At 70.4% G+C, this 459,061-nt stretch carries 422 protein-coding genes, 8 tRNA genes, 1 other RNA gene and 3 pseudogenes (2 of these 434 only partly in view); 284 read left to right on the plus strand and 150 right to left on the minus strand.

The window, feature by feature from the left end; translation table 11 throughout:
• From QK288_RS09900 to QK288_RS09920, 5 genes are all read left to right on the plus strand, one after another.
• Positions 1–1,213: the 3' end of a glycosyltransferase family 2 protein gene (locus QK288_RS09900; protein ID WP_281264159.1), read on the plus strand. It extends 1,223 nt beyond the left edge of the window; the window shows 1,213 of its 2,436 coding nt (coding positions 1,224–2,436); the start codon falls outside the window, past its left edge; it ends in the stop codon at positions 1,211–1,213.
• Between the two features lie 2 nt (positions 1,214–1,215).
• Complete coding sequence (locus QK288_RS09905) at positions 1,216–2,775, plus strand: carbohydrate-binding protein (RefSeq protein ID WP_281264160.1); 1,560 nt, start codon at positions 1,216–1,218, stop codon at positions 2,773–2,775.
• Positions 2,776–2,937: 162 nt separating this feature from the next.
• The gene (locus QK288_RS09910) at positions 2,938–3,417 is read left to right on the plus strand and encodes an FHA domain-containing protein (RefSeq protein WP_281264161.1); all 480 of its coding nucleotides are present in this window, start codon (positions 2,938–2,940) and stop codon (positions 3,415–3,417) included.
• Complete coding sequence (locus tag QK288_RS09915; protein ID WP_281264162.1) at positions 3,417–4,121, plus strand: MerR family transcriptional regulator; 705 nt, start codon at positions 3,417–3,419, stop codon at positions 4,119–4,121. Before QK288_RS09910 ends, QK288_RS09915 begins: the two co-directional genes overlap by 1 nt.
• Before the next feature lie 169 nt (positions 4,122–4,290).
• Positions 4,291–4,851 (plus strand): MerR family transcriptional regulator, encoded by a 561-nt coding sequence (locus QK288_RS09920; protein WP_281264163.1) that lies wholly within the window; start codon positions 4,291–4,293, stop codon positions 4,849–4,851.
• A gap of 566 nt (positions 4,852–5,417) precedes the next feature.
• Here QK288_RS09920 and QK288_RS09925 read toward each other — a convergent pair.
• Positions 5,418–6,242 carry a ParA family protein gene (locus QK288_RS09925; protein ID WP_281264164.1) on the minus strand — a complete coding sequence of 275 codons (825 nt, stop codon included), beginning with the start codon at positions 6,240–6,242 and terminating at the stop codon, positions 5,418–5,420.
• Between the two features lie 60 nt (positions 6,243–6,302).
• Between QK288_RS09925 and QK288_RS09930 the strand changes: the two genes are divergently transcribed.
• The 4 genes from QK288_RS09930 (at position 6,303) to QK288_RS09945 (ending at position 12,129) form a co-directional block, all read left to right on the plus strand.
• A complete protein-coding gene (locus QK288_RS09930; RefSeq protein ID WP_281264165.1) occupies positions 6,303–9,713 on the plus strand; it encodes a pyruvate carboxylase in 3,411 nt (1,136 codons plus the stop codon).
• A gap of 1 nt (position 9,714) precedes the next feature.
• Entirely contained in the window at positions 9,715–10,218 is a 504-nt protein-coding gene (locus tag QK288_RS09935) for a peptide deformylase (RefSeq protein ID WP_281264166.1), read from the plus strand.
• Between the two features lie 104 nt (positions 10,219–10,322).
• The gene (locus tag QK288_RS09940; RefSeq protein WP_281264167.1) at positions 10,323–11,861 is read left to right on the plus strand and encodes a hypothetical protein; all 1,539 of its coding nucleotides are present in this window, start codon (positions 10,323–10,325) and stop codon (positions 11,859–11,861) included.
• 136 nt (positions 11,862–11,997) lie between these two features.
• On the plus strand, positions 11,998–12,129 hold the full coding sequence (locus QK288_RS09945; RefSeq protein ID WP_281264168.1) for a hypothetical protein: 132 nt from the start codon (positions 11,998–12,000) through the stop codon (positions 12,127–12,129).
• A 256-nt stretch (positions 12,130–12,385) separates the two neighbouring features.
• Here QK288_RS09945 and QK288_RS09950 read toward each other — a convergent pair whose 3' ends face one another.
• Complete coding sequence (locus QK288_RS09950) at positions 12,386–14,263, minus strand: long-chain fatty acid--CoA ligase (protein ID WP_281264169.1); 1,878 nt, start codon at positions 14,261–14,263, stop codon at positions 12,386–12,388.
• A gap of 122 nt (positions 14,264–14,385) precedes the next feature.
• Here QK288_RS09950 and QK288_RS09955 point away from each other — a divergent pair, with 122 nt between their 5' ends.
• The 3 genes from QK288_RS09955 to QK288_RS09965 all read left to right on the plus strand — a co-directional run bounded on the left by QK288_RS09955 (position 14,386) and on the right by QK288_RS09965 (position 17,538).
• Positions 14,386–15,339 (plus strand): ROK family glucokinase, encoded by a 954-nt coding sequence (locus tag QK288_RS09955; RefSeq protein ID WP_281264170.1) that lies wholly within the window; start codon positions 14,386–14,388, stop codon positions 15,337–15,339.
• Between the two features lie 25 nt (positions 15,340–15,364).
• Complete coding sequence (locus QK288_RS09960) at positions 15,365–16,090, plus strand: lysophospholipid acyltransferase family protein (RefSeq protein ID WP_281264171.1); 726 nt, start codon at positions 15,365–15,367, stop codon at positions 16,088–16,090.
• Positions 16,091–16,194: 104 nt separating this feature from the next.
• Complete coding sequence (locus QK288_RS09965; RefSeq protein WP_281267567.1) at positions 16,195–17,538, plus strand: 3-deoxy-7-phosphoheptulonate synthase class II; 1,344 nt, start codon at positions 16,195–16,197, stop codon at positions 17,536–17,538.
• A gap of 176 nt (positions 17,539–17,714) precedes the next feature.
• Here QK288_RS09965 and pknB read toward each other — a convergent pair whose 3' ends face one another.
• Positions 17,715–19,739 carry a Stk1 family PASTA domain-containing Ser/Thr kinase gene (pknB, locus tag QK288_RS09970; protein ID WP_281264172.1) on the minus strand — a complete coding sequence of 675 codons (2,025 nt, stop codon included), beginning with the start codon at positions 19,737–19,739 and terminating at the stop codon, positions 17,715–17,717.
• A 127-nt stretch (positions 19,740–19,866) separates the two neighbouring features.
• Positions 19,867–21,054, minus strand: a complete 1,188-nt coding sequence (locus QK288_RS09975; protein ID WP_281264173.1) for a LysM peptidoglycan-binding domain-containing protein — start codon at positions 21,052–21,054, stop codon at positions 19,867–19,869.
• A gap of 253 nt (positions 21,055–21,307) precedes the next feature.
• On the opposite strand from QK288_RS09975, the gene QK288_RS09980 reads away from it, so the two are divergent.
• The gene (locus QK288_RS09980; RefSeq protein WP_281264174.1) at positions 21,308–21,640 is read left to right on the plus strand and encodes an Rv2175c family DNA-binding protein; all 333 of its coding nucleotides are present in this window, start codon (positions 21,308–21,310) and stop codon (positions 21,638–21,640) included.
• Between the two features lie 85 nt (positions 21,641–21,725).
• On the opposite strand, the gene QK288_RS09985 is transcribed toward QK288_RS09980, so the two are convergent.
• Positions 21,726–22,844, minus strand: a complete 1,119-nt coding sequence (locus QK288_RS09985; protein WP_281264175.1) for a polyprenyl synthetase family protein — start codon at positions 22,842–22,844, stop codon at positions 21,726–21,728.
• Positions 22,845–22,926: 82 nt separating this feature from the next.
• Here QK288_RS09985 and QK288_RS09990 point away from each other — a divergent pair, with 82 nt between their 5' ends.
• The 20 genes and pseudogenes from QK288_RS09990 (at position 22,927) to QK288_RS10085 (ending at position 43,925) form a co-directional block, all read left to right on the plus strand.
• A complete protein-coding gene (locus tag QK288_RS09990; RefSeq protein ID WP_281264176.1) occupies positions 22,927–23,313 on the plus strand; it encodes a DUF3040 domain-containing protein in 387 nt (128 codons plus the stop codon).
• Between the two features lie 459 nt (positions 23,314–23,772).
• The gene (gene mraZ / locus QK288_RS09995) at positions 23,773–24,204 is read left to right on the plus strand and encodes a division/cell wall cluster transcriptional repressor MraZ (RefSeq protein ID WP_281267568.1); all 432 of its coding nucleotides are present in this window, start codon (positions 23,773–23,775) and stop codon (positions 24,202–24,204) included.
• Positions 24,205–24,310: 106 nt separating this feature from the next.
• The gene (rsmH, locus tag QK288_RS10000) at positions 24,311–25,264 is read left to right on the plus strand and encodes a 16S rRNA (cytosine(1402)-N(4))-methyltransferase RsmH (protein WP_281264177.1); all 954 of its coding nucleotides are present in this window, start codon (positions 24,311–24,313) and stop codon (positions 25,262–25,264) included.
• A gap of 1 nt (position 25,265) precedes the next feature.
• Positions 25,266–25,928: a hypothetical protein gene (locus QK288_RS10005; RefSeq protein WP_281264178.1), complete on the plus strand. Its 663-nt coding sequence runs from the start codon at positions 25,266–25,268 to the stop codon at positions 25,926–25,928.
• 37 nt (positions 25,929–25,965) lie between these two features.
• On the plus strand, positions 25,966–27,735 hold the full coding sequence (locus tag QK288_RS10010; RefSeq protein ID WP_281264179.1) for a penicillin-binding protein 2: 1,770 nt from the start codon (positions 25,966–25,968) through the stop codon (positions 27,733–27,735).
• A 35-nt stretch (positions 27,736–27,770) separates the two neighbouring features.
• A complete protein-coding gene (locus QK288_RS10015; protein WP_281264180.1) occupies positions 27,771–29,393 on the plus strand; it encodes a UDP-N-acetylmuramoyl-L-alanyl-D-glutamate--2,6-diaminopimelate ligase in 1,623 nt (540 codons plus the stop codon).
• Positions 29,390–30,853, plus strand: coding sequence for a UDP-N-acetylmuramoyl-tripeptide--D-alanyl-D-alanine ligase (murF, locus tag QK288_RS10020; RefSeq protein WP_281264181.1), 1,464 nt, complete (start codon positions 29,390–29,392; stop codon positions 30,851–30,853). The genes QK288_RS10015 and murF overlap by 4 nt, the downstream gene beginning before the upstream one ends.
• The gene (mraY, locus tag QK288_RS10025; protein ID WP_281264182.1) at positions 30,850–31,953 is read left to right on the plus strand and encodes a phospho-N-acetylmuramoyl-pentapeptide-transferase; all 1,104 of its coding nucleotides are present in this window, start codon (positions 30,850–30,852) and stop codon (positions 31,951–31,953) included. Before murF ends, mraY begins: the two co-directional genes overlap by 4 nt.
• Positions 31,946–33,469 (plus strand): UDP-N-acetylmuramoyl-L-alanine--D-glutamate ligase, encoded by a 1,524-nt coding sequence (murD, locus tag QK288_RS10030; RefSeq protein WP_281264183.1) that lies wholly within the window; start codon positions 31,946–31,948, stop codon positions 33,467–33,469. Before mraY ends, murD begins: the two co-directional genes overlap by 8 nt.
• Positions 33,470–33,476: 7 nt before the next feature.
• A complete protein-coding gene (ftsW, locus tag QK288_RS10035) occupies positions 33,477–34,697 on the plus strand; it encodes a putative lipid II flippase FtsW (protein ID WP_281264184.1) in 1,221 nt (406 codons plus the stop codon).
• Positions 34,694–35,791 carry a UDP-N-acetylglucosamine--N-acetylmuramyl-(pentapeptide) pyrophosphoryl-undecaprenol N-acetylglucosamine transferase gene (locus QK288_RS10040; RefSeq protein WP_281264185.1) on the plus strand — a complete coding sequence of 366 codons (1,098 nt, stop codon included), beginning with the start codon at positions 34,694–34,696 and terminating at the stop codon, positions 35,789–35,791. The genes ftsW and QK288_RS10040 overlap by 4 nt, the downstream gene beginning before the upstream one ends.
• Positions 35,788–37,191 (plus strand): UDP-N-acetylmuramate--L-alanine ligase, encoded by a 1,404-nt coding sequence (gene murC / locus QK288_RS10045; protein WP_281264186.1) that lies wholly within the window; start codon positions 35,788–35,790, stop codon positions 37,189–37,191. The genes QK288_RS10040 and murC overlap by 4 nt, the downstream gene beginning before the upstream one ends.
• Positions 37,188–38,393, plus strand: a complete 1,206-nt coding sequence (locus QK288_RS10050) for an FtsQ-type POTRA domain-containing protein (RefSeq protein ID WP_281264187.1) — start codon at positions 37,188–37,190, stop codon at positions 38,391–38,393. Before murC ends, QK288_RS10050 begins: the two co-directional genes overlap by 4 nt.
• A 159-nt stretch (positions 38,394–38,552) precedes the next feature.
• Entirely contained in the window at positions 38,553–39,719 is a 1,167-nt protein-coding gene (ftsZ, locus tag QK288_RS10055) for a cell division protein FtsZ (RefSeq protein ID WP_281264188.1), read from the plus strand.
• A 5-nt stretch (positions 39,720–39,724) separates the two neighbouring features.
• Positions 39,725–40,423, plus strand: coding sequence for a YggS family pyridoxal phosphate-dependent enzyme (locus QK288_RS10060; protein ID WP_281264189.1), 699 nt, complete (start codon positions 39,725–39,727; stop codon positions 40,421–40,423).
• Positions 40,424–40,468: 45 nt separating this feature from the next.
• On the plus strand, positions 40,469–41,050 hold the full coding sequence (gene sepF, locus QK288_RS10065) for a cell division protein SepF (RefSeq protein ID WP_281264190.1): 582 nt from the start codon (positions 40,469–40,471) through the stop codon (positions 41,048–41,050).
• Positions 41,051–41,157: 107 nt separating this feature from the next.
• Complete coding sequence (locus QK288_RS10070) at positions 41,158–41,454, plus strand: YggT family protein (protein WP_281264191.1); 297 nt, start codon at positions 41,158–41,160, stop codon at positions 41,452–41,454.
• 195 nt (positions 41,455–41,649) lie between these two features.
• Positions 41,650–42,338: pseudogene (locus tag QK288_RS10075) on the plus strand (DivIVA domain-containing protein).
• A gap of 1 nt (position 42,339) precedes the next feature.
• A complete protein-coding gene (gene lspA / locus QK288_RS10080) occupies positions 42,340–42,999 on the plus strand; it encodes a signal peptidase II (RefSeq protein ID WP_281264192.1) in 660 nt (219 codons plus the stop codon).
• Positions 42,996–43,925 (plus strand): RluA family pseudouridine synthase, encoded by a 930-nt coding sequence (locus tag QK288_RS10085; protein WP_281264193.1) that lies wholly within the window; start codon positions 42,996–42,998, stop codon positions 43,923–43,925. The genes lspA and QK288_RS10085 overlap by 4 nt, the downstream gene beginning before the upstream one ends.
• A gap of 131 nt (positions 43,926–44,056) precedes the next feature.
• Here QK288_RS10085 and QK288_RS10090 read toward each other — a convergent pair whose 3' ends face one another.
• Entirely contained in the window at positions 44,057–45,481 is a 1,425-nt protein-coding gene (locus QK288_RS10090) for an MDR family MFS transporter (protein ID WP_281264194.1), read from the minus strand.
• 61 nt (positions 45,482–45,542) lie between these two features.
• Here QK288_RS10090 and QK288_RS10095 point away from each other — a divergent pair, with 61 nt between their 5' ends.
• The 5 genes from QK288_RS10095 (at position 45,543) to QK288_RS10115 (ending at position 52,842) form a co-directional block, all read left to right on the plus strand.
• Positions 45,543–46,121, plus strand: coding sequence for a TetR/AcrR family transcriptional regulator (locus tag QK288_RS10095; RefSeq protein ID WP_281264195.1), 579 nt, complete (start codon positions 45,543–45,545; stop codon positions 46,119–46,121).
• Between the two features lie 117 nt (positions 46,122–46,238).
• Positions 46,239–49,772: a DNA polymerase III subunit alpha gene (gene dnaE, locus QK288_RS10100; protein ID WP_281264196.1), complete on the plus strand. Its 3,534-nt coding sequence runs from the start codon at positions 46,239–46,241 to the stop codon at positions 49,770–49,772.
• A gap of 152 nt (positions 49,773–49,924) precedes the next feature.
• Positions 49,925–51,244 carry a histidinol dehydrogenase gene (gene hisD, locus QK288_RS10105; protein ID WP_281264197.1) on the plus strand — a complete coding sequence of 440 codons (1,320 nt, stop codon included), beginning with the start codon at positions 49,925–49,927 and terminating at the stop codon, positions 51,242–51,244.
• Positions 51,245–51,277: 33 nt separating this feature from the next.
• On the plus strand, positions 51,278–51,760 hold the full coding sequence (nrdR, locus tag QK288_RS10110) for a transcriptional regulator NrdR (protein ID WP_281264198.1): 483 nt from the start codon (positions 51,278–51,280) through the stop codon (positions 51,758–51,760).
• Positions 51,761–51,765: 5 nt separating this feature from the next.
• Positions 51,766–52,842 carry a quinone-dependent dihydroorotate dehydrogenase gene (locus tag QK288_RS10115; RefSeq protein ID WP_281267569.1) on the plus strand — a complete coding sequence of 359 codons (1,077 nt, stop codon included), beginning with the start codon at positions 51,766–51,768 and terminating at the stop codon, positions 52,840–52,842.
• 334 nt (positions 52,843–53,176) lie between these two features.
• Here QK288_RS10115 and QK288_RS10120 read toward each other — a convergent pair whose 3' ends face one another.
• Positions 53,177–53,752, minus strand: coding sequence for a DUF3043 domain-containing protein (locus tag QK288_RS10120; RefSeq protein WP_281264199.1), 576 nt, complete (start codon positions 53,750–53,752; stop codon positions 53,177–53,179).
• A gap of 73 nt (positions 53,753–53,825) precedes the next feature.
• Between QK288_RS10120 and QK288_RS10125 the strand changes: the two genes are divergently transcribed.
• The 6 genes from QK288_RS10125 (at position 53,826) to QK288_RS10150 (ending at position 60,663) form a co-directional block, all read left to right on the plus strand.
• Positions 53,826–55,283 carry a dipeptidase gene (locus QK288_RS10125; protein WP_281264200.1) on the plus strand — a complete coding sequence of 486 codons (1,458 nt, stop codon included), beginning with the start codon at positions 53,826–53,828 and terminating at the stop codon, positions 55,281–55,283.
• A 110-nt stretch (positions 55,284–55,393) separates the two neighbouring features.
• On the plus strand, positions 55,394–55,768 hold the full coding sequence (locus tag QK288_RS10130) for an iron-sulfur cluster assembly accessory protein (RefSeq protein ID WP_281264201.1): 375 nt from the start codon (positions 55,394–55,396) through the stop codon (positions 55,766–55,768).
• A gap of 281 nt (positions 55,769–56,049) precedes the next feature.
• Positions 56,050–56,949: a cytochrome c oxidase subunit II gene (gene coxB / locus QK288_RS10135; RefSeq protein ID WP_281264202.1), complete on the plus strand. Its 900-nt coding sequence runs from the start codon at positions 56,050–56,052 to the stop codon at positions 56,947–56,949.
• Between the two features lie 11 nt (positions 56,950–56,960).
• Positions 56,961–58,697, plus strand: coding sequence for a cytochrome c oxidase subunit I (ctaD, locus tag QK288_RS10140; protein ID WP_281264203.1), 1,737 nt, complete (start codon positions 56,961–56,963; stop codon positions 58,695–58,697).
• Positions 58,698–58,701: 4 nt separating this feature from the next.
• Complete coding sequence (locus tag QK288_RS10145) at positions 58,702–59,121, plus strand: cytochrome c oxidase subunit 4 (RefSeq protein WP_281264204.1); 420 nt, start codon at positions 58,702–58,704, stop codon at positions 59,119–59,121.
• Between the two features lie 168 nt (positions 59,122–59,289).
• Positions 59,290–60,663 carry a glucose-6-phosphate dehydrogenase gene (locus QK288_RS10150; protein ID WP_281264205.1) on the plus strand — a complete coding sequence of 458 codons (1,374 nt, stop codon included), beginning with the start codon at positions 59,290–59,292 and terminating at the stop codon, positions 60,661–60,663.
• A gap of 216 nt (positions 60,664–60,879) precedes the next feature.
• Here QK288_RS10150 and QK288_RS10155 read toward each other — a convergent pair whose 3' ends face one another.
• Both QK288_RS10155 and QK288_RS10160 read right to left on the minus strand, forming a co-directional pair.
• On the minus strand, positions 60,880–62,751 hold the full coding sequence (locus QK288_RS10155; RefSeq protein WP_281264206.1) for a glycoside hydrolase family 15 protein: 1,872 nt from the start codon (positions 62,749–62,751) through the stop codon (positions 60,880–60,882).
• A gap of 73 nt (positions 62,752–62,824) precedes the next feature.
• Entirely contained in the window at positions 62,825–63,874 is a 1,050-nt protein-coding gene (locus tag QK288_RS10160) for a phosphatase domain-containing protein (RefSeq protein ID WP_281264207.1), read from the minus strand.
• A 140-nt stretch (positions 63,875–64,014) separates the two neighbouring features.
• On the opposite strand from QK288_RS10160, the gene QK288_RS10165 reads away from it, so the two are divergent.
• The 11 genes from QK288_RS10165 (at position 64,015) to QK288_RS10215 (ending at position 77,760) form a co-directional block, all read left to right on the plus strand.
• Entirely contained in the window at positions 64,015–64,662 is a 648-nt protein-coding gene (locus QK288_RS10165) for a TetR/AcrR family transcriptional regulator (RefSeq protein ID WP_281264208.1), read from the plus strand.
• A 249-nt stretch (positions 64,663–64,911) separates the two neighbouring features.
• Positions 64,912–65,799: an ATP-binding cassette domain-containing protein gene (locus QK288_RS10170; protein WP_281264209.1), complete on the plus strand. Its 888-nt coding sequence runs from the start codon at positions 64,912–64,914 to the stop codon at positions 65,797–65,799.
• Positions 65,796–66,518, plus strand: a complete 723-nt coding sequence (locus QK288_RS10175; protein ID WP_281264210.1) for an ABC transporter permease subunit — start codon at positions 65,796–65,798, stop codon at positions 66,516–66,518. Before QK288_RS10170 ends, QK288_RS10175 begins: the two co-directional genes overlap by 4 nt.
• The gene (locus tag QK288_RS10180; RefSeq protein ID WP_281264211.1) at positions 66,515–67,255 is read left to right on the plus strand and encodes an ABC transporter permease; all 741 of its coding nucleotides are present in this window, start codon (positions 66,515–66,517) and stop codon (positions 67,253–67,255) included. The genes QK288_RS10175 and QK288_RS10180 overlap by 4 nt, the downstream gene beginning before the upstream one ends.
• Positions 67,252–68,187, plus strand: a complete 936-nt coding sequence (locus tag QK288_RS10185) for an ABC transporter substrate-binding protein (protein WP_281264212.1) — start codon at positions 67,252–67,254, stop codon at positions 68,185–68,187. The genes QK288_RS10180 and QK288_RS10185 overlap by 4 nt, the downstream gene beginning before the upstream one ends.
• 266 nt (positions 68,188–68,453) lie before the next feature.
• On the plus strand, positions 68,454–69,866 hold the full coding sequence (locus tag QK288_RS10190; RefSeq protein WP_281264213.1) for a cytochrome ubiquinol oxidase subunit I: 1,413 nt from the start codon (positions 68,454–68,456) through the stop codon (positions 69,864–69,866).
• A gap of 2 nt (positions 69,867–69,868) precedes the next feature.
• Positions 69,869–70,873, plus strand: a complete 1,005-nt coding sequence (gene cydB, locus QK288_RS10195) for a cytochrome d ubiquinol oxidase subunit II (RefSeq protein WP_281264214.1) — start codon at positions 69,869–69,871, stop codon at positions 70,871–70,873.
• 11 nt (positions 70,874–70,884) lie between these two features.
• On the plus strand, positions 70,885–72,528 hold the full coding sequence (gene cydD, locus QK288_RS10200; RefSeq protein WP_281264215.1) for a thiol reductant ABC exporter subunit CydD: 1,644 nt from the start codon (positions 70,885–70,887) through the stop codon (positions 72,526–72,528).
• On the plus strand, positions 72,525–74,213 hold the full coding sequence (cydC, locus tag QK288_RS10205) for a thiol reductant ABC exporter subunit CydC (RefSeq protein WP_281264216.1): 1,689 nt from the start codon (positions 72,525–72,527) through the stop codon (positions 74,211–74,213). Before cydD ends, cydC begins: the two co-directional genes overlap by 4 nt.
• A 186-nt stretch (positions 74,214–74,399) precedes the next feature.
• Positions 74,400–76,961 (plus strand): leucine--tRNA ligase, encoded by a 2,562-nt coding sequence (gene leuS / locus QK288_RS10210; RefSeq protein WP_281264217.1) that lies wholly within the window; start codon positions 74,400–74,402, stop codon positions 76,959–76,961.
• A gap of 88 nt (positions 76,962–77,049) precedes the next feature.
• Positions 77,050–77,760, plus strand: coding sequence for a ComEA family DNA-binding protein (locus QK288_RS10215; RefSeq protein WP_281264218.1), 711 nt, complete (start codon positions 77,050–77,052; stop codon positions 77,758–77,760).
• A 400-nt stretch (positions 77,761–78,160) separates the two neighbouring features.
• On the opposite strand, the gene QK288_RS10220 is transcribed toward QK288_RS10215, so the two are convergent.
• The 4 genes from QK288_RS10220 to QK288_RS10235 form a co-directional block, all read right to left on the minus strand.
• Positions 78,161–78,517: a hypothetical protein gene (locus tag QK288_RS10220; RefSeq protein ID WP_281264219.1), complete on the minus strand. Its 357-nt coding sequence runs from the start codon at positions 78,515–78,517 to the stop codon at positions 78,161–78,163.
• 396 nt (positions 78,518–78,913) lie between these two features.
• Complete coding sequence (locus QK288_RS10225) at positions 78,914–79,366, minus strand: hypothetical protein (RefSeq protein ID WP_281264220.1); 453 nt, start codon at positions 79,364–79,366, stop codon at positions 78,914–78,916.
• A 14-nt stretch (positions 79,367–79,380) separates the two neighbouring features.
• Positions 79,381–80,811, minus strand: a complete 1,431-nt coding sequence (locus tag QK288_RS10230; protein ID WP_281264221.1) for a hypothetical protein — start codon at positions 80,809–80,811, stop codon at positions 79,381–79,383.
• Positions 80,808–81,113 (minus strand): hypothetical protein, encoded by a 306-nt coding sequence (locus QK288_RS10235; protein WP_281264222.1) that lies wholly within the window; start codon positions 81,111–81,113, stop codon positions 80,808–80,810. The genes QK288_RS10230 and QK288_RS10235 overlap by 4 nt, the downstream gene beginning before the upstream one ends.
• A gap of 271 nt (positions 81,114–81,384) precedes the next feature.
• Here QK288_RS10235 and QK288_RS10240 point away from each other — a divergent pair, with 271 nt between their 5' ends.
• Positions 81,385–84,105 carry a ComEC/Rec2 family competence protein gene (locus tag QK288_RS10240; protein ID WP_281264223.1) on the plus strand — a complete coding sequence of 907 codons (2,721 nt, stop codon included), beginning with the start codon at positions 81,385–81,387 and terminating at the stop codon, positions 84,103–84,105.
• Positions 83,990–84,883, plus strand: a complete 894-nt coding sequence (gene holA, locus QK288_RS10245; protein ID WP_281264224.1) for a DNA polymerase III subunit delta — start codon at positions 83,990–83,992, stop codon at positions 84,881–84,883. The genes QK288_RS10240 and holA overlap by 116 nt, the downstream gene beginning before the upstream one ends.
• A 181-nt stretch (positions 84,884–85,064) precedes the next feature.
• On the opposite strand, the gene rpsT is transcribed toward holA, so the two are convergent.
• Positions 85,065–85,325 (minus strand): 30S ribosomal protein S20, encoded by a 261-nt coding sequence (rpsT, locus tag QK288_RS10250; protein ID WP_071299347.1) that lies wholly within the window; start codon positions 85,323–85,325, stop codon positions 85,065–85,067.
• Between the two features lie 192 nt (positions 85,326–85,517).
• Between rpsT and QK288_RS10255 the strand changes: the two genes are divergently transcribed.
• Positions 85,518–86,720, plus strand: a complete 1,203-nt coding sequence (locus QK288_RS10255) for an aminotransferase class I/II-fold pyridoxal phosphate-dependent enzyme (RefSeq protein WP_281264225.1) — start codon at positions 85,518–85,520, stop codon at positions 86,718–86,720.
• A 6-nt stretch (positions 86,721–86,726) separates the two neighbouring features.
• Complete coding sequence (gene lepA, locus QK288_RS10260) at positions 86,727–88,574, plus strand: translation elongation factor 4 (RefSeq protein ID WP_281264226.1); 1,848 nt, start codon at positions 86,727–86,729, stop codon at positions 88,572–88,574.
• Between the two features lie 148 nt (positions 88,575–88,722).
• Here lepA and QK288_RS10265 read toward each other — a convergent pair whose 3' ends face one another.
• Positions 88,723–89,208: a hypothetical protein gene (locus tag QK288_RS10265; RefSeq protein WP_281264227.1), complete on the minus strand. Its 486-nt coding sequence runs from the start codon at positions 89,206–89,208 to the stop codon at positions 88,723–88,725.
• Positions 89,209–89,340: 132 nt separating this feature from the next.
• Here QK288_RS10265 and QK288_RS10270 point away from each other — a divergent pair, with 132 nt between their 5' ends.
• Positions 89,341–89,988, plus strand: coding sequence for a DUF1990 domain-containing protein (locus QK288_RS10270; protein ID WP_281264228.1), 648 nt, complete (start codon positions 89,341–89,343; stop codon positions 89,986–89,988).
• Here QK288_RS10270 and QK288_RS10275 read toward each other — a convergent pair.
• Positions 89,985–90,692, minus strand: a complete 708-nt coding sequence (locus QK288_RS10275; protein WP_281264229.1) for an HAD family hydrolase — start codon at positions 90,690–90,692, stop codon at positions 89,985–89,987. The two genes, QK288_RS10270 and QK288_RS10275, sit on opposite strands and share 4 nt — an antisense overlap.
• Positions 90,693–90,720: 28 nt before the next feature.
• Between QK288_RS10275 and hemW the strand changes: the two genes are divergently transcribed.
• Positions 90,721–91,953, plus strand: a complete 1,233-nt coding sequence (gene hemW, locus QK288_RS10280) for a radical SAM family heme chaperone HemW (protein WP_281264230.1) — start codon at positions 90,721–90,723, stop codon at positions 91,951–91,953.
• Positions 91,954–91,963: 10 nt separating this feature from the next.
• On the opposite strand, the gene QK288_RS10285 is transcribed toward hemW, so the two are convergent.
• Positions 91,964–92,395 (minus strand): DUF4870 domain-containing protein, encoded by a 432-nt coding sequence (locus tag QK288_RS10285; protein ID WP_281264231.1) that lies wholly within the window; start codon positions 92,393–92,395, stop codon positions 91,964–91,966.
• A 108-nt stretch (positions 92,396–92,503) separates the two neighbouring features.
• Between QK288_RS10285 and hrcA the strand changes: the two genes are divergently transcribed.
• The 3 genes from hrcA (at position 92,504) to QK288_RS10300 (ending at position 95,505) form a co-directional block, all read left to right on the plus strand.
• On the plus strand, positions 92,504–93,526 hold the full coding sequence (gene hrcA, locus QK288_RS10290; RefSeq protein ID WP_281264232.1) for a heat-inducible transcriptional repressor HrcA: 1,023 nt from the start codon (positions 92,504–92,506) through the stop codon (positions 93,524–93,526).
• A 126-nt stretch (positions 93,527–93,652) separates the two neighbouring features.
• Positions 93,653–94,762 (plus strand): molecular chaperone DnaJ, encoded by a 1,110-nt coding sequence (gene dnaJ / locus QK288_RS10295; protein ID WP_281264233.1) that lies wholly within the window; start codon positions 93,653–93,655, stop codon positions 94,760–94,762.
• Positions 94,762–95,505, plus strand: coding sequence for a 16S rRNA (uracil(1498)-N(3))-methyltransferase (locus QK288_RS10300; RefSeq protein ID WP_281264234.1), 744 nt, complete (start codon positions 94,762–94,764; stop codon positions 95,503–95,505). The genes dnaJ and QK288_RS10300 overlap by 1 nt, the downstream gene beginning before the upstream one ends.
• 28 nt (positions 95,506–95,533) lie before the next feature.
• On the opposite strand, the gene QK288_RS10305 is transcribed toward QK288_RS10300, so the two are convergent.
• Entirely contained in the window at positions 95,534–95,962 is a 429-nt protein-coding gene (locus QK288_RS10305; protein WP_281264235.1) for a hypothetical protein, read from the minus strand.
• Between the two features lie 18 nt (positions 95,963–95,980).
• Between QK288_RS10305 and QK288_RS10310 the strand changes: the two genes are divergently transcribed.
• From QK288_RS10310 to QK288_RS10365, 12 genes are all read left to right on the plus strand, one after another.
• Entirely contained in the window at positions 95,981–96,322 is a 342-nt protein-coding gene (locus tag QK288_RS10310; protein WP_281264236.1) for a histidine triad nucleotide-binding protein, read from the plus strand.
• A 58-nt stretch (positions 96,323–96,380) separates the two neighbouring features.
• A complete protein-coding gene (locus QK288_RS10315) occupies positions 96,381–97,442 on the plus strand; it encodes a PhoH family protein (RefSeq protein WP_281267570.1) in 1,062 nt (353 codons plus the stop codon).
• Positions 97,439–97,900 (plus strand): rRNA maturation RNase YbeY, encoded by a 462-nt coding sequence (ybeY, locus tag QK288_RS10320; protein ID WP_281264237.1) that lies wholly within the window; start codon positions 97,439–97,441, stop codon positions 97,898–97,900. Before QK288_RS10315 ends, ybeY begins: the two co-directional genes overlap by 4 nt.
• Positions 97,897–99,228, plus strand: a complete 1,332-nt coding sequence (locus tag QK288_RS10325; RefSeq protein ID WP_281264238.1) for a hemolysin family protein — start codon at positions 97,897–97,899, stop codon at positions 99,226–99,228. Before ybeY ends, QK288_RS10325 begins: the two co-directional genes overlap by 4 nt.
• Positions 99,225–100,148: a GTPase Era gene (era, locus tag QK288_RS10330; RefSeq protein ID WP_281264239.1), complete on the plus strand. Its 924-nt coding sequence runs from the start codon at positions 99,225–99,227 to the stop codon at positions 100,146–100,148. Before QK288_RS10325 ends, era begins: the two co-directional genes overlap by 4 nt.
• Positions 100,149–100,204: 56 nt before the next feature.
• Positions 100,205–101,464 carry a histidine kinase gene (locus QK288_RS10335; protein WP_281264240.1) on the plus strand — a complete coding sequence of 420 codons (1,260 nt, stop codon included), beginning with the start codon at positions 100,205–100,207 and terminating at the stop codon, positions 101,462–101,464.
• Complete coding sequence (locus tag QK288_RS10340) at positions 101,461–102,132, plus strand: response regulator transcription factor (protein WP_281264241.1); 672 nt, start codon at positions 101,461–101,463, stop codon at positions 102,130–102,132. The genes QK288_RS10335 and QK288_RS10340 overlap by 4 nt, the downstream gene beginning before the upstream one ends.
• A 144-nt stretch (positions 102,133–102,276) precedes the next feature.
• A complete protein-coding gene (locus QK288_RS10345) occupies positions 102,277–103,029 on the plus strand; it encodes an ABC transporter ATP-binding protein (protein ID WP_281264242.1) in 753 nt (250 codons plus the stop codon).
• Positions 103,026–104,423, plus strand: a complete 1,398-nt coding sequence (locus QK288_RS10350; RefSeq protein ID WP_281264243.1) for an ABC transporter permease — start codon at positions 103,026–103,028, stop codon at positions 104,421–104,423. Before QK288_RS10345 ends, QK288_RS10350 begins: the two co-directional genes overlap by 4 nt.
• Before the next feature lie 180 nt (positions 104,424–104,603).
• Positions 104,604–106,376, plus strand: a complete 1,773-nt coding sequence (gene leuA / locus QK288_RS10355) for a 2-isopropylmalate synthase (RefSeq protein WP_281264244.1) — start codon at positions 104,604–104,606, stop codon at positions 106,374–106,376.
• A 185-nt stretch (positions 106,377–106,561) separates the two neighbouring features.
• Complete coding sequence (gene recO, locus QK288_RS10360; protein WP_281264245.1) at positions 106,562–107,413, plus strand: DNA repair protein RecO; 852 nt, start codon at positions 106,562–106,564, stop codon at positions 107,411–107,413.
• A complete protein-coding gene (locus tag QK288_RS10365) occupies positions 107,410–108,207 on the plus strand; it encodes an isoprenyl transferase (RefSeq protein ID WP_281264246.1) in 798 nt (265 codons plus the stop codon). Before recO ends, QK288_RS10365 begins: the two co-directional genes overlap by 4 nt.
• Before the next feature lie 21 nt (positions 108,208–108,228).
• Here QK288_RS10365 and QK288_RS10370 read toward each other — a convergent pair whose 3' ends face one another.
• Complete coding sequence (locus tag QK288_RS10370) at positions 108,229–109,194, minus strand: LysR family transcriptional regulator (protein WP_281264247.1); 966 nt, start codon at positions 109,192–109,194, stop codon at positions 108,229–108,231.
• Positions 109,195–109,265: 71 nt separating this feature from the next.
• Here QK288_RS10370 and QK288_RS10375 point away from each other — a divergent pair, with 71 nt between their 5' ends.
• From QK288_RS10375 to QK288_RS10390, 4 genes are all read left to right on the plus strand, one after another.
• Positions 109,266–110,291 carry an aminotransferase class V-fold PLP-dependent enzyme gene (locus tag QK288_RS10375; RefSeq protein WP_281264248.1) on the plus strand — a complete coding sequence of 342 codons (1,026 nt, stop codon included), beginning with the start codon at positions 109,266–109,268 and terminating at the stop codon, positions 110,289–110,291.
• A gap of 59 nt (positions 110,292–110,350) precedes the next feature.
• A complete protein-coding gene (locus QK288_RS10380; RefSeq protein WP_281264249.1) occupies positions 110,351–111,736 on the plus strand; it encodes a glycine--tRNA ligase in 1,386 nt (461 codons plus the stop codon).
• A 66-nt stretch (positions 111,737–111,802) separates the two neighbouring features.
• Complete coding sequence (locus QK288_RS10385) at positions 111,803–112,540, plus strand: DsbA family oxidoreductase (RefSeq protein WP_281264250.1); 738 nt, start codon at positions 111,803–111,805, stop codon at positions 112,538–112,540.
• On the plus strand, positions 112,537–112,686 hold the full coding sequence (locus QK288_RS10390; protein ID WP_281264251.1) for a hypothetical protein: 150 nt from the start codon (positions 112,537–112,539) through the stop codon (positions 112,684–112,686). The genes QK288_RS10385 and QK288_RS10390 overlap by 4 nt, the downstream gene beginning before the upstream one ends.
• 10 nt (positions 112,687–112,696) lie before the next feature.
• Here the strand turns inward: QK288_RS10390 and QK288_RS10395 are convergent, their stop codons facing one another.
• A complete protein-coding gene (locus tag QK288_RS10395) occupies positions 112,697–113,179 on the minus strand; it encodes a YbaK/EbsC family protein (protein WP_281264252.1) in 483 nt (160 codons plus the stop codon).
• A gap of 47 nt (positions 113,180–113,226) precedes the next feature.
• Between QK288_RS10395 and dusB the strand changes: the two genes are divergently transcribed.
• The 11 genes from dusB (at position 113,227) to QK288_RS10450 (ending at position 126,626) form a co-directional block, all read left to right on the plus strand.
• Positions 113,227–114,381 carry a tRNA dihydrouridine synthase DusB gene (gene dusB / locus QK288_RS10400; protein ID WP_281264253.1) on the plus strand — a complete coding sequence of 385 codons (1,155 nt, stop codon included), beginning with the start codon at positions 113,227–113,229 and terminating at the stop codon, positions 114,379–114,381.
• Positions 114,378–115,658, plus strand: coding sequence for a deoxyguanosinetriphosphate triphosphohydrolase (locus QK288_RS10405; RefSeq protein ID WP_281264254.1), 1,281 nt, complete (start codon positions 114,378–114,380; stop codon positions 115,656–115,658). The genes dusB and QK288_RS10405 overlap by 4 nt, the downstream gene beginning before the upstream one ends.
• Before the next feature lie 117 nt (positions 115,659–115,775).
• Positions 115,776–117,665: a DNA primase gene (gene dnaG / locus QK288_RS10410; protein WP_281264255.1), complete on the plus strand. Its 1,890-nt coding sequence runs from the start codon at positions 115,776–115,778 to the stop codon at positions 117,663–117,665.
• Between the two features lie 558 nt (positions 117,666–118,223).
• Positions 118,224–119,858, plus strand: coding sequence for an ABC transporter substrate-binding protein (locus QK288_RS10415; RefSeq protein ID WP_281264256.1), 1,635 nt, complete (start codon positions 118,224–118,226; stop codon positions 119,856–119,858).
• A gap of 120 nt (positions 119,859–119,978) precedes the next feature.
• Positions 119,979–121,049, plus strand: coding sequence for an ABC transporter permease (locus QK288_RS10420; protein ID WP_281267571.1), 1,071 nt, complete (start codon positions 119,979–119,981; stop codon positions 121,047–121,049).
• Between the two features lie 2 nt (positions 121,050–121,051).
• On the plus strand, positions 121,052–122,050 hold the full coding sequence (locus QK288_RS10425) for an ABC transporter permease (RefSeq protein ID WP_281264257.1): 999 nt from the start codon (positions 121,052–121,054) through the stop codon (positions 122,048–122,050).
• Positions 122,047–123,759, plus strand: coding sequence for an ABC transporter ATP-binding protein (locus QK288_RS10430; protein ID WP_281264258.1), 1,713 nt, complete (start codon positions 122,047–122,049; stop codon positions 123,757–123,759). Before QK288_RS10425 ends, QK288_RS10430 begins: the two co-directional genes overlap by 4 nt.
• Before the next feature lie 148 nt (positions 123,760–123,907).
• The gene (locus tag QK288_RS10435; RefSeq protein ID WP_281264259.1) at positions 123,908–124,852 is read left to right on the plus strand and encodes an ATP-binding cassette domain-containing protein; all 945 of its coding nucleotides are present in this window, start codon (positions 123,908–123,910) and stop codon (positions 124,850–124,852) included.
• The gene (locus QK288_RS10440) at positions 124,849–125,844 is read left to right on the plus strand and encodes a D-isomer specific 2-hydroxyacid dehydrogenase family protein (RefSeq protein ID WP_281264260.1); all 996 of its coding nucleotides are present in this window, start codon (positions 124,849–124,851) and stop codon (positions 125,842–125,844) included. The genes QK288_RS10435 and QK288_RS10440 overlap by 4 nt, the downstream gene beginning before the upstream one ends.
• Positions 125,845–125,947: 103 nt before the next feature.
• Positions 125,948–126,020, plus strand: a tRNA-Asn gene (locus QK288_RS10445).
• A 102-nt stretch (positions 126,021–126,122) separates the two neighbouring features.
• On the plus strand, positions 126,123–126,626 hold the full coding sequence (locus tag QK288_RS10450; protein WP_281264261.1) for a hypothetical protein: 504 nt from the start codon (positions 126,123–126,125) through the stop codon (positions 126,624–126,626).
• A 31-nt stretch (positions 126,627–126,657) separates the two neighbouring features.
• On the opposite strand, the gene def is transcribed toward QK288_RS10450, so the two are convergent.
• A complete protein-coding gene (def, locus tag QK288_RS10455; protein WP_281264262.1) occupies positions 126,658–127,233 on the minus strand; it encodes a peptide deformylase in 576 nt (191 codons plus the stop codon).
• Between the two features lie 39 nt (positions 127,234–127,272).
• On the opposite strand from def, the gene QK288_RS10460 reads away from it, so the two are divergent.
• The 6 genes from QK288_RS10460 (at position 127,273) to QK288_RS10485 (ending at position 132,260) form a co-directional block, all read left to right on the plus strand.
• A complete protein-coding gene (locus QK288_RS10460) occupies positions 127,273–128,187 on the plus strand; it encodes a DMT family transporter (RefSeq protein ID WP_281264263.1) in 915 nt (304 codons plus the stop codon).
• A gap of 153 nt (positions 128,188–128,340) precedes the next feature.
• On the plus strand, positions 128,341–129,522 hold the full coding sequence (locus QK288_RS10465) for a glycosyltransferase (RefSeq protein ID WP_281264264.1): 1,182 nt from the start codon (positions 128,341–128,343) through the stop codon (positions 129,520–129,522).
• 11 nt (positions 129,523–129,533) lie between these two features.
• Positions 129,534–129,607, plus strand: a tRNA-Ile gene (locus QK288_RS10470).
• 55 nt (positions 129,608–129,662) lie between these two features.
• The gene (locus QK288_RS10475) at positions 129,663–130,799 is read left to right on the plus strand and encodes an AI-2E family transporter (RefSeq protein ID WP_281264265.1); all 1,137 of its coding nucleotides are present in this window, start codon (positions 129,663–129,665) and stop codon (positions 130,797–130,799) included.
• Positions 130,796–131,593: a DUF1684 domain-containing protein gene (locus QK288_RS10480; protein WP_281264266.1), complete on the plus strand. Its 798-nt coding sequence runs from the start codon at positions 130,796–130,798 to the stop codon at positions 131,591–131,593. Before QK288_RS10475 ends, QK288_RS10480 begins: the two co-directional genes overlap by 4 nt.
• Positions 131,594–131,759: 166 nt before the next feature.
• Positions 131,760–132,260, plus strand: a complete 501-nt coding sequence (locus QK288_RS10485) for a DUF3145 domain-containing protein (protein WP_281264267.1) — start codon at positions 131,760–131,762, stop codon at positions 132,258–132,260.
• Positions 132,261–132,431: 171 nt separating this feature from the next.
• Here QK288_RS10485 and QK288_RS10490 read toward each other — a convergent pair whose 3' ends face one another.
• The 6 genes from QK288_RS10490 to aceE form a co-directional block, all read right to left on the minus strand.
• The gene (locus tag QK288_RS10490) at positions 132,432–133,676 is read right to left on the minus strand and encodes a beta-ketoacyl-[acyl-carrier-protein] synthase family protein (protein WP_281264268.1); all 1,245 of its coding nucleotides are present in this window, start codon (positions 133,674–133,676) and stop codon (positions 132,432–132,434) included.
• A gap of 108 nt (positions 133,677–133,784) precedes the next feature.
• The gene (locus QK288_RS10495; RefSeq protein ID WP_281264269.1) at positions 133,785–134,033 is read right to left on the minus strand and encodes an acyl carrier protein; all 249 of its coding nucleotides are present in this window, start codon (positions 134,031–134,033) and stop codon (positions 133,785–133,787) included.
• 103 nt (positions 134,034–134,136) lie between these two features.
• Entirely contained in the window at positions 134,137–135,087 is a 951-nt protein-coding gene (locus QK288_RS10500) for a beta-ketoacyl-ACP synthase III (RefSeq protein ID WP_281267572.1), read from the minus strand.
• Between the two features lie 77 nt (positions 135,088–135,164).
• A complete protein-coding gene (locus QK288_RS10505; RefSeq protein WP_281264270.1) occupies positions 135,165–136,094 on the minus strand; it encodes an ACP S-malonyltransferase in 930 nt (309 codons plus the stop codon).
• 91 nt (positions 136,095–136,185) lie between these two features.
• Entirely contained in the window at positions 136,186–137,412 is a 1,227-nt protein-coding gene (locus QK288_RS10510) for a PucR family transcriptional regulator (protein ID WP_281264271.1), read from the minus strand.
• An 8-nt stretch (positions 137,413–137,420) separates the two neighbouring features.
• The gene (gene aceE / locus QK288_RS10515; protein ID WP_281264272.1) at positions 137,421–140,165 is read right to left on the minus strand and encodes a pyruvate dehydrogenase (acetyl-transferring), homodimeric type; all 2,745 of its coding nucleotides are present in this window, start codon (positions 140,163–140,165) and stop codon (positions 137,421–137,423) included.
• Between the two features lie 259 nt (positions 140,166–140,424).
• Between aceE and QK288_RS10520 the strand changes: the two genes are divergently transcribed.
• Together QK288_RS10520 and QK288_RS10525 are read left to right on the plus strand one after the other, a co-directional pair.
• Positions 140,425–140,913, plus strand: a complete 489-nt coding sequence (locus QK288_RS10520) for a peroxiredoxin (RefSeq protein WP_281264273.1) — start codon at positions 140,425–140,427, stop codon at positions 140,911–140,913.
• Between the two features lie 95 nt (positions 140,914–141,008).
• Positions 141,009–141,986 carry an alpha/beta hydrolase gene (locus QK288_RS10525; protein WP_281264274.1) on the plus strand — a complete coding sequence of 326 codons (978 nt, stop codon included), beginning with the start codon at positions 141,009–141,011 and terminating at the stop codon, positions 141,984–141,986.
• Here QK288_RS10525 and QK288_RS10530 read toward each other — a convergent pair.
• The 6 genes from QK288_RS10530 to QK288_RS10555 all read right to left on the minus strand — a co-directional run bounded on the left by QK288_RS10530 (position 141,922) and on the right by QK288_RS10555 (position 146,970).
• The gene (locus QK288_RS10530) at positions 141,922–142,467 is read right to left on the minus strand and encodes a hypothetical protein (RefSeq protein ID WP_281264275.1); all 546 of its coding nucleotides are present in this window, start codon (positions 142,465–142,467) and stop codon (positions 141,922–141,924) included. The genes QK288_RS10525 and QK288_RS10530 overlap by 65 nt on opposite strands.
• Before the next feature lie 18 nt (positions 142,468–142,485).
• On the minus strand, positions 142,486–144,066 hold the full coding sequence (locus QK288_RS10535; protein WP_281264276.1) for an alpha/beta hydrolase: 1,581 nt from the start codon (positions 144,064–144,066) through the stop codon (positions 142,486–142,488).
• Positions 144,063–145,007 (minus strand): amino acid--[acyl-carrier-protein] ligase, encoded by a 945-nt coding sequence (locus tag QK288_RS10540; RefSeq protein WP_281264277.1) that lies wholly within the window; start codon positions 145,005–145,007, stop codon positions 144,063–144,065. Before QK288_RS10540 ends, QK288_RS10535 begins: the two co-directional genes overlap by 4 nt.
• Entirely contained in the window at positions 145,004–146,212 is a 1,209-nt protein-coding gene (locus QK288_RS10545; RefSeq protein WP_281264278.1) for an acyl-CoA dehydrogenase family protein, read from the minus strand. Before QK288_RS10545 ends, QK288_RS10540 begins: the two co-directional genes overlap by 4 nt.
• Positions 146,209–146,478, minus strand: a complete 270-nt coding sequence (locus QK288_RS10550) for an acyl carrier protein (protein ID WP_281264279.1) — start codon at positions 146,476–146,478, stop codon at positions 146,209–146,211. The genes QK288_RS10545 and QK288_RS10550 overlap by 4 nt, the downstream gene beginning before the upstream one ends.
• A gap of 114 nt (positions 146,479–146,592) precedes the next feature.
• Complete coding sequence (locus QK288_RS10555) at positions 146,593–146,970, minus strand: 4'-phosphopantetheinyl transferase superfamily protein (RefSeq protein WP_281264280.1); 378 nt, start codon at positions 146,968–146,970, stop codon at positions 146,593–146,595.
• 171 nt (positions 146,971–147,141) lie between these two features.
• Between QK288_RS10555 and QK288_RS10560 the strand changes: the two genes are divergently transcribed.
• The 3 genes from QK288_RS10560 (at position 147,142) to QK288_RS10570 (ending at position 149,953) form a co-directional block, all read left to right on the plus strand.
• Complete coding sequence (locus QK288_RS10560) at positions 147,142–147,696, plus strand: sigma-70 family RNA polymerase sigma factor (RefSeq protein ID WP_281264281.1); 555 nt, start codon at positions 147,142–147,144, stop codon at positions 147,694–147,696.
• The gene (locus QK288_RS10565) at positions 147,693–148,625 is read left to right on the plus strand and encodes a hypothetical protein (protein ID WP_281264282.1); all 933 of its coding nucleotides are present in this window, start codon (positions 147,693–147,695) and stop codon (positions 148,623–148,625) included. Before QK288_RS10560 ends, QK288_RS10565 begins: the two co-directional genes overlap by 4 nt.
• Before the next feature lie 80 nt (positions 148,626–148,705).
• Positions 148,706–149,953 carry a phosphatidylserine decarboxylase family protein gene (locus QK288_RS10570; RefSeq protein WP_281264283.1) on the plus strand — a complete coding sequence of 416 codons (1,248 nt, stop codon included), beginning with the start codon at positions 148,706–148,708 and terminating at the stop codon, positions 149,951–149,953.
• Positions 149,954–150,095: 142 nt separating this feature from the next.
• Here QK288_RS10570 and QK288_RS10575 read toward each other — a convergent pair whose 3' ends face one another.
• Positions 150,096–151,193, minus strand: coding sequence for a Gfo/Idh/MocA family oxidoreductase (locus QK288_RS10575; RefSeq protein WP_281264284.1), 1,098 nt, complete (start codon positions 151,191–151,193; stop codon positions 150,096–150,098).
• A gap of 74 nt (positions 151,194–151,267) precedes the next feature.
• Here QK288_RS10575 and QK288_RS10580 point away from each other — a divergent pair, with 74 nt between their 5' ends.
• Positions 151,268–151,864 carry a TetR/AcrR family transcriptional regulator gene (locus tag QK288_RS10580; protein ID WP_281264285.1) on the plus strand — a complete coding sequence of 199 codons (597 nt, stop codon included), beginning with the start codon at positions 151,268–151,270 and terminating at the stop codon, positions 151,862–151,864.
• 441 nt (positions 151,865–152,305) lie between these two features.
• On the opposite strand, the gene QK288_RS10585 is transcribed toward QK288_RS10580, so the two are convergent.
• Complete coding sequence (locus QK288_RS10585) at positions 152,306–154,648, minus strand: AAA family ATPase (RefSeq protein WP_281264286.1); 2,343 nt, start codon at positions 154,646–154,648, stop codon at positions 152,306–152,308.
• A 164-nt stretch (positions 154,649–154,812) separates the two neighbouring features.
• Here QK288_RS10585 and QK288_RS10590 point away from each other — a divergent pair.
• A tRNA-Val gene (locus tag QK288_RS10590) sits at positions 154,813–154,885 on the plus strand.
• 60 nt (positions 154,886–154,945) lie between these two features.
• Here QK288_RS10590 and QK288_RS10595 read toward each other — a convergent pair.
• A complete protein-coding gene (locus tag QK288_RS10595) occupies positions 154,946–155,371 on the minus strand; it encodes a hypothetical protein (protein ID WP_281264287.1) in 426 nt (141 codons plus the stop codon).
• A 227-nt stretch (positions 155,372–155,598) separates the two neighbouring features.
• Here QK288_RS10595 and QK288_RS10600 point away from each other — a divergent pair, with 227 nt between their 5' ends.
• On the plus strand, positions 155,599–156,789 hold the full coding sequence (locus tag QK288_RS10600) for a hypothetical protein (protein WP_281264288.1): 1,191 nt from the start codon (positions 155,599–155,601) through the stop codon (positions 156,787–156,789).
• Complete coding sequence (locus tag QK288_RS10605) at positions 156,786–157,226, plus strand: hypothetical protein (protein ID WP_186317532.1); 441 nt, start codon at positions 156,786–156,788, stop codon at positions 157,224–157,226. Before QK288_RS10600 ends, QK288_RS10605 begins: the two co-directional genes overlap by 4 nt.
• 46 nt (positions 157,227–157,272) lie before the next feature.
• Here the strand turns inward: QK288_RS10605 and QK288_RS10610 are convergent, their stop codons facing one another.
• Positions 157,273–158,358, minus strand: coding sequence for a tyrosine-type recombinase/integrase (locus QK288_RS10610; RefSeq protein WP_186317531.1), 1,086 nt, complete (start codon positions 158,356–158,358; stop codon positions 157,273–157,275).
• On the minus strand, positions 158,358–158,570 hold the full coding sequence (locus QK288_RS10615; RefSeq protein ID WP_186317530.1) for a helix-turn-helix domain-containing protein: 213 nt from the start codon (positions 158,568–158,570) through the stop codon (positions 158,358–158,360). The genes QK288_RS10610 and QK288_RS10615 overlap by 1 nt, the downstream gene beginning before the upstream one ends.
• A gap of 226 nt (positions 158,571–158,796) precedes the next feature.
• Here QK288_RS10615 and QK288_RS10620 point away from each other — a divergent pair, with 226 nt between their 5' ends.
• Entirely contained in the window at positions 158,797–159,522 is a 726-nt protein-coding gene (locus QK288_RS10620; RefSeq protein ID WP_144759176.1) for a hypothetical protein, read from the plus strand.
• A 17-nt stretch (positions 159,523–159,539) separates the two neighbouring features.
• Here QK288_RS10620 and QK288_RS10625 read toward each other — a convergent pair whose 3' ends face one another.
• Complete coding sequence (locus QK288_RS10625; RefSeq protein ID WP_281264289.1) at positions 159,540–159,839, minus strand: hypothetical protein; 300 nt, start codon at positions 159,837–159,839, stop codon at positions 159,540–159,542.
• Positions 159,840–160,720: 881 nt separating this feature from the next.
• Between QK288_RS10625 and QK288_RS10630 the strand changes: the two genes are divergently transcribed.
• Positions 160,721–161,995, plus strand: a complete 1,275-nt coding sequence (locus QK288_RS10630; protein WP_281264290.1) for an MFS transporter — start codon at positions 160,721–160,723, stop codon at positions 161,993–161,995.
• Positions 161,996–162,091: 96 nt separating this feature from the next.
• Positions 162,092–162,604 (plus strand): ATP-binding protein, encoded by a 513-nt coding sequence (locus QK288_RS10635; protein ID WP_022906542.1) that lies wholly within the window; start codon positions 162,092–162,094, stop codon positions 162,602–162,604.
• Between the two features lie 50 nt (positions 162,605–162,654).
• On the opposite strand, the gene QK288_RS10640 is transcribed toward QK288_RS10635, so the two are convergent.
• From QK288_RS10640 to QK288_RS10650, 3 genes are all read right to left on the minus strand, one after another.
• The gene (locus tag QK288_RS10640; RefSeq protein WP_281264291.1) at positions 162,655–163,824 is read right to left on the minus strand and encodes a permease; all 1,170 of its coding nucleotides are present in this window, start codon (positions 163,822–163,824) and stop codon (positions 162,655–162,657) included.
• Between the two features lie 130 nt (positions 163,825–163,954).
• Positions 163,955–164,569: a DUF305 domain-containing protein gene (locus QK288_RS10645; RefSeq protein ID WP_281264292.1), complete on the minus strand. Its 615-nt coding sequence runs from the start codon at positions 164,567–164,569 to the stop codon at positions 163,955–163,957.
• 111 nt (positions 164,570–164,680) lie between these two features.
• Positions 164,681–165,151, minus strand: coding sequence for a hypothetical protein (locus QK288_RS10650; protein ID WP_281264293.1), 471 nt, complete (start codon positions 165,149–165,151; stop codon positions 164,681–164,683).
• Positions 165,152–165,430: 279 nt separating this feature from the next.
• On the opposite strand from QK288_RS10650, the gene QK288_RS10655 reads away from it, so the two are divergent.
• The 6 genes from QK288_RS10655 (at position 165,431) to eno (ending at position 169,551) form a co-directional block, all read left to right on the plus strand.
• Positions 165,431–165,937, plus strand: a complete 507-nt coding sequence (locus tag QK288_RS10655; RefSeq protein ID WP_281264294.1) for a universal stress protein — start codon at positions 165,431–165,433, stop codon at positions 165,935–165,937.
• Between the two features lie 11 nt (positions 165,938–165,948).
• Entirely contained in the window at positions 165,949–166,680 is a 732-nt protein-coding gene (locus QK288_RS10660) for a 2,3-diphosphoglycerate-dependent phosphoglycerate mutase (protein ID WP_281264295.1), read from the plus strand.
• Positions 166,677–167,180 carry a CrcB family protein gene (locus QK288_RS10665; protein ID WP_031261894.1) on the plus strand — a complete coding sequence of 168 codons (504 nt, stop codon included), beginning with the start codon at positions 166,677–166,679 and terminating at the stop codon, positions 167,178–167,180. The genes QK288_RS10660 and QK288_RS10665 overlap by 4 nt, the downstream gene beginning before the upstream one ends.
• Positions 167,177–167,548, plus strand: coding sequence for a CrcB family protein (locus QK288_RS10670; RefSeq protein ID WP_022906549.1), 372 nt, complete (start codon positions 167,177–167,179; stop codon positions 167,546–167,548). The genes QK288_RS10665 and QK288_RS10670 overlap by 4 nt, the downstream gene beginning before the upstream one ends.
• Before the next feature lie 47 nt (positions 167,549–167,595).
• A complete protein-coding gene (locus QK288_RS10675) occupies positions 167,596–168,081 on the plus strand; it encodes an inorganic diphosphatase (RefSeq protein ID WP_144759151.1) in 486 nt (161 codons plus the stop codon).
• Positions 168,082–168,216: 135 nt separating this feature from the next.
• The gene (eno, locus tag QK288_RS10680; protein ID WP_022906550.1) at positions 168,217–169,551 is read left to right on the plus strand and encodes a phosphopyruvate hydratase; all 1,335 of its coding nucleotides are present in this window, start codon (positions 168,217–168,219) and stop codon (positions 169,549–169,551) included.
• On the opposite strand, the gene QK288_RS10685 is transcribed toward eno, so the two are convergent.
• On the minus strand, positions 169,536–170,462 hold the full coding sequence (locus QK288_RS10685; protein WP_281264296.1) for a LysR family transcriptional regulator: 927 nt from the start codon (positions 170,460–170,462) through the stop codon (positions 169,536–169,538). The two genes, eno and QK288_RS10685, sit on opposite strands and share 16 nt — an antisense overlap.
• A 70-nt stretch (positions 170,463–170,532) precedes the next feature.
• Between QK288_RS10685 and QK288_RS10690 the strand changes: the two genes are divergently transcribed.
• Complete coding sequence (locus QK288_RS10690; RefSeq protein ID WP_281264297.1) at positions 170,533–171,690, plus strand: TDT family transporter; 1,158 nt, start codon at positions 170,533–170,535, stop codon at positions 171,688–171,690.
• Entirely contained in the window at positions 171,687–172,271 is a 585-nt protein-coding gene (locus QK288_RS10695; protein ID WP_022906553.1) for a uracil-DNA glycosylase family protein, read from the plus strand. The genes QK288_RS10690 and QK288_RS10695 overlap by 4 nt, the downstream gene beginning before the upstream one ends.
• A gap of 586 nt (positions 172,272–172,857) precedes the next feature.
• On the opposite strand, the gene QK288_RS10700 is transcribed toward QK288_RS10695, so the two are convergent.
• A complete protein-coding gene (locus tag QK288_RS10700) occupies positions 172,858–173,913 on the minus strand; it encodes a hypothetical protein (RefSeq protein ID WP_281264298.1) in 1,056 nt (351 codons plus the stop codon).
• Positions 173,914–174,405: 492 nt separating this feature from the next.
• Entirely contained in the window at positions 174,406–175,137 is a 732-nt protein-coding gene (locus QK288_RS10705) for a hypothetical protein (RefSeq protein WP_281264299.1), read from the minus strand.
• Positions 175,138–175,896: 759 nt separating this feature from the next.
• Here QK288_RS10705 and QK288_RS10710 point away from each other — a divergent pair.
• Positions 175,897–176,409 carry a hypothetical protein gene (locus tag QK288_RS10710; RefSeq protein ID WP_144759133.1) on the plus strand — a complete coding sequence of 171 codons (513 nt, stop codon included), beginning with the start codon at positions 175,897–175,899 and terminating at the stop codon, positions 176,407–176,409.
• Positions 176,406–176,822 (plus strand): hypothetical protein, encoded by a 417-nt coding sequence (locus tag QK288_RS10715; protein ID WP_144759130.1) that lies wholly within the window; start codon positions 176,406–176,408, stop codon positions 176,820–176,822. The genes QK288_RS10710 and QK288_RS10715 overlap by 4 nt, the downstream gene beginning before the upstream one ends.
• Before the next feature lie 58 nt (positions 176,823–176,880).
• On the opposite strand, the gene QK288_RS10720 is transcribed toward QK288_RS10715, so the two are convergent.
• The 4 genes and pseudogenes from QK288_RS10720 to QK288_RS10735 form a co-directional block, all read right to left on the minus strand.
• Positions 176,881–177,447: a DNA N-6-adenine-methyltransferase gene (locus QK288_RS10720; protein WP_186317528.1), complete on the minus strand. Its 567-nt coding sequence runs from the start codon at positions 177,445–177,447 to the stop codon at positions 176,881–176,883.
• 564 nt (positions 177,448–178,011) lie between these two features.
• Entirely contained in the window at positions 178,012–178,815 is an 804-nt protein-coding gene (locus QK288_RS10725; protein ID WP_281264300.1) for an isocitrate lyase/phosphoenolpyruvate mutase family protein, read from the minus strand.
• 433 nt (positions 178,816–179,248) lie between these two features.
• A pseudogene (locus QK288_RS10730) lies at positions 179,249–179,827 on the minus strand (DUF1349 domain-containing protein).
• A gap of 314 nt (positions 179,828–180,141) precedes the next feature.
• Positions 180,142–181,113, minus strand: a complete 972-nt coding sequence (locus tag QK288_RS10735) for a phosphotransferase (protein ID WP_281264301.1) — start codon at positions 181,111–181,113, stop codon at positions 180,142–180,144.
• A gap of 246 nt (positions 181,114–181,359) precedes the next feature.
• On the opposite strand from QK288_RS10735, the gene QK288_RS10740 reads away from it, so the two are divergent.
• The 3 genes from QK288_RS10740 (at position 181,360) to QK288_RS10750 (ending at position 183,185) form a co-directional block, all read left to right on the plus strand.
• Positions 181,360–182,226, plus strand: a complete 867-nt coding sequence (locus tag QK288_RS10740) for a hypothetical protein (protein WP_281264302.1) — start codon at positions 181,360–181,362, stop codon at positions 182,224–182,226.
• A gap of 219 nt (positions 182,227–182,445) precedes the next feature.
• On the plus strand, positions 182,446–182,877 hold the full coding sequence (locus tag QK288_RS10745; protein WP_281264303.1) for a chemotaxis protein CheY: 432 nt from the start codon (positions 182,446–182,448) through the stop codon (positions 182,875–182,877).
• Complete coding sequence (locus QK288_RS10750; protein WP_281264304.1) at positions 182,874–183,185, plus strand: transcriptional regulator; 312 nt, start codon at positions 182,874–182,876, stop codon at positions 183,183–183,185. Before QK288_RS10745 ends, QK288_RS10750 begins: the two co-directional genes overlap by 4 nt.
• A 69-nt stretch (positions 183,186–183,254) precedes the next feature.
• On the opposite strand, the gene QK288_RS10755 is transcribed toward QK288_RS10750, so the two are convergent.
• Positions 183,255–183,890 carry a flavin reductase family protein gene (locus tag QK288_RS10755; protein ID WP_281264305.1) on the minus strand — a complete coding sequence of 212 codons (636 nt, stop codon included), beginning with the start codon at positions 183,888–183,890 and terminating at the stop codon, positions 183,255–183,257.
• 578 nt (positions 183,891–184,468) lie between these two features.
• On the opposite strand from QK288_RS10755, the gene QK288_RS10760 reads away from it, so the two are divergent.
• The 4 genes from QK288_RS10760 to QK288_RS10775 all read left to right on the plus strand — a co-directional run bounded on the left by QK288_RS10760 (position 184,469) and on the right by QK288_RS10775 (position 193,146).
• Positions 184,469–184,879, plus strand: coding sequence for a hypothetical protein (locus QK288_RS10760; RefSeq protein WP_281264306.1), 411 nt, complete (start codon positions 184,469–184,471; stop codon positions 184,877–184,879).
• A 2,359-nt stretch (positions 184,880–187,238) separates the two neighbouring features.
• A complete protein-coding gene (locus tag QK288_RS10765; protein WP_281264307.1) occupies positions 187,239–191,615 on the plus strand; it encodes an RHS repeat-associated core domain-containing protein in 4,377 nt (1,458 codons plus the stop codon).
• On the plus strand, positions 191,612–191,833 hold the full coding sequence (locus QK288_RS10770; protein WP_281264308.1) for a hypothetical protein: 222 nt from the start codon (positions 191,612–191,614) through the stop codon (positions 191,831–191,833). Before QK288_RS10765 ends, QK288_RS10770 begins: the two co-directional genes overlap by 4 nt.
• A gap of 905 nt (positions 191,834–192,738) precedes the next feature.
• Complete coding sequence (locus QK288_RS10775; protein WP_281264309.1) at positions 192,739–193,146, plus strand: hypothetical protein; 408 nt, start codon at positions 192,739–192,741, stop codon at positions 193,144–193,146.
• A gap of 136 nt (positions 193,147–193,282) precedes the next feature.
• Here QK288_RS10775 and QK288_RS10780 read toward each other — a convergent pair whose 3' ends face one another.
• Complete coding sequence (locus QK288_RS10780; protein ID WP_281264310.1) at positions 193,283–194,926, minus strand: long-chain fatty acid--CoA ligase; 1,644 nt, start codon at positions 194,924–194,926, stop codon at positions 193,283–193,285.
• A gap of 167 nt (positions 194,927–195,093) precedes the next feature.
• Here QK288_RS10780 and QK288_RS10785 point away from each other — a divergent pair, with 167 nt between their 5' ends.
• Together QK288_RS10785 and QK288_RS10790 are read left to right on the plus strand one after the other, a co-directional pair.
• Positions 195,094–195,960 carry an SDR family oxidoreductase gene (locus tag QK288_RS10785; RefSeq protein WP_281264311.1) on the plus strand — a complete coding sequence of 289 codons (867 nt, stop codon included), beginning with the start codon at positions 195,094–195,096 and terminating at the stop codon, positions 195,958–195,960.
• Positions 195,961–195,998: 38 nt separating this feature from the next.
• Complete coding sequence (locus QK288_RS10790; RefSeq protein WP_281264312.1) at positions 195,999–196,838, plus strand: NAD-dependent epimerase/dehydratase family protein; 840 nt, start codon at positions 195,999–196,001, stop codon at positions 196,836–196,838.
• 30 nt (positions 196,839–196,868) lie between these two features.
• Here QK288_RS10790 and QK288_RS10795 read toward each other — a convergent pair whose 3' ends face one another.
• Entirely contained in the window at positions 196,869–197,855 is a 987-nt protein-coding gene (locus QK288_RS10795) for an aldo/keto reductase (RefSeq protein WP_281264313.1), read from the minus strand.
• 127 nt (positions 197,856–197,982) lie between these two features.
• Complete coding sequence (locus tag QK288_RS10800; protein WP_281264314.1) at positions 197,983–198,591, minus strand: TetR family transcriptional regulator; 609 nt, start codon at positions 198,589–198,591, stop codon at positions 197,983–197,985.
• A gap of 117 nt (positions 198,592–198,708) precedes the next feature.
• On the opposite strand from QK288_RS10800, the gene QK288_RS10805 reads away from it, so the two are divergent.
• Both QK288_RS10805 and QK288_RS10810 read left to right on the plus strand, forming a co-directional pair.
• On the plus strand, positions 198,709–200,448 hold the full coding sequence (locus tag QK288_RS10805) for a CocE/NonD family hydrolase (RefSeq protein WP_281264315.1): 1,740 nt from the start codon (positions 198,709–198,711) through the stop codon (positions 200,446–200,448).
• Positions 200,445–201,086, plus strand: a complete 642-nt coding sequence (locus QK288_RS10810) for a hypothetical protein (protein ID WP_281264316.1) — start codon at positions 200,445–200,447, stop codon at positions 201,084–201,086. The genes QK288_RS10805 and QK288_RS10810 overlap by 4 nt, the downstream gene beginning before the upstream one ends.
• 12 nt (positions 201,087–201,098) lie before the next feature.
• Here QK288_RS10810 and QK288_RS10815 read toward each other — a convergent pair whose 3' ends face one another.
• Positions 201,099–201,953, minus strand: coding sequence for a PHP domain-containing protein (locus QK288_RS10815; RefSeq protein ID WP_281264317.1), 855 nt, complete (start codon positions 201,951–201,953; stop codon positions 201,099–201,101).
• Positions 201,954–201,986: 33 nt separating this feature from the next.
• Positions 201,987–202,556, minus strand: a complete 570-nt coding sequence (locus QK288_RS10820; protein ID WP_281264318.1) for a TetR/AcrR family transcriptional regulator — start codon at positions 202,554–202,556, stop codon at positions 201,987–201,989.
• 23 nt (positions 202,557–202,579) lie between these two features.
• Between QK288_RS10820 and QK288_RS10825 the strand changes: the two genes are divergently transcribed.
• Positions 202,580–203,746 carry an MFS transporter gene (locus QK288_RS10825; protein ID WP_281264319.1) on the plus strand — a complete coding sequence of 389 codons (1,167 nt, stop codon included), beginning with the start codon at positions 202,580–202,582 and terminating at the stop codon, positions 203,744–203,746.
• Between the two features lie 135 nt (positions 203,747–203,881).
• Positions 203,882–204,103 carry a hypothetical protein gene (locus QK288_RS10830; protein ID WP_281264320.1) on the plus strand — a complete coding sequence of 74 codons (222 nt, stop codon included), beginning with the start codon at positions 203,882–203,884 and terminating at the stop codon, positions 204,101–204,103.
• 22 nt (positions 204,104–204,125) lie between these two features.
• On the opposite strand, the gene QK288_RS10835 is transcribed toward QK288_RS10830, so the two are convergent.
• On the minus strand, positions 204,126–205,025 hold the full coding sequence (locus QK288_RS10835) for an SDR family oxidoreductase (protein WP_281264321.1): 900 nt from the start codon (positions 205,023–205,025) through the stop codon (positions 204,126–204,128).
• A gap of 122 nt (positions 205,026–205,147) precedes the next feature.
• Here QK288_RS10835 and QK288_RS10840 point away from each other — a divergent pair, with 122 nt between their 5' ends.
• Positions 205,148–205,414: a Rho termination factor N-terminal domain-containing protein gene (locus QK288_RS10840; protein WP_281264322.1), complete on the plus strand. Its 267-nt coding sequence runs from the start codon at positions 205,148–205,150 to the stop codon at positions 205,412–205,414.
• Here the strand turns inward: QK288_RS10840 and QK288_RS10845 are convergent.
• From QK288_RS10845 to QK288_RS10870, 6 genes are read right to left on the minus strand one after another with little or no spacing between them, the layout of a single operon-like run.
• Entirely contained in the window at positions 205,356–206,678 is a 1,323-nt protein-coding gene (locus QK288_RS10845; protein ID WP_281264323.1) for a glycoside hydrolase family 125 protein, read from the minus strand. The genes QK288_RS10840 and QK288_RS10845 overlap by 59 nt on opposite strands.
• Entirely contained in the window at positions 206,675–207,694 is a 1,020-nt protein-coding gene (locus QK288_RS10850) for a Gfo/Idh/MocA family oxidoreductase (protein ID WP_281264324.1), read from the minus strand. The genes QK288_RS10845 and QK288_RS10850 overlap by 4 nt, the downstream gene beginning before the upstream one ends.
• Positions 207,695–207,747: 53 nt before the next feature.
• The gene (locus QK288_RS10855) at positions 207,748–208,734 is read right to left on the minus strand and encodes a Gfo/Idh/MocA family oxidoreductase (protein ID WP_281264325.1); all 987 of its coding nucleotides are present in this window, start codon (positions 208,732–208,734) and stop codon (positions 207,748–207,750) included.
• A gap of 43 nt (positions 208,735–208,777) precedes the next feature.
• A complete protein-coding gene (locus QK288_RS10860; RefSeq protein ID WP_281264326.1) occupies positions 208,778–210,181 on the minus strand; it encodes an ABC transporter substrate-binding protein in 1,404 nt (467 codons plus the stop codon).
• Positions 210,178–211,116 carry a carbohydrate ABC transporter permease gene (locus QK288_RS10865; protein WP_281264327.1) on the minus strand — a complete coding sequence of 313 codons (939 nt, stop codon included), beginning with the start codon at positions 211,114–211,116 and terminating at the stop codon, positions 210,178–210,180. The genes QK288_RS10860 and QK288_RS10865 overlap by 4 nt, the downstream gene beginning before the upstream one ends.
• A 4-nt stretch (positions 211,117–211,120) precedes the next feature.
• Positions 211,121–212,110 carry a sugar ABC transporter permease gene (locus tag QK288_RS10870; protein ID WP_281264328.1) on the minus strand — a complete coding sequence of 330 codons (990 nt, stop codon included), beginning with the start codon at positions 212,108–212,110 and terminating at the stop codon, positions 211,121–211,123.
• A 175-nt stretch (positions 212,111–212,285) separates the two neighbouring features.
• Here QK288_RS10870 and QK288_RS10875 point away from each other — a divergent pair, with 175 nt between their 5' ends.
• Positions 212,286–213,596 carry an ROK family transcriptional regulator gene (locus tag QK288_RS10875; RefSeq protein WP_281264329.1) on the plus strand — a complete coding sequence of 437 codons (1,311 nt, stop codon included), beginning with the start codon at positions 212,286–212,288 and terminating at the stop codon, positions 213,594–213,596.
• Positions 213,597–213,617: 21 nt separating this feature from the next.
• On the opposite strand, the gene QK288_RS10880 is transcribed toward QK288_RS10875, so the two are convergent.
• Both QK288_RS10880 and QK288_RS10885 read right to left on the minus strand, forming a co-directional pair.
• Positions 213,618–213,899 carry a hypothetical protein gene (locus tag QK288_RS10880; protein WP_281264330.1) on the minus strand — a complete coding sequence of 94 codons (282 nt, stop codon included), beginning with the start codon at positions 213,897–213,899 and terminating at the stop codon, positions 213,618–213,620.
• Positions 213,896–214,912, minus strand: coding sequence for an HD domain-containing protein (locus QK288_RS10885; RefSeq protein ID WP_281264331.1), 1,017 nt, complete (start codon positions 214,910–214,912; stop codon positions 213,896–213,898). The genes QK288_RS10880 and QK288_RS10885 overlap by 4 nt, the downstream gene beginning before the upstream one ends.
• An 87-nt stretch (positions 214,913–214,999) precedes the next feature.
• On the opposite strand from QK288_RS10885, the gene QK288_RS10890 reads away from it, so the two are divergent.
• Both QK288_RS10890 and QK288_RS10895 read left to right on the plus strand, forming a co-directional pair.
• Complete coding sequence (locus tag QK288_RS10890) at positions 215,000–215,962, plus strand: SDR family NAD(P)-dependent oxidoreductase (protein ID WP_281264332.1); 963 nt, start codon at positions 215,000–215,002, stop codon at positions 215,960–215,962.
• A 54-nt stretch (positions 215,963–216,016) separates the two neighbouring features.
• Positions 216,017–216,820 carry a DUF1684 domain-containing protein gene (locus QK288_RS10895; RefSeq protein WP_281264333.1) on the plus strand — a complete coding sequence of 268 codons (804 nt, stop codon included), beginning with the start codon at positions 216,017–216,019 and terminating at the stop codon, positions 216,818–216,820.
• A gap of 174 nt (positions 216,821–216,994) precedes the next feature.
• Here QK288_RS10895 and QK288_RS10900 read toward each other — a convergent pair whose 3' ends face one another.
• Both QK288_RS10900 and QK288_RS10905 read right to left on the minus strand, forming a co-directional pair.
• Positions 216,995–217,555, minus strand: coding sequence for a histidine phosphatase family protein (locus tag QK288_RS10900; protein WP_281264334.1), 561 nt, complete (start codon positions 217,553–217,555; stop codon positions 216,995–216,997).
• A gap of 20 nt (positions 217,556–217,575) precedes the next feature.
• Positions 217,576–218,292, minus strand: a complete 717-nt coding sequence (locus tag QK288_RS10905) for an MgtC/SapB family protein (protein ID WP_281264335.1) — start codon at positions 218,290–218,292, stop codon at positions 217,576–217,578.
• Positions 218,293–218,398: 106 nt separating this feature from the next.
• On the opposite strand from QK288_RS10905, the gene QK288_RS10910 reads away from it, so the two are divergent.
• From QK288_RS10910 to QK288_RS10965, 12 genes are all read left to right on the plus strand, one after another.
• Positions 218,399–219,670 (plus strand): acyl-CoA dehydrogenase family protein, encoded by a 1,272-nt coding sequence (locus QK288_RS10910; RefSeq protein ID WP_281264336.1) that lies wholly within the window; start codon positions 218,399–218,401, stop codon positions 219,668–219,670.
• A 168-nt stretch (positions 219,671–219,838) separates the two neighbouring features.
• Positions 219,839–220,534 carry an LLM class flavin-dependent oxidoreductase gene (locus QK288_RS10915; RefSeq protein ID WP_281264337.1) on the plus strand — a complete coding sequence of 232 codons (696 nt, stop codon included), beginning with the start codon at positions 219,839–219,841 and terminating at the stop codon, positions 220,532–220,534.
• Positions 220,531–221,805, plus strand: coding sequence for an NtaA/DmoA family FMN-dependent monooxygenase (locus tag QK288_RS10920; RefSeq protein ID WP_281264338.1), 1,275 nt, complete (start codon positions 220,531–220,533; stop codon positions 221,803–221,805). Before QK288_RS10915 ends, QK288_RS10920 begins: the two co-directional genes overlap by 4 nt.
• Before the next feature lie 407 nt (positions 221,806–222,212).
• Positions 222,213–222,566, plus strand: a complete 354-nt coding sequence (locus QK288_RS10925) for a carboxymuconolactone decarboxylase family protein (protein WP_281264339.1) — start codon at positions 222,213–222,215, stop codon at positions 222,564–222,566.
• Positions 222,567–222,579: 13 nt separating this feature from the next.
• Positions 222,580–223,791 carry an LLM class flavin-dependent oxidoreductase gene (locus QK288_RS10930; RefSeq protein ID WP_281264340.1) on the plus strand — a complete coding sequence of 404 codons (1,212 nt, stop codon included), beginning with the start codon at positions 222,580–222,582 and terminating at the stop codon, positions 223,789–223,791.
• Positions 223,788–225,149 carry an NtaA/DmoA family FMN-dependent monooxygenase gene (locus tag QK288_RS10935; protein ID WP_281264341.1) on the plus strand — a complete coding sequence of 454 codons (1,362 nt, stop codon included), beginning with the start codon at positions 223,788–223,790 and terminating at the stop codon, positions 225,147–225,149. Before QK288_RS10930 ends, QK288_RS10935 begins: the two co-directional genes overlap by 4 nt.
• Positions 225,146–226,162 carry an LLM class flavin-dependent oxidoreductase gene (locus QK288_RS10940; RefSeq protein WP_281264342.1) on the plus strand — a complete coding sequence of 339 codons (1,017 nt, stop codon included), beginning with the start codon at positions 225,146–225,148 and terminating at the stop codon, positions 226,160–226,162. The genes QK288_RS10935 and QK288_RS10940 overlap by 4 nt, the downstream gene beginning before the upstream one ends.
• On the plus strand, positions 226,159–227,148 hold the full coding sequence (locus QK288_RS10945; RefSeq protein WP_281264343.1) for an ABC transporter permease: 990 nt from the start codon (positions 226,159–226,161) through the stop codon (positions 227,146–227,148). The genes QK288_RS10940 and QK288_RS10945 overlap by 4 nt, the downstream gene beginning before the upstream one ends.
• On the plus strand, positions 227,145–228,035 hold the full coding sequence (locus tag QK288_RS10950; protein ID WP_281264344.1) for an ABC transporter permease: 891 nt from the start codon (positions 227,145–227,147) through the stop codon (positions 228,033–228,035). The genes QK288_RS10945 and QK288_RS10950 overlap by 4 nt, the downstream gene beginning before the upstream one ends.
• Positions 228,032–229,720, plus strand: coding sequence for an ABC transporter ATP-binding protein (locus tag QK288_RS10955; protein WP_281264345.1), 1,689 nt, complete (start codon positions 228,032–228,034; stop codon positions 229,718–229,720). The genes QK288_RS10950 and QK288_RS10955 overlap by 4 nt, the downstream gene beginning before the upstream one ends.
• Positions 229,717–231,342: an ABC transporter substrate-binding protein gene (locus tag QK288_RS10960; RefSeq protein WP_281264346.1), complete on the plus strand. Its 1,626-nt coding sequence runs from the start codon at positions 229,717–229,719 to the stop codon at positions 231,340–231,342. The genes QK288_RS10955 and QK288_RS10960 overlap by 4 nt, the downstream gene beginning before the upstream one ends.
• Positions 231,339–232,481 (plus strand): LLM class flavin-dependent oxidoreductase, encoded by a 1,143-nt coding sequence (locus QK288_RS10965; RefSeq protein WP_281264347.1) that lies wholly within the window; start codon positions 231,339–231,341, stop codon positions 232,479–232,481. The genes QK288_RS10960 and QK288_RS10965 overlap by 4 nt, the downstream gene beginning before the upstream one ends.
• Before the next feature lie 964 nt (positions 232,482–233,445).
• Here the strand turns inward: QK288_RS10965 and QK288_RS10970 are convergent.
• Genes QK288_RS10970 through QK288_RS10980 form a run of 3 tightly spaced genes read right to left on the minus strand, consistent with a single transcriptional unit; the run spans position 233,446 to position 236,786 of the window.
• Positions 233,446–234,471, minus strand: a complete 1,026-nt coding sequence (locus tag QK288_RS10970; RefSeq protein WP_281264348.1) for a transporter substrate-binding domain-containing protein — start codon at positions 234,469–234,471, stop codon at positions 233,446–233,448.
• 42 nt (positions 234,472–234,513) lie between these two features.
• Entirely contained in the window at positions 234,514–235,278 is a 765-nt protein-coding gene (locus QK288_RS10975) for an amino acid ABC transporter ATP-binding protein (RefSeq protein WP_281264349.1), read from the minus strand.
• Positions 235,275–236,786, minus strand: coding sequence for a GNAT family N-acetyltransferase (locus QK288_RS10980; RefSeq protein ID WP_281264350.1), 1,512 nt, complete (start codon positions 236,784–236,786; stop codon positions 235,275–235,277). The genes QK288_RS10975 and QK288_RS10980 overlap by 4 nt, the downstream gene beginning before the upstream one ends.
• Positions 236,787–236,919: 133 nt before the next feature.
• Between QK288_RS10980 and QK288_RS10985 the strand changes: the two genes are divergently transcribed.
• A complete protein-coding gene (locus QK288_RS10985) occupies positions 236,920–237,168 on the plus strand; it encodes a DUF4287 domain-containing protein (RefSeq protein WP_281264351.1) in 249 nt (82 codons plus the stop codon).
• Here the strand turns inward: QK288_RS10985 and QK288_RS10990 are convergent.
• Both QK288_RS10990 and QK288_RS10995 read right to left on the minus strand, forming a co-directional pair.
• A complete protein-coding gene (locus QK288_RS10990) occupies positions 237,161–238,129 on the minus strand; it encodes an acetylxylan esterase (RefSeq protein ID WP_348639018.1) in 969 nt (322 codons plus the stop codon). The genes QK288_RS10985 and QK288_RS10990 overlap by 8 nt on opposite strands.
• A 34-nt stretch (positions 238,130–238,163) precedes the next feature.
• Complete coding sequence (locus tag QK288_RS10995) at positions 238,164–238,454, minus strand: metal-sensitive transcriptional regulator (RefSeq protein WP_281264352.1); 291 nt, start codon at positions 238,452–238,454, stop codon at positions 238,164–238,166.
• 114 nt (positions 238,455–238,568) lie between these two features.
• Between QK288_RS10995 and QK288_RS11000 the strand changes: the two genes are divergently transcribed.
• Positions 238,569–239,558, plus strand: a complete 990-nt coding sequence (locus QK288_RS11000) for a hypothetical protein (protein WP_281264353.1) — start codon at positions 238,569–238,571, stop codon at positions 239,556–239,558.
• A 72-nt stretch (positions 239,559–239,630) separates the two neighbouring features.
• Here QK288_RS11000 and QK288_RS11005 read toward each other — a convergent pair whose 3' ends face one another.
• Genes QK288_RS11005 through QK288_RS11015 form a run of 3 tightly spaced genes read right to left on the minus strand, consistent with a single transcriptional unit; the run spans position 239,631 to position 242,550 of the window.
• A complete protein-coding gene (locus QK288_RS11005) occupies positions 239,631–240,191 on the minus strand; it encodes a GIY-YIG nuclease family protein (protein ID WP_281264354.1) in 561 nt (186 codons plus the stop codon).
• A gap of 59 nt (positions 240,192–240,250) precedes the next feature.
• Positions 240,251–241,657: an MFS transporter gene (locus QK288_RS11010; RefSeq protein ID WP_281264355.1), complete on the minus strand. Its 1,407-nt coding sequence runs from the start codon at positions 241,655–241,657 to the stop codon at positions 240,251–240,253.
• A gap of 53 nt (positions 241,658–241,710) precedes the next feature.
• The gene (locus tag QK288_RS11015) at positions 241,711–242,550 is read right to left on the minus strand and encodes a siderophore-interacting protein (RefSeq protein WP_281264356.1); all 840 of its coding nucleotides are present in this window, start codon (positions 242,548–242,550) and stop codon (positions 241,711–241,713) included.
• 89 nt (positions 242,551–242,639) lie between these two features.
• On the opposite strand from QK288_RS11015, the gene QK288_RS11020 reads away from it, so the two are divergent.
• Together QK288_RS11020 and QK288_RS11025 are read left to right on the plus strand one after the other, a co-directional pair.
• Positions 242,640–243,305, plus strand: a complete 666-nt coding sequence (locus QK288_RS11020; RefSeq protein WP_281264357.1) for a biliverdin-producing heme oxygenase — start codon at positions 242,640–242,642, stop codon at positions 243,303–243,305.
• A complete protein-coding gene (locus QK288_RS11025) occupies positions 243,302–243,607 on the plus strand; it encodes a DUF2470 domain-containing protein (protein WP_281264358.1) in 306 nt (101 codons plus the stop codon). Before QK288_RS11020 ends, QK288_RS11025 begins: the two co-directional genes overlap by 4 nt.
• Before the next feature lie 132 nt (positions 243,608–243,739).
• Here the strand turns inward: QK288_RS11025 and QK288_RS11030 are convergent, their stop codons facing one another.
• The gene (locus tag QK288_RS11030) at positions 243,740–245,344 is read right to left on the minus strand and encodes a BCCT family transporter (protein ID WP_281267574.1); all 1,605 of its coding nucleotides are present in this window, start codon (positions 245,342–245,344) and stop codon (positions 243,740–243,742) included.
• Between the two features lie 284 nt (positions 245,345–245,628).
• Between QK288_RS11030 and QK288_RS11035 the strand changes: the two genes are divergently transcribed.
• The 9 genes from QK288_RS11035 to QK288_RS11075 all read left to right on the plus strand — a co-directional run bounded on the left by QK288_RS11035 (position 245,629) and on the right by QK288_RS11075 (position 254,849).
• Complete coding sequence (locus QK288_RS11035) at positions 245,629–248,286, plus strand: phosphoenolpyruvate carboxylase (RefSeq protein ID WP_281264359.1); 2,658 nt, start codon at positions 245,629–245,631, stop codon at positions 248,284–248,286.
• A gap of 110 nt (positions 248,287–248,396) precedes the next feature.
• A complete protein-coding gene (locus QK288_RS11040) occupies positions 248,397–249,599 on the plus strand; it encodes a multidrug effflux MFS transporter (protein WP_281264360.1) in 1,203 nt (400 codons plus the stop codon).
• 75 nt (positions 249,600–249,674) lie between these two features.
• Positions 249,675–250,013 carry an STAS domain-containing protein gene (locus QK288_RS11045; RefSeq protein ID WP_281264361.1) on the plus strand — a complete coding sequence of 113 codons (339 nt, stop codon included), beginning with the start codon at positions 249,675–249,677 and terminating at the stop codon, positions 250,011–250,013.
• Positions 250,010–250,438: an ATP-binding protein gene (locus tag QK288_RS11050; RefSeq protein ID WP_281264362.1), complete on the plus strand. Its 429-nt coding sequence runs from the start codon at positions 250,010–250,012 to the stop codon at positions 250,436–250,438. The genes QK288_RS11045 and QK288_RS11050 overlap by 4 nt, the downstream gene beginning before the upstream one ends.
• 90 nt (positions 250,439–250,528) lie before the next feature.
• The gene (locus tag QK288_RS11055; protein ID WP_281264363.1) at positions 250,529–251,488 is read left to right on the plus strand and encodes an AraC family transcriptional regulator; all 960 of its coding nucleotides are present in this window, start codon (positions 250,529–250,531) and stop codon (positions 251,486–251,488) included.
• A gap of 35 nt (positions 251,489–251,523) precedes the next feature.
• Positions 251,524–252,069, plus strand: a complete 546-nt coding sequence (locus QK288_RS11060) for an alpha/beta hydrolase (RefSeq protein ID WP_281264364.1) — start codon at positions 251,524–251,526, stop codon at positions 252,067–252,069.
• A gap of 129 nt (positions 252,070–252,198) precedes the next feature.
• Entirely contained in the window at positions 252,199–253,221 is a 1,023-nt protein-coding gene (locus tag QK288_RS11065) for a hypothetical protein (protein WP_281264365.1), read from the plus strand.
• Positions 253,222–253,257: 36 nt separating this feature from the next.
• Complete coding sequence (locus QK288_RS11070; RefSeq protein WP_281264366.1) at positions 253,258–254,112, plus strand: Nif3-like dinuclear metal center hexameric protein; 855 nt, start codon at positions 253,258–253,260, stop codon at positions 254,110–254,112.
• 2 nt (positions 254,113–254,114) lie between these two features.
• The gene (locus tag QK288_RS11075) at positions 254,115–254,849 is read left to right on the plus strand and encodes a hypothetical protein (RefSeq protein WP_281264367.1); all 735 of its coding nucleotides are present in this window, start codon (positions 254,115–254,117) and stop codon (positions 254,847–254,849) included.
• A 67-nt stretch (positions 254,850–254,916) separates the two neighbouring features.
• Here the strand turns inward: QK288_RS11075 and rnpB are convergent.
• The 3 genes from rnpB to map all read right to left on the minus strand — a co-directional run bounded on the left by rnpB (position 254,917) and on the right by map (position 257,069).
• An RNA gene (gene rnpB, locus QK288_RS11080) (RNase P RNA component class A) lies at positions 254,917–255,273 on the minus strand.
• A 166-nt stretch (positions 255,274–255,439) separates the two neighbouring features.
• Complete coding sequence (gene ppgK, locus QK288_RS11085; RefSeq protein WP_281264368.1) at positions 255,440–256,189, minus strand: polyphosphate--glucose phosphotransferase; 750 nt, start codon at positions 256,187–256,189, stop codon at positions 255,440–255,442.
• 16 nt (positions 256,190–256,205) lie between these two features.
• On the minus strand, positions 256,206–257,069 hold the full coding sequence (gene map, locus QK288_RS11090; protein ID WP_281264369.1) for a type I methionyl aminopeptidase: 864 nt from the start codon (positions 257,067–257,069) through the stop codon (positions 256,206–256,208).
• A gap of 65 nt (positions 257,070–257,134) precedes the next feature.
• Between map and QK288_RS11095 the strand changes: the two genes are divergently transcribed.
• Positions 257,135–257,314: an SPOR domain-containing protein gene (locus tag QK288_RS11095; RefSeq protein ID WP_281264370.1), complete on the plus strand. Its 180-nt coding sequence runs from the start codon at positions 257,135–257,137 to the stop codon at positions 257,312–257,314.
• Positions 257,315–257,416: 102 nt separating this feature from the next.
• On the opposite strand, the gene QK288_RS11100 is transcribed toward QK288_RS11095, so the two are convergent.
• Positions 257,417–259,159: an NAD+ synthase gene (locus tag QK288_RS11100; protein WP_281264371.1), complete on the minus strand. Its 1,743-nt coding sequence runs from the start codon at positions 259,157–259,159 to the stop codon at positions 257,417–257,419.
• Positions 259,160–259,220: 61 nt separating this feature from the next.
• On the opposite strand from QK288_RS11100, the gene glnA (QK288_RS11105) reads away from it, so the two are divergent.
• From glnA (QK288_RS11105) to QK288_RS11125, 5 genes are all read left to right on the plus strand, one after another.
• Positions 259,221–260,558 (plus strand): type I glutamate--ammonia ligase, encoded by a 1,338-nt coding sequence (glnA, locus tag QK288_RS11105; protein WP_281264372.1) that lies wholly within the window; start codon positions 259,221–259,223, stop codon positions 260,556–260,558.
• Positions 260,559–260,564: 6 nt separating this feature from the next.
• Positions 260,565–263,516 (plus strand): bifunctional [glutamine synthetase] adenylyltransferase/[glutamine synthetase]-adenylyl-L-tyrosine phosphorylase, encoded by a 2,952-nt coding sequence (locus tag QK288_RS11110; RefSeq protein WP_281264373.1) that lies wholly within the window; start codon positions 260,565–260,567, stop codon positions 263,514–263,516.
• A 506-nt stretch (positions 263,517–264,022) separates the two neighbouring features.
• Complete coding sequence (locus tag QK288_RS11115; RefSeq protein ID WP_281264374.1) at positions 264,023–265,666, plus strand: glycosyltransferase family 2 protein; 1,644 nt, start codon at positions 264,023–264,025, stop codon at positions 265,664–265,666.
• Positions 265,659–267,179, plus strand: a complete 1,521-nt coding sequence (locus tag QK288_RS11120) for a glycosyl hydrolase (RefSeq protein ID WP_281264375.1) — start codon at positions 265,659–265,661, stop codon at positions 267,177–267,179. The genes QK288_RS11115 and QK288_RS11120 overlap by 8 nt, the downstream gene beginning before the upstream one ends.
• Entirely contained in the window at positions 267,176–268,594 is a 1,419-nt protein-coding gene (locus QK288_RS11125) for a UDP-glucose/GDP-mannose dehydrogenase family protein (protein ID WP_281264376.1), read from the plus strand. The genes QK288_RS11120 and QK288_RS11125 overlap by 4 nt, the downstream gene beginning before the upstream one ends.
• A 394-nt stretch (positions 268,595–268,988) precedes the next feature.
• Here QK288_RS11125 and glnA (QK288_RS11130) read toward each other — a convergent pair whose 3' ends face one another.
• Positions 268,989–270,413, minus strand: coding sequence for a type I glutamate--ammonia ligase (gene glnA, locus QK288_RS11130; protein WP_281264377.1), 1,425 nt, complete (start codon positions 270,411–270,413; stop codon positions 268,989–268,991).
• Between the two features lie 141 nt (positions 270,414–270,554).
• Between glnA (QK288_RS11130) and QK288_RS11135 the strand changes: the two genes are divergently transcribed.
• Positions 270,555–270,992 (plus strand): RDD family protein, encoded by a 438-nt coding sequence (locus QK288_RS11135; protein WP_281264378.1) that lies wholly within the window; start codon positions 270,555–270,557, stop codon positions 270,990–270,992.
• Between the two features lie 412 nt (positions 270,993–271,404).
• Here the strand turns inward: QK288_RS11135 and QK288_RS11140 are convergent, their stop codons facing one another.
• Positions 271,405–272,118 carry a DUF4191 domain-containing protein gene (locus tag QK288_RS11140; RefSeq protein ID WP_281264379.1) on the minus strand — a complete coding sequence of 238 codons (714 nt, stop codon included), beginning with the start codon at positions 272,116–272,118 and terminating at the stop codon, positions 271,405–271,407.
• A gap of 127 nt (positions 272,119–272,245) precedes the next feature.
• On the opposite strand from QK288_RS11140, the gene QK288_RS11145 reads away from it, so the two are divergent.
• Positions 272,246–273,028 carry a hypothetical protein gene (locus tag QK288_RS11145; RefSeq protein WP_281264380.1) on the plus strand — a complete coding sequence of 261 codons (783 nt, stop codon included), beginning with the start codon at positions 272,246–272,248 and terminating at the stop codon, positions 273,026–273,028.
• A gap of 93 nt (positions 273,029–273,121) precedes the next feature.
• Here the strand turns inward: QK288_RS11145 and sucB are convergent.
• From sucB to QK288_RS11160, 3 genes and pseudogenes are all read right to left on the minus strand, one after another.
• Positions 273,122–274,623, minus strand: a pseudogene (sucB, locus tag QK288_RS11150) (2-oxoglutarate dehydrogenase, E2 component, dihydrolipoamide succinyltransferase).
• Positions 274,624–274,687: 64 nt separating this feature from the next.
• Positions 274,688–276,061, minus strand: a complete 1,374-nt coding sequence (gene lpdA / locus QK288_RS11155; RefSeq protein WP_281264381.1) for a dihydrolipoyl dehydrogenase — start codon at positions 276,059–276,061, stop codon at positions 274,688–274,690.
• Between the two features lie 173 nt (positions 276,062–276,234).
• Positions 276,235–277,713, minus strand: a complete 1,479-nt coding sequence (locus QK288_RS11160) for a leucyl aminopeptidase (RefSeq protein ID WP_281264382.1) — start codon at positions 277,711–277,713, stop codon at positions 276,235–276,237.
• Positions 277,714–277,788: 75 nt separating this feature from the next.
• On the opposite strand from QK288_RS11160, the gene QK288_RS11165 reads away from it, so the two are divergent.
• From QK288_RS11165 to QK288_RS11190, 6 genes are all read left to right on the plus strand, one after another.
• On the plus strand, positions 277,789–278,721 hold the full coding sequence (locus QK288_RS11165; RefSeq protein WP_281264383.1) for a PAC2 family protein: 933 nt from the start codon (positions 277,789–277,791) through the stop codon (positions 278,719–278,721).
• 146 nt (positions 278,722–278,867) lie between these two features.
• A complete protein-coding gene (locus QK288_RS11170; RefSeq protein ID WP_281264384.1) occupies positions 278,868–280,187 on the plus strand; it encodes an MFS transporter in 1,320 nt (439 codons plus the stop codon).
• Positions 280,188–280,397: 210 nt separating this feature from the next.
• A complete protein-coding gene (locus tag QK288_RS11175) occupies positions 280,398–281,672 on the plus strand; it encodes an RNA polymerase sigma factor (RefSeq protein ID WP_281264385.1) in 1,275 nt (424 codons plus the stop codon).
• A gap of 8 nt (positions 281,673–281,680) precedes the next feature.
• On the plus strand, positions 281,681–282,940 hold the full coding sequence (locus tag QK288_RS11180; protein WP_281264386.1) for a MurT ligase domain-containing protein: 1,260 nt from the start codon (positions 281,681–281,683) through the stop codon (positions 282,938–282,940).
• The gene (locus tag QK288_RS11185; RefSeq protein ID WP_281264387.1) at positions 282,937–283,710 is read left to right on the plus strand and encodes a hypothetical protein; all 774 of its coding nucleotides are present in this window, start codon (positions 282,937–282,939) and stop codon (positions 283,708–283,710) included. Before QK288_RS11180 ends, QK288_RS11185 begins: the two co-directional genes overlap by 4 nt.
• A 140-nt stretch (positions 283,711–283,850) precedes the next feature.
• Complete coding sequence (locus tag QK288_RS11190) at positions 283,851–284,309, plus strand: hypothetical protein (protein ID WP_281264388.1); 459 nt, start codon at positions 283,851–283,853, stop codon at positions 284,307–284,309.
• 81 nt (positions 284,310–284,390) lie between these two features.
• Here QK288_RS11190 and QK288_RS11195 read toward each other — a convergent pair whose 3' ends face one another.
• Positions 284,391–284,615, minus strand: a complete 225-nt coding sequence (locus tag QK288_RS11195) for a hypothetical protein (protein ID WP_281264389.1) — start codon at positions 284,613–284,615, stop codon at positions 284,391–284,393.
• Positions 284,616–284,784: 169 nt separating this feature from the next.
• Here QK288_RS11195 and QK288_RS11200 point away from each other — a divergent pair, with 169 nt between their 5' ends.
• Positions 284,785–286,911, plus strand: coding sequence for a DNA topoisomerase IV subunit B (locus QK288_RS11200; RefSeq protein WP_281264390.1), 2,127 nt, complete (start codon positions 284,785–284,787; stop codon positions 286,909–286,911).
• 237 nt (positions 286,912–287,148) lie between these two features.
• On the opposite strand, the gene QK288_RS11205 is transcribed toward QK288_RS11200, so the two are convergent.
• The gene (locus QK288_RS11205; protein ID WP_281264391.1) at positions 287,149–289,635 is read right to left on the minus strand and encodes a DNA topoisomerase IV subunit A; all 2,487 of its coding nucleotides are present in this window, start codon (positions 289,633–289,635) and stop codon (positions 287,149–287,151) included.
• A 25-nt stretch (positions 289,636–289,660) separates the two neighbouring features.
• Between QK288_RS11205 and QK288_RS11210 the strand changes: the two genes are divergently transcribed.
• Entirely contained in the window at positions 289,661–290,812 is a 1,152-nt protein-coding gene (locus tag QK288_RS11210; protein ID WP_281264392.1) for a nucleotide pyrophosphatase/phosphodiesterase family protein, read from the plus strand.
• 14 nt (positions 290,813–290,826) lie between these two features.
• Here QK288_RS11210 and QK288_RS11215 read toward each other — a convergent pair whose 3' ends face one another.
• Both QK288_RS11215 and sepH read right to left on the minus strand, forming a co-directional pair.
• A complete protein-coding gene (locus tag QK288_RS11215) occupies positions 290,827–292,182 on the minus strand; it encodes a pentapeptide repeat-containing protein (protein WP_281264393.1) in 1,356 nt (451 codons plus the stop codon).
• A gap of 80 nt (positions 292,183–292,262) precedes the next feature.
• Positions 292,263–293,288, minus strand: a complete 1,026-nt coding sequence (gene sepH, locus QK288_RS11220) for a septation protein SepH (RefSeq protein ID WP_281264394.1) — start codon at positions 293,286–293,288, stop codon at positions 292,263–292,265.
• A 275-nt stretch (positions 293,289–293,563) separates the two neighbouring features.
• Between sepH and QK288_RS11225 the strand changes: the two genes are divergently transcribed.
• Positions 293,564–293,863 carry a DUF4193 domain-containing protein gene (locus tag QK288_RS11225; RefSeq protein ID WP_031263038.1) on the plus strand — a complete coding sequence of 100 codons (300 nt, stop codon included), beginning with the start codon at positions 293,564–293,566 and terminating at the stop codon, positions 293,861–293,863.
• A 299-nt stretch (positions 293,864–294,162) separates the two neighbouring features.
• Here QK288_RS11225 and QK288_RS11230 read toward each other — a convergent pair whose 3' ends face one another.
• A complete protein-coding gene (locus QK288_RS11230) occupies positions 294,163–294,594 on the minus strand; it encodes a DUF3093 domain-containing protein (protein ID WP_281264395.1) in 432 nt (143 codons plus the stop codon).
• A gap of 65 nt (positions 294,595–294,659) precedes the next feature.
• Between QK288_RS11230 and dut the strand changes: the two genes are divergently transcribed.
• From dut to dxs, 5 genes are all read left to right on the plus strand, one after another.
• Complete coding sequence (gene dut, locus QK288_RS11235; protein WP_281264396.1) at positions 294,660–295,124, plus strand: dUTP diphosphatase; 465 nt, start codon at positions 294,660–294,662, stop codon at positions 295,122–295,124.
• The gene (locus tag QK288_RS11240; protein ID WP_281264397.1) at positions 295,121–295,843 is read left to right on the plus strand and encodes a DUF3710 domain-containing protein; all 723 of its coding nucleotides are present in this window, start codon (positions 295,121–295,123) and stop codon (positions 295,841–295,843) included. Before dut ends, QK288_RS11240 begins: the two co-directional genes overlap by 4 nt.
• 12 nt (positions 295,844–295,855) lie before the next feature.
• Entirely contained in the window at positions 295,856–296,626 is a 771-nt protein-coding gene (locus tag QK288_RS11245; RefSeq protein ID WP_281264398.1) for a DUF3159 domain-containing protein, read from the plus strand.
• 128 nt (positions 296,627–296,754) lie between these two features.
• Positions 296,755–299,571: an aconitate hydratase AcnA gene (acnA, locus tag QK288_RS11250; protein WP_281264399.1), complete on the plus strand. Its 2,817-nt coding sequence runs from the start codon at positions 296,755–296,757 to the stop codon at positions 299,569–299,571.
• A gap of 133 nt (positions 299,572–299,704) precedes the next feature.
• Positions 299,705–301,633 (plus strand): 1-deoxy-D-xylulose-5-phosphate synthase, encoded by a 1,929-nt coding sequence (gene dxs / locus QK288_RS11255; RefSeq protein ID WP_281264400.1) that lies wholly within the window; start codon positions 299,705–299,707, stop codon positions 301,631–301,633.
• A gap of 101 nt (positions 301,634–301,734) precedes the next feature.
• Here the strand turns inward: dxs and QK288_RS11260 are convergent, their stop codons facing one another.
• The 5 genes from QK288_RS11260 to QK288_RS11280 form a co-directional block, all read right to left on the minus strand.
• Positions 301,735–302,073: a hypothetical protein gene (locus QK288_RS11260; RefSeq protein ID WP_281264401.1), complete on the minus strand. Its 339-nt coding sequence runs from the start codon at positions 302,071–302,073 to the stop codon at positions 301,735–301,737.
• A gap of 175 nt (positions 302,074–302,248) precedes the next feature.
• The gene (locus QK288_RS11265) at positions 302,249–304,393 is read right to left on the minus strand and encodes a 3-hydroxyacyl-CoA dehydrogenase NAD-binding domain-containing protein (RefSeq protein ID WP_281264402.1); all 2,145 of its coding nucleotides are present in this window, start codon (positions 304,391–304,393) and stop codon (positions 302,249–302,251) included.
• On the minus strand, positions 304,390–305,625 hold the full coding sequence (locus QK288_RS11270; protein ID WP_281264403.1) for a thiolase family protein: 1,236 nt from the start codon (positions 305,623–305,625) through the stop codon (positions 304,390–304,392). The genes QK288_RS11265 and QK288_RS11270 overlap by 4 nt, the downstream gene beginning before the upstream one ends.
• A gap of 108 nt (positions 305,626–305,733) precedes the next feature.
• Positions 305,734–306,915: an HRDC domain-containing protein gene (locus tag QK288_RS11275; protein ID WP_281267575.1), complete on the minus strand. Its 1,182-nt coding sequence runs from the start codon at positions 306,913–306,915 to the stop codon at positions 305,734–305,736.
• A 62-nt stretch (positions 306,916–306,977) separates the two neighbouring features.
• Positions 306,978–307,526: a DUF3000 domain-containing protein gene (locus QK288_RS11280; RefSeq protein ID WP_281267576.1), complete on the minus strand. Its 549-nt coding sequence runs from the start codon at positions 307,524–307,526 to the stop codon at positions 306,978–306,980.
• Between the two features lie 71 nt (positions 307,527–307,597).
• Between QK288_RS11280 and QK288_RS11285 the strand changes: the two genes are divergently transcribed.
• Entirely contained in the window at positions 307,598–308,821 is a 1,224-nt protein-coding gene (locus QK288_RS11285) for an alpha/beta fold hydrolase (RefSeq protein WP_281264404.1), read from the plus strand.
• 68 nt (positions 308,822–308,889) lie between these two features.
• On the opposite strand, the gene QK288_RS11290 is transcribed toward QK288_RS11285, so the two are convergent.
• Together QK288_RS11290 and QK288_RS11295 are read right to left on the minus strand one after the other, a co-directional pair.
• Positions 308,890–309,342 (minus strand): SufE family protein, encoded by a 453-nt coding sequence (locus QK288_RS11290; RefSeq protein ID WP_281264405.1) that lies wholly within the window; start codon positions 309,340–309,342, stop codon positions 308,890–308,892.
• Entirely contained in the window at positions 309,339–310,244 is a 906-nt protein-coding gene (locus QK288_RS11295) for a sulfurtransferase (protein ID WP_281264406.1), read from the minus strand. Before QK288_RS11295 ends, QK288_RS11290 begins: the two co-directional genes overlap by 4 nt.
• A 130-nt stretch (positions 310,245–310,374) precedes the next feature.
• Between QK288_RS11295 and zapE the strand changes: the two genes are divergently transcribed.
• The 3 genes from zapE (at position 310,375) to QK288_RS11310 (ending at position 313,956) form a co-directional block, all read left to right on the plus strand.
• A complete protein-coding gene (zapE, locus tag QK288_RS11300) occupies positions 310,375–311,382 on the plus strand; it encodes a cell division protein ZapE (protein ID WP_281264407.1) in 1,008 nt (335 codons plus the stop codon).
• Positions 311,383–311,689: 307 nt separating this feature from the next.
• Positions 311,690–312,964, plus strand: a complete 1,275-nt coding sequence (locus tag QK288_RS11305; protein ID WP_281264408.1) for an ammonium transporter — start codon at positions 311,690–311,692, stop codon at positions 312,962–312,964.
• 341 nt (positions 312,965–313,305) lie between these two features.
• Positions 313,306–313,956: a tyrosine-protein phosphatase gene (locus QK288_RS11310; RefSeq protein ID WP_281264409.1), complete on the plus strand. Its 651-nt coding sequence runs from the start codon at positions 313,306–313,308 to the stop codon at positions 313,954–313,956.
• Positions 313,957–314,084: 128 nt separating this feature from the next.
• Here QK288_RS11310 and QK288_RS11315 read toward each other — a convergent pair whose 3' ends face one another.
• Positions 314,085–315,056 carry an aldo/keto reductase gene (locus tag QK288_RS11315; RefSeq protein ID WP_281264410.1) on the minus strand — a complete coding sequence of 324 codons (972 nt, stop codon included), beginning with the start codon at positions 315,054–315,056 and terminating at the stop codon, positions 314,085–314,087.
• A gap of 133 nt (positions 315,057–315,189) precedes the next feature.
• Between QK288_RS11315 and QK288_RS11320 the strand changes: the two genes are divergently transcribed.
• Entirely contained in the window at positions 315,190–316,161 is a 972-nt protein-coding gene (locus QK288_RS11320) for a beta-ketoacyl-ACP synthase III (RefSeq protein WP_281264411.1), read from the plus strand.
• A 76-nt stretch (positions 316,162–316,237) separates the two neighbouring features.
• On the opposite strand, the gene QK288_RS11325 is transcribed toward QK288_RS11320, so the two are convergent.
• Complete coding sequence (locus QK288_RS11325) at positions 316,238–317,119, minus strand: hypothetical protein (protein ID WP_281264412.1); 882 nt, start codon at positions 317,117–317,119, stop codon at positions 316,238–316,240.
• Between the two features lie 39 nt (positions 317,120–317,158).
• On the opposite strand from QK288_RS11325, the gene QK288_RS11330 reads away from it, so the two are divergent.
• Positions 317,159–317,884, plus strand: a complete 726-nt coding sequence (locus QK288_RS11330) for a hypothetical protein (RefSeq protein ID WP_281264413.1) — start codon at positions 317,159–317,161, stop codon at positions 317,882–317,884.
• On the opposite strand, the gene QK288_RS11335 is transcribed toward QK288_RS11330, so the two are convergent.
• Entirely contained in the window at positions 317,851–319,293 is a 1,443-nt protein-coding gene (locus QK288_RS11335; protein ID WP_281264414.1) for an XRE family transcriptional regulator, read from the minus strand. The genes QK288_RS11330 and QK288_RS11335 overlap by 34 nt on opposite strands.
• A 156-nt stretch (positions 319,294–319,449) precedes the next feature.
• Here QK288_RS11335 and ppsA point away from each other — a divergent pair, with 156 nt between their 5' ends.
• On the plus strand, positions 319,450–321,873 hold the full coding sequence (gene ppsA / locus QK288_RS11340; RefSeq protein WP_281264415.1) for a phosphoenolpyruvate synthase: 2,424 nt from the start codon (positions 319,450–319,452) through the stop codon (positions 321,871–321,873).
• Here ppsA and QK288_RS11345 read toward each other — a convergent pair.
• The 5 genes from QK288_RS11345 to QK288_RS11365 all read right to left on the minus strand — a co-directional run bounded on the left by QK288_RS11345 (position 321,845) and on the right by QK288_RS11365 (position 326,325).
• The gene (locus QK288_RS11345; RefSeq protein ID WP_281264416.1) at positions 321,845–322,456 is read right to left on the minus strand and encodes a hypothetical protein; all 612 of its coding nucleotides are present in this window, start codon (positions 322,454–322,456) and stop codon (positions 321,845–321,847) included. The genes ppsA and QK288_RS11345 overlap by 29 nt on opposite strands.
• A 646-nt stretch (positions 322,457–323,102) precedes the next feature.
• Positions 323,103–323,495: a flagellar assembly protein FliW gene (locus QK288_RS11350; RefSeq protein WP_281264417.1), complete on the minus strand. Its 393-nt coding sequence runs from the start codon at positions 323,493–323,495 to the stop codon at positions 323,103–323,105.
• Positions 323,492–324,379 carry a flagellar hook-associated protein FlgL gene (gene flgL, locus QK288_RS11355; RefSeq protein WP_281264418.1) on the minus strand — a complete coding sequence of 296 codons (888 nt, stop codon included), beginning with the start codon at positions 324,377–324,379 and terminating at the stop codon, positions 323,492–323,494. Before flgL ends, QK288_RS11350 begins: the two co-directional genes overlap by 4 nt.
• Positions 324,376–325,797, minus strand: a complete 1,422-nt coding sequence (gene flgK, locus QK288_RS11360; RefSeq protein ID WP_281264419.1) for a flagellar hook-associated protein FlgK — start codon at positions 325,795–325,797, stop codon at positions 324,376–324,378. Before flgK ends, flgL begins: the two co-directional genes overlap by 4 nt.
• 3 nt (positions 325,798–325,800) lie before the next feature.
• On the minus strand, positions 325,801–326,325 hold the full coding sequence (locus QK288_RS11365; RefSeq protein ID WP_348639019.1) for a flagellar protein FlgN: 525 nt from the start codon (positions 326,323–326,325) through the stop codon (positions 325,801–325,803).
• Between the two features lie 407 nt (positions 326,326–326,732).
• On the opposite strand from QK288_RS11365, the gene QK288_RS11370 reads away from it, so the two are divergent.
• The 17 genes from QK288_RS11370 to QK288_RS11450 all read left to right on the plus strand — a co-directional run bounded on the left by QK288_RS11370 (position 326,733) and on the right by QK288_RS11450 (position 340,937).
• Entirely contained in the window at positions 326,733–327,551 is an 819-nt protein-coding gene (locus QK288_RS11370; RefSeq protein WP_281264420.1) for a sigma-70 family RNA polymerase sigma factor, read from the plus strand.
• A gap of 125 nt (positions 327,552–327,676) precedes the next feature.
• Positions 327,677–328,564: a flagellin gene (locus QK288_RS11375; protein ID WP_281264421.1), complete on the plus strand. Its 888-nt coding sequence runs from the start codon at positions 327,677–327,679 to the stop codon at positions 328,562–328,564.
• A 95-nt stretch (positions 328,565–328,659) separates the two neighbouring features.
• Entirely contained in the window at positions 328,660–330,060 is a 1,401-nt protein-coding gene (gene fliD / locus QK288_RS11380; RefSeq protein WP_281264422.1) for a flagellar filament capping protein FliD, read from the plus strand.
• Positions 330,061–330,073: 13 nt separating this feature from the next.
• Entirely contained in the window at positions 330,074–330,508 is a 435-nt protein-coding gene (fliS, locus tag QK288_RS11385) for a flagellar export chaperone FliS (protein WP_281264423.1), read from the plus strand.
• Positions 330,498–330,794, plus strand: coding sequence for a hypothetical protein (locus tag QK288_RS11390; RefSeq protein ID WP_281264424.1), 297 nt, complete (start codon positions 330,498–330,500; stop codon positions 330,792–330,794). The genes fliS and QK288_RS11390 overlap by 11 nt, the downstream gene beginning before the upstream one ends.
• Before the next feature lie 151 nt (positions 330,795–330,945).
• Positions 330,946–331,290: a flagellar basal body protein gene (locus QK288_RS11395; RefSeq protein WP_281264425.1), complete on the plus strand. Its 345-nt coding sequence runs from the start codon at positions 330,946–330,948 to the stop codon at positions 331,288–331,290.
• Complete coding sequence (locus tag QK288_RS11400; RefSeq protein ID WP_281264426.1) at positions 331,287–331,682, plus strand: flagellar basal body rod C-terminal domain-containing protein; 396 nt, start codon at positions 331,287–331,289, stop codon at positions 331,680–331,682. Before QK288_RS11395 ends, QK288_RS11400 begins: the two co-directional genes overlap by 4 nt.
• Complete coding sequence (gene fliE, locus QK288_RS11405; protein ID WP_281264427.1) at positions 331,682–332,011, plus strand: flagellar hook-basal body complex protein FliE; 330 nt, start codon at positions 331,682–331,684, stop codon at positions 332,009–332,011. The genes QK288_RS11400 and fliE overlap by 1 nt, the downstream gene beginning before the upstream one ends.
• Positions 332,011–333,681, plus strand: a complete 1,671-nt coding sequence (fliF, locus tag QK288_RS11410) for a flagellar basal-body MS-ring/collar protein FliF (protein ID WP_281264428.1) — start codon at positions 332,011–332,013, stop codon at positions 333,679–333,681. The genes fliE and fliF overlap by 1 nt, the downstream gene beginning before the upstream one ends.
• Entirely contained in the window at positions 333,678–334,712 is a 1,035-nt protein-coding gene (gene fliG / locus QK288_RS11415; RefSeq protein WP_281264429.1) for a flagellar motor switch protein FliG, read from the plus strand. Before fliF ends, fliG begins: the two co-directional genes overlap by 4 nt.
• Positions 334,705–335,322 (plus strand): hypothetical protein, encoded by a 618-nt coding sequence (locus QK288_RS11420; RefSeq protein WP_281264430.1) that lies wholly within the window; start codon positions 334,705–334,707, stop codon positions 335,320–335,322. Before fliG ends, QK288_RS11420 begins: the two co-directional genes overlap by 8 nt.
• Entirely contained in the window at positions 335,319–336,647 is a 1,329-nt protein-coding gene (locus tag QK288_RS11425) for a FliI/YscN family ATPase (protein ID WP_281264431.1), read from the plus strand. Before QK288_RS11420 ends, QK288_RS11425 begins: the two co-directional genes overlap by 4 nt.
• Positions 336,647–337,087 (plus strand): flagellar export protein FliJ, encoded by a 441-nt coding sequence (locus QK288_RS11430; RefSeq protein ID WP_281264432.1) that lies wholly within the window; start codon positions 336,647–336,649, stop codon positions 337,085–337,087. The genes QK288_RS11425 and QK288_RS11430 overlap by 1 nt, the downstream gene beginning before the upstream one ends.
• Positions 337,084–337,791: a C40 family peptidase gene (locus QK288_RS11435; protein WP_281264433.1), complete on the plus strand. Its 708-nt coding sequence runs from the start codon at positions 337,084–337,086 to the stop codon at positions 337,789–337,791. The genes QK288_RS11430 and QK288_RS11435 overlap by 4 nt, the downstream gene beginning before the upstream one ends.
• Positions 337,788–339,257, plus strand: a complete 1,470-nt coding sequence (locus QK288_RS11440) for a flagellar hook-length control protein FliK (protein ID WP_281264434.1) — start codon at positions 337,788–337,790, stop codon at positions 339,255–339,257. Before QK288_RS11435 ends, QK288_RS11440 begins: the two co-directional genes overlap by 4 nt.
• A 24-nt stretch (positions 339,258–339,281) precedes the next feature.
• The gene (locus tag QK288_RS11445) at positions 339,282–339,713 is read left to right on the plus strand and encodes a flagellar hook capping FlgD N-terminal domain-containing protein (RefSeq protein WP_281264435.1); all 432 of its coding nucleotides are present in this window, start codon (positions 339,282–339,284) and stop codon (positions 339,711–339,713) included.
• A 48-nt stretch (positions 339,714–339,761) separates the two neighbouring features.
• The gene (locus QK288_RS11450) at positions 339,762–340,937 is read left to right on the plus strand and encodes a flagellar hook protein FlgE (protein WP_281264436.1); all 1,176 of its coding nucleotides are present in this window, start codon (positions 339,762–339,764) and stop codon (positions 340,935–340,937) included.
• A gap of 180 nt (positions 340,938–341,117) precedes the next feature.
• On the opposite strand, the gene QK288_RS11455 is transcribed toward QK288_RS11450, so the two are convergent.
• Complete coding sequence (locus tag QK288_RS11455; RefSeq protein WP_281264437.1) at positions 341,118–341,384, minus strand: hypothetical protein; 267 nt, start codon at positions 341,382–341,384, stop codon at positions 341,118–341,120.
• On the opposite strand from QK288_RS11455, the gene QK288_RS11460 reads away from it, so the two are divergent.
• From QK288_RS11460 to QK288_RS11470, 3 genes are all read left to right on the plus strand, one after another.
• The gene (locus tag QK288_RS11460; protein ID WP_281264438.1) at positions 341,383–342,024 is read left to right on the plus strand and encodes a hypothetical protein; all 642 of its coding nucleotides are present in this window, start codon (positions 341,383–341,385) and stop codon (positions 342,022–342,024) included. The two genes, QK288_RS11455 and QK288_RS11460, sit on opposite strands and share 2 nt — an antisense overlap.
• A 275-nt stretch (positions 342,025–342,299) precedes the next feature.
• Complete coding sequence (locus QK288_RS11465; RefSeq protein WP_281264439.1) at positions 342,300–343,214, plus strand: family 16 glycosylhydrolase; 915 nt, start codon at positions 342,300–342,302, stop codon at positions 343,212–343,214.
• Positions 343,215–343,330: 116 nt separating this feature from the next.
• Complete coding sequence (locus tag QK288_RS11470) at positions 343,331–343,972, plus strand: hypothetical protein (protein WP_281264440.1); 642 nt, start codon at positions 343,331–343,333, stop codon at positions 343,970–343,972.
• On the opposite strand, the gene QK288_RS11475 is transcribed toward QK288_RS11470, so the two are convergent.
• On the minus strand, positions 343,973–344,539 hold the full coding sequence (locus QK288_RS11475) for a GrpB family protein (protein WP_281264441.1): 567 nt from the start codon (positions 344,537–344,539) through the stop codon (positions 343,973–343,975).
• Positions 344,536–345,207 (minus strand): DUF402 domain-containing protein, encoded by a 672-nt coding sequence (locus tag QK288_RS11480; protein WP_281264442.1) that lies wholly within the window; start codon positions 345,205–345,207, stop codon positions 344,536–344,538. The genes QK288_RS11475 and QK288_RS11480 overlap by 4 nt, the downstream gene beginning before the upstream one ends.
• A gap of 45 nt (positions 345,208–345,252) precedes the next feature.
• Here QK288_RS11480 and QK288_RS11485 point away from each other — a divergent pair, with 45 nt between their 5' ends.
• The 5 genes from QK288_RS11485 to QK288_RS11505 all read left to right on the plus strand — a co-directional run bounded on the left by QK288_RS11485 (position 345,253) and on the right by QK288_RS11505 (position 350,580).
• Positions 345,253–345,993, plus strand: a complete 741-nt coding sequence (locus QK288_RS11485; RefSeq protein ID WP_281264443.1) for a hypothetical protein — start codon at positions 345,253–345,255, stop codon at positions 345,991–345,993.
• A gap of 9 nt (positions 345,994–346,002) precedes the next feature.
• On the plus strand, positions 346,003–346,614 hold the full coding sequence (locus tag QK288_RS11490) for a TetR/AcrR family transcriptional regulator (RefSeq protein WP_281264444.1): 612 nt from the start codon (positions 346,003–346,005) through the stop codon (positions 346,612–346,614).
• A 33-nt stretch (positions 346,615–346,647) separates the two neighbouring features.
• Positions 346,648–348,444 (plus strand): sulfatase, encoded by a 1,797-nt coding sequence (locus QK288_RS11495; protein ID WP_281264445.1) that lies wholly within the window; start codon positions 346,648–346,650, stop codon positions 348,442–348,444.
• A gap of 76 nt (positions 348,445–348,520) precedes the next feature.
• Positions 348,521–349,876 carry an MFS transporter gene (locus QK288_RS11500; protein WP_281264446.1) on the plus strand — a complete coding sequence of 452 codons (1,356 nt, stop codon included), beginning with the start codon at positions 348,521–348,523 and terminating at the stop codon, positions 349,874–349,876.
• Positions 349,877–349,956: 80 nt separating this feature from the next.
• Positions 349,957–350,580, plus strand: a complete 624-nt coding sequence (locus tag QK288_RS11505; RefSeq protein WP_281264447.1) for a DUF402 domain-containing protein — start codon at positions 349,957–349,959, stop codon at positions 350,578–350,580.
• Here the strand turns inward: QK288_RS11505 and QK288_RS11510 are convergent.
• The gene (locus QK288_RS11510; RefSeq protein WP_281264448.1) at positions 350,572–350,967 is read right to left on the minus strand and encodes an NUDIX domain-containing protein; all 396 of its coding nucleotides are present in this window, start codon (positions 350,965–350,967) and stop codon (positions 350,572–350,574) included. The two genes, QK288_RS11505 and QK288_RS11510, sit on opposite strands and share 9 nt — an antisense overlap.
• A gap of 45 nt (positions 350,968–351,012) precedes the next feature.
• Between QK288_RS11510 and QK288_RS11515 the strand changes: the two genes are divergently transcribed.
• Together QK288_RS11515 and QK288_RS11520 are read left to right on the plus strand one after the other, a co-directional pair.
• Positions 351,013–351,708, plus strand: coding sequence for an alpha/beta fold hydrolase (locus QK288_RS11515; protein ID WP_281264449.1), 696 nt, complete (start codon positions 351,013–351,015; stop codon positions 351,706–351,708).
• A gap of 9 nt (positions 351,709–351,717) precedes the next feature.
• The gene (locus tag QK288_RS11520) at positions 351,718–352,227 is read left to right on the plus strand and encodes a tetratricopeptide repeat protein (RefSeq protein ID WP_281264450.1); all 510 of its coding nucleotides are present in this window, start codon (positions 351,718–351,720) and stop codon (positions 352,225–352,227) included.
• Positions 352,228–352,289: 62 nt separating this feature from the next.
• On the opposite strand, the gene QK288_RS11525 is transcribed toward QK288_RS11520, so the two are convergent.
• On the minus strand, positions 352,290–352,766 hold the full coding sequence (locus tag QK288_RS11525) for a MarR family transcriptional regulator (RefSeq protein ID WP_281264451.1): 477 nt from the start codon (positions 352,764–352,766) through the stop codon (positions 352,290–352,292).
• A 75-nt stretch (positions 352,767–352,841) separates the two neighbouring features.
• On the opposite strand from QK288_RS11525, the gene QK288_RS11530 reads away from it, so the two are divergent.
• Genes QK288_RS11530 through QK288_RS11555 form a run of 6 tightly spaced genes read left to right on the plus strand, consistent with a single transcriptional unit; the run spans position 352,842 to position 356,925 of the window.
• On the plus strand, positions 352,842–353,633 hold the full coding sequence (locus tag QK288_RS11530) for an SDR family NAD(P)-dependent oxidoreductase (RefSeq protein ID WP_281264452.1): 792 nt from the start codon (positions 352,842–352,844) through the stop codon (positions 353,631–353,633).
• 15 nt (positions 353,634–353,648) lie between these two features.
• Positions 353,649–354,311 (plus strand): dihydrofolate reductase family protein, encoded by a 663-nt coding sequence (locus QK288_RS11535; protein ID WP_281264453.1) that lies wholly within the window; start codon positions 353,649–353,651, stop codon positions 354,309–354,311.
• Positions 354,312–354,369: 58 nt separating this feature from the next.
• Positions 354,370–354,936, plus strand: coding sequence for a hypothetical protein (locus tag QK288_RS11540; protein WP_281264454.1), 567 nt, complete (start codon positions 354,370–354,372; stop codon positions 354,934–354,936).
• A 56-nt stretch (positions 354,937–354,992) separates the two neighbouring features.
• On the plus strand, positions 354,993–355,487 hold the full coding sequence (locus QK288_RS11545) for a DUF1269 domain-containing protein (RefSeq protein WP_281264455.1): 495 nt from the start codon (positions 354,993–354,995) through the stop codon (positions 355,485–355,487).
• A gap of 29 nt (positions 355,488–355,516) precedes the next feature.
• Positions 355,517–356,236 carry a GAP family protein gene (locus QK288_RS11550; RefSeq protein WP_281264456.1) on the plus strand — a complete coding sequence of 240 codons (720 nt, stop codon included), beginning with the start codon at positions 355,517–355,519 and terminating at the stop codon, positions 356,234–356,236.
• Positions 356,237–356,247: 11 nt separating this feature from the next.
• Positions 356,248–356,925 (plus strand): GAP family protein, encoded by a 678-nt coding sequence (locus QK288_RS11555; RefSeq protein ID WP_281264457.1) that lies wholly within the window; start codon positions 356,248–356,250, stop codon positions 356,923–356,925.
• A 56-nt stretch (positions 356,926–356,981) separates the two neighbouring features.
• Here QK288_RS11555 and QK288_RS11560 read toward each other — a convergent pair whose 3' ends face one another.
• The 4 genes from QK288_RS11560 to QK288_RS11575 all read right to left on the minus strand — a co-directional run bounded on the left by QK288_RS11560 (position 356,982) and on the right by QK288_RS11575 (position 361,335).
• Positions 356,982–357,182 carry a hypothetical protein gene (locus QK288_RS11560; RefSeq protein ID WP_281264458.1) on the minus strand — a complete coding sequence of 67 codons (201 nt, stop codon included), beginning with the start codon at positions 357,180–357,182 and terminating at the stop codon, positions 356,982–356,984.
• A gap of 61 nt (positions 357,183–357,243) precedes the next feature.
• Positions 357,244–359,586, minus strand: a complete 2,343-nt coding sequence (locus QK288_RS11565; RefSeq protein ID WP_281264459.1) for an arylsulfatase — start codon at positions 359,584–359,586, stop codon at positions 357,244–357,246.
• A 94-nt stretch (positions 359,587–359,680) separates the two neighbouring features.
• Entirely contained in the window at positions 359,681–360,505 is an 825-nt protein-coding gene (locus QK288_RS11570; protein ID WP_281264460.1) for a mechanosensitive ion channel family protein, read from the minus strand.
• Positions 360,506–360,576: 71 nt separating this feature from the next.
• A complete protein-coding gene (locus QK288_RS11575) occupies positions 360,577–361,335 on the minus strand; it encodes a carboxymuconolactone decarboxylase family protein (protein WP_281264461.1) in 759 nt (252 codons plus the stop codon).
• A gap of 152 nt (positions 361,336–361,487) precedes the next feature.
• On the opposite strand from QK288_RS11575, the gene QK288_RS11580 reads away from it, so the two are divergent.
• Positions 361,488–363,077, plus strand: a complete 1,590-nt coding sequence (locus tag QK288_RS11580; protein ID WP_281264462.1) for a Na+/H+ antiporter — start codon at positions 361,488–361,490, stop codon at positions 363,075–363,077.
• Between the two features lie 70 nt (positions 363,078–363,147).
• Here the strand turns inward: QK288_RS11580 and QK288_RS11585 are convergent, their stop codons facing one another.
• Positions 363,148–364,347, minus strand: coding sequence for an MFS transporter (locus QK288_RS11585; RefSeq protein ID WP_281264463.1), 1,200 nt, complete (start codon positions 364,345–364,347; stop codon positions 363,148–363,150).
• The gene (locus QK288_RS11590; RefSeq protein ID WP_281264464.1) at positions 364,344–365,459 is read right to left on the minus strand and encodes a DUF475 domain-containing protein; all 1,116 of its coding nucleotides are present in this window, start codon (positions 365,457–365,459) and stop codon (positions 364,344–364,346) included. Before QK288_RS11590 ends, QK288_RS11585 begins: the two co-directional genes overlap by 4 nt.
• A gap of 235 nt (positions 365,460–365,694) precedes the next feature.
• On the opposite strand from QK288_RS11590, the gene QK288_RS11595 reads away from it, so the two are divergent.
• From QK288_RS11595 to csrA, 13 genes are all read left to right on the plus strand, one after another.
• Positions 365,695–365,976, plus strand: coding sequence for a flagellar FlbD family protein (locus QK288_RS11595; protein WP_281264465.1), 282 nt, complete (start codon positions 365,695–365,697; stop codon positions 365,974–365,976).
• A gap of 1 nt (position 365,977) precedes the next feature.
• Positions 365,978–366,805 (plus strand): MotA/TolQ/ExbB proton channel family protein, encoded by an 828-nt coding sequence (locus tag QK288_RS11600; RefSeq protein ID WP_281264466.1) that lies wholly within the window; start codon positions 365,978–365,980, stop codon positions 366,803–366,805.
• A gap of 2 nt (positions 366,806–366,807) precedes the next feature.
• Positions 366,808–367,749: a flagellar motor protein MotB gene (locus QK288_RS11605; protein ID WP_281264467.1), complete on the plus strand. Its 942-nt coding sequence runs from the start codon at positions 366,808–366,810 to the stop codon at positions 367,747–367,749.
• 68 nt (positions 367,750–367,817) lie between these two features.
• Positions 367,818–368,696 carry a flagellar motor switch protein FliM gene (locus QK288_RS11610; RefSeq protein ID WP_281264468.1) on the plus strand — a complete coding sequence of 293 codons (879 nt, stop codon included), beginning with the start codon at positions 367,818–367,820 and terminating at the stop codon, positions 368,694–368,696.
• A complete protein-coding gene (fliN, locus tag QK288_RS11615; RefSeq protein ID WP_281264469.1) occupies positions 368,693–369,403 on the plus strand; it encodes a flagellar motor switch protein FliN in 711 nt (236 codons plus the stop codon). The genes QK288_RS11610 and fliN overlap by 4 nt, the downstream gene beginning before the upstream one ends.
• 6 nt (positions 369,404–369,409) lie before the next feature.
• On the plus strand, positions 369,410–369,958 hold the full coding sequence (locus QK288_RS11620) for a flagellar biosynthetic protein FliO (protein ID WP_281264470.1): 549 nt from the start codon (positions 369,410–369,412) through the stop codon (positions 369,956–369,958).
• A 110-nt stretch (positions 369,959–370,068) separates the two neighbouring features.
• On the plus strand, positions 370,069–370,845 hold the full coding sequence (gene fliP / locus QK288_RS11625; RefSeq protein ID WP_281267578.1) for a flagellar type III secretion system pore protein FliP: 777 nt from the start codon (positions 370,069–370,071) through the stop codon (positions 370,843–370,845).
• On the plus strand, positions 370,845–371,120 hold the full coding sequence (gene fliQ / locus QK288_RS11630; protein WP_281264471.1) for a flagellar biosynthesis protein FliQ: 276 nt from the start codon (positions 370,845–370,847) through the stop codon (positions 371,118–371,120). Before fliP ends, fliQ begins: the two co-directional genes overlap by 1 nt.
• Positions 371,120–371,881 (plus strand): flagellar biosynthetic protein FliR, encoded by a 762-nt coding sequence (locus QK288_RS11635; RefSeq protein WP_281264472.1) that lies wholly within the window; start codon positions 371,120–371,122, stop codon positions 371,879–371,881. Before fliQ ends, QK288_RS11635 begins: the two co-directional genes overlap by 1 nt.
• Positions 371,882–371,883: 2 nt before the next feature.
• Positions 371,884–373,074, plus strand: coding sequence for an EscU/YscU/HrcU family type III secretion system export apparatus switch protein (locus tag QK288_RS11640; protein WP_281264473.1), 1,191 nt, complete (start codon positions 371,884–371,886; stop codon positions 373,072–373,074).
• Positions 373,071–375,125 (plus strand): flagellar biosynthesis protein FlhA, encoded by a 2,055-nt coding sequence (locus QK288_RS11645; protein ID WP_281264474.1) that lies wholly within the window; start codon positions 373,071–373,073, stop codon positions 375,123–375,125. Before QK288_RS11640 ends, QK288_RS11645 begins: the two co-directional genes overlap by 4 nt.
• Positions 375,100–376,005 (plus strand): hypothetical protein, encoded by a 906-nt coding sequence (locus QK288_RS11650; RefSeq protein WP_281264475.1) that lies wholly within the window; start codon positions 375,100–375,102, stop codon positions 376,003–376,005. The genes QK288_RS11645 and QK288_RS11650 overlap by 26 nt, the downstream gene beginning before the upstream one ends.
• A gap of 33 nt (positions 376,006–376,038) precedes the next feature.
• A complete protein-coding gene (csrA, locus tag QK288_RS11655; protein WP_281264476.1) occupies positions 376,039–376,299 on the plus strand; it encodes a carbon storage regulator CsrA in 261 nt (86 codons plus the stop codon).
• A gap of 37 nt (positions 376,300–376,336) precedes the next feature.
• Here the strand turns inward: csrA and QK288_RS11660 are convergent, their stop codons facing one another.
• The 3 genes from QK288_RS11660 to QK288_RS11670 all read right to left on the minus strand — a co-directional run bounded on the left by QK288_RS11660 (position 376,337) and on the right by QK288_RS11670 (position 379,696).
• Positions 376,337–376,930, minus strand: a complete 594-nt coding sequence (locus QK288_RS11660; protein ID WP_281264477.1) for a hypothetical protein — start codon at positions 376,928–376,930, stop codon at positions 376,337–376,339.
• Positions 376,927–377,526, minus strand: coding sequence for a DNA-binding protein (locus QK288_RS11665; protein WP_281264478.1), 600 nt, complete (start codon positions 377,524–377,526; stop codon positions 376,927–376,929). The genes QK288_RS11660 and QK288_RS11665 overlap by 4 nt, the downstream gene beginning before the upstream one ends.
• 61 nt (positions 377,527–377,587) lie before the next feature.
• The gene (locus tag QK288_RS11670; RefSeq protein ID WP_281264479.1) at positions 377,588–379,696 is read right to left on the minus strand and encodes an acyl-CoA dehydrogenase; all 2,109 of its coding nucleotides are present in this window, start codon (positions 379,694–379,696) and stop codon (positions 377,588–377,590) included.
• Positions 379,697–379,918: 222 nt separating this feature from the next.
• On the opposite strand from QK288_RS11670, the gene QK288_RS11675 reads away from it, so the two are divergent.
• Entirely contained in the window at positions 379,919–381,388 is a 1,470-nt protein-coding gene (locus QK288_RS11675; RefSeq protein WP_281264480.1) for a peptide MFS transporter, read from the plus strand.
• A 162-nt stretch (positions 381,389–381,550) separates the two neighbouring features.
• Here QK288_RS11675 and QK288_RS11680 read toward each other — a convergent pair whose 3' ends face one another.
• The 5 genes from QK288_RS11680 to QK288_RS11700 all read right to left on the minus strand — a co-directional run bounded on the left by QK288_RS11680 (position 381,551) and on the right by QK288_RS11700 (position 387,926).
• The gene (locus QK288_RS11680) at positions 381,551–381,868 is read right to left on the minus strand and encodes a hypothetical protein (RefSeq protein ID WP_281264481.1); all 318 of its coding nucleotides are present in this window, start codon (positions 381,866–381,868) and stop codon (positions 381,551–381,553) included.
• Between the two features lie 232 nt (positions 381,869–382,100).
• Positions 382,101–385,478, minus strand: a complete 3,378-nt coding sequence (locus QK288_RS11685) for an SbcC/MukB-like Walker B domain-containing protein (protein WP_281264482.1) — start codon at positions 385,476–385,478, stop codon at positions 382,101–382,103.
• The gene (locus tag QK288_RS11690; protein ID WP_281264483.1) at positions 385,475–386,236 is read right to left on the minus strand and encodes a DUF4194 domain-containing protein; all 762 of its coding nucleotides are present in this window, start codon (positions 386,234–386,236) and stop codon (positions 385,475–385,477) included. The genes QK288_RS11685 and QK288_RS11690 overlap by 4 nt, the downstream gene beginning before the upstream one ends.
• A complete protein-coding gene (locus QK288_RS11695) occupies positions 386,233–387,747 on the minus strand; it encodes a DUF3375 family protein (protein ID WP_281264484.1) in 1,515 nt (504 codons plus the stop codon). Before QK288_RS11695 ends, QK288_RS11690 begins: the two co-directional genes overlap by 4 nt.
• A gap of 106 nt (positions 387,748–387,853) precedes the next feature.
• Positions 387,854–387,926: transfer RNA gene (locus QK288_RS11700), tRNA-Val, on the minus strand.
• Positions 387,927–388,137: 211 nt separating this feature from the next.
• On the opposite strand from QK288_RS11700, the gene QK288_RS11705 reads away from it, so the two are divergent.
• The 3 genes from QK288_RS11705 to QK288_RS11715 all read left to right on the plus strand — a co-directional run bounded on the left by QK288_RS11705 (position 388,138) and on the right by QK288_RS11715 (position 388,456).
• Positions 388,138–388,209 (plus strand) — tRNA-Gly (locus tag QK288_RS11705).
• Between the two features lie 82 nt (positions 388,210–388,291).
• A tRNA-Cys gene (locus tag QK288_RS11710) sits at positions 388,292–388,365 on the plus strand.
• A gap of 16 nt (positions 388,366–388,381) precedes the next feature.
• Positions 388,382–388,456: transfer RNA gene (locus tag QK288_RS11715), tRNA-Val, on the plus strand.
• Positions 388,457–388,497: 41 nt separating this feature from the next.
• Here the strand turns inward: QK288_RS11715 and QK288_RS11720 are convergent.
• Positions 388,498–388,911, minus strand: a complete 414-nt coding sequence (locus QK288_RS11720; RefSeq protein WP_281264485.1) for a hypothetical protein — start codon at positions 388,909–388,911, stop codon at positions 388,498–388,500.
• 113 nt (positions 388,912–389,024) lie between these two features.
• A complete protein-coding gene (locus QK288_RS11725; protein WP_281264486.1) occupies positions 389,025–389,327 on the minus strand; it encodes a hypothetical protein in 303 nt (100 codons plus the stop codon).
• A gap of 160 nt (positions 389,328–389,487) precedes the next feature.
• Between QK288_RS11725 and QK288_RS11730 the strand changes: the two genes are divergently transcribed.
• The 7 genes from QK288_RS11730 (at position 389,488) to QK288_RS11760 (ending at position 396,301) form a co-directional block, all read left to right on the plus strand.
• Positions 389,488–390,057 carry a helix-turn-helix domain-containing protein gene (locus QK288_RS11730; protein ID WP_281264487.1) on the plus strand — a complete coding sequence of 190 codons (570 nt, stop codon included), beginning with the start codon at positions 389,488–389,490 and terminating at the stop codon, positions 390,055–390,057.
• Positions 390,054–391,307 (plus strand): MFS transporter, encoded by a 1,254-nt coding sequence (locus tag QK288_RS11735; RefSeq protein ID WP_281264488.1) that lies wholly within the window; start codon positions 390,054–390,056, stop codon positions 391,305–391,307. The genes QK288_RS11730 and QK288_RS11735 overlap by 4 nt, the downstream gene beginning before the upstream one ends.
• A 164-nt stretch (positions 391,308–391,471) precedes the next feature.
• Positions 391,472–392,152, plus strand: a complete 681-nt coding sequence (locus QK288_RS11740; protein ID WP_281264489.1) for a response regulator transcription factor — start codon at positions 391,472–391,474, stop codon at positions 392,150–392,152.
• Entirely contained in the window at positions 392,152–393,549 is a 1,398-nt protein-coding gene (locus QK288_RS11745; protein WP_281264490.1) for a HAMP domain-containing sensor histidine kinase, read from the plus strand. The genes QK288_RS11740 and QK288_RS11745 overlap by 1 nt, the downstream gene beginning before the upstream one ends.
• 105 nt (positions 393,550–393,654) lie before the next feature.
• The gene (locus tag QK288_RS11750) at positions 393,655–395,091 is read left to right on the plus strand and encodes a ferredoxin reductase family protein (RefSeq protein WP_281264491.1); all 1,437 of its coding nucleotides are present in this window, start codon (positions 393,655–393,657) and stop codon (positions 395,089–395,091) included.
• Entirely contained in the window at positions 395,088–395,558 is a 471-nt protein-coding gene (locus QK288_RS11755; protein WP_281264492.1) for an FMN-binding protein, read from the plus strand. The genes QK288_RS11750 and QK288_RS11755 overlap by 4 nt, the downstream gene beginning before the upstream one ends.
• Positions 395,555–396,301, plus strand: a complete 747-nt coding sequence (locus QK288_RS11760; protein WP_281264493.1) for an FAD:protein FMN transferase — start codon at positions 395,555–395,557, stop codon at positions 396,299–396,301. The genes QK288_RS11755 and QK288_RS11760 overlap by 4 nt, the downstream gene beginning before the upstream one ends.
• Before the next feature lie 61 nt (positions 396,302–396,362).
• On the opposite strand, the gene QK288_RS11765 is transcribed toward QK288_RS11760, so the two are convergent.
• Positions 396,363–396,956 (minus strand): hypothetical protein, encoded by a 594-nt coding sequence (locus tag QK288_RS11765; protein WP_281264494.1) that lies wholly within the window; start codon positions 396,954–396,956, stop codon positions 396,363–396,365.
• Positions 396,957–397,108: 152 nt separating this feature from the next.
• Here QK288_RS11765 and QK288_RS11770 point away from each other — a divergent pair, with 152 nt between their 5' ends.
• Genes QK288_RS11770 through QK288_RS11785 form a run of 4 tightly spaced genes read left to right on the plus strand, consistent with a single transcriptional unit; the run spans position 397,109 to position 400,850 of the window.
• Positions 397,109–397,786, plus strand: a complete 678-nt coding sequence (locus QK288_RS11770) for a response regulator transcription factor (protein WP_281264495.1) — start codon at positions 397,109–397,111, stop codon at positions 397,784–397,786.
• Positions 397,783–399,318, plus strand: a complete 1,536-nt coding sequence (locus QK288_RS11775) for a HAMP domain-containing sensor histidine kinase (protein ID WP_281264496.1) — start codon at positions 397,783–397,785, stop codon at positions 399,316–399,318. The genes QK288_RS11770 and QK288_RS11775 overlap by 4 nt, the downstream gene beginning before the upstream one ends.
• Before the next feature lie 51 nt (positions 399,319–399,369).
• A complete protein-coding gene (locus QK288_RS11780; RefSeq protein WP_281264497.1) occupies positions 399,370–400,056 on the plus strand; it encodes a hypothetical protein in 687 nt (228 codons plus the stop codon).
• A complete protein-coding gene (locus QK288_RS11785; RefSeq protein ID WP_281264498.1) occupies positions 400,053–400,850 on the plus strand; it encodes a LysM peptidoglycan-binding domain-containing protein in 798 nt (265 codons plus the stop codon). The genes QK288_RS11780 and QK288_RS11785 overlap by 4 nt, the downstream gene beginning before the upstream one ends.
• A gap of 233 nt (positions 400,851–401,083) precedes the next feature.
• On the opposite strand, the gene QK288_RS11790 is transcribed toward QK288_RS11785, so the two are convergent.
• The 3 genes from QK288_RS11790 to QK288_RS11800 form a co-directional block, all read right to left on the minus strand.
• Complete coding sequence (locus QK288_RS11790; protein ID WP_281264499.1) at positions 401,084–402,721, minus strand: SulP family inorganic anion transporter; 1,638 nt, start codon at positions 402,719–402,721, stop codon at positions 401,084–401,086.
• Between the two features lie 108 nt (positions 402,722–402,829).
• Complete coding sequence (locus QK288_RS11795) at positions 402,830–403,495, minus strand: GAP family protein (protein ID WP_281264500.1); 666 nt, start codon at positions 403,493–403,495, stop codon at positions 402,830–402,832.
• Between the two features lie 46 nt (positions 403,496–403,541).
• Entirely contained in the window at positions 403,542–403,799 is a 258-nt protein-coding gene (locus QK288_RS11800; RefSeq protein ID WP_281264501.1) for a DUF6458 family protein, read from the minus strand.
• A 154-nt stretch (positions 403,800–403,953) separates the two neighbouring features.
• On the opposite strand from QK288_RS11800, the gene QK288_RS11805 reads away from it, so the two are divergent.
• The 6 genes from QK288_RS11805 to QK288_RS11830 all read left to right on the plus strand — a co-directional run bounded on the left by QK288_RS11805 (position 403,954) and on the right by QK288_RS11830 (position 409,410).
• Positions 403,954–404,370 carry an SHOCT domain-containing protein gene (locus QK288_RS11805; protein WP_281264502.1) on the plus strand — a complete coding sequence of 139 codons (417 nt, stop codon included), beginning with the start codon at positions 403,954–403,956 and terminating at the stop codon, positions 404,368–404,370.
• Positions 404,371–404,375: 5 nt separating this feature from the next.
• On the plus strand, positions 404,376–404,804 hold the full coding sequence (locus QK288_RS11810) for a DUF6325 family protein (RefSeq protein ID WP_281264503.1): 429 nt from the start codon (positions 404,376–404,378) through the stop codon (positions 404,802–404,804).
• 9 nt (positions 404,805–404,813) lie between these two features.
• Positions 404,814–405,116 (plus strand): SHOCT domain-containing protein, encoded by a 303-nt coding sequence (locus tag QK288_RS11815; protein WP_281264504.1) that lies wholly within the window; start codon positions 404,814–404,816, stop codon positions 405,114–405,116.
• Complete coding sequence (locus tag QK288_RS11820) at positions 405,113–406,501, plus strand: hypothetical protein (RefSeq protein ID WP_281264505.1); 1,389 nt, start codon at positions 405,113–405,115, stop codon at positions 406,499–406,501. Before QK288_RS11815 ends, QK288_RS11820 begins: the two co-directional genes overlap by 4 nt.
• A 159-nt stretch (positions 406,502–406,660) precedes the next feature.
• Positions 406,661–407,761, plus strand: coding sequence for an AI-2E family transporter (locus QK288_RS11825; RefSeq protein ID WP_281264506.1), 1,101 nt, complete (start codon positions 406,661–406,663; stop codon positions 407,759–407,761).
• Complete coding sequence (locus QK288_RS11830; protein ID WP_281264507.1) at positions 407,758–409,410, plus strand: SulP family inorganic anion transporter; 1,653 nt, start codon at positions 407,758–407,760, stop codon at positions 409,408–409,410. The genes QK288_RS11825 and QK288_RS11830 overlap by 4 nt, the downstream gene beginning before the upstream one ends.
• A 53-nt stretch (positions 409,411–409,463) precedes the next feature.
• Here the strand turns inward: QK288_RS11830 and QK288_RS11835 are convergent, their stop codons facing one another.
• Complete coding sequence (locus QK288_RS11835; protein WP_281264508.1) at positions 409,464–412,016, minus strand: LuxR C-terminal-related transcriptional regulator; 2,553 nt, start codon at positions 412,014–412,016, stop codon at positions 409,464–409,466.
• Positions 412,017–412,137: 121 nt separating this feature from the next.
• Positions 412,138–412,353, minus strand: coding sequence for a hypothetical protein (locus tag QK288_RS11840; RefSeq protein WP_281264509.1), 216 nt, complete (start codon positions 412,351–412,353; stop codon positions 412,138–412,140).
• Between the two features lie 100 nt (positions 412,354–412,453).
• Between QK288_RS11840 and QK288_RS11845 the strand changes: the two genes are divergently transcribed.
• A tRNA-Gly gene (locus tag QK288_RS11845) sits at positions 412,454–412,525 on the plus strand.
• An 84-nt stretch (positions 412,526–412,609) separates the two neighbouring features.
• On the opposite strand, the gene QK288_RS11850 is transcribed toward QK288_RS11845, so the two are convergent.
• From QK288_RS11850 to QK288_RS11860, 3 genes are read right to left on the minus strand one after another with little or no spacing between them, the layout of a single operon-like run.
• Positions 412,610–412,858, minus strand: a complete 249-nt coding sequence (locus QK288_RS11850) for a DUF6510 family protein (protein ID WP_281264510.1) — start codon at positions 412,856–412,858, stop codon at positions 412,610–412,612.
• A complete protein-coding gene (locus tag QK288_RS11855) occupies positions 412,855–413,649 on the minus strand; it encodes a ferredoxin reductase (RefSeq protein WP_281264511.1) in 795 nt (264 codons plus the stop codon). The genes QK288_RS11850 and QK288_RS11855 overlap by 4 nt, the downstream gene beginning before the upstream one ends.
• Complete coding sequence (locus QK288_RS11860; protein ID WP_281264512.1) at positions 413,646–414,236, minus strand: molybdopterin-dependent oxidoreductase; 591 nt, start codon at positions 414,234–414,236, stop codon at positions 413,646–413,648. The genes QK288_RS11855 and QK288_RS11860 overlap by 4 nt, the downstream gene beginning before the upstream one ends.
• 216 nt (positions 414,237–414,452) lie before the next feature.
• Here QK288_RS11860 and QK288_RS11865 point away from each other — a divergent pair, with 216 nt between their 5' ends.
• From QK288_RS11865 to phoA, 9 genes are all read left to right on the plus strand, one after another.
• Entirely contained in the window at positions 414,453–416,066 is a 1,614-nt protein-coding gene (locus tag QK288_RS11865) for an ABC transporter substrate-binding protein (protein WP_281264513.1), read from the plus strand.
• Entirely contained in the window at positions 416,063–417,094 is a 1,032-nt protein-coding gene (locus QK288_RS11870; protein WP_281264514.1) for an ABC transporter permease, read from the plus strand. The genes QK288_RS11865 and QK288_RS11870 overlap by 4 nt, the downstream gene beginning before the upstream one ends.
• Positions 417,091–417,972: an ABC transporter permease gene (locus QK288_RS11875; protein WP_281264515.1), complete on the plus strand. Its 882-nt coding sequence runs from the start codon at positions 417,091–417,093 to the stop codon at positions 417,970–417,972. The genes QK288_RS11870 and QK288_RS11875 overlap by 4 nt, the downstream gene beginning before the upstream one ends.
• Positions 417,969–419,735, plus strand: coding sequence for an ABC transporter ATP-binding protein (locus QK288_RS11880; RefSeq protein ID WP_281264516.1), 1,767 nt, complete (start codon positions 417,969–417,971; stop codon positions 419,733–419,735). The genes QK288_RS11875 and QK288_RS11880 overlap by 4 nt, the downstream gene beginning before the upstream one ends.
• Positions 419,732–421,780: a CocE/NonD family hydrolase gene (locus tag QK288_RS11885; protein ID WP_281264517.1), complete on the plus strand. Its 2,049-nt coding sequence runs from the start codon at positions 419,732–419,734 to the stop codon at positions 421,778–421,780. Before QK288_RS11880 ends, QK288_RS11885 begins: the two co-directional genes overlap by 4 nt.
• A complete protein-coding gene (locus QK288_RS11890; RefSeq protein ID WP_281264518.1) occupies positions 421,777–422,433 on the plus strand; it encodes a TetR family transcriptional regulator C-terminal domain-containing protein in 657 nt (218 codons plus the stop codon). The genes QK288_RS11885 and QK288_RS11890 overlap by 4 nt, the downstream gene beginning before the upstream one ends.
• A 21-nt stretch (positions 422,434–422,454) precedes the next feature.
• Positions 422,455–422,877: an SIP domain-containing protein gene (locus tag QK288_RS11895; protein WP_281264519.1), complete on the plus strand. Its 423-nt coding sequence runs from the start codon at positions 422,455–422,457 to the stop codon at positions 422,875–422,877.
• Between the two features lie 110 nt (positions 422,878–422,987).
• Positions 422,988–423,485 carry a DNA starvation/stationary phase protection protein gene (locus tag QK288_RS11900; RefSeq protein ID WP_281264520.1) on the plus strand — a complete coding sequence of 166 codons (498 nt, stop codon included), beginning with the start codon at positions 422,988–422,990 and terminating at the stop codon, positions 423,483–423,485.
• A gap of 172 nt (positions 423,486–423,657) precedes the next feature.
• Positions 423,658–425,346 (plus strand): alkaline phosphatase, encoded by a 1,689-nt coding sequence (gene phoA, locus QK288_RS11905; protein ID WP_281264521.1) that lies wholly within the window; start codon positions 423,658–423,660, stop codon positions 425,344–425,346.
• Between the two features lie 38 nt (positions 425,347–425,384).
• On the opposite strand, the gene QK288_RS11910 is transcribed toward phoA, so the two are convergent.
• The 5 genes from QK288_RS11910 to QK288_RS11930 all read right to left on the minus strand — a co-directional run bounded on the left by QK288_RS11910 (position 425,385) and on the right by QK288_RS11930 (position 430,944).
• Positions 425,385–426,044 carry a response regulator transcription factor gene (locus QK288_RS11910; protein WP_281264522.1) on the minus strand — a complete coding sequence of 220 codons (660 nt, stop codon included), beginning with the start codon at positions 426,042–426,044 and terminating at the stop codon, positions 425,385–425,387.
• On the minus strand, positions 426,041–427,258 hold the full coding sequence (locus QK288_RS11915; protein WP_281264523.1) for a histidine kinase: 1,218 nt from the start codon (positions 427,256–427,258) through the stop codon (positions 426,041–426,043). The genes QK288_RS11910 and QK288_RS11915 overlap by 4 nt, the downstream gene beginning before the upstream one ends.
• The gene (locus QK288_RS11920) at positions 427,255–427,899 is read right to left on the minus strand and encodes a VTT domain-containing protein (protein ID WP_281264524.1); all 645 of its coding nucleotides are present in this window, start codon (positions 427,897–427,899) and stop codon (positions 427,255–427,257) included. Before QK288_RS11920 ends, QK288_RS11915 begins: the two co-directional genes overlap by 4 nt.
• A 121-nt stretch (positions 427,900–428,020) precedes the next feature.
• Positions 428,021–429,502, minus strand: a complete 1,482-nt coding sequence (gene rfaE2, locus QK288_RS11925; protein WP_281264525.1) for a D-glycero-beta-D-manno-heptose 1-phosphate adenylyltransferase — start codon at positions 429,500–429,502, stop codon at positions 428,021–428,023.
• Positions 429,499–430,944: an aldehyde dehydrogenase family protein gene (locus QK288_RS11930; protein ID WP_281264526.1), complete on the minus strand. Its 1,446-nt coding sequence runs from the start codon at positions 430,942–430,944 to the stop codon at positions 429,499–429,501. The genes rfaE2 and QK288_RS11930 overlap by 4 nt, the downstream gene beginning before the upstream one ends.
• Positions 430,945–431,094: 150 nt before the next feature.
• Between QK288_RS11930 and QK288_RS11935 the strand changes: the two genes are divergently transcribed.
• On the plus strand, positions 431,095–432,180 hold the full coding sequence (locus QK288_RS11935) for a glycosyltransferase family 9 protein (RefSeq protein WP_281264527.1): 1,086 nt from the start codon (positions 431,095–431,097) through the stop codon (positions 432,178–432,180).
• Between the two features lie 18 nt (positions 432,181–432,198).
• On the opposite strand, the gene QK288_RS11940 is transcribed toward QK288_RS11935, so the two are convergent.
• The 7 genes from QK288_RS11940 to QK288_RS11970 all read right to left on the minus strand — a co-directional run bounded on the left by QK288_RS11940 (position 432,199) and on the right by QK288_RS11970 (position 439,013).
• Positions 432,199–432,903, minus strand: coding sequence for an SDR family NAD(P)-dependent oxidoreductase (locus QK288_RS11940; protein WP_281264528.1), 705 nt, complete (start codon positions 432,901–432,903; stop codon positions 432,199–432,201).
• 20 nt (positions 432,904–432,923) lie between these two features.
• On the minus strand, positions 432,924–434,330 hold the full coding sequence (locus tag QK288_RS11945) for a PfkB family carbohydrate kinase (RefSeq protein ID WP_281264529.1): 1,407 nt from the start codon (positions 434,328–434,330) through the stop codon (positions 432,924–432,926).
• The gene (locus QK288_RS11950) at positions 434,327–434,950 is read right to left on the minus strand and encodes an SIS domain-containing protein (RefSeq protein ID WP_281264530.1); all 624 of its coding nucleotides are present in this window, start codon (positions 434,948–434,950) and stop codon (positions 434,327–434,329) included. The genes QK288_RS11945 and QK288_RS11950 overlap by 4 nt, the downstream gene beginning before the upstream one ends.
• A complete protein-coding gene (locus QK288_RS11955; RefSeq protein ID WP_281264531.1) occupies positions 434,947–436,239 on the minus strand; it encodes a glycosyltransferase in 1,293 nt (430 codons plus the stop codon). The genes QK288_RS11950 and QK288_RS11955 overlap by 4 nt, the downstream gene beginning before the upstream one ends.
• Entirely contained in the window at positions 436,236–437,240 is a 1,005-nt protein-coding gene (locus QK288_RS11960; RefSeq protein ID WP_281264532.1) for a glycosyltransferase, read from the minus strand. Before QK288_RS11960 ends, QK288_RS11955 begins: the two co-directional genes overlap by 4 nt.
• A 130-nt stretch (positions 437,241–437,370) precedes the next feature.
• Positions 437,371–438,414, minus strand: a complete 1,044-nt coding sequence (locus QK288_RS11965) for a glycosyltransferase family 9 protein (RefSeq protein WP_281264533.1) — start codon at positions 438,412–438,414, stop codon at positions 437,371–437,373.
• Positions 438,415–438,464: 50 nt separating this feature from the next.
• Positions 438,465–439,013: an HAD family hydrolase gene (locus QK288_RS11970; protein WP_281264534.1), complete on the minus strand. Its 549-nt coding sequence runs from the start codon at positions 439,011–439,013 to the stop codon at positions 438,465–438,467.
• A gap of 99 nt (positions 439,014–439,112) precedes the next feature.
• Between QK288_RS11970 and QK288_RS11975 the strand changes: the two genes are divergently transcribed.
• The 3 genes from QK288_RS11975 (at position 439,113) to QK288_RS11985 (ending at position 441,639) form a co-directional block, all read left to right on the plus strand.
• Complete coding sequence (locus tag QK288_RS11975) at positions 439,113–440,123, plus strand: glycosyltransferase family 9 protein (RefSeq protein ID WP_281264535.1); 1,011 nt, start codon at positions 439,113–439,115, stop codon at positions 440,121–440,123.
• A 47-nt stretch (positions 440,124–440,170) separates the two neighbouring features.
• A complete protein-coding gene (locus QK288_RS11980; protein ID WP_281264536.1) occupies positions 440,171–440,527 on the plus strand; it encodes a PRC-barrel domain-containing protein in 357 nt (118 codons plus the stop codon).
• Between the two features lie 110 nt (positions 440,528–440,637).
• On the plus strand, positions 440,638–441,639 hold the full coding sequence (locus tag QK288_RS11985) for an SGNH/GDSL hydrolase family protein (RefSeq protein ID WP_281264537.1): 1,002 nt from the start codon (positions 440,638–440,640) through the stop codon (positions 441,637–441,639).
• 4 nt (positions 441,640–441,643) lie between these two features.
• Here QK288_RS11985 and QK288_RS11990 read toward each other — a convergent pair whose 3' ends face one another.
• Together QK288_RS11990 and QK288_RS11995 are read right to left on the minus strand one after the other, a co-directional pair.
• A complete protein-coding gene (locus tag QK288_RS11990; protein WP_281264538.1) occupies positions 441,644–442,504 on the minus strand; it encodes a universal stress protein in 861 nt (286 codons plus the stop codon).
• A 61-nt stretch (positions 442,505–442,565) separates the two neighbouring features.
• Positions 442,566–443,432, minus strand: coding sequence for an alpha/beta hydrolase (locus QK288_RS11995; protein WP_281264539.1), 867 nt, complete (start codon positions 443,430–443,432; stop codon positions 442,566–442,568).
• 22 nt (positions 443,433–443,454) lie between these two features.
• On the opposite strand from QK288_RS11995, the gene QK288_RS12000 reads away from it, so the two are divergent.
• Both QK288_RS12000 and QK288_RS12005 read left to right on the plus strand, forming a co-directional pair.
• Positions 443,455–443,997, plus strand: a complete 543-nt coding sequence (locus QK288_RS12000) for an NUDIX domain-containing protein (RefSeq protein WP_281264540.1) — start codon at positions 443,455–443,457, stop codon at positions 443,995–443,997.
• Between the two features lie 42 nt (positions 443,998–444,039).
• The gene (locus tag QK288_RS12005; protein ID WP_281264541.1) at positions 444,040–446,073 is read left to right on the plus strand and encodes a carboxypeptidase regulatory-like domain-containing protein; all 2,034 of its coding nucleotides are present in this window, start codon (positions 444,040–444,042) and stop codon (positions 446,071–446,073) included.
• Between the two features lie 168 nt (positions 446,074–446,241).
• Here the strand turns inward: QK288_RS12005 and QK288_RS12010 are convergent, their stop codons facing one another.
• Together QK288_RS12010 and QK288_RS12015 are read right to left on the minus strand one after the other, a co-directional pair.
• Positions 446,242–447,606, minus strand: a complete 1,365-nt coding sequence (locus QK288_RS12010; RefSeq protein WP_281264542.1) for an MFS transporter — start codon at positions 447,604–447,606, stop codon at positions 446,242–446,244.
• 231 nt (positions 447,607–447,837) lie between these two features.
• On the minus strand, positions 447,838–448,707 hold the full coding sequence (locus QK288_RS12015; protein WP_281264543.1) for a hypothetical protein: 870 nt from the start codon (positions 448,705–448,707) through the stop codon (positions 447,838–447,840).
• Between the two features lie 93 nt (positions 448,708–448,800).
• On the opposite strand from QK288_RS12015, the gene QK288_RS12020 reads away from it, so the two are divergent.
• The 10 genes from QK288_RS12020 to QK288_RS12065 all read left to right on the plus strand — a co-directional run.
• The gene (locus tag QK288_RS12020) at positions 448,801–448,995 is read left to right on the plus strand and encodes a hypothetical protein (RefSeq protein ID WP_281264544.1); all 195 of its coding nucleotides are present in this window, start codon (positions 448,801–448,803) and stop codon (positions 448,993–448,995) included.
• A 491-nt stretch (positions 448,996–449,486) separates the two neighbouring features.
• Positions 449,487–449,972 (plus strand): Cys-tRNA(Pro) deacylase, encoded by a 486-nt coding sequence (ybaK, locus tag QK288_RS12025; RefSeq protein WP_281264545.1) that lies wholly within the window; start codon positions 449,487–449,489, stop codon positions 449,970–449,972.
• 131 nt (positions 449,973–450,103) lie between these two features.
• Positions 450,104–452,707, plus strand: a complete 2,604-nt coding sequence (locus QK288_RS12030) for an ATP-dependent Clp protease ATP-binding subunit (protein WP_281264546.1) — start codon at positions 450,104–450,106, stop codon at positions 452,705–452,707.
• A 602-nt stretch (positions 452,708–453,309) separates the two neighbouring features.
• The gene (locus tag QK288_RS12035) at positions 453,310–453,543 is read left to right on the plus strand and encodes a hypothetical protein (RefSeq protein ID WP_281264547.1); all 234 of its coding nucleotides are present in this window, start codon (positions 453,310–453,312) and stop codon (positions 453,541–453,543) included.
• Between the two features lie 60 nt (positions 453,544–453,603).
• Complete coding sequence (locus tag QK288_RS12040) at positions 453,604–454,146, plus strand: adenine phosphoribosyltransferase (RefSeq protein WP_281264548.1); 543 nt, start codon at positions 453,604–453,606, stop codon at positions 454,144–454,146.
• A 154-nt stretch (positions 454,147–454,300) separates the two neighbouring features.
• Positions 454,301–456,223 carry a threonine--tRNA ligase gene (gene thrS / locus QK288_RS12045; RefSeq protein ID WP_281267579.1) on the plus strand — a complete coding sequence of 641 codons (1,923 nt, stop codon included), beginning with the start codon at positions 454,301–454,303 and terminating at the stop codon, positions 456,221–456,223.
• Positions 456,223–456,795 carry an HIT domain-containing protein gene (locus QK288_RS12050; protein ID WP_281264549.1) on the plus strand — a complete coding sequence of 191 codons (573 nt, stop codon included), beginning with the start codon at positions 456,223–456,225 and terminating at the stop codon, positions 456,793–456,795. The genes thrS and QK288_RS12050 overlap by 1 nt, the downstream gene beginning before the upstream one ends.
• 13 nt (positions 456,796–456,808) lie before the next feature.
• The gene (gene pdxS, locus QK288_RS12055; RefSeq protein ID WP_281264550.1) at positions 456,809–457,735 is read left to right on the plus strand and encodes a pyridoxal 5'-phosphate synthase lyase subunit PdxS; all 927 of its coding nucleotides are present in this window, start codon (positions 456,809–456,811) and stop codon (positions 457,733–457,735) included.
• Positions 457,725–458,336 carry a pyridoxal 5'-phosphate synthase glutaminase subunit PdxT gene (gene pdxT, locus QK288_RS12060; RefSeq protein WP_281264551.1) on the plus strand — a complete coding sequence of 204 codons (612 nt, stop codon included), beginning with the start codon at positions 457,725–457,727 and terminating at the stop codon, positions 458,334–458,336. The genes pdxS and pdxT overlap by 11 nt, the downstream gene beginning before the upstream one ends.
• Positions 458,337–458,472: 136 nt before the next feature.
• On the plus strand, positions 458,473–459,061 hold the 5' portion of the coding sequence (locus tag QK288_RS12065) for a YebC/PmpR family DNA-binding transcriptional regulator (RefSeq protein ID WP_281264552.1). Its footprint extends 182 nt past the window's final position; 589 of the gene's 771 nt are visible here — the first part of the coding sequence; it begins with the start codon at positions 458,473–458,475; its stop codon lies off the right edge, out of view.

Genomic DNA, 459,061 nt, shown 5'->3' on the forward strand with positions numbered 1-459,061 from the left:
GGAGAACGCCAGCGTCGCCGTGACCCAGACCCCGTACTCGTCGTTCCGTGGTGCCGCTACACGCATCGAGCGGCTCGCCGGGGCCACGACCGACATCCAGCACATCCTCCACCAGGGCATGTCGCGCCACAACGCGACGTTCTGGGTCGGCGCGAACGCGGTCATCCGCACCCGAGCGCTCCGCGACATCGAGGAGGTCGAGACCGTCGGCGGCTTCGAGGTGAAGCGCTACGTGCAGGACCGCACCGTCATCGAGGACACCGAGTCGAGCGTCGACCTCGGGATGCACGGCTGGACCCTCGTGAACTACCCGGAGCGCCTGTCGTACAGCGCCACTCCGCCGGACTTCGGCTCCCTGATCGTGCAGCGGCGACGCTGGGCGAACGGTGGGCTGCTGATCCTGCCGAAGTACCTCAGGCAGGTCCGCGAACGTCGGCAGCGGGGCGAGCGGGTCGGCATCGTCGAGATGTCCCTCCGCGTCAACTACATGGCGTCGATCGCCTGGGCGTCGTTCGGCCTGATCTTCCTGCTCGCGTACCCGTACGACTCGCGGCTCCTCAGCCCGATGGTGCTCCTCGCCGCGCTGCCGTACTTCTGGCTGCTCTCGAGTGACCTGAAGTACTGCGGGTACAAGCGGACCGACGTGTTCCGGATCTACGGCTTCAACCTGATCCTGATGCCCGTGAACGTCGCCGGCGTGCTGAAGAGCATCCAGCAGGCCCTCACCGCGAAGAAGATCCCGTTCGCCCGCACGCCGAAGGTCCGTGACCGCACGGCGTCGCCGGCGCTCTACGTGCTGGCGCCGTACGCGATGGTCGTGTTCTCGGTGTTCACCTTCGTCCGCGACTTCCACGCCGAGAACTGGGGCAACGCGGTCTTCGCCGCGTTCAACGCCCTGCTGGCGATGTACGCGATCGTCGCCTACATCGGGATCTGGAACTCGGTCGTCGACGTCTGGATCTGGGCGACGGCGTGGATGTACTACGACCCGAGCGCACGAGCAGCGCGCCGAGCGCGTCGCCTGGCCGTACGTGCCACCGCACGGGCGGCCAGGGGCGGCGCCCCCGACCTGCAGCCCGTCGCCGAGGACTGGCGTGCCGTCCTCTACTTCGGCGACCGCGGCAAGAGCATGCCGAGGCACCACCACGCGGACGTCGTCGGTGCGGTCCGCGCGACCACCGGCTCCACCACGAACGAGAAGACGGCGGCCTGACGATGTCGACCACGAGACGCCTCTCACCGCTCCGCGTCGGGCTCGCAGCCGTCGTGGCACTCGCCCTCGTCGCCGCCGGGTACGTCGGCTTCGACCGTTGGCAGTCCGCGCAGGCATCGGAGACCCAGGAGTCCTGGTTCGCCGCCTACACCGACGTCACCGCGACCCCGACGTTCGCGTTCGAGGACGTGAAGTCCGCGAAGGGCCGCGACGTCATGCTGTCCTTCGTCGTCGCGGACCACGACGCCGCCTGCACGCCGACCTGGGGGTCGTACTACTCGCTCCAGGGTGCGTCCGACCAGCTCGACCTCGACCGCAGGATCGCCCGCCTGCAGCAGCAGAAGGGCGAGGTCGGGGTGTCGTTCGGCGGGCTGTCGAACGACGAGCTCGCCACGACCTGCACCGACCGGAGCGACCTCGTCGACGCGTACAGCACCGTCGTGCAGCGATACGACGTCAGCACGGTCGACTACGACGTCGAGGGTGACGACCTCACGAACCACGCCGCGGGGGAGCGCCGTGCGAAGGCCGTCGCCGAGCTGCAGCAGCAGCGTCGGGCAGCAGGGCACCCGCTCGCGGTGTGGCTCACCCTGCCGGCCGCGCCGTCCGGACTGACGAGCGACGGCACCACGGCGGTCGCGCAGTTCCTGGAGGCCGGCGTCGACCTCGCCGGCGTGAACGCGATGACGATGGACTACGGCGACGGCAAGGGTGCGAGCCAGAGCATGTACTCCGCCTCGGTGCAGACCCTGCAGCAGGTGCACCGTCAGCTCGGCGTGCTCTACCAGCGCTCCGGTACGCCGCTCTCCGCCGGCACGCTCTGGCACAAGGTCGGGGCGACGCCGATGATCGGGCAGAACGACGTGCAGGACGAGGTCTTCACGCTCGCCGACGCCGAGAAGCTGAACACCTGGGCGCGGGACCAGGGCCTCGGCCGGATGTCGATGTGGTCGCTCAACCGGGACACCACCTGCGGGTCGAACTACGTGAACCTCTCGACCGTGTCGAACTCGTGCTCCGGGATCGACCAGGGCGGGAAGCTCTTCGCCGACGTCCTCGGCAAGGGCTTCACCGGCGGGATCGTCGCCGCGGCGTCGGACGTCACCACGGCGGAGCCCTCGTCCACCGTGCAGCCGACCGACGACCCGTCGACGAGCCCGTACCCGGTCTGGAACGCGGACGCCTCGTACCTGGAGGGAACCAAGATCGTCTGGCACCACAACGTCTACGAGGCGAAGTGGTGGACCTCGGGCGACCTGCCGGACGACCCGGTGCTGAGCGCCTACGAGACGCCGTGGCAGCTCATCGGCCCGGTCCTGAAGGGCGAGAGGCCGGTGAAGCAGGTCACCTTGCCGGCCGGCACGTACGACGCGTGGTCCGGGACGAAGCAGTACGACACCGGCGACCGTGTGCTGTTCAGCGGCGTGCCCTACCAGGCGAAGTGGTGGAACACGGGCGACAGTCCGCAAGCCTCCACCAGTGACCCGGACGGCTCGCCGTGGGTCAAGCTCAAGGACTCCGAGATCAAGGAGCTCCTGTCCGGCCTGCAGGCCGGCAACTGACGGACGGGAGGCTCGGTACCAGCTGGTACCGAGCCTCCTGTCCATCGTCTGGTCGCGCACCGCTGTCCGCTCGCCGCGGACAGGTCGTGTCACCCGGGTACGGGACTCTCGCTCGGTCGGTCGTTTCCGATACGCTGGGTTGCCAAGAGGAGGAGGTCCACGATGCCAGATCCAGTGGTCCCGCAGCCGGAGGGACAACGAGCCCCGGAGCAGCGGCTGGTCGACACGACGCTGACCTTCAGCATGGACATGGGCGCGGCACTCACGCCCGAGTCCGGTGTCTCGCCGGAAGAACGCGACGCCATCAACGCACTGCCCTCCGGGTCGGCGCTGCTCGTCGTCCGTCGTGGCCCCAACGTCGGTGCCCGCTTCCTGCTCGACTCCGACGTCACGACGGCCGGCCGCCACCCCGATGCGGACATCTTCCTCGACGACGTCACGGTGTCCCGGAAGCACGCGCAGTTCCTCCGCGCCGGGACGGCCTTCACGGTCAAGGACCTCGGTTCGCTGAACGGCACGTACTTCGACGGCGACCGCATCGACGAAGCGCCGCTGTCCGACGGTGCAGAGGTCCAGGTCGGCAAGTTCCGCCTGACGTTCTACGCATCCCGGGTCGACCTGGCGCGCCTGGCGAACGCGTAGTGGCCGCCCGCTCGGCCGCAGCGCGGTCGGGTTCGCCGGCCGCGGACCTGCTCACGATCGGCCAGGTCATCGCTCGACTGAAGCCCGACTTCCCGGACCTCTCGAGCTCCAAGCTGCGGTTCCTCGAAGAGCGCGAGCTCGTCACACCCGTCCGCACGGCGAGCGGCTACCGCAAGTTCTCCCCGGCCGACGTCGACCGGCTCCGTGTCGTCCTCGGCCTGCAGCGGGACCACTACCTGCCGCTCAAGGTCATCAAGGAGTACCTCGCCGACCTCGACGCCGGGCGCGAGCCCGTGCTGCCCGGCGGTGGTGACGGGCCGAAGCCGTCCATCCTGGGCGGCGAGAAGCGGTACTCCCGCGACGACCTCGTCCGAGCGGCCGGCGCCACGCCGATGCTGCTCTCCGACGCGGTGTCCGCCTCGCTGCTGCCGGCGACCGACACCTTCGGCGAGGACTCGGTCGTCGTGCTCAAGGCCCTCGTCGAGTTGCAGCGGACCGGCATCGAGCCGCGGCACCTCCGCACCTTCCGGTCGACCGCCGAGCGCGAGGTCGGCCTCATCGAGTCCGCGCTGATGCCCGTCTCGCGGCGGGGTGACGCGACCTCGAAGGCGAAGGCCCTCGAGCTCGCGCGGGAGATCTCCGGACACCTCGAGGTCATCCGGTCCAACCTGATCCGCGCCGCCATCGGCAGGATGGACGCGTGAACCGCTCTGGTGGGGCCCGTGTGCCGGGGCGTATCCTCGACACGCCGGACGCGCCGAGTCGGATGTCCCGCGTCGGAGCCATCGGAGTCGCTACCGTGGACCTCGGCACAACTCTCAACCCGTCGTTGAAGCTTCGGATGAGGGCTCGATCGTCCTGGAAGGCAGTCCAATGAGTGGGAACGAAACCCCCGGTACCCCGTCAGACATGACGCGGTACGACCTCGGGTTGCTCTTCACCGACGGACTCCCGGAGCACGACGAGCAGAACGGCTACCGCGGCACCGTCGCCGCCAAGGCAGCCGGTATCAGCTACCGCCAGCTCGACTACTGGGCTCGCACCGAGCTCGTGCAGCCGACGATCCGCGGCGCCGCAGGGTCCGGTTCGCAGCGGCTCTACGGCTTCCGGGACATCCTCGTCCTGAAGCTCGTCAAGCGACTCCTCGACACCGGCATCTCGCTCCAGCAGATCCGGACCGCCGTCAACCAGCTCCGCGAGTCCGGTGTGTCCGACCTCGCGCAGACCACGCTGATGTCCGACGGCGCATCGGTCTACCTGTGCACCTCGGACGACGAGGTCATCGACCTGGTGTCCCGCGGGCAGGGCGTGTTCGGCATCGCGGTCGGCAAGGTCCTGCGCGAGGTGGAGTCCTCCCTCGTCGAACTCGACGCGACGCCCGCGGCCGACCCGGCCGACGAGCTCGCCGCACGCCGCGCAACCCGCGCTTCCTGACGCGCGGCGCCCGCTCGCGCGCTTCCTGACGCGGCGCCCGCTCGCACGCTTCCTGACGCGGCGCCCGCTCGCACGCTTCCTGACGCGGCGCCCTTCCCCCGCTTGCCGAGTGGCCACGACTCCCCGCACGTCACCCGTCGAGCGGTCAAGAACTGTCGCACGCGCGCACGTCGATCGACGACTTGCGACACGTCGCGGGACGTGAGCGGGGAGTTGTGACCGGTGACCGGTGAGCCGTAGCGCTTGCCGGGACTGGGTGGGTATCAGCGGTGTTCGGTCGGGGACACCTGTCGAGCGCGCGTCGAGGGGGCACGACAGTAGCCGAGCGGGCGCCGAGCGGTCACGACAGGTCGCCGAGCGCGCGTCGAGGAGCACGACACGTCGCCGAGCGTGCGCCGAGCGGTCACGACACGTCGCCGACCACACGGCGAGCGGTCACGAACCGTCGCTTGTTCGTGGTCCAGCCGACGATTCGTGACCTTCGCCGCAACCTGAGCGGGGAGTCGTGACCGGTCGTCCCATCGTGGCAGGTTGTCCCTGCCGGGGGTCTCCGGTGCGGAGAAGCGCTACTCGGCGATGGCCGCGGCAGCGCCGTCGGCGTAGGGGCCGATCTTGCCGGTCCGCATGATGCGCTCGAGGAGCTGGTCGAAGTTGCGCGCCATCTCCTGTGCGGACTCGCCGGGCCACACGTGCAGGGGCTTCGCGGCACCCTGGGCCTGCTGGAGCGACGTGCGCTCGGGCAGCTGCGGCGAGAGCACGAGCGGACCGAACATGTCGCGGAGTTCCTTGATGCGGAACTGGTGCTCGAGGGACTGCACGCGGGCACGGTTCACGATGATGCCGAGCGGCTGCAGGCGGGGGGAGAGTCCGCGGCGGATCTCCTCGATCGCGCGGAGGGCTCGGTCGGCGGCGGCCACGGAGAAGAGCCCGGGCTCGGTGACGACGGTCACGCGGTCGGACGCGGCCCACGCGGTGCGGGTGAGGGCGTTGAGCGACGGCGCGCAGTCGATGAGGACGAGCTCGTAGTCCTGCTCGACGTTGGCGAGCGCTTCCTCGAGCTTCCAGATGTCGCGGATCGACGGGTGCGGCCCGTCGAAGTTGATGGCGGAGGGGGAGCCGACCATGACGTCGATCTTGCCCTGCGAACCCTTCGTCCAGCCGGACGGCGCGATGGCCTGGCGGACGATCTTCTCCTTCGGGTTCTCGAGCACGTCGGCCACGTTGAGGTGGCCGGCGATGTTGATGTCGAGGCCGGTGGAGACGTCGGACTGGGGGTCGAGATCGACCACCAGCGTTCGCAGACCCTTGGCGAACGCGGCCGAGGTCAGACCGAGTGTGACCGTCGTCTTGCCGACACCGCCCTTGAGAGAGCTCACGCTGAGTACATGCACGTTGAGCAACGTTACCGCCAGTAGGGTTGTCTCACCTGACCCAGCGCTGAAAGGGCCCGCGTGTTCCGCAAGATCCTGGTCGCCAACCGTGGCGAGATCGCGATCCGCGCGTTCCGCGCGGCGTACGAACTCGGCGCCCGCACCGTCGCCGTCTACCCCTACGAGGACCGCAACTCCCTGCACCGTCTCAAGGCGGACGAGGCGTACCTGATCGGCGAGCGGGGCCACCCGGTCCGCGCCTACCTCGACGTGTCGGAGATCATCCGCGTCGCCCGGGAGTCCGGTGCGGACGCGATCTACCCCGGCTACGGCTTCCTGTCCGAGAACCCGGACCTCGCCGCCGCTGCCGCCGCGAACGGGATCACGTTCATCGGACCCGGCGAGCACGTCCTCGAGATGGCCGGCAACAAGGTCACCGCGAAGGAACACGCGATCGCGGCCGGCGTGCCGGTCCTGGCGAGCACCCCGGCGAGCCGCGACGTCGACGAGCTGGTCGCCGGCGCCGAGGCGATCGGGTTCCCGGTCTTCGCGAAGGCCGTCGCCGGTGGTGGCGGTCGTGGCATGCGCCGTGTCGAGACCCCGGCCGAGCTGCGTCCGGCGCTCGAAGAAGCGATGCGCGAGGCCGACAGCGCGTTCGGCGACCCCACGATGTTCCTGGAACAGGCGGTCCTGCGTCCGCGGCACATCGAGGTGCAGATCCTCGCCGACGCCACCGGGACCGACACCGGGACGATCCACCTCTTCGAGCGGGACTGCTCCGTGCAGCGCCGCAACCAGAAGGTCGTGGAGATCGCGCCTGCGCCGAACCTCGATCCGTCGATCGCCCTGGCACTGCACCGCGACGCCGTGGCCTTCGCCCGGTCGATCGGCTACGTGAACGCCGGAACCGTCGAGTTCCTGCTCGACACCGTCGGGGAGCGTGCCGGGCAGCACGTCTTCATCGAGATGAACCCGCGCATCCAGGTCGAGCACACCGTGACGGAAGAGGTGACCGACGTCGACCTCGTGCAGTCGCAGATGCGCATCGCCGCAGGGGAGACCCTCGCCGACCTCGGCCTGTCGCAGGACACCGTGTCCGTGCACGGCGCCGCGCTGCAGACCCGCATCACGACCGAGGACCCGACCCAGGGCTTCCGTCCGGACACCGGGCGGATCACCACCTACCGCAGCCCTGGTGGCGCCGGGGTCCGCCTCGACGGCGGCACGGTCGCCACCGGCGCGCAGATCAGCCCGCACTTCGACTCGATGCTCGCGAAGATGACGTGCCGCGGCCGGGACTTCCCGACCGCCGTCGCCCGTGCCAAGCGCGCCCTCGCCGAGTTCCGCATCCGCGGGGTCAGCACGAACATCCCGTTCCTGCAGGCCGTGCTCGAGGACCCCGACTTCGCGCGGGGCGACATCTCGACCGCGTTCATCGGCGAACGTCCGCAGCTGTTCAGCGGCCACGTGTCCAAGGACCGCGGCACGAAGGTCGTCAACTGGCTCGCCGACGTGACGGTGAACAAGCCGAACGGCGAACCCGGCGCGCAGATCGTCGACCCGGCGCTGAAGTTGCCGACCGTCGACCTCACCGCCGAACCGCCGGCCGGTCAGCGCCAGAAGCTGCTGCAGCTGGGGCCGGCCGGGTGGGCGAAGGCCCTCCGCGAGCAGACCGCCCTCGCCGTCACCGAGACGACGATGCGCGACGCCCACCAGTCGCTCCTCGCGACGCGGGTTCGCAGCAAGGACCTCGTCGCCGTGGCGCCGTCCGTGGCGCGGCTGACCCCGGAGCTGCTCAGCATGGAGGCCTGGGGCGGCGCGACCTACGACGTCGCGCTCCGATTCCTCGGCGAGGACCCGTGGGAGCGCCTGGCGTCCCTGCGCGAGGCGATGCCGAACATCCCGATCCAGATGCTCCTGCGCGGCCGCAACACCGTCGGGTACACGCCCTACCCGACCGAGGTCACCGACGCGTTCGTCGCCGAGGCCGCGGCCACCGGCGTGGACGTGTTCCGCGTGTTCGACGCCCTGAACGACGTCAGTCAGCTGCGACCGGCGCTCGAAGCCGTGCTCGCGACGGACACCGCGGTCGCCGAGGCGGCCCTCTGCTACTCCGGCGACCTGCTCGACCCCGCCGAGGACCTCTACACCCTCGACTACTACCTGCGCCTCGCGGAACAGATGGTGGACGCCGGCGCGCACGTCATCGGCATCAAGGACATGGCGGGGCTCCTCCGTGCCAGCGCCGCCGAGAAGCTCGTCGCCGCGTTACGGGAGCGGTTCGACCAGCCGGTGCACGTGCACACGCACGACACCGCCGGCGGACAGCTCGCGACCCTCCTCGCTGCCGCCCGTGCCGGCGCCGACGCGGTCGACGTCGCGGCGGCACCGATGGCGGGCACGACGAGCCAGCCGAGCATGTCCGCCCTCGTCGCGGCCCTCGCGCACACCGAGCGCGACACCGGCATCTCGTTGGACGCAGTCGGGGACCTCGAGCCCTACTGGGAAGCGGTCCGTCGCGTGTACGCACCGTTCGAGTCGGGTCTCGCGGGTCCGACCGGCCGGGTCTACAAGCACGAGATCCCAGGCGGCCAGCTGTCGAACCTCCGTCAGCAGGCCATCGCGCTCGGCCTCGGTGACCGCTTCGAGCAGGTCGAGGACTGGTACGCCGAAGCGAACCGGATCCTCGGTCGCCCGACGAAGGTCACGCCGTCGTCGAAGGTCGTCGGCGACCTCGCGCTGCAGCTCGCGGCCGTGGACGCCGATCCGGCCGACTTCGAGGAGAACCCGCAGAAGTACGACATCCCGGACTCGGTGATCGGTTTCATGGCCGGTGAGCTCGGTGAGCTCCCCGGCGGATGGCCGGAGCCGTTCCGGACGAAGGTGCTGGCCGGACGTGACATCGTCCCGACCATCACCCCGGTGCCCGACGACGAGCGCACGGCACTCGAGACCCCGGGCGTCGACCGGCGGCAGGCCCTGAACCGGCTGCTGTTCGCCGGCCCGACGAAGGCGTTCCAGCAGGTCAGGGACGACTTCGGCGACCTCTCCGTCGTCTCGACCGTCGACTACCTCTACGGCCTGCGTCCTGGCGAGGAGCACGTCGTGCCGCTCGGCAAGGGCGTGAACCTGCTCGTCGGGCTCGAGGCGATCGGTGAAGCGGACGAGCGCGGCATCCGGACGGTCATGGCGACGCTCAACGGGCAGCTCCGGCCGGTGTACGTCCGCGACCGGTCGATCCACGTCGAGACGAAGGCCGCCGAGAAGGCGGACAAGTCCGACCCGAAGCACGTCGCGGCGCCGTTCTCCGGCGTGGTGACGCTCAAGGTCGCCGTCGGTGACGTCGTCGAAGCCGGTGCGCCGGTGGCGAGCATCGAGGCGATGAAGATGGAAGCGGCCATCACGGCGCCCGTCGCGGGCACCGTCGGCCGTCTCGCGATCCCGGCGACCCAACAGGTGGACGCCGGCGACCTCCTGGTGGTGCTGCAGTAACGTGACCGTCCGTCCCATCCGCCTCTTCGGCGACCCCGTCCTCCGCTCCCCGGCCGACCCGATCCGACCCGAGCAACTCGGCAGCGCCGGCATCCGCGACCTCGTACAGGACCTCGTCGACACCGTGCAGGAGCCGGGGCGCGCCGGCGTCGCGGCCCCGCAGATCGGTGTCGGCCTGCGCGCGTTCTCCTACAACGTCGACGGCGAGGTCGGGTACGTCCTCAACCCCGAGGTCGTCGAGGTGTCCGGGGAGCCCGAGCGCATGGACGAGGGCTGCCTGTCCGTCCCCGGGCTCTCGTACCCGACGACCCGCCACCCCTACGCCAAGGTCCGTGGTGTGGACGTCGACGGCAACGAGGTCGTGCTCGAGGGCACGGGGCTCATGGCCGAGGCGCTCCAGCACGAGGTCGACCACCTCGACGGCACCGTCTACGTGATGACGCTGGCCCCGGAGACCCGCAGGCAGGCGCTCCGCGACATCCGCGAACAGGACTGGTTCCACTAGGACCGACCTGTCCCCGAAGTGGCGGACACCCGATCGTGGGGGTCCGCTCCGGCCTGGTTCCACGTAGGTTCGACCCGTTCACCACGACGGGGCAGGGGCGCACCATGGAACGACGGACCACGACCACGCGGCGGGTGGTCGCACTGACGCTGGCCGTCATAGCGGCGGCGACCGCCGTGACGACGGCGACGGCAACGGGTGCGTCGACCGCACCGGCGACGGCTGCGACCAGCACCGAGCGCGAGGCGGCCGACTACGCCACCGACGTCTACGGCGACGCCTGGGACTTCACGAACTCCGGCGACGCGAACACCAGCTTCACGGCGGCGCCGTCCGGTGTCTCCGGCGGCTCGCTCAACGTGGACCTCACGGACGGCGACTCGGTGATGCTCGTGCACTCGATCTCCGGCAGCGTGCCGTTCGGTCGCGACGGTGCACTCCAGCCGGTCGACACCGCGAAGTACACGCGACTGTCGTTCTCGATGGACCAGCCGCTGGCGAACCGCATCGGCGCGGTCTACTGGTTCACCTGCCGGGAGCAGACCGCGGCCTGCGGCGGCGGCGTCACCTTCCCGACCGTGCAGGGGAAGAACACCTACGACCTCGACCTCGCCGCCTCGTCGACCCTGCTCGGCAAGCGCGCGTGGCGCTCGGCGAAGATGGTCGTCGTCCGGTTCGACCCGGTCGTCCTGCCGGCGCACACCGCGAAGGCGGGGACGGCGAAGATCGACTGGGTCCGGCTGCACGCCGCACCGGACGCGGCGCACCCGCACGCGGCGATGCCGCCGGGAGCGTACGGCGCGTACACCGTGACCCCGGCGCCACAGCTCGTCGTCGACTCGCCGAACCCGTCGCAGGGCGCCGACCTCGCTGCCGTCCAACGCGGACGATCGTGGGACTTCCGATCGGCACCAGCGACAGGGGCGGTGCGCTACCAGGACGCCACGCTGCTGACGCGCGACGCACGGGGGATCACGGCGCGGAACGCCGGGCCCGCGCAGAACGACCCCCGCGTGCTGTTCCCGGTGTCCGCGTTCTCCGGCAACACCTACCACTACCTGCAGTTCGACATGTCCTACGACGGCAAGTTCGACCTGTCCGGCAACCCCGGTGGCGGGAAGATGGCGCGGCTCATCTGGAACGTGTCCGGGTCGGGAACGCCGCAGATCAGCAACGACATCCTGACCTACGACTCCGGCAACCAGTCGGAGGTGACCCTCGACCTCACCGCCCGTGATCCGCTCGACGAGAACGCGATCGCGCCCCGCCTCGGCTGGGGCGGTCGAACGGTGACCGGCCTGCGGTTCGACCCGAACGAGGACCCGGGAGCCGCCACGTGGCACCTGCGGTCCCTGCACCTCCGCGCCGACCCGGCGGCGGCGGGGTCGACGACGGTGCAGTTCCACGACGCGGCGTGGGTCGCCGGCTCGACGGCCACGGTCGCGGTCGGGATGCACCCGCCGGGGAGCCGCGGGTACGTGGCGATCGCGAAGGACGTCGCGGTCGCGAAGGGGACGAACGGGGCGAAGTTCACGCTCGGTTCGATGGCACCGGGGCGGTACTGGGTCAAGGTCACCCTGCGGCACCCGGACGGCAGCGAGGCGACGACGTACGCCGCGGCACCCGTCGTCATGCGCCGTTGATCCCGCACCCGCGGCTGCGGTTCCCCGCACGTTCGTGACACCCGGACGCGGGATTGTCGCCATGTCCTGACGAGGAGGTACCGTGTCCGGGTCGGGATCCCCACCGACCCGGTTTCCCACCCCCACAGGACGCACGATGGCACCTCAGAACGACGAGCTCAGCTCGCACCGAACCCGCACGAACCGCCGCCCCGAGCCGGTCCAGTCGACGACGTCGGCGACCGCCGTGCTCGAGCCCACGGACGTGCAGCAGCCGCAGAACGGCTGACCGCGCGCGGTGCCGTCGACGACGCACCGCACGCCATGAACGCAACGCACTGGAGGCCCGGTGCCGGTCCCAGGGACCGGCACCGGGCCTCTCCCCACGAGCTCGGCCGCCACGCCGCTCCGCAAGCTCCGCGCCGCGTCGGAACCGGCTCGCGTGGGCCCAATCGGTTGCGTTCCGACCCATCGCACCCGCAATCGAAAGCCGTTTCGCGCGTAGGAGGCCGGAACAACCGACCTCCTACGCGCGATTCGACCTCCTACGCGCGGGACCGCCTGCGTCCGGGGACCACCGGCGTCGCCGTCGTCTGCACCTTCGAGCCCGAGTAGATGTGCTCGATGTCCGCCGCGAAGTCCTTGAGCACGACGTTCCGCTTGATCGTCAGCTTCGGCGTGAGGTGCCCGGACGCCTCCGTCAGTTCCGTGTCGAGGATCGTGAACGACCGGACGGACTCGGCACGGGAGACCCGCCCGTTCGCGGTGTCGACGGCGTCCTGTACGGCGGCGAGGACACGCTCGTCGTAGGCGGCCTCGTGGGCGGACAGCGCCGGGCTGATGCCGCGTGCCTCGCACCACCCTGGGAGCATGTCCCGGTCGAGGGTCACGAGTGCGGCCACGAAGGGCTTGCCCTCGCCGACCACGACGACCTGCCCGACGAGTGGGTGCTCGCGCACACCGTCCTCGAGCGGCGCCGGTGCCACGTTCTTGCCGCTCGCGGTGACGATGAGCTCCTTGGCGCGTCCGGTGACCGTGAGCACGCCGTCGCCGTCGAGCCGGCCGAGGTCGCCGGTGCGGAACCAGCCGTCGGCGAAGGCCTTGGTGGTCGCCTCGGGGTTGTGCCAGTACCGGTCGAAGACGTCGACGCCGCGGATCAGGATCTCCTCGTCGTCGGCGATGCGGATCTCGACGCCCGGGAGTGCCCGACCGACGCTCCCGATGCGGAGCTCGGCTGCGCGGTTCACGGTGGCGGGCGCTGTGGTCTCGGTGAGGCCGTAGCCCTCGAGGATGAGCACCCCGATCGAGCGGAAGAAGTGCGACAGCCGGGGCGACAGGGGAGCGGAGCCGCTGATGGCGTACCGGACGCGACCACCGATCGCGTCGCGGAGCTTGGCGTAGACGAGCTTGTCGAACAGGCGGAACTTCAGCGACAGCACGAGGGGCACCTTGCCGGCCGCGAGGGCCTGGGAGTGCGCGACGGCGGTGTCGGCGGCTGCGCGGAAGATCTTCCCACGCCCACCGAGGTCCGCCTTCTGCTCGGCGGAGTTGTAGATCTTCTCGAACACCCGCGGCACCGCGAGCAGGAACGTCGGCTTGAACGTCGACACGGCCTGCATGAGGTCCTTCGTGTCGGGCTCGTGGCCGACGAGGACGCCCTCGGCGACGCTCATCACGGCGATGAACCGTGCGAACACGTGGGCCATCGGGATGAAGAGGAGCGTGGACGCGTCGTCGGCGACGACCTCGGGCATCGCCTCGGCGGCCCCCTCGACCGTGCCCGTGAAGTTGTCGTGCCGGAGCACGCACCCCTTCGGGCGACCGGTGGTACCCGAGGTGTAGATGATCGTGGCGTCGTCGTGCCCGTGCACCGCTGCGATGCGGGCGTCGAGCTCCTCGTCGGTGACGTCCTCACCGAGCCGGGTCAGGTCGTCGAGTCCACCGCCGTCGATCGTCCAGTGCTGCCCGAGGTGCGGCAGGTCGGGTGCGATGCCGGCGACGCGGCGGGCGTGATCCTCTTGCTCGACGACGATCGCCACGGACTCGGAGTCCCCGAGGATCCACCGGATCTGGTCGGGGGAACTCGTCTCGTAGACCGGGACCGAGACCAACCCGGCGGTCCACACCGCGAAGTCGACGAGCGTCCACTCGAGTCGGGTCCGCGAGAGGATCGCGACGTGGGCGCCGGGTTCGAGCCCGGCGGCGACGAACCCCTTGGCGATGCCGCGGACTCGCGCCAGGACGTCGGACGCGGGGATCGTCGTCCAGGTGTCGCCGTGGCGTTCACCGAGGATCGGACGGTCCGGCGTGAGCCGCGCGCGGTCGGCGAGCAGACGCGCTGCCGAACCGTGGTCGGGCGCGACGGGGGCCGGGCTGGACGGGGTGATGGCTGCGCTGGTTGTGGCGGGCCGCTGATCGTTCACGGTGACTCCCTTGTCGGCCGGTTCGATTCGAGTGCATCTCATCTTCGAGAGCTCTGATCCCAGCATAGGGGCCGAGGTCGCGCGTTCGATGAGTACGCACCGAACCGGTAGGCTCGGTCCTCGTGCACGCCATCGGAATCGACATCGGGGGCACCAAGATCGCGGGAGCGGTCGTCACGGAACTGGGCGAGATCGTCGTCGAGGACCGTGTGGCCACGAACGCTGCGGACCCGGACGCAATGCTCGACGACGTCGTCGCGATGGTCTCGCGACTTCGCGACTCCCAGGACGTCGGGGCCGTCGGCGTCGCGGCGCCGGGGTTCATCGACGCGTCGCAGTCGATCGTCTACTACACGCCGAACATCCGGTGGCGGAACGAACCGCTCCGCCAGAAGCTGCAGCAGCGGCTCGGCGACCTGCACATCACCGTCGACAACGACGCGAACGCCGCCGGCTGGGCGGAGTTCCGCTTCGGTGCCGGTCGGCTCGTGTCGGACATGACGATGCTCACCATCGGCACCGGTGTCGGCGGGGCCATCGTGACGGAGGACCGTCTGTTCCGCGGCGGCTTCGGCACCGGTGGCGAGATCGGCCACCTGCGCATCGTCCCGAACGGCCTGCCGTGTGGGTGCGGCGCCCGCGGCTGCATCGAGCAGTACGGCTCCGGTCGTGCCCTGCAGCGCATGGCGAACGACGTCGCCGACGCCGGCGGCATCGGCGTCGCGCTCGCCCAGGCCCGCGACGACAACGGCGGGCACCTGGACGGCAAGGTCGTCGGCGACCTGATCCTGGCCGACGACCCGGGTGCGCTCGCGGCGCTCCGTCGCCTCGGCCGGCACCTCGGTGAGGCGTGTGCCTCGCTGTCCGCCGTGCTCGACCCGCAGCTCTTCGTGTTCGGCGGCGGCGTCGCGAGCGCGGGGGAGCGGCTGCTCGACCCCATCCGTCAGGCCTACCTCAACAACCTGCCGGCCCGCGGGTACCACCCGGAGCCCGAGTTCGTCATCGCCGAGCTGGTCAACGACGCCGGCGTCGTCGGCGCCGCGGACCTCGCACGGATCCACGCTCGCACCGCCTGACGCACCACCCGAACCGGAGTCGACGATGCTCTACTGGCTGCTGAAGAACTTCCTGCTCGGTCCGCTCATCCTCACGCTGTTCCGGCCGTGGGTGGTCGGGCGCGAGTACGTCCCGACCTCGGGACCGGTGATCTTCGCGTCCAACCACGTGTCGTTCATCGACTCGGTGATCCTGCCGGCCGTGCTGGACCGCCGGATGTCGTTCCTCGCGAAGAGCGACTACTTCACCGGCCGTGGGCTCAAGGGCTGGGCGACGAAGACGTTCTTCAACGCGATCGGTCAGCTGCCGATCGACCGCTCCGGCGGCAAGGCGTCGGAGGCCTCGCTCCGCACCGGGCTCCAGGTCCTGGCGCGCGGTGAGCAGCTCGGCATCTACCCGGAGGGCACGCGCAGCCCCGACGGCAAGCTCTACCGGGGCCGCACCGGCATCGCGCGGATGATCCTCGAGGGTCGCGTCGTGGTGATCCCCGTCGCCATGATCGGCACGCGAGAGGTGCAGCAGATCGGGCAGCGCATCCCGAAGTTCAAGCGCGTCGGCGTCGTCTTCGGCAAGCCGCTCGACTTCTCCCGCTTCCAGGGGTTCGAGACCGACCGGTTCATCCTGCGGAGCGTCACGGACGAGGTCATGCACGAGCTCGCGGGACTCAGCCGGCAGGAGTACGCCGACGTCTACGCGACGAGCGTCAAGGAGCGTGCGAGCTCGGCGCGCGAGAAGGTCATGCGGGAACGCCAGGGCACGCCTGCACGTTAGGCTCTGATGGTCCCGGCATCCCCGCCGGGACGGACCAACTCCCAGAACACCGAGGTACTCCCTTGTTCGAGTCGACCGACTTCGTCGCCCTGCAGGATCCGGACGTGATCGAGGGCCTCGACTATTGGCGGACGCTCCCGATCAAGCAGCAGCCGAGTTGGCCCGACCAGGCCGCCGCCGAGGCCGCCTCGGCCGAGCTCGCCACGCTCCCGCCGCTCGTCTTCGCGGGTGAGGTGGACCAGCTCCGCGACCGCCTCGCTGCTGCGGCGCAGGGCAAGGCCTTCCTGCTGCAGGGCGGTGACTGCGCCGAGACCTTCGCCGGTGCGACCGCGGACTCCATCCGTGACCGCGTCAAGACGATCCTGCAGATGGCCGTCGTGCTGACGTACGGCGCCTCGATGCCCGTCGTCAAGATGGGTCGCATGGCCGGGCAGTTCGCCAAGCCGCGCTCGAGCGACTTCGAGACCCGTGGCGACGTGACGCTGCCGGCCTACCGTGGCGACATCGTGAACGGCTACGACTTCACGCCGGAGAGCCGTCAGGCGGACCCCCGTCGCCTCGTGCAGGGGTACCACACGGCAGCGTCCACGCTGAACCTCGTCCGCGCCTTCACGCAGGGCGGGTTCGCGGACCTCCGCCAGGTGCACTCGTGGAACAAGGGCTTCGCGTCGAACCCGGCGAACGCCCGCTACGAGCACCTCGCGAAGGAGATCGACCGCGCCATCCGGTTCATGGGTGCGTGCGGCGCGGACTTCGACCAGCTCAAGCACGTCGAGTTCTTCGCCTCGCACGAGGGCCTGCTCATGGACTACGAGCGCCCGATGACCCGGATCGACTCCCGCTCCGGCCAGGCGTACGACACGTCGGGTCACTTCATCTGGATCGGGGAGCGCACGCGTGACCTCGACGGTGCGCACGTGGACTTCCTGTCCCGCGTGCGGAACCCGATCGGCGTCAAGCTCGGCCCGACGACGTCGGTCGCCGACATGGAAGCGCTCATCGAGAAGCTCGACCCGAACCGCGAGCCCGGCCGTCTGACCTTCATCACCCGCATGGGTGCCGGCAAGATCCGCGACGAGCTGCCGAAGCTCCTCGAGGCGATCAAGGGCATGGACGCGAACCCGCTGTGGGTGACCGACCCGATGCACGGGAACGGCCTGACGACGCCGACCGGCTACAAGACGCGCCGGTTCGACGACGTCGTGGACGAGGTCCTCGGCTTCTTCGAGGTCCACCGCGAAGCCGGCACCTACCCGGGTGGCATGCACGTCGAGCTCACGGGCGACGACGTCACGGAGTGCCTGGGCGGGTCAGAGCAGATCGACGAGGCCACCCTCGCGACCCGCTACGAGTCCCTGTGCGACCCGCGCCTGAACCACATGCAGTCGCTGGAACTGGCGTTCCTCGTGGCCGAGGAACTGAGCGCGCACCCGCACACCGCGCGGTAGCCGCGACCGCGAGACGGACGGGAGGCCCGGTGCCAGCTGGCACCGGGCCTCCGGTCCGTCGTTCCGTGAGCCGAATCGCGCGTGGTGAGCGGAATCGCGCGTAGGAGGCTGGAAGAAACGGCCTCCTACGCGCGATTCGGCTTTCTGTTGCGCGTGGTGTGGGAAGAACCGCGCGGCTACTGGTCGTAGGCCAGGGTGATCGTGTCGCCCTTGTGGACCGTGGTCCCCGCGGCGGGGTCCGTGGACGTGACCGGCAGGCTCGCCTTCCAGTCGTAGAACCCGCAGAGGATGTTCGTGCAGTCGGGCACCGAGACCTTCAACCCGAGGTTCTCGAGGGTCGAGGTCGCCTGGTTGATCGTCTTGCCGTGCACGTCCGGCAGCGCGATCGGCGCCGGGCCCTTCGACACGACGAGGTCGACGGCCGTGCCCTGCACCGCGGGGTCGTCCTGCGGCTTCGCGGAGATGACCTGTCCCTCCGGGACGTCGTCGCTGTACTGCTCGTCCTGCGAGCCGACCGTGAGCTCGACGGCCTCGAGCGCCGCCTGTGCATCGGCCGCGGACTTGCCGACGACGTTGGGGACGGGGCCGAGCGACACCGTGAGGGTGATCGGGCCGCGTTCGCCGTACTCGGTGACCGTGGTGAGGTCGACGCCGTTGCCGTCCGCGTCCCGCCCGGTCGCCGCGATGACGGTGTCCTTCGCGACGTCGGCCGAGAACTGGTACTGCGGGTCCTGCAGGTCGAAGTCGTCGTCGAGCGCGGCCTGCGCGGTGGACACCGACTGCCCGACGATCGCGGGGAGGGCGATCATCTTCGGGCCGTTGGACACCAGGATCTGCACGGAGGTGCCCTTGCGGACCTCTCGGGATGCCGCGGGGGCCGTCGCCGACACCTGTCCCTTCGCCACGACGGCGTCGAACCGGGTACCGGTCTTGTCCGCCGCCTGCAGGCCCTGTGCCTCGAGCAACTGGCGCGCCTGGGACACGGACTTGCCCGCGACCTGCGGGATCCGTACGTTGCCACCTGGGCCGGGGCCGAGGTACCAGCCGATGCCGGCACCGACGAGCGCCAGGACGACCACGACGACGAGGAGGATCCAGCCGCGCTTGCGTCGCTTCGTGGACTTGTCCGCGAGCCGCTGCCCGGCGGGGGAGAGCGCGTTCGGGTCCACGCCGGTGCGCCGTGGACCAGGGGTGTTCTTGCCAGGACGCTTCGCCGCTGCGGTCTCACCCGATGGCTGTCGTCCGCCGTGCGGTTCGAGGACCGTCGTGGCGTCGGTCGCGTCCGGACCGGGAGCGCCGGCCGGGAGGATCGCGGTGGCGTTCTCCGGTCGGAGCACCGCCGTGCGGTACTGCCCGGTCGCGCGCTGCTGGTTCCCGGTGATGTGGTCGAGCATCTCGCGGGCGTCCCGCGGACGGTCGTCGGGGTCGCGCGCCGTGGCCCATGCCACCAGGTCGTCGAGCTCCGACGGGACCCCGGGGACCACGGCGCTCGGGGCGGGGACGGTGTCGTTGGCGTGCTGGTAGGCGATCTGCATCGGCTGCTCGCCCTTGTACGGCTGCTCGCCGGTGAGCATCTCGTACAGCATGATGCCGACGGCGTAGATGTCGCTGCGGGAGTCGGCGGCACCGCGCGTGACGAGCTCGGGGGAGAGGTACGCGATCGTGCCGAGGAGCGCCGCTCCGGTCGCCGTGTTCTGCGTCGACGCACGGGCCAGCCCGAAGTCGCCGAGCTTGATCCGGCCGTCGTCGGCGAGCAGCACGTTCTCGGGCTTGAGGTCGCGGTGCACGATCCCGGCTCGGTGTGCGGACGCCAACCCGGCGAGCACGGCGCGGATGATGTCGGTCGCCTGTTCTGGCGTCAGCGCACGGTGCTCCTGCAGGAGGTCGCGGAGCGTGATGCCCGGGATGTACTCCATGACGATGTAGGCGGTGTCGCCCTCTGCGCCCTGGTCGTACACGCCGACGAGGTTCGGGTGCGACAGCCGCGCTGCGGAACGGGCCTCTTGGATGAAGCGCTCGCGGAAGGCCGCGTCGTCGGCCAGGTGGCCGTGCATGATCTTGATCGCGACCCTGCGCTCGAGTCGGACGTCGGTCGCGAGGTACACGGTCGCCATGCCCCCGCGCGCGATGCGGGATCGGACGCGGTACCGCTGATCGATCATGCGACCGATCATCGGATCCGTGGCGGCGTTCGTGCTCATCGGCGGCATTCTACGAATCCGGAGTGCACGACACCGCATCGGCGCACCGGTCGTGATGCAATCTCGATCGAACGGATGACCCCGGACCGCTCACGGGACCGGCAGCCGGGCCCGCTCGCGGTCGTGTTCAGAGCGTCGCCAGCCAGGCGGTCGCCGACTTCTCCCACTGGGCGTACGCCTTCGGGTACGCGGAGAGCTGCACGGCCTGTGCGGCGTCCGTCACGCTCTTCGTGGACCAGCCGGGGATGTCGAGCAGTCCTGCGGTCTTCCCGGCGTTCGGGTTCGACTTCCCGCCGAAGAACAGCCTGGTCGCGTAGGTCGGGTCCTGCAGCTGTGCCGCCGTGCCCCAACCCTGGCTCGGACGCTGCTGGAACAGTCCGACCGAGTCGCGGTCGCCGTGCGACAGGTTCCGGAGACCGGACTCCTGCATGGCGGCGGCCAGCGCGATCACGAGGCCCCGGTCGGACACGCCGAGCGAGCGCCCGACGCTGACGATGGTCTCGGCGTTCGCGCGCTGCTCGGCCGTGAGCGACGGTCCGGACGACGGCAGGACGAGCGTCTTGCCGGCGTAGATCGTGCTCGTGTAGGTCAGGCCGTTGGCGGAGAGCAGCGCCGAGACGGACACGCCGTGCGAGGCCGCGATCGACGCGATGGTGTCACCGTTGCCGATGGTCACCGATCCACCCTTCGACGCGGCCGGAGCAGCAGCGGCCGGAGCAGTTGCGACAGGAGCGGCAGCGGCAGGAGCAGCGGCGGCCGCCGCCGGAGCCGAGGACCCGGCGCGGGGCACCGCGAGCGACTGGCCCGGGTAGATCACGCTGCCCAGCGAGAGCTTGTTCGCGCCGAGGAGCGCACTGGTCGACACGCCGACCCTGGACGCGATGCCCGAGATCGTGTCGCCCTGCTTGACGTGGTACGTCGCGCTCGACGAGGTGGTCGCGCCAGCGGTGGTCGCGACGGGTGACGAGGCGAGGTGGAGCGACTGCCCCGGGTGGATGATCGTGTTCCAGCCCAGTCCGTTGCGCACGAGGATCTCCTGCGCGGAGAGGCCGTAGCGGGCGGCGATGCCCGAGACGGTGTCGCCCTGGCGCACGGTGTACGTGGTCGGGGCCTGCTGCACCGACGTCACGGTGGTCACGGTGGTCTGGGACGGGCGAGCGACCGCGGTCCCGAAGACCGAGCGGTGCCCGACGTTCTGGTCCTCGTCCACGTGGCGCTTGTTGTTCGAGTCGTCGTCGTGGCGGGGTTCGGCGTGGGCGACCGGGCCGGTGAGGCCTGCGGTCACGGCGATCGTCCCGGCGAGGACGATCGGCATGGTGGCGAATCGTGCAGATCGTGCGCGTCGAGCGCGGTCCTGGGCTTCGGTGTCCACGGTGTGCTCCTGTCTCCGGGTGAGCCGTGCGCACGCAGGCGCGCACTCACAGGTGGCTCCACGCTGGCATGTCGTGAATCGCAAGTCAACCAGAGAGTCGCGTGTGAAGTGTGTGACGAATGTGACTCGTGAGTTGGTGCTCGGTCCCGCGGCACTCTGGCAACATGGGCGTGTGAGTGCCACACCCACGGATGACATGACCCTTTCCGAACGCTGGTTGACGGTCCCGGACCTCGTCGAGATGCTCGGCGTGAGCCCCGGCCGCGTTCACCGCCTGTTCGAGCAGCGCACCCTGCTGCCCGCCCGCATCGGCGGCGTGCTGCGCGTCCCGAGCGAGTTCTTCGAGGACGGTGAACCGCGGCCCGAGCTCCGCGGCACGCTGATCGTGCTGAACGACAACGGCTTCTCGGACGACGAAGCCGTGCGCTGGATGCTCACGGTGGACGACGCGATCGGCGACTCGCCGATCAACGCGCTGCGCGCCGGCCGCAAGGCCGAGGTGCGCCGCATCGCGCAGTCCCTGCTCTAGCCGCCGTCGGCTCCCGGCGACCCGTCGCCGGTCGGGAGGCCCGGTGCCGGCTGGCACCGAGCCTCCTTCCCGTCGGTGGTCCGGATCAGGCGGACCGGCGGCTGACCGTGTCGGCGAGCGTCGCGAGCTGCTCTCGCGCCGACGGCGTGAGCGGGGCGGCGTCGAGCGCCGCCTTCGCACGCTGCACGTGCCGGTCGATCGAGCGCTCCACCGCGGTGACGGCACCGGACTCGGTGAGGGTCGCGCGGAGCATCTGCACCTGGTCCTCGTCGAGGTCCGGGTCGCCCAGCAGCTCGTCGAGCAGCGAGCGTGCTCCACCCGGCAGCGCCTTCCGTGCGGTGGCGATCAGGACGGTGCGCTTGCCCTCGCGCAGGTCGTCACCGGCGGGCTTGCCCGTGAGCTCCGGGTCACCGAAGACACCGAGCATGTCGTCGCGCAGCTGGTACGCGACGCCGAGCGGGAGCCCGAAGGCGCGGAGGCCCTCGAGCTGGGACTCGGTCGCACCGGCGACGAGTGCACCGATGACGAGGGGCGCCTCGACCGAGTACTTCGCCGACTTGAAGACGATGACCCGCTGCGCGCGGAGGAGCTGTTCGCTCTCGTCCACGGTCGGCCAGGCCGTCTCCTCGTGGATGTCGAGGTACTGGCCCGCCGTGACGTCGAGCCGCATGGCGTGGAACTCCTGGCGGACGATGCGCGCCCGGACCGGGTCGAGGAGCGCGAGGCCCTCGTCGAAGACGGCGTCGCTCAGGGAGAGCAGCAGGTCGCCGAGGAGCAGCGCGGAGTTGGTGCCGTAAAGCGCGCGGTCGCCGACCCACCCGGATTCCTCGTGGCGGGACTCGAAGCGGCGGTGTGCGGCGGGACGACCACGACGGGTGTCCGAGCGGTCCATGATGTCGTCGTGCACCAGGGCCGCGGCGTGGAAGACCTCGAGCGCGGCGGCGACGGTGACGACCGCCTCCGCCGTGGTCTGCCTGGCGCCCTCGGCGAGCGGGTCGAACGAGCCGGAACGGCCGGCGACCGACTGCCATCCCCAGTAGCAGAACAGTGCCCGGAACCGCTTGCCGCCGGACAGCAGGTCCCGCGCGTACTCGTCGAACGGAGCCAGGTCGGGACTGATCGCGAGGAGGCGATCACGTTGCTCGTCGAGCGCTCGATCGATCCGAGCCGAAACGAGGTCCACTAATCGCGTACTCTCAGCCACGATCCCTACCCTAGTGGGTGGCCGAGACATACAATCGGTCCACTGACCACGCGTTGATCCCAGGGACAAAGAGGGAATCAAGATGCCACTCTCGGAGCAAGAGCAGCGACTTCTCGAAGAGATGGAGCGCAGCCTCTACCAGAACGACTCCGACTTCGTGGCGCGCGTCACCCGGCGACAGGGGCGACCGACCTACACGTCGATCACACTCGGTGTCCTGGGCGCGCTCGCTGGAGTCGCCGTCGTCATCCTCGGGTTGGTCCTGCGCCAGCCCCTGATCGGCATCGTCGGCTTCGTCGTCATGCTCGCGGGCGTGCTCTTCGCACTGCGCCCGGGGATGCGAGCGCCGAAGTCCAAGGCCCCCCGGACGCCGTCGTCCGGTGGTGCTCGCGGATCGTCGCCGTCGGGTGGCTCGTTCATGGACCGCATGAACGACCGCTGGGACAAGCGGAACGACCAGAGTCAGTAGGACTCCACTCCACACTCCTCCACGGGGTCGGCCCACACGGGCCGGCCCCGTTTTTTCGTGCCCGGGCGGGGTCTCGGGCGTGCGGGGTTCTGGGACGCGGGGATCGTTGCGCGTGCAAGGAGCGACAGGGGCGTTGTCGTACGACGTCGATCGTGTCGTTCGGCGTCGGGCTGGGCGGGCGAAGGTGGTTGCGCGTGCAACGGGGCCGACCAGTGGGTCACCGCCCCGCCACGCGCCGAGGCCTGCGAAAACCCTCCACTTTCCTCCCCACGTGACCCGAGGCGGGAGAACCGCGGAGTTCCGGGCCTGTGCTGCCTAGCGAAGGTGGGTGGAGCCTCCCGTCTGCACCCCAAAAGGGGTGCCAGGGGTGTTTTGGGGAGCTGATTTCCACCGTGGTGGAGGGAAGTGGAGTACCGTGGGGCTCATCGACAACCGGTGGAGCTGAGGGGAGGCCCCGACGTGCTGCTCGGTACCCATGCCCCGAAGCTGGACGAGAAGGGTCGCGTGATCCTCCCCGCCAAGTTCCGGGACGAACTGTCCGGGGGGCTCGTGATGACCCGTGGGCAGGAGCGCTGCGTGGTGGTCTTCAGTGCCAGGACGTTCGAGGAACTCCACGAACGCATCCGTCAGGCGCCGATGACGTCGAAGCGCACCAGGGACTACATGCGCCTGTTCCTCTCGGGGGCCAGCGCAGAACAGCCCGACAAGCAGAACCGCGTGACGATCCCGCAGAACCTCCGTGAGTACGCGGGGCTCGCGCGGGACCTCACGGTCATCGGCAGCGGTGACCGTGCCGAGATCTGGTCGACCACCGCGTGGGAGGCCTACTACGCCGAGGCCGAAGAGGCCTTCGCCGAGAACGACGAGGAGGTGATCCCGGGCATCTTCTGATCCGCGGATCGGGACTCCCAGCCGTCCGCCCTGATGCACCTTCCCCGGTGTCAGGTCGGTATGGATGGGGATCCGGACCCGCGGCCCACGAAGAGCAGGGCTGGACATGGCAGAAACCGAACGATTCCCTCACACCCCCGTCATGCTCGAGCGCATCGTGGACCTCTTCACGCCGACGCTCGAGGGACCGGGCAAGATCGTCGTCGACGCGACGCTCGGTATGGGCGGGCACTCCGAGGGGCTGCTCGAGCGGTTCCCGGAGCTGACGCTCATCGGCCTCGACCGTGACACCGACGCGCTCGGCATCGCGGGGGAGCGGCTCGCCCGCTTCGGCGACCGGGTGCGCCTCGTGCACACCGTCTACGACGAGATCGTCGACGCGATCCGCGGTGAGGGGTTCGACGAGGTGGACGGCGTGCTGTTCGACCTCGGCGTCTCCTCGCTGCAGCTGGACCGTGCCGAGCGCGGCTTCGCCTACAGCCAGGACGCCCCGCTCGACATGCGGATGGACCGGACGCAGGGCATCACCGCGGCCGAGGTACTCGCCGACTACGACGAGGGCGAACTCCGGCGGATCTTCCAGCGCTACGGCGAGGAGAAGCTCGCCGGCCGGTACGCCAAGGCCATCGTCGAGCGTCGCGGCGAGACGCCGTTCACGATGTCCGGCGACCTCGTGCAGGTCCTCCACGACGCCACCCCCGTTGCCATCCAGCGACAGGGCCACCCGGCGAAGCGCGTGTTCCAGGCGCTCCGCATCGAGGTCAACACGGAGCTCAGCGTGCTGGAGCGGGCGATCCCGGCGGCACTCGACTCCATCGCGGTGGGTGGCCGCATCGTCGTCGAGTCGTACCAGTCGCTCGAGGACCGCATCGTCAAGCGGGCCCTCGTCAAGCGGACGACGTCGAGCGCGCCGGCCGACCTGCCGGTGGAGCTCCCCGAGCACGCCCCCACCTTCTCCCTGATCGTCAAGGGCGCGGAACTGGCCGACGAGGCCGAACGCGCCGCCAACCCCCGAGCAACACCCGTGCGACTCCGCGCGGCCGAGCGGATCCGGAAGTGACATGAGCACGAACCTCGCACTCGTCGACCCCGTCGTCGCCCCGTCGCGCGCACCGCGCCCGTCCCGCAACCGACCGGAGCTCGTCGAGGTCACCCCGACCAAGGCGCAGCGTCGGGCACGTCCGCGCATCGCCTACGCGATCGTGGCGGTCGCGGCGCTCGGGACCCTGCTCCTGGCGCAGCTCGGCATCAGCATGGTGCTCAGCCAGGGCGCCTACGAGCTCAACTCCCTGACCGCGGAGCAGACCCAGCTCAGCCGCACCCAGCAGTCGCTGTCCGAGGACCTCCGTGTGCTCGACTCACCGCAGAACCTGGCGCGCAACGCCCAGGCCCTCGGGATGATCGCGAACTCGACGCCGGTGTACCTCGACCCGAAGACCGGCCGGGTGTACGGCACGCCCACCCCGGCGACCCCGGACGAGGCGACGGGCAACACCGCGAACCAGGTCCCGAACTCGCTGCTCGACGACGTCCCCATGGTCGCGAAGCAGGGCGACACGTCGACCAGCAAGGAGAACGGCGCGGCGACCGGATCGACGGACAGCTCGGCGACGGCCAAGGACGACGCTGGGAACACGAGCGGCGCCAGCGCGTCGGACTCGGGTTCGTCCAAGTCGTCCGTAGAGTCCGACCCGAACCAGCTCCAGGCGCCGTCCACCAGGTGACCACGGGGTCAGTACTGCCCGGGAAGGACCGCACCGCGTGACGAAGACGATCCGCAACCGCCGACTCCGATACAGCGTCGTGATCGTCGCCGTGATCGCGCTCGTGGCGGTGTTCGTGATCCGCCTGGTCGACATCCAGGTGGTCCAGGCGGCCGAGCTCAACAAGGCCTCCAGCGCGAAGCGCAGCATCCCCGTGACGCTGTACGGCGCGCGTGGCTCGATCGTCGACCGCAACGGCACCGAGCTCGCCGACAGTGTCACGCGGTACAACATCACGACGGCCCCGCGCCTGGTGAAGGACTTCGAGGGCAAGCTCGGCGGGACCCGCACGAAGGACATCACCGTCGACGACGCCCTCGCCGCGATCGCGGAGGCATCCGGCGGCGACGCGGCCGCCATGAAGAAGGCCATCGAGGCGAACCCGAAGTCGGACTTCGCCTACCTGGTCAAGGGCCTCGACGTGAAGCACTACGAGGCGGTCCAGGCCCTCGACGTGCCATGGCTCTACCCGCAGCAGCAATCGGCCCGGACGTACCCGACCGGTGCGACGACGGGCAACATCACCGGGTTCATGGGCACCGACGGCGCCCAGGCCGGTCTGGAGTACGCGTACAACAAGTGCCTCGCCGGCACGAACGGCTCCGAGACGTACGAGCGCGGTGAGGACGGTGTGCAGCTCCCGGGCAGCACGGTCACCACCAAGGAGGCGAAGGACGGCGGCACGCTCGAGACCACGATCGACAGCGACCTGCAGTACATGGCAGCGCAGGACATCGCCGACGCCGCCCAGCAGCTCGGCGCGGTGTCCGCGACCGCCACGGTGGTGAAGGCGAAGACCGGCGAGGTGCTCGCGGTCGCCGACTACCCGACGGTCGACCCGAACAACGTCGACGGCACCACCGACAAGGGCGCGTTCGGGTCCAGGGCACTGACCGACACGTACGAGCCGGGGTCGACGATCAAGGCGGCCATCGCGGCCGCGCTGATCGACCAGGGCAAGGCCACGCCGACGACCGGTGTCACCGTGCCGTACTCCCGCACGTTCCCCTGGGGCGGCACGATCCACGACTCCGAGTTCCACGAGACCGAGAACCTGACGCTCACCGGCATCCTCCGCGACTCGTCGAACGTCGGCATCACCGAGCTCGGCTCCCGCTTGACCGAGCAGCAGCGCTACGACGTCATGAAGAAGTTCGGCCTGTTCCAGCCGGAGTCGGCGATCGACTACCCGGGCCAGCCGGGCATGCAGTACGGTGCGAGCCCGAACTGGGACCAGCAGACGGACATCAACTCGATGTTCGGGCAGGGCATCTCGACGACGGCCATGCAGGTCGCCAGCATCTACCAGACCATCGCCAACGACGGCGTCCGCATCCCGCTGCACTTCGTCAAGGGCTGCACGACGGCCGACGGCACCACGATCGACGCGCCCGACGTGCAGAGCGAGCGCGTCGTGTCCGCGAGCGCCGCGACGCAGGTCACCGACATGCTCCAGAGCGTGGTCACCGGTGGCACGCTCGTGGGCATGAAGCCGATCTCCGGCTACAACATCGCCGCGAAGACGGGGACCGCCGAGGTCGCGGAGGGCTCGAAGGGCTACGGCTCGGAGCGCATCACCTCGGTGGCCGGAATGGCACCCGCCGAGGACCCCCAGTATGTTGTCACGGTGACGTTCACGAAGCCGCAGGCCAACAAGTGGTCCAGCGGAGCGGCTCCGGCGTTCCGCACACTCATGTCCCAGGTGCTCGAGAAGTACCGTGTCGCCCCCTCCACGACAGAGGCGAAGACCTACCCGTCGACGTGGTAGACCCACCCGTCCACGTGGAGAGGAAGAAGGAGCACTTGTCCGCACGGATCCCCCCGGTCCTCCGACCCGAACACCCGACCCCGAGGGCCGTGGCCGAGCTGGCCAACGCCTTCGGCCTGCGGGTCGTCGGTTCGCTCGACGCGGTCGAGACGACCGGTGTCACGCTGAGCGCTGCCGAGGTGCAGCCGGGTGACCTGTTCGTCGGCGTGCACGGTGCGAACCGGCACGGCGCGGAGTTCGCGACCCAGGCCGCGGAGCGCGGTGCCGTCGCGGTCCTGACCGACGCCGACGGCGTGGCGCTGGCCGAGCCGTCCGGGCTGCCGGTCCTGGTCGTCGACGACCCCCGAGCGGCGCTCGGCGACGTCTCGGCGTGGGTCTACCGCACGCACCCGGACGAGGCGACCGATCTGCCGCAGCTCTTCGCGGTCACGGGCACGAACGGCAAGACCAGCACGTCGTACATCCTCGAGGGGATCCTCAAGCAGCTCGGCCTGGTCTCCGGCCTCAGCTCCACCGCGGAGCGCCACATCGGCTCGCTCAGCGTCACGAGCCGGCTCACGACCCCCGAGGCGAGCGAGATGCACGCACTCCTCGCCCGCATGCGCGAGAGCGAGGTCCGCGCCGTCGCCGTCGAGGTGAGCGCGCAGGCCCTCAGCCGGCACCGTGTCGACGGCATCGTCTTCGACGTCGTGGCGTTCACGAACCTCAGCCACGACCACCTCGACGACTACGCCGACATGGAGGAGTACTACCAGGCGAAGCTGCCGCTGTTCCAGCCGGAGCACGGTCGTCGCGGCGTCGTCTCGCTCGACACCGACTGGGGTCAGCGCGTCGTCCAGGACTCCCGCATCCCGGTCACGACCATCACCGTGCACCCCGAGGTCGAGGCCGAGTGGCACGTCGACATCGTCGACGCGCACGCCGCGTACACGGAGTTCCGTCTGACCGGCCCCGAGGGTCGCGAACTCACCACCCGGGTGCCGCTCATCGGCTGGCACATGGCCGCGAACGCCGCGCTGGCGATCGTGATGCTCGTCGAGGGCGGCTTCGAGCTGGGGGCGATCGCGCACGCGCTCGAGAGCAACCACCGGCACTACGAGGACGGTGCGGACCAGACCGTCAGCGCCATCGAGTGCTACCTGCCCGGCCGCACCGAGCGGGTCTCCGGCGACCGCGGGCCGAGTGTCTACGTGGACTTCGGGCACAGCCCCGACGCGTTCCTCAACACCCTCGCCGCCGTGCGCCAGTTCACCCCGGGCAAGGTCGTCATGCTGTTCGGCGCCGACGGCGATCGCGACACGACGAAGCGCGGCGACATGGCCAGGGTCGCGGCCGAGGGCTCCGACATCCTCGTCGTGACCGACCATCACCCCCGCTTCGAGGACGCCGCGTCCATCAGGAAGACCCTGGTCGACGCCGCCCGCGAAGCGTTCCCGGACCACGAGATCCACGAGGTCAGCCCGCCGGAAGCGGCGATCCGCACCGCGGTGGGGCTCGTCGGCGAAGGGGACTCGATCCTGTGGGCCGGCCCCGGCCACCAGGACTATCGCGACATCCAGGGCGTCAGGACCCCGTACTCCGCCCGCGACGAGGCCCGTGCGGCCCTCCGTGAGGCCGGCTGGGAGCCGAACGCCGGCCCGGTGGAGGAAACGCGATGATCGCCCTCTCCCTCGCCGAGATCGCCGCCGCGGTCGACGGCGAGCTCGTTCGCGGTGCCGCCGACACGGTCGTGGACGGCTCCGTCGAGACCGACTCCCGCCTGGTCACTGCCGGCAGCGTCTTCTTCGCCCTGCTCGGCGAGGAGACCGACGGACACCGGTTCGTGCCGTCGGCCGCCGAGTCCGGTGCAGCCCTCGTGATCACCGAGCACGAGGCCGAGCTGCCGGACGGCACCGCGACCGCCCAGATCGTCGTCGCGGACGGGTACGCCGCCCTCGCCGCACTGGCACACGAGGTGGTCGCCCGCGTCCGCGCCGGTGGCGGCCTCAAGGTCGTCGGGATCACCGGCTCGAACGGCAAGACGAGCACGAAGAACATGCTGCGGACCATCCTGCAGCAGCACGGCGAGACCGTCGCGCCCGAGGGCTCGTTCAACAACCACGTCGGCGCACCGATCTCGATGCTCCGGATCACGCACGACACCCGCTACCTGGTGGTCGAGATGGGTGCGAGCGGCATCGGCCACATCGCCAAGCTCGTCCGCATCGCCGAACCCGACGTCGGTGTCGTCCTCAAGGTCGGCCTCGCCCACGCGGGCGAGTTCGGCGGCATCGAAGCGACGCAGCGCGCGAAGTCCGAGATGGTCACCGACCTGCCGGCCAGCGCGACCGCACTCCTCAACGTCGACGACGACCGCGTCGCCGCCATGCGCGGCCTCACGGCCGCCCGCGTCGTCGGCTTCGGCACGTCGGACGATGCCGACTACCGCCTGTCCGGTGTGTCCACGGACCGCGACGGCACGCGCTTCACGCTCACCGCGCCTCCCGTCCGGTCGGAAACCGACCAGCAGCAGCCGGGAGGCTCGGCGCAGGTCCCCGAGACCGTCGACGTCCGCCTCGCCATCCTGGGCGAGCACCACGCGATGAACGCGACGGCCGCGCTGGCCGTCGCGCACCGCTGGGGCGTCCCACTGGCCGACGGCGCCGCCGCGCTCGCGTCGATGACGCGTGCCGAGCGCTGGCGCATGGAGCTGCTCCAGGGCGGCCCCGACGGCGTCACCGTGATCAACGACGCGTACAACGCGTCGCCCGACTCGACCGCCGCCGCGCTCCGCACCCTCGCACAGGTCGTGCGACCGGGGGAGCGCACCATCGCCGTGCTCGGCGAGATGGCCGAGCTCGGCGAGTACTCCGTCGAGGAGCACGACCGCATCGGTCGGCTCGTCGTGCGTCTCGGCATCGGACAGCTCGTGGTCGTCGGCCGCGGCGCGATGCCCATCCACCATGCCGCCACCCTCGAGGGATCGTGGGACGGCGAGTCCGTGTTCATCGAGGACGTCGACGACGCCGTCCACACCCTGCAGGAGATGGTCCGCCCCGGCGACGTCGTCCTCGTCAAGTCCTCGAAGTCGGCCGGGCTGCGATTCCTCGGCGACCGTCTCGGAGGTGTCTCCGTATGATCGCCCTCTTGATCGCCGGCGCCGTGTCGCTGGTGTTCACACTGCTGCTCACGCCCCTGTTCATCAAGCTGTTCCACCGCCTCGGCTGGGGACAGTTCATCCGCGACGACGGGCCGCAGTCACACCACACCAAGCGCGGCACCGCGACGATGGGTGGCATCGTCCTGATCCTCGGCACGGTGATCGGGTACTTCGTCGGCCACCTGGTCGGGCGTGACTCGATCACGCTGTCCGGTGTGCTCGTGCTGTTCCTGATGGTCGGGCTCGGACTCGTCGGCTTCGTCGACGACTTCCTCAAGGTCCGTCGCCAGCGCAGTCTCGGTCTCGGCGGGTGGGCGAAGATCCTCGGGCAGGTCATCGTCGGCGTCATCTTCGCCACGATCGCCCTCGTCGTCCCGAGCGCGAACGGCAAGCCGCCGGCATCCACGATGGTGTCCGCGATCCGTGACATCCCGTGGCTCGACTTCATGGCGCTCGGCACGGTCATCGGCACGATCCTGTTCCTGGCGTGGATCGTCTTCCTGACGGTCGCGACCTCGAACGGGGTGAACGTGGCCGACGGCCTGGACGGGCTCGCGACCGGATCGAGCATCCTCGCGATCGGGTCCTACGTCATCATCTCGTTCTGGCAGTCCAACCAGATGTGCGGCGGTGCCCGACTGGACGCGAACACGGAGCACGCCTGCTACACGGTGGCGAACCCGCTCGACCTCGCGGTCGTGGCGGCCGCGGTCTGCGGCGGCCTGATCGGGTTCCTCTGGTACAACACGTCCCCCGCGCAGATCTTCCTCGGCGACACGGGCTCGCTCGGCCTCGGTGGTGCGCTGGCCGGTCTGGCGATCCTCAGCCGCACCGAGCTCCTGCTCATCCTGATCGGTGGCCTGTTCTTCATCGTCACCGGCTCGGTCATCCTGCAGCGGGCGTACTTCAAGATCACCGGCGGCAAGCGCATCTTCCGGATGAGTCCGCTGCACCACCACTTCGAGCTCAAGGGCTGGGCGGAGGTGACGGTCGTCGTACGGTTCTGGATCATCGCCGGACTCTGTGTCGCGGCCGGCATCGGGCTCTTCTACCTGGAATGGATCGCGCGCGTTGGCTGACCGTCTGGATGGTCTCGACAGCTGGTACTCGGAGGGCTGGAAGGGCCTCGACGTCGCCGTGCTCGGCCTCGGCGCGACCGGGTTCTCGGTCGCGGACACGCTCGTCGAGCTCGGCATCACCGTCACGGTGTACTCCACCGACGCGCCGTCCGACAGCGTCGAACTCCTCGCGGTGATCGGCGCCCGCTTCGTGCAGACCCCGCTGGACTCGGTGCCTGCCGCGCTGCAGGACCAGGCGCCGGACCTCGTCGTGGTGTCGCCCGGCCTGCCGCCGCACAACCCGACCGTGCAGTGGGCAGTGGAGCACAGCAGCGTCTGGGGTGACATCGAGCTCGCCTGGCGCGTGCGCGACAAGGTCGTCCGCGGGCCGGTCGCCGCTCCGTGGGTGACGATCACCGGGACCAACGGCAAGACCACCACGACCCAGCTCACCACCGCGATGTACGAGGCCGAGGGACTGCGGGCAGTCGCCTGCGGCAACATCGGTGTTCCCGTGCTCGACGTCGTGCGCGACCCGGACGGCTTCGACGTCCTCGTGGTCGAGCTCTCCAGCCACCAGCTGCACTACATGGCCGACTCCGGCGACGGTGCGGTGCTGCCGCTCGCGTCGGCGTGCCTGAACATCGCCGACGACCACCTCGAGTGGCACGGGTCCGCCGCGGCCTACCGCGCGGCGAAGGCGAAGGTCTACGAGCGGACCGTCCTGGCGTGCGTCTACAACGTCACCGACGAGGTCACCCGCGCCATGGTCGAGGACGCCGACGTCGTGGAGGGCTGCCGTGCCGTGGGCTTCACGCCGGGCATCCCCGCCCCCGGCGAGGTCGGGGTCGTCGAGGACGTCCTCTGCGACCGGGCCTTCACCGAGGACCGGCAGAAGAGCGCGCTCGAGCTGGCCACGCACGCCGACCTCGAGCAGGCCGGGCTCGCGAGCCCGCACATGACGATGAACGTCCTCGCCGCCGCCGCCCTGGCGCGTGCGGGTTCCGTCCGCCCGAGCTCGATCCAGACCGCCGTGCAGGCCTTCCGCGCCGACCACCACCGGACCGAGCTCGTGGCCACGGCCGACGGCATCGCCTGGGTCGACGACTCGAAGGCCACGAACCCGCACGCCGCGACCGCGTCGCTGTCGTCGTTCGAGTCCGTGGTCTGGGTCGTCGGTGGCCTGTTCAAGGGCGTCGACATCGACGGGCTGGTCGAGCGCTTCGGCCCCACCGCACGTGGCGTCGTCGTGATCGGGACCGACCGCGGACCCGTGCTCGAGGCATTCGCGCGACACGCGCCGTCGGTGCCCGTCCTGCAGGTCGAAGCATCGGACACTGATCAGGTCATGCCCGAGGCGGTCCGGCATGCCGCCTCGGTCGCGAGACCGGGCGACACGGTCCTCCTCGCCCCGGCTGCAGCGTCGTTCGACCAGTTCGGCTCCTACGCGGACCGAGGCGAGCGCTTCGCGGCGGCGGTCCACGAGCACCTGGGAGGAAACGCCGATGGCGACGACGGATCTTCCGAACGGCCGTAGCGGTCGCGTGACCACGTCCACCCAGAACGCCGCGCGTCGCACGAACGGCGCGGTCGTCGCCGTCAAGAACGTCTTCGTCGCCGAGTCCAGCTCGTTCTACACGATCCTCGGCGTCACCCTGTTCCTCGTCGTCTTCGGCGTCGTGATGGTGCTGTCGTCCTCGAGCGTCGAGCAGTACAAGGAGACGCACGACTTCTTCGGCGCCTTCACCCGACAGGGCATGTACGCCGTGATCGGTGTCCCGCTCATGCTCATCGCCAGCAGGCTCCCCGTGGCGTTCTGGCGGAAGTGGGCGATGTGGATCGTCGGCGTCGGCCTCGTCGTGCAGGCGCTCGTCGTGCTGACGCCCCTCGGCTACTCGATCCAGGGCAACCGGAACTGGATCCGCCTGGGGTCGTTCACGGCGCAGCCCTCCGAGATCCTCAAGCTCGCGCTGGTGCTCGGCATCGGCGCGATCATGTACGTCAAGCGCGACAAGCTCGACGACTGGAAAGAGGTCTTCGTCCCGGTCGGGATCGCGAGCCTGCTGTCGATCGGCCTGGTGCTCGTCGGCGGTGACCAGGGCACGGCGATGATCATGATGATCCTGGTCTTCGGGTCGCTGTTCGTCGGGGGAGCGCGGCTCCGGCACCTGCTCGTCGGGGTCATCGGCATCGCCGTGCTGCTGCCGTTCGTCACCATGGCGTCGAGTTCCCGGTCGTCCCGCATCAGCGCGTGGCTCTCCGGCTGCACCGACACCAGCCAGTACCAGGACCTCTGCTGGCAGCCGGTCCACGGCATGTGGGCGCTGGCGTCCGGTGGTGTGTTCGGCGTCGGGCTCGGCAACTCCAAGGCGAAGTGGTCGTGGCTCCCGGAGGCCGACAACGACTACATCTTCGCGATCATCGGCGAGGAGCTCGGCCTCATCGGCGCCGTCGTGGTGCTCGCCCTCTTCGTGGTGCTCGCGATCGGGATGATCAAGGTCATCCGGCTCTCGAACGACCCCTTCGTGCGCACCGTGACGGGTGGTGTGCTGGCCTGGGTGATCGGGCAGGCGCTCGTGAACATCGGCGTCGTCCTCGGGCTGCTGCCCGTGCTCGGCGTGCCGTTGCCGCTCATCTCCGCCGGTGGATCCGCGCTCATCATGACCCTCGTCGCGATCGGCGTCGTGCTGTCCTTCGCCCGCGAACTCCCCGGGAAGCACGATCTGCCCCGGACGACCGACCTTCGGAACGGATCACTCCGGTGAGCACCTACCTCTTCGCCGGCGGCGGCACCGCCGGACACGTCAACCCCCTGCTCGCGGTCGCGGACCGGCTGACGGAGCGTTCCCCCGAGGACTCCGTCATCGTGCTCGGCACCGCGGAGGGACTCGAGTCGCGACTCGTCCCGATGCGCGGGTACGAGCTGCTGACCATCCCGCGGCTGCCGTTCCCGCGGAAGCCGAACGCCGCGGCGCTGCGGTTCCCGAAGGCGTTCTGGGCGGCGGTCAAGCGCACCGAGCAGATCATCCGCGAGCGACAGGTGGACGTGGTCCTCGGCGTCGGCGGCTACGCCTCCGCACCGGCGTACATCGCCGCGAAGCGCACCGGCACGCCGATCGTCGTGCACGAGCAGAACGCCAAGCCCGGGCTGGCGAACCGGCTCGCCGCGTTCCTCACCGGGTACGTCGGCGTGACGTTCTCGAACACCCGCCTCCGGAACTCCCGTGTCGTCGGCATGCCGCTGCGCCGCGAGATCGAGTCGCTCGACCGGCGGGCGAGCCGCGCGGAGGGCCTGGCCGAGTTCGGCCTCGACCCCGCACGACCGGTGCTCCTGGTCACCGGCGGGTCGTCCGGTGCCCGGAGCATCAACCGCACGATCAACCGCTCCGCAGCGACCATCGTCGGCGCCGGGTGGCAGGTGCTGCACGTCGTCGGCGGCAAGTCCGACATCGGTCCGAGCGGCCTCGACGGCTACACGGTCCTGCCGTACTGCGACCGGATGGACCTGGCGTACGCGGCGTCCGACTTCGTGGTCTCCCGCTCCGGCGCCGGCATGGTCTGCGAGCTCACGGCCGTCGGGCTGCCGAGCGTCCTGGTGCCGTACCCTGTCGGCAACGGCGAGCAGCGGCACAACGCCCGCGACGTCGTCGGCGCCGGGGGAGCGGTGCTCGTCGCCGACGAGGAATTCGACCAGGACTGGGTGACGTTCCAGCTCCTGGGCATCCTGCAGGACCGCTCCCGCATCGCGAACATGGCGGTGCAGGCCGGCAGCGTCGGCCATCGCGACGGTGCGGACCGGATGACAGACCTCGCCCTCGACGCGGCGCGTTCGAGCGGCAGCACCACGGAGGAACCATGACCATCAAGCCGGACCTGACCCAGCCGATCCCGGACGACCTCGGCACGGTGCACTTCGTCGGCATCGGCGGCTCCGGCATGAGCGGCATCGCCCGGATGTTCCTGGCAGCAGGACACACCGTGACGGGCAGCGACTCCCGCGAGACCGCGACGACCGGCCGGATGCGCGAGCTCGGCGCCGACGTCCACATCGGGCACGACGCCGCGAACGTCGGTGACGCCGACACCATCGTCGTGACGAGTGCGCTCTGGCCGGACAACCCCGAACTCCTCGAGGCCCAGCGCCGCGGTCTGCCGGTGCTGCACCGTTCCCAGGCCCTCGCGGCGCTGATCGCCGAGCACCGGTTGGTCGCGGTCGCCGGGGCACACGGCAAGACCACCTCGACGGGCATGATCGTCACCGCGATGGTCGAGCTGGGTCTGGACCCCAGCTTCGTCAACGGCGGCGTGATCCAGTCCCTCGGCACCAGCTCTGCCCCCGGCTCGAGCGACCTGTTCGTGGTCGAGGCCGACGAGTCCGACGGCTCCTTCCTGCTCTACGACGTCGCCGTCGCGCTCATCACGAACGTCGACGCCGACCACCTCGACCACTACGGCAGCGAGGACGCCTTCATCGACGCCTTCGTCGAGTTCGCGGCCAAGGCGAGCGAGACCGTGGTCGTGTCGAGCGACGACGCCGGCGCGAAGCGCGTGACAGCGGGTGTCCGCTCCCGACCGGACGCTCCGGCGATCACCACGTTCGGCGAGGCCACCGACGCCGATGTCCGCATCGAGCGCATCGTGGAGTCCGCCGGCGTCGAGGTCGACTTCCGGGCGGCGGGCGAGTCCCACCACCTGACCCTCCGCGTCCCCGGCCGGCACAACGCGATCAACGCGGTCGGCGCCTTCGCGGTGCTCACCGGCCTCGGCGTCGCCCCGGCAGACGCGATCCGCGGCATCGAGGCCTTCGGTGGCACCGAGCGCCGCTTCGAGCTGCACGGCGTCGAGCGCGGCGTCTCGGTCTACGACGACTACGCCCACCACCCGACCGAGGTCGCCGCGGCGCTCAAGGCGGCGAGGAACGTCGTCGGCGACGGCCGCATCATCGCGATCCACCAGCCGCACCTGTACTCGCGCACCCAGCTGATGGCCGGGGACTTCGCGAAGGTCTACGAGGAGCTCGCGGACCACACCGTCGTCCTCGACGTCTACGGTGCGCGGGAGGACCCGGTCCCCGGCGTCACCGGCGCACTCGTCCAGGAGCGCTTCGCCGACCAGTCCCGCGTCGAGTTCCTGCCCGACTGGGCAGCGGCGTCCGCGCGCGCTGCGGCGGTCGCCCGTGACGGCGACATCATCATGACGCTCAGCTGCGGCGACGTGTACCGCATCATCCCGCAGGTCCTCGAGGCGCTGTCGCGGTGAAGCGACCAGAGGGCTTCGACGAGGGTCCGGCCCAGCCGGAGGCCCCGGTCGAGCACGACCGCGCACCGCGTGAGCGACGGGTACCGCGACTCCCGCGGCTGCCCGTCCGCCGCGGTGCCGGTGACGGCCAGGAGGCCCGGCCCGACCCCGTCACGCCGGCTCCGGAGCCGAAGCGGCCGGCTCCGGCGACCACCGGACTCCGCACACCGCACCCCGCTGCGAACGTCGCGCCCCCGCGCGACGGGGCGCGACGTCCGCAGGAGGGCGCGATGCCAGACGGCGGCGCGCTCGACGCCAGCGAGCACGGCGAACGCGAGCACGTGGCGACCGTCACCGACGTGGTCGACGCGACCACTGCCTCCCGTCCGAGCAGTCCGGAACACGCCGAGGAGACGCCCATCGGCGCCCGCGTCCGCGCCGCCGAGACCGCGCGCGAAGCGCGCGTCGCCCGCAAGCGCCGGAAGCTCCTCGAACGAGCCGAGGTCCGTCGGTTCACCCGCCGCTCCCGCCACCGTCGCGTCGCGTGGGCCACGGCCGGCGGTGTCGTCGTCGTCCTCGGCGTCTCCATCCTCGTCGCCGTGTACTCGCCGCTGATGGCGCTCCGGACGATCGAGATCAAGGGAACCAGCCGTGTCGACGACGCGGCGCTCCGCCAGGCACTGTCCGAGCAGATCGGCACGCCGCTCGCCCGGCTCGACTTCGGTGCGATCAAGAAGGACATCGCGGGCTTCCCGCTCATCGAGAGCTACGTCACCGAGGAGGAGCCGCCGAACACGCTCGTCGTCACCGTGACGGAGCGCTCCCCGGTCGTCGCCGTCAAGACGGGCGACTCGTTCTCGCTCGTCGACCCCGCGGGCATCGTCGTGCAGTCCTCGCCGACGCAGCCGGACACGATGCCCCTGGCGGACATCGGCTCCGCGAAGCTGGGCTCGAGCGTGTTCCGCACGATGACGGAGGTCGTCCTCGCGCTGCCGTCGACGGTCCGCGCGCAGGTGTCCGGCGTCTCGGCCACCACGGCGGACGACGTCACGCTGACCATGAAGGACGGCTCCCGGGTCGTGTGGGGGAGCCCGGACGAGTCCGACGCGAAGGCCGCACTGCTCGACGCCCTCGTGAAGGACCACGCCTCCCGTGACCCGAACACCGCGGTCGAGTACGACGTCTCAGCCCCGGACAACGGCATCATCCGCGCCCAGTCGTAGGCTGGCCGGGGAATTGCGGGACCGCATCTCCCGACACGCGGCGTGGCGGCACGACAGCGCAGCGAGCGCACCCGTAGCGTCGTTGCAAGCACCACACCTAGCAGCAAAGACCCTGAACTTCAAGTAGAGGTTGAGGGTTCAACCGGAGGCCGGACTGACGTGACCACGAACCACAACTACCTCGCCGTCATCAAGGTCGTCGGTGTCGGCGGCGGCGGCGTCAACGCCGTCAACCGCATGATCGAGCTGGGCCTCCGTGGGGTCGAGTTCATCGCGATCAACACCGACGCCCAGGCCCTGCTGCTCAGCGACGCCGACGTCAAGCTCGACGTCGGTCGCGAGATCACCCGTGGCCTCGGCGCCGGCGCGGACCCCGAGGTCGGCCGTCGTGCCGCCGAGGACCACGCCGAGGAGATCGAAGAGGCCCTCGCGGGTGCCGACATGGTCTTCGTGACCGCCGGCGAGGGTGGTGGCACCGGCACCGGTGGCGCGCCCGTCGTCGCACGCATCGCGAAGTCGATCGGTGCACTCACCATCGGCGTGGTCACGAAGCCGTTCAGCTTCGAGGGCAAGCGCCGGCAGTCGCAGGCCGAGAACGGTGTCTCCGGGCTGAAGGACGAGGTCGACACGCTCATCGTCGTGCCGAACGACCGCCTGCTCGAGATCTCCGACCGCGGCATCTCCATGGTCGAGGCGTTCGCGACCGCCGACCAGGTGCTCCTCGCCGGCGTCCAGGGCATCACCGACCTGATCACGACCCCCGGGCTGATCAACCTCGACTTCGCCGACGTGAAGAGCGTCATGCAGGGTGCCGGTTCGGCGCTCATGGGCATCGGGTCCTCGCGGGGAGCCGACCGTGCCATCAAGGCCGCCGAGCTCGCCGTCGCGTCCCCGCTGCTCGAGGCCTCGATCGACGGTGCGCACGGCGTGCTGCTCTCGATCCAGGGTGGCTCGAACCTCGGCATCTTCGAGATCAACGACGCCGCGCGTCTCGTGCAGGAAGCCGTGCACCCCGAGGCGAACATCATCTTCGGTGCCGTCATCGACGACACGCTCGGCGACGAGGTGCGCGTCACGGTCATCGCGGCTGGCTTCGACGGCGGCGAGCCGACGCAGCAGCTCAAGGAGCGTCGCTCGAGCTGGGTCGACCCCGAGGGCGGCTCGACCGTGCCCGTCGCCACCGGCGCGACCGGTGCCATCGAGGACTCGACCACCTCGTCGCCGTCCTGGGCGTCGCAGGAGCACGAGCCGCCGGCGCAGCGCGCTGCCGACCCGGCCTTCGACGGTGACGACGACGAGCTCGACGTCCCCGACTTCCTGAAGTAACGCCCTTGTCGGACGCTCCTCCGAGCCTCCAGGACCGGCTGGCCCGTGTCCGCGACGGCATCGCCGACGCGGCGCGGGCCGCTGGCCGTGACCCCGGCGAGCTCACGCTCGTCGTCGTGACCAAGTACCACCCGGCGTCGCTCGTCCGCGAGCTCGCGGCACTCGGCGTCACCGACGTGGGGGAGAACCGCCACCAGGAGGCGCAGGCCAAGGCGGCGGAGCTCGCCGACCTCGACCTGACGTGGCACTTCGTCGGGCAGCTCCAGTCCAAGAAGGCGCGTCAGGTCCGCCGGTACGCGCACGTGGTGCAGTCGCTCGACCGCGGTTCGGTCGTCGACGCGTTCGCGCCGACCGAGTCCGAGCCCGAGCCGCCGGTGATCGACGGCTTCGTGCAGGTCAACCTCACGGACGACCCCGGTCGTGGCGGGGTGGCGCCCGACGATGTCGAGGCGATGGTGGAGCGCGTCGTGGGCACGGGCACGATCGCCCTGCGCGGTGTGATGGCCGTCGCGCCGCTCGACGAGGAGCCCCGTCCGGCCTTCGCCCGGCTGCGGTCGATCTCCGAGCGCGTGCAGCGGATCGTGCCGACCGCGACGGACATCTCGGCCGGCATGAGCGGCGACTTCCCCGACGCCGTGCTCGAGGGCGCGACACACCTACGGATCGGCACGGCAATCACCGGAAACCGCCCGGTCTCGCCCTAGCCTCGTCGCAGGGCATCCACGAGCACGAACACCACTGGAGGAACCATGGCCGGTCCGTTGAAGAAGACGATGGTGTACCTCGGCCTCGCCGACGAGGAACTCGAGTACGAGGACGAGCAGCAGCAGGCGTCGCCGGCCCAGGCGCGCGCCCAGCAGCAGCAGTCGGCACCTCCCGCGGTGCAGCACGAGGCAGCACCGGCAGCGGCCCCCGCCGCCCCACCGGCAGCCACGGCGACCGCCCCCGCTCCGGCCGAGCCGAAGCACACCCACCAGCGCGGCGCCCAGGTCACCCCGCTCCGCCGCTCGCACACGACCGCACAGAAGGCGACCCCGGTCCAGGAAATGAACGAGATCCTCACCGTCCACCCGCGCGAGTACAAGGACGCCCAGTCCATCGCCGAGAGCTTCCGCGACGGGATCCCCGTCATCATCAACCTCTCGCAGATGACCGAGGCCGACGCCCGCCGCATGATCGACTTCGCGAGCGGCCTGTCCCTCGGTCTCTACGGCAAGATCGAGCGCGTCACCAACAAGGTGTTCCTGCTCTCCCCGGCCCACGTCGCAGTGAGTGGTGAGGCACCAGAGGTAGAGTCCGACATCGAGGCGTCCTTCTTCGCCCAGTCCTGAGTCGTCGCGTCGCTCGGTCCCCGTGACCGTGTGGCGCCGCCCAGGCCCACCCGCCCCGTACGCGGTGCCCTCCCGGCACCACGTACCCGAGACGAGCGAGCCGCACCGTGTCCGTGATCTTCACGATCCTGTACTTCCTCCTCCTGCTGTACTTCTTCGTGCTCTGGGGGCGGTTCGCGCTCGACATGGTGCAGGCGTTCAACCGGTCGTGGCGTCCCCGCGGCGGGATGCTCGTCGTCGCCGAGTTCGTCTACACGTTCACGGATCCGCCGATCCGGACCGTGCGCCGCGCTCTCCCGCCGCTGCGGATGGGGGCCGTCGCACTCGACTTCGGCTGGTCCATCGTGATGCTCGTCACGATCATCCTGATGAGCATCGTGCGGGTCATCTCGGTCACGGTCTGACCCGCAGCACTCGATCCACGTCGTCCGCGACGCGCCACGCCCAGGTCATGATCACGGATCGGGCCCCGCGTCGGTGTACGGTGGTCGGGATCGATGCCCGCTCCGGTGGGCATCCGCACCGGGAGTCTCGCCTGGTACATTCGCAGCGAGACGTTTCGGTTCCACACGTTCAGCAGTTCTATTGAGGTGACGGCAATGGCTTTGACGCCGGAAGACGTAGTCAACAAGCGGTTCCAGCCGACCAAGTTCCGCGAGGGCTACGACCAGGACGAGGTCGACGACTTCCTCGACGAGGTCGTGGTCGAGCTGCGTCGCCTGACCCAGGAGAACGACGAGCTCCGTCAGCGCCTGCAGGCCGCCGAGTCCGCGCCGAAGTCGGCCGAGACCGAGCAGCCCGCCCCCGCTGCAGAGCCCGAGCCGGAGCCGGCCCCGTCGCCGCCGCTCCCGAGCCCGCACCGGTGGCCGCTGCTGCAGCCCCGGCCGCCACGGTCAGCGCGGACGAGGACACCGAGGGCACCACGAACCTCCTGACGCTCGCGCGTCGTCTCCACGAGGAGCACGTCCGCGAAGGCGTCGAGAAGCGCGACGCGCTCATCGCCGAGGGCCAGGCCCAGGCCGCGCGCCTCGTCTCCGATGCAGAGGCCAAGCAGCGCCAGATCATCGCCGACACCGAGAACACCAACCGTCAGCGTGTTGCGGTGCTCGAGCAGGAGCGCACGCAGCTCGAGGGCAAGATCGACGAGCTCCGCACGTTCGAGCGCGACTACCGCGCCCAGCTGAAGAGCTACATCCAGAGCCAGCTCAGCGAACTCGACTCCTCGTCGGGCACCGAGCAGTCTGGTCTCACCCCCGCGCCGGCATCGGCGCAGGGCTTCGGCAACTGATTTGTCCCAGCAAGACCAACGAGCGAAGGTCAGTGTCCGCGCGATCGCGGCACTGGCCTTCGCCGCTGTCGTGGTGGTGGCGCTCGACCAGGGAGCGAAGGCCCTCGTCGTCGCGAACCTCCCGTACGGTCAGGTCGTCCCCGTGCTCGGGAACGCCCTGCAGTTCCTCTACGTCAGGAACCCCGGTGCCGCGTTCTCGTTCGCGGTGAACATGACCTGGGTGTTCTCGATCGTCTCCGCGGCCGTCGTGGTCGCGATCATCGTCTTCGCCCGGCGCATCCACTCGATGTGGTGGGCGATCGTGCTCGGCATGCTGCTCGGCGGGGCGCTCGGGAACCTGAGCGACCGGCTCTTCCGCGAGCCGGGGTTCGGGCAGGGGCACGTCGTCGACTTCATCTCGACGCCGTGGATGATGCCGGCGATCTACAACATCGCGGACTCGTTCATCTGCATCAGCATGGTGGTCTTCGTGCTGCTGGTCGTCTTCGGGGTGAACCTCGACGGCACCAGGACCGTCTCGTCGAAGAAGGGCGGACAGGAGGCTCCTGGCGACGCCGCCACGGACGCTGCGGTTCCCGAGTCGGGAACCGTCGCCGACGTCGCGGACACCAGCCGAGCCTCCCGTCCCTCGTCCGACTCGCTGGGGCACGACGCGACGTGACCGAGTCGCGTTCCCTGCCCGTCCCGGACGGGCTCGCCGGTGAGCGTGTCGACGCCGCCATCGCGAAGCTCCTCGGCTTCAGCCGGTCCTTCGCGGCCGACGTCGTGGCTGCCGGGGGCGTGCGCGTCGACGGTGCCGTCGTCGACAAGTCCGACCGGCTCCACGCGGACTCGTGGCTCGAGGTCGAATGGACCCCGAAGGAAGCGCCGCGGATCGTCCCCGCGGTCGTGCCCGGCATGACGATCGTCCACGACGACGAGGACATCGTCGTCGTCGACAAGCCCGTCGGCGTCGCCGCGCACCCGTCTCCCGGGTGGGACGGCCCCACCGTTCCCGGTGGCCTCGCCGCCGCCGGGTTCACCATCGCGACGTCCGGCGCCGCCGAGCGTGCTGGGATCGTGCACCGGCTCGACGTCGGAACTTCGGGGCTGATGGTCGTCGCGAAGACGGAGCTCGCGTACACGCACCTCAAGCGGGCGTTCAAGGAGCGCACGGTCGAGAAGGTCTACCACGCACTCGCGCAGGGGCACCCGGACCCGACTTCCGGCACGGTCGACGCGCCCATCGGACGGCACCCATCCAGCGACTGGAAGTTCGCGGTCACCTCCGACGGCAAGCCGAGCGTGACGCACTACGAGACGCTCGAGGCGTTCCGGTCGGCGACCCTGCTCGAGGTGCACCTCGAGACCGGGCGGACGCACCAGATCCGCGTGCACATGGCCGCGACCAGGCACCCGCTGGTCGGCGACACGATGTACGGCGCGGACCCGGTGCTCGCCGAGTCGCTCGGGCTGACGCGGCAGTGGCTGGACGCCGTCCGGCTCGGGTTCGCGCACCCGCGGACCGGCGACTGGGTCGAGTTCCAGGCCGAGTACCCGGAGGACCTGGCGCTCGCGCTCGAGAAGATCCGCAGCGCGTCGGTCTGATCGCGCGGACACGCCCGCCGGTCGTCGCGCGCGGACCATCGAGTGCGCAGTCGTGGCGGCCCGCCACTCGGTCGGGCCGCCACTGCTGCTCACTCGACGGTGCTCACTCGACGGTGCTCACTCGGTCCTGCTCACTCGACGGTGCTGGTCGCCGGCTGCCGGGCGGACGCGGACGTGGACACCGATGTCTCGCCACCGGCTGCCTGACGGCCGGGCAGCAGCAGCGCGAGCACCGTCGCGAACCCGGTGATGCCGATCGCCCACCAGAACGCCTGCTGGAAGGCCGCAGCCGCGTCGCCCCCGGCGGCGGCGCCCGCGAGCACGACGGCGAGCACGGCAGTCCCGAACGCGCCGCCGAGCTGCTGGGCGAGCCGGGTGATGGTGCTGGCGTGCGGCATCTCCGGTCGGTCGAGCCCGACGAAGCCGACGGCCATGATCGGGATCATCACGGCACCGAGGCCGAGCCCGCGGACGACGAGGACGAGTGCGATCCACCACTCGTTCGTGGAGCCGTCCGCGAAGGCGAAGGGGATCGTCGCCGCGAGGACCACGGCGAACCCGACGACCGCGACCAGCCGTGCGCCGATCCGGTCGGTGAGCCGTCCGGCGAGCGATCGACTGAGCAGTGAACCGACGCCCTGCGGGATGAGCAGCACCCCGGCGCCGAGCGCGTCCGTCCCACGCAGCTCCTGGAACGACAGCGGCAGCAGGAGCATCCCGCCGTACAGCGCCGCGCCCATCAGGAACATCAGCGTGGCCGCGGCGGCGAGCGGGCGGTGTCGGAGCAGGGCGAGGTCCACCAGGGCGGCACCCCGGCGGCGTGTTGCCCAGAGGACGAACGCGGCGAGCAGGACGACGCCGGCGCCGAGCGGGGCCCACACGTCGAACCGGGCGAAGCCGCCCGACCGGCTCGCGTTGCTCAAGCCGTAGAGGACGCCGACGACGGCGGGGGAGAGCAGCACGAGGCCCACGGCGTCCAGCCGCGCCGTGCCGACCGGTCCGTCCGCCGGCATGAACCGCCAGGCGAGGACGAGTCCGGCGACCGCGAACGGCACGTTCACCCAGAACAGCCACGGCCAGCTGCCGGCACCGAGGATGAGTCCGCCGATGACCGGGCCGAGGATCGGCCCGAGCGCGGTGGGCAGCGACGCGACCGACATGAGCTTGCCGACGTTCCGTCCACCGGCCGCCTGCATCAGGAGCGTGGTCAGCAGCGGCATCATCGCGCCGGCGCCGACGCCCTGGACGACGCGGAACGCGATGAGGCTCGGCGCGTCCCACGCGAGGGAGCACAGGATGCTGCCGATCAGGAAGACCACGAGCGACGCCATCCAGAGGCGCCGCCCGCCCACACGGTTCTGCAGCCACCCGACGAGTGGGACCGTGACGCCCATCGCGAGGAGGTAGCCGGTGCTGACCCACTGGATGGTGTCGACGCTGGCGTGCAGGTCGCGGCTGAGGGTGTGCAGCGCCACGCTCACGATCGTCGAGTCGAACAACGGTGCCATCGCACCGACGACCAGCGCGATGGCCAGTCTGCTGAGGTTCTTGTCCATTTGGAGATACGCTCCCGTTTCTTGTTGGCGCCAAGCTACTGGGACGCGTTAAGATACGCAAGTGGATCTTGCAAGGACACGACGCCGCGGTGCCGAGCTCGAGTCGGCGCTGCTCGACGCCGCCTGGCAGGAGCTCGAACAGGTGGGCTACGCCGGGCTGACCTACGAGGGGGTCGCCGCGCGCGCCGAGACCTCGAAGCCCGTGCTCTACCGCAGGTGGCCGACGAAGGTGGACCTCGTGCTCGCGGCGCTGCAGCACGCCGGGCTGTTCCAACGCCGTCCCGTCGTGGACACCGGGTCGCTCCGTGGGGACATCCTCGCGACGCTGCGGGACTTCAACGCCGCGCGGTCCGACTTCATCACCGTGATCAGCCTGTACATGTCGAACATCAACGCCGACACCGGACTGTCGCCGGCCGATCTCCGGTCCCGGTTGCTCGGGGGCCGGTCGACCATCGGCAGGGTGTTCCTCGAGCGCGCGGCGGACCGTGGCGAGATCCCGGCCAGGGACTGGCCGGAGGGACTGGTGTCGCTGCCGTCGGACCTGATGCGGCACGACCTCGTGATGACGCTGAAGCGGGTGCCCGACGCGCGGATCCTCGAGATCGTCGACGACATCTGGTTGCCGCTCATCCGCTGATGTCCGGGCGGCAAGCGGCGCCGTCCGGGCCGGGATCGGTGCCGTCGGGGCCGCGGTTGTCGCCCGTCGCGGTTAGGCTGTTCCCACCCCGCAGCAGCGTCACCAACCGGAGGTTCCGTGTCGGATTCCGACTCCTTCGTCCACCTGCACGTGCACAGTGAGTACTCGATGCTCGACGGTGCCGCGCGACTGAACGACCTCGTCGCCGAGACCGCGGCGCAGGGCATGCCGGCCGTGGCGGTGACCGACCACGGCAACATGTTCGGGGCGTTCGAGTTCTGGAAGGCCGCGAAGGCCGGCGGCGTCAAACCCATCATCGGGACAGAGGCGTACATCACGCCGCGCACCCACCGGACCGACAAGACCCGTGTGCGCTGGGGCGACGGCGGCGGGGACGACGTCTCCGGTGCGGGTTCCTACACCCACATGACGATGTTCGCCGAGAACACGACGGGCATGCACAACCTGTTCCGGCTGTCGTCGAAGGCCTCGATCGAGGGCTACTACTTCAAGCCGCGCATGGACATCGAGCTCCTGCAGGAGTACCACGAGGGCATCATCGCCACGACGGGCTGCCCGTCCGGCGAGATCCAGACGCGCCTGCGCCTCGGGCAGTACGACGAGGCGATCAAGGCGGCCGCGGACTACCGCGACATCTTCGGCAAGGAGAACTACTTCGCCGAGGTGATGGACCACGGGCTCGAGATCGAGCGCCGGGTGATGAGCGACGTCATCAAGATCGCGAAGGACCTCGGCATCCCACTGGTCGGCACGAACGACCTGCACTACACGCACTCCCACGACGCCAAGTCGCACGCGGCGCTGCTCTGCGTGCAGTCCGGCTCGACCCTGAACGACCCGAACCGCTTCAAGTTCGACGCCGACGAGTTCTACCTGAAGACCCCGCAGCAGATGCGGCACGTGTTCCGCGACAACCTCGACGCATGCGACAACACCCTGCTGATCGCCGAACGGTGCGACGTCGAGTTCGACACCTCGGCGAACTACATGCCGAAGTTCCCGGTGCCGGAGGGTGAGACCGAGCACTCCTGGTTCGAGAAAGAGGTCGCGAAGGGCCTGCAGTACCGGTACCCGGACGGCATCTCCGACGAGGTCCAGGCCCGCGCCGATTACGAGGTCGGGATCATCAACCAGATGAACTTCCCCGGGTACTTCCTCGTGGTCGCCGACTTCATCAACTGGTCGAAGGACCACGGCATCCGCGTGGGACCGGGGCGTGGTTCCGGTGCCGGCTCGATGGTGGCGTATGCGATGCGCATCACCGACCTCGACCCGATCCGGCACGGGCTGATCTTCGAGCGCTTCCTCAACCCCGACCGCGTCTCGATGCCCGACTTCGACGTCGACTTCGACGACCGGCGCCGCGGTGAGGCGATCAAGTACGTCACCGAGAAGTACGGTTCCGAACGCGTCGCGCAGATCGTCACGTACGGCACGATCAAGGCGAAGCAGGCGCTCAAGGACTCCTCGCGCGTCCTCGGGTTCCCGTTCGGGATGGGCGAGAAGCTCACCAAGGCGATGCCGCCGCCCGTGATGGGCAAGGACATCCCGCTGACCGGGATCTTCGACAAGAACCACCCGCGCTACAAGGAAGCCGTCGACGTCCGCACCGTCGTCGAGACCGACCCGGAAGCCAAGACGGTGTTCGACACCGCGCTCGGGCTCGAGGGGCTGAAGCGCCAGTGGGGCGTGCACGCGGCCGGCGTCATCATGTCGAGCGACCCGCTGATCGACATCATCCCGATCATGAAGCGGGAGCAGGACGGTCAGATCGTCACGCAGTTCGACTACCCGGCATCGGAGTCGCTCGGCCTGATCAAGATGGACTTCCTGGGGCTCCGGAACCTCACGATCATCAGTGACGCCCTCGACAACATCAAGACGAACCGCGGCATCGAACTCGACCTCGAGACCATGGGGCTCGAGGACCCCGAGGCGTACGCGCTCCTGCAGCGCGGTGACACGCTCGGCGTCTTCCAGCTCGACGGCGGCCCGATGCGTGGCCTGCTGCGGCTGATGAAGCCCGACAACTTCGAGGACATCTCCGCGCTCATCGCCCTGTACCGACCGGGCCCGATGGGTGCGAACTCGCACACGAACTACGCGCTCCGCAAGAACGGCGAGCAGGCGATCACGCCGATCCACCCGGAGCTCGAGGAGCCGCTCAAGGACATCATCGGCACGACCTACGGCCTGATCATCTACCAGGAGCAGGTCATGGCCATCGCGCAGAAGGTGGCAGGGTTCTCCCTCGGCCAGGCGGACATCCTCCGTCGCGCGATGGGCAAGAAGAAGAAGTCCGAGCTGGACAAGCAGTACGCGGGCTTCGAGAAGGGGATGCAGGACAACGGCTACTCGGCCGCTGCGATCAAGACGCTGTGGGACATCCTGCTGCCGTTCTCCGACTACGCGTTCAACAAGGCGCACTCCGCGGCGTACGGCGTGGTGTCGTTCTGGACCGCGTACCTCAAGGCCCACTACCCGGCCGAGTACATGGCAGCACTGCTGACGAGTGTCGGCGACGCCCGCGACAAGCTCGCGCTGTACCTCAACGAGTGCCGTCGGATGGGCATCAAGGTCATGCCGCCGGACGTCAACGAGTCGATCGGCTTCTTCGCGGCCGTCGGCGACGACATCCGATTCGGCATGGGCGCGATCCGGAACGTCGGGTTCAACGTCGTCGACGACATCGTGAAGGCCCGCACCGAGAAGGGCGCGTTCGACTCGTTCCACGACTTCCTCCGCAAGATCCCGATCTCGTCGGCGAACAAGCGAACCGTCGAGTCGCTCATCAAGGCGGGCGCGTTCGACGAGTTCGGCGACACCCGCCGGGCCCTCGTAGAGATCCACGAAGGCGCGGTCGAGGCCGCGGTGAAGGTCAAGCGCGACGAGGTGCACGGCAACGTCGGGTTCGACTTCGACTCGCTCTTCGCGGAGGTCGCCGAGGAACAGCCCTCGATGACCGTGGTGTCGCAGGTGCCCGATCGCCCGGAGTGGTCCAAGCGCGACAAGCTGGCGTTCGAGCGCGACATGCTCGGCCTCTACGTGTCCGACCACCCGCTCGCGGGGCTCGAGATCGAGCTCGCGAAGCACCAGTCGGTCACCATCGCGGACCTGATCGGCATGGACGACTCGGTCGAAGGCGAGACGGTCACCGTCGCCGGCCTGCTGACGAGCGTGCAGCACCGCGTCGCGAAGACGAGCGGCAACCCGTACGGCATCGTCCAGATCGAGGACTTCGGCGGCGAGATCGGCGTGATGTTCCTCGGCAAGACCTACCAGGAGTTCGGGCCGTCGCTCGTGGCCGACTCGATCGTGGTGCTGCGTGGTCGTGTCAACGTGCGCGACGACGGCAAGGCGCTGCATGCGGTGAGCATGTTCCAGCCCAACCTCGGTGACGTCATGGGCTCCGGTCCGCTGACGCTGAGCGTGCCGGAGCGGCAGGCGACGACGGAGATCGTCACCGAGCTCGCCGCCGTGCTCGGTCGGCACAGCGGGGAGACCGAGGTCCGGCTGAAGCTGCTCAAGGACGACGTCGCCCGCACGTTCGAGCTGCCCTTCCCGGTGAACCTCACCCCGGACCTGTTCGGCGAGCTGAAGAGCCTGCTCGGTCCGCGCTGCCTGGTGTAGGCGAGTCGACGTGCGACTGGCCGGTGGCCGAGGCCTGACGTGGCGCGCCGGTGCTCGTGGATCGCACCCTCGTGCGAACATCGCGCCCGGTGGTGACGGGGCGCGATGTTCGTGACGGGGTGCGACGTCACGACCATTACGCTGGACGCCTCATGATGCAGCGAATCGACCTCCGTGGCGGACTGCCCGTCCGCGCCGAACTCCTCCGTCTCATGCCGCGCGCCGTCGGTGACGTCGGGCATGCGGTGGACGCGGCTCGGGCGCTCGTGGACGACGTCCGCGATCGTGGAGCCGAGGCGCTGCAGGAGCAGGCCGAGCGGTTCGACGGGGGAGCACCGGCGGCCGTCCGGGTGCCGGCCGCCGACATCGCCGCCGCGGTCGCCGGGCTCACGCCGGAACTCCGCACGGCGCTCGACGAGGCGATCCGCCGCGTCCGGGCAGCGAGCGCCGCCCAGGTCCCCGCCGCATCCGTCACGACGCTGGCCGACGGCGCCGAGGTCCACCAGCGCTGGCAGCCGATGCGGCGCGTCGGGCTCTACGTCCCCGGCGGCAAGGCCGTGTACCCGTCGAGCGTCGTCATGAACGTCGTCCCGGCGCAGGTCGCCGGCGTCGGTTCGATCGCGCTCGTGTCCCCGCCGCAGCGCGACCACGGCGGCACCGTGCACCCGACGATCCTCGCCGCGGCCGGGCTCCTCGGCATCGACGAGGTCTACGCGATGGGTGGAGCCGGAGCGATCGGCGCGCTGGCGTACGGCGTGCCGTCGATCGGCCTCGAGCCGGTCGACCTCGTCACCGGGCCCGGCAACAACTACGTCGCCGCAGCCAAGCGCCTGGTCCGTGGCGTCGTCGGGATCGACGCCGAGGCCGGCGCCACCGAGATCCTCGTCATCGCCGACGAGTCGGCTGACCCCGCGTACGTCGCGGCCGACCTCATCAGCCAAGCGGAGCACGACGAACAGGCCGGCAGCGTGCTGGTGACGACGTCGGCGACGTTCGCCGATGCGGTGGAAGCCGCCATCCCGGGACAGACGGCGGTGCTCGGGACGGCCACGCGCCTCCAGGCCGCGCTCGACGGCCCGCAGTCCGCCGTCGTCCTGGTGGACTCGCTCGCGGACGCGGCGACCGTGAGCAACGCGTACGGGCCGGAGCACCTCGAGATCCAGACCGTCGACGACGACGCGGTCCTGGCAGACATCGACGCGGCTGGTGCGGTGTTCGTCGGCCCGAGCACGCCCGTGAGTCTCGGGGACTACCTGGCCGGCTCGAACCACGTGCTGCCGACCGGCGGCCAGGCCCGGTTCGGCTCCGGACTGTCGGCGTCGACGTTCCTGCGGCCCCAGCAGGTGATCCGCTACACGGCCGATGCCCTGGCCGAGGTCGCGCCGCACATCGTCGCGCTCTCGACCGAGGAGCAGCTCCCCGCCCACGGGGCAGCGGTGACCGCCCGCACGGGTTCGCCCGTCGGCCCGTAGCGGGCGTGCCGAACCGATAGCCTGGGGCACGACATGTTCTGCCCCTTCTGCCGCCACCCGGACTCCCGCGTCGTCGACTCCCGCACGAGCGACGACGGCACCTCGATCCGCCGCCGCCGCCAGTGCCCGAACTGCGGGCGTCGCTTCTCCACGACGGAGACTGCATCGCTCAACGTCGTGAAGCGGAACGGGGTGCTCGAACCGTTCAGCAGGGAGAAGATCATCTCCGGCGTGCGGAAGGCCTGCCAGGGCCGCCCCGTGACGGACTCCGACCTCGCGGTGCTCGCGCAGCGGGTGGAGGAGATCGTGCGGTCCTCGGGCGCCAGCCAGATCGAGGCGAACGACATCGGCCTCGCGATCCTCGACCCGCTGCGCGAACTCGACGAGGTCGCCTACCTCCGGTACGCCAGCGTGTACCAGGCGTTCGACTCGCTCGAGGACTTCGAGTCCGCGATCGGGCAGCTCCGCATCGACCACCACGGTGAGCCGCAGTCGACGAACGGGGCCGACGCGTGAGCGGCATCGCGGAACGCATCGTCCGCGCCGGGTACGGGGCCGTCTTCCGTGGCGTCTTCGCGAACATGGACCCCGAGCGTGCCCACCACCTGGCGTTCGGCGTCATCAAGGTGCTCCCGAGGGTCCCGATCGTGCGGGGGCTCGTCGAGCGGTACTCCCGCCCGTCGGCCGACGACGGCGTCACGACGATGGGCATCCACTTCCCGTCCCGGTTCGGCCTCGCCGCCGGGTTCGACAAGGACGCCAGGGGGATCGGCGGCCTCGGTCTGCTCGGCTTCGGGCACGTCGAGGTCGGCACGATCACGGCCAAGCCCCAACCGGGCAACGAGAAGCCGCGGTTGTTCCGGCTCATCGCCGACCGCGCCCTGATCAACCGCATGGGGTTCAACAACCAGGGTGCAGCGGCCGCGGCACGCCGGCTCGAGCGTGCTCGCCGGAACCCCGGTCGGCCCGTCATCGGCGTGAACATCGGCAAGAGCCGCGTGGTCGACGTCGCGGACGCGGTCGACGACTACCTCGAGTCCACGCGGCTCCTCGCGCCGTTCGCGGACTACCTCGCGGTCAACGTGAGCTCGCCGAACACGCCGGGCCTCCGTGGGCTGCAGGAGCTCGACCAGCTCCGTCCCCTGCTCTCCGCCGTGAACGACGCCGCCGGGCGGATCCCCGTGCTGGTGAAGATCGCGCCGGACCTCACCGACGAGCAGATCGACGCGATCGCCGGGCTCGCGGTCGACCTCGGGCTCGCCGGGGTCATCGCGAACAACACGACGATCTCGCGCTCCGGGCTCGCGACCCCGGTCGCCGACGTCGAGGCGATGGGGGCTGGTGGGCTCTCCGGGGCGCCGCTGTCCGCCCGGTCGCTCGACGTCCTGCGCCGCGTGCGCGCCGCCGTGCCGACCGACTTCTGCGTGATCGCGGTCGGGGGCGTCATCTCCGAGGCGGACGTGCAGGCTCGTGTCGACGCCGGCGCGACGCTCGTGCAGGGCTACACGGCGTTCCTCTACGAGGGGCCGACCTGGGCGACGCGGATCAACCGGCTGCGGCGGCGTCGGCTGAAGCGCGAGGCGCGCGCCGCGCGCTGAGCGCCGCCGGGTGCGCTGTCGCGTGCGCGCGGAGGGCACGGTCACGGCTTGGCCGCGACCGGTCGCGACACCCCGCTCACGTTCGCCGAGCGGTCGCAATCCGTCGGTGCCGGAAGGTCGCAACGACACGCTTCGACCGGTCGGCGGAAGGCGCGCGACGTGTCGTGACCAGTCGACGGACGGGAGGCTCGTGGCGGACCGGCACCGAGCCTCCCGTCCGGCGCTTCACCGGACACGGCACCCGGCTGCGCCACGGCGCGCACCCCGGCCCGGCGCGCGCCGGGACGACGAAGCGCCGCCGGCCAGGGGCCGGCGGCGCTTCGGGACGAAGGGGTCAGGCGGAGGGGTACTGGCCGCGCTTCACCTGGGGCTTCGGCAGACGCAGGAAGCGCAGCTGCCACGCCCGCGTCAGGATGTAGAAGAACGTTCCCTTCTGGAACACACCGAACTTCGCGGTGAGCTTCTTGCGCAGCACGACCCAGAGCACGACGCAGTCGAGGATGAACAGCGCCACGAACGCCCACACGAGCAGCAGCGCGTACGAAGCGGCAGCGGTCTGGGACGCGACGAACCCGACGATCAGGAAGACCACGAGGACCGGCATCATCACCTCGCCGACGTTCCAGCGCGCGTCGATGTAGTCGCGCACGAACTTGCGCTGCTCGCCCTTGTCCTTCGCGGGGAGGTACCGTTCCTCGCCGTTGGCCATCCCGACGCGGGCCTTCTCGCGCTCGTTGTTGAGGCGGGCGCGCGCTGCCTTCTTGTCGACGGGCGTGTTGCCGACGAGCGGGCGGCGGTTCGCTGCCTCGCGCTCGCGGCGGGACGGCGTCGGACGGCCCTTGCCCTGCTCGAGCAGTTCCTCTTCCGAGGGGTTGACTGTCGTGTTGGTCTTGGGTGCTGCCTTCGCCACGGTGATTCCTGCTGGTCGGTGAGCGGTGCGCCGGGGAACACCCCGGCACCGGTTGTCCTCTAGATTACCGGGCATGACCGACCACGCACAGTCCGCACCCGCGACCGACCCCGCCCTGCTCGACGCCCTCCGCGAACAGGTGCAGGGCGACCTGCCGACGACGATCGCCGACCTCTCGGGCCTGGTGCGGATCCCGTCGGTGTCCTGGTCGGCGTTCGACCCCGCACACGTGCGGCGGAACGCGGAGGCCGTGGCCGACCTGGCGCGCAGCACCGGTGTGTTCGACGAGGTCAGGATCATCAGGAGCGCCGTCGAGGGCGACACGCCCGCCGGTGCCTCGGATGCGACCGGGACGGACCTCGACGGCGTCGAGCTCGGGCAGCCCGCGGTCCTCGCCGTCCGCCCGGCCCGCAACGGCAAGCCGACCGTGATGCTCTACGCCCACCACGACGTCCAGCCGCAGGGCGACGACGCGCTGTGGGAGACCCCGCCGTTCGAGCCGACGCTCCGCGGGGACCGCCTGTACGGCCGCGGTGCCTCGGACGACAAGGCCGGCGTGATGACCCACGTCGCCTCGCTCCGTGCCCTGCACGCGCGGTTCGGCGACGACCTCGACCTCGGCATCGTCCTCTTCGTGGAGGGCGAGGAGGAGTTCGGCTCCCGCTCGTTCCGCACGTTCCTCCGCGAGCAGAAGGAGCACCTGGCCGCCGACGTCATCGTGGTGGCCGACAGCGACAACTGGTCGACCGAGGTCCCCGCGATCACAGTCTCCCTCCGCGGCAACGTGACGTTCAAGCTGACCCTGACGACGCTCGAGCACGCGAGCCACAGCGGCATGTTCGGGGGAGCGGCACCCGACGCGATGATGCCGATGGTCCGGCTGCTCGCCTCGCTGCACGACGACGCCGGTTCGGTCGCCGTCGAGGGGCTGACCTCGTACGACGCGCCGGTGCCGGCCCGCAGCGAGGACGAACTCGCCGCCGATGCGGCGCTGGTCCCGGGTGCGAAGCCGGTCGGCACCGGCGACGTCCTGTCGCGCATGTGGTTCCAGCCCTCGATCACCGTCACGGGCATGGACGTCCCGAGCGTCGCGAACGCGTCGAACACGCTGCTGCCGACGGTCTCGGCGCGCGTCTCGGTCCGTGTCGCCCCCGGACAGTCCGCACGCGACGCGTACGCCGCCGTCGAGCGCCACATCTCCGCGCACACGCCGTTCGGCGCCCGCGTGGAGATCAGCGAGCCCGACGCCGGGGACGGCTTCCTCGTGGACACCAGCGGATGGGCCGTCCATGAGGCACGCACCGCGATGGCCGAGGGATGGGGCGCAGAGCCCGTCGAGCAGGGCATCGGGGGATCGATCCCGTTCGTGTCCGACCTGGCCGCCGAGTTCCCCGAGGCGCAGATCCTGGTGACCGGGGTCGAGGACCCCGACACTCGGGCGCACAGCCCGAACGAGTCCCAGCACCTCGGCGTGCTGCACCGTGCGATCGCGGCTGAGACGATCCTGCTGGCCCGCCTCGCGACGCGCTGACCTGCCTGGAGGCTCGGTGCACGTTCTCCACATCGGCTGCGGTCCGTCGGTGGGCGTGCTTACAATCGACCAGGCAGCGGTGACCGGCACCGCAGCAGAGGGAGGCGCGCATGAGCGACACCATCACCACCGAGACCACGGCCGCGACGGCACCGTCGTCGCACGGGGTCCTGCTCAGCGACGCCGCGGCGGGGAAGGTGGCGAGCCTCCTCGAGCAGGAAGGCCGTGACGACCTCCGTCTGCGCCTCGCCGTCCAGCCGGGTGGCTGCTCCGGCCTGATCTACCAGCTCTACTTCGACGAGCGTCTGCTCGACGGTGACGCCACCGCCGAGTTCGACGGGGTCGAGGTCGTCGTCGACAAGATGAGCGTCCCGTACCTCGACGGCGCGACGATCGACTTCGAGGACACCATCCAGAAGCAGGGCTTCACCATCGACAACCCCAACGCACAGGGCAGCTGCGCGTGCGGAGACAGCTTCCACTGACCTGGGGCAGTCCCGACGACGCGAGCGGGGAGCGACCGACACGGTTGCTCCCCGCTCGCGTTTTCCGTGCTCGCAGGCCCGCGATGACCAGGGAAAAACCGAGTCGGACACGGTCGGATCGGGCCCGAGGGTGTGTCGGGCGTGCACGAGGCGTCACCAGCTGCGAGTAAGCTAGGAGTGTTCCAACCAAGCTGGGAGCCAGCCATGAGACGCCTTCGTGCGCCTCGCGTCGGTCTTCGACGCAACTGCGCTCCGGGTTCACGTCATTCCGAGAGGTAACAGTGCGTTCGAATCGCCGTATACGTTGGGCGGCCGTCCCGGTGGCCGTCGGTCTGGTCATCGCACTGGCGGGTTGCTCGCAGCAGCAGCTCAACGGGTGGCTGCCGGGCACCGATGAGACGAAGGACGTCACGAACCACACCAGCCGCATCGTCGGCCTGTGGACCACCAGCTGGATCGTGCTCCTCGCCGTCGGGCTCATCGTGTGGGGCCTGATCATCTGGGCAGCGATCGTCTACCGCCGTCGGAAGGGCCAGACCGGCCTCCCGGTGCAGATGCGCTACAACATGCCGCTCGAGATCTTCTACACGATCGTGCCGCTCATCCTCGTGCTGGGCTTCTTCGCCTTCACCGCCAAGGACCAGGCCGCGATCGAGAAGCCGTTCGCGCAGCCGGACACCACGGTGCACGTCTACGGCAAGCGCTGGGCGTGGGACTTCAACTACATCGACCAAAACGACCCGTCGAAGAGCGTCTACTACCAGGGCATCCAGGCCCAGGAAGAAGAGAACAAGAGCGGCGCGATCGACGAGTCGCAGCTCCCGACCCTCTACCTGCCGGTCGGCAAGAAGGTCAAGATCGAGCTCGACTCCCGCGACGTCGACCACTCCTTCTGGATCATCGACTTCCTGTACAAGAAGGACATGCTCCCCGGGAAGACGAACTACGAGTACTTCATCCCGCAGAAGGAAGGCACGTACCAGGGCAAGTGCGCCGAACTCTGCGGCGAGTACCACTCCCTCATGCTCTTCCAGGTGAAGGTCGTGTCGCCCGCCAAGTACGAGGCGTACCTCGACACCCTCAAGGACCAGGGCAAGGTGGGCCTGCTCGGCGACGAGTACAACACCAACACGAACCAGCCTGACAACAAGGCGCCCGTCACGGCGTCGGACGACAAGTAGGGGCTCGCCAGATGACCACGTCATTCGTCGGCCAACCGACCAGCACCTCGACGCCGGACTTCCAGGCGTCGAGGGTCGGTCGGAAGGGCAACATCATCGTCCGGTGGATCACCTCCACGGACCACAAGACGATCGGGTACATGTACCTGATCACGTCGTTCCTGTACTTCCTGCTCGCCGGCGTGATGGCGCTCGTCATCCGCGCGCAGCTCTTCGAGCCGGGGCTGCAGCTCGTGGCGACGAAGGAGCAGTACAACCAGCTCTTCACGATGCACGGCACGATCATGCTGCTGCTGTTCGCGACGCCGCTGTTCTCGGGCTTCGCGAACGCCATCATGCCGCTGCAGATCGGTGCGCCGGACGTCGCGTTCCCGCGTCTGAACGGCTTCGCGTTCTGGCTCTACTTCTTCGGTGGGCTCATCGCCGTGGGCGGCTTCCTCACCCCGCAGGGTGCGGCGTCGTTCGGCTGGTTCGCCTACGCGCCACTGAGTGACACCACGTTCACACCAGGGCTCGGTGGCACGTTGTGGGTCTTCGGGCTCGGCCTGACGGGCTTCTCGACGATCCTCGGTGCGGTGAACTTCATCACGACGATCATCACGATGCGCGCCCCCGGCATGACCATGTTCCGCATGTCGATCTTCACGTGGAACACCCTCGTGACGTCGCTCCTCGTGCTCATGGCCTTCCCGGTCCTCGCCGCCGCACTGTTCGGACTCGGTCTCGACCGGGTGTTCGACGCCCAGGTGTTCAACCCCGCGAACGGTGGTGCCCTGCTCTGGCAGCACCTCTTCTGGTTCTTCGGCCACCCAGAGGTGTACATCATCGCGCTGCCGTTCTTCGGCATCGTCTCCGAGGTCTTCCCGGTCTTCAGCCGCAAGCCGATCTTCGGGTACAAGACCCTCGTCTACGCGACCATCGCCATCGCGGCCCTCTCGGTCACGGTGTGGGCGCACCACATGTACGTCACCGGCTCGGTGCTGCTGCCGTGGTTCTCGCTCATGACGATGCTCATCGCGGTCCCGACCGGCGTGAAGATCTTCAACTGGGTCGGCACGATGTGGCGCGGCTCGGTGACCTTCGAGACCCCGATCCTCTGGGCGATCGGCTTCCTGATCACCTTCACGTTCGGTGGTCTGACCGGTGTCATCCTGGCCTCCCCGCCGCTCGACTTCCACGTGTCGGACTCGTACTTCGTCGTCGCGCACTTCCACTACGTGGTCTTCGGCACCGTCGTGTTCGCGATGTTCTCCGGCTTCTACTTCTGGTGGCCGAAGTGGACGGGTCGCATGCTCAACGAGCGCCTCGGCAAGATCCACTTCTGGCTGCTGTTCATCGGCTTCCACACGACGTTCCTCATCCAGCACTGGCTGGGCGTCATCGGCATGCCGCGTCGCTACGCGACGTACCTGCCGAACGACGGCTTCACCTGGATGAACCAGCTGTCGACCATCGGCGCGATGATCCTCGGCATCTCGTTCCTGCCGTTCATCTTCAACGTCTACGTCACCGCGCGGAACGCCCCGAAGGTGGCCGTGAACGACCCGTGGGGCTACGGCCGCTCGCTCGAGTGGGCGACCAGCTGCCCGCCGCCGCGGCACAACTTCACGTCGATCCCTCGGATCCGTTCGGAGTCCCCGGCGTTCGACCTGAACCACCCCGAAGCGGGTGTGCCGATCGGTGTGGGTCCCGCGAAGGACGCTCCCGATGCCCCGACCTACGACGCCGCGAAGGGCGAGGTGAAGTAAGGCGATGCGCGCCAACGTCAACCTGTTCTGGATCCTCTTCGGGTTCTTCATCCTCGCGGACGCCGCGTACACGATCTGGTTCGCCCTCGCCCACAACGGCGGCTGGGAGCCGGTCGGCACGGTCGGCATCGGCCTGGTCGGGCTCATGTCCGCGTTCATCGCGTTCTACCTCGGCCGTGTGCTCTCCGCCCAGGGCGGGGACCTGCCGGAAGACCGCCAGGACGCCAACATCGAGGACGGCGACGCCGAGCTCGGGCACTTCAGCCCGTGGTCGTGGTGGCCCATCCTCCTCGCCGCTTCGACGTCGATCTGCTTCCTCGGTGTCGCAGCCGGCCTGTGGATCGTCCCGATCGGCCTGGCGCTCGTCGCCGTGACGCTGGTCGGCTGGGTCTTCGAGTACTACCGCGGCAACTTCGGGCACTGACCCACGACAGACGCGCTTCGGGCGGCACCAACTTCGGTGCCGCCCGAACTGCGTCCTGACGACCTCCATGAGAGCGCGCGCAGCCCGCCGCTCATCAGGGAATCAACCGGCCCGCGTACGGCTTGCAGCCATGCGGACCCATCCACCACGCGAAAGGAGTCACCACCGGTGACCGACAAGCGCACACTCATCATCTTCGGTGCGACGGGCGACCTCGCCTCCCGCCTGCTCCTGCCGGGCCTCGGCACGTTCCTGCAGAGCGGCCGTGCCGTCCCCGTCCAGCTGATCGGCACCGGCCGCAGTGAGCGCACCCCGGAGAAGTGGAAGGACATCGTCACGAAGTCCTTCGCCTCGCAGGACGTCAAGGGACCCGAGGTCGACGCGACCATCGAGTCGACGATCTTCATCCAGGGCGACCCGACCGACCCGAAGCACCTCAAGGCGCTGCTCGACGCCGCCGAGAACGAGCCGATCCTGTACTTCGCGCTCCCGCCGCAGATCGCGTCGGACATCTGCGAGGCTCTGCAGTCGGTCGACCTCCCCGAGGGCACGACCCTGGCGTTCGAGAAGCCCTTCGGCACCGACGTCGCCAGCGCCAAGGCCCTCAACGAGACGGTCCTCAAGATCGTCCCCGAGGAGCGCGTGCACCGCACCGACCACTTCCTCGGTCGCACCACGGTCCTGAACATCATCGGTCTGCGTTTCGCGAACCGCCTGTTCGAGCCGATCTGGAACGCGGAGAACATCGAGAAGGTCGACATCTTCTACGACGAGACCCTCGGCCTGGAGAACCGCGCCCAGTACTACGACGAGGCCGGCGCGATGGTGGACATGATCCAGTCGCACCTGCTGCAGATCCTCGGACTCGTGACGATGGACGCCCCGGCCGCCATCGACGCCGTCGAGTTCCGCTCGTCGCTCGCCCGTGCGCTCCGCTCGACCCGACTGAAGGGCGACGACGCGAAGATCGCCTCCCGCCGCGCGGTCTACACGGCCGGCACGATCGACGGCAAGGAGCTCCCGTCCTACCAGGACGAGCAGGGCGTCGAGCCTGGCCGTAAGACCGAGACGCTCGCCGAGATCTCGGTGGAGGTCGACACCGCACGCTGGAAGGGCGTCCCCTTCACACTGCGTTCCGGCAAGGCGCTCGGCGCGAGCCGCAAGGAGGTGCTGATCACCTTCAAGCCGGTTCCGCGCCTGCCCTCCGGCCTGACCGGTCGCCCGAAGACCGACACGCTGCGCATCGTCCTGAACCCGGACGAGATCGAGCTGACCGTGTCGGCGAACGGTGGGGGCAACCCCTTCGAGATGGGCCAGGTGACGCTGTCGTCGTCGTTCAGCGACGGCGAGCTGACCCCGTACGGCGAGGTGCTCAACGGGATCTTCCACGACGACCCGCTGCTCTCGATCCGCGGCGACGTCGCGGAGCGGTGCTGGGAGATCGTGGAGCCCGTCGTCGCCGCCTGGAAGGCGAACGAGGTCCCGCTCGAGGAGTACCGCGCGGGTTCGCGCGGTCCCGCGGACTGGGAGTCGTCGTCCTGACACATTGATCCGGACCACAGACGGACGGGAGGCGCGGTGCCAGCTGGCACCGCGCCTCCCGTCCGTCGTCTGCGTGCGGGACGGAGGTGGCCGAATCGCGCGTAGGAGGTCGTTTCGCGCGTAGGAGGTCGGAAATTCCGACCTCCTACGCGCGAATCCGCTTCCGACGCGCGAAACGACCCACGGCACGGCGGGGCACGGTGTGCCGGGGCAGCGTCAGGCCGGGGTGCCCGCCCGCTCGCCCTCGCCCGTCCACGACCTCGTGCCGCCGTCGTGCTGGGGGATCCGGGTGCGGTGCCCCGTCGCCTTGCCGCGGGCACGTTCGATCGCGTCCGCCGCGGCCACCAGCGTCAGGTGCGAGAGCGCCTGCGGGGTGTTGCCGATGTGGTGCCCCGTCGCGACGTCGATCTCCTCCGAGAGCATGCCGACGTCGTTGGCGTACCCGACGAGCACGTCCATGAGCCGCTCGGCGTCCTCGATGCGCCCCGATGCCGCGTACTGCTCGACCAGCCAGAACGAGCAGGCCAGGAACGGGTGCTCGCTGCCGCTCAGCCCGTCGAACCCGGCCGTGGTGCGGTACCGCAGGACGAGCCCGTCCGAGCCGACGCGGAGGTCCTCCTCGATCGCGGCGACGGTCCCGAGCATCCGCGGGTCGGTCGCCTTGCAGTAGCCGATCTGCGGCAGGACGAGCAGGCTCGCGTCCACCTCGTCGGTGTCGTAGTGCTGGCGGAAGGACCCGCGTTCGGCGTTCCACCCGTGCTCGTCGATCTCCGCACGGACGGCGTCGCGGAGCCGGCGCCAGCGGTCCACGGGGCCTTCGAGTCCGAACTCCTCGACCGCGGCGACCCCTCGGTCGAACGCGGCCCAGATCATCGCCCGCGAGTGCGTGAAGCTCCGTCGGGGGCCGCGCATCTCCCAGATGCCGTTGTCCGGCTCCTGCCAGTGCTCCTCGACGTAGCCGAGCAGGGCACGCTGGAGCGCCCACGAGTCGGCGTTCTCCTCGACGCCGAGCTCGCGGGCGTCGTGGAGCGCCGCGAGCACCTCGCCGAACACGTCGCCCTGGTACTGCGTGTACGCACCGTTCCCGACCCGCACGGGCTTCGATCCCGCGTACCCGGCAAGGTGGTCGAGCTCCCACTCGGGCAGCTCCCGCTCGCCGGCGATGCCGTACATGATCTGCACGTCGGCCGGGTCGCCGGCGATCGCCCGGAGCAGCCAGCCACGCCAGTGCTTCGCCTCGTCCTGGTAGCCGTGGGCGATCATCGACGCGAGTGCCAGCGAGGCGTCGCGGAGCCAGACGTACCGGTAGTCCCAGTTGCGTTCGCCACCCGGGTCCTCCGGCAGGCTCGTGGTGGCCGCGGCGACGACCCCGCCGGTCTCCGCGTGGGTCATCGCACGGAGGAAGAGCAGCGACCGGCGGGTGGCGTCGGCGTACCGGCCGCCGACGCGGGCGGTGCCGGTCCAGTCGCGCCACCACTGCCTTGTGCGGTGGAGTGCGTCGTCGACGTCGAGTTCCTCCGGGGGCTCGCGGTGCGACGGGTACCAGGTCAGCACGGTGTCGAGCACGTCCCCGTCGTGCACGGTGCGGGTCGCAACGTGGCGGTGGTCGTCGGCGTGGAACCGGACGCCGCGGACGATGACCGACCCGGGTCCCGCCGTCGCGACGAGTGCGGGGTCGTCGTCGTCGCCGACCTGGCGGACCCAGGGGAGTGCGCGGGCGTAGTCGAACCGGATGCGCAGGGCCTGTCGCACCTCGACCTCGCCCGTGAGCCCCCTGACGCGCCGGACGACCGATGCCCGGTGCGCGCCGATCGGCATGAAGTCGGTGACCTCGACGACGCCGGTGGACGTGGTCCAGATCGTCGTCAGGACGAGGGTGTCCTCGTCGTACCGACGCTCGGCGGTGGCGTCGGGGTCGGTGGGTCGGAGCGTCCAGTGCCCGTCGTGCTCGTCTCCCAGCAGGGACGCGAAGGTCGAGGGGCTGTCGAAGCGGGGGAGACACGCCCAGTCGATCGTGCCGGCACGGTCCACCAGTGCGGCCGTGTAGCAGTCCCCGATGATCGCGTGGTCCTCGATGCGTTGCGCCATGCCACCGATCGAACCACTGACCGCCGATGTTCCACCGGCGTCATGCGTCACCGACTGAGAGTGCGCGCAGGGTCTAGTCGAGCTCGGTGATCCCGACGCGGGCGAGCTCGGTCCAGAGACCGGCGCCGTCCGGGGCGTAGACCCACGGCGCGGCGGATTCCCTGGAGCGTTCCTGGGCCCTGGACCGCCCACCGGCGAGGACGGCCTCGCTCGTGGACAGCTGCCGGATCGCGACACCCGCGACGTTGTCCGGGTGCTCGCGCGCGAAGTCGCCGTACAGGGTCTCGTCGTGCTGTCCGTCGTCACCGACGAGCAGCCACTTGATGTCCGGGAAGTCGCGGGCGAGCCGCCGGAGGTTCTCGTGCTTGTGCAGCTGCCCGCTCCGGAAGAAGCGGTCGTGCGTCGGGCCCCAGTCGGTGAGCAGCAGGGTGCCGGACGGGTACATGTTCCTGGTGAGGAAGCGCTGGAGCGTCGGCCCGACGTTCCACGCACCGGTGGAGAGGTACACCGTCGGCGACCCGGGGTGCTGCGCGAGCACACGCTCGTAGAGGACGGACATGCCGGGGACCGGGCGGCGCGCGTGCTCGGTGAGGACGAAGGAGTTCCACGCGGCCAGCATCGGACGGGGGAGCGAGGTCACCATCACGGTGTCGTCGATGTCGGACAGCAGCCCGAACCGCGTGTCCGGGTGCACGACGAAGACGTCGGCCTCGGCGTCGCGCTGCCCGCCGGCGGACAGCCTGATGGTCTGCCAGCCCGGTTCGAGGTCGATCGGGACGATGGTGTCGACCACGCCGCCACGGTCGGACTGCACGGTGTGGGTGACCCCGCCGGCAGTGATGGTCACCTCGGCGTGGTCGACCGCCACGCTCGTGAAGGTTCGCCAGCCGCGGACACCGGTGTACGCCGCGTCCGAGGCGAGCCCACGCCGGGTCAGCAGCACCCGGCAGAGCACCCGGATCCACCCGGGCGCGCCGTACCCGGTGTACGGGATGACGGTCGGCACGAGGCCGCGTCGGCGGGCGCGCTGTTCACGGAACTCCTGCACGGCGTCCTCGATCCGGGCGGCACGATGCAGGATCGGCTCGGCCAGCGACGGTTCGTGGGACGTCGGGTCGGGCATCGGCCCATCATCCCACGGAGGGGTGGAGGATGGGCACGACGCACTCGACACCCGGAGAATCGCAGCGGGATTCCAGCCGGGCTCTGCGAGAGTTGCCCCGTCACACAATCAGCCCGCGGTCGCCGCGAGAAGGAGAACACGTGCTCGTCACCGAGGTTTCGAACGCACTGCCGGGGGGATCATCACTGCTCAGGAACGAGCCGGTCCAAGCCCGCAGTTCGGCGCGCCTCGCCGGGCTCCTCGACGCCGCAGCCGCGGTGATCGACGAGATCGGCTTCGAGCGGCTCACCACGGCCATGGTCGCCGAACGGGCGGGGGCGTCCATCGGCACGGTCTACCGGTACTTCCCGGACCGCATCGCCGTGGTCGAGGCGCTCGCCATCCGCTGCACGCAGCGGCTCGCGTCCCGGTTCGTCGATGCGCTCGACGCCAGCGGCGCGACGACCTGGCAGGACGCCTGCGACGCGCTCATCGACATGACGAGCGAGATGTACCGGACCGAGCCGGGGTTCCGCGCGATCCGCTTCGGCGACGCCGCGGACTCGGGCGTCGGTGACGAGGAAGACCGCATGGGTGCCCTCGGCGGGGCGGTCGGCACGATCATGCGCGAGCGCTTCGGTCTGCCGGACAACGACGCCGTCGCGCGAGCGTGGGTCGTCCTCGCCGAATCCGGACACGCCGTGCTGGCCAGGGCCCACCAGGACCGCCAGCACCCGGACACCGGGCTCATCGAGGCCTACCGCGTCATGAACAAGACGTATCTGGAGTCGGTGATCGCCGCCTCCTGACCACCGGTCACCAAACCGAACGGCGCTCGCCCTCCGAACTGGAGGCGCGGGCGCTGTCGTGTCCGCGGCCTCCGCCATGCGCGGGGTCGGCTCCAGAGCCGTGGCGGCTTCCGCGGACCGGCCGCCGGCCGGGTGGCGCTGTCCGGGACACGCCCGGTCACGTCACGGATCGTCACCTGGACGCACCGGTGTCGGTGCTGACGGGTACTCTCACTCGGAGTCGGGCTACCTCCTACCAGAAGGGCACCCATGATCGAGTTCCGCCAGGTGCGCAAGACGTACCCGGACGGCACGGCCGCAGTCGAGCGGTTCGACCTCGTCATCCCATCACGCACCACGACGGTCTTCGTCGGGTCGAGTGGTTGCGGGAAGACGACGCTGCTCCGCATGATCAACCGGATGGTCGACCCCACTGCCGGGTCCGTCTCCATCGACGGCGAGGACGTCGCAGGCGTCGACCCGGTGAAGCTCCGCCGCAGCATCGGCTACGTGATGCAGAATGCGGGCCTGCTGCCGCACCGCAAGGTCGCGGACAACATCGCGACCGTGCCGCTGCTCACCGGTGTGTCGAAGCAGGAAGCCCGCGCGCGGGCGCTCGAGCTGATGGACACCGTCGGACTCGACCGCGCCTTCGCCGACCGCTACCCGTCGCAGCTGTCGGGTGGCCAGCAGCAGCGCGTCGGTGTCGCCCGCGGGCTCGCCGTCGACCCGAACATCCTGCTGATGGACGAGCCGTTCGGCGCGGTGGACCCGCTGGTCCGCAACGACCTGCAGGACGAGCTCATCCGGCTCCAGCGCGAGCTCGGCAAGACGGTCGTGTTCGTGACCCACGACATCGACGAGGCGTTCAAGCTCGGTGACCAGGTCGTCATCCTGAAGAAGGGCGGCGAGATCGCGCAGCTCGGGACACCGGCCGAGATCCTCTCGGAACCGGCGGACGACTTCGTGGCGAACTTCATCGGCGCCGGACGTGGTCGTCGAGCGCTCCGTGTGGAGCAGACGCCCACCGGACCCATCGTGGTCGACGGGGACGGACGTGCCGCCGGTGTGCTCACCGGTCCGGTCCCGGTCGTCGACGCGGCGTCCGCGGTGCCGCAGCCGGCCGGGCCGGACGCCGCACACCGGGACAGCGTGTGAACTGGGTCACCGGCAACCTCGACACGATCACGTCGAACCTGATCGCGCACGTCTGGCTGTCGATCCCGCCGATCGTCATCAGCTTCGTGCTCTCGGTGCCGATCGGCCTGCTCGTGAACCGCCTGCGCAAGGGTCGCCGAGGTGCACGGGCGACCGGTTCGACGATCATCGTCGTGGCGAGCCTGCTCTACGCCATCCCGTCCTTCCCGCTCTTCCTCGCCTTGCCGCCGTTGCTCGGGACGAACATCCTCGACCCGGCGAACGTCGTCATCGCGCTGACGATCTACGGTGTCGCCCTGATGGCGCGCTCGGCGGCCGACGCGCTCGACGCCGTCGACCCCGCGGTGCTGAACGCCGCGGCGGCCATGGGGTACTCGCCCGTGCAGCGGTTCTTCCGCGTCGAACTGCCCCTCGCCGGCCCCGTGCTCCTCGCCGGCATCCGGGTCGTCGCGGTCAGTACGGTGAGCCTCGTCACGGTCGGTGCGCTCCTCGGGATCCCGAACCTCGGGTTCCTGCTCACCGACGGCCTCAAGCGCGGCATCAGTGTCGAGATCCTGACCGGCATCGTGCTGACGATCGTCCTGGCGCTCGTCATCGACGGGCTCCTGGTGCTCATCGGACGCATCGTGATGCCGTGGACCCGCGGTGGCAGCCGTGATGCCAAGCGCATCCGGCGTCGTGCGGCGGCGGACGTCCGTACCGGGGAGGTGTCCGCGTGAACCTCTTCGCCGGCGCCATCGCCTGGATCTTCGACCCCGCCAACTCCGTCGGGGCGAACGGCATCCCCGTCCGCCTCTGGGAGCACGTGTGGATCACGCTGCTCACCATCGTCATCGCCTGCGCCATCGCGGTGCCCCTCGGCCTCGTGATCGGGCACACCGGGCGTGGCAAGAGCCTCGCCGTGGGGTTCTCCGGCGGGGTCAGGGCGCTCCCCACGCTCGGCCTGCTGACGATCCTCGCCCTGTGGATCGGGCTCGGCATCGAAGCGCCGCTCATCTCGCTCGTCATCCTGGCGATCCCGTCGATCCTGGCCGGTACGTACTCCGGCCTCGAGGCGATCGACCGCGTGACCATCGACGCGGCCAAGGCGCAGGGCATGACCACGTGGCAGCTGCTGACGAAGGTGGAGATCCCGCTCGGGCTCCCGCTGATCGTCGGCGGCATCCGTGCCGCGGTGCTCCAGGTCATCGCGACCGCCACGCTCGCCGCCTACATCAACGCGGGCGGTCTCGGCGGGTACGCGTTCTCCGGGCTCGCCAACCAGGACTACGAAGAGGTCCTCGGCGGTTCGCTCCTGGTGATCGCACTCGCCATCGTCTTCGAGATCGTGTTCGCCGTCCTGCAGCGGCTCGCGGTGCCGGCGGGTATCACCGCCGCCTCCGCGGGTGATGGACGGCGCGACGCTGACCGCTCGGAAAGTCGGGCATCAACCCCCTTGGAAGGAACCCTCCAGTGACCACTGCACGCACCAAGCGCCTCGGCGCGACCATCGCGGTCGCGACCGCCGCCGCGATCGCCCTCGCGGGCTGCTCGTCAGGCGACCCGCTCTCCTCCGGCGGCGGCTCCGGCTCGTCGGACACCATCACCGTCGGCTCGCAGGCCTACCCGTCGAACGAGATCATCGCGGAGCTCTACGCCCAGGAACTCGAGAAGGCCGGCTTCACCGTCACCAAGAAGCTCAACATCGGACAGCGCAAGGCCTACTGGCCCGAGGTCGCCAAGGGCAACATCGACGTGTTCCCGGAGTACAACGGCAACCTGCTGAACTACCTCCTGCAGTCCGACGACAAGGACACGACGACGGAGACCACGACGGACGGCATCAACGCCGCCCTGAAGGACGAACTGCCCTCCGGCGTCAAGGCCCTGCCGTCCGCGGACGCATCCGACTCGGACACGTACACGGTCACGCAGGAGCTCGCCGACAAGTACGACCTCAAGTCGATCGGCGACCTCGCCAAGATCGGCGGCACCATCTCGATCGCGGCGAACCCCGAGTTCGCCACGGCTGCGTACGGCCCGACCGGCCTGAAGGCGAAGTACGGCATCACCGGTGAGGTCAACCAGCAGAACGACTCCGGTGGCCCGCTCACGGTCAAGGCGATCAAGGACGGCGACTCGCAGGTCGCCGACATCTACTCGGCCAGCGCGTCGATCGCCACCGAGAAGCTCGTCACGCTCGAGGACCCGAAGAACCTCGTGCCGGTGAACAACGTCACGCCCATCGTGTCGTCGAAGCTGGACTCGAAGGCGACCGCGGCGATCGAGAAGGTCAACAAGGTGCTCACCACGGACGCGCTCATCGAGCTCGACCGTCAGAACTCCGTGGAGCAGAAGTCCGCGGCATCGGTGGCCAAGGCCTTCCTGCAGGACAAGGGTCTGCTCTAGTCCTCCAGCACGTGTGAGATGAACGACAGGTGTCGGGCAATGTGCCCGGCACCTGTCGTCGTTCCGGGGCACATCCGTTCGGCACGGTTGTGCCGTTCAAGTGCCCTGCACGTTCGTGCAGGTCGAGTTTCTACAAGTTGTCGAATCGGGTTGCCTGCCGGTACCGTGGAGGTGTCCCAACGGTTGTGACACCCAGAAGTACCCCTTCCACAGGAAGCAACTGACGTGCACGAACAGCGCGCGGCGTTCCCGATCGGTACAGCCGCATGAACGACATCCTCGATCCGCTCATCCTGTCCAGGTGGCAGTTCGGGCTGACCACCATCTACCACTTCCTCTTCGTCCCGTTGACGATCGGCATGGCCGTGGTCGTCGCGACGTTCCAGACGGCGTGGTACCGCACCGGTCGGGCGCACTACCTGCAGCTCACCCGGTTCTTCGGCCGGATCTTCCTCATCAACTTCGCGATGGGCGTCGTGACGGGCATCGTGCAGGAGTTCCAGTTCGGCATGAACTGGTCGAACTACTCCCGGTTCGTCGGGGACGTCTTCGGGGCCCCGCTCGCGCTCGAGGGGATCCTCGCCTTTTTCTTCGAGGCGGCGTTCATCGGCGTCTGGATCTTCGGGTGGGACCGGTTGCCCAAGGGTCTGCACCTCGCGAGCATGTGGTGCGTCAGCGCCGGGACGATCATGTCGGCGTACTTCATCATCGCCGCAAACGCGTTCATGCAGCACCCCGTCGGCTACGTCATCAACGAAGCCAAGGGTCGCGCGGAACTCACCGACATCTGGGCGGTGCTGACGAACAAGGTCGCACTGGCCGCGTTCCCGCACACGCTCTTCGCGTGCTTCATGGTGGCTGCCGGCGTGATCATCTCGGTCGCGTCGTACCACCTGGCGCGCAACCAGAACCTCGAGACGATGATGCCGGCGCTGAAGTTCGGCCTCTGGACGATGGTCGCCGCCGGTGCGCTGACCGTCCTCACCGGCGACCAGCTCGGGCTGACGATGGTCGACACACAGCCGATGAAGATGGCCGCGGCCGAGGCGCTGTACAACACGGCGACCGGCAAGGACGCCTCGTTCTCGATCTTCACGCTCGGCACACCGGACGGCGTGCACGAGCTGTTCTCGATCCGTGTGCCGTACCTGCTGTCGTTCCTCTCGACCCACACCTTCAACGGCACGGTCGAGGGCATCAACGACCTGCAGGCGCAGTACACGCAGGTGTACGGCCCCGGTGACTACAAGCCGATCATCTGGGTGACGTACTGGTCGTTCCGCTGGATGATCGCCCTCGGTGTCGGCGCGGTCCTCGTCGCCCTCGCCGGGCTGTGGCTGACCCGCAAGGGCCGCTTCCCGACGCAGCGCTGGGTGTGGCGGATCGCCACCTGGGCGGTGCCGCTGCCGATGGCCGCGATGATCGTCGGCTGGATCTTCACCGAGATGGGCCGGCAACCGTGGCTCGTGTTCGGGCTCCTCAAGACCGCTGACGGGGTGTCCCCGAACGTGACCGGGGTCGAGGTCCTCATCTCGCTCGTCGTCTTCACACTGATCTACGGCGCGCTGGCGGTGGTGGAGTTCCGGCTCATCAAGAAGGTGGCGCAAGAAGGCCCCGCTGCTCCGGCACCGGTGGACGAGGAGACCGGCGAGGTCAAGCACGAAGTGACGGTGTACTGATCATGGACCTCCCCGTTCTCTGGTTCGCCATCGTCGGCGTCTTCTTCGTCGGCTACTTCGTGCTCGACGGGTTCGACTTCGGCGTCGGCATGGCCCTGCCGTTCCTCGGCAAGGACGACACCGACCGTCGCGTCATGATCAACACGATCGGCCCCGTCTGGGACCTCAACGAGACCTGGGTCATCGTGGCCGGCGCCTGCCTGTTCGCGGCGTTCCCGGAGTGGTACGCCACGATGTTCTCCGGGTTCTACCTGGCGCTGCTGCTGATCCTCGCGGCGCTCATCGCCCGTGGGGTCTCGTTCGAGTACCGCCACCAGAACAAGCAGCTGCAGTGGAAGCGTTCGTTCGACCTGATGATCATCGTCGGCAGCGCCGTGCCGTCGTTCCTCTGGGGCGTCGCGTTCGGCAACGTGGTCCGCGGGATCCCGATGGACTCCGGGCACAACTACACGGGCACGCTGTTCGACCTGCTCAACCCGTTCGCGCTCCTGACCGGGCTCGCGACGCTGCTGGTGTTCTTCACGCATGGCGTCGTCTTCATCGCGCTGAAGACCGAGGGAGACATCCGCGACCGTGCGAAGCGGCTGGCCACCAGGGCCGGCATCGTGACGATCGTCGTCGCGGCGGCGTTCCTCGTGTCGATGGCGTTCGTCCGGGCCACCCCGGCGTCGCTGGTGCTCTCCGTCGTCGCCGCGCTCGCGCTCGTCCTCGCGGTGCTCTGCAACGCATGGGGCAAGGAGGGCCGGGCGTTCACGCTGATGGCGGTCACGATCGCCGCGGTGGTGCTCGCGATGTTCACGGCGATCTTCCCGAACGTGATGCCCGCCTCGAACGACGTGGCACGGAGCCTCACGGTCTACAACGCATCGAGTGGCACGTACACGCTGACGGTCATGAGCTGGGTCGCACTGATCTTCGTCCCGCTCGTGTTCGCCTACCAGGCGTGGACGTACTGGGTGTTCCGCAAGCGCGTCTCGCGGGCGCAGGTCACCGCGGCCGCCCACTAGGTGCCCCGCCGATGAAGCCGCTCGACCCGCGTCTGCTCCGCCTCTCACGCTCGGCGCGCGGCTTCATCGTCGCCGCGGCCGGGACGGGGGTCCTCCGCACGCTCGCGACCATCGCGATCGCGTGGGGGATCGCCGCAGCCGTCACCGAGGTGGTCGACGCCGTGCACCACGGCGGCGTCGTCCCCACGGAGTTCGTGCCGACGCTGGCGCTGCTCGGCGGTGCGTTCGTCGTGCGCGCCGTGGCGGCGTGGGCGACGGACGACCTCGCCGCACGGGCCGCAGCGACCGTGAAGAGCGAGCTGCGCCGCACCGTGCTGGCGCGGGCGGCCGAACGCGGACCCGGGTGGCTCGCGGAACGGTCGAGCGCCGGCTTCGCGACGACGCTCGGTCCGGGGCTCGACGCCCTCGACGCCTACTTCGGGCGCTACCTGCCCCAGCTCGCGCTCACGGCGATCGCGACCCCGGTGCTGCTCGTCGCGATCGGTCTCGGCGACCTGACGAGCGGGCTCGTCGTCCTCTGCGCGCTGCCGGTCATCCCGGTCTTCATGATCCTCATCGGTCTCGCCACGCAGTCGTTGCAGCGGAAGCAGTCCGACGCGCTGGCGCGACTCGGCGGTGCGTTCCTCGAGGCCGTCGAGGGCCTCGCCACGCTGAAGGTGTTCGGTCGTGCGCGTCGGCAGGTCGGCCGCATCGGCACCGTCACGGACCAGTACCGACGCGGGACCCTCGGCGTGCTGCGGTTGTCGTTCGTGAGCGGCTTCGCGCTCGAGCTCGCCGCCAGCCTCTCGGTCGCCCTCGTCGCGGTGTCGATCGGCATCCGACTCGTGGACGGCTCGCTCGGTCTCGGCGCCGCGATGTTCGTCCTGGTGCTGGCGCCAGAGGCGTTCGCGCCGATCCGGCAGGTCGGCGCCGACTTCCACGCCGCGCAGGACGGCGTCGAGGCGTCGGCAGCCGTGCTCGACGTGCTCGACGACGACCGCACGCCGGCTGCTGCTCCGCCGACGCCGGCCGCCGCCACCGACCTCGTGCTCCGCGGCGTGGCCGTCAGGCGCCAGGACGTGGTGATCGGGCCCGTCGACCTCGACGCCCGCCCCGGCACGGTCCTCGCGCTCGTCGGTCCGAGCGGTGCCGGCAAGTCGAGCCTCATCGCGGCGATCCGCGGTGCCGTGCCGCACGACGGCACGGTCGTCGTCCCCGGTCCGGCCGGTTCCACCGTGGACGACCGGATCGCGTGGGCCGACCAACGCGCGCGACTCGTCCGCGGCACCATCGCCGAGAACGTGGCCCTCAGCCAGCAGCCCCACGACGACGACGTGCTGACCGCGCTCGGTGACGCGGGGCTGGGACTCGACCCGAGCCTCCAGATCGGTGCAGGCGGAGCCGGACTGTCCGGCGGACAGGCGCAGCGCGTCGCCGTCGCCCGAGCGCTCTACCGGCACCGTCGGTCCGGTACCCGCCTCGTGCTCCTCGACGAACCGACGTCCGCACTCGACGCCGACGCGGAGGCGCATCTGATCACGACGATGCGGCGGCTCGCCGCCGACGGCGCGGTGGTCGTCGTCGCGAGCCACCGGCCGGCGGTCGTCGCCGCGGCCGACGTCCGCGTCGACGTCGCCGCGAGCGGTGCCGTCGCGGTCCTCGGAGCGCACGCGTGACCGGCCAGGAGGCTCGTGGCGGCTCCGTCCTGCGGCTCGCGATGCCGCGCGGTGCCGGGTGGGGCAAGGCGGTCGCCTCCGGCTCGCTCAGCGCGCTGTGCGCTGTGGCCCTGCTCGCGGCGAGCGGGTACCTGATCACCCGGGCGGCGGAACACCCGCCGATCCTCTACCTGACGCTCGTCATGGTCGGGGTCCGGGCGTTCGCGCTCGGTCGGGCGGCGCTGCGGTACGTGGACCGGCTCGCCGGGCACGACGCGTCCTTCCGGCAACTCGCCGTGGTCCGGACCGAGATGTACCGCCGGCTCGCGTCGGTCGCGCCGGCGGGCCTCGGGACCACCGGACGCGGTGACCTGATGACCCGCCTGGTCACCGACACCGATCGGCTGCAGGACCTGCCGATCCGCGTCGTCGGTCCGCTCGTGTCCGCCGGTGTGACCGCGCTGCTCTCGGTCGTCGCCGTCGCACTGGTGTCCGTCCCCGCCGCCCTCGTGCTGCTCGTGGCCCTCGTGCTCGCCGCCGTCCTCGGTTCCGTCGTCACCGCGTCGATCGCGCGCCGCAGCGACGAGGAGACCGCGGCGGACCGCGGGCGCGTCGCCGACCTGGTCCTGGACACGGTGCGGACGCTCGACGTGTTCGCCGCCTACGGCACCCTCGACGAACGGCTCGCGCACATCGCCGCGCTCGACGCCCGGGTCACCCGTGCGGTCCGCCGTCGGGCCACGGTCGAGTCGCTCGTCGGGGCATCGGTCGGACTCATCGGCGGTGCCGCGGTGATCGGGATCCTCGCGGCCGGTGCACCAGCGGTCGTCACCGGCGCGCTCGACGGACCGCTCTGGGCGCTCGCGGTCTTCGTCCCGCTCGCGCTGTTCGAGGTCGTCGGGGCGGTCCCGCTCGCGGTGCTGACGTACCGGCGGGTGCGGGCGGCCGCAGACCGGGTCGAGCGGGTGGTCCCCGCCGTCACGCCGGACGGGATCGTCCAGGAGCCCGCTGCCGATGCGGAGCCGGCGTCCCTCGTGGTCGACGGTCCCGTCGCGGTGTCCGTGTCCGGGCTGACCGTCCGGTGGCCGGGGGCGGTCGACGCCGCCGTGGACGACGTCTCGTTCGACCTGCTCCCCGGCGAGGTCGTCGTGGTCCAGGGGCCGAGCGGCGCGGGCAAGTCGACGCTGGTGGACGCGCTCGTGCGGTTCGTCGAGTACCGGGGCAGCTACACGATCGACGGGGTCGAGGCACGGACGATGCACCCGGACGCCGTGCGCGCCCGGGTCGGACTCATCGAGCAGGACCCGTTCGTGTTCGACCAGTCGATCCGGCAGAACCTGCTCTTCGCGCGGGAGACCGCGACGGACGACGACCTGCTCGGTGTGCTCGACCGGGTCGGCCTCGGGGCATGGGTGGAGCGCCGTGGTGGTCTCGATGCGGCCGTGGGGGAGCGCGGTGCCCTGGTCTCCGGCGGGCAGGCGCACCGGCTCGCGCTCGCCCGGGCGCTCCTGCACGCGTTCCCCGTGCTCGTGCTCGACGAGCCGACGGCCGACATCGACCCGGATCTCGGCGACGCCGTGCTGCGCGACCTCGTGACCACCGCCCGGGCAGCAGGGCGGACCGTCGTGGTCGTGTCGCACGTGCCGGTGCCGCCGGACCTCGTCGACCGGACCATCCGGATGCGCGACGGCCGCATCGCGGCCTGACCATCCCGTGACCGTTCGCTCCTGGTCGTCCGCGAGTGGGGCCTGTGCCTTGTAATCTTGAGGACCGACACGTGTCTGACGGACGTGTGTCGTGCCTCTCCCCGCTCGCTCGGCCGGATCATCGCTCCGCAAGCTCCGCGATGACCCGGAACCGGCGAGTGGGGGCCCAGACCGATTGAGAGTTCCGTGACCATCGAGCAGCACGTCGAGGACCCGCACACCTACGACTTCCGGCGCATCCAGGACAAGTGGCAGGGGCGGTGGGAAGAGCTCGGCCTCTTCACCGTCGACCCCGACGACCGTCGTCCCCGGAAGTACATCCTCGAGATGTTCCCGTACCCGTCCGGCGACCTGCACATGGGGCACGCCGAGAACTGGGCGCTCGGTGACTTCGTCGCGCGCTACTGGCGGCAGCAGGGCTTCAACGTGCTCCACCCGATCGGCTGGGACTCCTTCGGGCTGCCGGCCGAGAACGCGGCGATCAAGCGCGGGGTGGACCCGAAGGACTGGACCTACGCCAACATCGAGCAGCAGAAGGCGTCGTTCAAGCGGTACGCGCCGTCCTTCGACTGGACGACCGAGATCCACACCTCGGACCCCGGGTACTACAAGTGGAACCAGTGGCTGTTCCTGAAGATGTACGAGAAGGGCCTGGCCTACCGCAAGGACAGCTGGGTGAACTGGGACCCGGTGGACCAGACCGTGCTCGCGAACGAGCAGGTCCTGCCGGACGGCACCTCGGACCGCTCCGGCGCGGTCGTGGTCAAGAAGAAGCTCACGCAGTGGTACTTCAAGATCACCGACTACGCGGACCGGCTGCTCGACGACCTCAACCAGCTCGAGGGTCGCTGGCCCGCGAAGGTCCTGGCGATGCAGCGCAACTGGATCGGTCGCTCGGTCGGTGCCGACGTCGACTTCGTGATCGAGGGGCGCGACGAGCCGGTGACCGTGTTCACCACGCGTCCGGACACGATCAACGGTGTGACGTTCCTCGTCGTGGCGCCGGACTCCGACCTCGCCGCATCGCTGGTGGCGGCTCCGTCGGTCTCCGACGAGGTCCGCGCCGCGTTCGAGTCGTACCTGGTGGCGACGCAGAAGACCTCCGAGATCGACCGGCAGAACGCCGACCGGCCGAAGACCGGCGTCCCGCTCGACCGGTTCGCGATCCACCCGCTCACCGGTGAGCGCCTGCCGATCTGGGCGGCGGACTACGTCCTCGCCGACTACGGCCACGGCGCCGTCATGGCCGTGCCCGCGCACGACCAGCGCGACCTCGACTTCGCACGGGCGTTCGACCTGCCCGTGAAGGTCGTCGTCGACACGAACCAGCCGGTGACCGGGGCGATCCCGGTGATCCCGGAGGGCGCGACCCTCGACGACTTCGACCTGCCCGTCCTCGACCCGGCCGCCACGGGTGAGGCCCTGACCGGGCAGGGTCGGATGATCAACTCCGGGCCGCTCGACGGCATGTCGAAGCAGCACGCGATCACCGCGGCGATCAAGCTCCTCGACGAGCGCGGCACCGGCCGTGCCGCGAAGACGTACCGCCTGCGCGACTGGCTCATCTCGCGCCAGCGCTTCTGGGGCACCCCCATCCCGATCATCCACGGCGAGGACGGCACCGAGTACCCGGTCCCCGAGGACCAGTTGCCCGTCGTGCTGCCGTCGACCGAGGGGCTCGACCTCAAGCCGAAGGGCACGTCGCCGCTGGGGGGTGCGACCGACTGGGTGAACGTCCCGAACCCCGTGGACGGATCCCCGGCGAAGCGTGACGCCGACACGATGGACACCTTCGTGGACTCGTCGTGGTACTTCCTGCGGTTCCTGTCGGCGAACGACGACACGCAGGCGTTCGACCCTTCGCTCGTCAACAAGTGGGCGCCGGTCGACCAGTACATCGGCGGTGTCGAGCACGCGATCCTGCACCTGCTCTACGCCCGGTTCGTCACGAAGGTCCTGTTCGACCTCGGCTACCTCGACTTCACCGAGCCCTTCTCGGCGCTGCTGAACCAGGGCATGGTCCTGTCCGGCGGCTCGAAGATGTCGAAGTCCAAGGGCGGCGTCTCGCTGGGCGACGAACTCGACGCGCACGGTGTCGACGCCATCCGCATGGTGATGGGCTTCGCCGGTCCGCCGGAGGACGACATCAACTGGGAGGACGTCTCCCCGGCGGCCTCCGCCCGCTTCCTGGCCCGCGCCTACCGCCTCGCCACCGACGTCACCTCGACGCCGGATGCGGTGTGGGCGGAGGGCGACCGTGCCCTGCGGCAGGTCACCCACCGGTTCCTCGCGGACTCCCCGGGGCTGATGGAGTCGTTCAAGTTCAACGTCGTGATCGCGCGGCTCATGGACCTGGTGAACGTCACCCGCAAGGCGATCGACAACGGACCGGGCGCCGGTGACCCCGCCGTGCGCGAGGCCGTCGAGACGATCGCGCTCGGCCTGAGCGTCTTCGCGCCGTACGCCGGTGAGGAGATGTGGGAGAAGCTCGGCTACGAGGGCTCCGTCGCGACCTACGGGTGGCGGAAGGCGGACCCGACGCTGCTCGTGCAGGAGTCGTTGACGGCCGTCGTGCAGGTCAACGGCAAGGTGCGCGACTCGTTCGAGGTGTCGAAGTCGATCGACCCGGCGGAGCTCGAGGCCCTCGCGCGCGCGTCCGCGAACGTGCAGCGGTACATCGGGGACCGCGAGATCGTGAAGGTCATCGTGCGGGCGCCGAAGCTCGTGAACATCGCGATCAAGGCGTAGTTCCTCCACAGCGGTGCGCCGGCCTTCCCGGTGCACCGTTCACACCTCGAGAGCCCGGCCGGTCGGCCGGGCTCTCTAGCGTTTCGGCATGTCCCGTTTCTCGCTCTCGCCGCGCGCCGCGCTCGTGCTGGCCGGCGTCGTCGTGGTGGTCGCGCTGGGCGTCATCCTGCTCGGGGCGCGGGGGAGCGGCGCCGGGGGTGTCGCCACGGTGACGGGTGCGCCGGTGGTGTCCGATCGGCCGTCGGACGGCCCACGGACCCCGGATGCGACGTCGTCGCCGGCTCCCTCGGTCGTGGTGCACGTGCTCGGTGCGGTCCACCGGGCGGGCGTCGTGACGGTGCCGGGGACGAGCCGGGTGACGGACGCGCTGGCGGCGGCGGGTGGTGCGGCCGACGATGCCGACCTCGCGCGGTTGAACCTCGCGCGGCCGGTCCAGGACGGCGAGCGGCTGTACGTGCCGCGGGTCGGCGAGGTCGAGGTGCCGCAGGAGCTCGACGGCGGTGCGGGTGGCGACGCGGGGAGCGCGAGTGGCGCCGGTGCGGGTGGCGGTGGCGGTGGCGGCGGCGGTGGCGGCGGCGGTGGCAGTGGCGGTGCGGCTGGCATCGGCGACGTGGTCGACCTGAACACCGCGGACCAGGCGGCGCTCGAGACCCTTCCGGGCATCGGACCGGCACTCGCGGGGCGCATCCTGGCCTGGCGCGACGAGCACGGTCGGTTCGCGAGCGTCGACGATCTGCTCGACGTCAGCGGGATCGGTGACGCGCGGTTGGCCGACCTGCGGGATCTGGTGCGGGTGTGAACCTCGCGGCCGACCGGACGGACCTCCGGGTCGCGGTCCCGGTGGCGATCGGCTGGGTGGTCGCGGCGGTGACCCAGTAGCGAACCCCTGCTGTGGAGCATCGAGCGGACGTGGTAGCCGACTTCGAGCATCACCGAGACGTTCAGGCCTCCGCTGCGGAATCTTCAGCGAGGATCGCGCCTGCGCCGGCGCTCTCGAGCATCCGCTCGTCCTGTCCGCCACCAGGATGCGCCGAGCTCTCGCATGACCCGGACCGCGAAGAGAACGCCCCCGATGAAGACCAGAACAAGCACCGTGGAACCGAAATCTCCGATGCTCCCCACTCAGGCAGGCTAGAGCATCTCTTGAGGGCTTCAGGAACGGCGTCTGGGTGGCCGGTGGACAAGCGGACGATCTTCGCTCACGACCTCGCGGAGAGCGTCAGCTCGCCGGTGACAGCATCGACACGGAGGACTGGATGGACTTCGAGTTCCCCCTCGGGACGGATGATGACGTCTTTGCGTATCGCCGAACTCACTCGGCGAAGTAGACGGACAAGACCTTCGACAGGCTCGTCATCGACCATCTCCCGAAGGTCGAAGTCGAACTCGATCGGTGCTCCCCTCCCGAAGAAGAAGTTCACCTGTACCGCTTCGCTCGGCCACGCAGACAGGGTTTCTGACACGCCACTCGCTCCGGGTTCGACGGTTCGGACCCAGGCAGCATTCCTGAGGGCGTCGCGCAGTGAACCGATGTCAGCTTCGAGGGAACCGACCACATCCCCATCGGATCGGGGCGGAGATACGGGCGATCGAGGCCGAGGATTTGGATATCTGGGAGCTCCCGAACCTTGGACCCGGTGCTCACCATGAGTGGGGGTGGGTGATTGGGACGGAGGGATTCATCGAGTTCGTCGCCGTTTCGAGGAAGAACGGCACATTGATGCTCCTGGTCGCCGGCGACGATTGAGCATTGAGACCGGTAGTTGGACAACCGAGTCGAACGGTGAATCAACTCGGTGATCGGAGCGGCGCATCTCACCAGCTGGCTCTGGTTCGTCGACACGAGCTTCAGCCGGAGCGCTCGACCTGTCGCTGGATGCCTGATGTTCGGCCGCCGGCGGCACTGTTTCCGGTCGGCGCCTTGCCCGCCGAGTTTGGGCCCTGATAAGACGCTACGACAGGTCGAGGTGGCGCAGCACGTACCCGTCAGGCACGGTGCCGCTGTCGCCGAAGTAGTGGAAGAAGATCTCGGTGGCTTCATCTGCGTCGAACACCTCGGCGGGGTGCACGGCGTGGTTCGTCCCCGCGACGTTCACCGTCTCAGTGAGCGGCTCGTCGACGTCGTGCGCGCGTCCGATGACGTAGTGGCGAAGCTCGCCGTTCTCGACACGCTGGATCTCGACGCTCATGCGATCGGCGCTGCCGCCGGCCTGGATGTACCGGCTGTTCCAGTCGAAGTCCGAGTAGCCGGGGGCATCGGGCCAGCCGACGGAGTCCGGAACGTACCAGAGCTGGTACGCCCAGTCCTCGTCGTTGTCGAGCTGGCCGAGATTGAAGCGGATCTGGTCCCGGTACGGCCGGAAGCTGTCCGTCAGTCGCAGGCTGGACTCGGAGTTGGTGGTCATGACGAACATCGGTCTCAGGGTACTTTCTGCTCGATGACCTCGGTGATCTTGATGATCTTGCCGTTGAGGGTCGCGGTGGCTGGGTTGCTGGGGCTGACGGCGGCGTCGAACGCGCGCTGCGCGGCGGACCGGATGGCGGTGCCGCTCTTGATCTCGACGCCGACGTAGGTGCCGTCGGGCTTCTTCACCAAGCCGTCGTAGACGCGGCCGTTGGGCACACCGTCGACGGAAGCCCTCACCTTCGTGGTGTCGACCTCTGCGCCGAGCTTCTTGCCGACCTGCTTGAGCCCGTCGGCTTCCTTCTGCGCTGCGTCGACGCGCGCCTTGTCGTTGTTCTCGGACCGGTACGTTCCGTCCTTGCTCCGACCAGAGTGCTTCTCGTTGGGCTCCTTGGCGCGGCGGGCTTTGTCTGCTTCGCTGGCGTGGTCCGACCGGAACGGGGTGTTCCGGTCGTCGGTCATCGCGTGGATGCCGAGCTGGGCACCTCCGGTGGCCGCCATGCCCGCGCCGGCGGCGATGACGCCCGCACCGGCGATGTTCAGCGGGATGCCGCCGACGGCACCGACGCCGGTGAGGTCGAGAGCGCCGCCGCCGACCTCCATCGCGCTGCCGCCGGCCATCATCGCGAGCCCGCCGAGGAGCTCGAGCACCTCGTCAGGGTGATTCGTCATCGCGTTGCCGAGGGATGCGAAGATGTTGCCGGCCGTCGCTGCAGCGTCTTGCACGTGCGGCCACATTGCGTCGGCCTCCGCGCCGAGGATCGCGCCGCCGACACCGACGACGGCCTTGGTGGTGTTCCACGCATCCTCGAGCCAGTTGCCGTGGTCGCGGTCGCCGTGCTTGCCGGAGACGTGTGCTGCGGTGTGCACCGGGTGCGCGTCGACCGAGGACGGGGTGATCGCATCGACCTGCGCGGCGATCGCGTTCATCGTGCTGGTGACGTTGTCGTTGTGCGCCTGGACTCGAACGCGCAGGCCGACCTCTTCGGTCACGAGCGCGGGGACCTGCTGCCAGTTCTCGATCACGGTGCCGACGGCGCCCACGAGGTCGCCCTTCGCCGCCTGCTTCGCCGCCTCGCTGGCGACCTGGCCGGGAGCGGAGGAGTGGAACTGCTCGATCTGACGGACCAGGACGTCGTGATCGTGCTTGAGGTCCTCGATGCTGTTCGCGGCACGCGTGGCGACCTGCAGGAACTCGTCGGCGGCCGACTGGATCTGCGTCGCCTTCTGCACCGCCGGGTCCATGAGCGGCGCAAGCGCCGGCTGGAGGGCATCGGAGGTGAACACGGCTGGGAGTCCGGACCATGCGATGGAGCCGTTCGTCGCGCTCGTGAGGATGCCGTCGGCCGCGGCGGAGAATCTGCGTGCTGCGGAGCGCAGCGCATCGGCGTCATCAGAGACGTCGACCACGTCGGCGGCGGTGAGCGCGCCGGCGAGAACGCTCACCGACCGAGCTCTCGCGCGGACCCGGCGAGGGTGGTGTCCGTGTTCACTATCGCTTGTGCCGCCGTCGTGAGCGAGGAGCCCAGACTCGTCATCCGCGCGCCGACGTCGTCCGCGGTGCCACGGAACCGCCCGGCGAGGCGCTGCATCGCACCGGCAAGCTGCGGCGTCGACGTTGCGCCGGCCGCCGCGGCGAGAGCAGCGTCCACGTCAGCGGCGTGCTCGTCGCTTGATGCGCCGCGCACCTGCAACTCACGCACGAGCGAACTCAGTCCGCTCTCCTCCAGCCGGAGATCTCCAGCCATGGCACCCCCCGTTCATGGGCCAACGTGTTGCAGAGGCCACCATATGACAACGGGTTCGGCCGTGCATGTATCGCGACCGCGATACGTCAATCGGGCGGGACGATCATCCCGGTCAGGGTCAGGGTGGGCTCCTCACCAGATGACCGGCTCACCGCTCTCCTGCACAACCGGCAGCGTCGAGTCGTCGCCGCGACGAAGCGCGACCTAGCGTCCAGTGCATGACCTGCAACGAGATGCCGACCACGACGTCGGTCCTGACGGCCAGCTCGACATGAGGGGTACCCGCGGAACCCGTTCCGACGGGCCGGCAGGCGGGGCTCGCGCGACCGGGCTGCGCGCGGACCTGGTTCCGCACCTCATCGACCTCCGGCTCGCCGGTCCGGTCGCGTTCGCGTGGATGGGTGCAGCGCTGCTCGTGGGTGTGCCGGGAGTGGCGTGGTGGTGCGTCGGCGGCGCTGCTCTGACCGGCGTCATCGCGGTCGCACTGCTCGGTCGGGAGCGCGCGACGCCCGCCGTGTCCGCGGTGCTCGCCCTGGCGCTGACGACTGCAGCCTGCTGCACACTCGTCGGGATCGCGGTGGCCGTCGGCGAGCCGGCTCGGTCGCCCGCGGAACTCGGAGCGACGGCAGGACGGACCGTCGAGGTCGAAGTGACGCTCACACGGGACATCGCGACCACCGCTCGGTCGACGACCGGGACACTCCGGACCCTCGGCGACACCACAGAGCTGCGGGTGCCGGTCCGTGTCGTGCCGGACACACCCCTCCGTGCGGCTGCGGGCACGGTGCTCACCGGGCGTGCGGCGGTCGAACCCGACGACCCGGGCGGACCGGAGGCCGCGGTGGTGTTCCTCCGCGGTGTGCCCGCGTCCGAACCCCCGACTGGTGTGCTCGCCGTCACTGACAGCGTGCGACAGGCGTTCGTGCGGATCACCGACGAGTTGCCCGAACCCGGCGGCACGCTGCTCCGCGGACTCGCGATCGGGGACCGCAGCGGGCTCGACCCCGACACCGAGACGGCGATGGAGACGAGTGCGCTGACCCACCTGACGGCCGTGTCGGGGTCGAACTGCGCCGTCATCGTCGCGGTGGTCGTCCTGGTCAGTCGTGCGCTCGGACTCGAGCGTGCCGTCCGCGCCGCCGTGGCGATCACGCTCTTGGTCGGGTTCGTGGTGCTGGTCCGTCCGGATCCGTCCATCCTCCGCGCCACCGTGATGGCCGTCGTCGTGCTCGTCGTGCACTTGTCCGGGCGTCCAGTCCGGGGCGTCCCGCTCATCGCGCTCGCTGTCATCGGCATGCTGGTCGTCGATCCGTGGTTCGCCCGCTCCTTCGCGTTCGGGCTGTCGGTGCTCGCGACGAGCGGGATCGTGGTACTCGGGCCACCGTTGACCGCGCTCCTCACGCGGTGGTGTTGGGGGCCGTTTGCTGCGGCGATCGCGGTCCCCGTCTCGGCGCAGATGGCGTGCTGGCCGTTGACGATCCCGCTCGCTGCGGCGCTCCCGACGTACGCGGTACCGGCGAACCTCCTCGCCGAGCCGTTCGCGCCGGTCGTCACCGTCGTCGGGCTCCTCGCCTGCCTGCTCGCTCCCGTCTGGCCCGCAGGTGCGTCGGTCGTCGCCGCGGTCGCCTGGCTGCCCGCATCGGTGATCGGCGCGATCGCGCACGGCGCCGCAGCGCTCCCCGCGGCGTCGGTGCCGTGGCCGGCCGGACTCGTCGGCGTGGGTGCAGCCGTGCTGGTGTCCGGAGCCCTCGTCGGCGCGGTGCTCGGGCCCGTGGCGGCACGGATGCGCTTCGTCGTGGCGGCGGCGGCGGTCGCGGTGATCGGCGCGGGCACCGTGGTCGTCCCGCTCGTGGTCGTCCGCGTCGGGATACCCGCCGACTGGGCGATCGCGATGTGCGACGTGGGGCAGGGGGACGCGGTGCTCCTCCGCAGCGTTGGGAGCACGGCGCTCGTCGACACCGGCGACGACCGGGAACGCCTCCGCGCGTGTCTCGACCTGCTCGGGGTCGGCCGGCTCGACCTCCTGGTGCTCACCCATTTCGACCGGGACCACGTCGGTGCGGTCGAGGAGGTCGCCGGCGACGTCGACGTCGCGCTCACCGGACCGGTCGGGCGTCCAGCGGACGAATCCGTCGTCCGCGGCCTGACGGGTGCCGGTGCCGACGTCCGTCGCGCGGACGACGGGACCGCTGGGACCCTCCGGGACGTCCCGTGGCGTGTGCTCTGGCCGCGGGCCGGCGAGCGGGCGAGCGGCAATGACGCGAGCATCGTCGTGGCGGTCGAGGCGCCGGACACCTGCGGGTCGTGTCTCTCGGCGGTCCTGCTCGGCGACCTCGACCGGTCCGCGCAACGACGCCTCCGCGGAGTGGCTCCCGGACCCGTCGACGTCGTCAAGGTCTCCCACCACGGGTCCGCCGACCAGGACCCGGAGCTCTACCGACAGCTCGCCGCACGCGTCGGGCTGATCGGTGTCGGCGCCGACAACACCTACGGGCACCCGACCGACCGAGCACTCGCGATGCTGGCGGCAGCGGGGACGACACCGTTCCGCACCGACCTGCAGGGGACCGTCGTCGTGCGCCGGGGAACGGCAGGACCGGAGGTGTGGACCGAGCGGGCGTCCCCGGGGCAAGCGCCCCCGGGCCAAGCGCCCTCGGACCAAGCGCTCTCGGGGCAAGCGCCCTCGGGACGGGCACCGGGAGGGTCGGCGGTGGCCCGTAGACTCGGACCCGCACCATCGGAAGGAACGCATGCCCGCCAAGAAGCCCGCGCGCGCCGCCGCGAAGATCGACCAGGTCCCGTGGTCCGGCATCCGTCCAGCGCCCGTCGTCCTCGTGACCGGGCCGGAGACGTTCCTCGCCGAGCGGGCGACCGGCATGCTCCGCGATCTGCTGGTCGGCGAAGACCCCGCGCTCGAGGTCCACGACCTCGAAGCCGACCAGTACGCACCCGGGCTCTTGGCGACGCTCGCCAGCCCGTCGCTCTTCGGTGAGCCGCGCCTGGTCCGGGTCACCAACGTCGAGAAGTGCACGGACGCCTTCATCACCGAGACCATCTCGTACCTCGGCGCGCCGGCGGACGACGTCACCCTCGTGCTGCGGCACGGCGGGGGAGTCCGCGGCAAGAAGCTCCTCGACGCGATCCGCGGCGGGTCGGGCGGCGGGATCGAGGTCCAGTGCGACGAACTCAAGCGTGAGACCGACCGCATCGACTTCGTGAACGCCGAGTTCCGTGCCGCACGTCGGAAGATCGCACCGTCCGCGGTCCGTACCCTCGTGGCGGCGTTCGCGGACGACCTCGCCGAGCTCGCGGCCGCGTGCCGGCAGCTCCTCGCCGACGAAGCGCAGGAGATCACGGACAAGGTCGTCGACAAGTACTACGGCGGCCGCGTCGAGACCAACGCGTTCAAGGTCGCCGACATCGCACTCGCGGGCCGATCGGCACCGGCCATCGTCGAACTGCGGCACGCCCTGTCGACCGGCGAAGCACCCGTGCCGATCGTCGCCGCGTTCGCGAGCAAGATCCGCACGATGGCGAAGGTGAGCGCCTACCGGGGCTCGAGCGGCCAGGCCGCGTCCGCGCTCGGCATGGCGCCGTGGCAGGTCCAGCGTGCGCAACGCGACGTCGCCGGGTGGAGCGAAGCCGGGCTCGCGAACGCGATCATCAGCATCGCCGAGGCGGACACCGCGGTGAAGGGTGGCTCGCGCGACGCGCACTACGCGCTCGAGGTCATGGTCCGCACCATCGCCCGTCGCGGCGAACCCCGCTGACCCGACCAGAGCCTCCCGTCCGCCCGGCGCGGCCTTCCCACCGAGACACCGCCCTCTCACCGAGACGCCGCCGATTCTGACGGCGTCTCGCGGACTTGGGCGTGTCTGGCGCAATCGAACGCCCCGCAACGACGAAGGCCCCGCACCGGAACGGTGCGGGGCCTTCGAGGGGGTCGGTGCGTCAGAGCGCAGCGACCTTCTTCGCGATGGCCGACTTGCGGTTCGCGGCCTGGTTCTTGTGGATGACGCCCTTGCTCACGGCCTTGTCGAGCTTCTTCGACGCGACGGCGAGAGCGGCGGTGGCCTTCTCCTTGTCGCCGGCGACGATCGCCTCGTTGGTGTGACGGATGAACGTCTTCAGCTCGGACTTGTAGGCCTTGTTGCGCTCGGTGGCCTTGAGGTTGGTCTTGATGCGCTTCATCTGCGACTTGATGTTCGCCATGCGTGGTGCTCCTGCTTCGTCTCGTACGGGTGAATGCGACCGCTGGGTAGAGGGGCCCTTGGTCGTCTCGCGTTCCACCCGTGGGCGGGGAACGCGCAAGCCAGCAAGCAACACTACCAGGACGGGGCATCCGGTTCAACGCGCACGACCCGTGTCACCGCGCGGAAACACGGCTCCGTTACCGTGACGGACATGCCGTCCCTCGCACCCCGGATCGACACCGTCCCGCCCTCCGGCATCCGCCGGGTCTTCGAACAGGCCGCCCTGCTGCAGCAGAGCGGTGCAGACGTGACCATGCTCGTCGTGGGGGAGCCCGACGTCCCGGTCGCCGCACACATCGGGGACGCGGCGAAGCGGGCGTGGACCGAGGACCGGACGGACTACACCCCGAACGGCGGGATCCTGCCGTTGCGCCAGGCGATCCAGCAGAAGCTGCAGCGCGAGAACCGCATCGAGGTGGACCTCGAGCAGATCTGGATGACGATCGGCGCGACGCAGGCACTGTTCCAGGCGATGACCCTGGTGCTGAGCCCCGGCGACGAACTCCTGGTGCCGGACCCCGGCTACACGACGTTCACGATGAACGCGCACATCCTCGGCGCGACCCCGGTGCCGTACCGGCTCGAGCCGCAGCACGGGTTCGAACCCGACCTCGACGCGCTCGAGGCGAGCATCACCGAGCGCACCAGGGCGATCGTGGTGAACTCGCCGTCGAACCCGCTCGGGTCGGTGTTCGGCGAGGAGACGCTCCGCAGCATCCTGGCTCTGGCGAAGCGGCACGACCTGTGGGTGATCAGCGACGAGGTCTACGAGTACTTCACCTACGACACGCGGCACGTCAGCCTCGCGGCCCTCGACGAGGACGACCGGGTGTTCACCGCGTTCTCGCTGAGCAAGACGTACGCGATGACCGGCGTCCGCGTCGGGTACCTCGTGACGCCGAAGGGGCTCGGCGCGACCATGCGGACGACCCAGGAGGCGATGATCAGCTGCGTCGCGGAGCCCGACCAGTACGCCGCCCTCGCGGCGATCGTCGGCGATCACTCCGCGGTCCGGGACGCCCGCGAGCACTACCGCGCCAACCTCCAGGTCGCGACCGAGGTGCTCGACGCCGCCGGGATCCGGTACAACGACCCGAAGGGTGCGTTCTACCTGTGGATCGACATGTCGCACGCCGCCGACGGGGACGTCGCGGAGTGGGCGCTCGGGTTCCTGCAGCGCGAGAAGATCGCCGTCGCACCCGGGAGTGCGTTCGGGCGCACGGGCGAGGGCTGGATCCGCGTGTGCCTCGCCGCGACGCCGGAGGACCTGCGCCACGGCCTCGGTGCGTTGCCCGCCCCGCACGCCGAGCACGCACAACCGTGGGACAATCGTTCGACCGTCCGACCCACCTGAGGAACCGTGAGCCCACAAGCATCCGCTCCGCTCGAGCCCGCCGCGACTCCGGCCGAGGCGATCCGCAACTTCTGCATCATCGCGCACATCGACCACGGCAAGTCGACGCTGGCCGACCGCATGCTGCAGATCACCGGCATCGTCGAGGACCGTGCGATGCGTGCGCAGTACCTCGACCGCATGGACATCGAGCGCGAGCGCGGCATCACGATCAAGTCGCAGGCGGTCCGCATGCCGTGGGAGCTCGACGGCACGACGTTCGCGCTGAACATGATCGACACGCCCGGCCACGTTGACTTCTCGTACGAGGTCTCCCGTTCCCTCGCCGCGTGCGAGGGAGCGATCCTGCTGGTCGACGCGGCGCAGGGCATCGAGGCCCAGACGCTCGCGAACCTGTACCTGGCGCTCGAGAACGACCTCGAGATCATCCCGGTCCTCAACAAGATCGACCTCCCCGCGGCCGATCCCGACAAGTACGCCGCCGAGCTCGCGCAGCTCATCGGCGGCAAGCCGGAGGACGTCCTCCGCGTCTCCGGCAAGACGGGCGTCGGGGTCCCCGAGCTCCTCGACCGTGTCGTGCGCACCGTGCCGAACCCCGTCGGCGACGCCGAGGCCCCCGCTCGCGCGATGATCTTCGACTCGGTCTACGACAGCTACCGCGGCGTCGTGACCTACGTCCGGATGATCGACGGATCGATCGCCCCGCGCGAGAAGGTCCAGATGATGTCGACCAAGTCGACGCACGAGATCCTCGAGATCGGGGTGTCGAGCCCCGAGCCCAAGCCGACCAAGGGGCTGGGCGTCGGTGAGGTCGGCTACCTGATCACGGGCGTCAAGGACGTCCGGCAGTCCAAGGTCGGCGACACCGTCACGAGCGCGCAGCGGCCCGCCACCGACGCCCTGCCCGGCTACACGGACCCGAAGCCGATGGTGTTCTCCGGCCTCTACCCGATCGACGGCTCGGACTACCCGGACCTCCGCGACGCGCTCGACAAGCTCAAGCTGTCCGACGCGGCGCTGGTCTACGAACCCGAGACGTCCGTGGCGCTCGGCTTCGGCTTCCGCTGCGGCTTCCTCGGCCTGCTGCACCTCGAGATCATCACCGAGCGACTCAGCCGCGAGTTCGGCCTCGACCTCATCACGACCGCGCCCAGCGTGATCTACGACGTCACGACCGAGGACAACACCACGGTCCAGGTGACGAACCCGTCCGAGTTCCCGACCGGCCGCATCGTCGAGGTCCGCGAGCCGATGGTCCGCGCCGCGATCCTCGCGCCGAAGGACTACGTCGGCGCGATCATGGAGCTCTGCCAGCAGCGCCGTGGCTCCCTGCTCGGCATGGAGTACCTCGGCGAGGACCGCGTCGAGATCCGCTACCAGATCCCGCTCGGCGAGATCGTGTTCGACTTCTTCGACCAGCTGAAGAGCAAGACGCAGGGCTACGCCAGCCTCGACTACGAGCCCACCGGCGACCAGGCGGCCGACCTCGTGAAGGTCGACATCCTGCTGCAGGGCGACCAGGTGGACGCGTTCAGCGCGATCGTGCACCGCGACAAGGCGTACGCGTACGGCACGCTCATGACCGAGCGGCTCCGCAAGCTCATCCCGCGCCAGCAGTTCGAGGTCCCGATCCAGGCAGCGATCGGCGCCCGCATCATCGCGCGCGAGAGCATCCGCGCGATGCGCAAGGACGTCCTCGCGAAGTGCTACGGCGGTGACATCAGCCGGAAGCGCAAGCTCCTCGAGAAGCAGAAGGAGGGCAAGAAGCGCATGAAGACCATCGGCCGGGTCGAGGTCCCGCAGGAGGCCTTCATCGCCGCGCTCTCCGGCGACGTCGAAGAGAAGAAGAAGTAGCGCGAGAGCGACAGTCTGCGCCGGCACCGTGAAGCTGGTTCCTTGAAAGCGACAGTGTTCGCCCGCATTCGGGCGGGAGGCTGTCGCTTTCGCGTGACCGGGACCGGGACCGGGACCAGGACCAGGACGGGGGCTGAGCGGAACCGACTCAGCGGCGGGCGCGCGTCCGCAACGCGGCCAGGCAGACCGACGGGAGGCTCGCAGCAGCCAGTCCCGCCAGCGCGGTCCGCACGATGGCCGCCTCCGACACCGTGGCGAAGTCGGTCGCGGACGTCGCGACCACCGCGGCCACGACGGCACCGAGCGCCAACAGGACGGTCGTCCCGCCGAGCAGGACCGGGAGCCGACGGTGGTGGTGGCGTCGCACCGCGGTGACGAGCGTCGCGCCGAACAGCAGGACGCCGGCGCCGGCCGCCGACGCCCCGATGCCGGCGACGACGTTGACGGTGTCGAACGGGGTCCAGCCGCTCGCCGCCCCGGTCGAGTAGCGCGACGACGCGCCGTACCCGGCGACGGCCTGGTCGACCGTGACCCGTGCCGCGGCGGCGACCGCGAACGCCACGAGCGTGGCGATGGCGAGGACGACGACCCGGCGGTCGACGGACCGGCGGCGGGTGGGCTCGGGCGTGGGCACGCGCCAACGATAGGGGCGGGGTGGGGGCGACCACGGCCTCCAGTTCGGGGTGCGCGGAAAACGGACGGCGACCCGAGCGAGGTCCGGGCCGGTCGGTTCGATCCGTGCTCCGCGCCCCAGTACGATGGCCGCATGAGCAGCCGCGGAGGGTACCTGACCGCCCTGACCTACGGAGCGGTCGGTGCGACGCAGGCGCCGGACCTCATGATCTACCCGCCGGAGGGCTTCGTCCCGGCGGAGTCGCGCTCGCGGATCGGCCACGGCGACCAGCGGTTCGAGACCGCGGTGACGCAGGCGCTGACATGGCAGATCCAGGAGCGCAGCGGCATCCGCGTCCACGTGGAAGAAGCGCCGGACGACGACGAGGTCCGCTACAACCCGGTGACGTTCGACGAGCAGGGCGTCCCGATCGCCCCGGCCTCGATCGGCACTCCCCGGGTCGAGAAGTTCGCGCCGGACGGCACGCCGCTCGTCACCGCGGGGACCTCCGCCGTGCTGACGATGCACGCGTTCGGGCAGACGGTGCAGGCGCCGGTGCGGGTCGTGTCCGTGATCGACGAGCCCGACCGCAAGGGGTTCGCGTACGGCACGCTCGAGGGACACCCGCTCTCCGGCGAGGAGTCGTTCGTGGTGGAGCGCACCGCCGACGGCTCGGTGTGGCTGCAGGTCCGACAGTTCTCGCAGCCGGCGAGCCGCAAGTGGCAGTTCGTCGCACCGCTCCTGCGTCGGCAGCAGCGCGTGATGGCCGAGAAGTACCTCGAGGCGCTCCGCGGCGACTAGTCCTCGTCGACCGGCCGGAGCGGCGGCAACGCTGCGATCGCGTCCTCGATCAGCGCGGCGTCCGTGACGCAGTCGCGCGCGATCGCGACGGCGTTCGTGTGTCGCAGCGCGTCCACGTCGTAGACCCCGGTCGCGACGGCCAGGAACGGGATCCCGACCGCGTCGGCCGCTTCGCCGTCCCTGGGGGTGTCGCCGACGATGACGGCGCGGGTGCCGGCGAGTGCGGTGGCCGCGAGGGCGGTGACGCCCGCCCGCTCGATCTCCTCGTCGCCGAAGTAGGAGTGCTCCCAGTCGAACGCGTCGACGTCGAACCTGGCGCCGAGCAGCTTCACGCGGGCCCGGTACGCGGAGTTGCCGGTCAGCAGGCCGTTGCGCCAGCCGATCTCGGCGAAGCGCGCGACCAACGCCGTGGCACCTGGTGCCGGCGTCCGGTGGTCGCCGGCACGGTGTCGTTCCTCGGACAGGTCGCGGAGGTGGCTGCTGACGGTCGGGATGACCCCGTCGTCGAGGTCGTGCGCGCGGACGTGCTCCGCGATGATGCCCGCGTCGGTGCGGCCGTGCTGGTGCCCGACGAGCTGGGGGAGGTCGCGCCCGATCGCCCGCTCGAGCGCCAGGTGGTAGAGGTTGCCCGGCGACGTCGCGTTGCGGACGAGGGTGCCGTCGATGTCCCACAGCACCGTGGTGGGGACGGGGTGGTGCTCCATGACTCCATCATGACGGACAATGGACTCCATGCCGAGTGCTCTGCCGATCGCCGACCCGGCTCCCGTGGACGGCCTGATCACCCCCGGGCCCGGCGCGGGCGACGTGCCGTTCGGCGTCTACGTCCACGTTCCGTTCTGCCGCGTCCGCTGCGGGTACTGCGACTTCAACACGTACACGGCCTCGGAGCTCCGCGGCGTCCGTCGTGACGACTACGCCGGACACGCCGTCCGCGAGATCCAGTGGGCCGCGCAGGTGCTCGACCGTTCGGGCGTGCCGCGTCGTCCGGTCTCGACGGTCTTCTTCGGTGGTGGGACGCCGACGATGCTGCCGGCGAGCGACCTCGCGATGGTCCTCCGCGCGATCGACGACACGTGGGGGATCCTGCCGGGGGCCGAGGTCACGACCGAGGCGAACCCGGACTCGGTCGATGCGGCTTCGCTCGAGACGCTCCGCGCCGGCGGGTTCAACCGGATGAGCTTCGGCATGCAGTCGGCGGTGCCGCACGTGCTCGCCACCCTCGACCGCACCCACGGCCCGGAACGCGTGCCGCTCGTCGTCGACCTCGCGAAGCAGCTGGGACTCGACGTCTCACTCGACCTCATCTACTCGACGCCGGGGGAGTCCCTCGACGACTGGCGCACTTCGCTCGACGCGGCGATCGCGTGCGAGCCCGACCACGTGTCGGCGTACTCGCTCATCGTCGAGGACGGCACCGCCATGGGCCGCGCGGTCAAGCGGGGCGAGCTGCCGGCGCCGGACGACGACGTCGCCGCGGACATGTACGAGCTCGCGGACCGGGTCCTCGGCGATGCCGGGTACGGCTGGTACGAGGTCTCGAACTGGGCGAAGGGCGACGATCACGCCAGCCGCCACAACCTGTCGTACTGGAAGGGTCACGACTGGTGGGGTGTCGGCCCCGGCGCGCACTCGAGCGTCGCCGGCACGCGCTGGTGGAACGTCAAGCACCCGGCCGCGTACGCGAACCGGGTGCTCGCCGACGAGTCGCCGGCCGCCGGGCGCGAGACCCTCGATGACGAGACCCGGTACGTCGAGCGCGTGCTGCTCGCCACGCGCGTCCGCGGCGAGCTCCGGACGTCCGAACTCCGCCAGGAGGCTCGTGGCCGGGTCGCGGGGCTCATCGCCCGTGGTCTCGTGGACGGGCGAAGTGCCCTGGGGGCGTCCGGCACGCCGGGTCGCCTGGACCTGACGCTGCGCGGCCGCCTGCTCGCCGATGCCGTGGTCCGGGAACTGCTCGACTAGCCCTGGTCCGTCAGTTCTTCACGAACTCGATCGACAGCGGGTACCGGTAGAAGCGGCCCTGGTTCGCGGCGACGGCGGCCATGATGCCGAAGACGATCGACACGACCCACACGCCGAAGATGATCAGCACGCCGATGCCGAGCCACGACGTGACGACGCCGACCGCGTACGCGATGGCCATCGTGATGTGGAAGTTCAGGGCGACCCGGGTGTGCTCGCGGACGAACTGGCCACGGTCGCGCAGGACGAAGTACGCCACGAGCGGGGCGATGAAGTTGAAGAGGATCCCGCCGACGTGCGTGAGCGTGGCCCAGAGGCGCTGGTCCTCCGGCGTCATCGGCTGCGGTGGCTGGTAGTACGGCCCGGGGCCCTGCGGTCCGCCGGGCTGCTGGCCCCAGGGTCCGCCCGGCTGTCCGTTGCCCGGCTGCTGTCCGTAGGTCATGCCGGAAGCGTAGCGACCCGATGTGGAGAAGTGTCGGGACGTCGGTGCACGGGCGTAGGATCAGCACTCGACACGTCCGAGTGCCAGCACGAGTGGAAGGGGTCCGGGTTGGTCAGCGAACGCTCCCTTGAGGTCCTCAAGGCCATCGTGCGCGACTACGTCGCCTCGCGCGAGCCCGTCGGGTCCAAGACGATCGTCGAGCGCCACGCCTTCGGGGTCAGCGCCGCGACGATCCGCAACGACATGGCCCTGCTCGAGGACGAGCAGCTGATCATCGCGCCGCACACCTCCTCCGGGCGGGTGCCCACCGACAAGGGGTACCGCGTGTTCGTGGACCACCTCGCCGCTGCCCGCCCGCTCTCCAGCGCGCAGCGGCACGCCATCGAGACCTTCCTCGGCGCGTCCAACGACCTCGACGACGTCCTCGGCCGGACCGTCCGGTTGCTCAGCCAGCTGACGAACCAGGTCGCCCTCGTCCAGTACCCCTCGATGGTGCGGGCGCGGGTGCAGCACGTCGAGCTCGTCCGGCTGGGGGACTCCCGGCTGATGGTCGTGCTCATCACCGACACCGCCAGGGTCGAGCAGCGCGTCGTCGAGACCGACGTCACGCTCGACGAATCCGCGCTCGTCGAGCTCCGCACGGTGCTCAACGCGGCGACCGTCGGACTCCTGCTGCACGACGTCCCGACGGCGCTGCGGGAGATCCCCGCGCAGATCCGGCCGGAGTCGCAGACCCTCGCCGGCGTCGTCGTCGCGACCGTGATCGAGCAGGTCGCGGCGAACCGGCAGGACCGCCTGGTGATGGCGGGCGCGGCGAACCTCGCGAAGAGCGAACAGGACTTCTCCGGCGGGCTCTTCCCGGTGCTCGAAGCGATCGAGGAACAAGTGACCCTCCTCCGGTTGTTCGGGGAGATGCAGCTCGACGACGTGTCCGTCACCGCACGGATCGGCGTCGAGAACGCGGAGTACGGCCTCGACGCGACGAGCATCGTCGCCGGCGGGTACGTCGCCGCAGGTGGTGAGGTCGCCCGACTGGGCGTCCTCGGACCGACCCGCATGGACTACGGCTCCAACATGGCCGCGGTCCGTGCGGTCGCGCGGTACCTGTCCAGACTGCTCGGAGAGAATTGACGACCGCCGAAGTGCACACCGACCGTGCCAGCCCGACCGCAGCGGCGACGCGGGCCGACCGCGCGACGTGACCACGGCCTCCAGGCCGAACCGACCAGACGACCGACGAAACCAACTGAGGGATACGTGGCAGACCACTACGACGTCCTCGGTGTCCCGCGTGACGCGGCCGACGCCGACATCAAGAAGGCGTACCGACGCCTCGCGCGCGAGCTCCACCCGGACGTGAACCCGAGCCCGGACGCAGCCGAGCGCTTCAAGGACGTGACGCACGCGTACGACGTGCTGAGCGACCCCGAGCAGCGGAGACGGTACGACGCCGGCCCGCAGGCCGACAGCCCGTTCGGCGGTGGGGCCGGCGGCTTCAGCGACATCTTCGACGCCTTCTTCGGCGGCGGGGGCGGCGGCCGGGGCACCGGTCCGCGCAGCCGTGCCGAACGGGGACAGGACGCCCTGCTCCGCATCGACGTCGACCTGGACGAGGTCGTCTTCGGCACGCACAAGGACGTCGAGGTCGACACGGCGGTCCTCTGCGAGACGTGCGGCGGTTCGTGCTGCGCCCCCGGCACGAGCCCGCGCACCTGCGACATCTGCGGTGGCTCCGGCCACATCCAGCGCCAGGTCCGGTCGCTCCTCGGCAACGTCGTGACGAGCGCACCGTGCGGCACCTGCCGCGGCCACGGCACCGTCATCCCGAACCCGTGCCCGACCTGTCAGGGCCAGGGCCGCGTCCGCGCCCGTCGCACCATCCCGGTGGACGTCCCCGCCGGTGTCGACTCCGGTCTGCGCCTGCAGATGCCCGGTCAGGGCGAGGTCGGCCCGGCCGGCGGTCCGTCCGGTGACCTGTACCTCGAGATCCGCGTGCGCCACCACGACGTCTTCAGCCGTGACGGGGACGACCTCCTCGCCACGCTCGAGGTCTCGATGACCGACGCGGTGCTCGGCACCACGGCGACGATCGACGGGCTCGACGGTCCGGTCGAGCTCGAGATCCGTCCCGGCGTGCAGAGCGCCGACGTGCTCGTGCTGAAGGACCGCGGCGTCACGAAGCTCCGCGGGAACGGCCGTGGCGACCTCCGGGTCGGTGTGCAGGTCGTCACCCCGACGAAGCTGTCGCACAAGGAGCGTCAGCTCGTCGAGCAGCTCGCGAAGTCGCACAAGGCGTCGCCGCCGCAGCTCGCCCGGTTCCAGCAGGGGATGTTCGGCAAGCTCCGCGATCGCTTCTTCAACTTCTGATGGCGTCGCTCTACCTGGTGGAGTCGCTCGACGGTGTGGCCGTCGGCGGCTCCGTGACGCTCGACGGTGCCGAGGGCCGGCACGCCGTGACGGTGTCGCGGGTGCGGGTCGGCGAGACACTGCGACTCTCGGACGGCCAGGGCACGGTCGTCGTCGGCGCGGTCTCGTCGCTCGGCCGCGACTCGCTGTCGCTGACGGTGTCGGACGTCCTGGTGTCGTCGCGCCCGGTGCCGTCGCTCACGCTCGTGCAGGCCCTCGCGAAGGGCGGCCGGGACGAGATGGCGGTGCAGGCGGCGACCGAGGTCGGCGTCGACCACGTCGTGCCGTGGTCCGCGGCACGCAGTGTCTCCCGGTGGGAGGGCGCGAAGGTCGCGAAGGGCCGTGCACGCTGGCAGGCGATCGCGCACGAAGCGGCGAAGCAGGCGATCCGGTCGTGGGTGCCGTCGGTGTCCGAGCCGGTGACGACCGCAGCGCTCGCGGCGTCCGCCTCGTCGTCGGCCGGTGTCGTGCTCCTCGTGCTCGACCCGACCGCCACCGAACGGCTCGCGACGTGGGAGCCGCCTGCTGACGCCACGTCGATCTCGCTGGTCGTCGGCCCCGAAGGCGGTATCGACGGGTCGGAACTCGACCGCTTGTCGGCTGCCGGTGCCGTCCGGGTCCGGCTCGGTGACACCGTGCTCCGGACGTCCACCGCGGGACCCGCGGCGTTGGCGGTGCTGCAGTCGCGGCTCGGCCGCTGGTAGCGACCGGCCGCCCGCGCGGTGATGATCCTCAGACGCGGCGGTCGAGCCAGGCCTGCAGCTCGGCGCGGGCGTCGGCGATCTCGGCCTCGGACGGATTCGGGGAGAACCGCGACCCGACGAACGCGTTGGCGAGGGTCTCCCGCATGACGCCGTCCGCGCCGCGCCAGTCGATCGACGGGAAGCGGTCGACGGCGACGATCCGGTCACGCCGGATCCGTGTCGAGAACGCGAAGCCCCGCACCAGGAGTTCGTCCTCCGACAGGTCGACGCCGGTCCGTGCCCATCGGAAGGCGACGAGCCCGGCGACGACGACCAGCACGGCGCTGACGAGCCAGGCGTCCCGTTGCGCGAGCACCAGCGTGACCGCGAACGCGACCGCGATGGCCGCGGCGACCTGCAGGATCAGGCGGATTCGACGGGGCATCGGGATCGTCCGGGAAGACTGCGGGTCGGTCACGCGTTCTACGATGGACCAATGAGCAGCGTGTTCACCAAGATCATCGACCGTGAGATCCCCGCGACCGTCGTCGCCGAGGACGACCGCGTCATCGCGATCGAGGACATCGCCCCGAAGGCGCCCGTCCACGTGCTCGTGATCCCCAAGACCGAGGAGTACGCGAACGTGGCCGAGCTCGCCGCAGGGGACCCGGACCTCCTCGCGCACGTGGTCGCCACCGCCCAGCGCATCGCCGACGAGCGCGCCGGCGGCCAGTTCCGACTCGTCTTCAACACCGGCGAAGCCGCCGGACAGACCGTGTTCCACGTGCACGCGCACGTACTCGCAGGCGACCTGCAGGAAGGCAACATTGCCAGCTGACGAAACCGCATCCGCCGAGACCGAAGCCGTCTCGGAACTCAGTGTCGACGGCATCGCCATGGTGCAGCTGCTCGGCCCGCAGGACCGGCTCCTCAAGACCGTGGAACGCCAGTACCCGGGTGTCCGGGTCCTGGTCCGCGGCAACGAGGTGACCCTGACCGGGCCGGAGCGCGACGTCGCCCGCGCCCGCGCGCTCGTCGACGAACTCGTGGGCATGGTCAAGCGCGGGCAGGACGTCGGGCAGGCCGACATCCCGACCTCGGCCCGCATCATCGACGAGCAGCGCAGCCCGTCCGACGTGTTCGGCACGCCGATCGTGTCGAGTCGCGGCAAGTCCGTTCGGCCGAAGACGGACGGCCAGCGTGCCTACGTCGACGCCATCGACGAGAACACGATCACGTTCGGCATCGGCCCGGCCGGCACCGGCAAGACGTACCTGGCGATGGCGAAGGCCGTGCAGGCCCTGCAGCGGCGCGAGGTCACGCGGATCATCCTCACCCGACCCGCGGTCGAAGCCGGCGAGCGGCTCGGGTTCCTCCCCGGCACGTTGACGGACAAGATCGACCCGTACCTGCGGCCGCTCTACGACGCGCTCAACGAGATGATGGACCCCGAACTCGTCCCGAAGCTGCTCGCGGCCGGCACGGTCGAGGTCGCTCCGCTGGCGTACATGCGCGGGCGGACGCTCAACGACTCGTTCGTCGTGCTCGACGAGGCGCAGAACACCACGCCGGAGCAGATGAAGATGTTCCTGACGCGTCTGGGCTTCGGCTCGAAGATGGTCGTCACCGGCGACATCACCCAGGTGGACCTGCCTGGGAACGTGTCGGGGCTCCGGCTCGTCACGCAGATCCTCTCCGAGGTGCAGGACATCCACTTCGCCCGGCTCGGCAGTGAGGACGTGGTCCGGCACACGCTCGTCGGCCGCATCGTGGACGCCTACACGGTCTACGACGAGCAGCGGCTCGCCGAACAGGCCGGGCACCGATCTGGAGGCCGTGGCACGGCCCCGGCAGGGAACCCGGCCGGTGCGAACCGCGCCGAGCGCCGTGGCCGGGTCCCGCAGGACCGCCAGACCAGCCCCCACCCCCAGAACGATCCTCGAGGAGGAACCCGGTGAGCATCGAGCTCAACAACGAGTCCGGTGTGCAGATCGACGACGACGCGGTCCAGCGTCTCGCGGCCTTCGCGCTCGACGCGCTGCACGTCCACGCCGACGCGGAGCTCGCCATCGTGCTCGTCGACGAGGGGGCGATGGAGCAGCTGCACGTCCGGTGGATGGACGAACCGGGCCCGACCGACGTGCTGAGCTTCCCGATGGACGAGCTCCGCCCCGGCACCGAGGACGACCCGACACCCGCCGGACTGCTCGGCGACATCGTGCTCTGCCCGCAGGTCGCCGAGGCGCAGGCGAAGACCGCCGGGCACTCCACGACCGACGAGCTCCTGCTCCTGACGTGCCACGGGATCCTCCACCTGCTCGGCTTCGACCACGCGGAGCCGGAGGAGAAGGCCGAGATGTTCGGGCTGCAGGGGGAGATCCTGACCGCCTTCGCCGCGCAGCGCCGGGGGCGGTGACCGCAGTGCTGCTCGTCGCCGTCCTGCTCGCGGTGGCGTTCGTGCTCGTCGTCCTCGGCGGGCTGCTCGCCGCGTCCGACGCCGCGCTCGGGGTGCTCTCCCGCGCTGATCTCGACGACATCGCCAGGGGCAGCAAGCGTCGTCGTGCCATCGAGGCGATCGGGGACGACGTCGGCGCCCACGTCAACGCGCTGAACTTCTTCCGGGTGCTCGCCGAGACGGCAGCGGCCGTGCTCGTCACCATCGCGCTGTTCTCGGTCCTCGACACGTGGTGGCTCGCGCTGATCGTCTCCGCGGCGATCATGACCGCGGTGTCCTTCGTGCTCGTCGGGTCGAGCCCCCGCAGCGTCGGCCGAGCCCACGCGGACCGGCTCATCGGGGTCACCGGTGGGCTCGTGCACGCGGTGCGCATCGTCCTCGGGCCGCTCGCCGGGCTGCTCGTGCTCATCGGCGACCGTGTCACACCCGGGCGGAACGGCAGCACGTCGAGCGTGTCGAGTGAGGAGCAGCTCCTGTCGCTCGTGGACGAGGCCACCGAGAGCAACGTGCTCGAGGCGGACGACCGCGAGCTGATCCACTCGGTCTTCGAGTTCAGCGACACGCTCGTGCGCGAGGTCATGGTGCCGAGGATCGACATGGTCACGGCGGATGCAGCGGACACCGTGTCGACGGTGATGGAGGAGTTCCTCGCCGCCGGGGTGTCCCGCATGCCCGTGACCGGCCGGGACAGCGACGACGTCCTCGGCGTCGTCTACCTCCGCGACCTCGCGCGCGCCCTGTACGAGAACGAGAGCGCCGGCGGCCGGGTCGTGACCTCGTTGCTCCGGGCGGCCGAGTTCGTCCCGGAGTCGAAGCACGCCGACGAGACACTGCGGCACATGCAGGCCGCGAAGAACCACCTGGTCCTCGTGGTCGACGAGTACGGCGGCGTCGCGGGGCTCGTCACGATGGAGGACCTCATCGAGGAGCTCGTCGGTGACATCTCCGACGAGTACGACCGCACCGTGATCGACCGCGTCGAGGTCTCCGACGGCGTCTGGCGGATCTCCGCGCGGATGCCGATCGACGACCTCGGCGACCTGTTCGGTGTCGACCTCGACGACGACGACGTCGACACCGCCGGCGGCCTGCTCACCAAGGAACTCGGTCACCTGGCGACCGCCGGCGAGTCCGTGACCGTGTCCGGCGTCGTGCTGACGGCGGACCGCGTCGAGGGCAAGCGCCGCCACCTCATCTCCGTGCTCGCCGAACGCACCGACGCCCTCGCCGGCGCGGAGCAGGCGTTCGACGGCACCGCACCCACCACGACGGGATCCACCTCAGCATGAGCGACACCGACAGCACCCCCACCTTCCGAGCCGGCTTCGTCTCGTTCGTCGGACGACCGAACGTCGGCAAGTCGACGCTGACCAACGCGCTCGTCGGGCAGAAGGTCGCGATCACGTCGTCCAAGCCCCAGACGACCCGCCGGGCGATCCGCGGCATCGTCCACCGACCCGACGGGCAGGTCATCATCGTCGACACACCGGGTGTGCACCGGCCCCGGACGCTGCTCGGCGAACGACTGAACGACCTGGTGCAGTCCACGCTCGCCGACGTCGACGTCATCGGGTTCTGCGTGCCGGCGAACGAGCCGATCGGGCCCGGCGACAAGTTCATCAACGAGACGCTCGACCACTTCCCCCGCGCGAAGAAGATCGCGATCGTGACGAAGGTCGATCGTGCGGGCAAGGAGAAGATCGCCGAGCAGCTCATCGCGGTCTCGCAGCTCCGCGAGTGGGACGCGATCGTCCCGACGTCGGGGACCGAGGGCACCCAGCTGGAGGCCCTGCTCGGCGAGATCACCAAGCTGCTGCCCGAGTCGCCGGCGCTCTACGACGCCGAGGCCGTCACCGAGGAGACGAGCGAGGACCGCATCGCGGAGCTCATCCGCGAGGCCGCGCTCGAGGGCGTCCGCGACGAGCTCCCGCACTCGCTCGCGGTGTTGATCGAGGACATGGTCGAGCCGGACCCCGACGACGACCCGAACGGACCGCTGCGCATCTTCGCGAACCTGTTCGTCGAGCGCGACAGCCAGAAGTCGATCGTGATCGGGCACAAGGGCGAACGGCTGAAGGACGTCGGTTCCCGGGCACGTGCCGAGATCGAGTCGCTGCTCGGCGGACGGCACGTCTACCTGAACATCCGCGTGAAGGTCGCGAAGGAATGGCAGCGCGACCCGAAGCAGCTCGGCCGACTCGGGTTCTGACGCGGGTCATTCCGTGGATTGACGCGCACGAGGGCGCGCAGCCGTAGCGTGGACGGGTGTTCCGTCCCATGCTGCGCGCCCAGATCGTCGTCGACCTCGTGGTCGCCGGCGTCCTCGGCGTGCTCGTCGCGGTCACGTCGACTCGGGGGATCGACGGACCGCTCGCCTACCTGACCGTTCTCGGCCTGACGGTGGCGCTCGCGCTCAGGCGGCTCTCGCCGGGCCTCGCGCTGACCGTCGCGTGGGTCACAGCGGTCTTCCAGATGGTGACGGGGCAGAACCCGGACGGTGCCGACGCGTTCATCGCCGCGATCGTCTACACGACGAGCGCGTACGGCAGCCGACGCGTCCGCTTGGCGGGACTCGTCTCGGCAATCGGCGGCGCGGTCACGGCCGCCGTGTACGTCGGCGCGAAGGACTACGCCCAACGACTGACCATCGACACCGCGACGACACCGGCGCGCGAGTCGATGCAGGTCACGATCGCGTACTTCGTGGTCATCCTCGCGCTGCTCCTGCTGCCGTGGCTCGCCGGCGTCGTCGTGCGGACCCGTCGAGCCGCGCGGATGAGTCGTGAGGCCCTGCTCCTCGCCGAACGCGACGCGGCCCGCGCGGACCGTGCGGTCGCCGTCGAGCAGGAGCGGGTGCGGATCGCACGCGACATGCACGACATCGTGGCGCACTCCCTCGCAGTCGTCATCGCGCAGGCGGACGGTGCCCGGTACGCACTGAAGGCCGATCCAGCCGTCGCCGACCAGGCACTCAGCACGATCTCCGGGACCGCCAGGCGGGCACTCGGCGACGTCCGTGAGCTGCTCGGCGCCCTCCGGCACGAGCAGGGCACCGCGCCGACCCCGGACATCGACGACATCGAGCTCCTCGTGACGGAGATGCGTGCCGTCGGCCTCGACGTCCGGGTCGAACGCAACGGTGACGCCACCACGCTGCCGACCACTACCCAGCTCGCCGTCTACCGCATCGTCCAGGAGAGCCTGACGAACGCGTACAAGCACGGCGAGCACGGCACCCCGGTGCACGCCACCCTGACGTACCGCCCGGACACCGTCGAGATCGACGTGATCAACCGCCGCGCTGACCACGGGCACGCGGGACCGGGGACCGGGCACGGGCTCGTCGGCATGCGGGAGCGTGCCACGATGTCCGGGGGCAGCATGACCGCTGGACCCCGCGGCGACGACTTCGCCGTCGCGGTCCGGATGCCGGCGCACCCCGCGAGCGGGCAGATGCCGCGGGGGCTCGTCACGACGAGGCAGCCGACGGACCACACCACCGACCAGGAGCACACAGGACGATGACCGACACCCCGATCCGCGTCGCGCTCGTCGACGACCAGGCCCTGTTCCGCACCGGGATCCGGATGCTCATCGACTCGCAGCCGGACCTCCGGTTCGTGGGAGAGGCCGGCGACGGTGCCGCCGGTGTCGAACTCGTCCGCACCGGGCGCCCGGACGTGGTGCTCATGGACGTCAGGATGCCGGTCATGGACGGGATCACGGCGACCGCGCAGATCGTCGAGGACGGCGGGACGGACGGCGCGAAGGTCCTGGTGCTCACGACCTTCGACTTCGACGAGGCCGCGGCGAAGGCGATCCGTGCCGGCGCGAGCGGGTTCGTGCTGAAGGACGCCGACCCGGAGTTCCTGCTCGCGGCGATCCGGACGGTGCACGCGGGGACGGCCGTGTTCGCGGCCTCGGCGACCCGTGAACTCCTCCGCCGGTACGACGACGCGCAGGAGCAGGCGGCGAACGTCCCGGCTGCGTTCGCCGAACTGACGCCCCGGGAACGGGAGATCTTCGACCTCGCGGCCAGGGGCTTCAGCAACAGCGAGATCGCCCAGCACGAGTTCGTCAGCGAGGCGACGGTGAAGACCCACATCTCACGGGTGCTCACGAAGCTCGAGCTGCGGGACCGCGTGCGGCTCGTGGTCTTCGCGCACCAGCACGGGCTCGTCACGAAGGACTGACGATCGGGTACCGCGCGCTGCGCCCGGCGCCGCACGGTGTCATCCGGTGGGATGACCCGTCCACAGCGAACCGAGTCGAGCGGACGATCCACCGAAGCCGACGGACCGACGCGGACCGGGCCTCCTGATCGTCAAGGTGGATGCATGACCACCAGCCACGCACCGATCATCCGCCTCGACCACGTGTCCAAGCACTACGGCGACGCCGCGCGCCGCGTCACGGCGCTCGACGACGTCAGCGTCGACATCGGCGCCGGCGAGTTCACCGCGGTGATGGGCCCGTCCGGCTCCGGCAAGTCCACGCTCATGCACGTCGCAGCCGGCCTCGACACCGTGTCCGGCGGGCACATCCAGATCGACGGCACCGACATCACGCAGCTCGGCGACAAGGAGCTCACCGAACTCCGTCGACGTCGACTCGGGTTCGTGTTCCAGTCGTTCAACCTCGTCCCGACGCTCGACGTCGCCGAGAACATCCGGCTGCCGTTCCTGCTCGGCGGGCACAAGCCATCAGCGGAGGAATCCGCGTGGATCGACCGGCTCGTCGAGATGCTCGGACTCGGCAACCGTCTGACACACCGGCCGCACCAGCTGTCCGGTGGTCAGCAGCAGCGGGTCGCGATCGCACGCGCGCTGGCATCGCGTCCGGCGGTGGTCGTCGCCGACGAACCGACCGGCGCACTTGACTCCCGGACCGGGCGCGACGTGCTCGGCATCCTCCGCGGTGCCGTCGCCGAGTGGGGGCAGAGCGTCGTCATGGTGACCCACGACCCGGTCGCCGCCGCCAACGCCGACCGCATCCTCTTCCTCGCGGACGGCCGCATCGTCGGGGACCGCCCGGCGATGAGCGCCGCGGACATCTCGACCACCATGCTGGGGATGGAGGCAGCAGCGTGAACGCCCTCCGCGACTTCTCGCCCACCGTCCTGGTCGCCGCGCTCGGAACCACGTTCGGCTCCGCCCTGGTCATCGCACCCGGCATCGTCACCCAGGCGCTGACGGCCGCCGGCCTCTCCGACCTCGGCCCGATCAAGGCGATCCTGGACGTGATCGGCTGGCTGTTCCTCGGCATCGCACTGTACGTCGGGGCGATCGTCACGGCGAACACCTGCGCAACGCTCATCGCCGGGCAGACGCGGGTCCTCGCGCTCCAGCGCCTGGTCGGTGCCACCGGCGCGACGCTCCGGTCCCGCATCACCCGGGCGGGACTCGTCGTCGGTGTCGTGGGCGGACTCGTCGGTGCGGTCGTCGGCACCGGGCTCTCCGCGCTCTTCGTCGCCGTCCTCCGGGGCAACGGGTTCCTGCCCGACACGTCGTACACGCTCGTCCCGTGGCAGCTCGTGCTGCCGATCGTCGCGGTCGTGCTCGCGACATGGGGCGCGTTCGCGGTGGGGTCCCGTCGAGTCCTGACGGTCACGCCGCTCCAGGCGCTGTCCTCGAGCGTCGAGCCGAGCCACGACGACGTCCGGTCAGGCACGGCACGCAAGGTCTGGTCGATCCTGCTGATGGCCGGCGGTGGAGCGCTGATGCTCGTCGGACTCGCCGTCAGCAGCGCGTCCCCGCTCGCGGTCCTCCCGGCTGCACTCGGCGGGTTCGTGTCGTTCGCCGGGATCGCCGTCGGCGCCACCATCGTGATGCCGCCCGTCCTGGCGCTGATCGGGCGCATCGGCGCCAAGGACCCGGTGGTGCTGCTCGCTGGCCGGAACGCGATGCGTGCGCCGGGTCGGTCGTCCCGGGCGACGATCGGGCTCGTGATCGGTGTCACCCTGCTCGTCACCTTCGCCGTCGCGCTCGGGATGATGCAGCAGGTGCTCGAAGCGCAACTCCGCGGGCAGCTCCAGGGCGGGAGCCCTGAGCAGCTGCAGGGCATGCGCGACTTCTTCGTCCAGGTGAACGGCGTCGTCAGCGTCATCGTCGGCTTCTCCGCGGTGATCGCCGCGGTGGGTGTCGTCAACGCGCTCGCGCTCGGCGTGCTGCAGCGGCGGCGAGAACTCGGGCTGCTGCGCGTGCTCGGGCTGACCGGTGCGCAGGTGCGTCGGATGATCGTGACCGAAGCCGTGCAGATGGTCGTCGCGGCCGTCCTCACCGGGCTCGTGCTCGGGACGTTCTACGGATGGGTCGGCGGGCAGACGCTGCTCGGGTCGCTCGGTGACCCTGTCGGCCCGGTGCTCCCGCCGACCACGATCGTCATCGTGGTGGCTGGTGCGCTCGTCCTCGCGGTGGTCGCCACCGTCGCTCCGGTCCGGCGCGCGATGCGCGTCCCGCCGACCGAGGCGCTCGCGGTCGACTGACGGTGGCGGTGGTGCGGAACCGACGCGTCACACGAGGCGGACCGGTGCTACGGTGAGGGAGCTATGTACTCGGCGCTCCTCCTCCTTCGCTGCCGCGACGAGGCCTGACACACCGGCCCACCTCGTCGCGGAGTCTCGTCGTCGGCCGACACCACCTGACGAACCGAAAGCGAACGACCGATGCAGAACACCCAGCGCCCCTCCGGGATGCCGATCCACAAGTACGTCCCGTTCCACGAGCAGATCACCGTCGAACTCCCCGACCGCACCTGGCCGACGAAGCGCATCGATCGCGCTCCCCGCTGGTGCGCCGTCGACCTGCGTGACGGCAACCAGGCCCTCATCGACCCGATGGACGCCGAGCGCAAGCGCGCGATGTTCGACCTGCTCGTGCGCATGGGCTACAAGGAGATCGAGGTCGGGTTCCCCAGCGCCTCGCAGACGGACTTCGACTTCGTCCGCAGCCTGATCGACGAGGGCGCGATCCCCGACGACGTCACGATCCAGGTCCTGACGCAGGCGCGCGAGCACCTGATCCAGCGCACGTACGAGGCGATCGACGGCGCCAAGCAGGCCATCGTCCACCTGTACAACTCGACGTCGATCGTCCAGCGCGAGGTCGTCTTCCGCACCGACGTGCAGGGCGTCGTCGACATCGCGGTGGCCGGTGCCGAGCTCTGCAAGGCCGCAGAGGCCACGCTGCAGCACGACACGACGGTCTACTACGAGTACTCGCCGGAGTCCTACACGGGCACCGAGCTCGAGGTCGCGCTGGAGATCTGCAACGCCGTGCTGGAGGTCTTCGAGCCGACGCCCGACCGCAAGGTGATCATCAACCTGCCGGCCACGGTCGAGATGGCGACGCCGAACGTCTACGCCGACTCCATCGAGTGGATGTCACGCCACCTCGCCCACCGGCAGAACGTGATCCTGTCGCTGCACCCGCACAACGACCGCGGGACCGCCGTCGCCGCCGCCGAGCTCGGGTACATGGCCGGTGCCGACCGCATCGAGGGGTGCCTGTTCGGCAACGGGGAGCGCACCGGGAACGTCGACCTGGTCGCCCTCGGCATGAACCTGTTCACGCAGGGCATCGACCCGGAGATCAGCTTCGCGGACATCGACCAGATCAAGCGCACGGTCGAGTACTGCAACCAGCTGCCCGTGCCGGAGCGCCAGCCGTGGGCCGGTGACCTCGTCTACACGGCGTTCAGCGGGTCGCACCAGGACGCGATCAACAAGGGCTTCGACGCCATGAAGGCCAAGGCGGCCGCAGCAGGGAAGAGCATCGACGACGTCGAGTGGGCGGTGCCGTACCTGCCCGTCGACCCGAAGGACATCGGCCGTTCGTACGAGGCCGTCATCCGCGTCAACTCGCAGTCCGGCAAGGGCGGGGTCGCGTACCTGCTCAAGACGGACCACGCGATCGACCTGCCCCGCAAGCTGCAGATCGAGTTCTCCGGTGTCGTGCAGCAGCGCACCGACACCGAGGGCGGCGAGTTCACCTCGGAGAAGATCTGGGACCTCTTCCGCGACGAGTACCTGCCGGCCGATGACGAGTCGGACAAGTGGGGTCGGTACGAGATCACGAAGACCGCGACCTCGAGCGACTTCGACGGCACCACGAAGCTCGCCGTCACGATGCGTGTCGACGACGGATCGGTGGACGCCGATGCCGTCGGGACCGGCCCGATTGACGCGTTCCTCTCCGTGATGCGCGAGCAGGGCGTCGACGTCACGCTGTACGACTACTCGGAGCACACGATGAGCGCCTCCGGTGACGCGAAGGCAGCCTCGTACGTGGAACTCGACGTCGACGGCGTGCGGCTCTGGGGCGTCGGGATCGACGCCGACATCGCGACCGCGTCGCTCAAGGCGATCGTGTCCGCCGTGAACCGTGCGGTCCGCGCGGGCGCTGCCGCCGGCGCCTCCCCGGAGCTCGTCTCCGCCTAGCCGGTACGCCACCGGCGCACCGAGGGCCGGATCGCGCCCAGCTGCAAACATCGCGCCCCGTCACGACGGGGCGCGATGTGCGTGCGGGGGTGCAACCCGGCGCGTTCCCACGCGGAAGGACCCGCGGCACGCGCGGAAGCCGGCCCGCGGCGCGCCGTGTCGGGGGCGCGGGGGATACTGGGGACATGCCGCTGTACCGGGACGAGTGTGTCGTGCTCCGCACCCACAAGCTCGGTGAGGCGGACCGCATCGTCACGATGCTCAGCCGACAGCACGGCAAGATCCGCGCCGTCGCGAAGGGCGTCCGACGAACGGCATCGAAGTTCGGGTCGAGGCTCGAGCCGTTCATGGTCGTCGACGCCCAGTTCTACGAGGGCCGCTCGCTCGACATCGTGACCCAGGCGGAGTCCCTCGGGTCGTACGGCGCGCAGATCGTTGCCGACTACAGCGCGTACACGGCCGCCAGCGCCATGGTCGAGACCGCCGATCGCTTGAGCGAAGCCGACGCCGGACTCCAGCAGTACCTGCTGCTCGTCGGTGCCCTCCGTTCCCTCGCCCGCAGCGAGCACGTGCCGAGCGCGACGCTCGACTCGTACCTGCTCCGCGCGATGAGCATCGCTGGATGGGCGCCCTCGTTCTCGGACTGCGCGGTCACGGGGGAGCCCGGCCCGCACTCGGCGTTCGTCGTCCAGCTCGGCGGGGTCGTCGCCGACGGGGCCGCGCCTCCCGGATCGCCCCGGCTCGACCTGACGACGCTGTCGCTCCTCGGCTCGCTGCTCGCGGGGGACTGGCGCACGGTCGACGCCGCCGACGAACGGAGCAGGTCTCGGGCCTCCGGCGTGGTCGCGGCGTACGCCCAGTGGCACCTGGAACGATCGCTGAAGTCCCTGCCGCACGTCGACCGCACCGAGCACCCCGCGCCGGTTCCGACCACGCACGGCGGACCGGAAGCGACGGCCAGGGCGGTCGCGTCCACCCCGGCACCCCCGTCACCGACCCCCGACCGCAGCGCCCCCGAAGGGACCCGCACCGCATGAGCCCCCGTCGTTCCGTCGAACCGGAGTCCTTCAAGCCGATTGACTGGACCGGCGAGACGCCCCCGGCGATCCCCGCGCGGTTCGTCCCGGAACACGTGGCGATCGTGATGGACGGCAACGGCCGGTGGGCGAACGGTCGCGGACTCACGCGCATCGAGGGACACAAGGCGGGAGAGGCCTCCCTGCTCGACGTCGTCGCCGGCGGGATCCAGATCGGCGTCAAGCACATCTCGGCGTACGCGTTCTCGACGGAGAACTGGAAGCGCTCCCCGGAAGAGGTCCGGTTCCTGATGGGCTTCAACCGTGACGTCATCCGCCGCCGTCGGGACCAGCTGAACGAGTGGGGCGTTCGCGTCCGCTGGGCCGGACGGCGCCCACGGCTCTGGCGCAGCGTCATCGAGGAACTCGAGACCGCCGAGCGGATGACGGCGGGCAACGACGTGCTCACCCTGACGATGTGCGTCAACTACGGCGGTCGCAACGAGATCGCCGACGCGGTCCGGTCGCTCGCCGAAGACGTCGCAGCCGGCCGTCTCAAGCCGAGCCAGGTGACCGAGAAGGCCCTCGCGAAGCGCCTGTACGTGCCGGAGATGCCCGACGTCGACCTGTTCCTCCGGAGCTCGGGGGAACAGCGCACCAGCAACTTCCTGCTGTGGCAGTCCGCCTACGCCGAGATGGTGTTCCTCGACCGGCTCTGGCCGGACTTCCGACGCTCCGACCTGTGGGGCGCGATCGAGGAGTACGCGAGCCGCGATCGCCGCTACGGCGGCGCCGTGGACGCCCCCACCGCGTAGCCGAAGCGCACACGCAACGGCTCAGGCCAGCAACGGTTCCGCCGCGCGCACCGCGTCGAGCGCCGCCCGGACACTCGGCACCCGTTCGGCACCGCGTGCGACGACGACCTCGACCCGCCGCGCGAGCTCGTCGTCGACCGGATCGATCGACACCCCTGGTGGGATCACCGTCGTCGCGAGCGCCAGCCGAGGGAGGAGCGCCACCCCGAGTCCGGCCGCGACGAGGCCGACGACCGCTGCCGCGTTGTCGGTCTCGAGCACGATGTCCGGCACGAACCCCGCGCTCGCGCACGAGGCGAGCAGGTGCCCGCGGCAGCGCGGGCAGCCGCCGATCCAGCGCGCACCACGCAGGGAGGCGAGATCGACCGCGACAGAACCGGCCGTGGAACCGGCGACGGCACCGACCGAGCCGGCGGGGCGGACGTGCCCCGGGCCTCCCGACCGGACGAGCGCGAGTCGGACGAGGGCGAGCGGATCGCGACCCAGCGCCCGGGTGACGAGCCCGGCGTCGGTCGCGACGTCGTCACCCACGTACGTGAACGTCAGCGCGACGTCGACCTCGCCGCGCCGGACCAGCTCGAGCGCCTCCGGCGGCTCGACCTCGACGTAGGACGTCGTGACCCCGGGGACCGCGGCCGCCATCGACGCGAGCACCGCGGGCACCAGTGTCGACGAGGCGCTCGGGAAGCCGGCGATCCGGACGCGTCCGCGAGCGAGCCCTCCGACGGCGTCGAGGTCCTCCTGTGCAGCGGTCAGGGCTGCCTGCACGTGCAACGCGTGGTCCGCGAGCACCTGTCCCGCCTCGGTCAGGGTGACGCCGCGTGCGCCCCGGAGCAGCAGCGCGTGCCCGAGTCGCTGCTCGGCCCGCTGCAGGAGCTGGCTGACGGCTGGCTGGCTGTACCCGAGGGTGGCTGCGGCGCCGGTGATCGACCCGGCGTCGGCGACGGCTCGGAGCGCGCGGAGCAGCTGCGGGTCGAGATCGTCCATAACGCAATGCTATGGCCTTGCAAAGAGAGCTGCTCTGGTGTGATGGATCGGCGCACACGAACATGATCGGCATGGACTCCTTCGTCGACGGCCACGGCTACCTCGCCGCATGCACCGCCGGGCTCCCGACACGGGGGACCCTCGCGGCGATGCGTGCCGACCTCGACGAGTGGGGCACCGGCGGATCGAGTCCGATCCGGTACGGGGACCTCGTGGAAGCGGGGCGAGCCCTGTTCGCGCAGATCGTCGGCGTCGACGCCAGCCGGGTCGCGACCGGCTCGCAGACCTCCGTGATGACCGCGGTCGTCGCGTCGTCGCTGCCGGACGGCGCCGAGGTCCTCGTCCCGGAACGGGACTTCAGCTCGATCGTCTTCCCGTTCCTCGCACAGGCGCACCGCGGGATCCGTGTCCGGAGCGTCCCGCTCGCATCGCTGGCGACGGCCGTCACCCCGGACACCGCACTCGTGGCGTGGTCGGCGGTCCAGTCGGCGACCGGCGCGGTCGCCGAGAACGACGCCGTCGTGGCCGCCGCCCGTGCCGTCGGCGCGCGGACCCTCTGCGACCTCACCCAGGCGGCGGGAATCCTGCCGATCTCGGCCGCACCGTTCGACGTCACCGTCACCCACGCCTACAAGTGGCTCTGCGCGCCGCGGGGCGTCGCGTTCATGACGGTGTCCGCCGCCACCCAGGAGTGGCTCCGCCCGGTCCAGGCCGGCTGGTACGCCGGCGAGGACGTCTGGTCCTCCTGCTACGGCCCGGCGATGCGGCTCGCCGACGACGCCCGCCGGTTCGACGTGTCGCCGGCATGGCAGGCCTGGCCCGGGGCGGTCGCCGCCCTGCGGCACGTCGCGTCGCTCGACATGGACACGGTCTGGAGGCACGGCACCGGTCTGGCGGACCGACTGGCGGCCCGCCTCGGGGTCGCCGGGCAGTCGCAGGCCGTGATGACGGTGCCGGATCCGTCCGGCGCCGGGTTGGCCGCGCTCACCGCGGCGGGGATCACGGCGTCCGGCAGGGCGGGGCGACTCCGGCTCGCGTTCCACCACTGGAACGACGAGTCGGACGTGGACGCAGTGGCGGCGGTGCTGGGCCGTTAGTCTTGCCGGGTACGTTTCCCGAACCGGGCACCCAGCTCGGCGACCTTACGGAGTTCTCCTTGGCTCAGCCCTCCCGTCTCGACTCGGTCATCGCCCTCGCCAAAGGCCGTGGGTTCGTCTTCCAGTCGGGTGAGATCTACGGCGGATCCCGTTCCGCATGGGACTACGGGCCCCTCGGCGTCGAGCTGAAGGAGAACATCAAGCGCCAGTGGTGGCAGCGGTTCGTCCGCGGCCGTGGCGACATGGTCGGTCTCGACTCTGCCGTGATCCTGCCCCGCAAGGTGTGGGAGGCCTCCGGCCACGTCGCGACCTTCACCGACCCGCTCGTCGAGTGCCTGCACTGCCACCACCGCTTCCGCGAGGACCACCTGATCGAGGCCTTCGAGGCCAAGAAGAACCGCGCACCGGAGGGCGGCATGGCGGAGATCGCCTGCCCGAACTGCGGGACCCGCGGTCAGTGGACGGAGCCCCGCGAGTTCTCCGGGATGCTGAAGACCTACCTCGGCCCGGTCGAGTCCGAGGAAGGCCTGAACTTCCTCCGTCCCGAGACGGCGCAGGGCATCTTCACCGACTTCGCGCAGGTCGTCACGACCAGCCGCATGAAGCCCCCGTTCGGCATCGGCCAGGTCGGCAAGGCGTTCCGCAACGAGATCACGCCCGGCAACTTCATCTTCCGGACGCGAGAGTTCGAGCAGATGGAGATCGAGTACTTCGTCCCGCCGGCCGACGCCGAGACCCACTACGAGCAGTGGATCGCGGACTCGATCGCCTGGTACACGGACCTCGGCATCGACCCCGAGAACCTCCGTCGCTTCGACGTGCCGGACGGCGAGCGTGCGCACTACTCCGACGCCACCGCGGACATCGAGTACCGCTTCGGGTTCCAGGGATCGGAGTGGGGCGAGCTGATGGGCGTCGCGAACCGCACCGACTTCGACCTCAACAACCACATCGAGTCCTCCGGCAAGGACCTCCGGTACTTCGACCAGGCCGCCAACGAGAAGTACGTCCCGTACGTCATCGAGCCGTCCTTCGGCCTGACGCGGGCGCTCATGGCGTTCCTGCTCGACGCGTACCACGAGGACGAGGCCCCGAACGCGAAGGGCGGCGTCGACAAGCGCACGGTCCTGCGTCTCGACCCGCGCCTCGCTCCCGTCAAGGCCGCGGTGCTGCCGCTGTCCCGCAACGAGCAGCTCTCGCCGGTCGCCCGTGGGCTCGCCGACGACCTGCGCAAGAACTGGAACGTCGACTTCGACGACGCCGGGGCGATCGGCCGCCGCTACCGTCGCCACGACGAGATCGGCACGCCGTTCTGCATCACGGTCGACTTCGACACGCTCGAGGACAAGGCCGTCACCGTCCGCGAACGCGACACCATGGCGCAGGAACGCGTCGCCCTCGACCAGCTGCAGGGCTACCTCGCGCAGCGCCTCGTCGGCGCCTAACGACCGAGCACGACCGACGCGGTCGACTCCGGGAATGCTCCGGGGTCGGCCGCGTTGTCGTTGAACATGAGCAACGACAGCGTGAAGGTCGATGTCTGGTCCGACATCGCGTGCCCCTGGTGTTACATCGGCAAGCGGAAGTTCGAGGCGGGCGTCAGCGCGTTCGGTGCCGGACCCGATGGGCACAGCGTCGAGGTCGAGTACCACTCCTTCGAACTGAGCCCGGACACCCCGGTCGACTTCGAGGGCACGGAGGCCGAGTTCCTCTCCGGACACAAGGGCATGCCCGTCGACCAGGCGCAGCAGATGCTCGACCAGGTGAGCGGGATCGCGGCGTCCGTCGGACTCGACTACGACTTCGAGGCCATGCACCACACCAACACCGTGAAGGCGCACCAGGTCATCCACCTGGCGAAGCAGCACGGCAAGCAGCTCGACATGGTGGAGCGGCTCTTCGCGGCGTACTTCGAACGTGGTGAGCACGTCGGACAGGAGTCCTCGTTGGCCGACCTGGCCGCCGAGGTCGGGCTCGACCGTGACGAGGTGCTCGCGACCCTGCGCGACGACGCCAAGCTCGCCGACGTCCGTGCCGACCAGGCGCAGGCCCAGGCGTACGGCATCAACGGCGTGCCGTTCTTCGTGATCGACGGCAAGTACGGCGTGTCCGGTGCGCAGGACCCCGCGGCGTTCGAGCAGGTGCTCCGCCAGGTCGTCGCGCTGCGCGAGTCGACGCCGGAGGAAGTGGCCGCGGCGACCGAGCGCGCTGCGGACGACGCGAGCGCGGACATGGAGGCGACCCGGTGACGGACCTCGACGTGCGCGCGCAGGCCGCGCCGAGCCTCCAGGCCGTGCCGGGACTGCAGCCCCTGCTGGCGGACGCCGTCGTCTGCGACGGCGACTCGTGCTTCGTCCCCGGCGCAGAAGGCGACTGGTCAGAGGTCCCCGACTAGGGGCGCCGCCTCAGCGCTGGGGTGCCTCGTCGGTGATGTCCGCGACCGTCGCGCCGTAGGCCGCGATCAGGTCGTCGGCGTCCACGAACGCGCTCGCACCGTGGCGGCCGGCGCCGAGTGCGACGCGACGGCCGACGATGCGTTCGTCAGCGAAGACCGGCAGGTCGCCCGTCGCGCCGATCGGGGTGATCGTGCCGCGTTCGTAGCCGGAGGCCTGCAGCGCGGTCGCGGCGTCGGGCATCGACAGCTTGTTCACGCCGACGAGCGCCCGGAGCTTCTTCCACGCGATGCTCCGGCCGCCCGGGACGAGCGCCAAGACGAAGTCGCCGTCGTGGCGCTTGACGACCAGGGTCTTGACGATGTCGCCCGGGGTGATGCCGAGCAGGTCTGCTGCCTCGGCGAGGGAGTTCGCGGCCGGGCGTTCGACCACCTCGACCCGGAGTCCGCGGGCTGCGGCGTCGGCGTCGAATCGGGCGATGGCATCGGTCGTCATGTGGAGAACGCTACCGGCGCGTGCCGACGTGGGAGAATGGAACCCGTATGACGATCACACAAGCCCCCCGGAAGCCCCTGCGCATCGGCCCGATCGAGGTCGACGTGCCCGTCGTGCTCGCGCCGATGGCGGGCATCACGAACATGGCGTACCGCCGGCTCTGTCGTGAGTACGGTGCCGGGCTGTACGTCTGCGAGATGATCACCTCCCGTGCCCTGGTCGAGCGCACGCCGGTGTCGATGCAGCTCATCCAGCACCACGAGTCCGAGACCCCGCGCTCCATCCAGCTGTACGGCGTCGAGCCGAACACCGTGGCGGAAGCCGCGACGATCCTGGTCGGCGAAGACCGTGCCGACCACATCGACCTGAACTTCGGGTGCCCGGTGCCGAAGGTCACGCGCAAGGGCGGGGGCGCGGCGTTGCCGTGGAAGACCGAGCTCTTCAAGGAGCTCGTCACGAAGACTGTGCGTGCCGCTGGTGACGTCCCGGTCACCGTGAAGATGCGCAAGGGCATCGACGCCGACCACCTCACCTACATCGACGCCGCCCGCATCGCGCGCGACGCCGGTGTCGCCGCGGTCTCGCTGCACGCGCGCACCGCGAACGAGCACTACTCCGGCGAAGCCGACTGGTCGGCGATCGCGACCCTGAAGGAAGCCGTCACCGACATCCCGGTCCTCGGCAACGGCGACATCTGGTCGGCTGCCGACGCGCTCCGCATGGTCGACGAGACCGGTTGCGACGGTGTCGTGGTCGGGCGTGGGTGCCTCGGCCGGCCGTGGCTCTTCGGCGACCTCGCGGCGGCGTTCCGCGGCGAGGGCCTGCGGTACATGCCGTCCCTCGGAGAGGTCGCGGTCGGGTTCCGTCGGCACGCCGAGCTCCTCGTCGAGTTCTTCGGGTCCGAGGAGCACGGTTGCCGGGACATCCGGAAGCACGTCGCCTGGTACTTCAAGGGGTACCCGATCGGCGGTGACGTCCGGTCCGGGCTCGCCATGGCGTCCAGCCTGCAGGAGATCGACGACCTGCTCGCTCAGCTCGACCACGACGCGCCGTACCCGGGTGCCGATGCCGAAGGTCCCCGTGGTCGCGCAGGACACCCCAAGCGCACGGCACTGCCCGACCGCTGGCTCGAGAGCCGCGACGTCGAGCCTGCGTTCCGCAAGGTCCTCGCCGCCGCCGAGCTGCACCACAGCGGCGGATGAGCGCCACGAGCTCGTACGGACCGGCCGACGCGGAACGCTGGCTGCCCGAGGAACACGGCAACCGCCGCAGCGACTTCGCCCGCGACCGCGCCCGGCTGCTGCACTCCAGTGCGCTCCGCCGTCTCGCCGCCAAGACCCAGGTGCTGAGCCCGACCACCGGTCTCGACTTCGCCCGGAACCGCCTGACGCACTCGCTCGAGGTCGCGCAGGTCGGGCGGGAACTCGCTGACTCGCTCGGCCTCGACCCCGACGTCGTGGACACCGCCTGCCTGGCGCACGACATCGGCCACCCGCCGTTCGGCCACAACGGCGAGACCGCGGTGAACGCCTGGGCCGCCGGCATCGGTGGCTTCGAGGGCAACGCGCAGACCCTGCGGCTCCTGACCCGGCTCGAGCCGAAGGTCTACGGCGACGACGACCGTGCGTACGGCCTGAACCTCACCAGGGCCTCGCTCGACGCCTCGTGCAAGTACCCGTGGCCGGCGTCGCAGGGTGTCGCCGAGTCGTCGTCCGGACGCACCAAGTTCGGTTTCTACGACGACGACCACGACGCCTTCGAGTGGCTCCGAGCAGGTGCTCCCCGCCGACAGCGCTGCATCGAGGCCCAGGTGATGGACCTCTCCGACGACATCGCGTACTCCGTGCACGACTTCGAGGACGCCGTCGTCGCCGGGTTCATCGACGTCGCCGCGCTGGGGGACCGCGTCGGCGAGAACGACATCGTGTCCGCCATGCACGCCTGGGTCGGCGACGACCTCAGCCGCGACGAACTCCTCGAGGCGTTCGACCGGCTGCGATCGCTGCCGCTGTGGATGACGTCCTACGACGGCTCCCGGCAGGACGCCGCTCGCCTGAAGAACCTGACGTCGCAGCTCATCGGTCGGTTCGCCAGGACGGCGACCACGGCGACCCGGCAGGCGTACGCGTCCGGGTCGCTCGTCCGGTTCGCCGCGTCGGTGGTCACCCCGCCGGAGATCATCGGCGAGATCGCGGTGCTCAAGGGGATCGTCGCAGCGTTCGTGATGACCCACGGCGATCGGCAGCCCGTGTACGAGGACCAGCGCCGGATCCTCACCGAGCTCCTCGACGCGATCGCCGACCGCGGCGTGTCCGCGCTCGAGCCGGGGTTCGCCGCCGACTGGCGCGCTGCACGTGACGACGCTGCACGGCTGCGCGCGGTCGTCGACCAGGTCGCGAGCCTGACCGACCAGGGCGCCCTGGCATGGCACCGGCGGCTCGTCGTCGGCGACCGGGAAGCCGTCCACATCCCCGTCTGAGCCCTCCACATCCCCGTCTGAGCCGTCCGCGCCGCGGTGCACGGCTCGTGCTCCGCGGCTGTGCACAGCTCGCGCTGAGCGGTCGGCGCGGTCGGTCCGGCGAACTAGGATCGAGGGGTGGCTGGACTCATCGTGCGGAACGACATCGACGAGGTCCGCGCACGCGTGAACATCGCCGACGTCGTCGGTGACTACGTCACGCTCAAGTCCGCCGGAGTCGGGTCGTTGAAGGGGCTCTGCCCGTTCCACGACGAGCGCTCTCCCTCGTTCCACGTCCGCCCGCAGGTCGGTCGGTACCACTGCTTCGGGTGTGGGGAGGACGGCGACGTCTTCAGCTTCATCATGAAGCAGGACCACACCACGTTCTCCGAAGCGGTCGAGCGGATGGCGGCCAAGATCGGCTTCACCCTCCACTACGAAGAGGGCGACGGGCCGCGGACCGACTACAACACGCGCGCACGGTTGATCGCGGCGAACGAAGCAGCGCAGCAGTTCTACGTCGCCCAGCTCACGTCCCCGCAGGCGGATCCAGCACGGCGGTTCCTGGGGGAGCGCGGCTTCGACCCGTCTGCCGCACAGCACTTCGGCGTCGGGTTCGCGCCGAAGTCCTACGACGCGCTCAAGGACCACCTCAAGGGCCGCGGCTTCACGATGGAAGAGCTCATCTCCGCCGGGCTCGTCGGTCAGGGGGACCGTTCACCGTACGACCGGTTCCGCGGGCGCCTGATGTGGCCGATCCGCGACGTCACGGGTGCCACGATCGGGTTCGGCGCCCGTCGGCTCCTCGACGACGACAAGGGCCCGAAGTACCTCAACACCCCCGAGACGCCGATCTACCACAAGAGCCAGGTGCTCTACGGGCTCGACCTCGCCCGGCGCGACATCTCGAAACAGAAGCAGGTCGTCATCGTCGAGGGCTACACCGACGTCATGGCCTGCCACCTCGCCGGGGTGACGACCGCCGTCGCCACGTGCGGCACCTCGTTCGGCGTCGACCACATCAAGGTCCTGCGCCCGATGCTCGGCGACGTCAGCGGCGCCGACCCGAACGCCAACGGGGAGGTCGTCTTCACGTTCGACCCGGACGAAGCCGGGCAGCGGGCGGCGTCCCGCGCCTTCGCCGAGGAACAGCGGTTCGCTGCGCAGACCTACGTCGCGGTGGCACCAGGTGGGCTCGACCCGTGCGACCTCCGACTGGCCAGGGGCGACGACGCGATCCGGCGGCTCGTCACGAACAAGCGGCCGATGTTCGAGTTCATGATCCGGCGCACGCTCGACGGGCACGACCTCGAGACGGTGGAGGGGCGGGTCGCTGCGCTCCGTTCCGCGGCACCGGTCCTCGCCGGCATCCGGGACCGTTCGTTGACGCAGGGCTACGTCCGCGAGCTCGCCGGGTGGCTCGGGATGGACATGGGCGACGTCCGCCGGGCGGTCGAGGGTGCTCGTTCCCGCTCGTCGTCCGTGCCCGTCGGCCAGGCCGGGCCCGGTGGACAGATGGTCGCCCCGCTCGACGAACCCGTCGCCGGGATCCGGTCGCTCCCGAACGACCCGATCACCCGCATGGAGCGCGACGCCGTGATGGCGATGGTGCAGCAGCCGACGTCGGTCGGCGCACCCCTGCTCGGCCTGGCGGCCGCCGCGACGTTCTCCGCGCCGATGCTCGCCGTCGTCCGTGACGCCGTCGTCGCCAACGTCGACTCGCTCGGACGGTCGGACTGGCTGGACCGCCTGACCGCCGACGTGCCCGCCCCGGTCAGGGGACTCGTGTCGGAGCTCGCGCTCGCGCCGATCCCCGCCCGCAACGACGAGGACCTGGCGATCTACTGCCGGGGGATCGTCGTGGCCCTGGTCGAGCGGGACCTGCTCGCGCGCAAGGCGTCACTGCTCGGGCAGCTCCAGCGCGCCGACCCGAACGAGAACGCCGATCGTCGCGGCGAGATCCAGCGCCAGCTCGTCGACATCGACGCGCAGCGCATGCGGCTCCGCGCCGACGCTGACCCCGCCTGACCCGCCGTCACGGGCTCCACGCCCTGCTGCCGTGTCCTGTGCCTCGTGCTCCTGGTCCTCGTCGTCCTGTGCCTCGTGCTCCTGGTCCTCGTCGTCCTGTGCCGCGTGCTTCTGGTCACACGCCCGACGAGTGGTCACGACACCCCGCTCATGTTCGCCGACCGGTCTCGATTCGTCGGTCGTGCGCACGTGCAGCGACGATCTGTGACCGGTCGGCGAGGTGCGTGCGGGGTGTCCTGACCGGTCAGCGAGGTGCGTGCGGGTGTCCTGACCGGTCAGCGAGGTGCGTGCGGGTGTCCTGACCGGTCGTCCCGTTCACGTCACTCGGCCGCGCACGGTCGTGTTGTGGTGCGCAACTTTCGTGCGCGGCGCGCCGCGTGCGACGGCCGGATGATGCGGCATGCGCAGCACTCCTGCGTTACAGCGGTGTAAAAAAAGCGGCCCCGCCGGAAGAAGTTCCATGGCAGGGTGTCTCTCAATGAGTGTCCCGGGCCGGTACACAGCGGTTCCACCACCGGTCCCGGGGCTCCTGCAACCAACAGCAGAGAGGCATCGGACATGGCATCCGTGTTCAAGAAGCGCACAGCCACGTGGGGCAAGCGCACGATCGCGCTCGGCGCGGGAGCAGCAGCGACGGCGCTGGTGCTGACCGGCTGCGCGGGCGGCGGCAGCGGCTCGTCCACCGACCTGAACGGCCTGATCATCGGCACGACCGACTCGATCACGTCGCTCGACCCGGCGGGCTCCTACGACAACGGCTCGTTCGCCGTGCAGAACCAGGTGTTCCCGTTCCTGATGAACACCCCGGTCGGCAGCCCGGACGTCAAGCCGGACATCGCGACCAAGGGCGAGTTCACCGACCCGACGACCTACACGGTCACGCTCAAGAAGGGGCTCGAGTTCGCGAACGGCAACAAGCTCACGTCGAGCGACGTGAAGTTCTCGTTCAACCGTGAACTGAAGATCAACAACGAGAACGGCCCGCAGTCGCTGCTCGCGAACCTCAAGAGCATCGACACGCCGAACGCCACGACCGTGGTGTTCCACCTGGACCACGCCGACCAGACCTGGCCGCAGGTGCTGTCGAGCCCCGCCGGTCCGATCGTCGACGAGGACGTCTTCTCGGCGGACAAGCTCACCCCCGCCGCGGACATCGTCAAGGGCAAGGCGTTCGCCGGGCAGTACGAGATCACCTCGTACAAGGAGAACCAGCTCATCCAGTACAAGGCCAACGCCAAGTACGACGGGCTGCTCGGCAAGGCGAAGACGGACGAGGTGACGGCCAACTACTACACGAAGGAGACCGACCTCAAGCTCGCCGTGCAGAAGGGCGACGTCGACGTGGCGTACCGCTCGCTGACGCCGACCGACATCGCGTCGCTCCGCAAGGACGACAAGCTGACGGTCACCGACGGCCCCGGCGGCGAGATCCGCTACCTGGTCTTCAACTTCAAGTCGCAGCCCTTCGGGACCGGCCAGTCCGACTCCGACGAGGCGAAGGCCCTCGCCGTGCGGCAGGCCGTGGCGGACGTCGTCGACCGCGACGCGCTCGCCAAGGAGGTCTACAACAACACGTACACGCCGCTGTACTCGATGGTGCCCGACGGCCTCACCGGTGCCGCGACGCCGTTCAAGTCGATGTACGGCGACGGCAACGGCGCGCCGGACGTGGACAAGGCGAAGAAGACCCTCGCCGACGCCGGTGTCGACGGCAAGATCCAGCTCGACATCCAGTACGCGCCCGACCACTACGGTTCGGCGTCGGACGACGAGTACGCCCTGCTGAAGACGCAGCTCGAGAAGTCGGGCCTGTTCACCGTGAACATCCAGTCGACGGTCTACACGACCTACGCCCAGGAGCGCACGAAGGACTCGTACCCGGAGTACCAGCTCGGCTGGTTCCCGGACTTCTCGGACGCCGACAACTACCTGTCGCCGTTCTTCACGAAGGACAACTTCGTGCAGAACCACTACGACGACCCGACGATCCAGGACCTCATCGCGAAGGAGCAGGCCGAGTCCGACCCGGCCAAGCGCGCTGACCTGATCGAGCAGGCGCAGGAGCGCGAGGCGACGCAGATCTCGACGCTGCCGCTCCTGCAGGGCAAGTCCGTCGCGGTCGCGTCGAAGGACGTCAAGGGCCTGAAGCTCGACGCGTCGTTCAAGTTCCGCTACGCAACGCTGAGCAAGTAAGCACCACCCCGGAGGGGGCGTTCCGCAGGCCGGAACGCCCCCTTCGGACGCGCAGGACCACCGGTCCACACACAGGACCCGAAAGGCACCCACCCAGTGACCCTCACGACCCCAGAGGCGATCGACACCGAGCCCACGAAGCCGGCGGCACAACGCAGTGCCAAGTCCGGCGGTGGCATCGGGCGGTACGTCCTCGTCAGATTCCTCCTGATCTTCCCGACCGTCTTCATCCTGGTGACGCTCGTGTTCTTCCTGATGCGCATCATCGGGAACCCGATCGTCGCGTCCGTCGGCGGCCGACTGACCCAGGCGCAGCTGCAGGAGCGCCTGCACGCCGCCGGGTACGACCGCCCGGTGATCGTCCAGTACCTCGAGTACCTCGGCAACATCGCCCGTGGCGACTTCGGCACGACCGCGACCGACCACCGTCCGATCACCGAGATCATCGTCACGTACGGCGGTGCGACCGCGGAACTCGTGTTCTACGCGCTCATCGTCGCGCTCGTCCTCGGCATCCCGCTCGGCATGCTCGCGGCGTACCTCCGTGACAAGTGGCCGGACGTGCTGCTCCGCGCGCTCGCGATCCTCACCTACGCGACCCCGGTGTTCTTCGGCGGTCTCCTCATGAAGCTCGTCTTCTCGGTGTGGCTCGGCTGGCTGCCCCTCGGTGACCGAGCGTCGACCCGGGTGGAGCTCGCGCTCGACCAGGTCCCCGGCGCGACCGGCATCTACATCATCGACGCGCTCCGCACCGGCAACGGCCAGATCATCGGTGACGTGCTGCTGCACGCCGTGCTGCCCGCGCTGACGCTCGGCCTCCTCACCGCAGGCATCTTCCTGCGCCTGGTGCGCGCGAACATGATCGGCTCGCTCGGCTCCGAGTACGTCGACGCGGCCCGCTCCCGCGGTGTCCGCGAGTCCCGACTCGTCCGGACGCACGCGTTCCGCCCGGCCCTGGTGCCGATCATCACGGTGATGGGCCTGCAGATCGCGATGCTCCTCGGCGGCTCGGTGCTCACCGAGACGACGTTCGGCTGGCGCGGCCTCGGCTTCGAGCTCAACCAGTACCTGTCGGCCCGTGACTTCGTCGCGGTCCAGGGCATCGTCGCGATGCTCGCGGTGATCGTCGCGGTGACGAACTTCATCGTGGACGTCGTCGCGGCCCTGATCGACCCGAGAGTGAGGTTCTGACGATGACCGATGCGTCCCTCGTCGACCGCCACGAGCCGCTCTGGAAGCGTCTCCCCGTCGTCGTCCAGCTCCGCAGGAGCACCGGGTGGCAGCGCGCCATGCTCATCACGGGCGTCGTCATCTGCGCCCTGTACCTCCTCGTCGCGGTGTTCGCACCGCTCATCGCCCCGTACGGCTTCGGCCAGCTGCAGGGTGCCGACGGGGCGAACTTCCCCCGCACCGGCGCCCCGAGCGCCGAGCACATCTGGGGTACCACGGTCGGCGGCTTCGACGTGTTCAGCCGCGTCGTGTTCGGTGCCCGCACCGCGGTGCTCGTCGTCATCGTCGCCGTGGTCGTCTCGATCATCGTCGGCGTCCTGCTCGGCATGGTCTCCGGCTACATCGGCGGATGGCTCGACCGCATCCTGGTCGTCGTCGCCGACGCGATCTACGCGTTCCCGTCCCTGCTGCTCGCGATCGTCGTCTCGATCGTGGTCTCCGGCGGCAACTCGAGCTACTACGGCGGCATCACGGCCGCGGCGATCTCGATCACCGTCGTCTACGTCCCGCAGTACTTCCGCGTGGTCCGAGCAGAGGCCGTCCGGCTGAAGAACGACGCCTTCGTCGAGTCCGCCCGGGTGATGGGCACGAACCCGTGGCGCATCATGACGCGCCACGTGCTCCGCAACTCGACCCGGTCGCTGCCGCTGATCCTGACCCTCAACGCGTCCGACGCGATCCTGACGCTCGCCGGCCTCGGGTTCCTCGGGTTCGGCATCGGTCCGACCGCCGGCGCCGAGTGGGGCTACGACCTCAGCCGCGCGCTCTCCGACGTGGCGTCCGGCGTCTGGTGGACCGGCGTCTACCCGGGTGTCGCGATCGTGGTGCTGGTCCTCGGCGTCACGTTCGTCGGCGAGAGCCTCAACGACATCTCCGATCCCCGCCTGCGTGCGCGCCGGCGGCTGAAGCAGCTGGTCTCCACGCGTGACAAGGCGACAGCTGCGGAAGGGGCAGCAGCATGACCGACGCGACCAACAGCCTCCAGTCCGACGCCGGAAAGACCGACGCGCGGAAGGAACCGGTCGTCGTCGTCGACGACCTCACCGTCACCTTCGCAACGGACGGCGGCGCCGTCGACGCGGTCAAGGGCGTCAGCATCGACGTCCGACCCGGCGAGGTCCTCGCCCTGGTCGGCGAGTCCGGCTCCGGCAAGTCGGTGACCGCCCGCAGCATGCTGCGGCTGATGCCGGAGACGGCGACGCTCGGCGGGGCGGTGATGCTCGACGGCACCGACGTCGTGTCCGTCGGCGCGCAGAAGCTCCGTGAGCTCCGCGGGACCGCCGGTGCGATGGTCTTCCAGGAACCGTCGACCGCACTGAACCCGGTCTTCACCGTCGGGTGGCAGATCGCCGAGGGCCTCCGCGCCCACGGTGGTGTCTCGAAGAAGGAGGCCCGCGCGAAGGCGATCGACTACCTCCGTCGGGTCGGCATCCCGGACCCTGAGGTCCGCGTCGACCACTACCCGCACCAGTTCTCCGGCGGCCAGAAGCAGCGGGTCGTCATCGCGAGTGCGCTGGCGCTCGAGCCGAGCGTGATCATCGCCGACGAGCCGACGACGGCGCTCGACGTCACGGTGCAGGCCGAGATCCTCGACCTGCTCCGCCGCTGCCGCGACGAGTTCGGCGCGGCGATCGTCATCATCACGCACAACATGGGCGTCGTCGCCGACCTGGCCGACCGCGTCGCCGTGATGTACCAGGGCGAGATCGTCGAGGAGGCGCCGGTCGCGGAGCTGTTCGGCAACCCGCAGGCCGACTACACGAAGCGGCTGCTCGCCGCGGTGCCCCGGCTCGAGGCGTCGACCGGCGCTGCGCGTCGGGCGATCATCACCGAGGACGTCGCACCGGTCGTCGAGGCGAAGGGGCTCGAGATCGAGTACCCCGGACGACTCGGCTCGCACGCGTTCAAGGCGGTCAAGGGCGTCGACCTGGCGATCCGTCCGGGCGAGGTCCTCGGCCTGGTGGGGGAGTCCGGCTCCGGCAAGACCACCATCGGACGGGCGATCGCCGGTCTCACGCGGGTGACGGGCGGGTCGCTCGAGGTGCTCGGACACGAGATGCTCGGGTTCAAGGAACGCGACTTCAAGCCGGTCCGGAAGGACATCGGGTTCGTGTTCCAGGACCCGGCGACGTCGTTCAACCCGCTGCTGACGATCGCCGAGTGCGTCGCCGAACCGCTCATCGTGCACGGCGTCGCATCGTCACCGCGGGCGGCGCGCAAGCAGGTCGACGAGCTGATGGAGGCCGTGCAGCTCCCCGCGGCGTACGGCGACCGGTACCCGCACGAGCTCTCCGGCGGGCAGCGCCAGCGTGCATCGCTCGCCCGGTCGCTCGCGCTCCGGCCGAAGCTGCTCATCGCCGACGAGCCCACGAGTGCACTCGACGTGTCGGTGCAGGCCCGTGTGCTGGAGCTCTTCCTCGAGCTGCAGCAGGACTTCGGCTTCGCCTCGCTGTTCATCAGCCACGACCTCGCGGTCGTCGGCGCGCTGTCCGACCGGATCGCGGTGCTGTACCGCGGCGACCTGGTCGAGACCGGCACGACGGCAGAGGTCCTCGGCGCACCGCAGCACCCCTACACGCAGCGCCTGCTGGCGTCGCTGCCCGTGCCGGACCCGGCCGAGCAGGCCGAGCGACGGCGTACGCTGGAGCAACTGGAGCACGTCGGGTCCTGACCCGACGGACCGGCCATCCCTGGAGGCCCGGCCTGCGTCGTCGACGCTGGTCGAGCCTCCAGGGCGGTCGGCTCCACTGCACCACGTACGACGCGCGGACGCGTTCCGTCCGCGCTGCGCCGCCAGGGGGCGGCGCGGAAGGGGTTCCATGATCGGGGTCAACGGCCCGGCGGTCGTCGCGGACGACGTGTCCATCGAGTACCGGGTGCCAGGCGCCCGACCGATCCGGGCGGTCGACGGCGTCAGCCTGACGGTCCGCAGCGGCGAGATCCTGGCGCTCCTGGGGGAGTCGGGCTCGGGCAAGTCGACGTTCGCGGCGGCGGTCGCCGGCCAGTTCGGCGCCCGAGGCGAGGGCGAGGGTGCGCAGCGTCGGCACATCGTCGGCGGCGAGCTCACCGTCCTCGGGCAGAAGACCCGCGGGCTCCGGGCGTCGTCGCGCCGACTTGCCCGGCTGACCGGTCGGATCGGGTACCTCTCGCAGGACGCCGCCGATCGTCTGAGCCCTGACCTCACCGTCGGCGAGGCCATCGCCGAACCGATCTACGCCCGTGACCGTCGCTTCGACCGCAAGGAAGCCGGGCTCATCGTCGCGCGGCTCGTCGACGCCGTGCACCTGCCGCTCGGCGTGATGCGGCTCAACACGTGGGAGCTCTCCAGCGGGCAGCGCCAACGGGTCGCACTCGCGCAGGCGCTCGTCCTCGAACCGCAGCTCCTCGTCGCCGACGAGCCCGCCCGCGGCGTCGACGTCCTCGTCCGCCAGTCCGTGCTCGAGGCCCTGGCAAACCTGCAGCAGGGCCGGCAGTTCTCCGCCGTGGTCGTGTCGAGCGACCTCCGTGAGGCCCGCGCCCTGGCCGATCGCGTCGCCGTCATGAACGAGGGGCGCCTGGTCGGACTCGGGACGTTCGACGAGGTCCTCGACAGCCCGGTGGATCCCTACGTGAAGACCCTCGCCGCGACCGCTGCCCGGCCAGTGAAGCGCCGACCCGCCGCTGGTGCCGGCGGTGCCGCTGGTGCGCCGCGCCGCTCGTCCGCTCCACGCCGTCCGGCGACCGCCGGCACCGGCCCCCGTACCGACCGACAGGAGAACGCGTGACGTCACGTGGCCACCGCGCAGTGCTGACCGACTCGGGAGCGCCGCTGCCGGTGCCACCGCCGACGTCCGGTCCGATCGCGATCCTGCCCTCGCCGGCCGAGCTCCACGTGTCGGCCGTGTCCGACGCCGGTGGCACCGTCGCCGAGCTCGACGGCGACACGCGTGGGATCGTGTGGCTCGACCCGCGTGACCCGTCCGGCCTCGAGTCCGCGCTGGGCTCCGCGCCCGGCGTCACCTGGGTGCAGCTGCCGTTCGCCGGGGTCGACGCGTTCGCGCACCTGATCTCCGCGCACGGGGACCGCGTGCTCTTCACCTCGGCCAAGGGGGCCTACGCGGAGCCCGTCGCCGAGCACGCCCTCGCGCTGACCCTCGCGACGCTGCGCGTCCTGCCTGCGCGGGCCCGGGCGACGTCGTGGGCGACCGAACCAGAGGGCGTGTCCCTGTACGGCCGGAACGTGCTCGTCATCGGCGCGGGCGGCATCGCGTTGGAGTACATGCGGCTCCTCGCACCGTTCGACGTGGACGTGACGGTCGTCCGCCGGTCGACCTCCCCGGTGCCGGGTGCGTCCCGCACGGTGACGACCGACGACCTCGACGACGTGCTGCCGTCCGCCGACGTCGTGATGATCGCCGCGGCGATGACCTCCGGGACCGCGAAGCTCTTCGGCGCGGCGCAGTTCGCGCGCATGAAGCAGACCGCGCGGCTCGTGAACATCGCCCGCGGTGGCCTCGTCGACACGGACGCGCTCGTCGACGCCCTCCGTGCCGGGGAGATCGCGGGCGCCGGTGTCGACGTGACCGACCCGGAGCCCCTTCCAGACGGTCACCCGCTGTGGGAGACGCCGGGCGCGATCATCACGCCGCACCAGGCGGACACGCCGGAGATGGTGGCGCCGTTGCTCGCCGAGCGGGTGCGGGCGAACGTGGAGGCGTTCCTCGCGGAGTCGGGATCCGGCTTCGTCGGCGTCGTGGACCCGGTCGCCGGGTACTGACGCGCGGCGCGCCCGGGGTGCGTGCCGGATGCGCGGGGAGCGTCCGTTGTCCTGCTATGCTGTTACCCGTTGTTCAGACCGGGTCACCCGGGACGACGACTGATCCTCGATAGCTCAATTGGCAGAGCAGCCGGCTGTTAACCGGCAGGTTGTTGGTTCGAGTCCAACTCGGGGAGCGTCAGGCCCTCACCGTCCGCGGTGGGGGCCTTCTCGTTTTCCCGCGCATTGTGCCGATCCTTCACGGCGGGCGCCGGGGTGGATGCTGTTAGCGTTCACAGGTGCATCTCCTCCGTCGAACCGTCCGCGCGGCATTCTGCCTCGTGGTGGCGGGCGTGGTCATGGGCGGAGTCGCTGCGTGTACTGCGGGAGCCGAGTCCGAGCCGGACGACTCCGTCGACAGCACGCCGTCGTCTTCGGTCGCGGCATCGGGCACGGCGCCGATGGTGTTCGCGTTCGTCTGCCGGGACGATGGGGTGTCGGGCCGCACGGAGACGTTCACGACCTACTCGGCGGTCTGGGAAGCCCAGCGGACCGACTGCCGGGCGCAGCGCATCACGGGGACCGAGGCGTCGGCGCAGCAGCAGGACGCGGTCGACGCCGCGGCGGGGGAGTCGACGATCGAGCAACTCGCGGCGACGTGCGCGGTGTCCGGGACGGCCCCGTGGACGACCCCGATCGAGTCGGCTGCCGATGCGCGGACGGCCGCAGGGCTCGCGATCTACTGCCCGGGGCATCCGGAGATGGACCACCTGCGCGACGCGATCGCGGCGTACCGGGGCTGAGCCGAGCCTCCAGGCCGGACTCGACGCTCCGTCAGCCCTCCGGGTGGTCGCGGCCGGGCAGCCAGGACTTGCCCGGTCCGCCCCAGCTCTGCTTCTTGACGGACTTCAGGGACTGCTTGGCGTACGGGTGGACGAGGCGGTCCGCGTAGAGCACGCCGTCGAGGTGGTCGTACTCGTGCTGGAAGATGCGCGCGAGCCAGCCGTGCGCCTCGATCTCGAACGGTTCGCCGTGCTCGTCGACCGCGCGCAGCAGGGCACCTTCGCTCCGGCGCAGCGGGAACCGATCGCCGGGGATGGAGAGGCAGCCCTCGGACTCATCGTCCTCGTCCAGTTCCTCCACCGACTCGGGCACCGCCGGAGTGATCCACAGAACGGGGTTCACCGCTGCGCCGCGCCAGAGCACGCCGTCATCATCGGTCCATGCGTACACGAAGAGCCGCTTGCCGACACCGACCTGCGGGCCGGCGAGCCCCACACCGGGTGCCAGGTCCATCGTCTCGAACATGTCCGCCACCAGGGAGCGCAGGTCGTCGTCGAAGACGGTGACCTCCTCGGCGCGGGCGTGCAGGACGGGTTCACCGGTGATCCGGATGGGGAGAACGGCCATTCACCCAGGTTATCGGGAGCGGTCGGATAGCCTCGACGCGTGACGACGGACCTCCAGCTCCCGGACGCGGTGAACAACCTCACCCCGTTCCAGGCGCTCATGATCCCGGTCGCGCTCATCGGCGCGGTCTTCCTGTCGCTCGGTGCCCAGTTCCAGGCCCGCGGGGTCAAGCGGGTCGAAGCGCGCCTCGGCAAGCAGTCCAAGGGCCTGAGTGTCCGGCACATCCTCGGGCTGATCTCGAGCGGCTACTGGGTGCTCGGCACGATCATGCTCGGTGTCGCGGTGGTCCTGCAGCTGATCAGCATCACTTACGCGCCGCTCATCGTCGTCCAGCCGCTCGGCGCCGTGGCGCTCGTCATCACGACCTGGTTCTCGTCGCGGTCCTCCGGGGTCCCCCTCGGACGACCGGCGCGGCGCGCGGTCTGGACGTGCATCATCGGCGTCGGCCTGTTCGTCGCGATCGCGGCGTTCGTCGGGCACGAGAGCCCGATCACCCGTGCTCAGCTCGTGACCGTGCTGATCATCCTCGCGGTGGTCCTCGTGCTCGTCCTCGTGTCGTTCCGCGTGGTCGCGAAGCACAAGAGCGCGCTCTACTACATCATCGGTGCCGGGGTGCTCTACGGGTTCGTGGCGACCCTGGCGAAGGTCACGCTGAACCGGTTCGTCAACCACACGTTCGACTGGCTCACCGTCCTGGCGATCATCGGCGTCATCGTCGCGGCATCCCTCGGCGGGTACTTCGTGCAGAACGCCTACTCGGCGGGGTCGGCGGACCTGGTCATCGCCGGCCTGACCGTGGTGGACCCGATCGTCGCGGTCGGCATCGGCGTGATCGTCCTCGACGAGGCCGCCGGCGCACCGGCGTTCGCCGTCGTCGGGTTCGTCGTCGCCGCAGCGATCGCGGTGACCGGTGTCTTCATGCTCGCGAAGTACCACCCGGAAGCCAGACGCTGACCGTCGCCGTCCCCCTGGAGGAGGGCACCCCGTCCACCGCGCGGCTGACGCGGCCGCGCATCGGCGTACGGTAGCGTTTCAGGCCCAGACCAACCCCGGCACGTCGGACCAGCGGCCCGCCGGATGCAGGCCCAGGAGAGGACGACGCCCACCGTGTCAGGAGACGCCACCCCCACCGGACGCCCACTGCGCATCCTCATCGCCGCAGACACCTTCTCACCGGACGTCAACGGCGCTGCCACCTTCACGGAGCAGCTCGCCGTCGGCCTCGCCGAGCGCGGCCACGAGGTCCACATCATCGCCCCGGCCGCCAACCGGCACCACGGCACCTTCGACGAGGAACACCGCGGTGTCACCCTCGTCGTGCACCGGCTCAAGTCGTACAAGTGGCCGCTGCACGCCTGGCTGCGCTTCGCGTGGCCCTGGAGCGTCCGGAAGCACACCGCGCCCATCATCGATGCGATCAAGCCCGACGTGCTGCACATCCAGTCGCACATCATCGTCGGCCGCGGCGTCGCCCGGGAAGCACACGACCGGGGCATCCGGATCATCGCGACCAACCACTTCATGCCCGAGAACCTCCTCGAGTACACGCCCTTCGGTCGCTTCACGCTGCCGATCGCGCTGAAGATCGCGTGGAACGACGCGGCCCGCACCTACCGGCTCGCCGACGCCATCACGACGCCGACGAACCTCGCCGCCGACTACCTCCGCGAAGCCATCGCCGGACAGCGCGTGCTCGCGATCTCGTGCGGCATCGACGCATCGCGGTACGTCGCGCGGGAAGGTCGTCCGGCGAACAACGAGATCGTCTTCGTCGGCCGCGTCGCCCCGGAGAAGAACCTCGACGTCCTGTTCCGGGCGCTACCGCTGCTCCCAGCCGATCTCGGCGCGCGTATCACGATCGTCGGTGACGGCGAGATGATCCCGAAACTGACCGCGCTGTCGAAGGAGCTCGGCATCGAGGACCGGGTGACGTTCCTCGGGTTCGTCTCCGACGAGGTGAAGTTCCGCACCCTGACGAACGCCACGGTCTTCGCGATGCCGTCCACGGCCGAGCTGCAGAGCATCGCCTCGCTCGAGGCGATGGCATCCGGTCTGCCGGTCGTCGTCGCGAACTCGATGGCGCTCCCGCACCTGGTCGACGGCAACGGGTACCTGTTCGAGCCCGGTGACGAGCGCGATCTCGCCAACAAGCTCGCGAAGGTCCTGACGGCCTCGGACGAGGACTACATCGGTCTCCGAGAGCGCAGTCTGGCCATGATCGAGGCGCACGACATCAACCGCACGCTCGCGACGTTCGAGTCGCTGTATCGTGGGGAGCCGGTGGCCTAGGCTCCCGACGAGGGGCGGTAGCCAAGCTGGTCAAGGCAGTCTGCTCATAACGGAACGATCGCGGGTTCGAGTCCCGCCCGCCCCACGTAGTCGCAACCCACCGCGGGTTCAAGACGATTCGAAAGGCGGGCCCGCCCCACGTGCACCTCCCCACACGCAAGCGGAACAACGACGACGACCAGACGCCCCGCCCGACCCCGAACGTGACGTTCGAGGCGTCCCGGTCGGGCACCGGCGTGCGCGTCAACGCGTTCCGCATCGGGTTCATGGGCGGCATCGGCGTCCTCGTCGCGCTGCTCGCCGGCGCCCTCATCGGCCAGCTGTCGACCGTCCTCGTCTACATCGGCGTCGCGCTGTTCATCGCCCTCGGCCTCGACCCGCTCGTCACGTTCCTCGAGCGCTACATCCCGCGGTGGGCCGCGATCCTGGCGGTCGTCGTCGTGGTGCTCGGGGCGTTCGTGGGCATCGTGTTCGCCGTCGTGCCGATCGTCGTCAACCAGGCGACGAACCTGGTGCACAACTTCCCGGAGATCGTCGAGGACATCTCCAAGCAGGACTGGGTGCAGAACCTGTCGAAGCAGCTCGCCGGCTCGTTCGACCTGACACACGCGCTGCAGTCGGTCCAGTCCTTCGCCGAGGACCCGGGCAACCTGCTGAGTCTCGGGGGCGGGATCCTCGCGGTCGGCACCGGCATCCTGTCCGGGCTGACCGGCGTGCTCATCGTGCTCATCCTGATGCTCTACTTCCTGGCGTCGATGCGGAGCATGAAGAGCATGCTCTACCGCTTCGTGCCGGCCTCGCGTCGCCAGAACTTCGTCGACGTCAGCGAAGAGGTGACGTCCTCGGTCGGTCGCTACGTCGTCGGTCAGATCTCGCAGGCAGCGATCAACGGGATCCTCAGCCTGGTGTTCCTGCTCATCATCGGTGCGCCGTTGCCGGTGCTGCTGGCCACGTTCGCGTTCATGGGGTCGCTGATCCCGCTCGTCGGGACGCTCGGTGCGGCGATCGTGATCTCGCTGCTCTGCTTCTTCGCCTCGCCGGCGACCGCGCTGGCCGCCGCGATCTACTACCTCGTGTACATGCAGGTGGAGTCGTACGTGATCTCCCCACGCATCATGTCCCGTGCCGTGCAGGTCCCCGGGGCCCTCGTCGTCATCGCCGCGGTCGCCGGAGCCACGATCGGCGGAGTCCTCGGCGCCCTCGTCGCCGTGCCGATCGCCGCATCGGTGATCATCATCGTGCAGAAGGTCATCTACCCGAGGCAGGAACAGGCATGACCTCCTCCGCGCGTGAGCGCTGGGCGGTCGGTCCGCGAGGCCCGCTGGCCCTGGTGAACGCGCAGCGGGTCGACCACCCGCAGGCCGTCTGGCCCGTGCCCGGCACGTGGGCACCGTCGGTCGGCGGACTCATCGTGACCGCTGCCGCGGGTGACGGTGTGGTCGTCGACGGCGTCCCGGTCGACGGAACGGTCCTCGTCGCAGGTGACGAGGCGGTCGTCCCGTCGACGGTCGCCTTCCCGGACGGGTTCGCCGGGACGGTCGCCGGACGCACCCTCCGCGTGTGGGACCCGGCATCGGAGGCGATCGCCCGCTTCGCCGCGATCGACCGGTTCCCACGGTCCGACGAGTGGGTCGGTTCCGGCCGCTTCACGCCGGCACGGGACGTGGACGGCCTGGAGGCTCGTGGTGACGTCCTCGACGCCGCCGGCGATCCGCTGGTGGTCGCCGGCACCGTGTCGACGACCGTTGGTGGCGCGGCCGTCACGCTCGTCGCGGTCCGGTCGGCACCGTTCGGGGGAGCGGCGCGGCTGCAGCTCATCGTCCAGGACGCGACGAGTGCGGTCCCCGAGGACGACAGCCACAGCAGCTACTCGATGGGGCGGTTCCTGTTCGTCACCGACCCGGGTACTGAGGCCGACGTCGAGCTCGACTGGAACGAACTGGTGCTGCCACCGTGCGCGTTCTCGTACCAGTACGCCTGCCCGATCCCGCCGCCGGAGAACCGCCTGTCGGTCCTGGTGACGGCGGGGGAGCGGCACCCGATCGATCGGGACGGGGCCGTCTTCCACTGATCCGGGCCCGGACACGGGCGGATCCGGCCTGCGTCCTTGCTGTTCCCAGCGGAGACGCTGCATAATGGGCGTGTCCGCAAGGACATCACAATCGGATATCGATGGCTCTGGTCACCGGATCCTCCGCAGGTCGATGGGGAAGTCGCACCTGATGATCGGAGGAATCATGACCGGGACTGCGTCAGGAGTGCTCTACGTGCACTCCTCCCCGCGCGCGCTCTGCCCCCATGTCGAATGGGCAGCAGGTCGCGCGATGAGTCGTGCCGTGAACTTCTCTTGGCTGGACCAGCCCGCGCAGGACGGCTCTCGGCGCACCGAGTACACGTGGACCGGGCAGGTCGGCACCGGTGCCGCGATCGCCTCTGCGCTGCGTGGCTGGGAGCACCTCCGTTACGAGGTCACCGAGGAGCCCACCGAGGCGTCCGACGGTGGCCGGTGGATGCACACGCCCGACCTCGGCGTCTTCTACGCGCAGACCGACGTCACGGGCAACATGGTGATCCCCGAGGACCGCGTGCGCTACGCGATGGAGGTCGCCGGCAGCAACGCCCTCGAACTGCACCGTGAACTTCGACTGGCGCTCGGTCAGGCCTGGGACGACGAACTCGAGCCGTTCCGCCACGCTGCCGAGGGCAACCCGGTCGTCTGGCTCCACCGCGTGGGCTGAGGCGCCCGCCACAGCGTCAGCCCGGCGCTCAAAGACTCCGACACCTCTGCGAAAGCGACAGTTCCCCGCCGATCACCGGCGGGGAACTGTCGCTTTCGCGATGTGGACGCGACCACAGGACGACGGAGGCCCGCCCCGCAGACGCGAGACGGGCCTCCTGGCTGATCGGTGTCAGGCCGTGCGGAACGCGACGACGGCGTTGTGGCCGCCGAAGCCGAACGAGTTGCTGACCGCGAGCAGGTCGCCCGCCGGCAGCTCGCGCGGAGCCGTCGCGACGTCCATCACGATCTCCGGGTCCTGCTCGGTGAGGTTGATCGTCGGCGGCGCGACCCGGTTGTGCAGCGCGAGGACGGTGAACATCGCCTCGATCGCACCGGCACCACCGAGCAGGTGCCCGGTGGATGCCTTCGTCGCCGAGACGACGACGGAGTCGAGGTGGTCACCGAACACGCGACGCATGGCGTGGTACTCGGCGATGTCGCCGACCGGGGTCGACGTGGCGTGCGCGTTGACGTGCGCGACGTCGTCGCGCGAGGCACCGGCGTGCTCGAGTGCCGTCAGGACCGCACGGGCGGCCGCGCTGCCCTCGGGGTCCGGAGCGGTGATGTGGAAGGCGTCGGACGTGATGCCGGCGCCGGCGACCTCGGCGTAGATCTTCGCGCCGCGGGCCTCGGCGTGCTCCTTCGTCTCGAGGATGAGGGCAGCCGCGCCGTCCGCGAGCACGAAGCCGTCGCGCGTGACGTCGTACGGACGCGAGGCGGTCTCGGGGGAGTCGTTCCGACGCGAGAGCGCCTGCATCGCGGCGAAGGACGCGAGCGGCATCGGGTGGAGCGCTGCTTCGGCACCACCGGCGATGACGATGTCGGCTTCACCCGTGGCCACGTGCCGGTACGCCTCGGCGAGGGACTCGGTGGACGAGGCACATGCGGAGAGGTAGGTCCGGGCACCGCCACGGGCACCGAACTCCATCTCGATGGCCGCTGCCGGACCGTTCGCCATGAGCATCGGAACGGTCATCGGGAGGACGCGGCGCGGGCCCTTCTCGCGCAGGGTGTCCCAGGCGTCGAGCAGGGTGTTCACGCCGCCGATGCCGGTCGCCCAGTCGACGATGAGGCGCTCGGGGACGACGGTCTCGTTGTCGATGCCGGCGTCGGCCCAGGCTTCGCGCGCGGCGATGAGCGAGAGCTGCGACGACGGGTCGAACCGCTTCGTCTCGGGGCGGGTGAGCTGGTCGGTGATGAACTTCCGGGCCTGGCCCGCGAACTCGACGGGGATGTCGAGCTCGGCGTAGCGCGGGTCTTCGAGCCTGGTGATGCCGGACTTGCCCTCGAGCAGGGCGTCCCAGGTCTCCGAGGCAGTCGCGGCGAGAGGGGTGATCGCACCGATCCCGGTGACGACGACGGTCTTGTTGGTCATGGAACGACTTGTTTCTTCTGAGGTGGACATGAAGAGCGCCGCGGCCCGTGACCGGAAGGGTCGAGCCGGACCGCGGCGTTCAGGAAGTTCGCGCCAGGGCTGTGGGTATCAGGCCTGGGCCTTGACGATGAAGTCGACGGCGTCACCGACGGTCTTGAGGTTCTTGACCTCTTCGTCGGGGATCTTGACGTCGAACTTCTCTTCGGCGTTCACGACGATGGTCATCATCGAGATCGAGTCGATGTCGAGGTCGTCCGTGAACGACTTGTCCGCCTGCACGGTGTCGGTCGCGATGCCGGTCTCGTCGTTGATCAGCTCGGCCAGGCCGGCGAGGACGTCTTCGTTGGACAGGGCCATGATGGTGTCTCCTTGAGGGGGGTGTCGTTTGACCGTGGACCAGCCTAGGGCACGGGGTGGTCCCGTGCCCGCAGCCTGGCAGGCCTGTGGGTGAGTCGGTGGACTAGGGGAGCACGACCACCTGCGCGCCGAACACGAGTCCGGCGCCGAACCCGATCTGCAGGGCGAGTCCGCCCGACAGCTCCGGGTGCTCGTCGAGCAGGCGGTGGGTGGCGAGCGGGATGCTCGCGGCCGAGGTGTTGCCGGTGGTCGTGATGTCGCGGGCGATCACCACGGACTCGGGGAGCCCGAGCTGCTTGGCGAACTCGTCGATGATGCGGATGTTCGCCTGGTGCGGGACGAACGCGGCGAGCTGGTCGGGGCGGACGCCTGCGGTCTCCAGCGCTTCGCGGGCGACCTTGACCATCTCCCAGACGGCCCAGCGGAACACGGTCTGACCGGCCTGCCGTATCGTCGGCCGCGCGGCCCCCGCTTCCCACTCGTTGAAGGTCGAGGTCATGCCGATCGCGTCCCACTTGGACCCGTCCGATCCCCAGATGGTCGGGGCGATGCCGGGGAAGTCGCTCGGGCCGACGACCGCCGCGCCGGCGCCGTCACCGAGCAGGAACGAGATGGACCGGTCGGTCGGGTCGACGATGTCGCTGAGCTTCTCGGCGCCGATGACCAGCACGTGGTCGGCGATGCCGGACTTCACGAACGAGTCGGCCTGGGCGATGCCGTAGGCGTACCCGGCGCACGCGGCGCTGATGTCGTAGGCCGCAGCCGGGGTGGCGCCGATGCGCTCGGCGAGGAGCGATGCCATCGACGGCGTCGCGACCGTGTGCGTCACGGTGCTGACCAGGACGACACCGATCTGGTCGGGGGTGAGCCCGGCCTTCGCGATCGCTTCGCGCGCCGCGGTCTCGGCGAGGTCGACCGCCTCGACGCCCTCACCAGCACGCATCCGGGTGATGATCCCGGTGCGCTGCCGGATCCACTCGTCGGAGGAGTCGATCGGTCCGACGAGGTCGTCGTTCGGGACGGTGAGCTCACCGCGCGCGGCGCCGAACGCCATGATGCGGCTGAACTCGTGGCCCCTGCGCTGCGCGAGGACGGGACGGCCGGTCGGCTCGACGGCTTCTGACACGTCGGTCATGCGGACACCTCCGCGGTGCTGAGGAGCTCGATCGCGGCCGGCAGGTCCTCGGGGGACTTGATCGCGACCGTCGGGGTGCCGCGCAGGCCGCGCTTGGCGAGTCCGACGAGCGCACCGGCCGGTGCGAGCTCGATGATGCCGGTGACACCGGCCTGCTGGAAGGACTCCATCACGGAGTCCCAGTGCACGGGGTTCGCGATCTGCTGGACCATCAGGTCGACGAACTGCCGGCCGTCGTCCACGCGCGAACCGTCGGCGTTCGTCCAGATCGGGAGCGTCGGGTCCACTGCGGTGGTGCCGGCGGCGACGGGGGCCACACGCTCGACCGCTGGGGCCATGTACCGGGTGTGGAACGCGCCGGCCACGGCGAGGGGGATCACACGGGCCTTCGTCGGCGGGTTCTCGGCGAGTGCCGCGATCGCTGCGGCAGCGCCGGCGACGACGGTCTGCCCGCCGCCGTTGTGGTTCGCGGGCACGAGGCCGTGCGCCTCGAGGGCCTGGGCGACCTCGTCGGCGTCACCGCCGAGGACGGCCGCCATCGAGGTCGGCTCGAGCGCTGCGGCGTCGGCCATCGCCCGGCCGCGGGCGGCGACGAGGGAGACGGCGTCGGTCGGCTGCAGGATGCCGGCGACGGCAGCGGCGGTGAACTCGCCGACCGAGTGTCCGGCGACGCCTCCGACCAGGGCACGGCGGCCGTCGGCGAGGAGTGCGTCGGCGGTGATGATGCCGGCGGCCACGATGAGCGGCTGGGCCAGCGCGGTGTCCTTGATGGTGTCCGCGTCGGACTCGGTGCCGTGCACGGCGAGGTCCACGCCGATCGCTTCGGACCACTGCCCGACGCGTTCACGAACGGCGGCGTCCTCGAGCCACGGGGCGAGGAAGCCGGGAGTCTGGGAGCCCTGTCCGGGCGCGACGACGACGATCACCGGACAATCCTGTCTGCCGCGACGCGTGCGCCCCGTGTGGACTCCCGACACGAATCCGCTCGAGACATTGTGGGACCCCTACGGTCGGAGGTCACCGGCGTCCGATCCGACGTCGACCGGAGGCGGACTCGGACATCGCGCCGAGGATGAGCGCCGACTGCACGATGAGGGCGTCGCGGGCGTGTGTGGCATCCCACCCGATGATGTCGGCGACACGACGGAGCCGGTATCGGACGGTGTTCGGGTGCACGAAGAGCTCGCGGGCCGTGGCTTCGAGGGACCGACCGGTGTCGAGGTAGCACCAGAGCGTCTGGAGCAGTTCGGTGGACTGGTCCTTCAGCGGGACGTAGATGCGCTGGACGAGGGCGGAGCGGGCGAGGGGATCGCCGGCCAGTGCGCGCTCGGGGAGCAGGTCGTCCGCGAGCGCTGGACGGGGAGCGCCGCGCCAGGCACGCGCGACGGCGAACCCGGCGAGGGCCGCCTTCGCCGAGGTCGACGCGTCGACCACCCCGGGGACCTCGTTGCCGAGGACCAGGTGCCCCTCGCCGAACATCGGCTCCAGAGCCTGCGCGATCGCCATGAACGAGACGGGCTCTTCGCCTTCAGGGACGTCGTCCCGCGGGGTCGAGCGACCGATGACGACCACGAGCCGCGACCCCTGCACGCCGATGAGCACGTCGGCGTCCATGTGGCGGGCAGCACGGCGGACCTGGTCGACCTCGAGCTGCTTCGGCGCCGTGCCGACGAGCACTGCGACCTCGCCGTGACCGTGCCAGCCGAGCGCCGCGATCCGCGACGGCAGTTCGTCGTCGTACTCGCCCGACAGGATCGAGTCGACCACGAGCGCCTCGAGCCGCGCGTCCCAGAGCCCGCGGGCCTCCGCAGCACGCGCGTACACGTCGGCGGCTGCGAACGCGATGTCCCGCGAGTACTTCAGGATCGCCTCCTGCAGCATCTCGTCGTCCTTGGCGCGCTCCTCGACCACGGTCACCACGACGCGGATGAGCTGCAGCGTCTGCTGCAGGCTCACCGAGCGGAGGAGTTCCCGCGGCGCGGAGCCGAACACGTCGGCCGCGGCGATCCACGGCGTCGACGCGCTGCCCTCGAGCCACGAGATGAACGACGTGATGCCGGCCTGCGCCACCATGCCGACCGCGGATCGTCGGCCTGGCGGCATCTCGCTGTACCAGGGGAGCGTGTCCTCGAGCCGCTTGATCGTGGCGGTCGAGAGTTCGCCCGACACCTGCCGGAGCCAGGAGAGCGCGCGTTCGCGGTCGTTCTCCCGGCCCACGGCAGGGTCGGTGCGGGGTGTCGTCACCGCCGGTGTCAGCTCTCGCCGCCGGCGGAACCGGTCGTGCCGGCGGTCACGTCGTGCAGCCGGTACTTGTCGATCGCCTGCTGGACGAGCGCCGCGTCGACCTTGCCCTGGCGGGCGAGCTGCTGCAGCGTCCGCACGACGACCGAGGGGCCGTCGATGTGGAAGAAGCGACGGGCGGCCGGACGGGTGTCCGAGAAGCCGAAGCCGTCGGCGCCGAGGGTGGCGTAGTCGGTCGGCACGAACGGGCGGATCTGCTCCTGGACCTGGTGCATGAAGTCGCTGACGGCGACGACGGGCCCCTCGGTCGAGAGCAGGCGCTCGGTGACGTACGGCGTGCGCGGCTGCTCGTTCGGGTTGAGGAACGCGTGCTGCTCCGCGTCGAGGCCGTCGCGGTAGAGCTCGCCCCAGCTCGTGACGCTCCAGACGTCTGCGGAGACGCCCCAGTCCTCGGCGAGGAGCTGCTGTGCCTCGAGGATCCACGGCACCGCGACACCGGACGCCAGGAGCTGCGCCTTCGGGCCGTCGTGCTCGCTCGGCTTGAGCAGGTACATGCCCTTGACGATCCCGTCCACGTCGACGCCCTCGGGCTCGGCGGGCTGGACGATGGGCTCGTTGTAGACCGTCAGGTAGTACATGACGTTCGGGTCGGCGTGCTTGGGCGAGCCGTCCTCGTTCGTGCCGTACATGCGGTCGAGGCCGGACTGCACGATGTGCCCGATCTCGTAGCCGTACGCCGGGTCGTAGGACACGACGGCCGGGTTCGTCGCCGCGAGCAGCAGCGAGTGTCCGTCGGCGTGCTGCAGGCCCTCGCCCGTGAGCGTCGTGCGGCCGGCGGTCGCGCCGATCATGAACCCGCGGGTCATCTGGTCGCCGGCGGCCCAGATGGCGTCGCCGGTGCGCTGGAAGCCGAACATCGAGTAGAAGACGTAGACCGGGATGAGCGGTTCGCCCTGCGTCGAGTACGAGGTGCCGACCGCGGTGAAGGCCGCGAGGGCACCGGCTTCGTTGATGCCGACGTGGATGATCTGGCCCTGCGGGCTCTCCTTGTACGCCAGGAGGAGTTCGCGGTCGACGGACGTGTAGTGCTGCCCGTTCGGGTTGTAGATCTTCGCCGTCGGGAAGTACGCGTCCATGCCGAACGTGCGTGCCTCGTCCGGGATGATCGGGACCACGCGGTCACCGAAGTCCGGGGAGCGCAGGAGGTCCTTCAGCAGACGGGCGAACGCCATGGTGGTGGCGATCTCCTGCTTGCCGGAACCCTTCTTGACGACCTGGTACTTCGAGTCGTCGGGCAGCGTGATCGACGTGTACTTGGTGCGACGCTCCGGGACGTACCCGCCGAGTGCCTGACGGCGCTCGTGCATGTACTGGATGGCCTCGTCGTCGTTCCCGGGGTGGTAGTACGGCGGCGTGTAGGGGTTCTCCTCGAGCTGCGCGTCGGAGATCGGGATGCGCATCTCGTCGCGGAACTGCTTGAGGTTGTCGAGCGTGAGCTTCTTCATCTGGTGGGTCGCGTTGCGGCCCTCGAAGCTCGGTCCGAGGCCGTAGCCCTTGACCGTCTTCGCGAGGATGACGGTCGGCTGGCCCTTGTGCTCGGTCGCGGCCTTGAACGCCGCGTAGACCTTGCGGTAGTCGTGGCCACCGCGCTTGAGGTTCCAGACCTGGTCGTCGCTGTAGCCGTCGATGAGCTGCAGCGCCTTGGGGTCGCGCCCGAAGAAGTTCTCGCGGACGTACGCGCCGTTCTCGGCCTTGTACGTCTGGTAGTCACCGTCGGGGGTGACGTTCATCAGGTTGAGCAGCGCGCCGTCGGTGTCGCGGGCGAGCAGGTCGTCCCACTCGCGGCCCCAGATCACCTTGATGACGTTCCAGCCGGCACCACGGAAGTAGCTCTCGAGCTCCTGGATGATCTTGCCGTTGCCGCGGACCGGGCCGTCGAGACGCTGCAGGTTGCAGTTGATCACGAAGTTGAGGTTGTCGAGCCCGTCGTTCGCCGCGACCTGCAGCTGCCCGCGGGACTCGACCTCGTCCATCTCGCCGTCGCCGAGGAACGCCCAGACCTGCTGGTCGGACGCGTCCTTGATCCCGCGGTTCGACAGGTACTTGGCTTGCTGCGCCTGGTAGATCGCGTTGATCGGGCCGATGCCCATCGACACGGTCGGGAACTGCCAGAAGTGCGGCATGAGGCGCGGGTGCGGGTACGACGACAGTCCGCCGCCCTCGTGCGACTTCTCCTGACGGAACCCGTCGAGCTGGTTCTCGTCGAGGCGGCCTTCCATGTAGGCACGGGCGTACATGCCGGGGGAGGCGTGGCCCTGGAAGAAGACCTGGTCGCCGCCGGACGCGTGGTCCTGCGCGCGGAAGAAGTGGTTGTAGCCGACCTCGTACAGGGCGGCGCTCGACGCGTAGGTCGAGATGTGGCCGCCGACCGAGATGCCGGGGCGCTGCGCGCGGTGCACCGTGATGGCCGCGTTCCAGCGGATCCAGCGGCGGTAGCGGCGCTCGAGCTCTTCGTCGCCGGGGAACTCCGGCTCGTTCTCCGGCGCGATCGTGTTGACGTAGTCCGTCGTCGGGACCATCGGCACGCCGAGGTGCAGTTCCTTGGACCGCTTGAGCAGGCTCAGCATGATCTCGCGCGCACGCTCGTGACCGTGTGCGGCGACCAGTCCGTCGAGGGACTCACGCCATTCGGCGGTCTCCTCCGGGTCCTGGTCCGTGCTGCCGTTGCTGTACGGGTCCTGGTCGTTCACCGTCACCCTTGACCTCGGTTCGTTCTCGTGGTGGTGGACATGGTGGCGCACCGGTCGGTCGGGTCACGACCAGCGGTGGGAGCCTCGACCACTCTAGGCCCCAGCACCGACGAGCACCCTGATGGTGACGTGTGTCCGCACGCTCGTGAACAGGTGCTTGCATTCGCGTGTCGTCGGCGTACGATTGCCGATCGTGCCCGTGCGACCCTGCGCGTGCATGGATCGACGGGCACACCCGCAGCCCGAGGAAGAAGTACACGCAACGATGGCACTGGAGATCGGCTCACTCGCGCCGGACTTCGAACTCCCGAACCAGTTCGGAGAGCACGTCCGCCTCAGCGACTTCCGCGGTTCCCGCCCGGTCGCACTCGTCTTCTTCCCGCTCGCGTTCTCGTCGACCTGCACGAGCGAGCTCTGCGCCCTCCGGGACAACGTCGCGATGTTCCAGGACAACCGCGTCGAGCTCATCGGCATCTCGGTCGACTCGAAGGCGACGCTCCGCTCGTTCGCCGACCTCAACGGTTACGACTTCGAGCTCCTCGCGGACTTCTGGCCGCACGGCGCCGTCTCGAAGGAGTACGGGGTCTTCCTCGAGCACAAGGGCTTCGCGAACCGCGCCACCTTCGTCATCGACGTCCAGGGCCGGATCCGCGCCTCGATCATCTCCGAGCCCGGCGTCGCCCGCGACGTCACCGAGTACCGCGCGGCGCTCGACCGGCTGGCCGCCTGCACGGCGCCCGTCCCGGTCGCCTGACAGTCGGTCGCCTGACGGGCGGTCCGTCGCACCAACCGTCGACCGGTCGGGTTCCGAACACCTCCTGGGTGCGCACGCACCGGACTGGAGGCTCGGTGCACGCCATCGACACCGCCGCAACACCGCGGGCGGGCACGACCGACGCGTACGCGCCGTTCCCGGTGACGGCTGACGCCGCCAGGTGGTCGCTCCGCAGGACGGTCGTCCCGACCGTGCACGGTCCCGTCGTGGTGCACGCCCGCAGCGGAGACCGGCCCCTGCTGTTCCTCCACGGGGTCGCCGGTTCCTGGACCACGTGGACCCCGTTGCTCGAGGCCGCCGACGGCTTCCCGAGCCGCGGGCTGGTCCTCGTCGACCTGCCCGGCTGGGGGTCGTCGCCCGCACCTTCGACGCCGCTGTCGGTCGATGACGCCGTCGTGGTGCTGACCGCCGTGCTCGATGCGCTCGGCGTCCCGGTCGTCGACGTCGTCGGGCACTCGATGGGCGCCTTCGTCGGCATGCACCTCGCGGTCGCCGCCCCGGACCGGACCCGTTCGGTGACGCTCGTCTCCGGGACGACGTTCGCCGCGATCGACGCCGCTCGGCACCCGTTGCGCGGCGTGCTGACCGTTCCCGCGTTCACACTGCTGCGGGCCGGCCTCGCCATCACGCGCGGCGCGGCCGTCCCGATGCTCCGGGTGCTCGCCGGCATCGGTCTCCTGCGGTTGCTCGCCGCACCCGTCTTCACCCACGTGCGGCGCCTGGACCGGAGCGTGCTCGACGCCTTCGTCGAGGAGCTCCGGCCTGCGGGCTTCCTCGCCGCCGCACGATCGGGCGCCGCCTACGACACGGACCGCTGGCGGGGGATCCGGTGCCCCGTGACCGCGGTCTCCGGGCGCGACGACGTCTTCGCCCGCGTCCGGGACCTCGAGGACCTGGCACGCGTGGTGCCGCAGACGCGAACGATGCTCCTGGACGACTGCGGGCACTTCGCCCACGTCGAGCACCCGGCAGCGGTGGTGGCCGCGCTCAGTGGTACTGCGGCGGCCAGTGGAACACGGGCGGACGACGTGGGACTTCGCCGACGGTCGTGACGACGAGGTCGACCTCGCCGAGGTCCTCCAGCACGATCGACCGCGGGTTCCCCAGGTACCGGCGGCCGTCGACCCACACGGTCAGGTCCCCGTGCAGACCGCCCACACCCCAGGCGCTCAAGGGGACGCCCCACTCGTCGAAGAACTGCCCGAGGGTGAAGTCCTGTCGGACCGGTGACTCGACGTGGACGATGCCCGACGTGTCGTGCGTGTGGATCTCCGCGGCGAAGTGCCGACGGTCCGAGTGGCCGATGTCCGCGGGGATCACGACCGGTTCGTCTCCGTCGGTGATCGTCACGTGGGTGTGGATGTGCTCGGCCAGTCGCTGTCCCCACACGTCGTGGAGCCCTGCGGCCTCGGCCCGTGCCGCGAGGTCGGTCGGACGCGGCCACGGCGGACCGTCCTGCACCGCCGAGCACCCCGCGAGGAGCACCACGAGCGCGGCGGCCGTCAGGGTCGCAGTCGCCGTTGCTCGTCGCACCGTTCCGTGTGTACTCGGTCAGACGCGCTCCGGCACGAGTGCAGCGACCCGGGATCGGACCTCGGACACCACCGCCCGCCGCATGCCCGGGGAGAACAGCGCGTGGTCCCCGTCGGGCACCGGCACCAGGCTGACCGAGCCGGGGTGGGGCCCTGGTGCGTACCGCTCGAGCGCCGCGCGGCCACCGAGACGCTCGAACGTCGCGACGTCGACGGGAGCCGCGATCACCACCACCTCGGTGCCAGCCGCCACGAGTGGTCGCACGTGCTGCAGGACGCCCCCGGTGCGGCTCCGCTCGACGTGCGCACGGACGACCTGCGGCACGACACGGTCGTACCAGGACCGGATCCGCAGCCGGGTGGACGACGGCGACCCCGCGGCCGCCGCGCTGTGGCCACCCGGTGCGGCGGGCCGCCGGCGGAAGTCGTTCGGGCTGATCTCCACGACCAGCCGTGGGGACAGCGCCGCAGAGCGGCCGGCGAGCCACGCACCGGCACACATACCGACCAGTGCGAGGCGGTCGCCGTCGACCCCGAGGGCGGACACGACCGCGTCCTGGTCGTCGACCCACGTCTGCGCGAACAGGTGGTTGTGCTCACCGGCGGACACCGTCGTGCTCTCCCCGGTGCCCCGGCGGTCGACCCGGACGACCCTGGCGCCGTCCTCGGCGAGCGCCCGGGCGAGTGCGACCTGGTAGTCGTTCCCGCCGACCCGGTGCTCGGCGCCGCCGGTGTGCAGGACGACGACGGGAGCGTCGTCCGGCGCGCCGGCGGGGACCGTCTCCACGGCGAAGAGCGACTCCGGTCCGAGGTGCACGACGTGCTCCGAGATCCCGGAGTCGAGGTCGAGGACCGCGTCGACACGTGGCGGTCCCGACGCGATCGTCGCCGTGGGAACGTGTTCGTCGACCCATGCGACCACCGTGTCGACCGCCTGCACCGGCATGCGCGCGTGGATGCTCATCTCGTCGAGCAGCTCTGCGCTCCCAGGTACCTCGACGACCGGAAGACCACCGACCGCTCGAGGGCCTCGCGCCCCTGGCCGCACCAGCACGAGCGTGGAGCGGGGGTCCCGTTCGACGTGCACGAGCGCGGCGACGGCTGCGGCCTGCGCCGGATCCAGGTCGATCCCCACGAGGGTCTCGACGCCGTCGACGACACGGGTGGCCTCGATCGTCAGCGTCGCGAGCGCACGCTGTCGACGCAGCCAGGCGCGGCCGGACTCGGGTGCGTCCCAGAGCACCAGGCCGTCGCCCTCGGTCGCGGCTGCGGAGGCGATGAGTGCGCCTGAGGCGAGTCCGACGAAGACGATCCGCTCGGCCCCGGCCGTGCGGAGCACGGCCGCCGCGTTGCGAGCGGACCGGACCGGCGCGTCGGGGTCGGCGTCGTCCTCGGAATCGCCACGGCCGGACGGGTCGTAGCGCACCGAAGCCACGCCACGAGCCTCCAGGCGGTCCGCCAGCAGGCGGAACGTGCGGTACGCGAGCACGCCCTCCTGTCCGAGCGGTGTGCAGATCACGACCCCAGCGCGCACCGACGGCGGCGTCTGCACCGCGACCCGGGAAGCCGGGGAACCCGACCACCCGTGCGTGGTGGTCACAGCGTCAGCGCGCGACGGACAGCCGCTGGCCATGCGGCGGGGTCGGTGCCGTGCGCGGCGAACAGGGCGATCGTGATGCGCTCCAGGCCGAAGGCCAGGCATGCGCTGTGGGCGACCTCGCCGTCCTCGGTGCGGAGCCCGAAGGACAGGCCGAAGTGGTCCTCGTGGAGGTTGGCGGAACTGATCGCGGTCGCCTCGCCCGCGTCACCGTAGACCGGCGTGACGAACTCGTACTTCAGCGCCTGTTCGACCTGGTTGCGCGCGAGGATCTTGCCCACGCGGCCGAAGAACGGGTCGTTCGCGGGGACCACGTCGATGTCCAGCCCGAAGCCTTCCAGGAGCGACCGCATCACGGGGATGTGTTCGTCGCGGTGCGCCTTCGCCGATGTGGGTGTGCCGATGTGGACGAACTCGTGCATGTGGAACGCCTGCAGCCGCATCGGGTCGAGCGATGGCTCACGCCGGAACGAGTCGCCGACGATGTCGAAGGACCGGCCGGCCTGCTGCACCGTGTCACCGACCAGGCCGTAGACCGGGTGGCAGACCGCTGGGGCGAGCATCAGGTCCGCCGGCTCCAGGAAGGACTCCCAGCGCTCGCCGCGTTCGCGCGCCGCGAGGAGCTCGCGGTGCTTGCGGTCGCCGCCGGTGAAGCCGGAGATCGACGCCGCGAGGTCCGGGAACGAGGCGATGTAGTCGGTGCGTTCGAACGCGGCGAGCGGTTCGACGGGCGGGAAGCGGAGGACCTCGGAGTCGAGGTCCGCCATCGAGCGGACGGCAGCGGTGTCGACGGCGGTGTACACGCGCTCGAAGACGCCGGTGCGGCCGTAGAGCCCGGGGGACCCGAGGTCGATGAGGACGCGATCGGCGAGGAGTCGTGCCCGGAGCGCTGCGCGGGCACGGTCGAGCGGCGTCGCGGTCACGGGTGCTTCGGTGATTGTCACAGGATCGCTCCGCTCATGAGTGCCAGGCCGGCGTCGTTCTGGAGGAGACGGTCGTTGCTCACCATGACGGCGGCGCCGTGTGCGTCTCGGAGGTGCCGGGCGATGCTCATCGGTCCCGACGCGGCGTACCCGGCGATCCCGACGATGCGGAGCGCTGCGGTGACGATGTCCGTCACCTTCTGGGAGGCGCCGACCTTCAGCGCGTTCGCGGCGAGGGCGTATGCGCTCGACTCGAGGGTGTCGGGGTCGTCGGCGACGGCGTCGAACCGCTCGGCGGCGTGCCGGACGCCGTCGGCGAGGCCCTGGAGGTCGACGAGGAGCTCCGCGAGCCGCAGCGCACCGGGTGGTGTCGTCCCGATGCTGGCCCGTGCCTGCTTGCGGACGGCCGAGCGTGCGCGTTCCGCTGCCGAGGCCGCGATGCCGAGCCACACCGACGCCCACAGCACGTGCGAGACGGGGAGGATCGTCTGCGCCGAGATCGTGGCGTAGTCGTCGCGGAACACGTGGTCGAGGGTGGTCTCGGCGTCGAGGATCCACCCGTTGCTGCACGTGCCCCGGAGTCCGAGTGTGTCCCACGTCGAGGTCTGCGAGAGCACGGTGCGTTCGGTGTCGCAGATCACGAGGCGCTGGTCGGACGCCGGTGCGTCGGGGTCGCGGCGAGCGGTGACGAACACCGCGCTGGACTCCGTGGCGTAGGAGATGACGGGGGCGTCCTTGCGGAGGCGGATGCGACCGGGGACCTCGGTGGACGCCTCGATCGCGCAGGTGGACCGTCGAGCGTCGCCACCGACGCCCTTCTCGGTGGTCGACGACGCGACGAGCGCGCCACCCAGGACCTGGTCGATCATCGCGCGCACGCCGGCAGCGTCACCGCCGTGGCGCCAGAGCGCCATCACCTGGCCCTGGTGCATCGCGAACACCATCCCCGTCGCTGCGCACGCACCGCCGAGCTCGGTCGCGATCGCGGACAGGTCGGACACCGAGGCGCCTTCGCCACCGCGTTCGACCGGGACCGCGGCGGCGAGCAGGCCGTACTCGCGCATCGCGGCGATCGCCTCGCGCGGGGGCCGGGCGTCCCGGTCGACCTCGTCCGCGAACTGCGCGGCGACGGCTGCGACGGCGGCGGTGCGCTCGGCGAAGCGGTCCGCGGTGGATCCGGCCGCGACCACGGACCGCGTCGGGGACTCCGGCTGCAGCGTGGTCACGCCGTCACCTGGGCCGCCGCGGTGGTCAACGACTCCACGGAGGAGAACGTCGCTCGATGCAGGAGGTGGTCGGGGAACTCCGCGTCGAGGTCGTTCTCGATCGCGAGCATCACGTTGACGGTCGCGTGGGACGTCAGCCCGAGGAGGTAGAGATCCGCGATCGGTGCCACGTCCCACGCGTCGACGGTGAGCCGCCCGTGGTCGGCGAGCGCGCGTCGGACGGCCTGTTCGGTCGTGTCAGCGAGGGTGTTCTGGTCCGGCTGCATGCGAGCAACCCTAGGGACCGGGATGCCCCGGAAAGCCGCCGTCCGGATGCGCGAAACCGCAACGACCCGCCCGGGGCTGAACAGCGGTTCAGGGTGTCCCGATGCGGGGCCCGTTCACCGGTCTGCCAGCGCCACCGCCGTCGCGAGCGCCAGCCCACGCTCGTGGGACAGTGACACGTCGACCACGGTGATCCCCTGCGCTTCGGCGAGCGTCAGGGCTGCGCCGGTGAGCTCCACCACCGGGGCGCCGTGGCCGTCGAGCACGATCGCGACGTCGTGCAGCGGGACCGCCTGCCCGCCGGTGGGGCGGAGGAGCTTGATCACGGCCTCCTTGCCGGCGAACCGCGCGGCGAGGCGCTCCGGGTCGTCGTGAGCGTCGGTGCGCTCCCGGACCGTGAAGACCCGGGCGAGGTACCGCTCGCCGTGCGCGCTGATCCCGGCGAGGACGTCGTCGACTGCGGCGAGGTCGCACCCGGTGCGGACGGCGGTCATGCCGAGATCGTACGTGCCCCGGCCGGTCGTCGGGCCGCGTCGCGCTGCCGGACGGTCGGCCGGTGCCGCCGGACCCGGTGGCCTAGGCTCCGGATCGTGCGCGACCACGGCTTTGCGGCCCGCGACACGCCGACGAGGGAACCGATCGCGGGGCTGCGGACACCACAGGACATGAACCAGATCACGGGGGACCGCGCCGACTGGGCCCTGAGCACCGCGGGCGACGGCCAGGCGTTCGGGCGGGTGTTCGACAGGCACGCTCCACGGCTCCGTCGACACGCGGTCGGACTCGTCCCCACCCCTGCCGATGCCGACGACGTGGTCGCCATCGCCTTCCTCGAAGCCTGGCGGCGACGTGACCACGTGCGGTTCGTCGACGACTCCCTGCTGCCCTGGCTGCTCGTGACGACGACGAACGCGGCGCACAACCTCACCCGCTCGACCCGCAGACACCGCAGCTTCCTCGGCCGGTTCCCCGTCGACGACCCCGCTCCCGACCCCGCCGAGCGGTTCACCGACGGGGACGCGGTCGCCGCGCTCCGCGGCCTCGGGCTCGCCGACCAACGGGTCCTCACGCTCTGCGTCCTCGAGGGGCTCAGCGAACGCGAGGCGGCGACGGCACTCGGCGTCCCCGCCGGGACCGTCAAGTCCCGACTCCACCGGGCGAAGGCCCGGCTCCACCAGCAGTACACAGCCACAGCGGAACCCCTCGGAGGCGCACTGTGAACGACGAACGCTCCCCACTGGACGACGAACGCCCTTCTTGGGACGACGAACGCTCCCCACGACTGACCGCGATGCGCGATGCCCTCGTCGCCGAGGTCGTGTCCACTCCTGCGGCCCGAGCGCGCCGTCGGCGGCGACCGACCCGGGCCACGGTCGCAGCCGTCGTCGCCGCGTTCCTGGTCGGCGGCGGCCTGACCGGCGGGCTCACCGCCGCAGCGCTCCCCGGCAACGACCCGGACACCGCCGTCCAGGCTTCGCTCGGTGCCACGACGCGGTCCATGGTCGAGGACGTCAACCACGGCCGGCTCCTCGGCACCCCGACGTTCCGCGTCACACACGGCGACACCGCGCTGACCCTGTCCTCCCGACCATCCGGCGCGGACCGCGTCGCCGTGGCGTGGGCATGTCTCGACGGCAGTGCCCCGACCGTCGAGGTGGGAGGTCGCCCGGTCGAGGGCACCACGTGTGGTCGTCGCGCCGACCCGGAGTCCGAGCAGATCGGATGGGCGCTCGCCGCGGCACCGGCGTCCGGCGACGTCTCGGTGACCCTCTCCGCCGACGACGCCGACCGGTACGGCGTGTGGGTCTCGTGGGCGAGGTCGCCGCAGATCGCTCGTCCGTCCGCGCAGCAGGAGGCCGAGACGGCCGACGGCGTCGTCACGCTGGACGAGTACCGGACGGCGTTCAACCGGCTGCTCGCGTGTCAGGCACAGGCCGGGCAGCCGATGGCCGACGTCCCGCTCTCCTGGTACTCGGACGGCGGGTGGAACGGCGAGGGGCGGGGGATCGGTCCCTGGTTCCTGTACACCACGCCGTCCGACGGGAGCGAGGTCTTCGACACGCAGTGCTACCCGAGGGAGTTCGGCGCCGTGGACGCGATCTGGCAGGGGGAGCACCCGATGCCGGAGGACCCGCCGGCGGCCGGGTGACGCCAGCCAGACGTGCGCCCTGTGAGGATTCGCCGGGGGCGTCCGTCGCACGTCCTGGCCCGGTGGGTAGCGTTCGGGACATGACGACACCCGCAGAGACCGACCACAAACGCCGGGGCGGGTGGTTGCCTGGCCAGGACGACCTCGAAGCCTGGATCGAAGGGCACCGCGAACGCGCTCGCGCCCACCGCGACCGCCCGCTGCACCCCGCCGTCGCCGCGTTCCGGCACCTGTTCGACACCGACCCGGTGATCCGGATGGGGATGACCCGCATGATCGAGCAGGTCCCGCACGGCAAGCAGTACCGGAAGCGGCACATCGAGGACACCGACGAGTTCTTCTCCCTCGTCAACGAGGTCATGACGACCGCTCCGGCGTTCAGCGACGGCGGCATGGTCACCACCCCGTTCGCCGCGATCCTCGACTGGACGATGGCCACCCCGGCCGGGTTCGCCGTCTACCGGGACCCGAAGGTCAACGCCGCACTGAAGGACGTCCTGGACGCGTGGGCCGAGTACCTCGACAGCCCCGCCTCGCTGTCCGTGATCGTCGACGCACCCGACGGGTGGAAGTCGGAGCAGGCACAGCAGGTCGTCGGCATGGACCAGTTCCAGCACGACCCCGACGCCGAGCACTGGGGCTTCACGTCCTGGAACGACTTCTTCATCCGCCGGTTCAAGGACGGCCAGCGCCCCGTCGCGGCCCCCGACGACGACACCGTCGTGGTCAGCTCGAGCGAGTCCACGCCGTACGCCATCGCGACGAACGTGCAACGTCGTGACGAGTTCTGGGTGAAGCAGCAGCCGTACTCCCTCGAGGACCTCCTCGCGAACGACGAGTCCGTGGACCGGTTCGTCGGCGGGTCCGTGTACCAGGCGTTCCTCAGCGCCACGAACTACCACCGCTGGCACGCACCCGTCGCCGGCACCATCGTCCGCGCCTTCGTCCAGCCCGGCACGTACTTCTCCGAAGCCGACGCCGAGGGCTCGGACGCCGTGGAGCCGAAGGACTCGCAGGGGTACCTCGCGCACGTCGCCGCGCGGGCCGTCATCATCATCGAAGCCGACAACCCGTCGCTCGGACACGTCGCGGTCGTCCCCGTCGGGATGATCGAGGTCTCCTCCTGCGTCATCGGCGACGGCATCGAGCCCGGCCGTCACGTCGACAAGGGCGACGAGCTCGGGTACTTCCAGTTCGGCGGGTCCACCGAGTGCCTCGTCTTCGAGCCCGGTGCGATCGAGTCGTTCGCCGTGCAGGCGTTCCCGGACCCGCGGCACCCCGCGCTGGTCCGCCTCCACACGCAGATCGCGACCGCCGCGTCGGTCTGACCCGTCGGCTCGGTCCGCGGATCCTGCGGACTGGAGGCTCGGTGCCAGCCGACACCGAGCCTCCAGTCAGCCACGGGGCGGGCCCGGCGACCGTCGCTTGGAGCCGTCCCGTGTGTTCGCTCCGGGTGACGGCCTGCGGCGGTCAACCGATGCGACGGAGCGCGCGCGGCCACTCCTGGTCCGCGGTCACCGAGGCCCGAGTGTCGTCGCTCCGACGGAGGTCGTCGACCAGGTGTGCGAGTCGGACCGCGTCGACGAACGAGGGCGCGGTCGAGGTGCCGTCGCGGACGTCGGCGCGGAGTGCTCGGTAGACGCCCGCGACGTTCACGACTGAGTCCGGCAGCGCAGGCGTGTCGATCGGCTGCCGCTGGCCGTCGACGAACAGCTCGAGGACCCCCGCCTGGAACCCCCGCGGCGCCCCGCCGACGAGTTCGAGGACGCCGGTGGACCCCTCGATCGTGAGGCGGAACGGCGTGTCGTCCGGGCCGCGGCCGCCCACGACCTCGGCGACGAGTGCCGCACCGTCGGAGAACCTGCCGAGGACCGCGACGTGGTCGGGCAGCGTCCTGGGCACGACGGAGCCCGTCGTGGACCGGAGCTCCGGGAACCGGACGGTGTGGAGCGCGGAGACCTCGACCGGGGACCCGAGGAGTGCTGCGACGACGTCGAGGGTGTGCGCCGCCTGGATGGTGAGCAGGTGCATGCCCGCATCCGGGTCCTCCAGCGGTGCCGCGCTCTCGTCGACCGTGGGACCGAACCCGGCCGTCGTCGAGGAGACGCGCACGACGAGGACGCGGCCGACGGCGTGGTCCGCGAGGAGCTGCGCCGCTCTGAGGACGGCGGGATCGCGACGGGCCTGCAGTCCGACCGCCGACCGCACTCCTGCCACCGCGACGGCACCCGCGATGGTCGTCATCGCCGCGGTGCCGACCGCGACGGGCCACTCCGTCACGACGTGCTTGCCGTGCTGGAGGGCGGCGTGGATGAGGGGCTCGTGCGCGGACACCGAACTGGCGACCGTGACGATGTCCACGTCGGGATCCCGGATGAGCTCCAGGGGATCGCCGTACGCCGCCGCGACCCCGAAGGCCGCCCCGGCCGCATCGGCGCTCGTCTGGCTGCGCGTGGCGACGGCGGACAGCTCGAGTCCTTCCGTGGCGGCGATGGCAGGGACGTGGGCTTCTCGCGCCCACCCTCGTGCTGCGTTGACGCCGATGATGCCGACGCGAAGCGTTTCCATGGCGAGAGCCCTCCTTTTTCGGAACGATGCGTTCACTATATCTTTCGGAACGGTCCGTTCGCTATGTTGTGTGCATGGGAGCCGGAGCGTCTGCAGGACCGCAACGCGGGCGGCCGGTCAGCCTGCAGTCGAGGACCGCAGCGGTCAGTGCCGCGGCCGCCCTGCTCGCCGATGCGGGGTGGCCCGAGTTCAGCATCGACGAGGTCGCACGACGTTCGGGCGTCGGGAAGGCGACGATCTACCGGCACTGGGCCGGAGCCTTCCCGCTCGCCGTCGAGGCATGGGGCGACCTCGTCACGGAGGCGGTCCCGACCGTGTCCACCGGACGGGTCGAAGACGACCTCCTCGACCAGGTGGCGCGACTCGCCGAGTTCTACGCCAGCGCCGACGGGACCGTCGCGGTCCAGCTGATCGGGGCCTCCGTCGCGCAGCCGGGTGGCGGTGAGATCATCGCGCGGGCCTTCTTCGGCGCTCGTCGTGCGGCGACGCGCGATCTGGTCCGCGCGGGGATGGACGCCGGTCAACTGCGGGACGACCTCGACCCCGACGTGGTGATCGACCTGCTCTTCGGGCCGATCGTGTTCCGCCTGTTCAACGGCCTCGGCGCGCTCGACGGTCGAGCCGCTCGTGCCAGCGCTGAGCTCGCCATGCGGAGCATCACCTGCTGTTGACGGGCTCGGCGGCATCGTCATGCCAGGGTGTTCGGTTCGTCCGGTGCGGTCAGTCGTCGACGCATCGTCGCCGAGTCCTCGTCCCACAGCGCCGCGTCCCTCATGACGACGGCGAGGACGTCGCCCGTCACGCCCGTGCGGATCGAGACGGCCCGGCGACGCGCGGCTGCACGGACCGCTGCTCGGAGCGCGCAGCCGCGGCGGAGCCACCGGACGGCTGGCTCGCTGTTCCCGACGGAGCGGCCGCTACGATGGATCTCGAGGGCCTTTAGCTCAGCTGGTAGAGCGCCACGTTTACACCGTGGATGTCAGTCCCGTCGCTCGCGCTCCGCTGGTCGCCGAAAGACCAGGTCAGGACGGTGATCGTCCCGTTCCCTCTGACTGGTCCGAGCGTTGCTCCGTGTCCGTGTCGGTTTGGTGTCGGTGCGGAAATGGCAACGGCTAGGCGGCAGCGACCGGTTCCACCGTGACCGAAGCCGCACCGATGTACGAGAGGCCCGGCACGACGGCGGCGCACATCTGCTCGAAGTGCGGCCGATCCACTGCCGCGATGAAGCGGAACACCGACTCGAGGACGACCACCGCCTCGTGCACGTCCACGGGCCGAGAGATGTCCGCTTCTTCGCTGTGCGACGACTGGTGAAGGAACCGCACCAGACGCTGGCGGAGTGGCTGCTCGATCTGGTGTTCGTCGAACGCCGTCCGCATGCTCCCTTCGAAGTCGCCCATGAGCACTGGCAACCGAAAGGCCAGGAACGACTCCAAGAGCCGCCTCGCGGCGTTCGGTAGGAGCGCAGCAGCTTCAAGCTCAGCCTCGAACTGCGTACCGGAGTTCCGCTCGAGGACGGCACTGCCGACTCGCCAGAACAGGTAGTGGTACTGGGAGCGCAGCTTCTTGCGGAGCTGAGGGTCGCTCCAGCTCCGCAGCACAGGCACACGACGGGGAACGTCCTCAGCGTCGCGACTCACCCTCGAGCGCAGCTCGTGCAATGAGTACGAGTTGTCCCGGCGGAGCCGCGAGTGCAGCCGGTCCAGTTGGTTCACCCACATCCGGAAGAGCTCGAAGCTGTGCGTGAGCAGGATCAACTGGTGGCGGATGCCCGCTCCGACGAAGGTGTTCCAGAGGTGCCCGGAGACGCCGACCATGATCTCCTGGTCCAGACTCGACACCGGATCGTCAATGACGACGGTCAGGTCGGCGCCACGCATCGTCTCGTCGCGGAGGCTGCACAGGAAGTGGAGCAGCGAGATCGCCGTCCGCTCGCCCTCGCTGAGACCGACGGCCGGGCGCCCGTCCCGTTCGATGGCGTAACGCCCATCGACGGCGGTGAAGCGGAGCTCGTCGCGACCGAGGAGGACGGCAACGTCTCGGGTGAGCTCGCTTGCAAGTGGTCCCGCGTCGAGCCCGGCAGAATTCAGGCGCCCACGTTCGCGGGTCAACTGCTCGCGCTCGGCGCCGTGGTCTGCCGCTTGTTGCTCGGCGCCGAGCGCTCGCTCCGACAGCGACACGTACTCCGAGCGGATCAACTCGACCCGAGCGCGCTCGACACGGTCGGCGGCGTCCGCGCGGATCGACTCGAACGCCGCCGAACGCTCGTTGTGGTCCCGCAGCACGAGGTTGATCGCGGCCACGTCGTCCGATTGGCCGTCGACAACACCGGGATCGAACGTGACCACGTCGAACATCGCGGAGCGCTTGGTCTCGATCGCACGGCGAACCGCGTCGAGGGCCTCGCTTCGAGACGTGGTGGCCTCTCGCACCCCGGCGAGCAGCTCACCGTACGACTCCCGGAGCGGCGGGTACAGGAGATTTGCTGCCGGCGCGCGGGAGATCATGCCCTGCTGAGCCGCGATGACCGCTGCGACGCGGCCGTCCAGCATGTCGAGCGTGCGCTCCAGCTGCCGGAACCGGCCGTCGAAGTGCGCGGCCAGAGCACCTCGGCGTTCGTCGGTCACCACACCGCCACAGAACAGGCACCGATCGCGTTGCTCGTGCCTCGACACGCCTTCACTCACCCAGGTGCTGTCCTCGGGATGCGCGGCCAGGTCGTCGAGGACCACGTTCGACACCGAGGTGGCAAGCGCGTCACCCACCTCGGCGACGAGCGGAACGACACTTTCACCGGTGATGGTGAGGAGGGAGACTGGCTCCATCTTCTGCGGACGAACAGTGCCGAGATGCGTCGAGATGACCTCGTCGAGGGGTTCGTCGAACCTGGTCGGCAAGGCATCCAGCAAGGTCTTCACCTGGCGACGGTTGTAGGCCCGGCCGTACCGTGCGCTCACGTGCTGCAGCTCGCTGTGGATCGTCGTCGCGGTCGCAGTTGCGAGACGGTCCGCAGCGTTTCTCGCGCGGCCGGCGTCCTCAACCGCGAGACGCTCCTCGCTCTCGATGATCTCGAGGCGTTCGGCGATCTGCGCGAGCCGTGTCTCGCGACCAACGCTCTTCTGGCCGAGGACGAGAAGCGGTGCTGCCTCGCTGCGATCGGTGCCGAAGCTCAGGTTGTTCTCGACGTAGTCCTGGTTGAACACGCGGACGCGTGTCCAGAAGGGGTCCTCGCTCGACGTGACTTGGCGAAGCCTGTCGCCGTCTTCGACTGAGACGTGCACGGTCGAGGCCGATGATGCCGCGGTCGCCTCGCCGAACGCGCGTGCGACTGACGACTTGCCGGTGCCGTTGCCGCCATAGACGACGTTGATCCGTTCGAAGTTGGAGGAATCGCTGCCGGGCTGCCAACGCCGGAAAAGACCGATGCCGTCGATACGGACGATGCGCTTGATCACGGGACCCCCGGCCCTTCGAGTGTGGACCCGGTCGGGTCGAACGAGCGCCGCAGCGCCGAGGGCAAGTATCGCGCAGGCGAGAGTCGGCCACCGTCGTCGGCGACGGCGAGTCAAGTCGCTCGTCGTCACGATGTCAGCTCATCGCCAAGTAGGATCGGCCTTGAGGGCTCTTAGCTCAGTTGGTAGAGCACTTCGCTTACACCGAAGTGGTCGGCGGTTCGAGCCCGCCAGAGCCCACCGGACCCTGGCAATGGTTCCGGCTCGAGCACGGGTCAGCTCCGCCGACTCGGCTCGTGATCAGCCGACGTAGAACACGTGGGGCGCACGGGCCTGCACCGAGAGCTGTCCGCCGGGACCGTTGCCCCCTACGATGACTTTGAACGGCTGCCCCGAGCCGTGATTTCGTCCAGCGCATGCGCACTCACACAGCCATGCGTTTTCGGGGAGTCCCGTCTTCCAGCACGCTTCCACGCACTTCTCGACACCGCCATGCTGAATCACCGTTACCCGGCCGTATCGTGCGGCGAGACCGTGGATGACAGCGTTCGTGTGCGGCCGCGAGACCGACCATGATCGGGAGCTGGGGGAGTAGTCGACCTGACCACGCCGTGAAGCGTTGAACATGTCTCCGAGGATGGTGTAGCCGCGTCCGTTGCCCTCGAACGGCATGTTCTGGATCTCCGTGCGCCGACCAGGACGAATCGTCACCGTGAGATCACCCATGCTCGGAGCCTAGAGGCTCTCGAGCGGTGCGCGCCGGAGGTCTGGAGCGGGATTGGGGCAAGGCGCACTTGTACGCGTCACCTTCTTGATGGCCTCCGGTCGGCGAGTTGACTTGCTCGACACCCGAACTCGGGGTCGCTTCGAAGGCCGACATGAGGGATCGTCGGTCGGATGGGGAGCACGGCAGCCACCGAGTCTGGATCGTTGAGCCACCACGCGGTGTTGCCGTGAGCGCCGACCAGCCAGGGACGATCGCGGTCACTCTGCACGGGAGCCGCGTGATGATCGACCGCGTCGTCTTCGTCGAGCTGTTCGAGAACTCTGTCGTGAGTGCACGCGTTCCGTATCGCCACGCCCTCGAACGGTCAACGATCAGCTTTTCTGATCTCGTCGATCTGGCGCGCACCGCACAGGTGCCGTACGCACTCTGCTTCGCGCCGCGCGAGCTGGTTCGGGCGCAGGTCGAAACGAAGACGCAGAAGCTGCTGCAAGGGTTGAGCAAAGACACCTTCGCCGTCAACTCGCGTACGACGATCGAGCTCAGCGACGTCGAGCTCATCGTCAAGGATCTTGTGCGGAAGCAGATGATGCTGCGCACTCACGACGAGTCGCTCGCCGAGAACAAGATCGTTGGAGTCCTCCGGAAGCCTCGGGCGACGATCGAGGAGGACGTCGCCGTGCTGCTCACAGCTCTCGACTTGGATGTGGCCGTACTCCGCTCGGCTCGATCGAAGGGCGCCGCCCTGTCGTTGCTCATCGAGACGCTGGAGTCGCACCAGATCCTCGTCTCGCGCAGCGTCCGCGGCTTCATGCCGCAGCTCATCGAGGTCAAGTTCAGTGGGCTGACCATCAAGGACAAGAAGGTCCCGTACATCTTCCTCTCGCGGGGGAGTCACGGCGACGACGAGGAGCCGGAGGGGCGTCAGCTCTTCACGCTTACCCTTCTCACCGTCTTGGTCGCTCGCGGCATCTTCGCCCCGGTGACCTACGACGGCCGGAACCTTGCGTCGAACCCGGGCCGCGAGTACGACATCGTTGGCGAGGTCCTAATGCCGGCGGCGCAGATGCGAACGGTTCCGTCCGACGACCTCGGGAAAATCAGGAGCACCGCCGACTCGTTCAAGGTGACTCCGAGCGCGCTGGTCGTGCGCCTCCAGCGGCTCGGACTCATCAGTTGTGTCGGTGCTCAGCAACACCTCGAGGAACTTCGCCTCGAGTTCGCCAACCGGCCGAAGTCGCAGGGCCGCCAACCGAAACCCGTGAACGGGGTCCGGACGTACAACGGCCGGGAGCTGTCCGTTCGCATGCTCGGCGCGCTGGATGCCGGCAAGATCACCGAAGGTGAGTTCTGCCGAGCGGTCTGCGCGAACAAGATCCGACCGCGAGAGATCCGGGACTTCCGGGAGGCGCTCGGATGATGGGGACGTTCTACCTCCTCGACAACAACGCGTTGACTCGGCTGACGCCGGAGCAACGCTCCTCGGCGTTCGTGCACGAACAGTGTCGGCTACCGTCCGAAGTGCTCCACGAAGCACGATTCCTTCCGGACGTCGATTCGCTGCGCGCGCTCGAATACTCGACCGATGAGGGCGTCCTCCTGCACCTCGCTGCCGTCCTTCAATGTGTTCCAGCCGACGACACGACCCTCATCGACCTCTACGCAAATCTCGGGAATGCCGACCCGATGTTGCTCGCGTGCGCGCTCGACGCGATGGCCGAGGCTGAGCTGGGTCTGTTCGGTGCGGAGTGGGTGGTCGTGTCGAACGACCGCGCCGTGGTGACGCTGGCTGGTGACCTAGGCGTGCCGACACTCTCGAGCGACGAGTTCTCGTTGGTGCTCATCGAGGAGGGCTGAGACGGAGCGGCCGGGCCGGGCCCCGTTCGGTTCCGCTGCCTCCGCCTCATGACAAGTCTCGCTCCTCGGAGCGCTCGCGTCGAGCTCGCATCATCCGGGCGATGGCGGCCATGTCGCCGTCGTCGTTCATCCAGTGGGAGTAGCGGTTGACGGTCTGCTGTGTCGTGCTGTGACCGAGCCATACAGAGATGGTCTTGACGTTGATTCCGTCGCTCATCCACGCCGTCGCGGCGGTGTGGCGAAGGTCGTGGACACGATGGTTCCCTGCCGTCGTCTTCCAGCGAAGGTCGCGGGTGAAGTTCGGTCCGCTCAGTTCGGAGCCGCCGGTCGACCGGAACAGGAACGCGTCGGGCGACTTGCCATCAGCATGGCGCATCGCGATTTCCTCTGCGTTGCCCATGAGAGGGACCTTCCGGCTTCGCCGTCCTTTCGTCTGCTTTTCGGGGTACCCGTCGCTCTTCGAGCGCTCGACCATGACTGCGGGGAAGGGGTTCGTGACGATGTTGCGGACACGGAGCGCCTTCATCTCTCCCCAGCGCAAGCCGGTCTCCCGAAGAAACTCGACAACGTCGGCGTAGTTCGGGTTCAGGGCTCGCTGAGCCACGAGCATCGACCTGAACTCCGACTCGGTGAAGGGCCGGACGGTGTTCGTTTCCGTTCCGTCCCCGCGACCGAGCGGCGCATCCAGGACTGGGTTGTGCGAGATGTACGCCTCCCGCACCGCGTACGCGAAGACCCCACCGAGCGACTCCCGAATTCGCTTCGCGGTGCTGTGCCGCTTGGTGCGCACGAGGTTGGCGACGTACCTTCGCAGCTGCCGGCCGTCGATGGAACCGATGGGAAGCCGCTTCATCTGGTCTGAGACGTGGAGGCGGAGGTTTGTCTCATCGGTGTCGTAGGTCTGCTGCGAGACGAGTCCGCGCCGCTCGGTCAGGAACTCCTTGATGAGTTCTGCGAGCGTCATCTCGGCGTTGCGAGGGTCGGACCAGGTTCCGGATGCGAGAGTCGTCTTCTGGCCGAGCTCCCAAGCGTCGGCGTCCTTCTTCCGGTCGAACGTCGCCATCGAGACCTGCTTGCCGCGGTGGTAGACGCGGGCGCGCCAACGTCCGTTGTCCGCCTTCTTGACGCTCATCAGGCTGCCTCCGCCTCGTCGCTCAGCATGTTGAGCCATGCATCGACGTCGGACGTCCGAAACCTGAGGGCTCGACCGATGCGGACGCCCCTCGGGCCGCGTCCCTGGCTTCGCAGCGAGTAGAGCGTGCTCTTCGAGGTCTGCGTGTAGTGGCTGAGCTCGTCCATCGTGAGCATTGGCTCCAGCTGGGGGTTCGCGCTCGCGTCGGTCATGGATTGTGTATGCGCGGACGCATTCGGTACGCCGCACGTCGCGCAGCGGGTCTGGGTTTCGGTCATGGGAGGCCTATGCGTCGCTCACGGGACCAGCACCCGGAAACCGGGTTTTGCCTGGTCAGGCGGTAACTCGGGACGATCGTCGCCAGTCCAGTCGGTCACGATCGCACGCGAGACCGGGGAGTGGGGCGCCCGTTCCTTGAACATCTGGCACCCTTTGAGCGTGGCAACGATCATGACGAAGACAAAGGCAGCCGCGACCATCCGGGAGCACCTCGCCCAGAGCGGCGTCGATGTGACGAAGCTCCACACGGTCACGAACACCGCTCAGCTCGTCATTCTCGAAGACGACCTCGTCGTTTCTGCAGCGTTGCTTCGGCCGCGCGGCGTGACCGCCGACCAGGTCACGCCGGTCCTCGAGCGAGCTGAGATGCGAGCGGTTCGGGTGTACGTGGTGTCTGGCTGGAACGAGGATGCAACTGCGGCTCTTGACGCGGTAGGCATCGAGCGATTCAGCATTGGGTCAAACGGTGTTGTCACAGCGGACAACGTGGTGGCGGAGATCTCGGCTGCCTCGGGAGCGCTGCTGGACGAGGCTAGGGCGCTGAGCGTTGTCAACGACATCGCGGCCGCCGCACACCGGCTCCAGGCTGCGGCGGAGCAGCTTGTCGATCTGGCTTTGCGAGTCCGTATCGCGCAACAGCGCGGAGCTGTCACGTCGACGGAATGGTTGGACGTCGTGGACATTCGGAGACGAGTAGACGACGCGCGGAACTTGCTGGCTCCTGCTCTTGATCGTGCGAAGGTGGCGGTGCCCTTCGGCCGTGTTCCAGCGAGTCGGATCGCTCGTTGGCTTCCGGTCAGATCTGCGAACGAGACGCTGGCGGAAGTCATGGCAATCGGTCGCCGAGAGATCGACGCGTCGCAGAGGGCGCTCGGGCTGGCGTAGCGTCGCCAGCCCTGGCGTCAGGGCTCGTCGGGCAGCTCCGTCAGGGTGCGTCGAATGAGCTCGTGGGAGAGCACTCCGACATCCGTTCCGGCGTGCAAGGCCTTGAGTGCTCCGATGAGCTCCTCCCGCGCGATGTTCGCAACCTCCCCGCTGTCCCAAACTTCGGCCGCGCGCACCCGCCATCGGGTGCGTCGGATGACCTCGAACGCGGTCTCGTCCGACGCCGGGTCCTGCGCGGCGAGAAGAACGAGTCGTTCGAGTTCACGTGAGGTCTGGAGCAGCGCCCATCGTGCGCGCAGTTGAGATGCGATATCCATGCTCGTCTCTATGCGCGGAGTTCCTCGACCTGCTCCTCCGAGCCGTGCGAATTGGGCCTCAGAATGACACGCCGGGGCCAGCGCCAGCTCGCCAATTTCGCCCAGAACAGGGCCGAATTTTCGCTCGACGCCTCACCCATGTCGGAGACGGCGGAACCGTTGCGTCTTGTGAGGAAAGACCAACGGGCCAGACGACGTGGCACGCGGCGATGCGATCCTACGAGGCTCCCGCTGGTCCGTTGCGCCCGTGTCAGGCTCCGGTAGAGGAGCGGCGCGACGACGATGTCGTGGAGGCCTGAGGTCACCTCTCAGACCGTTCATGCGCGGCTCCTGTCGTCGACACGTCATCGCTTCGCCTTCGCCGAGCCCGCTGTCGTACACACCACGGGTCACGGCGGACGCACCGCGAGTGTCCTCGTCTCGTCAATTCACGTCGGGCCGACATCAGGGTGCTGCCGAAGACGGCCCCGCATGCTCGCCGCCCAGGTCGTGATCTCCCGGCAAGGCGTCGTGCGCCTGCCACGCGCGTCACATCTTGGTGATGTCCTTCTGGACACTGTGCCGACGTGAGCGCACCGACGTGGCGCTGCCGTTTGCGGTTCGCCGACCGTTCCTCCTGGACGATTCGACATCATCACACCGCTCGCTACGACGCTGTCGGCCAACACGCGATCTTGGCTGACGATCTCGCGCCGGTCCTACTGCCTTGGCACGACCAGGCTCCACCCATTGATGGTCATTAGCGGCGCTACCGCGCACATAAGGAGAACCGGGACCGCGGATACTCCGACCCTCCCTAACGTTGACGGTCGAGGGGTGACACGTCTGGCAGTGACGCCGACTGGCCCAGCCCTCGTGTCCGCTCAACGAGGAGAGGCCCAATGCAGTCCACCCGCACCGTCGCGCGAGCACGACGCGCAGCTTTCGCCAGCTTCCTCGGCGGCACCCTGGAGTACTACGACTTCTTCGTGTACACGACCGCGGCATCGCTGATCTTCGGCCGGGTGTTCTTCCCTGCGGGGGATCCGACCGCCGCGCTGATCCAGTCCTTCGCGGTGCTCGGAGTCGGATACGTGTTCCGGCCGATCGGCGCCTTCATCTTCGGGCACCTCGGCGACCGCGTCGGCCGGAAGAACACGCTCGTGGCGACGCTGACGATCATGGGCGCCTCGACGTTCCTCATCGGCGTCCTCCCCACGTTCCAGACGGCCGGCTACCTCGCGCCGATTCTGCTCGTCGTGCTCCGGATCCTGCAGGGCTTGTCCGCCGGTGGCGAGACCGCCGGCGCTTCCACGTTGACGGTCGAGGAGTCGCCGGAGGGTCGCCGGGCGTTCTACGCGAGTTTCACGTCTTCGGGCATCAGCGCCGGGATCGTCCTGGCATCGCTCGTCTTCCTTCCCGTCGCCGCGCTGCCGGAAGCCGCCCGCGACAGCTGGGGATGGCGAGTCCCGTTCCTGCTTTCCGTCGTCGTCCTGATCGTCGCGTACCTCGTGCGCCGCCGCCTCGAGGAACCTGAGGTGTTCGTCGACGAGAAGGACGCCCATCGGCGCGCCCGTCTGCCGATCGTCGAGCTGTTCCGGTCGAATCCGAAGGCGTTCCTGGTCGTCGTACTGATGTCGCTGGTGATCGTCATCAACACGTTCATGCAGTCGTTCGGCCTCGCGTACGCGACCCAGATCAGCACGCTGTCACCGGCGGACATGCTCTGGACCAGCGTCGCGGGCAACGTGCTCGCTGTCGTCTGGGGACAGCCCGTTCATCGTCGCGGCCCCGGGGACATCGCGGAACTCGAATCAGGACACTCCGACGACTGGGGTCCACGAGCGCTTCTTGCCTGTCTACGGAAGCTTTGTGGCGGCGGGCCCACGGAAGCCGAGCGGGTGGTCGTTGAAGACGCCTGGGCCACAAACGATGAGTTTCGCGTCATCTACTCCTGGACCGGTGGCCGACGAGTCGGCATCATCCGGAATAGAGAGACCACCATCGACCGGATGGACGTCTACGCAACCGGAGACATTGCGACACCCGAAGAGTTCGGCCAGGAGGTAGCGGACTTCAACATCGGAGAGCCCCTGGGGGCGTACGGCGACATCCTCGATGTTGATGCCGACGGTCTCGGGTGGTGGGGCCACATCCCCCTTTGCCGCCGCTCGTGACCGCCCGTTGAGTGGTCCAGCGTGCGTATCCACGTCGCTGGTGCTGCGCGTCCGCGAGCGATAGACAAGGAGCTACGGCCGCCGAAGGAGTTGTCGATGCTGGTTCAGGTTTGTGGTCTTCCTGGTGCAGGGAAGTCGACGCTGTCTGCTGCTATCGCGGAGCTGATGCCCTCGCTGACGCTCCGCGTCGACGCGATCGAGGGCGCGATGTGGAAGTACCAAATCCCACGCGAGCAGTCCGGTATCGCTGCGTACTCGATCATGCATGCCATCGCGGTACCGAACCTCCGTCGCGGTCAGGTGGTCATCGCGGACGCGGTGAGCGGCGTTGAACCTGCTCGGGCTGGGTGGGTGTCCACGGCTGATGCCGCCGGGGTGCCGCTGCGCGTGATCGAGGTCGTGTGTGCCGACGTCGACGAACACCGCCGCCGCGTGGAACAGCGTGCGAACGACCTGCCCGGGTTCACGTTGCCGACGTGGGACGAGGTACAGCGCACCGCCGACGAGTACGAGCCCCGCACGGACGATCGGCTCATCACCGACAGCACCCGCCCTCTCGAAGAGACGGTTCGCCAGGCACTCGACTACCTCGAACTCCACGCCCGGTAGGCGATCGGCTACCGGACGGCGGAGGTGGGGGGCGCGGTCCTACGGAATGGTCAGGTGTGCGAGTGGCCGTGGCTGTTCTCCTCGGGTGCGTCGCTCATCATGCGGAGCATCGACCAGGAACCGCTGCGGATGAACACGACCAGCAGGAACGCGGCGATCAGGAGGAACACGATGTTGAGCCAGGTGGTGTAGTTCCAGCTGATTGTGGTCGCGACGATGCTCAGGTGCCGGTTCGTGGGAATCAGGCCCAGCGGAGTGAACAGCAGCTCGACGGCCCACCCGGCGAGGACCATGGCGCCGTAGAAGATGCCGGTGATCCGGAGGGCGGCCTTCCAGCCGTAGTACTTCCGGTAGATGACGATGATCGGGATGATGATCAGGTCGGCGAAGATGAAGCTGATCACGCCGCCGAAGCTGATCCCACCGTTCCAGAGCACTGCAGCCAGGGGCACGTTACCGACGGAGCAGACGAAGCTCACCATCGCCAGGATCGGTCCGATGATTGGGTCGATGATGAACGCGAGCGTGGGGTGCCCTTCGAGGAAGATCGCTTGCAGCCAGGCTTTCGGCACCCACGCGTCGAATGCGCCGGCGATGAGCAGACCGATGATGACGTCGCGGATGACGGATGCCCAGTCCATGACGAAGTACTGCGACACACTTGTCAGCCCCGGCTTCGAGAACAGTCGCCGCCAAAACCCCTGGTTGCCCTGCACGGACATGTCCATCGCCGCGTGGCCCTCCATCGATCCGGCAAGGCCCTTGTCGGCTTGCTCGCGGGCGGCGTCGAGGATCTTGCCACGCATCCAGAGTCGGAAACCGAGGGCGATGAGGATGATCATGATTGGGCCGCCGATGAACTCCGCGAGGGTGAACTGCCAGCCCATCACGAACGCCAGGATCAGGCCGAGTTCGACGACGAGGTTCGTCGATGCGACCTCGAACGCCATCGCGGATGACAGGCTCGCGCCTTTCCGGAACAGGGCTCGTGCGAGTGCGACTGCGGCGTAGGAGCAGGACGATGACAGGGCGCCGAGTCCGGTCGCGACGCTGATCGCGCGAGGCGAGTCGTCGTGCATGAGCTTCATGATCCGGTCCGTGCGGACGACGGCTTGGATGATACCGGACAGGGTGAAGCCGAGGATGAGGGGCCAGAGGATCTCCCACCCCATGGAGCCAGCGGCTGCGAGGGCGTCGCCGAGCGCGTTGAGGATGAACATGTACACCTACTTCGTTGCGGTGCGGGAAGAGTGTCCCGCAGCGTCGTGAGAATGAGGGAGACCGGACCGGGTCGGACCGGACCGGTTGCGCGCCGAGGAGGCGGTCAAGCCTGCCTCGGCGCGCGCCGGGTCACTTGGATGCGAGCATGTCCTGCATCTGGGTGATCTGCTCGGTCTGGCTCTGCACGATCGACTTCGCGAGTGCGACCGCGTCTGCGTTCTTGCCCTTGGTGACTTCGGTTTTCGCCATGTCGACGGCGCTGGTGTGGTGCTGGATCATCTGCTCGAGGTAGAGCTGCCCGGCGTCCCGCGGGGACGCGTTCTGGAGGTCCTGCATGTCGGAGTCGGACATCATCCCCGACATCGCAGAGTGGTTCATCCCAGACATGCTCGGCATCTGGGTCGGTTTGTTCCACGCCTTCAGCCAGCCGGTCATTTCCATGATCTCGGGGACCTGTTCGGCCTTGATCTGCTTCGCCAGCGTCCCGACGTCGGCCTGCACGCCGGAGCCCTTCGCGAGGAGCATGTCGCTCATCTCGATGGCCTGCTGGTGGTGGGGCAGCATCTGCTGCGTGAACTTGACGTCCTGATCGTTGTGCGACGCCGCGGAGGTGGATTTCGACGACGAGGATTCCGACGACGACGTCTCTGGGCTGCTGGTGTTGTTGGTGGAGCAGCCCGCGAGAGTGAGCCCGATGGCCAGGGCTGCGGCGGCCGCGAGAGCGCGCATGGTGGTGGTCTGCATGGTGGATTCCGTTTCCGTGGATGCGTCAGATGGGTGCGGGCAGGCGACTGCCTGCCCGGGTTCTGGGCATGCGGGTGCTCCCGGAGGGTGGGAGGACCCGCCGGGGTGGAATCAGACTCGGATGATCTGCAATGCCGATAGTGACGGCGGCCGCGGCGCCGCGACACGGCGTGCCACGTGGGCTGCGAGGGCGAGCAGCCGCGCGAGGAGATGCAGCACCCCGCCACTCCGGGCGCGGAGCAGCACCCACGCGAACAGGGCGATCGTCAGCATGCACGCCATCCCCATCAGCGAGCACATCAGCGCACACAAGCCACCATCGCAGCCGGCATCGCTCAGGACGTTCTTCACCGCAACCGCGGGAACCACGTCTTGAGCATGACCGGTGGCCGCGGTGTGACTGGTGGCAGCGGCCGGGTGGTGCTCCATCGCGGCGGTGGGAGCTGTCATCGGATGCTCAGGGTCGGCGGTGTGCCCGGCCATGGTGTGCATCAGGACCGTGAACCCGACCAGCAGCAGCAACGCCATCGTCGCCGTGACCTGCAACAGCAGTCGGCGACGCGGAGACGTGGTGATGATCATCTGGTTTCAGTGGGTCGGAGAGCGTCAGCCGTGCGAGGCGACAGGTGACCGTCATGATACCCCCAAGGGGTACCCGCCGTCCGAGGATCGTGGAGGGCAGCAGCCAGCACAGGTATCGAGGTGCGGAAGATTGTCGGTGCAGGCATGGGGTGGTGGGTGCATACTTGTGGGGTCTTCGGACCCGGCAGTGGGGCTTGCCGGACCCAACCTCGACAATCGTCGACAACAGTCCCTATCTCAGCTGGTCGCGCTTTTGCGCGCCTGAGGTAGGGATATGTCATGGTCGAGTCGAACACTGCCGGTGTTGTCGTCGTCGGTGTGCAGCCAGGGCAGGCGCACGACGTCGTCGGTGTCGCGGCTGCCGTCGCTGAACGCTTCAGCGCCCGCCTGGTGTGTGTGGTCATCGATCCGGCGCTGCTGTCGACGGGGTTCCGTGCGGATGGGTCGGAGATCATCGAACCGATTGACCCGGACACGGCGGACAGCGACCCGCAGCAGCTCCCCGACGAAGACGTGCGGGTCATTCAGGAGCTCGCTGCAGCGCGATTAGTGGACGTGGAAGTTGCCTTCCGGGTCGGGGATCCGGGTCGCGCACTCGCTGCGGTGGCTGAGGAACGTGATGCGGTGATGATCGTCGTCGGATCGCAGACCGGCCGACGCCGGGTGACGGAACTGCTCAATGGGTCTGTCGCCGCGCACTTGACCCATCAGCAGCACCGGCCGGTGTTGGTCGTCCCGCATGACCCGGTTGGTGCCACCGTGGTCCGGCCGTCGGATGCCCCGTGACGGGCACGCTGATGCTTCTGCGGCATGGGGAGAGCACCGCGAACGAAGCCGGCACTTTCACCGGGCTCCTCGACGTCCCGCTCACGCCTCACGGTGAAGAGCAAGCGGCAGCGGCGGGGCAGCTTCTTCGGTCGAAGCACATCACGCCGGACGTCGTGGTCACCTCCACATTGCGCCGAGCCGTCCGCACCGCCGAACTGGTCTGCGACGCCCTCGGGACACAGATGCCCACAGAAGCGGTGTGGCAGTTCAACGAACGCAACTACGGTGCTCTGACCGGGATGACGAAGACCGACGCCCGTCGGATGCTCGGTGACGACAAGTACTTGCGGCTCCGCAGGTCCCGTACCGGCGCGCCGCCACCGATGTCGCTGCAGCTGTGGGAGGAACTGCGGTCAAGTTCCGCGCTGCGCGGCCTGCCCGACGGCGCTCTCCGACGCACCGAGGCCCTCTCGGACGTCATCGAGCGGGTCCGCCCCGTCCTGCACGACCGGCTCCTGCCGATGCTGCGGGCAGGGCGGAGCGTCCTCGTCGTCGCGCACGGGAACTCGCTCCGTGCGTTGTGCGCATGCATTGGCGACCTCACCGGCCCGGAGCTCGAGCAGCTGAACCTGCCGACCGGGCAACCCGTGCAGTACCACCTCGCCCCGACGGGTGCTCTCGTCCCGCGGGGTGGGGCGTTCCTGGATCCGACAGCAGCACAGCACGCCGCGGCGTTGGTCGCGGCAGAAGGCGGAACATGACCACCCGAACGGACACCCCGATGCCCGACGACCAGCTCCCCTCCGACCCGGACGTCGACGTCTCCGACCCCGCAGCGACCATGCGGCCGGTGCATCTGCGGTGGCGGTACGTCGGCCTCGTCGCAGTCGGTGGGGCCGCTGGTACTGCCCTCCGTGACGTCATCAGCATCGTGCTTCCTGCCGATGGCGGGGTGAGTTGGTCGATCTTCTGGATCAACATCACCGGCGCGTTGGCCCTCGGTGTGCTGTTGGAAGCGCTCGCGCACCGCGGGCCCGATGCCGGCCGCCGGAGGGTGCTGCGGCTGCTCCTCGGGACCGGGGTCCTCGGCGGGTTCACCACCTACAGCACCCTCGCCGAGTCCACCGCCGCCCTGTTCCTCGACGGGCACGGACTCGCCGGCACCGGGTACGCGCTCCTGACCGTCCTGTCCGGCGCGATCGCGACCGCCTGCGGTCTCGTCGTCGCCGGCTGGTTCCGACCCCGAACGGAGGACGCATGAACGCCGCGCTCATCCTCGCCGTCGCCGTCGCCGGCGGTGCCGGCGCTGCCGGCCGGTTCCTCCTCGACGGGGTGATCAACACCGGCCGGGAGTTCCGGCTCCCCGTCGGCACGTTGACGATCAACGTAACCGGGTCGCTGCTGCTGGGGATCATCGTCGGTGCCGCCACCCACCTCGGTGCGGTGCCGGTCGCGGTCCTCGGCACCGGGGTGATGGGCGGCTACACCACGTTCAGCACCGCCAGCTTCGAAACCGTCCGCCTCGCCCGCAGCGGCCGGATCACCGCCGCCGCGATCAACGTTCTCGGGATGCTCGTCGTCTCCGTCGCCGCCGCGACCGCCGGCATTCTCCTCGGCGGCACCCTGTGACCACCCCGCCCACTGACCACACACCCGCTCCAGAACCGGAGGCGCTGATGCTGTTCGACGTCACGATCGAGATTCCCCGCGGCAGCGGCAACAAGTACGAAGTCGACCACACCACCGGCCGGATCCGGCTCGACCGGGCGGTGTTCACCAGCATGGTGTTCCCCCAGGACTACGGCTCCATCGACAACACCCTCGGCGAGGACGGCGACCCCCTCGACGCCCTCGTGCTCCTACCCCGTCCCACGTTCCCTGGCGTCGTCATCACGGTCCGGCCGGTCGGGATGCTGCGCATGGTCGACGAGAACGGCGGCGACGACAAGATCCTCACCGTCCCCGCTGGCGACGACCGCTTCGCGCAGCTGCAGGACATCACCGATGTGCCGGAGCCCACGCTGGCGGAGATCGAGCACTTCTTCGCCCACTACAAGGAGATCGAGCACGGTAAGCACGTCACCACCAACGGGTGGGCCGACCGTGCTGCTGCCGAAGCCGTCATCCGCACCGCACAGGAAGCCCACACCCGACACCCGTGACCCACGGGTCCACAGACTGCCGCGGGGAGGCACTGGCGCTGAGTGATCGCCAGGAGGTCGTCCCTCCGCCTCCCCGCGGCTTCCCCGCAACCACCCGCCAGCTCGACGCATGACCCGAACCGAAGGAGCGTCACCATGAACGACTACATCAGCGGCATCCACCACCACGGAGCACATCAGGGCGAGTACGTCACCCACCACGACCACCCCGTCACCATCGACGCCGTCCACGGCGCCCGCATCCTCGACTCCCGCGGCCACCCGACCGTTCGCGTCTCCCTCGAGCTCGACGACGGCCGCACCGTCACCGGGGACGCCCCCGCGGGCGCATCCACCGGCGCCCACGAAGCCGTCGAGCTCCGCGACGGCGGTTCCAAGTTCGGCGGCCGCGACGTTACTCAGGCGCTCCACCTGATCAACACCGACATCTCAGGGCTCCTCACTGGCCGGTCATGGTCTTCGATCGGGCGGATCGACGCCGCCCTCGCCGAACTCGACGGCACCACCGGGTACCGCCGGCTCGGCGCGAACAGCGTCGTCGCCACCTCGATCGCCGCATCCCGGGCCCTCGCCCACGCCGCGGACCTCCCGCTCTGGCAGTGGATCGCCGAGATCACCGGCTCGACGCCGCGCCTACCGGTCCCGCACTTCAACGTCCTCAACGGCGGCGCGCACGCAGCGAACGCCCTGGACTTCCAGGAGTTCATGATCGCCCCCGTCGATGCCGACTCGATGGCCGACGCCGTCCGCATCGGCGCGGACGTCTACCACGCGCTCGCGGCCCTGGTGCGGGACCGGTTCGGCAGCCTCGGCCTCGGCGACGAGGGTGGCTTCGCACCGTCAATTGCCGCCCCCGAGGAAGCGCTCGACCTGCTCGTCGCCGCGATCCGTGCCGCCGGCTACGAGCCGGGCGTCGATCAGGTGGCGATCGCCCTCGACCCGGCCGCGAACGAGTTCTCCCAGGGCGCCGGCTCCTATCGGATGCTTGACGACAGCCTCGACCGGGACGGGCTGGTCGACTACTACCGGCACCTGGTCGACGCGTATCCGATCCGGAGCGTCGAAGACGGGTTCGCGGAAGACGACCATGAGGGGTTCCGCCGCATGCAGGCAGCGCTCGGAGACCGGATCCAGATCGTCGGCGACGACCTCTACGTCACCGACCCGCAACGGATCCGCGACGGCGGCGAACAGCAGCTGACGAACGCGGCACTGATCAAGCCGAACCAGATCGGCACCGTCTCCCAGACCCTCGGCGCGATCGCCACCGCCACCAGCGTCGGGATGGCCAGCATGGTGTCGCACCGTTCCGGGGAGACCACGGACACGTTCATCGCGGACCTCGTTGTCGGGACCGGCACCGGGCAGATCAAGTCCGGCGCACCCGCCCGCGGGGAACGCGTCGCGAAGTACAACCGGCTCATCGAAATCGCCGAACAGCACCCGGAGCTGCCCTACGGACTGATCTGACCACCGGCGCTCGAGCTGCGGGCGGTGTCTAGGAACGCCGTCACAGCGGGCCCCGGGCGGCCCGTCCAGATTGCGCGCAGCGGCCGGATCAGTGGCGGGCCGAGTAGCGGCACTCGGACGAGGGCACCGTCGGCGAGGTCGGTGTCGACGGTGCGGAGACTCATCACCGCCGGCGCGATGCCGGCCCGCGCGTTGGCGCGGATGATGCCGGTCGTCTCCAGCACGGCCGCTGGGGCGACCAGGCGGAGCCCAGCACGGTCGAGCCACGCTTCGACCGTGGCGCGGGTGCCGGACCCTTCCTCGCGGAGCAGCAGTGGCGTCTCCGCGAGGTCATCCGCGGTGATGCCTGAAGCGCTTGCCCACGGGTGGTGCGGGGCGACGACGACCACGAGTTCGTCCTCGTCGACCACCAGCGAGGACAGGTCAGGTGGCGCAGCAGGTGTCTCCGTGAATCCGACGTCGGCAGCGCCGGAACGGACGAGGTCGGTCACGTCGGCGGAGTTCCCCGCGATCAAGCGCACCGACGCATCCGGCGCGGCAGCACGGTGGGTGAGCAACCACCCGGGGAGCAGGAGTTCGGCGATCGTCTGCGACGCTGCAACGACGAGGGATCCCGCGGGTTCTCGAAGCGCGGCGACGCCTGCTTCGAGCCGCCGGGATGCCTCCAGCACCGGGACGGCCAGACCGAGCACCACTCGGCCGGCGTCGGTCAGCGCGGTCCCTGATGCCGTCCGGTGCGCCAGCGGCTGACCGATTGCCTGTTCCGCGGCACGCAAGCGTGCCGACACCGCCTGCTGTGTCACCCCCAACACGTCGGCCGCGCGGGTCAACGAACCGGTCTCCGCGACGCGGACGAGGACCTCGAGGGTGTCGAGGTCCAGAGTCCGGTCCGTCAGCCGCCGCAGTGCCACAAGCAGCCATTGTGCCCTGCCAACGAGTTCGCCGTTCCCGAACCATGGGGCACACGCGCACGATGGGTGCATGTCCGCTCACCTCGCCCACGCACCCACGACGTCCGAGCATGGTGTGCGCGACCGGCGGTTGTTCCGAGAGTTGGAACGGCCGGGCCTGATCGTGTCGAACCTGACTCCGAACTGGTTCGCGTCGATCATGGGCACCGGGATCGTCGCCGTCGCGGCAGCGTCGCTGCCGCTGCAGTTCCCGGGGCTCCGGACTGCGGCGACGGTCGTCTGGGCGATCGCGGCGGTCCTGCTCGTCGCCCTCACCATCGCGACGGTCCTGCACTGGATCCGCTACCGGAGCACAGCGGCAAAGCACCACCTGCACCCGGTGATCTCGCACTTCTACGGGGCACCGCCGATGGCGTTCCTCACCGTCGGCGCCGGAACGATCCTCCTCGGCAAGGACTGGATCGGCCTCCCCGCCGCTGTCACCATCGACTGGGTCCTCTGGACCGTCGGCACCGTCGGCGGACTGCTCACTGCGGTCCTCGTGCCGTACCTGGCGTTCACCCGCCACGAGAACGGACCCGACTCCGCGTTCGGCGGTTGGCTGATGCCGATCGTCCCGCCGATGGTGTCGGCCTCCACCGGCGCACTCCTGCTGCCGTACGCGCCCGCCGGGCAAGCACGCGAGACCCTCCTGTGGTCCTGCTACGGCTTCTTCGGCCTCAGCCTCATCACGTCCCTGGTCGTGATCACGTTGATCTGGAACCGGCTCGCGCAGCACAAGGTCGGTGCCGCAGGCATGGTCCCGACTTTGTGGATCGTGCTCGGACCGGTCGGGCAGTCGATCACCGCAGTGAACCTCCTCGCCTCGAACGCCCCCACCGTCGTCGACGCCTCCACCGCCCACGCACTGCTGGTCGTGGCGTTGGTGTACGGGTTCGCGATGCTCGGCTTCGCGCTGCTGTGGACCGTCATCGCCCTTGCCATCACCATCCGGACCGCCCGCGAGCACCTGCCGTTCAGCCTGACGTGGTGGTCGTTCACGTTCCCCGTCGGGACCTGCGTCACCGGCCTGAACGGCCTGGCCCTGCACTCCGGACTCACTGTCGTCGCCGTGCTCGCGGTCGTCTACTACGCCGGCCTCGTCGCCGCATGGATCACCGTCGCCGTCCGCACGTTCCACGGCTCCGTCATCCGCGGCACACTCCTCGCACCACCACAGCCGGCGTGAGCACGCCGGACGAATTCGCGGATGAGGTCGCGGACGTTCGATCGCTGAACGCCCTCGCGGAGACATGGCGCACCGCACCCGACGGTGCGCGGCGCTTCGTCCCGAGTTTCGACCCACGATCCGGCGGCACGTCCAGCCGAGTGCTGGTCCTCATGCAGTCACCCGGCCCCCAGACGATCGCCGCAGCGCACGCGGCGGTCTGCAGCGAGGACAACCCGGGGCCGACCGCGGCCGCGTATCGCGCAGCCCGCATCGAGTCCGGACTCGCACGCAAGGAGTACCTTCGCTGGAACCTCATCCCGTGGGAGCTCCCCGGGCGCATACGACCTGCGGACATCGACGAGGGACGACATGCCCTGAGCGTTCTCCTCAAGGCGCTCCCCTCCGTCGAAGCGATTGTCACGTACGGGAGCATCGCTCTCGACGGAGTCATGCGGTACCTCACCTTGGACGAGCACGCCCGACTCGTCCCCGTCATCGCGGCACCACACCCCTCGCCCGCCAACGGCCGCCACCGCTCGGAACAACACCGACGTTCCGTTCAGGCACTCCGACTCGCCGCACGGATGCGTCGAATGTAGCGAGGCTTCAGCTGCCTCCACTGGCAAGGCACGAGTGACCGATAGCCGGTCGTCGACCGGCCGGCTGCGGACCGCCGCTCGATCGAGGGTTCGAGTGTCGCATATAGATGGTCCGCTTTGATTCTCTCAAGGCTGCCCCATACGAACGCTTCTGGCCGGCGGGCGCAGCGCGTCTGCTCGGCATTCAGAGGCCGAGGTCGTAGCGGCGCAGCGACGGACTCCAGGCGCCCGCGGACTCCTTTGATCGCGGGGCTCCCGTCGTGGCTGGTTCAATCTGTGCGGAGGAGAAGCCGATTGCTGTGTCGTCGAGGTCAGGCCTGTCGGCGCGGTCACTCCGAGTGGTTCGTTGTCGTGCTGAGGCGCCTTTTCGTCGCCCGACGGTCGCCAACCGAGGCCTGGTCGACTGAGGTGACGCGTCACGGGCTCGAGGCGACGTGCCACACCCCGTCGTTGGTCTCAACGAGTCCCGGCACGGGCGCGGGGTCCGCGGTTCGGCAGTTGTCGCACGAGACGCCGGCGCAATCTGGGGCGCCCACAGTCGTGGGTGACACTTCCGATGCTTGAAGCGTGCTGTCGTACGGGCCTGTCACGAAGGAAGATGGTGGATGAGGTCGTAGTGGACGTCGGTGCGGAAGTGGATTCGGCTGCGGAGCTGGTTGGCGAGGTCAGTTTCGTGGTAGCCGCGCATGAGAGTGGCTACGGTGATGGTGTCGTCGGTGATGCCGCCGGCGGAGAAGTTCGACGTCGCGAAGATGGTCTCGTCCTCGGGGACAGCGACGGTGAACTTCGGTCGCGCCCTCCCATCCCTTGGTGGGACGGCGGGCGTGAATCCCAGCGCGGCCATGTCGGGCATGTTGCGGGTGAACGCCACCCGTGTTCGTCCGGTTCCGACGTCGTCTTTCCGGCCGAGATACGAAAGGCCAGGGAACGGGGTCATCGCCGCCCAGGCGCCGGAGACGAGTGCGCCGGCGTCGATGAGGAGGCGCGCTTGTTCTTTGACGGTACCGGGGTGGTGCCAGCTGGTGGCGGTACCACCGGGCCCGTTGTAGGTCATCGCCCAGTCGGCGAGGGCGAACATGTCGACCGCTTCCCATCCGATGTCGACGTGCCGAACGGTGTCGCCGAGAACGCTGAGCGCGTCACCGACCCGTCCAACGCTCATCCCCGTGTGGGCCGCGATCTGATCGATACGGCCGCTGGCAACAGGGAGGGTGCGTGCGACGGCGAACACCGCGTACCGGTCACTTCGGAGCTCTTGGAACGCAGGCTCTCCGGCGATCTGCCGGCCGTCCTCCCATACCTGGGAGCCGTCAACGAGCAGCACGTTCGGTGCGGACCGCGCTACTTCGACGAAGGTGCGGCGGTTGACGTACGCCGGTGTCGGCACGAGCAGCAGTTCTGGCTCGTCGTCGAGACTCAGGCCGGGTTGGCGGCGGGGGGATGCGGCTGGTGCGACGCGGGCGCGGCGGCCGTCGGCGAGGCGGATTGTGTCGTGGGTCTCGATCGTGGCGGGCAGGCCCGCGCGTTCGAGGGCGACGAGTTCGCGCGTGATGTCGACCGGCCACGTGGACCAATCCCGCAAGTCGAGGATGTCGGTACGTTGCCGGGCTTGAGACCACCATTCGTCGCTGGCGCTGTGCATCAGATTCCCTTCGAGATCGGATCTGCCGTGCCGGCGACTGTCTCGGATGGAGACCGGCGGGGCTACCTGCGATATGTGCGGAGGTAGCGAGGTCATCGACAACATGCCTCGAGTGACCCCTCGAGGCGAGTCAGCATTCACAACCACGGAGGTCACATCAGATGGCACCCCGGTTCGCGACTTGCGGCGCTCCCAAAGCCCGTCCTGTCCGCGCATAGGAACGGCGCCGCCGATGTCCGGCCGGCTTCAAGAGAGGAACGACCATGATGATTTCCGCCGGAACCGTTGTCGCTGCGAGCAAGGACCATGGGGGAACGAGCAGGACGTTCGTACCCGGAGGGTGTCGTGGCGTCGTCACCAAGGGTGGCGGTTGGCCTCTCCAGGTGCGTTGGGAAGGTCTCGCGTGCGCACAGCCCGCATACCGTGACGAGATCATCTGACGAAGGCCGAGCTCGTGGCGGTCGGCTGACATCGCTCGGCCGACCCCCACCCTCACGCGGCCTGCGACCGGTTCAGCGCGGCGCCGAGGCGTCGCCCGTTGGCGTTGTCGGCTTCGATCGACGCGGAGAAGTCGGCGACCCAGTTCTCGCCGTCCTCGCGGGGCATCCGCATCTCGTTCCCGACGTAGAACGTCGAGTCCGGCAGCGGAACGATGTTGATGATGTAGTAGAGGGACTGTCGAGGGCATCCGATTTCATCAGCGAGCCACCCCAGGCCCACTGTCGCTCGCGATGCCTGTCGGCGCCTTGGGAACGGGCGTCGTCGGCGGCTGCGCTGCTCCTCGGCAAAGGTGCGTGCGTCTTCGATGGGCATCTGGATGGATCGCCCGATCCGTCGCGCGGATGCAGGCAGCGCGCCCTCTGCACTCAGGGCCCACACCCGGCGCAGTGACACGTTCAACTGAGCGGCGAGCCACTCGAGCCCGACTGTCTCGACATCCGGCGGGAACGGTTCGGTGTTCTGTCCGAAGAAGCGCTGCTTGTCCGCACGCCGTTCTGCGATGAGCACGTCGGCGTCAGCGCGAGGGATCCAGAACTTTCCGTCGACCTTGGATGCAGACTCGGGGAGCATGCCCTTGGCGCTCCAGGCGTAAACGGTGCCGAGGGTGACATCAGCCGCCGCAGCGAGCTCTCGGAGTGACATGGCGCCGTTGCCGGCGGGCTGATTGGTGGGGGACATGTGTTCGCTTCCTCGTGGTGGACGGACAGGCTGTTTGCTGTCCACCCACCTCTATGCGGCGAAAATGTCGGAGTGACCGAGACGGGCTGAGTTGACCTGTGTTTCGGTCCAGTCCAGCGACGGCGAGGCCGGTGTGTCATAGCCGCCGTCCTCAGGGAGGAACCGGGCTGATGGCCCTTGTCGTCGGGGCTCCTGACATGCACCCAGGGTGCCCGGATCGTCGTTCCTGGCGGATAGTGCTTGCCCGTGATGAGCCCTGGAAGTGTCAGAAAAGTCGGTCTGAACTGGGGAAACCTCTCGTGGCTTCCGTGCATGACCGTTGCGGGGAGGTACAGCTATAGACCTTTTAGGGGGTATATAGGTGTGGGGATCTAGGGCCGATCTACTTCTTCTTCTTCTTCTTTGTATCCTCTATACATAAGTCTTCAAGTCAAAGGGCCCTCTACCCCTTCCGATCGGCTTGCCACCGGCGATCTGCGGTGACTTGACGATCCCGTCCACCCGTCGAGCACCGGCAAGTCACCGCTTGCTCGATGACGGCCGGATCGCGCCGGCCCTCGAGAAAGTCGCGTCAACGCCGCGGTTCGCCGCATAGAAGCGTTCGTGATGAACTCAGCCCCCGCCGCGCATTCGGACCTTCGACGCACGGACGCACCGCGTGCGGATGATCAGCACCAGCCCGAATGCTGTCGTCGTTCCGTCCGTACGCACGCATGTCGTGCAATCCGCGCATACATCTCTCGTGAACGGATCAGGATCGACCGGGGCGCCACGCGCGATCACTCCGGCAGCTGTGGACCTCGCATGAGCGGCTACCCCGAGGCCAAGCAGCACCTCGCGGCGGAGACGCTCTCCGTGCTGCAAGCGGGCGGCGGTACGTGGCGAGCCATCTCGTGGGGGCGCCTGCGTTCGACTGTCGATGCGCATTCGTCGTCGCCGACCACCGGCGAGCCGATGCTCATCGAGTACCGCAGTGGGCCCGAGGACGACGCGGAGGTCCGCGTTCGTGCGCAGGTCCTCACGCTTGGTCCCGGCGTCGGGTTGATAGTCGAGCTCGTCACCCCGCAGGAAGGCGCTAGGGAGTACGCGCGCGTTGCGAAGCGAGATGCGCCCGACGAGGTCCGCCGCGTCCACATCCGCGCTGGTTGGACCGCGGTGGTGCGGGCAGGCGAGATCTTCTCACCCGCTGAGGCGACCGCTCTCCTCGGCTGGGCAATGCCGGAAGACGGCCGCCTGCTCGATGCGCTGTGGTCGCTGCAACAACCGCTCGACTACCTCGCCGACATTCGCGCAGGACGGCGTCGGCCGCCGTCGTGACCATCGAGCCGTCGGCCCACACCCTCGTCCACATCAGCGGAGACTGGATGCTGTTCGATGACCCGCGAGCCGCGCTGGCTCAACTGCTCCCGGGCGCCTCGAATCGCGCCGAGCTGATGATTGCCGTCGCACAGAGAGCACAGCACGCCGAACTGGAACACTGGGAGCGCGTGCATCGCCGTCAGGGCACCGCGTCGATGACGGTTGAGGAGCTGGCCATCTACACGGCACCGAAGGGCGAGCGATTCGAATCCGACCTCCCGGAGCAGTGGGTCGGAAAACCGGCCCTCTACCTCACCGTCATGCAGCTGCACGGTGCGCCGTTACCGCTGGGTTCGGTAGAGCGGGTGGGGCCGAGCGACGGGCAGATGCTTCTGATGTTGGAGCGCGCTGGCATTCTCGACGTGATGTGAGCGCGCGAAGAAGCCCTCAACGCGAACTCGCATCGAGGGCCTCTGGGGAACCCGGTGGTCAGCTCAGAACGGAGAAGCAGAGCCCGAGGTCGGCCTGGCGGAGAACTCTCGCGGCCCGCTCTCCCCACGCCAGGAACATCGACCCCGCGCCAGGCGACCCCTGTGGCCGGCCCGTCCGGCCGTTGATGAACTTGATGCGGCCAGCGGTGAAGCAGACGACGTCGGCCGAAGCCATCGCCTTGTGCGCCCACTTGGTGTCCGTGCGTGCGAAGACGAGTGCGATGCCATCGCCGTGTGCAGCCAGCTTCTCGAGCCATGCGTCCGTGTCGTCGTAAGGCGGGTTTACCCAGCACATGCCGTGCCACGGGGAGGTCAGCCCGTCATCGTTGATGGTGAAGCAGTTCACGGCCGGAACGTTCGAGAGCGCGGAACCGGGGGAGCAGGGGTCCAGGTCGAAATCGACGCCCAGAGCGTCGAACACGGCGGCCGGGGTGTACCACTCGATGTTCGGGTTGTTCGGGCCCGACTCGTGGGTGAAACCGCGGCCTCGACGAGAAGGGGCGGTCTGGCCGTTCGACGTCTGAGCGCTGCGGGCCTTGATGGTGTGGGTGTTTGCGTTGGTCATGCACGCCCTATGCATGACCCGACGCCGCGGGGGCCTTGTTCGAGGAAAGCCCAGGTCAAGTCGGGTATCGTCGAGCACCCGGCGCAGCTGACTCGTCGCGCGGACCCTCGCCGCCTACAGTGCCGACGCCGCGAGTCCTGGTGTGTGCGGTGGAGCTTCCGCGTGTCGGTGTGATGTTGGTGAAGACGCGGAGGCGGTGGCAACTAACCGCAAAGAACCGGACTTTGAACAGCTGCGATGGTTGCGGTTACTTGCCTACCGGTCTGGCAGCGTCCAGGGATAAGGACATTTACACCGTGGATGTCGTCGGTTCGATCCCGGCAGGGCCCACCAAGGGAGCCATGATCAGAGGGAAACTCGCCCCGAGACCTGGGAGCGCGCGCGAAGCGTCCGCATGAGGCACCTTCACTGACGGCGGTGACGCTGCACCGATCGGCTATCGAGACGGTCACCGTCGACCCATGGGCCGCCTGTGGGCAGTCGCTCAACGAAAGGGCCGCCGACGTCCAAGGCGTCCGCGGCCCTTTCCTCGCAGTGGTGCTCAGGCCCGCATGGATTCCTTCGTCAGAACAGCGAGTTCAACTCGCCGTAGTCCACGGACGAGGCCAGGGATTCGTACGTGCCGGTGCTCAGCAGCTCGGCAGCGGCCCGTCGAGCGGTCTCGTACGCAGCCTGAGCCACACCCGAGCCAAGGCTCACTCGTGCCACTCCGAGCCCCGCGAGCTGCGCGGTCTTCGGGGAGCCAGGGCCGGCCATCACGTTGAGCGGACGGTCGATTGCTTCCGCCAGGGCTCTGATCGTGTCGACATCGCTGACTCCGGGAACGAAGATGCCATCTGCTCCTGCTTCGAGGTAGCGCTTCGCCCGGTGAAGGGTCTCTGAGCGATGCTGAGCCGGAGCGACCAGCCCAGCGAGGTACACGTCCGTCCGTGCATTGATGAACATCGGCACCCCAGCACGATCGGCTGCACGTCGGGCAGCGCCGATACGGTCCACCAGATCGGCCGGCGGCAACGCGCCGTCCTCGATGTTGATACCGACCGCGCCAGCTTCGAGCACGGCGTGGACCGTGCGCTCCACGCCGTCTGCGTCATCGGCGTATCCGGCTTCGATGTCCGCGGTGACCGGCACGGACACCGCGGCGGCGATCCGAGCGAGTGCCGCAGCGGCCTCTTCGCGCCCGAGCGCATTCCCGTCCGCGCGGCCGAGCGACCATGCGACACCCGCGCTGGTGGTAGCGATGGCTGCCGCGCCCGCGCTCTCCACGAGTCGGGCACTTGCTACGTCCCATACGTTGGCGAGGACGAGCGGCTGAGCGGGATTGGAGTGGAGGGCGCGGAAGGCGTTGGCTTGGGTAGTTCTGTTCATCACCTCCTCAGTTCAGCCGAGTCGCGGGCCTACCTCTGGCGGTGATCGGACGACGCGGGACGATACTGGGGCAGCCTCGATGGGCGATCGGCTAGCGGTCGATCCGCGCGGGCCAGTCGCGGGCCCGGCGACATGTCGATCGAGGACCTGACCCTCACGAGCAGCGTCACCGACGGGGAGGGCGACCTCACAATGTCCGTGTACTACCACCCCGAGCCACGCCGGAGCTAACTCTCCTTCGAGTCCTTGCGCGATCTCACTGGCCGATCGGCCGTCGGACAGAGAGGGACGTGTTGCACCCGGCTTCCTCTACCCCTGGTCGCAGGGACGCGAGCCCTCTTCCGGGGCAAGCTGACATCGTGTTCACACCGGAGGCTGGCGAGTGGGCCGGACCGATCTTCATCGCCCTCGCGCTCTGCGTCCTCATCGCGTTCTACTCGTCTGGGTGCAGACTGCCGTCGGCGGCCCCGGTCTGCCAGGCGGTGAACTGCACCTGTAAGCCCGAACGAGACGGCGCACAACACATCGGTCCAGCCGTCACGGTCGCCTCTTCGCCCAGCGGTGCCACGCGAACCAAGCGCCAGTCGCCGCCGTCGACGCGCGCGCGCACCGTGAGGGCGTTGCCGGACCGGCTTGCGCGGATGGTGACGAGCTTGCCGTGCCAGTCCGGGACCGGGGAGAGAGACCAGTCGGAGAAGACGCGCGTGACGACAGCTCCGAGGCTGTTCTCACCATCGCTCCGCTAGACGCCAGCTTTGATCCAGGTCTCCTCGTCGACGGAGACGAAGATGCCTGCCTGGTCGAACTGGTCGGTGAAGTCCAAACGAAACGTCACCTCCATGGCGGTGCCGTTCGGAAACGGGGCGAGGAGCGCGTGTTCGGTGTCGTGCACGAACCCGTACGAGGTGAGCCGCCAAGCGTCGCTGCCCTCGACGGCTGTCACACGCAATCCGTCGCCCGCTGTCAGGGCCTCGACGGGTGCGTTCGTCCACGTCCCGGAACTCCAGCTGATGTCATCCACCCATCGAACGTATCGGCCAGAGCAGCAGTTGCGGTGTGTCGCCCAGCAGGTCGACAGGGACTTCTGACGTCTCCGAAGTCGATTGACTGCCGCGGTCAGCCCTGCTCGTATTCGCCACCCTCAGTGGCCGCAACCATTGCAAGAGCAACGATCAGCAGAAGCGTCAGGACCACCGCAAACGGAAAGGCTCCCACCCCCACGCCTCCGTCCCCTCAGGACCCTGACCGTAGCGCCCGAACAGCTCAGCGTGACAGCAGCCCTTGAGACCGTCTCGATAGCCGATCGGCTATCGAGACTGCGTTCTCCTACCTCGCTCCGTGCTCGTGAAGTACCTCGATTGCTGCTCGACCCCACCCCGTGGGGTCGTCGCCTGGAGGCACGAGTGCGAGCGAGAACCAGAGCACGAGGATGGGCCACCATCGGAGTTCCGTATCGGTGAGTGCATGGACCGTCTGGTAGCCGTCCAGGAACTGCTGCCGAACTGACGGGGCAACGGGTCCCCAGTCCCGGAAAAGCGTGCCGAGCATGACCGCTGAACGAGCGAGCTCGACGATCCGATGGTCGAGTCGAATCTCCTCGAAGTCGAGAACGCCGACGACAGCGCCTTCGGCGCACAAGATGTTCGCGGCGCGGTAGTCGCCCTGCACGATCTGGACGGGCGGGAGGTCCGACGGCGCTCGTTCGAGCAGCCGCCCGAGAACGTCTCGGGCTTCCACTGCCAGCGTCGACGGATGAGAAGCAACCCAGCCTGCAATCTGCTCGGCGAGCGGTGCCGGCACCGGAAGGACCTCGGGTCGCGAGTTGCTCAGGGGGTACGCACGCAGTGCGTTGTGCAGCCGAGCGAGTGTCGCTCCTGCTCCACGAACCTGATCGGCGTCCTCGACGTTGAGGTGGGCGCCGTCGATGACGCGTTGCAGTCCCATCGAGACGCCGTCGCTCGTCACCTGGACCTCACCCGAAAGTGTCGGCATCGGTGCCGAGACGGGGAGTTGAAGCGCACCGAGCCAAGCAGTGAGCTTGGCGGCAAGCGCGAGGCGTTCGAATCGGTCAGGCGCTACCGACCACTTCAACAGGAGGCGTTGGTCGCCGCTGCGCACCCATGCAAGAGCGTTGCTGTCGCTGATCACGACCCGCTCCGGCGATCCGACACGCGTACCCCAATGACGCTCGATCGTTGACCTGACCCAAGCGCTCACTGCCTCCGCGTTCGCAAAGCCGAAACGGTTTCGGAGCACTTCATCCGGGTCATCCTGCGCCCACAACATCTCGATCGTCATCGATCCCCCTGCATCACGAGACAGACGTCGAGTCCGACGCCCCGCTCGATCTTGCCGTGCCTCGGCCCGCTTCCCACTTCTTGTCAGAGTCTTCGGAGCGGATCGGCCTTCGCGGCGAAGTACAGAGAACGGTTCCGATTGTGCCCGGCGGGCCGTTTGGTGGGCATTCCACTTCCCCGAACGTGGGGCTGCCGCTCTGCTCCTCACCGTCCATAGAGTCGGCGGTCAGGAGGGACTGAACCCCGCATGACTCGATGGACAGAAGCGCTCGACGCGACCTTCCGGCGACCGCCGAACCTCGTACCAACCCGACCCATCGACGCGCCGCCGGTGCTGCCCTTCGACGTCGCGCTTCAGCGTCTGCGGGATCAGGCGCTGGCAGACTTCAGCGCCAGGCGTGCCGCGGGCGGATACCTCTTCGGTTCGACGAGGGAAAAGCCGCTGACGTGGGGCGACGTGGAACGGTCGCTGAACGAGAAGCTCGACTCGTACCGGCACGCGTCCCGTGCACTCGTGCTGCAGCTCGGCGTCGAGGTCCAGAAACCCATGCCGTGGTGGCGTCGTGTTGGTCTCGGCCTCGACGAGTACGTCGACCGGACCCCGGGCCGGTCACCAGTCGGAACCGTCGTCTGGTCGCCGGCGCCACCGGTGCTCGACGACCTCATCTTCGGAGACCTGTACCTGCTGCCCGGGCGGTACCCGAAGTGGGTCTCCGAGTCGGTCGGGAACATCCGCCGCGAGTACGGCATCAACGTCGCCGCGTTCGCCCTCGCCCCGGAGGTGCCGCTCCGATGGGCGAGCCGTGTCCGCATCGTGCAAGTCACAGCCGCTGTCGAACAGCAGCGCAACGCTCACATCGTCGCTCTGCAGCAGCAGGCGGAAGCCGAAGGGGAGTCCGGCTACCGCGCGTTCGACAACTGGCACAACCGGCACGCGGCAACGGTGTTCATGACGCCCGCACTCGGACGTCGCGTTCTCCGTGCCCGGAACGTCGCAGAACTCGCTGAGGAACTCGTCGGCAGCATCCCGTGGCTCACCGACCTGGACGTCACCGCGCAGCGGCTCCATGACACCCTCGCCACCCCGGTCGCGAGACCAGCAGTCCGTCGCTGAACGGCCGCGCGACCGCCGGTCTCTCGCCCGCGCACTCCGTCGAGCAGCGTGAGCGACACTCGCAACGGCCGTAGTTCGGTATGGGATCGGCTCGTGGACACCCCGGCATCCAGGAGCCCAGGCTGGTTCCATCGCAGCCGTATGGGCGGACCCCGCTGCCTCACATGTAGTTGCCAAATTGGAAAGTGCATGTCATTCTGGTAACCGGGAGGGAGCAACATGGATAACCAGCACGGCATCAGCCCGAGCGAGGCCCGAGGGCTGCTCGACACCGCAGACCGTCTCAGCAGACAGGCGCACGAGCGCACACGGTGGCCCTACGTCACCTTCATCCTCGCGCTCGGCACAGTGACGTCGTTCGGAACCCTGGGAATGGGACTGACCACGGGCTCAGCCTTCGGACTCACCTACGTCGGCACACTCACGGCACTCTTCGCACTCATCGTCTTCTTCGCAGTCACGATCCGTGGCCGAGCATCCTTCGCACGAAGTCGACGATGGACGATCTACATCGCCAGCTGGTTCGTCACCTACGCAGCCGCGATCGCGGTCGTCGCTTGGGTCCACGGCTCCGTGCTGTGGTCTGGGATCACGTCCGCGGCTGTCCTGGCGGTCACGATGGCCTGCGCCTCGTACGAGGCGCGACGATGACGACGATCGACCACTCGCACCCCCGTCACCGACTCGACACGCATCTGCAGAACCCCGTACGCTTCTCGATCGTCGCCGCACTCGACCGCGCAACGACCATCGGGTTCCGCGAGGTCCGGGACGCAATCGAGGTGACCGATTCAGCGCTCAGCAAGCAAGTCGCCCTTCTGGAGGCAGCCGGCTACGTGTCGGTCGGGAAGGCCTTCACGGGGAAGACGCCCCGCACGTCGCTGACACTCACCCGCCAAGGCCGGGAAGCCTGGCGAGCCCACCTCGCAGCACTCCGAGAAATCGCGGGCCAGGCCTGAGCCATCGTCGACCTCGCGTCCGGTAGTTGATCGGCTACGAGACCCGAGTCTGAGGGCTGCGTATCCGGGTCATCGGTACCACTCCTCATCGATCGTGGCGAGCTTCGACGGGCGTAGCTCGGCGGTCAGGCCGTAGAAGCGCTGGAAGGCCATGATGAGCGGCCGCCACCGGTCGGGGTCGATGCGGTTCGTCGTCCCGGGTGCACGGATGTCGTCGTGCACGTGGACGCGGGAGACCGCGGCTTCGAACAGGAAGGTCGCGTCGTCGCCCGGTTCCTGGCCCGCGAGCGTGTGCGCGTTGACGACGCGTGCTTCGAGGTTCACGGGGCACTCGTCGATCCGCTCGGCACCGACGGTGTCCCCGGGGCGTCCGTGCAGTCCGGCTGCGGTGAGCTTGTCTCGGACCTGGCGGTAGCCGACCCGTTCCTTCCCTGCCGGCACGGGGTCGCGTCCGGTGGTGAGGGCGAGGGCGTCCACTGCAGAGACGAGCGGGGCCGAGGGCAGGTTGATGACGCACTCGCCGGTGGTCAGCAGGTTCTTCGCGGTCTGGGATCGGCCGCCCATGCCGAGGACGGCGGTGTGTCCGAGCCAGAACACCGACGACATCGGGGCGGTGTTCGTCTCGCCGTTCGCATCGATGGTGCTCAGGAGGACGACGGGTGTGCCGAAGTAGAGGATCGCGGGATCGATGTGGGTGTGTTGCACGGGCTGCTCTCCGTCGAAGCCCGCGGAGGTCGCGAGCACCGCTGAGTCTCGCGGTCCGCGCACGCGGTAGCTGGCGGGTTCCGGACGCCGCAGCCGGGTGCCTTTGCCTGCGGCTGTCCCATGTCGTCGGCCCTGCCACCATGGAGTGGTGCGCATCTTCGTGGCCGGTGGTTCCGGGGTCCTCTCTACCTCGGTTGTCCCCCCGCTCCTCACAGCCGGGCACGAGGTGACCGTGACGTCCAGGTCGGCTGAGAAGGCGCGGCTGCTGGAACGTCCGGGTGTGACTGCCACGGTGCTCGACGCGCTCGACCGTGACAGCACGATCGCCACGATTGCGCGTGCGCGACCGGATACCGTCCTGCACCTCATGACGGACCTCGGCACGGGTGATTCTGCCAGCAACGCGCAGCTCCGGTTGGTGGGTACCCGCGACCTGGTCGACGCGGCACGAGGCGCCGGGGTCGACAGGATCGTCGCGCAGAGTATCCCGTGGATACCCGTCCGGCACGGAACCGGCCACCGAGACGGACCCGTTGAACCTCGACGCAGGGGAGCCGCGTCGGACGAGGATCACCGCCGTGTGGGCACTCGAAGCCGCCGTCCAAGAGGTCGGCGCCGGCGTCGTGCTGCGGTTCGGGCAGCTGTACGGACCCGGCACCTGGTACACCTCGGACGGTCGGTTTGGTGAGGCCGCAGGTGCCGGTCTGCTCCCCGCCTCGGAGACCGTGACCTCGTTCCTGCATGTCGACGACGCTGCGGCAGCCGTTGTCGCGGCCCTCGGGTGGCCCGCCGGTACATGGAATGTCGTGGACGACGATCCAGCACCCGGAACCGCGTGGGTCCCCGCCCTTGCTGCCGCCGTCGGCGGGCCGGTGCCGGGCGCCGAGCAGAGCGGCGAACACGGGCGACCGGTGTCCAACCGTCGTGTCCGCGAACTGGGCTTCGCGCCCCGGTGGTCGACCTGGCGGACTGGTTTCGCCGGCCTCTAGCCATGTCCGGTGACCCATCGGTTTACGGACGGATGTGACGTTGAGAACAACACCGTTCAGCTCGACGGTCCAGCTACCGGTCTAATGCTCAATCGTCGCTGGCGACCAGGAGCATCAATCTGCCGTTCTTCCTGGACACGACGACGAACTCGCTGAATCCCTCCGTCCCGATCACCAGCCCCCACTCGTGGTTGGCGCCGGGTCGAAGGTCTGGAAGCTCCCAAACATCCGAGTCCTATGTATCGATCGCCCGTATTTCTGCCGCGATCGCGGAGAGCAGTTCTGGGAGTAGTCCACCCTCGCGCAGAGTCCAACTCCAAATACGGTCCGCGACTGCCCTGCGCTCGCGTCGCCGAAACGCGGCCACCCGGTGTTCCGGAGAGCTGTCCCCTGAGTTGATGCCGTCATCGTCTCATCCTGGCGTAACTGCCAACCGCAGCAGCTGCGTTTCGCCTCTGGGGCGGTCGTCAGCGACCTGTTGCGATCATCGCAAGGGTTTGAGGGTGTCACGAAGTGCACGAGCAGGTGATCGCAACTGATCTCCGTCGGGCCGTCCGCGAAGTCGACGGCCTCAAAACCTTGGTGCTGCCCGATGGGGAAGTAGACGCAGACGACCCAATCAATGGCATCGATCCGACGGGCAGCAACTATTGGCAGTGCACCGGCCAGATGTGCTACTACGCTTGCATCTCCGCCGGCTGGGCAGATGACGGCTATGGACAAAAAAGGCCCACGGTGGGCTCCGGCCTCGGTGTTGGGTATTCAGCCGCCGCGACAGCTACCAACTTCACAAGTTCTCTTTCCGAGGGATGGATAGGAGGAGCGTCTTGTGCCGCCGGGTACGGCGTCGTCGCCACCGGCAGTGCCTCCGGTGCCCTGACGATCAGTGGGATCGACGCCTATGCTGTGGGAGGGGGACTCGAAGCGGGAGCAGACTGTGGCCTCGGTGTGACGTGCACGGGATAAGTACAATGATCATCATTCTGACAGCTGGTATTTTCTTCATTGCGTTTGGAATCTTCCTTACCATCTTCCGAAAAGGGGCGGCGGATTTACCAAGCGAGGGCGTGTGTTGCCTGAAAGCGTTCGCCCGAAGCCTTTCCCTTGGTTCATCGCATTCATTGGTTGCGCTATGAGCGCGGTGGGGCCGTATTTCGTGATTGCGTTTCTGACTGGCGTCTTCATCGGGGCCTAACCTGAACGGATCTTGAAGAGATAAGAGCCGACGCTGTCGGTTGAGGTGGCCGTCGTCAGATTTGTCAGCATCCGCAGGCATTGCCTTGGGTGATCAGTCCGTACTGGGACTCGAACCGGTCGACATTCGGAAGGCGTTCGTCGCTGTGGTCGAAGGCCCCTGGTTGGTGATGGCGCTCGATGAGCAGCTCCGGGATCGGCTGCGCACCAACGGAACCCACTACTCGAAAGCGTAAGAGCACGCACGCGACAACGACCCCGACGGCCGGTACGTGCTCGGATTCAGCTGGTGGGCCCGCGATCGGCGCACCCACCAGCTGCCGTTCTCGACCGGCCTCGACGAGACACCGTTCAGTGACCGGGGGCGGGCGTCCGTCTGATTCGTCGCAGTCTCGGACCGAGCTGTCGCTGCTTCACGGAGGTCGCCCGCCTTCCGTTACGGCGCTTGGAGGTCGTGCCGGAGGCTCGTCCGCTGCTCGGCGCCGGATCCGCGCGAAGTTCCGATAACGACCACTTATCGGCGCCCCGCGGTCAAAGACACGACCACTGACAGCCGCCGATCGCCGTCTCTGCGAGGGCACGCTAGCCCACCAACGACCGTGCCCTACTGAATGCTGCGCGATTGATGGGCTGGTCGGGCGGGGAATGCACCAGGCGCCTGACCGACCGCAGAATGCGAGGCTCGGACCCGGCGCCCGAGCCCACTTGCGATCCGATACGGGTCAGCAGAGGGATCTGTTCAACGCCCCGTCGCCGGGCTACCCGTCGAACGGGCTTGCGGAAAGCCTCACGTGGTCGAGGCTGAGCGGCAGTACTTTTTGCGCTCCGGCGGAGAGCCATGCAAAAAATCACGCGACTCGCGCGGCGTCGCCCCCCCGAAGTGGGGGAGCGAGGGGGTAATCGCTTCCGTAGCTTTGCTTTCGGGTCGCACAGCGCCGTCATGGGGGCGGCATAGCTGCCTGCAACCACTTGAGGGTCTTTTCGCGTGTTCGTAGTGTCTTGGTCTGTGCGGAGCCGGTCGTTTCTGCTTGTGATCATCGCCTTGGTGGCGTTGCTTGGCTCGCTGTTGGCTGTGGTCTCGCCACCAGCTCCGGCTCGCGCGGAGGTGACGGGGACTGGCGGGCAGTACGTTCCCGTTCCGTCGAATGCTCGGATCTATGACGGTGTGACAGCGGCGAACACGTTGAAGACGATCAAGGTCGCCGGAGTGAACGGACTGCCGACCACCGATCTCGGTGCGGTGAGCTTGATGATCACGATTGGGGACCCGAACGGGCAGGGTCAGGTCACCGGACGTCCGGACGCGAACGATCCGAACACGCTGTTGATGATCTACGGCGCCGGCGTCGGCGGGAACACCTCGAACACGTCGCTGCTCGCAGTCGGCGATGACGGAAACATCCGCATCGCGACAGAAACCGCCCAAGCCCACGTCCAGGTCGACGTGACTGGCTACTACACCAGCACGGAGAACGGTGCTGGTGCGGGCGGGTTCGTCCCGATCAACGGGACTCGCATCGCGAACACCGTGAACGGGACCGGTGTCCGCCAGGGGCAACTGCACGGCGGGGATGCGATCACGTTCCAGGCGGCGGGCGCGAACGGGATCCCCGCCAACGCTGCTGCGGTCGCGGTCAGCATCATCGTGCAGAACTCCGGCGGTGGCGCGGGCTGGGTGCGTCCGTTCCCGACGGACGGCACCAAGGGCACCGGCATGTTGAACTACGTCTCGACGCAGGGAATCTCGACAGCTATGAGCGCGCAGGTCGCAGTCGGCACCGGTGGGAAGCTCACCATCGACACGGCCGCGAAGGGCGGCACGATCGATCTGCAGGTCGACGTGCAGGGGTACTTCCTGCCGAGCAACCCCGGTGGCGGCTTCACCCCACAGACCGGCCGACTCATCGACACCCGCAGCGGCACCGGAGTGGCCGCGAACGCATCGGTCGCGGTGCAGGTCGCCGGAGTGCGCGACGGTGTGCCGAGTGTGGAGGGTGGGCTCTCGGCAGTCGCCGTGACGCTCACCGCGGTGCATAACGGCACCAGTGGCGGGTACGCGAAGGCGTGGGGGGATGGCGCAGTCGAGCCTGGAGCGTCCGTGATCAACTACGGCCCGTCCACCTCGATCCGTACCACGACGACGATCCTCCCTGTCGGGGCGAACGGGAAGATCCGGATCAAGAACGCCTCGAGCACGAAGACGGACTTCGTCGTCGACCTGCAGGGCACGTACAACTCGCTTCCGGGAGGTCCGGCGCTGACGAACTTGACGGGGCAGCGCCGCTCCGCGACGACGCTCCCGTTCCCGATCACGGACCAGACCTCTGCGTCGGTCGATGCCGGCACCGGGAACCTCATGATCAGCACGAGCGCCCTGTCGATGCCGGGGGTGACGTCCTCGACGCAGATCGGGGTGTCCTACAACTCGCGGAGCAGCCAGCTCGCGAACACGAACACGATGGCCGCGAACCGGTGGCAGTACGCGCTCGCTGGCGCGGGAGACCTCTCGGCGAACGCGTCCGGCGTGGTCTACACCGACGGCGCGGGAACGGCGTGGCAGTTCACGCCGACGGGCGAGCAGGGTGTTTTCCAGACTCCCGCCGGTCTGCAGCAGACCCTGACTCGCGTGAACACGTCGGGGACGAATTACGAGTACCAGCTGAAGGGGTGGACCACGAACCAGGTCATCCACTTCAACCTCGCCGGCCAGCCCACGAGCGTCAACGACCGCAACGGCAACCAGGTCAGCTTCAACCGCACCGACTACGCCCTCACAACCCTCGTCTCCAGCGCCGGTGTGACCGGCGCCCGGACGGCGAACGCGTCCTACGCGAACGGCGTGCAGACGTTCTCCCAGACCAGCGGCTCGAGCAGCCGCACGGTGTCATGGACGAAGAACAGCGATGGCGACATCGTCGCCTACACCGACGCGCTCGGGAAGCAGACCACCTTCGGGTACACGGACCGGGACCTGACCTCGATCACCGCACCGGAGGGCGGCGTGACCTCGTTCACCTACGACTCCGGTGACCGGGTCACCAAGATCGAACAGGCAAACACCACCGCCGGCTCGCCCGGCACCGCAGTGACTCGGCTCTCCTACGCCAGTGACACGTCGACGTTGGTCGCAGACCCTCGATCGGATCAGTCCGTGCCGGTCGCCGCCGCGAAGCACACCGCGTACACGGTGAACAGCAACGGCCTCGTCGAGAAGGCAGTCGACGCCGCGGGCCGGGAACAGTCGCGTGAGTACAACCCGAGCAACAACGGTGTCTCCGCAGCAACCACCGGAGTCTCCGGTTCCGCTGGCGCCTCGACCTCGACCGGCACATACGGAGCGAACAACAAGCAGTCGCTGACCCAGGTGCAGGGCGCCTCGGGGTCCTCGAGTACCTCGACGTACAGCACGGGAGCGAACGCGTACCGGCCAGCTGACTCCACCGACAGCGCCGGGAACTCGCAGCAGTACACGTACAGCGGCGTCGGGAATCAGCTGACCACGAAGAGCGGCTCCGGCGACAACGCGGCGACCGCGACGCTGAAGTACGACGACGCTCTCGGCTTCGTCACCGAGGCGACAGCACCCGGCAATGACGGGAACCCGACGAAGTACACCCACGACGGGTCCACGCATCAGCTGACCACGATCACCGCCCCCACCGGGACCTCATTGGAGCCGCAGTCGTTCACGTACGACGACTTCGGCCGGACGAAGACGCAGACCGACGGCCGCGGTGACACCACCACGACCACCTACGACAACGACGACCGTCCCCTCACGATCGTGTTCAGCGATGGCACCCAGACGGTCACGAACACGTACGACGGCAACGGCAACCGCACTCAGCAGACCTCCGCTGGCGGAACGATCACGACCACATACGACCAGCAGAACCGGCTCATCACGACGCAGAACTCAGCAGGCGGCGGGCAGGTGCAGTACGGCTACGACCTCGCCGGCAACACCGTCTCCGTCACGGACGCGCACGGAACCGTGACCCACGACTACGACCCCGCGAACGCCCTCGCCTCGACGACGTACCCGACGAACTCGGGCACCGCGAAGCAGCTGTACCGCATCGACGACCACGGCCGCCGGACCGACACCTGGCTCGCTGCCGTCGCGAACGCTGACCCGACGAAAGACCCGACCTCATGGCAGGCCCACCAGAAGCTGACCTACGACAAGTCCGGCAAGGTCACCCAGGTGCAGGCCTGGGCCAACAGCGCCGCCCCGCAGCCCGTGGTTGACACGACCTACTGCTTCCTCGACGGGGTCGCCGTGGGTGCTGCGTGCACCGCCACGGACGGCAAGAACGACCGTGACCAGCTGCAGTGGTCCAAGGACAACCTCACGCAACAGACGACCGACTACGACTACACGACGAAGAACAAGGACGGCTCCACCGCCACCACCACCCGCCTGCAGAAAGCCACGCAGGCAGGCGGCGCTAAGAACACCACCTGGACATACACGTACGACGCCGCCGGCAACCGCCTCACCGCGACCGCCTCCGGCGACACGACCAGCTCGCAGACGCTCACGTTCAACCCAATCGGGCAGATCACCTCAGCTGGCTACGCCTACGACGCGACCGGCAACATGACCGCCGCGCCCGGAGCGACCTTCACCTACAACGGCGCACAGCAGCTGATCTCGTCCACGAAGGACGGGAAGAAGACCACCTACGCATACGCGGGCGCTGACATGAACCGGCTCCTGTCGCAGAGCACCGACGGCGGACCGACATACCGGTACACCTACGGCACCGGCATCACCTCCCGCGAGGTCGTCGGCACCGGAACCGCGTCAGTCGTCAGCGACCCGTCCACCGGGCAGCCACTCGACTTTCAGACCAATGACGGCGCCACCTCCATGTGGGTTCTCGACGGCATCGGCAGCCAGGCCGCCGCGATCACCGACACCGGCAAGACCGCCTACACCACCACCTATGACCCATACGGTGCCGAGACGGTTACTGCGGGTGGCGACAGCGCTCAGTGGAAGCAGAACCCGTTCGGCTTCAAGGGCGGCGTCCGCGCCGGCGACGCCAACGGCCTCACCAAGTTCGGGATGCGCTGGCAGACCTCCACCACCGGCGGCTGGATCGAACGCGACACCATGGACGCACCCCTCGACCCCAGTAACGCCAACCGCTACGCCTACGCAGCCGACGACCCCATCAACGGCAGCGACCCCACGGGGCGTAACTACACTCAGAACACCGGGACATTCTGTTACTACGTCTGCTTGTCCTTGGGTTACGCAGACGATGGTTACGGACACAGGATTCCGACGCAAGGCTTTGGTCTTGGTGCTGGATTCTCGGCATCGGCCACGAGCTCCAACTCGACCGGCTCCCTCTCGGAAGGCTGGACCGGCGGATTCTCGTGCACAGCTGGAGCCGGCGGCGTCGTCACAGGAAGTGCTTCGAGCGCCAATACGAGCCCGGTGCCGACAGACTATTCTGTAGGCGCGGGGCTCGGAGCGGGAGCTGACTGCGGAGTCGACTTCACATACACAGGAAACCTTTTCAGATGATATTTCTCATTGTCGGGATCGTCGGTATCGCCCTTGGTATTGCGCTGATCGTTTTCCGGAACGCCGCCGCTGCTCATGCAGAGAGGCAGATGTCAAAGGCCATATCGAGTGAGTATCGCCCGGCATATGCTCCGTGGTTCATTGTGGTGATCGGTGGCGGAATGGTGTTCATTGGGGGATACTTCGTCACGGCTACGCTCGTGAGTTTGTTAAGCTGACAGCGCATCAAGCGTCGCGGAAATCCACTTTGCTGGCTGTTCAGCAGGTACAACAGGAACGAAGAGGCCCACCCCTGCGGGGTGGGCCTCTTGCTGTCAGTCAGCTACGCCGACGAACTGCGCCTTGGCATCATGCGGTTCCCCCCCTGCTGATACGCTCCCGGGAAGCGCCGTTATCGGGATTGGAGCGGTGGCGGCGTGGTCATCAGCGAGACGCCCGGCCCCGCAGGGTTCGCGACGCTCGGTCGTGCGTTCGTCGCTGTGCATCAAAGCGGCTCACCGCGAACCGCGTCGGGGTGGCAGCCTGAATGTGCGCTGCAGCCGTTCTGGCAGGCGAAGGCAGCGTAGACAGCGTCATCGTCCGCGTTCTCGGCCTCCGGTTCGGCGCCGCAACCGAATAACGAAAGCCCGATTGTTCCGTGAGCGTGGTTTCCGCGCGCACCACCAGTTTTTTTGGGGGGCATCGGTGCCGCTGAGTTGGCACTTGCCGCATAGACGGACAGCCAGGTCTGTCACCCTCAATGATGTTCAAAAGAATCGCTTTGTGGCTCCAAGACCCCGCGGAAGACTGACATGAATGAACCCTCTGAGCGCTACGAGCCGCCAGCCACCGAGCCGTTCAACTCGCTAGCAATTGCCGGATTCGTTATGGCCGCAGTTCGAAAAGGACGGGGAACTCAGCGCCCGACGAGACTGACCGAACCTCCAAGACCCCCGCGCAGGCCGCCCCCGACCTAGACGCACTACCGATCGACTGGCGGATCCTCACCAGGACCCTGAGCGGCGAAATTGCGACCTCTGTCGCCCTCGAGGCGATCGATGACGCCCTGCGCCGACTGGGGGAACTCGGACCGGCCGACATTCGGAAGGCGTTCGTCGCCGGCGCCGAAGGCACCTGGTGGGTGATGGCGCTCGACGAGCAGCTCCGGGGTCGGCTGCGCACCAACGGGACTCACTACTCGAAAGCGTACGAGCGCGCACGCGACAACGACCCCGACGGCCGGTACGTGCTCGGATTCAGCTGGGCCCGCGATCGGCGCACCCACCAGCTGCCGTTCTCGACCGGCCTCGACGAGACACCGTTCTTCGCCGAAGGGTCCGAGTCGGCCGTCCTCACGATCGGCAAGGAGCTCGTCTGGCTGCCGGCCGGGCAGATGCGTGCGGGCGATCCGCGTCACGAGCATCCGCGGAGGAAGGAAGCCCACGAGAACTCCCTGGCGGGGGAGTCCTTGACTCACACGCTCGCTCGAGCGTCGGCGTGGTTCCGCTTGGCGGCAGGGCGCGGGACCCAGCTCGGTACCCGAGGGTGCTGATCGAGCGGTCCTCAGGCAGCGCTGCACCGTCAGCAATCGGAGAGTCCTGCTCAGCGAGCATCCGCCGCAGCCGTTCAGGGCCGAAACCCGCACAACCACTGGTCTGCGCTGCTTCGGTCCCTGGCGGCTCGAACGATCACACCGTGGATGTCGTGGGTTCGATCCCGGCGGGGCCCACCGTGCTCGTCTGCTCCGTGCTCGACCCGAACCGGTCGACGAGCTCCCGCTTCAACACTTTCCCGCTCGGACCGAGGGGCAGCGCGTCGAGGACGTGCACGGCACGCGGGTACTTGTACGCCGCGATCTCGCCGGCGACGAAGTCGATGAGTTCCTCCGGCGTCGCGGTGGCTCCGGAACGCAGCACCACGGCGGCCTCGATCTCCTGCCCGTGCAGCTCGTGGGGGACGCCGAACACCGCGGCCATCGTGACGTCGGGGTGGGTGGCGAGGACCTCTTCCACCTGCCGCGGGTACACGTTGTAGCCGTTCCGGATGATCATGTCCTTCGTCCGGTCGACGATCGTCAGGTAGCCGTCGTCGTCCTTCGTCCCGAGGTCTCCGGTCCGGAACCAGCCGTCGACGATCGCCGCTGCGGTGTCCTCCGGCCGGTCGAGGTACCCGTTCATCAGGTTGTGTCCGCGGATGACGAGTTCGCCGATCGAGCCGTGTGGCAGGAGCACGATCGCGTCGTGCACCTCGGGGTCGGCGATCTCGACGTCGACTCCCCACACCGGGGTCCCGATGGTGCCGGGCCGCGGTGGGACGCCGACGTGGTTGAACGTCGCGACCGGGGAGGTCTCGGTGAGGCCGTACCCCTCGTGGATGGGGGCGTCGTACACCTTCTCGAAGCGCTCCAGGACGGCCAACGGCAGCGAGGCGCCGCCGGAGATCGCGTAGCGCAGGTGTGGGCGCGCTTCGGAGCGGGTGGCGGCGTCGAGCAGGGCGATGTACATCGTCGGGACGCCCATGAAGACCTCGCAGCCGTACTCGACCATCGCGGCGAGGGCGGAGTCGCCGTCGAACTTCGGCAGCATGACGATCGTCGCCCCCACCCGGAAGCCGGTGTTCATCGTGCACGTCTGTCCGAACGTGTGGAACAGCGGCAGTGCCCCCAGCAGGACGTCGCCGCGGTGCATGTCGAACGTCGTCATCAGGTTCGTGTTGGCCTGCTCGAGCAGGGAGAAGTGCGATCCCTCCGCGCCCTTCGGCTTCCCGGTGGTCCCGCTCGTGTACAGGATCGTCGCCGTGTCGAACGGGTCCCGCGGCGTGTAGGTGCTGAGCGGCTCGCTCGACGACGCCAGGCCCTCCAGCCGGTCGTGGACCGGAGCCCCGTCGTCGGACGCCGGCGGTGCGAGGACCGTCAGGACGTCGACGCCGGCGAGTTCCGCACCGGGTGCGCCCTCGCCGAGCAGCGGGGCCGCGCACACCAGCAGCGTCGCGCCGCTGTCCCGGAGGATGTACTCGATCTCGTGCCGCTTGAGCAACGCGTGCACGGGGACGGCGACCGCTCCGAGGGCGAGGGTGGCGTAGTAGACGCGGGGGAAGTCCTCGACGTTCGGGACGAGCATCGCGACCCGCGATCCCTCGCCCACGCCTCGGTCGCGGAGTGCCCCGGCGTAGGCGAGCGTCTGTGACCAGAGCTCGGCGTACGTCGTGCGGCGGTCGCCGACGATGACCGCGACGTCGTCGGGGTACCGCGCGGCGGACTCGGCGAGGATCGCGGCGACCGACGCGGTCGCCCGGGTCGGTCGGGCGACGGGTGCGGTGTGGTTGGTGGTCATGCGGTCCTCCGGCGACGTCGACGAGTGAGGTTCCCCGATCCTACGGTTCTTGTTCGGAGCGGTTGTCGAGCGCGACGGGGATGGGTACGGTGATGGGCATGCAGTGCCGCTGAACCGTCTTCGATTCCCATCTGTGCGCCGATCCGGCGCGGTTCGAGAGGTTCACCATGTCCGCACACCTGCCCCTGCACGGCAAGACCGCCCTCGTCACCGGTGTCTCCCGACGCCGCGGCATCGGGTTCGCCGTCGCGACGAAGCTCGCCTCGCTCGGCGCGAGCATCGTCATCCACCACCACCGTCCGCACGACCTCGACCTGCCGTGGGGTGGCGACGACCTCGACGCCGTCCGCGACGGGATCCGCGCCCACCTGACCGAGGGTGCACGCTTCGCCGATGTCGCCGCGGACCTGTCGGACCCGTCGACGATCGCCGGTGTGATCGACACGGCCGAAGAGCTCGCAGGCGGGCTCGACGTCCTGGTGTGCAACCACGCCAAGAGCGGGGACGACGGCAGCATCCTCGACATGACCCCGGAACGGCTCAGCGCGTTCTGGGAGGTGAACACCCGGGCGACGATGCTGCTCACCGCCGAGTTCGCCCGCCGTCGGGCTCCGCAGACCGAGGAGCAGCGGCGTCCTGGTGACCGGATCACCGGCAACGGCCCGTACGCCGAGCCGCAGGGTCACGTGTTCTGGATGACGTCCGGGCAGATCCACGGCGCCATGCGCGGCGAGGTCGCCTACGCCGCGAGCAAGGCAGCGCTGGCGGGGGTCACCGCTACCGTCGCCGCCGACCTGCTGGAGCTCGGGATCGTCCTCAACACGGTCAACCCCGGTCCGGTGAACACCGGGTACATGGACCCGGAGACGACGGACCGCTCGCTCGAGGGTCTGGACGAGTACCTGGCGAGCACGCCCTTCGGTCGGGTCGGACGGCCGGAGGACCCGGCTGAGCTCATCGCGTGGCTGTCGACGTCGGCCGGGGGCTGGGTCGTCGGGCAGGTGCTGACGAGCGACGGCGGGTTCTCGCTCTGACCGCGGAGCCCCAGGTCGTCGGCCGTAGAGTCGACCGCGTGCACGTCGTCATCGCCGGCTGCGGCGACCTCGGGACCGCCGCCGGACTCCGCTTCCACCAGGTAGGTCACAACGTGGTCGGCCTGCGCCGCAGCCCCGAACTGCTCCCGACGTGGATCGAGGGACGCGCCGTCGACCTGCGGCACGACGCACCGGTCATCAGCGCCGACACCGGAGTCGTGGTCGTCGCACTCGCCGCTGGCAGCAGGGACACCGAGACGTACCGCGCGACCTACGTCGACGGACTCCGGCACGTGCTCGACGCCGTCGACGCGTCCGGCTCCTCGCCACGCGTCGTCGTCGTGTCCTCCACTGCGGTGTACGGCGGCGACGGCATCGTGACCGAGGACATCCCGGCCACTGGAGGCACCGAGACCACCGACGTCCTGCTCGAGGCAGAGGACATGCTCCGCGAGCGGGCGCCCGGCGCGACGCTCGTCCGCCTGTCCGGGATCTACGGGCCCGGGCGCACCCGGTTGATCGACCAGGTGCGATCGGGCAGGGCGACCGTCGTCCCGGAACCGGGGCGCTCGCCGATGACGAACCGGATCCACCGCGACGACGCTGCAGCGGCGCTGGTGCACCTCGCGACGCTCGACGCCGCACCGCCACTAGTCATCGGCACGGACGACGAGCCCGTCCGCCGCGACGAGGTGCTGCGGTTCCTCGCCGCTGAGCTCGGTGCCGGACCCCTGCCCGAGGCGTCCGCCGACGTCCCGGTGACCGACAAGCGCCTGTCGAACGCGCTCCTGAAGTCCTCCGGGTTCTCGTTCCGGTACCCGACCTACCGCGAGGGGTACCGCGCCGTCATCGCCGGCGACGGCATCCGGTACGCCTGAGCGGCGGGTAGCGGATCAGCCGGTCTCGGATCAGCGGTTGACGGCGGCCATCCCCGCGGCGTCGTAGCGGTTGCCAGCGACGCCGATCCGGTCGGCCAGCCCGTCCAGGTCGGCGACGTCGTCGGCGGAGAGCGCGATCGCCGTCGCGCCGGCGTTCTCGTCGATGCGCTCCGTGCGGCGCGTCCCGGGGATCGGCACGATGAACGGGTGCTTGGCGAGGAGCCACGCGAGCGCGATCTGCCCGGGCGTCGCACCACGGGTCTCGGCGAGGGTCCGTACCGCGTCGATGAGGGCCTGGTTCGCGGCGAGGTTCTCGGCCTCGAACCGCGGCACCTTCCCGCGGATCTCACCCTCGCCGAACGACGTCCCCGCGGCGATGGTGCCGGTCAGGAAGCCCTTGCCGAGCGGACTGAACGGCACGAACCCGATGCCGAGCTCCGCGCAGGTCGGCAGCACCGCTGGTTCCGGGTCGCGCGTCCACAGCGAGTACTCGCTCTGCACGGCGGTGACCGGGTGCACGGCGTGCGCGCGCCGGATGGTCTCCGCCGCCGCCTCGGAGAGCCCGAAGTGCTTGACCTTGCCCTCGGCGACGAGTTCCCCGACGGTGCCGGCGACGTCCTCGATCGGTACGTCCGGATCGACGCGGTGCTGGTAGTACAGGTCGATCGCGTCGATGCCGAGCCGGCGGAGCGAGCCCTCGGCTGCCTCGCGGATGTGCTCGGGGCGGGAGTTCACGCCCACCGACCTGCCGGCGACGATGTCGAAGCCGAACTTCGTGGCGAGGACCACCTGGTCGCGGATCGGCCGGATCGCGTCGCCGACGAGTTCCTCGTTGTCGTGCGGGCCGTACACCTCTGCCGTGTCGATGAACGTGACGCCGTGCGCGACGGCGTACCGCAGTACGCCGATCATGTCGTCGCGGTCGCCGGGGTTGGGGCCGTAGCTCTGGGACATGCCCATCGCACCGAGTCCGATCGCGGAGACCTCGAGGCCCTGGCCGAGTGTCCTGGTGTGCATGCGTGCTCCTGTCGTCGGGATCCACGCTACGGACGCGGCCCGCGCGGAAGGAGTCACGGACAGAACACCCCAGGACGGACGGGAGGCTCGGGGCGGGCCCGCCCCGTGCCTCCCGTCCGTCCTGCGGTCACCCCGTGACGAGGACGGCCTGGATCGCAGGGGCGATCGTCGCCACGAGGGCCTCGCGGTCGGCGTCGACGAGGGCCGGGACCCCGACGATGCGACGGGCCGTGACGATGCCGACGAGCATCGCGGCGGCGGCACCCGCTCGGAGGGTCGTGTCCGCGCCGTCGCGACCGGAGGCGCCGTGCTCGAGCCGCGACTGGATGAAGTCGCGGAGCTGGGTGGTCGCGTTGTCGTTCGCGATCGCGCCGCGCAACATCGCCATGAGGGGCTCGGACTCCGCCGGAGGCCCCTCCCAGGCGTCGAGGTAGGCGCGCACCACACGTTCGCCGAGGTGCTCGTCCGGCCCGTCGAAGGCGGTGTCGAACCGGGCGAGCGCCGTGTCCGGGACGGCCATCACCGCCGCGAAGAGGCCGTCCTTCGAGCCGAAGAACTGCATCACCTGGGACGGGTCCACGCCCGCGTCCGTGGCGACGCGGCGGATGGTCGTCGCGGCGAACCCGTCGCTGGCGAAGCGGGCGCTGGCGGCGGCGAGGACGGTCGTCCTGGTGCTGGAGGACCCGGGGCGCCGTCCGACGCGCGGGGTCGTGCTCGTGTCGTCCTGCGCTGCCATGGCCCGAATCTACCCGATGTGGGCAATTTCTCAACGCGTGTTGAGTTCTGGTGGAGATCGACGTACGCTCGGCCCGACGACGAGCCCGCGAAGGACTCCAGGACGAAGGAGCACACGATGGCCGACCAGACGAAGTACGTCCCCTCCACGCCGCTGCCCGCAGCGCGCACCGGTGTCCTCACGCCGTTCGAGCCCGGTACCCGCACGCTCGAGGCCGGGTTCCGGGTCGCGCCGCAGTTCCGGCCGCTGACGGTGGAGACCGTGTTCGACAAGGACGTCGCGATGCGACTGCGCGACGGCACGACGATCCACCTCGACGTGTTCCGCCCGGTCGGCACCGAACCGGTGCCGGTGATCGTCGCCTGGAGCCCCTACGGCAAGGCGCAGGGGACGTCGATCAGCGTGATGGGGGTCTTCGGACTCGTCGGACTGCCGAACAGCACGGTGTCCGGGCTGGAGAAGTTCGAGGGAGCAGACCCGGCCTACTGGGTCGAGCGGGGCTACGCGATCTGCAACGTCGACCACCGAGGCATCGACCAGTCCGAGGGTGACAGCGTCCTCTGGGATCGTCAAGACGGTCGGGACGCGTACGACGTGATCGAGTGGCTCGCCGAGCAGGAGTGGTGCGACGGCAAGGTCGGGATGAGCGGCACGAGCTACCTCGCCGTGTCGCAGTGGTTCACCGCCGCCGAGCAGCCCCCGCACCTCGTCGCGATCAACCCGTGGGAAGGCGTCAGCGACGTCTACCGCGACCTCGTGATGCGCGGCGGCATGCCCGACACCGGGTTCGCGCGGCAACTCCAGGAGGGCAGCTTCTTCGGGAACGGCCAGAAGGAGAACGTCCTCGCCGAGGTCGACGCCTTCCCGCTGATGACCGAGCTGTGGGAGCAGAAGATCCCCGACTTCGAGAAGATCACCGTGCCCGCGTACGTCGTGGCCAGCTACTCGAACACCCTGCACACCGCGGGGACGTTCCGTGCCTGGCGGCGTATGGCGAGCACCGAGAAGTGGCTCCGGATCCACAACAGCCAGGAATGGCCGGACTACTACGACGAGGCGAACGTGGAGGACCTCCGCCGGTTCTTCGACCACTTCCTGAAGGGAGCGGACAACGGGTGGGAGACCACGCCGACCGTCCGGTACTCGGTCCTCGACCTCGAGGGCGGCGACGAGGTGGCGGTCCCCGCGGACTCGTTCCCGCCGGCGGATGCCACGTCGACGAAGTACTTCCTCGACGCGAGCACCCGGACGCTCGCGACCACCGCGCCGTCGGGCGCGACTGAGGTGTCGTACGCGGTCGCCGCGAACCCGGACGCCGTCTCGTTCCTCAGCCGTTTCGACGAGGAGACCGTCCTGGTCGGCTACCCCAAGGCACACCTGTTCGTCGAAGCACGTGGCGCCGACGACATGGACCTGTTCGTCCTCGTCCAGAAGCTGGACCGCTGGGGGACTCCGCTGCAGGCCTTCACTGTGCCGAACCAGGGCGCGATGGCCCATGACCTCACCGACCACGGCGCGACGATCCTCCGCTACAAGGGCTCCGACGGACGGCTCCGTGTGTCCGCCCGGCACCTCGACGAGCAGCTGACGACGGTCGACGTGCCCGCGCACACCTTCGATCGCGTCGAGAAGCTCACCCCGGGCGAGATCGCCGAGATCGAGATCGACCTGTCGCCGATCGGTTTGCGCTTCCACGCCGGCGAGCAGCTGCGGTTCGTCGTGAGCTCCCGCAACCTCCTCGGCACGCTCATGCCTGCGATCCGCGAGTACGTCGGCGCGAACGCGGGGACGCACGTCGTGCACACCGGTGGCGAACGTGCCTCGTACCTCCAGCTCCCCGTCCGGACCGCCCGGTGACCGCCGCGACGGTCCGCCTGGCGGGCGAGGACACCGACGTCACGATCGACGGGTACGAGCTGTTCTCCGCCCGCCGGGCGCTCGAGCTCCTCAAACGGAAGGTCGGCCGCGACGGACTCCTCGAGCTCCTCGAGGAAGAGATCGCCGAGGGCGAGGTGTTCCTCCGGGACCACCTCACCCGATCGGCCGGGGCGGAGACGACCGGCACGACCACCCTCCGCGCATCCGGCATGACCGCCGCGGCGTTCGGCCGGTGGCTCGGCGCCGCATTCGCACGGGAGGACGTCATGCTCGCGGGCCACCCGGAGCACTACGCGATCCACGCCGAACCCGGTCGGCTCGTGAACATCGTCGAGACGCTCGACGACCAGGTCTGCTCGTTCTTCATGCGGCCATGGGTGGACAGCATCGACGACGTCCCAGCTGGCCGCCGCTCGCACATGCTCCTGGCCGACGGCACGGTCGTCGGCTCGATCGCGAACGTCTTCGAGGACGAGCACGACGGCTTCACGGTCCGCCTGTCGGTCACCCTCCCGGTGACGTGCGCACCCGACGTGGTGGAGCAGCACCTGGAGCACTTCGCAGTCGAGTTCCGGACGTGGATCCTCCGGGCGGCGCGGGAGTCCGGCGAGGCCTGACGGGACGGTCGGCTAGCGGAGAGTCCAGGGATCCTCTGGTCGTGTCCCTTCCCGGAACCCGAAGTGCTCGAGCATCGCCATCGCCTCCGGGAAGTGCGCCCCGAGCGTCCCCTCCGCGTGCGAGTCGCTCCCGAACGTCACGGCGCGACCGCCCTCGTCGCGCCACCACTCCGGGATCCACGGCCAGAGCCGCCTGGTGTTCATCTCCAGCGCGCGACCCGACCCGGCGATCGCGCGCATCGCCGCCCGGAAGCCCTCCTCGAACCGCCGCGGGTCGAACGGCCCGGCCGACTCCGACGGCCACGAGCGCACCGCGTAGTCGATGTGGGTGAAGACCTCGAACGAGTCCGAGCCGGCGACCATGCGGGGGATCTCGTCGAGGTAGGCCCACATCACCTCGTCGGGATCGCGACGGTGGTAGAGCGTGACGGGCTCGGTCCGGTCACCGTCGGTGAACGGCAGCATGTGCAACGACCCGTTGACCCGGTCGATCGTCCCCGACCGGAGCACGTCGGCCGCCGCCGCGTCCCAGACGTGCGGCTGCCCGAACTCCACTCCGGTCAGGATCCGGAGCGCGGGGAACGCCCGGCGGCACCGGTCGATCGACTCGAGGTAGCCGTCGAGGTCGAAGGGCGGCAGGCGCACCTGGTTCGTCTCGTCGACCAACGCCTCCGCGTGGTCGCCCATGTCCCCTGGTTCGACCCGCCATCGGTCCTCGAAGTCCAGGTGCTCGGTGAAGACGAGCGCGGGCAGACCGATCCGGACGGCCCGAGCACACGTGCGCTCCATCAGCCCGACGGACGCCGGGTCGGTCGCGGCGTCCCACGACCATTCGCTGTGCACGTGGGCATCCGCGGTGAGCCTCATGCCGGCCATGCTGCCAGGAGGCCCACGTCCGCGTCACTCGATGCCGTGCCCGTCGAACAGGCTCGACGCGACCGCCCGCGCCACACCGGTGTCGGCATCGGCGTCCCGGAGGCGCATGGCGAGCGCGCCGGAGACGACGAGCGTCAACTGCTCACCGAGCGTCCCTGCCCCATCACCCACGAGGGGCACCGCCAGCTCCGTGAGCCGCGTGCGGAGGCCCGACGACTCGGCATCGAGCACGACGCGGATCTCCGACGGCGCATCGGCGTACTCGGACGCGGTGCCGAGGAACGCGCACCACCGTGACGCCGCCGAGCGGGTGCGGTAGTCGTCGAGTGCGTCGAAGACCGCCAGGAGCCGGCAACGATCACCGGTCTGCCGCTCGACCGCGGCAGTCCACGTCGCCTCCCAGTCCAGCCGGCGCCGCTCGAGGGTCGCGGCGACGAGCGCCTCCTTGCTCGGGTACCCCCGGTAGAGCGTCGCTGACGAGACCCCTGCACGCTCCAGGACCGCGTCCACCGAGGTCGCCGCGATGCCGTGCGTGAAGAACAGGTCCTCGGCGGCGTCGAGGAGCTTCTGCTCGGTTCCCGCACGCATGGCCATGTCAGCACCCTAGACTCCGAAAAGTGAAACGATCGTTTTCGAAAGGAACCGGGCTCGCCGTCGCCGGCACAGCCCTCGTCGCGGTGACCTACGGGCTCGTCCGCCTCGCCTACGGCCTGGTGCTGCCGGACGTGCAGGCGGACCTGGGGCTCGGCGCGGCGCTCGCCGGGTGGATCTCCGCTGGGGCGTCGACCATGTACTGCGTCGGGGCGGTGATCGGGTTCCTCGCGGCGACGAGGCACCCGCGCTCGCTCGTGGTCCTGGCCGCGAGCACCGCGGCGGTCGGTGCCGCCGGGATGGCGTGGAGCCACGACGCGACCACCTTCGGCGTCGCGGCGGTCCTGAGCTCGACGGGCGCGGGCGCTGCATCGCCGGCGCTCGTCCGGCTGGTCGCGCGGAACACGGCACCGGATCGGGTGCCTCGCGCGCAGGCGGTCGTGAACGCGGGGACCGGACCCGGGCTCGTCGCCGCCGGGCTCCTCGCACTCGCGGTCCTGCCCGAGTGGCGCACCGCCTGGTTCGTCGCCGCGGCCTGTTCCGTGCTGGCCGGGGCCGCCGTGCTCCTCACCGACCACCGCGGTCACGACGACACGACGGAACGCGGTCACGCCGACACGACGGAACGAGTGGACCGAGCAGGACGACCGACGGGGTCGTGGTTCGTCGCGCACCGTCGACTCCTCCTCGCGGCACTGCTGCTCGGCGCCGGCTCCGCCGCGGTCTGGAACTACGGCCGATCCGTCCTGGTCGACGCCGGTGTCGATCGGGAGGCCTCCATCACCGCCTGGATCGCCCTCGGCCTCGGAGGTGCTGCGGTCGTCGTCACGAGCCGGTGGACGGGCGGCATGCGACCCGCGCGGCTCTGGGCGATCAGCGTGACCGCGGTCGTGGTCGGGTCCCTCGCGCTCGCCGTGGTGCCCGGTACCGTCCCGGTCGCGCTCGTCGCCTGCCTGGTGTTCGGGTGGGGCTACACCGCGGCGACCGGGGCGCTGATCGCCTGGACGACCGAGATCGACCCGGATCGTGCGTCGGCGGGGACCTCGATGCTCTTCGTCACCCTGGTGCTCGGGCAGGCCCTGGGTGCCGCCGCGGCCGGCGCCGTGATCGGCGTCGCCGGCGCGGTGACGGCGTTCGCACTGGCGGCCCTGGTCGGACTCGTCTCCGCTCCGGCGGCCGGGCCGCGGCACTGAACGTGCGCACCGCCGGACGGGAGGCTCGGTGCGCGCCCGCACCGAGCCTCCCGTCCGTCCCGTGGTCGCGTCGCGAGCCGCGCGCACGTCCGGTGTCCAGGTCGAGCCACGCGCGGTGCGGCAAGATGGTGTCTCGTGAACCCACAGCCGCAGCAGCCCCGCTGGCGCAAGACCTGGTCGACCGTGCAGGTCGGTCTGCTCTCCGCGGCGGTCATCGCGTGCATCGTGATGCTCTTCGTCGGCGACGGCAGCCTGGACCGGGTGTGGGCCGTCGCACTGGTGTTCTTCGGGATCGCGCTGCTCGGGCACATCACGTTCCTCGTGTACACGGCGCGGTACGAGCGCGACAGCCGCTGAGACCGTCCGACACGGCCCTTCGTCAGGGCGTGACCATGCCGCCGTTCACGTTGAGCGTCTCGCCGGCGACGAAGCTCGACTCGTGCGACGCCAGGAACACGTACGCGGGCGCGAGCTCGGCGGGCTGACCCGCGCGGCCCATCGGCGACTCGCTGCTGCCGAACTCCGGCAGGGTCTCGGGGTCGACGCCGCTCGTGACCTGCAGCACCGACCAGGTGGGACCGGGCGCGACGACGTTCACGCGGATGCCCTGCTCGATGAGTGCCTGCGAGAGGCCCTTCGAGAAGTTGTTGATCGCGCCCTTCGTCGCCGCGTAGTCGAGCCGGTCGGGTGCGGGCTTGTACGCCTCCATCGACGCCGTCGTGGTGATCGTCGATCCCGGGTGCAGGTGGGGGAGCGCAGCCTTCACGAGCCGGAACAACCCGAACACGTTCACGTCGAACGTGGCCTCGAACTGCTCGTCGGTGATGTCGAGCAGGTCGGGCTGCCAGACCTGCTTGCCCGCGACGCTGACGAGCGCGTCGATGCCGCCGAGCCCCTCGACCGCCTCGGCGACGAGACGTCCGGCGTACTCGCGGTCGCGGAGGTCACCGGGGATCGCGACAGCGGTGCGTCCGGCGGCGCGGACCTGCTCGATGACGTGGTCGGCGTCCTCCTGCTCCTCCGGCAGGTAGGCGAGTGCGATGTCGGCGCCCTCGCGGGCGAACGCGATCGCGACGGCGCCGCCGATGCCGGAGTCGGCGCCGGTGATGAGCGCTTTGCGGCCGGCGAGGCGGCCGGTCCCGCGGTAGGTGTCCTCGCCGAGGTCCGGGACGGGCGTCATCCGGGACTGCAGACCCGGCTCGGGTTGCGTCTGCGGCTCGGGCGACACGTCGGGGTAGCGGGTGCGTGGGTCAGCTGGTTCGTACTGGTCGTGCGGCATGCACCCACCGAACCCGCCGACCCCTGAGAGGTGGTCAGGAGCGTGCGTGATCCGGATTCGTCGGACGCTCGACAGGACTCCGTCCGAGAAGCACTGAGGCTCGGCGGCGTACGGTCTCGGCCATGCCGAACCAGCAGATGCGGGGCGTGAAGAACCCCGAGATGTACGAGGAACTCCGCGCAGCGGGCAACTCGAAGGAGAAGTCCGCGCGGATCAGCAACGCCGCGGCCGCGAAGGGCAAGCGGGCGGTCGGGAAGAAGGGCGGGGAGTCCGGCTCCTACGACGACTGGACCGTCGCGGATCTCCGGAAGCGTGCGAAGGAGCTCGGACTCACCGGGTACTCGTCGAAGCGGAAGAGCGAGTTGATCGAGGCGCTTCGCGACCACTGAGGTCGTCCGCGACGGTCAGCGCGAGCTCGCAGAACATCGCGTCGGCCCACGAGAACCACTCCCGTGAGAACGCGGCGGGGTCGTCCACGTCGAACGACTCGTGCATGCGCCCGGTCCCGGCGTCCGTCGCGAGCAGCACGGCGAGGAGCTCCCGTCGGCGCTCCGGTGTCCCGGTGATGCCCTCGACGCAGAGCGCGATCGGCCACACCCGGTTCGGCTCGGTGTGCTGGCTCCCGATGCCCTCGGCCGCCGTTCCGCTGAACCAGTACGGGTTCGCTGGTGACAGCACCAGGCGTCGGGTCGCGGCGGTGACCTCGGGGTCGATGACGTCGGGCGCGTCGGACGGCAGTGAGAGCAGTGACGGCATGTTCGCGTCGTCCATGAGCACGGCGCCGCCGAGCCCGTCGACCTCGTACGCGTAGACCTGTTCGCCGTCGTGCTCGACGATGCCGTGCCGACGCACCCCGTCGAGGACGGCCGACCGCAGTGCGTCGGCGTCGTCGGCGAGCCGCTCGTCGCCGTACACGTCGCGGGCGATCTCGGCGAGGTCGAGCAGTGCCTGCGCGGCGTGCAGGTTCTCCGGGACGTTGTAGCCGTACGTGCACGCGTCGTCCGACGGCCGGAACCCGCACCAGGTCATGCCCGTGACGGCGACCGGGGTGCCGCGGCCGTCGCGGTCGAGCGTCTCGGTCGCGATCCCGACGTCCCGGACGAACCGGTACGCGGACGCGTCGTGGTCCTGTTCGGCGCGCCACTGGTCCACGATCGTGCGGAAGACCCGGTGGGCGCGCTCGTCGAACAGGTCGGTGCGACCGGTCGCGGTCCACAGCCGGTGGGCGAACTGGACCGGGTAGGCGAGGCTGTCGACCTCGTACTTCTGCTCCCACACCGACGGGTCGTCGCAGAGGTCCCGGTCATCGTGGTGCGCGCCGGTGGCCGAGCGGTTGAAGGCGTTGGCGTAGGGATCGTGGTCGATGCACCGGAACTGCCGCCGGACGACCCCGGTCAGGACGTCGGCGATCGCGGGGGAGTCGGCGGCGAAGCGCAGGTACGGGAGCATCTGCGTCGTCGAGTCGCGGAGCCACATCGCGGGGATGTCGCCGGTGATGACGAAGGCGGTGCCGTCGTCGTCGAGGGTGATGGTGTCGGTCAGCGTGCGGGTGAGGGCTTCCTCGACCCGGTCGCCGACACCGACACCGGCGGTGCCCCGGACCGCGTCAGCGGCGGCCCGGAGCACCGAGGTGGTCTCGTCGTCGAGGATCACGCGGAGACCGGCTCCACCTGGAGCACCGACGCGATCGTGCCGCTGTGGGCGCCCTCGTACGCCGCCAGGATCATGCCGAGCACGGCGATGCCCTCCCGCTCGGTGTGGATCGGACGCGTGCCGTCGCGCAAGCACGCGCCGAACGCGCCGATCTCCGCCGCGAACGTGTCCACGTCCTCGTAGGTCACGGTCTCGCTGGTGCCGTCGAGCAGGTCCCAGCGGAGCGTGGTGCCGTCGCTCGTCAGCGAGCCGAGCTCACCGACGGCGCTGAAGCGCTCGGTGCCGGCGGCCGGCTCGTACGCCCAGCTCGTGACGAGCTGGCCGACGGCGCCGTTGTCGAAGCGGAACAAGGCCTGCGCCGAGTCCTCGCCCTCCATGAACGTCAGGCGGTGGGTCGAGAGCAGCGCCGTCGCCTGGACGGGGACACCACCGGCGAGGTGCATGAGCAGGTAGCTCGGGTGGTAGCCGGTGTCGATGAGCTCGCCGCCGCCGCTCTTCGACGCGTGTGCACGCCAGCCCATGTTCTCCGGGTCGAAGTCGTTGCGGAAGCTGTCCGTCGTGCGGACCTCGTACACGGTGCCGAGGACGCCGGTCTCGATGAGCTCCTTCGCCTTCGCGACCGCCGGCATGAAGAGCTGGTTGTGCGCGCACATCAGCGTGACGCCCGCCTCGCTCACGGCGGCCTGCACGTCGCGCGCTTCCTCCGGGGTGAGGCAGAGCGGCTTCTCGCAGAGGACGTGCTTGCCGGCCCGTGCCGCGGCGACGATCGCGTCGCGGTGCAGGTGGTGCGGCAGGCAGATGTCGACGGCGTCGATGTCGGCGCGGTCGAGCATCTCCTGGTAGTCGGTGAAGTGGGGCACGCCGAGCTCGGCGCCGCGGGCCTCGGCGGTCGACGCGAACGCATCGGCCACCGCGGCGATGCGGATGAGGTCCGGGTGCTGGGCGTAGCCGGCGATGTGTGCGGACGCGATGCCGCCGCCGCCGATGAGTCCGACGCGGATGGTGTCGTTGGACATGGTGACTCCTGGTTTCGTGCTGGGTTGCTGGTGTCGGTCGGTCGCGCGGCCGGTCAGGCCGCGACGGGGATGCGCGCAGCGGCGTTCGCGGCGACGACGAGCCTCGTGAGCTCGACGGCGCGGGCGATGTTGTCGTCGGCACGCGTGCCGGAGGTGATGTGGTCCACCCACTGTCCGAAGGCGTCCTGACCGTCCTCGGGGACCGGTATGGTGACCGGCTCGTCGCCGTACGCCGACCCGCCGGCGGTGAGCCGGGCCTCCTGGTCGGAGAACGCGAGCCATCCGCCGGTGCCCGCCACGTCGATCGTGAACGGGGTGCCCGCGACGAAGCCGGCCTCGATGATGCCGATCGCCTGGGAGGCGTAGCCGACCGTGACGACCGCGTGGTCCTCGACGGCGCGGCCGGTGACGGAGCGGTAGACGGCCTCGACCGAGTCCGGGCGGGCGCCGAGGAACAGCTGCGTGAGGTACACCGGATGGCAGCCGAGGTCGGTCAACGCGCCGCCGATCGCGGTCGACGGATCGAAGAAGCGCTCCGGCAGCCACGGCCGGACCGCGCCGTCGTGCGACAGGCGGACGCGGGCGTGGTTGACCTCGCCGAGGCGGCCGGACCGGATCTCCTCGAGGATCGCCTGCGTGTACCCGTGGTACAGCCGGGGGAGCGAGACGATCAGCTTGACGCCGGCGGCGTCGCAGGTCGCGATGATCTCCTCGCACTCCTCCACCGTCGGGGCGAGCAGCTTCTCGGTGAAGACGTGCTTGCCGGCCCGGGCGGCGCGCGTGATCACGTCGCGGTGCACGTCGGTCGACGTCGTGATCGTGACGGCGTCGATGTCGTCGCGGGCGAGCAGCGCGTCGAGGTCGTCGGTGAACTCGACACCGAACTGTTCGGCGCCCTCGCGCCCACGGGCGACGTCGTCGTCCCACACGGCGACGAGCTCGGTCCCCGGGTGCTCGACGGTCTGGCGGGCGTAGTCACCGGCGTGGACGTGCCAGAAGCCGAGGACGGCGACGCGGATCGGGGTGGTGGTGCTGGGCATGGTTGCCTTTCGTGATGGTGGTGCGTGATCCGGCCCGGGGAAGCTAGACCCGGACCTTGTCGTAGTCCTTGGGCAGCTTGAACGGGGAGTAGGTCTGCATCATCGGGTTGACCCGCGCCTGTGCGCGCTCGACCGCCTCCTGCGGCGACGCGGTGCCGAGGAGCACGCTCGACCTGGCGTCGGCGAGCGAGTCCCACCAGGCGCCACCGACGGGCAGGGGCGGGCGGCAGGTGGAGTCGGGCATCGACTCGACGAAGAAGCGGATCGACTTCGCGGAGCCCTTCGGGTCCTTCAGCGCGGCGATGTTCGACGGGACGCTCGTGGCGGGGACCATGTAGGTCTCCTGGCCGCGCTTGCCGGTGAAGTACTTCATCAGCTCCCACACGGCCTTGTTCTTCTTGGAGCCCTTCGGCAGGCAGAGCGCGAAGCCGCCGGACCAGGTGTACTTGTCGTCACCGGCGGCCTGGGTCGGCAGGTACGCGACACTCCAGTCGAGGTCCTTCGGCCCGTAGTTGTCGAACGTCTGGATCGTCGAGGGAACGCTGACCATGAACGCCATGCGATTCGCCAGGAACGCGGTCTGCCCCGGCGGGTGTCCCGTGGGCTCGTACGTGGCGATGAACGTGTCGGCGGCACGGTAGCCGTAGCGCTGCGCCCACTCGTCGTAGAACTCGTAGATCTTCTTGACGCTGCCGGAGTCCATCGTCATCTGCGAGTCGGCCTGGTCGAAGTACGACGCCCCGAGTCCGAGGCCCCACGTGAACGGCCAGCCCTCGCCGTACCAGGGGAGGAGGCCCATCTTGCTGTAGTTGCCGCCCTCCTTCTTCGTGAGCTTGTCGCTGACCTCGGCCATCCGGTCCATCGTCACCGGGCCGTTCTGCTCCCAGTCGAACTCGTCGAGGTCGAGCCCGGCGTCGCGGAGCATCGTGCGGTTCACGAACATCCCGCGGGCGTCGGTGTCGTGCGGCAGGCCGTACGTCTTGCCCTGGTAGGTCAGCTCGCCGACGGTGAACCCGAGCCAGGAGGACAGGAACTCCTCCTTGGAGACGTCCTCGAACTCGGCGATCAGCTCGTCGATCGGCTCGATGAGCCCGATCGCCGCGTACTGCGCCGCGCTGAACCGGTCGAGGAGCCACAGGTCGGGAGCTGTCCCACCGCGGACGGCCGTGATGACGCTGGTGGCGTCGCCGGTGCCCTGCGAGGGCACCTGGTTGACGCGGACGTCGATCTCCGGGTGCAGCTGCTTGAACTGGTTGATGACCTTGGTCTGGAACGGCACGAAGGTGCCCGTGACGCCCCAGATCGAGACCGAGTTCGGGTTGCTGCCGGCACCGCCCGTCGCGCACCCGGCGGCGAGCAACGCGAGGGCACCAGCACCGCCCGTCGCGGCGGCGGCGCGGAGGAAGGTCCGGCGGTCGAAGGCGGCGCCGTTGTGTCGCGCGTTCACTTGAAGCTCCCGATCTGGATGCCCTTGAGGAAGGTCCGCTGGAAGAAGAAGAACAGGATGACGAGCGGCAGGATGATGAGGATCGATGCCGCCATCAGCTGGTTGAACTGGAAGTCCGCGCTGTTGTTCAGGCGGAACACCTGGAGGCCGATCGACAGGGTCTGCACGTTCTCGTCCTGCAGGTAGATGAGGGGCCCGAGGAAGTCGTTCCAGGCACCCACCGCGGCGAAGATGCCGACCGTGACGAGCGCGGCCTTGGCCTGCGGGAACACGATCCGCCAGAGGATGCGCCACTCGGACGCGCCGTCCATGCGTGCGGCGTCGAGCAGGTCCTTCGGGATCTGCAGCAGGAACTGCCGGAGGAGGAACACGTAGAACGCGGACCCGAACAGGCTCGGGACGACGAGCGGCAGGAAGGTGTTGATCCAGCCGAGCCGCGCGTACAGGTCGAACATCGGGATGAGCGTCACCGGGAACGGGATGAACAGCGTCGCGAGCACGACGTAGAACATCCGGTCCCGGCCACGCCACTCGATGCACGAGAACCCGTAGGCGATGACCAGGTTCGACACCATCGAGAACAGCGTCACGAGCACGGTGATGATCAGCGTGTTCCGGAAGAACGTGAAGAACGGCATCGCGTTCACGGCCTCGCCGAAGTTCGACCAGTCCAGCCACTGCGGGAACCAGGTCGGGGGGAACGCGCCGAGCTCGCTGTTGCTCTTCAGCGCGGAGATCACCATCCAGTAGATGGGGATCAGGAACAGCAGGCTCATCGCGATGAGCACCACGCGAGCGCCGATCGACGACCACGGGGAGCGGACGGAGCCGTCGGCGTTCCTGGAGCGGTCCGCGCGGGCGTTCCTGCGGTCCTTGGGGCGGACGTCCTCGATCGACGACGTCTCGGTGGACACTCGGTCCTTCTGCATCGTCATGGCGTCACTCCCCGCTCACGTCGTAGTTCACGAACCGCTTGGACAGCCAGTAGACGAGTCCGGAGAGGATCATCCCGGCGAGGAACAGGAGCACGGCCATCGCACTCGCGAACCCGAGCTGCGCGTAGCTGAACGCGTTCTTGTAGAGGTAGAGCATGTAGAACAACGTCCCGTTGTCCGGGGACCCGAGTCCGCCGGTGCCGGACGAGATCACGTACGCCTCGGTGAACACCTGCAGGCCGTTGCTGATCCCCGTGATGAGGTTGAACAGGATCGCGGGGGAGATCAGCGGCAGCGTCAGTGCGAAGAACTGCCGCACCGGACCGGCGCCGTCGACGCGTGCTGCTTCGTACAGGGTCTTCGGGATGCCGCGCATGCCGGCGAGGAACACCAGCGCCGCGTTGCCAGCACCCATCTGCGCCAGCGCGACGATCACGAGCTTCGCGGTCGTCGGGTCGCCGAGCAGGTTCGTCGCCGGGATCCCGACGAGCTTCATCGCCTGGTTCACGATGCCGGTCTGCGGGTTGACGAGCACGACGAAGATGAATGCAAGGGCGAAGGTCGGGATGAGGGACGGGATGTACAGCGCCGTCCGGTACCAGCTGATCTCCTTGACGTCCTGGTTCATCGCCAGCGCGATCACGATCGCCACGACGATGCCGACGGGCACCGCGATCACCGCGTAGAACAACGTGTTGCCCACGGCGGTGTGGACGAGCGGGTCGATGAACGCGGCGATGTAGTTGCCGAACCCGACGAAGGTCGCGGCGTTCATGCCGGAGTACCGCGTCAGGCTGATCACGAAGGAGTAGATCAGCGGGTACGCGATGAACACGAGGACCCCGACGATCCACGGGGAGATGAAGGCGATACCGATGCGGAGGCGTCGCTTCTCCGCTGCGGTCCAGGGGTGTTTCTTCCCCGCTCGTCGACCGGTGCGCTCGGTCGGTGGAGCGGGTCGCGCTGTGGTGGCCGGGCGAGCGGTCGTCGTCACGGGCGTCCCTTCGGGTTCCCGTCGCACACCGGTGTGACGACGGGCGCGACCACCTCGGTGTGGTCACTCGGCGATCTGCCCGTCCGGATCGGTTCAATCCAATTGATTGACAAATTCGCTTGGTCAGGAATGCTAGGGACCATGCACGAGCTTCGTCAAGCACCGGATCGCTGAGATGTCTGCAGGGCAGAACGCGACCCACATCGCGGCGCACAACCGCGCCGTGGTGCTCGACGTCGTGCGTCGCGACGGTCCCGTGACACGTTCGGCGCTGACCACCAGGACGGCACTGACCGCCCAGACCGTGTCGAACATCGCGGCCCGACTCCTCGCCGACGGCCTGGTCCGGGAGACCGGCGCAGCGGTCCGGGAGACCGGCGCGGCGGTCCGGGAGACCGGCGCGGCGGTCCGGGAGACCGGCGCGGCGGTCCGGGAGACCGGCGCGGCGGTCCGGGTCGCCGGCCCGGTCGCCGGCCGTCGGCTCGAACTCGCGCCGGACGGTCGGTTCGCCGTCGGCATCCACCTCGACCCCGCGCAGGTCTCCGTGGTGCTCCTGGACCTCGCAGGCGGGCTCGTCGCCGAGCAGCACCTCGGCGCGGCCGACGTCGACGATCCCTCGTCGACGCTCGACGCGATGGCCGGTGCGGTCGACCACCTCGTGACAGCCGCTGGGATCGACCGCGCGCGCGTGGCCGGCATCGGTGTCGCGGCACCCGGCCCCATCGAGCAGGACCGCGCGGCGCTCGGCGCTCCCGTGCAGCTCGCCTCGTGGTCCGGCGTCCCGATCGCCGCCGAACTCGCGGAGCGCACCGGGTTCCCCGTCCGCATCGAGAAGGACGTCGTCGCGAGCGCCCTCGCCGAGTGGTGGACGGCGCGGTCGACCGAGGACCTGGTGTCGGTGTACCTCGGGTACGGCGTCGGAGCGGGCATCGTGGTCGGTGGCGAGGTCGTCCGAGGCGGCACCGGCAACGCGGGGGAGTTCGGCGGCATCCCCGTGCACGCGCACGGCGGCTGGACCGAGCTCTGGGAGGCCTGTCAGCCCCTCCAGCAGGTCCGGCGCGGGGTGGGCGCCGGGTTGCTCCCACCGGTCGCCGAGGACCCGGCGTCGGTCCGGGCCGCGTTCGAACAGCTGTGCGCGCTGCCTGCGGCTCGGCCGCTCCTCGCCGAGGCCGGCGCGGCGCTCGGTTCGGCGCTCGTCCACGTCGTCGAGCTCCTCGACGTGCAGCGCGTGGTCGTCGGCGGGAGCGCAGCACTCGCCGGCGGCGCGACCCTCCTCGACGCACTGCACGCGCGGCTCTTCGAACGCCTGGGTTCGCGTCGCGCGCCAGCGGTGGCGTTCACGGCGCTCGGTGAGGACGTCGTCGCCCGCGGCGCGGCGTGTGCCGTGCTGCTCACGTCCGCCCCGGCCGGTCCCGTCGTCCCCGCGGTGCGGCAGGTCCGGACGGGAGGCCCGGCTCGGGCCCGCGACATCGCCCACCCCTGGTAGACGGTCGCGGAAGCGTCCGTCTCAGACGCCGAGGCGGAGGAGGAGCGGGCCCAGCAGGCCGATCACCCAGATCGCGACGATGGCGGCGGCGCCGATCGCGAGGCCGCGTCGCTTCCAGCGCCGCCTCGGCGTCGCCGGCTGCTCGCCCCACATCTGCGTGCGGACCATCATCCGGTTCGCCTCGCCGACGAGCTGCCGGATCTGCGGGTCGTCCATGTCGAGACGGCCCTCGCGCGCGTGTTCGGCGATCGCGGCTGCCTCGTCCAGGGACAGCCCGTCGCTCGTGCTCCCGGGACCGGTCATGACGTCATCGTCCCACTCCGGAGCGCACTCGGCACACGGGTGCGCTGCACGGCGAGGTCGAGGGGGATCCCGCGCTGCAAGTCGGTGACGTCCTCGCTCGTGATGACCGCGCCGTCGACGGTCGGCAGGTCCAGGTAGGTCCGTCGGACCACATGGGCGAGGGCGTCGTCCGACGCCGGGGTGTGTCCGTCGGCGAACTGCCAGTGCTCCGGGTTCCGACGGAGTTCGACGGCCTCGTCGACCGTGGCCGGGTCGGCGAGCAGCACCGCCCAGAGCTCGTCGTCGGTCAGCCCGGCGAACACGGAGGGGGTGAGCGTCCCCGCGTCGAGCACGCGCGTCACCAGCGACCGGAGCACGACGTTCGGGACGATGTTCGCCTCGGACCGCTGCGCCCGGGCCTCGCGCACCGCGAGGTCCACCACCGCAGCGGCGGTCGCGGCGTCGGTGTCGACGGTGCCGTCGACGAGCCGCAGCCGGCCGAGGAGCTCAGCGGGCGGCGAGGTCGTCCGGCCGTGCGCCTGACCACTGCGCAGGAAGGAGTCGAGGTGGTCGAGCTTCAGGCCACCGCTCCGGTTCGTCAGCGGGGACGGCAGTGCGCCGTCGTCCGTGCTGATCACGGCCTCCGGGTCGAAGCCGCCGTCGTGCAGCACGTCGGCGAGCCCGCGGACCGCCGCGCGACCGAGCGTGTGGTGGTCGAGGCCGCCGAGCCCCTCGAGCGTGTGGCTGAACGGCAGGTGCCCGACGTCGTGCAGCAGACCGGTGACCCGGGCGAGCGCGTCGTCCGGGGCGAAGTGCGCCACGAGGGCGAGGACCCCGAGCGAGTGCTCGAGGCGCGTGTACGTCTGCGTCGTGGTGATCGACGCCGCGCCCGCGTGGGCGATGAACGCGAGCCGCCGGACCGGCCACGTCGTGAGGAGCGTCCGTTCGAGGGGCGTCAGCCGGACCTCGATGCGCCAGAGCGGGTCGAACCACACACTGTCGATGCCCAGTGTGTCCACTGCGTCGCCGTGCACGTGACCTCCTCGACCCTGCCGACCTCACGCTACCGGGGGACGGCCCGTACGGTCGATGGACAGCGCCGTGCGCGTACGAACGGGCACATGGCACATCGATTCCGCGGTCAGGTCGTCGTCGTCACCGGAGCCTCGAGCGGCATCGGGCGAGCGGCGGCACACGAGTTCGCACGAGCGGGCGCGACGGTGGTCCTCGCTGCGCGCAGCCACGAGAGTCTCGAGGCCGCCGCGGAGGAGTGCCGACGGTTGGGTGCCGAGGCCCTCGCGATCACGACGGACGTCGCGGACGAGCAGCAGGTGGCGGACCTCGTGGGCACCGTCACGAGCCGGTTCGGACGGATCGACGTCTTCGTCGGGAACGCCGGCCTGTTCGTCTACGGCCTGTTCGAGCAGACCCCCACCGAGTCGTTCAAGCGGGTCGTCGACACCAACCTGTACGGGCACCTCAACGCGATCACGCACCTCCTGCCGCACTGGCGGCAGCGTGGCCGCGGGACCTACGTCTTCGTCGGGAGCATCCAGTCGCTGTTGTCCGCGCCGTACCAGTCCGCGTACGTGACGAGCAAGCACGCGGCGCTCGGACTGGTCGACGTGCTCGGCGACGAGTTCGCCCACACCGGCATCGAGTTCACCACGCTGATGCCCTCGACGATCGACACGCCGATCTACCAGAACGGCGCCAACTACACGGGCAAACGCTCCCACCCGCTGCCGCCGACGGTGTCCGTCGAGCGGGCAGGGCGGGCCGTGCTGCGTGCAGCGGCCCATCCGAAGCGGTACCGGTTCGTCGGACGGATCCAGGCGTCGCTCGTGCCGCTGCAGTACGTCTTCCCCGGCCTGTTCCACGCGATCACGGGACCGATGGTGGAGACCTTCGCGCTGCGCGGGAAGGGCGAGCCCACCGACGGCAACCTGTGGCAGCCGGCCGAGTCCGGCAACGCCACCGACGGCGGGTGGGTCGCGAAGCGACGGCGCGTCACGCGCCCGCTGCTCGTCGTCGGCGCGGTCGGGGCGGTGCTGGCCCTGGCCGCTGGCAGCCGCCGCCGGTGACGCCGGATGTCGGACGGGTCGCCGCGCGGCCCGGGACGACGTAGCGTCTGGAGCATGACCACGACGATCGAGACCGCGTTCGCAGCCGACTGGCGTGCGTGGCACGACGCGCACGAGGCCGCTCGCGCCGACGAGCACGGCTTCCTTGCCGTCACGAGCATCCGCTGGCTGACGTGGACGCCCGAGCGCTTCGACGACGCCCCCGGCGTGTGGTCGACGAGTGAGGACGGCCCCGTCGTGGCGCTCGCGGACGGGGAGTCGCTCGAGATCGACGGCGCCGTCGTCACGGGCACGTACCGGTTCGGGCCGCTCGCGGAGCGCTCGTCCATCACCGTGGTGTGGCGCACCGACGACGAGACGACCGTCGTCGAGGTGGCCCGCCGTGGCGGCAGCGACATCGTCCGCCCGAGGCACCCGTCGAGCCCGATCCGCACCGGGTACCGCGGCACACCGGCGTACGCACCGGACGAGCGCTTCGTCGTCGACGCCCGCTTCACCCCGTTCGACGAGCCACGCGAGGTCACGGTCGGCTCCGTCGTCGACGGACTCCAGCACGTGTACGCCGCACCGGGGACCCTGTCGTTCGACCTCGACGGGCCGCGGACGCTCCTGGCGTTCAACGGGCACGGCGACGGGTTGCACGTGCTGTTCACCGACCGGACGAGCGGCGTCACGACGTACGCGGCGAACCGGAGCCTCGACATCGACGCCCCTGATGCCGAGGGCCGCACCCGCATCGACTTCAACCGCGCGACGAACCTGCCGTGCGCCTACACGGCGCACGCCACCTGCCCGCTGCCACCGGCCGAGAACCGGCTCGACGTCGCGGTCGAGGCGGGCGAGCAGCTCCCGGCCTGAGCGGGTCGGCGGACACCTGAGTGGGTCTCCGGACACATCCGACCGGACCAGCACGCTGCCGGCAGGGCCGCGACCGTAGGCTCGCGACGTGGGCACGGGGGGAACCGACCACCGGTCGGACTGGAGGCGCGGGGCGGGCCGTGGGGGAGCCTCCAGTCCGGTGGGTGGGCACCGTCAGGGCGTCACGCGCGTCCAGCCGGACGTCGCGCGCCACGCGCGCGGATCGAACGTGAAGACGCTGCCCATGCCCGGCTGGTCGAGGTCCCTGGTGATCGCCGCCCCCATGAGGTCCGCGAGGAGGAGCGCGCCGACCGCGCCGTGCGAGACGATCGTGACGTCGGCCCCGTCCGCGGTGTGCCCGCGGACGGCATCGACGATGCGGGCCTGCGCGTCGACCGCGCGCTCCCATCCCCGGACCGACTCGGCGGGGCGGGCGAAGAAGGCGTCGACGACCAGTTCGAACTCCGACGGCGGCAGGTAGCCGGTCGCGCTCCGGTCGATCTCGCCGAGCAGCGGGTCGACCGTCGTGGCCCGGCCGACGGCCCGGGCGAGGAGGTCGGCGGTCTCGAGGGCCTTGCGCTCCTCGCTCGATACGATCCGTGCCGTGCCGGGACGCCAGGCGTGTCGGTGTGCAGCAGCGGCGCGGGCCCGGCCGGTGTCGGACAGGTGCCACGACTCGATCGGCGCAGCGGGATCGACGACGACCTCGGCGTGGGTCAGGAAGAACGAGGGCATCCGTCAATCATGGCAGCGGGTCACTCCAGGTCGTCGGCCGCGGTGGGGTCGACCGCGCGGACGCCGTCGACCTCGCCGAGCTGTGCGAGCAGCATGCCGGAGTCCCTCGGTCCGGTGACCTCCAGCCGGACCGAGGTCGTCTCGTCACGGTCGCTCTCCTGCTGGACGAGCCGGCCGACGTGCCAGCCGCTGGCGGTGACGAGCGTCAGGACCTTCGGCAGCACGCCTCGGCCCGAGTCGTACAGCACGTCGAGCGTCAACGACGACTCCGCTGAACGGGGGAGCGCGCGGATGAGTGCCGTGTAGCCGAACACCACCACGAAGTGCAGGGCGGTGACGACGAGGGCGAGCAGCCAGAGTCCGGTGCCGGCGGCCATGCCGATCGCCGCGGTCTCCCACACGGACGCCGCGGTGGTGAGCCCGCGGACGGCTCCACGGCGCGTCAAGATCAGCCCGGCGCCGAGGAACCCGACGCCTGAGACGATCTGGGCCGCGACGCGCGACGGGTCGAGGACGACGTGGCCGGCGAGCAGGACGTCGCTGAAGCCGTACTTGCTGACCAGCAGCATCAGGGCAGAGGCCGTGCCGACGATGGTCTGCGTGCGGATGCCCGCGCTCTTCGACCGGAGCTGCCGTTCGAGTCCGATGAGCGACGCGAGGGCGAACGCCAGCAGGACCTCGCCGATCTGCACCAGCCCCTGTCCGGCGAACGGCGCGGTCAGGTCGTGGATGGTCATCGCGTCGACGCTACGCCGCGACGAGGTGTGACGCCCGGTTTCGTCGCGTTGCACGAGGTTGCGGCAGCGCTGTCCGGCAGTGCGCGTCGTCGGTAGCGTGCGCCGCATGTGCCCGAGTGAGATCCCAGCAGACGACCGGTACGACGAGCTCATCGCGCCGCTCCGGCCCGTGATCGAGCGGATCGGGCTCGACGCGTTCGAGCGGGAGCGTGACGAGCGCCTCGCGACGGAGCAGCTCGGGTGGCTCGTCGAGGCCGGGTTCGCGCGGTGGCGGACCCCGGAGGACTGGGGCGGCGTCGGGGCTCGGCTGTCCGACCTGTTCCGCGCCGTCGCCGAGATCGCCGAGGTGGACCCGAACCTGGCGCACGTGTGGCGGAACCACTTCTCGTTCGTCGAGGACCGCGTGCACGCGGACGGTGGTGCCGCTGATCGGGACCTCGTCGCCCGGCTCGGTGGCGGCGAGGTCGTCGGGGGCGGCTGGAGCGAGACGCCGAACGCCACCGGGGAGCGCATCACCACGACCGCGCGCCGGGACCCGGACGGCGGCTGGCGGATCAGCGGCGCGAAGTTCTACTCGACGGGCAGCGTCTACGCCAGGTGGATCACGGTGATGGCGATCGACGAGGCGGGGGAGCAGGTCGTGGCGCTCGTCGACGCCGAGGACCCCGACGTGGTGGTCGGTGACGACTGGGACGGCTTCGGGCAGCGCATCACCGGCAGCGGCAGCGTGCGGTACACCGACGTGCACGTCCCGGACGAGCGCGTGCACCCGTTCGCCACGCGGTACCCGTACCAGGAGCAGTACTACCAGACCTTCATGCACGCGATCCTCGTCGGCATCGGGCGTGCGGCGCTCCGCGACGGTGTCGCCGCCCTGCGCGCCCGTGCCCGGGGACACCACAACGGAACCGAGGCCCGCCCGACCCACGACCCGGAGCTCCTCGGTGTCGTCGGGACCGTCGCCGCGCGGGTGTACGCGGCGGATGCGGCGTTCGTCGCGAGCCTCCGGTCGATCGACGACACCGTCGACCGCCACGCCGAACTGCGCGCAACCGGGGCGGATCCGGCGGGGGACGAGACGCTGACGGGGCTCCTGGAGCGGAGCTGGATCACGGTCGCCCAGGCGCAGACCGTCGTGACCGACTCGGTGCTGGACGCGACGACCGTGGTGTTCGACGCCCTCGGGTCGTCGGGGACCTTCCGTGCGATCGGCCTGGACCGGCACTGGCGGAACGCCCGCACCCTGTCGTCGCACAACCCGCGCGTGCACAAGCGGCGGATCGTCGGCGACCACCTGGTGAACGGCGCGAGCCCGCTCGACCGCCGGGACCCGACGGCAGCCGCCGCCCCGTCCACCGCTGGCGCCACGTCCGCGTAACGCCCGGTCGCGCTGTGACGGCCGAGGCGTAACGCCCCGTCATCCCGCGCAACGCGGTGACGCCCACGAGCAGCGCGCTCGTCGCGACCCGTACGGTCGTCCGCAACGGCCCGCCACCCGGCGCTGGGGAGGCGACGGTGGCGGGCCGCTCCCGATCCCGGAGGACAGATGACGGACACCAGCACACGCGTCGCATCGCCGATCCGCGTGCCAGACCCCGACCTCGCGACCGCGGTCCACGAGCCCGGAGGCATCGCCGGAATCGCGGACCGGATCCGGCGTACCGACGCGGACACGGTCGTCCTCGGTGCGGACCGCTTCGTCCAGGAACACGCCGACGGACCACGGGTCGACCCGACGTCGGCGGCGCTCGCCCTCGGCCGTGCGCTGCCGGCGCACCGGTTCCTGATCGCCGTCGCCCCGACACGGGACCACCCGTACAACGTCGCCCGTCGGGTGCTCTCCCTCGACCACGTGCTCGGCGGTCGCGTGGGGCTGCTCGTCGGTGCCCACGACCCCGGCGCGCACGATCCCGCTGCTGACGACGAACGCTCGCACGACCCCGCCGAGTTCGCACGGGTCGTCCGCGGTCTCTGGGCGACGTGGCCGTTCGACAGCATCGTGGGGGACCGCTCGACCGGGGTGTTCGCGGACACCGACCGCGTGCGGCCGCTCGACCACGACGGCGGCCCCGGCGGATACCGCGTGCGTGGCCCGTTGACCACGCCGTCACGTCCTGGTGGCTCACCCGTGCTCGCGGTTTGGGACGACGTGGACCTGCCGGACGCCGACCTGCGCCTCTCCGCCGCGACCCCCGTTCTGCCGGCCGACGCTGCGCAGCCCGGCCCGGCGACCACCGCATGAGCCGCGACGCCGACGCCGGCCTGGTCCTCGGCGTGAACCTGCAGGGCTTCGGGCAGCGACCGGCCGCATGGCGGACCCAGGACGTCGCGGCCACCGACCTCCTCACCGCGGCGTTCTGGGAGGACCTCGGGCGCACCGCCGAGCGAGGCCTCCTCGACATGGTCTTCCTCGCCGACCACCCCGCCTGGAGCGACCCGAACGTCCGGGCGTACGGGCTGCTCGAGCCGTTCGTCGCCCTCGGGGTGATCGCCGGCGCGACGACGCACCTCGGGCTCGTCGGCACCGCGTCGACGACGTACAACGACCCGGTGGAGCTCGCCGAACGGACGCTGTCGCTCGACACCGTCTCCGGTGGACGGGTCGGCTGGAACGCGGTGACGACGTACGACTCCTCGGTGTCCGCGAACTTCGGCGTCGCACGGAACCCCGATCGGCCGGAGCGCTACGCCCGCGCAGGGGAGTTCGTCGACCTCGTCCAGGCGTTGTGGGCCTCCGCCGCCACCGGGGCGACCGTGCACCACCGCGGCGAGTTCCTCACGCACGACGGTGTGCTCCGGGTCCCACCGTCGGCGCAGGGGCACCCGGTCGTCTTCCAAGCAGGGGGATCGCCGCACGGCCGCGACCTCGCCGCCCGGGTCGCCGAGGGCGTCTTCGCCGTCGAGCTCACCCCGGAGCCGGCCCGGGAGCACCTCCGCGCCGTGAAGCGCGCCGCCGCGACGTACGGCCGGCAGTCCTCCGACGTCACGGTCGTCCCCGGGCTCTCGCTCGTCCTCGGCAGCACCGAGGCCGAGGCCCGCGCCCGCTTCGACCACCTCGAGTCCCTGGCGCCGGACGGGTACGCACTCCGGGCGCTCGGGACCCACCTCGACGCCGACCTCAGCGGTCTCGACCCGGCGGCCCCCATTCCGTCGTCGATCCTCGACCGAGAGGTCGACCCCGTCACGTACGGCCCGTCGCTCGGCTACCACGAGACCGTCGTCCGCTGGGTCCGCGCGAACAACACGAGTCTCCGGGACGTCCTGCGGGGCTTCGGCGGGTACGGCGCGCGGATCGTCGTCGGCACACCGGAGCAGGCGGCGGACACAATCGAGGACTGGTACCGCACCGGCGCAGCGGACGGCGTCAACCTGATGATCGACGAGTTCCCCCGGGGGCTCGAGACCGTCGTGGACGAGCTCGTGCCGATCCTCCAGCGCCGCGGCGTGTTCCACCGCGAGTACGAGGACGTGACCTTGCGCGGCCGGCTGGCCGCGCGCCGTCACGCCGCGTGACCGCCGGACGGGAGGCGCGGGTCGGCCCCGCGCCGTGCCTCCCGTCCGCCTGCGCCGGACTGGAGGCGCGGGTCGGGCCCGCACCGTGCCTCCCGTCCGCCTGTCGTTGCGTCTGCAACCGGCGACAGAGTCGCTGTCGTACGACAGCGACCCTGTCGGTGGGCCGCGGGTGCAACTGTTGCAGGCGCGCAGGAGCGACAAGACCGATGTCGTACGACAGCGGCGCTGTCGTTCCGAGTCGGGCCCGCCGCCCGCCCGCCCCCGCCCCCGCCGCCCCGCCCCGCCCCGCCCCGCCGCGTGACGCCGCGTGACGCGCGCCCCGCCGGCCGACGTCACGTGACGAAACCCCCGGTCACGGACCGCAACACCCGTCGCTGAACGGCGCGAGCCGCCATAGCGTCGCAGCCATGACCGACTTCCTCGACCGCGAGCACGACAAGACCTACACCGCCGTCTACAAGCGTGAGACGCCCGACATCCTCGCCGCGTTCGCGCAGTTCGACGGTGCCGTGTTCCAGGCAGAGGACCGGGCGATCCCGCTGAAGTTCCGCGAGCTCATCGCCGTCGCGGTCGGCATCACCACGCAGTGCGTCTACTGCATCGACGCGCACTCGCAGCGCGCCGTGCAGGCCGGCGCGACCGAGGCCGAACTCGCCGAGGCCGCATGGGTCGCGACCGCGATCCGCGCCGGCGGCGGTTTCGCCCACGGCCGCCTCGGCTTCAAGTTCGGATCCGAAGCGTCCCCCGCACACACCCACTGAGACGGAGCCCACCGTGCCCGATCGCATCACCCTCGTCACCGCGCTGCAGGGTGCCGGGTGGCACCCTGCCGCCTGGCGTGCCGCCGACTCCGACGCGGAGCGGCTCACCTCGCTCCGGCACTGGCGTGACGTCGTCGTCGAGCAGGACCGGCTCGGCGTGGACGCCGTGACCATCGAGGACTCGTTCACCGCAGGACCCGAGCGGGATGGCGACCTGGACACGACCACCGTCGTCGGCCGCCTGGACGCCCTGCTGATCGCCGCCGCCGTCGCTCCCGCCACCCGGCAGATCGGCCTGGTACCGACCGTGAGCGTCACGCACACCGAGCCGTTCCACGTCGCGACCAGCCTGCAGACACTCGACCACGTGTCGCTCGGACGTGCCGGCTGGCGGCTCCAGGTGAGCTCGACGGCGCGGGAGGCTGCACTCTTCGGGCGCAGGACCCTGCCGGCCACGCCGGACGACGCCACCGTCGCGGAGCTCTTCGCCGAGGCGCGCGAGGTGGCCGAGGTCGTCGACCGCCTCTGGGACAGCTGGGACGACGACGCGATCATCCGCGACGTGACGACCGGGCGGTTCATCGACCGGGACCGGATCCACAACGCGGAGTTCGTGGGGGAGCACGTCTCGGTGCACGGGGCGTCGATCGTCCCGCGGTCACCGCAGGGCCGGCCGCCGGTCTTCGCGCTGGCCCACCGGTCCGACGCGGCCGCGCTGGCCGTGGACGTCGCGGACGTCGTGCTGGTCACGCCCGGCTTCGACGGACGGGAGGACCGGGAACTGCTCGCCGAGGTCCGTCACCTCGAACAGGTGGCCGGGTCCACCGCCCCGCGCCCGGTCCTCGCGGACCTCGCGGTGCTCATCGGCTCGTCGTCGGCTGCCGCCGCCGACGAACTCGCCGCCCTCGACGACCTGGCCGGGACCCCGTACGTCTCGGACACGTCGGTGCTGGCGACCACGGTCCCGGACCTGGTCTCGCGGATCGCCGGGCTGCGCGAACTCGGCTACGCCGGGGTGCGGCTCCGCCCGTTGCGCATCCCGACGGACAGCACCGCGATCGCCCGGCAGCTCGTCCCGGCGCTCGTCACGGCCGGACTCCGGGCCGACGTCGCCTCCCGACCGGCGGTCGACCTGCGCACCCGGCTCGGGATCGCCCCGGCCGTCAGCCGTCACAGCGGGGTCCGCACGTCCCGCACGCTCAGCACCGAAGGGGTCTCCGCATGACCACGAAGCGTCAGGTCCACCTCGCCGCGCACTTCCCCGGCGTCAACAACACGACCGTGTGGAGCGACGACCGGGCCGAGAGCCAGATCGCCTTCTCGTCGTTCGAGCACTTCGCGACGAACGCCGAGCGCGGGTTCTTCGACTACCTGTTCCTCGCCGAGGGGCTCCGGCTCCGCGAGCAGAAGGGCCGCATCCACGACCTCGACGTCGTCGGTCGACCGAACACGCTCGCGATCCTCGCCGCCCTGGCCGGGGTGACCGACCACATCGGGCTCGTCGGCACGCTGCAGACCACGTTCAACGAACCCGTCGAACTGGCGAAGCAACTCGCGACCCTTGACCACCTGACCGGTGGCCGCGCCGGCTGGAACGTCGTCACGAGCTCCGATGCCTTCCACGGCGCGAACTTCCGTCGCGGTGGCTTCCTCGACCCGGCTGACCGGTACACGCGGGCCGCCGAGTTCGTCGACGTCGCCCGGGAGCTCTGGGACTCGTGGCGCACCGACGCGGTCGTGGCGGACCGCGCTGCCGGACGGTTCGCCGACCGGTCCCGGATCCGCGACGTCGACCACCACGGCCCGCAGTTCGACGTCAGTGGCACGTTCCCGGTCCCGCGGAGTCCGCAGGGGCACCCCGTGGTCGTGCAGGCCGGTGACTCCGACGAGGGCCGGGACCTCGCCGCGAGCCGCGCCGACGTGATCTTCTCGCTGCACACCGAGTTCGCCGACGCGCAGGGCTTCTACCGCGACGTCGCCGCTCGGCTCGAACGCGTCGGCCGCTCGGAGGACGAGCTGCTCATCCTTCCTGGCGCGACCTTCGTGCTCGGCGACACCGCGGCGGACGCCGAGGAACGAGCCAGGGCGATCCGGCGGGCGCAGGTCAGCCCGGCCACGGCGATCGCGTTCCTCGAGCAGGTGTGGAACCGCGACCTCTCCTCCTACGACGTGGACGGCCCGCTGCCCGACGTCGAGCCGGACCTCGACGGCGCCGCGATCACCCGTGGTCGTGCACGCCACACCCGGGACGTCCCCGCGCTCGTGCAGGGTTGGCGGGACCGTGCAGAGGCCGAGCGACTGTCCATCCGGGACCTCGTGATCGAGGTCTCGACCCGCGGCGGGTTCGTCGGGACGCCGTCGCACATCGCGGCGGAGATCGACCGGTACGTCCAGGAGCGCGCGACCGACGGGTTCGTCGTCGTGCCGCACACGAACCCCTACGGGCTCGACGACTTCGTCGACCGTGTGGTCCCGCTGCTGCAGGAGCGTGGCGTGTACCGCTCGTCGTACGAGGACGGTGCCACCCTGCGCGAGACCCTCGGACTGCCCGGCATCCGGACGAGCCGCGAGGTGCTCGCATGAGCATCGGCAGCCTCGCCATCCTGGTCCCCGGCAACTTCGAGGACGACGACCCAGCGGCCGGCCTCGAGTCGACGCTGGAGCTCTTCGCGACCGCCGAGCGTCTCGGCGTCGACGGCGCCTGGGTCCGGCACCGGCACCTCGAACACGGCATCGGCTCCGCCGCGGTGTTCCTCGCCGCGGCGTCCCAGCGCACGAGGAGCATCGAGCTCGGTGTCGCGGTCGTCCCGATCGGGTGGGAGAGCCCGTTCCGGCTCGCCGAGGACTTCTCGCTCGCCGACGTGCTGTCCGGCGGCAGGGTCCAGGTCGGGCTGTCCACCGGCACCCCGCACGCCGACCTCCTCGGGGACCTGGTGTTCGACGGCGACTGGCGCTCCTTCGACCTCGGCTACGGCCGGGTGACCCGGTTCGTCGAGAACCTGCGCGGGTCGTTCCTCGGCGACGCAGACACCGTCATCGCCAGCCCGGGGAACGTCCAGCGCCCCAGACTGCAGCCGTACGCTCCCGGACTCGCCGACCGGGTCTGGTACGGCGCCGGGTCGCTCCGGTCCGCGGAGTTCGCCGGCCGCAGCGGCCTGAACCTGCTCATCGGGAACCTGACCTCCGGCGAGGGCACCGACGACTACGGCACGGCCCAGCGGAACCAGCTGCTGGCGTACCGGGCAGCGCTGCCCGACGGCGTCGAGCCCCGTGTCGCCTGGGGCCGCTGCCTGGTCCCCACCGACTCCGCCGACCGGGCGTCGCGCGAGCGGTACGCCTCGTGGCGTGACTCCCGGCTCGCGCGGCAGACCGCGCCGCAGGGACCTCGTCGCACCCTGTTCTCCGCGGACCTCGTCGGCACGTCGGAGCAGATCGTCGAGCAGCTCGTGCACGACGCCACCCTCGCCGAGGTCGACGAGTTCCGCATCGAGCTGCCCTACGAGTTCGCCGCCGACGAGTACGAGCAGATCGTCACCGACGTCGTCGAGCACGTCGCCCCCGAACTCGGCTGGGTCCCCACGGTGGTCACCGCATGACCCGGTACGTCCTGTCGCGCGTCGGCCAGGCGGTGCTCGTGCTGTGGGCGGCCTGGACGATCTCGTTCTTCGTCCTCTACGTCCTGCCGAGCGACCCCGCGCGGATCCTCGTGGGCCCTGACGCGACCGACGTCACGGCGGCCCAGCTCGACGCGCTGCGACACCAGTACGGACTCGACCAGCCGGTCCTCGTGCAGTACGTGCAGCACCTCGGCGCGCTGTTCACCGGCGACCTCGGCCGGTCGATCGGCAGCGGTCGCCCGGTCGCCGACGTCATCGGCGAGGCGATCCTGCCCACGGCACAGATCGCACTTACCGGGCTCGTCCTGGCGATCGTGTTCGGTGGCGGGCTCGCCGTCCTCGCGACCTGGACCAGGAACCGTGCACTCGGACAGTTCCTGCTCCAGCTGCCCCCGGTCGGCGTCGCCGTCCCCGGGTTCTGGTTCGCGCTGCTCCTCGTGCAGTGGTTCTCCTTCGGCCTGCACCTGTTCCCGGCGTTCGGCGGCGACGGGCCGGCGTCCGTCGTGCTGCCTGCCGTCACCCTCGCGCTGCCGACCGGCGCGACGATCGCGCAGCTGCTGTCGAAGTCGCTCGTCCAGACCCTGCGCGAGCCGTACGTCGACACCGCGTACGCGAAGGGCGCCGGCCGGTGGCGCGTGCAGCTCCGGCACGCCCTGAAGAACGCCGCGCTGCCCGCTCTCACCGTCACGGGACTCATCGTCGGGCAGCTGTTCTCCGGCACCGTCGTGACCGAGACGGTGTTCTCCCGGCCGGGCCTCGGCCGGGTCACCGCGACCGCGGTCCAGCAGCAGGACATCCCCGTCGTCCAGGGCATCGTCCTCTTCGCCGCGGCGGTGTTCGTCGTCGTCAACCTCGTCGTCGACCTGGTGTACCCGCTCCTCGACCCGCGTGTCGTCGTGGCGGGCAGCCGGAGGAAGCTCCGGGAACCGACCGGCGAACCGGCACCCCAGGGGGTCCTCGCATGACCGAGACCACACAGCTCGCGATCGGCGGCCGGACGGCCGTCCTCAGCGACCGGGTCCCCGGTCGCGGGACGACGCTCCGTGTGCTCGTCGCCCGCCCCACGCTGACCGTCGCGCTCGTCTGGCTGGCGCTCGTCGTCATCGCCGCGTTCCTCCCAGGAGCGCTCACCTCCCACGACGCCCTCGCCGCCGACCCCGCGGCGAAGCTCACCGCACCAGGTGCCGCGCACTGGTTCGGCACCGACCAGCTCGGCCGTGACCTGTACGCACGCGTCGTGCACGGCACTGCGCTCACGCTGCAGGCGGCGGTGCTCGCGATCGTCATCGGTCTCGTCGGCGGGTCGCTCGTCGGCCTCGTCGCCGGGTTCGTCGGCGGGGTGGTCGACGCCGTGCTCATGCGGATCGCGGACGTCCTGCTCGCGATCCCGAGCCTGTTGCTCTCGCTCACCATCGTGACGGTGCTCGGATTCGGCACCGCGAACGTCGCGGTGGCCGTCGGCGTCGCGAGCATCGCCACGATCGCCCGCATCATGCGCTCCGAGGTGGTCAGGGTCCGCACAGCGCAGTACGTCGAAGCCGCGGCCGCCGGAGGCAACCGCTGGTGGCGGGTGCTCGCCGTGCACGTGCTGCCGAACGCTGCCGGGCCGGTGCTCGTCCTCGCCGCGCTGGAGTTCGGGACCGCGATCCTCGCCGTCTCGAGCCTGAGCTTCCTCGGCTACGGCGCACAGCCGCCGGCACCGGAGTGGGGCTCGCTCGTCGCCACCGGTCGCGACTTCATCGCGACGTCGTGGTGGCTCACCACGATCCCCGGTCTCGTCATCGCGGTGACGGTCCTCGCCGGCAACCGCGTGGCCCGTGCCCTCGACACCGAACGGCGGGCCGTCCGATGAGCCTCCTCACCATCAGGGACCTGTCCGTCGACCACGGACACGGCGCGTCCCGGCGCACGACGCTCCACGGGATCTCCCTCGACGTCGGACGCGGAGAGCGCGTCGCGATCGTCGGCGAGTCCGGTTCGGGCAAGTCGACGACGGCCCAGGCCGTCCTCCGGCTCCTGCCCGCCGCGGCGACGCTGACGGGAGGCTCGGTGCGGCTCGCCGGGGCCGGCGCCGGTTCCGGAGACCTGGACCTGGTGACGGCGACCGACGCCGAGGTGCGTGGCGTCCGCGGGCTGCGCGTCGGCTTCGTGCCGCAGGACCCGACCGTGTCGCTCAACCCGGTCACCCGGGTCGGCGCCCAGGTCGCGGAGGTCCTCGCCATCCACGGCATCGCCACCGGGGCCGAGGCTGCTGCGCGCGCGGTCGAGGAGCTGCGCCGTGCGGGGATCGGCCGCCCGGAACTCCGTGCACGGCAGTACCCGCACGAGCTCTCCGGCGGGATGCGCCAGCGGGTGCTCATCGCGATCGCCCTGATCGGCGACCCGGAGCTCCTCGTCGCGGACGAACCGACGAGCGCCCTCGACGTCACCGTGCAGCGGACGATCCTCGACCACCTGGACCGGCTCGTCGCCGAGCGGGGGACCAGCGTCCTCTTCATCACCCACGACCTCGGGGTGGCCGCGGACCGGTCGGACCGGATCGTCGTGCTGTCCGAAGGACGGATCGTCGAGCAGGGAACGCCAGACGAGGTGCTCGGCTCCCCACGCGAGCCGTACACCCGAGCCCTGATCGCCGCTGCGCCGAGTCTCGACGACCTGACCGTGACCGCCCGGGCCGAGCCGAGCCTCCCGACCGGCGTTGCCGGACCCGTCGACCACCTGGTGGTCGCGACGGGGCTGCGGAAGACCTTCGGGCACGTCCCCGCCGTCGACGGCGTCGACGTGTCCGTGCCTCGCGGGCGCACGCTCGCGCTGGTGGGGGAGTCCGGCTCGGGGAAGTCGACGACCGCGCGACTGATCCTCGGCCTGGAACGACGCGACGAGGGCACCGTGCTGTTCGACGGCGAGCCCGTCGGGCGACGAGGTGCCGCGCTCCGTGCGTTCCGGCGCCGGGCGCAGATCGTCCAGCAGAACCCGTACGCGGCGCTGCACCCGCGGCTGTCCGTGGAGTCCGTCGTCGCCGATCCGCTCGCCGCGTTCGGCGTCGGCTCCCGACGGACCCGCGCCGCACGTGCGCGGGAGCTCGTCGACCTCGTCGCCCTCCCCGCCTCGGTGCTCAGGCGACGTGCGGACGAACTCTCCGGCGGGCAGCGGCAGCGCGTGGCGATCGCCCGTGCGCTGGCGCTCGACCCGTCGTTCGTCGTCCTCGACGAGCCGGTCTCGGCACTCGACGTGTCGGTCCAGGCCCAGGTCCTCGACCTGCTCGCCGAGCTGCAGGAACAGCTCGGCGTCTCCTACCTGTTCATCTCGCACGACCTGGCCGTCGTCCGTCGCATCGCACACGAGGTGTCCGTCCTCCGTGGCGGCCGCGTGGTCGAGCACGGCGACGTCGCCCAGGTCCTGCACGACCCGCAGCACGACTACACGCGTGCGCTGCTCGACGCGATCCCCGGTCGGTCCCGGCGCGCGGCACCCGATCTCGGCGTCACCGACGTCGCCGGCGTCACCGACGTCGTCACCCCCGAAGGAGCACGATGACCACCGCACGAACCCCGTACCGACTGGTGGCCGCGATCGCGGCCGGCACCGCGGCGGCCCTCGTCATGGCCGGCTGCTCGTCGGGCAGCACGGCGTCGTCCTCGTCGTCCTCGAAGCCGGTGGACGGCGGCGACCTGACCTACGCGATCGCGAACGACCCGATCTCGCTGAACCCGTCCGGCACCGGCGCCGGGAACGACACGCTCGCGATCACCCGGCAGCTCGTCGACTCGCTGCTCTGGCAGGACCCGTCGGACGGGTCGCTCAAGCCGTGGCTCGCGACGAAGTACACCGCGAACGACGACGCCACGCGCTTCACGTTCGACCTGCGCTCCGGCGTCACGTTCTCGGACGGCACCCGGTTCGACGCGACCGCCGTCAAGGACACCTTCGACGACATCGCCGCAGCAGGGGCCGCGAGCACCGCCGCGTCGTCCTTCTCCGGTTACAGCGGGACGAAGGTCGTCGACGACGACACCGTCGAGGTCGACTTCGACCAGCCGAACGCCGCCTTCCCGAACGCCACGTCCTCGGTCGCACTCGGGATCGTCTCGCCCGGCACGACGAAGGTGCCGTTCGACGACCGGTCGACCGGGTCCGAGGTCGTCGGGACCGGGCCGTTCACGCTCAGCTCGTACACGAAGAACACGTCGACCGTCCTCACCAAGCGCAAGGGGTACGACTGGGGGCCGGCCGCACGGACGAACGCCGGAGCGGCACACCTGTCGAAGGTGACGTTCCAGGTCGTCCCCGAGGCGAGCGTCCGCTCGGGCAGCCTGCAGTCCGGTCAGCTGGACGCCATCAGCAGTGTGCAGCCGAGCGACACGGACTCCCTGAAGACCCAGTTCGACCTGGTCACGCGGGCGAACCCCGGGCAGGTGTTCGGGCTGACCTTCAACCAGGAGCGGCCGCTCGTCGCCGACGTCGCCGTCCGCAAGGCGATCGCGCAGGCGGTCGACCCGAAGACCGTCAGGGACACCTCGCTCAACTCCCTCTTCAAGGTCGCGACGTCCGTGCTCGGTTCGACGACGCCCGGGTACACCGACACGTCCTCGTCGCTCCGGTACGACCCGTCGGCGGCATCGGCCGCGCTGACCGACGCCGGCTGGGTGGAGGGCTCCGACGGCATCCGCGCGAAGGACGGCCGGAAGCTGCAGCTCAAGCTGATCTGGATCACGAACTTCGGTCCGAACCAGACGTCCCTGGAGCTCATCCAGCAGGAGCTCGAGAAGGTCGGCGTCGGGCTCACGCTCGAGAGCGGCACCGTCCCGCAGTACCTCGCGAACCTCGGCAGCGGTGACTGGGACCTCGCGTGGGACAACAACTCGCGCGCGGACGGCGACGTCCTCCGCTCGAAGTTCTCGAGCAGTGGCGCCCAGTCGATCGGAGCTTCAGACGCCACGCTCGATGCCCTCTTCCAGAAGGAGCTCTCACAGTCCTCACCCACCGACCGCGACGCGACCTTCGCCGAGATCCAGGAGCGCATCGCGTCCCAGGCCGACTTCGTCCCCGTCCACGAGCTGACGAGCATCATCGCCACCGCGAAGGACGTGCACGGCATCGCGTACGGGGCGGACACCCGGCTCGACCAGCTCACCGGCGCCTGGAAGGACGCATCGTGACCACACCACTCGCCGTCCTCGACCTCGTCCCGGTCAGCGCGGGTTCGACCCCCGCCGAGGCGCTCCGCAACACCGTCGACCTCGCCCAGCGCGCTGAACGTGCCGGGTACGCCAGGTACTGGCTCGCGGAGCACCACCTCAACCCCGGGGTCGCCGGCAGCGCGCCGAACGTCGTGATCGGGGCGATCGCCGCGGCGACGTCCACGATCCGCGTCGGCAGCGCCGCCACCCTCGTCGGGAACCAGCGCGCGTTGCAGATCGCCGAGACGTTCGGCACGCTCACGGGGCTGTACGGCCCGCGCTTCGACCTCGGGCTCGGCCGGTCGGGTGCTCCGGCACCAGGGACCCCGAAGCCGCCGTCGCTCGCCCCGCGGTCCGACGAGGTCGTGGACGGGCTGCTCGTCCCCGCGCCGTTCGACTTCCGGATCGCGCCGAACAGCCGGTTCGCCCTCCAGGGGACGTTGCTCGGGCGGGTCCCCGGCGACGTCGACGCGTTCGAGGGTGAGGTGTCGCTCCTCAGGGCCTTCCTCGCGGGCACGTACGAGCCCGGCGGCGCGGACGGCGGGTCGGTCGTCGACGCCACGCCCGCTGCCGGCGCCGATGTCGAGCTCTGGGTGCACGGGTCGACCGGCGGGGAGAGCGCGCGGATCGCCGGCGCGCTCGGGTTGCCCTACGGCGCGAACTACCACACGTCGCCGGGCACGGTCCTGGCGTCGGTGGAGGCCTACCGTTCGGCGTTCCGGCCTGGGGTCCTGCCGGCGCCGCACGTCGTCGTGTCGGCTGATGTCGTCGTCGCGGACACCGACGCCGAGGCCGCGCGCCTCGGCTCGGGCTACGCGGCGTGGGTGCACTCGATCCGCTCGGGCGTGGGAGCGATCGCGTACCCGTCGCCGGCCGACGGGGCGGTGCTCGACGCCGAGGTCGCCTCCTCGGTCGGTGACCGGCTGGCGACCCGGTTCGTCGGCGCGCCGCCGGAGGTTGTCTCGCGGCTCGAGACGCTCCGCCGGGTGACGGGAGCGGACGAGCTGCTCGTCACGACGATCACGCACGAGCACGCCGACCGCGTGCGCTCGTACGAGCTCCTCGCCGAGGCGTGGGCAGCGCACGAGTCCGCCCCCGAGGCGGTCGCCGCGCGCTGAGCGCGCCGCGCTCGGCGCGCTCGGCGTCGGGCGTCGGCTGCGTCGAGTGCGCGGAAGTGGTGGCTGGTCCGCGTCTCGGATCGCACCTTCTGCGCACTCGGCCGTCGGCCGACCGACCTCCCGGCCGAGTGCGCGGATGTGGCGTCGCACCCGACTCGGGAATCGGCCTTTGTGCGCAGTCGTCGCATGAGGCCCGGCCCGGCCACACGCCGGACGGGAGCCTCGTGACGGTCCGGTCACGAGCCTCCCGTCCGGCATCGAGTGCGCGGAAGTGGTGGCTGGTCAGCGTCTCGGATCGCACCTTCTGCGCACTCGGCCGGCCGACCGACCGCCCGACCGCCCGGCCGAGTGCGCGGACGCGGTGTCGTACCCGCCCCGGGAATCGGCCTTTGTGCGCACTCGTCGCATGATGCCCGGCCCGGCCACATGCAGGACGGGAGGCTCGTGACGGTCCGGTCACAAGCCTCCGGTCCGGCGTCGAGTGCGCGGAAGTGGTGGCTGGTCCGCGTCTCGGATCGCACCTTCTGCGCACTCGGCCGGCCGGACCCGAGCCTCCCGTCGGGCGCCGAGTGCGCGGACGTGGCGTCGCACCCGACCCGGGAGCCGCCTTTTGTGCGCACTCGTCCCGTCCGCTGGCGGGCCCGGCTGGATCGCGCACCGCCCCTGCGCACTCGTCGCGCGGATCCGGGGCCGGCCGCACGCCGGACGGGAGGCTCGTGGCGGCCTGGCCACGAGCCTCCCGTCCGATGCGTGCCGAGCCCGCCGCCGATGGTTGCGTCCGCAAGGAGCGACGGGGTCGCTGTCGTACGACAGCGACCCTGTCGCTGTGCCGCGCGTGCAAGTGTTGCGTCCGCAACGAACGACACCCTCGACGTCGTACGACGTCGAGGGTGTCGTTCCGAGTCGGCCCGGCGAGCCGACCGACCCGCCGAGCCGACCGACCCGCCGAGCCGACCGACTCGGCTCAGCTGTTGTCGAGCGGCAGCCCCGGCGGGTTGATCTCGGACTGCTGCACGGCCTCGTTCGACAGGTTGTACGCCTGCAGCCACTTGGCGTACGTGCCGTCGTCGATGAGCTCGTTGATCGCCTTCTGGACCGGCTCCACGAGTCCGTTGTCCTTCTTCGTCGTCGCGGCGATGAGCCCCTGCAGCGACCCACCCGCACCGGAGTACGTCCCCGCGGTCGTGGTCGGGTTCGCGCTGCCCGCGCTCTGCGTGTTCTGGTACGCGATGCTCGGGTTCGGGCCGAAGGACGCGTCGATCTTGCCGGAGTCGAGCGCGAGCTTCGTCGAGTTCGTGTCCGGGTAGTACTTGACCGTCAGGGTCTTGCCGGCGGCCTCGAGCTGGTCCTTCCACTCGAGCAGGATCTTCTCCTGGTTCGTCCCGGACCCGACGGCGACGGTCTTGCCCGCGAGCACCGAGGGGTCGCCGTCGAACGTCCAGTCGCTCGACTTCAGGACCTGGAAGGCCAGGTTGTCCTCGCGGTACGAGGCGAAGTCGTACTTCTCCTTGCGCTGCTCGGTGTCCGTCACGTTCGAGAACCCGACGTCGACCGACCCGCTGTCGATGCCGACGAACAGGTTGTCCCATGTCGAGTTCTTCACCTGCGCGTCGAGCCCGAGCTTCGCCGCGACGAGCCGACCGAGGTCGGGTTCGGCACCCGTCAGCGTCTTCTGGTCGTCGCCGGTGTAGGCCAGCGGCGGGAACCCGGAGGGCAGTGCGCCGATGCCGATGACGAGCTCGCCCGACTTCTTGACGTCGGACGGCAGCGCGTCGTGGAGCTTCGTGTCCTCGGCGACGGTGAGCGTCGTCTCCTTCGCTGCGCCGTTCGAGGCGGCACCGATGGTGACCTTGCCGTCGGCGGAGGAGCCGGAGCCGGAGCCGGTGCCGGCGTTCGCTCCCGCGGCGCAGCCGGCCAGGGCGACGACGACGCCGGCGGCGATGACGAGGGCGCCGGTGCTGCGCCAGCGGGACAGGGTGGTGATGGGCATGGTTCTCCTGGGGTCGGGTGCTGTGGGGGTGGGGAGTCGGGGTCAGCGCAGGCGGCTGAGGAACGCGCGGGTCCGGTCGTGGCGGGGCGCGTCGATGACCTGCGACGGCGGACCCTGCTCGACGATCCGGCCGTGGTCAAGGAACACGACGTGGTCGGCGACCTCGCGGGCGAAGGCGACCTCGTGGGTGACGATCACGAGGGTCGTGCCGGACGCGGCGAGGGACCGGATGACGCCGAGCACCTCGCCGACGAGCTCCGGGTCGAGCGCCGAGGTGGGCTCGTCGAGCAGCAGCACCTCTGGTTCGAGGGCCAGCGCGCGGGCGATCGCGACGCGCTGCTGCTGGCCGCCCGAGAGCTGCCTCGGACGGGCGTCTGCGCGGTCGCCCAGTCCGACCTGCTCGAGCAGGGCGATGCCGCGGACCCGGGCGGAAGCGACACGGACGCCGGAGGCGACGAGCCCCTCGATGACGTTCTCGAGCGCGGTCAGGTGCGGGAACAGGTTGAAGTGCTGGAACACGAACCCGATCCGGGCGCGCTGCCGGAGGATCGCTCGCTCCGGCAGCTCCTTGTAGCGACCGCTCCCCGGCACCAGCCGCACGCCGATCGTCTCGTCGCCGATCGTGACGACGCCGCGGTCCGGCGGCTCGAGGTGGTTGATCGCGCGGAGCAGTGTGGACTTGCCCGACCCGGACGGCCCGAGGATGGCGGTCACGCTCCCGGCCGCCAGGTCGAGGTCGATCCCGTCGACGACCCGGTTGTCGCCGAAGGCCTTGACGGCCCCGCGGATGCTGATCGTCGCGCTCACGAGATGACCCTTCCGTCGTTGTTGTCCGAGGTGACCAGACGGCCAGCGGGCGCCGACGACCGGACCGGAGCCGAGCCTCCTGTCCGGATCCGCCGCCAGGCGGCGCGGACCCGCTGGAGCGGCGTCGGCGGCAGCGTGCGCACCGAGCCGCGAGACGTCCACCGCTCGACGTGGTACTGGACGACGGAGACGGCACTGGTCAGCGCGAGGTACCAGAGCGTCGCGACGACGAGCAGCGGGATGATGTCCGTCGGGTAGGTGCTCGACAGGTTCTGGACGACCCCGAACAGGTCCAGGAGTGACACGTAGAACAGCAGCGAGCTCGCCTTGAGCAGCCCGACGATCTGGTTCACGAACGCCGGCACGATCGAGCGCATCGCCTGCGGCAGCACGATGCGGAGGAACTGCCGGTGCCGGGGGAGCCCGAGAGCCTGTGCGGCCTCGTGCTGCCCGTGGTCCACGGCGAGGACCCCGGCGCGGACGATCTCCGACGCGTAGGCGATCTCGCTGAGGCTCAGCCCGATCACGCCGATCGCCAGGTCACCGAGCACGTTCGCGGTCGGCACCTCGACGTGCGGGCCGAACGGCACGCCGATCCCGATCGTCGGGTACAGGTTGCCGAGGTTGTAGAGGAAGACGAGCACCAGGATCAGCGGCACGGACCGGAACAGCCAGACGTACCCCCACGCCAGGCTCGACAGCACCGGGTTGCGCGACAGGCGGGCGATCGCGACGACGATGCCACCGGCGAAGCTGATCACGGCGCTGAGCGCCGTCGCGACGAGCGTGAGCTGCAGGCCGGTCAGGATCGCCGGGCTGAACAGCCACTTCCCGACCCGCGGCCACTCCCAGGACGGGTTCGTGAAGAGCGTCTCGACGAGGTTCGCGAGCAGCACGAGCACGACCGCCGCAGCGATCCACCGCAGCGGGTGGCGGAGCGGGATGACGGGGCGGTCGGTCGGACTGGAGGCTCGGGTCGGCTCCGCCCCGTCGGTCCTGATGGTCTTCTCGAACGGGTGGATCCCGACCTCCTCCGACGACTTGGTCACGTCGTACAGCGGGGTGTAGCCGAGCCGGGTGTACAGCCGGACCGCTTCGGGTTGACGCGGCCCGGTCGTCAGGTACACGCGCCCGAAGCCACGTCGTCCGGCCTCGGCCTCGAGTTCCTCGACGACGACCCCCGCGAGGCCACGGCCGCGCGCCTCGGGGGCCGTCCAGATCCGCTTCAGCTCGATCGTGTCGTCGTCGTACGGCTTGAACGCGCCGCCGGCCACCAGGCGGTCGTCCTCGTACAGGAGCACGAACGTGCCGAGCGGCGCGGTGAAGTGCTCGACGGGGTACCGGTTGATCTCGGTGGAGGCCGGCTCGCCGAAGTGGTCGCCGTAGCGGGCGTCGTACTCGCGCTCGAGGTCCGCGAGCATCGGTGCCGCTGCCGGGTCGTCGGGGCGGACGGTGCGGAACGCGAGGGCGCCGTGCCGGTGCTCCGTCGCGTGTGCCGTGTCGGTCATGGCGTGACGGTACGAGGCTGCCGTGCCGCGCGGCAACGCCCGCGCAACACAGCGGCACGGAACGGAACCCGGCGTCACGTCAGGACGGCGGATGACCTTCCGTGACGCGGAGGCCGCTCGCTATCGTGAGCCCATGAGCGCCCATCGCGTCACCGCACCAGAGCCCCCGGCCGACGGCAGCAAGCCCAAGGGGCCGGCGTCGTACTTCCCGAGCATCGAGAAGACCTACGGCCGCCCCGTGCAGGAGTGGCTCGACCTCGTCGCCGACCGGCTCGACACCGACCGGCACATGGAGGTCGTCGCGTGGTTGAAGTCCGAGCACGGACTCGGGCACGGCCACGCGAACGCGCTCGTGGGGTACGTGAAGAACGCCCTCAGCTGAGGACGGACCGCAGCCGCGGGAGCGTCGCGACGTCCTCGTGCGCGCCGCCGCCCTCGTGGCCGTTGAACTCCCACACCGTCATCTCCTTCGGGCCCCCGTGCGCGTTGTACGCGGCGTAGACGGTCGACGGCGGGCACGTCGGGTCCATCAGCGCGGTCGAGTACCAGGCCGGAGCCGTCGCGCGGGCGGCGTGCAGGACCCCGTCGAAGTACGCCAGCGTGCCGAAGACCCGGTCGCGCTTGGTCCGGTGCACCGTGAGGTACTGCGCGATCTCGCGGTAGGGGTACGCGTCGGTGATCGTCGTGCCCCGCGGGAAGTCGCAGAGGAACGGCACGCGGGGGAACACGCCGGCGAGTCCCTCGACGAGCCCGGACACCGCGATCGCCATGCCGCCGCCCTGACTGACGCCGAGCACGGCGACGCGGGCGGGGTCGACGAGGTCGATCGCCCGCGCGGCGTCGACGGCACGGACGGCGTCGGTCGTGAGCCGGCGGTAGTAGTAGGTCTCCGGCGACTCGATCCCGCGCGTCATGACCCCGGAGACCGCCGGGCCGGAGCCGTCCGGATCCGGGGTGTCCCCGGCCGACCAGCCGGACCCCTGCCCGCGGGTGTCCATGAGCAGGTGCGCGTACCCGGCAGACGCCCACAGCAGCTGCTCGGTCGGGAGGCCCCGGCCACCGCCGTAGCCGATGTACTCCACCACCGCGGGGAGCGGCGCGTCCGGGCTGGTTCCCGCTGGGACGGTCAACCACGCGTGGATCCGCTGCCCGGCCCAGCCGGCGAAGGTCACGTCGTAGGTGTCGAGCGTCGTGAGGCCCGTCGCGACCCGGTCGACGGCGACGTCGATGGGGTGCTGCCGGGCGTCGGCGAGGGTGGTGGTCCAGAAGTGGTCGAAGTCATCGGGCTCGACGACGCTCCCGCGGTAGGCGAGGAGCTCGGGCCCGGTCATGTCCGTGTACACGACACCGACCCTGGCACGGCGGCGCCGGGTCTGGCTAGGAGCGGACGAGTCGTGCGATCGCCTCGGACGCTTCCTTGATCTTCGCCTCGGGGTCGCCGCCGTCAGCCATCGCATCGGCGACGCAGTGACTGAGGTGGTCCTCGACGAGGCCCAGTGCGACCGACTGCAGGGCCTTCGTCATCGCGGACACCTGGGTGAGGATGTCGATGCAGTACTGCTCGTCCTCGACCATGCGCTGCAGCCCGCGAGCCTGTCCCTCGATGCGCCGGAGACGCTTCAGGTACGCGTCCTTGGACGAGATGTAACCGTGGTGGTGCTCGGTCATGGCGCCTCCTGTCGAGTGGTACCCCACCAGGGTATGCCATGCGGCCGGAACGGCCCGCACGGCTGCGGGTCCGCGAGCGCTCGATTGTCGGTGGTGCGCCCTACCGTGACCGTCGTGGTGGAACCCGTCGACGCGTGGTGGCGCCGCCGGCAGTGGTCGCGCGGTGTGCCGATGCCGTACGCCGTCGGGGAGTTCCGTGCCGCCTGGGCGTCCTACCCGGTGCTCGTCCGGCAGTACCACCCGGAGTGGAACGCCGGCATCGTCCTCACCCAGATCCCACCGGCGGCCGACGTGCTCCTGACCTGGGAGTGCGACGTCGGCCACGTGTTCGTCGCGACCCCCGCGGAACAGCGTGGGCGTCCCGGCCGAGAGCGTCGTCGTTCCGTCTGGTGCCCCGAGTGCGCGCTGATGGCGAAGCCGCAACGCTGGCCGACCCTGCCCGACGAGTGGCCCGAAGCCGTTCCCGCACCCCAACGTGCGGTGCGGGTGACCGGGCGCCAGACCCTGCCGGCCGCGCCCGGCCGTGGGATCGGCGCTTCCGGGACGTCGGTCGGCATGCCGACCGGCGCGGTGGCGTCGGAGCGGGTCCGTCGGCCCGGTGCGGTCCGGTCGTCCGGCTCTCGCTCGGCGGCTCCTCGTCGCATCTGCCAGAAGACCCCGCGACTGCCCTCCGGCGATGCCTTCGTCAGCGTGTGTGCGCCCGCAACGGCCTCCGCGGTGGAAGCCGAACTCCGGCAGGCGTTGTCCGACCGCTTCGACTTCACGTTCGACCGCAACGCGATCCGCCTCGACCGCCCGTTCCACGACCACGTCGAGGCGTGGCCGGACATCATCCTGCCCGAGCTCCGCGTCGCGATCGAGTACGACTCCACCGGACGGCACGGCCTCGAGCACGTGGGGCCCCGCGAAGCGTCCGACCGCCGCAAGGACCGGGCGATCCGCGGTGTCGGGTGGGAGGTGATCCGGATCCGGACCGGTCGGCTGCCTGCGCTCGGCCCCCACGACCTGCAGGTGTCGGGGATCTCCGGCAGGACCATCGCGAGCCTGGTCGACACGCTCCGTGACGTCCGCGGCGCGCTCTTCGTCGACGCCTACGCACGCTGACCCCGCGCCCGAACGCCCGCGCCCGCCGACGCGCACGCCCGCGCCCGCCGACGAGCACGCCCGCCGCACCCCTCACCCGCGGAGCGCCAGGGCCTCGCTCGTCCACCGCGCGTGCGCCGCCCATGGATCCGGCACGCCGGCGGCGACGACCTCGACGTGCGCCAGCAACGCCGGCGTGGTGCGGAACCACTCCGTCCCCGGGTACCGCGTCGCTGCGAACTGCCCGTGCCGACGCCGTTCGAGCACGCGGTCGCCCCGCTCGAACGCCATCAGGTCCTGATGGCTGATCCGCCCCAGCCGCTGCCGCGGGTTCGCCGTCGTGCCGATCTTGATCCGGTCGCCGACGTCGTCCCGCTGCCGGAGGTAGTACACGACGTCGACCCGCGGGGGCGCGAGGTCGCCGTCGGGCACGTCCCCGTACGGCCACTCGCACACGGCGCACACCGATCCCGACGGCCACCGCACGCCGAGCCGCGATCCGCAGACGAGACACGGGCCGGGCAAGCGGTCCTCGGTCCCACGGGCGGAAGCGGCGAAGTCGGCCACGAGCCCCACGTGCGACTCGCACAGCGGCACCGGTGCGCCGGACGCGACCGGGCCCGCGCAGCCCGGGACGCAGCAGGACTGGAGCATGCGCCGAACGCTACCGGCGACGTCCGACGCTCCCACTGCCTCCCGTCGGGGGACCGCCGTCAGGACGCCGCGGCCGGCTCGGACGACCCCCGTGCCGCGCGGTCCACCCGCGCGAGCGACCGGTCCACCAGGGTGATGACGAGGAACAGTGCCGCCGTCCCCGCCATGAACCACGCCAGGTCGTGGAGTCCCGCGTCCGTCGTCCCGTGGTGGAAGAACGCCCCGCTGGCCGACGACGCGATCATCGCGCCGAGGTACATGAACGTCCGGAGGAGCCCCGCGGAGGCACCCACGCGCGCGGGGTCCGCCTGGTGGTAGAGCGTGTTCTGCACGGCCAGGTTCACGAGCCCCTGCGGGATGCCGAGCACGATCGCGACGACGAGCAGCAGCGCGATCGGCGAGCCGGACCCCGCGAACAGGACGACGACGCACCCGACCACCTGCGCGGCCGCACCGACCACGAGCTTGCCGCGGATCTCCGGACGTCGGCCGGTGAGCGTCGCGACCAGGATCCCGGTCGCGAACGTCGGCAGCAGGACGAGCCCCGCCTGCGACGGGGAGAGACCGCGACCGCCTTCGAGCCACTGCGTGAACCCGTAGAGGAAGCAGTACGACACCGTGGCCGCCAGCACGCCGCGGGCGTAGGTGACGAGCAACGGCACGTTGCCGGCGAAGACCCGCACGTCGATGAACGGGTCGGGCGCGCGCAGGGAGCGCCACGCGAAGGCGGCGCCGAACAGCACGGCGAGCCCGAGCAGCCAGAGCGTCTCGACACCGATCGACATGAGGAAGAGCAGGAGCGCGACGAGCGTGCCGGCGAACAGCACGATGCCGAGCAGGTCGATCCGGAGCCGGCCGGCACCAGGGGTCGCGGGCACCGTGCGCGGCAGGACCAGCGCCCCGAGCACCAGGCACGCGACCGCGAGCGGGATGTTCACCGCGAACGTCGCACGCCACCCACCGAGCCCGATCAAGAGCCCGCCGAGTGTCGGCCCGATGACCGCGATGGTCTGCGTCGCGACGGACAGCGCCGTGAGCACACCGGCGGGGGAGGCGATCCCGGTCCGGTCCGCCTCCGAGCGGATCAGGTACATCGACGCCGGGTAGCCCGCGCAGGTGCCGAACCCCAGGACGACGCGCGCGGCGATGAGGACCCCGAGGTTCGGCGCGAACACGCCCAGCACGCCCGCGATGCCGGTGAGTGCCGCTCCGATCAGGAACAGCCGTCGCGGCCCGAAGGTGTCCACGAGCCGTCCGACGAGCGGCTGTCCGATGCTCGTCGCGAGGTAGAGCGCCGACACGAGCCACGCCGTCTGCGACGGGGGAGCGCCGAACGCCGACGCGATGGGCACGAGGGCGACGGCGATGATCGAGGAGTTGATCGGGTTGAGGATCGACCCGAGCATCATCGGTGCGAGCAGCCGCCGGTCGAACCGGTCGGTGCGCGCGGCAGTGCTGGCGGACATGCCGCCACCGTACGCTCCTCAGCGCTGTTGTACAACCATGCTGTACAACAGGATCAGTCGAAGATCACGCCGATCGGCTCGCGCTTCTCCTCCTGGAAGCGGTCCTCCGCGCGGCCGAGCGCCCAGTACGCCGACAGGGACATGTCCGACTTCTCGAGTTCCCACTCGTCCTGCAGGAGTCGACGGATCGCCTTCATCGCGGTCCGCTCGCCGTGCGCGAAGACCTGGACCGGACGGGAGGCTCGTGGCAGCTTCCTGGCTTCGTCCAGCAGGAGCGTGCCCGGCTCGGCGCCGGCGGCGTCGCGGTACAGCCAGCGGAGTGCGATCCCCGCAGGGTGCGGGATGTCCTGCTCGTCGTCGGGGCCGGCGATCTCGACCAGGGCGACACCGGTCGCGGAGTCGTCCATCGCCTCCAGTGCCGACGCGATCGCGGGCAGTGCGCTGTCGTCACCGAGCAGCACGTGCGCGACGGCCGGATCGGTGCTCGGTGCGTAGCCGCCGCCCGGGCCGGACAGTGCGAGCGTGTCGCCCGGTTCCGCCGCGGCCGCCCACGGACCGGCGAGTCCCTCGTCGCCGTGCACCACGAAGTCGATGGCGATCGTGCGGGCATCATGGTCGATCGCCCGGACCGTGTACGTGCGGCGTGCCGGACGGTCCTGCTTCGGGAGGGTCTCGCGCAGTGCCTCGAGGTCGTACGGCGGCTGCAGCCCGAGCGACGGCTTCGCGAGCAGGAGCTTCACGTACTTGTCCGTGGTCTCGAGGCGTTCGGGGTCGGCCGCGTGGACGAAGTCCTCGAACGCGGGGCCGCCGAGGTGGACCCGGACCATGTGCGGCGAGAGGCGCTCGGTGCGCTCGACGACGAAGACGTGCTGGGGGCGGTTCGGTTTGCTCATCGTGGTGGAGCTTCCTCTCGGGGGATCGCAATCGCCTGGAAGTCCGACGGAGTGCTTGACGTCCGGCTCAGTAAGGTTAGCCTTACCTCATGGACAGTCCCGTCATCCCGTTCTCCGAGCTGCTGCGGAAGCGTACCCGTCGCTCGCACGGCTCCTCGGCGGGGAACGGCTTCATGGACGACCTGCTCGGCGGGAAGTGCGACGTCGCCGACTACGCCGCGCTGCTCGGACAGTACTCGTTCGTCTACGACGCCCTCGAACGTGCCGCCGCGCGCATGGCCGACCACCCCGTCGCGAGTCCGTTCGTCACCACGCAGCTGACCCGGATGCCCGCGATCCGATCGGACCTCGAGTACCTCATCGGCTCGGACTGGTCCGAGCTGGTCTGTCCGCTGCCGGCGACGACCGCCTACGTGCGACGGCTCAACGAGGTCGCCGCCGAGTGGCCGGGTGGGTTCGTCGCGCACCACTACACGCGGTACCTCGGCGACCTGTCCGGCGGGCAGATGATCGGCCGGATGCTCTCCGAGCAGTTCGGGTTCGACACGAACGGCGTGCTGTTCTACATCTTCGACCAGGTCGCCGACCCCGCCGCGTTCAAGGACACCTACCGCGGCCAGCTCGACGCCGCGCCGTGGGACGACGACGAGCGCGAGCGGGTGATCGCCGAGGTCGAGCTCGCGTACGAGCTCAACAACGGACTCCTCGCGGAGCTCGATGCCGGTCGCGGCCCGGACGTGGCGGTGACCGCGTGAGCGCCGGCGCCTCCGAGCCCTTCGACGACGATGCCCGAGCGGCGATCCTGCACCACATGAACGGCGACCACGCCGGCGACAACCTGGTGATCGTCCGGGCGAACGGTGCCGCCACCGCCGTCGCCGCCACGATGACCGAGATCGACGCCATCGCCGGGGTGTGGATCGCCCAGCTCGACGACGGCGACGTGGAACAGGTCATCGTGCCGTGGACGACGCCGCTCACCGACCGTCGGTCCGCCCGTGTGCAGATCGTCGAGGTGCACACCGCCGCGCAGGCGCAGCTCTCCGAGCCGAGCTAGCCGCCAGGGGTCCCGCCGCCGCCGTCCCGCTGCGACGCCGCTGTCCCGCTGAGACGCCGCCGTCCCGCTGAGACGCCGCCGGAATCCGCGGCGTCTCGCGGACCCGAACGTGTCTCGACGAGTGCGCGGCGCCTACCGTCGGATGCGCCGCGCCAGCTTCTGGATCGGGCCGGTCCGGGGTGCGCGCTCGGACGGGTCCTCGACCTCCTGCTGGTAGAAGTCCGCGAAGTCGACCATCATCGCCCGGCGCTCCGCGCGCAGGTACGCCCGACGCTCGCGGGTGAACGCGACGACGGTCGACCAGCACATCAGCACCATCACGACGCTGAACGGCAGTGCCGTGGTGATCGCGGCCGTCTTCAGCGCGTTCAACCCGCCGGCGAGCAGCAGCGCGACGGCGACGAGCGCCGTGACCCCGGCGAAGAACACCCGGATCCAGTTCTTCGGCTCGATCTGTCCGCCGGTCGCGATCATGCCCATCACGAGTGCCCCCGAGTCCGCAGAGGTCACGAAGAACACCCCGATCAGGACGATCGCGCCGATGACGAGCACCGACCCGGCCGGCAGGTCCCCGAGCATCTGGAAGAGCACCTGCTCGACGTTCACGGTCCCGCCGGCGCCGAGGAGGTCCCCGTTCCCGTTGAGCTGGTCCCACAGCGCGGTCCCGCCCATGATCGAGAACCAGAGGAAGGTCAGCAGGGTCGGGACGAAGAGCACGCCGAGGACGAACTGTCGCACGGTCCGACCGCGGGAGATCCGGGCGATGAAGATCCCCACGAACGGGGCCCACGACATCCACCAGCCCCAGTAGAACGTCGTCCAAGCGCCCTGCCACTCCTGCCCGGCCTTGCCCGCGAAGGCACTCGTGTCGAACGCGAGCCCGACGAAGCCCTGCAGGTACTGCCCGATCGACTGCACGAACTCGCCGAGCAGGAACTGGGTCGGCCCGAAGACGAGCACGACGAGGAGCAGTGCTGCGGCGAGCAGCAGGTTGATGTTCGACAGGTACTTCATGCCCTTGCCGACGCCGCTCAGGAGCGACCCGATGGCGATCAGCGTGACGACGACGATCAGCACGATCTGCAGGCCGCGGGTGTTCGCCGCGATGTCCGTGTAGTCGAGTCCTGCACCGATCTGCAGGACACCGAGGCCGAGGGACGTCGCGACGCCGAACAGCGTCCCGACGAGGGCGACCACGTCGATGAGGTTCCCCCAGCCGCCCGTCACCCGCTTGCCGAGGAGCGGCTCGAGCGCCCAGCGGATGGACACCGGGCGACCGCGGCGGTGGATCGCGTAGGCGAGCGCGAGCCCGACGACGACGTAGATCGCCCATGCGTGCAGGCCCCAGTGCAGGAACGTCTGGGACATCGCGCGCTGGGCGAGCTGCTCGTCGCTCCCGGTGACGCCTGGCCTGGGGGAGGCGTAGTGGCTGAGCGGCTCGGCGACGCCGTAGAAGACGAGACCGATGCCCATCCCGGCGGCGAACAGCAGCGCGAGCCAGGACATCGTGGAGAACTCGGGCGCTTCGTCGTCCTTGCCCAGCACGATGTCGCCGAACCGGCTGAACCCGATCCAGATCGCGAACAGGACGAACCCCGCGGCGACGATGACGTAGTACCAGCCGAAGTCGCGGACGATCGCGTCCTGCACCGTGGCGAAGACGGCCTCGGTCTGCTTCGGCGCGATGAGTGCGACGACGACGAACGCCAGCACCAGGCCGGCTGCCGGCCAGAACACCCAGCGCTTGACGGGCGGCTCCCGTCCGTCGTCGCCCTCCAGGACAGGAGGCTCGTCGTGCGCCACCTGGGCAGCCCCCGTCTCGTCGAGGGCCGCTTCGGCGCCCTCGGCCGGTTCCGCAGTGTCGCTCACACCCCCGGATTCTACGAACGGACCCCGACGTGCGTCCGGATGCGATGCGAATCCACGCCGCCCGTCCGGACGGTCGTCGTCACCGGAGCCCGGCTGCCGATACGCTGCTCTGGACCCGGAAGCGGTATACCGGGCCGACCCGAAAGGACGAGATGACGGCGATCGACGGATCGACGCGCTTCGGGAGCGCGCGCGACGATGTGAGCGGAGCGGTCGACAGCGACCTGCGTTCGGATGTCCGCTACCTCGGCAAGCTGCTCGGGCGGGTGCTGCGCGAGAGCGGCGGCGACGACCTGCTGCGCGACGTCGAGGCCCTGCGTGCCGCGGTGATCGAGGCGTACGAGGGCTCCGACGCGGACGGCGCGGCACGTGCCGAGGCGGTCGTGTCCGGACTCTCGGCGGAACGCGCCGAAGAGGTCGCACGTGCCTTCACCACCTACTTCCACCTGACGAACCTGGCCGAGGAGCACCACCGTGTGCGCGTGCTCCGGCTGCGCGGGGACGACGGCGGTGTCGCGGGGGACTCGTTCCCCGCGACGTACGCCCAGCTCGTCGACGAGGTCGGCGCCGAGCAGGCGGCCACGCGACTCGACGCGCTCCGCTTCCACCCGGTCCTGACCGCGCACCCGACGGAGGCGCGGCGTCGCGCGGTGACCACGGCCGTCCGCCGCATCACGGACCTCATCGACGAGCGCGACCGGGCGAAGAACTCGACGGCGCTCGTGGAGAACGAACGGCGGCTGCTCGAGGAGATCACGAACCTCCTCCGCACGTCCCCGCTCCGCACCACCCGGCCGACCCCGCTCGACGAGGTCCGCACGGCGATGAGCGTGTTCGACCAGACGCTGTTCGAGATCGTCCCGCAGGTCTACCGCCTGCTCGACGACCGGCTCCAGGGTGACGCCGCTGGCAGCGCTCCGGCCAAGGCCCCGGCGTTCGTCCGGTTCGGCACGTGGATCGGCGGCGACCGCGACGGCAATCCGCACGTCACGGCCGACGTGACCCGGCAGGCGGCCGAGATCGCGGCGGAGCACATCCTGCTCGGCCTGATGCGCGCGGCGACCCGCATCGGCAGCACCCTGACCCTCGACAGCAGCGAGACCCCGGCGGACGCCGGACTGACCGCGCTCGTGGCGGCGCAGGAGACCCTCGACCCCGGCATCGCCGAGCGCATCGGGATCCGCGCGCCGAACGAGACGCACCGCCGTGCGCTGCTCTTCACCGCCGCTCGGATCGACGCGACCCGTCGTGGCGACGCCGCGCTCGCGTACGACGGACCAGAGGCGTTCCTCGCGGACCTCCGCACCATCCAGGCATCGCTCGTCGCGGCCGGCGCAGCGCGTCCCGCGTACGGCGAGCTGCAGAACCTCATCTGGCAGGTCGAGACCTTCGGGTTCCACCTCGCCGAGCTCGAGGTCCGGCAGCACTCGCAGGTGCACCGGAACGCCCTCGCCGAGATCCGTGCAGGTGGCGAGCTCAGCGAGACGACCGAAGAGGTCCTCGCCGTCTTCCGGACCATCGCGGACCTGCAGCGTCGGTACGGCGTGCGCGCCTCCAACCGGTACATCGTGTCGTTCACGCAGTCGGCGGAGGACCTGGCGAACGTCCACGAACTCGCCGCCGCCGCGCTCGGGTCCGCCGAGGCGGCGCCGGTGCTCGACGTCATCCCGCTGTTCGAGACGTTCGCCGACCTGCACGCGAGCGTCGGCATCCTCGACGAGGCCGTCCGGACCGAGGCGTTCCAGCGACGCCTCGCCGCGACCGGTCGCAAGCTCGAGGTCATGCTCGGGTACTCGGACTCGTCGAAGGACGTCGGCCCCGTGTCGGCGAACCTGGCGCTCTACGACGCGCAGGCGAAGATCGCCGAGTGGGCCAGGCAGAACGACGTCGAGCTCACCCTGTTCCACGGACGCGGCGGGTCGCTCGGCCGCGGTGGCGGTCCCGCGAACGAGGCCGTGCTCGCTCAGCCACCAGGGTCCATCGACGGCCGGCTGAAGCTCACCGAACAGGGTGAGGTCATCTTCGCCCAGTACGGCGACCAGGACATCGCCGCCCGGCACCTCGAGCAGATGGCCTCCGCGACGCTGTTCGCGTCGTCGCCGTCGAACGAGGCGCTCACCGAGGCCGCTGCTGATCGGTTCGCCGACCTCGCCCAGCAGCTCGACGACGTCTCCCGCGACGCCTTCTACGACCTCGTGAAGGCCGACGGGTTCGCGCCGTGGTTCGCCACGGTGACCCCGATGGAGGAGATCGGGCTGCTGCCGCTCGGATCCCGTCCGGCGCGCCGTGGACTGTCGGTCGAGTCGCTCGAGGACCTCCGCGCCATCCCGTGGGTCTTCTCGTGGACGCAGGCCCGGATCAACCTCGCCGGCTGGTACGGCCTCGGGTCCGCGCTCCAGGCGGTGGGCGACGAGGAACTCCTCCGCACCGCCTACGCCGAGTGGCCGCTCTTCGGCGCGATGATCAAGAACGTCGAGATGTCGCTCGCGAAGACGGACGAGCACATCGCCCGCCGATACCTCGAGCTGGCCGACCGCGACGACCTCGCGGCGAAGGTGCTCGACGAGATGCTCCGCACGCGGGAGTGGGTGCTCCGGGTCTCCGGCGGTGCCGACGTGCTCGAGGACCGTCCGGTGCTCGCCCGCGCCGTGCGACTCCGCAGCCCGTACGTCGACGCCCTGTCCCACCTGCAGCTCCGCGCGCTGCGTGCGATCCGCAGCACCGGCAGCACCGATCCGGCCGATGCCGACCACCGGCTGCTGCTCCTGACGGTCAACGGGATCGCCGCCGGCCTGCAGAACACGGGCTGACCCCCGAACGCACCGGTCTGGAGGCCCGGTGCCGGTCCACGTGACCGGCACCGGGCCTCCCGACCGCCACCGGCTGTCGAATCGATTCGGTCCGGGGTAGCGTTGCGCGGGTGACGACGGAGCGCATGCGGACCCGGACCATCCCGACGACCCTGCCGCCGATCGTCCCGCTGGCCCTCATCGTCGGTGTCTCGCCGTTCGCGACGGACATGTACATCCCCGCGTTGCCGGCGATCGCCCGCGACCTCGGGACCACGCCGAGCGCCGTGCAGCTCTCCCTGACCGCCTTCCTCGTCGCGTTCGCGGTCGGTCAGCTGCTCGCCGGCCCGGTCAGCGACGGCATCGGTCGCCGGCCGATGCTCCTCTGGGGCACCGCGCTCTTCGCCGTCGCCTCGCTCGGGTGCGCCCTCGCGCCCGACGTCGTCACGCTCGTCGTCGCCCGGGTCGTGGAGGGCCTCGCCGGAGCCGCCGCTGCCGTGGCCGGGCGGGCGATGGTGTCCGACGTGACCGACGGGGCGGTCATGGCGAAGGTGTTCGGCACCCTCGCGGCGATCAACGCGATCGGGCCGGTCGTGGCGCCGCTCGTCGGGGGAGCGGTCCTGACGGTCGGCACCTGGCGCGTGATGTTCGTCGTGCTCGCGGTCCTCGGCGCGGTGTTCTTCGCGATGGTGGTGGCCCGGTTGCCCGAGACCCTCCGCCCGGAGGCACGCGGTGGTATCGGCCTCGGCGCGAACTGGCAGCGGATGCGCGAGCTCCTGGCGATCCCGCGGTTCCGCGCCTACCTGCTCTCCGGGGTGCTCTCGACGATCGGCTTCTTCGCGTACATCGCGACGAGTTCGTTCGTGTTCCAGACGCAGTTCGGGTTCTCGGAGGGGCTGTACACGATCGTGTTCGCCACGAACGCGACGATGATGATCATCACGACCCTCGTGTTCCGACGGGTCGTCGGGCGCTTCTCCGAGGACGGCCTGCTCACGTTCGGGCTCGTCGTCGGGACGATCGGTGGGGCCGGGGTGCTGGCCTCGGCGCTGCTCGGCCTCGGTCCCGTCCCGGTCTGGTGTTCGCTCGCCGTGGTGACGGGTGCATGGGGGTTCGTCCTGCCGGCCGCGATGACCCGCACGCAGCACGTCGGCGCCGCGCACCCGGGGACGGCCGCGGCGCTCCAGGGCGGACTGTCGTTCGGGCTCGGTGGCCTCGGAACGCCACTCGCGGGGGTGCTCGGCGGGACCGCGCTCGCGATGGGTGCGGTCATGGTCGTGCTGATGGCAGCGGCGGTGGTCGTGCAGACGGTGGCGACACGGAGAACTCGCTGACCGTACCGACGGTTGACGGAGTCGAACCGATAGGGTCCGTGGAGCACGCGCACCGACCTGAGGAGGACCACCGGCATGGAGATCGTCGTACACGAGGCGCAGGCGGACGCGGCGGTCCTGGAGTGCAAGGGGCGACTCAACATGGTCTCGGCCCCCGCGTTCCGGGAGACCGTTGCCAAGGTGGTCGGGGACGGTCGGCACCGTGTGGTGGTCGAGCTCTCCGCCGTGGACTTCATGGACTCGTCCGGACTCGGCGCCCTGGTCGGATGCCTGAAGACCGCGCGGCAGGCGGGCGGGGACCTGCGGATCGCGGCGCCGTCCGACCAGGTCTCGATGGTGCTGAAGCTCTCGAACATCGACAAGATCCTGCGGACGTACCCGGACGGGGACGCCGCGGTGTCCAACTGGGGATGAGCGGGCCCGCCGTGGGCGAGCACCGCCTCGAGTTCGCGTCCCCGCCGGACGACGTGAACGCGGTCCACGACTTCCTCGCGGAGGTGTGGGGCACCGAGCCGTCGGTCGGTGCCGAAGACCGCATGGCATTCGAGCTGGCGCTCGTCGAACTCGCGTCCAACGTCGTCGAGCACGCGGGTGGCGGCCACCGGGTCGCGTGCTCGCTGGCCCTCGCGGTCACCGGTGACGGCCTGGAGGCACGGCTCACCGACGACGGTCGGCCTGCGTCCGTCGACCCTGCGGCCGCCGTGCTGCCGGACGGGTCCGCGGAGAGCGGTCGCGGTCTGGCGCTGGTCGGCATGGTCGTCGACGAGCTGCGGTACGAACGCGAGGGCGACCGCAACCGTTGGACAGTACGCCGCGGCCGGTCCTCCGGCACCGCCTGACTGTCCAGAACGCGCACTGCGTGAGCCGGAACCCGCAAGGCTCCGACGGCGATTCCGTCGGGGTCACCGGCGCGTGTCACGATCCGGTCGATGACAGTCGAGTCCGACCCCAGGATGAGCTTCGAGACGTCTGGTGACGACCTCGGCGCGGCGCTCCGCATGTACGAGGACGCGTACGAGGGCACCGATTTCGTCGCGCAGTACACGGAGCGCGACTTCTCGTACCGGTTCCGCGTGGTCGGAGACGACACGATGTCCTTCCGGTCCAGTCGCTTCGACGCCCGGGTGTCCGGCGAGGTCGAGGTGCGTGACGAGTACGTCGTGATGTGGACGGCCGAGGGCGGCGGTCAGGTCGACATCGGCCGCGACGAGGTGACACTCGTCCCGGGGACGCCGATGATGTTCCCGACCGGACGCCCGTACGTCTTCGACCTCGCCGACATCCGGCAGAGCCTGGTGCAGTTCGAGCGCAGCTACCTGGAGGGCGTCGCGGCGGAGTTCCACGGCGCGCAGCCGGGGCCGCTCGTGTTCGACCACGCCGCCGCCCTCGAAGCCGATGACGTGCGGGTGTGGAACCGGCAGGTCCAGGCCGCCGCCGCGACGGTGCTCGGCAGCGCACCGGTCTCGCCGCTCGTGCTGGCGGAGACCGCCCGCGAGACCGCGACGACGCTGCTCCGCACCTTCCCGCACCAGCTGCTCACGCCGGACGTCCCGCTGCCGCAGGGCGCGACCGGCAGGGTCCGCGGGGCGGTGGAGTACATGCACGCCTTCGCACACACGCCGATCTCGACGACCGACGTCGCGGAACACGTCGGCCTGAGCGTCCGCGGTCTGCAGCAGGCCTTCCAGCGGCAGATCGGCACGGCCCCGAACGCCATGCTCCGCGGGATCCGACTGGACCGCATCCGGGAGGAGCTCCGCCGGGGATCGCCGGGGGAGCTGACGGTCGCGTCGGTGGCGGTGAAGTGGGGGTTCGCACACCTCGGGCGGTTCTCGGCTGCGTACGCCTCGCGCTTCGGCGAGTACCCGCGGGACACGCTGCAGGCCTGATCGGCCGCGGCGGACGATCCCCGTACGCTGCAGGAGTGAGCCGACCTCGACCCTGGGTGATCGTCCCCGGCATCTGGAACTCCGACGCCGAGCACTGGCAGTCGCACTGGCAGGAGTCCCGCGGAGCGGACGCCGTGCGGATCGCGCCGACGTCCTGGTCCGAGCCGGATCCCGACGACTGGTCGGCCGCGATCGACCGTGCGGTGGCGGCCTGTGACGAACCGCCCGTGCTCGTGGCGCACAGCCTCGGCGTGCTGGCGGTGGCGGCGTGGCTCGCGGAGCACGACGACGGCCGCGTCGCGGGCGCCTTCCTCGTGGCGCCGCCGGACCCGGATGCTCCCGGCTTCCCCGCCGCCGCGGCCGGCTTCACGGTGCCGACGCAGGGCGTGCGGACGCCGACCGTCCTCGTGGTGAGCGACGACGACCCTTACTGCACCGCTGATCGTGCGCTCGGGATCGCTTCGACGCTCGGCGCGGGGGTGCAGCGGATCGGCGCCTCCGGGCACGTCAACGTGGCGAGCGGCGTGGGGGACTGGGACGCCGGGCGCACCTTGCTCGAGGACTTCGCCGCGGCTCTGTAGGACCGGTCGCAGCCGCGCGGTGCCCGCCCGGACGACACGCCGTTCACGTTCGGGGCGATATGGCACGCGATGCCGCGACACTCCGCGGATGTCCGACGGGATCGAGCGCGCGATATTCATACTTCCCTCATGGAAACGCAGTCCGGTGCACGCACCCCCCTCGTCGACCCCTTCGGTCGCGAGCTCGAGGAGTGGCTCCGTGACGCACCGGCGACCCGGTCACCGTACGTGTCGGACCTCGTGGTCCCACCCGTCACGGGCCCGGTGCAGCGACCGGACGCCACCACGGACGCCGCACCCGAGCGCGACCACGCCACCGAGGAGCCGTCGTCGGCACCCTCGGACGACACGGCGTTCCGTCGCCCCCGCGACCGTGGGCGTCACGCCTCGGTCTGCGCGCCGTCCTTCCCCGAACCCCCGGAGCGGCTCGCGCTCCGCATCGACGAGCTCGAGGTCGAGGTGTCCGCGCAGAGCGGCCGTCCGGTGATCGAGCGCATCGTGATCCTCGAGGACGAGGTCCGCCGTCGCGACGAGGACCTCGCGCGCCTGTCCGCCTGGGAAGCCGTCGTCGCCGATCTCGCGGACCCCGAGGTCGACGCCGCTCGTGCGTACGCGCGCTCGGTCTTCGCCGACCTGCTCGCCGACGCCGCCGACGAGAACGACCGCCGGGACCGTGCCGCCGCCCGCCGTGCAGCGGCCACGGGCGCGGTCGCAGTCGTGACCGCAGGCTCGGTCGCCGTGGTGACGACGCCGACCGCGGCGCCGGCCCTGGTCGAGCCAGCAGCCGCGCCCGTCACCGCGGACCGGGTCGACGACCTGGACGTCGCGTCCACGGAGCGCGACGAGCCCGCACGACCCGTGCTGCGCCTCCCGTCCGTGTCGCCGGTGTCCGCGAACACCCGCCCGACCCCGCTCGTCCAGCCCGCGACCGGTCCGACGGTGGTGGACCGCGACGCCTTCGCCGCCGTCCTCCGTGCGCACCGTGTGGAGACGGCCGGCACGCCGGTCGTGTTCGCCGCGGAGCACGCGGCCGAGCTCCCGGCGGTCGCACCGTCAGCGGAGCCGCAGCCCGTGGCGACCACCGAGGCACCGGCGCAGTCCGGTTGGTGGTCCCGGGTCGTCGCCGCGGTGCTCCGGCTCGTCCGCCGCTGAACCCGGTGGACTGCCGCTCCTCGGTAGACTGACCGGATGCCGACGCTCCGCGATCTCCAGGCCGTGATCGAGTCCCTCTGGCCGGTCGACGGCGCGGAGTCCTGGGACGCCGTCGGCCTCGTCTCCGGGGACCCGGACGCGGTCGTCGAGCGCGTGCACCTCGCCGTCGACGCCGTGCCGGACACGGCGCGTGAAGCCGTCGCGGTCGGTGCCGACCTGCTCCTCACACACCACCCGCTGCTGCTCCGCGGCGTGACCACGATCGCGGAGTCGACTTACAAGGGTTCCGTGCTGGCGACGCTCGTCCGCGGTGGTTGCGCGCTCGTGGCCGCACACACCAACGCCGACGTCGTGCGCTCCGGCACCTCGGCCGTGCTCGCCGACCGGATCGGGCTCACCGACCTGCGTCCGCTCGAGTCCGGTGCCGCAGCGGACACCGGGATCGGCCGGGTCGGCGTCCTGCCGGAGTCCGTCACGCTCGGGGCGCTCGCACGGCGCATCGTCGACGTGCTGCCCGCCACCGCGTCGGGGGTCCGCGTGTCCGGCGCGTACGACCAGCCCGTCCGGACCGTCGCGCTCTGCGCCGGCGCCGGGGACTCCCTGCTGGGTAACCCGCTCGTGCAGGCCGCCGACGTGTACGTCACGAGCGACCTCCGTCACCACCCGGCATCCGAGTTCCGCGAGCAGGCGATGCTCGCAGGCGGCCCGGCACTCATCGACACGTCCCACTGGGCCACCGAGTGGCTCTGGCTCGACGTCGCCGCCGAAGAACTCCGTCGCGCCGCCGGTGTCCGCGTGACGGTGAGCGACCTCCGGACCGACCCGTGGGACTTCGCGGTCCTGCCGAACGCCTCCGCCCCCACCACCGAGCACCACAACGAAGGAGCCTGATCATGAAGGCAGCACCCGAGGACCAGGCCATCCTCCTCGACGTCCAGCGTCTGGACAACGACATCACCCGCATCGCGCACCGCATCAGCTCGCTGCAGGAGGGCGCCAAGCTGACCGAGCTCGGCACGACGGCGGCGGGTCTCCGGAGCGAACTCGTCGCCGCGACCGGCAAGGTCGAGGACGCCGAGCGCGACCTCGCCCGACTCGAGTCCGACACCGCGACGGCCCAGGCCCGGGTCGAGCGCGACACGACCATGCTGCAGAACGTGTCGAGCGCCAAGGACGCCGCCGGGCTCCAGAACGAACTCGACTCGTTGCAGCGCCGCATCGGGGACCTCGAGACGTCCGAGCTGGAGATCATGGAGACGCTCGACGTCCTCCGTGCGCGGGTCGGCGACGTCGAGGCGAAGCTCGCCGACGTCGAGGCGCAGCGCACCGCCCTCGTCGCGGAGCGGGACACCGAGATCGAGCGGCTCGAGGGCGACCGGGTCTCCGCGACCCAGAGCCGCGCCGACGTCGCGGCGAAGGTCCCGGACGACCTCCTCGCGCTGTACGAGCGCCAGCGTGCGCGGTACGGATTCGGGGCGTCGCTCCTGCAGGGCGGTGTGTCGACGGCGTCCGGCGTCACGCTCACCGGCGCCGACCTGCAGGCGGTCCGTGCGGCCGCGCCCGACGACGTCGTGCTCTGCCCCGACAGCGAGGCGATCCTGGTCCGGACGGCCGAGTCCGGCCTGTAGACGCACGTCAAACCGGACGGGAGGCCCGGTGCCAGCTGGCACCGGGCCTCCCGTCCGTGACGTGGTGCGAACGGGCCGGCCGTACGCCGGGTTCTGTCCCGCCTTGCAGCGGTGACGGCCATCTCTCTCGGACCGACGTTGCCGTCGGCCTCCAGCGGTCTACCCGAGGACTCGGCGAGCAGCCTCGACGTCCTCTGTCTGACCTTGCTCCGGGCGAGGTTTACCGAGCGAGTCCGGTCACCCGGACCCCTGGTGGTCTCTTACACCACCGTTTCACCCTTACCGACGTCGCCGCCGGCGGTCTGCTTTCTGTGGCACTGTCTCGCGGATTGCTCCGGGTGGGTGTTACCCACCGCCCTGCTCTGTGGAGCCCGGACGTTCCTCGGCACTCCCGGGGGAGTGACGCGACCGTCTCACCGACCCGTTCGCAGTGCCGAGTCTACCGGTGCCGAGTGGTCGCGACACGCCGCGTGCGGGCGTCGAGCGGTCACGCACTGTCGCTCCCAAACCCGCCGGACGACGGTTCGTGACCACTCGGCGAAGCGTCAGCGGCGTGTTGCGACCGCTCGGCGGCACACTCGCGCCGGGCGCTACTTCGAGTTGAACGCCAGGGTCGCGGCACCGATGATGCCGGCGTTGTTGCGGAGCGTCGCGGGGATGATGTCCGCCTGCAGGTCGAGGAGCGGCAGGAACTCGTCGTACTGCTTCGACACACCGCCACCGACCACGAAGAGCTCGGGGGAGAGCAGGGCCTCGAGCCGCGAGTAGTACTTCTGCAGACGCTTCGCCCAGTGCTTCCAGGAGAGGTCGTCCCGCTCCTTCGCCGCGAACGAGGCCTTCGTCTCGTAGTCGACCCCGTCGATCTCCAGGTGGCCGAGCTCCGCGTTCACGATGAGCACGCCGTCGTTGATGAGCGCGGTGCCGATGCCCGTGCCGAGCGTCGTCATGATGACGAGGCCGTCCCGGCCCTTGGCGGCGCCGAACTGCTGCTCGGCGAACCCGGCGGCGTCGGCGTCGTTGACGAAGTGGATGGAGCGGCCGAGTTCCTTCTCGAAGAGCGCCTCGGCCTCGAAGCCGATCCACTTCTTCGACACGTTCGCCGCCGACATGGTCTTGCCGTCGCGGACGATCGCGGGGAAGCACACACCCACGGGGACGTCCTGGTCCGGGCCGAGCTCGTCGAGGATCTCGACGACGACGGACACGATGTCGTGCGGCTTCCCGCCCTCCGGGGTGGCCTTCTTGATCCGGTCGGTCGTCAGTTCACCGGTCGTCGTGTCGACGATCGCGCCCTTGATGCCCGTACCGCCGATGTCGACGCCGACTGCGAGTGAGGTCATGAGGAGCGGTTGCCTTTCAGGAGACGGTGAGGAGCTCGGCGCCACGTTCTGTGACGACGAGGGTCTGTTCGAACTGTGCGGTCCAGGACTTGTCGCGGGTGCTGACGGTCCAGTCGTCGGCCCAGATGTCCGCCTCGATGCCGCCGAGCGTGAGCATCGGCTCGATGGTGAAGACCATGCCGGTCTCGATGACGGTGTCGTACTGGGGCGCGTCGTAGTGGGGGATGATCAGGCCGGAGTGGAACGCCCGGCCGACCCCGTGCCCGGTGTAGTCGCGGACAACGCCGTAGCCGAAGCGCTTCGCGTACGACTCGATGGCGCGGCCGATGACGTTCACCTGCCGACCCGGGGCGACGGCCTTGATGCCGCGTTCCATCGCGATCCGCGTGCGTTCGACCAGGTCCGCGACCTCTGGCGCTGCCTGCCCGACGACGAACGTGCGGTTCGTGTCGCCGTGCATACCGTCCTTGTACGCGGTGATGTCGATGTTCACGATGTCGCCGTCCTGCAGGACCGTGTCGTCCGGGATGCCGTGGCAGATGACCTCGTTGACCGACGAGCACAGCGACTTCGGGTAGCCCCGGTAGCCGAGCGTCGAGGGGTAGGCGCCGTGCGCGACGACGTACTCGTGCCCGATGCGGTCGAGCTCGTCGGTGGTGACACCGGGGCGGATCGCGGCGGCCACCGCGTCGATCGCCCGGGAAGCGATGCGCCCGGCGGTGCGGATCAGCTCGATCTCGGACGCGGAGTACGTGTCGCCGAGCCCGTGCTCGTGGGGCTCGACCCTGCCGACGTACTCGGGGCGTTCGATGTCCTTCGGGACGGGCCGCTGGGGGGAGATGCGGCCGGCGGTCAGGTGTCCGTGTTCGTCCCGGGGCATGCGCTCCACTCTAGCCGCGCGGAGCACGAGCCCGTGCCGCGAACGGCGAGGGTACGTTTGGCGGCATGAGCGACGAGCGCATCGAGTCCCAGTGGTGGTTCAACGACAAGACCCACGCGGTCGAGCAGGGACCGCAGTCCCCGCAGCGCGACCGGATCGGCCCGTTCGAGACCCGCGAAGCGGCCGAACACGCGCTGGAGCGCATCAAGGCCAACAACGAGAAGTGGGACGACGAGGACGCCTGACGCGTCGCACCCCGGCGAAGACACCGCACCCCGTCACGACGGGGCGCGTTGTGCGCAGCGGGGCGCGATCCGGACGTGATCGCTGACGGACGGAAGGCCCCGTCAGGGGCGGTATGTGATCGGCAGCCGCCGGTCACGACCGAACGCCATGCCGGAGATCTTCGGACCGATGGCGCCCTGTCGGCGCTTCCATTCGGACCGGTCGACCAGGCGGGTGACCTCGGCCACGGTGGCCGCGTCGAACCCACGCGCCACGATGTCCGCCGCGCCCTGCGCCTGCGTGACGTAGAGGTCGAGGATCGCGTCCAGGACCTCGTACGGCGGCAGGGAGTCCTGGTCCTCTTGTCCGTCGCGGAGTTCGGCCGACGGCGGCTTCGTGATCGAGTTCTCCGGGATCGGCTCGGTCTCGCCACGTGACGCGGCGACCGCGTTCCGCCAGCGGGCGAGCTCCCACACCATCGTCTTCGGGACGTCCTTGATCGGCGCGAACCCGCCAACAGAGTCCCCGTAGATGGTGGAGTACCCGACGGCGAGCTCGGTCTTGTTGCCCGTGGTCAGCACCAGGTGCCCGTCGAGGTTCGACAGTCCCATCAGGATGAGCGCACGGACCCGGGCCTGGATGTTCTCCGCCGCGAGCCCGGTGAGGGCGAGCTGTTCGTCGAAGGGTGCGACGAGGTCGGCGATCGGGTCCGTGCGGTACTGCAGGCCGAGCCGAGTGGCGACGTCGTCCGCGTCCGACCTCGAGTGGTCCGACGACCACCGCGACGGCATCGAGACGCCGAACACGTTCGACTGGCCGATGGCGTCCACGGCGATGGCGGCGCACACCGCCGAGTCGATGCCGCCGGAGAGCCCGAGGACCACCGAGCGGAACCCGTTCTTCTGCACGTAGTCCCGGGTGCCGAGCACGAGCGCGTTCCAGATCGCGGCGGTGTCGTCCAGTGGTGCCGCGATGTCCCTGGGCAGCGCCGGGCGCCCGGGGAGCTCGCCGGGCGTCGTGTTCGGCGTGTCCAGGACGATGCGCTGGACGTGGTCGGTCTCGACGGGGTCCGTGGCGGGTGCCGGGTCGATGTCGACGACGAGCAGGTGCGGCTCGAACTGCGGGGCCCTGCCGAGGATCGTGCCCTGCTCGTCCACCACGACGGAGTCGCCGTCGAAGACCAGGTCGTCCTGGCCGCCGACGATGTTCACGTACGCGACGATCGTGTCGGACTCGGTCGCACGCCGGGTCACGAGTGGCAGCCGGACCTCGTCCTTGTCCGCGACCCACGGCGACGCGTTCACGACGAGCAGGAGCCCGGCGTCGGCGTCGAGCACCCGTGCGACCGGCCCGCCGTCGCGCCAGAGGTCCTCGCAGATGATGATCGCCACGTCGACGTCCGCGATCCTGGCCACGAGCAGGTCGTCGCCGGGGATGAACACCCGGTACTCGTCGAACACCGAGTAGTTCGGCAGGTGGTACTTCGCGGTGGTGGCGACGACGCGTCCGTGCTGCAGGACGCTCGCGCAGTTCTTCGCGACCGCGGTCGGGGCCGTGCTGACGTCGACGGCCCGCGGCTCGAACGGCCCGTCCGGGTGCCCGACGACGACGGCGACGTCACCGAGTCCCTCGTCGGCGAGCCGTGCGGCGAGCGTGACCACCGCGGCACGCGCGGCCCGCAGGAACGACGGACGTGACGCGAGGTCCTCGATCGGGTAGCCGGAGATCGCCATCTCGCCCACCGCGACGAGGTCGGCACCCCGTGCGGCTGCGGAGCGGACGGCGTCGACGATCCCGGCGGTGTTCCGGGCGAACGCGCCCACCACCGGATTCGTCTGGGCGAGTGCCAAGCGGAGACGGGGCATGACCACTAGCCTATTGAGCACGGCCGTCGTACGGCCGTGGTGGAACGCGGAAAGGGCGTGCATGGACAAGCAGACGGACTTCGTGCTCCGCACCATCGAGGAGCGGGGCATCAAGTTCATCCGACTCTGGTTCACGGACGTCATCGGGACCCTGAAGTCGGTGGCGATCGCCCCGGCAGAGGTCGAGGGGGCGTTCGCCGAGGGGATCGGTTTCGACGGCTCCGCGATCGAGGGCCTCAGCCGCTCCTACGAAGCCGACGTGCTCGCACACCCGGACCCCTCGACGTTCCAGATCCTGCCGTGGCGCGGGGAGATCGACCCGACCGCGCGGATGTTCTGCGACATCGCGACGCCGGACGGCCAGCCCGCCGTCGCCGACCCCCGCAACGTCCTCAAGCGCACGCTGGCGCGGGCGAGTGAGCGCGGGTTCACGTTCTACACGCACCCCGAGATCGAGTTCTACCTGCTGAAGGACCGCGACTGGAAGGACGGCGGCCCGAAGCCCGTCGACCAGGCCGGCTACTTCGACAACGTCCCCGGCGGCAGCGCCCACGACTTCCGTCGTCGCGCCGTCCGCATGCTCGAGGACCTCGGCATCTCGGTGGAGTTCAGCCACCACGAAGCCGGCCCCGGCCAGAACGAGATCGACCTCCGTTACGCCGACGCGCTGACGATGGCGGACAACATCATGACGTTCCGCACCGTGGTGAAGGAAGTCGCGATCGAGCAGGGCGTCTACGCGACGTTCATGCCGAAGCCGATCTCCGGGCAGCCCGGCTCCGGCATGCACACGCACGTGTCGCTGTTCGAGGGCGACCAGAACGCGTTCTACGAGCCCGGCGGCGAGTACCAGCTCTCCCCGACGGCGAAGCAGTTCATCGCGGGCCTGCTCAAGCACGCGCCGGAGATCACGGCGGTCACGAACCAGTTCGTGAACTCGTACAAGCGGCTCTGGGGCGGCGACGAGGCCCCCTCGTTCGTCACGTGGGGCCACAACAACCGCTCGGCCCTGGTGCGCGTCCCGCTGTACAAGCCGAACAAGGGCCAGTCGTCGCGCGTCGAGTACCGCGGCATCGACTCGGCGGCGAACCCGTACCTGGCGTACTCGCTCATCCTCGCCGCCGGACTCAAGGGCATCGAAGAGGGCTACGAGCTCCCGGCGGAGGCCGAGGACAACGTCTGGAGCCTCAGCGACTCCGAGCGCAAGGCCCTCGGGTACGCGCAGCTCCCGGCGAGCCTCGATCACGCGCTGTCGCTGATGGAGGACTCCGAGCTCGTCGCCGAGACGCTGGGCGAGCAGGTGTTCAACTACGTGCTCCTCAACAAGCGGCAGGAGTGGAAGCGGTACCGCGACCAGGTCACGCCGTTCGAGCTCGACACCAACCTGGGGATGCTCTAGCAGGAGATGACCGGCAGGACGAAGACGTCGCGTTCCGAGTTGGCCCGGCTGGGCTTCGCGGAGCTCTCCGAGACGCTCGAGCGTCTGGCCGACCTGGAGGCCCGGTTCGGCTCCGACATGCGGCTGCCGGTCAGCGAGCGGCCGGGGCTCTGGGAGTCCACGGCCGATCCCGACGGCGCGCTCCGGCGCATCGAACGGCTCATGGAGAACCACCCGGACGAGGTCAGGGCCGTCCTGGCGGACGACGACGCCACCGAGCGGTTCGTCCGCCTGCTCGGGGCCTCGGTCGGTCTGGGGGACTTCCTCCAGCGCCGCCCCGCCGAGCTCGCACTGCTCCTCGACCCGGTCACCGCGCCCTGGTCGCAGCAGGAGTACACGGCGTCCCTGACCGAGGCGGTCGACGGCGGCACGGGTGAGGACGCCCGGCTGCGGCTCCGGGTGCGCTACCGACGGCACCTGGCGCAGATCGCCCTGTTCGACGTCCTGCACCCGTCCCCGACGAGCGCGTTCCCGGCCGTCGCCGCCGGGCTCGCCGACCTCGCGGGCGCTGCGCTCGACGTCGCCGTGGACGTCGCCAGGCGAGAGGTCCCGTTCTCCGAGGCCGACGTCGCCGCCACCCCGCTCGCCGTCATCGCGATGGGCAAGGCCGGTGCGCGGGAGCTCAACTACGTCAGCGACGTCGACGTCATCTTCGTGACCGAGGCGACGGACACTGTCGACACCGACAAGGCCGTCCGGATCTCCACCCGCATCGCGATCGCCGCGACGCACGTGATCACCGACCTCGCCGTCGAGCCGGCGCTGTGGGAGGTGGACGCCAACCTGCGGCCAGAGGGCAAGGACGGCGCGCTCGTCCGGACCCTCGACTCGCACGTGGCGTACTACGAGCGCTGGGCCAGGGAGTGGGAGTTCCAGGCGCTGCTGAAGGCCCGCGCGATCGCGGGCACGCCGGACCTCGGGGAGCGCTACGTCGCGGCGGTCGCGCCGTTCGTGTGGAACTCGTCGAAGCGGCCGGGGTTCGTCGAGTCCGTGCAGCGCATGCGCGAGCGCGTGACCGACAACATCCCGGACGCCGAGGTCGACCGGCAGCTCAAGCTCGGACCGGGGGGCCTGCGCGACGTCGAGTTCACCGTGCAGCTCCTGCAGCTGGTGCACGGCCGCGACGACGAGAGCGTCCGCGTGCGCTCGACACTCGAGGCCATGGACGCCCTCACCGCGGCCGGGTACGTCGGACGACCGGAAGCCGCACGCTTCGGCCCCGACTACGCCCTGCTGCGGGTCCTCGAGCACCGGATCCAGCTGCGGCGGCTGCAGCGGACGCACATGATGCCCGCGGACGAGGACGAACTCCGGGTCCTCGCGCGCTCGAGCGGCGTCGCGACGTCCGCGAGCGCGCTGGAGACCCGCTGGCGTGCCGTCAAGCTCGAGGTCCGCGGCCTGCACGAGCGGCTCTTCTACCGCCCGCTGCTGTCCGCCGTGGCCGCGTCCGACGGTGACATCGTCCTGACCAACGACCAGGCGCGGGACCGCCTCGGTGCGATCGGCTTCGTCGACCCGGACGGTGCGTTGGCGCACATCCGCGCGCTCACGCCTGGCACGTCGCGTCGTGCGACCATCCAGCGGAACCTGTTGCCGGTGCTGCTCCGGTGGATGGCAGAGGGCCCGGCACCCGATCGCGCGCTCCTGGCGTTCCGCCGGTTGAGCGACACCCTGGGGGAGTCCAGCTGGTTCCTCCGCATGCTCCGCGACTCGTCAGGCGCCGCGCACAGCCTGACGACCGTCCTGTCCGAGTCCGCGTTCCTGTCCGGGCTCCTCGAACGCTTCCCCGAGGCGGTGGCCTGGCTCGACGAACCCGAGTCGCTCCTGCAGCCGCGACCGATCGCGTCCCTGCTGTCCGAGGTGCGCGCGACCACGGCGCGGCACGGCGACGACGTGGCAGCGGCGTCGTCCCTGATCCGGTCGATCCGCCGGCGCGAGACGCTGCGGCTCGGGATGGCGGCCGCGCTCGGCAGGCTCGACGTCGACCAGCTCGGGCCCGCCCTCAGCGACATCACCGAGGCGACGCTGACCGGCGCGCTCGACCTGGCACGACGCGACGCTCCGGACGACCTGGAGTTCGGCATCATCGCGATGGGACGGTACGGCGGGCGCGAGCTCGGGTTCGGGTCCGACGCCGACGTCCTCTACGTCTACCGCGCGCCCGAGGGCACGGGTGAGGCCGCCTCCCGTGCGGCACAGGTGATCGTCCGCGAGCTCAACCGCCTCACCGACGACGCCATCTACCCGTTCGACCTCGACATCGACCTGCGTCCGGAGGGCAAGAACGGCCCGGTGGTGCGCACCCTCGAGTCCTACGGCGCCTACTACGCCCGCTGGTCGCTCACGTGGGAGGCACAGGCGCTCCTCCGTGCCAGGGGTGCCGTCGGGGACGAGCAGCTCCTCCGCGACTTCGAGCACCTCGCTGACCGCACCAGGTACCCCGAGCACATCGAGGAGCGCGAGGTCCGCGAGGTCCGTCGCATCAAGGCCCGCGTGGAGTCCGAGCGGCTGCCCCGCGGTGCGGATCCGGCGCGCCACCTGAAGCTCGGTCGCGGGTCGCTCAGCGACGTGGAGTGGTTCGTCCAGCTCCTGCAGCTCCAGTACGCCCTCTCCGTGCCGGCGCTCCGCACGACGTCGACGCTCGACGCCCTGGACGGAGCCGTCGCCGAGGGACTCGTCGCGGCCGAGGACGGGGAACGTCTCGCCGCAGCGTGGCGGTTCGCGTCGAGGACCCGCAGCGCGCTCGTGCTGTGGTCGGGCAAGACCACTGACGTGCTCCCGGTCGACCGCATCCAGCTCGAGGGTGTCGCGCGGTTGATGGAGTACCCGCCGGGGTCGGCGACGCAGCTCGAAGAGGACTACCTCGGCGTCACCCGACGTGCTCGACAGGTGTTCGAGCGCGAGTTCTACGGCGCCTGACCTCCGCCCGACACGCCCGGGATGTCGATCTCGTCGCGAAGGTGACATGTCGTCGAAGGTTAATTCCTCGTGTCGCCGGTCGTCCCCCGAAATCGGACGTCTTGTACCCCTCTCAGCAACGGATGGTGCGCCGTTACCGTGCTGTGACGAAGCGTGCGGCAGACCGCAGCGCGCAGTGCGGGGTCGGTCCGCGACCCGCCCGGTGACCATGCTCTGAACTGGGCTTTCGCGGCGACGCGATCCGGGTCTCCCGTCTGCTCGTCCACACCGTCGGGGTGACCGGCGGGGTGAAAGCAGTCCGCACATGTGCTGACAGCAACCGAGGGGACAGGAGGAGTGCGCCCGGAGGGGGACTTCGGTGTACCCCGTAACGTGCTCGTAACGCCCCCGGACGGGGGACACGTTGCACCGGTCGCCTCGGAGATGCGTCAATGGGTCTCACCCGAACCGACCCCCGATTTCCCGATGGCGCGGAATCACCACCCCGAACGTTGAAGCAGGGATCGATGTTCACCTTCATTCTGCAGATCAGGCAGATGGTCGACGGACACCCCGAGTTCTACCTCTTCGCCGTGTACTCCGCGGTGATCTGGTTGCTCTGGTTGCTCAAGGTCGTCCTGTCCGCCCGTTACCGCCCCTTCACCGGCACCTACGTCGGGACGACGAGCGTCGTCGTCCCCGTCGTGGACGAGCCACTCGACCTCTTCCGGGACGTCATCGGCCGCATGGTCGAGCAGCGCCCCGGCGAGATCATCGTCGTGATCAACGGCAAGAGGAACGAAGCGCTCGAGGAGGTCTGCGAGGAGTTCGCCCCACTCGTCCGCTGGACCCACACGCCGATCCCCGGCAAGCGCAACGCCGTCAAGGTCGGCACCGAGATGTCGAACGGGGACATCACCGTCCTCGTCGACTCGGACACGGTGTGGACCCCCGGCACACTCGAGGAGCTCCTCAGGCCGTTCGCCGACGAGTCCGTGGGCGGTGTCACCACCCGGCAGCGCATCCTCGAGCCGGAGCGCTCGTGGATCACCCGTTGGGCGGACTGGCTCGAGAACTCGCGTGCGCTCTACTCGATGCCCGCACAGAGCGTCCTCGGACAGATCGGCTGCCTGCCCGGCCGCACGATCGCGTTCCGCCGGAACATCCTGATGCGCGTCATGGACCGCTTCATGCACGAGAAGTTCATGGGCGTCTTCCTCGAGGTCTCGGACGACCGCACGCTGACGAACCTCACCCTCAAGGAGGGCTACCGGACGGTCTACCAGTACACGTCGCTCGTGTACACGGACGCTCCGCTGCAGGTGAAGAAGCTCTTCAAGCAGCAGCTCCGCTGGGCCCGTGGCTCGCAGTACAACACGCTGCGCATGATGCCGTGGATGCTCGGTCACGCACCCGTGCTGGCGCTGTTCTTCATCACGGACATCATCCTGCCGTTCATGCTCTTCGGCGTGATCGCCGGCTGGATCTACCGCGCACTCACCGGCCAGGGGGAGAACCTCTACCAGGGGATCCTGCACCAGTACGGATTCTCGACTGGCTTCATCTACGTCGCGGCACTCATGGTCGTGTCCAGCGTCCTGAGCATGGCGATCCGGCAGATGCGGCACCTCGCCGAGAAGCCGAGCGACTTCTTCCGGCTGCCGATGTTCATCATCGTGTCGACGTTCTTCCTCATGCCGATCCGCCTCATCGGCTTCTTCCGGCTCGCCCACGCCAGCGGCTGGGGGACCCGTGCGGGGGCCTACGCCGGTGGTCCGATGGAAACCGACCCGGCGCAGCCGCAGGCCGTCGCCACCCAGACGCCGGTCAGCCCGATCGACCGTGCTGCCGGGTACACGACGGCGGACGCCGGGGCGCATGCCGCGCTGACCGACGACCAGCTGGCGGCGGACCGGGCCTTCGACGACCTCTTCGGGCCGAACGCCCGTGGACTCGACGGCCTCGACGTCACCACCAACTCGACCTCGACGGTCCTGGCGACCCGGCGCTCGGCGGCAGCCGCGGCAGCGCCGGCGGCAGCCGCGGCAGCGCCGACGGCTCCGGCCGCAGCGGCGAAGCCCAGCAAGGTCCGTCGGTACAACCCCTACGCGGCGATCCCGTACTGCATCGGGATCGCGATCTTCGCCCTGGAGGCTCTCACCATTGTCTGACCTCTTCCGTTCCACCAGTTCGTGGTGGGCACCATCGAGCAAGCACGCCAAGCGCACGGCCGTGGGGACGACCGCGATCGTGGTGGCGCTCGGCCTCATCACGTGGTCGGTGTGGATCTCGCCGTCCAGCCCGGTCTCGACGGCGGTGCACCACGCCCTCGGCGTCAAGACCTCCCAGGAGAAGGCCGTCGACGCCGAGGCGCTGCAGGCCAAGCTGACCGCGGCCCAGAAGCAGATCTGGAAGCTCGAGGGGCAGCTCAAGTCCTCGACCGCCCAGTCCGGCTCCCGCGGCGACCAGGTCGCGCAGCTCAAGGCCCAGATCGCCTCGCTGCAGTCCGCGCTCGGGTCCGCGAAGGCACAGGCGGCAGCCGGGTCGAAGTCCGGTTCCGGGTCGACCGGATCCGGCTCCTCCGGTTCGGGCTCCTCCGGCTCCTCCGGGTCCGGCACGCACAACGCCTCGACCGGCCACGGCGTCACGAACCCGAACACCGGTCCCTCGAAGGACCCGAACCCGACGACCCCGGTCGCGGTCCCGTCCAAGGCAGACATCCTGAACCAGCCCACGCGCTGGTACGGCCTCTACACCGCGCAGTCGCCCTTCAACTGGTCCGAGTACGACCAGGTGTCCCAGCAGGTCGGCAAGGCCACGAACATGGTCGGGTTCTTCCAGGGCTTCGACCAGGACTTCAACGCGAACGCCGTCCAGCGTTCGTGGGCCAACGGTCGCCTGCCGATGATGACGTGGGAGTCGGCACCCGCGCAGACCGGCAACGACGAGAAGTACGTCGCCGGGTACACGAACAAGGACATCATCGACGGCAAGTTCGACGCGTACTTGACCAAGTACGCCCAGGCGCTCCAGGCGAACGGGCAACCGATGGTCATCCGTCTCGACCACGAGATGAACGGCTCCTGGTACAACTGGTCCGAGGGCGATGCCCAGCAGAACGCCGCCGGTTCCTACGTGAAGATGTGGCAGCACGTGCACGACGTGTTCCAGGCCAACGGCGCGAACGACTACGTGGTGTGGAACTGGGCGCCGAGCCGCATCGACAAGCTCGGCAACGCGAAGTACCAGACGCTCGACTACATGAAGAACTACTACCCGGGCGCGGACTACGTCGACTGGGTGGGCATGTCTGGCTACTACCGCACCGCCTCGGAGACGCCGTCCTTCGCGAACACCTTCGGTGCGACCGTCGGGCAGCTCCGTCAGGTGGCACCCGGGAAGAAGATCCTCCTCAGTGAGATCGGCGCCACCGAGACCGGCACGACCGTGTCCAACGGGCAGAAGTCGAAGTGGATCACGTCCCTGTTCGACGCGCTGGCCGATCCCGCGAACGACGACATCATCGGCTTCTCGTACTTCAGCGAGACCGCCACGACCGTCGTCGACGGTGTCCGCTCGACCAACGACTGGCGACTCAACTCGCGCTCCGACAGCCTCCAGGCCTTCGTGGACGGCATCAAGCGCACCGACATCAACTTCGACCTGCAGGAGGTAACCCAGTGAGTGCTCCCAAGAAGAACGCGGACAGCCGCCCGGCCCCCGTCATCAGCGTCATCGGCACCGGCTACCTCGGCGCCACCCACGCGGCCGCCATGGCCGAGATGGGCTTCGAGACCATCGGCGTGGACGTCGACCCCGCCAAGCTCGCGGCGCTGTCCGCCGGCGAGGTCCCGTTCTACGAGCCCGGGCTGCCCGAGCTCATCACGAAGCACGTCGCGAGCGGCAAGCTCCGGTTCACGGCGGACATCGCCGAGGCCGTGGCAGCTGCCGACGTCCACTTCGTGTGCGTCGGCACCCCGCAGAAGGCCGGCTCCCACGCCGCGAACCTCGCCTACGTCGAGAGCGCCACGCGTGGGGTCGCGGAGAACCTCACCCACCCCGGCCTGATCGTCGGCAAGTCGACCGTCCCCGTCGGCACCGCAGCGCGGCTCCGTGGCATCGTCCGCGAGTTCACGCCGAGCGGGATCACCGCCGAACTCATCTGGAACCCCGAGTTCCTCCGCGAGGGCAAGGCCGTCGAGGACACGCTCCACCCGGACCGCCTGGTCTGGGGCGGCGCGTCCGCTGCGGCCGACGCCGTCATCCGCGAGGTCTACGCCGCACCGATCAGCGAGGGCACCCCGGTCATCACGACGGACCTCGCCACCGCCGAGCTCGTCAAGGTCAGCGCGAACGCGTTCCTGGCCACGAAGATCTCGTTCATCAACGCGATCTCCGAGATGTGCGCCATCACCGGTGCCGACGTCACGACGCTCGCGGACGCCCTCGGGCACGACGCCCGCATCGGTCGCAAGTTCCTGAACGCCGGGCTCGGCTTCGGAGGCGGCTGCCTCCCGAAGGACATCCGTGCGCTCATGTACCGCGCGAACGAGATCGGTGCCGGGCAGGTCGTCGGCCTCATGCAGCAGGTCGACGAGATCAACATGGGCCAGCGTCAGCGGGTCATCGACATGGCGATCGACTCCGCCGGCGGCTCGGTCCTGAACCGTCGCATCGCGGTCATCGGCGCCGCGTTCAAGCCCCTCACCGACGACGTGCGGGACTCGCCGGCGCTCAACGTCGCCGCCGCCCTGCACCTCCGTGGCGCTCAGGTCACGCTGTGGGACCCCGAGGCGATGGACACGGCCAAGCGGTCGTTCCCGACGCTCAGCTACACCGCGTCGATGCCCGAGGCCCTCGAGGGTGCGGACATCGTGCTCGTGCTCACCGAGTGGGACGACATCATCGGCGCAGATCCCGCGGTGCTCGGCGAGCTCGTCGGACGCAAGGTCGTCATCGATGCGCGCAACTGCCTCCCGGTCGAGAACTGGGTCAAGGCGGGCTGGACCGTCCGTTCCCTGGGACGGCCCACTCCGATCGCGGGTGCACCCGTGAGCGTCGCCGCGGGGACGAACGACACGTTGGCCACGAGCCGCTAGTCGCCGCAGCAGACGGGGTCCGTGCCGGGGCGGCACGGACCCCGTTTCGCGCGCTCGGCCCCGCGCCCCGCCCCCGCCCCCGCCCCCTCGTGGGCCGGATCGCGCGTAGGAGGTCGAAACGCGCGTAGGAGGCCCGAACTCCGGGCCACCTACGCGCGTTTCCGCTTTCCAGCGCAGCCGCCATGGGTCGAAACGCGACAGCCTGGAGGCCCGGTGCGGGTTCGCCGGACCGGCACCGGGCCTCCAGGCTGGTCGCGTCCACAGCGCGAGGCGAGACTCGGTCTGCGCGACGGTTCACGGGGCGGACGTCCCGCGTTCTGTCGCCAGACGCGAGACTCGGACACCACGCGAAAGGGCCCCGCACCTGACGGTGCGGGGCCCTTCGTGCGACTGCCTAGACGCCGAAGTACAGCTCGTACTCGAACGGGTGCGGACGCTGCGCGAGCGGGAGGATCTCGTTCTCGCGCTTGTAGTCGATCCAGGTCTGGATGAGGTCCTCGGTGAAGACGTTGCCCTTCGTGAGGAACTCGTGGTCGGCCTCGAGGGCGTCGAGCGCCTCGTCGAGCGAGCCGGGGACCTGGGGGATGCCCTTGGCCTCCTCCGGGGGGAGCTCGTAGAGGTCCTTGTCGACCGGCTCGTGCGGCTCGATGCGGTTCTGGATGCCGTCGAGGCCCGCCATGAGCTGCGCCGCGAAGGCGAGGTACGGGTTGCCGGAGGCGTCGGGCGCGCGGAACTCGATGCGCTTGGCCTTCGGGTTGGTGCCCGTGATCGGGATGCGGATCGCCGCCGAGCGGTTGCCGGCCGAGTAGACCAGGTTGACCGGGGCCTCGAAGCCCTTCACCAGGCGGTGGTAGGAGTTGATCGACGGGTTCGTGAACGCGAGCAGCGCCGAGGCGTGCTTCAGGATGCCGCCGATGTACCAGCGCGCCACGTCGGAGAGACCGCCGTAGCCGTTCTCGTCGTAGAACAGCGGCTTGCCGTCGCTCCAGAGCGACTGGTGGGTGTGCATGCCGGAACCGTTGTCACCGAAGAGCGGCTTCGGCATGAACGTGGCGACCTTGCCCCACTGGTCGGCCGTGTTCTTGACGATGTACTTGAACTTCAGGATGTCGTCCGCGGCGTGGACCATCGTGTCGAACTTGTAGTTGATCTCCTGCTGGCCGCCGGTGCCCACCTCGTGGTGCGAGCGCTCGAGCTCGAAGCCCGCCTCGATCAGCTTGAGGGTGATGTCGTCGCGGAGGTCAGCGGTCTTGTCGACCGGGGACACCGGGAAGTAGCCGCCCTTGTACGGGGTCTTGTTGGCGAGGTTGCCGCCCTCTTCCTCGCGGCCGGTGTTCCAGGCGCCCTCTTCGGAGTCGACCGAGTAGAAGGACTTGTTCTGGGTGACCGAGTAGCGCACGTCGTCGAAGATGTAGAACTCGGCCTCGGGGGCGAAGAACGCGGTGTCCGCGATGCCCGTCGACGCGAGGTACTTCTCCGCCTTCTTGGCGACCTGGCGCGGGTCGCGGCCGTAGATCTCGCCGTTCCGCGGGTTGTAGATGTCGAAGATCATGATCAGCGTGCGCTCGGCGCGGAACTGGTCGATGTATGCCGTCGTCACATCAGGGATGAGCTGCATGTCGGACTCGTGAATCGACGCGAAGCCGCGGATCGAGGAGCCGTCGAAGAGCTGACCGACCGAGAAGAAGTCCTCGTCGACCGTGGAAGCCGGGATGTTGAAGTGCTGCTGCACGCCGGGCAGGTCGGTGAATCGGATGTCGAGGAACTTGACGTCCGTGTCCTTGATGAAGGCCAGGACCTCGGAGGAATCGCTGAACATGTGTGTCGATCTCCTGGGGGTTTGGGTGATGTGGAGGTGCAGCGGGTGCACTCTCCGACGAGGCTATTGACACGGGGTTTCCCGGACGTGACTGCGTTGTTTCCGGCGTGTTACGCGCCTGCTGTCGCCTACCCTTGGAGCATGGCCCGTTCCACTCCGTCCTCGTCAGCCGCCGCCGCACACGGTGCGGGGGACTGGCCGGGCAAGCTCCTGGGGCTGCCGGAATCCGGGCCCCGCTCGATGGGCGGGTTCGGTCGGCGGCTCGGTGGGCTCGCGATCGACTGGGCGCTCGCATCGGTCATCTCGCTCGCGATCGGGACGTACGGCGCGGCGGGCAACTTCGTGACGCTCGGGATCTTCGCCGTGCTGCAGGTGCTGTTCATCGCGCTGCTGTCCGGCTCGTTCGGGCACGTGTGCGTCGGGCTCCGGGTCGTCCCGATCCGTGGGGGCTACGTCGGGGTCTGGCGCCCGGTGGTCCGCACGGTGCTGCTGTGCGTCGTGATCCCGGTCCTGATCCACGCGAAGGACGGTCGGCCCCTGCACGACGCCGCGGCCGGCACGGTGCTCGTCCGGCGCTGACGCGCGCTGCGCTACGCCGCGCTGCACCCCGCTACACCGCGCTGCGGTCTGCACCGTCCTGCCGGGGACGACTGGCCACGACATCCCGCCGGTTCGACGTCGATCGGTCACAAGCCGTCGGGCCGGACACGCGCGACCAACTACTTGCGACCGATCGACGAACGTGAGCGGGGTGTTCTGACCGATCGCCCGGTGCCGGTGCCGGGTGCCGGTGCCGATCGCCCGGTGCCGGGTGCCGGTGCCGGTGCCGGTGCCGGTGCCGGTGCCGGTGCGCGTGTGGCACCGCGCCGAGGACGGTTGGTGGGCGACACCGCGCTGACGAAGGTCGGTCCGTGACCGCGCTGCACGCCTCCACACGCAGAACGCCCCCGGCCGCTGCGGCCGGGGGCGTTCGTGGTGCGTGGGGTGCGACTCAGCGCGGGCGACCAGCGCGGACCCGAGTCGGGTCGATGCCCTTCGGGATCGCGGACGCCGGGTTCTGCGTGAGCGAGTCGAGACGGTTCGCGACCGCGAGGACCTCGTTGCGGTTGAGCGACTTCTTGAACTTGTTCATCGCACGGGGGAGCTTGTGCAGGGTCACGGCGTCCTTGCCGTCGCCGACGTGGACGACGTGGATCGGGACGTTCGGCACGATGCGCTGGACCTTCCGACGCTCCTCGTCGACCTGGCGCGTCAGGTTGCCGAGCTGGCCCTCGGTGATGAGCACGACGCCGGGGGTACCGACGGCACGGTAGACGGCGGCCTGCGAACGACCGTGGACCGCGACCGGCATCTCGCTGGAGCGCCACTGGCGACGGAGGGAGTTCGAGAGCACGGCGCCGACAGCACCCGGCTGCCCGTCGATCTGCGAGTACGCGGCGCGTTCCGCCAGACGCCCGAGGACGATGAGGAACAGCAGCACGCCGAGGAGCACCCCGGCAACGATCCACAGGACGACCGCGAGCCAGTTCTGCCCCGGCAGCAGGAGTGCGAGCAGCACACCGAGCACGACGGGCACGACGAACGCCGCTGCGAACCACCAGATCGACGTCGGGTCTGCCCGACGCGTCATCTGGAAGACCTGGAACATCTGCTTGAGACGCCCCGGCTCCTTCGCCTTCGTGTCCGTCGAACTGCTGCGTGCCATGCTCCCAGGATACGGCCTGACGGGCTTCCCGTGGACCGCCCGTGATCAGGCTGTGGGCGAACGGGGTTCTCCACAGACGCCCAGACCCGGCCTGGAGGCCCGTCCTACCTCCGCGACGCTGGTCACCATGGACGCGATCACGCTCGAACACTGGTGGACCGGACCCGACTCCGGTCCCTTCGCGACATGGGTCGCCGACCGCTCCGCGGCCGACCCGGTCCACTGTGTCCGCGTCACCGAGGTCGGACGCGGTGCCGACGGGCGGCTCGTCGTGCACACCGGTCCCGTGCGCGGGGCTCCGCTGCCCGATGCGCTGGAGCGGATCGGGCAGCCGACCGTGGGCGTCGCGGTGACGCTCACGGTGCCGTTGCTCGACCTCGTCGTGGACGCCGTCTCCGGGGCCATCGTGCTCGGGGTCGCGCGCGCGGACGACGTCCTCGTGGACGACGCCGGTGCCACCGTGCTCGTCGATCATCCGCCTGACGCCGTGGACCTGATCGGCAGTGGGATCGTCCGGACATCGGAGACCGCGGGCGCGACCGCGCTCCTGCACGCGGCGCGGACGGTCTGGGAGCGGGTCGACCCGCGCGCACCGTGTCGTGCGGTCCTCGACGCCGCGATGGCGGAGGCGATCGGCGGGGGTGTCGCAGAGGCCCGGGAGCTGTTGCGCGTCGTCACGAGCACGGCGGCGCCGCGACCGGTGCGATGGGATCCGCCCCGTGACGACTTCGACTTCGTCGAGCCCACCCCGCCGCCGGGTGACGACGTGGTCGCACGTCTCCGCGGTTGGATCGTCGACGGCGTCCCGGTTCCAGGTGGCGGCAAGCTCCCGGTGCGGCGGGTGGTCGTCGGCCTGGTGGTCGCGGCCGGACTCGCCGTGGCCGGTGTGTTCGCGGTCTCGGGCCCGTGAGTGGACAGCGCGCGAGGCGACCGCACACGAACGCCGACGGCCCCGGCTCCCACCAGGGGGAGACGGGGCCGTCGGTCGGGCCGGAGCCGCGGGTCAGTACCCGAGGTTCGGACCGAAGTTGCCCTCTTCGAGGCGGTTCTTCACCGCGACGAGGTACCGCGAGGCGTCCGCACCGTCGATGATCCGGTGGTCGTACGACAGCGCCAGGTACACGAACGAACGGATCGCGATGGCCTCTTGCCCGTCCACCTTCACGACCGCCGGGCGCTTCGTGACGATGCCGGTGCCGAGGATGGCCGACTGCGGGAGGAACACGACCGGGGTGTCGAACAGCGCGCCGCGCGAACCGGTGTTGGTCAGCGTGAACGTGCCGCCGGCGAGCTCGTCGGGCTTGAGCTGGTTGTTCCGCGTGCGCTCGGCGAGGTCCGCGATCGACTGCGAGAACTGCGCCAGGTTCAGCGACGCGGCGTCCTTGATCACGGGGGTGAGCAGACCGCGCTCGGTGTCGACGGCGATCGAGACGTTCTCGGTCTCCGGGTAGACGATCTCCTCGCCCTCCACCGTCGAATTGATCTTCGGGTGGGCCTTCAGCGCCTCGGACGCCGCCAGGGCGAAGAACGGCATGAAGGAGAGCTTCGAACCCGTCTTCTCCAGGAACTGCGCCTTGTTGGCGTCCCGGAACTGGGCGACCTTCGTGACGTCCACCTCGACCACGCTGGTGAGCTGCGCGGTCGAGGTCATCGACTGCACGGCACGCTCGGCGACGACCTTGCGGAGGCGGGTCATCTTCTCGCGGGTGCCACGCAGCGGCGACACCTCCGCGACGAACGGGCCGGACGCGGCAGCGGGTGCTGCCGAGCCACCGGCTGCCGGAGCGGCCGAGACCGCGGCGAGCACGTCCTCCTTGCGGATGCGACCGCCCACACCGGTGCCGGTGACGGTGGACAGGTCGACGCCCTGCTCGTTCGCGAGCTTGCGGACGAGCGGCGTGACGTAGCCGGAAGCGGCACCCGTCTGCGTCGGGTTCGGGACGGCAGCGGAGGCGGTGGGCGCGCTGGCGACCGCGGCGGCCGGGGCCGGGACGGCGGCCGGCGGTGCCGGAGCTGCGGCGGGCGGCGGGACCGGGGCTGCCTGGGGGACCGGGGCTGCTGCGGGCGGCGCTGCCGGGCCGCGGGGGCGGCGGGCTGCGTCTGACCGGCGGGGGCCGGCTCGGGCTCTGTGGGCTGCGGAGCGGGGGTCTCGGACTCCTGCTCGGTGCTCGGGGCGGCCTCGGGCTCGGCCTCCTCTGCAGCTTCCTCGTTCGACTCGGACGATCCGGCGTCGGACGAGCCGCCGTCGGACGACCCGCCGTCGGACGCGCCGTCGCCGATCTTCACCAGCGCGGTGCCGACCTCGACGGTCTCGTCTTCCTGGACGAGGATCTCCTCGACGACGCCGGCGATCGGCGACGGGATCTCGGTGTCGACCTTGTCGGTCGAGACCTCGAGCAGCGGCTCGTCGACCTCGACCCGGTCACCGACGTTCTTCAGCCATCGGGTCACCGTGCCCTCGGTGACGCTCTCGCCGAGCGCCGGGAGGTTGACGGATTCGCTCATCGGTGGGACTCCTCTTCGCAGGGGTGGTTCGTGGTGGTTGGTGTCGTTGTCACGGTGCGCGCGCTCACAGTGCGTGGAGCGGCTTGCCCGCGAGGTGCAGGAACGCCTCGCCGAGCGCTTCGTTCTGCGTCGGGTGCGCGTGGATGAGCGGGGCGACGTCCTCGGGGTGCGCCTCCCAGTTCACGGCGAGCTGTGCCTCACCGATGAGCTCGCCGACTCGGGCGCCGATCATGCTGACGCCGACGACGGGACCGTCGACGACGCGGACGACCTTGATCGAGCCGGAGGTGCCGATGATGTGGCTCTTGCCGTTGCCCGCGAGGTTGTACTCGTAGGAGTCCACCTTGTCGGCGCCGTACTCGGCCTCGGCCTTGGCCTGCGAGAGTCCGACGGACGCGACCTCGGGGTCGGAGTACGTGATCTTCGGGATGTTCTTGTCCTCGATGATCACCGGGTTCAGGCCGGCGATCTCCTCGGCGACGAAGATGCCCTGCTGGAACCCGCGGTGGGCGAGCTGCAGGCCGGGGACGATGTCGCCGACGGCGTAGACGTTCGGCAGGTTTGTCGCGAGGCGCTCGTTCGTGGTGACGAAGCCACGGTCCATCGTGACGCCGACCTCGTCGAAACCGACGTTCTGCGTGACGGGGCCACGGCCGACGGCGACCAGGAGCACGTCACCGTCGAAGGTCTTGCCGTCCTCGAGGGTGACGACGACGCCGTTCTCGTGCTGCTCGACACCCTGGAAGCGGACACCGAGCGAGAACTCGATGCCGCGCTTGCGGAAGGCCCGCTCGAGCTGCTTCGACATCGACTCGTCCTCGGCAGGGATGAGGTGGGGGAGCGCCTCGACGATGGTGACCTCGGCGCCGAAGGACTTCCAGACGCTCGCGAACTCGACGCCGATCACGCCGCCGCCGAGGATGACGACCTTGTTCGGGACGTAGTCCATGCGGAGCGCGGTCTCGGAGGTGATCACGCGGCCGCCGATCTCGAGCCCGGGGAGGGACTTCGAGTAGGAGCCGGTCGCGAGGACGACGTTCTTGCCCGTGATGGTCTGGTCGCCGACCTGCACGGTGTTCTGCGAGGTGAGCTTGCCCCAGCCCTCGACCACGGTGATGCCGCGGGCCTTGATGAGGCCCTGCAGACCCTTGTACTTCGAGTTGATGACGCCCTGCTGGTACTCGATGACCTTCGGGACCTCGACACCGGCGAACTCGGCGATGACGCCGTACTTCTCGGCCTCACGGGTGCCGTCGGCGATCTCGGCCGCGTGCAGGAGGGCCTTCGTCGGGATGCAGCCGCGGTGCAGGCACGTCCCTCCGAGCTTGTCCCCCTCGATGAGCGCGACGCTCATGCCGAGCTCGGCCGACCGCAGCGCTGCGGCGTACCCGCCGCTGCCGCCACCGAGGACCACGACGTCGTAAGTCTGTTCCGTCACCTGGTGCAACTCCCTCGTGCGTGTGAGCCCGGGCCCGGTTCTGGTGGGTTCGAGCCCGTGCATGGACACCGCGGCGGCGGTGCCCGACGGTCGGACCGCATGGTTCCGGTCCCGTCCCGTCCGTTCCGACGGGGGACGCGCAGAACACGCCCGCCCCGCCGGAACCAAACCTACTACTTGGACTGGAGCTCTTCTGCGAGTGCGATGAGTGTCCGGACCATCACGCCGGTGGCGCCCTTGCCGAGCCATCCGTATCCGCCGCCCTTGTTCTCGGACGGGCCGGCGATGTCGAGGTGCGCCCACGGCACGTCGCCCTCGACGAACCGCTCGAGGAACTTGCCGGCGAGGAGCATGCCGCCCGCCGGGTTGCCGACCGTGGCGTTCACCATGTCGGCGACCTCGCTGGCGAGTCGCGCGTCGAGTTCCTCGGGGAGCGGCATCGGCCAGATCGGCTCCGCGACGGACGCCGCGACCGCCTGCAGCTGCGCGACGAGCGCGTCGGTGCCCATCAGGCCGGTGGTCCGGTCACCGAGTGCGACGACCTGTGCGCCGGTGAGTGTCGCGATGTCGACGACGGCGTCCGGCTGCTCGAGCGTGGCGGCGACGAGGCCGTCACCGAGGACGAGGCGACCCTCGGCGTCGGTGTTGGTCACCTCGACCGTCTTGCCGTTCTTGAGCGTGAGCACGTCGCCGGGGCGGGTGGCCGAGCCGGACGGCATGTTCTCGGCGAGGCAGAGCCAGGCCGTCACCTTGACGTCGAGGCCCAGGCGCGCGGCCGCGACGGTGGTGGCGAGCACGGTGGCGGCACCGGTCATGTCGGTCTTCATGCCGAGCATCGAGGCTGCGGGCTTCAGGGAGAGGCCGCCGGAGTCGAACGTGATGCCCTTGCCGACGAGCGCGAGGTGCTTCGACGCGGTCGACGGCGCGTACCGGACGACGACGAGCCGCGGCGGACGGACGGACCCCGCGCCGACGCCGAGGATGCCGCCGAAGCCCTGCTCGGCCAGCGCGGTCTCGTCGAGGACCTCGACGGTGAGGGGCAGGTCCTCGGCGAACGACGCAGCGACGGACGCCACCTCTGACGGGCCGAGGTCGCCCGCCGTGGTGTTGACGAGGTCCCGGACGAGCGCGGCCGCGTCGGCGACGATCGCCGGACGGAAGGCGGCATCGGCCGATGCCGACGTGGCCAGGACGGTGATCGACTGGTCGCCCCGCTGCGGGCCGGTGGTCCCCGTGCCCTTGTGCCGCGTGAAGGAGTACGCGCCGAGCGCTGCGCCCTCCAGCGCGGCGGCGACGAGCTCGTCGGTGTCGGTCGGCAGCGCGAGCACGATCGACGACGCCTGGGGGAGCTGGCGGACGGCGCTGCCCGCTGCGGCGCGGACGGCCGAGGCGTCGGTGCCGGAACCGAGACCGACGAGCGCGATGCTCGACGCCTCGACACCGGTCGCGGGGATGCGGACGAGCTGGTCCTTGGAACCCGTCGCGCCGATCGCGGCGAGGTCGAGCCCGTCGAGTGCGGCGACCGCACCCGTGGTGGGCGACACGACGGTCGCCGGAGCGCCGTCGGTGCCCGGACGGACGCCGACGACGAGCACGTCGGCGGCGATCGAGGAGGGGGATGAACTGTCGGTGGAGAGCGTCGGTCGGACCATGCTCCAACCCTATCCACGCGGTGTTCGCTGTCGGCGTGGGCTGCGCGGCAGGTGTGGGCGAACCGCCCGCCTAGCATGGGGACGGTGAACCACCCCGAGGACCTCTACACGTTCGACGAGTCCGCCCCGACGGTGCCGGCAGGCCTGCACCTCGTCGCCGGGCTCACCGGGTTCGCGGACGCCGGTTCGGCCGTCGCCCAGGTGACCACGTCGATCCTCGAGCGGCTGGACACCCGCCTGGTCGCGGAGTTCGACCCCGACGTCCTGCTCGACTGGCGCGCGCGTCGGCCGGTCATCACCTTCGAACACGACCACATCAGCGACGTGGAACCGCCGCGCCTCGCGCTGCACCTCGTGCGTGACGAGCTCGGCCAGCCCTTCCTCTTCCTCTCCGGGTACGAGCCGGACTTCCAGTGGAACCGGTTCGTGCGCGCGGTCACCGAACTCGCCGCCGAGCTCCGGGTCGTCGACACCACATGGGTGCAGTCGATCCCGATGCCGGTGCCGCACACCCGGCCGATCAGCCTGACGGTGTCCGGCACGCGGGCAGACCTCATCGAGTCCATGAGCGTCTGGAAGCCGCAGACGCAGGCGCCGGCGAACGTGCTGCACCTCGTCGAGCACCGGCTCACCGAGCTGGACCAGCAGGTCACCGGCCTCGTGCTCCTCGTCCCGCACTACCTGTCCGACACCGAGTTCCCGGACGCGGCCGTCGCGGCGCTGTCCGGCATCTCCGCGTCGACGGGGCTGATCTTCCCGACGGACGCCCTCCGCGAGGAAGGGCGCGAGTTCATCGCACGGGTGGACGAGCAGGTGGCGGGCAACGCCGAGTTGCAGCGCCTGGTCAGTGCGCTCGAGGAGCGTCACGACACGTACATGGAGGGCAACTCCGTCTCGTCGCCGTTGACCAACGTCGACGGCGAGGTCCCGACGGCGGACTCGATCGCGGCAGAGCTCGAACGCTTCCTGGCGGACCGTCGCGTCGACGGCGACGCGAGCGAGGACTGAGACCGGACCACCTGGAGTCCGCGACGGACGTCGCGATCGTGCACCGGTCCTCCCGTCCGGCCTGGAGGCTGTGCACCCGTCGGGCGCGCATCGCGCGTTCTCCACAGCCCGTCCTGGCGGCGGGGCCGCGCCGATAGCCTGGTCGGGTGAACTCCCGCCGTGCCTTCGTCGTCTGGGGCGTCGCGGTGCTCGCCTACGTCCTGGCGGTCGTCCAGCGGTCCTCGCTGGGCGTGTCCGGCGTCGACGCGCAGGACCGCTTCGCGGTCTCCGCTGCGGTCCTCTCCACGCTCGCGGTCGTCCAGATCGCCGTCTACGCGGGGCTGCAGATCCCGGTCGGGATCGCGCTCGACCGCATCGGCCCGCGCCGACTCGTCCTGCTCGGCGCACTGCTCCTGGTGGTGGGGCAGGCGATCGTGGCGGTCTCACCGACGATCGGGCCGGCGATCGTCGGCAGGGTGTTCGTCGGTGCGGGGGACGCGATGACCTTCATCTCGGTGATCCGACTGCTCCCGATGTGGTTCAGCGGGCGCATCCTGCCGCAGATCTCGCAGTGGACGGGCAACCTCGGGCAGGTCGGGCAGATCGCCTCCGCGTTCCCGTTCGCCCTGCTCCTGCACACCGCCGGGTGGTCGATCGCGTTCGGCGTCGCGGCGGCCGCCAGCGCCGTCGGGCTGGTCCTGGCGTTCGTGTTCGTCCGGAACGGACCCGTGCCGGTGCGCACCGACACGATCCCGCTGCCGCACTCGTGGGGCGGCGCGTTCCGGACGTTCGGGCACGCGCTCCGTCGACCGGGTACCCAGCTCGGCTTCTGGTCGCACTACGTCACGCAGTCGTCCGGCACCGTCTTCAGCCTGCTCTGGGGCGTCCCGATGCTCCGCGGGCTCGGCTACTCCGCGACAGAGGCCGCTGCGTTCCTGACCGTCATCGTCGTCGTGGGGTTCGTCGTCGGTCCGATCCTCGGCGTGCTGTGTGCCCGGTTCCCGTTCCGCAGGTCGAACCTGGTGCTCGGCGTGGTCGTCGTGCTCGGTGTGGTGTGGACCGCGGTGCTGCTCTGGCCTGATCACCCGCCGACGTGGCTGCTCGTGCTGCTCGTCGTCGCGATGGGCATCGGCGGGCCAGGGTCCCTGATCGGCTTCGACTTCGCGCGGTCGTTCAACCCGATGGGCTCACTGGGTTCGGCGAACGGCGTCGTGAACGTCGGCGGCTTCCTGGCGGCCTTCGTGATGATGTTCCTGATCGGTACCCTGCTCGACGCCGTCTCGCGGGTCACGGGCGACACGGTCTTCGCGTGGTCGAACTTCCGGATCGCCCTCACCGTGCAGTACGTCGTGGTCGGGATCGGCGTGGGGATGCTGTTGCACGCCCGTCGACGGACCCGCGCGGTGATGCACGCCGAGGACGGAATACGGGTGGCCCCGCTCTGGGTTGCACTGGTTGCACGCCTGCGGAAGCGGACCGTGCAATAATGAACCCGGACCCGTTCGGGTCCCCCGTGTACAGGTGCTCTTCCGGAGCGCCGGATTCGCTGGGGGACTTGACATGGGTCCTAGTGCTGCCCGGAGAGGCAGTGCCGCCAGGAACGACTGAGCCGGCGACGCGGGGGACTGCGGCGCAAGCCCTGAGCGGCGAGGGGCGCCACGACCCCAGGAACGTGGCACGAGGAGAGAGGTGATCGCATGGCTGCCCGGAGCACGACGATCGATCCCACGAAGGACAACGCCGACACGGTGGACCAGGCTGCGGCCGAGGACACCGACGGAACCGCTGCGCCCAAGAAGGCTGCGGCGAAGAAGGCCCCCGCCAAGAATGCGCCCGCGAAGAAGGCGGCGACCAAGAAGCCGGCGACCAAGAAGGCCGCTGACGACGACGTCGAGGACGAGGAGACCGTCGAACCGGTCGACGCGGACGAGACCGAGGACGACGCCGAGGAGAAGCCGGCGACCGCCGCAGCCGAAGCCGCCAACGCGGTCGCTGCCGGGGCGCTCGTCATCTCGCAGTCCGACGACGACGAGGCGCCGGTCTACTCGACCACGATCACGGGTGCGACCGCCGACCCGGTCAAGGACTACCTGAAGCAGATCGGCAAGGTCGCCCTCCTCAACGCGGAGCAGGAGGTCGAGCTCGCGATGCGCATCGAGGCCGGCCTGTTCGCCGAGGACAAGCTGCAGCACTCGACGGGCCTGTCGAAGCCGGAAGAGCGCGAGCTCCGCTGGGTCGCTCGTGACGGCCAGCGCGCGAAGTCGCACCTGCTCGGTGCGAACCTGCGTCTCGTCGTGTCGCTCGCCAAGCGCTACACGGGTCGTGGCATGCAGTTCCTCGACCTCATCCAGGAAGGCAACCTGGGCCTGATCCGTGCCGTCGAGAAGTTCGACTACACCAAGGGCTTCAAGTTCTCGACCTACGCGACGTGGTGGATCCGCCAGGCGATCACCCGCGCCATGGCCGACCAGGCCCGCACCATCCGCATCCCGGTGCACATGGTCGAGGTCATCAACAAGCTCGCGCGTGTCCAGCGGCAGATGCTGCAGGACCTGGGTCGCGAACCCACTCCGGAAGAACTCGCCCGCGAGCTCGACATGACCCCGGAGAAGGTCGTCGAGGTCCAGAAGTACGGCCGCGAGCCGATCTCGCTGCACACCCCGCTGGGCGAAGACGGCGACTCGGAGTTCGGTGACCTCATCGAGGACACCGAGGCGGTCGTCCCGGCCGACGCGGTGGGCTTCACGATGCTGCAGAAGCAGCTCGAGAGCCTCCTCGACTCCCTGTCGGAGCGCGAAGCCGGCGTCATCCGGATGCGCTTCGGCCTCGGGGACGGCCAGCCGAAGACGCTCGACCAGATCGGTGACACGTTCGGCGTGACGCGCGAGCGCATCCGCCAGATCGAGTCCAAGACGATGGCGAAGCTCCGCCACCCGTCGCGGTCGCAGTCGCTGCGCGACTACCTCGAGTAGGCCGTCCGGTGCGTTTCTTCATCCCGATCCTCATCGGGCGGATCCTCCGTGCCCTCGCTCGTGCGCGGGGCGGGGGATCCGCGTACCCCGGGTTCATCGTCCTGAAGCTCGTCCCGGACTTCCTGCAGCACGTCACGAAGCAGTTCCCGAACGGGGTCGTCTTCGTGCTCGGGTCGAACGGCAAGTCCACGACGACGCACATGATCTCCGAGATCGTGCGCGCCCACGGTCTGCGCGTCTTCACGAACCCCTCCGGCGCGAACCTGCCGCAGGGCATCGCGTCGGCGCTCCTGTCCGAGGTGTCGCTGACCGGCCGGCTCAAGGCGGACATCGGCATCCTCGAGGTCGACGAGGCCTTCGCCGTCGAGCTCGCCGGCATCCTGTCGCCGTCGACCGTCACGATGCTGAACGTCCAGGTCGACCAGCTCTACCGGTTCTTCGAGACCGAGCGCGTCGCGGCGATGATGCTCGACACGGCGGCGCTGTCCTCGGCGAACGTCATCACGAACCACGACGACCAGTTCCTCGACGCCTACATCGGTGTCGACGGCCAGCGTGTGCTCCGCTTCGGCGCGAGCGCCGAGGTCGTCGCAGCTGCGCCGAACGGCCTGCAGAACGCCGACGACTTCGCGTCGGCCGATCGCGCGGCGACCTCGGCCGACGCGGAGGTGATCGAGAACCGCGGCGACGCGGCGACCATCGCGTTCGACGGGGCGACGATCCCGGTCCGGCTCCCGGCGCGCGGCCTGCACTACGCGGTCGACGCCGCTGCCGCCACCGCGACGGCCAGCGCCGCGCTCGGGACGCAGTTCCGCGCGGACGCCGTCACGAAGGCCTTCACGACGATGAAGCCGGCGTACGGCCGCGGAGAACGACTCCCCATCGCCGGCGAGTCGGCCGAGTTCACCATGTTCAAGAACGCGGCCAGTCTCCAGCTGAACCTCGACGCGCTGCCGGACCACCCCGAGCAGGTGCTCATGGCGATCGACGAGGGCACGCCGGACATCTCGTGGATCTACGACATCGACTTCTCGAAGCTCGACCACGTGGACGTCGTCTCCGGTGACAAGGCGTGGCAGATCGCCATCGCGCTCGAGCACGCCGGTGTCCGCATCGGCACCGTCGAGCCCGACGTCGAGGCGGCGATCGCGCTCATGCAGGGCCTCGGTGCGACGACCAGCGGCACGAAGAACTTCATCGTCAACTACGAGATCATGATGATCGCCCGGAAGGCCCTCGGCCACCCGGACATGGAGAAGACCGCATGACGGCCGATCGCCTGACCATCCTGCACGTCTACCCGCGCCAGATGGGGGTGTCGGGGGACCGCGGCAACGTCGTGGCCCTGACCCGCCGCGCCGACGCCGCTGACGTCCCCACCGAGGTGCTCGAGTACGCACCGGGTGACGCCCTGCCGACCGCGGCCGACGTCGTGGTGATCGGCAACGGTCCGCTCAGCGCGATGCGCTCCCTCGGCGACGACGTGGCGCGCATCGGTGCCCCGCTCCGCGAGTTCGCGGCTGCCGGTGTGCCGGTCGTGGCCGTCGGTGGCGGGTTCGACCTGGCGACGAACGAGATCGTCCCGACCGACGGCTCGCCGCTCGCGGGCTTCGGCGTGTTCGACGCCCGGGCGGTCCGCGGTGCCGAGCGTCGGGTCAATTACTTCGTGCTCGAGACGCGCTACCCGCTCCTGCCCGGTGCCGCGAAGCGGCTCGCCGGGTTCGAGGATCACGCCACCCGGATCGAGCTCGGCGCCGGTGTCACACCGTTCGCCGACGTCGTCTCGGGCGGTGGCAACCAGGCGGGTTCCGCGGTGGAGGGCGCGATCGCCGGAACCTCGTTCGGGACGCACACGCAGGGACCGCTCCTGCCGCTCAACCCGGACCTGACGGATGCCGTCCTCGCCGCTGCGGCCGCGCGTGTCGGGCGTGCGTACGCCCCCGACACGGAACGCACCGCGACGATCGACCGCTACGCGCGCGAAGCGCGCGCGACCGTCGACCGCTACGTCGACAAGGCGTTCAAGCGCATCGCGTGACGATGGTGCGTCATCGGAGGTGACGACGGAAGGCCGGGCCGATCGGGCTCGGCCTTCCGTCGTTCCCGATGGCAACGGTCGGCAACACATCGACTGATCCACAGGATGTGACATGTTGGAAGCCGAACAAAGAGGTTTCCATGCACCACACCAAGCACGCCCTCGTCCTGGTCGGCGCACTCGTCGTGACCCTGACCACCGCTGGGGCAGTCATCCAGCCGTCGCCCGCCGAAGCCGCGACGACACGGATCGCCGACCCCTGCGGATCGGTCCCGACGACCACGACCGAGTTCGACGGCGTCCCGGGCACGATCTTCTACAAGCGCCTGCAGTGTCTCGGCAGCATGGCTGGCTACTACGGCTACAAGGGGCCGATCGACGGCGTGATGGGGCCCAACTCGTGGATCGGCGTCTCGGAACAGCTCGCCAAGGGCGGGTACTTCCGAGCCGGCGACCTCCACGACTGGGAGAGCCCAGAGGTCGTCCGCGCGCTCCAGCGGTGGGCGGCCGCGCACGGCCAGTACAGTGGTCCGGTCGATGGCATCTGGGGCCCGAACAGCTACCGCGGCGCTGCCTGGGCGCTGAACCGCGCGTTCTGAGACGGCCATGCGACGAACGGGAGGCCCGGTACCAACTGGTACCGGGCCTCCCGTTCGCTGTGCGGTCGCGTCGGACGCGACCTACTTCGACTCGTAGAGTCGGCTGCTCTCGTCGTGCCACTCGATCGCGGTCGCGGCGAGCTTGTCCTTGAACTCGGCGCCGTGGTGGGCGCAGAAGAACAGTTCACCGCTGGCCATGGTGGCTCGGATGTAGGCCTGCGCCCCGCAGCTGTCGCAGCGGTCGGCAGCCGTGAGCTGGTGGCTGCTGAGTTCGTCGATGGAGGGGTCCTGCACGGTCTGGGTCATTGCTGTGCTCCTCACGGATCGCAGGTGGTGCCTTGATGGTCCACCCATTTCAACACGTGCTGCCTGGATACGTCGCATTGCGGACCCCCCATTTCGCTCAGCGCGGATCGACTGTCCCCAGTCCGAGTGTCCGGACGGCGTTGTCCGGGGTGCTCGGTAGGCTCAGGAGGTGAGCTCCGACTACTCCGCACGCCATCTCTCCGTCCTCGAAGGGCTCGAGGCAGTACGGAAGCGTCCCGGCATGTACATCGGGTCGACCGACTCCCGCGGGTTGATGCACTGCCTGTGGGAGATCATCGACAACTCCGTCGACGAAGCCCTCGCCGGGCACGGAGACGAGATCGGTGTCCGGCTGTTCCCGGACGGGTCCGTGCAGGTCTCGGACACCGCTCGTGGCATCCCGGTCGACGTCGAACCGAAGACGGGCCTGACGGGTGTCGAGGTCGTCTTCACCAAGCTGCACGCCGGCGGCAAGTTCGGTTCGGGGTCGTACGCGGCCTCCGGTGGGCTGCACGGCGTCGGTGCCTCGGTGGTGAACGCGCTGTCGGAGCGCCTCGACGTCGAGGTCGACCGCGACGGGAAGACCTACGCGATGTCGTTCCACCGGGGTGAGCCCGGCGTGTTCGACGACGCCGCCGGGATCGGACCGGACGCGCCGTTCACACCGTTCACCTCCGGCAGTGAGCTGAAGGTCGTCGGCAAGGTCAAGAAGAACGTGACCGGGTCGCGCATCCGCTACTGGGCCGACCGGCAGATCTTCACCAAGGACGCAGCGTTCAGCATGTCCGACCTGGTGAACCGGGCGCGCCAGACGGCGTTCCTGGTCCCCGGGCTCGGGCTGACGATCACCGACGAACGCCCAGCCGCGATCGAGGCCGCAGCGGCGCGTGCGTCGGCCACCGGTGTCGAGGCGACGGCCGGTCCCGTGGTCGAGCGCTTCCGGTACGAGGGCGGCATCAGCGAGTTCGTCGAGCACCTCGCGCCGGACTCCGCGATCACCGACGTCTGGCGCGTGCAGGGCACCGGCACGTTCACCGAGACCGTCCCGATGCTCGACGACAAGGGCCACATGGTCTCCACGGACGTCGAACGCTCGTGCGAGGTCGACCTCGCACTCCGCTGGGGCGGCGGGTACGAGACGGTGTTCCGGAGCTTCGTCAACATCATCGCGACGCCGAAGGGCGGCACCCACCAGGCCGGCTTCGAGAGCGGCGTGATGAAGGCCGTCCGGGCCCAGGTCGAGGCGAACGCCCGCAAGCTCAAGGTCGGCCAGGACAAGCTCGACAAGGACGACGTGCTCGCCGGCATGACCGCCGTGCTCACCGTCCGGCTGCCGGAACCGCAGTTCGAAGGACAGACGAAGGAGGTCCTCGGTACCCCGGCGGTCCGCAAGATCGTCGACCAGGTGGTGTCGAAGCGCATGACGGAGATCCTCACGTCGACACAGCGCACCGAGAAGGCCCAGGCGGCGACGCTGCTCGAGAAGGTCGTCTCGGAGATGAAGTCCCGCATCTCCGCTCGCGCCCACAAGGAGACCCAGCGGCGGAAGAACGCGCTCGAGAACTCGTCGCTGCCGACGAAGCTCGCCGACTGCCGCTCGAACGACGTCGCCGGTACCGAGCTGTTCATCGTGGAGGGCGACTCCGCGCTCGGCACCGCCAAGCTCGCGCGCAACAGCGAGTACCAGGCGCTGCTGCCGATCCGCGGCAAGATCCTCAACGTCCAGAAGGCGTCGGTCTCCGACATGCTCTCGAACGCCGAGTGCGCGTCGATCATCCAGGTGATCGGCGCCGGCTCCGGCCGGACGTTCGAGCTCGACCAGGCCCGCTACGGCAAGGTCATCATCATGTCCGACGCCGACGTCGACGGCGCGCACATCCGCACGCTGCTGCTCACGCTCTTCTTCCGCTACATGCGGCCGATGATCGAGCAGGGACGCGTGTTCGCAGCCGTCCCGCCGCTGCACCGGGTCGTCGTGGTGAACCGCGGCAAGCCGAACGACACGCTGTACACCTACTCCGAGCAGGAGCTCCAGTCGGTGCTGAAGAAGCTCGAGAAGTCGGGCAAGAAGTACCAGGAGCCGATCCAGCGCTACAAGGGCCTGGGCGAGATGGACGCGGACCAGCTGGCGGAGACGACCATGGACCGTGCGCACCGGACGCTCCGACGGGTGAACGTGTCCGATGCCGAGGGTGCCGCGAAGGTGTTCGAGCTGCTGATGGGCAACGACGTCGCCCCGCGCAAGGAGTTCATCCTGGCGGGCGAGGGCCTCGACCACGACCGCATCGACGTGTAGCGGGGGCGCCCCGCCCTCTCCCGCCAAAGCGACAGGGTGCCGCCGGATACCGGCGGCACCCTGTCGCGTTCGCGGGACAGTCCAGCGCGCGCCGCGCCGCGCCGCGCGAAAGCGACAGTGTCCCTCGTTCTTTCGGCGCCACCCTGTCCCTTCCGCGGCACGATCCGCGCAGCCTGACGGGACAGCGTCGCCGTGCCGGCACCAACTGGCCCGAGCGGGCGCTGCCGCGGCGCGCGCCTACGCCTCGCCGCGCGTGCCGTCGAGCGTCGCCGCGCTGCCGCCGATCGAGCCGATGACGGCCTCGAGCGGGCTCCCAGACCCGTCCCGCTTCGACAGCCAGTCCGGCAGGGTCCGCGCAGCGCCGTCCGACCCCACGGCGTGCGGGGGAGCGATGCCCGCCCACGCGACGCTGAGTCCGTCCTCGCCCTTCAGGAACGCGTGTGCCCGGACGCCCTGGGTCGCGCGGCCCTTGCCGGGGAACTCCGACAGCGACGACACCTTGGCGCGCCCGGTGTCGGTGCCGGGCAGCGCCGACGACGACGTGGACACCGTGGCGACGACGGCATCCTCTGACGGGGCGACGGCGCCGAACCAGATGACCCGGGCGTCGGCGGCGAGGGAGACCCCCGCGACACCTCCCGCCGGGAGCCCCTGCGCCCGGACGACGGACGCACCGAAGCGCAGCAGCTGGGCGTTCGAGGTGATGAACACCAGGTCGTCGGACTCCGGCGACTGGGCGGCACCGACCACGGCGTCCCCTGGCTTCAGGCCGATGGCGACGAACTCGGGCTTGTCCGGCCACGCCCCCGGGACGACGCGCTTCACGACGCCCTGCGCAGTGCCGATCGCCAGCGAGTGCTCGGTGGCGCCGGAGAGGTCGACGATCGCGACCACGGCCTCGGACCGGGGGATGCCGAGGTAGTCGTTCACCCGGACACCCGCGTCGAGTCGTACCGCTGCCGGTGGGACGGCCGGGACGTCGACGGGGGAAAACCGCACCATGCGTCCGGTCGAGGTCAGCGCGCCGACCTGCCCGCGCACCGTGCTGACCACGGTGGCGAGGACGGCGTCGTGCTTGGACCGCTTCGGGACCCGCACGATGCCGAGCTCCGACGTCGGGATGTCGACGCGGATGAGCCGGCCGGTGGTGGACAGCAGCACGCGGCACGGAGAGTCCGCGACCTGCAGGTCCTCGGGGTTCACCACCGCCTTCTTGCCACCGCGGACGGGAGCGTCGGCTTCGGTCAGGAGCGTCCGCCGTGGCGTCGCGAACTTGTCCGACACCTCGGTGAGCTCGAGCGCCACCTGGGCACGGAGTCGTTCGTCGGATGCCAGCAGTTCTTCGAGCGCGGCGATCTCGCTGAGGAGCTGGTCGCGCTCGCCCTCGAGCTCGAGGCGCGAGAATTTCGTGAGGCGGCGGAGGCGGAGCTCGAGGATGTACTCGGCCTGCACCTCGGACAGGTCGAAGACGTCCTGCAGGCGGGAACGCGCGGCTTCCGAGTCGTCCGAGGACCGGATGACCTCGATGACCTCGTCGATGTCGAGGATCGCGACGAGGAGGCCCTCGACCAGGTGGAGCCGCTCGCGCCGGCGTGCAAGCCGGTACTCCGAGCGCCGCGTGACGACCGCCAGCCGGTGCTGTACGTACACGTCGAGGAGCTCACGCAGCCCGAGCGTGCGCGGCGACCCGCCGACGAGCGCGACGTTGTTGATGCCGAAGCCCTCTTCGAGCGGGGTGTGCTTGTACAGCTGCTCGAGCACGGCGGAGGCGTTGAACCCGGACTTGATGCCGATGACGAGCCGGAGCCCGTGGTTGCGGTCGGTGAGGTCGTTGACGTCGGAGATGCCGACGAGCTTCTTCGACTGGACGCCGTCCTTGATCTTCTCGATCACGCGTTCCGGGCCGACGAGGTACGGCAGCTCGGTGACGACGAGACCGGTCTTGCGCGGGGTGAGGTTCTCGACGGCGACCTTGGCGCGCGTCCGGAACGTCCCGCGCCCCGTGGCGTAGGCATCGCGCACGCCGGAGAGCCCCACGATCGTGCCGCCGGAGGGGAGATCCGGGCCCGGCACGAACTCCATCAGCTCTTCGAGCGTGGCCTGCGGGTTCATCAGCAGGTGCTTGGCGGCCTCGACCACCTCGCCCAGGTTGTGCGGCGCCATGTTGGTGGCCATGCCGACCGCGATGCCCGACGCGCCGTTCACGAGCAGGTTCGGGAACGCGGCCGGGAGCACACCCGGCTGCATGATCTGGTTGTCGTAGTTCGGGACGAAGTCGACGACGTCTTCCCCGAGGCCCTCGGTCATCGCCATCGACGGCTCCGCCAGGCGCGCCTCGGTGTACCGGGCAGCGGCCGGACCGTCGTCCAGGGACCCGAAGTTGCCGTGTCCGTCCACCAGCGGCACACGCATCGTGAACGGCTGCGCCATCCGCACCAGGGCGTCGTAGATCGCGCCGTCGCCGTGCGGGTGCAGCTTGCCCATCACCTCACCGGTGACGCGGGCGCTCTTCACGTGGCCGCGGTCCGGCCGGAGGCCCATCTCGGCCATCTGGTACAGGATCCGGCGCTGCACCGGCTTCAGTCCGTCGCGGGCGTCCGGGAGCGCGCGCGAGTAGATGACGGAGTACGCGTACTCGAGGAAGGAGCCCTGCATCTCCTCGGAGACGTCGACGTCCTCGATGCGCTCACCGTCGGGCAGACCGACTGCGTCCGTGCGTGCCATGGGACCTTTCTGGGAGGATCGGGGGGTGCCCCAAAGCCTACCGACGGCCCCCGACGACACCGCGAACCTCGCCGACGTGCTCCCGAGTTGCCTGGTGGCGCTCGGTGCGGTCGACGACGCATGGGTGCGTGAGCACGGACTGGAGGCCCGGATCACCCTCCGCCCCGCCCGTTCCGCGGTCGTCGTCCTGGTGGACGGTCTGGGCGCCGGTGCGCTCGGCGCGCGTGCCGGGCACGCCCGGTTCCTGGCGGCCTCCCGGAAGCGCCTGCGGAGCGGGTTCCCCACGACGACCGCAGCCGCGCTGTCGACCCTGACGACCGGTCGGTCTCCCGGCACGCACGGCGTCGTCGGGTACAGCGGGTGGAACCCTGACACCGAGGTGGTCATGAACATGCTCGGCGGGTGGGACGACGAGGTCCCGGCCGGCTGGCTCCGGTCGTCGACCCTCTTCACCGCGGCGTCCGAGGTCGGCGTGGACCCCGTCGTCGTCGGCCCAGCGCGCTACCGGTCGTCCGGGATGACGGCGAACGTGCTCGGCGGCGCGCGCTACGTCCCCGCCGACACGATCGCCCAGCGCGTCGACGCCGCGATCGAGGAGACCCTCGTCGGCAGGTCGCTCGTGTACCTCTACGTCCCGGAGCTCGACTCGATCGCCCACAAGCACGGGTGGCAGTCCGATCGATGGACCGCGTCGCTCGAGGCACTCGACGGGGAACTCGCACGACTGGACGCACGCGTCGCGGCGGACGTCGGCGTCGTCGTCACCGCGGACCACGGCATCCTCGACGTGCCGGAGGAGTCGAACATCGCGATCGACCCCGACCTGCTCGTGGACGTCGTCGGCGTCGCAGGGGACCCCCGCTGCCGGCAGCTCACCGTGGCGCCCGGCACCGACGTGTCGGCCCTCGTCGAGGCCTGGCGCACGAAGTACGGCAAGCGGGCGTACGTGGCCAGCAAGGACGAGGCGATCGCGGCGAACTGGTTCGGCGCCGTCGCCGACGAGGTCCGGCCGAGGGTCGGCGACGTGGTCGTCGTCGCACGCGGCTCCTGGGCGTTCAACGACGACCGCGAGCTCGACCCGCGGAAGGACCCGAAGCGGATGATCGGCCAGCACGGCGCGCTCACCGATGACGAGGTCGGCGTACCCCTGCGCCTCGCAGGGGCCTTCGCGACCTGACGGATCCGTGCTGCTCAGGTTGTGTGAGCCGGTGAACCCTTCGTGCCGGTGAGGACGACATCTGCGGCTCCGCTGAAATCCGCGCCGTCGACGCGCGCACCGGTCAGGTCGGCACCTTCCAGGTCCGCATCGGACAAGTTCGCCCCCACGAGGATCGCGTTCCTGAACGACGCAGATCGCAAATCAGCGCGCTTGAGGTCCGCTCCGGTGAGGTCGCAGTCGTCGAAGTTCGCACTGCGCAATCGTGCGTCGACGAAATTGGCCAGAGGAGCCGAGGCTCCGCTGAACCTCGCGCCTTCCGCGTCGACGTCGCGGAGGTCCGCAGGGCACAACGGTGCGCCGCCTGCATCGCGGACGACCGCTCCGTCCTCGTCAACGAGTGGGACAAGCCTGGCCGAAGTGAAGTCGGCTCCGGTCAGGGTGGACCGACGCAGACCGATCCCATCGAGCACCGCTTCCGAGAAGTCAGCGGCGTCGAGTTCCGATCCGGACAGATCCATCCTCGCGATCGATCCGTCCTCCCGGAGGATGGCGTCCATGTGGGCCGAAGCGAAGACCGAACCCCTTGCCCAGAACACCACCGGGGTCTTGGACATCCACATGCTGTTGCGAGCGTTCAGCTCGTGGGCGAGCACCGGTTGGGTGGTGTCGAGATCGATGGTCGCCGAGGTTGCGTTTGCTTTCGTCAGGACCAGGTACTCGATCGTCGTGTCACTGATCTGGGCGTGACGGAGATCGGCCTGGAACATGTGCACCCACTTGAAGGCGGACCGCCAGATGTACGTCCTTGTGAGGACCGCGTCGTCGAGGTTCACGGTGTTGGCTCGCACAGAGTGGAGCTGCGAGCCGGGCAACCGCGCTGAGCTGAGGTCGAGCACGGGCTTGGGGAGTAGGACCGAAAGCTTGCTGACAACGACGACGGCGGCTCGGACATCGGTCGGCGCTCGCTCGGTTTCCGGCGAGGTGATCGGTTCGGGCTGCCCTCCGTCCGTGCGCGCTCGCAACCACGCGGTCAGGACATCGACAATGGTCTCGCGATCGCGCTCTGAGTCGCGGGCGATGCGTTCCAACGCGTAGAGCCCTCCGAGACGCACTGCCATCGCATCGGACCCGAGTTGCGCAACGGCCTCGGTGTACCGATCCGTGAGGTTTGCGTCGCGATCCAGATCATGGTTGGCGCGTGCGATGTCGTCGCGTCGCTTTGTGAAGAGCAAACCGACGACAGCGATGAATCCACCGATCGTCCAGAGCACCGACTGCCGTGCGTCCTGGAGAGCTTGGACCCTCTCGACGGGCTCGAGGTCTCCCGTTGCGTCGCGGTCCACCCACCAGCCCGGAACGATCAGTACGGCACTGATGGCGATGCTCAAGAACACCATGACGGCAAACGGCCACCAGTAGTTCGAGAACGCCCAACGCGCCGGACGCGCGACTCGACCCACGACGCCGATCAGGCCATGTCGTCGTCGGGGCGGGTGCCGAACACGATCTCGTCCCAGCTGGGCATCGATCGGCGGTTGCGCTTCTTGCGCTCCTGCCGTCCCTCCGACTCCGGTGCCGACGACGGACGCTGGTCCGCCTGCGGTGCGGTGTCCGACTGGTCCTCGAAGCCCTGCAACGGGATGTCGACGACGCTGATCGACCCGCGCGACTCGTCCTGCTGCTGGTCGGCGAGTGACACGGACTCGCGCTCCCCGCGGCGACGGCGGAGCGCCTCGAGCAGGTCGGCGGTCTCGTTGCCCGGCGCGCGTTCCTCGATCTGGGCCGCACCGATGCGGGGGAGCGGCGCCCGGAGCGGGGCGCGCTCGGCGACCTCCGGGTTCGTGACGTCCTCGTCCGGCTCGTCGACGCGGAACGCGCCGGAGTCGAACCGGGTGCCGTCGGTGTCCTGCTGGTCGAACTCGACGGCGCGGAGCCGCGGTGCGAGCCCCTCGTCCTCGGTGTGCGACAGTCGGTGCGCGTCGCCGTTGTCCGGCGTCAGCGTCGAGGTCTTCGGGTCGAAGTGCCACTGGGCGTCGTGCTCGACCTCGGCAGCGGTGTAGCGGACCTGCACCTGCCAGCCGTTCTCGGCGTGCTTCCAGCTCGACCACGCGACCCCGGCGGCGTCGCCCGACTCGAGCCTGGCGGTGATCGCCTCGCCGAAGGTGTCCGGGGTGGTGTCGTCGACCGGCGTGACCGGGACGCGGTGCGCGGCATCGAGGATGAACGCGCGCTCCGCGAGGACGGGTCCCTCGAAGCGGCGGACGTACTCGACGTCGACGTCGAGCGCTGCGGCGACCTCTGCTGCGTCGGCACCACCGCGGATGCGGGCCTGGACGTCCTTCGGGGACACGCGCTTCTGCGGCATGCCGTCCGGGTTCGCCTGCCGGACCTGCCCCGCCAGCGACGAGGTGACGGGCAACCGGAACTCGCTGCCGCCATCGGTCGCGAGCAGGAGTGCCCCGGATTCCACCCCGATGACTCTCACGTCTTGCATGGTTCCGCCTTCCCAGCGTCGCGTACGGTCGTGCCTCGTACCCGGGAAGTATGCAGCGCGTCGGACCGGATTCCGGGGAGGCGCGCGCCGCGCGCCGTCATCGGATCGTGGATGTTGCCGAGCGTTTCGTGGCCGACGGGAATGGATCGGGCCAACGCCTGGTTGCACGGGCACGACGAGCCACCCGACGTTCAGTTTGCATCAGGGCGGCGCGTGTTGGATACTGTCGCCGCCGATCTCCGGCGACGACCTCTCGATACGAGAAATGGATGGGCATGGCCACCGATTACGACGCCCCCCGGAAGACCGACGACAATTCCGACTCGGAGTCGATCGAGGCCCTCAAGGAGCGCGTGCCCGACAAGATGTCGGGGGTCGTCGATGATGATTCCGACAACCCGGGCAGCTTCGAGCTGGCCGGTCAGGACCTCAGCGACGTCGACCTCGACGTCGTCGTGCTCCCCCCGCAGGTCGACGAGTTCACGTGCGTGGAGTGCTTCCTCGTGAAGCACCGCTCGCAGCTCGACCACGAGTCGAAGCTCGGCCCGGTCTGTGCGGAGTGCGCGGCGCTCTAGGCACACGCAGATGAGGACGGCCCGCATCCCCGAGGGGATGCGGGCCGTTCGACGTCTGCGGGGCGGCCTCGCCCCGCGAGAGCGCAGATGCGGCGACGCGGGGTGGGGCCAGAGCGGCACTTCTGCGCACTCGATCCGGCGGACTGGCCGCCGGACGTGCGGGCCGCGGGACGGGAGGTGCGTGGCGGGCCGGCACCGTGCCTCCAGTCCGGTGGCGGCGGCAGGTCGAGTGCGCAGACATGGTGACGCGGGGTGGGAACGGGGGCCCGTTTCTGCGCACTCGATCGGGCGGGCGCGTCTCAGGACTGCAGTGCGGCGGCGACCTTCTGCGGGTTCCGCACGCTGACGAGCCAGTACGGCGTGGGGTCGGCGTCGTCCAGGACCTCGACCTTGACGACGCCCTTCACGTAGCCGCGGAAGAGCGTCCAGGCACGCGCGTCGAGCTTCGGGCCGCGCTGCGTCGTCGCCTCGGCACCGGTGTAGCCGCCGACCTCGCCGACGAGCGTGCGGGGCAGGTGTGCGCGTCCTGCCCGGAACTCGGTCTCCGTCACCTCGATCACGGGTGCGAGGACCCACAGGAGCACCAGGACGGCGATCTCCATGCACGCCGCGACGATGATGCCCGTCGCGATGTTGATCGGCAGGAAGACGAGCAGGCTCGCCGGGATGACGAGCGCCGTCGCCAGGTACAGGATCGGTGGCGCCCAGAGGCGCTCGCGGTACAGGGTCACGACCCCATTCGATCACGACTCGGGGCAGGTCACGGAACGGTCACGGTCTGCACTACCCTCGACACGTGACCGAACCAGTCGACGTGCTCTGGACCGGGGAGAACGCTCCCGGCTACGCCCACCCCGGTGATGCCGGTGCCGACCTCGTCTCGACCGAGGCGTTCGTGCTCGCGCCGGGCGAGCGACGCCTCGTGCCGACGGGGCTCTCGATCGCACTGCCTGAGGGGTACGCGGCGTTCGTCGTCCCGCGCAGTGGTCTCGCGGCGAAGCACGGCATCACCATCGTGAACTCGCCGGGGACCGTCGACTCGGGGTACCGCGGCGAGATCAAGGTCTCCCTGCTCAACACCGACGTCGCCGAGCCGTACGAGGTGCACGTCGGCGACCGCATCGCCCAGATGATCGTGATGCCCGTGCCGCGCGTGACGTTCTCGCGGGTGGACGAGCTCCCGGACAGCGTCCGTGGCCAGGGCGGCTTCGGCTCGTCGGGCTACGGTGTCACGAACCAGCAGGAAGGAACGCGAGCATGAGGATCGGCCGACGCAAGCGCGACGAGGTCGAGGTGGCCGCAGAGGTCGCCGCCGACGTCGAGGTCGCTGAGACGACACCCGAGGTCGAGCTCGCCGACGAGGCGGACTCGGGACTCGACGAGGTCGCGGAGTTCGCCCCGACGGGCAAGTCCGCTCCCGACGACCGCGAGGAAGCGGGTCCGCTCGACGAGACCGAGGCGAACCCGGTCCGGCCGTACGTGGACCTCGGCGGCGTGAAGATCCTGCCGCGCGAGGGCCTGCACCTCCGGCTCGAGGTCGAGGAGGGCTCGCAGCGCGTCGTCGCCGTCGGGCTCGACTACGACGAGTCCACGCTCCAGGTCCAGCCGTTCGCCGCGCCGCGGTCGACCGGTCTCTGGCACGAGATCCGCGCGCAGATCGCCGAGCAGATCGAGCGCCAGGGCGGCTCCGTGACCGAGGTCGACGGGCCCTTCGGTCCCGAGCTGCGCGCATCGGTGCCCGTCGTGGTGGACGGTGACGGCGGTGCCGCCGGCGCTCGTCCTGCGCGGTTCATCGGCGTCGACGGCCCCCGCTGGTTCCTCCGCGGCGTGATCGCGGGCAAGGCCGCTGAGCAGCCGGACGATGCCGAGGAGATCGAGGACCTGTTCCGCAGCGTCGTGGTGGTCCGCGGCACCACGCCGATGCCGCCGCGTGACCTGATCCCGCTGCACATGCCGAAGTCGACGCAGTCGGCCATCTGATCCGGAGCACCGTTGCCCGAGCAGCACGACGACCGTGACGACCGCTTCGCTGACGAGCGCGAGCAACCCCTGTCGCTGAACGCCCAGCTCCGCGACGCCGTCCGGAACGCCGGCATCGCGAAGGTGGCTCCCGGTGAGGCACCGTCCGGCAGGGCACTGATCGGCGCCGTCGGCGGTACCAGGGGGCTCGCGGAATCGGTGCTGCCCGGGTTCGCGTTCCTCGTCGTGTACGCGATCACGAAGGAACTCGTCCCGAGCGTCGTGATCCCGGTGGTCGTCGGGCTCGTGTTCGTCGTCCTCCGACTGCTGCAGCGGCAGTCCCTCGCGATGTCGTTCGCCGGGATCCTCGGCGTCGCCGTCTCCGCCGGCCTCGCGCTCATCACGGGCAAGGCCGAGAGCAACTTCATCCCCGGGATCATCATCAACCTGGTCTGCCTGCTGGTGCTCCTCGTGACGCTGGCGATCCGGCGTCCGCTGATCGGGCTGATCGTCGGGCTGCTCGCGCAGGGCGAGGACGGCGGTCCGATGGACTGGCGAGCCGACGCCGCCAAGCGCCGGGTGCTCACCGTCGCCACGTGGATGTGGGTGGGGCTCTTCGCGCTCCGACTGGTCATCGAGATCCCGCTGTACCTCGCCGCACAGGTGGAACTCCTCGCGGCGATCAAGCTCATCACGGGTGTCCCGCTCTACGCCGCACTGCTCTGGGTGACGTGGCTGCTCGTCCGGACGGTCTTCCGGCACGACCGGCGTGACCAGCACGACGACGACGCGGCCACGGTGTAGAGTTATCTCGACATCGAGATAGTTTTCCCCGGGGCACCGCAGCGTCGGGGGTTTAGGTTTGCCTTGCTGGTGGGACGGTCCACGGCCCGCGAGGATGAGGGCAAACCGATCAGTAGGGAGGCGGCACGGTGGCTGCAGTCAATAGCTTCGGCTCGAAGGACACACTGTCGGTTGGGGGTGTCGACTACGCGATCCACCGGATCGACTCGGTCCCCGGTCACGAGAAGCTCCCGTACAGCCTGAAGGTGCTGCTCGAGAACCTCCTCCGCACCGAGGACGGCAAGAACGTCACGGCGGACCAGATCCGCTCGCTCGGCAACTGGCGCCCAGAGGCCGACCCGGACACCGAGATCCAGTTCTCGCCGGCGCGCGTCGTCATGCAGGACTTCACGGGCGTCCCGTGCATCGTCGACCTCGCCACCATGCGCGAGGCGATGGCCACGATCGGCGGCGACCCGAACAAGATCAACCCGCTGTCGCCGGCCGAGATGGTCATCGACCACTCCGTCATCGCCGACCTCTTCGGCCGCGAGGACGCACTCCAGCGCAACACCGACCTCGAGTACGAGCGGAACGGTGAGCGCTACCAGTTCCTCCGCTGGGGTCAGACCGCGTTCGAGGACTTCAAGGTCGTCCCGCCGGGAACCGGCATCGTCCACCAGGTCAACATCGAGTACCTGGCGAAGGTCACCTACACGCGTGACTTCGACGGCGAGACCTACGCCTACCCCGACACCCTCGTCGGTACCGACTCGCACACCACGATGGTCAACGGCCTTGGAGTGCTCGGCTGGGGCGTCGGCGGGATCGAGGCAGAAGCAGCGATGCTCGGCCAGCCCGTGTCGATGCTCATCCCGAAGGTCGTCGGCTTCAAGCTCTCGGGTGAGATCCCCGCGGGCGTGACGGCGACCGACGTGGTGCTGACCATCACGCAGGAGCTCCGCAAGCACGGTGTCGTCGGCAAGTTCGTCGAGTTCTACGGCGAGGGCGTCAGCGCCGTGCCGCTCGCGAACCGCGCCACGATCGGCAACATGTCGCCGGAGTTCGGCTCCACCGCGGCGATCTTCCCGGTCGACGACGTCACGCTCGACTACCTCCGTCTGACCGGCCGCGACGAGGCGCAGATCGCCCTGGTCGAGGCGTACTCCAAGGCACAGGGCCTCTGGCACGACGCCTCGGTCGAGCCGGCGTACTCGGAGTACATGGAGCTCGACCTCTCCACCGTCGTCCCGTCGATCTCCGGCCCGAAGCGCCCGCAGGACCGCATCGAGCTGTCGAAGGCGAAGGACCAGTTCGAGGTCGACCTCGCCAACTACACCGACCCGGCCGTGCAGACCGACCTGGACGACGCGGTCGAGGACACCTTCCCGGCGTCCGACCCGATCGCCGCGGGCTCCACGAGCGAGGACACGACGACGCACGAGCACGTGTACGTCTCGAGCGCTCCGTCCACGGCGTCGCAGCCGACCAAGGTCGCGATGGACGGCTCCGACCCGTTCACGATCGACCACGGCGCCGTCGCGATCGCCGCGATCACGTCGTGCACGAACACGTCGAACCCGTCGGTCATGATGGCGGCGGGCATCCTCGCCCGGAACGCCGCGAACAAGGGACTGACCGCGAAGCCGTGGGTCAAGACCACCCTCGCGCCCGGTTCGAAGGTCGTCACCGACTACTACGAGAAGGCCGGTCTCACCACCTACCTCGAGCAGCTCGGCTTCTACACGGTCGGCTACGGCTGCACCACCTGCATCGGCAACTCGGGCCCGCTGCCCGAGGAGATCTCGCAGGCCGTGCAGGACAACGACCTCGCGGTGACCGCGGTGCTCTCGGGCAACCGCAACTTCGAGGGCCGGATCAACCCCGACGTCAAGATGAACTACCTGGCCTCCCCGCCGCTCGTCATCGCGTACGCCCTCGCCGGGTCGATGCACTTCGACTTCGAGAAGGACGCCCTCGGGCAGGACCAGGACGGCAACGACGTCTACCTGAGCGACATCTGGCCCGACACGGCCGAGGTCCAGCAGGTCATCGACGCGTCGATCGACACCGAGATGTTCACCCACGAGTACGGCTCCGTGTTCGAGGGCGACGACCGCTGGAAGAACCTGCCGACCCCGACGGGTGACACCTTCGAGTGGGACACCGAGTCGACCTACGTCCGGAAGCCCCCGTACTTCGAGGGCATGACGATGACGCCGGACGCCGTCTCCGACATCTCCGGCGCCCGCGTCCTCGCGAAGCTCGGCGACTCGGTCACGACCGACCACATCTCGCCGGCCGGTTCGATCAAGGCCGACAGCCCGGCCGGCAAGTACCTCGCCGAGCACGGTGTCGACCGCAAGGACTTCAACTCCTACGGCTCGCGCCGCGGCAACCACGAGGTCATGATCCGCGGCACGTTCGCGAACATCCGCCTGCGCAACCAGCTCCTCGACGGCGTGGAGGGCGGCTACACCCGTGACTTCACCACGCCCGACGGCGAGCAGTCGTTCATCTACGACGCATCGCAGCACTACCAGGAGCAGGGCATCCCGCTCGTCGTGTTCGGCGGCAAGGAGTACGGCTCCGGTTCGTCGCGCGACTGGGCGGCGAAGGGCACGAACCTCCTCGGCGTCAAGGCCGTCATCACCGAGAGCTTCGAGCGCATCCACCGCTCGAACCTCATCGGCATGGGCGTCGTCCCGCTGCAGTTCCCGGTCGGCGAGTCGATCGAGTCCCTCGGGCTCGACGGCACCGAGGTCGTCTCGATCTCGGGCCTCACGGAGCTGAACGAGGGCCGAACGCCGAAGACGGTCCACGTCACCGCGACGCCGAGCGAGCACTCGCCCGCCGGCAAGGAGACCGTGGAGTTCGACGCGGTCGTCCGCATCGACACCCCCGGTGAAGCCGACTACTACCGCAACGGCGGCATCCTGCAGTACGTGCTCCGCTCGCTCGTCTGAGCGACGTGACCACAGGTCGCTGACGCGACCACACGACGGACTGGAGGCTCGGTGCGCGACCCGCACCGAGCCTCCAGTCCGTCTGCTGGTTGCGCGAATAGCATGGGGCCTTCGCCGCACGAAAGGAGCGCCCGTGAGTCTGCTCGCCAGCATCACGTCGCCGCGCGACCTGAAGCGTCTCTCCGACGCACAGATGACGGAACTGTCCGCCGAGATCCGGCGGTTCCTCGTCGCCGAGGTCGCGAAGACCGGTGGGCACCTCGGGCCGAACCTCGGCGTCGTCGAGCTGACGCTCGCGATGCACCGGGTGTTCGACTCGCCGAACGACCCCTTCGTGTTCGACACCGGCCACCAGTCGTACGTGCACAAGATCGTCACCGGGCGGCAGGACTTCTCGCACCTCCGGGAGCGCGGCGGCATCGCCGGCTACCCGCAGCGGAGCGAGTCGGAGCACGACATCGTCGAGTCCTCGCACGCGTCGTCGTCGCTCTCCTGGGCCGACGGGATCTCCCGGGCCTTCCGGCAGACCGGGCAGCACGACCGGACCGTCGTCGCCATCGTCGGTGACGGTGCGCTCACCGGCGGGATGACGTGGGAGGCGCTCAACAACATCTCGGACGACAACGACCGCCGCCTGGTGATCGTGGTCAACGACAACGGCCGGTCCTACGCCCCGACGATCGGTGGCATGGCGCGCTACCTGAACTCGGTGCGCACCCGTCGCGAGTACCGCGCCCTGTACGAGAAGACCCAGGCGGCTGCGGCTCGCTTCGGTGCTCCGGGGCGTGCGGTGTACCGCGGGATGCGCGGCGGTCTGCACGGCTTCCTGTCGCGGCTGACGAACAACGAGGCCCTCTACTCGAACCTCGACATCAAGTACATCGGCCCGGTCAACGGACACGACCAGCAGGCCATGGAGAGCGCACTCCGGCAGGCCAAGGAGTACGGCGCCCCGGTCATCGTGCACGCGATCACCGAGAAGGGCCACGGCTTCGAGCCGGCGCTGCGCGACCAGGCGGACCAGTTCCACGCCGTCGGGCACATCGACCCGGAGACCGGTGAGTCGCTCGACACCGCATCGGGTCCGTCGTGGACCTCGGTGTTCGCGTCGTCGCTCGCGGACCTCGGTGACGAGGACCCGCGCATCGTGGCGATCACGGCGGCCATGCTCCGGCCGACCGGGTTGCACCTGTTCCAGCAGCGGCACCCCTCGCGCGTGATCGACGTCGGGATCGCCGAGCAGCACGCCGTCACCAGTGCCGCGGGGCTCGCGTACGGCGGACTGCACCCCGTTGTCGCGCTCTACGCCACGTTCCTCAACCGCGCGTTCGACCAGGTCCTGATGGACGTGGCGCTACACCGCGCCGGAGTGACGTTCGTGCTCGACCGCGCCGGAGTCACCGGTCCGGACGGGCCGTCGCACCACGGGATGTGGGACCTCGCACTGCTGCAGGTCGTCCCGGGGATCCGGATCGCGGCACCGCGTGACGCGGCGACCCTCCGCGAGGAGCTCCGCGAGGCGGTGGCGATCGACGACGCGCCGACGGTGCTCCGCTGGTCGAAGGGGCAGGTCGGGCCGGACATCCCCGCGGTGTCACGGCTGTCGGACGGCGTCGACGTGCTGCACGCCGCTGCCGCGTCGGACGACGTGCTGATCGTGGCCGTCGGGTCGATGGTGCCCGTCGCGCTCGAGGCCGCCGCGTTGCTCGAGGCGCAGGGCATCGGCGTCACCGTGGTCGATCCCCGGTGGGTCGTGCCGATCCCGGCGTCCCTCATCGACCTCTCGCGCGACCACCGACTCGTCATCACGATCGAGGACGGTGTGCGTGTCGGCGGTGTCGGGACGCGGCTGCGACAGGACCTCCGCGCGGCTGGTGTCGACACCGGGGTGAACGAACTCGGGCTGCCGGACGAGTTCATCGACCACGCCACCCGCACGCAGATCCTGCACGACGCCGGGCTCACGGCGCAGGCGATCGCCCGCGACGTCATCGACCAGGTCGTCGGGACGAAGCTGCCCCAGGCGAAGCCGGCGCGGTCGCGGGAGTCCGCTGAGCGCTGACGCGGGTCCGGTCGTCTGATCGCATCGCGCCCCCGTGCGAACATCGCGCCCCCTGGTGACGGGGCGCGATGTTCGCCCAGGGGCGCGACGTGCTGTGCTCGCTAGGTCGGCGACTGCTCCCGCACTGCGGCGAGGAGCGCGCGGGCCATCGGACTGAAGAACAGCGCCCGTCCGAGGTCCACTCCGTCGCGGCCTTCGCGGACGATCCGCACGCGGGAGTGGGTGGCGTCGACCCGTTCGAAGGACAGGACGATGTTCTCCGCGCGGAGTGCGAAGGACGTCCGTCGGCCGACGACCGCGCCGTCGGCTCGGACCTCCATCGCGGCGGCACCCGGGACGGCCTCGACGGCCTGGTTGAACAGCGCTGGGACGTCGGCGACGGGTACGGACAGCACCACGGACGGACCGCCGCTCGTCCGAGGTGCCCACCAGTCCTGCATGTCCCGGACGGTACGCCCCAGGTCGTTGCCGTCATCAGCGTGGGTCCTGGCGGCGTGGCGCCCCTCTACGAACATCGCGCCCCGTCGTGACGGGGCGCGATGTTCGTGAAGGGGTGCGGTCGGCCGCTACCGCCGCGGCGGTCCTGCGCGGGCGCGGTCGGCCGCTACCGCGGGGTCAGCGGGACGCCGGGCCCACGATCGCGGGGTCGTGGAACGTGCCGCCGAAGACGCGCTCGGACGCACCGGAACGGTCGAGGTACGGGCTGATCCCGCCGGCCTGGAACGGGTACCCAGCGCCGAGGATCAGCCCGAGGTCGATCTCCTCGACGTGCTCGACCACACCGTCCGACAGCATGCGGTGCAGCTCGTCGGCGAGAGCGTCCTCGAAGCGCTGCTGCATCGTCGCCGCGTCCACGGCGTTCGCGTCCTGCTTCGCGGGTGCGACGAGCTTCACGGCAGCGGGGTCGTAGCCCGTCGCGTTGCCCTTCTTGTCCCGCGTCAGGATGTGTCCGAACTCGGCGATCCGCTTCAGCCCGTCGCCGGGGTAGAAGCGCTCCGGCCAGGCAGCGTGGTGCGAGTCGAGCACGTGCGCACCGACCGGCAGGCCGACGAGCTCGAGCAGCTCGAACGGGGACATCGGCAGCCCGAGCGGCGCAGCACCCTCGGCGACGACCTCGAACGGCGTGCCCTCCTCGACGCCGCGCATGGCTTCGCCGAGCACGCGGGCGAGAACCCGGTTCACGACGAAGCCCGGCTGGTCGGCCGTGACGATCGCCGTCTTCTTGAGCGTCTTCGCGACGGACAGCGCCGTGGCGACGGCCTCGTCCGAGGTCTGCGACGCGCGGACGACCTCGACCAGGGGCATCACGGCCACCGGGTTGAAGAAGTGGAAGCCGACCAGACGCTCCGGGTGCTCGAGCACGCTCGCCATGGACCCGACGGACAACGACGAGGTGTTCGTGGCGAGGATCGCATCGGGGGCGATCACCTTCTCGATGGCGGCGAGCACGTCCTGCTTGACGGACATCTCCTCGAACACGGCCTCGATGACCCAGTCGGCGTCCGCGAACGCGTCGTACGACACCGAGCCGCTGACGAGTGCGCTGATCCGGTTGGCGTCGTCCTGCGAGACCCGGCCCTTCGCCAGCAGCTCGTCGACGGAGGAGCGGATGCGTGCGACACCGGCGTCCACGCGCTCCTGCGAGACGTCGGTGATGACCACGGGGACGCCGAGACGGCGGGCGAAGAGCAGCGCGAACTGCGACGCCATGAGCCCGGCGCCGAGGACGCCGACCTTCGTGATCTTCTTCGGTTCGACGTCGGTCGGTGCGCCGATGGGCTTCTTCGCACGCTTCTGCACGAGGTCGAACGCGTACATCGACGCCGCGAACTGGTCGCCCGAGATGAGGTCGGCGAGGGCGTCGTCCTCACCGGCGAACCGCTCGTCGAGCGAGCCGGACTTCGCCGCAGCGACCAGGTCGAGCGCACGGAACGGCGACTTCGGCACCGTGCCGATCTTCGACGCCACCTGGGAGCGGGCGACCTTGACGACCGTCCCCCACGCGGCCTTCTCGAGCATGCCGGGCTCGTTCTTCCTGACGACCTTCGTGCTGCCGGACACGACGCCGTCGATCCACGCCACGGCGGACGGCAGGAACGTCACCGACGGGATGAGCGCGTCGCCGATGCCGAGCTCCACCGCGGCGGGCCCGTCCATCAGCCGGTTGTTCTTCAACGGGTTCTCGACGATGACGCGGAGCGCCTTCTCCGGACCGATCAGGCGGGGGAGCAGCGTCGCGCCGCCCCAGCCGGGGATGATGCCGAGGAACACCTCGGGGAGACCGATGCCCTGCGCGGCCGAGGAGAACGCGCGGTAGGCGCAGTGCAGTCCGATCTCGAGACCGCCGCCGAGCGCGATGCCGTTGATCAGGGCGAACGACGGGACGCCGAGGTCGCCGAACTTCCGGAGCGTGGCGTGCCCGAGCGCCGCGAGGTCGTGGGCGACGTCCCGTGACGGCACGGAAGCCGCCTGGGAGAGGTCCGCCCCTGCGGCGAAGCAGTACTCCTTGCCCGTGACGGCGACGGCCTGCACGGTGCCGGCGGCCGCCTCCGTCTTGAGCGTGTCGAGCACACCCGAGAGCTCGTGGAGGGTGCGCGGCCCGAGCGTCGACGGACGCTTGTAGTCCTTGCCGTTGTCGAGCGTGATGAGCCCGAGCGTGCCGCCGGACGGCAGCGCAATGTGCTTCAGGTACGAGTGCGTGACGACCTCGTCCTCGGAGAGGGCGAGCAGTCGGTCGTTGTCGACGAGGGTCATGGTCATGCCGCCTTCCGTGCCGCTGACTTGCTGAAGTGCGGGTTCTCCCAGATGACGGTGCCGCCCTGGCCGAGCCCGATGCACATCGTCGTGATGCCGTACTTGACGTCGGGACGCTCCGCGAACTGCGCCGCGAGCTGCGTCATCAGGCGGACGCCGCTCGATGCGAGCGGGTGCCCGACGGCGATCGCGCCGCCCCAGGCGTTCACGTTCGTGGCGTCCTGCGCGATGCCGTAGTTGTCGAGGAAGGCGAGCACCTGCACGGCGAACGCCTCGTTGATCTCGAACAGACCGATGTCCTCGATCGACAGCCCGGCCTTGGCGAGTGCCTTGTCGGTCGCGGGGACGGGGCCGACGCCCATCACCTCGGGGTCGACGCCCGCGAAGGCGAAGGACACCATGCGCATCTTCGGCTCCAGCCCGAACTGCTTCGCGCCGGCGTCGGAGGCCAGGAGGCTCATCGTCGCGCCGTCGTTGAGACCGGCGGCGTTCCCTGCGGTGACCCGGCCGTGCGGTCGGAACGGGGTCTTCAGCGCCGCGAGTGCCTCGAGCGTCGTCCCCGGGCGGGGCGGCTCGTCGCTGGAGACGATGTCCCAGCCCTCGCCGGTGTTCACCTCGACGGGCACCAGGTCGGGCTGCAGCTTGCCGGCGGCCCATGCGGCGGCGTACCGCTGCTGGGACTGCACGGCGTAGGCGTCGGTGCGGTCCTTCGTGATCGCCGGGAACCGGTCGTGCAGCCGCTCGGCGGTCTTGCCCATCACCAGCGCGTCGGCGTTCACCATGCGCTCGGCGATGAACCGCGGGTTCGGGTCGGAGTTGAAGCCCATCGGGTGGCGTCCCATGTGCTCGACACCACCGGCGATGGCGATGTCGGCCGCGCCGAACGCGATCGCGCCGGCGAGGGTCGTGACGCTCGTCATCGCGCCGGCGCACATGCGGTCGATGGCGTAGCCGGGCACGGACTTCGGCAGGCCGGCGAGCATGCCGACGGTGCGTCCGAGGGTCAGGCCCTGGTCGCCCTGCTGCGTCGTCGCGGCGACCGCCACGTCGTCGACGGCCGCGTGATCGAGTGACGCGTTCCGGTCGAGCAACCCGCGCATCGCGTGCACCGCGAGGTCGTCGGCGCGGGTCCGCCAGAACACCCCCTTCTCCCCGGCACGTCCGAACGGTGTCCGCACGCCGTCAACGAAGACGACGTCTGATGCCTTTGGCAAAGCTGGCCTCCAGAAGATCAACATCGATCGAGCCGGACGATCGGGTCGTCCCGCCCTGGTCGGGGCGCACCCCGACGACGCAACCGACGCTATGCCCCACGGCTGAGGAGACGCACCTCGGTTGGTCGGTTCCTACGACGAGGCAGGATCCTCGGTGGACGACTCCTGTCCGGCTGCGACAAAGGCGTCGGCGATCCGCGACGCGGACTCCTCGACCTGCCAGGGCCGTGCGTCGAGCGCGACGAGCGCCGCCGCGACCGACTCGGCAGTGGCCGGTGTGGGCGGCTCCCACGCGATGGAGCGGAGGGAGTCCGGCGTGAGCAGGTTCTCGAGCGGCAGGTCGAGCTCCTCTGCGCGGGCGGTCATCGCGGCGCGTGCTGCCTTGTACCGGCGGTCGGCCTCCGGGTTGCGATCGGCCCACGCACGCGGCGGCGGGAGGGTCGGTTCCCCCTTGCCCCGGAGTCGCGGGAGGTCGTCGGTCGTCCGCCCGGCGTCGACCGCGGCCCACCAGCGGTCGAGCTCGGAGCGGCTGGCGCGGCCGGTGAACGCCTTCAGCGCGGCGAGGTCCTTGCGGGTCTCCGGAGCGGCTGCGGCAGCGGCGACGATCGCGGAGTCCGGGATCGTGCGACCCGGCGAGACGTCGGTCTCCTGCGCGAAGGCGTCACGGGCTTCCCACAGCGAGCGGGCGATCGCCAGGGCACGCTGTCCACGGAGGGCGTGCATGCCGGACAGGCGGCGCCACGGCTCGGCACGCGGGGGCTTCGGCGCCCGGTGCAGGACCGCGTCGAACTCCTGCCGGGCGATCTCGGTCTTGCCGGACTCCTCGAGCTTCGCGGCGAGGGCATCGCGGAGGTCGGGGAGGAGCTCGACGTCGAGCGCGGCGTAGACGAGCCAGGACTGCGGGAGCGGTCGGGTGGACCAGTCGGCCGCGGAGTGGGCCTTCGCGAGCGTGATGCCGAGGAGCTGCTCCACGACGGCGCCGAGGCCGACGCGGGGGAACCCGGCGATGCGGGCACCGAGCTCGGTGTCGAAGATGCGCGACGGGTCGAGTCCGACCTCGCGGAGGCACGGCAGGTCCTGCGACGCGGCGTGGAAGAGCCACTCCTCGTCGACGATCGCGTCCTGCAGTTCCTGGAACGAGCCGATCGCGATGGGGTCGAAGAGGAACGCGCCGGCGCCCCGGCGGAAGACCTGGATCAGGTAGGCGCGCTGCGAGTACTTGTAGCCGCTGGCTCGCTCGGCGTCGACGGCGACCGGGCCGTGACCGGACGCGATCGCGGCGACCGCGTCGAGGTAGTCCGGACGCGACTCGATGACCTTGACCGCGTCGTGTCCCTCCTCGAACGAGGGGACGACGGGGTTCGGTACGGGGTCAGTCACTTCGCGAGCCTCCTGGGGCCGAGCAGCGTCACGCCGTCCGACGACGGGGGCAGTCCTGCGAGCATGGCGACGATCTCCTCCCACGCCTCGACGTGCGCGACGAGGTCGGTGCCGTCGACGTCCGTGACGTGCGGGGTCCACGATGCCCGGAGCTCCAGCTGTGCGCCGTCGCCCTGGGCCGCGAGCTCGCCGTAGCCGCGGGAGATGATCTTGGTAGCGGTGCCCGAAGCGTGGTCGTGCGCCGCGCCGTGCGCCTCGAGTGCGTCGACGAGCCAGCTCCAGGTGACGTCGGCGACGAACTCGTCGACGCCGATCTCCGGTTCGAGCGGGGCCTGCGCGAAGGTCACGATGCGGAACGGCCCGTGCCAGCCCTCCGGTTCGGCGGGGTCGTACAGCGCGATGAACCGCCCGGTGCCGAGGTCCGAGTCGACCCCGTGCGCCGCCCCGGAGACGTCCGCCGCGAGGGCGATCGAGAACGGGGCCATGCGGCTGGGGGACGGGATCTCGGTGACCGTCGTCTCGGTGCGGGTCCCGCCCGATGACACGAACGCGCGGAGCTGCGCGAAGGCCTCGGGCTCTCGGGTTTCGGACACGAATGCAGACTAGGCTCCGGACCATGTCCCGTTCCGCGCGACCCGCCGATGAGCCGGTCCAGGACACCGCCAGGTCGGCCGGGCTCGTCGCCCTCGGAGCCGGCATCGCGGCCGCCGCCGTCGGGACCGCGGTGGTCGGGGGCTTCGTCGCCGCGATCGCCCGGATGGTCGTCACTCCCGACCGCAAGCGCACCGAACGAGTGCCCATCGTGGCCGTCGACCCGGTCCGGAAGACCGTCACGCTGGAGCGGACGCCCGACACCGAGCTGCAGGGGCGCTACAGCCTCTGGTTCGGTGGCGGCACCGGGCACATGCGCGTCGGCGACGTCCTCGGGACCACCTCGACCACGGTCACCCGCAGCATCATCGCCGTCGACGCCGGCGACCCCACGAGTGCCCGTCGTGGCCGATGGGGTGGCTGGTTCTACCTCACCCCCGGCGAGCTCGACGTCCCGGTGGAGGACATCGACGTCCCGACACCGAACGGTCCGGCACCTGCGTGGGTCGTCCGCGCCGACGACCCCGCTGCGCCGTGGGCGGTCCTCGTGCACGGTCGCGGCGTCACCCGCGCCGAGACCATCCGCGCCGTCCCGGTGTTCCGTGCCGCCGGCTACTCGGTCCTCCTCGCCTCGTGGCGGAACGACGGCGTCGCCCCGAAGAGCGACGACGGTCGGTACGGTCTCGGGAGCACCGAGTGGGAGGACATCGACGCCGCGCTCCGCTGGGTCGACGGCCAAGGGGCGACGAGCGTCGTGCTGATGGGCTGGTCGATGGGCGGCGCGGTCGTCCTGCAGACGCTGCTCCGGTCGTCCTTCGCGCGGCTCGTCGACGGCGTCGTGCTCGAGTCGGCCGTGGTCGATTGGCACGCGGTCCTCAAGTCGCAGAGCCAGGCGATGCGGCTGCCGCGGGTCGTCCGGAAGGTCGCACAGCGCGTGCTCCGGACGCCGGTCCTGCACCGGCTCGCCGGCCTCAAGCACCCGGTCGACCTCCGGGAGCTCGACATGGTCGCGAGAGCGGACGAGCTCACCGTCCCGATCCTGCTGCTGCACAGCGACGACGACGGCTTCGTCCCGTCGTCCGCCTCGCACGCACTCGCGCAGGCGCGGCCGGACCTGGTCCGGCTCGAGGTCGCGCACGTCGCGCGGCACACCAAGCTCTGGAACCACGACGCCGACTGGTTCGACGCCCGCATCCTCGCGTGGCTCACCGAGGTGGTCCGGCCGCAGAACGCGACCACCGCCCGGTAGTCGGCCCGAGACGGACGGGAGGCCCGGTGCCAGCTGGCACCGGGCCTCCTGCGCGCGCTCGCTCGCGTTCAGCGCACCGCCACCAGCGCGCGCACCTGGCGCTGCACCCGGCCGAGCATGCCGACCATGCCGCGGATCCGCAGCGGGCTGACCGCCTCGGACAGGCCCAGCGTCAGCGGGTAGTCGGACGGCACCGCGAGCACCTGCTGGGCCGTCAGGCCGGACAGACCCTGCGCGAGGATCGAGGCGAACCCGCGGGTCGTCGGGGCCTCGCGCGGTGCGGTCGCGTGCATGCGGACGACGTCGGGTGCGTCGCCGTCCTCGCCCACGGTGACCGTGATGAAGACGGGGGACTGGCACTCCTCGACGCGCTCGAGTTCGTCCTCGTGTCCTCGGAGTCGCTCGGGCAGTGCCGGGAGCTCGTTCGAGAACTCGAGGAGCAGCTGCAGTCGGTCGGCCTGGGACAGTTCGAGGAAGTCGTCGCGGATCTCGGCGAGTGCCTCCGGGAGTTCGGTGCTCATCGGTTCGGAAGGGTACCCGGCTCCGCTCCCTGGACGATGGGCACGCGCACCGCGCTGCCCCACTCCGTCCAGGAGCCGTCGTAGTTGCGGACGTTCTCGTGACCGAGCAGGTACCGCAGCACGAACCAGGTGTGGCTCGACCGCTCGCCGATGCGGCAGTAGGCGATCACCTCGTCGTCGGCGCCGATGCCGGCGCCGTCGCGGTACACGGCATCGAGGTCGTCGCGGCGCTTGAACGTGCCGTCGGGTGCTGCTGCCGTGGCCCACGGGATGTTCACGGCGGTCGGGATGTGTCCGCCGCGCAGGGCGCCCTCTTCCGGGTAGTCGGGCGCGGTCGTCCGCTCGCCGCTGTACTCCGGTGCGCTGCGGACGTCGACGAGCGGCTTGCCGAGGTGGTCGAGGACGTCCTCCTTGAAGGCACGGACCACGGTGTCGTCGCGCTCGACGACCGGGTACTCGACCGGTGCGGCCTCGGTGCGGTCGGTGGTGAGTGCACGGTCCTCGGCGATCCACTTCGCGCGGCCGCCGTCGAGGAGGCGGACGTCCTCGTGGCCGAACAGCTCGAAGACCCAGAGGGCGTACGCGGCCCACCAGTTGTTCTTGTCGCCGTAGACCACGACGGTGGTGTCGCGGCCGATGCCCTTGCCGCCGACGAGCCTGGCGAAGGCCTCGCCGTCGATGTAGTCGCGCTGCACCGGGTCGTTGAGGTCGGTGTGCCAGTCGATCTTCACCGCGCCGGGGATGTGTCCCGTCTCGTAGAGCAGCACGTCCTCGTCTGATTCGACGACCACGAGGTCCTGCGTGCCGGCGTCGAGCTGTTCCTGCAGCCATGCCGTCGACACGAGTCGTTCGGGGTGGGCGTAGGCGCGGAACTCGGCGGACGGGTCGACCGGTGCGGTCATCGTGGTTACCTCCTGGGTGCGGTGGCGCCGGACTAGGATCGGTGCTCGGCGTCGGGAGCAACGGTACGCGGACGTACCTCGTCCCCGATGCAACGTGACACCGCACGACACGCTTCCCGGAAGGCACTGCATGCCCCAGCACCTGGTCGACCGCGACCCATCGGTCTCCCCACAGCAGATGGCCGCGGCGCTGGTGCCCCCACCCCAGTTCACGGACGCGTCGTTCGCGTCGTACCGCCCCGACCCGGACTACCCGTCGCAGGCAGCGGTCCGCGACGCGGTCGAGTCGTTCGTCGCGACCCGACCGGAACCGGCGAAGCGTGGGCTGTTCGGACGCCGACGCGCTGCGACCACGGACACCGCGCCGAAGTCGGGCGTGTACCTCGACGGCGGGTTCGGCGTCGGCAAGACCCACCTGCTCGCCGCGGCCTACCACGCGGAACCTGGTCGGAAGACGTTCGGCACGTTCATCGAGTACACCGCGCTGGTCGGTGCGCTCGGGTTCCAGGGCACGGTCGACCTGCTCCGTGGGACCTCGCTGGTGTGCATCGACGAGTTCGAGCTCGACGACCCTGGCGACACCATGGTCATGACGCGGCTCATCAAGGAGCTGACCGAGTCCGGCACGCGGTTCGCCGCCACGTCGAACACGCCACCAGGGGCCCTCGGCGAGGGGCGTTTCGCCGCGCAGGACTTCCTCCGCGAGATCCAGGCGATGTCGGACCGGTTCGAGACGATGCGGATCGACGGCCTCGACTACCGCCGACGCGCGGTCGACGAGTCCGCCGCGGTCGTGTCCGACGTGTCGTCGTCGTTGCCGTCGTCCGGCGAGGTCACGCTCGACGACTTCCGCGCCGTCGTGGCGCACCTGGCGACCGTGCACCCGTCGAAGTACGTCGCGCTCGTGGACGGGCTCGACGCGGTCGGCCTCACCGACGTCGCGGCGTTCACCGACCAGACCGACGCGCTCCGGTGGGTCGCGCTCGTCGACCGGTTGTACGACGCCCAGGTGCGGATCGTCGCGTCGGGGACACCGCTCGACGACGTGTACCCCTCGTCGATGCTCGACGGCGGGTACCGCAAGAAGTACCTGCGTGCCGCGAGCCGCGTGGTGGCCCTGACCCGCGCCGTGGACTGAGCCACCCGCTCAGCAGAACGGTCACACCGGGGCCGCGCCGGGCCTCCAGGGCGGGTTGCGCGACGCCTGTCGGGCACCGTCCGGACGGACTGCGCGAACTCGTGGCCCCCGTCCAGGGGGTCGCGAGGCCCCGGTAACACGACGTTTACACAACGCCCCGTCGCGTTACACCCGCGAAACACATCGTGCTCCCTCGCGAAACGTCACCTCGCCAGACTCTGTCCTACCCGAGGCGGACACGTCGGTGCCCCCGATGCACAGCAAGCACCGCCGACGTGGTGACCGCACTGCAATCGAGAGGTGAGACATGCTTGATCAAGGCAACACGACCTTCGTGTTGGTGATGGCAGCGCTGGTGTTGTTCATGACACCCGGCCTGGCGTTCTTCTACGGCGGACTGGTGAAGGCCAAGTCCGTCATCAGCATGATGATGATGTCCTTCGGGGCGATCGCACTGGTGAGCGTCCTCTGGGTCGTCTACGGCTACGCGATCGCCTTCGCCAACCACGGTGACGGCACCGCGGTCTCCGGTGTCGTCGGCTTCTTCAGCATCGACTGGAACCAGATCGGCCTCGGGCAGGCGTTCGAGGAGGCCAAGGCCTCGACGATCCACGCCGCGTACCCCTCGATGGCGTTCGTCGGCTTCCAGGCCACGTTCGCGATCATCACCGTCGCCCTCATCTCCGGCGCGATCGCCGACCGTGCCAAGTTCGGCGCGTGGATGGTCTTCGCCGGCGTCTGGGTCACGGTCGTCTACTTCCCCGTCGCCTCGTGGGTCTTCAACCTCACCTCCGGTTGGGCCGCCACGTGGGGCGTCATCGACTTCGCCGGTGGGACCGCGGTGCACATCAACGCCGGTGCGGCGGGTCTCGCGCTGGCGATCGTCCTCGGCAAGCGCGTCGGGTTCGCCAAGGGCGCGCACAAGCCGCACAACCCGCCCTTCGTCCTCCTCGGTGCCGCGATCCTCTGGTTCGGCTGGTTCGGCTTCAACGCCGGGTCCGAGGGTGCTGCTGACGGCATCGCCGCGATCGCCTGGGTGAACACCCTCGCAGCCCCGGCCGCCGCCATCCTCGGTTGGCTCCTCGTCGAGAAGCTCAAGGACGGCAAGGCCACGTCGATCGGTGCCGCATCGGGCGCCGTCACCGGACTCGTCGCGATCACCCCGGCGTGCGCAGCGCTCACCCCCGGCTGGGGCATCCTGCTCGGGTTCCTCGCGGGCATCGTCTGCTGCTTCGCGATCGACTGGAAGTACCGTCTCGGCTTCGACGACTCGCTCGACGTCGTCGGCGTCCACCTGGTCGGCGGTATCTTCGGCACGCTGTTCCTCGGCATCTTCGCCAACGACACCGGCCTCATCTACTCGGGCTCGTTCGCGCAGCTCGGCAAGCAGGCCGCTGCCGCCGGAGCGGTCGGTGCGTACTCGTTCGTCCTGGCCTTTATCATCGGTTGGATCATCGAGAAGACGATGGGCTTCCGCGTGAAGACCGAGGACGAGGTCGCGGGCATCGACACGGCCGTCCACGGCGAAGAGGGCTACGTCCTCTACGAGGAGCGTGACGAGACCCCGGTCTCCGTGCGCTAGCGCTCCCCTCTCGAGCGACGGCCCCCGCGTGCGCGCGGGGGCCGTCGTCGTGCGTGGGGGTTTGGGTGGGGTGGGGTGCGGGTGCTTGTCGACTCGGAACGACATCGTCGCTGTCGTACGACATCGGCGTTGTCGTCCGTTCACACCCGCGGATGTCGGCGTGCGCAAGGAGCGACACGATCGTCGTCGTACGACAGCGACTTCGTCGTTCCGAGTCGGGCGGCGCGGGCGGGTGCTGGTGGGGCGTGCGGCGCGGGCGGGTGCTGGTGGGGCGGGCGCTGGGGCGGGTGGGGCGGGCAGGCGCGGACGGGCGCGGGCGCGTGCTGTGGGAGGGTGGGAGCATGACGACGACGTCGATGCTGACCAACCTCCGCGAGGTCGGGGGAGCCGGGTTCCAGGACGGCCGCACGCGCCGGGTGTACCGCGCGAACACCGAGCCGGACCTCCCCCCGAGCGTGTACCCGACCGGGGTCGCCGTGGTGGATCTGCGACGGGACGACGAGATCGCGCGGGTCCCGCATCCCCTCGCGAGCGAGCCCGGCTACCGGGGCGTGCCGCTCTTCGACCCGTCCACCGTCGAGTCAGGGGCGGACGCCGTGCAGCTCGAGGAGCAGTACGTCGACTGGCTGACCCGGCACAGCACGGGGATCGCGGATGCACTCCGCGCGATCGCCGACACCGACGGGGACGTGCTCGTGTGCTGTTCGGCGGGGAAGGACCGCACCGGGGTCATCAGCGCGCTGCTGGCCCGGCTGTGGGGAGCGTCCGTGGACCGCGTCGGCGAGGACTACGCAGCGAGCGCGGACGGACTCGCGGAGCGGTTCGCCGCCGAACGAGCGGTGAGCACCGACCCCGAGGCGACGGCCGTGGCGCAGCGCTGCGTCCCGGAGGTCATGACGACGGTCATCGGGCACCTGGAGTGGCGCTGGGGCAGCGTCGAGGACTACCTGCGGTGGATCGGGCTGACGGACGACGAGATCCGCGCGCTCTGAACGCGACCACATGACGGGAGGCTCCCACCGGGCACGGCCGGACCGCCGCTGGCGCGTCGCTCCGGAACCGGCCGGCGGGGCCCAGGTGCGCGTCCGACGCGCACCGAGCCTCCAGGCCGTGCTTCAGCTCACCAGGCGTAGTCCTCCGGGGAGGTCTTGTGCCCCGGGAAGATCTCGTCGAGGCGCGTCAGCGCCGACTCGTCGAGACGGATGTCGACGGCGTTGACGGCCGACTCCCACTGCTCCATCGTGCGCGGTCCCGTGATCGGTGCCGTGATGCCCGGCTGGTGCAGCAGCCACGCGAGTGCGAGCTCGCCGGGGGTGTGGCCGAGTTCCTTCGCGAGCGCCTCGTACGCCGTCAGCTGGTCACGGTGCCCCTCGACGTACTCGGCGCTCCGGCCGCTCAGCCGCCGGGAGCCCTGCTCGGTCTTCTCGATGATGCCGCCGAGGAGACCGCCCTGCAGCGGCGACCACGGGATGACGCCGAGGCCGTAGTGGCGGGCGGCCGGCAGGACCTCTCGCTCGACGTCGCGGACGACGAGGTTGTAGATGGACTGCTCGCTGACGAGTCCGAGGAAGTTGCGGTGCTTCGCGGCCTCCTGCGCCTGGGCGATGTGCCAGCCGGCGAAGTTCGACGAGCCGACGTAGAGCACCTTGCCCTGCGCGACCGCGATCTCCATCGCCTGCCAGATCTCGTCCCAGGGGGTGTCACGGTCGACGTGGTGCATCTGGTAGAGGTCGATGTGGTCGGTCTGCAGACGACGCAGCGACGCGTCGAGGGCCTGGCGGATGTTGTACGCCGACAGCTTCCCGCCGTTCGGCCAGTCGATCATGTCGCCGTAGACCTTCGTGGCGAGGACGGTCTTCTCGCGTCGGCCGCCGCCCTTCGCGAACCAGCGGCCGATGATCTCCTCGGTGGCACCCTTGCCCACCGAGCCGCCGTAGCCGTTGGCCGTGTCGAAGAAGTTGACGCCGAGCTCGTGCGCCCGGTCCATGATGGCGTGCGAGTCGTCCTCGCTGGTCTCCGGTCCGAAGTTCATCGTGCCGAGCACTGCTCGCGACACCGACAACCCTGTCCGTCCGAGGTGTGTGTAGTCCATGGATCGTGTCTACGCCGCCACGGCCGGACGGTGAGAGGCCCTGCGAGTACCGGTCACGGACCCCGTTCCGGGTTCTCCACGTGTATTCCGGCGGGGGAATGCGGAGGTCGCGGGGAGGGGTAACGTGCGGGAGATGATCACCCCTGCACCGCTGCGCGGCAGCCGGATCCTCGGGTTCGGCCACCACCAGCCCTCGCGCGTCCTCACCAACGACGAACTCTCGACGATGGTCGACACGAACGACGAGTGGATCGTGACCCGGACCGGGATCCGCACGCGACACATCGCCGGGCCCGACGACACCGTCACGTCGATGGCGACCGAGGCCGGTCGTGCCGCCCTCGCCGACGCCGGGACCGACCCCACCGACGTCGACCTCGTCATCGTCGCGTCGACCACGCACCGCGACCGTGCGCCGTACACGGCTGGTCGGGTCGCCGCGGCGCTGGGGATGTCGAACGGACCCGCGCCGATCGACATCAACACCGCGTGCAGCGGCTTCGAGTACGCCATGGCCCTCGCCGACCAGGCGATCCGCACCGGCTCGGCCGACACCGTGCTCGTGATCGGGTCGGAGCTGCTGTCCGGGATCGTCGACTGGACCGACCGGTCGACCTGCGTGCTCGTCGGCGACGGAGCCGGTGCGGCGGTCGTCGGTGTCTCCGACACGCCGTCGATCGGGCCCGTGTCCTGGGGAAGCGTGCCGCACCTGGAGCAGGCCGTGCTCGTGTCCGGGACGCCGGAGCGCTTCTCGCAGGAAGGCCGCTCCATCTACCGCTGGGCCATCACCGAGGCCGAGGGACACGCCCGCCGTGTCGTCGAGCAGGCTGGACTGACGATGGACGACATCCAGGTGTTCGCGTTCCACCAGGCGAACCTGCGGATCATCGAGCCGCTCGTCGCAGCGCTCGGTGGCGAATCGAAGTTCGTGATCCGGGACGTCGTCGAGTCGGGGAACACCTCGGCCGCGAGCGTGCCGCTCGGCCTGTCGAAGGCCTGGGCGCGTGGAGACCTCCCCGAGGGCGTCCCGGCGCTGCTGTTCGGGTTCGGCGGCGGGTTCGCCCACGCCGGGCAGGTCGTGATGACGCCGGTCCGCGCGCGCTGACCGGTCTTGCGCAACCGGCGGACGGGAGGCTCGTGGCGGGGTCGCCACGAGCCTCCCGTCCGCCGTCCGCTCGCGCTCAGAGCGCGGTGTCGGTCCGCTTGCTCTCCTGCTGCTCGTCTGTGCTCCCGCCGCGGCGGCGCCACGGCAGCTGACGCTGCTTCGGCTCCTGCTGCTGCAGGACGATCGGGAAGTGCGCCGGCGGCAGGCCGAAGCCGGTCCGCGAGGCCTGGATGACCCGACGGCCGAGCGCGTGGTTACCGAGCCCACCGACAGCCGCGCCGATGCCGAACGGCAGCGCCCGCCCGAGCATCGACGTGCCCTGTCGTGCGGCGAACCGCTTGATGAACATGTCCCGGACCTGCCCGCCGATCCCGCTCACGACCTGCTTGGGCATCGACGAGGCGACCATCTCGCCCCAGAACGCCGTGCGTGCCTGGCCACCGGCGGCCTGTCCGGCGAGCTGCTTGATGAGCTGCGTGCCCGGCGTGCCGAGGATCATCGCCATCACGAGGGTGCGTGAGCGCTCGGGGTCGTCGAGGGCGATGCCGTGCACCTCGGTGACCGACTGTGCGAAGAGTGCCGTCGTCTCCAGGAAGCCCATCGTCTCCACGCCGGTCAGGCCGAAGCTCGCGGCGACGCCGATGCCCGGGATCACCGCGCTCGCGCCGACGGCGGCGCCACCGGAGGTCACGGCGGTGAGGTAGTGCCGCTCGAGGATCTGGATGACCTCTGCGGGAGACGCGTCGGGGTGGCGGCGTCGGACTCCGTTGACATGGGCGACGACGACGGGGCGCTGCACGTCGAGGAGGCGGTCGAGCCAGCGCTCCCAGCCCTTCGCTGTGGTGGGGAGTTTCGCGCTCGTCGTCGTGGAGACCTCCGCGCTCGTCGTCCGGTCGACCGGGGCCTGGGGGAGCGGGACGATCGCCTGGTCCGACTGGTGGTTCTGCTTCGGGGCCATGGCCGCCACGCTACGCCGGGCATGTGGGAGGCTCGCTGGGTGGACCATCTCGTGCATGCCTCGTCTCCGGAACACGCGCTCGACGAGGTCCGTCGTGCCGCAGGGTTCCTCACCGTGCAGGAGACCGCTGCGCTCGCGCCCCGCGTCGCGGTGCTCGATCCCGGGTCGGTGCTCGTCGGCCGCGGCGTGGTGCTCGCCGACGACGTCGTGCTGTACCCCGGCGTGGTGCTCGAGACCCGCGGGTCCGGGTGTGTCGAGGTCGGGGCAGGAGCCCGGCTCGGACCCGGCGCGGTCGGTGTCGTCGCGGACGGCGGCACGGTACGCATCGGTGCGCATGCGCAGATCGGGCCGGGTGCCGTGACGATCATCGCTTCGCAGGGTGCGGACGTGGTGGTGGGGGCCGGGAGCCGCGTCCTCGGCGGTGCGCAGGTGGAGGGACCGGCACGGATCGGTGACGGCGCGCAGGTGCTCGGTGCGGTGTCGGTGCGGGACGTCGTGCTCGACGGGGGCGGGACGCACGCGGAGCCCGATCCGGACCGACGGGGTGCCGTGGTGAAGGGGGCGGGGCGGGTGCACGGTGCGCGGCTGGCGGTCGGTGAGGTCGTGGCGGTCGGGGTGGGGCCGTGGGTGGTGGAGCGGCAGCGGGCATACCACCCGGGTGCGGCTGACGACCCGGGTGCGGGCGCGGCTGCTGACGCGGGCGCCGCTGCGACCGGTGACGTCGCCGTGTCTCAGGATGCGGCGTGGCGGTCGAGGAACGCGTAGACCTCCCCGTCGTCGACCCCGGGGAAGCGGCCGGACGGCAGCGGCGCGAGGATCTGCGCGTGCAGCCGCGCGCTCGGCCACGCCGAACCGGCCCATCGGTCCTCGAGCGCTCGTGACGGCCGCCGGCAGCACTGCTCGTCCGGGCAGCGCGAGGTCTCCCGATGCGTCGTCTCCCGCCCGCGGAACCACTTCGCGTCGTCGAACGGCACGCCGAACGTGATCGAGAACCCACCCTCCGGTGTCGATCCGGTCTGCGTCGAGCACCAGAACGTGCCGGTCGGGGTGTCCGTGTACTGGTGGAACTCGGTCGTCCGGTTCGCCCGGTCGCCCGCGCGACGTGCACCCCAACGACGACACACGACTTGACCCTCGACGGCACCGGTGACGTCGACGGGCAACGCTAGTCCGTCGTTCTCGTACGCCTTGTAGACCGCGCCGTCGTCACCGACGCGGAGGAAGTGCACGCGCATGTCGAAGTGCCGCGTCATGAGGTTCGTCATCCGCAGCGCCGCGGCTTCGTGCGTGACACCGAACGCGTCGCGGAAGTCCTCCACCGCCAGGTCCTTCGCGCGCTTCGCCTGCCCGAGGAACGCCACCGCCTGCGCTTCGGGCATCAGACAGCACGCCGCGAAGTAGTTGATCTCGAGCCGCTGTTGCAGGAAATCCGCGTACGAGTGCGGCGGCCGGTGCCCGAGGATCCGGTGCGCCATCGCCTGCAGCGCCATCGAGCGGAGGCCGTGTCCACCGGGGATCGACGACGGCGGCAGGTAGATCCGGCCGTTCGCGATGTCCGTGACGCTCCTGGCCGATCGGGGGAGGTCGTCCACGAAGAACAGGTCGAACCCCATGGACTCTGCCATCCGACTCACCTCCCGGTGGGTCAGAGCACCGGACGTGTGGCCGACGGAGCGCACGCACTCCTCGGCGATGGCCTCGATCTCCGCGATGTGGTTGTCGCGTTCACGCATCCGGGCACGCTGCTCGGTGTTTCCGCGCCGTGCTGCCTCCGGTGTCGCGATGGCCTCGGACGCGCGCCGTTCGAGCTCGCGATGGAGGCCGACCAGCGCCCGCAAGGCGTCGTCGCCGAGGCTCCGCCCGGGTCGGACGGTCGGGAGGCCGGTGGTCGCGTACACGGGAGCGGCCTGCGCCCGACGGAGTTCCAGTTCCAGGGCAGCACGGTCGTTCGGCGGTTCGTCACGGAGCAGGTCGGTCACGCCGACGCCGAGGGCATCCGCGAACGCCTGGAGCTCGGACACACGGGGTTCGCGCCGTGCGTTCTCGATGAGGGAGAGGCGGCTCGCACTCATGCCGAGCACGGCGCCGAGTGCATCGAGCGTCAGACCCGCCGTCGTCCGGTAGTGGCGGATCCGGGCGCCGAGGAGGCCGGCGCGGTCCAGGTCGTCGTCCATGGGCACACGGTACGCGTGGCTCCACGTTCCGGCAAGAAGTGCCGATCTTGACGGCGTTCTCGAGTCTCCTGGGTGCTGTCTGGCCGTGAGACTGCTTCCACAGCACGGTCTTGACGACCGGGCGGTGCAACGACGACCTGACGAAAGGCGCCACCGATGATCATCACCGAAGCACCCCGAACCACCGCCACGACCGTGGACGTCGTGTCGTTCGACGCAGTCGGTCTCGAGGACCTGGCGGCGGTCGGCGGCAAGAACGCGTCGCTCGGCGAGCTCATCCGCTCGCTCTCCGCCGTGGGCATCCGCGTCCCCGACGGCTTCGCGACGACCGCCGCCGCGTTCCGCCGCCACCTGGCGACGTCGGGGCTCGAGCACTGGATCGCGCGGCAGCTGGAGGGCCTGGACGTCGAGGACACCCGAGCGCTCGCGCGTGTCGGTCGGGCCGTCCGGGAACGGATCGCAACGACCGATCTCGGCATCGCGTTCGAGTTGTCCGTCCGCGCGGCCTTCGAACGCCTGACCCGGGGCATGCCCGACGGTGTCAGCTTCGCGGTGCGGTCGAGCGCGACCGCCGAGGACCTGCCCGATTCGTCGTTCGCCGGGCAGCAGGAGACGTTCCTCAACATCCGCGGTGTCGAGTCGGTGCTCGAAGCGATCCGGCAGGTGTTCGCGTCGCTGTACACCGATCGGGCCATCGCCTACCGCGTGCACCGCGGGTTCGTGCACGACGAGGTCGCGATCTCCGTCGGTGTGCAGCGCATGGTGCGGTCCGACCTGGCCGCATCCGGGGTGATGTTCACGCTCGACACCGAGACCGGCTTCGACCGGGCCGTCTTCGTCACGAGCGCGTTCGGACTCGGTGAGGGCGTGGTCCAGGGTGCGGTGAACCCGGACGAGTTCACGGTGTCGAAGACGGCGCTCGCGGCGGGCCGGCCGGCCGTGCTCTCCCGGCTCGTCGGAGCGAAGGCGACACGGATGGTCTTCACCGAGGACACCGCCGTCGGACGGACCACCGCGTTCGTCGACACCGACCCGCTCGACCGTCGACGGTTCTCGCTCACCGACGCCGAGGTCACCGAACTCGCGCGGACGGCCGTGGCGATCGAGCGGCACTACGGCCGTCCGATGGACATCGAATGGGGCAAGGACGGACTCGACGGACAGCTCTACGTGCTGCAGGCCCGGCCGGAGACGGTGGCGTCGCGATCCCTCGCCGGTGTCGTCGAGCGGCACCGCCTCGCCGCGGCCCCGACGGAGGCACCGTTGCTGGAGGGCCGGGCGATCGGCGCGCGGATCGGTGCCGGTCCGGTGCGAGTGCTCGCATCCCCGCACGAGATGCACGACTTCGAGGAGGGCGAGGTACTGGTCGCCGACATGACCGATCCGGATTGGGAGCCGGTGATGAAGCGAGCATCCGCGATCGTGACGAACCGCGGTGGGCGCACCTGCCACGCCGCCATCATCGCCCGTGAGCTCGGCATCCCCGCCGTCGTCGGCACCGGCTCCGCGACGTCCGTGCTCACCGACGGGGACGCCGTCACGGTGTCCTGCGCGGAGGGGGAGACCGGGCGCGTGTTCCCCGGGGTGCTCGACGTCGTCACCGAGCGGGTCGAGGTCGATGCCCTGCCGGACCTCGGGGTCGACCTGATGCTCAACGTGGGGTCGCCGGAGCAGGCGTTCGGGTTCCAGGCGCTGCCGAACGCGGGCGTCGGGCTTGCGCGGATGGAGTTCGTCGTCAACCGGCAGATCGGTGTGCACCCGAAGGCGCTCCTGCACCTGGCCGATCAGCCGACCGAGCTGCGCGAGCAGATCGAGGACCGCATCGCGGCGTACGGGGCGCCGCGGGACTACTTCGTCCGCCGACTCGCCGAGGGCATCAGCACGCTCGCGGCGGCGTTCGACCCGAAGCCGGTGATCGTGCGGCTGTCGGACTTCAAGTCGAACGAGTACGCGCACCTGCTCGGTGGCGCGGCGTACGAGCCGGACGAGGAGAACCCGATGATCGGGTTCCGCGGCGCCGCCCGGTACCTGTCCGACGACTTCGCCGAGGCATTCGCGCTGGAGTGCGAGGCGATCCGGACGGTGCGGGACGTGATGGGGTTCACGAACGTGCGGGTGATGATCCCGTTCGTGCGGACGGTCGAGGAAGCGTCCGGTGTCGTCGAGCGCATGGCATCGAACGGACTGGTCCGTGGACGCAACGGTCTGCAGGTCGTGATGATGTGCGAGATCCCCTCGAACGCTCTCGACGCAGACCGGTTCCTGGACCACGTCGACGGCTTCTCGATCGGCTCGAACGACCTGACGCAGCTGACCCTCGGCGTCGACCGGGACTCCGGGATCGTCGCGGAGTCGTTCGACGAGCGGAACCCGGCCGTGCTGCGCTTGATCGACATGGCGATCGATGCCTGCCGTGCTCGCGGCGCCTACGTCGGCATCTGCGGGCAGGGGCCGAGCGACCACCCTGACCTCGCTGAGCACCTCATGGCGCGCGGCATCAGCTCGATGTCGCTCAACCCCGACAGCGTCGTCGAGACGTGGCAGCGTCTGGCTACCGGAGTGGAACGCCAGCACGGATGAGCGCGACACGGATCACCTCCGGGTCCATGAGATCGGCCCAGCTGAACCGGATGACCGTTCGAACCTCGGGGAAGGAGCGCACGAAGTCTTCTCGACGCTTCTCGTCCCAGTGCGCTTCGGCGACGGCAGCTCCGTTCCCGTACTTGGCACGCCCGTCCACCTCGACGACGACGCCCTGCGCCGGGAACCAGAAGTCGACGACGGCGCGCCGAACACCTAATCGAGCGAAGACGTGCTGCTGGACCGGTTCCGGTGTCCCGAGCTGCCGGAACCGGACCCGTGCGATGGATTCCGCGGGGGAGTCCGACAGTGACGACGCCATCTCGATGGCCACGCGCGCACGGTGCACGGCGTTCGGCGGAGCCGCCGCGAGTTCGTCGAGGAGCATCTCCGGGAACACCTGACGTGCAGCCAGTGCCGCGTCGAGCATGGGGACCGACACGAATGCAGGTTCGGTCGCAGCGACGTCGACGAGCGTCCGGACGAGCGCCGTCACGTGCGCGCCGCAGAACTCCGTCGGCGTCGTCGGTGGGCTGCCGGTGTACCGGGGAACCGGGCCGGTCCGATCGGCTTCGACGTGCACGCTGGTCAACCGTGTCGCGTCGGCGTGGGTCCGTCGCGGATCCGTGACCTGCACCTTTCCCGGAGGTGGGGCGACGAAAGGGCAGATCGTGGACCGCCGCGGCGGACGCGTGCGAGATCGCCCGCGGTGGGCGGATCATCGAGGCGGTGGCGCGGAGGAGCAGCAGGTGCCGCGCTTCCGGTCTGAGTGCGGCGAGGGCGTCGGGTTCGACGAGGACCCCCGGGCGGAGCGCGACGAGTTCGCCGCGGCGAGCACGACGCTGGAGGGCGCGGCGTTCGGCGCTGTCGTGGTCTGCGGTGCGGATCAGTGGTGTCTGCATGACGCGATCGTGCATGCGGAAACGATCCCGCTCGTGGCCTGCCCACGGGGCGGACGCGGGCCGATCTGTGGACGACGAGCCGAGCCTCCAGGCTGTGGAGGGTTTGTGCGTGCGCAACCTGCGACAACGTCGATGTCGTACGACAGCGACTCTGTCGCAACCCCGCGTGTGCAACTGTTGCGCACGCCGCCCAACGACAGGATCGCTGTCGTACGACAGCGATCCTGTCGTTCCGAGTCGGAACCCGGGCAGGGGAGCCGGACCCCGGGCAGGGGAGCCGGGCCGCACAGGGCAGAGGAGCCAGGAGCCAGGAGCCGCGCAGCCCACCTACCGCCGGGCGAGCTCCGCGCGCAACGGCAGGTCCTGGTCCTCGAGGATGAACTGCGCGCCGACCGACGTCCGCGCGTTCACCACGACCGGCGCGAGCAGGTTCACCGTCGTGCCGGCGTCACCCGGGGTCGCCACGACGAGGAGCATCGCGTCCGACGGCGCGGTCAGCCCGATCGTCGCCGCCTGCTCGTCGGACAGTGCCGGCGCGTAGTCGGGCAGGTGCACCGCTGCGTCGAGCAGGAACATCTTCGGCGCGGATACCCCGGACTCCGTGGTCCCCGCCCCGACGAGCGTGAAGAGGCCGTCGGCACCCGAGACCGGCGTCAGCGTGAACGCGACGAGGGGCTCGAGACCGAACGGTGCGACGGCGAAGGTGAGGTCGATGTTCATCGGAGGTAGTCCATCAGGGTCGGCTGCAGGACCTTCGCGGTGACGGCGAGGGCTGCCTGGTAGTTGGTCTGCTGCACCTGCAGGTCGAGGACGGCCTTGGCGAGGTCCTTGTCCTCGATCGACGAGCGGCGTCCCTCGAGCGTCGTCGACGACGACTTCAGGGAGTCCTGCGCGGCGATCGCGGCCGCGTGCCGGACACCGACGTCCGCCTGCACACCGCGCACCGTCTGGAGGTGCGCGTCCACGTCGTTGATGCGGGGGTTCACGTTCACGCCGTTCTGCAGGTCCCCGACGATCGAGTCGATCATCGAGAACACGGAGGTCGACCCGGAGCCGAACACCGCGGCCCCGGAGGTGTCGACCCGCACCGTGGTCCCGTCGCCGATGCGCCGGTCGACGGTCGCGGTGGACGGCGCCCACCCGGTGGCGGGGTCGTATGCCGTCGACGAGGTCGCTGACCCGGCGAAGACGGACCGGGCCCCGTAGGTGGCGTTCGCGCTGGCGGCCAGGTCGCCCTTGAGCGCCTGGAACTGGGTGACGAACGCGTCGCGGTCGGTGTCGCTCATGGTGCCGGAGTTCGCCGCCTGCACGGTGAGGTCCCGCACCTTCGAGAGGACCGAGTAGACGTCGCCGAGCGCGCTGTCGGTGTTCGCCAGCCACCCGACCGCGTCGTTCGCGTTCCTGGTGTACTGCGCGTTCGCGGCCTGCTCCTTGCGGACCTGCATCGACGACGCGGTGCCGACCGGGTCGTCCGACGGCTTCCCGATGTTCTTCAGGGTGGTGGCCTGCTCGGTGAGCTGTGCGAGCTTGGCGGCACCGGCCTGCAGCCGGCTCGTGGCCGCTGCCATGGACATCTGGGTGGTCACACGGGTGATCACGGTCATCCCCTCCCGACGAGGCCGACGCGGTTGATGAGGGTGTCGAGCATCTCGTCGACGGCCGTCAGGACGCGTGCCGCGCCCTGGTAGGCGTGCTGGTAGCTGAGCAGGTTGACGTTCTCCTCGTCGAGGTCGACGCCGGCGCCCGACTGCTGCTGGGTGCGCGCGTTGGTGAGGGCGAGGCCGGTGAGCGTCGCCTCCGACGTCGCCGAACGGGAGGCCGTGCCCACGCCCGCCACGAACGTCGCCCACGCCTTGTCGGGTGCGTCCGCGGCCTTCCCCAGCTCACCGAGGGCGTCCGCCACGGAGCCGTCGTACTCGCCGGCCGCGTTCCGCGTCGCGATGCCGCCGGCGTCGGTGGGGACGACGGTGAGGCCCTGCGCTGCCGGGACGCCGGCGGTGAGCGCGAAGAAGGCGGCACCGGTGGTCCCGTTCGCCGTCGTACCGGTGGCGTGCACGGCGTTCACCTGTGCGGCGATCGTCGTCGCAATCGTGTCGTACGCGGCGGACGCCTGCGCGAGCGCACCGCCGGTGCCGCTCGCGTTCGCCGGTGCCAGCAGGGACACGTTGCCGGCGATCGATCCGCCGTCGAGGGCGACGGCGGAACCGGAACCCGAGGTCCAGGTGAGGGTGACCGGCGCGCCGTCCGCGAGCCGGGTCCCGCCGCCGAGCGCGACCGAGCGGGCATCCGAGCCCTGCACCAGCGGGTTGCCGCCGATGAGCACGTCGACGGTCCCGTCGGCGTTCGCGCGGGTCGTGCCCCCGGCGAGGGAGGCGATCTGCTCGGTGAGCTGGTCACGCTGGTCGATGAGCTCGTTCGCGTTGCCGCCACCGGCGAGTGCGGTGCGGATGCGGCCGTTGAGGTCGGCGACCTGTTTCGCCGCGTCGTTGAGCTGCGAGACCTGTCCGGCGACGGTGCCGCGCACACTGGTCCACTGTGCGTCGACGGCCTTCGACCCGGCGGCCAGGGTGGACGCGACGGTCTTCGCGGCACCGAGCAGCGCGGTGGCGGCACCCGGGTCGTCGGTGTGCGTGGACAGGTCGCCCCACGCCGACCAGAAGTCGTCGAGCTTCGCGGAGAGCCCGTCGTCGCCCGGTTCGTTCAGCCCGGTCTCGAGTTGGTCGAGTCCGGCTGCCCTGGCCGTGGCGTACGCGGAGGACCCGGCAGCGGCGCGGACGCCGGCGTCGAGCGTGAGGGAGCCGAGTCGTGCGATGCCGTCGACGGAGACGCCCTGTCCGGCGAGGGCCGCCGTCCCGCGCATGAACCCGGTCTGCGCCGCGGGGATCGACGTCTGCGTGACGCGCTGGCGGGTGTACCCGGCGGTGCCCGCGTTCGCGATGTTCTGCCCGGTGACGTCGATGCCGGCACGCGCGGCGGCGAGGCCGGAGTAGGCGGTGGCGAGCGAGCCGAAGGTGCTGACCATCGTCTACAGGGTCCCGTCGAACAGTCGGGCCTCGCCCGTCGCGTGGCCCGAGGTCCCGGTGGCGTCGTACGTCGCGGTGTCGCCGACCGTGCCGGCGAGGGTCTCCTCGGTGGCCTGCGCCGCGGTCCGGATGAAGCGGTCGTTCTCGTCCCGCAGGGCCCCGATCTGCGTGGTCAGCTCGACCATCGCGTGGAGGTGCGACGCGAGGATCTCGCCCCACGGGCCACCGGGCGCCGCGGCGACGACCTCGCGCAGCGGAGCGTCGGGGTCCACGCCCCACTCCTCGGCGACGGCGGCGCTCTCCGCGCTCCGTTCGAGTCCGGTGGCGCGGAGCCGTTCGAGCACCTGCTCGACCTCGCGGCTGGCGTGCGACACCCAGCGGGAGCGCCCGGCGGCGAGCAGCAGCTGCTCCTCCTCGAGCTTGAAGGTGAGCAGTTCGAGCAGTTCTCGTTCGCGCCAGAGCACGGCGGACAGGTCGTTCACGCTCATCATCTCCTCCCGGTGTCGGTCCGACTGTGTGTCGGTCATCCTGCGGTGTCGGTCATCCTGCGGACAGCGAGGACTATCGGCAGCCCGGGGTGCCCCGTAAGCGCGACCCCGTCGGTGGCGGGGCACGAGTCGGCACGGTCTCCTCCCGGTGCCTCCAATCCGGGGGACAGGAACGACCGTTCCCGTACTCGGGTCCCCCCAAATGCCGACCGGGAAACGCCCCGTGTCCCCCCGCTTTGGGGACGTGTGAGGGGGTGTTCAGGGGTTTGCCAGCCGATACATTCAGAACGCACCCCGGGGGACAAACCGGAACGCGTCGCAGGGACGCGGGTGCACCGCCCGGAGGGACCCGGGCGGGTCTTCGGCGTACCGACCGGCCTCCACGCGGCCGGTGATCGCCGCGCCCACGGACGGGTCACACCAGTCGAGACGACCAGGGGATCAGCATGGACCGCACCGAACGCAACGCGATGATCGTCGAGCACCTCCCGCTCGTCGGCTACATCGTGTCCGACGTCCGGGCACGTGCCACCCACCTCGACCGCGACGACCTCGCCGCCGTCGGTTCGCTCGCGCTCGTCGCGGCCGCCGACGCATTCGACCCCACCCTCGGCGTGCCGTTCGGTGCGTACGCTCGCACCCGCATCACCGGCGCGATCGCCGACGACATGCGCTCGTCGGACTGGGCGAGCCGCGGCACCAGGAAGCGCATCCGCGAAGCCCTCGCGACGCAGGAGGCGCTGTCCTCCCGACTCGGTCGCACGGTGTCCGTGCAGGAGATCGCCGACGCGATGGGTGTCGACCGCCAGACGGCCGCCGACGCGATGAGCGACGCCGGCCGGGTCGTGACGCCGATCGACGAGACCGTGCACGACACCGTCGCCGCCGACCTGCCGCTCCCCGGCGAGGACCTCGTCGAGGCCGAGCGGCGCCGCTACCTCCGTGCTGCCGTCGAGGCGCTGCCCGAGCGGATGCGCTTCGTGGTCGAGGCCGTCTACTTCGGAGACCGCTCGGTCACCGACGTCGCCGCCGAGCTCGGCATCACCCACTCCGCCGTGTCCCAGCAGCGCTCCGAGGCGATGCGGCTGCTCCGCGACGGTCTGGCCACGCACTACGGCGACGGCGGCGAGACCCCGGAGCCCGTGTCCCGTACCACCGCGGCACGTCGCAGCGCGTACCTGGCGAAGGTCGCCGCGAACGCAGCGGTCGGTGTCGCCCGTGCGGTGCAGGACGCCGCGACCGGCCACCACGTGGTCGCCAGCTGAGCCGTGGGAACCGCCCGGAGAAATCCGGACGGTTTCCCTAACGCCTCCGGCCGCCCGGCCGAGAGGACACCATGTCAGCCCACGGACGGGCTGACGAAGACCCAGATTTCACGGAGGAAACCACCATGGGTATGTCCATCAACACCAACCTCTCGGCACTCAACACGTACCGGAACCTCAACTCGACGCAGAACGACCTGTCGAAGTCCCTCGAGAAGCTCTCGACGGGTCTCCGCATCAACCGTGCTGCCGACGACGCGGCCGGTCTGTCGATCTCCGAGGGGCTGAAGTCCCAGGTCGGTGGCCTCACGGTCGCCGCCCGCAACGCGCAGGACGGCATCTCCGTCGTGCAGACCGCTGAAGGTGGCCTCACCGAGACCCACTCGATCCTCCAGCGCATGCGCGACCTGGCCGTGCAGGCCGGCAACGACTCGAACAACGCCGACTCGCGCAAGGCGATCACCACCGAGGTCGGGCAGCTCCAGCAGGAACTGCAGCGGATCTCGGACTCGACCAACTTCAACGGCATCAAGCTGCTCGACGGCAAGGCCGGTAGCGCCGCCGACGGCAAGCTGCAGTTCCAGGTCGGGGCGAACGGTGACACCGCCAGCCAGATCACGGTCGACCTCGCCGGGGCCGACGTCAGCTCGATCGCGGGCAAGCTCACCACGGACACGTACAAGGCGGACGGTACCGTCGACGTGGCCGGGGCGATCAAGTTCGACACGGCGACCGACGCGCAGGCGGCGATCTCCACGATCGACGAGCAGATCAAGGCCGTCTCGTCGGCTCGTTCGAACATCGGTGCGGTCCAGAACCGCTTCGACCACGCCATCAACGTGACGAACGTGGCCAAGGAGAACCTGACCGCGGCCGGGTCGCGCATCACCGACGTCGACATGGCGGAGGAGATGGTCAAGTACACGCGCGACAACATCCTCAGCCAGGCCGGCACGTCGATGCTCGCGCAGGCGAACCAGAGCACGCAGGGCGTCCTCTCGCTGCTCCGCTAGGCGCGACGGCGCCGCTCACCGGGGACGGTTCGGACCTCCCGGCGAGCGGCGCCTCCCGCACCACCAGTTCACCCGACTGAGGACCAGGAGCCAAGATGTCCACCTCGTCCGTGTCCAGCGGCAACTTCGCCATCGACGGACTCGTGTCCGGGCTCGACACGACGAGCCTCATCAACTCGCTCATGTCGATCGAGTCGGTGCCGCAGACGCTCCTCAAGACCAAGGTCACGACGACCAACTCGTTCATCTCGTCACTGCAGACGATCAACGGGCTCGTCCAGACCCTCGCGACGAAGGCGGCCGACGCTGCGAAGGCCACGTCGCTCGACGTCTTCGGGGTCACCAGCTCGAACGCCGGGGTCACGGCGACCACAGGTGCGAACGCCACGGCCGGGTCCCTGAGCTTCACCGTGGCCTCCACCGCGTCCGCACAGGTGGGCGTCACGGCGGCGATGCGGACGTGGTCCACGGACGCGCAACCGATCACGATCACCAAGGCCGACGGCACGACGACGACCGTCACCCCGGCATCCGGCTCGATGGACGACGTCGCTTCCGCCATCACGAAGTCCGGAGCGGGCATCACCGCGACGAAGGTGTCCGCCGGCACCGACACCGACGGCACGAAGCTCTACCGGCTGCAGCTCACGTCCACCGCGACCGGCGCGGCAGGCGCGTTCACGATCCACCGCGGCACGGCCGCCGACGTCGCCGCCGGAACGGCGACCGACGTGCTCACCGAGACCGGCGCCGCCGTCGTCAAGCAGGCATCCGACGCGAGCGTGACGCTCTGGGCGGGGACGGCCGCGGCGCAGACGGTGACGAGTGCGACGAACACCTTCGCGGACATCGTCCCGGGGCTGAACGTGACGGTGTCCCAGGTCACGAGCGACCCGGTCACCGTCTCGATCGCGCAGGACACCAGCAAGGCACAGGCGGTGGCGTCCGGCCTGGTCGACGCGATGAACGCCATCAGCTCCTACTACGCGTCGAACACCACCCTGACGAGCACGACGAGCGCCACGGCCGGTACCACGACGACGACGGCCGGGGTGCTCCTCGGTGACTCGACGACGCGCGACGCCGTGCAGCGGCTCACGAGTACGATGTCCGCCCCGGTCAACGGGAAGTCCCCGTCGGCGATCGGCATCTCGATCACGAAGGACGGCGACTTCACCTTCGACGCCGACGTGTTCCAGAAGGCCCTCGCGACGGACCCGCAGGGGACGCAGGCGATCCTGTCCGGGGTCGCGACGAACGTCGGAGCCGCCGCGACGTCGGCGTCCGACAAGTACACCGGCTCCCTCACCACCGCGATCACCGGCCAACAGGCCGTGGTCAAGGACCTCAACGACCAGATCGACCGCTGGACGGACCGCCTCGCATCGCGCAAGTCGGCGCTGCAGACCCAGTACGCGGCGCTCGAGACCAGCCTCAGCAAGCTCCAGTCGCAGTCGAGCTGGCTCTCCAGCCAGCTCTCCTCGACGTCGAGCTGAACGGGAAGACACCATGTACGACAAGAACACGCTCCGCCGCCGCGCGCAGTACACCAGCGAGGCCGTCCTCTCCGCGACGCCGGCACAGCTCGTCACGATGCTCTACGACCGGCTGCTCCTCGACCTGCACCGTGCAGAGGCCGCGCAGACCACGAACGACTGGGACGCCGCGCGCGAGCAGCTCCTGCACGCCCAGGCGATCGTCGGCGAGCTGTCCGCGACCCTCCGCATCGACGCGTGGGACGGCGGTGAGGGACTCCTGGCGATCTACAACTACGCGTCCACCTCGCTGATCACGGCGAACGTGCACCGGGACGTCCAGGCGACCCGCGACTGCATCCGGATCCTCGAGCCCCTGCGACAGTCCTGGCACGACGCCGCGGCCGCCCTGCCGGCGACGCCGGCGCCGGCGCAGCACACGATCGGCGGAGCGCTCGGTGTCGCCTGAGCAGACCACGCGCGACGAGCAGCGGGCCGCTTGGGAGGCCGTGCTCACGTCCCTGGAACAGGCGGCGGTCGCCGACGACCCGGCCCCGTGGCACGAGCCGACCGGGCTGGGGCCGGTGCCGCGGGACCTGGTGGGGCGGGCCTCCCGGCTGCTCGCCGCGCAGCGGGACCGCATGCAGGTGCTGGAGCGGGACCGGCGCAGCACGCTCGAGCACCTCGGGGCGCTCCGCGCGGTCGACGCGACGCGCGAGCCGCAGCGTTCGGTGTACCTCGACGCCTCCGCCTGAGCCCCCCGTTCGGGGCAACCGCTAACACCCCGGGACCCGCGCTCCGATAGCGCCCGACGAGCACGGATCGCTCGACCACCCGGCCACGGATCGGCCACCACCGCACGGTGTCATCGCACAGGACGACGGCACCTTGACGAGGGGACCCTCCGTGTTCGATTCCGTGACGTCGGCGGCGCTGCAGAGCGCGCTCGACGGGCTCTCGATGCGCCAGCGCGTGATCGCGAACAACATCGCGAACATCAACACCACGAACTACCACGCCGAGAAGGTGCAGTTCGAGGACGCCCTCGCCAAGTCCGTCGTCGAGGGCAACGGCAGCACGACGCCGACCATCGCGCGGAGCCTCGAGCCCACGAACACGAACGGCAACAACGTCAACCTCGACGAGGAGACGCTCTCCAACGTCGACACGGTGCTCCGGTACCAGTTCGCCACGCAGGCGATGAACTCCGAGCTCACCAGCGTCCGTGCGGCGATGCGGACGAACTCGTGACGACCTTCGACGCGATCGGGATCGCGAGCACCGGCCTCACCGTGCACCGGAAGTGGCTCGACGCCATCTCCGACAACATCGCCAACGTCAACACGGTCAAGTCGATGGACGACACCGCCTTCCAGGCCCGGTACGTCGAGGTGCAGGAGGGCAACGGCGTCTCCGGCGCCTACGTCAAGGGCGCCGCGTTCGGCAGCGCCGCCGGCCGGGTGACCTACGACCCGGACAACCCGCTCGCGAACGCCGAGGGGTACGTCCGCATGCCGGACATCGACCTCGGCACACAGATGGCGGACCTCGTCATGGCCCAGCGCGGCTACCAGGCGAACGCCGCCGTGGTCGACCGTGCCAAGACCGCCTACGAGGCGGCACTGCAGATCGGGAAGAACTGATGCCCATCGACGCCGTGAACGGTGTGACCACGAACGCCCTCTCCGGGGTGTTCGGCACCAACCAGGCCACCACGCCCGCGACCACCGCCGAGCCCACCACGGGCACCGACGGGTCCTTCGCGGCAAGCCTCGGCAACGCCGTCGACGGACTCCAGGAGCTGCAGAGCACGTCGAAGACGCTCGCGCTCAAGGCCGTCACCGGCAACCTCGACGACATCCACGACGCCACCATCGCGTCCACCCGTGCACAGGTCACGCTCGAGCTCGTCGCAGCCGTGCGCAACAAGGGCGTCGACGCCTTCAACGAGATCATGAGGATGCAGGCCTGATGCCCGCCGCACTGCAGAACGTCTTCGGCCGCCTCGGCGCCTACGTCAAGGGCTTCTCCGCCGCCCAGCGCACCATCGCGATCCTCGGCGTCGCGGCGCTCGTCCTCGGCGGCATCGCGCTCGCGTCCTGGCTCGGCAAGCCGTCGTACGCGCCGCTCTTCACCGGGCTGGCCGCTGCTGACGCGAGCTCGGTCACGGACCAGCTCACCACCGACGGCGTGCCGTTCCAACTCACCGACGGCGGGGCGACCATCCTCGTGCCGCAGTCCGCGGTGTACACCGAGCGGCTCAAGGCGGCGTCGAACGGCCTGCCGTCGTCGAACGAGGGCGGCTACTCGCTGCTCGACAAGATGGGCGTGACGAGCTCCGAGTTCCAGCAGGACGTCACCTACAAGCGCGCGATCGAGGGCGAGCTCGCGAAGACGATCTCCGCGATGGACGGCGTGCAGACCGCCACCGTGCAGCTGGCGATCCCGGAGAAGTCCGTGTTCGTGTCCGAGGAGAAGGACCCGACGGCGTCGGTGTTCATCGCCACGAAGAACGGCGTCCAGCTCACCACCGACCAGGTGCAGTCGATCGTGCACCTGACGAGCGCCGCGGTCGAGGGCATGCAGCCCACCGACGTGTCCGTCGTCGACGCGAAGGGCCAGACCCTGTCGGCCGTCGGCACCGGCGCGACCGGATCGGGTGCCGACCAGGCAGCGGACTACGACGCGTCGACGTCGAAGAAGATCCAGGACCTGCTCGACACGACCCTCGGAGCCGGCAACGCCAGCGTCGTCGTGTCCGCGACGATGAACCAGAACACCGGGACGCGCACGTCGGAGTCGTACACGACGCCGACTTCCGGACCGGTCGCGCTCAACGAGTCGTCCACGAAGGAGCAGTACGGTTCCGGCGCCGGAGCGTCCAGCGGCGCGACGGGCGTCCTCGGCCCGGACAACATCGCCGTCCCGAACGGCACCGCGACGAGCGGCACCGGTGACGGCGGGTACACGAACGAGTCGGCGACGAAGAACAACGCCGTCGACCACACCACCGAGACGACGCAGATCCCGTCGGGTGGCGTGCAGCGCCAGACCGTGTCGGTCGCGCTGAACAGCAAGGCGACGTCCGTGCAGGACGCGAACCTGCAGAGCATCAACGACCTCGTGTCAGCCGCTGCTGGTGCCGACACCGCCCGCGGGGACCAGGTGAAGGTCGCGATGATGGACTTCGACACGAGCACCGCCGACGAGGCCGCGAAGGCGCTCAAGGCACAGCAGGAGGCCGACCAGCAGGAGGCGATGTGGTCGGCGATCCGCACCGCCGGCATCGTCATCGGCATCGCTCTGGCCCTCATCGCGCTGATCATCGTGCTGGTCAAGCGCGGTCGGCGGCAGGAGCGCGAGAGCGTCGACGTCGGCGAGCTCGACGCCTTCGGGAGCGCGTTCGAACTGCCGCTGGCGGTCGACGCAGCCGAGCAGCGCGCCGGGCTCTCGTCCGCCGGCGACGCCCCGACCGTCGCGCTGCCGACGCTGCCGCACGACGACGCCCCGACCGAGGTCCTCACGACCGACGAGATCACCGCAGAGCGCCGCCGTCAGGACATCTCCGCCCTCGCCGAGCGCGACCCGAAGCGCACGGCCGAGCTCCTCCGCGGGCTCCTCGACGACCGGACCACGGTGTGAACGCCCCCGCCCCAGCGTCCGGCGACCGCGCGTTGACCGGTGCGCAGAAGGTCGCGCTCATCCTCATGCAGATGGAGACCGAGCGTGCCGCCGAGGTGATGAAGCAGTTCTCCGAGCTCGAGGCCGAGGAGATCTCCGCCGAGATCGTCCGGATGCGCCGGGTCGAGGACACCGTCGTCGACAAGACGCTGACCGAGTTCCACCGGATGACGCTGACCGGGCGCACGCAGCGTCGCGGCGGCAAGGAGACCGCGCTCGGGCTCCTCGAGGCGTCCTTCGGTGCCGAGCGCGCCGCGGGTGTCATGGACCGCCTGGCCTCGAACCTCGCCGGGCAGTCCTTCGACTTCCTCGACGACGCCGAACCCGGCCAGATCATCACCCTCCTCGAGGGCGAGCTCCCGCAGACCATCGCCCTGGTGCTGGCACACCTCAAGCCCGCCCAGGCGAGCGCCGTGCTCGCCGGGGTCGACGAGCGTGCCCGCACGGACGTCGCGCAGGCGTTCGCCACGATGGGCTCGGCGACCCCCGAGGCGGTCGGCATCGTCGCGGGCGTCCTCCGGCAGCGCGCCGGCGCCGTCGTGTCGCCGCGCGAGAGCATCGAGGTCGTCGGGGGCATCCAGCCGCTCGTGGACATCATCAACCGATCGGACGTCGCCACCGAGAAGGCCGTGCTCGACGGTCTCGAGGCGCGCGACCCCGAGCTCGCCGAGGACATCCGTTCCCGGATGCTCACCTTCGAGGACATCGTCAAGCTCGAGGCGCGGGACATCCAGCAGGTGCTCCGCGGCATCGACTCGAAGATCCTCGCCACCGCGATGAAGGGCGCTGCCGGACCGGTCGTCGAGACCATCCGCGCCAACGTCTCCGAGCGCAACCGCGAACTGCTCGACGACGAACTGCAGGCGATGGGCCCCGTCCGCGTCTCGCAGGTCGAGGAGGCGCGCGCCGAGGTGGTCCGCTCCGTCCGCGAGCTCGAGGCGCAGGGCGTCATCACCGTCCACCGCGCGGAGGAGGACGAGCTCGTTGAGTGACACCACCTTCGAACGGGTCGCGTTCCCCGTCGTCGCCGATGCCGGGCTCCGCGACCGCGTCGCCAGCGCCGAGGTCCGCGGGCACGCCGCCGGGTACGCAGCAGGGCTCCGGGCCGCGCAGGCCGAGACGGACGCACTGCGCGCCGAGCTCGCTGCAGCGCACGACCACCGCGCCGCGCAGCTCGAAGCCGAGACGGCCAGGCGGCTCGCCGTGCTCGGCGCGATGACGGACGCGCTCGTCGCGCGCACGGTGCCGGTGCTGGAGTCGGCGGAGCGATCCGTCGTGGAAGCCGCCGTCGAGCTGGCCGACGCCGCCGTCGGGTACGCGATCCGGTCCTCCCGTCCGGTCCTGGAGGCCGGGGCCGACTCCGGCGCGGAGGCGACGGTCCGCCGTGCGCTCGCGTCGATCGACCACACGGTCGCGATCGACGTGCGGCTCAGCCCGGTGGACGCCGCGGCGGTCGCCGGACTGGACCTGCCGGTCCCGGTGCGCGCGGACGCGACCCTCGCCGACGGCGACGCGGTCGTCGACCTGCCGGACGGCATCCTCGACGCCCGCATCGGTGTCGCACTCGCCCGCGCCAAGGACGCGCTGGGGGTGACCGCATGACCGCGACGCTTCTCCGTCCGCGCGGCCTCGACGCCGCCGTGGCCCTCGCCGCACCGCAGCGCGTCGGCGTCGTCACGAGCGCCGTCGGCCTCGGGCTGACGATCGCCGGACTCGACGCGCGCATCGGCGAGGTCGTCCTCGTCGGGCACGACGACGGACCGCAGACCGCCGTCGAGGTCGTCGCGACGGACGCGACGGGCGTCCGCTGCATGCCGCTCGGGCGACTCACCGGGACCACCGCGGGGACGCCGGCTCGGCCCACAGGGCGCCCGGTGCTCGTGCCGACCGGACACGGCCTGTTCGGACGGGTGCTCGACGGCCTCGGCCGCCCGATCGACGATCGTGGCCCGCTCGACGCCGACGACTGGGTGGAACTCGACCACGCGACGCCGAACGCCATGGCGCGCACGCGCATCGACACGCCGATGCAGCTCGGGGTCCGGGTGCTCGACACCCTGACGACCGTCGGGCGCGGGCAGCGCATGGGCCTGTTCGCGGGGTCCGGCGTGGGCAAGTCGTCGCTGCTGTCGATGATCGCCAGGGGGAGTGACGCCGCCGTCAACGTCATCGCACTGGTCGGGGAGCGCGGCCGCGAGGTCCGGGAGTTCCTCGAGGACGACCTCGGTGCCGAGGGCCTCGCACGCTCGATCGTCGTCGTGTCCACCTCGGACGAACCAGCACTCATGCGTCTGCGTGCCGCGTTCGTCGCCACCCGCATCGCGGAGTCGTTCCGCGACGCCGGGCAGGACGTCGTGCTGATGATGGACTCGCTCACCCGTGTCGCGATGGCGCAGCGTGAGATCGGGCTCTCGGTGGGGGAGCCGCCAGCCACCAGGGGGTACCCGCCGTCGACGTTCTCGGTCCTCGCCGGCCTGCTCGAACGCGCCGGCACCGACCGCGTCGGGAGCATCACCGGGCTCTACACGGTGCTCGTCGACGGTGACGACCACAACGAGCCGATCGCCGACTCCGCGCGGAGCATCCTCGACGGGCACGTGGTCCTCGACCGGAAGCTCGCCGTGACGGGGCACTTCCCGTCCGTGGACGCCCTCGGGTCGATCTCCCGCGTGGCGTCGAAGGTCACCACCGACCACCAGCGCGCCGCTGCGACGGGCCTGCGGAAGGTGATGGCCGCACGGAAGGCCGCGCAGGACCTGCTCGACGTCGGGGCGTACCAGCGTGGGACGAACCCGCTCGTGGACGCGGCCGTCGACCACCAGGACGCGATCGACGCGTTCCTCCGCCAGGGCATGGACGAGCGTGCGACCGCGGACTCGTCGTGGGGTCGCCTCGGAGCACTCGTCCAGCAGCTCGGGGGTGTCTGATGGCGCGCCGCTTCCCGCTCGCCGGGCTCCTCCGACTCCGGCACGCCGAACAGGACCAGGCCGCAGCGGTCCTCGCCGCCGCGAACGAACGCGTCCGTGACGCCGCCGACGCCCGGATCGCCGCGCGTCGGAACCTGAGCGACCAGGAGGCCGCGATGCCGATCGAGGACGCCGCGACCCTCAGCGCGGTCGCCGCAGCTCGTGCCGCGACCCGCGGGATGCTCGAGGAACTCGACGCCGTGGTGCAGCACCGTCGCGCCGACGCCGATACCGCGCAGGGGTCGTACAACGCCGCCCGTCGCGCGGCGCTCGGGCTCGAGAAGCTCGAGACGCAGCACGACTCCCGTGTCGCGGCCGAGGATCTGCGCACCGAACAGACCACCCTCGACGAGATCGCGGCACGGGGCCCGCGCGACCTCGGGAACGGAGACGGCCGATGAGCCTCGACACCGTGCTGAGCCGGATCTCCGAGATCCGCTCCCAGATCGACACGCTGCAGAGCGGGACCGCCACGGCGGCGGCGGCCACGTCGACGTCCTCCGCTGACTCGGCGGCGTCGTCGACCGCCTTCGCATCGGCACTCGCCGACGCCTCGGGCACCGCCGCGCCGACGACCGCCCCGGCCACGTCCGTCGATGCGGGCAAGGGGACCGTCGCCACCGGCAGCGGTGCGACCGGGGACGACGTGGTCACCGACGCGAAGAAGTACCTCGGCGTGCCGTACGTGTTCGGTGGCACGACGACCTCGGGCATGGACTGCTCCGGACTCGTCCAGACCGTCTTCAAGGACCTCGGCGTCACGATGCCGCGCGTCGTGCCTGACCAGGCGAAGATGGGCGTCGCGGTGCCGTCGCTCGCGCAGGCGCAGCCGGGCGACCTGATCATCCCGAAGGGCGAGGGCCACGTCGTCATCTACGTCGGCGACGGAAAGGTGCTGCACGCGCCCCGCCCCGGCAAGGACGTCCGCATCGTCGACAACTGGTACAAGGACTCGGACATCGCGACCATCCGTCGCATCGTGCCGTCGGCCCAGGACGCCGCCGCGACGAAGGCCGCCTCCGCTGCCGGGGCCGGTTCGTCCGGGACCGACCTGCAGACCGCTGCCCTGATGTCCCTGCTGCAGTCCGGGAGCGCCGCCGCATGACCATGACGTTGCCCACCGCCCAGGGCGCCCCCACCGCTGCGGCACCCGCCCGTGCCGGCTCGTCCGCGAAGGACGACCCCGCAGCGGGCACCGGGTTCGCCGCCGCGCTGACCGCCGCGGGCGCCGCAGCGCCTGCCGCCGGGCGTGGTCCGGCGAGGGACGAGGACGGACGTCCGACGGCGAGCACGACCACTGCCGAGTCCGGTGCTGCCGCCGACGCCACCACGACGGAGTCCACGGCGGGCCAGCCAGTGCCGTCACAGACCGTGCCGACGCAGCCCGTGCCCGGGCAACCCGCACCCGCGGATGCCGGCGCCCTCGCCGCGTTCCTCGGTCTCCCGGTCGCCGCGCCGCTCGCGGCGCCGTCGGCCGCCGCTTCCGCCGTGGCGCCGTCGGCCGACGCCGCCCCGAGTCTCGCGGCCGCCGCCCCGAGTCTCGCGGCCGCCGCCCCGAGTCTCGCGGTGGGCGACGGTTCTCGGGCTCGGGAGCGCGAGAACGGTCGCGTGGCCCGAGACCCGGCCGCGGCGCTGGCGGGTGCGGCGCAGCCGGCGTCCGGGCGCGCCGCGCAGCCGAGTCTCGCGGAGGGCGACACCCCTCGGGCCGCGCAGGGCGAGAACGGTCGCGCAGCCCGAGTCTCGCCCAGCGGCGCGGCTGCGGTCGGCACGGCGCCGAGCGGCGCGGCTCCGGTTGTCGATGGCGGCCTCCCGGCCGCTCCGGCCACCGGCGCGCCGAGTCTCGTGCCGAGCGACACTCCTCGGGCCGCGCAGGCTGAGAACGGTCGCGCAGCCCGAGTCTCGCCCACGGTCACCCCACCGACCCCACCGACCGCACCGACCGCACCGACCGCACCGACTCCCGCGGCCGCGGCCGCGGAGACGACCGTGCCGCAGCACGGGGCGGACGCGATCGTCCGCACCCAGGGCGAGCCGAGCCTCCAGGCCGGCCCCACCGGACGGACGCCGGAGGCGACCTTCGCGCTCCCGGCCCCGACGTCCGCGGCACCGACGACCACCGCACCGACCGCCGCGCCCGCTGCCCAGCCGGCACCCCTCGCACAGCAGCTCGCGCGGCCCGTCTTCACGCTCGCGCAGGCCGGCCACGGTGACCACGTGGTGACCGTGCAGGTCGTGCCGGACACGCTCGGCCCGGTCACGGTCCGCGCGCACGTCACGGCGCAGGGGATGCACGTCGAGCTGTTCGCCGTCTCCGACGCCGGGCGCGACGCGGTGCGGCAGGTGCTGCCCGACCTGCGGCGCGACGCGGCCACCACCGGCGTGGCGACGACGCTCGACCTGTCGTCGCAGAACCACCCGGACCGCCAGGCGGGCGAGTCCGCCGGTCGCGACGGGCGGCCGGCCGCCGGTCCGCCGGTCGGCGACGACCTGGAGGCCCGACCCGCCTCCGCCAGGACCCTCCGGTCCGTCCCCTCCACCGTCCGCACCGCGGGACTCGACGTCCTCGCCTGAGCCGCTCCACGACAAGGAAGAACCATGCCGATCGACTCGATCACCGGCAGCGTGGACCAAGCCACGCAGGCCGCAGCCCTCGCCGCGAACGCCGCCTCGAAGAAGTCACAGACGATGGACTCCGAGGTGTTCATGAAGCTGCTCGTCACGCAGCTGCAGAACCAGGACCCGTCCTCGCCGATGGACACGAACCAGATGATCAGCCAGCAGACGCAGCTCGCGATGATGGAGCAGATCACCAACCAGACCACGACGGGGAACGAGAACTTCTCGTTGCAGATGCGCATCGCCGCGGCGAACCTCGTCGGCAAGCAGGTCACCTACACGGACGCGTCCTCCGGTGCATCCGTCACCGGGACCGCGAGTGCCGTGTCGTACGCGAACAGCGTGCCGACCGTGACCGTGAACGGGAAGGAGGTCGATCTCGACGTGATCTCCGGTATCAAGACCGCCTGACCCGCTTCCTCCTCTTCTCCCTCCGTCTCGTTCTGAAAGGAACACACCATGCTCCGCTCGCTCTACTCCGGTATCTCCGGACTCCGCTCCCACCAGGAGATGCTCGACGTCACGGGCAACAACATCGCCAACGTCAACACCGTCGGGTTCAAGGCCTCGTCGACGGTCTTCCAGGACACCCTGTCGCAGATGACCCAGGGCGCCGGCGGGCCGCAGACCGGCATCGGCGGCACCAACCCGGCGCAGATCGGCCTCGGCGTGCAGGTCGCCGGCGTGTCCACCAACTTCGCCCAGGGGTCGGCGCAGGCCACCGGCAAGGCAACCGACCTGATGATCTCGGGCGACGGCTTCTTCGTCACGCGGCTCGGCAACGACACGATCTACAGCCGTGCGGGCGCGTTCGACTTCGACGCGAACGGCCGACTCGTCAGCGCCGACGGCAAGATCGTCCAGGGCTACTCCGCGACGAACGGTGTGATCAACGACGGTGGGCAGCTCACCGACATCGTCCTGCCGCTCGACGCCGCCGCACCGGCGACCGCGACCTCCTCGGCCACCGTCACCGGCAACCTGCCGTCCGACACCGCCGTCGGCGAGACACTCAACCGCGACGCCACCGTGTTCGACCAGAACGGCAGCAAGCACACGCTCTCCCTGGCGTACACGCGGACCACGACCGGGTGGAGCGTCACGGCGTCGAACGGGCAGGGGACCTCGGCGACCGGCGCGATCACCTTCGCCGCGGACGGTTCCGTCGCGTCCGGCGGCACGCTCGCGGTCGGCGGCATCACCGTCGACATGACCCAGCTGTCCGGGTTCGCGGCGCTCAACACCGCATCGATCTCGTCGCAGAACGGGCACGAGGCCGGGTCGCTGCAGGGCTACTCGATCTCGAAGGACGGCACCGTCGTCGGCACGTTCTCGAACGGGTCCTCGCTCGCCATCGGCCGCATCGCGCTCGCGACGTTCGCGAACCCGGCTGGCCTCGAGAAGACCGGTGCGTCCGGCTACCGCGCGACGGCGAACTCGGGCCAGGCCACGGTCGGCGCGCCCGGCTCCGCCGGTGTGGGGTCGCTGGCGTCCGGCACGCTCGAGATGTCCAACGTCGACCTGTCGCAGGAGTTCACGAACCTCATCGTTGCGCAGCGCGGGTTCCAGGCGAACGCGCGCATCATCACCACCTCGGACGAGGTCCTGCAGGAGCTGACGAACCTGAAGCGCTGAGCCGTTCGGCGGCGCCGTGGCGTCGGGCGCCGGGCCGTTCGGCGGCGCCGGTCCGTTCGGCGGCGCCGGTCCGTCGGGCGCCGACGTTCGACCAACCGGGAGCAGTCCGCACCACGATTCGCCGTGGTGCGGACTGCTTCCGGTTGTGCGGTGGGACGCGACTCCATGCCGCGAGATCGGTCAGACGTGTTTCTGCCACGCGCCGGACCACCAGGCCGGCTCGAACCCGATCGACGTGTTCACCGCGAGCATGTGGGTGTTCTCCTCGGCGTTGGCCGTGACGACCGCCGGTGAGTCCGGCACCGCTCGTGCCCATGCAGCGAGGGCAGTGCACTTCGCCAGGTCCTCGACCGGGGGACGGCCGTGGACGAGGGAGCGCGACGGCCACCGTGCCCTCCACTGGGGCACGCGGCCCGAACCGGGCTGGGGGATGATGACGACTGCCATGGACACCACCACGACGACTCCTCCGCGTCACCGTGACGGCTCGGTGCTGCCTGCCGGAGGGGCGCAACGCCCGACGCCGTGGCTCAGGGCGGCGCGGTGGGCCGGACGGCTGCTGCTCGTCGTCACCGCCCTGGCGGTCGTCCTCACCCGGGCGACGCGCGCGGAGTGGACCGCGCAGGGCTACGACGCCGACGGGTTCCCGGTGAGCTGGGTGCCGAACACGACGCTCCTGCTCGTGCTCGTCGTCGGGATCGCCTGGCAGTGGGTCTGTGGACTCGCCGCTTCGCCTGACGCATGCTGGCGGGACGGGGACACACTCGTCGCGCCGACGGTGTTCGGTGACCGGCGGATCCTGGTGCCCGGCGCCCTCGTGCTCCCGTTCCGCCTGCTCGATCAGACGGGCGTCGTCCACGGGGGGCTCGTGATCGATCGACGTCTGCATGTCGTCGCGCTCGTTCCCGCGCTGTGGTCAGGAGGTCGTGGACGTCTCGACCGTCTGACGGACCGTCGTGCTGACGGGACGTTCCTCCGTGCCGTGGGCGAGTACGCGCTCGGGTTCGTCTGGCTGCTGTCGGTGGTCGTGGTCGTCCTCGGGCTGATGGCCCTCGTCGACGTGCTCACCGGGGCGATGGGGCGCTGACCGTCGACCGAGCACCTCGGGGTACACGAGTGGCCGCTCCGCGCTCCGAGCGGGGAATTCGGGGGACGATCTCGCGGTGACCCCCAAACGGGGCACAGGATGATGCAGGATGTTCGCGGACACGTCACCGATTCCCCTCGGGACGTGCGTCCGCCCCTGACGACTCCCCAACCCGAAGCCCTCGAGGAGCACGACATCCACACCCGAAGCACGTGCACGCCCATGCGCGGCACGACCCCCACGTCCAGTACGCCCACCATCGATCGGCACCAGCGGTGAAGCGCGGGCGCATCGTCCTCGCGGCGGCCACCGCCTCCGTCCTGTTGGTCGGGATCCCGACCGCTGCCTCCGCCCACGCGTGGGGCTGGGGCGGCCGGTGGCACCACGCACCGCCCGTCGTGTCACCCGAGCCGTCCGACGAGCCGACGAGCACACCGAGCGACGAGCCGTCCGGCGATCCGACGGACATCCCGACGGAGACCCCGACGGCTGGGCCGACCGACGCTCCGACGCCCGCCCCCTCCGCGACCCCCGAGCAGGCCGCGCCGGAGCCCGCCGCGGACGACGCAGCCGTCGCACCCGACTCGTCGTTCGTCGAGGACTTCAGCACGTCCGCGGTCACCGGCCTCGTCCAGTCCCTGTACCCGCAGTCGTGGCAGCCCTACCCCGACGGCACGTCCGGCATCTACGAGCCGAGCAAGACGGTCTCCGTCCACGACGGCGTGATGGACGTCCAGCTCGGCGGTGCGGGCGCTGCCGGCACCTTCGGGTCCAAGGACGGCGCATGGGACCACGTCGGCGGCTCGTTCTCCGTCCGGGCAAAGGCCACGGGCGGCGACGGCAACGGCGCGGCGTTCATGCTCTGGCCGAGCTCGAACGTCTGGTCCGACGGCGAGATCGACTTCCCCGAGGGCAACTTCGAGTCGAGCCCGTCCGCGTTCCAGCACTCGATGACGCCTGGGCAAGAGAACGAGCGCGTCCAGGTCGGCAGCGGCGTCTCCTGGCGTGACTGGCACACGTACACGATCGACTGGGTCCCCGGCGAGTCGGTCACGTACAGCGTCGACGGCCAGGTCCTCCAGACCCTGACCGAGGACGTGCCGACGACCGCGCACCGCTTCATGTTCCAGACCGGCAACTGGGGCGACGACGGCAACCTCCTCATCGACTGGGTCTCCACCACCGAGTGACGCAGCCCGGACACGGGCCGGACGGGAGGCTCGGTGCCAGCTGGCACTGAGCCTCCCGTCCGTCGTCAGGTCGCCGTTGCGGCGGTGAGGGGTCCGTGGTTCGCTGGAGCGGACAGATGGGGGAGTCAGTGATCTCGACGAGGCCGGACCCGGGGAACCCGTGGCCGCACGACATGGTCCTCACCATCCAGAACGATGCGCACGCCCTCTTCGACCTGCTGTGGGTCCGGGAAGCGTGGGCGCTCGAACCGGTCGGAGCGGATCTGCCGCCGTTGCTCGTCGCCACGCCGGAGCCGGAGTCTGCGCTCCCGGGCGCCGATCGAGCGGCGGGATCGGCAGCGTGGCCCGCGCTGTGGCGCGCGTGCCTCGCCCATGCCGGGTCGCAGCCCGATCCGCGAGCGTTCGAACGGTTGCACGACCCGTCGATCCCACAGGCCGAGCGTCGTGCCCTGCTGGAACAGGTGTCCGGACCGTCGTGGCGGGACGAGTTCGGTGATGCAGCGTTCACCCGGCGGTACGACGAGTGGACATCGGCACGGTTTGACGAGATCACTTCGCCGGAGGTCTTGCGACGGTCACCGGAACGCGAGCGTCTCGAGCAGCTCGTCCCAGCGTGGCGAGCCGGACTCACGACGATCGTCGAGATCCCGTGCCGGGGGACGTTCACCCGACGGGTGGGATCGCATGGTCTCCTGGTGACCGCCGAGACCAGGAGCGAGCCGGACGGCTACGCGGCAGCGCTCAGCTCGTTCGCGTGATCACCGGCCGCGGGCCGCTCGGGCTCGCGCCTTGATCGCGGTGATCACCTCGGTCTTGGCATCGGCGTAGTCGTTCATGTCGTCCCACTGCCGGTCGAGCAGTGCACGCTTCGTCTCGGTGTAGAGCGCCCGGTCCGCGGCGTCGGCGCGCAGGTGATCGCGCAGGAGCCGGTACTCGTCGACCGCGGGCGCACCGTGCTCGTAGACGTGCACGTGGGCATCCCGAGCCGGCGTGCGCACGAGCCGATGCCCGGGTTCACGGACGCGGAGCTCGTAGCCGGCGGCCAGGAGCTGGTCGAGGTAGTCCTCCTCGGCGGTGATGTCCTCGACCGTGACCAGCACGTCGATGATGGGCTTCGCCGCGAGGCCGGGCACCGCAGTGGAACCGATGTGTTCGATCCCCGTCTCCGGCCCGGGCAGGACCTGTCGGATGCGCCGCTCGTGCTCGCGGTAGCGGTCGGCCCAGGCGGGATCTGCGTCGTGGAGGGAGACCTCGATCGCCTCCGGCCCGCCGACGATCTCGACGGTCGTCACGTCCGGTCGGCGCGGAGCTCGTCGGGCGGTCACGCCACCCGCTCCCAACCCGTCGGGAGGGCGACCGGGCTGCTGTCCCTCGGCAACCAGGCCTCCCACTCGGCGTCGAACGGCCACGACCGTGCGGACGCTGCATCGCGGGCCGCCTCGCCCGCCGCCCGGATGCTCGTGGCGCGCTCCTCGGACCAGAACCCCGACGATTCCAGGAACGCGAGTTCGTCGACGTCCTTGAACGACACCTGCCAGCCGTCGGCCGCCTGCCGCGCGACGACGTCCAGCGTCCAGTCCTGCGTGTCGAACCCGAAGTCCGATCGGACCCACGGCGTCTCGAGGTTCACGTACCAGTCCGGCTCCCACTGGACGCCGTCGTGCCAGCGCCACACGGACCACGGCACGTCTCGCTGGTGCACCCGGACCACGGTGGATCCGAACCACGTCGCTTCCCGGTACGAACCGTCCCAGTCGTCGGGCAGCACGAGTCGTCCGTTCGGGCCGCTGCCGACCCCTGCGCGGTTGCGGACCTCGGAGTCGGGCGTCGTGGCGACGACCGAGAACTCGTCCGAGTCGACGACGACCGTTCCGGCGACGGTGAACCCGACGGCGCGGCCGTGGTGTCCGTACTCGTTGATGCTCCTGAGGGCGACCGGTGTCCCCGGTTCGAATCGACCCGCGTCGTCGCGGAGTGCTCGTGCGGTGTCCATCGCGTTCGAGCATGCCATGTCGACGGGCTCGGTACCCTCGTGGGTGTGGCGACGACGGCGAAGTACGACGCACTCTGGTCGGCGGCGCGGGCACGATTTCTCGACGGTGCGCTGCAGACGGATCGAGAGCCCGTCGACGGCGACCCCAGGTGGGGGATGAGCCTGGTGGTGCTGCCCGACCGCGAGACCGCCGAGGTCCTGGAACGGCAGAGCGCTGCACTCGACACCGCCTACCGCGGGAAGCACCACCTCACGGCGCGGGCCGACCTGCACGCGACCGTCACGAGCCTCGAGCCGTACCGGGAGACCATCGCGCAGCACGCCGTCGACCACTACGTCGCCGCTGTCGAGGGATCGTCGGTGGCTGACGACCTCAGGATCCGGCTCCGAGGCCTGGGCGGCTCGACCGCCGGTGTGTTCGTCCAGGGGTTCGACGACGGCACGCTCCTCCCACTCCGGCAGCGCATGCACGCGGCAGCGGCAGCGCTCCACCACGGTGCAGCGCCGCCGATGGCCTTCGTCCGGGACACCGCGCACGTCTCGCTGAGCGTGCACCGCCAGGCGATCCCGGAACCGGCGGTCGTCGAGCTCGTCGAGCGTTCGCGGAACGAGGACTTCGGCGTCCTCTGCGCCGGTCGGCTGGCCCTCGTCGCATACCGGTCGCGTCCGGGCGGCCTGCGTCTCGAGGTGCTCCACACGTTCCACGGCATCTCACCTGCGCCGCGGCCGCAGTCCGCTGATCCGGAAGCCCCGGCCCACGAGAGCGGGCCGGTACCGACTGGCTAGGGTGGTCGCGTGAACGCTCAGGGCCGACCGACTCGACCACGAGGCGACGAACGCCGCCGTCAGATCCTCGACGTCGCGCTGCGGTTGTTCGCCGAGCGGGGTTTCACCGACGTGAGCGTCGCCGACGTCGCGGGAGAGGTCGGCATCACGACGGCCGGGCTCCTGCACCACTTCGGGACGAAGAACGCCCTGCTCATCGCGGTGCTGCAGGAACGCGAGACCCGCAACGGTCAGGTGGACGAGTCCCTGCGGGCCGAGGGCAAGGACTGGCTCGAGACGTTCGTCGGCCGGCTCGAACAGAACGAGGACCACCCGGCGCTCGTGCAGCTGTTCGCGCTGCTGTCCGCGGAGAGCATCACGCGCGACCACCCGGGTCACGACTGGTTCGTCGAGCGCTACCGCGTGCTGGCCGAGACGTCATCGCACGAGATGGACCGGCTCCTCGACCCGGCGAAGCTGCCGCAGGGCGTGACAGCGACGACCGTCAGTCAGTGGCTCGTCGGACTTGCGGACGGACTCCGGCTGCAGCAACTCCTCAACCCCGGCTCGGTCGACCGGATCGAGTCGGTGCGCGCCTTCGTCGGCATGCTCGAGCAGTACCGGCGGGATGGCCCCGCTTGACTTACTAAGTACTTAGTAGGTTAGAGTCACGGCATGCGAGCCGTGATGGTGCTGTTCGACAGCCTGAACCGCAAGTTCCTCCCGCCCTACGGGGCCGACTGGGTGCACGCCCCCAACTTCGAGCGTTTGGCACGCCAGACGGTGCGGTTCGACAACTGCTACGCGGGCAGCATGCCGTGCATGCCCGCCCGGCGCGAGTTGCACACCGGCCGCCCGAACTTCCTGCACCGGTCCTGGGGGCCGCTGGAGCCGTTCGACGACTCCGTACCCTCGATGCTCTCCGACGCCGGTGTGTACACGCACCTCGTCACGGACCACCCGCACTACTGGGAGGACGGAGGAGCGACGTACCACAACCGCTTCGACACGTTCGAGTTCTTCCGCGGGCAGGAGGGGGACGCGTGGAAGGGGCACGTCGCCGAACCCGAGGTCCCGGCGAGCACCCGACGCGTCCGTCACGCGCTCTGGCGGCAGGACCTGGTGAACCGGCAGTACCTGCAGAACGAGGCCGACCACCCCCAGACACTCACCGTCGACGCCGGCCTGGAGTTCATGGCGACGAACCGTGACGAGGACTCGTGGATGGTGCAGATCGAGTGCTTCGACCCGCACGAGCCGTACTTCTCGTACCGCGAGTACCGCCGTCACTACGGCTCGCTCGACGAACCCGGCACCGCGACGGTCGACTGGCCCGACTACAAGCGCGCGGACGAGACCCCCGAGGTGATCGAGCGGACCCGGGAGGAGTACGCGGCGCTGTTGTCGATGTGCGACGCGTCCCTCGGCCGGGTGCTCGACCGCTTCGACGAAGAAGGCCTCTGGGAGGACACCCTGCTCATGGTGTGCACCGACCACGGCTTCCTGCTCGGTGAGCACGGCTGGTGGGGCAAGAACATCCAGCCCTGGTACGACGAGAACATCCACACGCCGTTGTTCCTCTGGGACCCGGTGTCCCGCGCCGCCGGGACCGCCACCGATGCCCTCGTCCAGACGATCGACTTCGGCCCGACGCTGCTCGACCTCTTCGGCGTCGACCGGACCGAGCGCATGCAGGGCCGCTCCATCCTGCCGATCGTCCGCGCGAGCGCAGACCGCGCGGATGTCGACCGCGACGACTCGGTCCGCACCACCGCGATGTTCGGCTCGTTCGGCGGCCACGTGAACATCACCGACGGCCGGTACGTCTACATGCGTGCCGCCGCCGCCGAGAACGCTCCGCTCCACGAACACACCCTCATGCCGACCCACATGAACTCGCGCTTCACCCCGGCCGAGCTGCGCGACGCCGAACTCGTCCCGCCGTTCGACTTCACCCGGGGTGTGCCGGTCCTCCGTGTCCCCGGCTCGGCGTTCGGCGACCCGTCGTCCTTCGGGACCGTCCTGTTCGACCTCGCGACCGACCCGGAGCAGGAGCACCCCGTCATCGACGACACGCTCGAGCTCCGCATGGTCGGGTTGCTGCTCGACGCCATGCGCGCCAACGACGCCCCGCCGTCGCAGTACGAACGCCTCGGCCTGCCGCAGGCGGGCCCTGCCGACGGTTCGCACCTGCTCGCCCGCGCCCAGCTCGACCGGTACCGTGCCGCACTCGAGCCGATCCCGGCGGCTGGCGAGTTCCCGACGGACCGGCCGAGTGTGCGCACCCCGATCACGAGCCTCCTGTCCGTCCCGCAGGCACGTGCCGTCCTGGAGGACGCGCTCGGCCCGGTCGTCGGCCAGCTCGCCGCCCAGACCGGCTCGTCGACCCTGCTCGACCTCGCCCCGTTCACCCCGGCCCTCCGCGCCGCCGCGATCCGGCGCATCGACGCGCGCCTCGCGGCGATCTCCTGACCGGCAGCCGAACCACCCCGGGCCCCGGCCCGACACCACCCGACCCCAGCACCAGGTATCTCGACGAGGAGTTCCGATGGCACAGCAGGCACCACACGCCGCCACCCCGACCGACGCACCAGCGACACCGCCGTCCGTCATCGTCCCGAGGCGGTGGCGACGACTCGCTGCCGTCGTCGCCCCGCTCTGGGCCGACAACAACGAGGGCAGCATCCTCAGCACCCTCGCGCCGGTCATCATCGCGGCGATCTCGCTGCCGCTCGCCGCCGTCGGCGTCCTGACCTCGATCGCGAAGTTCATCAGCATCGTCTTCGGCCCGTTCTGGGCGTTCGTTGCCCGGAAGACGAACCGGAAGGCGACGTTCGTCATCACGACCGCCATCACCGGTGTGCTCACGGCGCTGACCGGCCTGGCGCAGAACTACGCGCACATCATCCTGTTCTACGGCCTGTCCGCGGTGTTCATCGCGGCAGCGCTGCCGATCGTGAGTGAGATCACGACCGACCTCTTCGACGAGAAGAGCCGCGGCCGAGCCTCCGGCTACACCTGGGGAGCGATTTCGCTGCTCGGCTCGATCGCGGGTCCGCTCATCGGCCAGCTCGCGAACGTGCACGACGGCTGGCGCTACGGCTTCTTCATCTGGGGCGGCCTGACGATCGTCGCCTCGCTCGTGCTGCTGTTCTGCTTCACGGACCCCGGCCTCGGCGCGAGCGAGCCGACGACGGCGATGATGACCGTCGAGCAGCGCGCCGAGAACGAGCGCATCACGTGGGCGAAGGTGCGACGGATGTTCGGGATCCCGACGTTCACGCTCATGCTCGTCCAGCGCCTCATCTCCGGGCACCTGCTGATCGGGTCGTTCGGCATCCTCTTCCTCGTGCAGACGTACGGCTTCAGCACGGCCGTCGCAGCGGTCGTCACCCTGCCGTTCGGTCTCGGCTACCTCGTCGGGACGTTCGGCGGCGGCATCGTGACGGACGCCCTCCAACGGCGGTTCCCCCGTGCGGGCCGGATCGCCGTGCTGCAGTTCGCGCAGCTCGGGTTCGCGGTCGCCTCGCTGATCGCGACGCAGTTCGACTGGGGCACCATCTGGGTGTTCGCCGGCCTGTGGTCGGTGATGGGGTTCATGCAGGGCCTGAACCCCGGTGTGAACCGGCCGATCGTCGCGTCCGTCGTGCCGCCGGAGCTCCGCGGTGCCGCGTTCGCGCTCATGCTCTCCGTGTTCGAGGGGCTGGCCTACGCGCTCTTCAACCTCTCCGCCGGGTTCCTGGCCGAGGCGATCGGCCTGAAGGCGGTCATGTTCTGGATCCCCGGCGTCTTGATGCTGGTCAACGCGGCCTTCGTGACGCTGCTCTACCGGACCTACCCGCGGGACGTGGACCGGCTCGACGCGCTCCTGCAGGCGCGCACCGGTTCGGTGGCGACCCACTAGCGGACTGGAGGCTCGCTACCAGCTGGCACCGAGCCTCCAGTCCGGCTCCTGGCCGCGCCGCGCCCGTAGGCTGCGGTCCCATGGACGACGATGTCACGCTCCTGCGGTACCGCTACCCCGACGGTCGGCTGCAGGCTGCCTTCCCGTTGCGGCGGATCGAGGAGACCGACCAGCGGTTCGTCGGGTGGTTGCCGGTCGGGTCCGAGATCGCGTACTGGTCGACCGAGGCCGGCGACGACCCTCGGGTGGTCCCGTTGGCGGAGCGGTTCCGGCAGCGGCTCGGGTACTCGCGCCGGACCTGGTCCGGCGGGAGCGTGCTCCGGGTGATCCCGTGGGACGAGCCCTGGCAGGTGCTCCACTTCTGGGACGAACACGGGGTGTTCTCGGGGTGGTACGTGAACCTGGAATCCGAGAAGCAGCGCGACCACCTCGGCGTGACGTCGGTGGACTGGCACCTCGACCTGCTCGTCTCCCCGGACTTCGTCGTGACGTGGAAGGACGAGGACGAAGCGGCTGCCGCCGTGCAGACCGAGTACCTCCGGGAGCGGGACCTCGAGGCCGCACGGGAGACCGGACAGGCGATCGCTCGGGACCCCGAGGGCTTCGTCGACGCGATCGGGCACTGGGAGGGCTTCCGGCCCGCGCCCGGACTCGATCGCCCGCTCGCGCTGCCGGACGGGTGGGACGCCCCGGCGTCAGGCTGAGCGGAGGAGGTCGAGCACGCCCTCGGGGTAGACCTGGTCGCTCGTGTCGATGGGGACCCACCGCACGGGACTGCCCTCGTCGAGCACGACGAGCGAGGCGTCGAGCGGCACGGAATCGAGACCGGGCGAGCCGACCGCGAAGACGTGCACGAACTCGTGCCCCGGGTGCCCCTCGAACGTGAAGATGTTCTCCAGGACGCCGAGTGGCTCGACCGTGTCCAGGTCGACGTCGAGCTCTTCCCGGAACTCCGCGGTCTCCCCGAACTCGATCCCGCCCCCGACCGGCCGGTGGAACCGGAGGTCTCGGACGCGGTCGTGGTTCTCGGACAGCAGCACGTGGCCGTCACGAACCGGGAGTCCGACGGCGATGTTCCGGATGGACGACATCGTCCCACCCTGTCAGCGCATCCGCGGTCTCGCTAGGGTCGTGCCATGGCGGAGACCGGCGCGTTCGTGTTCCTGCACGCCTCGAACCGCGCGGTCGACCGGGCGTGGCCGGTGGCGTCCGGCCTGCCGGACAAGCGGTTCGCGCGGATGCCCGGCTACGACTCCGAGTCGGCCGCGGCCGTACCGTTCGACCAGGACGCATGGGAGTCACGGCTGCTCCTGGCGTGCCCCGACGGCGCCGTGGTCGTCGCGCACTCGTTCGGCGGGCCGGTCGCGATGCGTGTGGCCGCCCGGCGCCCCGATCTGGTGCGGGCGCTCGTGCTGTTCGAACCGGCGGCGTACGCACTCGCACGGGGGACCCCCGCGGTGGAGGACCACGTCCGACGGGTGCAGCCCGTGCTCGACCGTGCCGGGTCGCTCGATGCTGCGAGCTTCGCGGTGGCCTTCGGGAACGCGATGTCGGGCCGGCCCGGCGCGTCTGCACCGACCACGCCCGCGGGCCTGCTCGCGGCCGAACGGCAGCGCATGCTGCCCGGCCCGTGGACGCTCGACACCCCGGACCGCACGGGAGTCCCGACGCTCGTCGTCACCGGTGGGTGGAACGACGAGTACGAGACGATCGCCGCGCACGTCGACGGGGCGGTGCACGTGGTCCTCGCCGGCCACGGACACCGCCCGCAGGATCACCAGGACGCGACGCGGGGCGTGCTCGACTTCGTGCGAGCGGTTTCGCCTCGGTAGCCTGGCGCGATGCCGATCATCCCCGATGCCGTGCCCGCCGACGTCGAGTGGGAGAACCTGGTCGACGCGCTCTGGGCCGACGAAGCCGTCGATCCCGAGTCCCGAGTCGCCCTGATGCGCGAGCTCGCCGGCTCTGCACCGCACCCCGCGCTCGGCGCGTTCGAGCTCGGCGGCGCCTACGACTCCTCCGGGCACGAGGCCGAGGCAGCCGAGCAGTACGCCGCTGCGGCCGACGCCGGCCTGGCGACGGTCGATCCGCTCCGTGCGGCGCGGATGGCCGTCCAGTACGCGTCGACGCTCCGCAACCTCGGTCGGCTCGACGAGGCCATCGCGATGCTGCGGGACGCTCCCGAGCACGAGTCGACCGGCACGGCACCGCGGGTGTTCCTGGCGCTCGCGCTGCACAGCGCCGGCCGCCACGACGAGGCCCTCCGCGTCGCGATCGAGGCCATCGAGCCGACGCTCCCGCGCTACAACCGATCCGTCCGCGCGTACGCGGCGGCCCTGACGGACCTGTAGGCGACGGACGGGAGGCTCGGTGCCGGCCGGCGGGGAGCCTCCAGTCGGTCGTCGTGACCGCTTCAGGGCCGTTGGTCGCTTCGGTCAGGTGGGGTCCAGACGGGCTCCGGGCCGACGGCCGCCGCGATGCGGCGGCTGATCACACCGAGCTGCCGGACCTGCGCGTTGGTCAGGGCGCCGAAGACGACCTCGTCGACGAGCGCGCGGTGGCCGGGAGTGGCCTGCGCGACGGCGGCGTGCCCGTCGTCCGTGAGCACGGCCAGTGTGAACCGGCCGTCGCCCGGATCGGGTCGCCGGTGCACCCAGCCCTTGCCCTCGAGCCGGGTGACGGCGCGGGACAGCCGTGACAGCGTGCAGCTGGCGTACCCGGCGAGGACGCTCATCCTGAGGGTCCGGTCGGGAGCGGTGTCGAGGGCGTACAGCACGCCGTACTCGAAGTGCGTGAGCCCGCTGTCCCGTTGCAGCTGCGCGTCGAGCGCGGTGGGGAGGCGTTCGAGGACGGTGGCGAACGCCGCCCACACGGCCTGGTCATGTTCCATGACTCGATAGTACTTGCTCAGGCAAGTCAACCTCGCTACGGTGACTTGCCTGAGCAAGTCATCGACGGGAGTGACATGGACATGCAGCTGCGCGGCAGGACGGCCTTCGTGAGCGGATCGACGGGCGGGATCGGGTTCGCCGTGGCGTCCGCGCTGAGTGCCGAGGGGGTCCGGGTCATCGTCAACGGACGGTCGGCGACCCGCGTCGATGCGGCGGTCGACCGCCTGCGTGCCGCGTGGCCGGACTCGTCGCCCCGCGGGATCGTCGCGGACTTCGGGGACCCGGCGTCGGTGCAGCGACTGCTCGCGGAACTCGACGAGGTCGACGTCCTCGTCAACAACGTCGGCCTGTTCGGGCTCACGGCGTTCCCGGACGTCGACGACGACGAGTGGCAGCGGTACTTCGACGTGAACGTGATGAGCGGCGTGCGGCTGTCCCGGCACCTGCTCCCCGGCATGCTCGCGCGGGGCCGGGGTCGCATCGTGTTCGTCAGCAGCGAGTCCGGTGTCTCAGTACCAGCGGACATGGTCCACTACGGCACCACGAAGGCAGCGATGATCGCGCTCGCGAACGGCTTGGCGAAGACCACGCGGGGGACCGGGGTGACCGTGAACACCGTGCTCGGCGGCCCGACCTACTCGGACGGCGTCGCGAGCGCGGTCGAGGGGATCGCTTCGTCGCAAGGGGCCACGGTCGACGAGGTGAAGGCCGCCGTCATCGCGCAGAACCGCACCACGCTGCTCGAGCGGTTCATCGAGCCGTCCGAGATCGCCGACATGGTCACCTACCTGGCGAGCCCGCGGGCGTCGGCCACGAACGGTGCAGCGCTCCGGGTCGACGGTGGGGTGCTCACGACGACCCTCTAGTCGTATGGTTGCTGCGTGTCGATCGTCAGGGTGCACAACTTCGCCATCTCGCTGGACGGCTACGGCGCGGGTGCCGACCAGTCGCTCGAGCAGCCGTTCGGCCACGCCGACGGACGGCTCATGCAGTGGTTCTTCGGGACGCAGACGTTCCGCGCGATGCAGGGAGCGTCGGGCGGGAGCACCGACCTCGACGACCGGTTCGCGCGCACGTGGGCCGACGGCATCGGTGTCGAGATCATGGGCCGGAACAAGTTCGGACCTGTCCGCGGGCCCTGGCCGGACGAGTCGTGGACGGGCTGGTGGGGCGAGGACCCGCCGTTCCACACCCCGGTCGTCGTGCTGACGCACCACCCCCGGGAACCGCTGTCGATGGCGGGCGGGACGACGTTCCACTTCATCGACGCGAGCCCGGCCGAGGCACTCGCACAGGCACGCGCTGCGGCACCCGGGCTGGACGTACGGATCGGGGGCGGCGTCGAGACGGTCCGGGAGTTCCTCGCAGCGGACCTCATCGACCGCATGCACGTCGTGCTCGTCCCGATCGTGCTCGGACGGGGCGAGCGGCTCTGGGACGGTCTCGAGGGACTCGAGGACCGGTTCACGATCGAGGCGACCCCGTCGCCGTCCGGTGTCGTCCACCTGACCTTCGAGCGCCGGGAGATCACCCCCGCCGGGTGAACCGAGTCGTCGTGCGCCGGCGGATCCTCGGCGCATGGAGACGGGTCGTGGACCGGGCGTGGTCGCTCGCATCGGGGCCTGGACGCAGGTCGGTGTGGGGATCGGGGTGGGCTTCGGCGCGCTCGCGACACCGGCGTCGTCCGCGACGGTTCCGTCGGTGGTGGTGGGCATCGCCCTGATCGTGATGAGCGCGTGGAGTGTCGTCCTCGGCAACGCCGGGCGTCGCTCCGGCGCGTCCCTCGCCCGGCGGGTGCTCCTGGCGACGAGCGGGTTCGTGGTGCTCGGCGTGGGGATCTGGTCGATCGTCGCTCCGGCACCGACGCCGGACGCGCTCGTGACCCGCACCGGTGTCGCGTTCGGTGCGGCCGCGGTCGGGTACGCGGTCGTCGCCGCGACCGTGGCCGACCGGGGGAGCCGCTGGAGCTGGGGCGTCCTCGCTGTCGCGCTGGCGGTGTTCGGGCTCGTGCTCGGGGCCGGCCCGGTCGTGGTCGACCAGTCGGCGCTCGTCGTGATCGCAGCCGTCTTCGTCGAGCTGAGCCTGGTCACCGCGGCCGCGATGCTGATCGCGGGCACACCGGCTGACTCGCCCGATCGGGGTGGTGTCGCGGGCGGTGACCCGGGATAGACCTTGGTCGAACGGTCGGTGACCGAATCCCCGACCGCCGACGGAAGGAACGCACCATGGCCGATCTCATCGTGATCTCGTTCACCGACGACGCCGACGCGGTCGCCGCGTACGAGGAAGTCCAACAACTGCAGAGCGACCTCGTGGTCGAACTGGCCGGACTCGCCCTCGTCCACCGCGACGAGAAGGGGAAGACCCACGTCGAGACCCCCGGGCCGGCCGGCAAGGTCGGTGCGGGAGCCGCTGGAGGGGCGCTGTTCGGTACCCTCCTCGGGCTGCTCTTCTTCGTGCCGTTCTTCGGGCTCGTGATCGGAGGTGCGCTCGGCGCGCTCTTCGCCGGCCTCGACAAGACGGGGATCAACGCGGAGTTCCGCGAGCGCGTGAAGAGCGCGGTCGCCGACGGGCGGTCCGCCGTGGTCGTGTACGCGACGAAGATCACCGAGGACAAGTTCGGTGAGGCGTTGTCCCGCTTCGGCGGCACGGTCGTGCAGACCTCGCTGTCCGAGGCCGACGAGCACGAGCTCGCGCACGACATGGCCGGCAAGGACTGACCGGCACCACCAACAGGAGGGCCGAGACCATGGGCGCGTTGATCCTGGGACTCATCGCGCCCGTGCTCGGCATCCTGCTCAGCCCCCTCGCGATCATGGCGCTCGTCGCCGAACTCCTCTCCCGGCGGTTCCGGGCGAACGGCATCGCCTACCTGATCGGGTGGGCGCTCGCCCTGACCGTCATCACCGGCGTGTCCGTCGCGGTCTTCACCGCGATCGACTTCTCCCCACGCACCGATGCGCCGACCTGGGCCGCGATCGTGCGGCTCGTCATCGCCGTCGGCCTGATCCTCGCAGCGGTGTGGGTGTTCCGGCGCGGGGGCCGTGACCTCGAGAAGATGTCGACGGCGGAAACGCCGCGGGAGGTCGCCGACGCGGCACCGCAGCTGCCCGGATGGCTGCAGAAGGTGAGCGAGTTCACCCCGGCGCGGTCACTGGCCCTCGGGTTCGGCATCTTCGCGATCAACCCGGTGGACGCGTCCTGCGCGATCATCGCGGGCCTCGACATCGCGGGCGCTCCGGTGTCGCTCGGCGCTGGTGCGGTGGTCGCCGTCGGGTTCGTCGCCCTGGGGATCGCACCGATCGCGGTGCCGGTGTGCTTCGTGCTCGCCCGGGGTGACGCCGCCGCACCCCTGCTCAACCGCCTGCGGTCCTGGATCGGCGGGCACACCAACGTCCTGAACGCCGCACTCGTCCTCGTGATCGGGGTCCTGCAGTTGCAGAAGGCCGTGTCGGCGCTCATCAACTGAAGGGAACCCCCATGGGCTTCGCAGCGCTCGTCGGCGAACTCCTGCCACAGGCAGTGACGATCGCCATCAGTCCGCTCCCGATCATCGCCGCGATCCTGCTCCTGCTCTCACCACGGGCACGTTCGGTCGCGAGCGCGTTCCTGGTCGGGTGGGTGCTCGGCATCGCCGTCGCGGTGACGGTGTTCACGCTGGTGGCGTCGTCGATCCCGGCGGCGGACCCGGACGCGGCGAAGCCCGTCGCCGGCGTCGTGAAGATCGTCCTGGGTGTCCTCCTCGGGCTGCTCGGCGTCGGCCAGTGGCGGAAGCGTCCTGCTCCCGGGACGACCGCGGCCCCGCCGAAGTGGATGGGTGCCATCGACTCGCTCCGCCCCGTGCAGGCGGCAGGTCTGGCGTTCCTGCTGGCCGCGGTCAACCCGAAGAACCTGATGATGGCGGTAGCGGCCGGTACGACCGTCGGGACCGCTGGGGCCAGCGCGGCTGCGAGCACCTGGGCGATCGTCCTGTTCGTGGTCCTGGCGTCGCTCAGCATCGCGATCCCGGTCCTCGGGTTCCTGGTCGCCGGCGACCGGGTGTCCGGTGCGTTGGGGACACTCCGGGACTGGCTGACGGCGAACAACGCCACGATCATGACGGTGCTGCTCCTGGTGATCGGCGTGACGACGATCGGCAAGGGCATCGCGGCGTTCTGACCGCACGACGACGGCGCGGTCCCTCCTCCGGGAGGGACCGCGCCGTCGTCGTGCGGTCAGCGGTCGTGTCGGAGTTCGGCGATCTCGAGGCCGAGGTCCGCGATCCGCGCGAGGAGTGCGTGCAGTTCGGTCTGGTCGTGGAGCTCCCCGATGACCAGGGTCTCCGCCGGGCCGATCTGGACCAGGTCGAACTCCGGGAAGGCCGCGGCCAACGTGTCGGACCAGGCGTACGGCAGACGGATCTCGTAGCGGCTCATCGTCTGCCCTCCTCCTCGTCCGTCACGTGGTCGCGGTCGCATCCCGGTGTGTCCGCGCTGCTCAGTCGCGGGCCATCGCGGCGGCGAGGTGTGCCTCGAGGTCGACGTACGCGTCGTCCGCGATGTCGAACACCACCTTGTGGATCGTCCCGTCGTGGAACGCGAAGCGGTCGCCCGCGTAGGCCGAGGTCACGGCGTCACCGCTGTCGTACCCGATGCACAGGCCCTCGCCGCAGAGCGAGAAGTGCCCGAGGACGGTGCGGATCGGGATCTCGCCGACCTGCTCGTCGTCGATGAAGAGCGCCAACGGTCCGACGCCCTCGCGGTACTGCCCCATCGACTCCTTGGTGAACGAGACGCCGACCAGGTGTCTGCCGGACGTCGGCGCCGGCGCCTGCACGAGGTCCTCCGGTGGGATGCCGAGGAAGTTGTAGACGTAGCTGAGCTGGCCGTCCTTGACGTACAGGGCATGCCCGCCGAAGCGTGATCCGTGCGCGAACACGACCCCCTCGGTGTCCGGGGTGAAGTCGATGTCCGCGACGATCTTGTACGAGACGCCGTGCACGTTGGCTGCCGAGCGCTCCGGCACCTCGGTCGTGCCGGGGTAGTACGTGTACTGGCCCGTCGGTGGCACTGGGACCTTGAACTCCATGTTGACGAACGTCTCGAAGTCCTTCGGGTTCCCGATGATCTGCAGGTCGTTGAGGGGCAGGACCTTGCCCGCCTTCGCCTCCTCGAACCACAGCGCGACGAGCTCCTCGACCTTCTCCGGGTGCTCGTCCGCGAGGTCGTGGACCTCGGCACGATCGACGTCGGTGTGGAAGAGCTGCCAGCGGTCCTCGTCGAACCCGCTGATGCCGGACACCGGACCGTGCTCCGTGACGGCCTTCCAACCGTCGTGCCAGATCCCGCGGTTGCCGAGCATCTCGTAGTACTGCGTGTGCTTCTCGGTCGGGGCATCCGCCGAGTCGAAGCTGTACCGCATGGAGACGCCGTCGAGCGGGTTCTGCTGCACGCCCGCGTAGGTGTCCGGGAACGTCACGCCGCACGCGTCGAGGATCGTCGGCACGATGTCGGTCGAGTGGTGGTACTGGTTCCGGATCTCACCGCGGGACGCGATGCCCGCCGGCCACGAGATCACCAGCGGGTCGCAGATCCCGCCCTGGTACACGTACCGCTTGAACATCCGGTAGGGCGTCGAGAACGCCATCGCCCAGCCGGTCGGGTAGTGGTTGTAGGTGTCAGGGCTGCCGAGCTGGTCGACCATCGTCAGGTTCTGCGCGAGGTCGTCCGGGTACCCGCCGAAGATCTTCCCCTCGTTGACCGAGCCGTTCGGGCTGCCCTCGCCGGAGGCACCGTTGTCGGCGCAGTAGATCACGATGGTGTTGTCGAGCTGACCGGATTCCTCGAGGTAGTCCACGATGCGGCCGACCTGTGCGTCAGTGTACTCCGAGAACCCGGCGAACACCTCGGCCATGCGGCAGAACATCGCTCGCTCCTCGTCGGAGAGCGTGTCCCACGGCCGGACCTCGTCCGTCTCCGAGAAGGTCCCGGGAGGCATCGGGTTCTCATCGGTGAGCTGCGTGCCCTCCGGCAGCAGTCCTCGCTCGATCATCCGGGGGAGCACCCACTCGCGGTAGGCCTCGTACCCGTCGTCGAAGGCGCCCTTGTACTTGTCGATGTACTCCTGCGGCGCGTGGTGCGGGGCGTGGTTCGCGCCCGGGCAGAACCAGAGGTACCAGGGCTTGTCCGGCTCCGTCTGCTTGGTGTCGCGGATCATCTTCAGCGCCTGGTCCGCCAGGTCCTTGGACAGGTGGTAGCCGTCCTCGGGGAGGTACGGCTGGTCGATGTAGTGGTTGTCCTCGGCGAGGGACGGGTACCAGTTGTTGGTCTCGCCCCCGATGAAGCCGTAGAACCGGTCGTAGCCCTGCGCGAGCGGCCAGTTCTTCTTCGACGCACCAGCGGTCCACTCGTCGATCGGCACGTTGTGGTTCTTGCCGACCCAGAACGTCGACCATCCGGCGTCGCGGAGGACGTTCGCCATGGTCGCGTTCTCCGGCGGGATGTGCGAGTTGTACCCGGGGAACCCGGTCGAAGACTCCGAGATGGTCGCGAAGCCGTTCGAGTGGTGGTTCCGTCCGGTGAGCAGCGTCGAGCGGGTGGGGGAGCACAGCGCCGTCGTGTGCCACTGCGAGTACGTGAGTCCGTTCGCCGCGAGTCGCTCCATCGTCGGCATCTGGATCCGGCCGCCGTACGGCGACCACGCGGCCTGCCCGGTGTCGTCGTACAGGACGACGAGGACGTTCGGTGCGCCCTGCGGTGCCTTGGGCGGGATGAAGGCATCCCAGTCCGAGACCGAGTCCCTGACGTCGAGTTCGATCTTCCCGGAGAACTGCTCTGTCATGATCTGCTCCTGTTCAGTCGTTCGGCACCAGGATCCGTTCGCGTCGCGGACCCGCACACGCCCAGATCGGGTGAGATCGCCGGTGCCGGTCGGGTCAGCCGATCTCGTCGGTCAGCGCCGTGAGGAACCGCGGCGGGTCGGACGACACCGAGCACGTGAGACCGGCGTGACCGATCTCCTCGGCGACGGCGCGGACCACGTCCGAGCGGGCGTTCTCGCGGTCGTCGTAGGTCGACCAGAACCGGATGGTCAGATCGGTCCACGCCGGCGTGACCGTCCGCAGGAAGACCTCGGGGGACGCACCATGCAACCCGGTCGTGCCGTCGACGGCCCGCACGATCGCCGGACAGAGGCGGTCGAGGTCGGCGACGGCGTGGACCCGCGCCCTGACCTCGCTCCGGACCGATCCGGACTCCGTCGCGTTCACGAGGCAGCCCTCGAGGAGCATCGTGTTGGGGACCCGGATCATCCGTCCGTCCGACGACCGCAGCAGGACCGAGCGTCCGGTGAGCTCGACGATCCGCCCGCTGGCACTTCCGATCTCGATCGCATCGCCGATGCGCACCGGCCGCCGCGCCTGGATGACCAGCCCGGCGCCGAAGTTGGCGGCGATCCCGCGGAGCGCCAGGAACGCGACCGCGGCGATGATGATGACGGCGGCGAGCACCGGCTGGAGGGGCGCGCCGAGGACCGTCAGGACGATGCCGATCGTCAGCAGCAGGATCGCGTACCGCACCAGTCGGGCGACCAGGTTCGTGCCGCTCGGGCCGAGCCCGCTCCACTTCGAGAGCGCCGCGGTCACCCCGCGCCGCGCCCAGACGGAGACGAACCAGCCGCACACCAGCACGATGACGGCCAGCACCACGTCCCACGCGCCGAAGGACGAGCGCTGCAGCAGACCGTTCACGAGATCCTGCATGACCGGACCGTAGGTCCAGGCGCGTCCGCCGGGCTCGCCCCGACGGGGTGAACCTGCGGGCCGTCGCCCCGTCAGGCCGCGGCGGGCGCGCCCTCGTCCACTGCGGCGAGGCCGTTCAGCGTCCGGGGGTAGCCCACGAACGGCAGCAGCACCGTGAGCACGTCGAGGAGGTCGGCGCGGGAGTTGCCGACGTGCAGGTTCGCCGCGACGTGCCCCTCGACCTGACCGTCGGCGCCGCCGAGGCCGACGAGCATCGCGAACGTCAGCAGTTCACGCATCCGGACGTCGAGACCCGTGCGCGTGTAGTGGTCGCCGAAGCAGTTCGCGGACAGGAAGCGTTGGAAGTGCAGGGCGTCGTCCGGCGCGTTCGCGTACATCGACTCCACGCGGTCGCCGACGATCTCGGTCTGCTTCGCCTTGCCGACCTCGAAGCGGTCATCCGGCGTCGTGGTCGACTGGCCGGGGAGCGGCAGTTCGACGCCGCGCTCGGTGAGCACCTCGTTGGTGATCCGCAGGAAGTCGACCACCCGTGCGATGCCGACGTAGGCGACGGCCTGGTAGACGACCTCCTTGACCTCGATCGGCGTGACGTCGTTGTCGAGCGCGGCGCCGAGCATCGTGCGGAACTCGGTCTGCGCACCGACCGCGATGATCGCCCCGAGCTGGACGACCAGCCGGTCGTGCCGGTTCATCGACGCGGCACGGAGCGTCTCGTCGAAGGCGAAGTCGTCGAAGAACGCGACGAACTCGGTGTCGGTCTCCGCGAAGGTGGAGGCGTGGTTCGGGAAGAGGGTGTCGTGCTCCGCACGGGCGGCGTCGTCAGCTGGCATGTCCTCGACGCTAGGGCCCGATCGGTGCCGGGAGGAGGCACTGCCAGTACACGGAAGCGAGGTCAGGAGCGCGCGGTTCGCGCCCCGGTCAGGATCCTCGGCAGCCTTGCTGCGAGCCGCGCACAGGCACCGCCTGCCATGCTCTGAGGCCCATGGAACTCATCGCACCCGAACTCGTCGTCGTGCTCGCCACGGCGATCGCGGTCGCCACCGCCGTCTCCGGGCGCATCCGGATCGCACCGCCCGTGCTGTTGCTCGTCTTCGGCGCCGGGATCGCGTTCATCCCGGTGTTCGGCCGCCTGGAGCTCCCGGCGGACGCGGTACTGCTCCTGTTCCTGCCCGCGCTCCTGTACTGGGAGAGCCTGACCATCTCGCTGCGGGAGATCCGCGCGAACCTGCGGGGCATCGTCCTGATGGGCACGCTCCTCGTCGTGGTCACCGCGGGCGGGGTGGCGACGCTCCTGCACCTGCTCGGCATGCCGTGGGGCCCGGCGTGGGTGCTCGGTGCCGCGGTGGCTCCGACGGACGCGACGGCCGTCGGCGCGCTGACCCGCTCCCTCCCACGCCGGAACACGACGGTGCTCCGCGCGGAGAGCCTGGTGAACGACGGGACGACGCTCGTCGTCTACGGGATCGCGGTGGCGGTGACGGCGGGCGAGCAGACCCTGACGGCGTGGAACGTCAGCGGGATGCTGCTGCTGTCCTACGTCGGCGGCATCGCTGCCGGGCTCGTGGTGTCCTGGCTCGGCATGCAGGTCCTGCGGCGGGTGCATGCCGTCGTGCTGGAGAACCTGCTCACGCTGCTCGTCCCGTTCGTGGCGTTCCTGGCCGCGGAGGCGATCGGTGCGTCCGGTGTCCTCGCCGTCGTCGTGGCGGGGCTCGTCGTCAGCCAGGTGGCCCCGAAGCTCGACCGTGCCGAGACCCGCCAACAGGTGCGGTCGTTCTGGTCGTTCGCGACGTTCCTGCTCAACGGCGCGCTGTTCGTGCTCGTCGGCATCGAGGCGACCATCGCGGTCCGCGCGCTCGGCGTCCGGGAACTGTGGCTCGGCCTCGGCCTCATCGGACTGGTCTCGGTGACGGTCGTGGTGCTCCGCTTCGCCTTCCTCAACGCGTCGTGGGGCGCCGTCAAGCTCGTCACGCTGCGCACCGGCGGCACGCCACGAGAGGGACACCGCGACCGGGTGGTCAGCGGCTTCACCGGGTTCCGTGGGGCGGTGTCGCTGGCGATGGCCGTCGCGGTGCCGCGCATGGTCGAGAGCGGTGCGGCGTTCCCGGACCGCGACCTCATCGTGTTCGTCACGGCAGGCGTCGTCGTGGTCACGATCGTCGGGCAGTCGCTCGTCCTCCCCGCGGTCGTCAGGTGGGCGGACTTCGGCGGTCGCGACGAGGTGGCCGACGAGCGTCGGGACGCCGAACGGACCGCGATCGAGGAAGCGCTCGACGCCCTGCCGCGCCTGGCCAAGCGGCTCGGGGCCGACGACGAGGTGGTCGAGCGCATCCGCGGCGACTACGAGGGGCACCTGGCGCTCGTCCGGGCGGAGCAGAGCGACGAGTCCGACCACCCGTTGCTCGCGAAGCGCGGCGATGCGGTGGAGCTCGAACTCGAGCTCGTCCGGCACAAGTCGGCGACCGTGCTCCGGATGCGCGACGAGGGCGACATCGACGACCTGGTATTGCGGCAGGTCCGGGCGGAGTACGACGCCGAGGAGACCCGGCTGCTCCGCCAGGGTGAGCGCGACTGACCAGCAGTCGACGACTCAGCCGAGCGCGCCTGACCCGCACCCCACCCGGCCGAGCCCGCCTGACCCGCGGCTACCCGGCCGAGCGCGCCACGGTCCGCTGCACCCCGGCGGCCGGCGCGATGACGACCGCGATGACGAGCAGCGCAGCCGGCACGAGCATGGTGAGCTGCAGCCCGAGGTGCTCCCCGAGGAAGCCGAGCGCCGGCGGCCCGACGAGGAACGCGATGTAGCCGGCAGCGGCGACGACGGACACGCGGCGGTCGCCGTCGGCGGGGTGGTCACCCGCCGCGGAGACCGCGAGCGGGAAACCGAGCGCGATGCCGAGGCCCCAGACCACCGCCGCGATGGCGGTGATGAGCGGGTTCGGCGCCAGGACGACACCGAGCACCCCGATCGCACCGACGGTCGCGCACACCCGGATGACGGTGCCGCGTCCGAAGCGGGTGACGAGGGGCGTCCCGGCGGACCGACCGATGAACATCGCGAGCGCGAAGCCGGTGAACACGAGGGAGCCGAGGACCTCCGGAGCGTCGTGCTCGTTCGTCATGAGGAGCGGCAGCCAGTCGCTCGCGGAACCCTCGGCGAACGCCATCGCGAGCGTGATCACCGCGATGAGGAGCAGCTGCACGGTGACGACACCACGGCGACGAACGGGTCGGGTGTCGTCAGCGGCGGGGACCTCGGCCCGGGGCAGCGGCCGGAGGTTCGTGGCGGCGAAGACCGCGAGCGCTGCCATCACGGCCGTGGCGATGGTCAGGTGCACGACGACGGGGGTCTGCGCGGCGGTCATCGCGATCCCGACGACTCCGCCCGCGACGGTGCCGAGACTGAAGCACGCGTGCAGCATCGGCACGACCGGGCGGCCGGTCGCACGCTCCTGCGCAGCGGCCTCGACGTTCAGGCCGATCTCGGCGACGCCGGCGCCGAAGCCGATGAGGAACAGTCCGCCCCAGACCCCGACGGCGAACTGCGCCGGTGCCAGGACCCCGACGAGCAGCATGCCGAGCACCGGCAGCGCTGCGCCGACGAGCACGAGCGGGCGGGTCCCGAGTCTGCGGACGAGCGCTCCAGCGCCGAGGATGCCGATCATCGACCCGATCGACAGGCCGAACAGGACGATGCCCATCGCCTCGATCGACGCGCCGAGGTCCGACCGGACGGCCGGGGTGCGCGTGACCCACGACGCGATGCCGAACCCCGTCATGGTGGACACCGCGAAGAGCGCCAGCCGGTGGAGTCGGGTGGGTGTCGGCGCCGTCGCTGTGCTCACGCGCCAACTCTCGCACGGCGGACCCACGCCCGCCACGGCAGTGACGTCGCGAGCGCCAGTCCGATGACCACCGAGCCGAACCAGCCGACGACGGTGCCGGGGATCGGCACGAGCAGGCTCGTCCACAGCAGCATCGACAGCACGCCGAGCACGTACGCGGCCCCGGCCTTGAGGTACCGGAGCCGCTGCAGCCCGGCCGCCCGGTCCAGGTGCGAGGTCAGGCGAGCGAGGAACACCGCCCCGACCGCGATCGCAGCCCCCGCGACAGCCGCCTGTTCGAGCGCACCGATGCCGTCGGACCCGAGCGGGCCCGACCCGGACAGCGAGTACGCCCCGTCCAGGATCTCGAACAGCATGAACACGACGAGCCCGCGCTCGAACACGACGGTCGACGCGTAGGCGTGGATCCGCCAGGCGTCCCGCCCGGTCCCGATCGAGGACGTGTCCGTGGTCCCGGCGGGGGAGCGGAGCGCCCACTTCGCCACGGCCTTCGACCCGAGGTAGCCGACGGTGCCCGCGACGCCACCGAGGACGACCGGCACCACCGAGGCCGGCTCCCACGAGGAGGCGGACCCGACGAGCACGGACGTCAGCACCACACCGGTCGCAGCGGTGACCAGCGACCAGACGCGCGGCCGTGCGACGGCGGCGAGCCGGGCCTCCAGTCCGCCCAGCCAGGACCTGCGGGACGCGCGGTCCGTGTTGAACAGGTACTCGGCGAAGACGAGCCAGATGAACGACGCACCGAAGGCGGCGAGTGCGGGACGCACGTCCTGCAGGTGCGCCGCGAAGGTGCCTGGTGCGAACACCGCCTCGGACACGGCGGATGCCGGGTCCGAGGCGTCGCCGACGGCGACGGCCGCCGGCGGCAGCAGCAGTCGCATCGCGAGGACGCCGGCGACGATGCCGAGCGACAGGAACAGGCGTCGCGCCGGGGAGTGCAGCCGGCCGGCGATGCCGGCCATCGGGACGGACGAGTCGGCCGCCATCGCGATCTCGAGCAGGGCGAGTGCGATGAACGCGAGTGCCGCGGCCGGGCCGAGTGTGAACCAGGCGAGTGCGGCGACGGCGGTCGTGGTGAGCAGGGGGACGGTCAGCAGGGATCTGGCCATCACCCCATGGAGCGCTCCGAACCTGCGTTGGTCGTGCACCCGGCCTGGGCACGGCCTGGAGGCTCGGCGTGCGTTCCCGAGATCGGGTGACGGCCGGTCCCCACTTGCGCGGACGCCCGCGCTCCTAACGCGCGCAGCCGTGCGGCCGATAGACACCGCTGACCACCCACGGAAGGGCGGCCGCACACCCTGCCCCACGGACGGCGGCGGGGACGAGACACACCAAGGACGGGCCATGATCGTCGTCACACGACTCAACGGCAGCGGGTTCGCTGTCAACCCCGATCTCGTGGAGCGCATCCAGGAGACGCCGGACACGACGCTCATCATGGTCGACGGCGCGAAGTACATCGTCCGCGAGTCCATGGCAGAGGTCATCGACCGGATCGCCGCGTACCGCGCCCGGATCGTCACGATGGCGTACGGCACCGAGCCGCGCAGTGCCTCCGAACTGCGCACCGCCACCGGCCCGCAGCCGGTCCTCGCGCCGGTCGCACCGCTGCACGGGGAGCGCTGACGTGGACATCGCAACGATCGTCGGGATCCTGCTCGCCTTCGGCGCACTGTTCGGCATGGTCGAGATGGAGCACGTCGAGCTCGCCGGCCTGTTCCTCCCCGCGCCGATGCTGCTCGTCTTCGGAGCCACCATCGGCTGCGGCATCGCGAGCACCACGCTGAAGGACGCCATCGCGTCGTTCAAGTCGGTGCCGAAGGCGTTCACCGGCAAGGTCACCCCGCCGGCGTCGGTCATCGACGACGTCGTGGGCCTCGCCGAGGTCGCCCGCGCCAACGGCCTGCTCGCGCTCGAGCAGGAGGCCGACAAGCACTCGGACCCGTTCATGAAGAAGGCGCTGCAGAACATCGCCGACGGTACCGACGGCGACGAGCTCCGGATCCTGCTCGAGGACGAGATCGAGTCGAACGCCGCGCCGGTCCGCAGCGCCAGCTCGTTCTTCATGGGCCTCGGTGGCTTCGCCCCGACCGTCGGCATCATCGGCACCGTGGTGTCGCTGACCCACGTGCTCGCGAACCTCGGCAAGCCGGACGAGCTCGGCCCGCTGATCGCGAGCGCCTTCGTCGCGACGCTGTGGGGCCTCCTCACCGCGAACTTCCTCTGGCTGCCGATCGGCGGGAAGCTCCGCAAGCTCGCGCAGCTCGAGTCCGACCGTCAGACGCTCCTGATGGAGGGACTCCTCGCGGTGCAGGCCGGCAGCCAGCCGCGGCTGCTCGGCGAACGCCTCAAGGCGATGGTCCCGCCGGCTGCCAGGGGCGACGGCGCCGCGGCGAAGGGCAAGGGCAAGTCCGGCAAGGGCGAGTCCGTCGACGACCAGCAGCTGGCGGCCTGACGATGAGCGCGAACCCCCGTGGACGCGGTCGTGGACGGTTGAAGAAGGGCGGGCACGACGAGGCCGAGCACCCCGACGAGCGCTGGATGGCGTCCTACATGGACATGATCACCGTCCTGATGTGCATGTTCCTCGTGCTCTTCGCGATGTCGACGGTCGACCAGCAGAAGTACATCGCGCTGAAGACCTCGCTCGCGACCGGGTTCGGCGAGGTCAAGACGGACAAGATCGACACCGCGAGCGGCACCGTCGTGAAGAAGAACGAGGTCACCGACGGCAAGGGCTACTCGGTCGACAACGCGAAGGCCGACCACTCCACCGCGGCGTCCGGCAGCAAGGACACCAACACGGATCCCGCGTCGGCCGCGGTTCCGGCCGTCCCGGCGAGCGCGACCAAGCAGGACGTCGCCGCGGCGAAGCAGGAGCTCGACGACCTGAAGGCGATCGAGGCGGCGATCAAGGCCAACCTCGACAAGGCCGGGCAGACCACCAACGTGCAGTTCACCGTCGACGCCCGCGGGCTCACCGTGCGGCTGGTCGGCAGTGAGACGTACTTCGGCACGAACAGCGCCGACCTGTCCGACCAGGCGAAGGCGATCATGGACGCGATCGCACCGGTGCTGAAGACGGCGGACCACGACGTCAGCGTCGAGGGCCACGCCGACCAGCGGAACTCGACCGCTCCGTACGCGACGAACTGGGAGCTCAGCGCGGCCCGTGCGACCGGGGTGCTCCGCGACCTGGTCGAACGCGGTGGGATGCCGGCCGACCGGATCCAGAGCGTCGGGTTCGGGTCGAGCCGACCGCTCGCAAAGGGAAGCACCGACCAGGACCTCGCGCTGAACCGACGCGTCGACATCGTGGTGCTGTCGAACGCCGACCAGGACGTCAGCGCGCTGATGCCGGCGCTGGCGAAGGCGCAGGACGGGGCGCGATCCGGCTGACGCCCTCCGGCCCCCAGAAGTGGGCACAGCACTGACGGGTGGGACGGGTCCACCCGATAGACCCACCCGTGACCGAGACCCTGCCAGCGCCCGAGGTGTACGACTTCGCGCGCCCGTCGACGCTCGCCCGCGAGCACGCGCGGGTCCTCGAGCTCGCCTTCGAGACCTTCGCCAGGCAGTGGGGCACCCAGTTGACCGCCAAAGTCCGCGTGGTCAGCCAGGTCACGTGCGAGCAGGTCCAGATGATGACGTACGACGAGTACGCCGCGTCCCTGCCGGCGCTGACGGGCATGGCGCTGCTGCCGATCGCCGACACGACCCCGAAGGGCGTGCTGCAGGTCCCGCTCGACGCCGCCCTGACGTGGGTGTCGCACGCGCTCGGCGCCTCGAAGCCGTTGCCCGCGCCCGACCGCACCTTCACGCCGATCGAGCAGGCCCTCGTCCGGAAGATCATCGAGGACGCCCTCGACGACCTCCGCTACTCGTTCGGCGGGCTCCTCACGCACGACGTCGCCGTCGGCGGCTTCCAGTACAACTCGCAGTTCGCCCAGGCCGCGCAGAAGGGCGACCTGATGATCGTGGCGTCCTTCGAGATCCGTGTCGGCGACCGCATCGCCCCCGGCACCCTCGCCCTGCCGGCCGAGGCCGTGCTCCCGCAGCTCGGCGAGGCCGCGGCCACGGTGTCGTCCGCCGACGCCCGTGTGCTCCTCGACGCCCAGCTCGCGAGCGTCCCCGTCGGCGTCTCGCTGCGCTTCGCCCCGGCCGCCGTCCTGCCGTCGCAGGTCCTGCGCCTCGCCGTCGGCGACCTGCTGCCGCTGCCGCACCCGCAGCACCGTCCCCTCACCATCGCGGTCGACGGCGAGCCCGTCGGCACCGCCGCCGTCGGCGCGAACGGCTCGCGCCTCGCCGGCATCGTCGTCACCACCACATCGGAGCTCCCCGCATGACCGCCACCACCACCCTCCACACCGGTGCCGCCGAGGCACTCGTCGCGCAGCTCCCGACGGCGGCGCCCCTCCGCGCGCTGGCCATGCCGGGAGGCTCGACCGCCGCCGTCCTGGAGGCTGCGGTCGACGGTGTGGTCGCGTCCTTCGTCGGCGGGCTCTCCGCAGACCTCGCGGTGGTCCTCACCGACCTGGACCAGATCGCCGCTGCCGGCGGAACCGACCACGGCCTCGTGGCGGTCACCGACGTGCTCCGTCCGTCGCTCGAGGCCGCGGTGTCGGCGCTCGGCGTCGGCGTCCTCGGCGAGGCCCGTCGTGAGTCCGCCGCGTCGCTGTTCGCCGACCCGGACACGGTGGTGTTCGAGCTCACCGCCGGCGGGCTCCCCGGCGGCTGGTTCGGCATCCGCATCCGCGAGAACGGCACCGTCGGCGCCGCGCCGGTGCAGCACGTGTCGATCCCCGCCGGGAACCTCGGCCGGATCAACAACGTCGAGATGACCCTGACCGTCGAGATCGGTCGCACCCGGATGTCCGTCCGCGACGTGCTCGGCATGGAGCCGGGCGCCGTCGTCGAGCTCGACCGTTCCGCCGGTGCCCCGGCCGACGTGCTGCTCAACGGTCGGCTCATCGCGCACGGCGAGGTCGTCGTCGTCGACCAGGACTACGCCGTGCGCATCACGAAGATCCTCGACGTCGCCGAAAGCCTCTGACCCGACGTGGACACGCTCGTCATCACCCTCCGCGTCGCGCTCTCGCTCGGCGTCGTGCTCGCCCTGATGTGGGTGCTGCACCGCCGCGTGTCGAAGGGCCAGTTCGGCGCGGGGAAGAAGCCGCGGGGACGTCGTTCCGCCGCGGTGGAGGTCGTCGCCCGACAGGGCATCGGCGGCAAGGCGAGCGTCGTCGTCGTGGACGTCGAGGGGGAGCGCCTCGTGCTCGGCGTGACCGAGCACGGCGTCAGCCTGCTCACGAGCGGCGAGGCACCCGCACCGGAACTGACGATCGTGACCGGTCCGGTCGTGCTGCCGAGTGTGCCGCGCGCCGCTCGGACCGAGCCCGTCGAGCCGGCGGTGGGGGCTGACGCGTTCCGTGCGGAACTGGCCAAGCACGACCAGGCCGCAACGAGCCTCCCGTCCGACCTGCCGATGCGTCCCCGGAACCGTGACCGCCGCGCCGTGCCGACGTCCGCGCAGCTGCAGGGCTCGATCCTGTCCGCCGACACCTGGCGGCAGGCCGCCGCCGCCCTCCGTTCCCGGCGGGCCGGGTGACCGCGGCGCGCACCGTGGGCCCCGCTCGCCGGTTCCGGGCCGACGCGCCAGCGGCGGACCGGCCGAGCCGAGTGGGACGCCTCGTCCTGCTGGTCCTGCTCGGGTTGGCGATGGTCGCCGGGTTCCTCATGCTCACCGCGACCGGCGCGCACGCGACCGGGGTCGTCCAGCCCACCGCGCCGGCCACGCCGTCCGCGCCGGCGTCGCCGTCCACCGGCGGGTTCTCCGTCAGCGTGAACGGGCCGGACGGGCAGCCGTCCTCTGCCGTCGTGACGCTCATCGGGATCACGCTGTTGAGCGTCGCCCCGGCGCTGATGCTGATGATGACGTCGTTCACGAAGATCTTCGTCGTCCTCGCCATGACCAGGAACGCGCTCGCGCTGCAGTCGATCCCGCCGAACCAGGTGCTCGCGGGCCTGGCGCTGTTCCTGTCGCTGTTCGTGATGGCGCCGGTGATCGGGCACATCAACGACGACGCGCTCCAGCCCTACCTGGCGGGGCACATCGACTTCCAGCAGGCCGTCGACATCGGCACGAAGCCGCTCCGGACGTTCATGCTGCACCAGACGCGCGAGGAGGACGTCGCGCTCATCACCCGCGCTGCCGGTCAGGACAACCCGAAGACGATGGCCGACGTGCCGATGACGACGGTCATCCCGGCGTTCATCATCTCCGAGCTCCGCAGCGCGTTCATCATCGGGTTCGTCATCTTCATCCCGTTCCTCGTCATCGACCTCGTCGTCTCCGCGGCGCTGATGTCGATGGGCATGATGATGCTCCCGCCGGTGATGATCTCGCTGCCGTTCAAGATCCTGCTCTTCGTGCTGGTCGACGGGTGGGGGCTCATCATCAAGTCGCTCATCGAGAGCTACCAGGTGGTGCACTGATGGACCAGCAAGCCGTCATCGACCTCGTCCTGCAGGCCCTCATGGTCGCGGGCAAGCTCGCCGCACCCGTCCTCGTGACGTCGCTCGTCGTGGGCTTCGCGATCTCGCTGTTCCAGTCGGTCACGCAGATCCAGGAGGTGACGCTGTCGTTCGTCCCGAAGGCCCTCGCGGTGGCCATCGCGCTGGTCGTCTGCGGCAACTGGATGATCTCGGAGATGGTCGCGTTCACGCACTTCGCGTTCGACCAGATCCCGAAGCTCCTCGGGGTGGGCTGATGGAGCTCGCCATCGACTTCGACTCGCTCGAGGGCACCATGCTCGCGGGCGTCCGGATGATCGCGTTCTTCGTGATCGCGCCACCGTTCTCGTACAAGGCGTTCCCCGCGACGGTCAAGGTGATCCTCGCGCTCGGACTCGCCGTCGGCGTCGCGCCACGGGTCACCGCCGGCTACGCGTCGCTCGACACCGGGGCGTTCGTCATCGCCCTCGTGACGCAGCTCGTCGTCGGCCTGGTGCTCGGCTTCCTGGTGTACCTCGTGTTCGCGGCGGTGCAGTCCGCCGGCGCACTCATCGACCTGTTTGGCGGGTTCACGCTCGCGCAGGCGTACGACCCGCAGTCGCAGGTGAACGGGGCGCAGTTCACTCGGCTGTTCCAGATGGCCGCGCTCGCGCTGCTCTTCGCATCGGGCGGGTACCAGCTCATCGTCGCCGGACTCGTCCGGTCGTTCGACGCGGTGCCGCTCGTGGACGGGTCCTTCGCGCTCGGCGGCGTGGCGTCCGTGCTCGTCACCGCGCTGTCCCAGATGTTCCTCGCGACGCTGCAGATCGCCGGCCCGCTCGTGGTCGTCCTGTTCCTGGCCGACGTCGGCCTCGGGCTCCTGACCCGCGTGGCGCCGGCGCTCAACGCCTTCCAGATGGGCTTCCCGATCAAGATCGGCCTGACCGTGATCTTCGCCGGCGCGCTCTTCATGGCGCTGCCGTCGATCGTCTCGTCGCTGACCGGTGACGCCGTGCAGGCGATCACGGGGAGGGGGTGAGCATGTCCGACTCCGGTGAGAAGTCCGAGAAGGCCACCGCCAAGCGGATGAAGGAGGTCCACAAGAAGGGCCAGCTCGGCCGTTCCCAGGACCTCGGCGCGTGGATCGGCATCGCCGTCGCCGCGCTCATGGTGCCGGCGACCATCGGCAAGGCCGCCGCAGCCGGGCAGGCGCAGATGGACGCCGTGCGCGTCGTCATCGCCGACCCGACGATCGGCACGATGCGCGGGGTGTTCGACGAGGCGATGGGCTCGCTCGCGGCGACGCTCGGCCCGATGCTCCTCGTGGTGCTCGTCGGCGTCACAGCGGCTGCCGTCGCGCAGGGCGGCGTGCACTTCCGTTCCCTGGCCCCGACGCCCGAGCACTTCGACCCAGTGCAGGGCATCAAGCGGGTGTTCGGGACCCAGGCGCTCTGGAACGGCGTGAAGGCCCTCGTGAAGACCGCGGTCGTCGGCCTCGTGCTCTGGTTCGCCGTCCAGGGGCTCGTCCCCGTGCTCATGACGAGCGGCTCGCTGCCCCTGTCCGCCGTGCTCTCCGCCGCCGGTGAGGGTGCAGGGACCCTGCTGCGCGCGGCCATCGCCGCCGGGCTGGTGCTCGCCGCGCTCGACGTGTTCGTCGTGATCCGCCGGAACCGCAAGCGCACCATGATGACCAAGCGCGAGGTCAAGGACGAGAACAAGACCGCAGAAGGCGACCCGCTCGTCAAGGGCCAGCGGCGATCCCGGCAGCTCGCGATGAGCCGGAACCGGATGATCCAGTCCATCGGCACCGCGGACGTCGTGATGACGAACCCGACGCACTACGCCGTCGCGCTCAGGTACGAGCCGGGCAAGTCCGCGCCGCGTGTCGTCGCGAAGGGCGCGGGTCCCGTCGCGTCGCTCATCCGTGACCGAGCGCTTGAGGCCAGGGTGCCGATCGTCCGGGACGTCCCGCTGACCCGTGCCCTGCACGCGGCGTGCGAGCTCGGGCAGGAGGTCCCCGTCGACCTCTACACGCCGGTCGCCCGGGTGCTCTCCTTCGTGATGGCGCTCAAGGCCAGGGGCGCCGCCGCCGGGACGCACGCACCACCGCGGCCGACCACGCCGGACGAGGTCGCCACCGTCCTCGACCCGGCGACCCTGACCGGGGACCTCCGCCCCCGCAAGCTCCGCACGCCCCGCACGAACCCGTCTCCCGAAGAGGTGCCAGCATGAACCGCAAGGACCTGCCGAAGCTCGCCGTCCCGGTCTTCATCGTCGGCATCATCCTGCTGCTGATCCTGCCGGTGCCGTCCTTCCTGCTGGACTTCCTGATCATCTGCAACATCCTGCTGGCGCTGGTGATCCTGCTCACGACGCTGTTCGTGAAGAAGCCGCTCGACTTCTCGGTGTTCCCGTCGCTGCTCCTCGTCGCCACGCTGTTCCGGCTCGGGCTCAACGTCGCGTCGACCCGGCTCGTACTCGGCGAGGGCTTCGCGGGCGACGTGATCCAGGCGTTCGGTCACGTGGCGGTCTCCGGCTCGATCATCATCGGCGCGGTGATCTTCCTGATCCTCGTCGTCATCCAGTTCGTCGTCGTGACGAAGGGCGCCGAGCGCGTCGCCGAGGTCGGGGCACGCTTCACCCTCGACGCGATGCCCGGCAAGCAGATGGCGATCGACGCCGACCTGAACGCCGGCCTCATCACCGACGTGCAGGCGAAGGAGCGTCGCGCCGCGGTCTCCGCCGAGGCCGACTTCTACGGCGCGATGGACGGTGCGTCGAAGTTCGTCAAGGGCGACGCGATCGCCGGCATCCTCATCATCGTCATCAACCTGATCGGCGGCATCGCGATCGGGATGCTGCAGAACGGCCTCTCGATCACGGACGCGCTGTCGAAGTACGGCATCCTGACGATCGGCGACGGGCTCGTCACGCAGATCCCCGCGCTCCTGATGGCCGTCTCGACCGGCATGATCGTGACCCGATCCGGTGCGGAGTCCGAGATGGGCTCGTCGGCTGCGACGCAGCTCGGACAGTCCAGGAACGCGCTCATGATCGCCGGTGTGGCAGCTATCGCGATGGGGTTCATCCCCGGCATGCCGATCCTGCCGTTCCTGCTCGTCGGCGCGACGCTCCTCTTCACGGGCTGGCGCATCGGGCGGAACGCCGCCCGCGCCGAACAGCAGGCGGAGCAGCAGCAGGCACTCGAAGCCGCTGCACCCGCCGGCGACTCCCCGGAGGACCTCGTCGAGCAGATGCGCGTGCACGCCCTCGAGATCCTGCTGGCGCCCGACCTCGTCGACATGGTGTCCGGCGCGTCGGACGACCTGCTCGGCCGGGTCCGGGCACTCCGCCGGAAGATCGCGATGGACATGGGCGTCGTGGTGCCGCCGGTCCGCACCCGGGACAGCATCGACCTGCCGCCGTCGACCTACGCGATCCGGATCGCCGGCGTCGAGGCCGGTCGTGGCACGGCTCCGGCACGCAGCGTCCTGGCGCTCGGCGACCAGCTCGACGGGCTCCCGGGAGACGCCACCGTCGAGCCGGTGTTCGGGCTCGCCGGCAAGTGGGTCCCCGCCGAGCTCCGCCACGCCGCGGAGATGACCGGCGCCACCGTGATCGACCGTGTCTCCGTCCTCGTCACCCACCTGCAGGCGGTCATCGGCGACAACGCCGCGCGCCTGCTCACCCGCGAGGACGTCAAGGTCCTCACGGAGGGCGTCAAACAGGTCAACCCCGCCGCGGTCGAGGAACTCGTGCCGGGCATGCTCTCGATGGCCGAGCTCCAGCGCGTCCTGCAGGGGCTGCTCGTCGAGCGCGTCCCGATCAACGACCTCGGCCGGATCTGCGAGGCGCTGACCCTCCGGGCGAAGGTCTCGACCGACCCGGAGGGGCTCGTCGAAGCCGCACGCGCCGCGCTCGGCCCGGCGCTGCCTGCACGCCACCTCGAGGAGGGCGTGCTCCGCGTCATCATGATCGACCCGCTGCTCGAGCAGTCGATGCTCGAGGGGCTCCGGCCGTCCGAGCAGGGAACCCAGATCGTCCTCGACGCGCACCGCATCGAGCAGGTCCTGGGCTCCGTGCGCGACGCCGTCCGGAACGTCGAGGAGCAGGGCCTCTCCGCCGTGCTCGTCTGCGCACCGCAGCTCCGTCCGGCCGTGCACCGGATGGTGTCCGCGCAGTCGAACGGCCTGCCCGTGCTCTCCTACCAGGAGGCAACGGCAGCGGGATCCACCATCGAGACCGTGGGAGTGGTCCGTGCCGCCGACCCGATTGCAGCGTAGCGCCGCGACGCTCGACGACGTCCGCGACGCCGTCCGCGCCGAGTTCGGCCCCGCCGCCAGGATCGTCTCGGCCGAGAAGGTCACGAGCGGCGGGATCGGCGGGCTGTTCCGCCGTGCGCACGTGGAGGCGACCGTCGAAGTGCTCGACACCACCGATGTGCCGACGGCGCGGGTCGCGATCGCCGACGGTCCGGCGGTGCGCGTCGGGATCGCTGCCCTGCTGGCCGACGCCGACGAGGCCGAGGCCCGCATCGCCGCCGCCGACGGGACGTCGTCGACGCGTGCCGACGCGTTCGCGTCGGTGCTCGACGGCTTCGTCGTCGACGGGATCGCACCCGGCCCCGTGGCGGGCGCTGGTGGTCCCGTGGGCGCCGATCCGAGCCTCCAGACCGGTGCTGCGGTGATGCCGGGAGGCCCGTCCACCGTCACCGACGTCGACGCGGCCGCGTCGCGGCGCGTGCTGGCCGCGGGGCGGCCGTCGGTGCCGGCCGTGCTGTCGGCCGACGGTGACCTCGTCGTGCTCGTCGGCCGCGCCGGGGACGTCGACGCCGCCGCCGGGCTGTTCGCGGCGCGGCACGACCTGCGTGCGACGGACGCCAGCGATCGCCGGGGCGGGATCCTCGCCAGGGCCGACGGCGTCCGCGAGGGGTACGCGCTGCTCGGTGTCGCGACGTGGGACGACCGCCGCACCCTCGACGGTCTCGTGCCCGACCAGGTGTGGGTCGTCGTCGACGCCGGGCGGAAGACCGAGGACAGCCGCGCCATGGTGTCGGCGGTGGCGTCCACGGTGACCGTGGCCGGTGTGCTGTCGATCGGGGCGTCCGAGACCGCGACGCCGGACTCCGTGCACGAACTCGGCCTGCCGGTCCGCGTGCTCTGACGGATTGCTTCCGGCGGTCGCTAGGCTGTCCGGGTGCTGGTACTCACGCGGAAGGTCGGCGAGCGGATCCTCATCGGGGACGACATCGTCATCACGGTGCTCGACTCCCGCGGCGACGGCGTGCGCATCGGGATCGATGCGCCCCGCGGCGTGAAGATCCAGCGTGAAGAGGTCGTCCGTGCCGTGGCGGAGGCCAACGTCGAGGCGACCCGGACCGCGTCCGACGATGCCGAGGCGCGACTGCGCGAGGCACTCGGCGGCGGAGCCGGTCCGTCGTCTCCGTCGGCGGACTGAGGGTCACCTCGGACTGCGGGTCACCTCGGACTGAGGGTCAGGGGAGCAGGACCGCCGCCGCTGCCGCGCCGGCCCAGAGCATGCTCGTCAGGGTGCCGACGATGAAGCGCTCGCGCGCCTCGGCACTGTCGAGCTCGGAGAACCTGCCGAGCCCCTTGATCGCGATCACCGCCGCGATGAGCTCCAGGTGACCGATCGCGGCCGCGCCGATCACGGCGAAGCGCTCGAGGTCCCCGATGGCGGCACCACCGCGGAGGACCTCCTTCGTCGTCGGCGTCGCTCCCGTCGCGGTGGCACCGCGCGCGGCGGGACCGCTCGACGCGACCACGAGGATGCCGCCGTGCGTCCCAGCGGGGATCGTGGTCCGCGTCGAGAGCCGGAGTGCGGCGTTCGTGACGGCGCTGCCCGCGACGATGCCGAGGAGCGCGACGCTCAACCCGGCGAGGGTGCCGAGCACGGTGGACGGCGGCTCCGGTCGCACGCCGAACGCCGTGAGGGCGAGTGCGCCGAGCACGATGACCGCGGCGGGTACCGCGCGGACCACGGGGCCGAGCCGGGGGAGCACGGAGAACACGGCGGCCGCGAGGGTGACGACCACGAAGCCGACCCAGGCTGCTTCCACGCCGATCATGCCGGCTCGTCCGCGTCCGCGAGCAGCCGGACGAGGGCCGCGTGCAGGACGTCCTCGTCGCGCAGGTCTGCGGCGGCGAACCGCTTCGCGACCGCCTGGGGGGTGATGCCGAGCTCCTCGGCGGCATCGGGACGCGAGACCCCCTGCGCGAGCAGGTCGGCCAGCTGCCAGCCCTCCGGTGATCGTCGGGCACGGAGCCGCACGGTCTGTCGGAGGATCGGCTCCACGTCGTTCCCCCGCAACCGCCGATCAGGGTCGATCTCGACCGCGAGGTGCTCGGGGTTGCGCTTCGCCCGCTCGACGGCGTCGCGTGCGCGGATGAACGCGGAACCGGAGGCGGCCCGGGTGGAGGCGGGCAGTGGCTCGTCCACGTCGCCGATGCCGATCCCGATGCTCCACCCGCCGGTTCGGGTCAGGCGCAGCAGCGCGTCGAGGGTGGTCTCCGGCGAGCTCGTCAGCAGCTGGAACTCGTCGCCTGCGGTGCGTTCGGGTGCGAGCACGACGTCGTCGAGCGCGCCGAGGAGTTCGCGTATCGTCCCCTCGACGCGGTCGTCCCCGTTCCGACTGTCGACCTGATCGACGGTGAGTGCGTACATGGCCACCTCCGCGATCAACCATACAAGGTTGATAATGCCGAAATCAACCCGCTGAGGTTGATCACGGACGGGGCTTCTTCTCCTGCTCCGGCAGCCGTCCCGCGGCGCGCTCGGCGGCGAACCACGCACGGGCTTCGTCCTGGCGCCGCTGCTCCGCGCCGAGGGCGATCGGCGCGCGGACGTGCTCCGGCTCGTAGCCGAACGACTCGATGAGCTGGGGGACCAGCGGACGGATCCGGGCGATGAGCCGGTCGATGGACGCCGACACCGCACGGGCACGCTGTGCGGACAGCCGTCCGTGCAGCAGGTACCACTCGAGGTGCTGTTCGAGCAGCCCGAGCGCGAACAGGTCGCGGAGCCAGACCAGCGCGCGGCGGGTGTCGCCCACCGGCACCTCCTCGATGGCGTCGGTGAACGCCTCCCACTGCATGAGTTCCGCGTGCGCCTTGGACGCCTCGATGAGCTCGTGCTGCGACCGGTTGAGGAGCAGGGCCTGCCGTGCGCGGTCCTTGCCCGCGGTGTTCAGGCGCATGCCGATCTCGGCGACCATCGTGTCCACGCGACCGCTGAGCAGGTCGCGCTGCGTCGCGGGGTCACGGAGGTCGGCCACGCTCGCGGCGAGGGACCCGCGGTCCTTCGCGGTCTGCCCGAGGCGACGGATGCCGCTCGCGTCGGCGAGCTTCGTGCCGACCTGGGCGGCGACGAACTTCGCGGTCGAGGCGGCGTCGCGGGGCGCCTGCTTGCGGAACTCGGTGAGGAGCCGCTTGCCGACGAGCTGGAGGAGCACGGTGTTGTCGCCCTCGAACGTCACGTAGACGTCGAGGTCGGCACGGAGGCTCGTGAGCCGGTTCTCGGCGAGGAAGCCGGCACCGCCGCACGCCTCGCGGCACTCCTGCAGGGTGTCGAGCGCGTACCAGGTCGACATCGACTTGAACGCGGCCGCCTCGGTCTCCAGGTCCTCGCGGCGCTCCGGGGTGTCCAGTCGGCCGCTGAACACGTCGTCGAAGGTGCGCAGGAGCTTCTCGTGCGCGAACGACTGTGCGAACACCGTCGCAAGTCGGGGAAGGAGCCGGCGCTGGTGGCGTCCGTAGTCGAGCAGGACGCCCTCCTCGCCGCCGCCGGTGGGGAACTGCCGGCGCTGCATCGCGTAGGTCAGGGCGATCTGCAGGCCGATCTTCTGCGCCACCACCGCTGCGCCGTCGAGCGAGACACGGCCCTGCACGAGGGTGCCGAGCATCGTGAAGAACCGACGACCAGGGGACTCGATCGGCGACGAGTACGTGCCGTCCTCGGCGACGTCGCCGTAGCGGTTCAGCAGGTTCGTGCGGGGGATCCGGACGTGGTCGAAGTGCAGTCGGCCGTTGTCGATGCCGTTCAGACCGCCCTTGACGCCGTCGTCTTCGCCGCCGACACCCGGCAGGAACTCGCCGTCGTCGTCGCGGAGCGGCACGTAGAAGGCGTGCACGCCGTGGTCGACGCCCTGGGTGACGAGCTTCGCGAACACGACGGCTGCCTTGCCGTGCAGCGCGGCGTTCCCGATGTAGTCCTTCCACGCGCCGCGGAACGGCGTGTGCACGACGAACTCTTGCGTGTCCGCGTCGTACGTCGCCGTCGTCGCGATGTTCTGCACGTCGGAGCCGTGGCCGGTCTCCGTCATGGCGAAGCACCCGGGCACGTCGAACCCGATGATGCCGGGGAGGAACTCGCGGTGGTTCCGCTCGGTGCCGAGGTGGTGGACCGCGGAGCCGAACAGCCCCCACTGCACGCCGGCCTTGATCTGGAGCGACGGGTCCGCGGTCGTCAGCTCCTCGAAGGCCGCGAGGTTGCCGCCGTGGTTGTCCTGGCCGCCGAGCTCCGGCGGGTAGGGGCGCTGGATGGCGCCGTTCTCCTGCAGGATGCGGAGCTGGTCGAACGCGCGGGCACGGTGTTCGGCGATCGTGAGCCCCTCGACCTTGTGCAGGGCGGGGTCGCGGACCAGACGGCGGGAGATGCGGCGGTCCTCGGCCCAGCGGCCGAGCAGGTGCTCCGCGAGCAGGTCGACGTCGATGCGCACGTCCGTGTCGGTCCCGGCCTTCGGGGTACCGGCTGCCGGGTCTCCGGTGGCATCGGCCTTCGGGATCCCTGCGCTGCCGGTGCTGCCGGTGTTCGTGACGGGTGCGGTGTCGACCATCGTGCGCTCTCCTGAACTGCTCTGTCCTCGTGCTGCCGGTGTTGCCGTTCCAACCTAGGCACCCACGCCGAGTGCCGCACGAGAGCCGTGCGCGGCCGACAACGCGGCGCACGTGACGGAGCGGAGGGGTGGTGGGAACCCTCCAATCGCATCGCAACCGCCTACTCTGAGGACCACTCGACGATTGGGCGCGTCCCCCGGAAGCGGGGCAGACTGGCCGCCATGTCAGGCACCTCCGCCCCCGGGCACGACACGCAGCAGCGCAAACGGACGTTCTTCGGTCAGCCCTTCGAACTGTCCACACCGTTCGCGGTCGAACTCTGGGAGCGGTTCTCGTTCTACGGGATGCAGGGCATCGTCCTCATCTACATGTACTACACCGTCTCGCGGGGCGGCCTGGGCATCGACGAGCACGTCGCGGCCGGGATCATGGGGGCCTACGGCGGCGCCGTGTACCTCTTCACCATCATCGGGGCGTGGATCGCCGACCGATTGATCGGAGCGGACCGGACGCTGTTCGCCAGCGCCATCGTCGTGATGTGCGGACACATCGCCCTGGCCGTGCTGCCAGGCGTCACCGGCGTCGGCGTCGGTCTGGTGCTCATCGCGCTCGGGTCCGGCGGACTCAAGGCCACGGCGACCACCATCGTCGGCGGGCTCTACTCGAAGGAGGACCCGCGTCGCGACGCCGGGTTCTCGCTGTACTACCTCGGCGTCAACATCGGCGCGTTCTTCGGTCCGATCCTCACCGGCCTGCTGCAGTCGTCGCTCGGGTTCCACTTCGGGTTCGGTCTGGCCGCCGTCGGCATGGCAGCCGGCCTGATCCAGTACGGCATCCGCCGCGGCAAGCTGCCCGACAGCGTCCGGCACGTCACGAACCCACTCGAGAAGCGCCGCTACCCGATGGTCGGGGCGCTCGTGCTCGTCGGCCTCGCGATCGTCGTCGTGGCCGTCCTGACGGGGCTGCTCAACGTCGACAACCTGCCGCTCGTCGTGGTCGGGATCGTCATCGTCGCCACGATCGTCTACTTCGTCGTGATCCTGTCGAGCGGGCTGACGAAGGACGAGCGCTCCCGGGTGTTCGCCTTCATCCCGCTGTTCATCGGCAGCGCCGTGTTCTGGTCGCTCTACCAGCAGCAGTTCACCGTCGTGACGATCTACTCCGACCAGCGCCTCGACCGGAGCATCTTCGGGTGGGAGATGCCGGTGTCGTGGGTGCAGTCGATCAACCCGATCATGATCATCGTCCTGTCCGGCGTCTTCGCGGCGATGTGGACCAAGCTGGGCGACCGCCAACCGTCCACCCCGACGAAGTTCGCGCTCGGCACCGGGATCATGGGCATCGCGTTCCTCCTCTTCCTGCCCTTCGTCGGCACCGGGCAGAACGGCACACCCGTGCTCGTGCTCGTCGGCATCCTGCTCGTCTTCACGATCGCCGAGCTCCTGCTGTCGCCGATCGGGCAGTCCGTCGCGACGAAGCTCGCACCGCCGAAGTTCCAGACGCAGATGGTCGCGCTGTTCTTCCTGTCCGTGTCGCTCGGCACGGCCGTCACCGGTGTGCTGTCGAAGTACTACGACCCGGAGCACGAGGCGCCGTACTTCGCGATCCTCGGCCTCGTCGCCGTCGCGGTCGGTGTGCTGCTCCTCGTGTCCGCCCGCCCGGTGCTCCGCCTGATGCGCGGGATCCGATAGCCTGGACGTGGCCACAGCGACGCGCTGGACAACGGCCCCCTGAACGAGGAGAGATCACATGCTGGAGCTCGTCGGAGCAGTCGTCATCGGCATCGGCGTCGTCGGTGGTGTGTTCACGTGCATGGCCATCAGCGCCATGATGAAGAGCGGTTCCGAGGAGTACTAGGCCTCCACCGGCACCAGCTGACGACTCAGGACGGTCGCGCGCTCGAAGGGGCCGCGGCCGTCCTTCGTGTACACGGGCTCGTCGAACGCGACGGTCCACGACAGGGGCTCGCCGACACCGGGGTACCCCACGATCTGGTTGCCGCCCGGCGCGACGATGAGGCCGATCGGTTCCGGGCTGCCGTCCGCCTCGACCCACTGCTCGCCGCCCTCGGTGGTGTCCACCACGCGGACGAGTGCCCCGATCCCGAGTCCGGCCCCGCGGCCGCCGTCGGAGTCGCCGTCGCTCGGTCGCCGCTTACGGTTCCACATCACGCGGTCACGCTACCGCGCCACCCCCGGACGGCACCTGCAGGTGTGCGCTGCCCGCACCCGCCTGCCCGCCTGCCCGCCCGCCCGCCCGCCTCGAGTGGCCGCAACACCCCGTTCGCTGTGCGCCGAGTGGTCACGAAGTGTTGCCCGCGACGCTTCGGTCCGACGGGATGCGACCGCTCGGCAGCGGTGAGCGGGGTGTCGTGACCGGTCGACGCACCTGGCCGCGCCGGGCTCAGGACGCCGACGGGACGCGCACGATCTCGGTGATGGACGAGTGGCCGGTTTTCGGGTGCTTGCGCATCGACAGCAGCCGCTCCATCGAGGGCTCCAGCGCCGTGACCTTGTCGAGCGGGGCACTGACCACGAGCTGGAACCCGAGCCGGAGCCACGCCGTCACGGCACGCCCGGCGAACTCCGAGTCCGCCTTGATGAACGCCTCGTCGAGGAACACCGGCGCGAACCGGGGTCGGGGACGGGTCTCGTCGCCGAGCTGGTACCGGAGCGCAGCCCCCACGATGAACGCGACGAGCTCCTGCGTCTCGCCACCGGACTTGTCGCCGAGCGAGGAGTACACGCCGAGGTCGTTGCCGTCGGTGTCGTACCGCACGGCCGTGATCTCCATGTGCCGACGGACGTCGAGCACGGCATCGCGCTGAGTCGTCCGCCCGCGCGGGGCATCCGCGTCGACGCGGATGACCGCCATGAAGCGCCGGAGCCGCCGGAACCGGGTCTCGAGCACGTCGTCGGTGAGCTCCGCGTCCACCGAGGCCGACAGCGCACGGAGCTCCCGCCGGAACTGCGAGACGTCCTCGCGCGTGACCCGGCGGATGACGATCTTCAGGCGGTCCCGGTTCGCACCGAACGGCAGGTCGCGGAGGATCTCGTTGACCGGCTCCAGCCGCTCCTCGATCTCGACGACCGCACGGTCGAACGCCCCGGCGAGCGGGACCAGGTCCTCGCCACTCCACTGCGACAGGCGTCGACGCCACTCGCTGCGCCGTGCGTGCAAACCCGTCGCCACGATCTGGTCGAGGATCGCGCGGTAGTCGGGGTACGACGCGACGCCGGTGCCGAGGTTCGGGTCGTGCCACGCGTCCTGGTAGCGCTGGAAGGTCAGCGTCATGGCGTTGGACGCCGACGCCGCCCCGTCGAGGGCCTGCGAGAGTCGTTCCTCGAGTCGTCGACGCAGTCGCTTCGTCGCGTCGTCGAACCCGTCGACGGTGTCCGGTGCGCCGACCTCCTCGAACGTCTCCTCGAGCAGGTGCGCCTGTTCCTCGTCCGGCACCGCGGTCGGCGCGGACTCGAACCGCTCGAGGATCTCGGCGGCGGCGTCCTGCCCATCGACGAGCACCGCGTGGCGCTCCTCGAGCCGTGTGACCGTGAGCCGCGCGGCCGATCGACGGTCGGAGGCCTCATCGAGCGCCGCCCGCAGCTTCGCGACCGACGCCCGGAGCGTCCGCAGCCCGTCGTCGGCGGCGAGCACGGCCTCCCGTTCCTCGGCCAGGCGCGTCAGCGACGCGTCGACGCCGGCGACGTCGATGCTCTCCCACGTCGTGTCGACCCGGTGCTGGTGGGCGGCGCGAAGGGCCTCGAGCGCCGCGATGTCCTGCGCGACGTCGGTCCGGCGGGCCTCGAGCGTGGTGAGGTCCTCGGCGATGGACGCGAGTTCGGTCTCGACGGCGACGACGCGCGCCTCGTTCGTGAAACCGATGACGTTGGCCTGGCGGCGGTCGCCGTGCGCGCCACGTCGGCCGTCGCGGAGCTGCCCTGATTCGGTCACACGGCGGCCGCCACCACCCAGCTCGGCGGCGGAGGACACGCAGCGGGCGTCGATCCGGTCGGACTCGATGCGCGAGCGGACCCACGTGCTGAAGGGGGAGTCCTTGATCGCGAGCTTGCCGGACACCATTGACCGGTCACCGTCGAGGTCCAGGTGCGGACCGGACGGGACGCCCTCGAACTGCACCCGCACCCCGATGCGCAGCGAGTCGATCGCGGCGCTGAAGGAGTCGAGCTGGTCCTGGTCGACGAGCAGCGTGCGGGCGACGGGCGCGAGCACCGACTCGATCGCCGTGCGCCATCGTTCCTCACCGGGGAGGACGTCGAGCAGCTCGGCGACGAACGGCAGCGACGACGGGTCGATGCCGGCGGCGTTCGCCATCGCCACCCGTGCCTCGTGCATCGGCAGCGGCATCGCGCCCTGCCGGTGTTCGAGCGACTGGCGCTCCTGGCGCAGCGATCGCTCACGGTCGAGGAGCGGGTACTCCTCCCGCGTCAGGGCGTCCCGACGCTCGTCGAGCGCTGCGCGGGTGGCACCGAACGTGCCGAGGAACTCGTGCGAGTCCCGCTGGGCCGTGCCGAAGGCGGTCTCGGTCGTCGGCACCTCCCCGAGCAGCGCCGTCCGCGACTCGAAGGCCTCGCGCGCACGGAGCACGACCTCGCGCTCACGCGTGCCGCGGTCGATGCGGTCCTCGAGCTGGGCGAGCGCGTTGCCGCCGGAGTCCCGGAGTCGGGCCTCGGCCTCCCGCAGCTCGATCTCGACCGCGGCGTGGCGAGCGGACGCCGCCTCGACCTCGGCTCGTGCGACGGTCCGGGCGCGCGAGTTGCGCGAGACCTCGTCGTCGAGCAGCGCACGCTTCCTGGTGGCCGTCCAGTGTGCGAACGGGGACACCTCGGACCCGGTGGCGATGCCGTCGAGGGCCTCGGCGGCGGCGCGGGACCGTTCGATCTCCAGGTGCAGCTCGGTGATGGGGGAGAGGATCGCGACCTTGCGCTCCTCGGTGTCCATCGCCTCGTACGCCTCGTCGAGCGCGGCGAAGTGGGCCAGCGCCCGGTCGGCGGCCTCGTACGTGCCGGGGGTCTCGAGCACGAGCGACTTGTACAGCGAGTCGACCGTCGGCATGTGCTGCCCGGCCTGGATGCGCGCGAGCAGGCGCATCGCCCGGTTCCCGCCGCCGGAGTCGCCGATCCCGAGCCGTGTCTGCAGCGTGTACGCGAGCTCCTGGTAGGTGTCGCGGATGACGAGCCCCGGGACGCGTCCGGTGAGCTCGAGGTGGCTGAACCGGGACGGCACGAAGTCCTCGAGCCGACGCAGGTCGAAGTCGTCGTCCACGGTCGCCATCGTCATCTGGATGTCGCCGACCCCGCGGGCACGCTTCGGCACGATGTACGCGCGCAGCACCGTGAACTGCCGCTCGTCGTCGTTCCGGAACGTGACGGCGACCGCACCCCACGTCGCCGTCTCGTCACCGCGGAGGTTCACGTCGCGGAGCGCCCCGGACTCCGGGTCGCGCCGGGAGTCGACCTTGCCGCGCAGGTACGTCAGCAGGTTGCGCTGGTCCGCACTCCGCGCCCGACCGGTGGTCGCGTCGTTCGAGGCGCCGTTGAACGGCACGTCGGACGGCATCATCACGGCGAGGTAGGCGTCCATGAGCGTCGACTTGCCGGTTCCGGACGCGCCGGAGATGAGCGTCGCGGCACCGGACAGCTCGACCCGGCGGTGGCCGTGGAAGCCGCCCCAGTTGACGACCTGCATGGACTCGGCGCGCCACTGCGCGACGGTGTCGAAGAGCGCCGGCATGCCGGCGGTGTCCATCCGGAAGTCGGTCACGACTCGTCCTCGTCTTCCGTCTCGTCGGGGTCGGTGTCGGTCTGGAGGCTCGGCTCGTCGCCGTCATCCGGCCCACGTTCTGCGGTCGTCACGTTGGCCAGCCACTGATCGAGTTCCAGGAGCCGCTCCAGCGGGAGCAGGACCTCGACCACGCTCGCGATGCGGAAGCGGTCGGGGTCGCTCGTCTTGAGGAGCACCCGTGCGGTCACGAGGCGGTCGATGGCCTTCGCGACCCGGCCCTCGTCGCGCGTCCTGTCGGTCGCGGTGGCGGGCCGGAAGCCGGCGACGTGCCCGAGGATCTCGGCTCGGTCGACGACGACCTGGTCCGGCCCCGGTCGGGCGTCGGCGCGGAGTCGCATCCGGAGGTAGACGAGGACGATCGTCTCCTCGCGCGTGTACGGGACGTCCCGGAGCAGCGTCGGGAACCCGCGGCGCTGGCTCTCCGACCGGGCCTGGCGCTTCCACGCGACCTCGCGGTCCCGGTCGACGTGCAGTTCGAGGAACAGGTCGTTCAGCCGGGACCGGAGCTGGTACTCGGCGTCGAGGACCGCGCGCCACTCGTCCGCGTGCGTCCGCGCGCTGATGTACGAGTGCCGGAGCAGCGCGACGAAGGCGCGACGCTGGAGCTCGTCGAGCCGGCCCTCGTCGCCCTCGAAGAGGGCGAAGCTGGACTCGTCACGCTCGTCGTCCTGCTCCACGGGAGTGGGGTCGTCGTACTCGTCCGTCTCGTCGACGGGAGCTGACGTCGTGTCGGTCACCGAGCCTCCAGGGTGGTGTCGTCGTCTGCGGACGGATCCCGCGGGGTCAACGCGGCCGTCGGCATGGTGAAGGCGACCGCCGTGCCGTCCGGGCGCACGGTCTCGTGCGCGACGGCTGCGGCCGCGGTCTCGAAGTCGTCGCGACCGGTCAGCAGGTGCGCCAGACCGAAGAGCTCGACGGGACGCCGCTGCTCAGGGGGGAGCTCGTGGAACGCGCCGTCGCTGGTGGCCGCGGTGCTGAACCGGAGCGCTGCGCGCAGTTCGGTGAGGAGCGGGCCGCCGTGACGTCGGAGGGAGTCGACGTCGATCTCGTCGAAGACGTCGTCGTCCGGTTCCTCGATGGGCGGCGGGACGGCCTCGGTGTCCGGGTCGTAGAAGCGCTCGCGCAGGGTGCCGATCTCGGCGACCGGCGGCAGGAGCTCGAGGGGGAGCGTGCCGCGGGCGCTGCCGTCGCCCATCAGCGTCGCGAGCCGTCGGTTCACGCTCCGCAGGACCGCGTCGAGCTCGCGGTCACGGACGACGTCGTGCGCGACGATCTGGTCGCGCAGCGTCCCGGTGAGCAGGCGACGCTGGGCGAGGACGTCCTCGATGCCCTGCCGGAGGATGCTCACGGTGTTGCGGAAGGCCCGGCGCTCCGCGGCGTTGAGGGACTCGGCGAAGGGGTGCTCGAGGATCGTCGCGATGTCGTCGCGGAGGCGCAGGAGCAGTGCGTCGTCGCGGAGGAGCTCGAAGGCACCCTCGAACGCCCGGCCCTCCGGCGTGGCCTCCATGAGCGTGTCCGTGCGTGCGAGGTAGTCGTCGAGGATCTCGCCGATCGGACGGACCTCGTTCCGGAAGTCCTCGACGATCTCTCGGTGCATCGACGCAACGGCTTCCTCGACGCGCTTGAAGTCGCTCGGGAGCTGGCGGATGAGGTCGGTGATGTTCGTGTAGCCGTCGCGCATCCGGTCGTCGTCGACGGTGGTCGGGGCGTCGCCCGTCGCCAGCCGGTCGCGCTCTGCCTGGAGTTCGGCGATCTGTGCGTCGATGCGGCGGATCTGCACGTCGGGGTCCGGCTCCGCCCTGGCGGCCCACCGGTGCACCGCGTCGACGATCATCGCCAGGCGGCTCTCGCTGATCAAGGCCCGGTCGGCGGACAGGGCGTCGACGAGGCTCAGTGCTTCGAGGGCGTGGCTCGTCAGCGAGTACTGCTCGTCACCGTCGGGGGAGTTCGACCGCACGAGCCACTGCGCCGCGACCCACTCGCGGCAGAGCGCTCGGCCGTTCGGGCGCTTGTCGTCGTCCTGCGGGTTCTCGCTCGCCGGGACCCTGGCGCCGGTCGCCTGCAGTCGTGCGACGTGCTCCTCGACCTGCAGGTGCATCCGGTCGGCGGGGACGTACTGCACGTCGCGGTCGAACACCGTGCGGAACACCGCGAGGACGACGGCGCTCGTCGGGCGGGACATGAGGCGCAGCGTCGGGCGGTCGAGCACCGCGCGCACGCGTGCGTACTCGAGGTCGACGTCGGTCATGCTGCCCTTGCTCTGGTGATCGGTCGTGTCCGGTTGGGGGACGAAAAGAGCCCGACGCGGTTGCGTCGGGCTCTCTTGGTTGTTCTTCAGGCCCTGAATGGGCACGTGGGCGATACCAGACTCGAACTGATGACCTCTTCGGTGTGAACGAAGCGCGCTACCAACTGCGCCAATCGCCCCTGCACTTGCGTGCGGATCGATAGTAGCGGATGTCGGGCGGTGTGCCGAACACGGCGGTGCTTCCGCGCGCGTCGGGGTGCTTCGTGTCGCGCTCGATGCCCCTCGATCCGCATGAACTCGGGGGACACGCCCGGTGAACACCCAGGATTTTGGAGAAACGCGTCGGAGTCGGATACAGTTTACGAGTCGCCGCGAGAGCGGGTCAGACATGCGGATGTGGCGCAGTGGTAGCGCATCACCTTGCCAAGGTGAGGGTCGCGAGTTCGAATCTCGTCATCCGCTCGAGTACTGGTTCCCTCGGGATCCGGTTTCTCACCAGAGGGTATCCCACCGTTCGGGTACTCACGGAGACGTGAACCTCGATGGTGGGGTGGCCGAGAGGCTAGGCAGCGGCCTGCAAAGCCGTCCACGCGGGTTCGAATCCCGTCCCCACCTCCAGAATTCAACTCTCTCTGGGCGATTGGCGCAGCGGTAGCGCGCTTCCCTGACACGGAAGAGGTCACTGGTTCGATCCCAGTATCGCCCACCACCTGAAACCCCCGGCCGCGGCCGGGGGTTTCGTCGTTCCTGCTACCGGGTCGGCGACGTCGCTGCGTACGGATCCGCGGCCACGTTCCCGTACACGTCGGTTCGCCGGCGTCGGTCACGCACGACGCAGATGCCGCGTGCCACGGCGAGCGCGACCACGACCGCGGCGATTCCCGCGAAGAGCCACCTCCACGATGCGTCGTCCTCGATGAGCAGCCGTGCCGCCAGTAAAGCGAGCGGCGCGACGACGAGCAGGCGGCGCCACTCGGGCCACGTCGGCCGCCACAGCACCGTCATGCCCTTCTTCCACCGGCCGACCAGCACGTACGTCAGCAGGACCGCGAACGGCAGCAGCCCGAGCCAGTGCACGAGCGCGTCGGCGGCGTCCTCGTAGAACGGGTGCACGACCTCACGGGCGACTCCACCAGCCGCAGCGGCGGTGAGCACCACCCACATGCGGGCCTCCCACCGGCGAGGATGCCACCACGGTGTGCGCCACCAGGCCACCCGGGTCACGACCGCGCGCCGGCGATCGTCCGCGCGACGGGGAAGGCGGCGGTTCGCGGGAATCACGTGCTCGAGGCCTGGACGACGGCGATGGCGGACGCCACGAACGCGATCACCGCGGCGCTCCGCCACACGAGCCCGTCGCCTGTTCCACCGACGACGAGGACGGCGATGGATGCCAGGACCGCAGGGATCATCAGGATCGGCACGACGACCTTGAGGGACTTGACCACTGCGATGCGCGTGCGGACGTGCGCGTCGTCGGGCAGGGCGGCCATCGCCGGCTGGACACCCCACCGGACGATCAGCTCCTCGCCGCCGAGCAACCCGACGAGGACCAGCTGGGCCACGAGGAGGGCGTTCACGTGCGGTCCTCGGCATGATCGGCGCCGACGGTGGGGATGGTGTCCACGATGTTCCCTTCGTCCAGGAACGATCATCGCCCACGCTGCACCTGAAAGACATTTGCAGATCGCGACAACCGGACGTACGATCTGAAAATCCACTTCAGATCGAGGAGTCGCCGTGCAGGAGAACCGTCCCAATCTCGCCGATCCCGGCGTCCTCGACGCACTGTCGCACCCGGTACGGCTCGACGTCCTGGGGTACCTGGCGGCGTCGGGCCCCGCGACGGCGTCACAATGCGCCCGGGCGGTGGGCGACACGCCGTCGAACTGCAGTTACCACCTCAGGGTGCTCGCGTCCCACGGACTGGTCGAACCGGACCCGTCGGGCGACGGTCGGTCCAGGCCGTGGCGGACGAGCATCACCGGCTTCACCACCGACGACGTCGATCCGGCGGACGTGGCGGGACTGGACCGGATGTTGGCGGCGTCGGTCGAGCTCGACCACCACCTCCTGCGCGAGTACCTCCGCGGTCGGGACGCGGTCCCGGGGGCTTGGCAGGCAGCGGACGTCCACGCCAGCTACGGGCTCTCGCTGACACCGACCGAACTCGCCGAGGTCGTCGCGCGGCTCGATGCCGTCGTCCGGCCGTACATCCAGGCCACGCGGGCGAACACCCCCGGTGACGCCGAACACGTCCACCTCTCACTCAGCGCGTTCCCGCGGCTCGGGTTCGGCCCCGACCGATGACGAGCACGCCGCCGGCCACGCGCCGTGGCTTCGCAGGCTCGGCGATGGCGGTACCGGCGTTCCGACGGCTCTGGCTCGCGGGGCTCGTGTCGGACACCGGCGACTGGCTGATGTTCATCGCGTTGCCGCTCGTCGTCCTCCGGCTCTCCGGATCGGCCGTCGGGACGTCGTTCGCGTTCCTCCTCGAACTCGCCCCGCCCGTGCTGCTCGCCCCGGTCGTCGCGCGGGTCACCGACCGGCTGCCACACCGGCGCGTGATGGTCGTCGCGATGCTCGGTCAGGCCCTCACCCTCCTGCCGCTGCTCCTCGTGCACGACCGGTCGGAGCTGCCGCTCGTCTACGCCGTCATCGTCGCGCAGGCGTCGTTCGGCGCGTTCTTCCTGCCGGCCAAGAACGCGCTCCTCCCGACGCTCGTCGGGCTCGATCGGGCGAACTCGGCGAATGCCCTCGTCGGGCTGAACAACGACCTCGGCCGGATCATCGGTGGCCCGCTCGGCGGCGTGCTGCTCGCGGTCGGGTCCATCGGCACGGTGGCGCTCGTCGACGTGGCCTCGTACGTCGTCGCCGCTGCCCTCGTCCTCAGCGTGCCGCACGGGCGACGCGTCGATCCGGCTCCGCCTGCTTCCCCCATCCCGATCGGACCGAACACCGGCGGCGTCCTCCGTGCCCTTTGCGACCGTGCAACGCGGCACCTGGTCCTGGTGAGCACGGTCGCGTCGATCGCGCAGGGGCTCTTCCTCGTCCTGTTCGTCTTCTTCGTGACCGACGTCATCCGTGGCGACGCGGCAGACGTCGGCCTGCTGCGTGGAGTACAGGCGATCGGGGCGATCGGCGCCGGCCTCGCACTGGGGGTCCTCGGCGCGAGGATCAACGCCCTCCGGCTCGCCCTCATCGGTGCGAGCACGTTCACGGTGATCACCGTCCTCGTGTGGAACGCGTCGTTCGTCACCCACGCCGTGCCGGTCTACGCCGTGCTCTTCGCGACGATCGGTGTGCCCGCGGTGTTCATGGGCGCCGGACTCACGAGTCTGCTGCAGCAGGCGGTCGACGGCGCAGTCCGTGGGACGGCGTTCGCTGCGCTCGGGCTCGGGCAAGCGGTCGGTCAGGCGATCGGGATCACCGTCGCCGGTCTCCTCCAGGAACCGCTCGGCACCCTGCCGCTGCTGGAGGTCCAAGCCGCCGCCTACGCGATCACCGCGGTGCTGGCGTTCGTCCTGCTCCCACGGCGGTTCCGCAGCACTCCCGGCTGACGACCGGCATCGCGGTGGCCGACCGGCGCGGCCATCCGCCGGACGGGAGGCTCGGTGCCGGCCCGCACCGTGCCTCCCGTCCGGCGGATGCGGGCCTACGATCGCTGGTATGCGTGTGGCGATCACCGGAGGGACGGGCGTCGAGCGGGACGCTCGGGTGTGACGTGGCGAACATCCTGGTGGTCGAGGACGACCCGGAGATGCGGTCGCTCGTCGAACGAGGGCTGACCGGCGAGGGGCACACGGTCACCGTCGTGGGCGACGGGATCGCCGCGCTCGTCGCCGCGCGCGCACAGTCGTTCGACGCGGCTGCGATCGACGTGATGCTGCCCGAGATGACCGGGTTCGAGGTCTGCCGACGACTCCGAGAGCTCGGGGAGGACTTCCCGGTGGTGCTCGTCACCGCACGTGACGCCGTGGACGACCGGGTCTTCGGACTCGACTCCGGTGCCGACGACTACCTGACGAAGCCCTTCGCGATCGCCGAACTCAACGCCCGCATCCGCGCCCACCTCCGGCGGCGAGCTGCCGGGACCGCGACGATCGTGGAGGCGGGGACGGTCCGGCTGGACACCGTCGCGGTCCGGGCCTCGGTCCGCGGCCGCGACATGCCCCTGAGCGTCAAGGAGTTCTCGTTGCTCCGGTTCCTCGTCCAGGGGTCGCCGTCGCCGCGGACGCGAGCGGACGTGCTGCGGGAGGTGTGGGGGAGCGCCGAGCACTTCGACCCCACGATCGTCGACCAGTACGTCAGCTACGTGCGCAAGAAGCTGCACGCAGCAGGGGCCGACGTCGCGATCCGCACGGTCCGCGGCGTCGGGTACGCGCTCGAGGTCGTCGCGTCCTGATGAACGTCTTCCGTCGACTGTCCATCCGCGCCCGTATCACGCTCGGGAGCCTCGTCGTCGGGGCCGTCGTACTGTGCGGCGTCGCCGTGGTGCTGCACGTGCAGATCGAGCGCGCGTCGCTGGCGTCGGACGCGTCGCTCGCGTCCGGCGACGCCGCCCCGTTCGTCTCGGACCTCCTCCACAACCCGGACGAGCCACCGGGCCGGCCCGCCGAGGGTGTCCTCGTCGGCATCCGTTCCGCTTCGGGACGGTGGGTGGTCGACTCGCTCCCAGCGAACGTGCGGTCCGTGCTGCCCACGGACGTCCCCGAAGGCGGAGTGACGCTCCGCACGGATGCCGGGCACCGGGTGATGACCGTGGTGGGCGCCCCGGTGGTGAACGACGACGGGGCCTTCGTGGTCTGGGCGGCGCACGACGGTCGTGCCGGCGAGGAGACGGTCGCGCGCGTCGACCGGTCGCTCGCGGTCGGTACGGTCCTCGCGCTGCTCGCGTTCGGCGCGGCCGCGTGGCTCCTGTCGACCCTCGCACTCCGACCCGTCGGGCGGATGCGCCGCACCGCCGAGGACCTCAGCGCCGGCAAGACGAGCGGGCACCTGCCGGTCGGGACGTCCGACGACGAACTCGCGGCGCTCGCGCGGACGCTGAACGCCTTCATCGACCGGCAGCGGGAGAACGCCGAGCGGGAGCGTCGGATGGTCTCGGACGCGAGCCACGAACTCCGGACCCCGCTGGCCGCGCTCACCGCCCGGCTGGAGTTGGCGCACCGGTCGGCAGGCGACGCGGACGCGCTCGCCCGGGAGCTGCAGGCCGCTGAGGACGACGCCGCGCGGCTGGTGGCCCTCGCGAACACGATGCTCGAGCTGAGCCGGCTCGACGAGGCGGAGCCGGCGCCGCCGACCGCCGCCGCCGACCTCGTCACCGAGCTCATGGGCTCGATCGACCGGGCGCGGGCGGCACACGGCGCGGGAGACCGCGACATCGACTTCTCGGTCGCCGTCGACGCTCCGGACGAGCGGTACGGGGTCGAACCGGCAGCGTTCGCACGGGTCGTCGACAACCTCGTCGCCAACGCCGTCGCCGCGGGGGACGCCCGCGGCGTGGTCCGGGTGCAGCTCGAACAGGATGCGACGCGCCGGCTCGTGCTGCGCGTGGTGGACGACGGCCACGGGATCCCGGAGGGCTTCCTGCCGAAGGCCTTCGAGCGGTTCGCCCGAGCCGACAGTTCACGTCGGACGGCGTCGAGCGGGAACAGTACCGGGAGCGGTCTCGGGCTCGCGCTCGTCCGTGGGATCGCCGAACGGGCCGGCGGGACCGCGTCGCTCCGGAACGGCGAGGAGCGCGGCGCGGTCGCGACGGTCGTGCTGCCCAGCACCGAAGCCGATCCACGGCGAGCCTGATCACTCGAAGTCTCGAACGAAGTCCACGTCCCGTTCCGGGTTCCTCCCAAGGGCCGGTGTCGATGCTGAGCGTCACCCGATCACATGCTGGAGAGGAACGAGCCGATGATCGACACCGCTCGGCCCACGGCCCACCCGCTCGCAGCGGCCCCTGCCACCGAACCCCTCGCCGTCGCCGCGCGTCGTCGCGACCGGTCCCGACGTCGTCGCAGTGCGACGACCGACCTGCTCGGGATCCTCGCCTGGACCTCTGCCGCGGTCGCCGTCGCGTTGTGGCTCGCGTCACCCGGATCGCACTCGGTCGTCGGCATCGGTGGGTGGCTCACCGATGCCGGCATCGTCGCCGGGCTGATCGCGACCGACCTCGTCCTCGTGATGCTGGTGCTCGCCGCCCGGGTGCCGCTCGTCGACCGCACCTTCGGGCAGGACACGGCGATCGCGGTCCACCGATCGCTCGGCAAGCCGGTGCTGTACCTGCTGCTGGCGCACGGAGCGCTCCTGACGCTCGGTTACGGCGCGTCGGCGGGCACCGGGCCGATCGCCGAGACGATCGCGCTCTTCTCGACGCCGGACATGCCGCTGGCGTACCTCGGGCTCGGCCTGTTCGTCGCGGTCGTGGTGTCCTCGCTCGTCGCCGTGCGTCGGCGCCTACCGTACGAGGCCTGGCACGTCATCCACCTGCTCAGCTACGCGGCGGTGCTCGTCGCGCTGCCGCACATGCTGAGCGCGGGCAGCGTGCTCGCGGCAGGGACGTGGCAGCGGGCGTACTGGATCGCGCTGTACGTCCTCGCGCTCGGGCTCATCGCCGTGTACCGGTTCGCGGTGCCGTTCGTCGTGACCGTCCGGCACCGGATCCGCGTCGTCGGCGTGGAGCCCATCGCCCCCGGTGTCGTGTCGATCCACCTCGCCGGGCGCGACCTCGACCGACTCGGCGCGCGCGGCGGACAGTACGGCGTCTGGCGGTTCTGGACGGCGACGACCTGGTGGCACGCCCACCCGGTGTCGTTCTCGGCGGTGCCCCGACGTGACCGGGCCCGCATCACCGTCCGGGACCTCGGCGCGGGGTCGTCGCGACTGGGGCGGATCCGGCCGGGGGCGTTCGTCTCGCTCGAGGGTCCGTACGGCCTCTTCACGAGCCGCGCCCGGACGGCGCCGTACCTGGCGCTCGTGGCCTCGGGGATCGGGATCACGCCCGTCCGCGCGTTGCTGGAGGACACCGACCTCCGACCGGGCGAGGCGACGGTGCTCCTGCGAGGGCGCGATGCGCAGCAGCAGTACCTCTGGCGGGAGACCGCCGATCTGGCGGCGACGACGGGCACCCGGCTCTTCGCGATGGTCGGACACCGTGCTCGGTCCCGAGCGACCTGGATGCCCGAGGAGGACCTCCGTCGCGGCGTCACCCTGCTGTCGGTCTTCCCGCGGCTGCTCGAGTCGGACCTGTACGTCTGCGGGCCCCGCGCCTGGTCGGACCTCGTCGTCCGCGAGGCCCGGCTCGCAGGGGTCCCCGAACACCAGATCCACCAGGAACGGTTCAAGTCATGAGGGCGCGCGCCGTCGTCGGGGGGATCGTGTCGTCGATCGCGGTCCTCGTCATCGGCTGGCAGCTCGGCGGCCAGCCTGCCGTCACCGCGCCGTCGCAGAGTACGACGTCCGGCAGCTCCGCGTCGGGGAGCGGATCGTCGGGGAGCGGGTCCTCCGGCAGCACGGCGTCGGGCACCGGCGGGGCGTCCGTCTCGGGCACGTTCACCGGTGATGCCACCCAGACCCGGTACGGCCCCGTGCAGGTCCGGATCACCGTCGCGGGTGGCAAGATCACCGACGTCACCGCCCTGCAGCTCACCGACCACGACGGTCGATCCGTGCAGATCAGCCAGCAGGCGGCACCGATCCTCCGGCAGGAGGCCCTCGCCGCACAGTCCGCCTCGATCCAGGCCGTGAGCGGCGCGACCTTCACCAGCGAGGGGTACACGACTTCGCTCCAGTCCGCGATCGACAAGGCGGGACTGTGAACGACGTCCTGACCTTCGAGACGATGGGGACCGTCGTCAGTCTCCGCGGAGCGACCGCGGCGGCTGCGTCCGAGGTCCGCGCCGTGTTCGCGGGCTACGACCGCCGGTACAGCCTCTACGACCCGTCATCGGTCCTCAGTCGGGTGGCCGACGGCACGATCCGGCTCCCCGACACCCCGGAGCAGGTCCGCGACGTGTACGCACTTGCTCTGGACTGGCGGGAGCGGACCGGCGGCGCGTTCACTCCGCACCGCCCCGACGGCGTGGTCGACCTCTCCGGGGTCGTGAAGGCACTCGCCATCCGCGACGCGGGAGCGGTGCTGGACGAGGCGGGTGCCGACTGGATGATCAGCGCCGGCGGCGACGTGCTCGTCCGTGGGATGCACCGCGGTGTCGAGCCGTGGAGCGTCGGGGTGGTCGACCCGGCGCACCGCGACACGGTCGTCGGCGTCGTCCGTCTCGACGCGCCCCGCCGTGCGGTCGCGACCTCCGGGACCGCCGAACGCGGCGACCACATCTGGCGACGCACGGCTCCGACGTTCGTGCAGGCGACCGTGGTCGCCGACGACGTCGTCACCGCCGACGTGCTCGCCACCGCGATCGTCGCCGGCGACGAGGAGGACCTCGGTCGGTTCACGAGCGACGTCGACGTCGACGTCTTGGCCTTCGGGGCGGACGGGAGGGTCTGGGTCACGCCCGGTGCGTCCTCCTGGGTCACCACCGGTGCGGCACAGGTGCCCTGATCGGCCCGCGGAGCCGACGGCAGCCCCGACGGACCGTCGTCCGGCAGGGGCTGCCGACCAGTCAGGAACCGCTGGTCGGCGAAGCGCTCGGCGCATCCGTGGACTGCTTCGGGGCGTCCTTCGGCGGCTTCGGGGCATCGGTCGGGTTCGGAGCGGCAGCGGCGCCGTCCGGTGCGGGCCCGTCCTTCGGCGGGGTGGGTGCTGCAGCTGCCGGTCCTCCGCCGGCACCCGGAGCGCAGGTACCGGCCGGTCCGCCCGCCGCACCGGGTCCCGCCGCACCGGGTCCCGCCGCGCCGGGTCCTGCTACACCCGGCGTCGGTGCGCCCGTCGGCGCGCCCGTCGGTGCTCCGGATGGAGCGCCCGACGGCTTGCCCGAGGGTGCGCCGGACGGGGCTGCCACCGGCGTGCTCCCGCCGTCGCCACCGGCCGCTACCGCCGCGGTCACCCCGACGCCGCCGATCAGCACGGCGACGATCGCCGCGCCGATCCCGATCCGCCGCCCGAGACGACGGGGTCGGTCGGTGGCGGACGCCGGAGCCGGGGCCTCGGCGGCGGCGAACTGCTCGGTCGGCTGCGCGCCCTGGCCGAAGCCGCCTCGCGGGTACTCCCGTGTCGGTTCGTCGTGCTGGTTCTGGTTCTCGTTCTCGTTCGCCATGGTGTCTCCACTTCGTCGTCCGGCGGTGCCGGGGCGGCTGTGCTGCCGACGTGGACCACGGTCGAAGTCGAATCTGAAGCATGACTGAAGCACAGGTGCTCCCCAGGTCGTTCCAGGCTTCGTGATCGAATCGCGGACGTACGGTGTCCGCCGTGCCCAGTCCAGCCCGCGTCCTGCTCATCGACGACGACGAGACCATCCGTGTCTCCGTCGCACGCTCCCTCCGCGACGAGGGACTGGTCGTGCTCGACGCTCCCGACGGCTCCGGGCTCCACCGGGACCTCGCGGCGTTCGTCCCGGACCTCGTGGTCCTGGACTGGATGCTCCCCGGTGCGAGCGGGATCCAGCTCGCCGGCAGCGTGCGGACCTCGTCGGACGCTGCCATCGTGATGCTGACCGCCCGGGACGACGTCGAGGACCGGCTCAGGGGGTTCGCCGAGGGCGCTGACGACTACGTCGTGAAGCCGTTCGCGATCGCGGAACTCGTCGCCAGGGTCACCGCGGTCCTCCGCCGCCGTGGTCGGGTGCCCGCCGTGATCGAGGTCGGTGACCTGGTCCTCGACCCCGACGCCGCGGTCGCCCGTCGTGCCGGTGTCGTGCTCGAGCTCACCGCGACCGAGTTCCGACTGCTCGCCTTCCTCGCCGAGAGCCGCGGCCGGACCCTGTCGAAGGGGCAGATCCTGACGCAGGTGTGGGGGTACGACAGCGTCGACCCGAACCTCGTCGAGGTCCACCTCAGCGCGCTCCGGCGGAAGATGGAAGTGCACGGCCCACGACTCGTCCACACGGTGCGCGGTCTCGGGTACCGATTGAGTGCGGTGGCGGCGTGAACGGCGAGGCGCCCAGCGCGTCGGTCCTCCGCACCGGTTCGCTCCGGATGCGGACCGTCGTCGCGGTCCTGGTCCTGCTGGCTGTCCTCCTCGGCGCGCTCGGTGTCGTCGTGCAGGCAACCCTCGGCGACCGGCTCCGCGCCCAGGTCGAGGACCGGTTGCGCGACCGTGCTTCGGCGGCGGCCGCTCTCGTCGGGACGGTCGACGCAGCGGACCTCGCCGACCGACTGTCGATGCAGGGGCTCTCCGTGACGATCACGGCCGCCGACGGCGGTTCCGTGGAGGCCGGTCCCAGCCCGGACCAGCTGCGGCACGGTCCACCGGATCCCGGGACACTCCCCGCGCCGGCGGCCGCTCCCGCGCGCGACTCCACGGCGGATCCCTCCACGACCGGGACCGGCGCGACATCGCACGTGACGATCAGGTCCTCGCGGCTCACCGAGGGCGACCGGATCGTCACGCTCGTGTCGACCTTGAGCGACGGCTCGCGCATCCGGCTCACCGCCGGAACCGGCCCCGTCGACGAGGTCCTCGGCGAACTCCGATGGGTGATGCTCGCCGCGTCCGTCGGGTTCATGCTCGTGGCGGCGGTCGGCCTGGTCATCGTGGTGCGGCGGACGATGCGCCCGCTCGACGTGATGACGGACGCCGCACGCTCGATCGCACACGGCGACCGCGGGCGGCGCCTCCGTCCGGCCCGACAGGGAACCGAGATCGGTCGCGTCGCGGTGGCCTTCGACGAGATGCTCGACGCCGTCGAGGGTGCGGAACGACATGCCGTCTCGGCGGAGGCCCGGATGCGGTCGTTCCTGTCGGACGCCGCACACGAGCTGCGGACGCCGGTGGCCGGGATCACCGCTGCCGCCGACACCCTGGTGCGTGCACGCCCCGACGTGGTGGAGCGTGAAGAGCTCGCCGTGCACGTGGTCCGGCAGGCCGGTCGGGCGGCGCGGCTCGTGGACGACCTGTTGCTGATGGCGCGGGTGGACGGCGGCCTCGCACTCGAGCCAGCGTCCGTGGACCTCGGCGCCATCGCGAGGAGTGAGGCCGACCGTTCACGGCTCCGCTCGCCGGGCCTCACCGTCCAGGTCGCTGAGACGGATGGCGCAGTCGTCGTGTCCGCGGACGGCGACCGGATCGGCCAGGTCCTCGCCAACCTCCTGGCAAACGCTGCCAGGGCGACCGACGGCGCCGGGCACGTCGTGGTCGAGATCGACCGGCTGGGCGACGTGGGCCGTGTGCGCGTCGCCGACGACGGGCCCGGGATCCCGGCGGTCGACCGTGCGCGTGTGTTCGATCGGCTCGTCCGGCTCGACGCTGCTCGGGCGGCGAGCGGCGGGGGAGCAGGGCTCGGGCTACCGATCGCACGGGGCATCGCTCGGGCGCACGGCGGCGACCTCGTCTGCGCACCGGGAGTCGGCACCGTGTTCGTGCTCACGATCCCGGCAACGACCGACCAGCACACACCGACCGGGCAGGGTGGTCTGCAGCCGATCAGCTTGCCGACCGGAGGATGCGGGATCGTGACCTGAGCAATCGTCCAGACTGCCCGTCGAACGGTGGGGACTCGCTACGGTGTCCGGGTGGGGAACAGCAACGGAACGGGCCGGCGTCGTGGCGGGCTGATCGGCATCATCGTGGTGGCGGCGTACCTCGTGCTGCGGTTCGGCGTCCTGGCGTGGCGAGAGCACGAGGCCGGCATGTCGACGGGAGCCGTCATCGGGACGCTGTTCCTCTACGCCGCTGCGATCTTCGCGATCATCGAGATCGTCCTGGCGGTGCAGAACGCGTCGACCCGACGGCGGGAGGCTGCACTCGCCCTCGCCCATCCCGGTGCGCACCTCGCTCCGGCGCTCTTCACGAAGGACCTCGCGACCGACGTCCGCCGCACCGCCGCGATGCTCGGCGCCGAGCTCGGTTCGGACGTCCCGCGTCGTGGACACGCGACGGTCGTCGCCGACCACAACGGCATCGGCATCTACGTGGGCGGCACGACGCCGCGGCTCGTCGTGGGGATCCCGCGCAACCAGGTGCGCGCGGTCTCGACCGGGGAGACGAAGGCCGCAGGCCGGTACACCTTCGGCACCGTCGACGCCCTCCGGGTCATCGTGGACAACGGGCAGTGGACGACCATCGACCTGCCGCTCTACCGCACCGTGATCGGCTTCGCGAAGCACCTGCACGGCGAGGCGCTCGAAGCCCAGGTGCGCTCGGTCGCGGTCGCCGCCGGGGTGCGCCAGGAGACGCCGTTGCCCGGGACGACGCGGTGATCCGCCGGACAGGTGTCGCAGCACTCGGTCTCGCCGCCGTGCTCACGATGACGGGCTGCGCGACCGCGGGCTCGGCGCACCACGCCGCGACGAACGAACGAACGGCCACGGCGAATTCGACCGCGTCCGCGACCCCGACGGCTGCTGCGGACCCGGCCGGCCCGGCACCGGCAGCAGGGACCGTCGTGCTCGACACCGACCTGGCCACCGCGGACGGTCGCGCGTCGATCCATCTGCAGGTGGTCGCCACCGGCAACGACGACTACGTCGTGCGGACCTCGGCGTACCGGTCGACCCTCGGACAGCCGCTCGCGATCTTCTTCCGCCAGTTCGACGAACGGGTCGGTGACACCATCTCCGACGGGGTCAGCTTCGGCTACGACGCCTGGGGAGCGCCGGGGGAGACGGCGCAGGTCCCCGATCAGCAGTTCCGACTGCAGGAAGCGGGCGACGACCCGAGCTTCCTCAGGACCGCGGTGCTGGTCGACCGGCCGGAGACCTCCCCGTGGACGGTGCTCGGCGTCGCGCGGCTGGACTGGCACGTGCCGGACCGGCACCCGGGTCTCACGGTGCACGACTCCGGTCAGCGGCCCGGCGCGACGGGCACCGTCGAGAGCATCGACGGCGTGCCGAGGTGGTACCACGTCGCCGATGGCGACACCCTCGACGCGATCGGACACCGCTTCGGCGTGACCGTCGCCGACCTCCGGTACCTCAGTGCACGGCAGGCGCTCGGTCTGGCGTACGACCTGCGAGCCGGCGAGACACTGAACCTCGACCGGACGGAGCGCTGACCGGACGGAGCGCCGACCGGACGGATCACGCCGGACTGAGTCACCCGACCGAGGCGATCCGCTGCGGTCGGTCCACGGTCAGGCTCGGGATGCCGACCGACGATCGGCGGCACCGACGACCGCTGAGGAGCGCGCATGTCTGCCCCGGAGTCGTGGCGGAACGGCCACGTCTTCCCGCCTGCCTGACGGACGGTGGGGGTGGGGCGGCGGTGATCCGGGCCTCCCGTCCGGTGTCAACGATCCGTCGGCCGCCGGTCGGACGGTGCCGTGGAGGGTGTCGCGCGTCCGCGGACGCGGCCGGCGTCCTCGAGCCCCTGGAACCAGCGCGTGCGGCGGGCCATGTCCACCGCGGACGCCGGCATGTCGGCGAGCACGAGCGTCACGCCGCGCTGATGTAGTTCGCGGTCGAGATCCGCGAGTCCGTCGAGCACCGTCACGGACGTGTCGTGCATGCGGGGGAGTTCGAGGACGAAGGTGCGCACGTCGGTCGCCGCGTCGACGGTCTCGAGGAGCGTCCGTTCGTACTCGAGGACGTTCGCGGTGTAGACCGCACCCTCGATGCGCGCGCCGAGCGAGGTACCCGTGGCGACACCGGGGACGATCCGGACACGCTGGAGTTCGCGCAGCACCAGGAAGAAGGTGCCGAGGACGCCGACGAGCACCGCCGGCAGGAGGCCGGCGGTGAGCCCGACCGCTGCGGTCACCACGGCGAGCCAGAACTCCCGCCGACTGATCCGGGCGAGCCGGGCGAGCGCGCGGATGTCGATGAGCCCGATGACGGCGACCAGTACCAGGGCAGCGAGGGTCGCAGCGGGCATCAGCGCGAGCACCGGGCCAAGAACGAGCGCGACGAGCACGGCGAGCGCTGCGGTGACGATCCCCGCGAGCTGCGTCCGGGCACCTGCGCGCTGGTTGACGGCGCTCTGCGAGAACCCGCCGGCGGCGGGCAGCGACTGCGTGAACCCGGCCGCGAGGTTCGCCGCCGCGGTCGCGAGGAGCTCGCGGTCACTGTCGATCTGGGGCTCGTCGACCTTGCGGATGCCGCGGGAGACGGCCGCCGACTCGAGGAAGGCCATCATCGCGATGCCGATCGCGCCGGGCAGGAGCCCCGGCACCAGGGTGACGTCGGGGACGGCCGGGACCGGCAGCCCGAACGGGATCGGCTGGATGGTCTCGACGCCCCGTGCGGCGAGCCCGAACACCGCCGAGGCGATGATCCCGCCCCCGACGACGACGAGCGGCGCAGGGACCCGGGGGAGGAACCGACGCAGCACCACGAGTGCGAGTACCGACACGACCGACAGCACGATGGTGGTGAGGTGCGCCTTCGGGATCGCCTCCGCGACCGCGATGAGGGACCGGATGAAGCCCTTGCCCGACGGGGAGTCGTCGATGCCGAGGAGCTTCGGGAGCTGCCCGACTGCCACCGTCGCACCGACGCCGATCTGCACGCCGATCGTCGTCGCGAGGTTGATGTTCTCGACGATGGATCCCAGCCGGAGGAGCCGGGCGAGCAGCAGGACGATCCCGACCAGGAGCGCGAGGGTGGCGAGTGCGCGCTCAGGTGCGTCGGAGCTGGCGGCGACGCCGGCGGAGACGAACGTCGTCGCGGTCAGGGTCGCTATCGTCGACGTGGTCGACACGCTCATCGCCCTCGACCCGCCGAGCATCGCGTACACGAGCATCGGCGCCATGCACGTGTAGAGGCCGACCTGCACCGGGAGCTCGGCGATGGTCGCGTACGCCATCGCCTGCGGGATGACGACCGCTCCTGCGGCGAGCCCGGCGAGGACGTCGCGGCTCAGCCAGGAGCGGTCGTAGTGGCGGAGTGTCGGGGCGAGCCACGTCGGTCGGTGCGGTGTCGCCGGCATCGTCGGTCCTCAGAGGTCGATCGGGAACGTCGCGAGCAGGACGGCCCTGGACCACCACCCTGCGCCGGGACGGACGGCGAGCCATCACCTGCACCGGGTGAAAGGCGGTCAGAGCGAGCCCAGACCGTTCCCGATGACGACCGCACCGACGACGAACAGCACCACGACCGTGACGGTCCGGCCGTTTCTCGTGATCCAGTGGTCGAAGGCTTCGAGCCAGGTTCGCGCACGCGCGCGGCGGACGGCGCCGACGACGACCGGCACGATCACGGTGCTCGCGCCGAGGGCCGTGGCGATCGTCGTCGCGACGAGTACCTCGCCGCCCGTCGGTGTCGCTCCGGCGATGACGACGCCGATGGTGCCGGCCACGAGCACCGACTTGGGCCGCAGGTCGAGCGTGATCCCGAGCAGCAGCGCCAGGACGGGGCCCATGCCGCCGAGCGCGCCGGTGAGGCGGTGCAGCCCCGCACCGAGGCGGCCGGCCCCGGCCGGACGGCGGGCGGTGACGATCCCGAGCACGACGACCGCGACGCCGAGTGCGATCTCGAGCAGGCCGTGCACCCCCAGGGACACGTCGCCACCGAGCCGGACCGGCAGGAACGACGCGAGCAGTCCTACCAGGCCGGCCATCCCGATGGTGTACCCGACGGCGAAGGCCACGGCAGCCGATCGGCGTGGGTTCCGCAGCAGCAGCGTCAGGGCCGACGCGATGGGCACGGAGCTGAGCGCGAGGGCGAGCGCCAGGGGCAGCACCTGCCCGATCACGATGAGCACGCTGCTCCCTCGGTACCCGGTGTCCGTCGGGCTCGCCGGCGACGGTTCAGTTCTCCGGGCCGCCCTCTTCCGTCCGGCGGCGCACGATGCGCTCCCCGGTGGCCGGGTCCACGGCGACCGTGTAGGTGGACTCGACCCGGTGACGCCGGAGTCTGCTGATGATCCCGAGGAGGAGCACCAGGACGCCGGCACCGAGCAGGATGGAGCCGATCAGCTGGATGTCCACACCCACCAACTGGAAGTCGAGCGCGAACGCCATGATCGCGCCCACCACGAGGAGGAAGATCCCGCCACCGATGCTCATGTCCGCTCCTGGTCCGTCGGGTCGACCAGATCCGGCCGACGGACCGATCGAAGCGGATCGCCGCACCGGCGCACATCGCCCGATGCGGGTGGTGCCGCGTGCACGCCGACGCCGGTAGACCCGTTCCAACCGAACCTCGGAAGGGAACACGATCATGGACTTCTGGTACACGTTCTGGGCCATCGTCTGGTACAGCCTGCTCGGCTTCGCGTTCGTCGCCGCACTCATGGCGCTCTTCGCCGTCATCGCGGACCTGTTCCGCGACCACCAGCTCAGCGGCTGGTACAAGGCCATCTGGGCGTTCTTCCTGGTGTTCGTCCCGTTCCTGACGGTGTTCGTCTACCTGATCGCCCGCGGCCGGGGGATGGCGGATCGGAGCGCGGAGGCGGCAGCGCAGCAGAAGCAGGCCGCGGAGGGCTACATCCGTGACGTCGCCGGCAGCTCGCCGTCCGACGAGATCGCGAAGGCCAGGGCGCTGCTCGACGCCGGGACGATCACGCAGGCGGAGTACGAGGCGCTCAAGGCGAAGGTGCTCGGCACCGCGCCGACCGCCACCCACGCGGCGGTGTGACCGCCGTGGTGACCTTCGACTTCGGCCCGGCCGAGGTCTTCGTGATCCGGTACCGCGGGCGTCTCCCCGATGCGCGCGTGCTCGGTGCGCTGGCGGACCTGATCGCCGCCGACGCCGTCCGGCTGCTCGACATCCTGGTCGTCAGCCGGGACGGTGGCGGCGCGGTCGAGGTGATCGAGATCGACGACCTCCCGGCCGGCAGCCCGTTCGACACGTTCGAGCTCGAAGCCAGGGGCATCACCGGGAACGAGGACGTCGAGCGCATCGCGGACGACCTGGCACCGGGCACCTCGGCGGCGATCGCGGTGATCGAGCAGCTCTGGGCGAAGTCCCTCGCGGAACGGTTCGCGGAGAGCGGCGCAGAACTCCTGGAGACGGTGCGGATCCCCGCTCCGGAACTCAACGCGATCGCGGTCGCGGCGAACATCGGGTGAGGACGGATCATGCTGTTCAGACGATTCGGCAGGCCGGGGTTGCTCGGCATGGCAGCGAGGACCGCGGTGGTGGCCGGGACGGCAACGGCCGTGAGCGGTGCGGTGATGGGGCACCAGCAGCGTGCCGCCCAGGAGCGCGCGGACGCGGACGCGTACGAGCTCGAGCAGACGGCGCAGACGGCGCCTCCTGCACCGGCACCGGGCACCGGTGACCTGATGGGGGAGCTGGAACGGCTCGGCGCACTGCGGCAGCAGGGGCTCCTGACGGACCAGGAGTTCGCTACCGCGAAGCAACGGCTGCTCGCGCCGTGAACGTCCCGGTCGACGACGAAATCGCGGCGCTGCGGGCGGAGAACGAGCGCCTGCGTGCGGCGCTCGACGAAACCTTGGCCGGGCGCCACGACCAGGGGCGGCGCGGCTTCGGCTGGGTGATCCCGTCGGCCGCGCTCATCGTCATCGGGGCGATCCTCGCGCCCGTCGTCGTCGTGACCACGTGGGCCAGCCGCGAGACGTCGTCGACGGCGGCGTTCGTCGAGACGTTCTCCCCGCTCGCACGGGATCCCGCGGTGCAGAGCTTCATCACGGCGAAGACCAACGACGTCGTCGACGAGCACCTCGACGTCCGCCAGCTGACGGGCACGGTCTTCGACGGCCTCCGGCAGCTGGACCTGCCGCCGCGCGCAGCGAGCGCCCTGACGGCGCTCGAAGCGCCGGCGAGCACCGGTGTGGAGAACCTCGTCCACCAGACCGTGCAGCGGTTCGTGGCGTCCGACGCGTTCACCACGCTGTGGGACGGTGCGCTCCGCACCGGACACGCACAGCTCGTGCGGTCACTCACCGGTGACCAGCGGGCCGCCGTGGCGATCGCCGCCGACGGGTCGATCGGCATCCAGCTCGGCCCGATCGTGGCCGAGGTGAAGCAGCGACTGATCGACCAGGGGCTCGGCTTCGCATCGCGGATCCCCGTGGTCGACCGCACGGTCGTCATCGCGACGTCCGACGCCGCCGTCCGAGCGGAGACCGCATACGCCCTGGTCCAGGTGACCGCCGCGTGGCTGCCGTGGCTCGCCGTCGCCTGCATCGGCATCGGCGTCGTGATGGCACGTCGCCGCGCTCGGGCACTCTCGCTGGCAGGGATCGGTGTGGCGATCGCGATGGCCGTCACCATGCTCGGGCTCGCGTTCGGCCGGGTCGTGACAGTCCGTGCGCTCGCCCCCGATCTCATGCCGCGGAACGCCGCTCGGGTGATCTACGACACCGTCGTCGCGTTCGTGCTGAGCGCCTCCGTCGCGATCACGGTGCTCGCACTCGCGGTCGCCGTCACCGCGTGGTTCGCCGGGTCGTCGCGGCCGGCGGTGCGGCTGCGTGCCGGGTGGGGGCGCCTCACCGCTGGTGCGCGGCGCGCTGCCGAGGTGCGGGGCGTGACGACGGGCCGTGTGGGCGTGGAACTGGACCGGTTCCGGGTACCGCTCCTGGTGCTCGTCGCCGTGGTCGCTGCCGCGGTGATCGCGCTGCACCGACCACTCTCACCCGGGCTGATCGTGTGGACGCTCGTGTCGTCGCTCGTCGCGGTCGGGATCGTCGACCTGCTCGCGCGGCCGGCGAGTACCGACGGCAGACCAGGTCAGGCGAGCCGTGACGGCGACGACGGCGTCTCACCCGATCGGGACGATCAGCTCGCCACGAACCGCGGTTAGCGTCGCAGCGCGGCACGGAGCCAGCGCGGCACGAAGCCAGCACGGCACGGACCGCAGAGCGACACCGACCCAGGGAGGAACAGCATGCGACTCGGATGGCGACGGAGGCGACGTGCGCGCGGTGCCGCACCGAGCCTCCAGTCCGCGCCCGATCCTGAGGTGGCGGACCGCACGGATGCGGCGGGTGCTCGCGGACTGCGGCTCGTCCTGGGGCTCGCGGCCGCGGTCGTGATCGCGATCGGGTGCGCGCGGTTCTCGTCGATCATCGGACCGACGGCGCTCGCGCTCGTGGTGACCATCTGCGTCCAGCCGGCGCGGGTGCTCCTGGAGCGGATCGGACTGGGCCGCGGTTTCGCATCAGCGGTCGTCATCGTCCTCGTGCTGTTGTTCGCGATCGGGTTCTCGTTCGCGCTGGTGATCTCCGTGGCGCAGTTCGCGACGCTCCTCCCGCAGTACTCGGCGCAGTTCACCGAGCTCGAGCACTCCGTCGGCGACGCACTGAGCGCTGTCGGGATCGGGCAGCAGCAGGTCAGCGCGGTGTTCGCCGAGTTCGATCCGACCAAGATCGTCGCGTTCGCCTCCGGACTGGTCGGGAGTGTCTTCGGGTTCGGGTTCTCGACCTTCCTGGTGCTGTCGTTGATCGTGTTCATGACCCTCGACGCCGGGTGGGGCCGGCTCATCGCCGCGCGGCTCCACCCGTTCCGTCCGGTGCTCGTCGACGCGCTGTTCGCGTACACCGTCAGCGTCCGGCGGTACATGGTCGTCACCGCGTTGCTCGGTGCAGCCGTGGCGCTACTCGACACCCTCGCGCTGTGGCTGCTCGGCATCCCCGGAGCCGTGCTGTGGGGCCTGCTCGCGTTCATCACCGGGTTCATCCCGAACATCGGGTACTGGATCGGGATCATCCCGCCGGTGTTCCTGGCGCTGCTCGCGAACGGGTGGCAGAACGCCGTCGCGGTCATCGTGATCTACGCCGTCATCAACGGGGTCATCCAGTCGGGCCTGCAGCCGCACGTCGTCGGATCGGCGGTGTCCCTGAACCAGACCATCGCGTTCCTGTCGGTCGTCGTCTGGTCAGCGGTCCTCGGGCCGCTCGGCGCGATCCTCGCGCTGCCGCTGACGCTCCTGGTGCGGGCGCTGCTCGTGGACGCGAACCCGGAGTCGCGGTGGATCCGGCCGGCGCTCGGCGACGTCGAGGGGCTGGCCCCACCGAAGCAGCGGAAGCAGCAGAGGCAGCAGCGCAAGGGGATGCACGCATGAACCGCCCACTCGCCGGGCTCGGCCGCGGCAACCTCCGCACCGAGCTCCTCGCCGGCGTCACGCTGGCGGCGATCGCGATCCCGCTGAACATCGGGTACGCGCAGATCGCCGGCCTGCCCCCGACCGCGGGGCTCTACGCGCTCATCGTCCCCGCTGCGCTGTACGCGCTCCTGGCGTCGACGCGACAGCTCATCGCATCGCCGGACGCGGCCGCCGCGGCCCTCGTCGGTTCGTCGCTCACCGGTCTCGTCGCGGCGGACAGCGGTGCCTACGTCCAGCTCGCACTCGCGCAGGCGCTGATCGGCGGGGTGCTGTTCGCGGTGTGCGGCGTCCTGAAGCTCGGGTTCCTGGCGAACTTCCTGTCCGCGCCGATCCTGGTCGGGTTCGTGGGCGGTCTGGCGCTCGACATCCTCGTCAGCCAGATCGCCAAGATGCTCGGGGTGCACATCGACAGCGGTGGGGAGTTCGTCGACAAGGTCGGGCAGCTCTTCAGCGGGCTCGGCACCACGAACGGCTGGTCGGTGGTGATCGCGGTCGGCGCGATCGTCGTCCTCGTCCTCGGCCGCCGGTTGCGCGCGGTGCCGTGGGCACTCGTCGTGCTGGTCGTGTCCTCGCTCGTGCTCATCGTGTTCCACCTGGACAAGGCCGGCGTCGACGTGCTCGGGAGCGTTCCGGCCGGGCCGCCGGTGTTCACCTGGCCGCAGATCAGCTGGCACCAGTGGTTGCAGGTCGTGCCGAGCGCGTTCGCGCTGACGCTCGTGACGATCGCCGAGGGACTCCTCGTCGCCCGCCGGTACGCCGAGCGGCACGGCTACACGGAGGACCCGAACCGTGATCTGCTGGCGTTCTCTGCGGCGAACCTCGGCGCCGGGATCACCGGCGGGTTCACCGTCGGCTCGTCCGCGTCGCGGACCGCGGCGATGGACCAGGCGGGATCGCGGACGCAACTGCCGGCGCTCGTCGCCGCGGTGCTGACGTTGCTGGTCGTCTGCTTCGGCACCGGGCTGCTCGAGGACATCCCCTCACCCGCGATCGGCGCCATCGTCGCGGTCGCCGTGGTCCCGCTGCTCGGCTTCCGGGACTTCGCGAGGCTCTGGCGGCTCCGCCGGTTCGAGTTCGCCGTCGCCGCGGTGTGCTTCCTCGGGGCGCTGTTCCTCGGACCGGTGATCGGCGTCGTGATCGCGTTCGTCCTGTCCCTCGTCGACGTCGTGCGTCGGGCGGCCGCACCACCGGTCGACGTCATCGCGCCGTCCGGTGAGCCGATGAGCGCCTTCCGGGCCGTTCGGGACGACAGCGTGACGACGGCACCCGGTGTCGTCGTGCTCCGGTTCGCCGGGCCGCTGTTCTTCGGGAACGCCCAGCGCTTCGGCGACGGTGTCCGGGCGGCCGTCACGGCCGCTGTCGACCACGATGTGCGGACCCTCGTGCTCGACTGCGAGGCGATCACCGGGGTCGACACGACGGCGGCGGACGTCGCGGCCGAGGCGCTCGACTGGTGCCGGGAGCAGGACGTCGAGGTCGCCTTCAGCCGGGTCCGCACGGTGCTCCGTGCGGAGCTCGACCACTTCGGCCTGGTCGAGGACGCGCGGGTGTTCCCGAGCAACGCGGCTGCGGTGGACGCGGTGCGGACGGACCGCCCGGTCGCGTGACCGGGCGGTCGCCGGCCGTCAGGTCACGTCGACCCGGTGGTCGGGCCCGGCACTCACAGGAGGCCGTGCTTGCGCCCGGCGTGCACCGCCTCGGTCCGTCCGGTCACCCCGAGCTTCGCGTAGATGCTCCGCAGGTGGGTCTTCACGGTGTTGACGCTGAGGTGGTGCTTCGCAGCGATCTCGCCGAGCGTCTGGTGTGCCGGCAACTCCTCGAGCAGGGCCCGTTCCTTCGGCGTGAGCGGCGCGGCCGGTTCGTCCGAGTCGGCTCCGAGGTCGACCCGCTCGGCGGCGCATCGGTCGAGCACGTGCGCGGCGTACGGCTCGAGCGCGCCGAAGGATCCGCGCGTCGCGAGGACGAGTCGCGCCCCGAGGCCTCGGCAGGCCAGGAACTCCCGCGCGTACCCGAACTCCTCGCTGAGGTCGAGCGCACGGCGGACCCGGTCGGCAGCCTCTGCAGCACTGCCGCCGTCGTGGGCGTGCGCGGCGAGCGCGAGGTGTGCGGCGACGAGGCTAGAGCCGGTCCACGCCAGGTGGTCACCGTCCACTTCGTCCGCGAGTGCCCGGACCGCCCCGTAGTCCGCTCGGTTCGTCGCGAGCACCCGGAGCGTCTGCGCCTCGAGCGACTGCACGCCGAGGATCGACACGATGACACGGCGTGCCTCCGCAGCGGCCGACGCCCCGTTCAACAGGTTCGACCAGAAGTGGATGCGTGGCGCCGCGGCGGCGACCGCCCGCGGGTGGTCGCCGCCCTCGGTCCGTGCGAGCTGCAGTAGTCGCGAGAGTGACTCGCGCGGAGCGTGTTCGCTGTCGAGTGCCGCGATCAGCAGGAGCGTCCTGGCCTGGAACAGCTGTCCCAGTTCGTCCCCGGTCGGGTCCGCCGCCTCGACGAGCCTGGCAGCTGTGAACGACACCGGCTCGCACCGCTCGTAGGCGTACGCCGCGTTGATGAGCACGGCTCTTGCCGTCGCCCGGTTGTACGGGGGAGTCGCGTCGAACGGCAGCGCCGCCATCCGCCCCTCCTGCACCGTCGCCGCCCGCCAGTCCCCGCGTCGGGCGGCGAGTGACGCGATGCCGTCGGTGGCCATCAGGTAGACCCAGGCGTACCCGGCACGGAGGGCAGCGGCCTGGACCGACCGCAGGAGCGGCTCGGCTTCGCCGTACCGGCCGGCGACGACCAGGCACCACGCGATCGCGGATCGGATGCCGAGCGCGATGTCCAACGACCCGACCGACGAGACACGCAGGTAGGCGCTCAGTGTCACGAGCGTCCGTTCCGCCTCGGCTTTCTCGAGCACCATGAACCCGGCTATCGCGTGCACGTAGGGCGTCCAGAGCGCGATGTCCGCCTCGCTCGAAACGGCCATCAGGCGATGCACCTCAGCGAGTCGTTCGGCTGCGCCGATCCGGTCACGGAAGTCCGGCAGGTCCATCGCGAGCCGGACGACGGCGACCGGCAGCGACGAGGTGACCGGTTCCACGAAGCGGAGTGCAGCGGCGACGCTCGCGCTGCGCCCCTGCATGAGCAGGACCAGCCCGGAGTGCTCCAGCTGGGTCCGCACCACGCCGCGATCCCGGGAGCGGAGTGCCTGCGCCATCGCGGACTCGTGGTCGCCGGCTGCCTCGTACCAGGCCGCCGCGGTCGCGTGGGCCTGGATTGCGCCGATCTCGTCACGTCGCCGGGACTCTGCGCACATGTAGCTGACGAGGAGCGGGTGGAACCGGAACCCGTCGAACGCCCGGTCCCGGTCGACCAGGGTGTTCCGGATGCTGAGGCGTTCGAGGACCGCCCCGGCGTCGCGCTGCCTGGTGAGCGTGACGGCGAGGTCGAGCGGCACGTGCTCGGTCACCGCCGCGCGCATGAGCACGGACCGGTCATGGTCGTCGAGCCCGTCGAGCACGCGGACGACGAGGTAGTCGGCGACGGAGTGCTGGTCGCCGTCGAACTGCACGATGGCGGCCGAGGGGTCCGGCTCGCTCGACAGGTACGGCATGGCGAGCGCGATCCCCGCAGCCCACCCGGCGGTCCGTTCGGTGAGCCGCTCCGCATCGGCGACGATCAGTGGAATCCCGAACGCGGCGGCCAGCTCGTGGGTCTCGGCGGCCGTGAACCGCAGCTCCGCGGTCCGGAGCGTGGTGCGACCTCCGGCGGCCTCGACGACCGCGCTGAACTCGCTCGGCTCGTACCGGCCGACGATGAGGACCCGGGTCCCGTCCGGCACGACGCCGAGCAGTCGCACGAACGCGGTGCCGGTGGGGTCCGACTGCTGCAGGTCGTCGACGAGGACCCACCGTTCGGCCGGCAGCGTGCGGCGCTCACCCGCGGCCGCGGACCGGTGCCGGACGGTCAGCTCGTCGATGAGCGTCTCGAGCTCGTCGCGGCACGGTCCCACCACGTGGTGCGGGACGTCGCGCGCGGCGAGGATCGACTCCCACTGGGTGAGGAGGGCGGTCTTCCCGGCACCCGCCGGTGCCCAGACGGTCATGAGGCGGCCGCCCGACGCGCGGAAGTCCTCGATGTGGTCGATGAGACGACGTCGGTCGAGCGTCGACGATGGTCGTCGATCCAGGAGTCCCCGGACCGGGTTCGTTTGCGTGGTGAATGACATGGACCCGCCTTTTCCCTGATAAAGGCCAGAACTAGGGAAACCATAAGCCGGGCGCAGGGGGAAGGCCAGATCGACGGCGGCTGTCACCCCATGTGGGTGAGGTGACCGCAGCCCCGCCCGCTCAAGCCGGACGGTAGACGGCGATCGCCGGGGCGTCGCCGGCGTCGTGCGTCTCGCGGGTGGCCGCCCAGGTCCGACTGTCGTGTTCGAGGGTCGGCGGCAGGTCCCCGCGCACCAGGATCCGGATCGCGGGGGCGTCCCCGTCGACCAGGTCGACGCCGTGGGATTCGGGTTCGGCAGGCGTGCCGTCGGTGGTGTCCTTCACGAAGTCGCTCATGCACCCAGCCAACACGGACACGCCCGGTTCTGGCAGGGAGTCGGGCCGAACACGCAGAGACGGGTATGGTGGACCCTGCGCGACCGACAGGACGCGCGATGCGGATGTGGCGCAGTGGTAGCGCATCACCTTGCCAAGGTGAGGGTCGCGAGTTCGAATCTCGTCATCCGCTCGGGAATCGCCGGCTCCACCCGGCCCCCCGGAAACCCCGACCTCGGTCGGGGTTTTCTGGTTCCGGGACGAGCGACACCCCGGGTCAGAGCGTCACCGCTCGGACCCCCGGAAGCCCGACCAGTCGTCGGGAACCGACGATGACGACCGTCACCAGCGCGGTGCCGCATCCGCTGCACCGCGCGACGGAGCCCATCGCACTCCGGTGCACTCTCGCCACACCGAGCGCGTCGGAGAAACCGCACCCTGCACACCGGAGCCTGGCGGTCGTCGGGTCGGGCCCGAGGACGTCCGCCAGGTCACCGGCGAGGGAGTTGCCGTCGAAGATCGTCATCCGTTCCCTCCGAACCGTTCTGCCCGGACGTCCCCTGTCCCGTGTCCCAGCTCGCCGAGCCACCGCAGGACCTGTTCCACGAAGGGTGTCGATCCGCAGACGTACACGAGCGCACCCGCATCCGGTGGGAGGACGGCTGCGCCGAGTGCGTCCCGCGTGAGACGACCGACCGGCACCGGGGATCCGTCGGGCGCACGGCGGCTGTACACGATCGTCACCTCGAGGGGAGCGGGCCCGTTCGCGGCATCCGCCAGCTCAGATCGGAAGAAGACGTCCTCGGGGGTCCGTACGGCGTAAAGCAGTCGGAACGGGGCGGGATCAGCGGCTTCGGCGTGCGCGGACACCATCGCGACGAGCGGGACGATCCCGGATCCGCCCGCGATGAGCTGGACCGGGCGTGACGCCGAGGACGGCGACGCGCCCGGGCGCCAGACGAACCACCCGCCGAGCGGCCCGTGCACCTCGAGCGCGTCACCGACCTCGACGGCGTCGACGAGGAACGGGGACACCTCGCCGTCGTCGACACGATCGACCGCCAGCGTCACGCGGGTGCCCGATCCACTGGACGCGATGGAGTACGAGCGGGTGGCCTGGTACCCGTCCTCGGCGGTGAGCCGGAGGTCGAGGTGCTGTCCGGCGTCGTTGCCCGGCCAGGTCGGGACGTCGAGGACGATCCGGCGCGCCGTCGGCGTCTCCGCTCGGACGGCCGCGACCGTCGCGTCGTGCCAGGCCGGCCGTCTGCGGGTCGCTGGCGGCGCGACCGTGCCGACCCGTGCCTCCAGGCCGCTCACCAGTACCGCTCTTCCTTCCACGGATCCCCGTGCAGGTGGTAGCCCGCGTTCTCCCAGAACCCGGGCTCGTCGTCGGCCTGCATGACGATCCCGCGCACCCACTTCGCGCTCTTCCAGAAGTACAGGTGCGGGACGAGCAGCCGCGCGGGCCCGCCGTGCTCGGCCTCGAGTGGCGCGCCGTCCGCCTCGAAGGCGATCCAGGCCTGTCCGTCGAGGAGCTCGTCGAGCGGCACGTTGGTCGTGTAGCCACCGACGCTGTGGACCATGCAGAAGTCCAGGGACGTCTCGACCTGCTCGAACAACCGGTCGAGCGGGACGCCGCGCCACGGCATCGCGAGCTTGGACCAGTGCGTGACGCAGTGGATGTCGACGGTGACGTCCTCGACCCCGAGCGCGTGCACCTCGTCCCACGTCCACTCGTGCAGCGCGGTCTCGGTCCGGATCGAGAAGGTCCAGTCCGTGGGGGAGACGTCCGGGGTGTCGCCGGCGGACAGTACGGGCCAGTCGCGCACAAGGGTCTGACCGGGCGGCAATCGATCGTCTTCGTCACGTCGTCGTCCGCCGAATCCGCGTGTGAACGTCGCCATCGGTGCTCCTCGCCTCGAGACGATCCTGGCCCCGTCGGACCCGCGCTGTGTAACGGATTCGTAAACGTTCGGAAACCGCCGATCCGCCGCCGCATCCGCGGATTCCCGCGGATCGAGGCACCGCAGACGCGAACCGCCGACGCGTCACACGTTTGGATCGCACGCGGCAGCACCTCTATCGTTCACCGGAACGATTACCAGGAGGGGTCACCCCGAATGCCACCCATCGTCCAACCCGAAGACGGCCGCGCCCCAGCGGACCGTCGCCCGAGCCGCCGCGCCCTGCTCACCGGCGCCGCCGGTCTCGCCGGCCTCGGTCTGCTCACCCTGACCGGATGCAGCTCCGGTGCCAGCGCCGGAACGGTCAGCATCCCCGAGCAGGCCGCGACCGGCACCCCCCGGCGAGGCGGCCGTCTCCGCATCGCCCGCCCCGCCGCATCCGCCGCCGAGACCCTCGACTCCGCGAGCTCCCTCTCCGCGTACGAGTACCTCGGCGCGCTCTACAACCGGCTCGTGAAGCTCGACGAGTCGGGGGAGACCGTGCCCGACCTCGCGCGGGAGTGGTCCGCGAACGCCGACGGCACCATGTGGACGTTCCACCTCCGTCAGGGTGTCCGGTTCCACGACGGCTCCCGGTTCGACGCGGACGACGCGATCGCCAGCATCCGGCACATCCTCGACGAGAAGACCGGGTCCCCGCAGGCCGGCGTGCTCGGCGAGGTGATGGACGCGAACTCGATGCGCGCGGTCGACCGGTACACGCTGCGGTTCGAGCTGACGAAGCCGAACGCCGAGTTCCCGTCGCTCCTGACCGCCTACCAGTGCTACATCGTCCCGGCGTCGGCCGTGGGCACGATCGGCAGCACCGGGATCGGGACCGGGCCCTTCAAGCTGTCCTCGTTCACCCCGGCCGGAGCCGGCAGCGTCGAGGCGTTCGACGACCACTTCGCGGGTCGTCCGGCACTCGACGGGATCGACTTCTTCTCGATCCAGGACACCACGGCCCGGGTGAACGCGCTGCTCGCGGGACAGATCGACCTCATCTCGCAGACGAACCTCGACTTCGCCACCGCCCGTGTGGTCGCGGCATCGGACCGGGCGACGGTCGCGCGCTCCGTGAACGCGCAGTGGTACACGATCCCGATGCTCGCCACGAGCGCCGAGTTCTCGGACCCGACGGTGCGCCAGGCGATGAAGCTCGCCTACGACCCGAAGCGGATCGTCGAGACCGCCCTGCAGGGCACCGGCTCGCCCGGCTGGGACAACCCGGTCCCGCCACAGCTCGCCGCGTTCCTCGACGAACCGCGCGAGTACGACCCCGACAAGGCCAGGAGCCTGCTGAAGCGGGCCGACCGGGAGGGACTGCGCGCGTCGATCTACACGTCCAGCTACGAGTCGGTCTTCACGCCGCTCGCGGTCGCGTACCGCGACCAGGTCGCGGACGCCGGGATCGACCTCACGGTCCGGAACGCCTCCTCGGACTCGTACTACACGCAGATCTGGATGCAGAAGCCGCTGATGGTGAGCTACTGGTTCACCGGCCGGCCGATCGACCAGCTGCTCAACCAGATCTTCCGCTCCGGGTCGTCGTACAACGAGAGCGCGTGGTCGAACGGCTCGTTCGACCAGCTCCTCGACGAGGCGCGTGCCGAGATGGACGACGCCAAGCGGAAGACGCTCTACCAGGACGCCCAGCGACTCGTCGTGGCCGACGGTGCCGACATGACCCCGATGTTCGGCGACCGCCTGGTGGGGTTGTCCCGTGACGTCGTGAACTACTCGGAGTTCGGCTTCGAGTTCGACTACCTCCGGATCGGACTGCGCCGATGAACGTCCTCCTCCCCGTCCTCCGCCGCGTCGGCATCGCCCTCCTCACGGTGGTGCTCGCCTCGCTGTTCGTGTTCCTCGCCGTGCAGGCGCTCCCGGGTGACGTCGCACAGCAGCTGCTCGGGCAGAACGCCACGCCCGAAGCGGTCAAGCAGCTCCGCGAGACGCTCGGTCTCGACCAGAACGTGTGGCTCCGCTACGGGCAGTGGCTCGTCGGCGCCGCGCACGGCGACTTCGGCACGTCGCTCGTCAGCGGCGCGCCGGTCGCGCCGACGCTGTTCACCGCGTTCCGGAACAGCATGCTCATCGCCGTGCCCGCGATGCTCGTCGGGGTCACGCTGTCCCTGACGCTCGGGGTCGTCGCCGGCGTGCGCCGCGGCCGCCCGACCGATCGGGTCATCTCGATCGTCAGCCTCGTGGTGATGAGCGTGCCGGAGTTCATGGTCGCGACCGTGCTGGTGCTGCTCTTCGCGATCGGCATCCCGCTCTTCCCGGCCGTCGTCCTGCGCGGCAGCGACGCCACCGTGGCCGAGCTGCTGCCGACGATCTGGCTCCCGATCATCGTGCTCACCCTCGCGATGGCCGCGTACATCGTCCGCACCGCGCGGTCCTCGACGATCGACGTGATGGCGTCCGAGTTCGTCACGACCGCCGAGCTCAAGGGCCTGACGATGCGCCGGGTGGTGTGGAAGCACGCGGTCCCGAGCGCGCTGCTGCCGACGCTCAACGTCGTCGCGCTGAACGTGGCGTGGCTCCTCGGCGGCGTGGTCGTCGTGGAGAACGTCTTCAACTACCCGGGCATGGGCAAGCTCATGCTCGAGTCGGTGTTCAACCGGGACCTGCCCACCATCGAGGCGATCGCACTCCTCAGTGCCCTCATCTACGTCGTCTGCAACCTCGCAGCCGACCTGGTCGCGCTCGCTCTCGACCCGAAGCTCCGCACCCGGCAGCGACGGACGCGGATCCGGCCGACCACCAGGCGCCGCTCGTCCACCGGCGCCGAGCGCACCGAACGGAAGGCCACCGCATGACCGCCATCGCCCCGCGCTCGCGCAGCGTGATCGGTGCCGCCGTCGAGCCGCTCCGCAGCTCCACGGCACTCGCCATCGGCCTCGGGCTGATCGCGCTCCACCTCGTCCTCGCGGTGCTGGCACCCGTCATCGGCGTGCACGACCCCGTCGCGACCGACTCGACGAACGTGCTCGCCGGACCGGAGTGGACGCACTGGCTCGGCACCGACCAGTACGGCCGCGACATCCTGTCCCGCACGCTGAACGGTGGCAGGTACGCCCTGCTGGTCACGTTCCTCGCGACGACGATCGCGGTCGCCGTCGGCACGTTCCTCGGCGCCGTCACCGCGTACGCGGACAACTGGTTCGACGAGGTCGTGATGCGGGTCGTGGACGCGCTGCTCAGCGTGCCGTCGATCCTGGCGCTGCTCGTCGTCGTCACGGTCTTCGACGCCGGCCTGTGGGTGATCGTGCTCGCCGTGACGATCGTCTACGCCCCGGCGGTCACCCGCGTGGTCCGCGGGGCCGCACGCACCGTGATCACGCAGGACTACGTCACCGCGGCCCGCGCCCGCGGCGAGAAGCCCCTGTCGATCGTGTTCCGCGAGATCCTGCCGAACGTCCTCGACGTGGTGCTCGTCGAGTACGCGATGCGGGCGTCGTGGATCGTGCTCCTCGTGGCGTCGCTGTCCTTCCTCGGGTTCGGAGCGAACCCACCGACGCCCGACTGGGGGCTCATGGTGCAGGAGAACCGCACCGCACTGACCGTCGTGCCGCTCGGCACGCTGGCGCCGATCGTGGCACTGGCGACACTCGTGATCGGCCTCAACCTCGCTGCGGACGGACTGAGCAAGTCGCTCGGGGTCGACCGCGCCACGCAAGGAGCAACGAGCGCATGACCGTCATCGACACGACCACCACGCAGGCCGTCCGCGTCGACGACCTCGCCATCTCCTACGCCGCCGGTCGCACCTGGGTCCCGGTCGTCCGGGGCGTCTCGTTCACGATCGACGCCGGCCGGACGCTCGGTCTCGTGGGGGAGTCCGGCAGCGGCAAGTCGACCGTCGCCAGGACGCTCCTCGCCCACCTCCGCACCGGATCGACCATCGTCGGCGGGACGGTCACGGTCGCGGAGCAGGACGTCTTCGCCCTGTCGCCCGCCGAGACCAGGGCGCTCCGCGGCGGCACCGCGTCCGTCGTCGCGCAGAACGCGGGCCAGGCGCTGACCCCGTCGATGCGGATCGGGGAGCAGATCCGCGAGGCCCTCCGTGCCCACGGCGAGCCGGACGGCCCGGAGCGGGTCGCCGAACTGGTCCGGCTGGTGCGGCTGCCCGACCCGGACACCATCGTCCGTCGGTACCCGCACCAGCTCTCGGGCGGCCAGCAGCAGCGCGTCGCCATCGCCATGGCCGTCGCGGCCAGGCCGCGCGTGCTCGTCCTCGACGAGCCGACCACCGCGCTCGACGTGGTCACGCAGGCGGCGGTCCTCGACCTCGTCGCGGACCTCGGCCGGGAGCTCGGGATGGCCGTCCTCCTCGTCAGCCACGACCTCGGGGTGGTGTCGGCCATGGCCGACGAGATCGCCGTGATGCGGCACGGCGAGATCGTCGAGCACCGCGCGACCGCCGACCTCTTCGCCGACCCGCAGCACGAGTACACGCGGGCCCTGTTGGCCGCGGTACCGAACGGGACCAGCACGGCCGGGACACGGTCTGGAGGCGCGGGTCCGGACGGTCTGGAGGCGACCGTCCCGGGGACGGTCCGCTCCACTGCCACGCCCACCGTGCCTCCCGCCCGTCCCGTCGTGACCGCACGGGACCTGGTGGTCCGGTACGGGCGCGGCCTGCCGGCCGCGGTCGACGGCGTCTCCTTCGAGATCGCGGCGCACGAGACCCTCGCCGTCGTCGGCGAGTCCGGCAGCGGCAAGTCGACGCTCGCGACGGCCCTGGCCGGGCTGGTTCCCGCCGAGTCCGGCAGCTTCGACTACACCGACGACACGGTGACGGGTGACCTCCGCGAGCCCGTCGCCGCCCGGTCCGCCGCGCTCCGCCGCGCCGTGCAGCTGGTGTTCCAGAACGCCGACACCTCGCTCAACCCGCGTCGGACCGTCGGTGCCGCGATCGCCAGACCGCTGCGGCTCTTCACCGGCTCGTCCTCGCGCCAGCGCGTTGCCGATCTCCTCACGCAGGTCGGCCTCGGACCGGAGTTCGCGAACCGCCTGCCGGCACAGCTGTCCGGCGGCCAGCGGCAGCGCGTGGGCATCGCACGGGCCCTCGCCGCCGGACCGCGGCTCGTGATCGCCGACGAGATCACCACCGCGCTCGACGTGCAGGTCCAGGCCGGCATCCTGTCGCTGCTGGCCGACCTGCAGCGCGAGAACGGCCTGAGCTGCCTGTTCATCAGCCACGACCTCGCCGTGGTGCGGGGTGTCGCCGACCGCGTCGCGGTGATGACCGGCGGCCGCATCGTGGAGATCGGCCCGACCGAACGGGTGTTCACCGGCCCGAACCACCCGTACACGAGCACGCTGCTCGCGGCCACGCTCGAGCCGGGCGTGACGACGCTGCCCGAGGTCGACGACGGCGTGCAGCGCTGGCGGCACGTCGACGGCTGGACCGACCACGGGGACGGACACCGGATCAGGAACTGGGAGGACGCATGACGGACGGGCTGACGGCGATCGGGGTGCCGACCGGACTGCCGGAGGGGGTCACCGTCCGCGACGAGTGGATCCCGATGCCGGACGGCGTGCGGCTGCACACCAGGATCTGGGCCCCCGCGGACGCGTCCGCCGATGCCCGTGTGCCGGTGCTGCTGGAGTACCTGCCCTACCGGCTCGACGACTGGACGGCGCCGCGGGACTCCGAGCGACACCCCTGGTACGCGGCGCACGGGTACGCCTCGGTGCGCGTCGACATCCGCGGGACCGGGTCGTCGGACGGGTTCTTCGACGACGAGTACAGCGAGCAGGAGCTGCGCGACGGCGAAGCCGTGATCGCGTGGCTCGCCGCGCAGGAGTGGTCGACGGGCGCGGTCGGGATGTTCGGCATCTCGTGGGGCGGGTTCAACGCCCTGCAGCTCGCGGCCAGGGCACCGGCGGCGCTCAAGGCCATCGTCACGGTGTGCTCGACGGACGACCGCTACGACAACGACGTGCACTACGTCGGCGGCGCGGTGCTCGGGATCGACATGGCGGCGTGGGGCGCGACGATGTTCGCGTTCAACTCCCGGCCGCCGCGGCCCGAGGTCGTCGGGCCGTCGTGGGTCGCGCGCTGGAAGGAGCGGCTCGACGCGAACCGGCCGATGACGCCGGTGTGGCTGTCGCACCAGTCCCGTGACGACTACTGGCGGCACGGCAGCGCGGCGGAGGACTACGGGAACATCGGCGCAGCGGTCCTCGCCGTCGGCGGCTGGGCGGACCCGTACCGGGACGCCGTCCTCCGCCTGGTCGAGCACGTGGACGCACCCGTCAAGGGGATCGTCGGGCCGTGGTCGCACCAGTACCCGGACCGCGGGCTCGCGCCGGGACCGTCGATCGGGTTCCTGCAGGAGACCCTGCGGTGGTGGGACCGGTGGCTCAAGGGCGTCGACACCGGGGTCGAGGCCGATCCGGCACTGCGCGCGTGGATCAACGACCCGGAACCGCCCGCGACGTACTACGCCTCGCGCACCGGGCGGTGGGTCGGGGCGACGTCGTGGCCATCGACCGCGACCGAGGCCGTGTCGCACACGCTCGACACCCTGCGCGGCGGACGTGACGGCGACGTCGTGGTCTCCTCCCCGCAGGAGACCGGCACGGACGCCGGACGGTTCTTCCCGTTCGGCAACGCGACCGACCTGCCGCCGGACCAGCGCGCGGAGGACGGCCGCTCGGCGTGCTTGGACCTGCTCGTCGACGAGTCGTTCGACCTGCTCGGCAACGTCCTCGTCGACCTCGCCGTCACGAGCGACCAGCCCAGGGCCACGGTCACCGTGCGGCTGTGCGACGTGGCCCCTGATGGCAGCTCGACGCTCGTCACCCGTGGTGTGCTGAACGCCGCCCGCCGGCACGGCATGGACCGGACCGACCCGCTCGAGCCGGGGGTGCCCACCGTGCTGCCCGTCCGACTGGTGTCCACGGGCCACCGCTTCGTCGCCGGACACCGACTCCGGGTCGCCGTGTCGACGTCGTACTGGCCGTGGGTGTGGCCGCACGGGACGGCCGCGACCCTCGTGCTCGATCCGTCCCGGAGCTCGGTGACCCTGCCGGTGTGGACCCGCGCGGACGACGACGACATCCGCTTCGAGGAGCCCGAGCGGTCGACCCCGCTCGCGATCACCCGGGTGGAACCGAGCGACCCGCTCCCGCAGCGCACCGTCACCCACGACGTGGAGACCGGCACGTGGACGCTCGACGTCGACCCCGGGTACGGCGGCGGCCGGGTCTACCCGGACGGACTGGTGTTCAGCGAGGACGCGCGCGAGACCTACCGGATCCGTTCGGACGACCCGACCTCGGCCACCGCGGACTCGCGCTGGGCCATCGGTCTCGAGCACACCGACTGGGCCGCGCGCCTGGAGACGACGTCGCACGTGGCGGCGGACGCCGAGGCGTTCCACCTCGTCAACACCGTCCGTGCGTGGGCACGCGATGGAGCGGCCGGGACCGAGGAGCAGCTCGTCGCCGAGCACACGTTCCGTGACGAGGTGCCGAGGACGTCCGCGTGAGCGCCGAGCAGCAGGCACCGGACCCGGCGCAGCCGAGGCCACGGGCGCGCCAGCGACCCGAGGTCCGCCGCGCGATGATCGTCCTCGCCGCGCGCAGCGTCATCGTCCGCAACGGTCTCGGCGCGACCGGTCTCCGTGACATCGCGGCGGAGGCGGGCGTCTCCGTCGGGACCGTGACCTACCACTTCGGGAGCGTCGCGGAGATCCTGAACGAGGTCGTCGTGCTCGAGACCGAGCGGTTCTACGGGGCGATCGTCGCCGCCGTCGACGCGGAACCCGATCCGGCGACGGCGCTGCGGATGCTCGTCGAGCCGTTGTTCGACGACAGCGAGGAGGTCCGGCAGCACTGGCGGATCTGGTCCGACTACTGGACCGCGGTCGCACGTCGTCCAGAGGTGGCCGAGGAGTACGCGGAACGCATCCGTGTCTGGGAGGCCTGCCTGGTCCGCGTGATCCGCCGCGGGGTCGACGCGGGAACGTTCGACGTGGCGTCGGACGGCATCGACCCGTCGGTCGTCGCGCTCAAGCTCGCCGCCTACAGCGACGGCGTGGCGACGCAGATCGCCCAGAACGCCCCCGGACTGACCAACGCGGTGGCGCTGACCTGGATGTGGGAGTTCCTCGCACAGCACCTCGGGGTTGTACTGAGGTAAGGCTTCCCTTACCGTGGGTCCATGGCCAGGACCCGTCGACAGCCCAGCGAGCGCATCCTCATCGCGGGGAGCTCCGACGACCTCGTCGAGATCCACCGCCTGTTGCTCGACCTCCCCGAGAACGCGTACGGCCAGGTCTTCGTCGAGGTCGCCCTCGACGAGCAGGTCCGCATCCTCCCGGCGCCCCCGCGGGTGACCGTCACGTGGCTGGTCCGGAGCGCCCGCGCGTCCGCTGTCGCCCCGCTCGTCTTCGCCGACCACGGGGAGGCCCTCGCCGCGGCCGTCATCGGCTGGGCGGCCGAGTGGTGCGTCGCCGACCGCGAGCCGCGGACGACGGTCTGGATCGGCTGTGCGGACAGCCCGTGGGTCGAGCAGGCCCGCGCGGCGGTGCAGCTCGAACTGACCGACGCCGGCCAGCAGGTCCAGGTGGAGTACGGCGGGTAAGGTCAGCCTGTGCTTCCTTGCGCCGTTCAAGAAAGCGAAGCATGGTTGTTCCATCGGCACGACCGGAGCGCGAGCTCCGTTCGTGCCCACGAGGTAGGAGGAAGCAGCACATGACCACGAGCACGACCACCCCGAACACCACGTCCCCGTTCTCGACGACGCCGGAGCTCGCAGCCGGTGTCGCACAGTTCCTCGCGCCGGTCGTCATCGACCTCGAGGCGCTCGTCGTCAACGGCAAGCAGGCGCACTGGCACGTGCGCGGCCGGAACTTCGTCGGTGTCCACGAGCTCCTCGACGACATCGTCGCCCACGCGCAGGAGTACGCCGACCTCGCCGCGGAGCGCATCGTCGCCCTCGGCCTGCCGGTCGACTCGCGCATCGCGACCGTCGCCGCGAACACCACGATCCCGGCGCTGTCCGAGGGCTTCCAGAACTCCGACGTCACCATCACCGAGGTCATCGCCGACATCGACGCGGCGCTCGCGCAGGTCCGTCGCGCGGTCGAGGGACTCGACGAAGTCGACCTGAACAGCCAGGACGTCGTCATCGAGATCGAGCGTGGACTGACCAAGGACCGCTGGTTCCTGCAGGCGCACCTCGCGGCCTGAGACCGAGCGATCTCCCGGACAGGAGGCCCGGTGCCAGCTGGCACCGGGCCTCCTGCCATGCGCATGGTCCCGTCCCGTTCACGGACCAGACCTCGCCGGTTCACCCGCCTGTACCCCCGTACAGCCATCCTCGGATGGCACCCGTTCGGGGCACATGACGAGGGGAACCGACATGGAACAGCACACACCGAAGCGCCGCCGCGCGGCACTCGCGATCGGCGCCGTCGTCGTCGCCGGCGCGATCGCGCTCCCTGGTACTGCCGAGGCCGTCAGCCAGCTTGCGCTCAGCCAGCACGGCGGCGCGCAACGGGCAGCAGGCGACCAGACGCAGGCCGTCCGGCAGGCGATCAAGAACGCGAACGCGAAGAACGTCATCCTGCTCATCGGCGACGGGATGGGTGACTCCGAGATCACGGTGGCGCGCAACTACGAGTACGGCGCCGCCGGTCGTCTGCCCGGGCTCGACGCGCTCCTGCTGACGGGGTCGTACACGACGTACTCGCTCGTGAAGCACGGCGCGGACAAGGGCAAGCCCGACTACGTGACCGACTCGGCGGCATCCGGCAGCGCCTGGGCGACCGGCACCAAGACCTACGACGGCGCGATCTCGGTCGACATCGACGGTGCGCCGCAGCAGACCCTCCTGGAGCTGGCGAAGGCGAACGGCCTGCGGACCGGCAACGTGTCGACGGCGGAGATCCAGGACGCCACCCCTGCCGTGCAGGTCGCCCACGTCGGCGCGCGGAGCTGCTACGGACCGGACACCGCGTCGTGCGGGTCGGACGCGCTGCAGAACGGCGGGCTCGGATCGATCAGCGAGCAGCTGCTGAACGCCCGCCCCGACGTCACGCTCGGCGGTGGCTCGGCGAGCTTCACCCAGACCGCCAAGGCCGGGCAGTACGCGGGGAAGACGCTCTTCGACCAGGCAGGTGCGCGCGGCTACCAGGTCGTCGACGACGCCGCGGGGCTCGCCGGTGTGCGCAAGGCCGACCAGAAGCAGCCGGTGCTCGGCCTCTTCACGCCGGGCAACTTCCCGACCCGGTACGCGCCGACGACGGCCACGGTGGGCGGAGCCGACCAGGCAGCGGTGCGCTGCACGCCGAACCCGGCTCGCCTCGACACCGGCCTCTCGCTGCAGTCGCTGACGAACAAGTCGATCGGGCTGCTGAACCGAGGCGCGTCGAACGGCAAGGGCTTCTTCCTCCAGGTCGAGGGCGCGAGCATCGACAAGCAGGACCACGCCGCCGACGCGTGCGGCCAGATCGGCGAGACGATCGACTTCGACGAGGCGGTGCAGGCCGCGCTCGCGTTCGCCCAGAAGGACGGCAACACCCTCGTCATCGCGACGGCGGACCACGCGCACTCGAGCCAGATCGTCGACAACACCCCGCCGGCCGCGCTGTCCACCGCGCTCGTCACGGCGGACGGCACGACGATGAAGGTCTCCTACGGTACGGCGGGCGCCGGTGCGTCGCAGCAGCACACCGGCACGCAGGTCCGGATCGCGGCCTCCGGTCCCGGTGCAGCGAACGTCGTCGGACTCACCGACCAGACGGACACGTTCTTCACGATCTCCGACGGGCTCCGGTTGAACGGCGACCTGGCGGCGCTGAGCCGCGGTGCGCGGATCGACCTCTCCGTCGGTGCGCCACGACCGAACCAGCGGGTCGTGCTGACGGGCAGCCGGTTCGCCGGTGACCGCCAGGTGCGGGTCGCCGTAGGGTCGACCGACCTGGGCACGGTGGACGTCATCGACGGGACCGCGACGGTCGCGTGGAAGGCGACGAAGGGGTCCTCGACCGTGACGTTCACGGGCGTGCAGTCCGGGAAGCAGGCGTCGAAGCAGGTCCGCGTGCGCTGATCCGGCGATGCGCATGGTCCGGCCTGGCCGGTGTCCGCTCAGGCGGGACCGACCAGGCCGGACTCGTACGCCAGGACCACCACGTGCACCCGGTCGCGGAGCTGCAGCTTCGCGAGGATCCGGCCCACGTGGGTCTTCACCGTCTGCTCGGCGATGTACAGGTCGCCGGCGATCTCGGTGTTCGACCGGCCGCGGGCGACGAGCATGAAGACGTCGCGCTCGCGGTCCGTGAGCACGTCGAGCACGTGTTCACGAGGTGTCGACGGCGGGGGAGCGGCGACGAAGGCCTCGACGAGGTGCCGGGTGACCCGCGGTGCGAGCAGGGCGTCGCCGGCGGCAACGGTGCGGACCGCCCCGACGAGCTCGTCGGCGCTGGCGTCCTTCAGGAGGAAGCCGCTCGCGCCGGCGCGGAGTGCGTCGAAGACGTAGTCGTCGATGTCGAACGTCGTGAGCATCAGGACCCGGACCGGGGTGGCGGTCGGGGCCGACAGCAGGCGGCGGGTCGCCTCGATGCCGTCGAGTTCGGGCATGCGGACGTCCATCAGCACCACGTCCGGCTGCAACCGGATGCCGAGCGAGACCGCTTCTGCGCCGTCGCCTGCCTCGGCGACCACCTCGACGTCGTCCTGGGCCTGCAGGATGGCGCGGAGTCCCATCCGGAACATCTGCTGGTCGTCGACCACCATCACGCGGATCATCGGGTCCCCCCGTCGGTGTGCATCGGGTCGTCGGTGTGCAGCGGGAGGTCCGCGACGACCCGGAACCCGCCGTCGGTCGTGGGACCGTGGTCGATCGTGCCGCCGACGGCGGTGACTCGCTCACGCATGCCGGCGAGGCCGAAGCCGCCGTCGTCCGGCGGAGCCGACGGGACGCCCTGGACGTCGGGAGCGGCGTTGGTGACCGTGACCCGGAGACGCGAGCCGTGCCTCCCGACCGTCACGACGGTGGACGCGCCGGAGGCGTGCCGGGCCACGTTGCCGAGCGCCTCCTGCACGACCCGGTACGCGGTCAGCTCGGTGAGCCGGTCGACCCCGCCGCCGTCGCCGATGTCGAGCGTCACCGGGATGCCCGCCGCACGCGTCGCGGTGACGAGTGTCGGCAGGTCGACGAGCCGCGGCTGCGGCGCGCGCTCTGCATCCTCGTCGCCGCGGAGCGTGCCGAGCAGCTGACGCATCTCGCGGAGTGCCGTGCGCGACGTCTCTGCGATGGCCGCGAACTCGGCTCGTGCGCCGTCCGGCAGGTCGGCGACCCGGTACGGGGCGGACTCGGCCTGCATGTGCACGACGGACATGCTGTGCGCGACGACGTCGTGCAGCTCGCGGGCGATGCGTGCGCGCTCCTCGACCGCACGACGGCGGGCCTGTTCGGTGTCGGCGTCGCGGCGTGCTGCGTCGAGCTCGGCACGGATCGACCGCCGCTGCCCGATCACGACCGCGGCCGCCGAGAGGATGAGCGTGTCGCCGGCGGACACGACGAAGCTCGCGGTCCAGACGTCGGCCTGGTCCCACCGGCCGGGGGAGACGGCGACGAGGACGAGCGGGACGACGGTCGCCGCGGCCCAGACGACCGCGGTGAGGCGCCAGGTGGTGCGCACGCCCAGGACGACGAGCAGCACGCTCAGGCCGATGATGCCCGTGACGGGAACGGGCCACGGGCCGGCTGGCGACGCCGCGGTGAGCAACCCGAGCGCTCCGAGTCCGGCCAGGTGCGCGACGGCGGCAGTGCGCGGCGCCCACGGTGCGATGCCGATCGTGATGCTGAGGACCGCGGACACGAGCAACGACAGCGGGACGGCGACGCCGTAGACGACGGAGGTGACGGGCGCGGCGACGGCGAACAGCGAGCCGGCGACGACCACCAGGCCGATGCGCATCGCGAGCACCTGCCAGGTGGATCGGGGTGCTGGGGTCACGGGCGGACGGTCTCTCCGGTGGTGCCGTGGGCGGTCGCGCGGGTCGCGCGTCTGCGGCCGAGCCTACCGATCACGCGGTCGACGACGACACCGAGCAGCACGGCGATCGCCATCGACACGCCGGCTGCGACGAGCGGTTCGTGCAGCACGCTCGACGTCGCGAGGGCGATGCCGATGGAGGTCGTCGACCAGGCGAAGCCGGCGATCGTGCTGATCGCGAGGAACCGCCGGTAGGGCAGCCGCGTGGCCCCGGCGGTCGTGTTGACGGCCACCCGACCGACCGGGATGTAGCGTCCGACCAGGATCAGGCTGGCGGAGCGCCGCTGCATCTGGCGCTGTGCGAAGGCGAACGCCGCGGCGACCTTCGGCCGACGTGCGTCCGCGAGCCGCGCGAGACCGACGCGCCTGCCGATCCAGTAGGCGATCGAGTCGCCCGCGACGGCGCCCAGCGCCGCCGCGACGAGGACCCCGGCGAGCAGCGGGCTGCCGGTCGTGGCCGCGACGGCGGCGATCGCGACGAGGGCGGCCTCGCTGGGGACCGGGGGGAAGAACCCGTCGACCAGGCACAGGGCGAACAGCACGACGAACACGAGCGGGCTGGCGGCGAGGTCCACCACGAGCGGGGTGAGCTGGTCGAACACGGCGGGCTCCTGTCCGTCGGCGACGCTCGCCGACGGTGTCGACGCTACGGAGCCGCCGGTGCCCTGCCATCCCACTGCGGGGCCCACCGCCCCCTACCCGGGTATGACTTCCGCGGTCGGTTCAGTCGGTCTCACCCCTGGCGGTCTCGCGGATCCGTCGCACGACCGCACTCGTGGAGTGCTCCGGGACGTAGTCGACCATCACGACCTCGCCGCCGTAGGCACGGACGACCTCGGTCTCGCGCAGCATCTCCGGCGAGTAGTCGCCGCCCTTGACGTAGACGTCCGGACGGACCCGGTCGAGGAGCGGGATCGGAGTGTCCGTCGCGAAGACGGTCACGAGGTCGACGCAGGCGAGGGCAGCGAGGACGCCTGCGCGGTCCTCTGCGGTGTTGATCGGCCGCTCCGGGCCCTTCAGTCGCCGCACCGAGTCGTCGTCGTTGAGCGCCACGACGAGCAGGTCACCGAGTTCCTTCGCCTGTCGCAGGTAGGTCGTGTGGCCGCGGTGGACGACGTCGAAACAGCCGTTCGTGAACACGACCCGCTTTCCCTGTTCGTGGGCGAGTCCGACCGCGGCGGCGAGTTCGTCGTGGTCGACGACGGTCTCCGCCGGCGCCTCGACCGACGTGAGGAGGGCGGCGGTGTCACACGTGGAGGTCCCGGCCTCGCGGACGACGACGTCCGCCGCGGCCTGCGCGAACGCCACCGCCGCCCGGGCGTCGCAGCCTGCGGCGAGGGCGACGCTCGCCGCGGCGCAGAACGTGTCCCCGGCCCCGGACGCCTGCTGCTCGGACGCCGGCGTGGCGCGGGTGCGGTGCCCAGTGGCGTCACCCGCCACGAGGAGGACCGATCCGTCGCGGTCGAGGGTGACGGCAGCTGCGCGCGCTCCGGTCACCCGGAGCACGTCCGCGCGGTCGGCGGTCACGGAGCCGGCGCGATCGGCCCCCTGGCCGAGGTCGGATCCCAGGAGCGCCGCGGTCTCCGCCGCGTTCGGCGTGACGAGGTCCGGGTGCAGGTCGTGCCACCCGCGGAGGTCGTGCGCGTCCACGACGACGACAGCGGGGCGATCGCGGTCCAGCACGGGCAGGACGGTCTCGGGGGAGACCCCGAGACCGTAGTCGCAGACGATCGCGGCGTCGGCACCGTCCAGCGCGCGTTCGGTCGCGGCGGAGAGCTGCTGGCGGTGGGCGGTGGTCGGCGCACCGGCGAGTTCGTCGACCCGGACGACGACGCGGTCCCCGCCGACGATGCGCGTCTTCGTGGTCGTGGTCACGCCGGGGACGGAGAGGAGGTGCGTCGTGTCCACCCCGGCGACGTCGAGGCGCGCGCGGAGCACCGAGCCGGCCTCGTCGTCGCCGATGAGCCCGACGAAGACCACGCGGGCACCGAGGGCACGCGCGTTCACCGCGGTGTTGGCGGCACCGCCGGGGACCGCGATCGTCTCGGTGACACGGACGACCGGTGCCGGCGCCTCGCGCGAGACGCGTTCCGCCTCCCCGATCGTCCAGCGGTCGAGGATCGGGTCGCCGATCACGACGACGAGGGGGTCGCGGTCGTCGATCCTGGCGACGACGTCGCGGATGAGCCGGACGTCGGCGGTCACCGGTCGTACCCCTCGGCTGCGGCGGTGTCGGCGGGCCGCTCGTCGGCGCGGGTGACGCGCGGGGCCGGTTCGAGGTGGATCACCGTCGTCGTGGTCATCTCGTCCAGCAGGTGCGGACCGTAGCCGAACCCGGATCCGGACGCCCCGCGCGGCTCGGCACTGCCACCGGGTGCTCCGCCGAAGACCGCGTTGATCTTCACGGTCCCGACCGGCAGGGTCGCGGCAGCGAGCAGGGCGTTGCCGGTGTCGGGCGTGAGCACGGTCGCCGCGAGGCCGTACCGGTCGGCGGCGGCGAGGCGGAGACCCTCGTCGAAGCTGTCGACGACGCGCACCGGCGCGATCGGTCCGAAGGTCTCATCGGTCATGGCGAGCGCGTCGTCTGGCACGTCGGTGAGCACGGTGGCCGGGTACGAGGAGCCGGCACCGTCCGGCACCACGCCGCCGGTCCTGACGGTCGCACCACGACGAACCGCGTCGTCGACGTGCTGCTGGACGAGCACGCGGAGCCGTTCGTCGACCAGGGGACCGAACTCGGAAGCGGGGGCGGCCGTGCGGGCGTCCGCCTCGGCGACGAGTGCGGCGACGAACGCCTCGGCGACGTCCAGGTGGACGTAGATGCGCTCGACGCTGGTGCAGATCTGGCCGGTGTTCGCGAACGCCCCGAGCGCCGCCTGCGCTGCGGCCCAGGTCGGATCGACGCCGGCGTCGACCACGAGCGCGTCGTTGCCGCCGTTCTCGCGGATCACATGGGCGCGTGTGGTGGCGGCGACCGCGGTGAGCCGGTCCCCGGTCGCGGTGGACCCGACGTGCGCGTAGACCGCGATGCCGTCCTCGGCGAGCAGCGCCTCGCCGGTCGTCGCGTCGCCGTCGACCCCGACGAGGACACCGTCGGGCAGGACCTCGGCGAGGAGCGCGTTCAGACGCTGGATCGTGGCCGGGCACCGCTCGCTGCCCTTGTGCACGACGGTGTTGCCGGTGACGACCGCGGCGCCGACGATGCCGAGCGCGACGGCGACGGGGTCGTTCCACGGGGTGAGGGCGAGGACGACGCCGCGGGGATGCGGCACGGTCCAGTCCGCGGCGCCGTGCTGTCCCCGCAGGGACTCGCCGCGGTGCAGCGGACCGAGCTCTGCGTACTGGAGCAGGGTGCCGATGCCGGCCTCCACGCCGCCGAGCGCATCGCCGGGGACCTTGCCCGTCTCGCGGGTGTTGAGTCCGGCGAGCTCGACGGCGTGCGCGCGGAGGTGCTCGGCGGCATCGCGGAGCAGCGCACCGCGGTCGGCAGGGGCGGTCCTCGACCAGGCCGGGAACGCCGCGCCTGCCCTGGCGACCGCGTCCCGGACCTCGTCGGGGCTCGCCGCGGTGGTCGTCGACGCGACCGATCCGGTGACGGGGTCGAGGACGACGATCCGGTCGGTCGTGGTGGGGGCTTCGAGCGTCATGCGGGTCCTTCCAGGGACGCGGACGGTGCGGGTCTCCGACGGTCCGCTCCCGTTGCTGGGCGCGGTCACGGCAACGCGTTCCGCGGCTGACCGGACGTGCTCTCGGAGTGCCGTCGGTAGACAGGGGCATCGACGACAGGGAGGCACTCGGTGCGCATCGGTGACGGCGGACGACGGTTCGGTGGGGTCCGGCAGATCGCGGTGCTCCGCGGCGGGGGACTCGGTGACCTGATGTTCGCGATGCCCGCGATCGACGCGCTGGCCGCCGCCTACCCCGATGCGCGGGTGACGCTCCTCGGCACGCCGGCCGCTGCGGAGCTGCTCGTCGGCCGGACCGGATCGGTGCACGCGTTCGAGGAGCTCCCCGTCTCGCCGGGCGTGCGCGACAGTGGCATGGACGCGCCGTCCCTCGAGGACTTCGACCACCGGCTCCGCGGCCGGTTCGACCTCGCCGTGCAGCTGCACGGTGGCGGCCGCAACTCGAACCCGTTCCTGCTCCGGCTCGGGGCACGGCACACCGTCGGCACCGCCACCGAGGACGCGGAGGTCCTCGAGCGCTGGGTCCGGTACGTGTACTACCAGCACGAGGTGCTCAGGGGGCTCGAGGTGGTCGCACTCGCCGGGGCCGAACCGGTCACACTCGATCCGCGCCTGACGGTGTCGGAGGACGAGCGGCAGGCGGTCAGGTCGCGGCTCGGGGTGGCCGGGACGCTCGTGGCGATGCACCCCGGCGCGACGGACCCGCGGCGCCGCTGGAGCCCCGACCGGTTCGCCACCGTCGCCTCGGCGCGGATCGACGCCGGCGACGACGTGGTCCTCGTCGGTGACCACTCCGACCGTGCAGCGGCCGATGCGATCGTCGCGGCGGTGGGCACGGACCGTGCATCCCGGCTGCACGACCTCGTCGGCACGTTGCCGCTCCGGGAACTGCCTGCGGTGCTGGCTGCTGCCGACGTCATGGTGGGCGACGACTCCGGGCCCCGGCACCTCGCCGTGGCGGTCGGCACGCGGACGGTGGGCGTGTTCTGGTTCGGTAACGTCATCAACGCCGGGCCGATGGACCGCGGCCGACACCGGGTGCTCATGGCGTTCGTCACCCGGTGCCCGGTCTGCGGGGTCGACGTGACCCAGGTGGGCTGGACCGCCGATCGGTGCGAGCACGACCCGTCCTACGTCGACGAGGTCACGCCCGAGCAGGTCCTCACCGAGGTGGAGGACCTGCTCAGGACACGCTGACGGCCTGCGGCCCGGGTGTCAGGGCCAGCTCGGCTCCGTGGCCGGCATGATCGAGAGCTCCCGGATCTCGCACCCGGCGGGCTGGGCGAGTGCGAACAGGATCGCATTGGCGACGTACGACGGCTCGATCAGCTGCGCGTCCGGCCCCGGCTTGTACTGCTCGGTGCGGTCCGCGAAGAAGTTGGTCCGCATGCCAGCCGGGATCACGTTCGTCACGCCGACGCTGCCTGCTGCTTCTGCGGCGAGCGCCTGCGAGAACCCGCGGACGCCGAACTTCGACGCGGAGTAGGCGGTGCCGTCGCCCACGCCGCGCAGTGCGAGCGACGAGGACACGGTGACGACCCGCCCGTGGCTCTGCTCGAGCGAGGGGAGTGCCGCACGGACCACGGCGGCGGTCCCCAGCAGGTTCACGCCGACGATCCGTTCCCAGTCCGCTGCGGAGAGCCCGCCGATCGGTGCCGGCTTGTCGATGCCGGCGGCGGTGACCACGGCGTCGAGCCCCCCGTGCCGTTCGGCGGCGTCCCGGACCGCCTGCTCGGTCGCCGCCGTGTCGGTGACGTCGACCGCCACGGCGTCGATCCCGTCGGCGACGCCGTCGACGCGGAGGTCGAGGACGATCGGGGTGCCGCCTGCTTCGAGGACGGCGTCGACGACGGCCGCTCCGAGTCCGGAGGCACCGCCGGTGACGAGGACGCGGCCGATGGGGGTGGTGGGGACGGGCATGTGGTTCCTTTCGGTGGGCCTCAGCCGACGTGCGCGAGCGCCGCGGCGAGACGGGTTGTGGAGCGACCAGGGTGGAACGGGACGGTGACGACCCGTCCGCCCCACTCGGCGAGCGTGACGGACTCGGGGAGGGCGTCGGCGGTGTAGTCCCCGCCCTTGGCCCAGACGTCGGGACGGAAGCGTCGGAGCGCCTCGTCCGGGGTGGTCTCGTCGAACACGACGACGGCGTCGACGCAGTCGAGTGCGAGCAGGAGCTCGACGCGGTCGTCCTGGTTCATGATCGGCCGCTCCGGCCCCTTGAGCTGTCGGACCGAGTCGTCGGAGTTCAGGCAGACGACGAGGCAGTCGCCGAGGGCGCGTGCTGCGGAGAGGGTCCTGGCGTGTCCGGCGTGCAGCAGGTCGAAGCAGCCGCCGGTCGCGACGACGACGCCGCCGGCGCTCCTGGTGCGGTGCACGACCCGCACGGCGTCGCGGTCGGTTCCCGGGACGTCCACCGGTGGGCGGCCGACGTCGGCGAGGAGCGACGTCACCCCACCGGCGGCGAGGTAGGCGGACGCGTCCGCGACCCCGGCGGCGACGGCGTCTGCGACGTCCGCACCGGACGCCAGCGCGACGGCCACCCCTGCGGCGAGCCGGTCACCGGCACCGCACGGGTCCCCGGCGGTGACGGACGGCGCCGGGACGAACCGGCTGTCGAGCCGGTCGCCGCTCAGGCGACCGACGAGTGCGCCGCGGTCGCCGAGCGTCACGGCGACGGCCTGCACGTCCCACGCACCGAGCAACGCCTCGGCAGCGTCGGTGGCGAAGGGCATGCCGGTGCCACCCAGTCCGGTGAACCGTCGGGCCTCGGCCGCGTTCGGCGTGGCCACGGTGATGCCCGCGACCGGCGTGGCTCCCTTGGGGTGCGGGTCCCACACGACCGGCGTCGACCGCGCGGCGGCCGCGATCGCGTCCCGGACGGCGGGGGAGGCCGAGACACCGCGACCGTAGTCGGCGACGACGACGGCGTCGGCGTCCAGGAGCGCATCGGTCATCGCCCGGGTCGCCTCGGGCACGGACGGGGTCTCGCATCCCTCGTCGATGCGCACGAGGGCGTGGTCACCGACCCGCACGCGGGTCTTCACGGGCGTCGGGGCGCCGGACGGACCGGCGACGACCCGGACGTCGGGCAGCAGCGCGGTGATCTCCGCGGCGTGGGCATCGTCGCCGAGGACGGTGACGAGCGTGACGTCGTGCCCGTCCCGCGCGAGCATCGTCGCGACGAGGCCGGCACCGCCCGCGCGTCGGTCGTCGGTGTGGACGTCGACCACGGGGACCGGTGCGTCGGGGCTCAGGCGGTCGCTCGTGCCGGACACGTCCACGTCGAGCAGGGTGTCCCCGACGACCACGATCCGGAGGGGTGCTGCGCCGGGGACGGTGCCCGTCATGCTCGGCTCCCGCGGCGGAGCACCGGTTCCATCGCGGTGCAGAGCGCGTGCACCAGCACCAGCTGCGCCTCCTGGACGTTGGCGGACGGACCGTCGATGCAGATCGCGTCGTCGACGGCGTCTGCGAGCGGGTTCGGCCGCGGACCGGTCAGGGCGAGCGACCGGGCACCGACGGCCCTGGCGGCTGCTGCGGCGGTCAGGAGGTTCGGGCTCCTCCCGCTGGTGCTCAGCAGCACGACGACGTCGCCCGCCCTGGCATGTGCACGGACCTGACGAGCGAAGACCTCGTCGAACCCGTAGTCGTTCCCGATGGCCGTGACCGCCGAGGTCTCCGCGTGCAGGGAGATCGCCGAGTACGCGGGGCGGTCGCCGTCGAACCGACCCGTGAGCTCCGACGTCAGGTGCTGCGCCTCCGCTGCCGATCCGCCGTTGCCCGCCGCGAGGAGCCGGCGGCCGGACACGAGCCGGGCGGCGACGTCGTCCGCCCAGGCCGCGATGTGGTCGCCGTGCTCGACGAGCGACGCGATGACGGGAACGGAGGCGGCGACGTGGTCGAGCACCGCCCGGGCGCTGCCGCTCGTCCGCTCGGTCGTCTCGATGCCGTGCTGATCGATGGTCATCGTGCCGTCCTCTCGGTGTCGCGGGCGGCTCGGGCCGGACGCGTGGTGTGCTCGGGGGTGCTGACCGTGCGGCCGATCAGCCGTTCGTAGACGCGCTCGGTGTCCGCCGCGACGCGCGTCCACGAGTACCGGTTCTCGACGCGTGCACGGCCGGCTGCGCCGTACGCGTCGGCCTTCCCGGGGTCGTCGAGCAGCTCGGCGACCGCTGCGGCGACGGCGTCCTCGTCCCGGGGCGGGACGTGCATGCCCGTGGACTCCTCGACGACCGTGTCGATGAGACCCCCGACGCGCGACGCGACGACCGGTCGGCCGCACGCCATCGCCTCGAGCGGCACGATGCCGAACGGCTCGTACCACGGCGCGCACACGACGACGTCGGCGCTCCGGTACACGGACGGCATCTCGTCCTGCCCGAGCTGGCCCCGGAAGTGCACGTGGTCACGGACGCCGAGCTGCCGTGCGAGCGTGTCGAGCCGCTGGTACTCGGGGTCGTCCGGCAGGTCGGCACCGGCCGTGCCGGCTCCGCCGACGACGACGAGTTCGACGTCCCGCCCGTCTGCGACGAGCCGGGCCAGCGCGGCGATCGTCGTCCCGACGCCCTTCCGTCGGACGAGCCGGGACGCGGTCAGGATCCTGGATGTCCGTCCCCGTTCCTCGACCACACCCGTCGGTCGGAACCGGTCGACGTCGACCCCGCACGGCACGACCGAGATCGCGCGGAGGGGGACGCCGAGCGCCTTGAGCTCGAACGCCTCGTCGGAACAGGTCGCGACGACCTGGTCGACGCCGCGTCCGACGGAGGGCTCGATCCAGTCCCGTTCCGCCGGGCTGGTGTCCGCGGCGCCCTGGTGCCGACGCTTGACGACCCCGAGGGCGTGGAACGTCTGCACGATCGGGATCCGGACGCCGCCCGTGCGGGCCTGGACCTGGGTGACGGCCTCGAGCGCGGCGTGCCCGGACATCCAGAAGTGCCCGTGCACGACGTCCGGCCGGCCGATGAACCACTCGGCGGCGAGCACCTGGGCGAACACCGCCATGCAGGGGAACAGGTCGTCCTTCGGCACGTGCTCGGGCGGTCCGGCGTCGACGTGCACGACCTCGACACCCGGGCGCAGCACGACCCGCTGGGGCAGTGTCGGGTCGTCCCGCCTGGTGTAGACCGTGACCTCGTGGCCGCGGTCGGCGAGCGCGCCGGACAGGGCGGCGACGTGCACGTTCTGCCCGCCGGCATCGACGCCGCCGAGCACCGCGAGCGGGCTGGCGTGTTCGGAGACCATGGCGATCCTCATCGAGCGTTCCCTCCGACGGCGTGACCGGCGAGACCAGCCGGTGTGGGACGAGTACGGCGGTGGCGCGTGACGGTGTCGTCGAGCAGGTCGTCCCAGTCCCGCAGGTACCTGGTGAGCGAGTGGCGTGCGAGCGCGGCTTCACGGGCGACGAGCCCCCTCCGCCGTGCCTCGTCCGGGTCGTCGACGAGCAGCCGGGCGGCGCGCGTCAGCTCCGTCACGTCGGTGGAGATCGCGCCGGCCTCCGGCGGGACCGTGCGCGCGGCGTCGGTCGTCGCGAGCACCAGCACGGGCATGGCCATGTGCATCGCCTCGATCAGTGAGAGCCCGAGCGACGTCCACCGGTTCGGGTGCAGGTACGCCCGGCGCTCCGCCAGCGCGACGTGCATCGGCTCCGGTGGGACGTCACCGAGCCCGGAGACGACGGCACCCGGGTCCGCGAGCCGTTCGGTGCCCATGCCCCAGACGTCGACCGGCGCGACCGTCCCGAACGTCTCGAGCAGGTCGGTCCCGACGACGCGGCCGCGTCGGACCGGCTCGTTGATGACGGCGCCGAACCGTTCCAGACGGCCGGTCCACAGCGGACCCGGATCGACGACGCCGTGCTCGACGACGGTCGTCCTGGTGCTGCCGCAGTCCCACATCAGGGCGTTCCAGTGCGTGACGTGGGCGATGGTCAGGTCGTCGCGGTCCCGGAACGGGTGCAGCGAGTTCGGCACGTCCACCCTCGGGGCGTTGTGTTCGACGAAGACCGTCGGCAGGTCGCGCCCGGGCAGGAGCTCGGCGACGGCGGCCGCCTCCTCGGTCCGCTGCAGCACGACGACGTCGATGTCGGTCTCGCGGAGCGCGGCGGGGTCGATCTCGGTCACGTTCGGCCAGTCGCGGCCACCGGTCCCGAGCCCCCAGGCGTCGCGGGCGTCGGTCGTCGGCACGAGGTACTGGTGTCGGCCACGGACGAAGGCGTCCATCCAGCCGCCGTGCACGTGCCAGAGGAGGATGCGCATGCGGTCCCTTCGATGCGGTCGGGTGGCGAGGGGTGGAGCAGGAGCAGGACGCTACGCAGCGGCAGATGGCGTGCTTCGCAGACTGCCCCCGGATCATCCACGGAGCGCAGCGAAGCGCCCGCAGCCCCCGTCAGCCCAGCGCAGCGAGCAGCCGGTCGTGCGCCGCCAGCACGTCCGAGACCGTCACCGAGGTCAGGCACGGGTGTCCCGGCACCGGACACTCCCGCGCACGGCTCAGCCGGCACGCCGCCGTCTGATCCCCGAGCACCTCGACGTGCGGCCCGGCTGGCGCCCACTTCACCGCTGGCACCACCGGCGAGAACAGGCTGACGATCGGTACCCCCACCGCAGCGGCCAGGTGCGCCGGCCCGGTGTTGCCCACGACCACGACCTCCGCCCCGGCCAGCACCGCGGCGAGCTCGCCGGGGCTCGTCCGTCCGCCGAGGTCCAGGACGGGGGAGTCGTACCCCGTCCCGCCGGCGGCGACCTCCGCGGTGAGCGCCCGTTCACTCGGCGACCCGGTCACGACCACCGGGGTCCCGCGTGCCGCGTACGCGGCGACGAGCGCGCGGTGGTGACCGACGGGCCAGGAACGCGCTGGGACGCTCGCTCCCGGGTGGACGACGACGTAACGGCCCAGGCCGAGCACGTCCGGAGGTGCGACGGCGTCGCGACGCACCGCGAGCCTCCCGTCGTCGTCCGGCGGCAGCCGGAACCCGGCAGCCGCCGCGATCCGCAGGGCGCGCTCCGGCTCGGGGAGGTCCTCTGGCAGGTCCTCTCCCGGCCGCAGTCGCACGTCGAGCAGGGTGCCGGGGTGGTCGACCGACGCGCCGGTGATCCTGGCGACGCCGGCCAGTCGGAGCAGGACGGCGAGGGGGAGCGGCGACTGGTGGAACGAGGTGAGCACGACGGCTTCGTCGACGTCGGCCTCGTCGACGAGCCGGCGGAAGGACGCGAGTGCGTCGTCGTCGAGGGCACCTGGGGTCTCGGTGACCCACGGTGCCGCCCAGACCCTGATGGCGTCGATCCCCGGCAGCAGCTCGGCGGCCGGTGCACCCTGGGGCCCGCAGAGCATCGTGACGTGCGACGCCCCGGCGGCGACGGCACGGACGGCGGGTCCTGCGACGAGCACGTCACCGAACGAGTCCAGCCGCGCCACGAGGACGCGGGTCACGGGCGCCCCACCACCCGCGCTCGTCACGGGCGCCCCACCACCCGCGCTTGTCACGGGCGCCCCACCGCGTGCGCGAGCACGAGCGCCACCGCCTCCGCGAGGTCGACGGCCACGGTCGGTGCCGCGGCGATCTCCTCCGCGCGGGTCGAGCGCGTCGGCACGAGGATCGACTGTGCACCGGCGGCGGCAGCGGCGCCGACGTCCGCGCCGATGTCACCGATGACGACCAGCTCCTCGGCGGGGACCCCGAGGGCCTCGGACGCCCGCAGGACCAGCCCCGGGCGGGGCTTCCGACAGGCGCAGTCGTCGTCGGGGCCGTGCGGGCAGACGCACCACACCGCGAAGGGCCCGACGAGCTCGTCGACGCGGGCGTTCGTGGCGTCGACCTCGGCGCGGGTCGCCCCGCCCCTGGCGATCACGGACTGGTTCGTCACGACGCCGACGGGGAGACCTGCTGCTCGGGCGCGCTGCACGGCGAGTCGCGCGCCCGGGACGGGGACGACGCGGTGCGGGTCGGCGTTGTAGGGCACGTCGATGACGAGGGTGTCGTCCCGGTCGAACAGGATCCCGCCGACGGGGCGGTCCGCGGAGAGGGCCATGCCCTGAGTTCTACGCACCGGGTGCCGGGTGCTCGGGCAGGAAGGCCGCAGAGCGCGTCCTGGGGAGCCCGTCGGCCACGTCCGGCTACCGTCCCGCTCGTGACCGCTCTCGATCGCCTGCCCCCGTCCGACGGCCGACCGGAACTCGTCGTGCTCCGCGCCATCAAGCTCGGCGACCTCCTCGTCGCCGTCCCGGCCCTCCACGCTCTGCGCCGCGCGTTCCCCGACCACCGGATCAGCCTCGCGACGACGGCGTGGCTCGCGCCGCTCGTCGAGCTGATCCCGTCCGTCGACGTGCACCTCGGACAGCAGGGGTTCGACCACCCGATCGGGGTGCCCTCCGGCGTGACCGACGTGGCCGTCAACCTCCACGGCGCCGGTCCGGAGTCCGAGGACCTCGTCGCCGCGCTCGGCGCGCGCCGGGTCCTCCACCACGGCGCCGGCGGACCGACGTGGGACACCGGCATCGTCAACGAACGCGAGCGGTGGACCGCACTCCTCCGCGCGTACGACATCGACGCGGACGCCGACGACGTCGCGATCGACCGCCCGGACGATCCCCCCGTCGTCGACGGGGCAGCCGTGGTGCACGTCGGTGCGTTCCACGGCGCCCGGCACTGGCCGGTCGACCGCTTCGCCGAGGTGGTGCGCGGACTGCGCGAGCGCGGACACGACGTCGTCCTGACGGGAGGCCCGGCTGACGTCGAGCGCGCCACCGCGGTCGCGGAGGGGGCCGGTCTGCCGCCGGGGGCGGTGCTGGCCGGCGTCCTCGACCTCCGTGCGTTCGCCGCGGTGGTCGCTGCGGCACGCGTCGTCGTCACGGTGGACACCGGGGCGGCCCACCTCGCATCGGCGTACGGCATCCCCTCGGTCGTGCTCTTCGGACCGGCACCGCCCGAGAGCTGGGGGCCGCCGGCATCCGGACCGCACGTCGTGCTGACGGACGCGTCCCTCCGTCGCGGCGACGTCTTCTCCGAGGAACCCGATCCGGCGATCCTCGCCGTGCACGCGGCCGACGTGCTCGCAGCGGTCGACGGGCTGGGCGTCGGCGGTGTCAGCGTCCCCGGGCTCGGCGTCCCGGGCCGGGCGGACGCAGGTGCCGACCGGTAGCGTCGAGGAGCGGTGCCGGAACGACCGGCCACCGCGGAGGGAGCACCGTGTTCGAAGCGGCCAACATCCGGGACTGGATCGGCCTGCCGGTCGTCGACGAGGGCGACGACCGCGTCGGGACGCTCGAGAGCATCTACTACGACACCGCGACCTCGGAACCCGCGTTCGGCGCCGTGCAGACCGGCCTCGTCGGCTTCCAGAAGCTCGTCTTCGTCCCGCTCACCGGCGCGACCGTCACCCCGAAGCACCTGCACGTCACGTTCGCGAAGAAGCTCATCAAGGACGCGCCGTCGATCCCCACCGACGGTGAGCTCGACGCGGCGACCGAGCCGGAGCTGTACTCGCACTACGGACTCGAGCACCGCACGGGCAGCAACGGCGAACGGCGACTCGGCCGACGCTGAGGACGCCCGGCTAGCCTGGTTCCCTCCGTCCGACCCCACGCACACCCGAGGGACCCGCCCTGCTCCGTTCCGTCCGTTCGACGCTGGTCGCCGCACTGGCGGTGTTCGTCGTGCTCGCAGCCGGATCGATCGCCGCGCCGTCCGCGTCGGCGGCGCCGCTCTGGCCCGTACCGCAGCCGTACCGCTCGTCGGCCGAGCCGCCGGAGCGCCTCGCGAACCTCCCGGTCGGCAGCGAGTACGTGGCGTTGGGTGACTCGTACTCGGCGGGCTACGGGCTCGGCGACCCGACCGGGCTGCCGACGACCGCGTGCGGGCAGTCCGCCCAGGACTACCCGCACCGGATCGCCGCCCGGTTCGGCCTCGCGTTGCACGACGTCACGTGCGGTGGTGCCACCAGCGCGGACATCCTCGGCGGGCACCAGTTCCGGGGTGTGCCGCCGCAGATCGAGGCGCTGTCGTCGGACACGCGGCTCGTGACGCTGACCATCGGCGGGAACGACGCCGACCTCTTCGGCACCGCGGCGTCGTGCCTGGCGCTCTCGGCGAAGGGCCCGGTCTTCTCCGGCCGTGACGCCCCGTCCTGCCGGAGCACCCTGGTCCGCGACGGCGTGGACCAGCTCGGCACGAAGATCCAGGCGCGGGTGTCCCTGGGCATCGCGAACACCCTCGCGGCGATCAGGAACGCGGCGCCGAACGCCGAGATCGTGTTCCTCGGGTACCCGGCGATCTTCCCCGACGCCGACCACACTCCGGCGAAGGGGTGCTTCCGGTCGGCGCTCGACATCGGGACGCTCACCGGGACCTTCCCGACGAACTCGTACCCGTTCACGAACACCGACGTCCGCTACCTGCACGGCGTCCAAGAGGAACTGAACGACGTCGCCCGGTCGGCCGCTGCCGCGGCGGGCGTCCGCTACGTCGACGTGTTCGCGTCGACGCAGGCGCGCTCGGCCTGCGCCACGAAGCGGCCGTACGTCTCCGGGGTCACGCTCGACTCCACCAACGGGCTCCGGCGGATCGACCTGGAGCCGGGCGCGCTGCACCCGAACACGGCGGGCGTCGCGTACCTGGCGCGTCGAGCGGAGGCTGCGATCCGCGACCTGCTCGGCTGAGCGGTCAGCCGATCGCCTCGGCCGCCGCGGCGGTCGCCGCCGCGGCCTCGTGCGCCGACGGCGGGACGACGCACACCGGTGACACCGTCCCATGCAGCACGTCGCGCAGCACCGACCCCGACAGCACCCGGACGTGCCCCCGCCCGAGCACGACGAGTGACGCGTGCCGGGTGTGCGCGGCGATCGCCCGACCCGGCCGGCCCTCGACCAGGAGCGACCGCAGCCGGACGTCCGGGTACCGCCCCGCGATCTCCGTCGACGCCCGCGCGAGCAACGCCTTGTTCTGCAGTCGCCAGCGGTCGGGGTCCTCGGCGAAGTCGGTCAGGCCGGTCCTGGTGAGCACGGGCATCTCCCACGCTCGGAGCAGGGTCAGCCGACGGTTCGTGCGGCGGGCCTCGTCGACGGCGATCGCGACGGCGCGTTCGTCGAGCGGGTCCTCCACTGCGAGGACGACGTCCCCGTCGATCGGGTGCGGTCCGTCCGGCACGACGACGGTCGGCACCGCCGCGCGTCCGGCGACGCGCGCGGCCTCGCCCCCGACCGTGGACCCGCGTCGGCTCCGGAACGTCCCGATCACGAGCAGGTCCGTCGTGTCCGACTCGGTGAGGAGCGCAGCGGCGGCCGGTCCGGCGTGCCGGACGACCTCGACATCGACGCCGGGCAGCGCGCTCCTGGTCTCGTCCGCGACGTGCTCCGCGACCCGTTTGCCGTCCGTACCGACGCGGCCCTCGAGTGCCGGATCGACACCGACGACCCGGACCTGCCGGATCCCGGTCCCTGCTCGCGCCGCGATCCACCTGACGGCCTCGTCGTGCGGATGCGCCGCGTCCGCCGCGAGCGTGACGCTCGTCCACTGCTCGTCCATCCCGATCGACCTCCTCATCGGGGCCAGCGCGGGGCGTCGGTCGGCGCTCCTGGCGCTGAAACTACTCCCGGCCGGCGCGGAGCAACCAGTCCATCGCCTGCGGGAGTGCCGTGAGGACGGACACGTGCCCGAGGCCCGACCGTTCGTGCAGGGTCGCGTCCGGCAGGCCGGCCGCGAGCATCCGTCCGTGCGCGACCGGGATGACCCGGTCGTCGACGCCCTGTTCGACGAGCGCCGGCACCCGCACGTCGGCGAGGGCGAAGCCCCAGTCCGTCACGAACGCCACGTCGTCGTCGGCACCGCCCTGGAGGCTCGTGGGGCCCGCCGCCTGTGCGTCCTGACCCAGCGCGGCCCACTCCCCGTCCAGGGCCGTCCAGTCGGCGTCGGTGAACTGCGCGGGGTCGAACCCGGCCGTCTCCGCCCAGGCGAGCCGAGCCTCCCGTCCGGCCTGCGCGCTGCGCAGGCCGCCGTCCTCGGCCATGCCGTCCCACCAGGCGGCGTCGTCGACGAAGGGGGCTGGTGAGGCGAACGTCGCGACGGCGGTGACGCGGCCCGGGAGCAGCGCGGCTGCGGCGAGGGCGTGCGGGCCGCCGCCGGAACCGCCGACGACCGCGACGCGGTCGATGCCGAGCGCGTCGAGCACCTGCGCGAGATCCCGGGCGCCGTCGGCGACCGTCCGGCCCGGCAGCGGGTCGGCGCCGCCGAAGCCGGGGCGGGTGACGGCGACCAGCCGGATGCCGCGTTCCGATGCCGAGCGGCGGACCGGTTCGAGGTGCGCGCCGGTGTGCGGCGTCTCGTGGTGCCAGACGACGGTCGGAGCGTCCGGGCGCGCATCGGTGCCGTCCGCGGTGTCGTCGACCAGCACGGTCCGGTCGTCGTCGAGTCGCACGGGACGCAGGTCGTCTCCTGGACGGGTGCTTCGCTGCATGGCGCGAGCGTAGCCTCGCACCATGGTGCGGAGTGCGGGACTGCTGCTGTACCGGACGGATGCGTCCGGGGTGCTCGAGGTGTTCATCGCGCACATGGGCGGCCCGTTCTGGCGTCGGCGCGAGCGGGCGTGGTCGATCCCGAAGGGCGAGTACGGCGACGACGAGTCACCGCGCGATGCCGCGCTCCGGGAGTTCGCGGAGGAGATCGGGGTGGGGGCACCGACGGAGGACCTCGTCGACCTCGGCGAGTTCCGACAGGCGTCCGGGAAGCGTGTGACGGTGTTCGCCGGGCACGCCCCGTCGTTCTCCGTGGACGCCGTGCACTCGAACACGGTGCGGCTCGAGCTCCCGCGCGGATCGGGTCGCTTCGTCGAGGTGCCCGAGGTCGACGACGCCCGCTGGGCGCCGATCGAGGACGCTCGCTCCATGCTCGTCGCAGGGCAGGTCGCGGCGCTCGGGGCGCTCGGGGCTCTCGACGCACGGGGACGTGGTGCAGGAGTGACGCGTGCGGTGTCACGACCGGATCTCGATCTGGCCCGAACGGGGGGTTGCTGGATAGCCTGAGCGGGCACTGAGGTCGGTCGGTGCGCGAACAGGGGAGTACGCATGCGCCGTTGGCGGATGGTGGCAGCCGGGTTGACCGGGATCGTCCTCGCGACGGGGTTGGCCCTCGGGGGTGCGACGAGCGCCTCGGCCGCGCCGGCGCAGCACTGGGGGGACTTCACGGTCAGCGGGACCGGCAAGGACTACCACGGCACCATGACGATGCCGGGGTTCCCGGAGACCACGTTCAGGTCGACCGCGTCCCAGGCGACCGTCATCAGCGGCGCGTCCACGTGGCAGTCCGCCGCGACCGGGCCCGGTCAGCTGTACGGGTCGAGCAAGGGGCACACCTACATCAACCAGCGGCCGAACGCGAACAACGCCGGCAGCCCGTCCGTGACGACCTACACCTTCGACGGGAGCACCCCGGTCGGCAGCTGGTCCTTCGTCCTGGGTGACATCGACGCCGACCAGGCGACGATCTCCGCCACCGTCGCGGGCGGTGGGACCGCCACGCCGGCGCAGCTCGGGTACCAGGGCTCGTACAACTCGTGCTCGGTGTCCTCGCCTGGTGGGTGGTCCTGCACGCCGGACCCCGACGGCACGACCGGGCAGGACAAGCCGACCTGGAACGACACGACGGGGACGCTCACGGGCAACACCGCAGCGAACGACACCGCCGGCGCGTCCGCCTGGTTCACCCCGACGGTCCCGCTCCTCAGCCTGACGGTCAGCTACCAGTGGCGCAGCGGCTTCCCCGTGTACCAGACGTGGTTCGCGTCGCGGACGGCGGCGCTGAGCGGTGTCGCCACCCTCGACACGACGCCGATCCCGGGCGCGACCGTCACCGTGACGGCTCCCAGGGGGACGATCTACACCACCACGACGGGCACCGACGGCTCCTACTCGTTCCCGGACCTGCCGCAGATCGGCGGGTACACGGTCGAGGTCACGCCCCCGAGCGGCGCCGAACCCCTCGATCAGAGCAGCACCGTGAGTCTCGTCGGGACCGACGGCAGGGCAGATCGCGCGTTCACGGCTCCGAACGGCACCGCATCCGTCATCGGGACCGTCACCGGCGAGGACGGCACGACCCCTGCGGCGAACGTGCCGGTCGTCATCATCGACCCGGCGGACGGCTCCACCCTCGTGACCACGGAGACCAACAGCGAGGGCGTCTACACGGGCTCCGGCCTGCCCCCGGAGTCCGATCTGGCCGTGTCGGTGGGCGGTGCCGACCCGGTGCCGATCAGGACCGGGGAAGCCGGCGTGCCGCCGGAGCAGCTGGACCCCATCGCCGCTCCGCCGACTGCCGTCGCGACGATCTCCGGCACCGTCACACTCGACACGATCGCGGTTCCTGCGGGGGTGGTCGTCGACCTGCTCGACGCCGACGGCAACGTGCTGGCGTCCACGACGACCGGTGCAGGTGGCGGGTACGAGTTCACGACCGTCCCCGGCGCCTACACGGTGCGCTCCGCGCTCCCGGCTGAGGGCGCCGAGGGAGCCTCGACCCTGGCGGTGGACACGACCGGCGGGCTGGACGTCACGAACGCGGACTTCGCCTTCACCACACCGGAGCCGGCGGCGCCGCAGGTCGTCGAGCAGCCGGGTACCGTGACCGACACGAACGGCGACCCCGTCGCAGGTGTCCAGGTCGTGGCGACACCGACCGACCCGGACGCGGGAGAGCCGGTGACCACGACGACTGGTCGCGACGGCTCGTTCGTGCTGCCGGGGCTCAACCCCACCTCGGAGTACGAGGTCGTCGTGGGCACCGGTGAGGACCCTGGTCAGCGGAAGACGATCACCACCCCGGAGACGGGTTCGGGCGACCCGATCGCGTTCGTCGTCCCGGCAGCGGTGACCCCGACGCCGACCGTTCCCCCGACGACTCCGCCGGTGTCCGGTGGTGGCAACGGCACGACGCCGGTGTCCTCGACGGGTGGCTCGTCGTCCACCGGTGCCCTCGCCTACACGGGCGCTGACCTCACCCCGGGGCTGATCGCAGCCGGCGTGCTCGTGCTCCTCGGTGCCGGGCTGCTCACCTTCCGAGCCGCTCGCAACCGCCGCCGCTCGGAGCACCTGCAGGACTGACCCCGGGCGCCGCTCGCGGTCGCCGCCGATGGTGCGGCACTTCCGCACAACCGAAAGCGATCCGCGCCACGACTTCTCGTGGCGCGGGTCGCTTTTCGTTGTGTGAGAGCGAACCGCACCACGCCGGTGTACCCGCGCGCCGCCGCCGCCCGCCCGCCGCCCGCCGCGTCAGCGCGAGCGCTGTGTCCGCGTCGTCCCGGTGATCGTCGCGACGGACCCCGTCATCGTCTGGATCGCCCGGCTGATCGTCGGCATCGACGTGGTGACGACCCCGAGCGACGACGTGATCGCCTCGATCGACGAGGTCGACAGGTGCTCCTGGTGCGTCGTCCGCAGCGGGAAGCCCCGACGGGCAGCGACGACGACCCCGAGGGACCCGAGCAGCACGACGGCTCCGGCGAAGGGCATCGTCTGCATGCCCGAGAGCCCGAGCACCTGCCCGCCGATGGCCGCACCGCCGGCGATGCCGATGTTCGACGCCCCGTTGACGAGCGCCCCCGCGATGTCGGGGGAGACGCCCCCTGTGCGGATCGCAGCCGCCATGAACAGCGTCCCCGTCGTGCCGTTCGCAGCCATCCAGACACCCGCGACGATCATCGTGCCGATGAGCGAACCGTGCACGAACGGCAGTGCGACGAAGGCGGCTGCCATCGTGGCGACCGCGGCGATGAGCGTCTGCCGGGGTGCCTTGTCGACGAACATGCCGGCGAGCCAGAGCCCGATCACCCCGGTGCCGCCGAGGACGAGCAGCGCCCCGCTCACGAGGCCCGAGGCGAGCCCGGCGTCGATCGCGTACGGCCCGATGTACGTGTAGACGATGTAGTGCCCCGCGAAGAGCAGCAGGTCGGCCACGACGACGGCGAGCAGCCCGCTGCGTGCCCATGCCTTCGGCGACCCGATGTGCGGCGAGGACGTGCCGCGGACGCCGGGCAGGAACGCCAGGGCCACGACGGCCAGGATCGCCGCGCAGACCGCGACGGCACCGACCGCCGGGCGCCACCCGATCGACTGCCCGACCCCGGTTGCGAGGGGCACGCCGATGACGAAGCCCAGCGAGCTGCCGGAGTAGACGAACGCGATGGCACGGCCGGCGAGCCGCGGCGGCACGATGCGCGTGGCGTACGCCGACGCGACCGAGAAGAACAGCGCGTGCGCGATGCCACCGACGACCCGGCCGGCGCAGACGATCGCGAAGGACGGCGCGAGCGCGATCATCAAGTTGGAGACGGTGTACCCGACGAGTGTCGACACGAGCACGGTCTTCCTCGGCAACCGTGCGGTGAGCGACGTCAGGGGAAGCGCGAGCAGTGCCACGGCGGTGGCGTAGACGGTGATGACGATGCCCATGGTGGACTCGGTGACGCCGAGGTCCTTGCTCATGGTACCGAGCAGCCCGACGGGCATCAGCTCGGTCGTGATCGCGAAGAAGGTCGCGAGACCGAGGACGGCGATGCCGACGACGGCCTTCGAGGTCAGGACGGACGTCGAGACCGTGGACGTGGTCGTGCTGATGGACGCTGTGCTGGTGGACACGGTGCTGACCTCCTCAAGGCGTGGCGGAGCGCGCGACGGGGATGTCACGTCGGCGACACCACGACCGGGTCGGTCGGGCAGTGCGCGCTCGCGGGTTGTGGGTGTGTTGGTTGGTCACTCCACGGCGAGTGCGATCCATCCAGTGTTGCACGATGAACCGGACCTGGCGAGGGCCCTTGCCGAGAATGTCCTAGGAGCGCTCCAACGCAGGAGTTGCGCGGGCATTCCCGATCAGTACTCGTTCGTCACGAGCCCCTGGACGCCGCCACCCGAAAGGTTGACCGTGAGCGTCCCGCTGAGCGACGACGCCGAGAGCGACACCGACCCGTGCAACGCGTCCTCCCGCGGGTAGCAGGCAGTCGTGGCCTGCAGCCGGTCCGCCGTCGCCACCAGGCAGATCGTGGACCGGTCGGAGCCGACGCCCGCCCAGACGTTCCACGGTGTCGCCGAGTCGTCGCCGCTCAGCGACCGGTTCGTGAACACGAGTCGGGTCGTGTGCAGGCTCACCGGCACCTCGAACGAGCCCGGCAGCTGGTCCGCGTACGTCTGCGGCGCGTCGAGGAGCTGCTCGAGGGTCACCGTGCCCGCGGTCGGGGTCACCGACGGCGACGCGGGTGTGTCCGGACGTGCGGTCCCGACGACGAGTCCGGTGCCGAACGCGACGACGACGGCCGCGGCGACGCCGCCGGCGATCCACGGTCGCGCACGCCGCTCGCCGAGCACCCGCCGCACGCGCGCCCAGACCGACGACGGTGGCGTCACGGACTCGTCGTCAGTACCGGACCGGCGGTCCGGCTCGGTCGATCGGTCGCCCTCGGCCTGGAGGCCCGGCTCACCCTGGTCGGTCGACCGCTCGTCCGGCACGGGGTCGGGTCTCGGCGCCGTGGTCGGCTCGGGCACCGGCGCTGCGGCAGGTACGTGGATGGCCTCCGCTGCCGCAGGCTCGCGGCGGACGGTGCTCGAGCGTCGCTGCGCCCGTCGATCGAGGTCCGCCAGCGCGATGCGCGCCTTCGCGGCCTCCGCCTCGGGGGACCCCGCGCCCCACGCCACACGTTCCAGGCGCGCTCGGGCGTCCCTGGTGTCGTCGCCGTCGTCGGCCATGCGTGCTCCCGGATTCCGGCCGCTGCTCTCCCGCTCATCGTGGCACTCCGCAGCGCGCCGTGCTCGCCCAGTTCGGGGGAGTAGGCCTGGCGCATGACCTCACCCCGCGAACCCGACCCCGAGATCGTCGAACCCGTCAGCCGCGACACGCAGTCCGGCGAGGCCGACTACGTCGCGACGAACCCCGGCGGCAGTGGCACGGAGCGCCACAACCCCCTCCCGGAAGAGGAGCAGGGCCGCGGCACCGAGTACGACCCCGTGGACCAGGGCCCTCAGCACGAGGGCTGATCCCCACACCCTGCGAGCCCCGGGGTCCAACCCGATCGAGTGCGCGCTCGTGGCGACCCAATCCCGGTCGCCCCGACTGTTCCGCGCACTCGATCCAGTCCCGGCGCCCAACCGCATCGAGTGCGCACTCGTGGCGACCCGAACCCAGTCGCCTCGACTGTTCCGCGCACTCGATCCGGCTCCCGGAGCCCGACCCCATCGAGTGCGCACTCGTGGCGACCCGAACCCAGTCGCCCTGACCTTTTCCGCGCACTCGATCCGGCTCCCGGAGCCCGAAGTACTTCCGCGCACTCGATCCGGCTCCCCGAGCCCGAAGCGATCGAGTGCGCAGTCGTGGCCGCCACCGGATCCCTCGTGCCACCCTTTCCACGCATTCGACCCGGGTGCCCCGCCCGGAACACTTCTGCGCACTCCACCCCGAGGCACAGGAGGTTCGGCGTACGCCCGCGTGCCGCCGACGGCATGCGTCCCGCGCGGGGGAGGATCACGGCATGAGCGTTGGATCCCCGAGCACCCCTGCCACGCTCGCGCTGGAGCGGGCAGGCGTCCCGTTCACCCCGCACGTGTACGAGCACCACGAGACCGCGACGAACTTCGGCGAAGAGGCGGCCGCCGCGCTCGGCCTCCGTGAGGAGCAGGTCTTCAAGACGCTGATCGTCTCCGTCGACGGGGCCCTGGCGGTCGCGATCGTCCCGGTCGCGAATCGTCTGGACCTCAAGGCCATCGCCGCGGCGGTCGGGGGCAAGAGGGCCACGCTCGCCGACCCTGCCCTCGCCGAGAAGCGCACCGGCTACGTCGTCGGCGGGATCAGCCCCGTCGGCCAGCGGTCCCGGACCCGTACCGTGCTCGACGAGTCGGCGACCGAGTACGCGACGATCTTCGTGTCCGGCGGCCGTCGGGGCTTCGACATCGAGATCGCCCCGAGCGACCTGCTCGCGGTCACCGAGGCCACGACCGCTGCGATCGCCCGCACCTGAGTGCGGCCCTGAGTGCGGCCCTGGTTCTGGACCTGAGTCGGCTCGCCGCAAGTTTCTCGCTCGACCGGGAATGACCCGGCACCTCCTGCGTTGCATTGAGTCAAAGGCACTCAAGTTCCCAGGAGGTCCCGTTGCCAGAGACGTTCGGCCCGACCGGCGGCAGTGACTCGTTCGACGAGTTCCTCGCCCGCCTGCTCGCGGCGCAGACCGACGGTGACACCCAGCGCTACCGTTCGCTGGGACGCCCCGTCGACATCACGCGACTGCTCAGCCGTCGCACCCACGAGCTGCTCCAGCACACCGCCGAGTTCGCGGTGGCCCAGGGGCAGCGTGAGATCGACGCACTGCACATCCTGCACGTGCTCGTCCGCACCCAGCCCTTCGATGCCGTGATCCGCTCCGGTGGCGTCGACCCCGAACGCCTGGCCGAGGAGATCGAGCAGCGACTCCCCGCCCCGTCCGACGTCCGCGTCGACGGGCGCCCGGCGCTGACCCCGTCCGCGCAGCGCATCCTCGTCGAGGCGACGCAGGCCGCGCGCGGGTTCGGGAGCACCTACACCGACCCCGAGCACGTCTTCTTCGCGCTCGTGATGGACCAGGAGACCGTCACCGGCCAGCTCCTCGCGAGCGCCGGCGTGACGCCCCAGGTCATGCAGTCCTACGCACAACAGGCCGCAGATGCGGCTCGAGAGGGGCGTCCCATGCCGGGAACGACCGAGGCGGACCAGCAGGAGCAGTCGGACACCCCGACGCTCGACCAGTTCGGCACCGACCTGACCGAGCGCGCTCGTGACGGCCGCATCGACCCCGTGGTCGGGCGTGCGGAGGAGATCGAGCAGACCGTCGAGATCCTGCTCCGTCGCACCAAGAACAACCCCGTGCTGATCGGCGAGCCCGGCGTCGGCAAGACCGCCATCGTCGAGGGGCTCGCACAGCGCATCGCCGACGGTGACGTCCCCGCCCTGCTCCACGGCAAGCGCGTCGTCTCCCTCGACCTCGCGGGCATGCTCTCCGGCACCCGCTACCGCGGTGACTTCGAGGAGCGCCTCACGAAGGCGATGGACGAGATCGCGGCGCACGCCGACGAGCTCATCGTCTTCGTGGACGAGCTCCACACCGTCGTCGGTGCCGGTGGTGGCGGCGAGGGCGGCTCGATGGATGCCGGCAACATCCTCAAGCCCCGGCTCGCCCGCGGTGACCTGCACATGGTCGGCGCGACGACGTTGAACGAGTACCGACGGATCGAGAAGGACGCAGCACTCGAGCGTCGCTTCCAGCCCGTCACGGTGGGGGAGCCGAGCGTCGAGGACGCCGTCGCGATCCTGACCGGCCTCGCCCCGCGCTACGCCGAGCACCACGGTGTCACCTACACCGACGACGCCCTCCGCGCCGCGGTCGAGCTGTCGCACCGGTACGTCACCGACCGGCACCTGCCCGACAAGGCCATCGACCTCATCGACCAGGCCGGCGCACGCCGTCGGCTCGCCCGTTCGGGCGAGGTCGACGTCGAGGCGCTCCGCGACCAGCTCGCCGAGCTGCTGGCGGACAAGGACCGCGCAGTCGCCGAGGAGCTGTACGAGGAGGCGTCGCGCCTGCGCGACCAGACGGTCGAACTGGAGGCCCGGATCACCGCCGCCTCGTCGGCGGACGTCAGCCGGGCCTCCCGTCCGGGAGACGCTGAACAGGACCGGGTGACCGGCGAGATCACGGAAGCGGACATCGCTGCGGTGGTGAGCCGCGCCACCGGGATCCCGGCCACCCGGCTGACGCAGGGCGACCGGACGCGCCTCGCCGCGCTCGAGTCCGAGCTGCACGAACGCGTGGTCGGCCAGGACGACGCGGTCCGCGCGATCGCCACGGCGGTCCGCCGCAACCGGACCGGCATGGGCGACCCGCGCCGACCGGTGGGCAGCTTCCTGTTCCTCGGGCCGACCGGCGTCGGCAAGACCGAGCTGGCGAAGTCGCTCGCGGCGTCGCTGTTCGGCGACGAGTCGGCGATGCTCCGCTTCGACATGAGCGAGTTCGGCGAGCGGCACACCGTCTCCCGACTGGTCGGCGCCCCTCCCGGGTACGTCGGCTACGACGAGGCCGGTCAGCTCACCGAGCGCGTCCGTCGCAACCCGTACTCGGTCGTCCTGCTGGACGAGGTCGAGAAGGCGCACCCGGACGTGTTCAACCTGCTCCTGCAGGTGCTCGACGACGGTCGCCTGACCGACGGACAGGGTCGGACGGTCGACTTCCGGAACACGGTGGTCATCATGACGTCGAACATCGGGTCCGAGTTCCTCGCGTCGCGCTCCGGTGCGCTCGGGTTCTCGGCGTCGGCGGACGGCGGCTACTCGGACGACGACCTGCGGAACCGGGTGATGGGCAAGCTCCGCGAGGCCATGCGCCCCGAGTTCATCAACCGCATCGACGACATCGTGCTGTTCCGCAAACTCGACCGTGAGCAGCTGCACGCGATCGTGTCCCTGCTCGTCTCGGAGACCGCGATGCGACTCATCGCCCAGGACATGGTGCTGTCGGTGTCCGACGAGGCGGTCGACTGGCTCGCCGAGCACGGGTACGAGCCGGAGTACGGCGCCCGCCCACTGCGCCGGCTGATCCAGCGCGAGGTCGACGACCGCATCGCGACCCTCGTCGTCGACGGTGCCGTGCAGGCCGGTGACACGGTCCGCGTGACCGTCGGCGAGGACGGCCTGGTCGTGCGCGCGCAGGCAGCGGTCGGCGTCTAGTCCAGCTCGGTCACGAACGTCCCGGAACCACTTCGGTTCCGGGGCGTTCGTCGTGTTCGGGAATGCAATTCTTCTTTCTTCCGTTTTCCGCTTGCGCTCCTGCCGGGAATGTGGATAGTGTTCTCACGCCGCGAACGATCTGGTTGCGGCACCCAGACCTCGTGCCGAAAGGGGGCCGACATGTTCACCAACACCATCACCACGCAGACGCCGTTCCGTGCAGTCCGTGGGATCACCGGCGCCCCGCTCGCCGGGTCCCGCTGACGCGGAACGTCCGCCACACGCCTGATCTCCGCACCCCTTCGGTGTGCGCGCTGAGCACGGCTCGCGCAGGGATCGTCCGAGGCTGACCGGCCGCCGTCGGTGCTCGCCGGACCGCCGCATCGCGGTCATGGTCCGGCGCACGACGACGACCGGGAATGCCGTCGGGAATGTCGGTGGTGGCTGCGACGATTTCCGTGTCACGACGTTCTCCTGACCGATTCCGGGTCATTCGGTGCGAATGCATCGATTCCGGGTCCGGTCCATTCCCCACGCCCGGCATGGGGTGATTCACCATGCCCTCTTCTTGTTCAACATTCCTTCATCGAACGGTGACCACGATGTCAACGAAGTCCGTCCTCCGTCCCCCCGAAGCGCTCGACGCGCCCCGCACGGTCTCCCTGACCGACCGGGTCGCGCTGCGCATCGGGATGGCACTCATCATCTGGAGCCGCCGCACCCGTCGTGTCCGGCCCTCGATCGACCCCGCGCTGCGCGTGCAGCTCGAGCGCGAGCGCGCCGAGCGTGAAGCCCAGTGGCTGATGCTCGGTGCCGGCATGCGCGTGTGGCGCTGACGACGAACGCCCGGCACCTCGTGTGCCGGGCGTTCGTCGTCGAACCCGTACCGTTGTCGGGTGACCGAAACCGCTGCTGCCCTCGTCGAACGACTCACCGCCATCGTCCCGGACTTCCCGAAGCCGGGGATCCTGTTCCGTGACGTGACGCCGGTGTTCTCCGACGCCGTGGCGTTCGGCCGGGTCTGCGAAGCCCTCGCAGCCCCGTTCGCGATCGGCGCCGGGTTCGACGCCGTCGCGGGCATCGAAGCACGCGGGTTCGCACTCGCCGGCGGGATCGCCGCGCAGCACCAGGTCGGCGTGCTGACGATCCGGAAGGCGGGCAAGCTCCCCGGCGAGGTCCTCAGTGAGCAGTACGCGCTCGAGTACGGCGAGGCCGAGCTCGAGCTCCGTCCGGGTCAGCTCCCGGCCGGTACGCGCGTGCTCGTGGTGGACGACGTCCTCGCGACCGGCGGGACCGCGGACGCCACGATCACGCTGCTGGAACGTGCCGGATACCAGGCCATCGGGTTCGCGGCGCTGCTCGAACTCGACGGGCTCGCGGGCCGGGAGCGCATCGAACCGCGCCTGCCCGTGACGACGCTCGGGATGGTCCCGGCGTGACCGCCCTCGCGCACTAGTCTTGATCCACCCCATCCAACCGAGGAGTCCCATCATCGTGACCGAGTCAGTCGCACCCGAGCCCGCAGAGCTTCCCCAGGCACCCGAGCCCCGGACCGCGACGACGACCACGACGGGCACCGAGCTCTTCGACGGCGTGCGCGGCATCGTCGCGATCCGCGTCGCCGGCGTCCTCAAGGACCTCGCCGCGGACGTGCAGGCGGGGGAGACCGCCGAGCCGGTCACCCTCGACGAGCAGGACGGCCTCGACATCCTGCGCCACTCCGCCGCGCACGTCCTCGCGCAGGCGGTGCAGCAGATCAACCCCGACGCCAAGCTCGGCATCGGCCCGCCCGTCACCGACGGCTTCTACTACGACTTCGACGTCGCCGAGCCGTTCACGCCCGAGGACCTCAAGGCCATCGAGAAGGGCATGGACCGCATCGTCAAGCAGGCCCAGCGCTTCCGTCGCCGGGTCGTGACCGACGACGAAGCCCGCGAGCTGATGGCCGGGGAGCCCTACAAGCAGGAGCTCATCGGCCTGAAGGGCGCCGCGGCCGACGGCGACTCCGGCGAGAGCGTCGAGGTCGGTGCCGGTGAACTCACCGTCTACGAGAACGTCGACCCGAAGTCCGGGGACGTCGTCTGGCAGGACCTCTGCCGCGGCCCGCACGTCCCGCACACCCGGTGGATCGGCAACGCCGCCAAGCTCATGCGCGTCGCCGCCGCCTACTGGCGCGGCTCCGAGAAGAACCCGCAGCTGCAGCGCATCTACGGCACCGCGTGGCCGGACAAGGACCAGCTCAAGGCGTACCTCGTGCGTCTGGAAGAAGCGGCCAAGCGCGACCACCGCAAGCTCGGTGCCGAGCTCGACCTGTTCTCGTTCCCGGACGAGATCGGCTCGGGCCTGGCGATCTTCCACCCGAAGGGCGGGATCATCCGCCGCGAGATGGAGGACTACTCGCGTCGTCGGCACGAGGAGAACGGCTACTCGTTCGTCTACACGCCGCACATCACCAAGGGCGACCTGTTCGAGCAGTCGGGGCACCTGGGCTGGTACAAGGACGGCATGTTCCCGCCCATGCACATGGACCAGGCGGTGGACGAGGACGGCAACGTCACCCGGCAGGGCGCCGACTACTACCTCAAGCCGATGAACTGCCCGATGCACATCCTGGCGTACCGCTCGCAGGCACGGTCCTACCGCGACCTGCCCCTGCGGATGTTCGAGTTCGGCACGGTCTACCGCAACGAGAAGTCCGGCGTCATCCACGGCCTCACCCGGGTCCGCGGCATGACCCAGGACGACGCCCACATCTTCACCACCAAGGAGAAGATGAAGGAGGAGCTGACCACCACCCTCCAGTTCGTCCTCTCGCTGCTGCGCGACTACGGCCTCGACGACTTCTACCTCGAGCTCTCCACGAAGGACCCGGAGAAGTACGTCGGCGACGACGACGTCTGGGAAGAGGCGACCAACACCCTGCGCGAGGTCGCCGAGGAGTCCGGGCTCGAGCTCGTGCCGGACCCCGCCGGTGCCGCGTTCTACGGCCCGAAGATCTCCGTCCAGGCCCGCGACGCCATCGGTCGCACGTGGCAGATGTCGACCGTGCAGCTCGACTTCAACCTGCCCGAGCGCTTCGGCATCGAGTACGCGGCCGCCGACGGCACCCGTCAGCGTCCCGTGATGATCCACCGAGCCCTGTTCGGCTCGATCGAGCGGTTCTTCGGCGTGCTGACCGAGCACTACGCCGGCGCGTTCCCGGCGTGGCTGTCCCCGGTGCAGGTCGTGGGCATCCCCGTCGCCGAGGAGTACGCCGACTACCTCGACGAGGTGATCGCGAAGCTCCGTGCGCACGGCGTCCGCGCCGAGGTCGACCACTCGGACGACCGCATGCAGAAGAAGATCCGCACGCACACCAAGGCGAAGGTGCCGTTCCAGCTCATCGCGGGCGGCGACGACCGCGACGCCGGTGCGGTGAGCTTCCGGTTCCGCGACGGTCGCCAGGACAACGGCGTGCCCGTGGACGAGGCGGTCGAACGCATCCTCACGGCGATCCGCGAGCGCGCCCAGGTCTGATGTCGGCAGAGCAGGACGAGCCGCTGGTCATCCGGGACGCCGCCACGCAGGCGGCCGTCCCGGATGCCTTCCAGCGCCTCTGGAACCCGCACCGGATGGCGTACATCGACGCCGGTCGCGAGGGCGAGGGCCGCGGGCACAAGGACGACTGCCCGTTCTGCGAAGCACCGCAGAAGTCCGACGATGACGCACTCATCGTCGCGCGGGGCGAGCACGCCTACGTCCTGCTCAACCTGTACCCGTACAACAACGGGCACCTGCTCGTCTGCCCCTACCGCCACACGCCCCTCTACGACGAGGCAACCCCCGAAGAACTCCGGGAGATCGGCGAGCTGACGCAGACCGCGATGCGGGTGCTCCGGCAGGTCTCGCACTGCGACGGCTTCAACATCGGCATGAACCAGGGCGAGGTCGCCGGGGCGGGCGTCGCCGGGCACCTGCACCAGCACATCGTCCCGCGGTGGGAGTCCGACTCGAACTTCTTCCCGATCATCGCCCGCACCAAGTCGATGTCCCAGATGCTCGGGGACACCCGCCGGCTCGTCGCGGAAGCGTGGCCCGCGCAGCACTAGACTGATCGCCATCATGAGCGACAGCACCAGTACCCCCGGCCAGGACCCCATCGGCACGTCCATCACCGGCTCCTCGCGCGTCAAGCGCGGCCTCGCGGAGATGCTCAAGGGCGGCGTCATCATGGACGTCGTCGACGCCGAGCAGGCCCGCATCGCGGAAGAAGCCGGCGCGACCGCGGTCATGGCCCTCGAGCGCGTCCCCGCCGACATCCGCGCGCAGGGCGGCGTCGCCCGCATGTCCGACCCCTCGATGATCGAGGAGATCATCGCAGCGGTGTCGATCCCGGTCATGGCGAAGGCCCGCATCGGTCACTTCGTCGAGGCGCAGGTGCTGCAGGAGCTCGGCGTCGACTACATCGACGAGTCCGAGGTGCTGTCGCCGGCGGACTACGTCAACCACATCGACAAGTGGAAGTTCACCACCCCGTTCGTCTGCGGTGCCACCAACCTCGGCGAGGCGCTCCGCCGCATCACCGAGGGCGCGGCGATGATCCGCTCCAAGGGCGAAGCCGGCACCGGTGACGTCTCCGAGGCGACGAAGCACATCCGCACCATCTCGAAGGAGATCGCGGCGCTCCGCAACCTCCGCCCCGACGAGCTCTACGTCGCGGCGAAGGAGCTGCAGGCCCCGATCGACGTCGTGCAGGAAGTCGCCGAGACCGGCAAGCTCCCGGTCGTCCTCTTCACCGCAGGTGGCGTCGCGACCCCGGCGGACGCCGCGATGATGATGCAGCTCGGTGCCGACGGCGTCTTCGTCGGCTCCGGCATCTTCAAGTCCGGCGACCCGGCCGCCCGGGCCGCCGCGATCGTCAAGGCGACCACCTTCCACGACGACCCCAAGGTCATCGCCGAGGTGTCCCGCGGTCTCGGTGAGGCGATGGTCGGCATCAACGTCGCCGACGTCCCCGCGCCGCACCGCCTCGCCGAGCGTGGCTGGTAGCCCCATCGGTGGTGCAGCGCCCCGCATCGGGGTGCTCGCACTGCAGGGCGACTTCCGCGAGCACATCGTCTCGCTGACCGAGCTCGGTGCCGACGTGGTGTCGCTCCGCCGCCCGGAGGAGATCGACGGCCTGCACGGCGTCGTGATCCCCGGCGGCGAATCCGGGGTGATGGACAAGCTCTCGCGGGTCTTCGGTCTCGCCGAACCGCTGACCGCTGCGATCCGGAACGGCCTGCCGACGTACGGCACGTGCGCGGGCATGATCATGCTGAGCGCCCGGATCACGAACGCGACCGCCGGGCAGCAGACGCTCGACGTGCTCGACACGACGGTGCGCCGGAACGCCTTCGGCAGCCAGAACGACTCGTTCGAGATCGACATCCCGATGCCCGACCTCGGCGAGGAACCGGTGCACGCGGTGTTCATCCGTGCACCGGTCGTGGAGCAGCACGGTGCCGGAGTGCAGGTCCTCGGTGCGCTGCCGGACGGCCGCGCGGTCGCCGTGCAGCAGGGCAACGTCCTCGCGAGCGCTTTCCACCCGGAGGTCACGGGCGAGGACCGCTTCCACCGACGCTTCCTGCACCTCGTCCGCTCCGCCTGACCCGCTCGGGACCGCCGCCTGACCCGCTCGGGACCGCCGCCTGACCCACTCGGAACCGCCGCCTGCGCGCCGGGACCGCACCGAGCCTCCAGATCGCTACACTGATCTGGACTTTCCGCAAGACGCAAGGAGAACCGTGTCCGGGCATTCCAAGTGGGCAACGACGAAGCACAAGAAGGCCGTCATCGACCAGCGACGTGCCAAGTCGTTCGCGAAGCTCATCAAGAACATCGAGGTCGCCGCGAAGATGGGCGGCGCCGACATGTCGGGCAACCCGACCCTGGTCGACGCCGTGCAGAAGGCGAAGAAGACCTCGGTCCCCAACGACAACATCGACCGCGCGATCAAGCGCGGTGCCGGGCTCACCGGTGAGTCCATCGAGTACACGACGATCATGTACGAGGGCTACGCCCCGAACGGCGTCGCGATGCTCATCGAGTGCCTCACGGACAACAAGAACCGTGCAGCGGCCGAGGTCCGGACCGCCATGTCCCGCAACGGCGGCACCATGGCCGATCCGGGCAGCGTCGCGTACAACTTCTCGCGCAAGGGCGTCATCTCGGTCTCGAAGGTGGACGGCCTGTCCGAGGACGACGTGATGACCGCGGTGCTCGACGCCGGTGTCGAGGACGTCATCGACCAGGGCGGGGGCTTCGAGGTCATCACCGAGGCGACCGACCTCGTCGCGGCCCGCACCGCGCTGCAGGACGCCGGCATCGACTACG

The sequence above is a fragment of the Curtobacterium sp. 9128 genome, from assembly GCF_900086645.1.
Classification (GTDB): domain Bacteria; phylum Actinomycetota; class Actinomycetes; order Actinomycetales; family Microbacteriaceae; genus Curtobacterium.

Excerpts from the sequence above, each read along its gene's own strand:
- QK288_RS09905 (WP_281264160.1), top strand. The coding sequence starts at position 1,216 with ATGTCGACCACGAGACGCCTCTCACCGCTCCGCGTCGGGCTCGCAGCC.
- QK288_RS09910 (WP_281264161.1), top strand. The coding sequence starts at position 2,938 with ATGCCAGATCCAGTGGTCCCGCAGCCGGAGGGACAACGAGCCCCGGAG.
- QK288_RS09920 (WP_281264163.1), top strand. The coding sequence starts at position 4,291 with ATGAGTGGGAACGAAACCCCCGGTACCCCGTCAGACATGACGCGGTAC.
- QK288_RS09940 (WP_281264167.1), top strand. The coding sequence starts at position 10,323 with ATGGAACGACGGACCACGACCACGCGGCGGGTGGTCGCACTGACGCTG.
- QK288_RS09945 (WP_281264168.1), top strand. The coding sequence starts at position 11,998 with ATGGCACCTCAGAACGACGAGCTCAGCTCGCACCGAACCCGCACGAAC.
- QK288_RS09960 (WP_281264171.1), top strand. The coding sequence starts at position 15,365 with ATGCTCTACTGGCTGCTGAAGAACTTCCTGCTCGGTCCGCTCATCCTC.
- pknB (WP_281264172.1), bottom strand. The coding sequence starts at position 19,739 with ATGAGCACGAACGCCGCCACGGATCCGATGATCGGTCGCATGATCGAT.
- QK288_RS09975 (WP_281264173.1), bottom strand. The coding sequence starts at position 21,054 with ATGCCGATCGTCCTCGCCGGGACGATCGCCGTGACCGCAGGCCTCACC.
- QK288_RS09980 (WP_281264174.1), top strand. The coding sequence starts at position 21,308 with ATGACCCTTTCCGAACGCTGGTTGACGGTCCCGGACCTCGTCGAGATG.
- QK288_RS09990 (WP_281264176.1), top strand. The coding sequence starts at position 22,927 with ATGCCACTCTCGGAGCAAGAGCAGCGACTTCTCGAAGAGATGGAGCGC.
- rsmH (WP_281264177.1), top strand. The coding sequence starts at position 24,311 with ATGGCAGAAACCGAACGATTCCCTCACACCCCCGTCATGCTCGAGCGC.
- QK288_RS10005 (WP_281264178.1), top strand. The coding sequence starts at position 25,266 with ATGAGCACGAACCTCGCACTCGTCGACCCCGTCGTCGCCCCGTCGCGC.
- murF (WP_281264181.1), top strand. The coding sequence starts at position 29,390 with ATGATCGCCCTCTCCCTCGCCGAGATCGCCGCCGCGGTCGACGGCGAG.
- mraY (WP_281264182.1), top strand. The coding sequence starts at position 30,850 with ATGATCGCCCTCTTGATCGCCGGCGCCGTGTCGCTGGTGTTCACACTG.
- murC (WP_281264186.1), top strand. The coding sequence starts at position 35,788 with ATGACCATCAAGCCGGACCTGACCCAGCCGATCCCGGACGACCTCGGC.
- sepF (WP_281264190.1), top strand. The coding sequence starts at position 40,469 with ATGGCCGGTCCGTTGAAGAAGACGATGGTGTACCTCGGCCTCGCCGAC.
- QK288_RS10090 (WP_281264194.1), bottom strand. The coding sequence starts at position 45,481 with ATGGACAAGAACCTCAGCAGACTGGCCATCGCGCTGGTCGTCGGTGCG.
- hisD (WP_281264197.1), top strand. The coding sequence starts at position 49,925 with ATGATGCAGCGAATCGACCTCCGTGGCGGACTGCCCGTCCGCGCCGAA.
- nrdR (WP_281264198.1), top strand. The coding sequence starts at position 51,278 with ATGTTCTGCCCCTTCTGCCGCCACCCGGACTCCCGCGTCGTCGACTCC.
- QK288_RS10125 (WP_281264200.1), top strand. The coding sequence starts at position 53,826 with ATGACCGACCACGCACAGTCCGCACCCGCGACCGACCCCGCCCTGCTC.
- QK288_RS10130 (WP_281264201.1), top strand. The coding sequence starts at position 55,394 with ATGAGCGACACCATCACCACCGAGACCACGGCCGCGACGGCACCGTCG.
- ctaD (WP_281264203.1), top strand. The coding sequence starts at position 56,961 with ATGACCACGTCATTCGTCGGCCAACCGACCAGCACCTCGACGCCGGAC.
- QK288_RS10145 (WP_281264204.1), top strand. The coding sequence starts at position 58,702 with ATGCGCGCCAACGTCAACCTGTTCTGGATCCTCTTCGGGTTCTTCATC.
- QK288_RS10155 (WP_281264206.1), bottom strand. The coding sequence starts at position 62,751 with ATGGCGCAACGCATCGAGGACCACGCGATCATCGGGGACTGCTACACG.
- QK288_RS10160 (WP_281264207.1), bottom strand. The coding sequence starts at position 63,874 with ATGCCCGACCCGACGTCCCACGAACCGTCGCTGGCCGAGCCGATCCTG.
- QK288_RS10170 (WP_281264209.1), top strand. The coding sequence starts at position 64,912 with ATGATCGAGTTCCGCCAGGTGCGCAAGACGTACCCGGACGGCACGGCC.
- QK288_RS10190 (WP_281264213.1), top strand. The coding sequence starts at position 68,454 with ATGAACGACATCCTCGATCCGCTCATCCTGTCCAGGTGGCAGTTCGGG.
- cydB (WP_281264214.1), top strand. The coding sequence starts at position 69,869 with ATGGACCTCCCCGTTCTCTGGTTCGCCATCGTCGGCGTCTTCTTCGTC.
- cydD (WP_281264215.1), top strand. The coding sequence starts at position 70,885 with ATGAAGCCGCTCGACCCGCGTCTGCTCCGCCTCTCACGCTCGGCGCGC.
- QK288_RS10215 (WP_281264218.1), top strand. The coding sequence starts at position 77,050 with ATGTCCCGTTTCTCGCTCTCGCCGCGCGCCGCGCTCGTGCTGGCCGGC.
- QK288_RS10225 (WP_281264220.1), bottom strand. The coding sequence starts at position 79,366 with ATGACCACCAACTCCGAGTCCAGCCTGCGACTGACGGACAGCTTCCGG.
- QK288_RS10235 (WP_281264222.1), bottom strand. The coding sequence starts at position 81,113 with ATGGCTGGAGATCTCCGGCTGGAGGAGAGCGGACTGAGTTCGCTCGTG.
- QK288_RS10240 (WP_281264223.1), top strand. The coding sequence starts at position 81,385 with ATGAGGGGTACCCGCGGAACCCGTTCCGACGGGCCGGCAGGCGGGGCT.
- holA (WP_281264224.1), top strand. The coding sequence starts at position 83,990 with ATGCTCCGCGATCTGCTGGTCGGCGAAGACCCCGCGCTCGAGGTCCAC.
- rpsT (WP_071299347.1), bottom strand. The coding sequence starts at position 85,325 with ATGGCGAACATCAAGTCGCAGATGAAGCGCATCAAGACCAACCTCAAG.
- QK288_RS10255 (WP_281264225.1), top strand. The coding sequence starts at position 85,518 with ATGCCGTCCCTCGCACCCCGGATCGACACCGTCCCGCCCTCCGGCATC.
- QK288_RS10270 (WP_281264228.1), top strand. The coding sequence starts at position 89,341 with ATGAGCAGCCGCGGAGGGTACCTGACCGCCCTGACCTACGGAGCGGTC.
- QK288_RS10275 (WP_281264229.1), bottom strand. The coding sequence starts at position 90,692 with ATGGAGCACCACCCCGTCCCCACCACGGTGCTGTGGGACATCGACGGC.
- hemW (WP_281264230.1), top strand. The coding sequence starts at position 90,721 with ATGCCGAGTGCTCTGCCGATCGCCGACCCGGCTCCCGTGGACGGCCTG.
- QK288_RS10285 (WP_281264231.1), bottom strand. The coding sequence starts at position 92,395 with ATGACCTACGGACAGCAGCCGGGCAACGGACAGCCGGGCGGACCCTGG.
- QK288_RS10300 (WP_281264234.1), top strand. The coding sequence starts at position 94,762 with ATGGCGTCGCTCTACCTGGTGGAGTCGCTCGACGGTGTGGCCGTCGGC.
- QK288_RS10310 (WP_281264236.1), top strand. The coding sequence starts at position 95,981 with ATGAGCAGCGTGTTCACCAAGATCATCGACCGTGAGATCCCCGCGACC.
- QK288_RS10315 (WP_281267570.1), top strand. The coding sequence starts at position 96,381 with ATGGTGCAGCTGCTCGGCCCGCAGGACCGGCTCCTCAAGACCGTGGAA.
- era (WP_281264239.1), top strand. The coding sequence starts at position 99,225 with ATGAGCGACACCGACAGCACCCCCACCTTCCGAGCCGGCTTCGTCTCG.
- QK288_RS10340 (WP_281264241.1), top strand. The coding sequence starts at position 101,461 with ATGACCGACACCCCGATCCGCGTCGCGCTCGTCGACGACCAGGCCCTG.
- QK288_RS10345 (WP_281264242.1), top strand. The coding sequence starts at position 102,277 with ATGACCACCAGCCACGCACCGATCATCCGCCTCGACCACGTGTCCAAG.
- leuA (WP_281264244.1), top strand. The coding sequence starts at position 104,604 with ATGCAGAACACCCAGCGCCCCTCCGGGATGCCGATCCACAAGTACGTC.
- recO (WP_281264245.1), top strand. The coding sequence starts at position 106,562 with ATGCCGCTGTACCGGGACGAGTGTGTCGTGCTCCGCACCCACAAGCTC.
- QK288_RS10365 (WP_281264246.1), top strand. The coding sequence starts at position 107,410 with ATGAGCCCCCGTCGTTCCGTCGAACCGGAGTCCTTCAAGCCGATTGAC.
- QK288_RS10370 (WP_281264247.1), bottom strand. The coding sequence starts at position 109,194 with ATGGACGATCTCGACCCGCAGCTGCTCCGCGCGCTCCGAGCCGTCGCC.
- QK288_RS10375 (WP_281264248.1), top strand. The coding sequence starts at position 109,266 with ATGGACTCCTTCGTCGACGGCCACGGCTACCTCGCCGCATGCACCGCC.
- QK288_RS10385 (WP_281264250.1), top strand. The coding sequence starts at position 111,803 with ATGAGCAACGACAGCGTGAAGGTCGATGTCTGGTCCGACATCGCGTGC.
- QK288_RS10395 (WP_281264252.1), bottom strand. The coding sequence starts at position 113,179 with ATGACGACCGATGCCATCGCCCGATTCGACGCCGACGCCGCAGCCCGC.
- dusB (WP_281264253.1), top strand. The coding sequence starts at position 113,227 with ATGACGATCACACAAGCCCCCCGGAAGCCCCTGCGCATCGGCCCGATC.
- QK288_RS10405 (WP_281264254.1), top strand. The coding sequence starts at position 114,378 with ATGAGCGCCACGAGCTCGTACGGACCGGCCGACGCGGAACGCTGGCTG.
- QK288_RS10415 (WP_281264256.1), top strand. The coding sequence starts at position 118,224 with ATGGCATCCGTGTTCAAGAAGCGCACAGCCACGTGGGGCAAGCGCACG.
- QK288_RS10425 (WP_281264257.1), top strand. The coding sequence starts at position 121,052 with ATGACCGATGCGTCCCTCGTCGACCGCCACGAGCCGCTCTGGAAGCGT.
- QK288_RS10430 (WP_281264258.1), top strand. The coding sequence starts at position 122,047 with ATGACCGACGCGACCAACAGCCTCCAGTCCGACGCCGGAAAGACCGAC.
- QK288_RS10435 (WP_281264259.1), top strand. The coding sequence starts at position 123,908 with ATGATCGGGGTCAACGGCCCGGCGGTCGTCGCGGACGACGTGTCCATC.
- def (WP_281264262.1), bottom strand. The coding sequence starts at position 127,233 with ATGGCCGTTCTCCCCATCCGGATCACCGGTGAACCCGTCCTGCACGCC.
- QK288_RS10480 (WP_281264266.1), top strand. The coding sequence starts at position 130,796 with ATGACCTCCTCCGCGCGTGAGCGCTGGGCGGTCGGTCCGCGAGGCCCG.
- QK288_RS10485 (WP_281264267.1), top strand. The coding sequence starts at position 131,760 with ATGACCGGGACTGCGTCAGGAGTGCTCTACGTGCACTCCTCCCCGCGC.
- QK288_RS10490 (WP_281264268.1), bottom strand. The coding sequence starts at position 133,676 with ATGACCAACAAGACCGTCGTCGTCACCGGGATCGGTGCGATCACCCCT.
- QK288_RS10495 (WP_281264269.1), bottom strand. The coding sequence starts at position 134,033 with ATGGCCCTGTCCAACGAAGACGTCCTCGCCGGCCTGGCCGAGCTGATC.
- QK288_RS10500 (WP_281267572.1), bottom strand. The coding sequence starts at position 135,087 with ATGGCGTTCGGCGCCGCGCGCGGTGAGCTCACCGTCCCGAACGACGAC.
- QK288_RS10520 (WP_281264273.1), top strand. The coding sequence starts at position 140,425 with ATGGCACTGGAGATCGGCTCACTCGCGCCGGACTTCGAACTCCCGAAC.
- QK288_RS10550 (WP_281264279.1), bottom strand. The coding sequence starts at position 146,478 with ATGCAGCCGGACCAGAACACCCTCGCTGACACGACCGAACAGGCCGTC.
- QK288_RS10555 (WP_281264280.1), bottom strand. The coding sequence starts at position 146,970 with ATGACCGCCGTCCGCACCGGGTGCGACCTCGCCGCAGTCGACGACGTC.
- QK288_RS10560 (WP_281264281.1), top strand. The coding sequence starts at position 147,142 with ATGAACCAGATCACGGGGGACCGCGCCGACTGGGCCCTGAGCACCGCG.
- QK288_RS10570 (WP_281264283.1), top strand. The coding sequence starts at position 148,706 with ATGACGACACCCGCAGAGACCGACCACAAACGCCGGGGCGGGTGGTTG.
- QK288_RS10575 (WP_281264284.1), bottom strand. The coding sequence starts at position 151,193 with ATGGAAACGCTTCGCGTCGGCATCATCGGCGTCAACGCAGCACGAGGG.
- QK288_RS10580 (WP_281264285.1), top strand. The coding sequence starts at position 151,268 with ATGGGAGCCGGAGCGTCTGCAGGACCGCAACGCGGGCGGCCGGTCAGC.
- QK288_RS10595 (WP_281264287.1), bottom strand. The coding sequence starts at position 155,371 with ATGGGTGATCTCACGGTGACGATTCGTCCTGGTCGGCGCACGGAGATC.
- QK288_RS10605 (WP_186317532.1), top strand. The coding sequence starts at position 156,786 with ATGATGGGGACGTTCTACCTCCTCGACAACAACGCGTTGACTCGGCTG.
- QK288_RS10610 (WP_186317531.1), bottom strand. The coding sequence starts at position 158,358 with ATGAGCGTCAAGAAGGCGGACAACGGACGTTGGCGCGCCCGCGTCTAC.
- QK288_RS10615 (WP_186317530.1), bottom strand. The coding sequence starts at position 158,570 with ATGACCGACGCGAGCGCGAACCCCCAGCTGGAGCCAATGCTCACGATG.
- QK288_RS10625 (WP_281264289.1), bottom strand. The coding sequence starts at position 159,839 with ATGGATATCGCATCTCAACTGCGCGCACGATGGGCGCTGCTCCAGACC.
- QK288_RS10630 (WP_281264290.1), top strand. The coding sequence starts at position 160,721 with ATGCAGTCCACCCGCACCGTCGCGCGAGCACGACGCGCAGCTTTCGCC.
- QK288_RS10635 (WP_022906542.1), top strand. The coding sequence starts at position 162,092 with ATGCTGGTTCAGGTTTGTGGTCTTCCTGGTGCAGGGAAGTCGACGCTG.
- QK288_RS10640 (WP_281264291.1), bottom strand. The coding sequence starts at position 163,824 with ATGTTCATCCTCAACGCGCTCGGCGACGCCCTCGCAGCCGCTGGCTCC.
- QK288_RS10645 (WP_281264292.1), bottom strand. The coding sequence starts at position 164,569 with ATGCAGACCACCACCATGCGCGCTCTCGCGGCCGCCGCAGCCCTGGCC.
- QK288_RS10650 (WP_281264293.1), bottom strand. The coding sequence starts at position 165,151 with ATGATCATCACCACGTCTCCGCGTCGCCGACTGCTGTTGCAGGTCACG.
- QK288_RS10655 (WP_281264294.1), top strand. The coding sequence starts at position 165,431 with ATGGTCGAGTCGAACACTGCCGGTGTTGTCGTCGTCGGTGTGCAGCCA.
- QK288_RS10660 (WP_281264295.1), top strand. The coding sequence starts at position 165,949 with ATGCTTCTGCGGCATGGGGAGAGCACCGCGAACGAAGCCGGCACTTTC.
- QK288_RS10665 (WP_031261894.1), top strand. The coding sequence starts at position 166,677 with ATGACCACCCGAACGGACACCCCGATGCCCGACGACCAGCTCCCCTCC.
- QK288_RS10670 (WP_022906549.1), top strand. The coding sequence starts at position 167,177 with ATGAACGCCGCGCTCATCCTCGCCGTCGCCGTCGCCGGCGGTGCCGGC.
- QK288_RS10675 (WP_144759151.1), top strand. The coding sequence starts at position 167,596 with ATGCTGTTCGACGTCACGATCGAGATTCCCCGCGGCAGCGGCAACAAG.
- eno (WP_022906550.1), top strand. The coding sequence starts at position 168,217 with ATGAACGACTACATCAGCGGCATCCACCACCACGGAGCACATCAGGGC.
- QK288_RS10690 (WP_281264297.1), top strand. The coding sequence starts at position 170,533 with ATGTCCGCTCACCTCGCCCACGCACCCACGACGTCCGAGCATGGTGTG.
- QK288_RS10700 (WP_281264298.1), bottom strand. The coding sequence starts at position 173,913 with ATGCACAGCGCCAGCGACGAATGGTGGTCTCAAGCCCGGCAACGTACC.
- QK288_RS10710 (WP_144759133.1), top strand. The coding sequence starts at position 175,897 with ATGAGCGGCTACCCCGAGGCCAAGCAGCACCTCGCGGCGGAGACGCTC.
- QK288_RS10720 (WP_186317528.1), bottom strand. The coding sequence starts at position 177,447 with ATGACCAACGCAAACACCCACACCATCAAGGCCCGCAGCGCTCAGACG.
- QK288_RS10725 (WP_281264300.1), bottom strand. The coding sequence starts at position 178,815 with ATGAACAGAACTACCCAAGCCAACGCCTTCCGCGCCCTCCACTCCAAT.
- QK288_RS10735 (WP_281264301.1), bottom strand. The coding sequence starts at position 181,113 with ATGACGATCGAGATGTTGTGGGCGCAGGATGACCCGGATGAAGTGCTC.
- QK288_RS10740 (WP_281264302.1), top strand. The coding sequence starts at position 181,360 with ATGACTCGATGGACAGAAGCGCTCGACGCGACCTTCCGGCGACCGCCG.
- QK288_RS10745 (WP_281264303.1), top strand. The coding sequence starts at position 182,446 with ATGGATAACCAGCACGGCATCAGCCCGAGCGAGGCCCGAGGGCTGCTC.
- QK288_RS10750 (WP_281264304.1), top strand. The coding sequence starts at position 182,874 with ATGACGACGATCGACCACTCGCACCCCCGTCACCGACTCGACACGCAT.
- QK288_RS10770 (WP_281264308.1), top strand. The coding sequence starts at position 191,612 with ATGATATTTCTCATTGTCGGGATCGTCGGTATCGCCCTTGGTATTGCG.
- QK288_RS10775 (WP_281264309.1), top strand. The coding sequence starts at position 192,739 with ATGGCGCTCGACGAGCAGCTCCGGGGTCGGCTGCGCACCAACGGGACT.
- QK288_RS10780 (WP_281264310.1), bottom strand. The coding sequence starts at position 194,926 with ATGACCACCAACCACACCGCACCCGTCGCCCGACCGACCCGGGCGACC.
- QK288_RS10785 (WP_281264311.1), top strand. The coding sequence starts at position 195,094 with ATGTCCGCACACCTGCCCCTGCACGGCAAGACCGCCCTCGTCACCGGT.
- QK288_RS10795 (WP_281264313.1), bottom strand. The coding sequence starts at position 197,855 with ATGCACACCAGGACACTCGGCCAGGGCCTCGAGGTCTCCGCGATCGGA.
- QK288_RS10800 (WP_281264314.1), bottom strand. The coding sequence starts at position 198,591 with ATGGCAGCGCAGGACGACACGAGCACGACCCCGCGCGTCGGACGGCGC.
- QK288_RS10805 (WP_281264315.1), top strand. The coding sequence starts at position 198,709 with ATGGCCGACCAGACGAAGTACGTCCCCTCCACGCCGCTGCCCGCAGCG.
- QK288_RS10815 (WP_281264317.1), bottom strand. The coding sequence starts at position 201,953 with ATGAGGCTCACCGCGGATGCCCACGTGCACAGCGAATGGTCGTGGGAC.
- QK288_RS10820 (WP_281264318.1), bottom strand. The coding sequence starts at position 202,556 with ATGGCCATGCGTGCGGGAACCGAGCAGAAGCTCCTCGACGCCGCCGAG.
- QK288_RS10835 (WP_281264321.1), bottom strand. The coding sequence starts at position 205,025 with ATGCCGCACGACCAGTACGAACCAGCTGACCCACGCACCCGCTACCCC.
- QK288_RS10840 (WP_281264322.1), top strand. The coding sequence starts at position 205,148 with ATGCCGAACCAGCAGATGCGGGGCGTGAAGAACCCCGAGATGTACGAG.
- QK288_RS10850 (WP_281264324.1), bottom strand. The coding sequence starts at position 207,694 with ATGTCCAACGACACCATCCGCGTCGGACTCATCGGCGGCGGCGGCATC.
- QK288_RS10855 (WP_281264325.1), bottom strand. The coding sequence starts at position 208,734 with ATGCCCAGCACCACCACCCCGATCCGCGTCGCCGTCCTCGGCTTCTGG.
- QK288_RS10865 (WP_281264327.1), bottom strand. The coding sequence starts at position 211,116 with ATGACGATGCAGAAGGACCGAGTGTCCACCGAGACGTCGTCGATCGAG.
- QK288_RS10875 (WP_281264329.1), top strand. The coding sequence starts at position 212,286 with ATGTCTGCAGGGCAGAACGCGACCCACATCGCGGCGCACAACCGCGCC.
- QK288_RS10880 (WP_281264330.1), bottom strand. The coding sequence starts at position 213,899 with ATGACCGGTCCCGGGAGCACGAGCGACGGGCTGTCCCTGGACGAGGCA.
- QK288_RS10890 (WP_281264332.1), top strand. The coding sequence starts at position 215,000 with ATGGCACATCGATTCCGCGGTCAGGTCGTCGTCGTCACCGGAGCCTCG.
- QK288_RS10895 (WP_281264333.1), top strand. The coding sequence starts at position 216,017 with ATGACCACGACGATCGAGACCGCGTTCGCAGCCGACTGGCGTGCGTGG.
- QK288_RS10900 (WP_281264334.1), bottom strand. The coding sequence starts at position 217,555 with ATGCCCTCGTTCTTCCTGACCCACGCCGAGGTCGTCGTCGATCCCGCT.
- QK288_RS10905 (WP_281264335.1), bottom strand. The coding sequence starts at position 218,292 with ATGACCATCCACGACCTGACCGCGCCGTTCGCCGGACAGGGGCTGGTG.
- QK288_RS10910 (WP_281264336.1), top strand. The coding sequence starts at position 218,399 with ATGTGCCCGAGTGAGATCCCAGCAGACGACCGGTACGACGAGCTCATC.
- QK288_RS10915 (WP_281264337.1), top strand. The coding sequence starts at position 219,839 with ATGACGGACACCAGCACACGCGTCGCATCGCCGATCCGCGTGCCAGAC.
- QK288_RS10920 (WP_281264338.1), top strand. The coding sequence starts at position 220,531 with ATGAGCCGCGACGCCGACGCCGGCCTGGTCCTCGGCGTGAACCTGCAG.
- QK288_RS10925 (WP_281264339.1), top strand. The coding sequence starts at position 222,213 with ATGACCGACTTCCTCGACCGCGAGCACGACAAGACCTACACCGCCGTC.
- QK288_RS10935 (WP_281264341.1), top strand. The coding sequence starts at position 223,788 with ATGACCACGAAGCGTCAGGTCCACCTCGCCGCGCACTTCCCCGGCGTC.
- QK288_RS10940 (WP_281264342.1), top strand. The coding sequence starts at position 225,146 with ATGAGCATCGGCAGCCTCGCCATCCTGGTCCCCGGCAACTTCGAGGAC.
- QK288_RS10945 (WP_281264343.1), top strand. The coding sequence starts at position 226,159 with ATGACCCGGTACGTCCTGTCGCGCGTCGGCCAGGCGGTGCTCGTGCTG.
- QK288_RS10950 (WP_281264344.1), top strand. The coding sequence starts at position 227,145 with ATGACCGAGACCACACAGCTCGCGATCGGCGGCCGGACGGCCGTCCTC.
- QK288_RS10955 (WP_281264345.1), top strand. The coding sequence starts at position 228,032 with ATGAGCCTCCTCACCATCAGGGACCTGTCCGTCGACCACGGACACGGC.
- QK288_RS10960 (WP_281264346.1), top strand. The coding sequence starts at position 229,717 with ATGACCACCGCACGAACCCCGTACCGACTGGTGGCCGCGATCGCGGCC.
- QK288_RS10970 (WP_281264348.1), bottom strand. The coding sequence starts at position 234,471 with ATGCCCATCACCACCCTGTCCCGCTGGCGCAGCACCGGCGCCCTCGTC.
- QK288_RS10980 (WP_281264350.1), bottom strand. The coding sequence starts at position 236,786 with ATGACCGACACGGCACACGCGACGGAGCACCGGCACGGCGCCCTCGCG.
- QK288_RS10985 (WP_281264351.1), top strand. The coding sequence starts at position 236,920 with ATGAGCGCCCATCGCGTCACCGCACCAGAGCCCCCGGCCGACGGCAGC.
- QK288_RS10995 (WP_281264352.1), bottom strand. The coding sequence starts at position 238,454 with ATGACCGAGCACCACCACGGTTACATCTCGTCCAAGGACGCGTACCTG.
- QK288_RS11005 (WP_281264354.1), bottom strand. The coding sequence starts at position 240,191 with ATGCTCCAGTCCTGCTGCGTCCCGGGCTGCGCGGGCCCGGTCGCGTCC.
- QK288_RS11010 (WP_281264355.1), bottom strand. The coding sequence starts at position 241,657 with ATGTCCGCCAGCACTGCCGCGCGCACCGACCGGTTCGACCGGCGGCTG.
- QK288_RS11015 (WP_281264356.1), bottom strand. The coding sequence starts at position 242,550 with ATGAGCAAACCGAACCGCCCCCAGCACGTCTTCGTCGTCGAGCGCACC.
- QK288_RS11020 (WP_281264357.1), top strand. The coding sequence starts at position 242,640 with ATGGACAGTCCCGTCATCCCGTTCTCCGAGCTGCTGCGGAAGCGTACC.
- QK288_RS11035 (WP_281264359.1), top strand. The coding sequence starts at position 245,629 with ATGACGGCGATCGACGGATCGACGCGCTTCGGGAGCGCGCGCGACGAT.
- QK288_RS11045 (WP_281264361.1), top strand. The coding sequence starts at position 249,675 with ATGGAGATCGTCGTACACGAGGCGCAGGCGGACGCGGCGGTCCTGGAG.
- QK288_RS11050 (WP_281264362.1), top strand. The coding sequence starts at position 250,010 with ATGAGCGGGCCCGCCGTGGGCGAGCACCGCCTCGAGTTCGCGTCCCCG.
- QK288_RS11055 (WP_281264363.1), top strand. The coding sequence starts at position 250,529 with ATGACAGTCGAGTCCGACCCCAGGATGAGCTTCGAGACGTCTGGTGAC.
- QK288_RS11065 (WP_281264365.1), top strand. The coding sequence starts at position 252,199 with ATGGAAACGCAGTCCGGTGCACGCACCCCCCTCGTCGACCCCTTCGGT.
- QK288_RS11070 (WP_281264366.1), top strand. The coding sequence starts at position 253,258 with ATGCCGACGCTCCGCGATCTCCAGGCCGTGATCGAGTCCCTCTGGCCG.
- QK288_RS11075 (WP_281264367.1), top strand. The coding sequence starts at position 254,115 with ATGAAGGCAGCACCCGAGGACCAGGCCATCCTCCTCGACGTCCAGCGT.
- ppgK (WP_281264368.1), bottom strand. The coding sequence starts at position 256,189 with ATGACCTCACTCGCAGTCGGCGTCGACATCGGCGGTACGGGCATCAAG.
- map (WP_281264369.1), bottom strand. The coding sequence starts at position 257,069 with ATGCCCCGGGACGAACACGGACACCTGACCGCCGGCCGCATCTCCCCC.
- QK288_RS11095 (WP_281264370.1), top strand. The coding sequence starts at position 257,135 with ATGAGCGACGAGCGCATCGAGTCCCAGTGGTGGTTCAACGACAAGACC.
- QK288_RS11100 (WP_281264371.1), bottom strand. The coding sequence starts at position 259,159 with ATGCCCCGTCTCCGCTTGGCACTCGCCCAGACGAATCCGGTGGTGGGC.
- glnA (WP_281264372.1), top strand. The coding sequence starts at position 259,221 with ATGGACAAGCAGACGGACTTCGTGCTCCGCACCATCGAGGAGCGGGGC.
- QK288_RS11110 (WP_281264373.1), top strand. The coding sequence starts at position 260,565 with ATGACCGGCAGGACGAAGACGTCGCGTTCCGAGTTGGCCCGGCTGGGC.
- QK288_RS11115 (WP_281264374.1), top strand. The coding sequence starts at position 264,023 with ATGTTCACCTTCATTCTGCAGATCAGGCAGATGGTCGACGGACACCCC.
- glnA (WP_281264377.1), bottom strand. The coding sequence starts at position 270,413 with ATGTTCAGCGATTCCTCCGAGGTCCTGGCCTTCATCAAGGACACGGAC.
- QK288_RS11135 (WP_281264378.1), top strand. The coding sequence starts at position 270,555 with ATGGCCCGTTCCACTCCGTCCTCGTCAGCCGCCGCCGCACACGGTGCG.
- QK288_RS11140 (WP_281264379.1), bottom strand. The coding sequence starts at position 272,118 with ATGGCACGCAGCAGTTCGACGGACACGAAGGCGAAGGAGCCGGGGCGT.
- QK288_RS11145 (WP_281264380.1), top strand. The coding sequence starts at position 272,246 with ATGGACGCGATCACGCTCGAACACTGGTGGACCGGACCCGACTCCGGT.
- QK288_RS11160 (WP_281264382.1), bottom strand. The coding sequence starts at position 277,713 with ATGGTCCGACCGACGCTCTCCACCGACAGTTCATCCCCCTCCTCGATC.
- QK288_RS11165 (WP_281264383.1), top strand. The coding sequence starts at position 277,789 with ATGGGGACGGTGAACCACCCCGAGGACCTCTACACGTTCGACGAGTCC.
- QK288_RS11175 (WP_281264385.1), top strand. The coding sequence starts at position 280,398 with ATGGCTGCCCGGAGCACGACGATCGATCCCACGAAGGACAACGCCGAC.
- QK288_RS11185 (WP_281264387.1), top strand. The coding sequence starts at position 282,937 with ATGACGGCCGATCGCCTGACCATCCTGCACGTCTACCCGCGCCAGATG.
- QK288_RS11190 (WP_281264388.1), top strand. The coding sequence starts at position 283,851 with ATGCACCACACCAAGCACGCCCTCGTCCTGGTCGGCGCACTCGTCGTG.
- QK288_RS11195 (WP_281264389.1), bottom strand. The coding sequence starts at position 284,615 with ATGACCCAGACCGTGCAGGACCCCTCCATCGACGAACTCAGCAGCCAC.
- QK288_RS11205 (WP_281264391.1), bottom strand. The coding sequence starts at position 289,635 with ATGGCACGCACGGACGCAGTCGGTCTGCCCGACGGTGAGCGCATCGAG.
- sepH (WP_281264394.1), bottom strand. The coding sequence starts at position 293,288 with ATGCAAGACGTGAGAGTCATCGGGGTGGAATCCGGGGCACTCCTGCTC.
- QK288_RS11225 (WP_031263038.1), top strand. The coding sequence starts at position 293,564 with ATGGCCACCGATTACGACGCCCCCCGGAAGACCGACGACAATTCCGAC.
- QK288_RS11240 (WP_281264397.1), top strand. The coding sequence starts at position 295,121 with ATGAGGATCGGCCGACGCAAGCGCGACGAGGTCGAGGTGGCCGCAGAG.
- QK288_RS11260 (WP_281264401.1), bottom strand. The coding sequence starts at position 302,073 with ATGCAGGACTGGTGGGCACCTCGGACGAGCGGCGGTCCGTCCGTGGTG.
- QK288_RS11265 (WP_281264402.1), bottom strand. The coding sequence starts at position 304,393 with ATGACCATGACCCTCGTCGACAACGACCGACTGCTCGCCCTCTCCGAG.
- QK288_RS11270 (WP_281264403.1), bottom strand. The coding sequence starts at position 305,625 with ATGTTGATCTTCTGGAGGCCAGCTTTGCCAAAGGCATCAGACGTCGTC.
- QK288_RS11285 (WP_281264404.1), top strand. The coding sequence starts at position 307,598 with ATGTCCCGTTCCGCGCGACCCGCCGATGAGCCGGTCCAGGACACCGCC.
- QK288_RS11290 (WP_281264405.1), bottom strand. The coding sequence starts at position 309,342 with ATGAGCACCGAACTCCCGGAGGCACTCGCCGAGATCCGCGACGACTTC.
- QK288_RS11295 (WP_281264406.1), bottom strand. The coding sequence starts at position 310,244 with ATGACCGCACCGGTCGACCCGTCCGCCGAGTTCCGCGCCTACGCCCAC.
- zapE (WP_281264407.1), top strand. The coding sequence starts at position 310,375 with ATGCCCCAGCACCTGGTCGACCGCGACCCATCGGTCTCCCCACAGCAG.
- QK288_RS11305 (WP_281264408.1), top strand. The coding sequence starts at position 311,690 with ATGCTTGATCAAGGCAACACGACCTTCGTGTTGGTGATGGCAGCGCTG.
- QK288_RS11310 (WP_281264409.1), top strand. The coding sequence starts at position 313,306 with ATGACGACGACGTCGATGCTGACCAACCTCCGCGAGGTCGGGGGAGCC.
- QK288_RS11315 (WP_281264410.1), bottom strand. The coding sequence starts at position 315,056 with ATGGACTACACACACCTCGGACGGACAGGGTTGTCGGTGTCGCGAGCA.
- QK288_RS11320 (WP_281264411.1), top strand. The coding sequence starts at position 315,190 with ATGATCACCCCTGCACCGCTGCGCGGCAGCCGGATCCTCGGGTTCGGC.
- QK288_RS11325 (WP_281264412.1), bottom strand. The coding sequence starts at position 317,119 with ATGGCCCCGAAGCAGAACCACCAGTCGGACCAGGCGATCGTCCCGCTC.
- QK288_RS11335 (WP_281264414.1), bottom strand. The coding sequence starts at position 319,293 with ATGGACGACGACCTGGACCGCGCCGGCCTCCTCGGCGCCCGGATCCGC.
- ppsA (WP_281264415.1), top strand. The coding sequence starts at position 319,450 with ATGATCATCACCGAAGCACCCCGAACCACCGCCACGACCGTGGACGTC.
- QK288_RS11350 (WP_281264417.1), bottom strand. The coding sequence starts at position 323,495 with ATGAACATCGACCTCACCTTCGCCGTCGCACCGTTCGGTCTCGAGCCC.
- flgL (WP_281264418.1), bottom strand. The coding sequence starts at position 324,379 with ATGACCGTGATCACCCGTGTGACCACCCAGATGTCCATGGCAGCGGCC.
- flgK (WP_281264419.1), bottom strand. The coding sequence starts at position 325,797 with ATGGTCAGCACCTTCGGCTCGCTCGCCACCGCCTACTCCGGCCTCGCC.
- QK288_RS11365 (WP_348639019.1), bottom strand. The coding sequence starts at position 326,325 with ATGACCGACACACAGTCGGACCGACACCGGGAGGAGATGATGAGCGTG.
- QK288_RS11370 (WP_281264420.1), top strand. The coding sequence starts at position 326,733 with ATGGACCGCACCGAACGCAACGCGATGATCGTCGAGCACCTCCCGCTC.
- QK288_RS11375 (WP_281264421.1), top strand. The coding sequence starts at position 327,677 with ATGGGTATGTCCATCAACACCAACCTCTCGGCACTCAACACGTACCGG.
- fliD (WP_281264422.1), top strand. The coding sequence starts at position 328,660 with ATGTCCACCTCGTCCGTGTCCAGCGGCAACTTCGCCATCGACGGACTC.
- fliS (WP_281264423.1), top strand. The coding sequence starts at position 330,074 with ATGTACGACAAGAACACGCTCCGCCGCCGCGCGCAGTACACCAGCGAG.
- fliE (WP_281264427.1), top strand. The coding sequence starts at position 331,682 with ATGCCCATCGACGCCGTGAACGGTGTGACCACGAACGCCCTCTCCGGG.
- fliF (WP_281264428.1), top strand. The coding sequence starts at position 332,011 with ATGCCCGCCGCACTGCAGAACGTCTTCGGCCGCCTCGGCGCCTACGTC.
- QK288_RS11425 (WP_281264431.1), top strand. The coding sequence starts at position 335,319 with ATGACCGCGACGCTTCTCCGTCCGCGCGGCCTCGACGCCGCCGTGGCC.
- QK288_RS11430 (WP_281264432.1), top strand. The coding sequence starts at position 336,647 with ATGGCGCGCCGCTTCCCGCTCGCCGGGCTCCTCCGACTCCGGCACGCC.
- QK288_RS11435 (WP_281264433.1), top strand. The coding sequence starts at position 337,084 with ATGAGCCTCGACACCGTGCTGAGCCGGATCTCCGAGATCCGCTCCCAG.
- QK288_RS11440 (WP_281264434.1), top strand. The coding sequence starts at position 337,788 with ATGACCATGACGTTGCCCACCGCCCAGGGCGCCCCCACCGCTGCGGCA.
- QK288_RS11445 (WP_281264435.1), top strand. The coding sequence starts at position 339,282 with ATGCCGATCGACTCGATCACCGGCAGCGTGGACCAAGCCACGCAGGCC.
- QK288_RS11450 (WP_281264436.1), top strand. The coding sequence starts at position 339,762 with ATGCTCCGCTCGCTCTACTCCGGTATCTCCGGACTCCGCTCCCACCAG.
- QK288_RS11460 (WP_281264438.1), top strand. The coding sequence starts at position 341,383 with ATGGACACCACCACGACGACTCCTCCGCGTCACCGTGACGGCTCGGTG.
- QK288_RS11455 (WP_281264437.1), bottom strand. The coding sequence starts at position 341,384 with ATGGCAGTCGTCATCATCCCCCAGCCCGGTTCGGGCCGCGTGCCCCAG.
- QK288_RS11470 (WP_281264440.1), top strand. The coding sequence starts at position 343,331 with ATGGGGGAGTCAGTGATCTCGACGAGGCCGGACCCGGGGAACCCGTGG.
- QK288_RS11480 (WP_281264442.1), bottom strand. The coding sequence starts at position 345,207 with ATGGACACCGCACGAGCACTCCGCGACGACGCGGGTCGATTCGAACCG.
- QK288_RS11495 (WP_281264445.1), top strand. The coding sequence starts at position 346,648 with ATGCGAGCCGTGATGGTGCTGTTCGACAGCCTGAACCGCAAGTTCCTC.
- QK288_RS11500 (WP_281264446.1), top strand. The coding sequence starts at position 348,521 with ATGGCACAGCAGGCACCACACGCCGCCACCCCGACCGACGCACCAGCG.
- QK288_RS11505 (WP_281264447.1), top strand. The coding sequence starts at position 349,957 with ATGGACGACGATGTCACGCTCCTGCGGTACCGCTACCCCGACGGTCGG.
- QK288_RS11510 (WP_281264448.1), bottom strand. The coding sequence starts at position 350,967 with ATGTCGTCCATCCGGAACATCGCCGTCGGACTCCCGGTTCGTGACGGC.
- QK288_RS11515 (WP_281264449.1), top strand. The coding sequence starts at position 351,013 with ATGGCGGAGACCGGCGCGTTCGTGTTCCTGCACGCCTCGAACCGCGCG.
- QK288_RS11520 (WP_281264450.1), top strand. The coding sequence starts at position 351,718 with ATGCCGATCATCCCCGATGCCGTGCCCGCCGACGTCGAGTGGGAGAAC.
- QK288_RS11525 (WP_281264451.1), bottom strand. The coding sequence starts at position 352,766 with ATGGAACATGACCAGGCCGTGTGGGCGGCGTTCGCCACCGTCCTCGAA.
- QK288_RS11530 (WP_281264452.1), top strand. The coding sequence starts at position 352,842 with ATGGACATGCAGCTGCGCGGCAGGACGGCCTTCGTGAGCGGATCGACG.
- QK288_RS11545 (WP_281264455.1), top strand. The coding sequence starts at position 354,993 with ATGGCCGATCTCATCGTGATCTCGTTCACCGACGACGCCGACGCGGTC.
- QK288_RS11550 (WP_281264456.1), top strand. The coding sequence starts at position 355,517 with ATGGGCGCGTTGATCCTGGGACTCATCGCGCCCGTGCTCGGCATCCTG.
- QK288_RS11555 (WP_281264457.1), top strand. The coding sequence starts at position 356,248 with ATGGGCTTCGCAGCGCTCGTCGGCGAACTCCTGCCACAGGCAGTGACG.
- QK288_RS11560 (WP_281264458.1), bottom strand. The coding sequence starts at position 357,182 with ATGAGCCGCTACGAGATCCGTCTGCCGTACGCCTGGTCCGACACGTTG.
- QK288_RS11565 (WP_281264459.1), bottom strand. The coding sequence starts at position 359,586 with ATGACAGAGCAGTTCTCCGGGAAGATCGAACTCGACGTCAGGGACTCG.
- QK288_RS11570 (WP_281264460.1), bottom strand. The coding sequence starts at position 360,505 with ATGCAGGATCTCGTGAACGGTCTGCTGCAGCGCTCGTCCTTCGGCGCG.
- QK288_RS11575 (WP_281264461.1), bottom strand. The coding sequence starts at position 361,335 with ATGCCAGCTGACGACGCCGCCCGTGCGGAGCACGACACCCTCTTCCCG.
- QK288_RS11580 (WP_281264462.1), top strand. The coding sequence starts at position 361,488 with ATGGAACTCATCGCACCCGAACTCGTCGTCGTGCTCGCCACGGCGATC.
- QK288_RS11590 (WP_281264464.1), bottom strand. The coding sequence starts at position 365,459 with ATGGCCAGATCCCTGCTGACCGTCCCCCTGCTCACCACGACCGCCGTC.
- QK288_RS11595 (WP_281264465.1), top strand. The coding sequence starts at position 365,695 with ATGATCGTCGTCACACGACTCAACGGCAGCGGGTTCGCTGTCAACCCC.
- QK288_RS11605 (WP_281264467.1), top strand. The coding sequence starts at position 366,808 with ATGAGCGCGAACCCCCGTGGACGCGGTCGTGGACGGTTGAAGAAGGGC.
- fliN (WP_281264469.1), top strand. The coding sequence starts at position 368,693 with ATGACCGCCACCACCACCCTCCACACCGGTGCCGCCGAGGCACTCGTC.
- fliP (WP_281267578.1), top strand. The coding sequence starts at position 370,069 with ATGGTCGCCGGGTTCCTCATGCTCACCGCGACCGGCGCGCACGCGACC.
- fliQ (WP_281264471.1), top strand. The coding sequence starts at position 370,845 with ATGGACCAGCAAGCCGTCATCGACCTCGTCCTGCAGGCCCTCATGGTC.
- QK288_RS11635 (WP_281264472.1), top strand. The coding sequence starts at position 371,120 with ATGGAGCTCGCCATCGACTTCGACTCGCTCGAGGGCACCATGCTCGCG.
- QK288_RS11640 (WP_281264473.1), top strand. The coding sequence starts at position 371,884 with ATGTCCGACTCCGGTGAGAAGTCCGAGAAGGCCACCGCCAAGCGGATG.
- QK288_RS11645 (WP_281264474.1), top strand. The coding sequence starts at position 373,071 with ATGAACCGCAAGGACCTGCCGAAGCTCGCCGTCCCGGTCTTCATCGTC.
- QK288_RS11660 (WP_281264477.1), bottom strand. The coding sequence starts at position 376,930 with ATGATCGGCGTGGAAGCAGCCTGGGTCGGCTTCGTGGTCGTCACCCTC.
- QK288_RS11665 (WP_281264478.1), bottom strand. The coding sequence starts at position 377,526 with ATGTACGCACTCACCGTCGATCAGGTCGACAGTCGGAACGGGGACGAC.
- QK288_RS11670 (WP_281264479.1), bottom strand. The coding sequence starts at position 379,696 with ATGGTCGACACCGCACCCGTCACGAACACCGGCAGCACCGGCAGCGCA.
- QK288_RS11675 (WP_281264480.1), top strand. The coding sequence starts at position 379,919 with ATGTCAGGCACCTCCGCCCCCGGGCACGACACGCAGCAGCGCAAACGG.
- QK288_RS11695 (WP_281264484.1), bottom strand. The coding sequence starts at position 387,747 with ATGACCGACGTCGACCTCGAGTACGCACGCGTGCGCGCGGTGCTCGAC.
- QK288_RS11720 (WP_281264485.1), bottom strand. The coding sequence starts at position 388,911 with ATGTGGGTGGTGCTCACCGCCGCTGCGGCTGGTGGAGTCGCCCGTGAG.
- QK288_RS11735 (WP_281264488.1), top strand. The coding sequence starts at position 390,054 with ATGACGAGCACGCCGCCGGCCACGCGCCGTGGCTTCGCAGGCTCGGCG.
- QK288_RS11745 (WP_281264490.1), top strand. The coding sequence starts at position 392,152 with ATGAACGTCTTCCGTCGACTGTCCATCCGCGCCCGTATCACGCTCGGG.
- QK288_RS11750 (WP_281264491.1), top strand. The coding sequence starts at position 393,655 with ATGATCGACACCGCTCGGCCCACGGCCCACCCGCTCGCAGCGGCCCCT.
- QK288_RS11755 (WP_281264492.1), top strand. The coding sequence starts at position 395,088 with ATGAGGGCGCGCGCCGTCGTCGGGGGGATCGTGTCGTCGATCGCGGTC.
- QK288_RS11765 (WP_281264494.1), bottom strand. The coding sequence starts at position 396,956 with ATGGCGAACGAGAACGAGAACCAGAACCAGCACGACGAACCGACACGG.
- QK288_RS11790 (WP_281264499.1), bottom strand. The coding sequence starts at position 402,721 with ATGCCGGCGACACCGCACCGACCGACGTGGCTCGCCCCGACACTCCGC.
- QK288_RS11800 (WP_281264501.1), bottom strand. The coding sequence starts at position 403,799 with ATGAGCATCGGTGGCGGGATCTTCCTCCTCGTGGTGGGCGCGATCATG.
- QK288_RS11805 (WP_281264502.1), top strand. The coding sequence starts at position 403,954 with ATGGACTTCTGGTACACGTTCTGGGCCATCGTCTGGTACAGCCTGCTC.
- QK288_RS11815 (WP_281264504.1), top strand. The coding sequence starts at position 404,814 with ATGCTGTTCAGACGATTCGGCAGGCCGGGGTTGCTCGGCATGGCAGCG.
- QK288_RS11830 (WP_281264507.1), top strand. The coding sequence starts at position 407,758 with ATGAACCGCCCACTCGCCGGGCTCGGCCGCGGCAACCTCCGCACCGAG.
- QK288_RS11835 (WP_281264508.1), bottom strand. The coding sequence starts at position 412,016 with ATGTCATTCACCACGCAAACGAACCCGGTCCGGGGACTCCTGGATCGA.
- QK288_RS11840 (WP_281264509.1), bottom strand. The coding sequence starts at position 412,353 with ATGAGCGACTTCGTGAAGGACACCACCGACGGCACGCCTGCCGAACCC.
- QK288_RS11850 (WP_281264510.1), bottom strand. The coding sequence starts at position 412,858 with ATGACGATCTTCGACGGCAACTCCCTCGCCGGTGACCTGGCGGACGTC.
- QK288_RS11860 (WP_281264512.1), bottom strand. The coding sequence starts at position 414,236 with ATGGCGACGTTCACACGCGGATTCGGCGGACGACGACGTGACGAAGAC.
- QK288_RS11865 (WP_281264513.1), top strand. The coding sequence starts at position 414,453 with ATGCCACCCATCGTCCAACCCGAAGACGGCCGCGCCCCAGCGGACCGT.
- QK288_RS11870 (WP_281264514.1), top strand. The coding sequence starts at position 416,063 with ATGAACGTCCTCCTCCCCGTCCTCCGCCGCGTCGGCATCGCCCTCCTC.
- QK288_RS11875 (WP_281264515.1), top strand. The coding sequence starts at position 417,091 with ATGACCGCCATCGCCCCGCGCTCGCGCAGCGTGATCGGTGCCGCCGTC.
- QK288_RS11880 (WP_281264516.1), top strand. The coding sequence starts at position 417,969 with ATGACCGTCATCGACACGACCACCACGCAGGCCGTCCGCGTCGACGAC.
- QK288_RS11885 (WP_281264517.1), top strand. The coding sequence starts at position 419,732 with ATGACGGACGGGCTGACGGCGATCGGGGTGCCGACCGGACTGCCGGAG.
- QK288_RS11895 (WP_281264519.1), top strand. The coding sequence starts at position 422,455 with ATGGCCAGGACCCGTCGACAGCCCAGCGAGCGCATCCTCATCGCGGGG.
- QK288_RS11900 (WP_281264520.1), top strand. The coding sequence starts at position 422,988 with ATGACCACGAGCACGACCACCCCGAACACCACGTCCCCGTTCTCGACG.
- phoA (WP_281264521.1), top strand. The coding sequence starts at position 423,658 with ATGGAACAGCACACACCGAAGCGCCGCCGCGCGGCACTCGCGATCGGC.
- QK288_RS11910 (WP_281264522.1), bottom strand. The coding sequence starts at position 426,044 with ATGATCCGCGTGATGGTGGTCGACGACCAGCAGATGTTCCGGATGGGA.
- QK288_RS11930 (WP_281264526.1), bottom strand. The coding sequence starts at position 430,944 with ATGACGCTCGAAGCCCCCACCACGACCGACCGGATCGTCGTCCTCGAC.
- QK288_RS11940 (WP_281264528.1), bottom strand. The coding sequence starts at position 432,903 with ATGCCCGTCCCCACCACCCCCATCGGCCGCGTCCTCGTCACCGGCGGT.
- QK288_RS11945 (WP_281264529.1), bottom strand. The coding sequence starts at position 434,330 with ATGACGGGCACCGTCCCCGGCGCAGCACCCCTCCGGATCGTGGTCGTC.
- QK288_RS11950 (WP_281264530.1), bottom strand. The coding sequence starts at position 434,950 with ATGACCATCGATCAGCACGGCATCGAGACGACCGAGCGGACGAGCGGC.
- QK288_RS11955 (WP_281264531.1), bottom strand. The coding sequence starts at position 436,239 with ATGAGGATCGCCATGGTCTCCGAACACGCCAGCCCGCTCGCGGTGCTC.
- QK288_RS11960 (WP_281264532.1), bottom strand. The coding sequence starts at position 437,240 with ATGCGCATCCTCCTCTGGCACGTGCACGGCGGCTGGATGGACGCCTTC.
- QK288_RS11970 (WP_281264534.1), bottom strand. The coding sequence starts at position 439,013 with ATGGCCCTCTCCGCGGACCGCCCCGTCGGCGGGATCCTGTTCGACCGG.
- QK288_RS11990 (WP_281264538.1), bottom strand. The coding sequence starts at position 442,504 with ATGGACGAGCAGTGGACGAGCGTCACGCTCGCGGCGGACGCGGCGCAT.
- QK288_RS11995 (WP_281264539.1), bottom strand. The coding sequence starts at position 443,432 with ATGCAGCGAAGCACCCGTCCAGGAGACGACCTGCGTCCCGTGCGACTC.
- QK288_RS12000 (WP_281264540.1), top strand. The coding sequence starts at position 443,455 with ATGGTGCGGAGTGCGGGACTGCTGCTGTACCGGACGGATGCGTCCGGG.
- QK288_RS12005 (WP_281264541.1), top strand. The coding sequence starts at position 444,040 with ATGCGCCGTTGGCGGATGGTGGCAGCCGGGTTGACCGGGATCGTCCTC.
- QK288_RS12015 (WP_281264543.1), bottom strand. The coding sequence starts at position 448,707 with ATGGCCGACGACGGCGACGACACCAGGGACGCCCGAGCGCGCCTGGAA.
- QK288_RS12020 (WP_281264544.1), top strand. The coding sequence starts at position 448,801 with ATGACCTCACCCCGCGAACCCGACCCCGAGATCGTCGAACCCGTCAGC.
- ybaK (WP_281264545.1), top strand. The coding sequence starts at position 449,487 with ATGAGCGTTGGATCCCCGAGCACCCCTGCCACGCTCGCGCTGGAGCGG.
- QK288_RS12035 (WP_281264547.1), top strand. The coding sequence starts at position 453,310 with ATGTCAACGAAGTCCGTCCTCCGTCCCCCCGAAGCGCTCGACGCGCCC.
- QK288_RS12050 (WP_281264549.1), top strand. The coding sequence starts at position 456,223 with ATGTCGGCAGAGCAGGACGAGCCGCTGGTCATCCGGGACGCCGCCACG.
- pdxS (WP_281264550.1), top strand. The coding sequence starts at position 456,809 with ATGAGCGACAGCACCAGTACCCCCGGCCAGGACCCCATCGGCACGTCC.